This window comes from Actinokineospora sp. NPDC004072, assembly GCF_053604195.1.
Window position 1 is genome coordinate 174,748 of sequence record NZ_JBSGHB010000001.1, and the last position, 375,039, is coordinate 549,786.

310 protein-coding genes, 1 tRNA gene, 2 pseudogenes and 1 CRISPR repeat array (1 of these 314 only partly in view) are annotated in these 375,039 nt (G+C 72.4%); of the genes and pseudogenes, 147 read left to right on the forward strand and 166 right to left on the reverse strand.

All coding sequences use genetic code 11. The annotated features are described in order from the left end of the window. Positions 1-10, reverse strand: the 5' end (the start) of a protein-coding gene (locus ACWEPX_RS00750) for a KamA family radical SAM protein (protein WP_451894953.1). The gene continues 1,451 nt to the left of window position 1, outside the view; 10 of the gene's 1,461 nt are visible here — the first part of the coding sequence; the start codon lies at positions 8-10; its stop codon lies off the left edge, out of view. A gap of 81 nt (positions 11-91) precedes the next feature. On the opposite strand from ACWEPX_RS00750, the gene kdd reads away from it, so the two are divergent. The 9 genes from kdd to ACWEPX_RS00795 all read left to right on the forward strand — a co-directional run bounded on the left by kdd (position 92) and on the right by ACWEPX_RS00795 (position 10,653). Then, positions 92-1,114 (forward strand): L-erythro-3,5-diaminohexanoate dehydrogenase, encoded by a 1,023-nt coding sequence (gene kdd, locus ACWEPX_RS00755; protein WP_451894954.1) that lies wholly within the window; start codon positions 92-94, stop codon positions 1,112-1,114. Positions 1,115-1,133: 19 nt separating this feature from the next. Continuing rightward, positions 1,134-2,792 (forward strand): amidohydrolase, encoded by a 1,659-nt coding sequence (locus ACWEPX_RS00760; protein ID WP_451894955.1) that lies wholly within the window; start codon positions 1,134-1,136, stop codon positions 2,790-2,792. Next, a complete protein-coding gene (gene kamD, locus ACWEPX_RS00765) occupies positions 2,779-4,353 on the forward strand; it encodes a lysine 5,6-aminomutase subunit alpha (protein ID WP_451894956.1) in 1,575 nt (524 codons plus the stop codon). Before ACWEPX_RS00760 ends, kamD begins: the two co-directional genes overlap by 14 nt. After that, on the forward strand, positions 4,350-5,090 hold the full coding sequence (gene kamE / locus ACWEPX_RS00770; protein ID WP_451894957.1) for a lysine 5,6-aminomutase subunit beta: 741 nt from the start codon (positions 4,350-4,352) through the stop codon (positions 5,088-5,090). Before kamD ends, kamE begins: the two co-directional genes overlap by 4 nt. Further along, a complete protein-coding gene (kal, locus tag ACWEPX_RS00775) occupies positions 5,087-5,473 on the forward strand; it encodes a 3-aminobutyryl-CoA ammonia lyase (protein ID WP_451894958.1) in 387 nt (128 codons plus the stop codon). The genes kamE and kal overlap by 4 nt, the downstream gene beginning before the upstream one ends. A gap of 155 nt (positions 5,474-5,628) precedes the next feature. After that, positions 5,629-7,701 (forward strand): AMP-binding protein, encoded by a 2,073-nt coding sequence (locus tag ACWEPX_RS00780; RefSeq protein WP_451894959.1) that lies wholly within the window; start codon positions 5,629-5,631, stop codon positions 7,699-7,701. A gap of 142 nt (positions 7,702-7,843) precedes the next feature. Then, on the forward strand, positions 7,844-9,340 hold the full coding sequence (gene lnt / locus ACWEPX_RS00785; protein WP_451894960.1) for an apolipoprotein N-acyltransferase: 1,497 nt from the start codon (positions 7,844-7,846) through the stop codon (positions 9,338-9,340). A 29-nt stretch (positions 9,341-9,369) separates the two neighbouring features. Next, complete coding sequence (locus ACWEPX_RS00790; RefSeq protein ID WP_451894961.1) at positions 9,370-10,134, forward strand: polyprenol monophosphomannose synthase; 765 nt, start codon at positions 9,370-9,372, stop codon at positions 10,132-10,134. Positions 10,135-10,260: 126 nt separating this feature from the next. Further along, positions 10,261-10,653, forward strand: coding sequence for a hypothetical protein (locus tag ACWEPX_RS00795; protein WP_451894962.1), 393 nt, complete (start codon positions 10,261-10,263; stop codon positions 10,651-10,653). 70 nt (positions 10,654-10,723) lie between these two features. Here ACWEPX_RS00795 and ACWEPX_RS00800 read toward each other — a convergent pair whose 3' ends face one another. The 5 genes from ACWEPX_RS00800 to ACWEPX_RS00820 all read right to left on the reverse strand — a co-directional run bounded on the left by ACWEPX_RS00800 (position 10,724) and on the right by ACWEPX_RS00820 (position 15,315). Next, complete coding sequence (locus tag ACWEPX_RS00800; protein ID WP_451894963.1) at positions 10,724-11,068, reverse strand: RNA polymerase-binding protein RbpA; 345 nt, start codon at positions 11,066-11,068, stop codon at positions 10,724-10,726. A 247-nt stretch (positions 11,069-11,315) separates the two neighbouring features. Continuing rightward, positions 11,316-12,041 carry a thymidine kinase gene (locus ACWEPX_RS00805; protein WP_451895254.1) on the reverse strand — a complete coding sequence of 242 codons (726 nt, stop codon included), beginning with the start codon at positions 12,039-12,041 and terminating at the stop codon, positions 11,316-11,318. 59 nt (positions 12,042-12,100) lie between these two features. After that, the gene (locus tag ACWEPX_RS00810) at positions 12,101-13,510 is read right to left on the reverse strand and encodes an MFS transporter (RefSeq protein ID WP_451895255.1); all 1,410 of its coding nucleotides are present in this window, start codon (positions 13,508-13,510) and stop codon (positions 12,101-12,103) included. 148 nt (positions 13,511-13,658) lie between these two features. Next, positions 13,659-14,486, reverse strand: coding sequence for an arylamine N-acetyltransferase family protein (locus ACWEPX_RS00815; protein WP_451894964.1), 828 nt, complete (start codon positions 14,484-14,486; stop codon positions 13,659-13,661). 34 nt (positions 14,487-14,520) lie between these two features. Continuing rightward, entirely contained in the window at positions 14,521-15,315 is a 795-nt protein-coding gene (locus tag ACWEPX_RS00820) for a glycerophosphodiester phosphodiesterase family protein (protein WP_451894965.1), read from the reverse strand. Between the two features lie 67 nt (positions 15,316-15,382). On the opposite strand from ACWEPX_RS00820, the gene ACWEPX_RS00825 reads away from it, so the two are divergent. Both ACWEPX_RS00825 and ACWEPX_RS00830 read left to right on the forward strand, forming a co-directional pair. Then, on the forward strand, positions 15,383-15,721 hold the full coding sequence (locus ACWEPX_RS00825) for a hypothetical protein (RefSeq protein ID WP_451894966.1): 339 nt from the start codon (positions 15,383-15,385) through the stop codon (positions 15,719-15,721). A 61-nt stretch (positions 15,722-15,782) separates the two neighbouring features. Continuing rightward, positions 15,783-17,456 carry an EAL domain-containing protein gene (locus ACWEPX_RS00830; protein WP_451894967.1) on the forward strand — a complete coding sequence of 558 codons (1,674 nt, stop codon included), beginning with the start codon at positions 15,783-15,785 and terminating at the stop codon, positions 17,454-17,456. A gap of 238 nt (positions 17,457-17,694) precedes the next feature. Here the strand turns inward: ACWEPX_RS00830 and ACWEPX_RS00835 are convergent, their stop codons facing one another. The 3 genes from ACWEPX_RS00835 to ACWEPX_RS00845 all read right to left on the reverse strand — a co-directional run bounded on the left by ACWEPX_RS00835 (position 17,695) and on the right by ACWEPX_RS00845 (position 21,597). Then, on the reverse strand, positions 17,695-18,897 hold the full coding sequence (locus ACWEPX_RS00835) for a tyrosine-type recombinase/integrase (RefSeq protein ID WP_451894968.1): 1,203 nt from the start codon (positions 18,895-18,897) through the stop codon (positions 17,695-17,697). Between the two features lie 93 nt (positions 18,898-18,990). Then, complete coding sequence (locus tag ACWEPX_RS00840) at positions 18,991-20,628, reverse strand: peroxidase family protein (RefSeq protein WP_451894969.1); 1,638 nt, start codon at positions 20,626-20,628, stop codon at positions 18,991-18,993. 147 nt (positions 20,629-20,775) lie between these two features. Continuing rightward, positions 20,776-21,597, reverse strand: coding sequence for an SDR family oxidoreductase (locus ACWEPX_RS00845; protein WP_451895256.1), 822 nt, complete (start codon positions 21,595-21,597; stop codon positions 20,776-20,778). A 34-nt stretch (positions 21,598-21,631) separates the two neighbouring features. Between ACWEPX_RS00845 and ACWEPX_RS00850 the strand changes: the two genes are divergently transcribed. Further along, positions 21,632-22,288, forward strand: coding sequence for a maleylpyruvate isomerase N-terminal domain-containing protein (locus tag ACWEPX_RS00850; protein WP_451894970.1), 657 nt, complete (start codon positions 21,632-21,634; stop codon positions 22,286-22,288). A 9-nt stretch (positions 22,289-22,297) separates the two neighbouring features. Here the strand turns inward: ACWEPX_RS00850 and ACWEPX_RS00855 are convergent, their stop codons facing one another. Both ACWEPX_RS00855 and ACWEPX_RS00860 read right to left on the reverse strand, forming a co-directional pair. After that, the gene (locus ACWEPX_RS00855; protein ID WP_451894971.1) at positions 22,298-23,437 is read right to left on the reverse strand and encodes an RNA polymerase sigma factor; all 1,140 of its coding nucleotides are present in this window, start codon (positions 23,435-23,437) and stop codon (positions 22,298-22,300) included. Then, positions 23,434-23,841, reverse strand: a complete 408-nt coding sequence (locus ACWEPX_RS00860) for a YciI family protein (protein WP_451895257.1) — start codon at positions 23,839-23,841, stop codon at positions 23,434-23,436. The genes ACWEPX_RS00855 and ACWEPX_RS00860 overlap by 4 nt, the downstream gene beginning before the upstream one ends. Before the next feature lie 663 nt (positions 23,842-24,504). Between ACWEPX_RS00860 and ACWEPX_RS00865 the strand changes: the two genes are divergently transcribed. Further along, positions 24,505-25,695 carry a hypothetical protein gene (locus ACWEPX_RS00865; protein ID WP_451894972.1) on the forward strand — a complete coding sequence of 397 codons (1,191 nt, stop codon included), beginning with the start codon at positions 24,505-24,507 and terminating at the stop codon, positions 25,693-25,695. Here ACWEPX_RS00865 and ACWEPX_RS00870 read toward each other — a convergent pair. Beyond that, on the reverse strand, positions 25,680-26,246 hold the full coding sequence (locus ACWEPX_RS00870) for a dihydrofolate reductase family protein (protein ID WP_451894973.1): 567 nt from the start codon (positions 26,244-26,246) through the stop codon (positions 25,680-25,682). The genes ACWEPX_RS00865 and ACWEPX_RS00870 overlap by 16 nt on opposite strands. Before the next feature lie 68 nt (positions 26,247-26,314). Here ACWEPX_RS00870 and ACWEPX_RS00875 point away from each other — a divergent pair, with 68 nt between their 5' ends. After that, positions 26,315-26,875, forward strand: coding sequence for a TetR/AcrR family transcriptional regulator (locus ACWEPX_RS00875; protein ID WP_451894974.1), 561 nt, complete (start codon positions 26,315-26,317; stop codon positions 26,873-26,875). A 42-nt stretch (positions 26,876-26,917) separates the two neighbouring features. Here ACWEPX_RS00875 and ACWEPX_RS00880 read toward each other — a convergent pair whose 3' ends face one another. The 3 genes from ACWEPX_RS00880 to ACWEPX_RS00890 all read right to left on the reverse strand — a co-directional run bounded on the left by ACWEPX_RS00880 (position 26,918) and on the right by ACWEPX_RS00890 (position 29,461). Then, positions 26,918-27,355, reverse strand: a complete 438-nt coding sequence (locus ACWEPX_RS00880; RefSeq protein ID WP_451895258.1) for a DUF4383 domain-containing protein — start codon at positions 27,353-27,355, stop codon at positions 26,918-26,920. A 207-nt stretch (positions 27,356-27,562) separates the two neighbouring features. Then, entirely contained in the window at positions 27,563-28,486 is a 924-nt protein-coding gene (locus ACWEPX_RS00885; protein WP_451894975.1) for a pseudouridine synthase, read from the reverse strand. Next, a complete protein-coding gene (locus ACWEPX_RS00890; RefSeq protein ID WP_451894976.1) occupies positions 28,487-29,461 on the reverse strand; it encodes a tyrosine-type recombinase/integrase in 975 nt (324 codons plus the stop codon). A gap of 525 nt (positions 29,462-29,986) precedes the next feature. Between ACWEPX_RS00890 and ACWEPX_RS00895 the strand changes: the two genes are divergently transcribed. Further along, positions 29,987-31,009, forward strand: a complete 1,023-nt coding sequence (locus tag ACWEPX_RS00895) for an alpha/beta hydrolase (protein ID WP_451894977.1) — start codon at positions 29,987-29,989, stop codon at positions 31,007-31,009. Here the strand turns inward: ACWEPX_RS00895 and ACWEPX_RS00900 are convergent. Further along, on the reverse strand, positions 30,908-31,309 hold the full coding sequence (locus ACWEPX_RS00900) for an STAS domain-containing protein (protein ID WP_451894978.1): 402 nt from the start codon (positions 31,307-31,309) through the stop codon (positions 30,908-30,910). The two genes, ACWEPX_RS00895 and ACWEPX_RS00900, sit on opposite strands and share 102 nt — an antisense overlap. Positions 31,310-31,424: 115 nt before the next feature. Between ACWEPX_RS00900 and add the strand changes: the two genes are divergently transcribed. The 6 genes from add to ACWEPX_RS00930 are packed head-to-tail and all read left to right on the forward strand — an operon-like array spanning position 31,425 to position 36,449. Then, a complete protein-coding gene (add, locus tag ACWEPX_RS00905; protein WP_451894979.1) occupies positions 31,425-32,399 on the forward strand; it encodes an adenosine deaminase in 975 nt (324 codons plus the stop codon). Positions 32,400-32,438: 39 nt separating this feature from the next. Further along, complete coding sequence (locus tag ACWEPX_RS00910; RefSeq protein WP_451894980.1) at positions 32,439-33,398, forward strand: helix-turn-helix transcriptional regulator; 960 nt, start codon at positions 32,439-32,441, stop codon at positions 33,396-33,398. 45 nt (positions 33,399-33,443) lie between these two features. Further along, positions 33,444-34,322, forward strand: a complete 879-nt coding sequence (locus tag ACWEPX_RS00915) for a sucrase ferredoxin (protein ID WP_451894981.1) — start codon at positions 33,444-33,446, stop codon at positions 34,320-34,322. 13 nt (positions 34,323-34,335) lie between these two features. Continuing rightward, entirely contained in the window at positions 34,336-35,454 is a 1,119-nt protein-coding gene (locus ACWEPX_RS00920; protein ID WP_451894982.1) for a DNA glycosylase AlkZ-like family protein, read from the forward strand. 16 nt (positions 35,455-35,470) lie between these two features. Then, the gene (locus ACWEPX_RS00925) at positions 35,471-35,950 is read left to right on the forward strand and encodes an RrF2 family transcriptional regulator (RefSeq protein WP_451894983.1); all 480 of its coding nucleotides are present in this window, start codon (positions 35,471-35,473) and stop codon (positions 35,948-35,950) included. Positions 35,951-35,984: 34 nt separating this feature from the next. After that, positions 35,985-36,449 carry a carboxymuconolactone decarboxylase family protein gene (locus ACWEPX_RS00930; protein ID WP_451894984.1) on the forward strand — a complete coding sequence of 155 codons (465 nt, stop codon included), beginning with the start codon at positions 35,985-35,987 and terminating at the stop codon, positions 36,447-36,449. Between the two features lie 4 nt (positions 36,450-36,453). Here ACWEPX_RS00930 and ACWEPX_RS00935 read toward each other — a convergent pair whose 3' ends face one another. Continuing rightward, positions 36,454-37,032 carry a TetR/AcrR family transcriptional regulator gene (locus ACWEPX_RS00935; protein ID WP_451894985.1) on the reverse strand — a complete coding sequence of 193 codons (579 nt, stop codon included), beginning with the start codon at positions 37,030-37,032 and terminating at the stop codon, positions 36,454-36,456. A gap of 50 nt (positions 37,033-37,082) precedes the next feature. On the opposite strand from ACWEPX_RS00935, the gene ACWEPX_RS00940 reads away from it, so the two are divergent. Then, a complete protein-coding gene (locus tag ACWEPX_RS00940; RefSeq protein WP_451894986.1) occupies positions 37,083-37,880 on the forward strand; it encodes a class I SAM-dependent methyltransferase in 798 nt (265 codons plus the stop codon). A 7-nt stretch (positions 37,881-37,887) separates the two neighbouring features. On the opposite strand, the gene ACWEPX_RS00945 is transcribed toward ACWEPX_RS00940, so the two are convergent. The 3 genes from ACWEPX_RS00945 to ACWEPX_RS00955 are packed head-to-tail and all read right to left on the reverse strand — an operon-like array spanning position 37,888 to position 40,368. Further along, the gene (locus tag ACWEPX_RS00945; RefSeq protein WP_451895259.1) at positions 37,888-39,045 is read right to left on the reverse strand and encodes an SPFH domain-containing protein; all 1,158 of its coding nucleotides are present in this window, start codon (positions 39,043-39,045) and stop codon (positions 37,888-37,890) included. Between the two features lie 9 nt (positions 39,046-39,054). Beyond that, positions 39,055-39,498: an NfeD family protein gene (locus ACWEPX_RS00950; protein WP_451894987.1), complete on the reverse strand. Its 444-nt coding sequence runs from the start codon at positions 39,496-39,498 to the stop codon at positions 39,055-39,057. A gap of 51 nt (positions 39,499-39,549) precedes the next feature. Then, positions 39,550-40,368 (reverse strand): DUF3097 domain-containing protein, encoded by an 819-nt coding sequence (locus tag ACWEPX_RS00955; protein ID WP_451894988.1) that lies wholly within the window; start codon positions 40,366-40,368, stop codon positions 39,550-39,552. 143 nt (positions 40,369-40,511) lie between these two features. Here ACWEPX_RS00955 and ACWEPX_RS00960 point away from each other — a divergent pair, with 143 nt between their 5' ends. Then, positions 40,512-40,988: an RNA polymerase sigma factor gene (locus ACWEPX_RS00960; RefSeq protein WP_451894989.1), complete on the forward strand. Its 477-nt coding sequence runs from the start codon at positions 40,512-40,514 to the stop codon at positions 40,986-40,988. Next, positions 40,985-41,860 (forward strand): VOC family protein, encoded by an 876-nt coding sequence (locus ACWEPX_RS00965; RefSeq protein WP_451894990.1) that lies wholly within the window; start codon positions 40,985-40,987, stop codon positions 41,858-41,860. The genes ACWEPX_RS00960 and ACWEPX_RS00965 overlap by 4 nt, the downstream gene beginning before the upstream one ends. Here ACWEPX_RS00965 and ACWEPX_RS00970 read toward each other — a convergent pair. After that, positions 41,857-42,651 carry an SCO1664 family protein gene (locus tag ACWEPX_RS00970; RefSeq protein WP_451894991.1) on the reverse strand — a complete coding sequence of 265 codons (795 nt, stop codon included), beginning with the start codon at positions 42,649-42,651 and terminating at the stop codon, positions 41,857-41,859. The two genes, ACWEPX_RS00965 and ACWEPX_RS00970, sit on opposite strands and share 4 nt — an antisense overlap. A 7-nt stretch (positions 42,652-42,658) precedes the next feature. Further along, entirely contained in the window at positions 42,659-43,225 is a 567-nt protein-coding gene (locus ACWEPX_RS00975) for a DUF3090 domain-containing protein (protein WP_451894992.1), read from the reverse strand. Between the two features lie 100 nt (positions 43,226-43,325). On the opposite strand from ACWEPX_RS00975, the gene ACWEPX_RS00980 reads away from it, so the two are divergent. Together ACWEPX_RS00980 and ACWEPX_RS00985 are read left to right on the forward strand one after the other, a co-directional pair. Further along, positions 43,326-45,233, forward strand: a complete 1,908-nt coding sequence (locus tag ACWEPX_RS00980) for a prolyl oligopeptidase family serine peptidase (RefSeq protein ID WP_451894993.1) — start codon at positions 43,326-43,328, stop codon at positions 45,231-45,233. After that, a complete protein-coding gene (locus ACWEPX_RS00985) occupies positions 45,230-46,147 on the forward strand; it encodes a S66 peptidase family protein (protein ID WP_451894994.1) in 918 nt (305 codons plus the stop codon). Before ACWEPX_RS00980 ends, ACWEPX_RS00985 begins: the two co-directional genes overlap by 4 nt. A 31-nt stretch (positions 46,148-46,178) precedes the next feature. On the opposite strand, the gene ACWEPX_RS00990 is transcribed toward ACWEPX_RS00985, so the two are convergent. The 8 genes from ACWEPX_RS00990 to ACWEPX_RS01025 all read right to left on the reverse strand — a co-directional run bounded on the left by ACWEPX_RS00990 (position 46,179) and on the right by ACWEPX_RS01025 (position 54,641). Beyond that, on the reverse strand, positions 46,179-46,514 hold the full coding sequence (locus ACWEPX_RS00990; protein ID WP_451894995.1) for a hypothetical protein: 336 nt from the start codon (positions 46,512-46,514) through the stop codon (positions 46,179-46,181). A 269-nt stretch (positions 46,515-46,783) separates the two neighbouring features. Next, a complete protein-coding gene (locus ACWEPX_RS00995) occupies positions 46,784-47,041 on the reverse strand; it encodes a hypothetical protein (protein WP_451894996.1) in 258 nt (85 codons plus the stop codon). Positions 47,042-47,147: 106 nt separating this feature from the next. Next, positions 47,148-47,828, reverse strand: coding sequence for a Clp protease N-terminal domain-containing protein (locus tag ACWEPX_RS01000; RefSeq protein ID WP_451894997.1), 681 nt, complete (start codon positions 47,826-47,828; stop codon positions 47,148-47,150). 51 nt (positions 47,829-47,879) lie between these two features. Continuing rightward, positions 47,880-49,382 carry a polyprenol phosphomannose-dependent alpha 1,6 mannosyltransferase MptB gene (gene mptB, locus ACWEPX_RS01005; RefSeq protein WP_451894998.1) on the reverse strand — a complete coding sequence of 501 codons (1,503 nt, stop codon included), beginning with the start codon at positions 49,380-49,382 and terminating at the stop codon, positions 47,880-47,882. A 123-nt stretch (positions 49,383-49,505) separates the two neighbouring features. Continuing rightward, positions 49,506-51,068 (reverse strand): nickel ABC transporter ATP-binding protein NikE, encoded by a 1,563-nt coding sequence (gene nikE, locus ACWEPX_RS01010; RefSeq protein WP_451894999.1) that lies wholly within the window; start codon positions 51,066-51,068, stop codon positions 49,506-49,508. After that, the gene (locus ACWEPX_RS01015) at positions 51,065-51,904 is read right to left on the reverse strand and encodes an ABC transporter permease (RefSeq protein WP_451895000.1); all 840 of its coding nucleotides are present in this window, start codon (positions 51,902-51,904) and stop codon (positions 51,065-51,067) included. Before ACWEPX_RS01015 ends, nikE begins: the two co-directional genes overlap by 4 nt. Then, positions 51,901-52,899, reverse strand: a complete 999-nt coding sequence (locus tag ACWEPX_RS01020) for an ABC transporter permease (protein ID WP_451895001.1) — start codon at positions 52,897-52,899, stop codon at positions 51,901-51,903. The genes ACWEPX_RS01015 and ACWEPX_RS01020 overlap by 4 nt, the downstream gene beginning before the upstream one ends. Beyond that, positions 52,896-54,641: an ABC transporter substrate-binding protein gene (locus tag ACWEPX_RS01025; RefSeq protein ID WP_451895002.1), complete on the reverse strand. Its 1,746-nt coding sequence runs from the start codon at positions 54,639-54,641 to the stop codon at positions 52,896-52,898. Before ACWEPX_RS01025 ends, ACWEPX_RS01020 begins: the two co-directional genes overlap by 4 nt. A gap of 92 nt (positions 54,642-54,733) precedes the next feature. On the opposite strand from ACWEPX_RS01025, the gene ACWEPX_RS01030 reads away from it, so the two are divergent. Next, positions 54,734-55,555, forward strand: a complete 822-nt coding sequence (locus ACWEPX_RS01030; protein WP_451895003.1) for a M55 family metallopeptidase — start codon at positions 54,734-54,736, stop codon at positions 55,553-55,555. On the opposite strand, the gene ACWEPX_RS01035 is transcribed toward ACWEPX_RS01030, so the two are convergent. From ACWEPX_RS01035 to ACWEPX_RS01055, 5 genes are all read right to left on the reverse strand, one after another. Further along, positions 55,556-56,296 carry a hypothetical protein gene (locus ACWEPX_RS01035; protein ID WP_451895004.1) on the reverse strand — a complete coding sequence of 247 codons (741 nt, stop codon included), beginning with the start codon at positions 56,294-56,296 and terminating at the stop codon, positions 55,556-55,558. Positions 56,297-56,401: 105 nt separating this feature from the next. After that, positions 56,402-56,908 (reverse strand): hypothetical protein, encoded by a 507-nt coding sequence (locus tag ACWEPX_RS01040; RefSeq protein WP_451895005.1) that lies wholly within the window; start codon positions 56,906-56,908, stop codon positions 56,402-56,404. A gap of 247 nt (positions 56,909-57,155) precedes the next feature. Continuing rightward, a complete protein-coding gene (locus ACWEPX_RS01045) occupies positions 57,156-57,857 on the reverse strand; it encodes an MSMEG_4193 family putative phosphomutase (RefSeq protein ID WP_451895006.1) in 702 nt (233 codons plus the stop codon). Positions 57,858-57,881: 24 nt separating this feature from the next. Continuing rightward, positions 57,882-58,709 carry an undecaprenyl-diphosphate phosphatase gene (locus tag ACWEPX_RS01050; protein ID WP_451895007.1) on the reverse strand — a complete coding sequence of 276 codons (828 nt, stop codon included), beginning with the start codon at positions 58,707-58,709 and terminating at the stop codon, positions 57,882-57,884. Then, the gene (locus tag ACWEPX_RS01055; protein ID WP_451895008.1) at positions 58,706-59,755 is read right to left on the reverse strand and encodes an LLM class F420-dependent oxidoreductase; all 1,050 of its coding nucleotides are present in this window, start codon (positions 59,753-59,755) and stop codon (positions 58,706-58,708) included. The genes ACWEPX_RS01050 and ACWEPX_RS01055 overlap by 4 nt, the downstream gene beginning before the upstream one ends. 84 nt (positions 59,756-59,839) lie before the next feature. Between ACWEPX_RS01055 and ACWEPX_RS01060 the strand changes: the two genes are divergently transcribed. Next, on the forward strand, positions 59,840-60,817 hold the full coding sequence (locus ACWEPX_RS01060; RefSeq protein WP_451895009.1) for an aldo/keto reductase: 978 nt from the start codon (positions 59,840-59,842) through the stop codon (positions 60,815-60,817). 556 nt (positions 60,818-61,373) lie between these two features. Here the strand turns inward: ACWEPX_RS01060 and ACWEPX_RS01065 are convergent. After that, positions 61,374-62,669 (reverse strand): FAD-dependent oxidoreductase, encoded by a 1,296-nt coding sequence (locus tag ACWEPX_RS01065; protein WP_451895010.1) that lies wholly within the window; start codon positions 62,667-62,669, stop codon positions 61,374-61,376. Between the two features lie 32 nt (positions 62,670-62,701). On the opposite strand from ACWEPX_RS01065, the gene ACWEPX_RS01070 reads away from it, so the two are divergent. Then, on the forward strand, positions 62,702-63,700 hold the full coding sequence (locus ACWEPX_RS01070; protein WP_451895011.1) for a helix-turn-helix transcriptional regulator: 999 nt from the start codon (positions 62,702-62,704) through the stop codon (positions 63,698-63,700). A 356-nt stretch (positions 63,701-64,056) separates the two neighbouring features. Here the strand turns inward: ACWEPX_RS01070 and ACWEPX_RS01075 are convergent, their stop codons facing one another. After that, a complete protein-coding gene (locus ACWEPX_RS01075; RefSeq protein WP_451895012.1) occupies positions 64,057-64,452 on the reverse strand; it encodes a hypothetical protein in 396 nt (131 codons plus the stop codon). Between the two features lie 165 nt (positions 64,453-64,617). Between ACWEPX_RS01075 and ACWEPX_RS01080 the strand changes: the two genes are divergently transcribed. Next, entirely contained in the window at positions 64,618-65,598 is a 981-nt protein-coding gene (locus ACWEPX_RS01080; RefSeq protein ID WP_451895013.1) for a YncE family protein, read from the forward strand. Further along, positions 65,595-65,807, forward strand: coding sequence for a DUF5703 family protein (locus ACWEPX_RS01085; RefSeq protein ID WP_451895014.1), 213 nt, complete (start codon positions 65,595-65,597; stop codon positions 65,805-65,807). Before ACWEPX_RS01080 ends, ACWEPX_RS01085 begins: the two co-directional genes overlap by 4 nt. Here the strand turns inward: ACWEPX_RS01085 and ACWEPX_RS01090 are convergent. From ACWEPX_RS01090 to ACWEPX_RS01100, 3 genes are all read right to left on the reverse strand, one after another. Then, a complete protein-coding gene (locus ACWEPX_RS01090; RefSeq protein ID WP_451895015.1) occupies positions 65,800-66,297 on the reverse strand; it encodes a DUF2231 domain-containing protein in 498 nt (165 codons plus the stop codon). The genes ACWEPX_RS01085 and ACWEPX_RS01090 overlap by 8 nt on opposite strands. 70 nt (positions 66,298-66,367) lie before the next feature. Beyond that, positions 66,368-67,243 carry an alpha/beta fold hydrolase gene (locus ACWEPX_RS01095; protein WP_451895016.1) on the reverse strand — a complete coding sequence of 292 codons (876 nt, stop codon included), beginning with the start codon at positions 67,241-67,243 and terminating at the stop codon, positions 66,368-66,370. Positions 67,244-67,263: 20 nt separating this feature from the next. Continuing rightward, positions 67,264-68,580 (reverse strand): M20/M25/M40 family metallo-hydrolase, encoded by a 1,317-nt coding sequence (locus ACWEPX_RS01100; protein ID WP_451895260.1) that lies wholly within the window; start codon positions 68,578-68,580, stop codon positions 67,264-67,266. Between the two features lie 129 nt (positions 68,581-68,709). Between ACWEPX_RS01100 and ACWEPX_RS01105 the strand changes: the two genes are divergently transcribed. Next, positions 68,710-68,793: transfer RNA gene (locus ACWEPX_RS01105), tRNA-Leu, on the forward strand. 107 nt (positions 68,794-68,900) lie between these two features. Here ACWEPX_RS01105 and ACWEPX_RS01110 read toward each other — a convergent pair. The 11 genes from ACWEPX_RS01110 to ACWEPX_RS01160 all read right to left on the reverse strand — a co-directional run bounded on the left by ACWEPX_RS01110 (position 68,901) and on the right by ACWEPX_RS01160 (position 83,353). After that, complete coding sequence (locus tag ACWEPX_RS01110; protein ID WP_451895017.1) at positions 68,901-70,472, reverse strand: recombinase family protein; 1,572 nt, start codon at positions 70,470-70,472, stop codon at positions 68,901-68,903. A gap of 514 nt (positions 70,473-70,986) precedes the next feature. Beyond that, positions 70,987-74,814: a MobF family relaxase gene (gene mobF / locus ACWEPX_RS01115; protein WP_451895018.1), complete on the reverse strand. Its 3,828-nt coding sequence runs from the start codon at positions 74,812-74,814 to the stop codon at positions 70,987-70,989. 213 nt (positions 74,815-75,027) lie between these two features. Next, positions 75,028-75,948: a hypothetical protein gene (locus ACWEPX_RS01120; protein WP_451895019.1), complete on the reverse strand. Its 921-nt coding sequence runs from the start codon at positions 75,946-75,948 to the stop codon at positions 75,028-75,030. Positions 75,949-76,448: 500 nt separating this feature from the next. Next, the gene (locus ACWEPX_RS01125) at positions 76,449-76,853 is read right to left on the reverse strand and encodes a single-stranded DNA-binding protein (protein WP_451895020.1); all 405 of its coding nucleotides are present in this window, start codon (positions 76,851-76,853) and stop codon (positions 76,449-76,451) included. A 16-nt stretch (positions 76,854-76,869) separates the two neighbouring features. Beyond that, positions 76,870-77,832, reverse strand: coding sequence for a DUF4192 domain-containing protein (locus ACWEPX_RS01130; protein ID WP_451895021.1), 963 nt, complete (start codon positions 77,830-77,832; stop codon positions 76,870-76,872). Between the two features lie 12 nt (positions 77,833-77,844). Further along, a complete protein-coding gene (dprA, locus tag ACWEPX_RS01135; RefSeq protein ID WP_451895022.1) occupies positions 77,845-78,948 on the reverse strand; it encodes a DNA-processing protein DprA in 1,104 nt (367 codons plus the stop codon). A gap of 174 nt (positions 78,949-79,122) precedes the next feature. Next, the gene (locus tag ACWEPX_RS01140; RefSeq protein ID WP_451895023.1) at positions 79,123-79,893 is read right to left on the reverse strand and encodes a hypothetical protein; all 771 of its coding nucleotides are present in this window, start codon (positions 79,891-79,893) and stop codon (positions 79,123-79,125) included. A gap of 36 nt (positions 79,894-79,929) precedes the next feature. Continuing rightward, positions 79,930-80,376 (reverse strand): hypothetical protein, encoded by a 447-nt coding sequence (locus tag ACWEPX_RS01145; protein WP_451895024.1) that lies wholly within the window; start codon positions 80,374-80,376, stop codon positions 79,930-79,932. Positions 80,377-80,544: 168 nt separating this feature from the next. After that, a complete protein-coding gene (locus ACWEPX_RS01150) occupies positions 80,545-81,450 on the reverse strand; it encodes a bifunctional DNA primase/polymerase (RefSeq protein ID WP_451895025.1) in 906 nt (301 codons plus the stop codon). Between the two features lie 9 nt (positions 81,451-81,459). Beyond that, complete coding sequence (locus ACWEPX_RS01155; protein ID WP_451895026.1) at positions 81,460-81,888, reverse strand: hypothetical protein; 429 nt, start codon at positions 81,886-81,888, stop codon at positions 81,460-81,462. A gap of 40 nt (positions 81,889-81,928) precedes the next feature. Next, positions 81,929-83,353: a ParB/RepB/Spo0J family partition protein gene (locus ACWEPX_RS01160; protein ID WP_451895027.1), complete on the reverse strand. Its 1,425-nt coding sequence runs from the start codon at positions 83,351-83,353 to the stop codon at positions 81,929-81,931. On the opposite strand from ACWEPX_RS01160, the gene ACWEPX_RS01165 reads away from it, so the two are divergent. Continuing rightward, positions 83,352-83,849: a hypothetical protein gene (locus ACWEPX_RS01165; protein ID WP_451895028.1), complete on the forward strand. Its 498-nt coding sequence runs from the start codon at positions 83,352-83,354 to the stop codon at positions 83,847-83,849. The genes ACWEPX_RS01160 and ACWEPX_RS01165 overlap by 2 nt on opposite strands. A 52-nt stretch (positions 83,850-83,901) precedes the next feature. Here ACWEPX_RS01165 and ACWEPX_RS01170 read toward each other — a convergent pair whose 3' ends face one another. After that, positions 83,902-84,183, reverse strand: coding sequence for a DUF6355 family natural product biosynthesis protein (locus ACWEPX_RS01170; RefSeq protein WP_451895029.1), 282 nt, complete (start codon positions 84,181-84,183; stop codon positions 83,902-83,904). Positions 84,184-84,208: 25 nt separating this feature from the next. After that, positions 84,209-85,282: a hypothetical protein gene (locus ACWEPX_RS01175; protein ID WP_451895030.1), complete on the reverse strand. Its 1,074-nt coding sequence runs from the start codon at positions 85,280-85,282 to the stop codon at positions 84,209-84,211. 190 nt (positions 85,283-85,472) lie between these two features. Here ACWEPX_RS01175 and ACWEPX_RS01180 point away from each other — a divergent pair, with 190 nt between their 5' ends. Then, complete coding sequence (locus ACWEPX_RS01180; protein WP_451895031.1) at positions 85,473-87,770, forward strand: ATP-binding protein; 2,298 nt, start codon at positions 85,473-85,475, stop codon at positions 87,768-87,770. Beyond that, the gene (locus ACWEPX_RS01185) at positions 87,736-89,040 is read left to right on the forward strand and encodes an FAD-binding protein (RefSeq protein ID WP_451895032.1); all 1,305 of its coding nucleotides are present in this window, start codon (positions 87,736-87,738) and stop codon (positions 89,038-89,040) included. The genes ACWEPX_RS01180 and ACWEPX_RS01185 overlap by 35 nt, the downstream gene beginning before the upstream one ends. 461 nt (positions 89,041-89,501) lie before the next feature. Here the strand turns inward: ACWEPX_RS01185 and ACWEPX_RS01190 are convergent, their stop codons facing one another. From ACWEPX_RS01190 to ACWEPX_RS01240, 11 genes are all read right to left on the reverse strand, one after another. Continuing rightward, positions 89,502-90,476 carry a DUF932 domain-containing protein gene (locus tag ACWEPX_RS01190; RefSeq protein ID WP_451895033.1) on the reverse strand — a complete coding sequence of 325 codons (975 nt, stop codon included), beginning with the start codon at positions 90,474-90,476 and terminating at the stop codon, positions 89,502-89,504. Between the two features lie 155 nt (positions 90,477-90,631). Beyond that, positions 90,632-91,597 (reverse strand): C40 family peptidase, encoded by a 966-nt coding sequence (locus tag ACWEPX_RS01195; protein WP_451895034.1) that lies wholly within the window; start codon positions 91,595-91,597, stop codon positions 90,632-90,634. A gap of 109 nt (positions 91,598-91,706) precedes the next feature. Next, positions 91,707-92,288, reverse strand: a complete 582-nt coding sequence (locus ACWEPX_RS01200; protein ID WP_451895035.1) for a hypothetical protein — start codon at positions 92,286-92,288, stop codon at positions 91,707-91,709. Then, positions 92,285-94,063 carry a type IV secretory system conjugative DNA transfer family protein gene (locus ACWEPX_RS01205; protein WP_451895036.1) on the reverse strand — a complete coding sequence of 593 codons (1,779 nt, stop codon included), beginning with the start codon at positions 94,061-94,063 and terminating at the stop codon, positions 92,285-92,287. The genes ACWEPX_RS01200 and ACWEPX_RS01205 overlap by 4 nt, the downstream gene beginning before the upstream one ends. Next, positions 94,063-95,466, reverse strand: a complete 1,404-nt coding sequence (locus tag ACWEPX_RS01210; RefSeq protein ID WP_451895037.1) for a hypothetical protein — start codon at positions 95,464-95,466, stop codon at positions 94,063-94,065. The genes ACWEPX_RS01205 and ACWEPX_RS01210 overlap by 1 nt, the downstream gene beginning before the upstream one ends. Continuing rightward, entirely contained in the window at positions 95,463-96,947 is a 1,485-nt protein-coding gene (locus ACWEPX_RS01215) for an SCO6880 family protein (protein ID WP_451895038.1), read from the reverse strand. The genes ACWEPX_RS01210 and ACWEPX_RS01215 overlap by 4 nt, the downstream gene beginning before the upstream one ends. Positions 96,948-97,027: 80 nt before the next feature. Continuing rightward, a complete protein-coding gene (locus ACWEPX_RS01220; RefSeq protein WP_451895039.1) occupies positions 97,028-98,854 on the reverse strand; it encodes a hypothetical protein in 1,827 nt (608 codons plus the stop codon). Beyond that, positions 98,838-99,497 (reverse strand): hypothetical protein, encoded by a 660-nt coding sequence (locus tag ACWEPX_RS01225; RefSeq protein WP_451895040.1) that lies wholly within the window; start codon positions 99,495-99,497, stop codon positions 98,838-98,840. The genes ACWEPX_RS01220 and ACWEPX_RS01225 overlap by 17 nt, the downstream gene beginning before the upstream one ends. Before the next feature lie 14 nt (positions 99,498-99,511). After that, positions 99,512-99,844 carry a hypothetical protein gene (locus ACWEPX_RS01230; protein ID WP_451895041.1) on the reverse strand — a complete coding sequence of 111 codons (333 nt, stop codon included), beginning with the start codon at positions 99,842-99,844 and terminating at the stop codon, positions 99,512-99,514. Then, the gene (locus ACWEPX_RS01235) at positions 99,834-100,763 is read right to left on the reverse strand and encodes a hypothetical protein (protein ID WP_451895042.1); all 930 of its coding nucleotides are present in this window, start codon (positions 100,761-100,763) and stop codon (positions 99,834-99,836) included. Before ACWEPX_RS01235 ends, ACWEPX_RS01230 begins: the two co-directional genes overlap by 11 nt. 273 nt (positions 100,764-101,036) lie before the next feature. Beyond that, complete coding sequence (locus ACWEPX_RS01240) at positions 101,037-101,420, reverse strand: hypothetical protein (RefSeq protein WP_451895043.1); 384 nt, start codon at positions 101,418-101,420, stop codon at positions 101,037-101,039. Positions 101,421-102,080: 660 nt separating this feature from the next. After that, a CRISPR array of direct repeats spans positions 102,081-102,987; the repeat unit is 37 nt; unit sequence GTTGAGATCCTCACCGACCCCGGAGGGTCGGTGCTGC. Positions 102,988-104,540: 1,553 nt separating this feature from the next. Here ACWEPX_RS01240 and ACWEPX_RS01245 point away from each other — a divergent pair. From ACWEPX_RS01245 to ACWEPX_RS01255, 3 genes are all read left to right on the forward strand, one after another. Further along, complete coding sequence (locus tag ACWEPX_RS01245; protein ID WP_451895044.1) at positions 104,541-104,774, forward strand: hypothetical protein; 234 nt, start codon at positions 104,541-104,543, stop codon at positions 104,772-104,774. A 151-nt stretch (positions 104,775-104,925) separates the two neighbouring features. Further along, entirely contained in the window at positions 104,926-105,411 is a 486-nt protein-coding gene (locus tag ACWEPX_RS01250; protein WP_451895045.1) for a hypothetical protein, read from the forward strand. A gap of 5 nt (positions 105,412-105,416) precedes the next feature. Beyond that, entirely contained in the window at positions 105,417-105,644 is a 228-nt protein-coding gene (locus ACWEPX_RS01255) for a 7-cyano-7-deazaguanine synthase (RefSeq protein WP_451895046.1), read from the forward strand. On the opposite strand, the gene ACWEPX_RS01260 is transcribed toward ACWEPX_RS01255, so the two are convergent. The 4 genes from ACWEPX_RS01260 to ACWEPX_RS01275 all read right to left on the reverse strand — a co-directional run bounded on the left by ACWEPX_RS01260 (position 105,634) and on the right by ACWEPX_RS01275 (position 109,344). Beyond that, positions 105,634-106,188: a flavoprotein gene (locus ACWEPX_RS01260; RefSeq protein ID WP_451895047.1), complete on the reverse strand. Its 555-nt coding sequence runs from the start codon at positions 106,186-106,188 to the stop codon at positions 105,634-105,636. The genes ACWEPX_RS01255 and ACWEPX_RS01260 overlap by 11 nt on opposite strands. Continuing rightward, on the reverse strand, positions 106,185-107,477 hold the full coding sequence (locus ACWEPX_RS01265; protein WP_451895048.1) for a helix-turn-helix domain-containing protein: 1,293 nt from the start codon (positions 107,475-107,477) through the stop codon (positions 106,185-106,187). Before ACWEPX_RS01265 ends, ACWEPX_RS01260 begins: the two co-directional genes overlap by 4 nt. A gap of 83 nt (positions 107,478-107,560) precedes the next feature. Beyond that, positions 107,561-107,920 carry a hypothetical protein gene (locus ACWEPX_RS01270; RefSeq protein ID WP_451895049.1) on the reverse strand — a complete coding sequence of 120 codons (360 nt, stop codon included), beginning with the start codon at positions 107,918-107,920 and terminating at the stop codon, positions 107,561-107,563. 14 nt (positions 107,921-107,934) lie between these two features. After that, positions 107,935-109,344: a helix-turn-helix domain-containing protein gene (locus tag ACWEPX_RS01275; RefSeq protein ID WP_451895261.1), complete on the reverse strand. Its 1,410-nt coding sequence runs from the start codon at positions 109,342-109,344 to the stop codon at positions 107,935-107,937. 421 nt (positions 109,345-109,765) lie between these two features. On the opposite strand from ACWEPX_RS01275, the gene ACWEPX_RS01280 reads away from it, so the two are divergent. The 5 genes from ACWEPX_RS01280 to ACWEPX_RS01300 all read left to right on the forward strand — a co-directional run bounded on the left by ACWEPX_RS01280 (position 109,766) and on the right by ACWEPX_RS01300 (position 117,643). Beyond that, positions 109,766-109,951 (forward strand): FxLD family lanthipeptide, encoded by a 186-nt coding sequence (locus ACWEPX_RS01280; protein ID WP_451895050.1) that lies wholly within the window; start codon positions 109,766-109,768, stop codon positions 109,949-109,951. Positions 109,952-110,162: 211 nt separating this feature from the next. Then, complete coding sequence (locus ACWEPX_RS01285; RefSeq protein WP_451895051.1) at positions 110,163-113,138, forward strand: lantibiotic dehydratase; 2,976 nt, start codon at positions 110,163-110,165, stop codon at positions 113,136-113,138. Beyond that, positions 113,135-114,382, forward strand: coding sequence for a lanthionine synthetase C family protein (locus ACWEPX_RS01290; RefSeq protein WP_451895052.1), 1,248 nt, complete (start codon positions 113,135-113,137; stop codon positions 114,380-114,382). The genes ACWEPX_RS01285 and ACWEPX_RS01290 overlap by 4 nt, the downstream gene beginning before the upstream one ends. A gap of 25 nt (positions 114,383-114,407) precedes the next feature. Further along, positions 114,408-116,522 (forward strand): methyltransferase, FxLD system, encoded by a 2,115-nt coding sequence (fxlM, locus tag ACWEPX_RS01295; RefSeq protein ID WP_451895053.1) that lies wholly within the window; start codon positions 114,408-114,410, stop codon positions 116,520-116,522. A gap of 5 nt (positions 116,523-116,527) precedes the next feature. Then, positions 116,528-117,643 (forward strand): hypothetical protein, encoded by a 1,116-nt coding sequence (locus tag ACWEPX_RS01300; RefSeq protein WP_451895054.1) that lies wholly within the window; start codon positions 116,528-116,530, stop codon positions 117,641-117,643. Between the two features lie 79 nt (positions 117,644-117,722). On the opposite strand, the gene ACWEPX_RS01305 is transcribed toward ACWEPX_RS01300, so the two are convergent. The 5 genes from ACWEPX_RS01305 to ACWEPX_RS01325 form a co-directional block, all read right to left on the reverse strand. Further along, the gene (locus ACWEPX_RS01305; protein ID WP_451895055.1) at positions 117,723-118,097 is read right to left on the reverse strand and encodes an RNA polymerase-binding protein RbpA; all 375 of its coding nucleotides are present in this window, start codon (positions 118,095-118,097) and stop codon (positions 117,723-117,725) included. Positions 118,098-118,221: 124 nt separating this feature from the next. Then, positions 118,222-119,088 (reverse strand): helix-turn-helix domain-containing protein, encoded by an 867-nt coding sequence (locus ACWEPX_RS01310; protein WP_451895056.1) that lies wholly within the window; start codon positions 119,086-119,088, stop codon positions 118,222-118,224. Positions 119,089-119,103: 15 nt separating this feature from the next. Continuing rightward, complete coding sequence (locus ACWEPX_RS01315; RefSeq protein ID WP_451895057.1) at positions 119,104-119,385, reverse strand: hypothetical protein; 282 nt, start codon at positions 119,383-119,385, stop codon at positions 119,104-119,106. Between the two features lie 703 nt (positions 119,386-120,088). Then, positions 120,089-120,571, reverse strand: coding sequence for an NUDIX hydrolase (locus tag ACWEPX_RS01320; RefSeq protein WP_451895058.1), 483 nt, complete (start codon positions 120,569-120,571; stop codon positions 120,089-120,091). A gap of 57 nt (positions 120,572-120,628) precedes the next feature. Further along, entirely contained in the window at positions 120,629-121,246 is a 618-nt protein-coding gene (locus ACWEPX_RS01325; RefSeq protein ID WP_451895059.1) for an endonuclease/exonuclease/phosphatase family protein, read from the reverse strand. A 9-nt stretch (positions 121,247-121,255) separates the two neighbouring features. On the opposite strand from ACWEPX_RS01325, the gene ACWEPX_RS01330 reads away from it, so the two are divergent. The 3 genes from ACWEPX_RS01330 to ACWEPX_RS01340 all read left to right on the forward strand — a co-directional run bounded on the left by ACWEPX_RS01330 (position 121,256) and on the right by ACWEPX_RS01340 (position 123,661). Continuing rightward, the gene (locus ACWEPX_RS01330) at positions 121,256-121,777 is read left to right on the forward strand and encodes a hypothetical protein (RefSeq protein ID WP_451895060.1); all 522 of its coding nucleotides are present in this window, start codon (positions 121,256-121,258) and stop codon (positions 121,775-121,777) included. After that, on the forward strand, positions 121,774-122,532 hold the full coding sequence (locus ACWEPX_RS01335; protein ID WP_451895061.1) for a TatD family hydrolase: 759 nt from the start codon (positions 121,774-121,776) through the stop codon (positions 122,530-122,532). The genes ACWEPX_RS01330 and ACWEPX_RS01335 overlap by 4 nt, the downstream gene beginning before the upstream one ends. Before the next feature lie 406 nt (positions 122,533-122,938). Continuing rightward, entirely contained in the window at positions 122,939-123,661 is a 723-nt protein-coding gene (locus ACWEPX_RS01340; RefSeq protein WP_451895062.1) for a hypothetical protein, read from the forward strand. Between the two features lie 121 nt (positions 123,662-123,782). Here the strand turns inward: ACWEPX_RS01340 and ACWEPX_RS01345 are convergent, their stop codons facing one another. Then, the gene (locus ACWEPX_RS01345; protein WP_451895063.1) at positions 123,783-125,078 is read right to left on the reverse strand and encodes an AlbA family DNA-binding domain-containing protein; all 1,296 of its coding nucleotides are present in this window, start codon (positions 125,076-125,078) and stop codon (positions 123,783-123,785) included. A gap of 187 nt (positions 125,079-125,265) precedes the next feature. Between ACWEPX_RS01345 and ACWEPX_RS01350 the strand changes: the two genes are divergently transcribed. Genes ACWEPX_RS01350 through ACWEPX_RS01360 form a run of 3 tightly spaced genes read left to right on the forward strand, consistent with a single transcriptional unit; the run spans position 125,266 to position 126,858 of the window. Then, a complete protein-coding gene (locus tag ACWEPX_RS01350; RefSeq protein ID WP_451895064.1) occupies positions 125,266-125,748 on the forward strand; it encodes a DUF2157 domain-containing protein in 483 nt (160 codons plus the stop codon). A gap of 10 nt (positions 125,749-125,758) precedes the next feature. Further along, the gene (locus ACWEPX_RS01355) at positions 125,759-126,487 is read left to right on the forward strand and encodes a DUF4145 domain-containing protein (protein WP_451895065.1); all 729 of its coding nucleotides are present in this window, start codon (positions 125,759-125,761) and stop codon (positions 126,485-126,487) included. After that, on the forward strand, positions 126,484-126,858 hold the full coding sequence (locus ACWEPX_RS01360) for a site-specific integrase (protein WP_451895066.1): 375 nt from the start codon (positions 126,484-126,486) through the stop codon (positions 126,856-126,858). Before ACWEPX_RS01355 ends, ACWEPX_RS01360 begins: the two co-directional genes overlap by 4 nt. On the opposite strand, the gene ACWEPX_RS01365 is transcribed toward ACWEPX_RS01360, so the two are convergent. Together ACWEPX_RS01365 and ACWEPX_RS01370 are read right to left on the reverse strand one after the other, a co-directional pair. After that, entirely contained in the window at positions 126,830-127,366 is a 537-nt protein-coding gene (locus ACWEPX_RS01365) for a toll/interleukin-1 receptor domain-containing protein (protein ID WP_451895067.1), read from the reverse strand. The genes ACWEPX_RS01360 and ACWEPX_RS01365 overlap by 29 nt on opposite strands. Before the next feature lie 197 nt (positions 127,367-127,563). Next, on the reverse strand, positions 127,564-127,764 hold the full coding sequence (locus ACWEPX_RS01370; RefSeq protein WP_451895068.1) for a hypothetical protein: 201 nt from the start codon (positions 127,762-127,764) through the stop codon (positions 127,564-127,566). 274 nt (positions 127,765-128,038) lie between these two features. Here ACWEPX_RS01370 and ACWEPX_RS01375 point away from each other — a divergent pair, with 274 nt between their 5' ends. The 3 genes from ACWEPX_RS01375 to ACWEPX_RS01385 all read left to right on the forward strand — a co-directional run bounded on the left by ACWEPX_RS01375 (position 128,039) and on the right by ACWEPX_RS01385 (position 130,974). After that, positions 128,039-128,914, forward strand: coding sequence for a hypothetical protein (locus ACWEPX_RS01375; RefSeq protein WP_451895069.1), 876 nt, complete (start codon positions 128,039-128,041; stop codon positions 128,912-128,914). Positions 128,915-129,601: 687 nt separating this feature from the next. Continuing rightward, positions 129,602-130,066, forward strand: coding sequence for a sigma-70 family RNA polymerase sigma factor (locus tag ACWEPX_RS01380; protein WP_451895070.1), 465 nt, complete (start codon positions 129,602-129,604; stop codon positions 130,064-130,066). A 182-nt stretch (positions 130,067-130,248) separates the two neighbouring features. Then, complete coding sequence (locus tag ACWEPX_RS01385; protein ID WP_451895071.1) at positions 130,249-130,974, forward strand: YfbU family protein; 726 nt, start codon at positions 130,249-130,251, stop codon at positions 130,972-130,974. Positions 130,975-131,156: 182 nt separating this feature from the next. Here the strand turns inward: ACWEPX_RS01385 and ACWEPX_RS01390 are convergent, their stop codons facing one another. Further along, entirely contained in the window at positions 131,157-131,450 is a 294-nt protein-coding gene (locus ACWEPX_RS01390) for a hypothetical protein (protein ID WP_451895072.1), read from the reverse strand. A 272-nt stretch (positions 131,451-131,722) separates the two neighbouring features. On the opposite strand from ACWEPX_RS01390, the gene ACWEPX_RS01395 reads away from it, so the two are divergent. The 4 genes from ACWEPX_RS01395 (at position 131,723) to ACWEPX_RS01410 (ending at position 136,448) form a co-directional block, all read left to right on the forward strand. Continuing rightward, a complete protein-coding gene (locus ACWEPX_RS01395) occupies positions 131,723-132,292 on the forward strand; it encodes a recombinase family protein (RefSeq protein WP_451895073.1) in 570 nt (189 codons plus the stop codon). 169 nt (positions 132,293-132,461) lie between these two features. After that, positions 132,462-134,879, forward strand: a complete 2,418-nt coding sequence (locus ACWEPX_RS01400; RefSeq protein ID WP_451895074.1) for a tetratricopeptide repeat protein — start codon at positions 132,462-132,464, stop codon at positions 134,877-134,879. A gap of 303 nt (positions 134,880-135,182) precedes the next feature. After that, positions 135,183-135,374: a hypothetical protein gene (locus ACWEPX_RS01405; protein WP_451895075.1), complete on the forward strand. Its 192-nt coding sequence runs from the start codon at positions 135,183-135,185 to the stop codon at positions 135,372-135,374. An 810-nt stretch (positions 135,375-136,184) separates the two neighbouring features. Next, entirely contained in the window at positions 136,185-136,448 is a 264-nt protein-coding gene (locus ACWEPX_RS01410; protein ID WP_451895076.1) for a DUF1883 domain-containing protein, read from the forward strand. Positions 136,449-136,457: 9 nt separating this feature from the next. Here the strand turns inward: ACWEPX_RS01410 and ACWEPX_RS01415 are convergent. The 5 genes and pseudogenes from ACWEPX_RS01415 to ACWEPX_RS01435 form a co-directional block, all read right to left on the reverse strand. Further along, a pseudogene (locus ACWEPX_RS01415) lies at positions 136,458-136,725 on the reverse strand (transposase); the annotation flags it as partial. Between the two features lie 430 nt (positions 136,726-137,155). Next, on the reverse strand, positions 137,156-138,325 hold the full coding sequence (locus tag ACWEPX_RS01420; protein WP_451895077.1) for a tyrosine-type recombinase/integrase: 1,170 nt from the start codon (positions 138,323-138,325) through the stop codon (positions 137,156-137,158). 173 nt (positions 138,326-138,498) lie between these two features. Beyond that, the gene (locus tag ACWEPX_RS01425; protein WP_451895078.1) at positions 138,499-138,747 is read right to left on the reverse strand and encodes a helix-turn-helix domain-containing protein; all 249 of its coding nucleotides are present in this window, start codon (positions 138,745-138,747) and stop codon (positions 138,499-138,501) included. Between the two features lie 26 nt (positions 138,748-138,773). Beyond that, on the reverse strand, positions 138,774-139,610 hold the full coding sequence (locus ACWEPX_RS01430; RefSeq protein WP_451895079.1) for a deazapurine DNA modification protein DpdA family protein: 837 nt from the start codon (positions 139,608-139,610) through the stop codon (positions 138,774-138,776). Next, the gene (locus tag ACWEPX_RS01435) at positions 139,607-140,092 is read right to left on the reverse strand and encodes a VUT family protein (protein ID WP_451895080.1); all 486 of its coding nucleotides are present in this window, start codon (positions 140,090-140,092) and stop codon (positions 139,607-139,609) included. The genes ACWEPX_RS01430 and ACWEPX_RS01435 overlap by 4 nt, the downstream gene beginning before the upstream one ends. A gap of 714 nt (positions 140,093-140,806) precedes the next feature. Between ACWEPX_RS01435 and ACWEPX_RS01440 the strand changes: the two genes are divergently transcribed. The 3 genes from ACWEPX_RS01440 to ACWEPX_RS01450 all read left to right on the forward strand — a co-directional run bounded on the left by ACWEPX_RS01440 (position 140,807) and on the right by ACWEPX_RS01450 (position 142,486). After that, positions 140,807-141,394 carry a hypothetical protein gene (locus tag ACWEPX_RS01440; RefSeq protein WP_451895081.1) on the forward strand — a complete coding sequence of 196 codons (588 nt, stop codon included), beginning with the start codon at positions 140,807-140,809 and terminating at the stop codon, positions 141,392-141,394. Between the two features lie 438 nt (positions 141,395-141,832). Next, entirely contained in the window at positions 141,833-142,162 is a 330-nt protein-coding gene (locus ACWEPX_RS01445) for a hypothetical protein (protein WP_451895082.1), read from the forward strand. A 90-nt stretch (positions 142,163-142,252) separates the two neighbouring features. After that, positions 142,253-142,486 carry a hypothetical protein gene (locus ACWEPX_RS01450; protein ID WP_451895083.1) on the forward strand — a complete coding sequence of 78 codons (234 nt, stop codon included), beginning with the start codon at positions 142,253-142,255 and terminating at the stop codon, positions 142,484-142,486. A gap of 333 nt (positions 142,487-142,819) precedes the next feature. Here the strand turns inward: ACWEPX_RS01450 and ACWEPX_RS01455 are convergent, their stop codons facing one another. From ACWEPX_RS01455 to ACWEPX_RS01465, 3 genes are all read right to left on the reverse strand, one after another. Further along, positions 142,820-143,440 carry a chloramphenicol phosphotransferase CPT family protein gene (locus tag ACWEPX_RS01455; RefSeq protein WP_451895084.1) on the reverse strand — a complete coding sequence of 207 codons (621 nt, stop codon included), beginning with the start codon at positions 143,438-143,440 and terminating at the stop codon, positions 142,820-142,822. 121 nt (positions 143,441-143,561) lie between these two features. Continuing rightward, positions 143,562-144,212 carry a hypothetical protein gene (locus tag ACWEPX_RS01460; RefSeq protein ID WP_451895085.1) on the reverse strand — a complete coding sequence of 217 codons (651 nt, stop codon included), beginning with the start codon at positions 144,210-144,212 and terminating at the stop codon, positions 143,562-143,564. Positions 144,213-144,288: 76 nt separating this feature from the next. Continuing rightward, positions 144,289-144,468, reverse strand: coding sequence for a recombinase family protein (locus ACWEPX_RS01465; protein ID WP_451895086.1), 180 nt, complete (start codon positions 144,466-144,468; stop codon positions 144,289-144,291). A 637-nt stretch (positions 144,469-145,105) separates the two neighbouring features. Between ACWEPX_RS01465 and ACWEPX_RS01470 the strand changes: the two genes are divergently transcribed. Both ACWEPX_RS01470 and ACWEPX_RS01475 read left to right on the forward strand, forming a co-directional pair. Next, on the forward strand, positions 145,106-145,528 hold the full coding sequence (locus ACWEPX_RS01470) for a J domain-containing protein (RefSeq protein WP_451895087.1): 423 nt from the start codon (positions 145,106-145,108) through the stop codon (positions 145,526-145,528). Next, positions 145,525-145,815: a hypothetical protein gene (locus ACWEPX_RS01475; protein ID WP_451895088.1), complete on the forward strand. Its 291-nt coding sequence runs from the start codon at positions 145,525-145,527 to the stop codon at positions 145,813-145,815. Before ACWEPX_RS01470 ends, ACWEPX_RS01475 begins: the two co-directional genes overlap by 4 nt. A gap of 549 nt (positions 145,816-146,364) precedes the next feature. Here ACWEPX_RS01475 and ACWEPX_RS01480 read toward each other — a convergent pair. Both ACWEPX_RS01480 and ACWEPX_RS01485 read right to left on the reverse strand, forming a co-directional pair. Then, complete coding sequence (locus tag ACWEPX_RS01480) at positions 146,365-146,697, reverse strand: helix-turn-helix domain-containing protein (RefSeq protein WP_451895089.1); 333 nt, start codon at positions 146,695-146,697, stop codon at positions 146,365-146,367. Between the two features lie 627 nt (positions 146,698-147,324). Continuing rightward, positions 147,325-148,626 (reverse strand): cation:proton antiporter, encoded by a 1,302-nt coding sequence (locus ACWEPX_RS01485; RefSeq protein WP_451895090.1) that lies wholly within the window; start codon positions 148,624-148,626, stop codon positions 147,325-147,327. A gap of 248 nt (positions 148,627-148,874) precedes the next feature. On the opposite strand from ACWEPX_RS01485, the gene ACWEPX_RS01490 reads away from it, so the two are divergent. From ACWEPX_RS01490 to ACWEPX_RS01510, 5 genes are all read left to right on the forward strand, one after another. Continuing rightward, positions 148,875-149,183, forward strand: coding sequence for a hypothetical protein (locus ACWEPX_RS01490; protein WP_451895091.1), 309 nt, complete (start codon positions 148,875-148,877; stop codon positions 149,181-149,183). A 918-nt stretch (positions 149,184-150,101) separates the two neighbouring features. Next, positions 150,102-150,320 (forward strand): hypothetical protein, encoded by a 219-nt coding sequence (locus tag ACWEPX_RS01495; RefSeq protein WP_451895092.1) that lies wholly within the window; start codon positions 150,102-150,104, stop codon positions 150,318-150,320. Between the two features lie 56 nt (positions 150,321-150,376). Then, positions 150,377-156,829: a DEAD/DEAH box helicase gene (locus ACWEPX_RS01500; RefSeq protein WP_451895093.1), complete on the forward strand. Its 6,453-nt coding sequence runs from the start codon at positions 150,377-150,379 to the stop codon at positions 156,827-156,829. Continuing rightward, positions 156,826-159,141, forward strand: a complete 2,316-nt coding sequence (locus ACWEPX_RS01505) for a hypothetical protein (protein WP_451895094.1) — start codon at positions 156,826-156,828, stop codon at positions 159,139-159,141. Before ACWEPX_RS01500 ends, ACWEPX_RS01505 begins: the two co-directional genes overlap by 4 nt. Positions 159,142-159,276: 135 nt before the next feature. Next, positions 159,277-165,492 (forward strand): hypothetical protein, encoded by a 6,216-nt coding sequence (locus ACWEPX_RS01510; protein ID WP_451895095.1) that lies wholly within the window; start codon positions 159,277-159,279, stop codon positions 165,490-165,492. Between the two features lie 270 nt (positions 165,493-165,762). On the opposite strand, the gene ACWEPX_RS01515 is transcribed toward ACWEPX_RS01510, so the two are convergent. After that, positions 165,763-166,017 (reverse strand): hypothetical protein, encoded by a 255-nt coding sequence (locus ACWEPX_RS01515; protein ID WP_451895096.1) that lies wholly within the window; start codon positions 166,015-166,017, stop codon positions 165,763-165,765. Between the two features lie 394 nt (positions 166,018-166,411). Here ACWEPX_RS01515 and ACWEPX_RS01520 point away from each other — a divergent pair, with 394 nt between their 5' ends. Together ACWEPX_RS01520 and ACWEPX_RS01525 are read left to right on the forward strand one after the other, a co-directional pair. Then, positions 166,412-166,981, forward strand: a complete 570-nt coding sequence (locus tag ACWEPX_RS01520) for a hypothetical protein (protein WP_451895097.1) — start codon at positions 166,412-166,414, stop codon at positions 166,979-166,981. Then, positions 166,945-169,260, forward strand: coding sequence for an NACHT domain-containing protein (locus ACWEPX_RS01525; protein WP_451895098.1), 2,316 nt, complete (start codon positions 166,945-166,947; stop codon positions 169,258-169,260). Before ACWEPX_RS01520 ends, ACWEPX_RS01525 begins: the two co-directional genes overlap by 37 nt. A 267-nt stretch (positions 169,261-169,527) precedes the next feature. Here the strand turns inward: ACWEPX_RS01525 and ACWEPX_RS01530 are convergent, their stop codons facing one another. Genes ACWEPX_RS01530 through ACWEPX_RS01540 form a run of 3 tightly spaced genes read right to left on the reverse strand, consistent with a single transcriptional unit; the run spans position 169,528 to position 180,616 of the window. Further along, positions 169,528-178,296: a hypothetical protein gene (locus tag ACWEPX_RS01530; RefSeq protein ID WP_451895099.1), complete on the reverse strand. Its 8,769-nt coding sequence runs from the start codon at positions 178,294-178,296 to the stop codon at positions 169,528-169,530. Further along, on the reverse strand, positions 178,293-180,287 hold the full coding sequence (locus ACWEPX_RS01535; protein ID WP_451895100.1) for a trypsin-like peptidase domain-containing protein: 1,995 nt from the start codon (positions 180,285-180,287) through the stop codon (positions 178,293-178,295). Before ACWEPX_RS01535 ends, ACWEPX_RS01530 begins: the two co-directional genes overlap by 4 nt. Next, positions 180,284-180,616, reverse strand: a complete 333-nt coding sequence (locus ACWEPX_RS01540; RefSeq protein ID WP_451895101.1) for a trypco2 family protein — start codon at positions 180,614-180,616, stop codon at positions 180,284-180,286. Before ACWEPX_RS01540 ends, ACWEPX_RS01535 begins: the two co-directional genes overlap by 4 nt. 371 nt (positions 180,617-180,987) lie before the next feature. On the opposite strand from ACWEPX_RS01540, the gene ACWEPX_RS01545 reads away from it, so the two are divergent. From ACWEPX_RS01545 to ACWEPX_RS01570, 6 genes are all read left to right on the forward strand, one after another. Further along, positions 180,988-182,826 carry an FAD/NAD(P)-binding protein gene (locus ACWEPX_RS01545; RefSeq protein ID WP_451895102.1) on the forward strand — a complete coding sequence of 613 codons (1,839 nt, stop codon included), beginning with the start codon at positions 180,988-180,990 and terminating at the stop codon, positions 182,824-182,826. A gap of 80 nt (positions 182,827-182,906) precedes the next feature. Beyond that, positions 182,907-184,187, forward strand: a complete 1,281-nt coding sequence (locus tag ACWEPX_RS01550) for a putative PEP-binding protein (protein ID WP_451895103.1) — start codon at positions 182,907-182,909, stop codon at positions 184,185-184,187. Between the two features lie 413 nt (positions 184,188-184,600). Further along, on the forward strand, positions 184,601-185,200 hold the full coding sequence (locus tag ACWEPX_RS01555) for an EF-hand domain-containing protein (RefSeq protein ID WP_451895104.1): 600 nt from the start codon (positions 184,601-184,603) through the stop codon (positions 185,198-185,200). A 64-nt stretch (positions 185,201-185,264) separates the two neighbouring features. After that, positions 185,265-189,740: a type I polyketide synthase gene (locus tag ACWEPX_RS01560; protein ID WP_451895105.1), complete on the forward strand. Its 4,476-nt coding sequence runs from the start codon at positions 185,265-185,267 to the stop codon at positions 189,738-189,740. Continuing rightward, on the forward strand, positions 189,737-191,134 hold the full coding sequence (locus ACWEPX_RS01565) for a hypothetical protein (RefSeq protein WP_451895106.1): 1,398 nt from the start codon (positions 189,737-189,739) through the stop codon (positions 191,132-191,134). Before ACWEPX_RS01560 ends, ACWEPX_RS01565 begins: the two co-directional genes overlap by 4 nt. Then, a complete protein-coding gene (locus tag ACWEPX_RS01570) occupies positions 191,131-193,644 on the forward strand; it encodes a cytochrome P450 (protein WP_451895107.1) in 2,514 nt (837 codons plus the stop codon). Before ACWEPX_RS01565 ends, ACWEPX_RS01570 begins: the two co-directional genes overlap by 4 nt. Before the next feature lie 640 nt (positions 193,645-194,284). Here the strand turns inward: ACWEPX_RS01570 and ACWEPX_RS01575 are convergent. Beyond that, positions 194,285-194,569 carry a hypothetical protein gene (locus ACWEPX_RS01575; RefSeq protein ID WP_451895108.1) on the reverse strand — a complete coding sequence of 95 codons (285 nt, stop codon included), beginning with the start codon at positions 194,567-194,569 and terminating at the stop codon, positions 194,285-194,287. Between the two features lie 224 nt (positions 194,570-194,793). Here ACWEPX_RS01575 and ACWEPX_RS01580 point away from each other — a divergent pair, with 224 nt between their 5' ends. Continuing rightward, positions 194,794-195,390 carry a DNA-binding response regulator gene (locus ACWEPX_RS01580; RefSeq protein ID WP_451895109.1) on the forward strand — a complete coding sequence of 199 codons (597 nt, stop codon included), beginning with the start codon at positions 194,794-194,796 and terminating at the stop codon, positions 195,388-195,390. Between the two features lie 12 nt (positions 195,391-195,402). On the opposite strand, the gene ACWEPX_RS01585 is transcribed toward ACWEPX_RS01580, so the two are convergent. The 7 genes from ACWEPX_RS01585 to ACWEPX_RS01615 form a co-directional block, all read right to left on the reverse strand. Continuing rightward, the gene (locus ACWEPX_RS01585) at positions 195,403-198,474 is read right to left on the reverse strand and encodes a diadenylate cyclase (RefSeq protein ID WP_451895110.1); all 3,072 of its coding nucleotides are present in this window, start codon (positions 198,472-198,474) and stop codon (positions 195,403-195,405) included. A 120-nt stretch (positions 198,475-198,594) separates the two neighbouring features. Next, positions 198,595-199,137, reverse strand: a complete 543-nt coding sequence (locus ACWEPX_RS01590) for a ThiF family adenylyltransferase (RefSeq protein ID WP_451895111.1) — start codon at positions 199,135-199,137, stop codon at positions 198,595-198,597. Then, positions 199,134-199,883 (reverse strand): ThiF family adenylyltransferase, encoded by a 750-nt coding sequence (locus tag ACWEPX_RS01595; RefSeq protein WP_451895112.1) that lies wholly within the window; start codon positions 199,881-199,883, stop codon positions 199,134-199,136. Before ACWEPX_RS01595 ends, ACWEPX_RS01590 begins: the two co-directional genes overlap by 4 nt. Beyond that, entirely contained in the window at positions 199,859-200,371 is a 513-nt protein-coding gene (locus ACWEPX_RS01600; RefSeq protein WP_451895113.1) for a hypothetical protein, read from the reverse strand. The genes ACWEPX_RS01595 and ACWEPX_RS01600 overlap by 25 nt, the downstream gene beginning before the upstream one ends. 7 nt (positions 200,372-200,378) lie before the next feature. Beyond that, the gene (locus tag ACWEPX_RS01605; RefSeq protein ID WP_451895114.1) at positions 200,379-201,341 is read right to left on the reverse strand and encodes a hypothetical protein; all 963 of its coding nucleotides are present in this window, start codon (positions 201,339-201,341) and stop codon (positions 200,379-200,381) included. A gap of 101 nt (positions 201,342-201,442) precedes the next feature. Further along, a complete protein-coding gene (locus ACWEPX_RS01610; protein WP_451895115.1) occupies positions 201,443-204,187 on the reverse strand; it encodes an ATP-binding protein in 2,745 nt (914 codons plus the stop codon). 270 nt (positions 204,188-204,457) lie between these two features. Continuing rightward, positions 204,458-205,060 (reverse strand): TetR/AcrR family transcriptional regulator, encoded by a 603-nt coding sequence (locus tag ACWEPX_RS01615; RefSeq protein ID WP_451895116.1) that lies wholly within the window; start codon positions 205,058-205,060, stop codon positions 204,458-204,460. Between the two features lie 80 nt (positions 205,061-205,140). Here ACWEPX_RS01615 and ACWEPX_RS01620 point away from each other — a divergent pair, with 80 nt between their 5' ends. The 6 genes from ACWEPX_RS01620 to ACWEPX_RS01645 all read left to right on the forward strand — a co-directional run bounded on the left by ACWEPX_RS01620 (position 205,141) and on the right by ACWEPX_RS01645 (position 212,732). Next, a complete protein-coding gene (locus tag ACWEPX_RS01620) occupies positions 205,141-206,007 on the forward strand; it encodes a carboxylesterase family protein (RefSeq protein ID WP_451895117.1) in 867 nt (288 codons plus the stop codon). Between the two features lie 71 nt (positions 206,008-206,078). Then, positions 206,079-206,627 (forward strand): hypothetical protein, encoded by a 549-nt coding sequence (locus ACWEPX_RS01625; protein WP_451895118.1) that lies wholly within the window; start codon positions 206,079-206,081, stop codon positions 206,625-206,627. Between the two features lie 1,267 nt (positions 206,628-207,894). Next, positions 207,895-208,299, forward strand: a complete 405-nt coding sequence (locus ACWEPX_RS01630) for a hypothetical protein (protein WP_451895119.1) — start codon at positions 207,895-207,897, stop codon at positions 208,297-208,299. Positions 208,300-208,310: 11 nt separating this feature from the next. Further along, entirely contained in the window at positions 208,311-210,455 is a 2,145-nt protein-coding gene (locus ACWEPX_RS01635) for a prolyl oligopeptidase family serine peptidase (protein ID WP_451895120.1), read from the forward strand. After that, a complete protein-coding gene (locus ACWEPX_RS01640) occupies positions 210,452-211,663 on the forward strand; it encodes an MFS transporter (RefSeq protein ID WP_451895121.1) in 1,212 nt (403 codons plus the stop codon). Before ACWEPX_RS01635 ends, ACWEPX_RS01640 begins: the two co-directional genes overlap by 4 nt. A 1-nt stretch (position 211,664) precedes the next feature. Then, positions 211,665-212,732, forward strand: a complete 1,068-nt coding sequence (locus tag ACWEPX_RS01645) for a DUF1611 domain-containing protein (RefSeq protein ID WP_451895122.1) — start codon at positions 211,665-211,667, stop codon at positions 212,730-212,732. A 46-nt stretch (positions 212,733-212,778) separates the two neighbouring features. Here ACWEPX_RS01645 and ACWEPX_RS01650 read toward each other — a convergent pair whose 3' ends face one another. The 7 genes from ACWEPX_RS01650 to ACWEPX_RS01680 all read right to left on the reverse strand — a co-directional run bounded on the left by ACWEPX_RS01650 (position 212,779) and on the right by ACWEPX_RS01680 (position 222,123). Next, positions 212,779-214,044 carry a helix-turn-helix domain-containing protein gene (locus ACWEPX_RS01650; protein WP_451895123.1) on the reverse strand — a complete coding sequence of 422 codons (1,266 nt, stop codon included), beginning with the start codon at positions 214,042-214,044 and terminating at the stop codon, positions 212,779-212,781. A 109-nt stretch (positions 214,045-214,153) separates the two neighbouring features. Next, positions 214,154-214,639: an N-acetyltransferase family protein gene (locus ACWEPX_RS01655; protein ID WP_451895124.1), complete on the reverse strand. Its 486-nt coding sequence runs from the start codon at positions 214,637-214,639 to the stop codon at positions 214,154-214,156. 10 nt (positions 214,640-214,649) lie between these two features. Beyond that, entirely contained in the window at positions 214,650-215,048 is a 399-nt protein-coding gene (locus ACWEPX_RS01660; protein WP_451895125.1) for a RidA family protein, read from the reverse strand. 12 nt (positions 215,049-215,060) lie between these two features. Then, positions 215,061-216,074, reverse strand: coding sequence for an alpha/beta hydrolase (locus tag ACWEPX_RS01665; RefSeq protein WP_451895126.1), 1,014 nt, complete (start codon positions 216,072-216,074; stop codon positions 215,061-215,063). Continuing rightward, complete coding sequence (locus ACWEPX_RS01670; protein WP_451895127.1) at positions 216,071-216,793, reverse strand: thioesterase II family protein; 723 nt, start codon at positions 216,791-216,793, stop codon at positions 216,071-216,073. Before ACWEPX_RS01670 ends, ACWEPX_RS01665 begins: the two co-directional genes overlap by 4 nt. Next, positions 216,790-218,688: a non-ribosomal peptide synthetase gene (locus ACWEPX_RS01675; RefSeq protein ID WP_451895128.1), complete on the reverse strand. Its 1,899-nt coding sequence runs from the start codon at positions 218,686-218,688 to the stop codon at positions 216,790-216,792. The genes ACWEPX_RS01670 and ACWEPX_RS01675 overlap by 4 nt, the downstream gene beginning before the upstream one ends. A 15-nt stretch (positions 218,689-218,703) precedes the next feature. Then, entirely contained in the window at positions 218,704-222,123 is a 3,420-nt protein-coding gene (locus ACWEPX_RS01680) for a beta-ketoacyl synthase N-terminal-like domain-containing protein (RefSeq protein ID WP_451895129.1), read from the reverse strand. A 131-nt stretch (positions 222,124-222,254) separates the two neighbouring features. On the opposite strand from ACWEPX_RS01680, the gene ACWEPX_RS01685 reads away from it, so the two are divergent. Together ACWEPX_RS01685 and ACWEPX_RS01690 are read left to right on the forward strand one after the other, a co-directional pair. Continuing rightward, the gene (locus ACWEPX_RS01685; protein ID WP_451895130.1) at positions 222,255-225,269 is read left to right on the forward strand and encodes an amino acid adenylation domain-containing protein; all 3,015 of its coding nucleotides are present in this window, start codon (positions 222,255-222,257) and stop codon (positions 225,267-225,269) included. Next, on the forward strand, positions 225,266-226,447 hold the full coding sequence (locus ACWEPX_RS01690; protein ID WP_451895131.1) for a cytochrome P450: 1,182 nt from the start codon (positions 225,266-225,268) through the stop codon (positions 226,445-226,447). Before ACWEPX_RS01685 ends, ACWEPX_RS01690 begins: the two co-directional genes overlap by 4 nt. Before the next feature lie 39 nt (positions 226,448-226,486). Here ACWEPX_RS01690 and ACWEPX_RS01695 read toward each other — a convergent pair whose 3' ends face one another. The 6 genes from ACWEPX_RS01695 to ACWEPX_RS01720 form a co-directional block, all read right to left on the reverse strand. Continuing rightward, positions 226,487-227,737: an ATP-grasp domain-containing protein gene (locus ACWEPX_RS01695; RefSeq protein ID WP_451895132.1), complete on the reverse strand. Its 1,251-nt coding sequence runs from the start codon at positions 227,735-227,737 to the stop codon at positions 226,487-226,489. 18 nt (positions 227,738-227,755) lie between these two features. Beyond that, positions 227,756-228,877: an aminotransferase class V-fold PLP-dependent enzyme gene (locus ACWEPX_RS01700; RefSeq protein ID WP_451895133.1), complete on the reverse strand. Its 1,122-nt coding sequence runs from the start codon at positions 228,875-228,877 to the stop codon at positions 227,756-227,758. Beyond that, positions 228,874-230,136, reverse strand: coding sequence for an ATP-grasp domain-containing protein (locus ACWEPX_RS01705; RefSeq protein WP_451895134.1), 1,263 nt, complete (start codon positions 230,134-230,136; stop codon positions 228,874-228,876). The genes ACWEPX_RS01700 and ACWEPX_RS01705 overlap by 4 nt, the downstream gene beginning before the upstream one ends. A gap of 20 nt (positions 230,137-230,156) precedes the next feature. Next, the gene (locus tag ACWEPX_RS01710; RefSeq protein WP_451895135.1) at positions 230,157-231,134 is read right to left on the reverse strand and encodes a proline dehydrogenase family protein; all 978 of its coding nucleotides are present in this window, start codon (positions 231,132-231,134) and stop codon (positions 230,157-230,159) included. A 45-nt stretch (positions 231,135-231,179) separates the two neighbouring features. After that, positions 231,180-232,277: a fatty acid desaturase gene (locus ACWEPX_RS01715; protein WP_451895136.1), complete on the reverse strand. Its 1,098-nt coding sequence runs from the start codon at positions 232,275-232,277 to the stop codon at positions 231,180-231,182. 92 nt (positions 232,278-232,369) lie between these two features. Then, positions 232,370-232,534 carry a hypothetical protein gene (locus tag ACWEPX_RS01720; RefSeq protein ID WP_451895137.1) on the reverse strand — a complete coding sequence of 55 codons (165 nt, stop codon included), beginning with the start codon at positions 232,532-232,534 and terminating at the stop codon, positions 232,370-232,372. A 271-nt stretch (positions 232,535-232,805) separates the two neighbouring features. Here ACWEPX_RS01720 and ACWEPX_RS01725 point away from each other — a divergent pair, with 271 nt between their 5' ends. From ACWEPX_RS01725 to ACWEPX_RS01745, 5 genes are all read left to right on the forward strand, one after another. Next, entirely contained in the window at positions 232,806-234,044 is a 1,239-nt protein-coding gene (locus ACWEPX_RS01725; RefSeq protein ID WP_451895138.1) for a helix-turn-helix domain-containing protein, read from the forward strand. 97 nt (positions 234,045-234,141) lie between these two features. Beyond that, positions 234,142-235,398: an ATP-grasp domain-containing protein gene (locus ACWEPX_RS01730; RefSeq protein WP_451895139.1), complete on the forward strand. Its 1,257-nt coding sequence runs from the start codon at positions 234,142-234,144 to the stop codon at positions 235,396-235,398. 3 nt (positions 235,399-235,401) lie between these two features. Next, a complete protein-coding gene (locus tag ACWEPX_RS01735) occupies positions 235,402-236,634 on the forward strand; it encodes an MFS transporter (protein WP_451895140.1) in 1,233 nt (410 codons plus the stop codon). Beyond that, the gene (locus ACWEPX_RS01740) at positions 236,603-247,327 is read left to right on the forward strand and encodes a MupA/Atu3671 family FMN-dependent luciferase-like monooxygenase (RefSeq protein WP_451895141.1); all 10,725 of its coding nucleotides are present in this window, start codon (positions 236,603-236,605) and stop codon (positions 247,325-247,327) included. The genes ACWEPX_RS01735 and ACWEPX_RS01740 overlap by 32 nt, the downstream gene beginning before the upstream one ends. A gap of 121 nt (positions 247,328-247,448) precedes the next feature. Next, on the forward strand, positions 247,449-249,419 hold the full coding sequence (locus tag ACWEPX_RS01745; protein ID WP_451895142.1) for a GTP-binding protein: 1,971 nt from the start codon (positions 247,449-247,451) through the stop codon (positions 249,417-249,419). 53 nt (positions 249,420-249,472) lie between these two features. Here ACWEPX_RS01745 and ACWEPX_RS01750 read toward each other — a convergent pair whose 3' ends face one another. The 7 genes from ACWEPX_RS01750 to ACWEPX_RS01780 form a co-directional block, all read right to left on the reverse strand. Next, on the reverse strand, positions 249,473-250,723 hold the full coding sequence (locus tag ACWEPX_RS01750; RefSeq protein WP_451895143.1) for an ATP-grasp domain-containing protein: 1,251 nt from the start codon (positions 250,721-250,723) through the stop codon (positions 249,473-249,475). Beyond that, the gene (locus ACWEPX_RS01755; protein WP_451895144.1) at positions 250,720-251,973 is read right to left on the reverse strand and encodes an MFS transporter; all 1,254 of its coding nucleotides are present in this window, start codon (positions 251,971-251,973) and stop codon (positions 250,720-250,722) included. The genes ACWEPX_RS01750 and ACWEPX_RS01755 overlap by 4 nt, the downstream gene beginning before the upstream one ends. A 67-nt stretch (positions 251,974-252,040) precedes the next feature. After that, positions 252,041-252,586: an aspartyl/asparaginyl beta-hydroxylase domain-containing protein gene (locus ACWEPX_RS01760; RefSeq protein WP_451895145.1), complete on the reverse strand. Its 546-nt coding sequence runs from the start codon at positions 252,584-252,586 to the stop codon at positions 252,041-252,043. A gap of 17 nt (positions 252,587-252,603) precedes the next feature. Then, positions 252,604-254,547, reverse strand: a complete 1,944-nt coding sequence (locus ACWEPX_RS01765) for a prolyl oligopeptidase family serine peptidase (protein WP_451895146.1) — start codon at positions 254,545-254,547, stop codon at positions 252,604-252,606. Between the two features lie 26 nt (positions 254,548-254,573). Further along, positions 254,574-255,548, reverse strand: coding sequence for an enolase C-terminal domain-like protein (locus tag ACWEPX_RS01770; RefSeq protein WP_451895147.1), 975 nt, complete (start codon positions 255,546-255,548; stop codon positions 254,574-254,576). Positions 255,549-255,633: 85 nt separating this feature from the next. After that, on the reverse strand, positions 255,634-256,854 hold the full coding sequence (locus ACWEPX_RS01775; protein WP_451895148.1) for an ATP-grasp domain-containing protein: 1,221 nt from the start codon (positions 256,852-256,854) through the stop codon (positions 255,634-255,636). Beyond that, the gene (locus tag ACWEPX_RS01780; protein WP_451895149.1) at positions 256,851-258,107 is read right to left on the reverse strand and encodes an ATP-grasp domain-containing protein; all 1,257 of its coding nucleotides are present in this window, start codon (positions 258,105-258,107) and stop codon (positions 256,851-256,853) included. Before ACWEPX_RS01780 ends, ACWEPX_RS01775 begins: the two co-directional genes overlap by 4 nt. 82 nt (positions 258,108-258,189) lie before the next feature. Here ACWEPX_RS01780 and ACWEPX_RS01785 point away from each other — a divergent pair, with 82 nt between their 5' ends. The 4 genes from ACWEPX_RS01785 (at position 258,190) to ACWEPX_RS01800 (ending at position 262,897) form a co-directional block, all read left to right on the forward strand. Further along, complete coding sequence (locus ACWEPX_RS01785) at positions 258,190-259,092, forward strand: TauD/TfdA dioxygenase family protein (protein WP_451895150.1); 903 nt, start codon at positions 258,190-258,192, stop codon at positions 259,090-259,092. A 136-nt stretch (positions 259,093-259,228) separates the two neighbouring features. Next, on the forward strand, positions 259,229-260,545 hold the full coding sequence (locus ACWEPX_RS01790; protein ID WP_451895151.1) for a preATP grasp domain-containing protein: 1,317 nt from the start codon (positions 259,229-259,231) through the stop codon (positions 260,543-260,545). Next, positions 260,538-261,725, forward strand: a complete 1,188-nt coding sequence (locus ACWEPX_RS01795; RefSeq protein WP_451895152.1) for an MFS transporter — start codon at positions 260,538-260,540, stop codon at positions 261,723-261,725. The genes ACWEPX_RS01790 and ACWEPX_RS01795 overlap by 8 nt, the downstream gene beginning before the upstream one ends. Beyond that, on the forward strand, positions 261,725-262,897 hold the full coding sequence (locus tag ACWEPX_RS01800) for a GNAT family N-acetyltransferase (protein ID WP_451895153.1): 1,173 nt from the start codon (positions 261,725-261,727) through the stop codon (positions 262,895-262,897). The genes ACWEPX_RS01795 and ACWEPX_RS01800 overlap by 1 nt, the downstream gene beginning before the upstream one ends. A 246-nt stretch (positions 262,898-263,143) precedes the next feature. Here ACWEPX_RS01800 and ACWEPX_RS01805 read toward each other — a convergent pair whose 3' ends face one another. Beyond that, positions 263,144-263,563, reverse strand: a complete 420-nt coding sequence (locus tag ACWEPX_RS01805) for a peptidase inhibitor family I36 protein (RefSeq protein ID WP_451895154.1) — start codon at positions 263,561-263,563, stop codon at positions 263,144-263,146. A gap of 193 nt (positions 263,564-263,756) precedes the next feature. Here ACWEPX_RS01805 and ACWEPX_RS01810 point away from each other — a divergent pair, with 193 nt between their 5' ends. The 3 genes from ACWEPX_RS01810 (at position 263,757) to ACWEPX_RS01820 (ending at position 265,902) form a co-directional block, all read left to right on the forward strand. Next, positions 263,757-264,902 (forward strand): hypothetical protein, encoded by a 1,146-nt coding sequence (locus ACWEPX_RS01810; protein ID WP_451895155.1) that lies wholly within the window; start codon positions 263,757-263,759, stop codon positions 264,900-264,902. A 587-nt stretch (positions 264,903-265,489) separates the two neighbouring features. Next, positions 265,490-265,657, forward strand: a complete 168-nt coding sequence (locus ACWEPX_RS01815) for a hypothetical protein (RefSeq protein ID WP_451895156.1) — start codon at positions 265,490-265,492, stop codon at positions 265,655-265,657. 14 nt (positions 265,658-265,671) lie between these two features. After that, complete coding sequence (locus ACWEPX_RS01820) at positions 265,672-265,902, forward strand: chaplin family protein (protein ID WP_451895157.1); 231 nt, start codon at positions 265,672-265,674, stop codon at positions 265,900-265,902. A gap of 60 nt (positions 265,903-265,962) precedes the next feature. On the opposite strand, the gene ACWEPX_RS01825 is transcribed toward ACWEPX_RS01820, so the two are convergent. Together ACWEPX_RS01825 and ACWEPX_RS01830 are read right to left on the reverse strand one after the other, a co-directional pair. Further along, positions 265,963-268,497 carry an FtsX-like permease family protein gene (locus ACWEPX_RS01825; RefSeq protein ID WP_451895158.1) on the reverse strand — a complete coding sequence of 845 codons (2,535 nt, stop codon included), beginning with the start codon at positions 268,495-268,497 and terminating at the stop codon, positions 265,963-265,965. Beyond that, the gene (locus ACWEPX_RS01830) at positions 268,494-269,237 is read right to left on the reverse strand and encodes an ABC transporter ATP-binding protein (RefSeq protein WP_451895159.1); all 744 of its coding nucleotides are present in this window, start codon (positions 269,235-269,237) and stop codon (positions 268,494-268,496) included. The genes ACWEPX_RS01825 and ACWEPX_RS01830 overlap by 4 nt, the downstream gene beginning before the upstream one ends. A 141-nt stretch (positions 269,238-269,378) precedes the next feature. On the opposite strand from ACWEPX_RS01830, the gene ACWEPX_RS01835 reads away from it, so the two are divergent. The 4 genes from ACWEPX_RS01835 to ACWEPX_RS01850 all read left to right on the forward strand — a co-directional run bounded on the left by ACWEPX_RS01835 (position 269,379) and on the right by ACWEPX_RS01850 (position 274,608). Next, positions 269,379-270,611 (forward strand): sensor histidine kinase, encoded by a 1,233-nt coding sequence (locus ACWEPX_RS01835; RefSeq protein WP_451895160.1) that lies wholly within the window; start codon positions 269,379-269,381, stop codon positions 270,609-270,611. Continuing rightward, complete coding sequence (locus tag ACWEPX_RS01840) at positions 270,599-271,240, forward strand: response regulator (RefSeq protein WP_451895161.1); 642 nt, start codon at positions 270,599-270,601, stop codon at positions 271,238-271,240. Before ACWEPX_RS01835 ends, ACWEPX_RS01840 begins: the two co-directional genes overlap by 13 nt. A gap of 10 nt (positions 271,241-271,250) precedes the next feature. Beyond that, on the forward strand, positions 271,251-271,403 hold the full coding sequence (locus ACWEPX_RS01845; protein ID WP_451895162.1) for a hypothetical protein: 153 nt from the start codon (positions 271,251-271,253) through the stop codon (positions 271,401-271,403). Positions 271,404-271,884: 481 nt separating this feature from the next. Continuing rightward, positions 271,885-274,608: a BTAD domain-containing putative transcriptional regulator gene (locus ACWEPX_RS01850; RefSeq protein ID WP_451895163.1), complete on the forward strand. Its 2,724-nt coding sequence runs from the start codon at positions 271,885-271,887 to the stop codon at positions 274,606-274,608. An 80-nt stretch (positions 274,609-274,688) separates the two neighbouring features. Here the strand turns inward: ACWEPX_RS01850 and ACWEPX_RS01855 are convergent, their stop codons facing one another. After that, the gene (locus tag ACWEPX_RS01855; protein WP_451895164.1) at positions 274,689-274,889 is read right to left on the reverse strand and encodes a hypothetical protein; all 201 of its coding nucleotides are present in this window, start codon (positions 274,887-274,889) and stop codon (positions 274,689-274,691) included. Positions 274,890-274,902: 13 nt separating this feature from the next. Here ACWEPX_RS01855 and ACWEPX_RS01860 point away from each other — a divergent pair, with 13 nt between their 5' ends. Beyond that, positions 274,903-275,130: an Ig domain-containing protein gene (locus ACWEPX_RS01860; RefSeq protein ID WP_451895165.1), complete on the forward strand. Its 228-nt coding sequence runs from the start codon at positions 274,903-274,905 to the stop codon at positions 275,128-275,130. 78 nt (positions 275,131-275,208) lie between these two features. Here the strand turns inward: ACWEPX_RS01860 and ACWEPX_RS01865 are convergent, their stop codons facing one another. Next, positions 275,209-276,177: a nitrilase-related carbon-nitrogen hydrolase gene (locus ACWEPX_RS01865; RefSeq protein ID WP_451895166.1), complete on the reverse strand. Its 969-nt coding sequence runs from the start codon at positions 276,175-276,177 to the stop codon at positions 275,209-275,211. Positions 276,178-276,504: 327 nt separating this feature from the next. On the opposite strand from ACWEPX_RS01865, the gene ACWEPX_RS01870 reads away from it, so the two are divergent. Beyond that, a complete protein-coding gene (locus ACWEPX_RS01870) occupies positions 276,505-276,927 on the forward strand; it encodes a hypothetical protein (RefSeq protein WP_451895167.1) in 423 nt (140 codons plus the stop codon). Positions 276,928-276,931: 4 nt separating this feature from the next. Here the strand turns inward: ACWEPX_RS01870 and ACWEPX_RS01875 are convergent, their stop codons facing one another. The 8 genes from ACWEPX_RS01875 to ACWEPX_RS01910 all read right to left on the reverse strand — a co-directional run bounded on the left by ACWEPX_RS01875 (position 276,932) and on the right by ACWEPX_RS01910 (position 283,573). Then, complete coding sequence (locus tag ACWEPX_RS01875) at positions 276,932-278,629, reverse strand: SulP family inorganic anion transporter (protein ID WP_451895168.1); 1,698 nt, start codon at positions 278,627-278,629, stop codon at positions 276,932-276,934. A 222-nt stretch (positions 278,630-278,851) separates the two neighbouring features. Next, the gene (locus ACWEPX_RS01880; RefSeq protein WP_451895169.1) at positions 278,852-279,649 is read right to left on the reverse strand and encodes a hypothetical protein; all 798 of its coding nucleotides are present in this window, start codon (positions 279,647-279,649) and stop codon (positions 278,852-278,854) included. 189 nt (positions 279,650-279,838) lie between these two features. Beyond that, positions 279,839-280,210, reverse strand: coding sequence for an ArsR/SmtB family transcription factor (locus tag ACWEPX_RS01885; protein ID WP_451895170.1), 372 nt, complete (start codon positions 280,208-280,210; stop codon positions 279,839-279,841). A gap of 70 nt (positions 280,211-280,280) precedes the next feature. Next, the gene (gene arsB / locus ACWEPX_RS01890; RefSeq protein ID WP_451895171.1) at positions 280,281-281,354 is read right to left on the reverse strand and encodes an ACR3 family arsenite efflux transporter; all 1,074 of its coding nucleotides are present in this window, start codon (positions 281,352-281,354) and stop codon (positions 280,281-280,283) included. Then, entirely contained in the window at positions 281,351-281,698 is a 348-nt protein-coding gene (locus tag ACWEPX_RS01895; protein WP_451895172.1) for a metalloregulator ArsR/SmtB family transcription factor, read from the reverse strand. The genes arsB and ACWEPX_RS01895 overlap by 4 nt, the downstream gene beginning before the upstream one ends. Before the next feature lie 33 nt (positions 281,699-281,731). Next, the gene (locus ACWEPX_RS01900) at positions 281,732-282,226 is read right to left on the reverse strand and encodes an SRPBCC family protein (RefSeq protein WP_451895173.1); all 495 of its coding nucleotides are present in this window, start codon (positions 282,224-282,226) and stop codon (positions 281,732-281,734) included. Then, on the reverse strand, positions 282,223-282,564 hold the full coding sequence (locus ACWEPX_RS01905) for an ArsR/SmtB family transcription factor (protein ID WP_451895174.1): 342 nt from the start codon (positions 282,562-282,564) through the stop codon (positions 282,223-282,225). The genes ACWEPX_RS01900 and ACWEPX_RS01905 overlap by 4 nt, the downstream gene beginning before the upstream one ends. A gap of 52 nt (positions 282,565-282,616) precedes the next feature. Next, complete coding sequence (locus tag ACWEPX_RS01910; protein ID WP_451895175.1) at positions 282,617-283,573, reverse strand: acyl-CoA desaturase; 957 nt, start codon at positions 283,571-283,573, stop codon at positions 282,617-282,619. A 435-nt stretch (positions 283,574-284,008) separates the two neighbouring features. Here ACWEPX_RS01910 and ACWEPX_RS01915 point away from each other — a divergent pair, with 435 nt between their 5' ends. Then, positions 284,009-284,266 (forward strand): hypothetical protein, encoded by a 258-nt coding sequence (locus ACWEPX_RS01915; protein ID WP_451895176.1) that lies wholly within the window; start codon positions 284,009-284,011, stop codon positions 284,264-284,266. Then, complete coding sequence (locus tag ACWEPX_RS01920) at positions 284,248-284,448, forward strand: cold-shock protein (protein WP_451895177.1); 201 nt, start codon at positions 284,248-284,250, stop codon at positions 284,446-284,448. The genes ACWEPX_RS01915 and ACWEPX_RS01920 overlap by 19 nt, the downstream gene beginning before the upstream one ends. Positions 284,449-284,686: 238 nt before the next feature. Here the strand turns inward: ACWEPX_RS01920 and ACWEPX_RS01925 are convergent, their stop codons facing one another. Next, positions 284,687-285,199, reverse strand: coding sequence for a hypothetical protein (locus tag ACWEPX_RS01925; protein ID WP_451895178.1), 513 nt, complete (start codon positions 285,197-285,199; stop codon positions 284,687-284,689). A 284-nt stretch (positions 285,200-285,483) separates the two neighbouring features. On the opposite strand from ACWEPX_RS01925, the gene ACWEPX_RS01930 reads away from it, so the two are divergent. Continuing rightward, the gene (locus tag ACWEPX_RS01930) at positions 285,484-286,995 is read left to right on the forward strand and encodes an MFS transporter (RefSeq protein WP_451895179.1); all 1,512 of its coding nucleotides are present in this window, start codon (positions 285,484-285,486) and stop codon (positions 286,993-286,995) included. A 109-nt stretch (positions 286,996-287,104) separates the two neighbouring features. On the opposite strand, the gene ACWEPX_RS01935 is transcribed toward ACWEPX_RS01930, so the two are convergent. The 3 genes from ACWEPX_RS01935 to ACWEPX_RS01945 are packed head-to-tail and all read right to left on the reverse strand — an operon-like array spanning position 287,105 to position 289,633. Then, a complete protein-coding gene (locus ACWEPX_RS01935; protein WP_451895262.1) occupies positions 287,105-287,716 on the reverse strand; it encodes a nitroreductase family protein in 612 nt (203 codons plus the stop codon). Between the two features lie 34 nt (positions 287,717-287,750). Continuing rightward, positions 287,751-288,923, reverse strand: coding sequence for a cytochrome P450 (locus ACWEPX_RS01940; protein ID WP_451895180.1), 1,173 nt, complete (start codon positions 288,921-288,923; stop codon positions 287,751-287,753). After that, complete coding sequence (locus tag ACWEPX_RS01945; RefSeq protein WP_451895181.1) at positions 288,920-289,633, reverse strand: hypothetical protein; 714 nt, start codon at positions 289,631-289,633, stop codon at positions 288,920-288,922. Before ACWEPX_RS01945 ends, ACWEPX_RS01940 begins: the two co-directional genes overlap by 4 nt. A gap of 10 nt (positions 289,634-289,643) precedes the next feature. Here ACWEPX_RS01945 and ACWEPX_RS01950 point away from each other — a divergent pair, with 10 nt between their 5' ends. Then, positions 289,644-289,778 carry a hypothetical protein gene (locus ACWEPX_RS01950; RefSeq protein ID WP_451895182.1) on the forward strand — a complete coding sequence of 45 codons (135 nt, stop codon included), beginning with the start codon at positions 289,644-289,646 and terminating at the stop codon, positions 289,776-289,778. A 4-nt stretch (positions 289,779-289,782) separates the two neighbouring features. Here the strand turns inward: ACWEPX_RS01950 and ACWEPX_RS01955 are convergent, their stop codons facing one another. From ACWEPX_RS01955 to ACWEPX_RS01965, 3 genes are read right to left on the reverse strand one after another with little or no spacing between them, the layout of a single operon-like run. Beyond that, positions 289,783-292,383: a PEP/pyruvate-binding domain-containing protein gene (locus tag ACWEPX_RS01955; RefSeq protein WP_451895183.1), complete on the reverse strand. Its 2,601-nt coding sequence runs from the start codon at positions 292,381-292,383 to the stop codon at positions 289,783-289,785. Continuing rightward, positions 292,383-293,018, reverse strand: a complete 636-nt coding sequence (locus tag ACWEPX_RS01960; RefSeq protein ID WP_451895184.1) for a methyltransferase family protein — start codon at positions 293,016-293,018, stop codon at positions 292,383-292,385. Before ACWEPX_RS01960 ends, ACWEPX_RS01955 begins: the two co-directional genes overlap by 1 nt. Continuing rightward, positions 293,015-293,833, reverse strand: coding sequence for an AfsA-related hotdog domain-containing protein (locus ACWEPX_RS01965; protein WP_451895185.1), 819 nt, complete (start codon positions 293,831-293,833; stop codon positions 293,015-293,017). Before ACWEPX_RS01965 ends, ACWEPX_RS01960 begins: the two co-directional genes overlap by 4 nt. A 292-nt stretch (positions 293,834-294,125) precedes the next feature. Here ACWEPX_RS01965 and ACWEPX_RS01970 point away from each other — a divergent pair, with 292 nt between their 5' ends. The 4 genes from ACWEPX_RS01970 (at position 294,126) to ACWEPX_RS01985 (ending at position 296,647) form a co-directional block, all read left to right on the forward strand. Next, positions 294,126-294,377, forward strand: a complete 252-nt coding sequence (locus tag ACWEPX_RS01970; RefSeq protein ID WP_451895186.1) for a helix-turn-helix domain-containing protein — start codon at positions 294,126-294,128, stop codon at positions 294,375-294,377. Positions 294,378-294,462: 85 nt separating this feature from the next. After that, entirely contained in the window at positions 294,463-295,026 is a 564-nt protein-coding gene (locus ACWEPX_RS01975; protein WP_451895187.1) for a hypothetical protein, read from the forward strand. A gap of 371 nt (positions 295,027-295,397) precedes the next feature. Beyond that, positions 295,398-296,045, forward strand: a complete 648-nt coding sequence (locus ACWEPX_RS01980) for a DUF3592 domain-containing protein (protein ID WP_451895188.1) — start codon at positions 295,398-295,400, stop codon at positions 296,043-296,045. Between the two features lie 107 nt (positions 296,046-296,152). Then, positions 296,153-296,647 carry a hypothetical protein gene (locus tag ACWEPX_RS01985; RefSeq protein WP_451895189.1) on the forward strand — a complete coding sequence of 165 codons (495 nt, stop codon included), beginning with the start codon at positions 296,153-296,155 and terminating at the stop codon, positions 296,645-296,647. 69 nt (positions 296,648-296,716) lie between these two features. On the opposite strand, the gene ACWEPX_RS01990 is transcribed toward ACWEPX_RS01985, so the two are convergent. Both ACWEPX_RS01990 and sigJ read right to left on the reverse strand, forming a co-directional pair. Further along, complete coding sequence (locus tag ACWEPX_RS01990; protein ID WP_451895190.1) at positions 296,717-297,679, reverse strand: beta-propeller fold lactonase family protein; 963 nt, start codon at positions 297,677-297,679, stop codon at positions 296,717-296,719. Between the two features lie 266 nt (positions 297,680-297,945). After that, positions 297,946-298,830: an RNA polymerase sigma factor SigJ gene (sigJ, locus tag ACWEPX_RS01995; RefSeq protein ID WP_451895191.1), complete on the reverse strand. Its 885-nt coding sequence runs from the start codon at positions 298,828-298,830 to the stop codon at positions 297,946-297,948. Positions 298,831-298,998: 168 nt separating this feature from the next. Here sigJ and ACWEPX_RS02000 point away from each other — a divergent pair, with 168 nt between their 5' ends. Continuing rightward, complete coding sequence (locus ACWEPX_RS02000) at positions 298,999-300,126, forward strand: amidohydrolase family protein (protein ID WP_451895192.1); 1,128 nt, start codon at positions 298,999-299,001, stop codon at positions 300,124-300,126. A gap of 4 nt (positions 300,127-300,130) precedes the next feature. Here ACWEPX_RS02000 and ACWEPX_RS02005 read toward each other — a convergent pair whose 3' ends face one another. Beyond that, positions 300,131-301,153, reverse strand: a complete 1,023-nt coding sequence (locus tag ACWEPX_RS02005) for a cytochrome d ubiquinol oxidase subunit II (RefSeq protein ID WP_451895193.1) — start codon at positions 301,151-301,153, stop codon at positions 300,131-300,133. Beyond that, positions 301,150-302,502 (reverse strand): cytochrome ubiquinol oxidase subunit I, encoded by a 1,353-nt coding sequence (locus tag ACWEPX_RS02010; RefSeq protein ID WP_451895194.1) that lies wholly within the window; start codon positions 302,500-302,502, stop codon positions 301,150-301,152. Before ACWEPX_RS02010 ends, ACWEPX_RS02005 begins: the two co-directional genes overlap by 4 nt. A gap of 325 nt (positions 302,503-302,827) precedes the next feature. Here ACWEPX_RS02010 and ACWEPX_RS02015 point away from each other — a divergent pair, with 325 nt between their 5' ends. Further along, a complete protein-coding gene (locus tag ACWEPX_RS02015; RefSeq protein ID WP_451895195.1) occupies positions 302,828-303,178 on the forward strand; it encodes a hypothetical protein in 351 nt (116 codons plus the stop codon). Positions 303,179-303,230: 52 nt separating this feature from the next. On the opposite strand, the gene ACWEPX_RS02020 is transcribed toward ACWEPX_RS02015, so the two are convergent. Next, on the reverse strand, positions 303,231-305,024 hold the full coding sequence (locus ACWEPX_RS02020; RefSeq protein ID WP_451895196.1) for a thiamine pyrophosphate-requiring protein: 1,794 nt from the start codon (positions 305,022-305,024) through the stop codon (positions 303,231-303,233). A 396-nt stretch (positions 305,025-305,420) separates the two neighbouring features. Then, complete coding sequence (locus ACWEPX_RS02025) at positions 305,421-306,515, reverse strand: carboxylate-amine ligase (protein ID WP_451895263.1); 1,095 nt, start codon at positions 306,513-306,515, stop codon at positions 305,421-305,423. 161 nt (positions 306,516-306,676) lie between these two features. Here ACWEPX_RS02025 and ACWEPX_RS02030 point away from each other — a divergent pair, with 161 nt between their 5' ends. Next, positions 306,677-307,480 carry an SAM-dependent methyltransferase gene (locus tag ACWEPX_RS02030; protein ID WP_451895197.1) on the forward strand — a complete coding sequence of 268 codons (804 nt, stop codon included), beginning with the start codon at positions 306,677-306,679 and terminating at the stop codon, positions 307,478-307,480. Between the two features lie 106 nt (positions 307,481-307,586). Further along, positions 307,587-307,928: a hypothetical protein gene (locus ACWEPX_RS02035; protein ID WP_451895198.1), complete on the forward strand. Its 342-nt coding sequence runs from the start codon at positions 307,587-307,589 to the stop codon at positions 307,926-307,928. 6 nt (positions 307,929-307,934) lie between these two features. Here the strand turns inward: ACWEPX_RS02035 and ACWEPX_RS02040 are convergent, their stop codons facing one another. Together ACWEPX_RS02040 and ACWEPX_RS02045 are read right to left on the reverse strand one after the other, a co-directional pair. Continuing rightward, positions 307,935-308,489, reverse strand: a complete 555-nt coding sequence (locus ACWEPX_RS02040; protein ID WP_451895199.1) for a hypothetical protein — start codon at positions 308,487-308,489, stop codon at positions 307,935-307,937. 72 nt (positions 308,490-308,561) lie between these two features. Beyond that, positions 308,562-309,791 (reverse strand): GNAT family N-acetyltransferase, encoded by a 1,230-nt coding sequence (locus ACWEPX_RS02045; RefSeq protein ID WP_451895200.1) that lies wholly within the window; start codon positions 309,789-309,791, stop codon positions 308,562-308,564. A gap of 275 nt (positions 309,792-310,066) precedes the next feature. On the opposite strand from ACWEPX_RS02045, the gene ACWEPX_RS02050 reads away from it, so the two are divergent. Genes ACWEPX_RS02050 through ACWEPX_RS02090 form a run of 9 tightly spaced genes read left to right on the forward strand, consistent with a single transcriptional unit; the run spans position 310,067 to position 321,443 of the window. After that, entirely contained in the window at positions 310,067-312,922 is a 2,856-nt protein-coding gene (locus ACWEPX_RS02050; RefSeq protein WP_451895201.1) for an aminotransferase class V-fold PLP-dependent enzyme, read from the forward strand. Then, positions 312,919-314,235 carry a cytochrome P450 gene (locus ACWEPX_RS02055; RefSeq protein WP_451895202.1) on the forward strand — a complete coding sequence of 439 codons (1,317 nt, stop codon included), beginning with the start codon at positions 312,919-312,921 and terminating at the stop codon, positions 314,233-314,235. The genes ACWEPX_RS02050 and ACWEPX_RS02055 overlap by 4 nt, the downstream gene beginning before the upstream one ends. Next, a complete protein-coding gene (locus ACWEPX_RS02060) occupies positions 314,232-315,698 on the forward strand; it encodes an anthranilate synthase component I family protein (protein WP_451895203.1) in 1,467 nt (488 codons plus the stop codon). Before ACWEPX_RS02055 ends, ACWEPX_RS02060 begins: the two co-directional genes overlap by 4 nt. Next, positions 315,695-316,264 (forward strand): anthranilate synthase component II, encoded by a 570-nt coding sequence (locus ACWEPX_RS02065; RefSeq protein WP_451895204.1) that lies wholly within the window; start codon positions 315,695-315,697, stop codon positions 316,262-316,264. Before ACWEPX_RS02060 ends, ACWEPX_RS02065 begins: the two co-directional genes overlap by 4 nt. Next, positions 316,261-317,286, forward strand: coding sequence for an anthranilate phosphoribosyltransferase (gene trpD / locus ACWEPX_RS02070; RefSeq protein WP_451895205.1), 1,026 nt, complete (start codon positions 316,261-316,263; stop codon positions 317,284-317,286). The genes ACWEPX_RS02065 and trpD overlap by 4 nt, the downstream gene beginning before the upstream one ends. Further along, complete coding sequence (gene trpC / locus ACWEPX_RS02075) at positions 317,283-318,074, forward strand: indole-3-glycerol phosphate synthase TrpC (protein ID WP_451895206.1); 792 nt, start codon at positions 317,283-317,285, stop codon at positions 318,072-318,074. Before trpD ends, trpC begins: the two co-directional genes overlap by 4 nt. After that, a complete protein-coding gene (trpB, locus tag ACWEPX_RS02080; RefSeq protein ID WP_451895207.1) occupies positions 318,071-319,285 on the forward strand; it encodes a tryptophan synthase subunit beta in 1,215 nt (404 codons plus the stop codon). The genes trpC and trpB overlap by 4 nt, the downstream gene beginning before the upstream one ends. Beyond that, positions 319,282-320,061, forward strand: coding sequence for a tryptophan synthase subunit alpha (trpA, locus tag ACWEPX_RS02085; RefSeq protein ID WP_451895208.1), 780 nt, complete (start codon positions 319,282-319,284; stop codon positions 320,059-320,061). The genes trpB and trpA overlap by 4 nt, the downstream gene beginning before the upstream one ends. Then, positions 320,052-321,443, forward strand: coding sequence for a class II 3-deoxy-7-phosphoheptulonate synthase (locus ACWEPX_RS02090; RefSeq protein ID WP_451895209.1), 1,392 nt, complete (start codon positions 320,052-320,054; stop codon positions 321,441-321,443). Before trpA ends, ACWEPX_RS02090 begins: the two co-directional genes overlap by 10 nt. Positions 321,444-321,485: 42 nt before the next feature. Here the strand turns inward: ACWEPX_RS02090 and ACWEPX_RS02095 are convergent, their stop codons facing one another. The 9 genes from ACWEPX_RS02095 to wrbA all read right to left on the reverse strand — a co-directional run bounded on the left by ACWEPX_RS02095 (position 321,486) and on the right by wrbA (position 330,868). Next, positions 321,486-322,472 carry a glutathione S-transferase C-terminal domain-containing protein gene (locus ACWEPX_RS02095; protein ID WP_451895210.1) on the reverse strand — a complete coding sequence of 329 codons (987 nt, stop codon included), beginning with the start codon at positions 322,470-322,472 and terminating at the stop codon, positions 321,486-321,488. Further along, positions 322,451-323,665 (reverse strand): MFS transporter, encoded by a 1,215-nt coding sequence (locus ACWEPX_RS02100; protein ID WP_451895211.1) that lies wholly within the window; start codon positions 323,663-323,665, stop codon positions 322,451-322,453. The genes ACWEPX_RS02095 and ACWEPX_RS02100 overlap by 22 nt, the downstream gene beginning before the upstream one ends. A 570-nt stretch (positions 323,666-324,235) precedes the next feature. Beyond that, positions 324,236-325,576, reverse strand: a complete 1,341-nt coding sequence (locus ACWEPX_RS02105; RefSeq protein ID WP_451895212.1) for an NAD-dependent epimerase/dehydratase family protein — start codon at positions 325,574-325,576, stop codon at positions 324,236-324,238. Positions 325,577-325,734: 158 nt separating this feature from the next. Next, complete coding sequence (locus tag ACWEPX_RS02110; protein WP_451895213.1) at positions 325,735-326,781, reverse strand: methyltransferase; 1,047 nt, start codon at positions 326,779-326,781, stop codon at positions 325,735-325,737. Positions 326,782-326,793: 12 nt separating this feature from the next. After that, positions 326,794-327,558, reverse strand: coding sequence for an aldo/keto reductase (locus tag ACWEPX_RS02115; protein WP_451895264.1), 765 nt, complete (start codon positions 327,556-327,558; stop codon positions 326,794-326,796). A 133-nt stretch (positions 327,559-327,691) separates the two neighbouring features. Further along, positions 327,692-328,912, reverse strand: a complete 1,221-nt coding sequence (locus tag ACWEPX_RS02120) for an acyl-CoA dehydrogenase family protein (protein WP_451895214.1) — start codon at positions 328,910-328,912, stop codon at positions 327,692-327,694. Between the two features lie 48 nt (positions 328,913-328,960). Beyond that, positions 328,961-329,362, reverse strand: a complete 402-nt coding sequence (locus ACWEPX_RS02125) for a YybH family protein (protein WP_451895215.1) — start codon at positions 329,360-329,362, stop codon at positions 328,961-328,963. 22 nt (positions 329,363-329,384) lie between these two features. Further along, positions 329,385-329,903, reverse strand: coding sequence for a flavin reductase family protein (locus ACWEPX_RS02130; protein ID WP_451895216.1), 519 nt, complete (start codon positions 329,901-329,903; stop codon positions 329,385-329,387). A 350-nt stretch (positions 329,904-330,253) separates the two neighbouring features. Beyond that, positions 330,254-330,868, reverse strand: a complete 615-nt coding sequence (gene wrbA, locus ACWEPX_RS02135) for an NAD(P)H:quinone oxidoreductase (RefSeq protein WP_451895217.1) — start codon at positions 330,866-330,868, stop codon at positions 330,254-330,256. Between the two features lie 96 nt (positions 330,869-330,964). On the opposite strand from wrbA, the gene ACWEPX_RS02140 reads away from it, so the two are divergent. Continuing rightward, on the forward strand, positions 330,965-331,450 hold the full coding sequence (locus tag ACWEPX_RS02140) for a MarR family winged helix-turn-helix transcriptional regulator (RefSeq protein ID WP_451895218.1): 486 nt from the start codon (positions 330,965-330,967) through the stop codon (positions 331,448-331,450). Positions 331,451-331,466: 16 nt separating this feature from the next. Here the strand turns inward: ACWEPX_RS02140 and ACWEPX_RS02145 are convergent, their stop codons facing one another. The 5 genes from ACWEPX_RS02145 to ACWEPX_RS02165 all read right to left on the reverse strand — a co-directional run bounded on the left by ACWEPX_RS02145 (position 331,467) and on the right by ACWEPX_RS02165 (position 338,353). Further along, entirely contained in the window at positions 331,467-333,494 is a 2,028-nt protein-coding gene (locus ACWEPX_RS02145) for a BTAD domain-containing putative transcriptional regulator (RefSeq protein WP_451895219.1), read from the reverse strand. Between the two features lie 388 nt (positions 333,495-333,882). Beyond that, positions 333,883-336,204 carry a xanthine dehydrogenase family protein molybdopterin-binding subunit gene (locus ACWEPX_RS02150; protein WP_451895220.1) on the reverse strand — a complete coding sequence of 774 codons (2,322 nt, stop codon included), beginning with the start codon at positions 336,202-336,204 and terminating at the stop codon, positions 333,883-333,885. Continuing rightward, positions 336,201-336,659, reverse strand: coding sequence for a (2Fe-2S)-binding protein (locus ACWEPX_RS02155; RefSeq protein WP_451895221.1), 459 nt, complete (start codon positions 336,657-336,659; stop codon positions 336,201-336,203). Before ACWEPX_RS02155 ends, ACWEPX_RS02150 begins: the two co-directional genes overlap by 4 nt. Beyond that, positions 336,656-337,438, reverse strand: a complete 783-nt coding sequence (locus ACWEPX_RS02160; RefSeq protein WP_451895222.1) for an FAD binding domain-containing protein — start codon at positions 337,436-337,438, stop codon at positions 336,656-336,658. Before ACWEPX_RS02160 ends, ACWEPX_RS02155 begins: the two co-directional genes overlap by 4 nt. Positions 337,439-337,774: 336 nt before the next feature. After that, positions 337,775-338,353 (reverse strand): TetR/AcrR family transcriptional regulator, encoded by a 579-nt coding sequence (locus ACWEPX_RS02165; protein WP_451895223.1) that lies wholly within the window; start codon positions 338,351-338,353, stop codon positions 337,775-337,777. 51 nt (positions 338,354-338,404) lie between these two features. Here ACWEPX_RS02165 and ACWEPX_RS02170 point away from each other — a divergent pair, with 51 nt between their 5' ends. Both ACWEPX_RS02170 and ACWEPX_RS02175 read left to right on the forward strand, forming a co-directional pair. Then, a complete protein-coding gene (locus ACWEPX_RS02170; RefSeq protein ID WP_451895224.1) occupies positions 338,405-338,962 on the forward strand; it encodes a GNAT family N-acetyltransferase in 558 nt (185 codons plus the stop codon). 5 nt (positions 338,963-338,967) lie between these two features. Beyond that, complete coding sequence (locus ACWEPX_RS02175; RefSeq protein ID WP_451895225.1) at positions 338,968-339,705, forward strand: PIG-L deacetylase family protein; 738 nt, start codon at positions 338,968-338,970, stop codon at positions 339,703-339,705. On the opposite strand, the gene ACWEPX_RS02180 is transcribed toward ACWEPX_RS02175, so the two are convergent. Beyond that, complete coding sequence (locus ACWEPX_RS02180) at positions 339,706-340,527, reverse strand: dienelactone hydrolase family protein (RefSeq protein WP_451895226.1); 822 nt, start codon at positions 340,525-340,527, stop codon at positions 339,706-339,708. It abuts the gene before it with no gap. 74 nt (positions 340,528-340,601) lie between these two features. On the opposite strand from ACWEPX_RS02180, the gene ACWEPX_RS02185 reads away from it, so the two are divergent. From ACWEPX_RS02185 to ACWEPX_RS02200, 4 genes are all read left to right on the forward strand, one after another. Continuing rightward, the gene (locus ACWEPX_RS02185; protein WP_451895227.1) at positions 340,602-341,582 is read left to right on the forward strand and encodes a GlxA family transcriptional regulator; all 981 of its coding nucleotides are present in this window, start codon (positions 340,602-340,604) and stop codon (positions 341,580-341,582) included. A 49-nt stretch (positions 341,583-341,631) separates the two neighbouring features. Continuing rightward, positions 341,632-342,204, forward strand: coding sequence for a dihydrofolate reductase family protein (locus ACWEPX_RS02190; RefSeq protein ID WP_451895265.1), 573 nt, complete (start codon positions 341,632-341,634; stop codon positions 342,202-342,204). After that, positions 342,201-342,833, forward strand: coding sequence for an adenosylcobinamide amidohydrolase (locus ACWEPX_RS02195; RefSeq protein ID WP_451895228.1), 633 nt, complete (start codon positions 342,201-342,203; stop codon positions 342,831-342,833). Before ACWEPX_RS02190 ends, ACWEPX_RS02195 begins: the two co-directional genes overlap by 4 nt. Positions 342,834-343,218: 385 nt before the next feature. Next, positions 343,219-343,746 (forward strand): ricin-type beta-trefoil lectin domain protein, encoded by a 528-nt coding sequence (locus ACWEPX_RS02200; RefSeq protein ID WP_451895229.1) that lies wholly within the window; start codon positions 343,219-343,221, stop codon positions 343,744-343,746. A gap of 51 nt (positions 343,747-343,797) precedes the next feature. On the opposite strand, the gene ACWEPX_RS02205 is transcribed toward ACWEPX_RS02200, so the two are convergent. Together ACWEPX_RS02205 and ACWEPX_RS02210 are read right to left on the reverse strand one after the other, a co-directional pair. After that, a complete protein-coding gene (locus tag ACWEPX_RS02205; protein ID WP_451895230.1) occupies positions 343,798-345,264 on the reverse strand; it encodes a trypsin-like serine protease in 1,467 nt (488 codons plus the stop codon). Positions 345,265-345,312: 48 nt separating this feature from the next. Further along, positions 345,313-346,854 (reverse strand): S8 family serine peptidase, encoded by a 1,542-nt coding sequence (locus ACWEPX_RS02210; RefSeq protein WP_451895231.1) that lies wholly within the window; start codon positions 346,852-346,854, stop codon positions 345,313-345,315. A gap of 198 nt (positions 346,855-347,052) precedes the next feature. On the opposite strand from ACWEPX_RS02210, the gene ACWEPX_RS02215 reads away from it, so the two are divergent. Further along, entirely contained in the window at positions 347,053-350,460 is a 3,408-nt protein-coding gene (locus ACWEPX_RS02215) for an AAA family ATPase (protein ID WP_451895232.1), read from the forward strand. A 10-nt stretch (positions 350,461-350,470) separates the two neighbouring features. Here the strand turns inward: ACWEPX_RS02215 and ACWEPX_RS02220 are convergent, their stop codons facing one another. Further along, positions 350,471-353,365, reverse strand: a complete 2,895-nt coding sequence (locus tag ACWEPX_RS02220; RefSeq protein WP_451895233.1) for an AfsR/SARP family transcriptional regulator — start codon at positions 353,363-353,365, stop codon at positions 350,471-350,473. Between the two features lie 189 nt (positions 353,366-353,554). Between ACWEPX_RS02220 and ACWEPX_RS02225 the strand changes: the two genes are divergently transcribed. The 10 genes from ACWEPX_RS02225 to ACWEPX_RS02270 all read left to right on the forward strand — a co-directional run bounded on the left by ACWEPX_RS02225 (position 353,555) and on the right by ACWEPX_RS02270 (position 365,648). Further along, entirely contained in the window at positions 353,555-354,595 is a 1,041-nt protein-coding gene (locus ACWEPX_RS02225) for a streptomycin biosynthesis protein (RefSeq protein WP_451895234.1), read from the forward strand. 76 nt (positions 354,596-354,671) lie between these two features. Continuing rightward, positions 354,672-355,703 (forward strand): NAD-dependent epimerase/dehydratase family protein, encoded by a 1,032-nt coding sequence (locus ACWEPX_RS02230; RefSeq protein WP_451895235.1) that lies wholly within the window; start codon positions 354,672-354,674, stop codon positions 355,701-355,703. 115 nt (positions 355,704-355,818) lie between these two features. Then, the gene (locus tag ACWEPX_RS02235; RefSeq protein ID WP_451895236.1) at positions 355,819-356,916 is read left to right on the forward strand and encodes a class I SAM-dependent methyltransferase; all 1,098 of its coding nucleotides are present in this window, start codon (positions 355,819-355,821) and stop codon (positions 356,914-356,916) included. 30 nt (positions 356,917-356,946) lie between these two features. After that, positions 356,947-358,647: a prenyltransferase/squalene oxidase repeat-containing protein gene (locus tag ACWEPX_RS02240; RefSeq protein WP_451895237.1), complete on the forward strand. Its 1,701-nt coding sequence runs from the start codon at positions 356,947-356,949 to the stop codon at positions 358,645-358,647. Next, entirely contained in the window at positions 358,614-359,978 is a 1,365-nt protein-coding gene (locus tag ACWEPX_RS02245; protein WP_451895238.1) for a cytochrome P450, read from the forward strand. The genes ACWEPX_RS02240 and ACWEPX_RS02245 overlap by 34 nt, the downstream gene beginning before the upstream one ends. Further along, positions 359,975-361,162 (forward strand): cytochrome P450, encoded by a 1,188-nt coding sequence (locus ACWEPX_RS02250; RefSeq protein WP_451895239.1) that lies wholly within the window; start codon positions 359,975-359,977, stop codon positions 361,160-361,162. Before ACWEPX_RS02245 ends, ACWEPX_RS02250 begins: the two co-directional genes overlap by 4 nt. Next, positions 361,159-362,406 carry a cytochrome P450 gene (locus ACWEPX_RS02255; protein ID WP_451895240.1) on the forward strand — a complete coding sequence of 416 codons (1,248 nt, stop codon included), beginning with the start codon at positions 361,159-361,161 and terminating at the stop codon, positions 362,404-362,406. The genes ACWEPX_RS02250 and ACWEPX_RS02255 overlap by 4 nt, the downstream gene beginning before the upstream one ends. Further along, a complete protein-coding gene (locus ACWEPX_RS02260; protein WP_451895241.1) occupies positions 362,406-363,569 on the forward strand; it encodes a macrolide family glycosyltransferase in 1,164 nt (387 codons plus the stop codon). Before ACWEPX_RS02255 ends, ACWEPX_RS02260 begins: the two co-directional genes overlap by 1 nt. 26 nt (positions 363,570-363,595) lie before the next feature. Continuing rightward, a complete protein-coding gene (locus ACWEPX_RS02265) occupies positions 363,596-364,819 on the forward strand; it encodes a cytochrome P450 (RefSeq protein ID WP_451895242.1) in 1,224 nt (407 codons plus the stop codon). Position 364,820: 1 nt separating this feature from the next. Next, the gene (locus tag ACWEPX_RS02270; RefSeq protein WP_451895243.1) at positions 364,821-365,648 is read left to right on the forward strand and encodes a phytanoyl-CoA dioxygenase family protein; all 828 of its coding nucleotides are present in this window, start codon (positions 364,821-364,823) and stop codon (positions 365,646-365,648) included. A 21-nt stretch (positions 365,649-365,669) separates the two neighbouring features. Here ACWEPX_RS02270 and ACWEPX_RS02275 read toward each other — a convergent pair whose 3' ends face one another. Further along, the gene (locus tag ACWEPX_RS02275) at positions 365,670-366,641 is read right to left on the reverse strand and encodes a UbiA family prenyltransferase (protein ID WP_451895244.1); all 972 of its coding nucleotides are present in this window, start codon (positions 366,639-366,641) and stop codon (positions 365,670-365,672) included. Positions 366,642-366,700: 59 nt separating this feature from the next. On the opposite strand from ACWEPX_RS02275, the gene ACWEPX_RS02280 reads away from it, so the two are divergent. The 7 genes and pseudogenes from ACWEPX_RS02280 to ACWEPX_RS02310 form a co-directional block, all read left to right on the forward strand. Further along, positions 366,701-367,870 carry an FAD-dependent oxidoreductase gene (locus ACWEPX_RS02280; RefSeq protein WP_451895245.1) on the forward strand — a complete coding sequence of 390 codons (1,170 nt, stop codon included), beginning with the start codon at positions 366,701-366,703 and terminating at the stop codon, positions 367,868-367,870. A gap of 142 nt (positions 367,871-368,012) precedes the next feature. Beyond that, the gene (locus tag ACWEPX_RS02285; RefSeq protein WP_451895246.1) at positions 368,013-368,765 is read left to right on the forward strand and encodes a methyltransferase; all 753 of its coding nucleotides are present in this window, start codon (positions 368,013-368,015) and stop codon (positions 368,763-368,765) included. Between the two features lie 59 nt (positions 368,766-368,824). Next, on the forward strand, positions 368,825-370,753 hold the full coding sequence (locus ACWEPX_RS02290; protein ID WP_451895247.1) for a KedN5 family methylcobalamin-dependent radical SAM C-methyltransferase: 1,929 nt from the start codon (positions 368,825-368,827) through the stop codon (positions 370,751-370,753). A gap of 41 nt (positions 370,754-370,794) precedes the next feature. Continuing rightward, positions 370,795-371,826: a polyprenyl synthetase family protein gene (locus tag ACWEPX_RS02295; RefSeq protein ID WP_451895248.1), complete on the forward strand. Its 1,032-nt coding sequence runs from the start codon at positions 370,795-370,797 to the stop codon at positions 371,824-371,826. 41 nt (positions 371,827-371,867) lie between these two features. Continuing rightward, a pseudogene (ispH, locus tag ACWEPX_RS02300) lies at positions 371,868-372,686 on the forward strand (4-hydroxy-3-methylbut-2-enyl diphosphate reductase); the annotation flags it as partial. A 72-nt stretch (positions 372,687-372,758) separates the two neighbouring features. After that, the gene (locus tag ACWEPX_RS02305; RefSeq protein WP_451895266.1) at positions 372,759-374,555 is read left to right on the forward strand and encodes a 1-deoxy-D-xylulose-5-phosphate synthase; all 1,797 of its coding nucleotides are present in this window, start codon (positions 372,759-372,761) and stop codon (positions 374,553-374,555) included. Further along, the coding region (locus tag ACWEPX_RS02310) for a flavodoxin-dependent (E)-4-hydroxy-3-methylbut-2-enyl-diphosphate synthase (protein ID WP_451895249.1) at positions 374,552-375,039 on the forward strand (488 nt) is incomplete at its 3' end. The genes ACWEPX_RS02305 and ACWEPX_RS02310, both read left to right, overlap by 4 nt.

Here is a 375,039-nt window from a genome sequence, read left to right on the forward strand (position 1 = left end):
GCGCAGTCATATGTACTCCTCGCCGTTCGGGTGGCGTAAAGATATGCTGCCAGACGAGACGCACGGCGTAAATTTTGCGGAGGTTGCTGTGGTGGGGACGAGGACCGGGTCGCCGTGGGGACTGCACCGGGTGCAGGACCCGCCCGGCGTGCTGCCCCAGCAGGCCTGGCGCCTGGACCCCGACCCCACCCCCGCCGCCGACGAGGTCGTCATCGCCGTCGAACGGCTCAACCTCGACGCCGCCTCCTACCGGCAGCTGCGCGAGCAGCACGGCAGCGGCGACGCGGTGCGCGCGGCGGTGCTGGGCATCGTCGCCGAGCGCGGCAAGATGCAGAACCCGGTCACCGGCTCCGGCGGCATGCTGCTGGGCACCGTCGCCGCCGTCGGCCCCGACTCCCCCCTCGGCCTGGCCGTCGGCGACCGGGTCGCCACCCTGGTCAGCCTCACCCTCACCCCGCTGCGCATCGACGACGGCCTGGCCGACTGGGACGGGCTCTCCGAGCAGGTCCCCTGCCGCGGCACCGCCGTGCTCTTCGGCCGCTCCATCGCCGCCAAGCTCCCCGCCGACCTGCCCGACGCCCTCGCCCTGGCCGTGCTCGACGTCTGCGGCGCCCCCGCCCTCACCGACCGCGTCGTGCGCGGCTACCGCGCCCCCTCGGTCGCCGTGCTCGGCGGCGGCGGCAAATCCGGGTCGCTGTCGCTGGCCGCCGCCCGCCGCGCCGGGGCCCGCCGCCTGCTCGCCCTGGTCCCCACCGAGGCCGAGGCCGCCGCCGTGCGCCGCGCGGGCCTGGCCGACGAGGTCGTGCTCGCCGACGCCCGCGACCCCGTCGCCGTGGCCGCCGCCGTCGGCGAGCAGGTCGACGTCACCGTCGTGTGCGTGGACGTGCCCGGCTGCGAGCACGGCGCCATCCTGGCCACCGCCGACGGCGGCACCGTCGTCTTCTTCTCCATGGCCACCTCCTTCCCCGCCGCCGCCCTCGGCGCCGAGGGCCTGGCCGCCGACGTGCGCATGCTCATCGGCAACGGCTACGTCCCCGGCCACGCCGAGTTCGCCCTGGACCTGCTGCGCGCCGCGCCCGGGGTCCGGGCACTGTTCGAGGCCCGCGCCCACTGACCCGCGAGACTGTTCCCCCGTGACCACCACCCCCAGCACCCCTAGCGCCCCCGACACCCCCGCGACCCCGCGCACCACGCTGCTCACCGGCGGCCGCATCCACTCCCCGGCCGACCCCGACGCCACCGCGATGGCCGTGCGCGACGGCGTCGTCGTCTGGCTCGGCCAGGACTCCGTCGGCGCCACCCTCTACGGCGACGCCGAGGAGACCGTCCACCTCGACGGCGCCTTCGTCGCCCCCGCCTTCGTCGACGCCCACGTCCACGCCACCAGCGCCGGGCTGCTGCACACCGGCGTCGACCTCACCGCCGCCCCCAGCCTGGCCGCCGCGCTGGACGCCGTCGCCGCCCACGTGCGCCGCCACGGCCGCGCCCCGGTCTGGGGCCACGGCTGGGACGAGACCCGCTGGCCCGAGCAGCGCCCGCCCACCCGCGCCGAGCTCGACGCCGCCGCCGACGGCGCCCCCGTCTACCTCTCCCGCGTCGACGTGCACTCCGCGCTGGTCTCCACCGCCCTGCTCGACCGCGCCCCCGGCGCCGCGGCCGCCGACGGCTGGCACCCCGAGGGCCCGCTCTCGCGCGCGGCCCACCACCACGCCCGCCGCGCCGCCCGCGACGCCATCACCCCCGGCCAGCGCGCCCAGGCCCAGCTCGCCTTCCTGCGCCACGCCGCCGCCCACGGCATCGCCAGCGTCCACGAGTGCGCCGGACCCGACATCTCCGGGGCCGAGGACCTGGCCGCCCTGCTCGCCCACCCCGGCGACCTGCCCGAGGTCGTCGCCTACTGGGGCGAGCGCGGCGACCCCGCCCTGGCCGCCACCCACCGCGTGCGCGGCCTGGCGGGCGACCTGTTCGTCGACGGCGCCCTCGGCTCGCGCACCGCCGCCCTGCACCAGCCCTACGCCGACGCCCCCGACACCACCGGCGCCCTCTACCTCGACCCCGCCGCCATCGGCGAGCACCTGCGCGCCTGCACCGAGGCGGGCATCCAGGCCGGGTTCCACGTCATCGGCGACGCCGCGGTCACCGCCGTCATCGAGGGCTTCGCCCGCGCCGAGCAGCACCTGGGCCGCCTGGCCATCGCCGCGGCCCGCCACCGCCTCGAACACCTGGAGATGGTCACCCCCGGCCAGGCCCAGCAGCTGGCCCACTGGGGCGTGGTCGCCTCCGTGCAGCCGCTCTTCGACGCCTGCTGGGGCGGCCCGCACGGCATGTACGCCCAGCGGCTCGGGCCCGAGCGCGGCACCGCCCTCAACCCCTTCGCCCAGCTCGCCGCGGCCGGGGTCGTGCTCGCCTTCGGCTCGGACGCCCCCGTCACCGCCGCCGACCCGTGGGCGGCCGTCGCCGCCGCCGTCCACCACCGCACCGACGGGCACGGCCTGTCCCCGCGCGCCGCCTTCACCGCCCACACCCGCGGCGGCTGGCGCGCCGCGGGCGTCGACGACGGGCTCACCGGCACCCTCGTGCCCGGCGCCCCCGCCACCTACGCCATCTGGGAGGTCGACGAGCTCGCCGTCGCCGCCCCCGACAGCCGCGTCCAGCGCTGGTCGACCGACCCGCGCTCGCGCGTGCCCGCCCTGCCCCGCCTCGACCCCGGCGCCACCCCGCCCGCCTGCGCGCGCACCGTCCTGCGCGGGCGCGTGCTGTTCGACCGACTGGAGAACAATGCCCCTGCTTGACCTGGACCCCGCGGTCGTGGCCACCGCACGGGCGCTGGCCGCGCAGGCCGCCGCCCCGGTGATCGACATCGCCCGCGCGCACACCACCGTCGCCGTCGAACGCGCCACCCTGCGCCTGGCGGGCATCACCGGAGCCGACACCACCCACCGCGCGGGCGACGTGCCGTGGGTCAACCGGGTGGTCGACACCGTGCGCGAGCACTGCGGCCTGGAGCACGGCGTCGCCCTGCCCGCCTTCCACGCCCTGCGCGCCCACGACCTGGGCTCGCTCACCGAGCTGGCCGAGGCCACCGCCGCGGGCCAGATCACCTACCGCGTCCCCGAGGGCCGCGACGCCACCCGCGCCGCCAAGGCCGCCCGCACCGCCGTCGCCCGCGGCCTGCGCACCATCGACCGCAACCGCGCCCAGCGCGCCAAGCTCGTCGCCAGGCTCGGCGACCCGCCGCGGCGGCCCTGGATCTACCTGATCGTGGCCACCGGCGACATCGACGAGGACGTCGTGCAGGCCGCCAACGCCGCCCGCGCCGGGGCCGACATCATCGCCGTCATTCGCTCCACCGGCCAATCCCTGCTGGACTACGTGCCCGAAGGCGCCACCCACCACGGGTTCGCGGGCACCTACGCCACCCAGGAGAACTTCCGCATCATGCGCGCGGCCATGGACGAGGTGTCCAAGGAGGTCGGCCGCTACATCCGCGTCACCAACTACGCCTCCGGGCTGTGCATGCCCGAGATCGCCGTGCTCGCCGGGCTCCAGCGGCTGGACATGATGCTCAACGACTCCATGTACGGCATCCTCTTCCGCGACATCAACCCCATCCGCACCTTCGTCGACCAGCGCTTCTCCCGCCAGGTCCACGCCCGCGCCGGGATCATCATCAACACCGGCGAGGACAACTACCTCACCACCGCCGACGCCGTGGACGCCGCCCACACCGTCACCGTCTCCCAGCTGCTCAACGAGCACTTCGCCCACGAGGCCGGGCTGCCCGACGAGCTGCTCGGCCTCGGCCACGCCTTCGAGATCAACCCGAAGGTGCCCGACTCCTTCCGGCTGGAGCTGGCCCACGCCCTGCTCGCACGCGAGCTGTTCCCCGACGCACCGCTGAAGTGGATGCCGCCGACCAAGCACATGACCGGCAACGTCTTCGACGGCTACCTGCTCGACGGCTTCTTCAACCTCGCGGGCGCGCTCACCGGCCAGTCCATCCTGCTGGTCGGCATGATGACCGAGGCCGTGGTCACCCCGTTCCTCTCCGACCGCGACCTGGCCCTGGCCAACGTGCGCTACGTGCTCGACGCCGCAGGCAACCTGCGCGAGGACTTCCGGCCCGCCCCCGACGGGTTCATCGCCAAACGCGCCCACCAGGTGCTCGGCGAAGCCGTCGACCTGCTCGCCCGCATCGTCGACGAAGGCCTGCTCGAAGCCATCGCCCAGGGCACCTTCGGCCTGATGAAGCGCCCCGCCGACGCGGGCAAGGGCGCCGACGGCGTCATCGCCAAGGCCGAGGGCTACACCAACCCCGCGAGCGACCTGCTGGAAGAAGGTGCCACCGCGTGAAGCGCCACCTCCGCCCCTACGGCGACACCACCGGCGACGGCATGGTGCAGCTGTCGTTCACCCTGCCCGTCCCGCACGGCCCGCGCGCCGACGGCGCCGCCCAGCAGCTGGCCAACAAGATGGGCATCGACCCCGCCCTCGTCGTGCACTCCCACCCCATCGGCGCCGACTTCACCTTCTTCGTCGTCTACGGCTCGGTGTCGCACATCATCGACATGGACGCGGTCACCGTCGTCGAACGCGAATACCCGCTGCTGACCCCCGGGGAGGTCAACACCGCGGTGAAGAAGGCGCTGCGCCGCAAGCTCGTCGTCGTCGGCGCCTGCATCGGCACCGACGCCCACACCGTCGGCATCGACGCCATCCTCAACATCAAGGGCTTCGCCGGGGAGAAGGGCCTGGAGTACTACCGCGAGCTGCGGGTGATCAACCTCGGCGCCCAGGTCACCGTGCCCGAGCTGGTCAAGCGCGCCCGCGCGGAGAAGGCCGACGCCGTGCTGGTCTCCCAGGTGGTCACCCAGCGCGACGCCCACATCCTCAACACCCAGGAGATGTCGGCCGCCTTCCGCGAGGCGATGGGGGAGCGCCGCCCCCTGCTCGTCGCGGGCGGGCCCCGCTTCGACCCGCTCATGGCGGGCGAGCTCGGCGTCGACCGCGTCTTCGGCCGCGGCACCACCCCCGGCGAGGTCGCCTCCTACCTCGTCCACGCCATCACCACCGGAAAGGCCGCAGCATGAGCGCCGAGGTCGGCACCACCGTCACCCACCGCCGCTACGTCCCCCACTCCCACGCCCACTACGGCGGCAGCCTCGTCGACGGCGCCTACGGGCTGGGCCTGTTCGGCGACGTGGCGACCGAGCTGTGCGTGCGCACCGACGGCGACGAGGGCCTGTTCGCCGGGTACAGCGAGGTCACCTTCGCCGCGGCCATCCAGGCAGGCGACGTCATCGAGGCCACCGCCACGCTGGTGCGCGTGGGCGCCCGCTCCCGGGAGATGGAGTTCGAGGCGCGCGTGGTCTGCCGCTCGGCCCCCGACCGCGGCCCCTCCGCCGCCGACGTGCTCGACCCGCCCCTGGTGGTCACCCGCGCCCGCGGCACCGTCGTCGTCCCCCCGAAATAACGGACATCCCCGAGCCCGCCTCGGGTTCGGGCTGCGCCGAGCGAGTGATCTTGGCCGGGGCTGGGCCGAACGGGTCAGCCCGGCCTTGCCCCGCTCGGCCCTTCGCTGATAACAACCGGGACCACACCATCCGTCCGGGGCCGCCGCGGAGGACCATGCCCACCGAACTCGTCGAGGTCGACCACGTCCTGGACCACCCAGCGGACCAGGTGTGGGAGCTGCTCGGCGATCCCGCGCTCTACCCCAGGTTCGTGCGCGAGGTCGCCGCCTGCGACCCCGCGGGCGAGGGCGCCCCCTCCGGGCGCGGCGCCCGCTACCGCGTCCGCTACGCCCCCCACCGCGGCCAGGACCCCGTCCTCGACGAGCTGGCCGTGCTCGTGCACTGCCCCGGCGAGCACCTGGTGCTGGTCGGGCCCGCATGGCAGGGCGGGCACCTCAGCGTGCGGCTCACCGCCGAGTCCCGCCGCCGCACCCGCGTGCAGGTGGTGCTGTCGCTGCCGGAGACGCTCACCGCGGGCACCGTGCTGACCAGCGCGTGGCTGCGCAAGCGGATCCGCCGCGCCTTCGGGCTCATCGACCACCAGCTCGCCGGGCGCGGCGCCGCCGCCCCCCGCGGCCGCGCGGAGGCCACCGCCCGCGGCGCGGGCTCGGTCACCACCCTGCGCGTGCTCACCAAGGCGGGCGTCATCGCCCCCGGCCGCCCCGACCGCCTGGCCCGCCAGCTGGCCACCGTCGCCAAGTGGGGCGCCACCCTCGTCGGCGGCTACCGCGCCGCCGCCGTCGCCGCCCCCCGTGCGCTTGCCATCGTCGACGAGAACGGCGAGCACACCTACGCCGACCTCGACCGGCGCAGCACCCGCCTGGCCAACGCGCTGGCCGAGCGCGGCGTGCGCGCGGGCAGGCGGGTGGCGCTGATGTGCCGCAACCACGCTGGGCTGGTCACCGCCGCCATCGCCTGCGGCAAGCTCGGCGCCGACGTGCTCATGCTCAACACCGGCCTGTCCGCCGACCAGGTCGCCGACACCGTCGAGCGCCACCGCCCGGTCGCCCTGCTCGCCGACGACGAGTTCGCCCCCCTGTTCCACCACCTGCCGCCCGCCCTGCGCTACATCTCCACCTGGAGCGCCGCCCCCGCCGACCTCACCCTCGACACCCTGGTGGCCACCGGCGCGCCCACCCCGATCACCGCGCCGCGCACCCCGGGCCGGGTGATCGTGCTGACCTCCGGCACCACCGGCGCCCCCAAGGGCGCGCGGCGGCGCAACCCGCCGGGCCTGTCGGCGGCGGCGTCGGTGCTCTCCCGCATCCCGCTGCGCGTGGGCGAGCGCATGCTCGTGGCCACCCCCCTGTTCCACACCTGGGGGCTGGCGGCGATGCAGCTGGCCACCCCGCTGCAGGCGAGCCTGGTCCTGCAGCGCCGCTTCGACCCCGAGGCCGCGCTGGCCGCCATCGCCGAGCGCCGCTGCACCTCGATGGTCGCCGTGCCGATCATGCTCCAGCGCATCCTCGCCCTGCCCGCCCGCGTCCGCGCCCGCTACGACACCAGCAGCCTGCGCGTGGTCGCCTCCAGCGGAGCGCCCCTGCCCGGCGCCCTCGTCACCGCCTTCATGGACGCCTTCGGCGACATCCTCTACAACCTCTACGGCTCCACCGAGGTCTCCTGGGCCAGCATCGCCGATCCCGCCGACCTGCGCGCCGCCCCCACCACCGCGGGCCGCTGCCCCGCGGGCACCAAGGTCGGCATCCTCGACGCCGCGGGCCGCCCCCTGCCCCCTGGCGTGGTCGGCCGCATCGCGGTGGGCAACGAGATGCTGTTCGAGGGCTACACCGACGGCGGCTCACCGGAGAAGCACGGCGACCTGATGGTCACCGGCGACCGCGGCTACCTCGACGCCGACGGCAGGCTGTTCGTGTCCGGACGCGACGACGACATGATCGTCTCCGGCGGGGAGAACGTGTTCCCGCGGCCGGTGGAGGAGCTGCTGCTGAGCCTGGAGCAGGTCGTCGACGCGGCGGTGGTGGGGGTGCCCGACCGCGACTACGGCCAGCGCTTCGCCGCGTTCGTGGTGCTCAAACCGGGGGCGCGGATGCAGGCGACGGAGGTGCAGGAGTTCGTCCACGCGCACCTGGAGCGGTACTCGGTGCCGCGGGACGTGGTGTTCGTGTCCAAGGTGCCGCGCAACGCGACGGGGAAAGTGGTGAAGGACCTGCTCGTGGAGCAGGTGTAGGGGGCTGCCGCCTCCCCTGCGGTCCGGGGTGCGCCCGCTGACCGGCTCGTCACGGGGGCGGTCGTACGCTGGGGGCGTGGTAGTCCCCACCGAGGTCCCTGCGGCCGATCGACCTGGTTCTGCCCCCGGGCCTCGGGGGCTGGTGCTCGCGCGCGTCGCGGCCGCACTGGCAGGCGGGGCCGCGGTGTACCTCGCGTTCCCGCCGCGGACGCTGTGGTGGCTGGCCCCGCTGGGGTTCGCGGTGCTGGGGGTGCTGCTGCGCGGCGCCCGCGCCCGCGCCGGGTTCGGGTACGGGGTCGTGTTCGGGCTCGGGATGATGGTGCCGCTGCTGGCCTGGACCGGGGAGTTCGTCGGGCTGGTGGCCTGGCTGCCGCTGGCCGGGGTCGAGGCCCTGCTCGTCGGCGCGTCGACCGCGGCGATCGCCGTCGTCGGGCGGCTGCCGGGGTGGCCGGTGTGGGCGGCGCTGCTGTGGACGGCCGGGGAGGCGCTGCGCGCGGTTTTCCCCTTCGGCGGGTTCCCCTGGGCCAAGGTCGCCTTCAGCCAGCCCGAGGGCTGGTACCTGCCGCTGGCCGCGCTCGGCGGCACACCGCTGGTCGCGGCCGCGGTGACGCTCACCGGCTTCGCGCTGGCCGCGCTCGTCGGCAGGCCCCGCCGCCCGCGCGCCGCGGCGCTGCTGGTGCTCGCCGCGGTCGGGCCGCTGGCCGCCGGGCTGGCCTACACGCCGCTGGTGGGCACCGAGCCGCAGGCCGGGGAGATCACCGTCGCGGCCATCCAGGGCAACGTGCCCCGCGCCGGGCTGGACTTCAACGCCCAGCGCCGCGCCGTGCTCGACAACCACGTGCGCCGCACCGAGCAGCTCGCCGACGACGTCGCCGCGGGCCGCGCACCCCAGCCCGACCTGGTCATCTGGCCGGAGAACGCCTCCGACATCGACCCCTACCGCAACCCCGACGCCCGCGCGGCCATCAACCGGGCCGCCGCCGCCATCGACGCGCCCATCGCCGTGGGCTCGGTGCTGGTCGACCCCGACGGGCGCCCGCGCAACACCGTCATCCTCTGGACCCCCGAGCAGGGCCCGGTCGCCGAGTACACCAAGCGCCAGCTCCAGCCCTTCGGCGAGACCATGCCCATGCGCGAGTTCTTCCGCCTGTTCACCGACTACGTCGACCGGGCCAACAACTTCCGTGCCGGGCAGGCCCCGAGCATCTTCACCGTCGACGACATCCGCCTGGCCGTGGCCACCTGCTACGAGGTCGCCTTCGACGACGTCGTGCGCGAGAACGTCGCCCTCGGCGCCAACCTGCTGGCCGTGCCGACCAACAACGCCACCTTCGGCCGCACCGAGATGACCTACCAGCAGCTGGCGATGGACCGGGTGCGCGCCGTCGAGCACGGGCGGGCCGTGGTGGTGGCCGCCACCTCCGGGGTGTCGGCGATCGTCGCCCCCGACGGGACGATCACTCGATCGACGGGACTCTTCACCCCGGATGCCCTGGTGGAGCGCGTCCCGCTGCGCACGGCGACTACGATGGCCCACCGACTGGGTGCCTGGCCCGAGCGGGTCATGGTCGCCGCGGGCCTGGCCGCGCTGGCGGCGGCCCTGGTCGCAGGCCGCCGCGCCCGCACCGGCACCACCTGATCCGACGCCGCCGAGAGGAACTCGACCCCATGGCCGACCAGCTGCCCGACCACGGCCCGCTAGACCCCGTGCTGGTGGTGATCCCCACCTACAACGAGCGCGAGAACATCGGGCCCATCGTGGAGCGGCTGCACGCGGCCCTGCCCGCCACCCACGTGCTCGTCGTCGACGACGGCAGCCCCGACGGCACCGGCGACGTCGCCGACGCGATGGCCGCCGCCGACGAGCGCATCCACGTGCTGCACCGCACCGAGAAGGCCGGGCTGGGCGCGGCCTACATCGCCGGGTTCACCTGGGCGCTGGAGCGCGACTACGCGGTGGTCGTGGAGATGGACGCCGACGGCTCCCACGCCCCCGAGGACCTGCCCCGGCTGCTGGAGGCGCTCAAGTCCGCCGACCTGGCGCTGGGCTCGCGCTACACCCGCGGCGGCAAGACGGTGGACTGGCCGCTGAGCCGCCAGCTGCTCTCCCGCGGCGGCAACGTCTACTGCCAGCTCGCGCTGGGCACGCGCGTGCGCGACATCACCGGCGGCTACCGGGCCTTCCGCCGCCGGGTGCTGGAGACGCTGAAGCTGCACAACGTGGCCTCGCAGGGCTACTGCTTCCAGGTCGACCTGGCCTGGCGCACCATCGAGGCCGGGTTCACCGTGGCGGAGGTGCCCATCACCTTCGTCGAGCGCGTGCGCGGCGAGTCGAAGATGAGCGGCAACATCGTGCGCGAGGCGCTGCTGCGGGTCACCAAGTGGGGCCTGCGCCGCCGCGCCACCCAGCTGCGGTCGCTGCTGCGCCGCTAGAGCCCCGCACCGGTGCCCCGCTCCAGGTCCCGGACGCTGGGCACCGGTGCGGTCCTGCCGCACTGTCACACCCTCTCCCGTCCCCCCCGTCCAGTGTGGGCAGGGAACCCGGAGGAGGAGGACGACATGGCGCAAGCGCGTCGGGTGCACCCGTTCGTGGCGGTGGCGGTGGTGCTGCTGGCGGCGACGGTGCTGGTGACCGGCTGGTGGGCGTGGCTGGACCCGGCCGGGTTCGCCCGGTTCACCAACTGGCCCGACCACCGGCACTTCCTGCACGACGCCGGGGTGTTCCAGATCGGCATCGGGCTGACGATGCTGCTGGCGCTGGTGTGGCGCGACGCGGTGGCGGTGGTGCTGGCCGGGTTCGTCTTCACCAACACCTTCCACGCCTACAACCACGCGATGGACCTCGACCACGGCGGACACCCCTCCGACGCCTGGCTGCTGCTGGCGGCCTCGGCGGTGGGCGGGGTGGCGCTGGCGGTGCGGGTGCGCAGGCGCGAGCGCGCCGCGGGCTGAGCGCGCAAAGAGACGGCCGCCCGGCTGGGGGGAGTCCGGGCGGCCGTCGGTTCAGGTGGACGCAGGGCGGTCAGGCGGAGCGGCTGCGGCGGCCGCGCAGTTCGGCCAGCCGCTCGGTGAGCAGCTCCTCCAGCTCGGGGATGGAGCGGCGCTCGAGCAGCATGTCCCAGTGGGTGCGCGGCGGCTTGGCCTTCTTCGGCTCCGGCATGCTGCCGTCGATCATCTTCGACTCCAGGCCGTGCAGCCTGCACTCCCACACCGGCGGCACCTCGGCGTCGTCGGAGAAGGGGACCTCGAAGTCGTGGTTCTTGGGGCAGGCGTAGCGGACGGTTCGGCGCGGGGCGAGATCGTGATTGCGGTCAGTCTCGTAGCTGACCGCTCCCAACCTGCTACCACGAAGCACACGATCGGCCATGGCGCGTCCTTTCACTCGGCCCGACAGACAGAGCCCGGGTCTTGCTCACCCTGTGCAACGACCGTAGCGGGTGAATGATTCCCGAGTACCCGTCACCATCGCTCAGGGTGACAAGTTTCACCCGTCAACAACAGCATCCACCTTATCCACCTAGGGGATGCCACCGCGCCAGGCGCATGACGCCTCTTTCGGACAACATGCGCTCGAGATCACCCTCGCGGGGGACCGACCAGCGGGCGCCGGACGATCACGCGAAGGACAATTGCCCCTGCACGCCGCGCTCCGCGCCGAGGTCACCGAGCCGAAAGTGACGCCTGCACAACACTTGATAACGCACCGTAGCTGACGGTGCGGTCTCGGCCGGATCACGCTGCGTGCGCGTCGGGGCGGTGTCGGCGACGAGGACGGTGTCCCCCTCGCGCACGATGCGCCCGTCGACCACGCGGGCGTTGAACCGGGCCGGGAGCCCGCACCAGCACAGCACGTCCACCTGCACCGGCCGCAGCTCGTCGGCCAGCTCCACCAGCCGCGCCGCCCCGGGGAACAGGCGGCTGCGGAAGTCGCTGGCCAGGCCGAAGCAGTACACGTCGACCTGGTAGTCGTCGGCCAGCTCGGCGAGCTGGTCGACCTGGGCGGGTTCGAGGAACTGGGCCTCGTCGACGATGAGGTAGTCCACCCGCGCCCCCGCCGCCCACCGGGCGCGCACCAGCTCGCGCAGGTCGGTGCCCGCCTCCAGCTCCACCGCCTGGCGGGCGATGCCGATGCGGCTGGAGATGCGCGGCTGCCCCGAGCGGTCCCGGGACACCAGCCGCATCCCCTGGCGGCCCTGCCGGGACTGGTTGTGGTCGACCTGCAGGGCCAGCGTGGACTTCCCGCAGTCCATCGGCCCGTAGTAGAAGCGCAGGTGCCCGATGACCGGCAGCTCGCGCGGCGCGGGGGACAGCGCGTCGGTCGGGTCGGGGTCGGGGCTCATCTCGGTCACGGGCCCCGACCTTAGTCACCGCTGGTGCACCCCGATGGCGGCCCGCCCGATCACAGCTTGGCGGGCACCGGGTTGCCCACGGCCTCGATGGCCCGGCGCACCGGCACGAAGTACAGCAGCGCGAACCCGATGGCGAAGAACGCGATCAGCGACAGGATGGCGTAGCGGTAGGAGCCGGTGGCATCGGCGGTCACGGCGAACACCAGCGGGCCCAGCCAGGAGGTGGCGCGCTCGCCGACCTCGTAGACGGAGAAGTACTGGGCCTGCTTGCCCGGCGGGATCATCTGGCTGAACAGCGACCGCGACAGCGCGTTCGTGCCGCCCAGCACCAGCCCGATGCCCCCGGCCAGGGCGTAGAACTGCAGCTGCTGCCCGGCCTGGACGAAGTAGGCCAGGCACAGCACCACCACCCACACCGCCAGGCTGCCCATGATCGTCTTCTTGGTGCCGAAGACGCGGGCCAGGCGCCCGTGCAGCACGCCGCCGAGGAAGGCCACGAACTGCACGATGAGGATGGTGGTGATCAGCACCTGGTCGTCGAAGCGCAGCTCCTCGCTGCCGTACTGGGCCGAGAGGTTGGCCACCGAGGCGATGCCGTCGGTGTAGATGAGGTAGGTGCCCAGGAACGCCAGGGTCAGCGGGAAGCGGCGCGCGTCGCGCAGGGTCGCGCCCAGCTCCTTGAACCCGGCGGCGACCACCGAGCCCGAGCGGGGCGCGGCGGCGGGCGGGTGGTTGCGCAGCGCGCGCAGCGGGATCAGGGTGAACAGCGCCCACCAGATGCCGGAGGTGAGGAAGGCGATGCGCGCTGAAGCGTCCTTGTCGATGCCGATGCCCTCGCCGAAGAGCACCAGCACCAGCTGCAGGCCCAGCGCGATGCCGCCGCCGAGGTAGCCGAAGGCCCAGCCGCGGGTGGACAGCGCGTCGCGCTCGTCGGCGGTGGCGATCTCGGGGATGAACGAGTAGTAGATGGCGATCGAGGTGCCGTAGCCGATGTTGCCCAGCACGAACAGCACGACGCCCAGTTCCCAGTTGGTGCCCGCGACCAGCGCGATGGCCATGGTGACCGCGGCGCCGCCGAAGGCGAACCCGGCGAGCATGGACTTCTTGCGCGCCGAGCGGTCGGCGATGGCCCCGACCAGCGGCACCACCAGCACCTGGATGACGGTGGCGAAGGAGAGCAGGTAGCCCCACAGCGACCCGGCGGCGAACTCCAGCCCGAACAGGCCGATGTCGCAGTTGACCAGCTTGTTGGCCGCCCCGTCCGGCCCGATGCAGGGGGTGGGGCCGTTGCGGGCGGTGTCGGCCAGGGCGGCGTCCCCGGCCACGGCGGTGAGGTAGAGCGAGCCGAACACGGTGATCACCGAGGTGGGGAACACCGAGTTGGCGAAGTCGTACCAGACCCAGCCGCGCTGCTCGCGCCTGCGCGTGGCCGGATCGGTTGCCGGGCCCTGCTCCACCATGCTCACTCGCCGCCTCCGCGCGGTCCTGCCTGCGCCGGAGATCACACCGGCACGCGGGAGACTAGCGGCCGGGCCCGGCCGCCGGTCGCGCCGAGTCCCAACCGTTGCGTCCCGGCCGCACCCCCAGCACGGCCGGGACACCCGGCGTTCACCGCAGCGCGGCCAGCTCGTCGTCGGCCAGCTCCAGGCCCAGCTCCACCAGCAGCTCCGGCAGCTCGGCGTGGGCCACCACGCGGGTCTCCACCCCGCCGTCGGCGTGCCGCACGGTCAGGTCCTGGCCGTGCAGGGTGGTGGCCATGCCCGGCTGCAGCCGCTTGACCAGCAGCTTCTTGATGAAGGGGGACTCGGGTCCGGTGGCGGTGAAGTGGTGGGCGACGTCGAGGTCGACCTGGCGCAGCGGCGGGCCGTCGGTGAACTCGTGCTCGGCGGTCCAGCCCTCCTCGGTGCGGCGCACGAGCACCCAGCGGCCGCCGGGCAGCGCCACCAGCCGGGTGGCCCACCCGGCCTGGTCGACCTCCACCCCGTCGACCAGCGGCACCGGCGCCCACATGCTGGCCCCGAACCCGACGTCGGCCAGGTGGGTGCCCTCGTCGGTGTCGACCAGCAGCATCATGTGGGTGCGCGCCCCGGAGCCCTGCGGGTGCACGCGGGCGAGCTGGCGGCGCACCGGGTAGCCGAGGCGTTCCAGGGCGGCGGCGAAGAGGGTGGCGTGCTCGAAGCAGTAGCCGCCGCGGCGGCGGGTGACGAGCTTGTCGGCCACGGCGGGCAGCCGGACGCCCGGGTGGCGGCCGGTGAGCACGTCGACGTTCTCGAACGGGATGGCCGCCACGTGCGCGGCGTGCAGCCCGCGCAGCGCCTCGGCGGTGGGGGCGCCGACGTGCGGGTGGTCGATGCGCGCCAGGTAGGCCGGTAAGTCCAGGGCGTCGACGCCCCAGTCGGTGGCGGCGTCGGGGTCGTAGTCCAGTGCGATGCTCACGGGTGAGAGCTGATCACCTCCACCGCGCTGGAGGTCAAGCGCGCGCCCAGAGCCCGCGTTCGATGAGCACGTCCTTGAGCGCCTGCGGCCGGTCGGTCATGAGCCCGTCGACGCCCAGGTCGAGCAGCCGGTGCATCTCGGCGGGCTCGTCGATGGTCCACACGTGCACCTCCCCGCCGCGGCGGCGGGCCGCGGCGATGAAGCGGCGGTCGACGACGGTGAGCGCGCCGTGGCGCACCGGCACCTGGGCCAGCGGCGGGCGGGCGGACCCGGGGCGCGCGCGCCAGGCGGGCAGCCGCCCGCAGGCCCACAGCAGGGCGGTGGCGCGCATGCCCAGCGAGGTCAGCACCTGCGGCCCGGCGAGCTTGCGCACGCGGGCCAGGCGGGCTTCGGAGAAGGAGGCCACGCACACCCGGTCGAAGGCCCTGGTGCGGCGCAGCACCGCCAGCAGCGGTTCGACGGCGGAGTCGGCTTTGACGTCGATGTTGAACAGCGCCTGCGGGCACTCCTCCAGGGCGTCCTCCAGGCGGGCGATGGGCTCGCGGCCGCCGATGCGGGCGGCGCGCACGCTCGACCAGGGCAGGGCAGCGACCTCGCCGGTGGCGTCGGTGGTGCGGTCCAGGCGCGGGTCGTGCTGGACCACGACGACGCCGTCGCGGGTGGCGTGCACGTCGGTCTCCAGGTAGCGGTAGCCCTCGGCGACGGCGCGGCGGAAGGCGGCCAGGGAGTTCTCCATGCCGTGCATGTCCTCCCCGGGCACGGCGGAGTGCCAGCCGCGGTGGACGAACGCGCGCGGGTGCGGGCCGGTGAGGAAGCCGTGTGTGGGCACGTCGTCGAGTCTGCCTCAGCGGCGTGGCGGTGTGGTGCACGACCGGTGTCGGGCTAGCGTCGCGGGCATGGTGAGGGTTTCCACCCGGCGGGCGCGGCACTGCGGCTGGTGCGGGTCGGCGCTGCCGGACGCGGCCGCGGCGGGGCGGCCGCGCCGCTATTGCGGGCAGGCGTGCAGGCAGCGGGCCTACGAGCGGCGGGGCGTGGTGCAGCGCGGCGGGCTGCCCGAGGACGCGGTGGTGCTCTCCGCCGCCGAGGTCGCCGACCTGCAGGATCGGCTGTTCGCGCTGCGGTGCGCGGCCGAGGATGTGGTGACCGCGGTCCAGGACGGGGCCGACCCCGCGGAGCTGGCCGCGCTGGCCGCGGAGATCGGTTTCGCGGCGAAAGCGGCCGAGCGGCTACGCTGACGATCACCCGTCCACTACGCTACGTGCCCATGTCCCCACGGAAACGGGTGAGGGTGACCGGGTGACGGACGACTGGGCCGCTGCGGCGGCGGTACTGGCGGCCACCGACACCGGCTACGCGCTGACCGACCAGCAGGGCCGGGTGCTGTGGGTGAACCCGGTGATGGCCGGGCTGATCGGCGTGGCCGTCGAGCGCTGCGCGGGGCGGTCGCTGACCGCGCTGCTGGCGGGCGCCCCGGACGAGCCCAGCGCGGGGGAGGGCACCGTGGTGCCGCTGCCGGGCGTGGACGGCTACCGGTGGCTGGAGATCCGCTGCACCGCGGTGGACGGCGAGCGCCTGCTGTACCGGGCGGTGGACGTGACGCACTGGCGGGCGCGGGAGCTGGAGGCGGGCGGGCTGGCGGGCCGCCAGGACGAGCTGCTGCGGCTGGTGGACGAGGACCCGCTGACCGGGCTGCCCAACCGGCGGGCGTTGACCCGCGAGCTGGAGCGGCAGCTCTCGCTGGGGGCGCGCGGGGCGTTCCTGCTGCTGGATCTCGACCACTTCAAGGACGTCAACGACCTGCACGGGCACCCTACCGGCGACAAGGTGATGTGCACGCTGGCCTCGCTGCTGCGCGACCGCATCGGCAGCCGCCAGGTGCTGGGCCGGTTGTCCGGCGACGAGTTCGCCGCGGTGCTGCCGGGCATCGACGAGCGGGCCGCGGTGGCGGTGGCCGACCGGCTGCGCAACGCCATCGCCGCGGTTCCGCTGACCGGGGTGGCCGGGACGGGCCGCATCACCGTCAGCATCGGCATCGCCCCGTTCGACTCCGGGGTGTCCTGGCAGGAGGTGCTGGCCAACGCCGACATGGCGCTGTACGCCTCCAAGGCGGCGGGCCGCAACCGGGCCACGGTCTACGAGCAGGGCCACTACCAGGACACCGCGCTGCGGGTGACGGTGGTCGAGCGGGTGCGCGCGGCGCTGCGCGACGGCGGGTTCGCCCTGCACGCGATGCCGATGGTGAAGCTGGCCAGCGGCCGGGTGATCGGCCACGAGCTGCTGCTGCGCCTGGAGGACGGGCGCGAGCCCGCGCTGGGGCCGGGGGAGTTCCTGCTGGCCGCCGAGCGCAGCGACCTGGTGTGCGAGATCGACCGGTGGGTGGCGGGCAAGGCGATCGAGACGCTGGTGGAGCACCCGTACCCGGGTCTGCGGTTCAACGTCAACGTCTCCGGCCGGACGCTGGAGGACGAGGACTTCGGCGACTTCGTGCTCGACCGGCTGACCGCGGCGGGGGTGGCGCCGGGCAGGCTGGGGTTCGAGATCACCGAGACCGCGGCGGTGACCAACCTCGACGCCGCCCGCAGCCTGGCCCAGCAGCTGCGGGCCTCGGGCTGCCGGATCACCCTGGACGACTTCGGCTCCGGGTTCGGCTCGTTCGTGCACCTCAAGGAGCTGCCGATCACCGGGTTGAAGATCGACGGGGAGTTCGTGCACGGCATCGACTACGGCTCCCGGGACACCGTGCTGGTGCAGGGGCTGGTGGAGATCGCCCGCGGCCTGGGGCTGTCGGTGGTGGCCGAGTGGGTGGAGCGCGCCACCCAGGTCGAGGCGCTCTCGCGGCTGGGGGTGCGGGTGGCGCAGGGCTTCCACCTGGGCAAGCCGGAGCCGCTGTCGGCGCTGCTGTCGCGCCCGCACGGCACGTGGATGCGCCGCCCGACGCTGATGCAGGACCTGCAGACGCTCGAATCCTGATCGACGCGACCCGGCCCCCGCCGCAGGGTGTGCGGCGGGGGCCGGGTCGCGTTCGCGGGTGATTTCGGTTAGAGCGCGCTCTGCGTGCTCGCCCACTCGCGGTCGATACGGACAGCCATGACACCATCCCCCATTCGTGTCTGCGCCGCGCACCCCCCTGGCATCCGGACCCGGCCGAGTGGCCTTTCCGGTGCGGCGCGTGACAATTCTACCGCGAAACGACCTTGGTATGCCGCAATTAGAGTGACGGCGTGCGGCTGTTCGGGGGGCGCAACGCCTCGCCGACCAGATCGACCGCGCTGCGCTGCGGGTCGCGCGCGGCGCTGTTGTAGACCTGCTCGGTGGTGTCCACGCTGGTGTGCCCCACATCGGCCTGCACGTGCACCAGCTGCGCACCCGCCTCCACCGCCGTGGTCACGTAGAAGTGGCGCAGCGCGTGCGGATGCATCGCCGAGGCCACGTCCTGCAACTGCGGTCCGCCTGCGGCCGCCAACCGCCGCAGCAGCTGCCACACCGCCTGCCGCTGGTAGCGCGTCCCGCCCCGGGTCAGCAGCAGCGGGCTGTCCAGCAGCGCCCGGTCCCGCCGCGCGGGCAGCGCCCCCGCGGCGGCGTCGCGCGCCCGCAGGTACTCCCCGATCGCGGACTCGGCCAGCGCGTGCAGGTACACCACCCGCGTCTTGCCGCCCTTGCCCCGCACCCGCAGCGCCCGCCGACCCCGCGTCACGTGCAGGTCACCGCGGTCCAGCGCGCAGATCTCCCCGACCCGCAGCCCCAGGGTGAACAGCGCCACCACCGCAGCCGCCCGCGCGGTGTCCAGCGGCCCCGCCCCGCGCCGCGGCGCCGCCGCGGTGTCGTAGAGGGCGCGCACCTGCGCGGTGGTGAGGCTGATCGTGCCGGTGGTCGAATCGGCGGGCACCGCAAGCCCCAGCCGCCTGCGGTCCAGCGCCGCCGGGTTGCCCGCCACCCGGCCGGTGTCGGCCAGGTGCGTGTAGAGGGCCTTGACCGTGGCCAGCAGCCGGTCGCGCGTGGCCACCGCGGCCCGCGCCTGCGCCAGCTCCGCCAGCCACGCCTTCACCTCGCCCGAGCGCGCCTGGCACGGGTCGACCCCGCGCGAGGCGCACCAGCGGAACCAGTGCAGCCCCCGCAACCGCCCGCGCGCGGCGGGCGGCGGCCCCGCGGGGGTCTCGCGCGGGGCCGGGATGCCCAGGGCGCGGGCGTAGCGGGCCAGCGCAGCCGCCCACCCGGGCGGCTCGTCGGTGTGCCAGCCGCGCAGGTCCGCCGCGCTCACCGGCAACCCCAGGCCCTCGGCGTAGGTGCGCCGCGTGGCCGGGTTGCCGTACCCGGCCAGCCACTCGGCGATCTCGCCGAGCAGCCCCACCGGATCGGCCACCCCCGGCCACGGGCCGCCGCCGTCGGGCCGCGGCGCAAGATCGTTCGACACGCCGCGACCCTACGGCCCCCACCGCGGCAGGCGCCTGGCGAGGCGGTGTCCGCTCGCCCAGCCCCGCCCGGCCGCGGCAGGGGGCCGCCCCCGCTAGTCGCCCAGCGGGTTGAGCAGGTCGGCCTTGCCCTCGAAGGCGAACAGCAGCAGGTCGGTCATCCGGAAGGTCTGCGCGTCCGGACCCAGCGACGGCCGCCAGCTCGGCTCCCGCACGATCGAGGTGCGCGAGCCCTCCATCGCCCGGTGGAACACCTCCGCCACGATCCGCCCGCCGACCGCGCCCAGCCGCCCGCCGCCGAACTCGGCCTCGCGCAGCACGTAGAACCACAGCGGCGTGGCCTCGGCGACGGTGGCCCGCTGGGCGTCGGTCAGCCCGGCCAGGCTCGCCCCGCCGTTGCCGTCGATGATCTGCTCGCGGGTCAGCGGCGCCACCCCGAACAGCCGCGCCATCTGCTGGCCCGTCGCCAGCTCGATCATCGACGCCCGCGACAGGTTGCGGAAGGCCAGGTTGCGGGCGATCTCCGGGAACGCCGTGCCCCGCCCGGCGAAGGTGCCCGCCGGGAGCTGGGCCAGCGGGTCGACCAGCAGCGTGTCGATGCGCTTGGTCACGTTGCCCCCGCCCGGCGGCGGCGCCAGGTCCGGCCGGTCGACCTCGGTGAAGTCGTAGAGCCTGCGGAAGTCGGCGATCCAGTTCGTCGGCAGCCGGTCCACCGTCCCGGAGTTCGGGTCGTCCAGTTCGGACACCCCGCCGCCTGCGAAGTTGCCCGACACCCCGGTGAAGGTGAACAGCAGCAGCAGCGACGCGATCGGCCCCGGCCCCTCCGAGCGGAACACCCGGTTCCACTGGTAGGCCCCGCGCACCATGCTGTGGCCCATCCGGTAGGCGGCCACGGCGAACTCGATGGGCATGGTGGGCCGCCGCCCCCGGTGCGGGGACTCGAAGAACCGCCTGCCCCGGGTGAACACCTCCGAAACGATCTGCGGGTCCACCACCCGCGGCAGGAAGTCCGTGCGCAGCATCCACTGGTAGTGCTTGACCACCTGCTCCCGCGCCGCCTCGAACAGCCTGCGCTCGGCGATCCCGCGCAGCGCCAAGTGCTCCACGACCCGGTTGTGGAAGCGGATGAACGCCAGGTGCGTCTGCGCGATGACCAGGTTCTCGTCGTTGCGCGGGTCCGGGATCAGCGGCAGCCGCCGGTCGGCCAGCGTCCCCCCGGTGCCGCCCACCCGCGGCAGGTCGAACCCGGCCAGGTCGACCGCGACCCGCTCGTCCGGGAACGCCGAGGCGATCGTGGTGCCCATCTTCAGCCGCACCTTGTCCTCGGCGTAGAACTTCGCGTCGTTGGCGTCGTGGGGCCCCCGCCCGTACACCGAGTCCAGGTCGAGCGCGGGGGAGCGGCCCTGCACCAGCTCGTCGAGGGTGACGTCGCTGCCCAGCTGCGTCTCGGTGCGGTCCATCGTCAGGTCGTGGTCGACGAACTGGCCCAGGTAGGTGAACCCGGCCGGGACCGTGTCGTCCGGGTGCGCCGCCTCGGCGTCGGTGATCGCCTCGGCCAGCGCCACCCGCAGCTCCTCGGGCACGCGCGGGCCCTTGGGCCCCAGCCGCGAGAACCGGAACCGGCGCAGCTCCTCGGCGGTGGAGGGCGTGCGCGTGATCGGCGCGCCCCGGTCGTCGGTGTCGAGCACCCCTTCGCCCACGACGAAGAAACTGCTCCTGGCATGGCGATTCATCAAAACTCCCCCAGGTGAATTCCGGAGCCCGGTCGCTTTCCTCCCCAGGAAACCGGCAACTCCGCTGCATCCGAGGCTACCGGAATCCCCAACCGGCAGCCCCGGAGTTGACGAGATCTGCAACAAATTCCGATTCGCCGCAATTCGCTAAAGATCGGCCTGGCGCGCGATCCGCTCGGCATAACCGGCCCGCGCGCCCCGGTCCAGCCCGGTCAGCGCCCGCCGGTCGTCGGCCAGGGCGCGCAGCAGCCGCATCACCGGCTCCGGGGCGAGCGCGGCCAGCACGTCCCAGGCCGCCAGGTAGCCGGGCACCGGGATCTCCGCCCGCCGCGTCCGCACGCTGCGCACCACCGCCGCGGCCACCGCCTCCGGCTCCACCAGCGCCAACCCGCGCCCGGCCGGGGCGCCGCTGGACAACTCGGTGCGCACCGCGGCGGGCAGCACCGCGCTCACGCTCACCCCGCTGTCGGCGAACTCCCGCCGCACCGCCGCGCTGAGCCCCAGCGCGGCGAACTTGCTGGCGTTGTAGACCGCCATCCCCGGAATCGGGATCTTCCCCGCCATCGACGCGATCGTCACCACGTGCCCGTGCCCGCGCGCCAGCATCCCCGGCAGCACCAGCCGCAACCCGTGCAGCACCCCCCACACGTTCACATCCATCGTCAACCGCGACAACGCCTCGGGCTCCTCCAGGAACCCGCCCAACGGCATCACACCCGCGTTGTTGACCAGCACATCAATGCGCCCGTGCGCGGCCAGGACCTCGTCGACGAACGCGGCGTAGGACTCCCGCGAGGTCACATCCAGCCTGCGCCCGCGCTCCCCGGCGGGCACATCCAGATCCCCCGACCACACCACCGCCCCCGCCGCGGCGAACGCCCGCGCCGTCGCCAACCCGATCCCCCGCGCGCCCCCGGTCACCACCACCACGGCCCCGTCCAGGCCGATCACCGGGTACCTCCGCCGCATCACGCCCCGCAGCCTAGCGGCTACCGTGCGAGGTGTGGATCTGTTCACGCCCTCCTGGGCCGCCCTGCGCGCCGCCGTCGCCGACCTCACCGACGCCGACCTCACCCAACCCTCCGGCTGCGCCGGGTGGCTCGTGCGCGACCTGGTCTGCCACCTCATCATCGACGCCCAGGACGTCCTGATCACCCTGGCCACCCCCGCCGACACCGCCCCCACCCGCGACGCCACCACCTACTGGCAGGTCTCCAGCACCCCGCCCACCGGCGACGACCCCCTCGACGCCCTCACCGTCCGCCTCGCCGCCGCCTACCAGGAGCCCTGGCTGCTCAAGTTCCACCTCGACGACATCGGCTCCGCCGCCGCCCGCGCCGCCACCCTGGCCGACCCGGCCCAGCCGGTGAGCACCCGCGACCAGGTCCTGACCACCGCCGACTTCCTCGACGCCTACGTCCTGGAGTGGACCCTGCACCACCTCGACCTCATCGCCCACCTGCCCGAGGCCGCCGACCCGCCCGCGGCGGCCCTGGCCCGCAGCCGCGCCATGCTCGACACCATCGCAGGCGCCCCCTTCCCGGCCGAGCTGTCCGACACGGCCGTCCTGCAGATCGGCACCGGGCGGCGCCCCGCCACCGCGCAGGAGCGGGCCGCCTTGGGCGAGCTGGGGGAGCGGCTGCCGTTCGTCATCGGCTGACCGCCCGGGTCAGGCGAGCTGGCGGACCCGGGCGGCCTCACGGGTGAGGTGGTCGCGCTCGGGCACGCTGGTCGCGGCGCGGGCGGCCTCGGCGTAGAGGTCGGCGGCGGTGCGGTGGTCGCCCGCGCGCTCGTGGAGGTAGGCGCGCGCGGCGGCGTGGCGGGGCAGATCCGGGCTCAGCTCCGCCAGCGCGGCCAGACCGGCGCGGGGTCCGTCGGCCTCCCCGACGGCCACGGCGCGGTTGAGCGCGGCCACGGGGCTGCCGGTGATCCGGACCAGCTCGTCGTACCACTCCACGATCTGCACCCAGTCGGTCTCGGCCGTGCTGGGGGCGTCGGCGTGCAGGGCGGCGATGGCCGCCTGCGCCTGGTACTCGCCGAGCCGGTCGCGGGCCAGCGCCGCCTGCAGCACCGCCACCCCCTCGGCGATCATCGCCGTGTCCCAACGGGTCCGGTCCTGCTCGGCCAGCGGCACCAGCCGCCCACCCGGCCCGGTGCGCGAGGCGCGGCGGGCGTGGTGCAGCAGCATCAGCGCCAGCAGCCCGGCGACCTCGGGCTCGTCGGTGCGCGCGGCGAGCTGGCGGGCCAGCCGGATCGCCTCGGCCGCCAGGTCCACATCACCGCCGTAGCCCTCGTTGAACACCAGGTACAGCACGCGCAGCACCGTCGGCAGGTCGCCGGGCTGGTCCAGCGCCAGCCCGGCGATGCGCCGCTTGGCCCGGCTGATCCGCTGGGCCATCGTCGCCTCCGGCACCAGGTGCGCCGCCGCGATCTGGCGGGTCGTCAGCCCCCCGACCGCGCGCAGCGTCAACGCCACGGCCGCCGCGCGCGGCAGGGTGGGGTGCGCGCACAGGAAGTACAGGCGCAGCGTGTCGTCGACCTCGGGGGCAGGCCCGGCCGGGGGCTCGACCTGCACGGCCAGCTCCCGCCCCCGCCGGGCCGCCTCGGCGCGGGCGGCGTCGAGGAACTTGCGCCACGCCACCGCCACCAGCCACCCCTTCGGGTCCCGCGGCTGCTCCCGCGGCCAGACCCGCAGCGCCTGGATCAGCGCCTCCTGCACGGCGTCCTCGGCCGCGGCGAACTCCGCGCCGCGGCGGACGAGGACGCCGATCACCGCGGGCACCAGCTCGCGCAGCAGGGCCTGGTTCATTCCGCGGCCGCGGGCTGGTGGGCCAGGAACGGCCGCACCTCCAGCCACTCGTGGATCGGCCGCCCCCCGACCCCCGGCGCCGCCGACAGCTCCCCGGCCAGCTCGACGGCCCGCTCCCAGGACTCCACGTCGATGACCATCCACCCGGCGATGAGGTCCTTGGTCTCGGCGAAGGGCCCGTCGGTCACCGGCGGGCGGCCCTCGCCGTCGTAGCGCACCCACGCACCCTCGGGAGCCAACGCCTGCCCATCGACGAACTCACCGGTCTCCTCCAGCCGCGCGGCGAAGTCCCGCATGTACTGCACGTGCGCGTCGACCTCCTCCGGCGTCCACTGGTCCATCGGCGGGCAGTCCACGGCCGGGGTCGGGCCACCGCGGTAGTGCTTGAGCAGCAGGTACTTCATCTCGATCTCCTCCATCGTCGCGGCCCGCTCGGCCGCTTGCACCCCTGGGACGACGCCACCCCCGCATTCTCGACACCCCCGCGCCACGAGTTTCCAACTTTCTGACCGCCCCACCCATCCCAGTCCCACCCGTCCCCGCCCCGGCCTGCCCGCGCCCGCCTTGCGGTCTCAATCGCTAGTCCAGCTGTCGCTAGTCCAGCTGTGCCCTATCGACCGCCCTACTCCTCCCGGCGCCCACTCCTGTTCGCGCCCAGCCCTGTCTCGCCCGCTCGTGCCTCGACGGCTCCTGTCTCAGTCCGCTGCCTCGGCGGCTCTGCCCCTTTGCCCCGCTGCCCCTCTCTCTCTCTCCGCCCGTTGGCACCTCTCCGACCGTCTCCGCGCGCCTGGCAGTTCTCTGCCACTGGCAGTCCTCGGCCACCTGTGGCCCCTCTGTCGCCCAGAGCCCACCCCGCGCCCGCCCCCGGCTCCTGCCCCCGATGTCCAGCCTGCCGCCCAACCACCCTCTGCGGGCCAGGTTTCCGCCGGTCAACCCCTCACGCCCCCGCTCCGAGCCTCCCCGAACTACTTAGCTACAAAAGCTTCGTTCTGTAGCTAACCTAGGTTGAAGTTAGAGAACTCAAACCCTCGGTTGTGGTTGAGAAACCAAAACCATACGATGGGAGGGTGATCGACACGCTGATCGAGAAAGCGCCGCCCGGGCTGTGCGGGTTCAGCCGCTGCCGCGCCCCGCTGCCGCCGCCCGGACCCCGCGGCGGCAGGCCCGCCGAGTACTGCCCCGAACGCGAGTGGCCCGGCGGCCGCACCTGCCGACAGCTCGCCGCCGCCGAGGAAGCCCTACGCGCCGTACTGGGGGAGGAGGCGCCGGGCGGGGGAGGGCTCAGCGCCGGGGCCGCCGTGCTCGTCGACGCCGTGGACCGCGTCCTGGAGCCGCTGCGGGAGCTGCTGCTCACCACCCAGGAGATCCGCGCCACCGCCACCACCGAACTCGCCGCGGCCGACGCCCGCGTCACCGCAGCCGAAACCGCCGCCACCACCGAACGCGGCCTGCGCGAAGCCGCCGACCAGCGCGCCGAGGCCGCCCTCGCCGAAGCCCGCCACGCCGCCGAATCAGCCGACCAGGCCCGCGCCGAAGCCGACCAAGCCCGTCACGACCGCACCGAAGCCCTCGACCGCCTCCGCGCCGCCGAATCCGCCCGCACCCGAGCCGAACGCGACAAAGCCGCCGCCCAAGCCGCCGCCACCGCCGAACACGACCACGCCCGCCACGCCCAACAAGAAGCCCGCGCCGCCCACACCCGCGCCGAAACCCTCCGCGCCGACCTCGCCACCACCACCGAACAACTAACCGCCGCCCACCACCGCATCGACACCCTGCAAACCCAAGCCGACACCCTCGACGCCGAGCTGACCGCCGCCCATCACCGTGCGGACAGCGCACAGGCCCGGGCCGACGCCCTGCACACCGACCTCACCGCCGCCCGCGCCGAGCTTGCCCAGCAGCGGGCCGACGTCGAGGCGGCCGCCCGTGACCTCGCCGAACTCCGCGCCCGCAACCAGGCCCTGGCCGACACCAGCGCCCTGCACCAAGCCCGCGCCGAGGACGCGCGGGCCGAGCGGGACGCCGCCGTCAACGCGGGGGCCCGGCTGCGCGCCGACCTCGACCGCGCTCACGCCGACATCGACCGGCTGCGCGCCCAGCTCGACGCGCACGCCGACGACCTCGCCAAAGCCCGGGAGCAACGCGCAGGCTGGCTGCGCGCCGTCCGGGACCTGCTCACCAGCGGTGCCGACGCCGAGACCGCCCGCAAGCGCCTGGCCGCCATCCTGCCGCCGAACCCTCACGACCTGTCGTAGGTCAGGATCACCGTCCCGCGCTCCAGCGTGCGCGTCCCGGTCAGGGTGAACGCCGTGGGGGAGAAGTCCGCGCTGAACAGCGGCACCCCCGAGCCCGCCACCACCGGGTACACCTTGAGCACCAGCGCGTCCACCTCAGCCAGCAGCGACCCCGCCAACCGCGCCCCGCCCGCCAGGTAGATGTCGCGGCCCGGCTGCGCCTTGAGCTCCCGGATGCGCTCCACGACCCCGGAGGAGACCACCTCCACCGCCGGGTCCTCGCTCGCCAGGCTGCCCGACACCACCACCTGCTGCAGGTGCGCGTACGGGCTGGTGATCCCGATGGCCAGCGCGGGCTCGTAGGTCACGCGGCCCTGCACGCACACGTCGAAGTTCGGGTTCGGCACGTCCACCCCCATCTGCTCGCGCACGTGGGTGGGCAGGGTGTCGGGGTAGTCGGTGCGGATGAAGTCCAGGACGTCCTCGGTCAGCGGGAAGAAGTCCACCTCGTCGCCCGGACCTGCGATGAAACCGTCGATCGACATGCCGACGTAGTACACAAGCTTTCGCATACCATCTCCACTACGCTTGAACTGGTTAGACCGTAGTACTTCATCCGTAGTGGTGTCAAAGGAGAACCGTGCGCCACAACCCCACCCGCCGCGCCGCCCTGCTCGACGCCGCCATCGACGTCCTCGCCAGCGACGGCGCCCGCGGCCTCACCTTCCGCGCCGTCGACACCCGCGCCGCCGTCCCCACCGGCACCGCATCCAACTACTTCACCAACCGCGACGACCTCCTCACCCAGGTCGCCCACCGCGTCTACGAACGCCTCACCCCCGACGACGCCACCCTCGCCGCCGTCCACCACGGCCCCCGCGACCAGCACAAGCTCACCCAGCTCATGCACGAGCTCATCGACCGCGTCACCGCATTCCCCGCAGGCCACCTCGCCCTGCTCGAACTCCGCCTCGAAGCCACCCGCCGCCCCCACCTGCGCGACCTGCTCACCACCCGCATCCGCGCCGACATCGACACCAACATCACCCACCACACCGACTCCGGCCTACCCGGCGACCACACCACCGTCGAACTGCTCTACCTCGCCCTCAACTGGCTCATCCTCGAACGCCTCACCCTCCCCGACGTCTTCCCCGACCCCCACCACCTCGTCACCGAACTCGTCCACCGCCTCACCTGACCAGCGAACGGGGCGCACCCACCCGGGCACGCCCCGCCCCGCTCACACCTGCGCCCGCCGCGGACTCGCCACCAGCGCACCCAGCGCGATCATCCCCACGCCCAGCAGCAGGTGCAGCCAGTTGTCCGCCGAGTTCAACGGCACGAAGTTCGCCGCGCTGTCATGCCCGATGAACAACCCGTACAGCCACAGCAGCAGGTAGATGATCCCGCCGCCGATCAGGAACGCCCGCGCCCCCGACAGCGTCCGCGCCATCGCCAACCCCGCCACACCGAACAGCAGGTGCACCAGGTTGTGCAGGATCGACACCTGGAACAGACCCAGCAGCAGCGCCCCCGACTCGTGCCCGGCGAAGCGCATCTCGTCGTAGTGCGTGGTGACGCCCGGGATGAACCCCAGGATCCCGACCAGCAGGAACACCACACCCACCGCCGCGGCCACCTGCTGGCCCGGGTGCCGGGCCCGCCGCGCTCCGGTCATACCGCCCATGACGACCTCCTCGAAGTGACCTTTCGCGGCGGATACCCCACCCGCAGAACGGACAACCCCACCGCGTCCACCCCCAGACCACCACAAGTCCCAGCACGCACTACCGCCAAGGCCCACCCCACCTCGACAGCCAGTTCCGCACCCGCCCCCAGCGGGAACGACCCAGCGAGGGCAGATCCCCGCACCCGCCAGCACGGCCTACCCCGGCAGCGGACCAGGCCACCCCGACAACGACAACCGCGACTCGAACCGCCGCCGCACCCCCGTCACCGGATCGTCGAACTCCACCGCCCGCGCCAGCAGCTGCAGGGGAGCCGAGAAGTCGTCCGGCGCCCGCTCCGCCACCACCGGATACAGGTCATCACCCACGATCGGCGCCCCCAACCCCGCCATGTGCACCCGCAGCTGGTGCGTCCGCCCCGTCTCCGGCGCCAACCCGAACAACCCCAGCTCCCCCCGACGCAGCACCGACACCACCCGCGTCACCGCGTTCACCGGCCCCGGCACCTCCCGCGCCGCATGCACCCCCCGCTCCTTCACGATCCGGCTCCGCACCACCGTCCCCACCGCAGGCGCCCCACCCGACACCCGCCCCACTGCCAGGTACTCCTTGCGCACCAACCGCCGCGCGAACAACTCCTGGTACGCCCCCCGCAGCTCCGGCCGCGCCACGAACACCACCACCCCCGCCGTCAACCGGTCCAACCGGTGCGCCGCCGCCAACCCCTCGATCCCCGCCAACCGCCGCGCCCGCACCAACGCCGTCTCCACCACATGCGAGCCCCGCGGGATCGTCGCCAGGAAATGCGGCTTGTCCACCACCACCAGGTTCTCGTCCTGGAACAGCACCGACACCTCGAACGGCACCGGAACCTCCACCGGCAACTCCCGGTGGAACCACACCGACCCACCCCGCACGAACGGCGCGTCGACCGCCAACGGCCCCGACTCCGACCACACCGCGCCCTCGGCGAACATCGCATCCACCCGCGCCGCAGGCACCGGCAACCGGTCCACCAGGTGATCCCGCACCGTCGCCCACCGCGTCGACACCGGCAACCGCACGCGCACCGCGTCCACACCGGCGCGCTGGGGGAGCGGCGAGCGCACCTTCCGCCGCATCTACTCCTCCACCAGCTCCGACAACACCCGATACGTCCGGTTCGACGCCGCCGCGGCCCGCCGCTGCGCCCCCGTGGCCTCAATGTAGTTCTGGCTGGTGTTCAACGACGCATGCCCCAGCAGCGCCATGATCTCCACCGCGTTGGCCCCGTCCTCGGCCAACCGCGTGGCGAACGTGTGCCGCAGCGCGTGCAGGTTCGCCCCCGCGGGCACCCGGTCGCGCAGCCCCGCCGCCCGGAAGCACGAGCGCACCAGGTAGTCCAGCGCCCCGCGGCCGATGCCCGCGCCGTCGGACCCCAGCACCAGCGGCGACTCCGGCCCGAACGCCGAGGCCGGGAACCGCCGCTCGCACGACTCCAGGTACGCCTCGACCACCCGCTCCAAGGGGGCCTCGATGGGGATGGAGCGCTCGCGGTTGGCCTTGCCGCGCACGAACAGCCGCCGCTCGCCCGGCCTGCCCACCACCGACGAGCGGCGCAGCTCCCGCATCTCCGCCGAGCGCAGCCCCGCCACCAGCCCCAGCGCCACCACCAGCAGGTCCCGCTCCGGCCAGGGCCGCCGCGCCCGGCGCGCGCCCGCGGCCGTGGCCGCCAGCAGCTCCTCCGGGGTGCCTTCGCCGCGCAGCGGCTTGGGGGAGAGGGGAGCGGGCTTCGGCCTGCCCACCGCGCCCATCGGGTTGCCCGCCACCAGCCCGTCGGCCACGCAGAACTGGAAGAACTGGTTCCACGTCGACCACGCCCGCGCCACCGAGCTGCGCGCGTGGTCGTCGGCGAAGGACCCGAACGCCGCCCGCAGCGCCGTCGCGTCCAACTGTGCCAGCTCGATCTCCTCGACCGCGGTGCCGAGCCCGTCGGCCAGGCGGGCGGCGACGCCGGCCAGGTCCCGGCGGTAGGCCGCGGTGGTGTGGGGGGAGTCCTTGCGCGGCTTGCGGGCCACGAAGAACGCCGTCTGCGCGTCGATCAACTTCACGCCCATCTGGATACCCCGTCCCACCGACACCGCGACGCCCGGCCCACCCCGCGATCACCCGGCTGAGCGTAACCGGTTCCATGCATAATGGCGGTTATGCATGATTCGCCACCGTGTGATGACCCCAGCCCGATTCGTCACGGTGACGAATCCATGGCTGCCGCGGGACGCGCTGCGCGGGGGAATCGATGCCCCACTCCGCGACCCTCCGCGCCCTAGGCGGCCCGCAGCCGCCGCCCGTGCCGACGCGGCGGGACTCGACGGCCGCAGCAGCGCGAGCGCGACGACTGGCTGAGCGATCCGCGCATGCCGACCTGGCCGTCGGATCGGCCCCTTCCGGCACGTTCGCGCCGGTCGGCCAAAGTTCGATAATCGACATTATGTTAAGTAAGTCGTCTGCAGCACCCCCCTGCTCGCCCTCGCCGAGCCGCTGGAGCCGTTGTTGTCATGGGCGGACAGCGCCGGAAAGCGATCATGGTGGGCGCGCGGGCGCCGTGGCTACCATCCGATCACTCGGAGGGAGCCGCCTGCATGGACCCCGTCATCGACACCTTCACCGGGATCAGCGCCCAGGCGCTCCGGTTCGCCCGGTTCCTGCGCGTCGTGGTCCGCCCGGTGTTCCGGTACAGCCCGCTGCACCCGGTGACGCTGCGGTTGGCCGTGGTCCTGGAGTGGGCGGCGTCGTTCGTCGTGCCGGTGACGCGCGGGACGGAGGTCGAGCGGGTGGACTTCCCCGGGTTCGGGGCCGAGTGGATCAGGCCGCCGGGCGCCGATCCGGAGAAGGTGCTCCTGTTCCTGCACGGTGGCGGGTTCTTCTGCTGCGGTCTGCGGACGCATCGGCGGTTGGCGGCGCGGATCGCCGAGCGGGCGGGGATGACGGCGTTGTCGGTGGCCTACCGGCAGTTGCCTGCCGCTCCCCTGTCGGTGTCGATGGCCGATGCGCACCTGGCCTACACGTGGTTGCTGGAGCGGGGGCATTCCGAGGTCGTGGTGGCGGGTGATTCCGCGGGTGGGTTCCTGGCGTTGACCACGGCGTTGGCGGCGCGTGACGGCGGTCAGCGGTTGCCTGCGGGGTTGGTGCTGCTCTCCCCCTTGGTCGAGCTGGACCACGTGGGCCGCGCCGAGCACCCGAATCTGGTGGGTGATGCGTATTTGCCTGCGCACCGGTTGCCGAAGCTGCGGCGGATGCTGCTGGCGGGGCTGGATGAGGACCCCTCCCCCGCGCGTCGGGATCTGTCGGGGTTGCCGCCGGTGCTGGTGCAGGCGGGGGGCGCGGAGGCGTTGCTCTACGACGCGCAGCTGCTGGCGGGGCGGCTGGCGGCGGCGGGGGTGCGGCATCGGTTGCAGGTGTGGGATGGGCAGGTGCACGTGTTCCAGGCGTTCGCGGGTCCGATCCCGGAGGGGCATGCGGCGTTGGATGAGGTGGGGGTGTTCGTGCGGTCGGTGGTGGGTTCAGGCGATGAGCCATTCGCTGTGGTTCTGGGTGGTGGCGGTGCGGGTGGTCGTGGTGGCGGGGGTGATGGTGAGGGTGTGGTCGAGGCGGGTGAGGCGTAAGCCGGTGAGGATGGCGCCGCCTGCGCGGACGACGAGGTGGCGGCCGCGGGCGTTGCAGGCGTGGTGGGCGCGGATGAGGGCGGCGGTGCTGGCCCAGCTGAGGTGGGTGACGTCGGTGAGGTCGGCGACGAGGTGGGTGGTGGGGTCGGTGCTGGTGGCGGCGTCGATGAGGGCGTCGTGCCAGGGGGCGTAGGTGGCCAGGTCGATGTGGCCTTGGGCGGCGACGGTGTGGATGGGGCCGCTGCGGTGGGTGGTGATGGCTAGGTGGCGGGTGCGGTGGGGGGCGAGGCGCAGCGGCACGGGGGTGGCCTTTCGGGTGGAGGTGGTTGTCGTGTCCTTGACCGCGGTGGGGTCGAAAAGGTTGCCGTGGGTTATTCGTTTGGGTGGGGTTGTGGGGGTGGGGTACTGATGGTGGGTGCGGGATCTGGTGGCGTTGCCGAAGGCGCATCTGCATGTGCACCTGGAGAGTTCGGTGCGGCCGTCGACGTTGGCGGAGTTGGCGGGCCGGTATGGGGTGGTGGTGCCGGGGGTGCCGGAGGGCGGGTTCTCGGGGTTCCGGGAGTTCGCGGACCGGGGGTCGGTGGTGCGGTCGTGCTTGCGGGAGCCGGAGGATTTCGCGCGGGTGGCGCGGGAGTTCTGCGCGGATGCTGCTGCGGATGGGGTGCGGTATGCGGAGGTGACGTTCTCGGCGGGGTCGCACGGGGAGCGGTTGGGGTCTGGGGTTGAGCCGTTGGCGGCGGTGGTGGCGGGGTTGGCCGAGGGGTCGGCGGAGCACGGGGTGGTGACGCGGTTGATCTTGGATCATTCGCGGCGGCGGTCGGTGGGGCGGTTGGCGGCGATGGTGGAGTGGGCGGTGCGGTTCCCGTCGGTGGTGGCGGTGGGGGTGGCCGCGCATGAGGAGTTCCCGTTGGCGCCGTTCGCGGGGGTGTTGGCGCAGGCGCGGGAGGCGGGGTTGGGGATGGTGCACCACGCCGGGGAGATGTCGGGGCCGGAGTCGGTGGTGGAGGCGTTGCGGGTGGGGTGTGCGGATCGGATCGGGCATGGGGTGTCGGTGGATGGGGCGGTGATGGCGGAGTTGCGGGAGCGGGGTGTTCCGGTGGAGGTGTGCGTGTCGTCGAATGTGGTCTTGGGGATGGTGTCGGGGTGGGGGGCTCATCCGTTGCCCCGGTTGGTGGAGGCGGGGGTTGCGGTGTCGGTGAATGTGGATGTGCCGGATGTGGTGGGGGTGTCGTTGAGCGGGGAGTTCGGGCGGTTGCGGGCGCGGTGGGGGTGGTCGGATGAGGTGGTGGCGGGGTTGTGCCGGTCGGCGGTGGTGGGGTCGTTCGCGCCGGCGGCGGTGAAGGAGCGGGTGTGCGGGGAGATCGAGGCGTGGTTGGCGGCCGGCGGGTAGCGGACCGTTGTTGTCCGCTGGGGGTGGGATGCTGGGGGCGTGTTGGAGACCTCGGCGCGGTTGTTGCGGTTGCTGTCGTTGCTGCAGACGCGGCGGGAGTGGTCGGGTGGGGAGTTGGCGGGCCGGTTGGGGGTGACGGACCGGACGGTGCGCCGGGATGTGGACAAGTTGCGGTCGTTGGGTTATCCGGTGCATTCGGCGGCGGGGACGGCGGGTGGGTACCGGTTGGGGGCGGGTGCGGCGTTGCCGCCGTTGTTGCTGGATGACGATGAGGCGGTTGCGGTGGCGGTGGGGTTGCGGACGGCGGCGGGTGGGTCGGTGTCGGGGATCGAGGAGACCTCGGTGCGGGCGTTGGCGAAGTTGGAGCAGGTGTTGCCGTCGCGGTTGCGGCATCGGGTGGCGGCGTTGCAGGCGGCGACGGTGGCGGTGCCGGGTCGGGGGCCGGTGGTGTCGGCGGAGGTGTTGTCGGTGATCGCGGGGGCGTGTCGGGACCAGGTGCGGTTGCGGTTCGACTACCGGGCTCATGGGGGTGGTGAGTCGGTGCGGGAGGTGGAGCCGTTGAAGCTGGTGCATGCGGGTCGGCGTTGGTATTTGGTGGGGTTCGACGTGGATCGGGATGACTGGCGGACGTTCCGGGTGGATCGGGTGTCGCCGCGGGTGCCGCTGGGGCCGCGGTTCGAGCCGCGGACGCCGCCGGATGCCGATATCGCCGCGTACACGGCGTTCGGGGTGACGAATCGGGCGTTCCGGCATCAGGTGGTGTTGCGGTTGCTGGTGCCGGTGGAGCGGGCGGCGGAGGTGGCGGCGGCGGTGACGGGGGTGGTGGAGCCGGTGGACGAGGGCAGCTGCCTGTTGCGGATCGGGGCGAATGCGCTGGAGGAGTTGGCGGTGTGGGTGTGGTTCATCGGGTGTGAGTTCGAGGTGGTGGAGCCGCCGGAGCTGGTGGATCGGATGCGGGAGTTGGCCGAGCGCATCCGGCGGACGTGCGACCGCTCGTAGGGGTGTCACTCGATCGGCGGTATGGGGCGTGAGAGCCTGTGGGTGATGACGTGTTCCGCTGTGTCGATGATGGCCGCCGAGAATCCGGCGGGGACGGCGGCTGTGGCCGCGACGTGGTTGTGCGTTGAGCAGCCGGGCCCGTGGGGCGCTGAGGCGTTGACGGGTTCGCACCTGGATCCGGGGTTGGGTGCGGAGCTGGCGGCGCGGGTGGCGGGGACGGGGGTGCGGGTGGTGCTGGTGCGCCGTCCCGGCCCGCATGCGGATCGGCATCGGCCGCTCCCCCGCCGGGTGTTCCTGGCGCACACGGCGCCGGGGCGCTCGTTCGTGCGGTCGGCGACGCTCAACGATCCCAAGGAGCTGCTGGATCTGGATTTCGCGGCGGCGGGGGCGGGCAGCCCGGCGGGGTTCGGCGCGCCTGCGGAGGGCCGGTTGCTGCTGGTGTGCACGAATGGGCGCCGGGATGTGTGCTGCGCGGTGCTGGGGCGTCCTGCGGCGGCGGCGTTGGCCGCGGTGCACGGGGAGCAGGTGTGGGAGGCGACGCATCTGGGTGGTCACCGGTTCGCGCCGACGGCGTTGGTGCTGCCGACGGGGTATGCGTATGCGCGGGTGGATGAGGCGGTGGGGGCGGCGTTGCTGCGGGAGCCGGGGGTGGTGCTGGCGGGGTGCCGGGGTCGGTCGACGTGGTCGGCTCCGGGGCAGGCGGCGGAGTTGGCGGTGCGGGAGCTGACGCACACGTTGGATCCGGATGTGCTGGTGGTGCGGGAGCCGGAGCGGGTGGAGGGCGAGTGGCGGGTGGTGGTGGCCCATGAGGATGGTCGGGCGTGGCGGGTGACGGTGGCCGAGGTGGTGGGCGCGCCGCGGGCGGTCAGCTGCGGGGCGGCGGCGAAGGCGGTGGTGGAGCACGTGGTGACGCGCATCGATTAGCTACGGTCGCGGCATGGAGTTGAGCCGCGCCCAGGTTCTGGCGCATCGCATCGCCCGTCATGGCCTGCACCGGGAGGTCGGTGCGGTGGTGGGGTTGGGGGTGCTGGATCTGGGGGTGCAGGATTCGGCGGCGGGTGCGCGGGTGGCGTTGGCGGCGCGGTTGCCGGATGTGGTGGGGGTGTTGCCGCCGGAGGTGGTGCTGGTGTGGGCGCAGCGGGGTGCTCCGCACCTGGTGCGGCGGGGGGATGTGGCGGGGTTGGCGGGGGCGTTGTACCCGCGGGGTGATGCGGATGCGGCGGCGCGGTTGGGCACGGTGTCGGCGCGGTCGTTGCGGGCGGGTGGGGTGTCGGCTGCGGAGGGGTTCGCGGTGGGGGCGGCGGCGTTGCGGGCGGTGGTGGATGGGGAGAAGCCGCGGGCGCAGGTGAGCGCGGAGATGACGGCGCTGCTGCCGCCTGCCTATTCCTATGACTGCCGTGCGTGCGGGAGCACGCATGTGTTCGGCAGCTTGTTCCAGCTGGTGGGGATCGCCGCGGGGGTGGAGGTGGTGCCGGAGACGCGGCCTGCGCGGTTGCGGCCGCTGCCGGACCGGCATCCGCTGCCTACGGTGGCGTCGGATCCGGGTGGGCTGGTGGCGGCGTATCTGCGGTTGCACGGCCCGGCCTCCCCCGCGGATCTGGCCGGGTTCCTCGGCACCACGCGGGCGGTGGCGGTGTCGATGTGGCCGGGTGATCTGGTGGCGGTGACGGTGGAGGGGCGGCCTGCGCAGCTGCCTGCGGCGGATGTGGACGCGGTGCGGGCGGCGCCGGATGCGCGGGAGCTGGTGCGGTTGCTGCCGCCTGCGGACCCGCTGCTGCAGGGCCGGGACCGGGAGGTGCTGGTGCCGGACGCGGCGCGGCGCAAGCAGGTGTGGCGGGCGATCGGCAGCCCGGGGGTGCTGCTGGCCGAGGGAGAGGTGGCCGGGACCTGGCGCACGCGGGTGCCGGGGGCTCGGCTGGAGGTGGCGGTGGAGCTGTTCTCCCCCATCGGCGCGGCGGCGCGGGGGCTGATCGGGGTGGAGGCCGACCGGGTGGCGCGGGCGCGGGGGTTGCGGGAGGCGCGGGTCACCCTCGACAACCAGATCTTGGACATGTAGTGTCCAGGTTATGCGGATGAGCGAGGGCGTGGAGTGGGCGTTGCACACCTGCACCAACCTCGCCTGGGTCGAGCCGGGTGATGCGGTGCCCGCCGCGCGCTTGGCCGCGGCCTTCAACCTGCCCGCCGCCTACCTCAACAAGCAGTTGCAGGCGCTGACCCGCGCCGGGATCCTCACCTCGACCTCTGGGCCGCGGGGCGGGTTCCGGCTGGCCAAGCCCGCCGCGTCGATCAGCGTGCTGGACGTGGTGGTGGCCATCGAGGGCCCCGAGGAGGCGTTCCGGTGCACGCGCATCGTGGCCGACTCCCCCTTCGGCGACCCGGCCGTGGACTACCGGGTCACCTGCCCGGTGTCGCAGGCGATGCGGCGCGGGGAGCTGGCGTGGCGGCGGGAGCTGGCCGGGCAGTCCATCGCCGACCTGATCGCCACCGTGGAGCGGCGCAACCCCGGCACCGGCGAGCGGTTACGCCAGTGGCTGACCGCGGCGCGGGCCTGAGTTTTCGATGAATTCTGGATATCGCATACCCTGAATGGAGAAGATCATGCAGCGGATGAACGTCGCGGCCGTGGCCCCCGAGGCCTACCGGGCGATGCTGGCGCTGGAGAAGTACCTGGCCGCCAGCCCCCTGCCCAAGTCCACCTTCGAGCTGGTGAAGCTGCGCGCCAGCCAGATCAACGGCTGCGCCTACTGCGTGGACATGCACTCCCACGACGCCAAGGCGGGCGGCGAGACCGACGAGCGCCTCTACGCGGTGGCGGTGTGGCGGGAGGCGCCGTTCTTCACCCCGGCCGAGCGGGCCGCGCTGGCCTTCACCGAGGCCGCGACCCGCCTGGCCGACCACGGCCGGGGCGTGCCGCAGGAGGTGTGGGACGAGGCCGCCGAGCACTTCGACGAGCAGACCATGGCCGCGCTGGTGGTGGCGGTGTCGACCATCAACGCCTGGAACCGCATCGCGGTCTCCACCGGCGCGGTGGCCGGGTCGCACCGCAAGTAGCGCGCTAGGGCCGCGGTGGGCCGAGCACCGCGGCCACCATGCGGCGCACCTGGTCGCGCTCGGGCGGGCCGTCGGCGAAGGACAGGTGCGCGCTGCCGATCAGCGTTGGGGCCAGGGTCGCCACGTCGGCGTCGGGGTCGACCCGGCCCAGGTCGCGCTCGCGGGCGAGGTAGTCGGCGAGCAGGGCGGCGGCCTCGGTCAGCAGCGGGATGCCGGTCGGGGTGGTGCGGCGCAGGCGGGCGCGCAGCTCGTCGCGGACGATGACCAGCCCGACGATCCCGGCGGCGACCGAGGCGAACAGCTCGGTGAGCGCGTCGGTGACGTTGTCGACCACGGTGGCCGTGCCCGCGCGCTCCAGCAGGGCCTCCCCGCGTTCGCGCAGGGCGGCGATGCGGTCGGTGACCAGGTCGGCGAGGAAGGCGTCGAAGTCGGCGAAGTGCTTGTGCAGCACGCCTTTGGCGCAGCCCGCCTCGGCGGTGACCGCGCGGCTGGTCAGCGCGGCGGGGCCGCCGCGCAGCAGGACGCGCTCGGCGGCGTCGAACAGCTGGGTGCGCGCGTCGCGCAGGTGGATCCCGGTGGGCAACGGCAGCGTCCCCCTGGCACTAGTGGGCACGTGCCCACTAGTGTGGGCGCATGCCCACTCTAGCCGGGGAGCCGCACCGCCAGCGCGGCATGGCCGAGTCCTTCGGGGTCGACCCCGCCCGCTACGACCGCACCCGCCCGCCCTACCCCGCCGCCCTGGTCGAGCCGATCGCCGCGGCCGCCCGCTCGGTGCTCGACGTGGGCTGCGGCACCGGCATCCTGGCCCGCCAGCTCGCCGCCGCCGGGTGCGCGGTGCTGGGGGTGGAGCCCGACGAGCGGATGGCCGCCTTCGCCCGCGGCTCGGGCGTGGCGGTGGAGGTGGCCGCGTTCGAGCGGTGGCGGCCGCGCGGGCGGGTCTTCGACGCCGTGGTCGCCGGGCAGGCGTGGCACTGGGTCGACCCGGTCGCCGGGGCGGCCGCCGCGGCGGCGGTGCTGCGCCCGGGCGGGCTGTTCACCGCCCTGTGGCACGTGCCCGCTCCCCCGCCGCAGGTCGGCGCCGCGCTGTCCACCGCGCTGCGCGCCCTGCCGCCGGGGTCGGTGCCGCTCATCCCGCCGCCCTCCGGCGGCGGGGACCAGCGCGCTTTGGCCGACCTGGCCGCCGACGGCCTGCGCGCCGCGGGCGGCTTCACCGAGCCCGAGGTGCACCGGCACGACTGGCAGCGCGCCTACACCCGCGCCGAGTGGCTCGATCAGCTGCCCACCAGCGGCATCCTCACCCGCCTGCCGCCCGAGGCGCTCGCCGCGGTCCTGGCCGAGGTGGGCGCGGCCATCGACAGCCTCGGCGGCGCGGTCGAGGTGCGCTACGGCACCGTCGCCGTCACCGCCCGCCGCACCCAGCCCCCGGCCTAGCGCACGGTCAGGCTTGCTCGGGCTCGACCCGGGCGGGCGGGGCGGCGGGGGCGGTCGACGGGCCCACGCGCGGGACCGACAGCGGGCTCTCGACCTCCTTGCGCGCCACCTCCTCCGCGGCGCGCACCGCCTCGGCCACCTTCGGGTCGGTGGAGGTGTCGAACCAGCCGCGCACGGACTCCTCGTCCTCCTCCGGGGCGGTGGCGGGCACGTCGGCGGGCGGCTCGTAGCGGAAGACGCCGTCCTCGCCGGGGGCGCCGAGCATGCGGGCGAAGCCCTCCAGGGCCTTGCCGTAGTCGGAGGGGATCAGCCACACCTTGTTCGCGTCGCCCTGGGCCATCGTCGGCAGGGTCTGCAGGTACTGGTAGGCCAGCACCTCCGGCGAGGGGCGGGCGGCCTTGACCTTCTCGATCGCCTTGGCCTGGCCCTGGGCCTGCAGGTAGCGGGCGGCCCGGTCGCCCTGGGCGCGCAGGATGCGCGACTGGCGCTCGGCCTCGGCGGCCAGGATCGCCGCCTGCTTGGCGCCCTCGGCGGCCAGGATCTGCGACTGCTTCTGGCCCTCGGCGGTCTTGATCGCCGACTCCCGCTGGCCCTCGGCGGTGAGGATCATGGCGCGCTTCTCCCGGTCGGCGCGCATCTGCTTCTCCATGGAGTCCTGGATGGACGGCGGCGGGTCGATCGCCTTGAGCTCCACCCGGGCCACCCGGATGCCCCAGCGGCCGGTCTCCATGTCCAGCACGCCGCGCAGCTGCTGGTTGATGTTGTCGCGGGAGGTCAGCGTCTGCTCCAGGCTCATCCCGCCCACGACGTTGCGCAGCGTGGTGGTGGTCAGCTGCTCCACGGCGACGATGTAGTTGGAGATCTCGTAGACCGCCGAGCGCGAGTCGGTGACCTGGAAGTAGACGACGGTGTCGATGCGCACGGTCAGGTTGTCCTGGGTGATCACCGGCTGCGGCGGGAAGGACACCACCTGCTCGCGCATGTCGATGCGGGCGCGCACCTTGTCCAGGAAGGGGACCAGGAAGTTCAGGCCGGGCTGGCCCACGGTCTTGAAGCGGCCCAGCCGCTCGATCACCGCCGTCTGCGCCTGCGGGATCACCAGCACGGCCTTCACCAGCACGATCACCACGAACAACGCCGCCACGATCGCGACGATCAGTCCCACGTCCACTGCTCAGTCCTTCCCTGGGAGGGCGTCGTGGGCGTAGACCACCGCCGTCGCCCCTTGGATCTCCACGACGGTCACCGCGGTGCCCGGCGCCAGCACCTGCCGGTCGTCGAGGGCGCGGGCCGACCAGTCGCCGCCGCGCAGCCGCACCGTACCGCCGTTGCTGTCCACCGTCTCGGTGACCAGCGCGGTCTCGCCGATGAGCGCGGCGACGTTGTCGGCGGTCAGCCTGGCCTGCCACCGCCGCTTCACCGAGGGCCGCACCCCGGCCAGCAGGCCCAGCGAGACCGCGGCGAACACCGCCGCGGAGACCACCGGCAGCCCGAACACCGCCTCGGCCCCGGCCCCGGCCAGCGCGGCCGCGCCGAGCATGACCAGCACGAAGTCGCCGGAGAGCACCTCGGCGACGATCAGCACGATGCCTGCGATGAGCCAGATCAGCGCCGCCATAGCGCCCATCCTCGCATCAACCGGACCCGCGCAGCCGCGGAACGGTCAAGATCACGACGCGGTCACGAAGTCGATCAAGCGCTCGACCGCCCCCACCAGCGGCGGCTCCAGGTCCCGGAACCCTGAGACCGCCGCCCGCACCCGCCGCCACCCCTGGGCCGCGTCGCCCCAGCCCAGCGCCGCGCACACCCCGTCCTTCCACGCCACCCCGCGCGGCACCGACGGCCACTGCGGGATGCCCACCACCGCGGGTTTGACCGCCTGCCAGATGTCGACGTAGGGGTGCCCGGTCACCAGCACGTGCTCCCCCGCCACCGCCGCGGCCACCCGCGACTCCTTGCTCCCGGCCACCAGGTGGTCGACCAGCACCCCCAGCCGCCTGCCCGGCCCCGGCCCGAACGCCGCCACCGCCTCCGCCAGGTGGTCCACCCCGTCGAGGGGCTCGACCACCACGCCCTCCACCCGCAGGTCGTGGCCCCACACCAGCTCCACCAGCTCGGCGTCGTGCACCCCCTCCACCCAGATGCGGCTGGCCGCGGCCGTGCGCGCCCGCAGCCCCTCCACCCGCACCGAGCCCGACGCCGACAACCGGCGCGCCGGGGCGGCGGGCGCGGCGGCCGGGCGCACCAGCGTCACCGGCCGCCCCTCCAGCAGGAACCCGGCCGGGACCATCGGGAACACCCGGTGGCGGCCGTGGCGGTCCTCCAGTACCACCGCGTCGTGGCGGGCGGTGCCGCGCTCGACCCGCACCACCGCCCCGCAGAACCCCGACCCCGGCTCCTCCACCACCACGCCAGGGTCCGCGGGCACCTCCGGCACCGCCCGCCGCGGCCGCCCGCCCAGCACATCCCCGTACTCCTGTGATCGCACCCGGCCAAGGTAGCCACCGCCCGCCGCGCCCACCGGCCGCGCCACGCCGGGGTGAAAATTCCGCGCCGCGGGCGTCGGAGCGGGCCTGCCCCGCACGACTATGGGGTGTGCGCAGGCAACCCCGGGCGCGCCCGGATCCCGCGGTGGCGCTGCTCGAGCTCTACGAGCAGGCGCTGCCGCACGTCTACGGCTACCTGCTGGCCCGCGTCGGGGAGACCGCGCTGGCCGAGGACCTCACCGCCGAGACGTTCCTGGCCGCGGTCACCGCCGCCCGCAAGCCCGACGCCGAGCCGGTCACGGTGCCGTGGCTGATCGGCGTGGCCCGGCACAAGCTCGCCGACCACTGGCGGCGCGTCGCCCGCGAGCGCAGACCCGTGCCCGAGGACCCGCCGCCGGAGGAGGACCCGTGGGAGGTGCGCCTGGACGTGCTGCTGGCCCGCCAGACGCTGGCCGCCCTGGGCCCGCACCACCGCGCGGCGCTGACCCTGCGCTACCTCGACGGGCTGGGGGTGCCCGAGGTGGCCGAGTGCCTGGGCCGCACCGTGCACGCCACCGAGGCGCTGCTGGTGCGCGCCCGCGCCGCGTTCCGTCGCGCCTACCCCGATGGAGGGCAGCCGTGAGCGACCCCCGCGACCCGCTGGCCGCCCTGCGCGCCCTGGACACCCCCGCCGACCCGGACCCCGGCTTCGCCGCCGAGCTGCGGCAGCGCCTGCGCCGCGCCGTCCTGACCTGGAAGGAGACCACCGTGACCCAGACCGCCGCCCCCGCAGCGGGCCCCGCGATCAGCCCCTACATCGTCGTCGCCGACGCCGCGGCCGCCCTGGACTTCTACGCCGCCGCCTTCGCCGCCGAGCGCCGCGGCGAGCCCGTCGTGATGCCCGACGGGGCCATCGGCCACGCCGAGCTGACCGTCGGCGACGCGGTGCTGATGCTGGCCGACGCCGCCGCGGCCGGGGACACCCCCGTCGCCGCGCCCGTCCCCGGCCAGCCCGCCGCGCACACCCTGCACCTGCGGGTGCCCGACGTCGACGCCGCCTTCGCCCGCGCGATCCGGGCGGGCGCGCGGGCCGAGCGCGAGCCCGCCGACTACCCCTACGGGCGCCTGGCGGTGCTGGTCGACCCGTTCGGGCACCGGTGGATGCTGGCCGCCCACCCGGCGGCCCCCCGCCCCGGCGACGTCGGCTACGTCACCAAGGTCGTCGGCGACGCCGAGCTCGCCCGCGACTTCTACGGCGCGGTGCTCGGCTGGACGTTCAGCCCCGGCTCGGTCGAGGGCGGCTGGCAGGTCGACGGCCGCCAGGTCGGGCTGTGGGCGGGCACCGGCGCCCCGCCGCGGGTGGACCTGTGCTTCCGGGTGGCCGACATCGACGCCGCGCTGCGGGCGGTGCGCGAGCACGGCGGCACCGCGGGCGCGGTCGAGGACAAGCCCTACGGGCGCTTCGCCGACTGCGTGGACCCGGAGGGCGCGGCCTTCCAGCTGTGGCAGCCCTAGAACGCGGGCCAGGGGATCGGGCGGCCCGCGGGGTCGGGGACGGGGAAGACCGGGGCGGCCAGCAGCCGCCCCACCCGCCCGCGCAGCGCCTTGACCTCGCGCAGCGTCAGGTGCTCGCCGACCTCCTCGGCGAAGTCGGTGTCCAGGGCCGACTTGAGGCGGGCCAGGTGGTCGAGCAGGTCGGCGGGCAGCGGCTCGCCCGCCCACCCCCACAGCACGGTGCGCAGCTTGGGCTCCTGGTGCAGGCAGATGCCGTGGTCGACGCCGTAGACGCCGCCGTCGGCGCCGTGCAGCACGTGCCCGCCCTTGCGGTCGGCGTTGTTGAGCACCACGTCCAGCGCCGCCAGCCGCGCCACCCCGGCGTCCCCGGAGTGCACCAGCACCGCCGGGTCGCCGTGGTGGTCGCGGGCGTGCAGCACCGCCCGCCAGCCCGCGGGCACCTGCTCGGGGGCGACCAGGTCGACCAGCTCGTCGCCGTCCTTGGTGTCCACCCACAGCTGCACCATGCCCGGCCCGAGCGGCCCGTCGCGCAGCACCGTCGGCGGGATCAGCGCCAGCCCCGCCGCGCGGGCGAGCAGGTAGGCGGCGACCTCGCGCCCGGCCAGCGTGCCGTCGGGGAAGTCCCACAGCGGCCGCTCGCCGCGCACCGGCTTGTAGACGCAGCGGGCGCTCACCCCGTCGAGGGTGATGCCGCAGAACAGGGTGACGTTGGAGGCGTCGACCAGGCGGCCTTCGATGTCCAGCTCGCCTGCCTGCAGGAACGCCTCGGCGTGCGGGTCGGTCGGTAACACCGGGGCGTCAGTCGTCGTCGCCGCGGCGGTAGCCGTTCTGGCGCGGGCACACGTGCCCGCCGGGGTCCAGCGGCTCCCCGCACAGCGGGCACGGCTTGCGCCCGGCCTTGAGGACGCGGTCGGCGCGCTCGGCGAAGGCGCGCGCCATCACCGGGGTGAGGAACACGCGCACCGCGTCGGGGCCTTCCTCGGTGTCGTCGAGCACCACCGACTCGTCGACCTCGCCCTCGGTGATCGCCAGCAGCTCGATGACCACCGCGCGCGACTCGGCGTCCCAGCCCAGGCCCATCGTGCCGACCCGGAACTCCTCCTCCACCGGCACCGCCAGCGGCTCGGAGTCGACCTGGGTCTCGTCGACGTCGTCGGGCACCTCGGCGCCGAAGCGGCGGTGCACCTCCTCCAGCAGCGACCCGATGCGCTCGGCGAGGACCTGGACCTGCTGCTTCTCGATGGTCACCGACACGGTCTTGGCGGATTCGACCGCCTGCAGGTAGAACGTGCGGTCGCCGGGCTGCCCGACGGTCCCCGCGACGAAGCGGTCGGGCTGGCGGAAGACGTGGATGACGCGAGCCATGGCACCTCGACCTTATTGCACGGCGCGGGGGCGGGCAGGTCCTCCCCCACCGGACGGCGTTGACCGGTCCACCGTATCGGGCGGTCGGTAGGGTCGTCTCGTGGTCCGGATCGCCCCGCACGGCAGCTGGGAATCGCCCCTGAGCGCCGCCGACGTCGCCCGCGCTGGCGCAGCCCCCGCCTGGGTGCTGCCGCACTCGGGGAGGCTGTGGTGGACGCAGTCGCGCCCCGAGGAAGGGGGCCGGGCCGCGGTGCTGCGCTCGGGCCCGGACGGGCCGGAGGAGGTGCTGGGGGCCCCGTGGAGCGCGCGCAACCGCGTCCACGAGTACGGGGGCCGCCCGTTCACCCTCCTCGGCGAGCACCTGGTGTTCACCGAGTGGAGCGACCAGCGCGTCTACGCCACCGTCTCGGGCGGGGAGCCGGTGGCGCTGACCGAGGCGCCCGAGCGCGAGCACGGCGTGCGCTACAGCGACCTCACCCCCGGCCTGGGCAGTGAGGTGTGGTGCGTGCGGGAGACCGTCACCGGCGACGCGCCCACCGACGTGGCCCGCGACCTGGTGGCGGTGGCGCTGGCAGGCGGGGTGCGCGTGCTGGGGGCCTCCCACCACTTCATGACCGCCCCCCAGCCCTCCCCGGACGGGCGGCACGCGGCCTGGATCGGCTGGTCGCACCCGGACATGCCGTGGGACCGCGCCGAGGCGTGCGTGGCGGCCATCGGCCCCGACGGCGCGTTCGGGCCGCACCGGGTCGTGGCGGGCGGGCCGGAGGTGGCGGTGTGCCAGGTCGAGTGGGAGTCGCCGGACTCGCTGCTGGTGCTGGCCGACCCCGACGGGTGGTGGGGCCTGCACCGCGTCGGCGTCGACGGGGCGATGACGGCCCTGGCGCCCGGGGAGCGGGAGCTGGGCGGGCCGCTGTGGCAGCTGGGCAGGCGCTGGTTCGCCCCGCTGGGCCGCGGCCGCCACGCCGTGCTGCGCGCCGGTGCGCTGGCGATCCTGGACGAGCGCAGCGCCACGGTGACCGATGTGGACACCGACTTCGCCGAGTTCGCCCCGGACGTGCACGCCGTGGACGGGGTGGTCAGCACCAGCGCGGCCGGGCCGCGCACCCCGTGGACGGTGGTGGAGCTGGACCTGTCCACCGGCATGCACACCGAGCACACCCACCCGCAGACCCCGGACCCGCGCTACCTGCCGCAGCCGGTGGCGCGCACGGTGGCGGGCGACGGGCACGAGGTGCCGGTGCTGGTGTACCCGCCGACCAACCCCGACTTCGCAGGCCCGTCCGGGCAGGCGCCGCCGTGGCTGCTCTACCCGCACAGCGGCCCGACGACGGCGTTCTCCACCGCGCTGGACCTGGACATCGCCTACTTCACCAGCCGCGGCATCGGGGTGGTGGCGGTGGACTACGCGGGCTCCACCGGCTACGGGCGGGCGTTCCGGGAGCTGCTGCACCAGCGGTGGGGCGTCGTCGACGTCGCCGACACCCTCGCCGCCGCGGCCGCCCTGGTGGCCGAGGGCATCGCCGAGCCGGGCCGCCTGGCGGTGCGCGGGGGCAGCGCGGGCGGGTTCACCGCGGCCGCGGCGATGACCGGCGGCACCGTGTTCGCCTGCGCGACGCTCATGTTCCCGCTGCTGGACCTGGCGCCGTGGGCCGACGGGCAGGTCGAGACCCACGACTTCGAGTCCTGCTACGTCGAGCGGCTGGTGGGGGTGCTGCCCGAGCACGCCCAGCGCTACCGCGACCGCTCCCCGGTGGCCGCGGCGGGCCGGGTGCGCGGCCCGGTGCTGGTGCTGCAGGGCGCCGACGACCCGGTGTGCCCGCCGGAGCAGGTGAAGCGGTTCGTCGACGGGCTGGGCGTGCCGCACGCCTACCTGGTGTTCCCCGGGGAGCGGCACGGCTTCCGCGGGGCGGGGGCCATCGCCGCCGCGCACGAGGCCGAGCTGTCCTTCTACGGGCAGGTGTTCGGGTTCACCCCGCCCGGGGTGGCGGCGCTGGAGCTGGCGCCGTGAGCAGGCAGCGCCCGCCGCGGCTGCGCGAGGGGTCCCTGGTGGCCGTGGTGGCCCCGGCAGGCCCGGTGGAGGAGCACCGGCTGGCCGAGGGGGTGGCGGTGCTGGAGTCGTGGGGCCTGCGGGTGCGGGTGGGCGAGCACGTCCTCGACCGGCACCCGCGCCTGCCCTACCTGGCCGGGCGCGACGCCGACCGGGCCGCCGACCTGCAGGCGGCCTGGTGCGACCCGGCGGTGGAGGCGGTGCTGTGCGCCCGCGGCGGCTACGGCTCCCAGCGCCTGGTGGACCTGCTGGACTGGGCGGAGCTGGCCGCGGCGGGCCCGAAGGTGCTGGCCGGGTCCAGCGACATCACCGCCCTGCACTCGGCGTTCGGGGCGAACCTGGACGTGGTGACGCTGTTCGCGCCGATGGTGGCCGGGACGCTGTTCGACCCCGGCGCCCAGGACCACCTGCGGGCGACGCTGTTCGAGCCGGAGTCGACCACGGTGCTGACCGGCCCGCGCGTGTCCACCGCCGAACACGGCAGCGCCGACGGGGTGCTGTGCGGGGGGACGCTGAGCCTGCTGGCCGCCGACGTGGGCTCCCTGGACGCCGCCCCGCCCCCGGATGGGTCGATCCTGCTGCTGGAGGACGTCGGCGAGGAGCCCTACCGGGTGGACCGGCTGCTGACGCAGCTGCTGCGGGCGGGCTGGTTCACCGGGGTCGCGGGGATCGCGCTGGGCTCGTGGTCGGGCTGCGGCAGCCCCGAGCAGGTGTACGAGGTGGTCGCGGACCTGCTGGGCGGGCTGGGCGTGCCGATGGTGTGGGAGCTGGGCTTCGGCCACTGCCCCGACCAGCTCACCGTCCCCCTGGGCCTGCCCGCCCACCTCGACGCCGACGACGGCACCCTCACCCTGGCCGAGCCCGCCCTCGCCTAGCGGCGGGGCGGGCCCATGGCCCGCGGCGGGGTTACAGGTCGCGGAAGCAGCCCTGCGGCGACCAGCCCCGGGTGCCGTCGGTGGCGACCAGCCGCACCCAGCCGTTGCCGTTGGTGATGCCGCAGGCGGTGTAGCGGCGGCCGAGGTCGTAGCCCTCGACGCAGGCCACCACGTCACCGGCGCTGACCTGCCCGATGACCCGGTAGCTGTTCCAGCCGCTGTAGACGTTGGCGCCGTAGACGGCGACCATCAGCCCGTTGGGGCAGTGGGCCAGTGCGGCGGTCCCGGCGGTGTCGGCGGCGGCCGAGGTGGGCGCCACGACGGCCAGCGCGGCAATGGCAGCGAAAATGAGACCGAGCTTGCGCATGAATATCCCCCTTATTCGAGAGAACGGTTCAGCCGGGCTTACGGCCACGATTCCAGCGCAGCCAACGGTATGCCGCATGACCAGAAAACAGCAGGTCATGAGGCATACCGCGGGCGGGAATTCCGAATTAGGCCCCCAGTCGGCCGCCGTGTTCTCCGGCGGCGCGCCCAGGCTATGACGAATGCGAGGGGGCGGGCAATGGTGCTTTAGGGTGAGCCGGAATTCGGCAACGCCGCCCGCGCCGGTGAGTCGGCGCGGGCGGGTGGGGGTCAGCCGCTGAGCTTGCCGCGGTATTCGACCGGGCCTTCGCCGGGCCACTGGGCGGTGCCCTCGAACCGGGTGCCCTCGTCGAAGAAGGTGACGCTGCCGTTGCCGGACTGGGGGCTGCTCCAGGTCACCGTGGTCCCGGTCTGCGGCTGCCCGGTGTCCGGGACGACCTCGGCGCGGTTGGTGATGGCCACCGACAGCGGCTGGTCGGGCTGCCAGCCCCCGCCGCCGGTGTGGATCTCGGTGTCGTACACGGCCATGCCACGCTCCCTGATCGGATCGGAAGGGTTGTGCCTTGCACCACCGATCGTGGTCATGCCCGGCGGGCGAGGGGGCCGTGGAGCGGGCAGCTGTAGCCGATCGTGTTCAGGACAGGCGCTTCTCCAGGGCTTCGATGCGGTCGACGAGGGGTTTGAGGGCGGCGGCGATGACGCCTGCGGACATCTCGCCGGTTTGGGCGCGCAGGTGGACGTAGCCTGCGAGGGCGGCGGTGACGGTGGCGCGCAGGGCTTTGGCGTCGGCGCCCGCGGTGCGCAGGGCGGCGCTGGCGGGGCCGTCGGGTTCGGTGGCCAGGCCGAGGATGAGGTGTTCGCAGCCGATGTAGTTGTGGCCGAGGGCGACGGCTTCGACGACGGCCAGCTCCAGGGCGTTGGCGGCGTCGGAGGAGAAGCGGGTGGCCGTCCCGGCGGCGGTGGGGGCGGTGATGGCGCGGCGGACGCGGTCGGGGCTGATGTCGAGGGCGGCGAGCACGCGCAGGGCGAGGTTGGCGCCCTCGTCGAGGATGCCGCGCAGGAGGTGGCCGCTGTCGACCTCGGGGGCGTTCTCGGCGCGGGCGGCGTCGATGCCCAGCCGCACGGCGGTGCGGGCGCGGTCGGTGAAGTTGGGCAGGTCGTGGTCGGCGTCGCCGCCGAGGGTGGTGGCGCGGATGGCGCTGACGCGGCGGGCGGACTGCTCCAGGGCGCGCTGGCAGATGGCCGAGACGGGCACGCCGGAGGCGCGGACTTCCTCGGCGAGGTCGTCGGGCAGGTACACGTTGATCTTCGGCATGCCCCCAACGCTAACCCCTTAAGGGGTTAGATGTCTACCCCCAGATTGGGGTTATACGCGGGCGAGTTCGTCGTCGTCGCGGAACAGGCGCAGCGGGTCCGGCCGCAGCAGCGACACCCCCGCCAGCACCGACACCGCCACCGCGCAGGCGATGAACGGCCAGTTGTAGAGCAGGTCCTCCCCCGCCGGGGAGTAGGTCAGCACCAGGAACACCGCGCCCGCCACCACGTAGGCCAGCTGCCGCTGCTGCCAGGCCAGCGCAGCCGCGATAGCGAAGCCCCAGGTCAGGTACCAGGGCAGCATGGTCGGGGAGAGCACGGCGATGGCGATGAACACCAGCGCCATGCGCCGCACCGCGTCCGGCCCGCCCTCGCGCGCCGCCCACCACTGGCGCACCGCGATCCACAGGAACACCAGCGCGCCGAGCACGCGCACGATGTTGACGAACCAGCTCTTGTTGGCGTCGACGAACAGGCTGACCACCGTGTGGATGATCTCCCCGATCGCCGTGGGCAGCGACAGCCAGTTGACGATCATCGTGGGGGCGTTGACCGAGTTGAGCCAGCCCAGGTCGAACGCGCCCAGCGACAGGTAGGTGACCGCCACGAAGGTGGCCAGGAACGTCGCCAGCGCCGCGCTGAACGCGCGCAGGAAGTTGCGCAGCGGCGTGGACCCCAGGTGCGCGGCCCACACCCACACCAGGAACGGCAGCGCGATCAGCGAGGTCGCCTTCACCGCCGCGCCCAGGGTCACCAGCACCACGCCGAGCACGTGGCGGCGGTCGAGCGCGCACAGCGCGCCCGCGGCCAGGAACCCGACCATCAGCAGGTCGTTGTGCGGGCCGCCGACCAGGTGCACCACCGTCATCGGCCCGGCCACGGCCAGCCACAGCGCCACCGGCAGCTTGCCGCCCAGGTGGCGCACCAGGCCCGGCAGCGCCCACAGCAGCAGCCCGAGCCCGACCAGCAGCACCAGCCGCGACAGGATGACCCCGACGATGACGTTGCTGCCCGCCACCGCCGCCACCCCCTTGGCCAGCAGGATGAACAGCGGCCCGTAGGGCGCGGGCGTCGACACCCAGAACGGGTGCACGTTCTGCACCAGCTCGGGCACCCCGAGCATGATCGGCCCCACCTCGTAGGGGTCCATGCCGTGCAGCGGCAGCGCCCCCTGGGCCAGGTAGGAGAACACGTCGCGGGTGAACACCGGCGGGGCGATCAGCAGCGGCGCGGTCCACGCCGCGGCCGCCACCAGCACCGGCCGCGACCCGACCCGCCCCGCGAGCACGTGCCTGCCCAACCGCACCCACGCCCACACCATCATCAGGAAGCCGACGTAGAGCACCATCGTGGCCAGCATCTGGCCGTGCCCGTAGCGGATCCACGACAGCGGCCCGTGCCCGAGCACCGGGTCGCGGGCCAGGATCCCCGCCGCGCCGAAGGAGCCGAGCAGCACCATCACGCTGCCCGCCGCGCCCAGGGCGGTCGTGCGCACCGGCAGCGGGGCCTTCGCGGACGCGGCCGCGGCGGCGGGCTCGGCGTTGTCTGCGACCAAGGGTGCGTCCGTGTCTGGGGAGGGGCCTGCGGCGGTGGTCATCGGGGGATGAGCCTACACAGGGCACACCGGCCCGGTTCGCGCAATGCGGGAACCGGCGGGGTGTCCGCGCCGCCGAACGGCTCACCCGCTGCGGTCCGGCCGCGGCAGCGCCGCCAGCAGCGCCCGGGTGTAGGGGTCGGCCGGGTCGGTCAGCACCTGCTCCACCGGCCCGGATTCCACCACGCGCCCGGCCCGCAGCACCACCACCCGGTCGGCGGCCGCCCACGCCACCCCCAGGTCGTGGGTGATGACGAGCGCGGCCAAGCCCAGCCGGGCGCGCAGCCGCAGCAGCAGGCCCAGCACCTCCCCGCGCACCGAGGCGTCCAGGGAGGCCACCGGCTCGTCGGCCACCAGCAGCCGCGGCGACAGGGCCAGCGCGGCGGCGATGACCACCCGCTGGCGCTGCCCGCCGGAGAGCTGGTGGGGCAGGGCGCCCAGGTACCGCTCGGGCGGGCGCAGCTCGGCCTCGGCCAGGGCGCGGGCGGCCAGCGCGGCGTGGTCGCCGGGCACCCGGTGCACGCGCAGGCCCTCGGTGATCGCCTCGGCGACGCGGTGGCGCGGGTTGAGCGCCCCGGTGGGGTCCTGGGGCACCCACTGCACCTGGCGGCGGTAGGCGCGCAGCCCGCGGCCGCCTGCGGGCATCTGGCGCCCGTCGAGGCGGATCTGCCCGGCCTCGGGGCGCACCAGGCCGAGCACGGCGCGGGCCAGGGTGGTCTTGCCCGACCCGGACTGCCCGACCAGGGCCACGATCTCCCCGGCCCGCACGTCCAGGTCCACCCCGTCGACGGCCGCGGTGTCGCCGAAGCGCACCCGCAGCCCCCGCACCCGCAGCAGCTCGGCGCCCCCGGCGGTGGCCGGGGCGCGCCGGTGACGGGGGTCGCCGACGGCGGGCACGGCCGCCACCAGCGCGCGGGTGCGCTCGTGCCGGGGCGCGGCGATCACCTCCCGGGTCGGGCCGCTCTCCACCACGCGCCCGGCGTCCATGACCGCCAGCCGCCCGCACACCCGGGCGAGCACGCCCAGGTCGTGGCTGATCAGCAGCATGCCGATGCCGCGCGCGGCGACCAGCCCCGACAGCAGGTCCAGCACCTGGGTCTGCACGACGACGTCCAGGGCGGTGGTGGGCTCGTCGGCGATGATCAGCCGGGGCGCGCAGGCCAGCGCCATGGCGATCATGACGCGCTGCTGCTGGCCGCCGGAGAGCTCGTGCGGGTAGGCGCCTGCGCGGGCGGGCGGCAGCTCGACCTGGGCGAGCAGGTCGGCCACCCGGGCGCGGGCCTGGGCGGCGGTGACGGCCGGTTCGTGCAGGCGGATGGGTTCGGCGATCTGCTCGCCGACGCGGCGCACCGGGTTGAGCGCGTGCATCGCACCCTGGAAGACCACCGACGCCCGCGCCCACCGCAGCGCCCGCAGCTTCCCCCAGCTCAGCTCGGTGACCTCGGCCCCGTCGACGGCGATGGAGCCGGTGACCTCGGCGCTGCGGGGCAGCAGCCGCAGCAGCGACAGCGCCACGGTGGACTTGCCGCACCCGGACTCCCCGGCCAGCCCCAGGCTCTCCCCCGCGGCGATGTCCAGGTCCACCCCCCGCACGGCATGCTCGCCGGGGTAGCGGACGTGCAGGTCGCGCACGCGCAGCAGGCTCATCGCGGCTCCCGCAGCCGCGGGTCCAGCACGGTCTCCAGCGCCCGCCCGCACACCGTCACCGCGAGCACGACCCCGGCGATGGCCAGCCCCGGCGGCACCAGGTACCACCACGCCCCGGCGGTGACGGCCCCGGTGCTCGACGCGCTGCGCAGCATCGCCCCCCACGACACCGCGGTCGGGTCGCCCAGGCCGAGGAAGGCCAGGGTGGACTCGGCCACGATCGCGGTGCCGACGGCGAGGGTGGTGTTGACCACGACCAGCGGCACCACGCCGGGCAGCACGTGCCGGGCGACCACGTGCAGCGGCCCGCCGCCGAGGGCGTGCGCCCGCTCCACGTAGGGGCGGGCGGACACGGCCAGGGCTTGGGCGCGCACCAGGCGGGCCGCGCTCGGCCAGGAGGTCAGGCCGATGGCCAGCACGATGGTGCCGATGCCGCGGTCGAGCACGGTGGACAGGGCGATGGCCAGCACCAGCGACGGCAGCACCAGGAAGAAGTCGGTCAGGCGCATCAGCACCGCCGACACCCAGCCCCCGGCCATCGCCGCGGCCAGCCCCACCAGCGTGCCGATGCCCACCGACAGCACCGCGGCGCTGACCCCGACCAGCAGCGACACCCGCGCGCCCCACCAGGTCAGCAGCAGCACCGAGCGGCCGTTCTCGTCGGTGCCCAGCCAGTGCTGCCCGTCGGGGGCGGCCAGGCCCGGGGCGTGCGCCTTGGTCACGTCCAGCCCGGCGGGGTCGCTCAGCCACGGCGCCGCCACCGCCAGCGCGGCCACCACGACCAGCACCGCGGCGGCGACCAGCCCGCCGCGCCCGATCGGCAGGCGCCCGTTCATGAGGTGCGCACCCGCGGGTCGAGGACGCGGTAGAGCAGGTCGGCGGCCAGGTTGGCCAGCACCACCGCCGCGGCCAGCACCAGGAACGTGCCCTGCAGCAGCGGCAGGTCCGGGCCGCGCAGCGCCTCGTAGGTCAGCAGCCCCAGCCCGGGCCAGGAGAACACCGTCTCCACCGTGATCGCCCCCGACACCACCAGCCCCAGGTGCAGGAACACCAGCGTCACCGTGGGCAGCAGCGCGTTGGGCACCGCGTGGCGGCGCAGCACCTGCTGCTCGCGCAGCCCCTTGGCGCGGGCGGTCAGCAGGTGCGGGGCGGTCAGCTCCTCCACCAGCGAGGCCCGCATGACCAGCTGGTACTGGGCGTAGACCACGGCGACGAAGGTGATCACCGGCAGCACCATGTGGTGGGCGGTGTCCACCGCCTGCGACCAGAAGTCCGGCGGGGTGTCGGGGTAGGTGATGCCGCCGGAGGGGAACAGCCCCGAGGTGGCCGAGAGCAGCAGCAGCCCCAGCCAGAACGTCGGCACCGACCACAGCCCCAGCGCCACCCCGGTGGCCGCCCGGTCGAAGCGCCCGCCGCGCCGCCACGCCGAGCGCGTGCCCAGCCACAGCCCCAGCGCCACCGCCAGCAGCGTGCCGGTGCCCACCAGCAGCACCGTGGGCCCCACCCGCTCGGCGATCTTCTCCGCCACCGGCACCCGGAAGGTGTAGGAGGTGCCCAGGTCCCCGCGCGCCAGGTCCCCCAGGTAGGCCCAGAACTGCTCCAGCAGCGGCCGGTCCAGGCCGTAGGCGGCCTCCAGCTCGGCGATCTGGGCGGCGCTGACCGGCCACCCCCGGGTCATGGTGGTCACCGCGTCGCCGGGCAGCGCCCGGAACAGCAGGAACCCCAGCACCGCGATCAGCGCCAGGCTCAGCAGCGCCCCGCCCGCCTTGCCCGCCGCGTACCGGGCCCACCGCCGCCGCGGGCGCGGCGCGACGGGCGGCGTCGCGCTCACTCCCGCTCGTCCGCGCCCGCGGCGCGCCGCCGCGCCAGCCACCACCCGGCCCCGCCCAGCAGCAGCACCGCCCCGCCGACGACGCCCAGCACCAGCCCGGTGGACGAGCCGCCCGGCTCCCGCGGGATCGGGGTGGCCGAGTAGTAGCCCCAGTAGGACTGCTGGTTCATGATCGGCCCGCCCGGGTCGGGCGAGACCTGGAAGGCGGCGAAGCGGTCCGACCGCCACGCCTCCAGCACGTCGTCGTAGCCCAGGATCACCATCGGGGCCAGCTCGTGCAGCCGCTGCTGCATCTGCTTGACCAGCTCGGCGCGCGCCGCCCGGTCGAACTCGGCCACCTGGCGGGCGTAGAGGGCGTCGTAGGCGGGGTCGCACAGGAAGCTGTCGGGGGTCGCGCCGCGGCCGTCGGCGCCGGGCCGGGCGGCGCAGGTCTGCAGCGACAGCACGTAGTCGGGGTCGGGGTTGGCCGCCCAGCCGCTGTAGGCCAGGTCGAACGCGCCGCGCGTGGTGGCCTCGTTGAGCTTGGTGTCGGAGACGACCTGCACCCGCACCTCGATGCCCAGCTCGCCCAGCCAGCCCTTGACGTAGGGGGCGGACTGCTCGTCGAAGTTGGCGCCCGCGCGCGCCAGCAGCCGCAGCCGCAGCGCCCGCCCGCTGCGCGGGTCCACCCGCACCCCGTCCGGGCCGCGCGCGTACCCGGCGGCGTCGAGCATCGCGTTGGCCCCGGGGATGTCGAACGGGCGCGTGCCCGGCCAGTGGAAGTCGGCGAACACCGGCGGGATGTAGCCCGCCCCGGCCTGGCCGTAGCCGCCCCACACCCGCTCCACCAGGGCGGTGGTGTCGATGGACTGGGCGATGGCCCGCCGCAGCACCGGATCGCGCAGCGCCGGGTGCCCGTCGCCGATCGGCGTGCCGTCGGCCGCCGCGGCGCCGGGGTTGAGCAGGATCTCGTTGAACCGCTTGCCCTTGGCCCGGTTGCGCGTGATCCCCGGCTCCTCGGCCAGCTCGTCGAACTGGGCGGGGGTGAGCCGGTTGACCAGGTCGACCTCGCCGTTGCGCAGCGCGGCCACCGCGGCATCGGAGTTGCGGTAGTAGACGAAGTCCAGCCGGTCGACCTTGGGCCTGCCCCGCCAGTAGCGGTCGTTGGCCACCAGCCGGGTGTAGCTGCCCTCCTTGAACTCGGTGATCACGAACGGCCCCGACCCGACCATCGGGAACACCGGCGCGGCGCCCGGGGCCAGCCGCGACCACACGTGCTCGGGCACGATCGGGATGTCCAGGGCGGTCATCGTCGCCTGCGGGGACTTGGTGCGCACCACCAGCGTGCGCTCGTCCTCGGCGGCCACCGAGTCGAACAGCGCCACGAAGCTGCCGTTGGCGGTCCGGGCGGTCTCGTCGCGCATCATCAGCTGCAGGGTGAAGGCGGCGTCGGCTGCGGTGATCGGCTCCCCGTCGCTCCACAGCGCCCCGGCGCGCAGGGTGAACCGCCAGGTCAGCTTGTCCGGGGCGACCTCCCAGCGCTCGGCCAGCGCCGGGGCGGGGGCGAGGGTGGCCGCGTCGTAGGTGGTCAGCTGCTCGAACGCCGTGCGCAGCACGTCGGTGCCGGTGCGGGTGATCGACAGGAACGGGTTGAGCGTGTCGATCTCCTGGGTCACCGCCACCCGCAGGGTGACCTCCTGCTGGGCGTGGGCGGCGGGCGCGAGCCCCGCCGCCACCAGCGCCGCCGCCAGCACGATCCGCACGCCGACCACCCCCGCACGAGTAGTTGGCAAAAAATTAACCACCCCCGGTCGGCTCACGTCAACAACCTGCCACCGCCGGTACCGTGATGGCCGTGCGCATCCTGATCTCCGCCGACATGGAAGGCGCCACCGGCGTCACCGCCACCACCGACGTCGTCGCGGGCACCGAACCCTGGCAGCGCTTCCGCCGCCTGCTCACCGCCGACGTCAACGCCTGCGTCGACGGCCTGCGCGCAGGCGGGGCCACCGACGTCCTGGTCAACGAGGCCCACGCAGGCCAGCGCAACCTGCTCATCGAAGACCTCGACCCCCGCGCCCGGCTGCTCACCGGCCGCCACAAAGCCCTGTCGATGATGCACGGCATCGACACCGGCGTCGACGGCGTCGTCTTCCTCGGCTACCACGCAGGCGCAGGCGCCCCCGGCGTCCTGGCCCACACCTACCTGGAGAACTCCATCACCGAAGTCCGCCTCGACGGCGCCCCCGCCAGCGAAGGCAGGCTCAACGCCGCCCTCGCCGCCGAGCACGGCGTGCCCGTCCTGCTCGTCACCGGCGACGACCGCGCCTGCGCCGAAGCCGCCGACTTCGACGCCCTGCCCGCCGTGGTCAAGGAGTGCGTCAGCCGCTACGCCGCCATCTGCGACCCGCCCGAGGTCACCGCCGCCCGCATCCGCGACACCGCCCGCGCCGCCATGACCCGCGCCGGAGCCCGACCACCCCGCCCCGCACCCCACCGCGTCGAAGTCGACTTCGACGCCACCCACCTCGCCGACGCCGCCGCCCTCATCCCCACCGTCGAGCAGACCGCGCCCCGCACCATCGCCTACACCGCGCCCACCATGACCACCGCCATGACCACCTTCAAGATCGTCACCACCGTCGCCGCCCGCGCCATCGACGGCATCTACGGCTGATCAGCCCGTCGCCCGCCACGCCGCAGGCGCCACCGCCAACCGCTCCAGGAACTCCACCGCCCGCTGCGCGTCCAGCAGCGGCGGACCCGACCGGTGCGCGTGCAGCGACCCCACCAGCAGCGCCGCCCGCACCTGCGCCCCCGACGCCGCCGGGAACATCCCGCACAGCAGCGCGCCCGTCCCCGCCACCAGCGCCGCCGCGATCCCGTTGCCCGACGCCGGACCCATCGGCCCCGGCACGTCCTGCCCCGGCGCCAGCAGCCCCCGCTGCGCGTCCTCGAACTCCACGAACCAGCTCAACCGCCCCGACGCCGAGCACGACGCCACCGGGATCACCCACCCGTGCCCGGTCAGCACCGCCGGACCCGACGCCGCGGGCACCACCACCGGCACCCCCGCCGCCGCCGCGGCGTCCAGCGCCGCCACCAGCGCCCGCCGCTCCCGCTCCGACCCGTCGGTCACCGGGGTGCCCACCAGCACCACCCGCACCCCCTCGGCCACCAGCTCCGAGACCGCCACCGCCAACCCGCCCGGCGTCGCCCCCGCCACCCCCGTCGGCCGCACCAGCACCGGCGAGAGCGGGCACACCGCCAGCGGCTCGGCCGAGAGCACCGCGGCCAGCACCCCCGCCTCCACCGGCTCGGCCACCAACCCGACCGCCACCTCCGGCGACCCGGCCCCCCGCCTGCGCGCCGCAGACAACCGGACCAGGTCGAGCAGCGGGGAGCGCAGACGCGGCACGGACTTCAACCCCTCTCACCGTCCGCCAGCATGCGCGCACTGTAACGGCCACTTAGGAGACCGTGCAGTCAGCCAAGTGAGTGATGCTCAACCAAAGTTGATCACTCAGAGTCGCCCGCCGGAGAACTCCCGCACCGCCGCCCTGATCTCCCCCACACCCCGCCGGTACAACCGCGTGTCCACCGGCAACCCCGGCCCCGACGCCACCGGCCACACATCCCGCCGATGCATCCCCCGCACCCCGTCGGTCTGCGGCGTCACCCCCGCCCGCACCCGGAACCGCACCGTCGGACCATCCACCACCACCTCCCGCACCGTCTCCCACGGCAGGAACGCCGGACCCTGCGCCGTCGGCACCCACACCCCCGAGGCGTCCATCGACAACGGCGCCTCCCGCCTGCGCCGCCGCGCCACGAACCCCGCCACCTTCGCCGCCGGAACCGCCACCCCGACCACCACCAACCCCACCACCACACCCCACCCGACCCCCACAACCACCAACACCACACCCAGCAGCAGCACCCCGGCACCCGCAGCCACCCACGGCACCAACCGACGCCGCCACGCCACCACATCCACCTCGGCGACGAACCGCGCCCCGACAACCCCCATCGCCAACCCTCCCCCGACCGGACAACCGGGCCACGACGCTACTTGACCAGCCGGTAACCCCGCACGCCGACGCGCCGCGCACAAGCAGCGGCCGGGCGCCGCTTCCTCGTCGACGCCCGGCCGCCCCTCGCCGCGCTCCCCACCGCCATCATGCCGCCACCCACCCACCCGATGCCAACACCAATATCCCCCGCGCCGATTCGGCCCCACCCCACCCCTCACGCACGGTGTTCGGCCACCCCGCCCCTCACGCCCGCCCCGCGCCCGTCGAACCCCCCACCGTCGCATCATCGGGCGCCTGCCCCGGCTCCGGCTCCGGCGGCACCACCCCGCCCAGCTCCCCACCGCAGTCGTTCACCCGCAGCACGAACGGCCGCGTCGCCGTGTACCGCACCACCGACACCGACGCCGGATCCACCACGATCCGCTGGAACGAATCCAGGTGCTGACCCAGCGCATCGGCCAAGATCGCCTTGATCACATCACCGTGGCTGCACAGCAACCACACCGCCCGATCCCCGAACTCCCCCGCCACCCGCGCGTCATGGGCCCGCACCGCGGCCACCGCCCGCGCCTGCACCCCCGCCAACCCCTCCCCATCCGGGAACACCGCCGCCGACGGATGCCGCTGCACCACCTTCCACAGCGGCTCCTCCACCAGATCCCGGATCGCCTTGCCCGTCCACGACCCGTAATCCACCTCCGCCAACCCCGGCTCCACCACCGGGACCAACCCCACCGCGGCCGCCAGCGGCGCCACCGTCTGCCCGCACCGGGTCAACGGCGACACCACCAGCGACCGCAACGGCAACCCCGACAACCGGCCCACCAACCCCGCCGCCTGCCGCTGCCCCGCCTCATCCAGGAGCACACCCTCACTGCGCCCGGCCAACACCCCCGCGCTGTTGGCGGACGACCGGGCATGACGGAGCAGAACAACCGTGGCCACGCGACCGAGCCTAGGCCGCCCCCATCACGTCGGGCTCACGACCCCGGTCGCCAGCAACGCGCACAGCACCGCACCCAACGCGATCCGATACCACACGAACACCATGTAGCTGTGCTTGGACACATACCGCAGCAACCACGCCACGCACGCATACCCCACCACGAACGACACCACCGTCGCCGCGATCGTCTGCGGGATGTCCGCCTGCAAACCCGGCCCGCTGCGATCCAGCACATCCGGGATGCTGAACAACCCCGCCCCGAACACCGACGGAATCGCCAGCAGGAACGAGTACCGCGTCGCATCCTCGCGCCGCAACCCCAGGAACAACCCCGCCGTGATCGTCCCACCCGACCGCGACACCCCCGGGATCAACGCCATCGCCTGCGCGAACCCCATCACCCACGAATCCTTCAACGTCAACTTCGTCCGCGCCTGCTTGCCCGTCTCATCGGCCACCGCCAAGATCGCCGCGAACACCATCAGCACGATCGCCGTGATCCACAGATTCCGCAGACCCGACCGGATCTCGTCCTTGAACAGCACCCCCAGCACCGCGATCGGCACCGACCCGAAGATCACATACCAGGCCATCCGGTAATCCGGGTCCGACCGCGCCGCCCGGGAGAACAACCCCCGGAACCACGCCACCAGCAACCGCCAGATGTCCTTCGCGAAATAGATCACCACCGCCGCCTCGGTGCCCAACTGGATCACCGCGGTGAACGACGCCCCCGCATCCCCGCCGAACCACAGCTCGGAGACGATCCGGACATGCGCCGACGACGAGATCGGCAAGAACTCCGTCAGACCCTGGACCAGACCCAGCACCAGGGCTTCAAACCACGTCAAGAACCGACTCCTGCGAGATCGAGGGCTTCCGCGGCGACCCGGAGCGCCGCAAGACTACGGTCGAGATCTTGCAGGATCGGCGAAACGGTCAACGTGGTGACCCCCGACTCCGCCAACGCCTGCATCCGCTCCGCGATCCGCTCCTTCGGCCCCAGCAGCGACGTCTGGTCCACGAACCCCACCGGCACCGCGGCCGCCGCCCCCGCGTAATCCCGCGCCAGGTACCGGTCCTGCACCCGCGCCGCCTCCGCCTCGAACCCCATCCGGCACGCCAACCGGTTGTAGAAGTTCTGCTCCCGGCTGCCCATACCCCCCACGTACAACGCCGCATACGGCCGCACGACATCCGCCGCAGCCGCCCAGTCATCCCCCACCACCAGCGGAACCGTCGGCACCACGTCGAACCCCGCCATCGACTTGCCCGCCCGCGCCCGACCCGCCTCGATCCGCGCCAGCGACTCCCGCCCGTGCTCCGGCGAGTAGAAGATCGCCAACCACCCGTCCGCGATCTCCCCCGTCAGCTCCAGGTTCTTCGGCCCGATCGACGCCAGGTACACCGGGATCTCCTCCCGCACCGGGTGCACCGTCAACTTCAACGGCTTGCCCGGACCACCCGGCAACGGCAACGTGAAGTGCTCCCCCGCATAGCTCACCCGCTCCCGCCGCAACGCCGAGCGCACGATCTCCACGTACTCCCGCGTCCTGGCCAGCGGCTTGTCGAACTTCACCCCGTACCAGCCCTCGGACACCTGCGGCCCCGACACCCCCAACCCCAACCGGAACCGACCACCCGACAACGTGTCCAACGTCGCCGCCGTCATCGCCGCCATCGTCGGCCGCCGCGCCGGGATCTGCAGGATCGCGCTGCCCACATCGATCCGCTCGGTCTGCGCCGCCACCCACGCCAGCACCGACGGCGCATCCGACCCGTACGCCTCGGCGACCCACGCCACCGAGAACCCGAGCCGATCGGCCTCCCTGGCCAGCGCCAGGTTCGCCGCGTCGTTGCCCGCACCCCAGTAACCCATGTTCAGTCCCAGTCGCACGCGCCCGACATTACCCCCCAGTAGCCCTTGACCCGGAGTGGCGCTCCCCGCAACCGCCCCCACCGCCCCATAGGCTTGGCCGCCGTGGAGCAACGACACCTCGGCCGCAGCGGCCTGCGGGTCTCCCGGCTCGCCCTCGGCACCATGACCTGGGGCCGCGACACCGACGCCGAGGCCGCCGCCGCCCAGCTCGCCGCCTTCACCGAAGCGGGCGGCACCCTCGTCGACACCGCCGACGTCTACGCCGACGGCGACACCGAACGCCTCATCGGCGCCCTCATCGACGACGTCGTCCCCCGCGACGAGATCGTCCTGGCCACCAAGGCCGTCGCCCGCCGCCACGACGGCCCCTTCGGCGGCGGCGCCTCCCGCGGCGCCCTCCTGGCCGCCCTCGAAGCCTCCCTCACCCGCCTCGACACCGACCACGTCGACCTCTGGCAGCTGCACGCCTGGGACGCCCACACCCCGCTGGAGGAAACCCTCTGCGCCATCGACGCCGCCGTCCGCAGCGGCAAGGTCCGCTACGCGGGCATCTCCAACTACAGCGGCTGGCAGACCGCCACCGCCGCCACCCGCCAGGCCCTCACCCCCGGCGCCGCCCCCCTGGTCAGCACCCAGGTCGAGTACTCCCTCCTCGAACGCGGCATCGAACGCGAGGTCGCCCCCGCCGCCGCCCACCACGGCATCGGCATCCTCGCCTGGGCCCCCCTCGGCCGCGGCGTCCTCACCGGCAAGTACCGCGCCAACACCCCCGCCGACTCCCGCGGCGCCTCCCCCCAATGGGGCAACTACGTCGAACAACACCGCACCGACCGCGCCACCCGCATCGTCCAAGCCGTCGCCACCGCCGCCGACGGCCTCGGCACCACCCCCCTGGCCGTCGCCCTGGCCTGGGTCCGCGACCGCCCCGGCGTCACTGCCCCCGTCGTCGGCGCCCGCGACGCCACCCAGCTCCGCAGCTCCCTGGCCGCCGAATCCCTGATCCTCCCCCCAGAGATCTGCGCCGCCCTAGACGACGTCAGCAAACCCGACCTCTCCTACCCCGAACGCCACCTCGACTGACCCGAGCCTCGCCCCATGCCCAGAAGGGACTCCTCCCTTCTGGGCGTTTTTGTGTCCACGTTCTTCTCCTCTGTCCTGCTGACTCGCGGCTCCTGCGTGAAGTCCATTATCTTGATAGTGAATAGCGAATAGTAAAGTAGAGGCGGGCGCAAGGAGACCGCGGTTGGATGCGGATCCGGACGGGCTCACCGAGCTGGTCGGCCTGGTCCCGGCGCGTCGGGCGGCGCGTTGCACCTGCGTCCAGCGCGCCGCGGCTCGAGGTTCACCACGGCGCGCCCTCGTAGCGCCGCCTCCGCCCGCACCCGACGTCCGCCCCAGCAACACCTCCCCCGAAGGGCGACGCTCGACCGCTCGGCCCCCTCCCCCTCTTGGCCTTCTTTATGGGGCGGCACCGGTGAACGCATCGGTCCTCGGTCCCCCTCCCCCCGCCCCGGCCTGGCCCCGGATCTCTCCCTCCGGCCCGGATCTCTCCCCCGGGCCGCCTCCCGATCAGTCATTATCTTGATAGTGAATAGTCGATAAACGAACGCAGGGGAGCGGGTGCCCGAGGAGGGGCTTATGCAGGCTGGCGGCGGAGTCGAGCGACAGCGGCGACAACAGGGGTGAGGGCGGTGGTGGCCACTGCGCCAAAGGGCGTGTTCGTGGCCAGGATCAGCCGGACGGTCTTCATGGCCGCGGTGAGGACTTCGGCCCCGCGCTGGCGCAGCTGCGCCTCGTAGCGGCCGATCGCGTCAACGAGGGGCGCGGTGCCGTCGGAGAGGGCGGCGAGCAGGTCGGCAGCGTCCTGGATGGCCGCACCCGCCCCCATGCCCGCGGTCGGCGGGGTGGCGTGCACGGCGTCGCCGAGCGCGGTGATGCGGCCCGCCGCCCAGGGGGCGAGGTCGGCGGCGCGGGTCGAAGCGGCGTTGAACCGGAACGCGGCCACGCTGTCGGGATCGGCCTGCGCGATGACCTCCAGCGTGTGGTCCGCCCACCGGTGCTCGCGGAACCGATCGAGCAGAGCAGCGCGCAGCGGGATGCCGCGCAGGTCGCGCAGGGAGTCGGTCCACGCCGATTCGGGGAACATCGCCCCCCAGATGTAGGTCGGTCCGGTGGTGAACGACATGCCCAGGCCAGGGGCGTCGAGCGCGGCGTTGCCGACCGGGTCGAGGAAGCCGACGTAGAGCGCGGCGCCGCGCGGGCCGATGCCCGTCGTCGAGCGCGTGCCGAGCCGTTGCTGCTCAGCGGGGGTGAGGTCGGCCCTCCGGGTGCGTCCGGAGAACCCGATGATGCCCGTGGGGCGGTTCGTCGGGGCTTTCGCCAGGTGGCGGGCGACGACCGAGTGGGTGCCGTCAGCGCCCACCACGAGGTCGGCGTCGACCGCCGTGCCGTCGGCGAACCTGACCAGCGGCAGGCCGCGCTCGATGCCGACACCCGCCACCGCCCACCCAAGGTGCAGGTCATCCCCCACGGCCTCGGCGAGGAGCGTGCGCAGGGTGATGCGGTCGACGTCGATGCTCGCGCTGCCGGACAGGTCCGGCCCGTGGCTGAGCACGCGGCCGCGGTAGTCCCAGAACATGTCCCGGTCGCGCAGGCGCAGCGCCGATCCCGAGGCCAGCAGCCTGCGCATGATCTCCGGGTCGACCAGCCGCGCCAACGCCGACTGGGACCTCTCGTCCAGGGTGATGTGGTAGCCGCCGGTGGCGGCCACATCGGTGTCCTGGTCGAACACCGCTACCTCGTGCCCGCTCCGGCGCAGCCCCGCCCCCAAGGCGAGCCCGCCGATCCCTCCCCCGACCACGACCACCCGCATGCCAACCGCCTTTCCACCGAAGTTGCCGTCGGCGCAGACGGTGCCAGCGGTAGTGGACACCGAATGGCCAGTACCGCTGGCACGATGAGGCGATGGCAAGCACGTCACACCGGGCGCTGCGGCTGCTGTCCCTGCTCGGTTCCCGCGGGACGTGGCGGCTCCGCGATCTCGCCGCCCGGCTGGAGGTCAGCGAACGCACCGTGCGGCGCGACCTCGACACCTTGCGCGAACTCGGCTACCCGGTGACGACCATCCGCGGCCCCGACGGCGGCTACCGGCTCGGCACCGGCCACACCCTGCCGCCCCTGCTGTTCGACCACGACCAGGCGCTCGCGGTCGCCATCGCGCTGCAGACCGCGCCCAGCTCCGTGTTCGGCCTGGAGGACGACACCGCCCGAGCCCTGGTGACGGTGCAGCAGGCCATGCCCGACACCCTCCGCGCCGCCATGGAGTCGCTGCGCCTGACCCGGCTGCGCAACTACTGGGAGTTCCCCGCTCCCCCGATCGACCCCGCCGCGCTGGCCCCCGTCGGCACCGCCGTGCGGCTGCGCCACCTCCTCGTGGTCGAGCTCCTGCGCCCCGACGGAACCCGCCCCTCCCCCGGCGAGCCGGACTTCGCACCCCCGCGCCGGATCGAGCCCCACCACCTGGTGGTGTGGGCGGGGCGGTGGTACGTCATCGCCTACGACGTCGCCGACGAGCACTGGCGAGTGCTCCGGGTGGACCGCCTGCACGCGCGCCCCACCACCCGCGGCTTCACGCCCCGCGCCCTACCCGGCGACGACCTCGCCCACTTCGTCATGACCAGCCACGACCGCGGCGACACCCCGGCAGCATGGCCGTGCACCGGCAGCGCCCGCCTCAACCTGCCCGCCCACGTCGTAGCCCGCTGGGCCCCCGGCGGAGCCGTGGTCGAACACCTCGACACCCACCACAGCCGCCTCACCCTCGGCGCCTGGTCCTGGGCGGGCATCGCCGGAATCCTCGCCACCTTCGACACCGACCTCACCGACGTGCACCCACCCGAACTCGTCCGGGCCTGCCACCACCTCGCCCGCCGCTACGCCACCATCGAGCCCCCACCCCCGTGACCTCGCCAAACGGCGCACCAGGGCTGATCACCGCCGACCAGCCAACCTGCCCCTCCCCCAGCTCCTGACTCTCGCCTCTCCTGGCGTTGGTCGTGGTGCTCGCCCCCTGTAGGGGCGGCAACCAAGTCGCCCCTGCTGAAGCCCTGCGAGCCCCGCAGGGCTGCCCTGCGGGGCTCGCAGGGCTTCAGCAGGGCTCCCGCCACAGCAACCGCCCTCTGCCCACCTCCGTCATCACCCGTTATCTCGATAGTGAATAGTGAAAAGTAAGGTCATGGCTGAAGGCCTAAGGCGAGATGAGCTGAAGACCAGAGGAGATGAAGGGTGCCCTGAGCGCGCGGAGGAACAGGCTCAGGTCGTCAGCCCGCGTCGACGTCCGCCGTCGAGAAGAACTCCTGGACCTGCGGTCGATACAGCAGCCGCGCCGCCGTCCCCACCAAGAAAGCGGACGCCCCCACCAACGCCAACTCCACCCCGCCCTCGATCAACCCGATGGACAGGACCAACGACGTGACCCCGCAGAAACAGGCGGCGAACCGAGCCCAATCCAGCCCAGCCCGCGCCCCATACGCGAACGCCAACGTCAACAGCACGGTGAGCGCGAAGAACGTCGGATCCGCCGAGACGCGCACGACGGCTGCCACCGTGACCCCGGCCTGGACCAGCAGCAACGCAGCGGCAACCCGGACTTCGGCAGGCGGCTGGACCGGCCGCGGATCGCCGAAGATCGGCAGGTGCATAGGATCGATCGCCATTGATTCCTCCCGCACCCGGTAATTCGACGTGATCTCCCCGGTTGTTACAAATGCGCAACCCATCGGCTGGCCGGGCGACACGGGCCACATGGACGTGGCTTGCCGGGTGCCGGTGCGGGATGCTGGGGAGCAGTCCGTTCAGCTGAACCTTGTCGGAGGAGTTCGTTGCGCCGTCTGGTCGCCGCCGTGGCCGTTGCCGTCCTGCTCGCCGGGTGCTCCAACGCGCAACCGCAAGACGAGCTGATGGTCACCACCGATCCGGTGGCCGCCACGCCCGCCCGCTCCCCCGCCCCCGCCGCCACCCCCGCAGGCCAGGTCCACCCCGCGGGCGCCGCGTCGGCCGCGGCCATCGCGGGCCGCACCCTCGCGCTGGCCACCAAGACGGGTGTGGACCTCTACGACCTCGACGCCCTCGACAAGGCCCCCCGCGCGGTCGAGCTCGCAGGCCCCGCCGAGACCCTGGCCGTCGACGGCGCCGACCTCCTCGCCGCGGTCCCCGCCAAGAACCAGGTGGTGCGCATCAACACCGCCAGCGCGACGGCGACCCAGGTCGAGGTGCCCGGGGCGCCCGCGGCCGCGACCGGCTTCGACGGCAGCACCCTCGTCGCGGTCCGCGACACCAAGGGCGTCGCCGTGGTCACCGACGGCGCGGTGACCAAGAACGTCAGCGGCGGCCTGCTCAGCGCCGACCGCGTCTTCGCCGTCGGTGGGCAGGCGGTCGTGCTCGACCACCTGCGCAACGGCGTGTTCCGCCTGGACCTGGCGCAGGGCTCGGTCGAGGAGGGGCTGCGCGCGGGCGAGGGCGCGACCAACGGCGTGGTGGACCGGTTCGGCCGGGTGCTGGTCGTCGACACGCGCGGGAACTCCCTGCTGGCCTTCGGGCTCGACCCTCTGCTGCTGCGCCAGCGCTACCCGGTGCCGGGCGCGCCGTTCGGGATCGCCTACGACCCCGAGCGCGACCTGGCCTGGGTGACGCTGACCGCCACCAACGAGGTGGTCGGGTTCGACGTGGCGGGCGGCGAGCCCGAGGAGCGGTTCAGGTTCCCCACCGTCGGCCAGCCGAACTCGGTGGCCGTCGACCCCGCGGACGGCCGCGTCGTCGTGGCGTCCGCGAACGGAGGAGGTGTCCAGGTGATCGCACCGTGACCGAGGGAGTGGTCGACGGGGACTGGGAGTACCGGCCGCTGCGGCTGCCACCGCAGGTGTCGCGGCTGACGGCGGCCACGCAGCTGGCGATCCACGCGGAGTTCTCCGGCTGGGAGCTGTCCAACGTGCGGCTGTACGCCGACGGCACCCGGAAGGTGTGGCTGCGCAGGCGGCGGCGCCCGGGGGTCGTCCCCGGCGTCATCACCTAGCGGGCAGGTTCGCCACTCCCTCCCACACCGCGCGCGAGCCCGCCTCGCCGACGCGGAAGACGTGCACGGCCGCGGCCGCCGACGTGCCCACCGCCAGCACGGCCGTCACGGCGAGGATGACGCGGATGCGGGTGGAGCTGCCGCCCTCGGTGCGCTGGGCGGATTGGTGCACGGTGTGGGCGACCATGAGCCCGAGCACGAGCAGCAGCTGCGGGACGACGAAGTAGATGAGCTGCTCGCCGAGCTCCTGGTGGGCGCGGATGAGCGGGTTGTCCGGGAGCCTGCGCTGCAGCTGCTCGCCGCTCTGGGCGGCGATGGGGGTCAGCGCGGTGCCCGCGGCGACCGCGCCTGCGACCAGCCAGCCGATCCGCGCCCGGGCCGCTGGCCACACGGCGATGACCGCGGTGCCGAGCGCGCCCAGCGGCACGAACACGACCACCGCGTGGATCACCAGCACGTGCAGCGGCAGTCCGTTCACGAACTCGGGCATGGACACCTCCGGTATCGCCTCGTCCCCCGCGGTGAGTCTCCCGAAACAACGGTTCGGTTCCCCCAGCGGTTCACCATGTTTCCCCCACTTTGCGCAAGGCGGCGTGCACCATGCCGACCAACCGGGGTAGTACTTGCGGCGCACCCTCCAGCGGCAGCATGTGCCCCAGGCCGGGCAGCACGATCGCGGCGCCGTCGTGCACAGCCCCGGCCAGCGCGTCGGCGTGGGCCGCGGGGACGAGCCGGTCGCGGTCGCCGACCATGGCCAGCACGGGCACGTCGGCGGCGACGGTGAGCGCGGCCTCCCGGTCGTAGCGGTCGAGGCCGGGGCGGAAGAGGGCGACGGTGTCGGGCCAGTGCGCGGTGACCATGTCGGCGACCAGTCGCATGTCGTCGGGGTCGGGGTCGTCGCCGAGCAGCAGCCAGCGCAGGCCGATGGCCATCGCCTTGCGGCTGACCCGGTCGACGGTGCCGCCGAGGATGCCGCGCAGGTCCTGGACCACGCGGCCCGCCGAGTGCGGGACGACCGCGGTGCTGTCGCACAGCCTGCTCGCGCTGGTGGCCAGGAAGGCCAGCCCGGCGACGCGGCGGGCGAAGAGGTCGGCGTGGCGGGCGGTCAGGGCCATGAGGGCGAGCCCGCCCATGCCGTGCCCGACGAGCACGACCTGGCCGCTGGCCTGGTCGGCGATGAGCTCGGCCAGGTCGTCGCCGAGCTGTTCGACGGTGGCGGTCGCGGCGGTGGCCGGGCTGGAGCGGCCGTGCCCGCGGTGGTCGTAGGCCAGGACGCGGACGGGCTGCTCGGTGGCGTGCGGGAGGGTGTCGATGATCTTGCGCCACACGCGGTGGTCCTGGGCATAGCTGTGCGCGAGCACCACCGTGACCTCCGCGGCGGGATCCCCCGCGGCGGCCACGGCGAGCTCGGCCCCGTCACCCAGGACGACCCGCATGGGTGGTCATCCTGGCATGGTCAGCAGTTGCGCAGGAAGCGGTCCAGGACCCGCGTGCCGAACTGCAGCGCGTCGACCGGGACGCGCTCGTCGACGCCGTGGAAGAGGGCGGTGAAGTCCAGGTCGGCGGGCAGCTTGAGCGGGGAGAACCCGAAGCAGCGCACGCCCAGGGAGCTGAACGCCTTGGCGTCGGTGCCGCCGGAGAGCATGTAGGGGATGGCGCGGGCGCCGGGGTCCTCGGCGGCGATGGCGTCGGTCATGGCGTCGACCAGGGCGCCGTCGAAGGTGGTCTCGACCGGGGGCAGCTTGCTGACCCACTCGCGCTCGACGTCGGGCCCGAGCAGCTCGGCCAGCTCGCGCTCGAAGGCCTCCTCGCGGCCGGGCAGCACCCGGCAGTCGACGACGGCCTCGGCGACGGAGGGGATGACGTTGGCCTTGTACCCGGCGTTGAGCATGGTGGGGTTGGCGGTGTCGCGCAGCGTGGCCCCGATCATCCGGGCCACGGTCCCGATCTTGCCGACGGTGCCGTCGAGGTCGTCCTCGTCGAACTCCAGGCCGGTCAGCTCGCTCATCGCGGCGAGGAACTCGCGGACGGACTCGGTCAGCACGAGCGGGAACCGGTGGGTGCCGAGCTTGGCGACGGCGGCGGTGAGCTTGGTCACCGCGTTGTCCTCGTGCACCATCGACCCGTGGCCCGCCCGGCCCCGGGTCCGCAGCTTCATCCAGGCGATGCCCTTCTCGGCGGTCTCGATGAGGTAGGCCCGCACCCCGTCCTTGACGGTGATCGAGAACCCGCCGACCTCACTGATGGCCTCGGTCGCCCCCTCGAACAGCTCCGGCCGGTTGCGCACCAACCACTGCGACCCGTAGTCGCCCGCGGCCTCCTCGTCGGCCAAGAACGCGAAGATGATGTCCCGCGGCGGCACGATCCCATCCCGCTTGAACCGCCGCGCGGTGGCCAGGGTCATCCCCAGCATGTCCTTCATGTCGACGGCCCCGCGCCCCCACACGTACCCGTCCTGCACCGCCCCGCTGAAGGGGTGCACCGACCACTCGCTGGGGTCAGCAGGCACGACGTCGAGGTGCCCGTGCACCAGCAAGGCCCCCCGCGACGAATCAGCCCCCTCAAGCCGCGCGAAGACGTTCCCCCGCCCCTTGCCCCCCGACTCGACGTAGGTGGTCTCGTACCCCACCTCGGCAAGCTTCTCAGCGACGTACTCCGCCGCCTTCCGCTCCCCGACCACGGTCGCCGGGTCCCCGGTGTTGGTGGTGTCGATCCGGATAAGTTCGCTGGTCAGCGCCACAACCTCAGCCTCAGCCATGGCCAGGCCACCCATCTCCTGCTCGCTCACACCGCCCTTCCTACCACCCCCCACCCCCCAACACCCCACCCGATTTGGGCTGTCCGGGGACGATCAGTTAAGGTATGTCCACACCACGCGGGAGGGCCAACGCCTCCCCGCGACGTCCGGGTGGCGGAATGGCAGACGCGCTAGCTTGAGGTGCTAGTCCCCGTTAAGGGGGTGGGGGTTCAAGTCCCCCCTCGGACACAACCAGTACGCCCAACCCTGGTGAAGGATCGGCATGTGCCTCCACCAGGTTGGCGTGTTTGTTGAATCTGACATTCAGGCCCAGTAGGCGATACAGCTCGTTCTTGTCAGCTGGGTGCGGCTGCTTCGAGTGCCGCTGTCAGTCCTCCGACGCTGTCGGCGAGTTTCTTGATCTGCTGAGTGCTCAGCGGCCGTCGGGCCGCTCTCTGTTTGACGGCGAGTTCATGCTGCAGGCGTGACCTGTCGGTGACGATGTCCTGCATCCAACCGTTGACGATCGTCGGGTCGACACCGGCCTCGATCGCCCGTTTGTGTTGGGTGAGCTTGCGGTCGCACTCGGCAATGCGCTGCCGAAGCGGACCCAACTCGGCCTCGACCCCATCCTGGACCTCGGCGATCCGCTCGAGGGTGGCGGCGACCTTGGCGGGCGAGAAGACCTGGGCCAGCCAACCGTCCAGGTGCGGTACCACGTGGTCCTCGCGCAGGTAGACCGACAACGGATGGTCGATCTCCTGCACCCCGGCGTACTCGCTCGGAAAGCGGCACCGGTAGCGAGGCCGGCCCTTGACCCAATTGCCCTGCATCAGCCGCTCACACAACGCGCACCGGATGAGACCGCGCAACACGTACGGGTGGTACGGACGGGTCCTGACCCGACCCTGACTGCCCGGACCGCGGGAACTCATCCGCTGCTGAACCCGAGCGAACAACTCCTGCCCGACAATGGCCGGATGCGCCTGCTCACGTGAAGTGACCCAGGTCGACCTCGGCGACCACACCTGCACCGTCTGATGCCCCAGCGCAACGTCGTCGACGTCAATCAACACCTCCTTCCTGTGCTGCTTGCCCCACACCTGGTTGCCCAGGTAGCGAGGGTTCGTAAGGATGACCCGCACTGCGCTCTTGGACCATGCCGCCACCTTCCGGTGCGGATTGCGAGCCGGATCGTGCGCAGAAGGACTGAGCACGCCGTCGGCAGTCAGTCGTTCAGCGATCGCGAACATCCCGTAGCCGCGGTCGTACTCGGTGAAGATGCGCAACACCACCGGCGCCGCCACCGGGTCCAGGTCCAACTGGTGCAGCCGCTTGCCGTCCGCGGCCTTCGCCGGGTTCGGATGCGGCCCAGCGTCGACGAGCCTGTACCCGTAGGGCGGGCGACCACCCAGGAAGCGGCCCTCCAGCTCCGCCTGCGCCGACATCGCCGCCCTGATCCGATGCTTGATCCGCGTCCGCTCCCCCTTGGACATGCCGCTGAACAACGACATCACCAGATCGTGCGCCTCGGAGTCCGGGTCGATCGGCCCGGCGACCTCCGGCACCCACAGCTGCACCCCAAAGTGAACGAACACTGGCATGATCAGCCCGTACTGGTTGCCGTAGAAGGCACGCTGCGGCTCTCCGATTACCACCGCGTCAAAGGGGCGCGTCGGGTCGGCGAGGTCCTTGAGCAGTTGCGCCGCCCCGGGCCTGCGCTTCCACGGCAACGCCCGGGACTCCCCAACGTCGGAATACTCCCGCACGATCGTGCCGTGATTGCCGATCACGGTCATGGACAACTTGTGCTGCCAGTTGCGGGAGGTGATCGGGTCTTGGTTGTCCTCGGTCGAGACACGCCAGTAGAACGCGAATCTCAACCCCGTGCGACTGCTCTCCTCCAGCATGTTGGTGCGGTAGGCCAACGGTTCTCTCCTCGGTTCAACTCGAAGCGCTCTTTCGCACCTTCGCCCGAATCTGGGATCCAGCCTCAGGTTGCGCCGCCGCTCGCCGCAATATACGCAGCAATACCCGACAACCGCCGGATTCAACTCCGGCGCGCCCGGCGGCATTCGCAATTCTAGCGCCTTCTCGTCACAACCTTCGACGCGACACTCATGCTCCCTCATGCCCGTCTCCCCTTCCCTGTCAGCCGCTCGACAGGTGCTGCGCATTCCTACCGTTGCGACGTACTGTCTGATAGGTAACGCAGGATCGAAGACTTGGGCCATCGTCGGAGCCATTCCAGGCGAGTACTCCTGTCACCGTCGTTGCCTGGGGGCCGGCTTGCGGCGTGAGGCTGAGGTGCTCAGCGATCAGGGGGTAGGGGGTCGTCGGCACCCTGCTTCACGAGCGCGAGTTGCCGACGTTCTGAACCACGAACTGCCGGGCAGGCTGGCCCATCCCGCCAGCAGAAAGTAGCGCCTGTTCTAACCGTTGCTAGAGGGACGGCCCGCCGCCATCCGGTTCCACGGACATGTCGGGCCCGGTTTCGGCGAAGGCATCGGTGATGGCGTTGGTGTTCTCTATGGGCATCCCGTGATGAAGAGCATTATCGATGTTGTCAAATTGAGCGCGGATGTGGTCGATTCGTCGAATGTGGGCTGCTTCGGTTGTCGGGTTCCCCTCGGGTTGTGAGAGGTAGGCGGAGTGTGCCAGGTAGGCGTTGATCCATTTGCGTGCTCGGGCTTGGGTGCCGGGTCCTGGGGGTAGGGGTTGTGTGGTGGTGTCGGTGATGTGCCAGCGTTCTCGGTAGGCGGCGATGTGTCCGGCTTGGCGGGTCCATCGGTCGCGGTCGAGGGGGTTGGTGGGGAGGGGGCCGAGGTGGGTTGTCCAGGGTGGGAGGTGTTCGGCGGCGTGGTGGCCGAGTTCGTGGACGCGGGCGGCGATTCGGTCTGCGTGGTGTCGGAGCCAGCGGTCGAGTTCGTGGCGTTGCTGGTCGGCGGGGTCGGGCGGTGGGTTCGGGGGTAGTGGGATCCATCCGGGGAGCAGGTGGGGGCGGTCGGGGTCGAGGGGGAGGTCGGGCAGGGCTTGGAGGATGCGGTGGTGGAGGACTCTGGTGACGGAGCGGGCGGGGTCGTGGGGGTCGTCTTCGAGGCGGCGTTCGGTGGCGCGGGTGTGGAGGGTGTGGATGGGGTCGTCGCCGAGTACGGCGAGGTCGTGGAGGAGGTGGGCGAGTTCGGGCCAGGCTTCGTCGGTGAGGATGGTGGGGGCGTGGTCGGGCAGGGCGGTGCGCACCCAGGTGGCGGCGGTGGTGAGGGCTTGGGGGCCGCGCAGGGTGTGGAGGGCGTGTTCGTAGCGGGGGACGAGGGTGTCGAGCCGGTCGTGCTCGTGGAGGGCGTGGCGGAGGGTTTCGGTGGCGGAGGGTTCGGCGCCTTCGTGGGCGAGGATGCGGCGCAGGGCGTGTTCGGCGGGGGTGGGTTCGCGGTGTCGGTGGTAGAGGTCTCCGGGCAGGGTGTGGGGTTCGTCGGGGTGGAGGAGTTCTTCGGTGTCGAGGTAGGCGTGGTTGCCGTGGGTTCCGCGGGAGAAAGCGACGAGCGCGGCTTCGCGGGTGGCGGCGGGGGTGAGGAAGGTGCGGGAGGTCTCGACGGTGAGGCCCTGGCTGCGGTGGACGGTCGCGGCGTAGCCGAGTTCGACCCAACGCGCGACATACCAGGCCGGAAGCAGGACGGTGCCGCCGTGGCGCAGGTGCTGGACCAGCAGGCGGCCATCGGCGTAGCGCTTGCGCACCTGCCAGAGGTCACCGTTCTTCACGTGGTCACACCCGCCGCAAACCGTCAAACGGCGGTGGTTCCTGCGAGTGACGACCTGGTCGCCGATCCCGGCGACCGTCCCATCGTGCAGCGCAGCGCCGTCGGGTTCGGCCAGACCGGCGGCACGCCGATCGGCCTGCGCGCGGGCAGACAACTCCCGAACGACCCCACCAGCATCGGAGATCATGATCGCCGTCCGGCCACGCGCAGTGTCGGTAAGCCAGTCCCGGTAGAGCTGGTCCAGCACGGCCACCCGCACTCCCCCGACAAGCCGACCGTTCTCGACGTAGAAGTCGATGGCCCGGGCGTCGCCGACACGGAACCGCAGGACCGCTTCGGCCTCGCCGGGGTGGCGGAAGCGGTGCACCTCGGAGAGCTCGACCCCGCCGACGGTCTGGTGGATCAGGCGCAGGACACCGCCTGCCTCGATTGCGGCCAGCTGCCGGTAGTCCCCGACCAGCCGAACCACGGCGCCGCGCTCGGCGGCGAGGTCGCGCACCTGGTCGAGCAGCCGCGTGCCGACCATGCCCGCCTCGTCGACCACCAGCATGTCCCCGCGCCGGACGTCCACCGGTTCACCGGCAGCGCGGGCGTGCAGGAGGCGGTGGACGGTGTCGGCGGGCACGCCGAGCTCGTCGCCGAGGACGCTGGCCGCCGCGGCCGATGGAGCGAGGCCGATGACGCGGGCGCCGGTGGTCTCCCAGGCGTGGCGGACCGCGCCCATCGCGGTGCTCTTGCCGGTGCCGGGCGGTCCGATGCCCACCGCCAGCGCTGCGCCGCTGGACACCAGGTGCTCGACCAGCGCCCGCTGGCCGGGGTTGAGCTTGAGCCCCTTGTCCGCCTCGAACCGGTGGATCGCCCGGTCACGCGCCAGCGGGAGGACGACCGGGCCGGATGGCGTCCGGGCGGCGTCGACCAGGCGCTGCTCGGCGCGTAGGAGGGCTTCGGAGGTGTAGCGGTCAGCGCCGCGGCGGTGGAAGACCGACGTGCCGTCGGGGCGCTGCAGCAGCTGCGGCACCGGGTCGGTGTCGATGTCGAGCAGGACCGAGTGCCGCTGCAAGGCCAGGAGCGCGATGCTGTCCGCGGCCCGCAGCCGATCGTCGGCCTCGGGGAACTCGTGGGCGCGCAGGAGGCGGTGGGCCTCGGCGCGGACGTGGTAGATCGTCCAGTGCGCGCGGTTCTCCGACACGTTCTCGATGACCTGGGCGGCGATGGCGTGCAGATCGGCGGTGGCAGCCGGGTCAGGCTGCTGCCCAAGGCAACCGCCGATGATGCTGTCGATGTCGGCGTCGGGCAGGAGTTCGCGGGCGTGGGCGCGCCACTCGGCGACCTGTTGGCCCAGGGACTTCAGCTGCGTCTTCTCCGGCCGGTCGGTGAGGGTGGCCTGCTGCGCGAGCCGGATCTGGACCGTGCGCGGCGGAGTGCGCCCGTGGCGGCGAACGTAGTCGCGGACCAAGGCCTCGTAGCCGGTCTCAACCTGCTGCCTGCGGCGGGAGAACCCACGGATCCATACCTGCGGCACCCCGGCGACCTCCCGAACCGGCCGCTTGCCCTGACCGCGCTCGACGTCGACGAACCGCACGCCGAGACAATCGGTCAGCCCCTGCTCGACGAGCGCGTTGTAGGTCTCGCTCATGCTCACGGCGACCTTGTGCAGCTGCCTGCTGTCGATGGTGCGCCACCGGCCATCCTCGGCCAGCACCCGGTTGGAGACCGCGACGTGGGTATGCAGGTCCGGGTCGCCCGCGCGCGAGTCACGGTGCTGGAACGCAGCGGCCACGAAACCCCGGGTCGGCACGAACGCGACACCGCCAGCCCCGACCCGGGTGAACGCCGCCTCCCGCTCCCCGTACGCCAAGGCGGCCCGCCAAGCGTCCTCATGCACCTGCTCGACAATCCTCCGGACGTCGTGGCCGCCCAAACCCCACAGCAGCGAGACGCTCTTCACCGGGCTGAACACCAGATCGAACCCGGCAACCGGCTGCGGCGCCCGACCCAGCTCATCGGTGATGAACCGACGGACCTCGGCCGCACTCGGCGCAGGACGACCGCGGTCGCCCCGGAGGAGTCTGCGCGCGGTCTCCTCGATGACCTCGCGGCGCTCCTGCACTGTGGCACGGCGAAGGTTCTCCGCCTCGAACTCGGCGAAGGCGTCCTTCACCAAGTCCGCCAGCCGAACTCTAGGACCTCGGAACTGGTAGAACCTGCGGCCCAGACGCGCCTCCGCCAACGCCTGCCGGTACCCGAGACCGGCGTCCATGCGCGCGGCGATGAACTCGTTCGCGTCCGGCCGTAACCCCTCACCGAACAGGGCGAGCATCTGCTCCTCGGTCACCACACCACGCACACCCAGATCGCCGCACCCGGACCCGACCCATTGCCCAGGCCGATTCCCCCGCGCCAGGTAGTACTCCACCAGCGGATCACGACCACGCCGCGGAACATCATCAGTGGCGACTTGGCGCGTTAGGTAGGTGTACCCGTCCCCCGCGTGCAGAACGTGACACACCATCATCCGGCGTTCACGACGCGCCTCCCCTCCCCAGACCCCCAGCGTACGCCCGATCGGAAGGTCGACGCCGCGATCCGCACATTGCTAATGCCAGAGGTGTATCTGGTGTGGACAGCGACAGCATGAAAGCCCGATCCTCGAGAGAGGTAGGCGGTCGAGGCGGACGGCGTGGCCTGGGACGGCAGGCCCGGTGAGCGGGCCTGCCGTCCTGGCGGGCTAGGCGCGGACCGCGGCTGCTGCGGTGGTGCAGTCGGTGCAGCGCTTGCGGCGGAGGGCGCGGTAGCTGCCGCAGGCGCGGCAGTGCCCGGCCGCGGTGGCGACGGTGGCCGCGGGGGCGGGCGTGATCTGGTCGCGGTGGGCGGCTACCCAGGCGGCGATGTGGTCGCGGTGTTCGGGGGTGCGGGCGCGGGCCCATTCGCGGCGGAGGATGCCGTGGGCGGCTGCGGGGGCGTGGGCGGTGATGAAGGCGCAGCGGGCGGCTACGGCGTCGGCGAGGGTGTGGCCTTCCGGCAGGGCGGGGATGCCTGCGCGGCCGCGGTCGCGGCACTCGCCGCACAGGCCGTCGTCGTGGCGGCGGTCGTGGTCGGCGGTGGGGCGTTCGGTCCAGCACCGGACGCAGGGGGCGCCGCGGAGGGCGGTGAGGGCGGCTCGGTCGTAGTCGAGGGCGTAGCCGGCCGGGCGGTCCTGGGGCTCGGCACCTTCCTCGACGCCTGCGCGGGTGTCCTGGTAGGCGGTGGTCTCGCGCTCGGCTCGGCGGAGGGCGGCTGCCTGGGCCGGGGTGCGGCTGGGGCCGCGGCGGAGGTCGGGGCGGGTCTCGGTGCGCAGGTCGTGGGCGGCGTGCTGCCGGGTGTGGCTAGGGGCGGTGCGCTGCTGCGGGATGCTGGGGGTTTCGGTGGGGGCGCAGGCGGCGATGATGGCGCGGGCGGTCTCGTTGCGGCAGGTCTTCCAGTAGTGGCGGAGCTTGGGCAGCGCGATCCGGGGTGAGGCTTCCAGGATGGTGATGCAGTGGGCGACGACCTCCAGGGCCTCGGGGTCGGTGGTGTCGAGCAGTTCACGGGTCTGGGCCTTGGCGAGGTCGAGGCGTCCGGCGTGGACGAGGTCGGCGAGTCGGCCGATCTGCTGCGGGATCTGGGTCATGGCACGTCCGATCGGGTTGGTGGCCGGGCTTGGCGTCCCCGGCTCTTGTCTTTGCGGCGGAGCCGTCTCTTTTCGACCCCATCGCGAAGTGAGGGGCTTGCGGCGGGGGCGGTTGTGTCAAGGGTGGGGCCCCAAGATGCTTTGGCGTCGGCGGAGGAGGATCTTGCTTGGCTGGGTCTTCGGAGCTTGCGGAGAAGAACCGGCCTCGGAAGATCCGCCGGAGTCGACGGCAAAGGATGTTGGGGTGCCCTTTACACAACCGCCCCCGCCGCAAGACACTGGGAGAACGATGGGGGAAGCTGGTGAGGCGCGGCTGCCAGGCCTGTCCCGCCTTGTCGCGTGTGCCAGCGCGACGTGACTCCCGGCTTAGAATCAGTGGGCCCGGCGCGTGAGCGCCCGATCGGCTTGCCGCCGGGTATGGCTGGCACGGTCTTGGCGGAACCGCTCCCTGGTGGGCGGCGAGCCCTCATGGGCTCCCGTGCCAGCCCCCGACACCGGTGTCAGGCAGGCATCTCGACCGGTTCGCCGTCAGCCCGCTCGCCCGCGGCCTTGGTGACGGCGGCGGTGGCCCAGCGCAGGTCGGGTCCGACGGCGTCGACCTCCAACTCGGTGACGTAGCGCTTCTCGCCCTCGCGGGTCTCGTAGCTGCGCGGCTTGAGCCTGCCGTGCACGATCAGCCGCATGCCCTTGCTGGCCGATTGGACGAGGTTCTCCGCGGCCTGGTTCCACAGGTTGCAGCGCATGAACAGCGCTGGGGCGTCCTTCCAGCCTCCGCCTTGTCGGTCGTAGGTGCGGGGGGTGGAGGCGATGGTGAAACCTGCGACCGGGGTGCCGGACTGGGTGTAGCGCAGCTCGGGGTCCGCGGTCAGGTTGCCGATGATGGTGATGGTCGTGTCTCCAGCCATGGCTGCTCTCCTTCGTTCAGTCGGTCGACGGTTCCGGAGGTGCGATCGCGTCGCGGGCGATGGCGCAGAACGTCTCCGGCGACATGCCGGCGTCCAGTGCGCTGCGGATGAGGTGTGCCAGCGACCCGGGCTCGGTCCATCGGCACGCGAGTTCGGTCGCGATGGTGGCGGTGATGCGGTCGCCGTCGAGGAGGTTGGCCACCGCGAGCATGGTCGCCGGGTGGTGTTGGTCGGCTCCGTCCACGTTGTGGAGCACGTGCTGCCAGAGGGCGAGGTTGTGCTGGAGGTCGCCGTCGACCATGCAGCGGATGGCCTGGTCGCGGGCCGCGCCGGTGTGGAGCGCGGCGACGAGGAGGGCGAACTGCTCGTCGGTCTCCGGCAGTTCTTCCCGGCTGGCGGTGGCCCGGACCACCTTCTCAGCTGCGTCCGCCTCCAGCGATTGGCGGTGCTTCTCGATCAGCTCTCGTCGTCGCGCGAGGGCTGCCGTCTCCGCGGTCGGGCGCATGGCTGCCTCGATGGCCTCGCGCGAGGAATGGATGGTCCGGCCCTCGTAGGTCGCCAGGACGGCGATGTGGGAGGTGCGCGGATCGGCGAGGCGGCCGTGCGCGGAGTCGGTGTAGGACTGCCACGTCTGCCCTTCTCCGATGGTGTCGATCCAGGCGGCGAACGCGAAGGGGATGCCGGCGCGGTCGGCTTTGGCTTGGAGCTCGTCGACGACGCCGCGGTGTTCGAGGGGGTCGCCTCCGACGATGACGACCAGGACGACGTGGACGTGCTCGCCGCGCTGGTGGCGGGCCTCGATCGCGGACCAGGCCGCGGTCTCCTTGTCGGGTTCGGACAGGTCCGCGCGAAGCACCATCGGGTGCCTCCCGACGCCGATGACGGCGACGACCACGAGGGAATCGGTCGGGTAGAAGCCGAGCAGGGCGGGGATGGATCGGATGATCTCGCCGGGCTCGGCGAGCGAAACTCGGTACATGGCCTACTCCCTTCAGATCCGACGCCATCCGGTGTCGCCCGCGGTGACAGCGTGGGTGAGTTCGAGGTCGACGAGTGCGGCGCGCACCCGCTCTTCCGGCAGGTCGCACGCCGCGGCCAGCTCGGTGGCGCTCATCTCGCGGTGGGCTGTGAGGGCGAGGAAGATGCTGACGACGTCGCCGCCCGCTCGTCCTGCGATCTGGCCTGCCAGTTGGGTCTGCTCCTTTAGGACCTGCAGAACCTCCTCGGCGGAGGTCACGAGGTCCGCGCGGTGGCCGCGGATCAGGTCGTGACAACCGCGGGAGGTCGCTGAGGTGATCGGCCCGGGAACGGCGAGCACCGGGCGGTCCAGGACGCGCGCGACGGCCGCGGTGTGTCGGGATCCGCCGCGGGCGCCTGCTTCGACGACGACGGTCGCGGCGCTGAAGGCGGCGATGAGCCGGTTGCGCACGGGGAACCGGTACTTGGTCGGGTGGGTGCCCGGCGGGTGCTCGGTGACGAGCAGGCCTTCGGCGGCGATGTGCCGCAGCAGCGAGTCGTGCGCGGCTGGGTAGGTCACGTCGATCCCGCACGGGAGCACGGCGACGGTGCGCCCCTCCCCCGCCAGCGCGCCGCGGTGGGCGGCGGCGTCGATGCCGAAGGCTGCGCCGGAGACGACCGTGGTCCCGGCCTTGGCCAGGCTGTGGGCGAAGTCGGCGGCGATGTGCTCGCCGTAGGCGGTGGCGGCTCGGGCGCCGACGAGGCCCGCCGCTGCCCCGAGCGACTCGTCGAGCCGCCGGTCGCCGCGCACCCACAGCGCGATGGGTGGGGCGGCCCACGCCAGGCCCTCGGCTTGGGCGAGGCCGAGGGCGGCGAGGTGGTCGGCTGGCCATTCGGCGTCTTCGGGGCAGACGAGCCGGGCTCCGACCTTGCTGGCGTGGGCCAGGTCGGGGGCGGCGTTGTGGTGCTCGCGGCGGGCGGTGGTCTCCGCGGCGACGGCGGGGTTGACGTCCCCGTGCCGGACCAGTGCGGCGGCTTTGATGGGTCCGACGAGGTGGATGAGGGTGGTGAGGGCGGGGGCGGGCGGCTCGGCAACGCGGCTGAGGTATGCCCGGGCGAGTCGGATCGTGTCGTCCATGGCCTGTTCCCTGGGGGGCGGGGCTCGACCGGAGGTTCTGGTCGAGCGGACCGGCTGGGTGCCGATCTGCCTCGGCCCTGATCGGGCGCGGAGGTGGGTGTCAAGCCATGTTCTTCGGCTTGACACCCACCTCCGGGGCTGATGCCCTGTTGGCAGATCGGCGCTCAGGCGGGCCTATTTCATGGGGAGGCTGCAGGTTTGCGCGGTCTCGTGGGTGAGCACCCACGCGGGCAGGCAGGTGCGGCCGGTGGTCAGGGCGTGGTGGATGCGGTGCCAGCCGTCGATGACGATGTGACCGCGGTATTCGCCCATGCTGGTGACCGGCACGGCGAGGATCGGCTTGGCCAGATCCGTCGCCATCGCCGCGGCGGCGGCGACAGTGACCTTCACGTCGGGCGCGTCGTCTCCGTCGAGGGTGAGGAACCGCCCCAGACCCCTGATGTCGAGGCGCTGCACGAACTCGGCGGCGAAGGGATCGGCGGTGATCAGCTGGTGGGCCAGCGTGGCGCACCACCGCAATGCCAGGACCTGGAAGATCTGGCAGCCCGCGTGGTCCGCCGGGTGGTTCTCCAGGACCCTGGCCACCGGTGTCGGCTGCAGCGGCGTGATGCCGGGGGCGTGCAGGTCGGTGATCACCGGCGGCGTGGTGAGCTTGCGCCAGCCCGCCGGTTCGCAGCTGTGGAACTCGTCGTCGAGGGCGATCACGTCGCCGACGCTGAGGCTGCGGTTGCCGCGGAGTCGGTAGACGACTGCGCGGGGGTCGGGTGGGCCGAAGCACGGGTCGTCGCCGACGTTGAACGTGTGGAAGGCGTCGTCGAGGATGCCGTCGTGCTGGGTGGCCAGGTAGGCGGCCACCTCGACGATCTCGTGGTGGGAGCGGTAGCCGCGGAAGGAGTCGCGGGCGGTATTGAGGTAGACGCGAACGCGCCGTCCGGTGTCAGGCATGGTTGTGCTCCAGGGCTGCGGTGGCGTGGCGGAGGGTCAGGTCCATCGCGCACCTCGTCTGCGGAGGGCGGTCGCGGCGTGCACGCGGTGTGGGTGTTGGCGGCGCAGCCAGGTCAGGAACGGCTGTGGGAGGGCTGTGGCCTGGCCGTCGACCAGGGGGCCGGTGACCAGGCAGGTGCCGGTGATGACGGGGTCCCAGCCGTGGGCGCGCAGGCAGCAGAGGCGGGTGCGCTGGTGTTCGCCCACGTCGAGTTCCCCGGACGCGGCGCCAGCGATCATGGCGTGGAGGAGTTCGGTGGCGTGCCGGTTGGGGGCGCGTCGGCTGTTGGTCCAGAACTCGATGTCGCCGAGTTCCGGGTCGATTGCCCGGTTGGGGACGCCGCCGAGGATGCGGTCCAGTGTCTGGTCCGTCCGGGTCAGGATGACGCGGTCCGGGGTGATCAGCAGTCGGGGCGGGGCGATGCCGCGGAATCTGCGGAACATTGGGGTTGCTCCCGTCAGGGACGGGGTGGGTCAGTCCCACCCGCACTGCCCCGGCGGCGGCCCGCGGGGCGCCCTTGCCAGGTCGGGCTGGGGCGGGGTTGTCCAGCCATGCTTTCCCGGCTGGACAACCCCGCCCCGGCACGGCAGCCTGCGAGCGCCCGCGGGGGTTCAGGTCGCGAGTCTGCGGGGCAGGCTGCTGCCGTAGCGGAGGCCGTCCTCGATGGTTCGGTCGGCTTCCCGGGCCGGGAAGCTGTCCAGGTGGGCGGTGGCGGCGTGCAGTCCTGCGCGGACTTCGTGCTCGCTGAACTCGCCGCCTGCGACGAGGCGGCCGAGGGTGTAGGCGGCGCGGAGAAGGGTGTTGCGGCGGGTGCCGGGGACGGCGTGGGCGACGCGGTCGAGGACGGCGTTGAGGTAGGCCTGCCGCCGCCGGTCGCTGAGGTGGGCTGTCCCTGATAGTACCTCGTGTTCGGGCGGTGGCGGAGGTGTGAGCAGCGGGATGAGCCACTCGGGCAGTGCGGCGATCGGGCGTTGGTGCACCACCCGGTAGAGCCCGGCTCGGCGCACCGAGCCGGGGGCGACGATGTAGCCGCCAGCGCCGCGGCTGTCGATGTGCCAGCCCAGCCTGCTCACGGTGTTGCGCAGGGTGGGGCCGGTCGGAGCGCGGAAGTAGAGGTGTTCGCCGCCGGAGGGCGACCGGACGGTGAGGGTGTCACCCGGGTAGGGCTCCCCTGCCTGCTGGGCGAGCCTGGCGAGCACGTCACGGCCGTGCCGGGCGCCCTCCCACGGCTCGGGTGGGTCTTCTCCCCTGGCCGGGTCGAGGTCGAGCACGTGCAGGCCGGACGGGCCGGTGGCGATCCCGATGTTGAACGGGGATGCCGTCCACCAGTCCCGGATCTGGTCAGGATCGCGGGTCGCGCGGGTTTCCCAGTTGTGGTGGCCATCGGTGCAGGGGGCCGTGCCGGGGCAGTTCTGCTCGCCGTGCAGGGCGGGGACCTTGGCGCGCGGCCGCAGCGGGATGACGAAGTGCCCCGCCCTGGCGGCGGCCAGGGCGGCGTACATCAGGCGTCTGCTCATCGTGACCTCTCAGTGCACGCGGAAGCCGCTGTGGCGGGCGGCGGCGCGCAGGAACCGCGTGAATGCGCGGTCGAGCACGACGTCGTGGCCGGTGGCGGCCGCGAAGGCGTCGAGGGCCTGGTTGCATTCGGCACGGGTGATGTGCCACCCGTCGTTGGTGGCCAGCTTGTGGCTCGGGATTCCGCGGCGGCGGTCGGCGCCGTGGTCGACGAGGACGTGCTCCCAGCGCTGCCAGTAGTGGCGGGCTGCTTGACTGATCGGGTGGCCGTGGCGGTCGTAGTCGGTGAGGGTGAGGGGCCGACCGGCGGTCGGGATGCCCGGCGGGTTGCTGGCGAACAGCATGCCGAGGGCCGTCATCGCGGTGACGATGCCGCTCATCTCCTCCACGTCGCGGGCGAGGCGTCGAGCGGCGCCAAGCACGAACAACTCGTAGTTCACCTTCTCCCCTTTCGGTCGGGCGGTGGGGACCAGGGGCTGGTTACGCCACCGCGGCGCAAGCCGCCAGGTGCGGCCACTGGTCGGCGTCAGCGGCCGGGTCCAGAACCAGGCGCTCCACGGTCGAGAGCGTGTAGCCGAGGTCGCGCAGGGTGGCGAAGTACAGCTTGTCCTCCGCGGTGGGCCGCCGCCAGGTGTTGACGCTGTCTCGACGTCGGTAGGCCTCTTCGAGCCCGCCGAGGACCACGGCGGCGAGCAGCATCGTCAGTTGGGCGACCCCGGCCCGCTTCGCCCGGGTCGCGATCGGGTTCGGCTGGCCTGCGCGTCGGGCTGGTTCCATGCCCAGGAGTTCGGCGGCGAGGGCGCTGCCGCGACCGAGGGCGGCGGTGAGGTGATCTCCACCGTGCAGCAGGGTTAGGAGCAGGGCGAGGGTGAGATGCTTGGGCGGGGTCTTGCGGGACAGCAGCGTGGTGAGGAACTTGCGCCGTTCGTCCTGGGCGGCTCGCCATGCCTCGTTGTTGTGGCGGACGCGCCGCAGTTCGGCCTTCTCCTCCTCGGTTCGGGGGCCGTCCTGGGTGCGGCTCAGCTGGACGTGACCGTTGGCCTTCCAGTCCCGGCAGACGTAGCGGACGACAGCGTCCCCGATGTAGTTGGTGGTGACGATCGCGGCATGCCCGGGGCAGTTGGCGTGGTCCTTCTCCGACAGCTTCGCCTTGCTCTTCCCACCGATCAGCAGTCGGTCCAGGAGAACCGCGCCGTCCGCGGCATCGCCTTCAAGCACGGTGACCCCGCTGGCGCGCAGTTCCGCCGCCTTGACGTCGCAGGCTTGCTGCTCAGCCTTTCGCCGCCGCAAAAGCGATACCGTGTGGTCGTACTGCTCGGGCTGCCACTCCAGCACCCAGTTCAGGGATTCGCTGGCCTCCGGGTCGTCCTCGAACTCCGCGAGCGCCGCGGCCTGCAGCATGTCCAGCTGCGGGTGGCTGGCGACCGCAGCTGCGGCCCGCGAACTGCGGCCGACCGCCAACCCGGCCTTGACCGTGTTGATGTCGGTGGTCAGCTGCTCAGCGATGTCCTCGGCGCCCAAGCCGAACAGCGACATCTGCTCCAACAGCCTCGCCTTGTCGCCGACGGCGAATCCGACGCGGATCTCATTGCTGATCCACTGGTCGCGCAGGCGCCGCCACAGCTCCTCGTCGGAGGATTCGGTCACCAACACCGGGATCGTGGGGTGCTCGTCGACGACCAGCCGGGCGGCCAGCGTCCGGCAATGCCCGTCGCGCACGCGGATGCGCCCATCTCCGGTCGGGTTGGCGATGACCGGCACCAGCACGCCGTGCTTGCGGATGCTGTCGACCAGCGGTGGGTTCTCGGTGGTGATGTCGACGGTCGATCGGGCGTTCTGGTCCAGCAGCAGGTCTGTGGGGTCAACCATGCGCAGCGTCGCGTTCTCCCAGATAGAGGTGCCCATGTCTATCTCCTTCGCGGATGTGGTGGCCCCGTTCGGGCGGGGCGCGAGCGGCATGGTCGGTTGCGGTGCCGATGTCAACCCCAGCGACAGCGGGTTGACATCGGCACCGGAATCGACCAGCCTGCGTCGCCCCCGGCCGCGCGGGGCCGTGAAGGCGTACATTGGACAGATGGCACCTACGTCCACAAAGGTCAGAGCAAGGGAAGCTGCACGTCGGACGCTGCTGCAGCGCAAGGAGGAACTCGACGCCGAGAAACGCCGACGGGATGAACGGGAAACCGACCTCGCCACGGACTTCCTACTCGGGAGCCAAGACCGAGACACCGCTCGAGCCGCTGAGCGGGACGCCGAGGTTGCCATGGGTCGCGCCGTGGATGCCCTGGTGACTGACCTGCGCTTGCAGTACGCGCGCTTGGCCGACCTCCTCGGCCAGCCGGAGAGTGAGCTGAAACGTCTGCGCCAACTGGCGATCGAGGCGACGCGAGACGGTTCGTGACGAACAAGGCCCGGCAAGCCGGTGCACGGCTTGCCGGGCCGAGGACTGCCGGTCAACACCCGGGTCCGCTGTAGTAGGCGTAGGTGATCAGCCCACCCTGGAGCGCCGGGTGCGCCGACAGGTTGGTGATGCCTGGGTTGACGCAGATCGTCCTGGTCCCCCCGATCTTCCACCAGAACTCCACGACCACGGTGATGACGGTGTCGCCGCAGTGGTTGTAGTAGGCGGTCGGGCTGGTGGCGTGCCAGCCGCACGGCATGTTCGGACTCGCCGATGCCTCGGGGCCAGCGAGCAAACCGGTGAGGAGGCAGACGAGGACGGCAAACGCTTTCATGGTTCACTCCCTTGGATTGGACGAGCTAGACGAGATCGCGGTCGAGCCGTCGCGCGAAGCACTGCAACCCCAGCCCTTCGCGGTCGTCGTCACTCAGGCCGCGTAGGTAGAGGCGCAGTTGCTCCGCGTCGTCAGCGGCCCGGCGGCGCACCCGCCGCAAGGCGGAGCGCACAGCAGCGCGGGTTGTTCCGGTCGTCTCCGCCACAGCCCGCTCCGAGCGGTCTTCCGGCGCGAGGTCCTCGTAGGGAGGCAGCGCGGCCACCCTGCTGATCACGTCGACCGCGATCGGATCGAACCGGAGGACGCGCACGACCTCCCTCCACCCGACGCGGCCGCGGTCAACCTCCGGTGGCAGTTCGGCCACAAGATGTTCGCGACCGTGCTCGACCACGAACGGCCGCAAGCGGGCAGGCCGGGTCCGGTGGTCCAAAGCGAGGTCTGCGCGGGTGAGCGCGCCGCCGGACGACGCGAGGATCTCCTCGTCGTCGGGTTCCCGGCCGAGCGAGTCGCGAAGGCGATTGCGAATCGCGGCGATTCTCCTGAAGCGCCGCTCGGCCCGGTGCGGAATCGAGATCCCGGGGCACGCGGGCAGCAACTCCCGCTTGATCCCCTCGTCAATTCGTTGAATCAGAAACCACGGTCCTGCGGCAGTCGCGGGCTCGTACGCCCATACACCCTGTGCCACCGCCAATCGGGCGGCGTTGACCAGGTCTTCGGCATCGATCACCCCAGCGACGTGCTGCGAGTCGACGTGCCGCTGGACGCGGCAACGGATCATCGGTTCCGCGAGCTGCACGAGGTGCGTCGTTGCGATCCCACCCGCGTCGCGGCGAACCTCGAACCGGGCTCGCAAACCTCCATCCACACGCAGCCGAGCGACATCGTCCCAGTTCAGCGCCTCGGCCTGCTTTCCGCGAGCCAGGAACCCCGGCAGCGGATCGCTCCGTCGCACGCCGCGGCTCGCCGCGAACAGGTGCAGGTGGGCCAGATGCCCGTCCCCCGCCGTGGGCGCCAGGTCGATCAAAGCTTCCCGGGACAACCGGTGATGCCGTTCGCACACGCGCCCTACCGAACGAAGGGTCAACTCGCTCGCAATCATCACGCCATCCTCCGATCGTGTGAAGCACTTTCCAATGGCCACTCATCCGTCCGCCGATGGACCATCGGGTGCCGGTCGAGTAGCTCTATTGAGTGATTCCGGCCCTGAGCTGCGAGAACGGGCTCAGGGAAAGCCCTGTGGCCCTATCCTCGGAGGCCCAGGGGAGGAAATCGAGGGGGTGACTGTCTTCATGGCAAACGGAAGACAGAAGACACCGGACGAGGACACCTTCGGCGCGGTGTTGCACGCCTGGCGCGTCCGGCGTGGCCTGTCCCTCGCCGAACTCCAGGAGGCCACCCGGTTCAGCCGTGGCCACTTGGGCAACATCGAGCACGGCTTGCGCCAGCCCACGCACCAACTGGCCGCGGCCTGCGATGCGGCCCTCCAAACGGACGGCGCGTTGGTCGCATGGCTGCAGGCGGCGCCGAGGACCACCCGCAGGCGGGCGCAGCGGCCAGCGCAGCTGCCTGCCCGCACGAAGCACTTCACCGGCCGGGCGGAGAGCCTCCAGCGCATGCGGACCGAGTTGGCGGCAGCTCGTCGCGCGGCGGAGCCTGCGATCATCTGCATCGACGGGCCCGCGGGGATCGGCAAGACCGCGCTGGCGGTGCAGTGGGCGCACGAGATCTCCGGCGAGTTCCCCGACGGCGTCCTGTTCGCGGACCTGCGGGGCTACGACCACACGGGCCAGCCAGCCGAGGCGGGCGAGGTCCTTCGGGACTACCTCGTGGCCCTGGGCCACACGCCCGCCGCCATCCCGCGGGACACCGCCGCCCGGATCGGGTTGTACCGGACGACGCTGGCGGGCAGGCACCTGCTGGTCGTCCTGGACAACGCCGCTGGGCCTGATCAGGTGCGGCCGCTGCTGCCCAGCGCGGTCAGCTGCGCGGTGATCGTCACCAGCCGGACGGCGCTGTCGGGGTTGGCCGCCCGGGAGGGAGCCCGTCGGGTGGTTCTGGGACCGTTGCCCGAGGTCGAGTGCGTGCGCCTGTTGACCGAGGTGACGGGAACACGCGCCAGGGAAGACCACCAGGCCACGCTGCGTGTGGCTCGGCAGTGCGGCGGGCACCCGCTGGCCTTGCGGATCGCAGCCGAGCGGGCCACCGACCGCAACACCACGATGGCGGCGTTGTCGGCGGTGCTGGCAGAGCGCCCGCTCGATGTGTTGAGCAGCAGCGGGGACGACGTGGCGACCCTGCGCACCACCTTCTCGTTGTCGTACCGCGCGCTACCACCGGCGGCTGCCCGGCTGTTCCGCAGGCTCGGGTTGCACCCGGGCTCCGAAGTGGCTCCCGGCGCCGCTGCGGCTCTCGACGGCACGGACGTCGGCGTGGTCGAGGACGTCCTGGACCAGCTGGTCTCGGCGCACCTGCTGGAGGAGGTCGACACCGGCCGCTACCGCGTCCACGACCTGCTCAAGGTCTACGCGGCCGAGCGCGCCGAGGAGGACGAGCCGGACCACGCCAGGATCCAAGCGCTGGAGCGGCTGCTGGGCTGGTACCTCAGCGCGGCGCAAGCCGCAGGCCGGGTCTTGTCGCCGAACCGGGCGTACGTGGATCTCGGGATCCCCGCCGCGGACGGCGTTCCCCGGTTCGACACCTACGACGACGCGGCGGATTGGTGCGAGACCGAGCGCCTCAACCTGGCCTTGGCCACGAGCGCCGCGGCCGAGGCCGGGAACGTCGAGGTCGCGGTGAAGCTCCCCATCGTGCTCTGCGACGTCCTGTTCCGCCGCAAGCCGTGGGGCCTGTGGCTGCGCCCGCACGCCCTGGCCATCGAACTGACCCGCCAGATCGGTGATCGCGCGAGCGAGGCGTGGCTGCTGAACAACCTCGGCCACGCCCACACCGACCTCGGCCGCCCCTGGCCTGCCCTGTCGAACTTCGCCCAAGCGCTGCAGATCCGCCGGGAGCTGGGAGATCGGGTGGGGCATGCTTGGTCGCGCGTCGGCATGGCCCGGGCGTTCCACGCGCTGGGGGAGTTTCCTCGGGCGGCCCATGAGATGAGCACCGCGATGGCCGAGTTCGACGCCGTCGACGACTACCTGGGGCGGGCTATCGCCTTGTCGTACCTGGGCGAGATCTGCATCGCGATGGGCAGGCCCGAGGTTGCGGTGACCTACTCGGAGCAGGCAGCGGCGGCCTTGCACGAACTCGGCGACTTCACCGCCGAAGGCTGCGCCCGCGACACCCTCGCGGCAGCCCACCGCAGCCGAGGCGATCTGGCCGAGACCATCGCCGAACTCCTGCGCGCCCTGGCAGTCCGACGCCACCTCGGTGATGTCCGGGAGCAGGCCCGCACGCTGACCCGCCTCGGCGAGGTCCACCATGCCCGCCGCGACCACGACGCCGCCCACAGGGCGTGGCGCGAGGCGATCAGCCTCTACGTCCGAGTCGGTGACCCGGCTGCCCGAGACCTGACCTGGCGCATGGAGAACGAGGAAGGTGGACGACATGCTCTCCCCGAACCCAGGAGCGTCGTGCACTGAACCCCGGTTGCTCACCGACGACCACGACCTCGCCGCCGCCGCGGACGACTTCGGGCACCTGACCCACCACCGCCCGCGAGCGGTGGCTCCCATCGCCAGCACCGCCGACGCCGCGGCCGCGGTGCGCTACGCCAATCGTCACGACCTCCGGCTCGTCCCCCGCGGTACCGGCCACTCCACCGCAGGTCAAAGCCAGATCGCCGACGGCCTGGTCCTGGACATGCGCGCACTGAACACCATCGGCGAACCCCGAGGCGACCGGATCACCGTCGGAGCGGGAGCCACCTGGCACGACATCACCCTCACCGCACTCCGCCACGGCCTGACACCCCCGGTCCTCACCGACTACATCACCCTCAGCGTCGGCGGCACCCTCTCCGTCGGCGGGATCGGCGGCGCCACCCACCAGCACGGCCTGCAAACCGACAACGTCCACGCACTCGAAGCCGTCACCCCCACCGGAGAGGTCGTGAGCTGCAGCCGCGACCACCACCCCGACCTCTTCGACACCATCCGAGCAGGCCGAGGCCGCCACGGCGTCATCACCCACGCCACCCTCACCCTCATCCCCGCCCACCACCGCACCCGAATCCACCGCGCCTACTACCGCGACCTCCCCACCTTCCTGCACGACCAACACGACCTCATGACCAGCGGCACCGCCCACCACATCGAAGGCCACGCCAGACCCACCCCCACCGGAACGTGGCGCTACCGCATCGAAGCCGCCTACCACTACACCCCACCCCAAACACCCAACGACGCACTCCTCCGCGCCTACGAAACCGACGAGATCGAAACCGAGGACACCACCTACTGGGACTTCGCCAACCGCCTAGCCGAAGGCGAACGCCTCCTCCGCACCAATGGGCACTGGCAAGCCCCACACCTCTGGACCAACTACCTCCTCCCCCACCACACCACCCCGAACGTCATCGCCGACGTCATGACCACCCTCACCCCCACCGACATCAGCGACTCCGGCACCGTGATCATCTACCCCACGCCAACCAACAAGATCCACACCCTACGTTTCCCCCTCCCGCCCAACACCGACACCACCACCCTGTTCGCCATCCTCCGCACAATCCCCGACCCAAACCCCAGGACCATCCAAGCCATGACGACCGCCAACACGGCAATCACCCAACACGTACTCCACGCAGGCGGCACTCTCTACCTCGACCCACTCACAACACCCTCCATCCCACGATCAACTCAATCTGAGCGCCACTCACCTCCGCCTGCGCAGACACGCCAAAGTGAATGAGAATTGCCCCGACGCCTGCTATCGTCCCTGGTCAGCAAGTGTCGTCCCCGCGCACGCGGGGCTGGTCCGCTCAGCCCGTACGCCTCGGCGACCGCGTTGCGGTCGTCCCGCGCACGCGGGGCTGGTCCATGGTTTGACATTGTTGGGGGCGATACTGGGCGGGTCGTCCCCGCGCACGCGGGGCTGGTCCCCGGCCTTCCCGCGCGTACCGCGCGATCGTGCTGTCGTCCCCGCGCACGCGGGGCTGGTCCCCCCTTGGGGACAGCGATCATGGTCGCGATGCGGTCGTCCCCGCGCACGCGGAGCTGGTCCCGGCTCGGCGCGCAACCTCCAGCGCCACCTCGGGTCGTCCCCGCGCACGCGGGGCTGGTCCCATGGGTGATGAACGCGGCCGAAGCCTTCATCACGTCGTCCCCGCGCACGCGGGGCTGTCCCGCCTGGTTCGCGTCTGGGCTACCTGGCTACGTCAGTAGCTCGAAGGCCCGTTGCTTCAGGTCGCGGGTCGATGTGCTGGTGAGGACTCGGTGGGCTCGGATGGTGTGGTTCTTTGCGGGTTGGTAGTGGTCGAGGTATTCGGTGGTGGCCATGAGGGCTGCCCAGCGGGAGCCGCGGATTGGCGCTTGGGTTTCCGCGCTGCTCCACAGCCGGACCAGTTCGCTGTGGCGGCGTTGGGCGTTGGCGCGGGTTCGGGGTGGCGCGTCTGCCTTCACGGGCCACAGTTCGGTGATGACGTCCTTGAACTCCGCGGTGGTCATCGGGGTCTCCAGTAGGCGGCGGGCTTGTTCCTCGAACGCCTCGGCGCGGCGGTAGAGAAGGCCGAGTTTGTTGCGGATGTCGGTGACGTTGATGCCGCTCCTGCTCGTGTGCCTGATCGACACCGAGGTGAGGGCCTGCCGGCCTGCCAGCGGTAGTTGGTTGGCGCAGAAGGGGCGGAAGGGGACGACCATCACCCGGAACTTTCCGGAGCCGTCGTGGGAGTTGAACACCACCAGGTAGAGATCCACCCGGTCGACATCGGCAAGGCACATGGTCTGCGGGAGCCGCATGCTGACGAACGTGACCCTGCCGTCGTTGATGTAACCGGCATCCGAGAGCCCGGCGCATCCCGACTCGGCCACCAAGGCGTCGAGCACGGCGGCCTGGTCCTCGTTCTGGTAGATGCCGTAGTTGCGCCCTACGGTGCTCAGGTACCGCGTTCGGCCGGTTCGCGGGTCGGTTCGCACGAGCATGACCGATTCCGGGTTGTCGAGCTGGGTCACGCCGTCGGCGGTGACCTCCGTGGCGGTCTGCGCCAGTTTGCGGATGTTCCACCCGGCCAGGCCTGCGGCGGCCAGAGCTTCCTGGGCGCTTCCGCACGCCTCGACTCCGGTGCCCAGCTGCCGCCACGGACGTTGCCGGGTTGCGTCGAGCGGAGCCATCTGTTCGGTGACGGACATGTCGAACCTGCTTCCCAACGAGCGACTGATGGTTCTCGGTCGCGGACAGCACTCGTCAGCCCTGCTGGGGTGGGTTTGTCCAGCCATGCATTCCAGGCTGGACAAACCCACCCCAGCAGGGCAGAGTGCGCTGTCTCGCGGCCGAGTACCGCGGTTCAACCTCGGCGCGATGATGTAGCCGGCCGGACTGCGCCGATGAACTCCCCGGACCAGAACGGCGACTGCCAGATGTTCTCGGTGATCCGTACGACGTCGCCGCTCTCCGGCGCGTGGATGACCCGATCGTCTCCCAGGTAGATGCCGAGGTGGTGGATGCCGTCGGGGCGTCCGTTGTGGGAGAGGAGGATGAGGTCACCTGGCTGGAGACGGTCCGGGTTGGTGATCGCTGGTTGGGAGGTGTGCCAGATGGCCTGGGTCTGGTGCGGGAGGTCGATACCGATCTGGGCGTAGGCGTAGAGGGCCAGCCCGCTGCAGTCGAACCCGATGATGCCCTGGTCGAGTCCGGTCCCGGGGGTCGGCCCATCGGCGTCGCCGCCGCCCCAGGCGTAGGGGACGCCGAGTTGGCTGAGGGCCGCTGCGATGACCTTGTCGATGTCGGTTCCCCCCTGGCCGCAACCCGACAGGGCAGCAAGGACGTGCCGCGCCTCCCCCTCGTGGAGGGCGTAACGCTGCGGGTAGGCACTGCGTTCGACGGCTTGAGCGGCGGCACCCGGTGGCATGGTGTGCCAGCCGGGAACGGAGAGGAGCACGTCGTAGAACTTGTTGGAGGCGTACTCGGGATCGAGAACCTGAGCCGGGCTGCCCCACCCCATCGACGGCCGCATCTGGAATAGGCCAAGGCTGTCGCGATCCCCATAGGGAAGGTTGCGGAGCCCGGACTCGGTCATGGCGGCCATGAGGGCGATGACGATCCCTTGTTCGGGGATGGCTCGTCGGTGGCCGGTGGCGATGATGGCGGAGGCGTTGGCGAGCTGTTCGGGTCCATAGGGTCCGACGCGCACGGTGTCGGGTCGGCAGCTCGTGTCTTCGGCGTCGGCGTCCAGGACCGAGGCGATCATGAGTGCAAGCAGGAACAGCGGCGCGCTGACGACGACGATGGCGAGCCGCGGTCGGGTCAGCATGGTTCCGCCTCATTCTCCGGCGCCGGCTCGTCATCCAACTTCTCAGCCGGATACTCCCGAGCGAGCTGGTCTTCCAAGAGCTGGATCTGCGTCCACAGCTGCTGCGGGTTCATTGGGTTCCTCCTTCGGGCATGGTGCGCTGGTGCGCGGCGAGATAGGCGGGCGCGCGGGTGGGGTGGTTGGTCCAGGCGCTGTACTGGGCGGGCATGTCGAGGCCCTGGGGATCGTGGGTTCCGTCGCAGCGGGGTTTGCCCCAGTTGCCGTCGGAGAGGCGGGTCTTGGCTCGGCTGAGGCGTTCGTGCCAGGCGTTGATGGCGTCGGCGGGGGCGCGGTCGGACCAGGCACCGACCCAGGCGATGCGCAGGCCGATGAGTTCCTCGGTGATGGTGGGGTGTTCGGGCCAGCAGGGTGGGATGACGGCGGTGAGCCGGTAGGTGGCGACGAGCCAGTCGACCCACTCGTGAAGGCGTTGCCAGGCGGCTTGGATGCGTTCCAGTTGCCGGGTGCGCTCGGCGTCGTCCGCGGGTGGCGGGTACTGGTCGAAGCGGTAGTCGGAGCGGGTTTCTCCGGGGGTGGTCGGTGGGAGGGCTGCTTCGACGGCGGCGAGGCGGTGGGCGATGTCGGCGACGATGCGGCAGAGGTTGTCGACCATTTCCAGGGCGGCGTCGGCGCGTTCCTCGGGGGTGCTCATAGGACGGTTGTCCCGTCGTCGAGGGCGGCGTAGAACTCGCGTTCGGAGCGGGCTGAGCGGGCGGCGTCGGGGCGGTGGAAGTAGGGCTGGAGCCGGGTGAGGACGGGTTTGAGCCCGCCCGCGGCGACGACAAGGGAGTGGAAGGCGGGGATGGCGCGGACACCCGCGGTGGTCATGGCGGCGCGGGGGCGGAGGCTGCGTTGGGTGGAGTGGCCGTGGTTGCCGGTGGTGGAGGAGGTGATCTCCTCGTCGTAGTCGTCGAAGTAGGCGGCGATCTCGCGCATCTCGTCGTTGCCAGCGACACCGGGGAGGACCATCCGCACGGTGGCGGCGCCCCACATGCTGTCAGCGGCTTCGCGGCCCCATCGGTGGACGGCTTGGGCGCGGTCCTGCACAACGATGGTGGTCGGGATGCCGCGGCCGCCGCCGTCGGCGAGCAGGTCGGGCAGTTGGGGCAGGGTGACGGTGGTCGGCGCTTCGTCGACGAGCAGGCGGAGGGCGGGGTCGAGGCGGTTGTTGGCGCAGCGTTGGGCGTGGCGGCGGGCGTGGAAGAGGATCTCCTCCATCAGCGCCGACAGCAGGTCCGACACGGCGACGGCTTGGGTGCGTTCGGCAAGGAGGTAGAGGGTGTTGTGGCCGTCGAGGAAGGCGCGGGCATCGAAGTCCTGGCCGGGTTCCGGGGTGCAGGTCGCCAGGACTGCGGGGTGGGTGAAGGTCTCCATCGCGGCCTCGACCGCCATGTAGTAGCCGGCTCGCTGCCGTTCGGGGGTGTTGATCACGGCGTGCTGCATCTCCGCCCAGGAGGTGTCGGCCCGGTCGAGCAGGGCGGCGGGCTCGGCGCAGGTCTGGTCGTAGGCCCAGCGCAGGACCGTGCGGATGTCCTTGTGGTCGAGGGCGGCGGCGTGCAGGAGGTTGCGCAGGACGGCTTGGCCGCGGTTCTTCCAGGCGTCGCCGTTGGAGACCTTGGACATGTCGATCGACGCCATGAGCGCTTGGGCGCGGCGGATGGCGACGGTGGGGTCGACGCAGGCCCGTACGGGGTCCCACTGCACGAGTGGGAGCGCTGGTGCTTGCCGCAGCGGGTCGAACAGTTGGATGCGGCCTTGTTCGGAGCGGGCGAGCCAGGTCGCCGCCAGCACGTCGGCCCGGGAGCTGGGTGCGAGGAGGGGGCCGTCGTGGTCGAGGGCTTCGGGGATGACGACGGCGGAGGTCTTGCCGGACTCGGATGGGCCGAGGACGTAGCGGCTCTGCCGCACGGAGGAGTAGCAGTCGACGCCGGTGTGCACGTCGCGTCCGAGTCGGGCGCCGAGCTGTTCGGGCCGGGGGCGGCTGGTGGTCTTGGCGAGTTCGGGGCGCAGCCGGGCAGCCTGCTTCAGCAGCGTTTGCGCGCCGAGGCGGGTGCTGACCTCGCGGCGGGAGGCGAAGCCGGGGGTCGGACTGCGCAGCAGCCGGGCCGCGGCCACCAGGGCACTCGTGATCAGGGCCGCGAGCGACCCGGCGACCGTCCAGTACAGCCAGGCCGGTGGGATCTCCTGCTCGGCGAGCCCTGGCCAGGAGCGCATCGGGGCGTCGGGCTGGGCCAGGGCGGCCACGACCGGTGCCAGGAGGTTGACGCCCACGTCCCGCCAGCTGGGCCATCCCGCGCCGGTGAGCGCGGCGGCGAACTGGCCCGCCAGGGCGAGTGAGGCGAGCAGGCCGCCGAGGAGGCCGAGGGTGATCAGGGCGGTCGTTTCGTGCCCGAGGCGCACGATGGGGCGTCGGCGTGGTGTGGCCATCAGCGGGCTCCTTCGGCGAGCAGCGTGTCCCATTCCTCGTCGGTGACGTCGTCGGCTGCGCTGCTGGGGCGCATGCGGGAGTCGGTTTGGACCAGGGGTTCTTCGATGCTGCTGAGCAGGTGCTGCACGACGAAGGCGCGCTGCCCGAACAGCCACATGCCGCTGCCTTTGCGCAGGTGGCGCAGCAGAGCGGTCTGCACGTCGGTCAACCCGAGGAGGTCGCGGGTCAGGGGCAGGGCGGCGTCGACCTGTCGGTAGACGATCTTGAAGCCGGTGTCTTCCAGCAGGCCGCGGGCCAGGCGGGAGGCTTCGGACCCGTCGGCGCCGACGGCTTCCCAGTCGGTGAGGCGGTGGGCGGCCATGAGGTTGCAGGTGCCGTAAGCGCGGGCGAGTTTGTACTGCTCCTGGAACCGGCGCAGCAGCGGCACGTACCGCATGGCCAGCCAGGCTTCGTCGTAGCCGACCAGCCGGGGGCGCGCGTCGGGCCGCATCAGCTCGGCTTCCATGGCCGACTGCGCGCACACCATCGACATGACGGTGGTGGCTTGGTCGGAGCGGATCGCGTGCAGGTTGAGCACGGTGCCGGGGGCGTCGAAGTCGAGGTAGCGGGTGTTGTCCTCGGTGCTGTCGAACATGCCCGCCAGCGCGCCGCCGACCAGGCCGTGGAGGGCGAGCCGGGCGTCGCGGGACTCGTCGAGCAGTTGGGTGGCGGTGATGCCGCGCTCGCGCAGTTGGTCGGCCCAGCGTTCGGTGGCGGTGAGCTGTCCTACGACTCCGGGCAGCGAGGCGGGTCCGAGGTGGGTCGCCCCGGTCAGCTGGCCGGTGCAGGAGTCGAGGGCGAGTTCCAGCGCGGTGCGTTCGGTCATGGTCAGCGGTCTGCCGAGCCGGATGTGGACCAGCCCTTCCAGCAACAGCAGCCTGCGGGCTTTGACCGCGCCGAGCCATTCGGCCTCGGTCTGGGAGGCGTGCCTGCGGTGGGTGGCCAGCGGGTTCAGGCGGACACCGAGGCCGGGTCCGAGGCGCAGCGGTTCGATGCCCAACCGGTCTGCCAGGTCGGTGTACTCGTCCTTGATGTCAACCCAGCTGAACGGGATTCCAGCGGCGAGGAACCGCAGGATCATGCACTTCATGAGCGAGGACTTCCCGGAGCCGATCTCACCGATGATGAGCCCGTTGGGGCTGGTGATCGCTCCGGCGGCGTAGAGCGCCCAGGGGTCGAACAGGAAGGACGCCTGGCTGTAGAGGTCGACGCCGATGTAGGCGCCGGGCACCCCGAGGCCGGGGTCCATCACCCACGGGTACCAGGTCTTGAGGACGCCGGAGGACGCGGTGTGGGCGGGCAGGCGCATCCGGTGCGCCAGGCGGCCCATCGCGGCGCCGCGCGCGCCGTGGCGGCCGGTCATGATCCGGTCAGCCCGCGCATCGGGGCCAGGCCGCGGGCCAGGGGCAGCGCTGCGGCGAAGAACGCCTGGTCCTGTTCGCCGTAGAGCACCATGGAAGAGCAGCGGATCCTGGTCAGGCGTCGTCGGACCGAGGAGACCGCGCGGCGCAGTTGGTCGGGGTCCGGGGCGGTGACGCAGACGAACATCGAGTACCGGAAGTACCCGGCGCCGTCGCTGAGTTCGTCGTCGAGGCGCTGGGCCGCGGCGTACTCCTTCTCGGTGCGCGCGTCGACGATGAGGCCGTGGCGCTGCTTCATGTAGATGCTGCCCGCGGCGGCGAGGCGCTGGTTGTTGATCGAGCGCTCGGCCCGGGAGGGGGGCATGGGTTCGACGACCAGGGAGATGGAGCGCCGCACGTCGGACTGCTGCAGCAGCGGAGCCATCCAGTTGGCCGTGACCGGGCGGCGGGGCAGCTCGTGCACCCACACCGTGGACGAGACCGCCGAGTCGTGCACGTAGGCCTGCCAGTGCCGTTGGCTGGCGGAGGGGCCCGCGGTGCGCGGGTCCACCTCGTGCTTCTGGGAGGCGTGCAGGTCGTAGAGGGGCAGTGAGTCGGGGTCGAACTGGGTGTGGATGACCGCGGCGAGGTGGGTGGGCGAGAGCCACCCGCGCACGGGGATGCGGGCCTCGACGATCTGCCGTTGCAGGTCGGCCAGGCGCTCCACGACCACCACGCCGATGGCGTCATCGCCGCCTCCGGTGGCCTTGATCTCGGCGGCGAGGCGGCGCAGGTCGAAGGAGACGGCGAAGAACACCTCGTGCCGCTGCGCCGCGGGCGCGGCGGTGGCGACGAGTTCGCGCAGGACCTGGGCGGGCAGCCATTCGCGGTCGACCACCCGGTCGAGGTAGTACTCTTGGGCGAGGTTGGTGGCGTCGGGCATCGACCGGAACAGCAGCTGCCAGCGGGCGATGGCGCTGTCCTCGTCGCAGGTGGATTCCATCACCGATTCCCAGTCGGCGAGCCGTCCGGCCTGCTCGGAGGACTCCTCCAGGATGATGGGGGTGCCTTCGGTGAGCAGCACGGCGGTCGCGGTGCCGCGCTGTTCGTCGAGCACGAGGCCGACGCGGGCCCGGCCGTCGGGGTTGGGTGCCGACAGCATCCGCAGTCCGGCGAGGTCGCCGGGCAGATCCATCTGCTGGGTCAGGCTGTCGGGCCCGAACACCGCGCCGCGGTAGGCGCCGGTGCGGAAGACCCGCGACCAGACGGCCGCGGTGGCGGGCCGCGCCCATTCGGTGACCTGGCGGCCGCCGACGCGCATGAAGCTGAACCACACGAGCAGACCGCCCGCGGCGAGCAGCAGGGCGAAGGCGACGATGCTGCCGGACTGCACGCCCAGCCAGGGCAGCGCGATGCCGGTGACGACCGCGGTCATCTGGCCGAGGGTGGCCTTGCCGATCACCCCGTTGGTGCGCCGCGGCGGGAAGGTGTACTCCTTGTCCATCTGGTCCTCCTCACGGGGTCTGCGGTGGTGTCTTGCGCCTGGGGGGTCGGGGTAGTTCCGGGCGGGGCTCGGCGGGTGCGCTAGGGGTGCCGGTCGGGCCCGTGCGCGGCGAGCTGGCGACCACCCGGCCGCGGTTGGCAGGTGGCAACGGGCCCTGCTCGGGAATGGAGCTGCCGCGTTTGCCCCGCGGTGGGTGTAGGGGCGGGTTCGGGTTTGCTGGTGCTTCCGGGGCGGCCCCGGTCGGTCTGCTGGTGGCCTTTGCTGTCGCCTCTGGTGGTCTTCTCCGCGATGCTCGCGCCCGCGGCGATCATGGTGTGGACCGCCGTGCTCGTGGCCCCGCCGACCGTCCCGGCTGCCGATCGGGCGACCTTGCCCGCGGTCGTGGCGGCCGGGCCGCCGCTGGCGTGGGCTCCGCCGATGCGGTCGCTGACGAAGTCGACGAGTTCCATGAGCAGGTAGGGGCTGGTGGCCATGAGCCCGGCCAGCGCCAGGCCTTGGATGACGTCGACGACTTGGCGGACGACGTCCTCGCCTGCGTCCAGCGGCAGCAGCAGGGCTTGGGCCAGCAGCATCACCCCGACCATCACGAACTTCGCCCAGGCCAGCGCGGTCAGCCTGCTCGCCCACCGGTACAGCCAGCCCGCGGAGGCTTCGTGCACCTGGCCCGCGGCGGCGATGCTGCCGAACAGCGTCCACATGAGCACGAGCGGGCCGTGCAGGACCAGGAAGATGATCGAGAAGATGAGGCAGATGGCGATGAGCACGCCCGCCAGGACGGCCACCAGCGGGTTGACCTTCGCCAGGCTCGCGGTGAAGTCGGCCTGTCTGCTGATGTCGCCTCCGGCGGCGACCAGGGACCTGGTCGCGTCGTCGGCCAGCTGCAGCATGAGGATGGCGCCGACCCCGGCGAGGGTGACCCCGACGGCGGCTTTGATCCCGCCGAACAGCGTGAACTGGAGCCTGCCCCGCCGCCAGGAGGTGGCCAGGGTGATCAGCCAGCCGAGGAAGGCCAGCGCGAGGGCCACGCCCGCGATCAGGTTGTAGACCGAGGCGAAGGCGACTCCGCTGACGTTGGGTGTGGAGTAGTCCAGGGCGATGTCGGTGAAGGTCGCCCACAGCTTGGTCACGCCGAAGACGATGAACGCCACGACCTGTTCCATGCCCTTCTTGGCCACCCAGTCCAGGAACGTCTGGGCGATCTCCCCTGGGCTCATCACCTCGGTCGTCACGCAGTCGACGCACGCGCCGTCGACCGGGTAGTCCTGGTAGGCGTCGCCGATGGCGGTGTTCATGAGGGTGACGAAGCGGTCGGAGAAGGCGTTCCACGATTCGCACCGGGTGTGGTCTTGCTGGGTCGTCGTGCCTGCGCAGCTGATGTAGAAGCCGCGGCAGGGGCCCAGCGCTTCGCTGGGAGGTTGTCCGGGGACGGTGCAGCCGAAGGGCCGCACACCGTGGCTGTGGTCGTCCCACCAGGTCAGGTTGCCCCACTCGAACCCGAAGGGCTTGTACCCGGGGTCGGGCTTGGCCCACTGCCGGAGATGGTCGACGCAGTAGCCAGTAGGCACCGATACCGCGCTGGGCAGCTCGGCGAACCGGCCCAGCAGGTACTCCTTGCGCTGGCCTGCGCTGCGGTCGGTGCCTGCGAAGTTCGGTTGGAAGTGCTCGAGCAGCGCGGGCAGGTCGATGATCATGGATGCGGCGTAGGTCGAGAAGTTGCCGCCGTGATCGCGGCAGCCGGGGTGGGTCATCCATGGGGATTGGTGCCACTCGGCACTGTCGAGGACGTAGTGGCGCAGGTGTGCGGGCACGGTCTCGGCCGCTGGTTGCGCCGCGGCGGGTTGCTGTCCGAGGAGCACGCCGAGCACCGCCAGCGCGGCGATCCACCAGGGCTCATGGTTCCGCGACATAGCTCCACCCGGGTTGTCGCAGTTCCTGGGCGCGGAAGCCGAAGTCGCCCGCGGGTTCGACCAGTCGAGCGTCGGCGGGGACCGGCCACGGGCCTGGTTCGAAGCGCTGGGACTGGACCCGCCACCGGTCCTCCTCCCAGACGAGGGTGACCGTGCTGCGTCCCCAGTTCTCGATGCCTGCGGGCCGTCCGCCCGACACCTCGGAAGTTGCGGCGACGCCCCAGACGAGCACCTCGGCGGCCTCGGTCGTGTAGGAGACGACGACGGCGGCTACCGGGGCATAGCGGGTGTGGAGGGATTCGGTCTGCTCTACGGGTGCTGCGAGGACGTGGCGGGCTTGGGTGTCGGCGTGGGCGGCGAGCAGCTCCGTGGCGGCGGCCTCGCCGTTCAGGGCACCGGAGCTGACCGCGAATCCGGCGATCTGGAAGTTCTGGGCGGCGGTTGCCGCCCCGGCGAGGGAGTGGCGTCCGGGAACCGGTACGCCGTTGCTCATGGGCATCTCCGGCGCGGCAACGACGGTCTCGTCCTTCGTCAGACGGCCGAGCGCCGCGCCGGCCACCAGGGCGAGGAGTGCGGCGGTTCCGCCGAGCCACCAGCTCGCTCGCGTTCCCGCGGCAGAGCGGATCGTTCTGGTGCGGATCATGGGAAGACCTCCGGCTAGTCGATCGCGGTGATCCAGGTCCAGATGCCGCCCGCGGCGGTCAGCAGGACGCCGCCGAATCCGGCCCGGAGCATGTTCGTCTTGGCGTGCTGCGACAGGTGCATCCCGCCTGCCATGTGCCCGGCGACCCAGACGACGATCCCGCCGAGCAGCACGATGAACGACACCCCCAGCCCGAAGAACAGGATCACCTGGGCGATGGTGAACATCACCCCTGCCTTCGGCACGCCGCGGGAGTTGGGTTCGATGTTGGAGAAGTCCGGCCCTCCGGGCTGCAGGTGTCCGAACAGGACTGCCTCGTCCAGCAGGTGGAGTGCTTCAGTGACCATGGCTGTATCCCTCGTGGTACGTGCCCACCCGCAGCACTGCGCTCAGGCAGGCGGTGGCGGTTGGTCTGCTGACCCTGTCCAGTCGCAGGGGCGCTCCGCTCCGCAGCCCGCTGTCGTAGGGCAAGCGCACAACGGCCTGCACGCCTGCCGCACCGATCAACTTGGCTGCGGCACGGAGCTGGTACCGGTCGGCGGGTGCGGTCGCGGCGAGCACGACGACCGGAGGAACCGGGGACCTGCGCTGCTGCAGGTACTGCATCGCCCTGCACACCGCTTCCGCACCCACGAGATCGGCGCGACCGACGAGGACGAGCACCGACCGCGTCTCCCGCAGTCGCGGGATCGTCGTGCCGTCAACCCTGCCCGCGTCGACCACGGCGGCGCCGCACGTCATCGCTGCCAAATCGTGCATCGCGCGGAGGGAGGTCGTGCCGCGGTGGTCGTCGACCAGGAACGCTCCGGCGGAGGACCGGGGCGCGGCACCGAGGATGCGCAGGATCGGCACGCACAACTCCCGCGCCTCGACCGCCTTGGCGGCCGAGAGCCCGGCCTGCTGACCGACCAACCGCCGCGCCAACGCCCCGGAGCCCAGCCCGCATTGGTCCACCACGACGGTCGCCCCAGGCGACGCGGCGGCGATGGTCTCGGCCAGCAGCGCGCTGACGGTGCTGGCGCCCACGCCACCCTCGGCCCCGGCGACGAGAACCGGGAGCGGCGGCCGCAAGCGCGCCATCCAGGCCCACAGCTCGTCGGTGGCCGCGCGCGGCCAGCCCTTGGGAGAGGACTTGCGCGGTTCCGTCGGCAGGCTTCCCGGAGTCGGTGGCCGGGGTGGTGGAGGCGGGGGGATGGTGCCCAGCAGCGTGGGATGCTGGATGTGGGTTGTCGGCGTCGTTCGGCCTGCCCTCACCTGCGAGTTCATCGGCCGCCCCCTCGCTCGGCGACCGTGGTCACACGGGAGAGTCTGATCGGCACTGCCTCGACTCCCCCGAACGTCACGACCTGCTCGTTGGAGCCGGGAGTCGCAGCAACGTACGCGGGTGGTGTCCCCCGGCTGCCGCCGAGCACGGCTTCCGCCTGAGGTGCTTGCTCGCTGCTGGTGCGATCGGCAGAACATCCCGCCAGCGCCGCAGCCGTCACAAGGATCGCTCGGATCATGGCCTCCCCCTGTTCATCGGATGGTTGGACAGCGAGATCAGTGGATGAGGACCGTCGTGCCCGCAGGGGCCGCGCCCAGCAGCGCCGACATCGCCTCGGCAGACACGCGCAAACCGCTGTCGGACGCCTCGCTGTCATGGACCGCCACCGCCCACCGATGCGCCCCAGCCAAGGTGAGCCCACCGTCGTCATCCCCACGCACATGAGCGGCGAGCAGCAAACCCCGGCGGAGATCACCCAACGAGGAACTCAACTCCCCCAGCACCAACGTGCGGCCCCACGGCGTGAACCCCATCCGCGTCCCCTCGAACGGCCACACCCGCACCTGCTCCGGCTCCATCAACCCGACCGTCCGACACCGCGTGTTGATCTCAACCCAGGCAGGCTGCGGCTTCACCACAGTCCGCGCGTCCAACTGCACCCACCCACACCCGCCATAGGGCACCCAGGGCAACAACACCAACGCCCACCCAGGACACCCGCCCACCACCGGCACCCACGTCGACCACACCACCATCCGCGGCGCCAACAACGCCACCGGACACCCCCGCTCCGGCCCCCGATACACCGGAACCGGAACCACCGGATGCAACCGCGCCCACGACTGCCCACAAACGCTCCGCCCCGACCGAGCGGCAACAACCTCTTCCACGGCCGCACTCCTCCCCCGATTGCCGGGGTGACGGGCTGCGTTACCCGGCACCGCCAATCCAGGTGACGCAGCCGGGGCCGACCTGGGCGCGAGCATGACGGGCAACACCCGAACGGTTGACTACAAGGGCCGGGAGTGCGGGGTGGCCGGGCCGCAACCGCGCTAACGAACTCAGCAAGACCACCGATTCCGGCAGCCCCTACCCGCTGGGGTCATCAGGTCGAGCCCACGCAATCGCTCAGCAGGAACCCAGCCCACAACCCGGCCACCACGCAACAAGGCGCTCCCTCCCGTTCTCCAGACTGCAGCAAGATCTAGAGGTAACGCGCCATACCACGATCGGGCTGCCGCAGACCGAAACAGCGCCGAAAGCCAGTGCTACCGGGCCGATCGGCACCACCTTCGACTAGGTGCGGCTCGCGGTAACCCATTAAGCCCCTCACCGACCCCGGAGGGTCGGTGCTGCCGGGCCCTGGTACAGCAGGTAGGCGGCCTGCCAGTTGAGATCCTCACCGGCCCCGGAGGGTCGGTGCTGCCGCTGAACAGACAGGCCGGACGGAGGACGCTGGATGTTGAGATCCTCACCGACCCCGGAGGGTCGGTGCTGCGACAGCTTCGGCTATGACCACCACGTCGTGTTCCTGTTGAGATCCTCACCGACCCCGGAGGGTCGGTGCTGCTGGCGTACCTCCAGGGGACGGGACAGGTGGATCAGGAGTTGAGATCCTCACCGACCCCGGAGGGTCGGTGCTGCCGGGCCCGGGTAGACGCGGCGCCCGGTCTTCCCGTCGGCGTTGAGATCCTCACCGACCCCGGAGGGTCGGTGCTGCCAGGTCCGCCTCACACCCGGACTCCCAACGAGACGTTGAGATCCTCACCGACCCCGGAGGGTCGGTGCTGCTTCCTCGGCGGCTACATCCGCGGCTTCCGCTACGTGTTGAGATCCTCACCGACCCCGGAGGGTCGGTGCTGCCCGGGATCGCGCCCCACATCTCCCAGTCCAACAGCGAGTTGAGATCCTCACCGACCCCGGAGGGTCGGTGCTGCGGTGGGGTTCGACGTGGATCGGGATGATTGGCGGACGTTGAGATCCTCACCGACCCCGGAGGGTCGGTGCTGCGTGGTGCCCACGTTACTGCTACTCCGGTGCCTATCACGTTGAGATCCTCACCGACCCCGGAGGGTCGGTGCTGCGCCAACGGCTACCCCTTGTCGAGCACACTCGACAGTTGAGATCCTCACCGACCCCGGAGGGTCGGTGCTGCCCAGCACCCGCAGGGCCCCGTCCTGGTACTCGTGGTTGAGATCCTCACCGACCCCGGAGGGTCGGTGCTGCCCTGCTTGACCAGCGCAGACTACCGAGAACCTCGTCTCGAGAGGCCACAGGACCTGTGCCCTGGGCCGACACGCCAGGTAGGTGCTTCGGAACCTCCCGGCGTGTCGGGTCACACTTGGGGTTCCGAACCTGGGGCGCCGTGCCTGGCCGGGGCCTGAAGTACCGCACCCCGAGTTCGTGCGCAGCTCCGACGCGGGCGGGTCGGAACTGCCCATCGCTGACGGCGGGTCGGTGCCACCGGTTCAACCAAACCCGGTTATCCATCACGCACACAACATCCCGCGACCCTCCGCTTGCGCGCCCAACCACAAGCTCCTGATCCGGACAGAACCTCGCGGCACACTCATCCGATACACCATAACCACGCCCATTCGGCATACGCGCTAGGCCCGGCCGCGGCAGCTAGACAAGTCGCTACAACGAATCGGAGCGGGGGGCGGTTCTGCCGCAGATGCCGAGCCTACGAACGGGGATGACGAACTCCACCTGACCGCTGACGGAAGCGTTTAGATTGACCGACGCTACGCAAACTACTGATCCGAGACCCTATCGCTACAGTTGCCGCCTGCGCTCTCCACGGAGGAGCGAGAGGCCTGGATCGCGATGGGTGGCAGATCTGCTTGGTCGAGCATGCAAGCCGAATTGTTCGCGTTGCAGGTCCCGGCCGCCCAACTGTGCGCAACACGCCTTCCGGCATGATCGCCCAAAGTCGGAGCGGTCCACGCCGCGTACCACCATTCTGCCTGCTGTTCCTTGCCGGAGCCCCCGGGCATCAGCAGGTCACCCGTTTGACGCAGCCCTGCACGACCGGGAAAACCGCAGGTCATGCCACCTGTCGCCCTGCGAACGCCCCATCTCCGCTCCGTTCGCGCTCTGGTTCACACGATGCGCAGGGCGTTTAGTTGCGATGGCTGGTTCACAACGGTGCTACCAGCACCGTTTGCTTGCCCGCCCGCTTCGGCCGATGAGCAGTAGAACATTGACCCAATGGAGCAGTAGCACTGAATAGCCAACCGGGACTCGCTGAGTTACGGAGTAGATGATGACGCTCTCCCAGCGATTCGCGGAACCTGTGGTTTCGCGATGCCCACAGTCAAAGCTCGCTGCGCCACGTTTCCTCGTGCAGCCGGTGTGGGTACGGAGTTGGATCACCGCGCAGGGCGGTGACGCACGATGAACGACCGCGGACCTTGGGCGGTGACCTGCCGCGATTTCGCCGGCCGCCCCCGGAGCCTGACGGTACTCGTGCGCGGCTCGGACGTCGTGGTGGTGGCGCCCGCAGGTGAGGCAGCCGCGCTCGACGGTGTTGAAGCCGAGCAGTTCCGCTTCGTCTTCACCACGGCCAGGGAGGTGGCCGCCCAGGACTCGGGTAGCCCTGTGCCCTCCGAGTGGAACGGCACGGCGAGCACGGTGGAGCAGAACGGCGACGGTCACCCCCCAACCGTCACCGCGCACCCTGCTTCGCCGCCATGTCGCGGCAGAACCAGGACCCCGCTACCTGGTTCCGCCGCGATCCCCACACGGCGAGATGGGGCCGCTTGATGTCCTTGTCTGTGGCCATCACTGCCATCGCCGCTGCGGTGCTCGCCAGTTGCCTGCTGCTGCGGGCGTTCCGTCGACAAGGCACCCCGACGACGCCGGGCAGACACAGCCTGCTCGTTTCGCCCTACGCCGGCCGGCATTGCCGTCGACCGGAACAGCCACCATCGCCCGTGCTGCAGCAGGCGCTGGAAACGGTCGGCACGCACGGCTTGGGCTTCCTCAGGGAGGGCGAAGCGACTCACTAGCACGGTCGGAGCCGACGTCCTCTACTCGCGAACTCGTGGAGTCCGTCTGCAGAACGACCCACGCGGCCATCCGCGCCGCGCCCTCGATCACGGCGGGGTCGGGGCGCCTTGCGACGCCTCGGCTCCGCCGCACAACCACAACGGAGCTTTCATGATCACATCAACCGCGGCCAACAATCAGCAGCACGACGCCGGTACCGCACCGAACGCGCTAGGGCAGTTCTACACCGATCATCCGAGCTGGCCGACGATGATTGATTCGAAATCCGGCGAAGTTCGGCTGCGCTTGGGCGAAACGGTCGACGCGCTGGTGATGCCTGCCGGGTTCGGCGGCAAGGTCAACCACGAGCTCGTCCGGGCGTTGATCCGGCCACCGATCATCGTCGTGCGCGGCAAGAGGGCAGCCGACTGGGTGTTCCTTACCCAGCCGCGCCCCCCTATGCGCCGCTCCACCATCGACGACCTCATGGCCGCCCAGGTGGTATGGCCCGAACCGGGCGACACCGTCCTGCTGCCGCCCCTCGCTGCAACCGACGGCCGCCCGCGCTGGTTGCAGCGGCCCCGGCCGGGCGAGGAACTCCCGGGTTGGGCAGCCGTCATCGGTGCGGTCCGGCGCGTCGTCACCCGGACGTGGTGACGGCCATGACCATCGACCAGCCCGAACACCGCCATCCCGAACACGCGGTCGTCATCGCCTCCGGCGGTCTCGACTCCACCGTGCTGGCCTTCTGGCTGGCTGCCCGCCACAACCGGCTGACGCAGGTCTCGTGCGACTACGGGCAGCGCCACCGCACTGAACTCGACCACGCCGCCGAGATCGCCAATCGCTGCAGCCCGGTGTCGTCGACCGGACTCGCGATCATGCCGTAGACGGTGGGCCCGTCGATCCGGTCCTGGTTCCTACGGCCGTGAGGATCTGAGCCCAATCGAAGTCAGCGAGCCCATCCGTCGCGCGTGTGGTGATTGCATCGGGATCAAGCATGAACACCCCGCATTGCGTGAGACGCTCCACGCTATCGTCGTACGCGGGATGCTTACGCAGCAACGTCTTTACGCAGGGCGCCGCGATGATCGGCACCTCGGCGCCAAGTAACTCGTTCAACACTCCTAACGCCAGGCAGTCGCTGATGCCCGCGGCCCACTTGTTGAGAGAGTTGAACGTCAGTGGCGCAGCGATCACGAGGTCCGCTCTCGGCAGCGAATCCTGCTGCCCTGGAAGGCGCGCGGTGACGCGAGTCAAACAGCCGGTGTCCTTCTCCAGTGCGTCGAGGTCGACCCACGAGGCGGCGGTGGGGGTGGCGATCACCGATACGCGCCATCCCTCCTCGGACAGCAGCGCGATGAACTCGCCGATCTGTCGCACCGGCGGCGCGGCAGTGACCACCAGGTAGGCAGAGCCTCCGATTTCACTCAACTCGTCACTCCGACACGCATCGCCAATTCGCGCAGCCCAGGCATTTCACGACGGCGCTCACGTGCCATCAAGTCACGGATGAGGGCGCGGGCCTTACCACTCGCGCAAACGAACTCAGGCGCGATGCGATCAGTTTCCAGCAGGTGCAGCACTGCAAGGGCATCTTCGTCGATCTGCATGTGCCCCCAAGCGCTGTCGAGGTGAAACTGGGCTCGCCGTCCACGCAGCCCCGCAGGCATGCGCGAAGGGGTAAGCCGTTCACTGGTGGCGAGCAATTGATACGGGTCATCCAAGGATACGGCAGCCGCCATGCGGTGAATTGCAACATTCGTGAGCCCGAACGCCGTATAGCCGAAATTGGCGTCTCCTCCGAGACGTTCTGCCAGCCGTTGCGCGGCATCCAACCTGTCACACGCCAAGTTGGGCTCGTTTCGCCGTGCCGCGATGATCGCCGCAATCAACGTCAGCGCGCCCGCCCAACTGATGCGACGCGGATCATCGCCGGTGACAGCCTCAGCTGCACTGACTGCAAGATCCTCCGCCAACGACGGCTGCCCCAGCTTGAGCAAGGCACAGGTCATCTGATACGCCGCCGCAGCCTGCCCGAACAGATCGTCAGCCTCGTCGGCAGCCGCCTTCGCACGTTCGGCAGCAACTCGCGCAGCTGCGCCGTCACCCAACTTGGTTGCCAGCTTCGCTTCCACCACGGCACTGCTGGACAGCAGGACTAGAGCCTGGCGCCGTTCTCCATGCCGTCCGGTCGACGCTAGCGCGGTTAGGGCTTCTGAGACGATCGGGAGCGCATTGACGAGCTCGGCGTACCGAGCTGCCTGGTAGGTCTCATGCAGCTTCGACACAGCCACTGTTGCCGAGTCCAGATCTGGCAGGCAATACCCGTCGGAGCTCCGCACCGGCGCGCCGTCGTTTGAGCTCGCGAGCCAACGGTCGGCGAGCACAGTGCCCGTTAGCAGAGCTGCGCCCCGCACAGCTTCACGCCGAGTTGGCATCAGGGCAGGGTTGCCGGGATCGACTCCAGCAACCCCGCCCTGACATCGGTGTGACGAACTCTGGGAGCTGAGCCGAGATTGCCCGAGCAGCACGTTCAGTTCATCGAGGGAGACGCCCAGCACCTGCGCGATCCGCGATCGTCGCCACGGCTGAGGTGTCAGAACACCTCGTTCCCATCGCCCCACGGTGGAGAACTCCACACCAACAGCAGCCGCGAATGATTCCTGGGTGAAGCCCATCGCCTCACGTCGAGTCGCGAACGCCTGGCGTTTGCCGCTCACGCCGCTCACCTCGCCTGCCTGATTCAGCCACCAGCCCGGTCGGCACGTGGCCGTGCCGCATATCTGCCGATGCCATCACAGGGTCAAGCGTCCTGTTCGATGCGCTCGAAGATGTCGATGTCCGTGGCTTTCTGCCAGTCGGGCAGGTCGTCCCAGTCCGCGATGTAGGACGGTTTCGGTTCGGGGAAGTGCTTGTGGATCTGGCCGATCCAGCACAGCGCGACGAAGCGGCCTTTCTGATCCGGGGTGAGCTTGGCGGTGGCGCCGTCTGTGGCCTTGATGAAGGCGAGGACCTGGTCGTACACGGCGGTCGCGGCGTCGCGTTCCCAGTCCGGGGTGTCGTCCCACGGGGTGATGTAGCCAGGCTTGGGCTCGCCGGGGTAATGCTTGGTGACCCCGGCGATCCACGCCTCGCGGAACACACGGCCACGGTCGTTCTGCATCCTGTCGTCCTCCATCACGCGGCGCGGGTGCCGACGAGTTCGGTGATCTCGGCGTCGAGTCGCTGGATCTGCTGGTCGGTGAGCAAAGGAGCCAGGTTCGGCTGGAGACCGCGCAACTTGCGCGCGATGACTCCGGAGCCGGTCTGACGGGCGGTGGCCAGGGCGGCGTCGACGTAGGTCGCGACCTGGTGAGGGTCGCGGCGGTGCACTCCGATCATCGCCAGGTCGGTGAGCACGCCGGCTTTCCGGCGGGCGGTCAGGTCGCAGGCCAGCGCGTCGGTCAGGGCGGCCTCGGCGAGGTCGTAGCGGCCCAGGGTGACGTAGCAGGTGCCGCGTTCCTCGGCCAGGCGGGAGCCGTCGAACCGGAGCCAACCGCCGTTGTGAACCGGGCCCTGCAGGTGCTGGACCTCGGCGGCCGTGTCGAGTGCGCGCTGGCAGGCGTCCAGTTCGCCGAGTCCGGCGAAGGTTTCTGCCTGCACGGCGGCTACCCATTGCCGGGTCGAGAGCGCAGGATCGCCTCGGTGGGCCAGGCCGGTGGCCAGGTCGAGCAGCGGTGCGGCCTCGGTGAACCGACGCTCGTACACGGCGATGAAGGCGTGCCTGGTCAGCGCACACGACCAGAGGTCCGGAGCGTCGGCTTCTTTGCCTGCTGTCGCGGCCAGGGTGTACCAGTGGGCCGCGTCGGTGTAGCGGTCACCGTCGAAGAAGATCTCGCCCGCCAACTGGAAGAGGTCGGCGGCCAGCTCGCAGAGTCGCTGCCGGATGGCTGAGGTCTGAGGGTGGCGCAGGCCCGTGGACAGGACGTCGAGCTGTGCGCGGACGAGGGGAAGTACCTGGCTCTTCGTTGGCGCGAGTGCGTAGACCCGCCACAGGTGGCTGTTGAGCTGGGCGTACTCGGTTGCCGCCGCAGCATCGACCGTGCCGGTTCGAGCCACTGCGGCGAGTCTGTCCGCGTCGTGGAGAACCGGTTCGGCGGCGGGCAACGCCAGTATGGCGCCGGTCATGGTGAACAAGCGCAGCAGGTCACGACGGTTCATGTCGTCAGTCTCCGCGAGGTCGGCGTGGGCAGGGACGACCTCTCCTTCAGCCGGCCTGCCACTCGCCCGGGGCTCCGCGGCGGCGGAACGAGCTCGAGCAGCGCCATCGTGTGCGGTGAGCTGCATGTCGGCTGTTCCTCCAGCGTGAGGTGTGGAACTGCCTACTCGCGCTGGCGCGGCGGTCGTCGTGAGCAACGTACCCAGCTCTTCGAGGCTGACACCCAGCGCCTTCGCGATACGCGGCCTTCGGTACGGCTGCGGAGTCAGGTCACCACGTTCCCAGCGGCCCACGGTGGAGAACTCCACCCCGACGGCTGCCGCAAGGCTTTCCTGGGTGTGTCCCATCAGCTCGCGCCGCGCGGCGAAGGCATCTCGCCGGTCGCCCATGAACACCACCCCCGCCTCGATCGGTCCGTTGCCACGATAACCAGCTACCGGTCAAGACTGATCACCCGCTCGGCGAGCTGCACCCGTTCGGGCTACCGCGCCCAAAGAGATGTTTCCGCAGGTCAGAGGCAACGACGCCGCATTGCCGCCCCATTGCCGCCTCGTCTCCGCTCTGGTTGTCGTTGATCACCGGGAGTTGACTGGGGGTCGCTGCGGTCCGGGCGAGTTCCGCTTCCGACGCAGCCCGAGTACCTGGAAGCGCCCTTCACCAGAACGCGCCGCTGGGAATGCGCGGTGGTGGCCCCGCCCACCACTTCGATGTGGGATTCCCGTTGATGGGCGTGCTGGTTGGGGCGCTCGCGCACCGCGTCGGCACCGGCGCGCGGGACTCGGGGCGCGCCTAACCCACCAAGGAGGATCTGTGACGGTTCAGATGGAGCGGACGCCGACCGCGGTGACCACACCCGCCGCGGAGGTCGCGACGAGCTCGGAGTTCGACCTCGACATCACGCTGGTCGAGGTGGTGGACCCGGCGCATCTGATCAACATGACGGATGACGGCTGCGGGCAGACATGCGAGAAGTCGACCTGCATCAGCGCCGCCTGATCGTCGCGAGCCGTTCGGACGTCGGCCCGCTGGGGCCGACGTCCGATCTCCGTCCGACTCCCTGAAAGGGTTCCCGGTGACAGCGGCCTCGCCCCGTGTCGACTTCCGAGCCGCAGGTGGTGCCTTGGTCCGAGCTGTTGCCGAAGGTGACCTGCGGCTCCCGGCGTGGCCTGTGTTCCAGACGTCCGGCGTTGGGCCCGTGATCGGGTGGGTGGCCTGGCTGCGCCAGGTGTGGGAGGTCGATGGTGTCCGGGATGCCATCAGTCACGCCAGCCCGGTACTGGCTGATCGCGTCAGCGCGTTGTGCGCTGCTGAAGACCCCAATGAACGAGACGTGCGGCGCGCGGTCTTGTCCGTGATGCGCTATGTACTGCGGTTGACCGGCCGTCCGACGCCCTACGGCTTGTTCGCCGGGGTCGCCGCTGCTCGGTTCGCCTCGGTGCCATCCCACCGTTCGGGCGGTAATCACGAAGCGGTGGCGGCGGTTGACGCTGGGTGGCTTGCCGAGGTCATCGGCTTGTTGGAGAGCGAGCCCGCCGTCCTGGCCCGACTGGTCGTCATCGCCAACACGACGCTGATGGTGCGAGGCGGACGCCTCGTCCTGCCGTACCAGTCTTTGACCAACAGCAAAGGCACCGGTGCTGTTGAGGTCGAACTCCGGTATTCCGGCCCGGTCCGCGTGGCGGTGGCCGAGGCTCGCGAACCGCTTCGCTTCGACGCCCTCCGCGCCAAGGTTCAGGAGAGCTTTCCGCACGCCGCCGCTGGCACGGTGACCGACTTGCTCACCACCCTGGTCGCCCATCGGGTACTCGTCACCAACCTCCACGCGCCGAGCACCGAGCCCGATCCGCTGGGGCACCTGGTGCGCGAGCTGGCGTCGATTGGCGAGGCTGCCGCCGAGTACCACATGGTCCTGAAGGGCCTCCACAACCAGCTGCAGCAGCATCGGCGCAGTGGCGTTGCCGCGCGGCGCACGCTGCGGGCGGGCGCAGCCGCGTCCATGAAGGACTTGGTCTCGTCGCGGCGCAACCCCCTGGCCGTCGACCTGCGGCTGGATATGGAGGTTGCGCTGCCCGAGACGGTCGCGCGTGAAGCCGAACGAGCTGCGCTGCTGCTGGCGCGCCTGACCTCCCGACCTGGGCCCGATGCGAACTGGGCCGCCTATCACCGGCGCTTCTACCAGCGGTTCGGCACGGGGGCTCAGGTGCCGCTGCTGGAGGTGGTCGCCGACAGCGGGATCGGCTGGCCCGAGGGCTACCCCGGCACGACGACGGCAGCCGCTTGCCTTCCGCGGAGGTCTCGGGATGAGCGGCTGCTGGCCCTCGCCCAAACCGCCGCATTGGACGGGCAGCACGAGATCGTCCTTGACGAGGGGCTGATCACCGAGCTGGAACAAGCACCTCTGCACTCGCTGCGATTGCCCTCCCACCTGGAGCTGTGCGCTCGTATCGACTCCACGGACATGCCGGCCCTGGAGGCGGGGAAGTTCCGGCTCGCGGTCACCTCGGTATCCCGATCGGCCGGCGTCGTCACCGGTCGGTTCCTGCACCTGCTCGAACGGCACGACCGTCAGACGTTGACATCACCGCTGCTCGGATCATCGAACGACGATGAGGTGCTCTCGGTTCAGCTGTCGTTCCCGCCGCTGGACCCCGCCAGCGGGCACGTCGCCCGCAGTCTCCAGGTCCTGCCGACCGTCGTCAGCCTCGGTGAGCACCGCGACATCACCTCGAGTTCGGTGCTCACCGCGGCCGACCTGGCGGTCAGTTGCGACAGCAACCGGTTGTACCTGACCGCCCCGAAACTCGGCGTGACCGTGGAGACGTGGAGCATGCACGCCCTCAACCTGCGCAAACACACTCCACCACTGGCTCGTTTCTTGATCGAACTCCATCGCGCGCACTGCGCCGAGGTCAGTGACTTCGATTGGGGCGCAGCAGCCACCCTGCCGTTCCTTCCCCGGCTGCGCTCCGGCCGCGTCGTGTTGTCTCCGGCGCGGTGGCGACTGCCCGCCAGCGACCTTCCCGGCCGGACTGCCGACGCGGCAGCGTGGAACTCCGCGCTGGCCCGGTGGCGCGCCCGACGCCACCTTCCGCAGGTCGTGCTCCTTCTCGACGGGGACTGGCGGTTGCCTCTGGACCTCGCCGAGGACGCGCACCTGGTGCTCTTGCGCGAGCACCTGGCCAGTCACCCCCATGCGGTGCTGGAGGAAGGCCCCGCCGAGGACGCCGCCGGGTGGCTCGATGGCCGGGCGCACGAGATCGTCATCCCCCTGGCCGCCCGCCAGCCACAGGCCACGGAGCGACCACCACGTTCAACACGTCACCGCGTCGTGCGGGCCAGCGAGCACGGCCTGTCTCCCGGCGCGTCATCCTTGCTGTTCGCCAAGCTCTACGGCGACCCTCGACGCCAGAACACGGTGCTCGCCGAGCACCTACCCGCCCTGATGGCCGAGTGGGGCGAGGACCAGCCGCACTGGTGGTTCCTGCGGTTCCGCGAGGACGACGAGCACTACCTGCGCCTGCGCATCGCGCTGCGCAACTCCGATCCCGCGGTGTTCGGTGAGGCCGCCGGCCGGGTCAGCGCCTGGACCGAGCGACTCCGCCGACAAGGGCTGCTCCGGGAGGTGGGCTTCGCGACCTCCTACCCCGAGACCGGGCGCTGGGGCTCCGGCGCGGCACTGACGGCCGCGGAGTCCGTGTTCACCGCCGACTCCCGCGCCGTGCTCACCCAACTCGTCCAACCGCGGCGACCTCACCATCACGCCCTGACCGCGGCCAACTTCGCCGCCATCACCATCGCCTTCACCGGAAGCATCAAGGCCGGGATGCAGTGGCTGGTCGACCACGTCCCAGCGAAGCCGCCCACCGTCGTCCCGAGGCCGGTGTTCGCCGAGGCAGGATGCCTGGCCGACCCCCGCGACAACTTCCAGATCCTGCGCCGGGTGCCGGGCGGCGCAGAGATCGTGGCGACCTGGGCTGAACGAGCCGAGGCCCTGGGCAGGTACCGATCACAGCTGTGCGGGACCGCTGCCCGAGGTGTCGACCCGGACGCCGCCTTGGGCTCGTTGTTGCATAGCCACTTTCTGCGGGCCTGCGGCATCGAGCCCGAGGACAAGGCAGTGTGCCTTTACCTCGCCCGGACCGCGGCCCTGACCTTCACCGCCCGTACGGGAGGAGCACGATGACCGTCGACCTCGCGGCGGATGCCGCGGTCGAGTTCGCCGTGGAGATCGCCGACATCCTCGCCCGGCCCGATGCCGCCGACCTGCCCACCGAACAACCGTGGTGGCGCCAGTCCCTCGCCCACGGCGCCCCCGGCGTCGCGCTGCTGCACATCGAACTGGCTGCAGCCCGGCTACGGCCGTTCGACCGCGCCCACGAGTGGCTGACCGTCATCGCGAGCAAGCCGGTCACCACGGGGGCGAGCACCGGCGGCTTCTACGGCGCGCCGGCCGTCGCCCGTGCCCTCGCGGGCGCCAGCGCGGTCCGACCTGGCACCTACCGGTCCGCGCTCGCGCCGTTGGCACGGCAGATCGCCGCCGATGCCCATGCCCGCGTCGACACAGCGCATACGCGCATGGACGCCGCCGAACTGCCGCCGATGGCCGAGTTCGATGCGATCCGCGGCCTCGCCGGTATTGGCGCGTACCTGCTGCACCACGATCCCGGCAGCACTGCCCTGCCAGCCGTGCTCGGCGCCCTGGTGCGCCTCACCCATCCGATGACGATCGCGGGAGAGGCAGTTCCTGGGTGGTGGTCTCTGGCCGGCCCCACGGGTCGGGTCGAGGAAGAGTTCCCCGGCGGCCACGGCAACTTCGGACTCGCGCACGGCATCAGCGGTCCGCTGGCGCTGCTGGCCCAGACCCTGCGTCGAGGCATCACCGTGGATGGGCAACGCGAGGCCGTCGAGACGATCCGCATGTGGCTGAACTCCTGGCGCATCAACACCCCTGGCGGACACCGCTGGCCTTACATGATCACCAGGGGCGAGGCGCGGAGAAAGCCCAAGCAGGTGCGCCACAGCGGAGCCACCCGCCGTCCAAGCTGGTGCTACGGCGCGGCCGGGATCGCCCGCGCCCTGCACCTCGCCGCCCTGGCCCTCGATGACGCCGCAGAGCGGCAGATCGCCGAAGACGCCCTGATCAGCGCGGTGACCGATCCGGCTCAGGATGCGCTGGTCAACGACGCCTCGCTGTGCCACGGCTACGCCGGACTCGCCCGCATCACCGCCCGCGCCGCCCTCGACACGACCAGTTCCTCGGCGACCCACCTCAACGCGCTGGCCACCGAACTGCTCCAGCGTGCCCGTGCCCTAGCCGTCCCCGATTGGCCCGGTGTGCTGGAGGGCGCAGCCGGGGTCGGCTTGGCCGTCCTCGCCGCCGTGACCGAGCCCACGACGGGCTGGGACACCTGCCTGCTGATCGCCTGACCCGCCCGAGAGGAGACCCGCGCCGATGCCGCCGGGCACCCGCTGGCACCACTACCTGGTCGAGTTCGCCGACCCGGCCACCGCCGAGCCCATCGCCGCGACCCTGCTGGCGCCCGCGCTCGACCAAGCCCAACAGGACGGTGAACTCGACACGTGGTGGCACCTGCGCAAGACGCCCGCCTGGCGGCTGCGCTACCAGCCGGTCAACCCCGACACGACCGTGGTCGACACGCTGCTGGCCGACCTCGAAGCCGACGGGCAGGTCGCCTGGTGGACCCGTGGCATCTACGAACCGGAGTTCCTCGCCTTCGGCGGCCCGGCCGGGATGGACATCGCGCACCCGCTGTTCCACCACGACAGCCGCCACCGCCTCGCCCGCGCCCGCGAGACGGTGCCAGCGGCCTTGGGGCAGCGGGAGACCACCGTCCTGCTGTTCAGCGCGATGCTGCGCGCCGCCGGGCTGGACTGGTTCGAGCAGGGCGACGTCTGGGCCAAGATCGCGGCACTCCGGCCCGCCCACCATGTCGACCGCATGGACCCCCAGCGCACCGAGCGGTTAAGCCAGGCCGTACGGCGGCTGATGACCACCGACACGCACCGAATCTCCGACCAGGTACCTCAGACGTGGTCGGCGGCGTTCGACACCGCTGGCCGCCAGCTCGCCGAACTCGCCCGCGACGGCCGCCTTGAGCGTGGCCTGCGGGCGGTCTTGGCGCACCACTTCATCTTCCACGCCAACCGCGCCGGACTTTCCGGACCCGACCAGGCCACCCTGGCGGCGCTGGCCGTCAACGCCGTCTTCCATGCCGATTCACTGAGCACGCCTCCCCGGCAGGCACCAGCCGGGACCACCTCCAACACCGTTAGGGTTCCCGCAATGACATCCACTCTCAGTGACGCTTCCACTGGCTCCGCCGACGAACTCCGTGCCCAGCTCGCCGACCGCCTCGTCAAGGACGGCACCATCCGCACCGACGCCGTCGAGGCGGCGTTCCGGCAGGTTCCCCGCCACCTGTTCCTGCCCGATGCTGGACTGGCCGAGGCGTACGCGGACGAGCCCGTCTACACCAAGCTTGAGGGCGACGGCACCCGCATCAGCGCCGCATCACAGCCCAAGATCGTCGCCATGATGCTCGAACAGCTCGCCATCCAGCCCGGCGAGCGGCTGCTCGAAATCGGCGCGGCCACCGGCTACAACGCCGCCCTGATGGCCACCCTTACCGGCCCAACCGGGCACGTCACCACCATCGACATCGACGAAGACCTCGTCGATGGCGCCCGCGAGCACCTCGCCGCGGCGAGCATCAGCAACGTCGAGGCGGTTGCCGCCGACGGCGCGCTCGGCCACCCGGAGAACGCGCCCTTCGACCGCGTCATCGCCACCGTCGGTGCCCACGAGATCCCCAGCGCCTGGCTCGACCAGCTCAAGCCGGACGGGCGCCTGGTTGCCCCGGTACGCCTGCGCGGATGCGCCTCGCGCAGCATCGTCTTCGAACGCAACCAGCACGGCTGGACCAGCCTCGGCAGCGAGATGGCGATCTTCATGCCCCTGCGGGGCCTCGGCGACGACGCCCGCCGCGTCCTCGACCTCACCGGCCCCGGCCTCAACCCCGGCGACGTGACGCTGCAAACCCACAAGGACAACAACCACGCCACCGACCCGGGCGCCCTCACCGGGATCCTCGACACCCCCACCCGCGAGGTGTGGACCGGCGTGCACTTCGTCCCGATGGAGTCCTTCGAGTGGCTGGACCTGTGGCTGGCCTGCCACCTGCCCAACCCCCTCATGCGCATGGAGGTCACCCCGGCCGCCAAGGAGAACGGACTGGTGCGGCCGATGTTCCCGTCCGTGGCTATGGCCACCACCGCCGCCGACGGCAGCCTCGCCTACCTCACCATCCGCGCGGCCGAGCCCGGGCCCGACGGCGGCAGGCGCTACGAAGTCGGCGTCATCGGCCACGGCCCCAGCGACCAGGAGCTCGCCGACCAGGTGGCCGCCGAGATCGTCACCTGGAACCAGGGCTTCCGGTCGTCGACCGCTCGCTTCGCCATCCCCGACACCCCGCCCCAGCCGGACAACAACCCCGGCCGCGTCGTGCTGGACCGTCCCACCAAGCCCATGACCGTCACCTGGGAGTAACTGTCATGGACCCCACCGGCCAGTTCGCCCGCCGCTTCCCCCTCGTCGCCCGCACCCGCCCGGCCTGCGTCCCGCTGGACCAGCGGGTGTCCGAACTGAGCGAGCGCGCCCGTGAGGCCGCACGCACCGGCGACATCACGGAGGCAGCCGCGGTGCACAACCAAGCAGCACTCGTCGCCTCCGACTGCGGCCTGCCCGACCTGGCCCGGCAGTGGTGCCACCAGCAGGTGAACCTCTATCTGCGCGCCCGCCCCCTGGGCGCGCAGGTAGCCCGCCTCGCCCTCGAACCAATCACCAACCTCGCCCGCCTCTACACCCGTGAGGGGCACGGCGAACGGGCGTTCACCGTCATGGACACCCTGTTCACGGCAGTCTCGACTCGCACCGAAGCCGACGTCGATGGGATCAGGATCCCTGCCGACCTCACCGACTCCGCCGAGACGCACCAGCAAATCCGCAACTGGTTGTGGGCGGTCCTGCTGGCCACCGGCGCACGCGCTCTCGCTGCCGCCGGACGCTGGGCGCAGGCACACGCCCGGATGGAGGACTACAAGGGCATCGGCCGCCGTATGCTCGACGGCCGCCAGATCGCGGTCATCGCCCAGGCAGTTTCCGGAAACACCGACGGCGCTCTCGCGGTCCTGGCCAACACTACGCCAGGAGAACCGTGGGAGAACGCCGTCACCGCGTGCCTGACCATCCAGTGCTCTGCCGACACGGACAACACCGGCCTGAACAGCATCATCGAGAAGTACCGCGCCCTGAACATCTCGTCGCCTGGCCTTGCGGTGTTCCACACCCGCCTGGGCCTGTCCTTCGTGGACGCGATCGGCTCATTCGCCGCACCCCACGCCCGGTCCATCGCCCTCGACCTGATCGACTACGCGCTCGACCGCTGCGATGGATACGTCGCGCGCGACATCCTTCGCCACGGCGGCTGTCATGAGCTGCTCACCGACTCCCAGGAGAGGAACCTCTCCTTCCTGGTCGAAGCCTGCGCGCTGGACAGCGGGACGATGCCCCAGGACGCTCTGTCCACCCTGACCGCAGCGCTTGCTCATGCCGAAGAGGTCATCTCGGGTACCTGCCCGGTCCGGCACCGAAGCCATGTCGCCGGCTAGGCAACGCGCAACGCCGCCGCCGGGCGGGACAACGCCAAGACCTTCCGGCAATCGCCGTCGTGCACTGGGTTGCCCGCGGTTATGGGTGGAAGCGGTAGTTGTAGGTCCGGTTTCCGATGGGGACGGGCTCGTATGGTGAGCGGCGTTGGTGTTGGAGGCCTGCGAGGGCTTGTTCGAGCAGGGTGTCGAGATCTTGTTGGCTGCGTCGCTCGAGCAGCTTGCCGTAGTGGGTGGGTGGCCGCCTGGGCTCGGCTGGTTGCCGATCGGGGTGGTTGTGGGTGTGGGGGCAGTGTTCGACGCCGTGTCGTGGGCATCTCCAGTCTGCAGGGGTTTCGGCGTCGGCCGAGAACGTCACTGTGAATTCGTGCCCTGTTGGGCAGGCGAAGCGGGCTTGCGCCCGCGGGGGCGGGTCGGCGTTGCGGTTCGGGGCGCCGGTGGGGGTTCCGAGCGGCAACCCCGCAGGATCTGTGTGAGCATCGGAATCCTCCGCTGGTCGAGCCGGTCCATCTGATGCATGCGTTGTGGTTTCGGCACTGCCCGGTTGCTGGCCTGCGCGGGTGTCATGCCGAAGGCGTGCGTCAGCCCGATGCCGTCAGCTTTCGCCGGTAGCGGTCGGGCAGGGCGTCGGCGACCTGTCGCAGGTGTTCGCGGGTGGCGTGGACCGTGCAGGCGACCCGTTCCAGCTCTGTCAGCATCTTCTCGTACTCGAGGGTCTCCGGGTGGTGCAGGACGATGCTGCTGCGGAGGAGTTCGGAGTGCACGACGGGCAGGTCTTGCCTGAACTGGATCAGCGTCCACGCCGAGCCCAGCGCCCCGACCGGCACCCCGGCGCGCACCATCCTGACCCCGATCCCCCGCTCCGGGGCGGCGATGAGGTGGGCGAGTTGCTCCCGCAGGGCCGCGACGCCACCGAAGGGCGTCCAAAGCGCCAGTTCGTGGATGTAGGCGGTGTACTCCACGAACCGCAGACTGCCCTGCCTGTCCTGGCAACCCGCCCACCGACGCTCGGTCTCCTCGTCGGTCGCCCCGTTTGCGCGCCACCATCCGCAGGCGTACCGGTGCGTGCGCAGCAGCTCGGGAACGACCGCTATCGACCAGTCGGTCACCACCCGGGTGTCCGCGCCGTACCCAGCGACCACCAGGGAGTCCGGCAACAAGCCCGGAATTGCGCGCTGCCACCAGCAGGCCCGGCTGTCCCCGCGCGCGTCCTCGTACAACGCATGACGCAACCGCGCAGGCACCCGGTAGATCGTCAACAGGGTCGCCACATCCTCGGCAGTGATGCGGCGTCGACCGTTCTCGATTCGACTCATCGTGGACAACGACATATCCGCCAGCTCAGCGACCCGCTCCAGCGACAACGTCGTCCGCGAGGTCCGAATCGCCCGCAGAACCGCCCCCAACGCCCGATCCCGCGCGTGTGGCGATTTATTCTTTCCCGACAATGCGATCGTCTACTCTCAGTCAGTGGAATGCTCATAACGGCCGGGGTCGCCAAGGGCGAGAAACGCGGCGACAACCACCGCAGGAGATGCTCGGCATCGCCAGACCGGCGCGCCCTCCCCGTCCGCACGCTCACCGAACGCCTCGGTTCGGCTCTGTACGACCAGCACGTCAGTGGAATCGTCAGGCCACAACCGATAAAACATGAGAGCGGGACTAGAAAACCTCGTCCAGGCGCTCATATCGAGATCAGCCAGCTCCGGCAGATCATCAAAGGTGACATGGAATGGCATGGTCATTCGTGACACTGGTCTTTCTACCGACGCGGTATGGAACCGCCTGTCCCGGGAGGGGACCGGGCACGTTCCCGGGACAGACGGGGCTTGGCTGAAACACTGCTCACGCCCCCGACCACTGGACCTGCCCCTCGGGTGGCGCGTGCAGGAATTAGACCGACACAACCGCAGCCACGACCAGAGCGAACACGAGGCGCTCATGCGGCGTCCCCACGGCGACACCCGACCCAACCAGGCCAATCACCACGACCAGCGTCACCCGACCCGGTGACGGCAGACTTCGGGCGCGACCGCGCGATGAACACCTCCCGAAACCACCATGCCGAGCATTTACGGAAGGCATACAAGGGCGCGCGACGGCCGCTGTGTTCGCCTTCTCGAGGCACCCCGTTGATGCGACCGGGGAACCGAGCACGGTGAGCGGCCCGCCAACCGCTAGTTCATCGTCCCTAAGGACCACCACGACTCGCAGTGTCGCGGCGTGGGACCCGTAGGGGAACTGCGCTCCGCCACCCCCTCGGGGCGGCCCTCAGCTTCCCGGCTCGACGCCTGCACCGCCTAATCCAGAAGACACCGACCCGCAGCTGCGGAACGCTCGAGAGGCACGTCGAGACCGAGAGTCCAGTGGTTATTCAAGCCAGCGGATTGATCCCTCACCGACCTGGGTCAACCGATGCTGCGCTGGGACTGCGCGGCTCGGGGATTGCTAGGTAATGCTCATCGGGACGGGGTCGAGTTGTCCGGTGAGGAGGTTGTGGATGAGGTGAGGGAGGGTGGCGGGCAGGAGTTCGTCCCTGCACTGATGGAGGTCGGCCACGGTCCACCAGCGGCGTTCGATGAGTCCGGCTTTCTCGTTGTCGGTCGGGCGGACCGGCACCCGGGCGTGGGTGGTTGCGGTGCGGGCGAGGAAGACGTGCTCGATGCGGTGGTGGTCGCGGTCCTTGTAGCGGAACCGGGACTCGCGGGTCCAGAGTTCTGGGCCGAGGGTGTCGACGAGGATGCCAGTCTCCTCGGCCAGCTCGCGGCGGGCGGCCTCGTGCAGGGTCTCGCCGGGGTCGAGCCCGCCGCCGGGTAGTTCCCACCAGTGGTGGGTGGGGTGGTGGGGGTCGAGGGCGTGGATGAGCAGGACGCGGTCGGCGGGGTCGAGCAGCAGGACACGGGCGCAGCGTCGCGGGAGGGTGGTGGGCATCCGGCGGTGAGGTCCTCGTGGTCGATCGGTGCGGCCGACGCGCGAGGAGTCCCGCGGTTAGAACAGGGTGGGTTCGGGTTCGTCGTGCGTGGTGGCCGCTGTGGCGGGGTCCGACGTTAGCAGCGGCGCGGTCGGGGTCAGGCGAAGGTGGACGGCGAGTCCTGAGTGATCGGTGAGCCGATCCCTCGCAGGGGTGTTCTCCCTGGTGGCGTGGACGTACTCGCAGGTGGCGAGCCGCCGAGCTAGGGGTGGGGAGCCGTGGGCGTGGTCGTAGCGGTAGCCGAGGTCGGGGCGTCGGGCCCAGCTGTGCTCGACGCGGTCGGGGTGTAGGTGCCGGAACAGGTCGATCAGGCCGTGCCTGCTGGTGAGACCGGTGTAGAAGTCGTACTCGAAGGGCGCGAACTGGCCGCGGTGGGCCGGTTGATGGCCGGGTTCGACGACGTTGAGGTCGCCGAGCAGCAGCAGCGGGGTGTCGTCACCGGTGGTGTCCAGGGCGGTGTGGAAGGCGTCGATCCAGGTCTTCTTCCGTTCGGTCTTGGCCAGCGAGGCGTCCCGGGAGGGCGCGTAGGCGCCGATGACGCGGACCGGGCCGTCGGTGGTGTCGACCACGACCCCGGCCGCGCGGGCGGGCAGGTAGTCCATCGCCTTCCCGATGGGGTCGGGGCGGGTCTGCATCCACACTTCATGCACCAACTTGCCACCGCCGCCGCCACCATCGGCGTGTTCAATCCGGTGATCAACCCGTACCGGCTGCGCACAAAGGGCGAGATGCTTGCCGAGTCCCGCAACGCCGCTCTCCTGCGGCGCCTAGCCCCGCTGAGCGTCTCCTGCTCCCACCCCGAGACCGCTCGCTACCTCGGCCGCAAGCAAGGCAACTGCGGCTACTGCTTCCCCTGCCTGATCCGCCGCGCCTCGTTGGCACACGTCGGATGGGATGACGACGAGTACGCCTACAACGTGTTCGCCGAGGACGACTCCACGCTCCTCCTCAACCGCCGCAGCCGTCGCGGAGCGGACCTGCGCGCTGTATTCGCCGGAGCGTTCTCGGATCGACCGGATCGCGACATCCTACGCAACGGCCCGCTCCCGCAAGGCGAACGCGCAGCCTTCACCGGCGTCTGGCGACGGGGACTCACGGAGTTGCGTACCTGGCTCGCCAGCGGAGCCCGCGGCCCGTTGGCCGATCTGGTGGAGTCTCGATCGTGACCACCGCGGTGCTGACCGACACCCACTGCCACATCGACGCCTACGACAACCCGCTCACCGTACTGGATGACGCCTACGCTGCAGGCGTACACGTGATCGCGGTGACCGAGGACCCCGGCAAGTACCGCCTCCTGCGCACCCGCCTCGGCCGACGCGACGGCGTCGACGTCGCACTGGGCTTTCACCCACTTCGCGCAGGAGCAGCATCCCCTCACGATCTAGCCCGATTTCTCCGGCTCCTGCCGCAGGCCACGTGGATCGCCGAGATCGGACTCGACTTCTCTCGCGCAGGAGCCGCAACCCGCAAGCAACAGCTTCGCGTGTTCGAAGCAATCCTCGCCGACCCCGAGGTGCGGACCCGACCTGTCACCGTCCACAGCAGGGGCGCCGAACAGGAGACCATCACCCGACTCGCGCAAGCACACGTCCCAGCAATCCTGCACTGGTATACCGGGCCACTCGCCGCAGTCGACGATGCACTCAACGCGGGGCTCTGGTTCTCGATCAACCCGGCCATGATCAGGTCGAAGAAAGCCATGCCGCTGCTGCAACGGCTTCCGCCGGAACGCGTCCTGCTGGAAACCGACGGCCCCTTCGCCCGCTCCGGGAGCCGCTCAGCCGTTCCTTCCGATCTGTTCGGAACACTCGATCACCTGGCACATCTCTGGGGTATGTCGACCAGTGGAGCCCGGAAGGCGATCGCGCGGAACGAACATCGACTCCGCTGCACCGCCAGCGAGCCGCCGCCTGATTGACGACGTGTTCACCGCCGCAGCCCGCTCCCAGGAGGCAACATCGCCATCGAGAGCCGCCTCACCGACGTCACCCGGCAACGCCTCGTCGAAGGACTCGCCACCATGGCCTGGCGCGGCGTGCTCAACGAAGTCGAGTTCCTCGGGCGCCTCTACGACCTCGATACGCTTCCCACCACGGATCCCGGTCCACGCAGTTCCCCACAGCATGCGACGACACCATCCAGCCTTGCATCACCAACCTGGACTGGCCCGACACTCGCCGCCTCCGTACGGCTGGACCACCTACCAGCCCAGCTCGGCTTCATGGTCAGGGCCGTGGCGATCTCGTACGGCACACGGAGCAGCAGAGCGAGCGCTTAGGGCACTCCGGATCGGGATTGTCGGACGGTTACGGCAAGCTGTGACGGTGACTTCACGCAACGTTCCTCCCGCTGGCGTCGGCACTCGAGCAAAGATCTCGCCTGCGGTCGAGGCCGCACTGTGGGCGCTCAGCAACGGACGCTGCTACGAGCCCCACTGCACGGTGCCGGTCGTTTTGGAGACCCGCCCTGGGATTTACCGCAAGAACGTCCAGATCGCGCACATCTATGGTGTCAAGCCCGACGCCGCGCGCCACGTCAAGACCATGCCGCCCAAGGAACGTGACTCGTTCAGGAACCTCTTGCTGCTGTGCACAGCACATCACGCGGACGTCGACGACAAGCACACAGGTGCGACTGACTTTCCCCCCGAACTGCTCAAGGAGTGGAAGGCCAAGCGGGAGGGAGCCGACGGGCCACTGCTGGCCAGGCTCCGCATCACTGAGACGGACGCAGACAAGTTTCTGAACTTGCTGTCCGGCTTGTTCTCCCCGCCGCTGGACCGCCTAGAGGCCATCACCGAACGCCTGGAACGCACCGGCGAGGTCACCGAGCGCACCGTCGATGAGCTCAGAGGCGTGCTCCGCGCCTTGGCCGCAAACGAAGGTGCAGTGAGTCATCAGTCGGCGAGGCAACTCGCCACCGCGGCCGAGATGTTCGAGCACCAGAACCTCAACCGGGCGGCACAGCTACTGGCACACAGCGTTGAAGTGCTCCCCGAACTGATCAGGGAGCTCAACACGGTGGCGAGGAGGCTGCCCGAGCACTAACCGGTGCGGGATTCACCACTAAACGCCCGACACGGTTCGCGCGGAATTCGGCAGGTGATCAGCCCATCCGGATGAACGGACAGGGTCGTCCCGACGACGAATTGGCGCATGCCTGAGTATCTCAAGGGACGCTGGACCCGCTGATCTCGAACTGAGTGTCGATGTCGTCGGCCAGTTGTCGAGCGGTCGCGCGTAGGGCATCGATGTCGTCATCGGCGGCGAACGCCGCTTCCACGGCGATGGGCCGGTGGACCAGCCTCGACTCGGCAGGCCAGTGGTAGGTATCCCGATGCCAGCTGCTCAGATTGGTGATCGCCGCCATCGGCCGGTCCCTGGTCGTGTCGTCGCGCAGCAGCGCCGCGCGGACCAGGACCGGCCCGACCCCGCCGAGCCCGCGCACGTGGACGGCGGCGAGCGCGACCGCTTCGGTGATCAGGGAGTCGACGTGCCTAACCGACACCGGCCACGCCCCGTCCGGCATCGCGTGGATCTGGGCGCCGCGCTGAAATCCGTCCACGGCGATCGCCATGGCCATGGAGCCGTCGTGGTGAAGTTCCACCACCGCCCACATCACAGGCCCCTGCTCGTCTGCCGGGAAGTGATAGGCCCGGATCGTCCATCGTCGCAACCCGAGCCTCGGCCTGTCCCCATGGTCGCGGAGGTGGGTGAGGATCGGTGCTCGCCCGTAGCGCTCGGGGAACATCTCCTCGGCCACCCGAAGTGCCTCCCGCATCGCCGCCGCGGCCCGCTCAGGATCGGGCCGCACGTTCGGTTGCGGCGGGGTCAGGGCAGGACGGGCCGCGACCGCCACCCAGACCCCCGTGGTCAGGTCCAGGTCGAGGGCCAGGCCGTCGATCAACGCAGCGAGGGCCGCTCGGTCATCGCCGCGGCGGGCGAACCGGTCGCGGTAGGCACGCTCGAGTTCGCCCTCAGTCATCCAGTTCGTGTGTGAGCCGTACCGATACGGCACACCTATCTCGTTCTTCTCCCCCACCACGTGCGGTGCCTCCGAGCTTGGCGGCACGAACACCGCGATCAACCCCGAACCGCCCTCGGGGTTCTCCAGCGGCTCAATCCTCAGCCCGTCGACCAACGGCCGCACCCAGCGCACAGCCCACGCATGGAGTGCCTGCCGGTCCTGCGGACCAGTGGCCACACCGACCAGCTCCGCGGCGCGCTCCTGCCGCTCCGCGACCCCGTACACGATCAACCCACCACGGGTGTTGGCCATAGCGGCCACGTCCTTGGCGAACTCCCACCACTTCTTCTCGGCACTAGCCGGTGGCATCCCCTGCTTCCAGTCCAGATCCTCCGACTCCCCCATCCCTACCGCGACCGCCTGCTCCACCATCGCCCACGACAACGGACTCGGGGACAGCCCCAGCTCAGCGTGAATCCGCGACCACATGATCGGCATCACACAAGGCTAGACGGCCGCTCATGGACGAGCGACTCCGCTCCATCCCGGTACCGCCGCAGTCCGCTGGAGAGACCTTGGACGCGCTTGAGTAGGGACGCACGTCCCTTACCCGGTTGCTGCGCGCTGGACATGATCGCCTTCGGATGCCCGACGGGGCGGTGCACGCGGCGAACAGGGAGCAGTCATGGACCGTGTCCTGACATCGGAACAGGAAGCAGCGTTGCGCAAGCTGGTTGGGGAGGGCGTTCTGGCCAGTTGGCAACACGATGCGGTGCGTGACGCCCTCGCCGAGGAACGGGTCCCGACGACCGCTAGGCGCAGCGAGATCCTCGCGTACCTCGGTGGCGGCTTGGTCCTTGTGGGCGCGGCGCTGACGGTCGCCACCTCCTGGGCGGACCTGTCGCGCCCGGCGCGCAGCCTTGTGGTGCTGGGGGCGACCGCGGGTCTGCTCCTGGCTGGTCTGCTGGTCAGCCAGCATGGCAGCCGGGCGGGCCGCCGTCGCCCTGGACCGACTTCGCCGACGCGAGGTTCGAGCGGGGTGTGCCCGCGGCGTTGGCTCAATTCGTGTCGGCGCCGTCGGAGGGGGACGCGCCGGACTCGGGGGACTGATCACGGGGACCGGGTGATAATCCGCTGTATCACCCGGTCTGTCGGTGCCCCCCGCTAGCGTCTCGGCCATGACTCCCGAGGAGCGCGAAGCGGTACTCAGCATGTTCGGAACCGAGCACGGTGAATCAGGTGATCATCGGCCAGCAGTGAAGAAGGATGGTTTCGAGTGCCCCCGCTGCGGTCACTTCGCGCACCAGTCTTGGGAGGGGCTTCATCTCGGCGTCGAGCGCGTAAGTGATGACCTCCGGTGGCGGTGGCAGGCCTCTGTGTGTGTCCGATGCGGGCTTCCGACTCTCTGGTACGACGGCAACATCGTGTTTCCACTGGCCAGGTTGGGAAAAGCGGCGCACCGTGACATGCCAGCGGAGGTGCGGGAGCTGTACGAGGAGGCCGCGCGCGTGGCGGCGGTGTCGCGGCGGGCTGGAGCTGCGCTGGCGCGAGCGACAGTGGAGCGGCTGATCAAGCATCTGGATCCCGAGGCGCCGAAGGGCGCAAACCTGGCTGGCAGGATCGAGCGGATCAAGGCGCGCGGGGTGAGCACCCCGGTGGGTCAGATGCTCGACGTCGTGCGGGTCACCGGCAACGAGGCTCTTCACAGCGAGCAGCCCGGGGAACTGGCGGTAATGGTCCTCGATGACGTCGAGGGCCCGGCGATGCTGGAGTTCCTGCTGGAGACGGCCAACGACCTGGTGGACGAGCTGATCACGCGCCCGGCCGTCACCGGTGATCTCTGGAACAAGCTGCCCGACGGAATCAAGTCGAAGCTCACCAAACCCGGCAGTTCGACATCGTCATGAGCACCGTCGTGGCTTCGCTGGAGACGACAACGGCCAAGGGAGTGTTGATCGGCGGTTCGGCCGCAGTAGCGGGCGAGCTGGTCGGCAGGGCGGTCGGGGAGTTCCCCGCGGTGCTCGGGCTGGCGGAGCGGGAGCGGCTGCTGGTCGCGGCGTGGTTGTCGAGCCTGCGGTCGCCGCGGACGCGCCGCTCGTACCTGCAGGATGTGCGGGCGTGGCTGGCTTGGTGCGAGGAACGCTGCGTCGACGTGCTGGCGGCGGGTCGGGTGCACGTGGACCTGTGGGTCGGGGGCTTGGCCGATGCGGGGGCGGAGGCCTCGACGACCTGCCGCCGCCTGTCCGGGGTCAGCTCGTTCTACCGCTACCTGGCCTAGCACGACCTCGGCCCCGGCAACCCCACCATCGGCGTCGAGCGGCCGACCGTGGACCCGGACGACACCGCCACCGTCGGGCCAGGTCGGCCGTCGAGTCGTGGTGACGCAGGCGCCGGTACTGGCAGCGGCTCACCATGGCGATGTCGCCGGGCAGATCACCTTCGGCGGGTATCGCGATCTGCTCGGTCAGCACCGGGATCACCGTGACACCGGCGGCGAACGCCTCCCGGAGTTCTCGGCGGATCCAGTCGTGCGGGTTGTCGATCCGCCGCCGCCCGGTCGCGGGGTCGGTGGCGGTGAGCCACTGGGGGCCGATCACCGCCAGCAGCACGCGGGCCGACCGCACCCGACCCAGCAGCTCGACGACGAAGTCGGCGCCAGCGGGGATGGACTGGCAGTCCAGGAACACCAGGTCCTCGCCGAAGCGGCCGACCAGATGGTGGTAGAGCAGAGCGCCGTAGCTGTGGCTGTCCGTACCGCGGTAGTTGATGAACACAGTACGTTCCACATCAGCTCCCCGGAGTGAGCGCGGACTGCCGTTCAGCCTAGGAGGCTCGGAGGGGCACGCGCTCCCCTGGCCGCTGGATGTCTTGTCTTTGACCGGTTGTTGGCACCCCGTTGACCCGCGCCCGGCCGATGCGGCGGGCGACAGCCGCGCGGCGTGGCCCGGCCTGGCCGGGTCTGCTAGGTGGACGCGGCCCGTGGTTAGCCGATCAGCCAGTCAAGGAACTTCATCGTGGCCGCGAAGCACGCCGCTGCGGTGAGGATGACGTGCGCGGGGGGATGGTCGGCATGGGCCATCAGCAGCCCGGCGGCGGTGGCCGTGAGGAGGCTGGCGAGGATGAGCAGTGCGGTCCGGATGGTGAGCATCGGCTGGCGGCGTCGGTTGTCGGGGCCGTCGGTCATCGTCGTCTCCACGCGATCAGTGCCCCGAGCCCGGGGCGGTGGTTCTTGTGGAGAGGCAGTAGGTGCTGACATGCAGGTCAGGTAACGGCGAGGAGAGCGGGACGAGGGTCTCAAAAAAATCTTGATCCCGACTGTTACCTGGCGCGTGCGGCTCGACCTATGAGGGGTGTGTGTGATTTGCGCGGGGAGCTTGCGGAGCGTGTGAAGCACCGTGAGCGGCGCCTCGTGTTCTGGAGGCGGCGGCGTCCAGGGACAAGGTGGAAGGCCGGAGGCGATGGGTGAGGGCGGCGAGCAGGTCGGCGGCGGGTCAGCGCCGCGGCTTGGCGCGCACCTACAACCACAAAACCAGGGTTTCCTCGCCCATCAGATCGAGCTGCGCGAGCTGCACTCCGACGGGTTCGCCACGGATGAGCGCGTCGAGGCCGAGCAGGCCGCCCGACGGATGGCCGAACTGCTCGCCGACGCCTCTCTGGTCGACCGGCTGCGTCGCGACGGCTTCCGCGGACCCGCCTACGAGATCTTCACCGTGGTGCTGACAGGCTACGGGCTGCCGGTGACGCGCGCGTGGATCCGGCGCGGTCAGATCTTCAGACTGGTCGCCGACCGCGGTCGGCCTGTCCGAAGCCCGGATGGTGTACGAGCGCACCTGGCCGGTCCCGCCGGTGACGACGACCGCCAGGAACTGGCGTTGGAGACCGTGGCCGCAGCACTACGTTCCTTCCGGGAACATGCCCTGGTCCCCGGCCTGTGGTCGCCCGCGGGCGGGGCCTCCCTGACTACCTTCTTCGCTGGAAGCTGTGTCCTCGAGTTCCCCAACGTCTTCCGAGCCTGGCTGGTCAAAGAGTACGAGCCGCGCCGTCAGCTCCTCCCCCTCGACCGGCCGGTGCAGGACAACCGCGCTCTCCTGCACGTCGACCCCGCATCCGCCATGGCCCCGGCCGAGCTCGCCATCACCGCCGTCCAGTTCGGGGACGCCCTGGCCGCCGCCACCGACCCCCGCCTGCGCGAAGCCCTGCTCCGGCTGGTGCACACCGGGGCCGAGTACTCCGACATCGCCGTGCAGGTCGGCATGACCGAGGCCGCGCTGAAGATGGCCATCTCCCGCTACCGCAAGAAGGTGCGCGCCGCCAGGGAAGGAGGACGGCCATGACCAACACGACAGGAGACAGCGACCGCAACGAGTTCGACGGGCTGGAGTTGAGGCTGTTCCTCGCCCTCCACGCGGCTGTGGAGGCCCTACAGCGACAGGCCCCGACTCCCGACCGCGCAGAAGCCCTCCAACGGTTGGACCGGCCCCGCGCCGAACTCCTCCACCACGGACCGAGAACCACCGACGCCGAGTCGTCCGCAGCCGAGGAGCTGCTGGACCTGCTGGCCGATCTCGACACGAGCTCTCTGTCCGGCCTTGGGGCACGTCTGGTCCGCCTCACCGCCGAACCCCGGCTCATCGCCGAGGCGGTGGCCCGCAGCGACCGCCGGGGCGCGCGGGAGCGGAACACCGACCTCACCGCCCGATTCGACCGCGTCACCTACGTCGCGCCAGCTAGGGCTGCCGTTCGGTCCGTCGCCGAGATGCCCGGGCGGCTGGGAAACGTCCTACGCGAACTGCGTCAGCAGTCGGGGATGAGCTTGAACGCCCTCGCCCGGCGCATCCATCGCACCCAAGGGGTACCTCTCCAAGATCGAGAACGGGCAGGCCCGACCGAACCAAGGGCTGGTCGAGGCCATCGGGAAGGCACTCGACCTCACCGAACACGATCTGGCCCACCTGACGACCCTGCTACGCCAGCAGGCAGGGATCGACGCCTCCCCAGGGCTGCTGGAGTTCGAGGAGTTCGTGCGGGAGCGCTACACCCAGCTCCTGCGCTACGCCGTCATGCTCACCGGAAGGCAGTGGGACGCCGAGGAGGTCGTGCAGGAGGCCCTGCTGCGCTGCCTGAAGCGGTGGCGGCGGATGCCCGCTGACAACGCCGTCGCTTACGCCCGCAAAGCGATCTACCACGAGTTCCTGCGCACAGCCAGGAAAGCCACCCCGGAGGAGATCACCGGCCAACTCGACCCGACCGACATCGCCGGGTCGGCCGCCAGCCGCGACCACGTCCTGCTGGTGCTGCAGCAGCTCCCGCCGCGCCAACGCGCCGCCGTGGTCGCCCGGTACGTGCTGGACCTCTCCGCCGCCGAGGCCGCCGCCGAACTGGGCTGCACCGTCGACACGGTCAAGGCGCTGACCAGCCAGGGCGTGGGCCGAATGAAGAACCTTCTCTCCCCAGGCCAGTCCCTTCAGACGGGCGACACCACGTAGGAGATCGCGGGCGCAGCGACCTCGAAGAAAGGTCGAATCGCCCGGCTGCGCGGGCGACGAGGGTGCGGATCTACCGCTATCGCCTTGGCCGATCTGCGGCCCCGCTGAGCACAAGGGTTGCGCGCAGAACTACAAGGCGTATTCTGTAATACATTGAACCTTACGTACTACGGGGTGATGTCATGGCCACTCTCACACTGCGCATCGACGATCGAATGCGCGTTCAACTGGAAGAACTCGCACATACTCGAAGTTCGTCGGTCAGCGACCTACTGCGCGAGGCGATCGGCGGGCTCCTCGGTGTCGACGTCGACATTCCCCGAGCGGATACGCCGCGGAGCATGAGCATGGTCCAGCGCCGCACCCTCGTGCTCCTGCACGAGATCTTGCAAAAGCTGAGCGACGACCACGACGACTACCACGCTCGGCGCATCCAGGTGCTCAACGGCGGCTTCACCACGGAGTACCACCAGGAGTTCTTCATGGTCGACGCGGAACTGAGTCCGAGCGAGTGCGGCCTGCTCATGGACATCCTGGACATGTTCACGGTCCTGGAGGCCGCGATTGGCCGACTGAACGATGAAGACCTCGCCGCACTGGGCGAGAACGGTCGACACCTGCTCGAGTTCAAGGGATTCGACCACAACGACTCCCGAGAGCTGCGGCTGGCCGGTCTCGCCGAGTACTTGATCCGAGACGGAAGGTGGAGCACCCTCGCCCACCACTTCGACGACGAGCGCGACGGAGGCAACTCCCACATGCCCGCCCTCGCCAGCTACCAACGCATGCTCCCCGCGTACAAGTCGGTGATCGCCACCCGGAAGGAGAACAGCGGTAGCCGCGGCTTCGATATCTACCGCTTGGACATACACGACCTGCAGAAGGTGATCGCCGCCATCAAGGCCTGAGTTGCGGCGAAGTCCAGTAAATGATGTCGAGTCACGTCAGGCATGGCAGCGCGACGGTAGTGGATGTCAGCCGATGACGACGAGGGCTACGAGTCCGCGCCCTGGCGGCCGTGGGGCCGCCAGGGAAACGCTCAAGCGCGATCGGTGGTCGCGCGTGTGGTGGCGTCTGGGCGGACGGCGCCTCACATGCCGGGTTGAGTGCCGGTGAGCACGGCCTCCATGCTGGGGCGACTGGCCGACCGCGCGACGCGCGGCACGGTCATCGGGGCGCGCATGGGGCGTTCCAGCAGGCCGCGGGCCCACATCGCGTCGCTGTAGGGGGTGCGCAGCCACACCCCGCGCAGCACCATGTCGTCCTTGCGGAACTCGTCGCGGATGATTTGGCCGTTGTCGAACATGGCCTCCTCGTGCTCCCACCCGTGCTCGGCCGCCCAGCGCAGGACGTCCGGTCGTCGGTCGGTGTGCGGAGCGGGCATGGCGCGTCTCCCTCGTCAGCGGTGACACACGAGGAACGTCACCTCGTGTGTCACATGGTGCCGCACCCTGTGCGTCACGACAAGCACAGAGACGGGCATCATCGGATGGCCCACCGCAGGACCGTTCAATAAACGGTCGACTGTTGAACACGTGCCCCTCGCGCCCCCGCGTCGGCCTCCGATCACGTGGACATGTTCAACAACCCGTTCAACAACATGTAGGCTCCAGGCCGGTTGCTGAACACGTTTGCTGAACGAATCGAGGGGTCTGCGTGGCGCTGGTGGGGCTGGTGCGGGTCAGCACGAGCAAGCAGGAGACCGCGCGGCAGCACGACGCGCTCGACCCACTGTGCGTGAAGGTGTTCGAGGAGAAGATCAGCGGCACGCTCGCCGTCGACGCCCGTCCGGCGCTGACCGCCGCGATCGACTACATGCGCCCCGGCGACATGCTCACCGTCCAGGAGGTCGACCGGCTCGGCCGCAACCTCCTCGAAGGCCTGCTCGTGCTCAACGACCTGTTCTCCCGCGGCATCGCCGTCAAGGTCCTCGAGGGCATCGCCGCCGGGGAGCACACCGAGCGCAACCTCATCCTCGACCTCGCGCTCGCCCTGACCGAGGACCGCCGCCGTGACATCGTCCGCAAGACCCGCAACGGCCTCGCCGCCGCCCGCGCCCGCGGCCGCGTCGGCGGCCGCCCCCGCGTCGTCGACGCCGACAAACGCCGGATCATCCTCGCCCGCCACGCCGACGGCGAATCCATCCGCACCATCGCCGCCGCCACCGAACTCTCCATCGGCACCGTCCACACCGTCATCGCCCACCACCGCGCCGCCGACAGCTAGCCAGATCACCGCTGGTCAGCCGACCGGCCACGATGATCGTCCGGGACGACCGGTCGTTGCTCATGGCCTGCTCGGTTGTGTGGTGTAGCGGGTCGGGTGAGTTGTGCGACAGTCCCCCAGGACGGGTGATCGCCCGCGCCGCCGGGCGGGTGGATGGTGGTGGAGCGTGATGTCTGTGCGTCGGTGGCCGCGGGCGCTGGTGATCGTGGCCGGTTTCGCCGCGGTGGTGTTCGCGGTGCTGCGGTGGGGGCTGCTGTCCTGGCTGCCCGCCGATGGCGGTGTGGTCCGGAACGTGATGGAGGGCGTGAGCTGGCTGGCAGCGGCGATCGCCACACTGACCCTGGTGGTGCCGGGAACGGTGAGACTGTGGCGCTGGGCGCGGGGTCGCCCCGCACACCAGCCCGTGGGCGGCGCCGAGACGGGGAACCCGTTGCTGGGGCGGGCGTTGCATCTGGTGGATGGCCGGCTGCCTCTCGTGGAGCAGGTGGGGTTGTTGCGGTTGCGGGTCAAGCCCGCCATCGACACCCACAGCGAGGACGGCTCGGACCTGCCCCGATACGTGCCTCGCGACATCGACGAGGACCTGGAGTGGGCCATCCACAGCGGCGGGATGGTGCTGCTGCACGGCCCCGCCGCGGTCGGCAAGTCCCGCGCCGCAGCCGAAGCCCTGCGCAGGCTGCGCCCGACCCACCACCTGCTCGTCCCCCGCGACGGCGCCGCGCTGCGCGAGCTGGTCGAGGCCGCCGCGATACCTCCAGGGAGCGTGGTGTGGCTGGACGACCTGGAGAACTACCTCGGCCCCAACGGCCTGGACCTGGCGCTGCTGCAGCGGCTGTGCCCCGACGCCAGCCCGGAGGTGGCGGTGGTGGCCACCATGCGCGATGAGGAACTGGCCCGCTTCACCCACGCCGCCACCGCCGACCACGCCCCCGGCATCGACCAGGCCGCCATCGACCTGATCAGCCACCTACGCGGACGCCGCCGCCTGCGCGTGGCCGCCACCCTCACCGACCCCGAACGCGACCGCGCCAGCGAGATCGCCCGCACCGACCCGCGCGTGCGGCGGGCGCTGGCCGCCGAGGAAGGCTTCGCCGAGTACCTGGCCGCGGGCACCGCCATGATGGACCGCTGGAGCATCGGCGACGGCCCCGAGTTCATCCTCGGCCAAGCCCTCATCAGCGCTGCGGTCGACTGCCGCCGCGCCGGACACCACAGACCCCTCCCCACCGACCTGCTGAACGACCTGCACCGCGACTTCCTCCCCCCGGCCTGGCGCGACCGCGCCGACCTCCCCCCGATCGAGACCGGACTGACCTGGGCAACCCAACGCGTCCTCGGCGCCAGCTCCTGCCTCCAACCCACCCACCACGACGGCTACCTCGCCTCCGACTACCTCCTCGACCGCACCCAACACCACACCAGCCCCCTCACCGGCGCCGTCCACGACACCACCTGGCACCGCCTCATCCACACCACCACCGCAGACGACACCATCGACATCGGCAACGCCGCCTACCACGCCCAACGAACCGATATCGCCGAGCAAGCCTGGCTGAAAGCCAACACCCCCACCGCCCACTACAACCTGGGCGTCCTGTTCGTCGAGACGGGACGTGCCGAGGAGGCCGAGCGGTTCTTCCGACGGGCGGCAGCCGCCGGGGAGACCGACGCGATGTACAACCTGGGCGTCCTGTTCGTCGAGACGGGACGAGTCGAGGAGGCCGAGCGGTTCTTCCGACGGGCGGCAGCCGCCGGCGAGACCGACGCGATGTACAACCTGGGCGTCCTGCTCCAGCGGTCAGGGCGTATGGAGGAGAGCGAGCAGATCTATCGGCAGGCGGTCGACGCCGGACACACCGGTGCTGCGTTCAACCTCGGGGTCCTGCTCGCCGAGTCAGGACATGGCGAGGAGGCCGAGGGATTCTATCGGCTGGCGGCAGACGCCGGACACGCCAAGGCGGCGAACAACCTCGGCGTCCTGCTCCAGCCGCTAGGGCGTATGGAGGAGAGCGAGCGGTTCTATCGGCAGGCGGCAAACGCTGGACACGCCAGTGCGGCGAACAACCTCGGCGCCCTCCTTCAGCGGTCAGGACGTATGGAGGAGAGCGAGCAGGTCTATCGGCAGGCGGTCGACGCTGGACACGCCAGTGCGGCGAACAACCTCGGGGTCCTGCTCGCCGAGTCCGGACGTGCCAAGGAAGCTGAACCGTTCCTTCGGCAGGCGGCAGACGCCGGACACGCCAGTGCGGCACACAACCTCGGCGTCCTGCTCCAGCAGTTAGGGCGTATGGAGGAGAGCGAGCAGGTCTATCGGCAGGCGGCAGACGCCGGACACATCGGTGCTGCATTCAACCTCGGCGTCCTGCTCGCCAAGTCAGGACATGACGAGGAGGCCGAGCGGTTCTATCGGCAGGCGGCAGACGCCGGACACGCCAGGGCGGCGAACAACCTGGCCATGCTGCTGGCCGAGTCAGGACGTGTCGAGGAAGCCGAACGCTTCCTTCGTCAGGCGGCGGACACTGGGGAGACCAACGCGGTGTACAACCTGAAGGCCTTGCTCGAAGAGGAGGGGGACGAGACCAAGTGATACAGCGGATTATCACCCGGTCCGCAAGATCAGTCTCCCGAGTCCGGCGCGTCCCCCTCCGACGGTGAGACGCGCCGCTGGGATGTCAGCGTGGTTCGCCGTTTCGTTGTCAGTGGCCGCCTCCTTGTGGCCGGGTTGGTTTCGTCGTTGGGTGTCAATGGTTCGCCGGTTCGTGCTGTCGCTGACTGGCGGACGGCCTACCACCGCGCCCTTCCGGCGACCTGGTTTGGTGATGCTGAGCGCGCGCGGCGGGGCAGACGCTGCCCTCGCGTGGAATCACCTGGTCCTCAGCGGAGTGTTCCGGTGAGCGTGTTCGCGCGAGTGGTGCTCGCGGCGGCGGCGTGCGCAGTCGCGGCATGGGCTTTCCGCGGTGCCTTCGACGACACCGCCACGGCCGCGCTGCTGCACGCGGTTCTGTGGCCGGTGGCCGCCGCTGCGGTGTGGGGATGCGCCATCGCCCGGATCGGCGCCCAGGCCGCGGGCGCGCTCGGTTAAGGTTTCCTCCGGGGTGTAGTCAGTCGCGCTCGTTATACGTGGTCGAGCTGCCCGCGTCGTGAGGGCGTGCCTCGCAGCAGGTGGACTGGTCGAGCCAGCGAGCGAGGCCGTCGGCGGCCCTCTGCACCTCAGCGCGCACGGCCAACGGGCACAGGGCGGTGTTGGACCTCGACTCGGCCAACTCAGCAGCGTCCCTTGTCGTGCTGATCGTTCTTGCCAACTGGCTCTCCATACGAGTATTCGGCCTACGACCCCGTGCCGCTGCCTGATAAGCGCGGCGAGCTTAAGCTCCAGGTTCGCACGGATCGAGGTGAGATCCGCTTCAAGTCGGGTGAGTAGCCTACGCCGAGATCGGCGCGCTTATGCTCACGCTGACCAGCGTTCGTGCGCCGGTCAGCGATCGCCCTGAGAAGATGGGCGCCCAATATGCCTTGGTGGCCTTGGGCGAGGACCTCGACGATCCGTTCCAGCGCTGAGGTGTGCACGGCACTGGCCTGCCCCGGGTTCCGGTCGCCAGCTTCTCCGGGTGAGCTGCTGAACCGTGCGCGCGACGTCGAACAGCGCCGCCGCGGACGGCAGAGCAGCCTTCCCAGCATCGACCTAGGCCGTGCCGTCGCGGCTCGCGGCGACGGCTTCGGCATAGACACCGACTCATCCTCACCGTCGGGGCCAGTCGTTCAAGACGGTTTGGGGTTGGCCTGGCCGACACTCACCCGATCGGGTGAGTCCGCATTCCGGGATCGGCGTGCTTCGCTTCTGCGGTCGGGGGTGATGCTCACCCGAACATCGCCAGACGCTATAAAGAGCAGTATGGAACACCTGTGGAGCGAGATCGGATCGTGCGCAGGCGGTGCTGATTTCGAGGTCAGGCTGCGTGGATCGACCGCGCGGGTTTGCCTCATGGATGCCGACAACTATCAAGCGTATCTCGACGGTGATGAGTACGAGTTCTACGGCGGCTTCTGGGAGTCAAACCCTGTCGCCCTGCAGATACCGTATGACGACTTCTGGTACCTCGTGATCGATAGCTACTCGGGGCGAATCAAGTACTGGCTCGATGGCCCATTTGATTAAGGGGGTGTCTCATGTGGGGTGCTTCTTGTAGCAGGTGAAAACGGCTGCGAGGGTGAGGAAGGCGCAGTAGTTGTTGGGTTGGCGTTCGTAGCGGGTGGTGAGTCGGCGGTAGCCGGTGAGCCAGGCGATGGTGCGTTCGATGACCCAGCGGTGCCAGCCGAGTTTGCTGCTGGTGTCGACGCCTTTGCGGGCGATCCGCACCTGGATGCCCCAGTCGCGGACCCACTGGCGCAGGGGCGTGGTCGTAGGCCTTGTCGGCGTGGAGCTTGCCGGGTCTGCCGTCCAACTCGGCCCCGCGCAGGTGGCACGAGCGCCGGTTCACTGGGGTAGGTGGAGCAGATTGGAGCACGCGCGACCACCGCACTGGTAGTGTGAGGGTCAGGGGTTCGAATCCCCTCAGCTCCACAAGTCGAAGGCGTAGAATGTCACGGGCCGCGGGGTGCGCAGCCCCGCGCTCGGCAGCGCCACGTGCATGCGGTCCTGCAGGCGCCCGAAGTTGCGCTGGCCTCGACGTTCCCCGCCTAGCGCCGGATGCTTGGATGGAACGGAACCAGCTCATCGCCGCGTGTGTCCGACCCGCGTCCACGCCGCCAGCCGAGGCCTTGGGTACCGCGCTGCCTCCGCACCGCCGGGCACCTTCGCCCCTGATCTCGCCCCGAGACCGCCATCTGCACCCGCTAGCCCACCCCCCGTCCCCGCCACCTCCTCTACAACCAAGTCACGCGGCTGCCCGCCACGTGGTGTCGAGGTCGTGGTGGAGGTTGGCGAGAGCTTTCTCCCAGCGGTCTTGAAGGCGTTGGACCAGGCGGGCTTCGACCTCGGCGGCGACATGGGGAGTAGGTGTGTTGGACCGGGTCCTTGAGCAGGTGGCCGAGCCTGAGTGCTTGGGCGATCTCGGGGATGCCGTCGGCGATCATCCAGGTCTTGTGACTGTGGCGCAGGCCGTGGAAGGTCAGGCCGGGTTTGACCGGATGGAGCCTGAGTCTGGGGTTGTTGGCGGCGAGGTTGCCGTCGGCGGCGGGGCGTTGGGCGCGGCGGGCGAAGTTGCTGCGGCGCAGCAGGTCGCCCTCGGGGCTGATGAAGACGTGGCTGTGGTCGTGGGTGGCCAGGTGGGCGCGGAGTAGGCGGACGTTGAACGGAGCGAGGGTGACGGTCCGGGCCGAGGCCTCGGTCTTGGGCGGACCCAGCCACAGCCGTCCAGAGGCGGACTCGTGCAACGAGCCGATGTCCGGGTCGATGGTGAAGTGGCCGGTGTCGTCGTCGAACAGGCGCAGGTTCCGGCGTTGCAGTCCGGCGAGTTCGCCCCACCGCGCGCCGGTCCACGCGGCGGTGACCTCCAGCACCGCCCCGCCCGGCCCGTACTGGGCGGCGACCTGGTCGGCGACGCGCAGCGCGTCAGCGGGTTCGGCCCACACCTTCTCCCTGGGCCGGGTGGAGTGCCGGCGGCGGCCTCGCCGCCGGGGGCGGATGGGGTTGGCGGTGATGAGCTTCTCGTCGGCGGCGTCGGACAGGATCAGCGACAGCAGTTTGACGATGCCCGCCACCGTGACGGGAGCGAGCCCGCCCGCCCGTAGCTCTTTGCCCCATGCCTGGACTTTGAGGTTCTTGATGTCGGCTATCGCGGTGGTGCCCCAGCGCGGCCGGATGTGGTTGCGCAGGATGCTGCCGTAGTTCTCCGAGGTGCGGATGTCGACGTCGAGGGCGTCCTGCCAGTCCGGCAGGAACTGCTCGACTGTGAGCCGACCTGCCGCCGGGTCGTGCCAAAATGCCCTTGCGTTGCTCGGACTCCATGTCCTCGGCGTGGTCGGCGGCGGCTTTCTGGGTGGGAAACCCGGGGATGGATCCGATGGTGTCGTCGTCGCGGCGATAGCGCACACGCCAGGTGTCGTTGCCGCACTTCTCCACCCAAGCCATGCCCGCTCCTTCGAGGTTGGTGTGGGGGTCGGTTGACACCACCATGAACGCTCGGTTCCGTGCAGAGGGGAAGCCCTGCTCCACAGGAACTTCCACCATTCGCGAAGCCAGCTTGTGGCGCCGTGTCGACCACCGGTCAGGTGCGGCGTGTTCGGGCGGCCGGGCGGGCGGGGCGGTGCGCTGTGGCGACGATCCGCTGCAGGTCCGCGCGGGAGAAGCGCAGGTGTTTGCCGAGGAAGGTGCAGGGGATGCGGCGCTGGTCAGCGCTCCTGAGCAACCACGACTCCTTCACCGCGAGGACGATGGCGGCCTCGGCGGGGGTGTAGAGCAGGTTCTGGTGCCCTCCACCGTCGCTGCTCGGCCGCGGGCTGTCGAGCTGTTCCATGGGCTTCTCCTCACGTGGTGGGCGCGTCAGCGGGCGTGTGGGACGGCGGGCGCTTCGCTGGTGCCACGATCCCCGGGCCGGGTGTGGGGGACGTTCTGCCGTGTGTCGGTCGGCGGCGTGCTCTCGTCGGCTGGAAGCGACCGGATCAGCCGCTGGTGCCAGGCGAGTGCGAACCGCAGGCAGTTGGATTCGCTGCGGTGGGTGGGTGTGCAGCCGGGGAGGTGGCGGCCGCGCAGGCTCCAGGAGGCGGAGTCGCTGGAGGCGATGGCCTCGGCGTAGCGGGCCAGGCCGAGGATCTTGGCGCCGAAGGCGTGCAGCCGGTACCCGCGGGCGGCCAGCGACCGGACGATCCGCTCGACCTCGACGGTGTGTTGGCGGCGGCAGACGCTGCCCACCCCGACCAGCGGCAGCGCCGCGAGGTCGACGCCGCGCTGCTCGTACAGGTCCGCGCACCGGTGGTAGTCGGTGATCGTCTGGCCTTGCAGGACCGGGATGAACGGCAGTTCGGGGTCGAGGTCGCGCAGGCGTAGGTAGTCGACGACGGTGAGGTGTTGGTGGGTGCGCAGGCTCAGGCCGGTGCGGGCCAGGACGTGGGCCTCGGTCATGCGGTCGCGGGGCGCGGCCCAGTCGAGGTGGCCGATCTCGGTGGCGTAGCGGCGCACCGCTTTGGCATAGGTGGGGGCGTCGGTGCGCCACCGCCCGTGCAGCGACAGCTCGGTGAAGCCGCCGGAGTCCAGCGCCCACGGCCCGCTGGCGCGCGGAAGCCGGCGGCGCCCGGCCAAGCGCCGGTGGCTGACCAGCAGCGGCACACCGAGGTCGCGGGCCAGCCAGGACGGCTGGTGGGTGCCCAGGTAGAACTTCATGTCCTCACCGCCCTGCGGGCGAGCAGGCTGGCGGCGTGCAGCGGGGCGAGGGTGGCGAGGGTGGCCGCCGTCTTGCCGGCGATCTGTCCGGGAACGGCGGTCACGTCGCCGAAGGCCAGCGGCACGAACAGCAGGCTGTCGACCACCAGCCCACCCAGGTTGGACACGGCGACAGCTCCCAACCGGGTGCGGCGGCGCATCCGGGTGTAGATCAGCGCGTCCACGAGTTCCGAGGCGGTGAACGCGACCACGCTGGCCGCCGCGATCCGCGGCGAGGCCACTACGGCGGACAGGCCCGCCCCGACCGCGATCCCGACAGCGACCCCGCTGGCGCCGAGCGTGTCGTGGACGAGGTCGCGGGCGGTCAGGCCCGCCCCGGCGAACAACGTGCCCGCCGGAACGACCAGCCCGCCGACGACGAGCGGCGGCCAGTGCGCAGAGGCGGTGTTGGCGGCGACGACCGAGAGCAGATACCCGACCATCGCTGCCGCGGCGCTCAGCGTGCTTCACCGCCAGCTCACCGCCCGAACCCTCCAGTGTGGTGACGCCAGCGCGAGGCGCGGCTGCGGGCTGACGCCGGTGCTCATGCCGCACGCTCACGCCGGTCGTGGCCCGGGGTTGCGGCGGAGTCGCCGGAGCGGCACGACCACGGCGAGCACCCGTCCGGGTCGCCGTCCTCCTCCCTCGATCGGACGCGACGGACCGAACAGCAGCAGCGCCTCAACACGGCGAGACAGTCCCTGGCCAGCCTGCTGGCGGAATCGCCGACCGTGCCCTCGGCGACCGAGGTTGCCAAGCGTGTTACGGCACTGTCGCTGCAACTGGCCGATGCCGGTACCGATCGGAGGGCGGCCGATGCGGCGCATCGGCAGGCCCGAGCCGCACGGCAGGCCGACCAGCGCAGGCTCAACGACGTGCGTGAGTCCGCGGTGGCGCGGCAGCTGTTCCACGGCTTGGATCCGCAAGCCTGCCCCCGGGGGTGTAGGGCAGGTTCTGCTGTGGTGGTCCACCGTCGAGATCGTCCTGCACGGCCGCGGCAAGTGTGCCGTCACCACCCTCGCGCAGCGCCACCCACGACCTCACCACCTCCACACGTCGCGCTGAACCGGTTCGGCGCGCAAGGCACTCAGCCACTGCGATCCCGGTGCACCCGGCTCAATAGACGATTCTTTCTCACCTATTTCTGCGTTTCTCACTTGACAACCACCCCGCCCATCGAGAAAATCATGGACACTCAAGCGATAAACCAGGGGAACTCCATGCCTGCACTTTTGATTCTCATCGTTATAACTTCATTTCTGACTAGTTGCTCTAACCAACCAGCGCCGCCAGGAGCCGATGTACCCTCCAATACAAATCACCCCGCCCCAACCACAGATGAAGTTGGCAGCGACCGCGTCACCACGGTGGTATGCGGTGAACTCGAACAGTATGGCAAGTATGTCTATGCCAACATTTACGCGCCTGTGCACCTGGAAGGAAAAGATCTCGAAGTAAGCGCAACGGGGGCGAGCATTCTAGTCTCCGCCCTTACTCAAATAGGCAGCTTTATCGATGGAGAACCCGACCTCGAAGTCTCCTTGAACAAGGCTGGCCCGTCCACGAGAAGTGCATTTACGAATCTTCTTCGCGAATCCCAGGAGCTCCACGACCGTCTCGTTTCATCAGCCAGAGCTGGGCTCGACGCAAAGAAGGAGGACTTCGTAGAGCTATTCGACGCTTTCTCGATTTCAATCGACACGTGCTCGGCGGAGGGACTTCGACCTGAATGGGCTCGCTCCTAGTACTCCAGCCGTAAGTTGTCACGTCCGTTGATCGTCGCCGCGTCGGGCGTAGTGGCTGGTTCGGGCGTGGTGCTGGTGTCCGCGCCGCCAGCGTGACCAGGCCAGCGGGCAAGCGATGCGACGCCCGACTTGAGGACCAGGCGGGCGAGTAGCCGTCGGATCTTGTTACGGGTCAACGCGATGACACGGCCCGGGCGGCGTTGGTCGTCGTGGTGGACGTCGGCAGCGATCACGGTGTCTTCGACGAGCTGTGCGAGAGCCACTTGGAGCGGTCGCGCCGAGGCATGGGCCAAGTGGGTGGGATTGCGCAGCGCGGCGTGTTCACCGCCCGACGGTGGTCATCTGCGCGATGCTCGCGGTGGTTTCGGCGCCGGGAGGCGGGTTGGTGATAACGATGTTCGGTCGGGGCTCCAAGGGGAAGCGCACGGCGGGGCGCTGGTGTCGTTGAAGGAGATGCCGCAGGCGCAGGAGTCTGCGGCGTTCCTGGGCAACCGAGAGTTCGAGGAGATTCCGGGGTTGGTGTTCTTGCTGTGGCAGACCCGGGTGGGGGTGCTGGCGGCGGCGTATCCGACGTCGGACCACGGTGGGAGCCACCCCGGATGGGTGCTGGAGTTCGTTCCGGAGATCCAATGTCTGATCGAGGTGGCCCCGGAGGGGTTCCACAACCCGGACGGGCCAGACGTCTATGACGAAGCCGTGGAGGAAGGTGAGCAGCGGCAGCTGTTGTGGCGCTACTACTCGCGTGCGATCGGGCGCCCGGCTCCGTAATGGCCGTGGTACCTCAACCACCGCGAACTGATCCAGGCCTGGCGCCCGGGTATGCCGCCCGTTACCGCGGAGCCCCGGCAGGACCCGGACATGACGCCGCTGCTGCGGTTGGCCGCCCTCTACGAGTTCGGCAGCCCGACACGCCGAGTCCTGGAGTACTACTACTTCAACGGCCTCAGAGACGCCGCCGGGGGCAGCGAAATCGCGTGGGAGGCCCTCAAGGATGCCGCCTTCGACGGGCTGGCCACGAAGTCCGCCTGCGCCGACATCGCCGCCCTGATCCGGCGCCTGATCCGCGTCCGCTCCCCTTCGACATGCCACTGAACAACGACATCACCAAACCGTGCGCCTCGGAGTCCGGGTCGATCGGCCCGGCGACCTCCGACACCCACAGCTGGACACCGAAGTGAACGAACACCGCCCGCTTGGTAACGCAGGAACGTCGGCTTGGCCCACACCAGCGTTCGACACTTCAGTACGGCTGGGCCGATACCGGGTGCCCTCAGGGGTGGCACCCGTTCGAGTCGGTTCGGAACAGCCCAGCACGACCGTGGCGCAATACCCATCAGCCGAAGAAACGAAGTGCATAGGAGCCAATGGCGTTCCATCGCGCCATGCGCATGGCCGAGCTTGATGCCGACTCCGGCAAGGCATTCATTACGTCACTCGCAATTGATCGGGGCGGAGCGCGCCGACCGCGATGGCCTTTTCCCGCAAAAGGTCGAACGCGCGAGTTCCCGCAGGAAGTGCGAGGAAGTCTTTGATCCGCGACGCGCACTCGCGTGAGCTGAGCACACTGGTGTCGCACTCTATGTCGTACAGGCCGTGCGCGTGCACCGCCGCAAGCTGCCGCTCCGCTTGGCCGATCTCCCGGTCCCCTCTGGTGAGCTCGCGACGGCGCAACTCTTCGACATCGCAATGGACCCCGACCAGAACAACATCCAGGCCGTTCATGACCGCAAGGCAGTCGATCAGCCTCCAGGGCTCGCTCAGCACGTGGTCCACCACAACGTCGTTGCCCGCATGCGCCATGCCTGCCACAGCTCGATGGAAGCCGGCCCTCGTCCGGACGAGCACCTCACGGATCCTGTCCTCACCGAGCTCGAGCGTGCGTTCCTTGGCCCTCAGTCCGTTGAAGACATCGACGCCCATGTTGAAATAGGGAGTGTCCAGCACCGACAAGAGTTGTGCTGCAATGCTACTCTTCCCTGAGCTCGATACACCGTTCAAGAAGATGATGCGCCCCTTGTGACCGGCCGAGAAAATCACGAGCAGCACTCTAGCATTTGGGCATCGCCTAGACCATCCGACTGAAGTTGAGCGTGTTCACCAGTCGGCGGCGGCTCGCCAAGCGGAGAGGAGGTTGGGCCCGCACGGTATGCGGGCCCAACACACGCTTCTACGCACCAGCCTCGAAGCAAACCTGCCGGTAGAGGGGGTGGGCGGAAAGTTCAACTCGGGCCTCGGACACAACCAGTACGCCCAACCCTGGTGAAGGATCGGCATGGGCCTCCACCAGGTTGGCGTGCTTATCGAATCTGACATTCAGGCCCAGTAGGCGATACAGCTCGTTCTTGTCGGCTGGTTCGGCTGCTTCGAGTGCCGCCGTCAGTCCTCCGACGCTGTCGGCTAGTTCCTTGATCTGCTGAGTGCTCAGCGGCCGTCGGGCCGCTCTCTGTTTGACGGCGAGTTCATGCTGTAGGCGTGACCTGTCGGTGACGATGTCCTGCATCCAGCCGTTGACGATCGTGGGGTCGACTCCTGCCTCGATCGCGCGTTTGTGTTGGGTGAGCTTGCGGTCGCATTCGGCGATGCGCTGCCGCAGCGGACCCAGCTCGGCCTCGACCCTATCCTGGACCTCGGCGATCCGCTCGAGGGTGGCGGCGACCTTGGCGGGCGAGAAGACCTGGGCCAGCCAACCGTTCAGGTGCGGTACCACGTGGTCCTCGCGCAGGTAGACCGACAGCGGGTGGTCGATCTCCTGCACCCCGGCGTACTCCTTCGGGAAGCGGCACCGGTAGCGGGGTCGGTTCTTGACCCAGTTGCTCACGTGAGGTGATCCAGGTCGATTTCGGAGACCACACTTGCACGATCTGGTGGCCTAGGGGCGACATCGTCAACGTCGATCAGCACCTCCTTGTGCTGCTTGCCCCACACCTCGTTGCCCATGTAGCGGGGTTGGTCAGGATGACCCGCACCGCGCTCTTGGACCACGCCGCCACTTTGCGATGCGGGTTGCGGGCCGGGTCGCGCGCCGAGGGGCTGAGCACGCCGTCGGCGGTGAGTCGTTCTGCGATGGTGAACATCCCCTAGCCCCGGTCGTACTCAGTGAAGATAATGTGAAGACTACCCAATTGCAGAAATCGAGCGTACCGGAACCGCACTCAGAACGACCGACACGCCAGTCGAATTGGCTCGGAACCTCATGTTCGTCAAACCGATCCCGCGTGGGCAGACGGTCACTATGGCAGACCCGAGGGAATCGACTTCCGCTCTACTTGGCAAGGCAAATGCGATGCTCAGGTGCACGCGGAACAGTCAATCTTGCAAGGAACTACATCGTAACTGTCGCCGAAGACGCGGGTGACGCCGAGATAGTCCCCGCGGAGGCGGATCTTGGTGCGCGGTGATCTTTGCCCGGATTGGGGAGCTCCGATCATTTAGCCGTCGCAGGCGTAGCACACCAGGGAGCTGCAGTCGAAGCCGACGACGTTCTGGTCGGGATGTTGGCCGCGGCCGGGGGCCGTTGAGAGTCACGCGCCAGGTAGTGCTCAGCACCAGGCGGCGCCGTGGCAGAGGCTCGGCGCGTGGGACGCACCTTGGCCATCCGAGGACGCACCGCACGGTGTATTGCCTTCAGGATCTAGGTTCGGCCATCATCGTCAGCAGCGCGTTCATGTTCATGCCGCACCGCGCCGGGATTGGGCGGGCGGCGAGGGAAGGATGTCGCTCAACATCGACTACTACCAGGTTCTCGGAGTGACACGATCGGCGTCGCCTGCCGAGATCAAAGCCGCCTATCGGAGGAACGCCTCGATCCATCATCCGGACAAGGGTGGGGACGCACGCCGGTTCGACCTAGTCCGGAAGGCATACGAGACGCTCATCGATCCCGTTGGACGAGCGGAGTATGACAAGGCGTCGGCTTCGCCGCCGTCCCACGGGGGTTCGTCGACCGCAGCACCGCAGCGGTCCCCGGGGCCAGATTGGTCACCGCTGGCACGCTGTCTCATCTGCGACCGACGCAGAACCCGTCACACGCATCCGGTCATTCTGGGAAGGGCCGTGCCTCGTTCGGATCCGTCAGTGTCCCGTGTTGCGCTCGATGTAACCAGGACCACCCCGATCTCGGCGACAGGAGAATGATCCACGCGCTGCTCACCATCGCCGGGGACACCTCGTTGAGGTATCTCCTCGGCTTTCTCGGCTTCATCCTGGTCTTCCCCATCGTCGGTCTGGCCGACGATGGGTGGGAGAACATATCAAGGTTCGAGCTCGCCATGCTGTGGCTGTTCGGTCCGCTGTCGATCGTCACGACATCCATCTGGGGCATTCAGGCCTTCACGCTGCGCAGAAGAGCGATCGCGGTATACAACCGCGTCATTGCCCATCCCGCGGTGTCCACGCTCTTGGCGCAGGGCTATCGAATCTGACCCCAGACGAATCCGGAGCAAGACCGGGCGATCGAGCCCGCGACGACGTTTCGAGGACGGACCTGTCGAGCTCGTTCGCGGTATCGATGCCGGTCTCGCCGTGGCGGCGCAGACATGGTGGGAGGCTGAGTTGGTCACGGCTTGTCGCGGGTCGGCGGTTCCAACGCTGATCGTGGACGGTGCGCAGGACATCCGGCCAGGTTGGGCTGTGGATTCTGGCGGGCGAGAAGAACTGGACCAGCCGACCGGCTAGGTGCGGCACCACGTGGTCCAAGACCACTCCTCAGCCAACGGTTCCCAGTCGGCTCGGCCGAGACGTTGGCGACAGCGCGCAGGGTTCGAGCGATGAGCGGACGCAATGGTACGAGATGTGGTCGGCTGGATCGCGGCGAGCTGGCAGACAGTGGACCTTGATGTCGCGAAAGACCGGCTCGCTTTGGGGGCCCCATTTCGCCGCGGTCGGTCACCCGGCGCATGGTCTCTGCTTGGCACGGGACCGCCGCTGTTCCGTGCTGGTGTGTCGCTTGGCTTGCGGCACACCGCGCGGCTTCAGTCGGAAGGGTGGAGCTCGGCGTTGCGTTGCCGGGCTTCGTGGAGTTGGTCTTCGAGGGTGACGATGCGGCACGCCGCGTCGATCGGGGTGCCCTGGTCGACCAGTTCCCGCACGCGCGCGGCCACGCGCAACTGGTGGCGGGAGTAGCGGCGGTGTCCGCCGGTGGAGCGCTGGGGTTGGATCAGCCCGTTCTCATCGAGGCTGCGCAGGAAACCCTGGCTGGTACCCAGCATGTCCGCGGCCCGGCCCATCGTGTAGGCGGGGTAGTGCTCATCATCGAACTTGTCGACCGCGCTCGGCACGGCCGCGTCAGGACGGTCAGGGGTCATACCACCTCCACAGGTCGAGGGCCCTGGGTGTCAGCTCGACACCCAGGGCCCAGGGGTTTGGGATCACCATTGCCAGCCGACCACGAGGTCGGCCTTCCATACCCGCGGCGAAGGACCGCGCGGGGATCGCGTGTCTGTAACCGAGAACCACCTACCAATCCCGATGGGCCTGCGGTACCCGCCCGGCGCACAGCAGCCACGGCGGGCGATCCAATGATGCGCCCTCTCCCTTCCTCTCTCATGTCCGGTCGGGTGTGCCGGAGCCTCACGAACCGGCTCCGGCACACCCGACCACTCACATCACTTCCGCGGGCGCCAAATCTCCGCCCACGTCCTGCACAAACTCACCGGGACCGCCAACTACCCGGTCCCGACCGGCCCACCGCGGAGCCCCTTGCACTGCTTGGCTCCGACGGCCAGGCCGTCTTGTCTCACCTCGCGGGCAGTTCCGTCATCTCCCGCGCCTGCTAGACGTTGTCTCTGTCGCTACGACCAGAACTGTACCCTCGCCCGACCCCGAATGTCTACTGCGAGCGCCATAGATTTCCTTCGGCGTGTCTGGACCCGCCCTCCGCGCAGGCCAACCCTGCTCCGGCTCTGCCGAGCTGACCGGCTCGGGCGAGTCGTTCAGACGGGGGTCGACGGTGCCTGGCCCGGGTCGCCGTGCCGGTTGCGGGAGGCGCGGGCGCGCAGGCGGTCCAGCAGGGACATGGACGGGCTGGCGGTGGTGCCGTGGACGAGGATGGAGCCGATCACCACCAGCGCCACCACCCGCCAGATCGTGTCCGGCTCGGCGAAGTGCCCGTTCTCCAGGGCGTAGGCGACGTAGAACAGCGACCCGACGCCCCGCACCCCGAAGAAGGAGATGACCAGCCGCTCGCGGGGCCCGGTCTTCCCGCCGACCAAGCCCGCCAGACCCGCCAGCGGGCGCACCACGAACAGGACGGCCAGCGCGACCAGGACCTCCCGCCACCCGGTGCCCGCCAGCAGGCCGGTGACGGCGGCGCCGCCGAGCAGGAAGATCAGCAGCACCGTGAGCATCCGCTCGACCTGCTCGACGTGCCGGTGCAAGACACGTTGGTAGCCGTGCGAGCGTTCACCCGCCCTGATCGTGCACGCGCAGACGAAGACCGCGACGAAGCCGTACCCCTCGGCCAACTCCGTCAGCCCGTACGCCAGGAACGTGGCGGCCAGCGCGACGAAGCCCTCGGCGTGCTCGGCCAGCCGGACCTTCTCCGACGGCGCCGCGAAGAACAGCTTGCGCAGCCCCCACCCGACGACCAGGCCGACGAGCAGGCCGCAGGCGAGCCGCCACAGCACGTCCACCGCCAGCCAGTGCGGCGCCCAGGCGGCCGGGGCCGTCCCCACGACGCTGATGGCGACGGCGGCGTAGGTGAAGGGGAACGCCAGCCCGTCGTTGAGCCCCGCCTCGGAGGTCAGCGCGAACCGAGCCTCGTCCTCCACCGAGCCGGCGTCGTCCGGGTCCTCGACCGGCTCGGCGACCTGCACCTCGCTGGCCAGCACCGGATCGGTGGGGGCCAGCACCGCCGCGAGCAGCACCGAGGCCGCCACGCCCCAGCCGAGCACCCCCCACCCGAGCAGCCCGACGGCCAGCATCGTCAGCGGCATCGTGATGCCCAGCAGCCGCCACGTCGACGACCAGCGACGCAGGCCGACCGGCCGGTTGATCGCGAGCCCGGCGCCCATCAGCGAGATGATCACGCACAGCTCCGTGAGGTGCACGACGACCGACCCGTGCCGCAGCGGGTCGGGATCGGGCAGCGGCTCGAAGACCGTGAACGCCAGCGCGCCGCCTGCCAGGAACACCATCGGCATCGAGATCGGGGCCTTGCCCAGCACCCTCGGCAGCATCGCGGCCAACAGGGTCGCGACGCCGATCCCCGCATAGGCGATCGCGCCCGGCTCCACGCGACTCCTCTCCGCCGCCTGATCAGGCAGGCCACTTCCAGAGCCAGTACCCAGCCTCGCCTGGCTCGAACCCGTCTTCCCGTGGTGGCGAGTTGTGCAGCGTCCCAGGGCGGTACGGGGCGTCGGAGGTGGAGAAGTGAGGGGTCACAGCCTGATCCCGTCCAACCGCGCGCTTCGTCCCGATGGCTTATTGCCTTGGTGGTCTGCGTTCCCTACCGTGCTCGGGTCTTCTGCGATAGGAGTCCGGGGTGAACCCCACGCTGAGCCGCAGGGCGGTGGTCCTGCACTGGCTGGCCGTCGTGCCCGCCGCGGCGGTCCTTGTCCTGTTGTTCATCGTGCCGGGGATGTTCTTGCGGGAGCCGGCCTCCTTCCTCGACCGGGTGTGGCTGCACACGCCGACGCTGCTCTTCGCCGCAGCCACCGCGTCCCTGGTGGTCTTGGTGGTACGCCGGGGAAGGCGCGTGCGCTGGCGTGACCCCATGCTGGTCCCGGTCGCCACGGTGGCCTTCATCCTGGCGCTGTTGACGACGAACAACCTGCTGGCCGTGTTCCCCTAGCGGGGCCCCGGACTGCGTGCCGCGGGTGGTTTCACGACAGCCCAAGTGCCTTGTCGGGCAATGGATGCACACGTACGGCCGTGCGTGTGGTCGCAGGGACCGGAACACCTTCGGTGCGGACCGCGCCGCGGGCGACGTTCCTCGTCAGGGCTGGTGGGCGCACAACGGTGGGCGAGGCAGACGGACCCCGGGCGCATCGCAGGCTGTCGGCGGGCCGTTGGAGTGGTGGGTCGTAGTGGGGTCAAGCCGAGCGTGGGTGCCGGAAGCTCAGCGGCGGATACGTGGGTGGCCAGGTCGACCATCGCGCTCCCTGCGACTCGCGTGGCATTCCACCGTCAAGGGCAGAACGCACGGCGGAGACTCGCGTGCGACCACCGGTCGGACCATCGCGACCAGCGTCGGTTGTCCCTGCCGCGGTCGCCCTGCTCGCCCACTCGTCCTCGTAGCGCTTCTCGCGGTGCGCATGACCAAGTGCAGCGCCATCCTCGCCCGCGCACCGGGGCATCGGTCACTCGCCCGAGGCCAGATCGCCCGCGAGGTCGTCGGAGGCCCGGGCAGCCTGTCGGCACCATGGCGTTCTGCCTCCGGGTGATCGGTGAGTAGCGGTCGGACAGAATCCATTCGGGCCGTCTCGAGGATCGGTCGGTGATCGGCGGGTTGGGTTGGTCACGAGGTGCGCACGTTGGAGACGATGGCCTGCCTGGTTTCGTGGTGGGCAACGGGAGGTCCGCGCCAGCACACGACTGTGCCGATATCCGAGCGAAGGCGCAACACCCTAGAAGGCGTCATCCGCGTTCGACGATTCCGGAGCGGATTCCCGACCCGGCCAGGCGCAGCGGTCCATAGGAACTTTTGTTTCACCTGTAACAGCTGGCGACCTACCCCGATACCAGGCATGACCATGAGGAGGGCCCGGTTGTGACCACGATTGTCTTCGTGAACTGCGCCGCGCTGCTCGCGGGCGGGGTCTCGGCCCCCGGCGACGATGCCAGCCGGTCCAAGTTCGTCGATGAACCGCTCTGGCACGTCGACCGCGGGTCCGCTGCCAGCGGGCGTGGAGACCACTGGCGAGCGAATCTCCGCGCCCGCACCCAGATCCCCGCCCTGGCTCAGCGCTCGCTGACCAGAGCACGATGACGCCACTACGCACCTCGCGCACTTGATGCCCACTGTACGACGCAGAGGAGTCAGCGTTGGCCAACGTCGCCGGACACGGTGCGGCTTCCCCGCACGCCCACCGGCTCGCCGCCCTCGCCCTGGAGCACCTGCGCGACCGCCTCTCGGTCGACGTCGATGAGCTGCTCACGGCCGTCATGCGCCGCTTCCCCGGCCAACGCCGCGAACGCCTGGCCACGCTGCTCAACGAGGCCGTGGCCGCCGGACTTCTCCATCGCGACAGCACCGGCCAAATCAGCGCATCCCGCGGCGGGACGGCCCAGGCCGCATCCACCACCAGCCCGTCCGCTGGCGACACCGCCTCCGGTGCGGCCGCCACTGCCGCGACAGCAGACGCGATGACTCAGCCCATGCTCGCCGGGTCTGCCGAAGAGCCACCCACCGATGCGCTCGGCGTCGCCGGGCGCGTAGTGCGCGCCGTCATCGTCGACCTCGAGTCCGTGGTGCATACGACCACCAGCGACCCGTACACCGACAAGCGGATCTACCAGATCGGCGCCGTCCGGCTCAGCAACGACAGCGCCTGGGTCGCCGAGCAGCCGCAGTTCAGCGCCTACGTCGAGCTGCCCGACGACACCTGGGTCATCCGCTCCAAGCGCGTCCGCGAGGCGCACGCCGCGGCGGCCGTCAGCCCGAGGCAGGCGCTCGAGGACTTGTACGCCTACACCGACGGCGCCGACCTGATCGTCACCTACAACGGCACCCAGGCCGACTTCCCGCTGCTGAGCGCCAGCGCCGCTCGCGAGGACATGCCCGACCTGCGCGGCGCCTACGTCGACGCCTTCTACCTCACCCTTGCCCTCTACCCGACCGCCACCCGGCACGCGCTCGCGCCCTTGGCCGACGACCTGGGCATCGACCGCGCTGGGCTGGGCTGGCACGACGCAGTCGATGACAGCGAGCTGCTCGCCCGCGTCCTGCGGCACTGCGCACAGACGTTCGCCGCGATGCCCGCCGACCGTCAAGACCTGCTCGCCAGCCTGACCGCCGACTCACTCGCTTGGACCCTGGTGCGCTCGCTTGCCGCCGGACAGGTCGGTGCCCCGCAGCACGAGCTGCTCGGCGAGGAGCGGATCCACACCACCGCAGAGGTCGCCGAGGTCCTGAACTCCGGCCTCGCCGCCCACCCCCCGCGGCGCAGCCCCACCGGGAGAGTCGGACGCCCAGCGATCAGCGTCAACACGAGCCTGCGGGGAGCCGACGGCAAGGTCGACGTCACCGCCCTCGCCCGGGCCGTCCGCCCCGGCGCCGCACTGCGCCAGCCGCAGATGCGGATGACCCAGCAGATGCACGCCTGGGCCGACCAGGCCAGCTCAGGCCTGGTCGAGGCGCCCACCGGCACCGGTAAGAGCTTCGCCGTGCTCGCCGTCGCCCTGGACTGGCTCGCTGGCGGCCTCGACCGCACCGCGATCATCACCACCGCCACCAAGCAGTTGCAGGCACAACTGGCCGCCGACGTCGCGCACCTCGAAGCGGCAATTCCCGGGCTGCTCAGCGCCTCCGACGTGGTCAAGGGCAAGGCCAACCGGTTGTCGCTGCGCGCGCTGACGCTGTCGCTGACCGACGCAACCACGCTGCTCGCCGCGCCAACCGTACCGCGGCGCGGCCGCAACGCCGGTCGCAACCGTTTCCTCGAGCGCGTCGCCTTCCGTGAGCTGCTTGCCTACCTGATGCTGCGCTTGATCGCCTCCACCACCGTCGAGCAATCCTGGACTGCACACTCGGTCGACCCGGTCGACGTGCCGCTGTTCTTCACCGGCTACAGCAACAACGCCGTCACCATCTGGCTCGAGTCGCTGTCCCAGGCCAGCAGCGGCGAGTACGAGGCGGCCGCCCCCACACCGCTGGCAGTCCACACCGATGGAGTAAAGGAGGCCCTGCTCGGGCACCGGCTGATCCTGGCAAACCACGCGCTGCTGCTCGCCCACCTCGACGAGCTGTCCGACCTCGGCCCGGACACCCTGCTCATCCTCGACGAGGCTCACCAGCTCGAAGACAGCGCAACCAGCGCACTGACCGCCACGCTGGACTACCGCCTGGTAGAGGACTTGTACAGCGAGCTCGTTAGTTGGACGCGCGAGGCACGACCCGGCGCCGAACGCGACCAGGCCTCCGAAGGAGTGCGCAACCTCGGCCTGCTGCTCGACCACGAGGCGCTACCCAAGGTGGCCGGGCAGGTGTTCGACGCGCGCGGCACCGGCGTCGGTGCACGCACCGTCACCCTGGCCAGCCCGTACAGCGGCACCAGCGGCACCGGACAGGTCCGGTACCTGATGAGCCAGCTGCTGCGCCTGTCGGGCATGTGCGACGTCCTCGTCGGCACGTTGTCGGCCTACCGCGGCGCCCACGCAGCCACCATGAGCTTCTACGACCTCGAACGCCTCAACGCCCTCGTCTTCGGCGCAGCCGAGGTCAGCGCCACCGCACAGAAGATCGTCGCCGACACCGACGCCGCCCTCGGCCTGCCCACCGCCAGCGGCCCCGGTACCCCTGGCACCGGCCAGGGCAGCACGCCCGGCGGCAGCCCCGGCCCGGACGAGGCCGACTACGACTGCGGCACCACAACCGACGCCGCCGCGGAGGATCCGGACGGCGACGCCGATGAGAGGCTGCCATTCGACGCGACCGATCCCACCAGCGAATCCGACCATGACGACCTCGACCCCGACGCGGCCGAAGTCACCACCGGCACGGCTGACGGCGGCCCCACCGACCTCGGTAGGACCGGCGACGGGGCGGCATGGGCGCTTGGCGCCTTGCCGCCCGGCACCACCAACCAGGTTGTCTACGCCGAGGAGGTGGAAGCGCTGCGCGCGGAGCTACGCCGCTACCGCTTCCGCGTCAGCTCCAGCCCGATCGAGTTGCCCGCCGACGACACCTGGCAGCAATTCCTGGCTACCTTCGACCGAACCTACTACGTGTCCGCCACGCTGCGCGTCGCCGCGCAGTGGACCTTCATCCGGACCCGGCTTGGGCTGCGCAGCACCGTCCCGACCCTCCACCTGCCAACACCTTTCGACATGAGGAACCAGGCCGAGCTCGTTTGCCTGGCCGACTTCCCTTCCTGGGCAGAGCAGAGCGACGGTGCCATGCGCACTGTCGCCCACCAGCTCACCGGCTACATCCGAGAGATGATCCGGCCGGTCTTGAACGAGGACGACGAGCCCCAGCAGCACAACGCCCGCGGAGGCTACGACGGCGGGGCGATGGTTCTCACGACCGCTAAGAGCACCGCCGCTGGCATCAGCCAGTACCTGTCCGAGAGCCTGCGGCGCGAAGGCGACGCCACCCCGGTGCACAGCGCCGTCCTGCTCGGCAACCCTCGCGCAGTCCGGCTGTTCGACAGCCACACCGACGGCGGCGGTCTCCTGGTCGGCACCAAGGGACTGTGGCAAGGCGTCGACATCGCCGACCCCGCCCGGCTGCGCCTCGTCTGGATCAACAAGCTGCCCTTCGCGCCGTTCGCCGCCCCCGTGATCGAAGCGCGCCGCGCCGCGGTCGTCGCCCGCGCCGAGACCGCCCACGCCGAAGACCCCGACGCGATCGCCACCGAGACCTACTACCTGCCGCTGGCCGCGCTTCAGCTGCGACAGGCCGTCGGCAGGCTCATCCGCTCCGAGCAGCACCGCGGCGTCATCGTCATCAGCGACCGCAAGCTCGCCGGGCACACCGCCCTGCGACGCGCCTACCGCGAGACGTTCCTGGGCAGCCTCGATGCCGACCTGCTGCGCCGCGACCCGGTGTCCGGCGAGCGCACCGGCGGCAACGTCATGTCGATGGCCGACGCCTGGGCGCGGATTTGGAACTTCTACGCCCGCAACGGTTTGCTCGACCCGGGCCGCGCCAGCGAGCTGTCCACACCGCAGGCCCTGCTTGAGCACACCGTCCTGCCGCAGACCCGCCGCATCCGCGAGCTCGGTCTGACCGCCGACGAGGTCACGCAGCACCAGGCGAGCGGCACGCTCGTCGCCGAGGTGCTCGACCGGTGCTCCCAGGTTGGCGGGCTGCTGAAGCTGTCCGACACCCCTACCGAACTCAAGAGCTCCCAGAAGGCCGTGATCACCGCCGTCGTCGAGGGACGCAACGCCCTCGGACTGCTGCCGACCGGCTTCGGCAAGAGCTACTGCTTCCAGCTGCCAGCACTCGTGCTGCCGGGCGTCACCCTGGTCATCAGCCCGCTCGTGGCGCTCATGCACGACCAGGCGCTCGAGCTCAACGCGAGCATCGGCGGCGCCGTACGCGCCCTGGTCGCTCCGCTGCGCGAGAGCAGCAGCCGCGCAGGCAAGACCGAGATCGCCGACCAACTGCTCGGCCGTGCCGACCACCACATCAAGCTCGTCTACGCCAGCCCCGAGCGCCTAGGACAGCGGCGCTTCCGACAGATCGTCACCGAAGCGGTCCGCACCGGCGTGATCAGCCGCATCGTCATAGATGAGGCACACACGGTCGTGCAGTGGGACGACTTCCGCCCGTCGATGCGCCGTGCCGCGCAGTTCCTGGCCCGGCTGCGCGCCGACTACGGGTTGGCTGTCACCGCGCTGACCGCCACCGCCAACCGCACCGTCCATGCCGGGCTGCGCACCCAGGTATTCGGCCTCGGGGCCGACATTCCCACGGTCAACAGCGCCGAGGCGCTCGCCGAGGCCAGCACAGCCGGGCCGACCGGACTGGTCACCGTCCGGGAGAATCCAATCCGGCCTGAGCTGGCGTTGTTCCGCCGCTCGATCTGCCCCGCCGGGCCAGCCGTCAACGCCGGACTGGCCGAGGAGGTGGTCGACCGCATAGAAGATCACGCGATCTTCTACTGCCTCACGGTGCGAGACGTCGTCGCGCTGCACGCCCACCTGCGCGACTACGTGGGTGACGGCAACGTGCAGGTCCGGCGCTTCCACAGCCGGCTCACCGAGGCCGAGAAACATGCCGTCATGACCGAGTTCCGCGAAGCGCCCCGGCGCGGAGAAGAGGGATTCGTGCCGATGCTCATAGTCGCGACCAGCGCGTTCGGGCTCGGCATCAACCGGCCCGACATCCGCACCGTCTTCTGCGTCAGCACCCCCACCGACCTGTCGCAGCTATACCAGCAGGTCGGCCGCGCTGGCCGAGACGTCGCCGGATCCACCTTCACGGGGGCCCCGCCCACCAACAGCGCGCCCGCCGACGGCGCTACCGCTGGCACCGCGGCGACGGCCGCAGCGGCAGCCGCGACACCGCTGGCGAACGTGGGGCTGGCCCTGCTCACCCCGCGCGGACTGCGCACCGCCCGTTTCATGACCACCAGTGACCTGCCCGCGCCGCTGCTCGCCCGGATGGGAGAGGCCGTCTTGGCCGTCCGCAACGGCGTCCTGGACACCAGCACCATCGCCGACCGGCTCATCGCCGAAGACGTCGACGCCGGCAGGCTCAACCAGGACGACGCCGCCAAGTCGCGCACCAGCGAGCAGTACACCTCCGGTGTAGTGCGCGCGTTCGCCGCGCTGTCGGCGCTGGGCGTCGTCGACGACCTCGGGGACTTCCCACCGCTGTGCACCATCAAGCCTGGCGAGCTGCGCGACAGCGGCGACCAGGACAACGACCCTACCGAGCAGGCCGTCGTCGACGCGGTCCTGGCACTGCCGGGTCGCAGCGATGACCGCGCCAGCCTGCACCGGGCCCGGTTACACGTCCCGAGCCTGCACCGGCACCTGAGCGCGACGGTCGAGCGCTACGCCGACCTTGCCGACGACCCGCCCAGCACCTGGCAGCTGCTGGCGGATCTCCACGACCGAGGCCAGCTCGACGTGTCGGCGGCACCCAGCCGCAAGCTCGTCACCGGGATCGCGGTCCATACTCCATCGCTGCCCGCCGGGTACGCCGGCGCGCTGGCAGGCAAGGCCGCGCGCGCCGCTGAGGAGATCCGGCTCCTGCGCGACTTCTTCACCGACCACAACACCTGCGCCAACCGGAAGTTCGCCGACTACTTCGGCGTCGACGCCCTGCCCGACGGGTGCTGCAGCACCGCCGCGAACCGATGCTCGGCCTGCTGGGACAACGACACCACCATCCCCGCCGAACAGAAGCCACCCGCGGCTGGTGAAGCGCTCAACATGCCCAAGCCGCGGCTTGCCGGCGCCCGCACCGACCGCAGCATCCGGCGGAAGCGCCTCGACGAGCAGGTGTACCGGCTGGTGTGGGCCGACTACCGCGGCGTGCACGTGCGCGATGTGTGCCGGGCGCTGCGCGGCGAGGACTCCTACTACCACCCGATCCGCCGACGTCGGGTCCGCCTGCGCCACAACCTCGTCGTGTCCCGCTACTTCGGCGCCCAGCACACGGTCAAGCTCGACCAGGTCGAGGACAGCCTCGCCCGACTTGAGGCCGGCGGTCGCGTCGTGCCGCTCGGACACGGTATGTGGCGCGAGCGCGGGCACGCCGACCGCGCCGCCACCGCAGGCGCCCGCGCCGCGACGGCTCCCGCCGGGACGGCATCGTGACCGCCACCGTCCCACCCGACAGCAGCAGCACCGCCACCCGGCCGGACGCTGCTGCGCAGCGGGGGAGCGCACCGGCCTTCCCTGAATCACCACGCTCCGCCTCGGCCCGCCCGTGGCGCCCCTATGCCGACGACCCGCTGCTGACCCCGGCGATGACGCTTGGGCCCGAGCATGTTCCAGCCAGCCAGATGCAGGCGCTTCGCCGCTACCTCGGCGCGCTCGTCGCCGTCCGCAACACCCCAGTGCACGTCAACGTCGCCTTCAACGCCTGCTACTTCGGATATGACGTCACCACCGGCTACGCAGGGGCCGCTGTAGACCCGGCCAGCTTCCCCACCGTCACGCTCGGCCAGACGATCGACGCGCTGCCCGTTGGGGCGCTGATCAACGTGGCCTCCGGGGGCGACCCAATCTGGGCAGAAGTCGTCTACAAGGAAGGCGCCCACTCCGAGCTCGGGAACGACGGCGACGTGCCGTCCTGGCTGTCCGGCGCACCCGCTGGCGCGACGGGGCCAGCGCGGACCGACTTGCACAGCCAACCGGTCCTGCACGAGCGGCTCGTGCTCGACCTCGACGTCTTCGGGCTCGCGCCCACCGTCGCGCAGGTCGCCCGCCTCATGCGACGCGGCCGCTTCGACGAGCTCGGCCACTTGCTCGTCGGCTCCCGCTACGCCACCGCCGAACTCGCCGAGCTCGACGACGCCAGCTTCTACCTGCACTACCTGCTCGGCGCGGGCCGCGAACTGCTGTTCAACACCGCAGCCCCAGCGCCACTGCCCCTGCTGCTCACCCAGGACGCGGGACCCGAACAGCACCACGCAGCGCTCGACGGGCTGTTCGCAACCGTGACCGCAGCGCTCCACGAGCTCGACACCGTCCGCATGTGGCAGTCCTACGCCGTTTCCCGGGCTGGACTGTCTGCGCGGCTGCGCAGTTGCGATGCGCTGGGCGGTGACGACATCGCGTCGCTGGCGAGCTCCACCGCGCGCAGCGCACTCCCCGACCAGAACCGCCGACATGATGCGGCCCGACAGGTGACGTACACAGCTCTCGGACCGAGGCTACGCTGCATCAACGGCAGCGCCACCCCGATGCACGGGACCGGATACGCCAACGCCGTCCTGCACGCCAACCTCATCTTCGCCGACTACCTGCGCGGCGACGCCGAGGACGGGCTGCTGTTCGGCCAGGTGCACCTACGCCTCGATGACCCCTGGCAAGGCGGTGGCATCTGGCGGGCCGAAGCACCCGGGAGCGCCCATGCGCTGCTCGACCCGACCGTGCCCCGCGGCTTCGGCTGGGGAGAGACGCTCGCCCCGCCGGTCCCCCCTGCCGCAGTCGAGCCACCCACTCCTGAGCCTGACTCGGAGGACAGGTGCGTCGACGACGACGTCGCCATCAGCGACTCGCAGATCAGCTGGACCGTCGCGCTGCGCGCCGCGCACATCGACGCAGGACTGCTCACGCTGCCGCAACCGGCCGCGCACATTCTGACCGGCGACCGGCGCGACGGCACCCGCATGCGCCTGCTGCTCAACCACGACGGCTACCAGCTCGACGTCACCGACGCCATCCAGATGGCTACCGCCGACCTGCACAGCTCCCCCGCAGTGCTGTCCGGTGTGTCCTGGCCGATGGACTACTTCCCCGGCATCTTGCTCATCGTCACCTGGCCACGCAACACCGCCACGCTGCGGATCACCAGCACCCTGCTGGACATGCCGGTCACCATCGACGGCGAGCTCGACATCGAGCACTGCTACGACCCGCGCATCGTCACTCGGGACGCCGTCGACCGAACCGGCAGCTCCCGCACCAACCTGGCGCAGCGCATCCTTCGCGCCGTCCGGCGCCTCGGCCTGCTCGATCCGGACGGCGTCGCCCGTCTGGCACGCGACCAGCTGCCCCAGGAGGTGTACGGGACCAGCACCGAGCAGACCGAACAGGCCCTCGACACGGCCGTCGCGCAGCTGCTGGAACGCGGGACGCTCACCCAGGACAGCGGCTCGCGCACCGCTGATGGAATCGCTTTCCCGGCCGTCGCTGGACAGCCGATCGTGCCATTGCTCTGCTACACCCCCGCCGTAGTCAGCGGACCTCCGCGGCCGCGCCGGTTCCAACGGCTGGACGCACGCTTCGTCAGCACGCACGTCGTCGCCGGCTTCCTGCGCCGCATAGACCACCTGGGACATAGCGCCAGCGCGCAAGCCCGTGCCGCCTACCGAGAATACCGAGCGCAGAACGGGCTTGCCGGTCCGGCCGAGCTGCCCGAGGGCTGGACGTTCGTACGCCCTCACGAGCGCGGGAGCTGAGTCCCGACGCGAGCTGATGCACACGCAATCGGACTCCTGCGCGGTCGGGACAGCATGCCCCAATCGACCACGAGCCACCCTCCCCGCCCGACTGCCCACTCACCTACTGCCCACGGCGAACTACCGAGGAGATCCATGGCGCGCGCCCGATCAGGCTGCCGCGACGATGCGTACGCTGGCTACATCATCCGACCACTCGGCCGCGACATCAGCGACGAGCTCCGCATGGCGCTCGAACAGCTGGTCGAAGTGCTCAACACGGTCGACCGACCGATCAGCGATGTCGTTGAGGAGCTGACCACCCGAGACGTCCACAACGCACTGTCAAGCCTGCCCATCCGCGCCCGGCAGCCCGCCCTTGAGCCGCTCGGTATCCATCTGGCCCCCAAGACCCTGTCGCAGGGGTTGTGCCGTGACGTCGTTGGCAGGCTGCAGCGCGCAGAGGAAACCACCGCTCGGCACGCGGCGTCCCACCTGACCGCCGGGACGCTGTACCGCAGCCTGCGCACACTCGCTGTGCGCTCCCTGGCCACGGACAGCGGACCCGACGAGCACAGCTCGGGCCAAGTCGAGGACGAGCTTGAGAGCCGCTGGTCACCTGCCCTGCTACGCCTAGCGCTGTGGTCCGCCATCGCCCAAGACGAGACGACGGCCCGCGTGTGGAGGTGGGCGGTCGAGCGGCCCTGGTTCGTCCATGGCGCGATCGACACCTCTACCACCGCGAAGATCCGCATCGCTGCCGAGCAGGTCATCGCCCACACTGCCGCCCGCGACACCTTCCTTGAGGACAGCAGCATGTCCGACGATCCAGCCGATTCGCCCAGCCAGCTGACCGAAACGTCAGGTGACAGCGATATCCCACCCAACTTCCGGACCATCCAGAAGAGCGCGCCTGTGGCTATCGCCAGCATCGTCGGCCCCGAAGGCCCGCAGCCCTCCCCTACGCCAGCCCCGAACGCTCGGACAGACGCCGAGCAGGCGCTGCACGCCGCCCGCGAGTGCTTCGCACTGGCCGTCGTCTCCGCCGAACACATCCTGGCCGACTTGCGGGCCGGCCGTGGACCATCCGACGACGACGTCTTCGCCCTGCGCGCCGCCCAGAGCACCTACAGCCACGCCTGCTCCGCCGTCGAGGAATCAGGCGAGGAGGACTCGCGCGCCGCGTCCGAACAGCGGCCGACGTTGGACGAGATCGCCCAGATGCTGGCTGTGCGCGCCATGCGGGACGCCGACGCGCCACTGCGCCAGAGCATCGCCGCAGCAGCTGGCATCACCAGCGACGCCCCAGGCATGTCCGAGCACGTCGCGCAGTTGAGGACGCTGTCCGCAGAGCTGCTGGCATCACCTGACTGGACCGACGCTCAGCGTGCGTTGGCGCTCGCGATCGCCGCGCTGGTTGACCTCGTCCGCAACCCGGAAGCCGCTCCGGAGATCCGCTTGGATCTGCAGGCCCGCATCAGCGGAGCAGTGGCTTCGCTGCCCGGCCTCGCCGTGCTCAGCATGCTCGCCGGTCAGCTGACGCTCGGAGCACCCTCCAGCGCCACAGCTCCGTCTGCCGAGCAGGAGCTGGGGGTTATGGCTGCCGCGCGGCCGCCCGCACCTGCAGCCGTTGCGCCAGCGCAGCAGCCCCCTGCCGCCGATGTCACCACAAACACCACTGACGTCAGCGTGCCGACTACAGCCTCGGAGCTTGCCCAGCCCACCGCCGAGCTGACCTCTCCGCACACTGACTCGCAGCCCATTCACGACGCACCGGTCACGGCAGCTGATCCAGCCATCGAGGTCGAAGGCGAACCTCCTGCTACCTCCGCCACGTCTCGGGCCCCCGGGTCGACCACAGCCACCGCGCGGGCCAGCAATGGTCCCCCCACGCAACCCGGTTCGCGCCCCGCCAGTGCTCCGGACACCCCTGCTGAGGACAGCGCAGATCAGAGTGACACCGGCCGGAGCAGTACCGAGCAGGACGTGCCCACCCCTCTTGCCGTCGACCGGGCTGTCACCTCCCTGTTGGCCACCTGCCGCTATGGGATGGCCGCCCACCTGGCCACCGAGGCCGAGTGGAACGACACCCGCATCCGCACCTTCCGCATGGCTGGGCTGGCCTCCGCTGTCCGCACCGACACTGGTCCCTGCGGCGCCATGCTTCGCCAGGAACTGGCTGACCTGGACAGCAACCAGGTCGCCGAGGACAACGTCAGCCTGCTCATCGCGGTTAGCAGCCTCGTGCGCGTCGCGCTCGTGACCGGCGAGCCCGCTGCTGGCGCGCTGCTCGGCGAGCTCAGCAGCCGGCTCGACCCGCACCTGGCCAGTATCGCCGATGAGATCGGCAGGCGTGCGCTGCGCGGCGTCCTGAACGCCACCCCGGCCCTCAACGTCCTGGCCGACGTCAGCGACGCTGAACGGGACCTCCAGCTCATTTTCGAGCAGGCCCGCGCAGCTCGGCGGCCCCGAACGATGCGCTTCAAGCGGTGCAGCGACATCGCCAAGCGCTGGCTCAACAGCAACGGCGTTCTGGGGCGGCTGCTGGACATCGTCGTCGCCAACGATGCGGACCGCCTCGTCGAGGTGCAGACCAAGGTTCAGCACCTGTCCGACCCGTCGGTCCGCGAGCGGCAGATCGACGAGCTTGACACCTACTTCCGCGGGCACAGCGGTAAGCCGGTCGAAGGATCGGGGCGGCAGGATCTGCACGCCCTGATCCTCGAGACGCTTCGGCCGGTCCGCAGCTGGATCGAGTTGACCAGCGCCCTGACCCGCACCCGCACCGGACGCGACGAGTGGACCACCGGCGAGGTCGCCGACATGCGCAGCGCTGTGATCGCCCAGCGCGACGCCGCCCTGGCCGCCTTGCTGGCGCAGACCCAGACCGCCGACCCCCTGCTGGTTGCCGCCGCCCAGGGCGCGCACGCCAGCTTGCAGCGGACCTTCACCATGCTCGACGGCGTCGAGCCGCTGCAGGCGGGCGAGCCACGGGTCACGGTCGCGTTGGACCTCGAGCTGCTCAAGTCCGACGACGTCGTCGTCACCGACGCGGGTACGCTCGAGCTGCGCAGCACCGACCCGCTTTCAGCGCTTATCACCGCCGTCCAACGGGACTGGATCGAAGCATTCACGCTGCAGCTGCGGCGCGAGAACTACCCCGCTGCGCAGTACCTGCTCAAGATGCAGGACGCTGGCATCCTGGCCGACGACGCCCTCGGCGATGACGCCCGCAGTCGCTACACCACGGCGCTGGAGCGCAGCCGCGCCGACATTGTCGTCGAACGCGAAACCGTCGACGCCGACCTGCGTCGTGCCCGCCGCAGCAACGTCATCACCGAGGAAGCAGACAGCGAGCTCACCGCGCTGCTGGCCAGCGCCGACCCAGCCCGCGACAACCTCGGCCAGGTCCGCGCCACCCTCGCCACGATCAGCAACCTGTTGCCTGCCTACCGCGAGCAGGCCGCGCAGCGCCTGCGCGACCGGCTCGCCGCGCTGGACATCGACGACGAGGAGCGGGCCCGCATCAGCGACCCGATCGAGAAGGGCGACCTGCTCACCGCCGAGGAGCTGCTGTACTTCCAGGACGTCGGCGAGCCTGTCCCCCGCACTGACCACAGTCGGCGCGACCTGCGCGCGTTCTTCCCCGCCATCCCGGACGCGCTGCCGCAGGGCATCACCACCGAGCTGGTAACCGCAGTCCGCGAGAGGACGAGCTACGCAGGCAGCGCTGTGCTCGACTACAGCCACCTATCGTCCGACGCAGCCGAGCAGATCGCCGAGGCGCTCGGTGCCTGGCGCCAGGCCGCGACAGCGCCGGTGGCCAGTCGGCGCAGCTTCACCGAGCGCGACCTGCTGCTGCCCGCGATCCGCCTCATGGGCTACGAGTGCTCCAAGATCCGGCGCTTGGAGGACATGCCAAAGAGCGGCGAGCGCCGGTTCATCGAGATCACCGACGTCCGGCCCAACCGGGACGCGCAGATCCCGGCGTTCGGCAGCAAGCTCGGCGGCCGACTGCGCGTCCTGCTCGTGTGGGGCCAACCCACCGAGGACGTGCTGATGACCTACGCCGATCACGACCAGTCCGGCGACAGCCTGCTCATCGCGCACTTCGGAACAATGAGCGCCGCTGCGCGGGCGAAGTTCGCCGCCCGCGTCGAGCGCACCGGCGGTCCCGTCGCGATACTCGACGACGCAGCCCTGGCCTACCTCGCCGCCCGCGGCAACCGCCAGCTCGGCGTGGCCATGTCGATCCTCATGCCGTTCGCCGCCGTGAACCCCTACATCCGGATGAAGCGCGGCGCGGTCGCCGAGGAGATGTTCTACGGACGCGACCTCGAGCGCGTGCAGGTCATCGACCCCGACGGCACGCAGGTGCTCTACGGCGGTCGCGGTCTGGGCAAATCCGCGCTGCTGCGCTACGCCGCCGAGAAGTTCGAGGCCTCCGCCGAACTCGGGCAGCGCATCGCGATCTACCTGAGCCTGGACTCAGTCGCTGCTGGCGCCGCGTTCAGCAAGGACGCGCTGTGGGTCGGGCTGCGCAACGAGCTGATCAAGCGCGAGGTGCTGCCTGTCCCGACCCGCAAGGCCAAGGACACCGGCGATGTCTACGACCAAGTCCGCGCCGGGATGCTCGATTGGCGCAACAAGGACAGCCGCAACCGGCTGCTCATCCTGCTCGACGAGTCCGACCCGTTCTTCGAGGCCGACGCGCCGGCGTTCCTGGACACCAAGCGGCTGCGCGACATCGGCGTGGTCACCGACAACAACATCAAGGTCGTGTTCGCAGGCCTTCACTCGGTGCAGCGGTACGCCAAGAGCGCACGCAACGGCCCGTTCAGCCACCTCGCGCAGCGCCCCACCGTCATCGGGCCGCTGCGCCCGCAGTTCGCCGCAGACCTGCTGACCGTCCCGCTGGGTGTGCTCGGCTACGAGTTCGCCGACGACAACCTCGTCAACCGAGTCCTGGGCTACTGCTCCTACCAGCCATTCCTGCTGCAGATGTTCGGTCACCGGCTGGTCGAGGCGCTGCACGCCAAGCGGCGCGACGGCCTGGCTGGCGACCAGCCGCCGTACATCATCACCGACGACGACGTCGCCGTGGTCGAGCGCAACCGCGACCTGCGTGCCGACATCACCTCGGCGTTCCAGGACACCCTGAACCTCGACCCCCGGTACAACGTCATCGCCAACGTGCTGGCCGACCATGCGTTCCGGTTCGGCTTCGACGCCCGCCTGCAGGACGCAGACCTGCGCGAGGAGTGCCTGAGCTGGTGGCGTGTGGGCTTCGAGTCGCTCGACAGCGAGAGCTTCCGCGCCTACCTCAACGAGATGGACGGCCTCGGGGTCGTCGCGCCGAACACCGACGGGCGCGGGTGGCGGCTGCGCAGCCCGAACGTGCTCAACATGATCGGCAACCGCTCCGATGTCGAGCGGCAGCTGCTCATGGCAGAGTCCGAGTCGGTGCCCGAGACGTTCCTGGCGCTGGAAGGCCGCCCGCAGCTGTCCGACGGCAGCAGCGCGCCACTGACTGCTGCGCAGCTCGACGACATACTCGGTGATCACAGCACGCATGTCCGCGTCGTTGTCGGTTCGCGCGCCACCGGCTTGTACCGCGTCAACGAGGCGCTGCGTGAGATCACCAGCAAGGCTGGCGACTTCGACATCCCGCCGATCAGCGGCCGGCGCTCGTTTGAGGAGGAGCTGCGAGGCGGACGGGCCGGACGGCGGCGGGTCATCATCGACGACCTGACCCGGGTCCAACCGCAGGCGTCGGCGTGCCTGGAGGCGCTCAATCTGGCACTCACCCGCGTGCCGACCGCTGCGGGCGTCACCCGAGCCGCCGTCCTGATCTCCAGCGTGGAGCAGGCCGAGCTGTGGAACAGCGCCTTTGAGCACGGCGTTGCAGTCGCGCTACGCCGCTACGACGAGCAGACGCTGCGGGTCTGGACGATTACGCGGCAGATGTTCAGCCACGATGCGCGTCTGCGGCGGCTGTGGGGTCTCACCGGCGGGTGGCCAATGCTCGTCGAGCACGCCGCCACCCTCGCCGACAGCGAGGGGGCTCAGGAGCCCACGGCCCTGGACGAGCTGGAGGCGTACGTCAACAGTCCGGCTGGTCACAACGACCTGCTTGATGGTGTCGGGCTCGCCCACGATCCCGACCTGGCACGCGCCTACGCCTCGATCGTCGCACTCGTCGATGACCAGAAGGTCAGCCGGGCCGACCTGCAGGTCGCCGCCGACATGGACGGCTCCGCCAGAGACGTCGTTGAGCGGCTGCTAGCGCTACAGGTGTTCGACACCCACAGTGACGGCTCGTACAGCGTCGAGCCGCGGCTGCTTGCTGCCTGGCAGGCGTCGCTGACCTGACCTGCGACACTGGCCGATACAGGCACCCAGCAGTCCGACCGTGGCGTCGGGCTGCTGGGTTCTCGTCGGGTCTCGTTCCTCGCCGCAGCGGGCGCCATTTCGGCTTGCTCTGCTCCGACAGAGGTTAAGCCCCCGTAGTGGGCGCGACACAGCCTTCTACGCGCCAGCCTCGACGCAAAATTGCTGGTAGAGGGGATAGGCGGTTAACCCGGGCCTCGGACACTTGTTAACCACACGGAGAGACGCTGTCGCCGAGCAGCGTCTCTGTCATTAAGGTAGCCGATTCCAGCCCCAGGTCACGATAGAGGTTGACCAGGCTTCCGGCTGTGCGTCCTCCAGCACAACACGGACGTCCCTGAGAGCGTCAATCATCGCGTAGACCTCCGCAACGTCCAGCTTCCCGATCGTTGGTTGGTGTCCCACATCTGCCCGCGCTGCTTCCCGTTCCGCCTGCGCCTGGTTGATCACCTCCACGAGCGCGGACGGGTCGACGCCGGCGGCGATCGCCGCCTGATAACGCTTCAAGCGCGATCCCGCGTCCGCCAACCCCTGTCGCGCGGCCTGCTGCCCGCTCGACTGCTGTGGGCACCGCCTTGGGACGCCAGAAGCGCTCGGACGTCTCGTCTCGGTTCTCGGGGGCGAACAACCTGCCGATCCACCCGTTGATAGCGAACACCAGAACGTCCTCACGGAAGTTGATCCTGCACAGCGGCAGGCACGTCAGCGACTACGGCTTCCCGCCCCCGCCTACGTGGCCCCGGGGTCTAGGAACTGCTCGACGCCGAACACCAGGCCGGGTCGACGCGGGACGTCCACAGCAACTCGGGTTGAGCAAGCACTGGTCCGACACCAATTGGGCGAACGGCGCGCAGTAGGATGCGCGGTGCTAGGGGTGGCACTGCGGCGGGAAGGTGTGTGCGTGCGGTACGACTTGACCCGCTTGGGAGCCCAGGAATTCGAGGAGATGTCACAGGCACTGGCCATCGCCGTGCTGGGCGGCGCGGTGTCGGTGTTCGGCTCCGGCCCCGACGGCGGTCGCGAGGCCACCTTCGAGGGACTGATGCGCTACCCGCAGCCCGAACCCGCTACCGGGCCTTGGGACGGCTACGGGGTACTGCAGGCCAAGTTCCGCCGCACCGCAGCCCGCACCGGGCCGGACACCGACTGGTTCCTCGGTGAGGTCCGCAAGGAACTAAACAGTTGGATTCATCCGAACACGGGACGTGTCAAGCGAGGGCGCCTCCCGCAGTATCTGATTTTCACCACCAACGTCGTGCTATCCCCCGATCCCGGCCGGGGAGGCATCGACAGGGTCGAGAAGCTGATCCGCCACTACGTCACAGGCAAGAACTTCAGGGCTGGGCGGTATGGCACCACGACCAAATCTGCCGCCTGCTCGACGTCCACGACGGGGTGCGACGCACCTACGCCAGGCTCACTCTTGCGGGTGATGTGCTGGCCGAGGCGCAGCGCGCGCTGGCCTCGTTGACCGCTGAACAGGTACCGTCCACGGATTTCCCCACCCTGCTGACCGGCCAGGCCGCCAAAGAACTGTTGGCACAGCAATGGGTGCGGCTGGGCCAGGCCGGAGAGCCGACCAACCGCAAGCTGCAGCTGAGCAACGTCGCCATCGACCTGCCTGCTCACCTCGAGCCAGGTCCGGACGGAAGAGGGCATCCCGAAGCCGTCGAGGGCGTAGTGGCCCACATCGTCGACCGCGGCGACCTCATCCGCAGGGGGCGGCCCGCCTCCGCCTCACTGCCGCATCTGATCGTCGTGGGCGGCCCCGGGCAGGGCAAGACCACCCTGGGGCAGTTGCTGTGTCAGGTCTACCGGGTGGCGCTGTTGGCCGAACGGCCCCTACACACGTTGGGCCCGGATGTGCCGGAGATGCTGGAGCGCTATCAGCGGCATCTGCGCACGCTGGACATCCCGACGCCGCGGTGCAGGCGATGGCCTGTGCGGATCGTCCTGAGCCAGTTCGCCGACGCGCTGGCGGCACGGCGCTCGGTCAGTCTGCTGAACTACATCACCGATCAGGCACGTTCGACCGGCCCAATCAATGGGCTGATGGTTCGGGCGTGGCTGCGGGAGTGGCCCTGGCTGGTGGTGCTCGACGGCCTAGACGAAGTCGCCGACCCCGATATCCGCGACGCGACCCTCGCCGCGATCCGCGACTTCCTCATCGACGCCGCCCAGGCCGAAGCCGACCTGTTGGTGGTCGCCACCACCCGGCCGCAGGGCTACCGCGGGGAGTTGAGCCCGGCCTACTACCGGCAGCTCACCCTGCGGCCGATGGAGGCTGACCGCTCCCTGGACTACGCCGAACACCTCGCGCAACTGCAGTTCGCCGACGACCCAGAGATGCACGAACTGATCGTGCAGCGACTGCGCACGGCTGCCGCCGAACCGCTCACCGCGCGACTGATGCGCACCCCGCTGCAGGTCACGATCATGACCCTGTTGCTGGAGCGACGCGCCCGCGCACCCCAGGACCGACACGGCCTGTTCGAGGCTTACTACACCACCCTCTACGACCGCGAAATCGGCAAGGACACGCCCGACTCCCGGTTGATGGCCGCCCAGCGCCGCAACATCGATCGCATCCACGAACGCGCCGGACTGCTACTGCAGATCCGCGCCGAACACGCCGGCGAGGCCGAGGCACACCTACCCGAAGCCGACCTGCGAGGCATCATCCACGACCGGCTTCTCGAGGAGGGGCATGACCAGGACCAGGCCGCACGGCTGGCCAGCAGGCTGCTGATCCTGGCCACCGATCGTCTGGTGCTACTGGTGGGCATGCCCAGAGCAACCATCGGGTTCGAAGTGCGCAGCCTGCAGGAACTCATGGCCGCCCGCGCGCTGTTCACCGCAGGCGACGCCGAGCTGATGCGGGCCCTCAGGCACCTGGCCGTGTCGGCTCACTGGCGCAACACCTGGCTGTTCGCGGCCAGCAGGATCTTCACCGACCACGAGCCCCTGCGCAACGACGTGATCCTCATGCTCGAGGAACTCGATACCGCCGACCCTCTGGCGGACTGGCTGATGCCCGGCGCCCGACTCGCCCTCGACATGCTCGACGAGGATGTCGCCGCCCAGCAACCTCGCTATACCCGACTGCTGTTCACCAGGGCCCTGCGACTGCTCGACACTTACCCGGGCGACACGGTCAACCGGTTGATGGCGGTCATCCATCGCATCACCGGCCAGCACCTCGACCTGATCCGCCCGGTGCTGGCCGCCCTCGACGCCCGCACCAACAGCCGCGGGAAGAGCACCGTCACCGCCCTAGATGCCCTTGCCGCCTGGGCACAACACCCCGGTGTCGCCTCGGTCAGCGCCCGCAGCCGATTCGACAGAATTCGCAACAGCACGCCACTGGCTCTGCAGGACACCGTCGAGCAACTACGGGTACACAGCGACAACGCGATCTGGCAGCACCAGGGCATCCAACGTCCTAACATCGAAACCGAACCGCTTCGCACCGTGCTGCTGCGCGCCATCGCCGAGGCGGACGCACCCATCGACCGACGACCGCCACTGGAAAATGCCGCGAGCCTGCTCGCACGGGCCACCTCACCGACCACCGATTTCCGCGACGTTGAACTGCAGCAGGCGATCGTCGAACTCATAAACGGACTCGAGCCCCACCTGTGGCCCTACGCAGCCGAGGGCCACCAGATCCTGCACCACTGGTACACCCGCCAACCGGTTGATGACTCTGCCATCATCGGGCTAACCCGCCCGCCCGCGCACCCGAGTTAGTCACTCCCTGCCTACCGGATCTGCCCGAGAACTGGAGGGGAGCGACGCGACGACCACGCGCGTGACAGAGCGGCACCCCCCGGGCATGCCAGCCTCCCGAGGACACGGCCTCGACCTTGTCTGCGGTGAACGCCCCGACCGGGACCGCTGCCGGGCGGTTGTCCCCGCCGTGCTATTTGCCCGCGTGGGTCCGTGCATGGCCGTGCTCCAAAGGAGCACGGCCATGCGATAACCGCGCACCGTCGGGCCAGGCGCGCGAGCAGTGGGTCACCGCACCTGGGCCATCCGCTTCGCGTGTGGTGTGCGGGTGGTCGGGTGGGGCCACGCGGGTGGGAGGAGGGGTAGCGGGTGGGTGGCCAGGTCGTTGAGGGCCATCTTGAGGATGTCGCGCTGCGGTGCGAGCAGGTGCGGTTGGGCGGTCTCCAGATCTCGCGGTGGGACCAGCGCGCGGCCCAGGGGGGCGAGCACCGCCAGTGCTGCGGTCTCGGCGTACGCGGGGGCGGGCGCGTACCTGCCGACGGCGGTGAGCAGACCCCAAGCGGCGAAGTCGAGGTCGGGGCTGGGGCGCACCCGTGATCGGCTGAGCACACCGCGGCAGACGTCGGCGATGAGATCGGCCTCGTGCTGGGAGACGGTGGAAGCCAGCTGGGGTGTGATCTTGGCCAGGCGCTGCCACTCGCCCCGGTCCAGGCGGGCGCGGTCGCGGACCCAGGTCGCGACGATCGGCTCCACATGCCGGGAACGGGTCGCGCGCACGCCAGCCTGCCACGCCAGCCAGACCGACAGCGGGCCGAGGTCGGCGTTGCCCGCGTCGCCGTCGTCGCGCTGGTCGCCGAGTTCGGCAGCCACCAGGGCCGCGGCCACGAGCGCGCCTGCGTCGACGCAGGCGTCGGTCAGCCCGACAGCGGCATCGACGCGGGCGTCCAGCCAGGTGGTCAGCGCGAACCGGCCGTGCTCGTCGCCGACGGCGTCGATGACGAGCTGGTCGACCGGGTCTCGCAGCAGCGCGTCCCCGGCCACAGCGGCCACCACGGCGGCGGGCAGATCAATCGCCGAGCGGCGCGTGCCCCGCTCGACGACGGTCAGGTGGCTTCCGGGCACCAGGGCGCTGACCTCGACGATGAGCGGCTCGCCCATCCGCAGGACCGGCGCGGGGCTCGCGAACTCCACCAGGGTGTCGGACTGGTTGATGGCGGCCAGGTAGCGGCGGACGCCGCTCCCGGCGAGCGGGGTGCGCTCGACCAGCGGCACCACGCGCAGCTCATCGCCTAGGCGCAGCGCGCTGAGCCGCTGCGCGCCGTCTCGCGCGGCGGGCACCGACAGGGTGCCGTCCGGCAGCACGGCGCACGTCACCTGCTGGCCGCGCTTGACCTCGACCAGGCCGCGCAGCTCGGCTTCCCCGATGTCCCCCGCCCAGCCGAGCCGGTCGGCGGGCAGCCAGCGCGGCCCGCCGGTGTCCACCTGCCTGCACAGCAGGCCCGTGACCCGGTCCGCGTCCGCGACCACGTCCTCCAACTGGACCCGTACCTCCCGCGTCCCCGACACCGCGGGCAGGCCCGCGACCAGCCGCCCGTCCGCGTCGGCGTGGAACCACTGGGGCCGCCGGTCACCGACCAGCCGCGCGACCAGCGCGGGCACCGCGGCCGGGGGCGCGCCGGGGACCACGGCCCGCGCCGGGGCCTGCAGCAGCGAGGCGCCCACCCGCAGCAGGACGTGCTCGCCGTCGAGCGCACCGCGAACGCGCCCGCGCAGCCACCGCCCCGGACGGGGCCGACCGTGCGGCTGGTGCCGCTGGGAGACCACCACCACGCGGTCTCCGACGTCCTCGACGGTGACGACCAGCGAGCCACCCGCCAGGTCGATGACGTGGGCGCGCTTGTCCCCGGCGAGCGCGTCGCGCAGCCACGTGCTGCCCGGCCAGGCGTCGTCGCCGCCGCCGGTGGTGGCGGTCCAACCGTCCAGCCCGAGGACCCGGAGCCCGGCCCGCTCCCGGTCCAGTCCGATGAGGACCGTGTCGCCTGCGACCGGGGCCCCGGTGGCGGGAGCCACCGTGTTGTCCGGGAAGAGCCACACCGCCTTGGGGCCGGAGTTCTTCGGCAGCTGCGCGGGTACGGCGGGGTAGTCGAACCGGTTGTCGCCGTGGCCAAGCCGGATCTTCATCTCCACGCTGTCGCCCTTGGCGGGCAGCAGGGTGCGGTGGGGGCCGAACGCCGCGCGCGGTCCCGGGAACCACGAGTGCAGCGCGACGCAGGCGACTTGGACGTTGACGTTGTCCGGCTGGTGCAACGACAGGCGCACCCGGTCCCCCGGCCCGAACCGCGTCCAGTCCAGGTCGCGCAGCGGGCGGTGGCCCTCGGTGGCGCCTGCGACGAGCAGGTCGGCAGGCAGCTCGAGCACCCGGCCGGGGAACACCTCGATCCACAGCCCGCCCGCCCCGCCGCGCACGGGCGCGGCAACGGCGTAATCGGCGGGGACGCGCCCCAACTCCCCGGACAGCGCGCCAACGGCCTCGCCCGCGGAGAACCCGAAGCCGCGCAGCTGCGCCTCCGGATAGCGGAGGACGTGGCCCTCGGCGAACATCAGCGGCCCCGACTCCAGCGACACCTCGTCGCGCCGCTGCTTGGCCAGCATGTCGATGCGCACCTTCACGCGGCCATCGCCGTCTTCGACCCACTGCCCGGTGAGCCGGTCGTGCAGCATCCACCGGCGTTCCGCCCACCGCTGAACCAGGCTGAGCGCTCCCTCGTCAGCGAAGGTGAGGCGGGACCAGGTGGTGGGGATCTCGGCGGAGTTGCGCGCGTTCGGTCGGATGCGCGGCACCCGCGCCGCCAGGTCGAAACGGACCGAGCCGACGGGGTGCCGCTCCGCAGCGGCCCGGCGCAGCACCACCTCTTTGCCGTCGCGCACCGCCAGCGCCACCTTGGGGTGGCGGAACCGCATCAGCGCGGCCCCATCCAGCTCCGGTCCGCCCGCGGTGGCCTCGACGCCGGGCAGACCGCCGATGGTGAACACCCTGGTGCCGTTCGCCTCGGCCGCGTCCACGCCGTCGTGGAGCAGCAGCTGCTTGGGCAGGACGACCACCGGGCGTCCGGCAGGTGTCACGTAGTCGTTGTCGTCCTGGACCGCGCAGAACACCTGGATCTGGTCGCCGTCGAGGGCCAACCGCACGATGGACCGCTCGGGCACCCGTCCTTGCCTGCGGACCTTGCCCGCGGGCACGGCGAAGTACACGCCGGGGCGGAACTCCAAGCCGAACGCCGCCTTGCCCGCGCTGACCAGCACCGCGTAGCAGCGGCCGCCGTGGTGGCGGATGTAGTTGTGCAGGTGCGACAACCGCCTGCTCAGCCGCAGGCTGGTGGCGCTCCTCCAGAACTTGTCGCCCGCTCGGCTGTCGGACAGCACCTCGACGAGCATCACGTTCCCCTGGAGAGCTGCTGGCGTGCGCCGCAGGTTGCGCAGCGTGCTCTCGCGGACGGCGAAGTTGCGCTTGTAGACCCTGGCCACCGGCGGTCTGGTCGACCAGCGGTCCAGCCCGGGCGGCAGGGTCAGTTCCAGGTACAGGTCGTTGCGACCGCGGTCGACCACCTCGCCTGCCACCATGAACAGCCGCTCGCCCCTGCGCAGGCCGACAGCGCGTTCGAAGACCACCCTGCCGCCCAGGTGCTCGGCCAGCTTGCGGTGGTCGAGCCGGGCCAGCAGCTGGTAGCGCCTGGGCTCCGCCGAGTCGCCCGCCTCGGCCTTGGCCTGGTCGAGCAGCCACTGGGCGGTCTCGGGGTCGAGTTCGGCGCGGTCGACCCGCAGGGCTTGGGAGTCGTCGGTGTCGCCATCGCTGTAGCGGCGCTGCCTGCCGTGCACGGTGAGCACCCGGACCGAGCTGCGCGCCAGCGACACCTCGACCTCCAGCCGGTGCACGATGCGCTCCTCCGACGCCTCGACGTACAACTGGCGGACCGGGGAGACGTCCTCGTGCTCGACGGAGAACTCGGGCAGGTCGAGGGTGAGCGCACCGTCCTTGCCGGGCACGAACCCGGCTCGGCGCACGATCTCGCCGAAGAACAGCGGGAACTTGCCTGCGACCGGTTTGCCCATCACCGTCAACCGGTTCTCGGGCACCTCCAGCCGCCAGCCGTAGCCCCACTCGAACCGGTGGGCAGGCGGGCTGCCCGCCACCCGGCCCGCGTAGCGCAACTCGACCCGCAGCGCCGAGTGCGCCGCCGACACGGATGCGCCGCGCGACTCGACGTGGGCGGCGAACTCCGCCACGGTGAGCGGGACGGCGCCGGTGTGGCTGGCGTGCCACCCGCCGTCCCTGGCTACCAGCACGACCCGCATGTCGTCGCGGTTGTAGTCCTGGGTGACCCAGCAGACCTGGGCCGCGTCCAGCGGCACCTCGCTGGACCACCCGCCGCCGGGAACGGGCACGTGCAGGTCGTGCAGCCGCACGCGGTCCGCGCCGCGCATCACGCCGATCCGGTGCTTGTCGTCGGCGGCCTGGTACTCCCGCCACGCGGCCGCGTGCTCGTCGGAGTCCGACTTCCGCGCGGCGGAGCGCGACACCGGCCGCAGCGTGAAGTGCCGCCGCAGCCGCCACCCGGTGCTGCCGTCGCGGAGCCGGACGGGCTCGCCGCTGACCGCGACGGAATCCACCCGCTGGTCGACGTACTTGCCGACGGGGTAGGTGCTGCCGTGCACCCGCCCGCCGCCGGTCGTCACCTCGACCCGGTTGTGGCGGACGGCGACCTCGGGGGTGTCCCGGACGCGGCCGACGACCTGCCCGTCGAGGTGCCTGCGCGTGCGGCGACCACCTGCCTGCGCGAACACCAGCAGGGCTCTGCGGCCCCTGCCCCGCTCGTAGACCTCCACGGTCTCCCCGTCGCGTTCCACGGTGCCCAGGTAGTGGTCGTCGCGGCCGGGCCTGCCCGCGCCCTCCCGCCACAGCGCCTCGACCTGGACGACGCGCGGCTGGGCCTCCAGCACCCACCGGCCGTCATGGCCCCGGGTGGCCCACACCGGGTCGCCCGCCAGCGCGGGCAGCACGGCGAACGCCCGCCCGGGGGCCGTGCACACCTGCGGTTTGCCGTTGACGCGCAGCCACAGCGTGTACTGGCCGTCCTTGTTGCCCCGGGGTTTGGCCACGCAGATCCCCGGCGTGCCCTGGATCTCGTCCATGTCGCCTTGCGTGCCGGGCTCGACGTGGCGGAACAGCTCCCAGGTCTGGAGCGGCTGAGCGCGCCTGCGGTCCAGCTTGCGCCACGGCCAACCGCCCACCACGACGACGTCCCGCTTCTCGGCGCGAGACCGCTCGTCCCGGCCGCCGGTCAGCGGGGCCATCGAGATCGACTCCGCCAACACCTCCACGACGAGCCCGTCGGTGGTCATCGCGCGCCAGGTGTCGTAGCGGGGCGCGTCGCCCATCACCCAGTCCACGGTGAACAGGTCGCCGTCGCGCGGCGACATCAGCCGCCGGAACCGGTCGGCGTCCGGGTTCTCGTAGTCGGGGATGGTGTGCACCGGCTCCTGCATCGCTTTCACCCGGCCGGTCCGATGGTGGCGAGCGTTCCACTCGCCCACGGTGAAGGCGCACCGGGTCATGCCCACCACGCCGTCGAGCCCGTCGACGGCCAAGACGGCGGGGAAGCCATCCGGGGCGGTCTGCACCGGCAGCACCCACCGCCCGGCGTCCCGGTCCACGACGGCCTCCAGGCTGGCCCGGTCGTCGGCGAACACGCCTGCCCAGTCCAGGTTCCGCCGGTCGACGTCGCCGACCAGGGCCAGCGACGCCCGGCCCCCGTCCTCGACCACGGCGATCCGGACCCGGAGCCCAGCAACCGGCCCGGACTGCTCCACCCGGGCCAGGTCCGACGGCCGCCAGTCGCCGTCGGCGACGAAGTAGGCGATCCCGGGAGAGGTGGACAGCACCCATCCCTCCGCGGTGCGGGACGACACGGTCGCGGGGACGCCGTCGGCGCCCACGCGCCGCCCGTCCCCGACCGCACCGCCCCCGGGTCCCGGATCGCGGCGGGCCGCCTGCCCGCCGCGCAGGTCCGCGACCAGCTCGGTGAAGCCGCGCTCCACCGGCAACCAGCAGCCGTCACCGGACGACCAGCGGGCCAGTGTCCGGACCTCGTCGGCTGGCCGGTACGCGGCGGAGGTGTCCGGATCCCACGCCCTCAGCCACTTCTCACGCGCGCCCGGGGGCACCACGTCGTACCCGTGCGGCACCGCACGCCCGAGGCCGTCCTCGATCGTCAGGCCGAGCAGTTCGCCGCCGCCCGCGCGGGCCCCGACCACGGCGACGCGAACCTCACCGGGTGCGGGCGCGGGCGGGCCGACCGGTTCCAGCGAGCGCGCGACGCCGTCTGGCCCCAGCGCGACCACGACGGGCTCGCCCACGACGAACCCGCGGAACGACGCCACACCGGCCACCGGCTCCGCCAGTCCGCAGTTCACCCACACCTGGCGCGGGTCGGCGCCCGGGTCGTCCACCGCGCACACCACGCCCGACACGCGGCCTCCCGCGCGCAGGTGCGCAGCGCGCTCCGCCGCAGACGCGGCGAACAGGTCAGCGGCTGCGTCCGTCCCGCCGACCACCAGTTCGTAGTGGACGGCCTGGTTGCCGTGGTCGACCGAGACCGCGGCGACGCGGCGCTCGTCGGCCGGGGGGTCGCCCTGTTCGACCGACAGCGGCGCGGGCCGCAGCGCCGCCTCGTCGAAGAGGGTGCGCTGCACATCGCCCAGGGTGGTGCCCGCGGGCAGCGCCGTGCGGAAGGGGGTGTCCGCGGTGCGCAGCAGGAACGCGCGGACCGCCTCCGTGCGCACCTCCTGGGATCGCCGGTCGTGCAGCGAGGCGTACGGGCTGCGCACGCGGCGGCGCCTGCCCGGGCCGGAGCCGAGCGCGGCGGCGATGTCGAGGAAGACCGCGCGCAGGTGCTGCACCGTCTCCGGTCCTGCGCCACCGGGCGACGTCGTGGACAGCGCCCGCGCCAGGGACCAGAAGTCGTTGGGGGCGTCGAAGGAGAACTCGACGATGGCGTGCACGACCTTCTCCAGGATCGCCCGCAGCGCGGCTTCCTCGGCGATATCCCTGGCGGGGAGGTTGAACAGCTGCACCAACCGCCTGCGGAGCTCGCGGCGGAACATGAACGGCCGGTGGACAGCGTCCATGCCCCGCACCCACTCGGCGAGCCATTCCCGCGGCGTGGCCTCCGGTCCGCCCCACGGTGGCGGGGTGACGGCGAACAGGGCGGCGAGCCGCTCGGTGGCGACCACCAGCGGAGCGCCCTTCTCGGTGGCCTGCTCGGCCAGCGCCGCGGTGTGCCGCTCCCAGTCGGCGGCTTCGACCTGCTTGCTGGTGAGCAGTTCGAGCGCGCCGATCTTGTGCTTCTTGTTCGCCCCGACCCGGCTGGTCCACCTGGCGGTCTCGGGAACGTCCTCGTCCGGCCACAGCTGCTTGAGGAGCAGGCTGGGCTGGTTGGCCGTCGCCAGCGCGAACTTGTCGGTGCGGGCCTGGTTCAGGATGCGCTGGACCAGCCACCGCAGGAACGACAGCGCGGGCGGGATCTGGCCCGCGTGCGCGGTGAACCACCGGTTGGCCAGGTCGGTGCCCGAGGACTCCGTCCGGCCGGACACCGCCTCGTTCACCCAGTTGGCGACCAGCAGAGCGGCAGCGGAGTAGTAGAGCTTGCCCGCCTCGGTGGCGACATCCGCGGTCTCGGCCTGGCGCACCACCAACACCACGAGCCGTTCGGGCGCCACCGCCGCCAGCCTGCCGGTGCCCAGGCGCTCGGCCGCGGCGCGGGCGTGGACCGCGAGCCCAGCCAGCGGCGGGGTGAGCCTGCTGCCCGGCGGCGGCATCAGAACCTTGTCCTTGTAGAGGTCCTGCACCTCCTCCCGGTACCGGCTGTCGCTCAGCACGTCCGCGGCGTGGAGGACGAACTCGGCGAACACGTCGGACTCCGGGTCCGGATCGGCGTCGCCTTCGGCGAGCGCCACCGCGAGCACGCCGCCCGCCAAGACCGCGAGCAACCGGTCGTCATCGACGCGGGGGAAGACCTCGTAGTTCTTGCGCAGGAAGCTGGTCCCCGCGCGCGGGGCGACCCAGGGCCTGCGCACGGCGAACCTGGCCCCGTCACCAGGCGCGGGCGCGGCCAGCCAGGACCGCAACCAAGCCCGGTCTGCGGGGTCGGGCGCCGCGGCGGCGGCCCCGGCCAGCGTCGCCGCCCAGACGACCGCCGCGGCTCTGGCGGGCTGCACCTTGCGCACCCCCAGCGTCGCCAGCACGTCGAAGACGCGGGTGTCGGGCTTGGCCTCCTCCGCCTGGAACGACTTGAGCAACTCGTGGTGGTTCGCCTCGGCGGCCAGTGCGGCGTAGTCGGCCGAGCCGTTCCCGGCGAAGGCAGCCAGCGCCACCAGCGCTGCCAAGTCCGGCTCGACGGCGGCGAAGCCGTGCCGGGTGGAGCGCAGCCTGTCGAGCACCCGTGCCGGGTCGACCAGGACCAGCACCCGGCAGGCGAGCACCCGGCACAGCCGCCCGTACTCCCCCGCGCCCGCATCCACCAGCAGCGTCCACAGCGCCGGGTCGGCGACGGCGCGATCGACGGCATCCGGGTGGGTGAGCACCAGGTCCAGCAGCGACGCGAGCACCAGCACCTCAGCGGCGAAGTCGGCGGTGTCCAGGTAGGGCCGGGTGGTGCGAACGCCTGCCGGGTCGCGCCGCTGCCGGGCCGACGCGGCCAAGGCGCGCAGGCGGTCATCGATCGGCGCGTCCCAGGACGCCTCGTGCCCCGCGTCGGCCAGTCGAGCAGCCGCGGCCACGCGCACCCCCTCGTGGTGGGGGAACGCGGCGCGCGCACGGAGCACATCCGGCAGCGCGTACAGCAACTGGCTCGTCTCCACGTGCTCCAGCTGCGCCAGCGCCTCCACCGCCAACTCCGGGTCGCTCCCGCGCAGCGCGGCGAGGATGTCCAGGAAGGCGTGGGTCGGGGCCGGGGCCAGCCGGATCGCGCTGCAGAAGTACCAGTCGGCGAGCATGGTCATCTCCGGTTGGGCAGGTGAGGCAGTTGAGCGCGCAGGCCCGCGACGAGAGTGCGCAGGTCGAGGTCGAGATCGTCGTCGCAGGCGACCACGGCCCGGTGGTGCGGATCCAGGCCGTCGACGAGCCCGGTGAGGGGAGCGCCGTAGGGGGTGCGGGCGAGCAGCGCCCAGAACAGCGGTTCCCCGGGTTCGACCTCGGCGGGGTGGACGCCTGCTGCCACCGCGGCGGCAGCCACCGCCTGCGCGGCGTCGTCGCCGACCACCGACGTTCGGCCGACCGCGAAGCGCCACGCCTGGTCGTCGCGCGTGAGGAGCTTGCCGAGCAACCGCATCACCTGCCCGCCGTGGTCGAGCCAGGGCTGGACGACGGCGCGCGACGCGGCACTGCGCAGGAGGACCGGGACAACGGCCGCGGCCAGCCGGGTGTTCGGCAGCCCGGGGGAAGGCACGCCCCGAACCCGCGGCAGCCAGGCCGCGAAGTCCAGCCCGCAGTCGACGGCGACGCGCAGCGCGGTCGGCCCGTGCGCCGTGGCGGCCAGGCGCGGCAGGGCGGCGGCCACGGTGTCCGGCATGCTGACCCAGGCGGTCCGCAGCAGTGCCCGGACTGCGGTGTCACCCATCCGCGACCGCGACAGCGCCTCGGCGACGGAAGCCGAGCTCGGCGCGCTCTCCCCCACCTCGCCCGGCACCTCCGGCACTTCCCAGGCTAGCCCGCGCTTGACCAGGCCGTCGCGGGCGAGGGCCGCCAGCGTGGCCAACGGGTCGCCGCCGTCAGCAACGGGGTCGGGGTCGTCGGGGTCGTGGGGCCGCAGCAGGAACGCCCGGCAGCCGAGCTGCGCGCCCAGGTCGGCTGCGGTGCGCGCCGCGTCGTAGGGCGTCGGGCCGATCGAGCGCACGAGCACGACGGCGTCGGGCAGCAGCGACCGCAGGGTCTGCACGCTCCGCCGGGCCGTCCCGACGGTGGCCGCGCCGATCCCGCCGACGGCGGTGCGCACCAGCGGCACCACGACACCGGTCCGCCCGTCCGGCTGCCAATCCCCGCCGACCAGTTGCCGCAACGCCTGCCGGGAACCGGGGTCGCCGACGTCGAGCTGCGGGACCGTCGTCCACCGCCTGCCGCCGAGCCCGTCGAGCGCGGCGGCCGTCCCCCGCCTGCGTGCCGCACCCGCGGCGCTGTCGGCCAGCACCGCGGTGAAGCCGCGCGAGGAGGTGGCGATGAGCGTGTCCAGCCTGCACCGGCCGGCGGGGTCCAGGCGGAGCGGGGTGAGCTCGGGCTCCCAGTCCCCGGGCAGCGGGTCGACCTCGTACACCGCGGGCAGGGCGGCGGCTGCCGCGGCGGGCGCGGGCACCCCGCTCACCGGCACCGGCTCGGCGAGCCCCGTGCCGTGGGTGAGGGCGAATACGGAGTCGTTGACCACGGCGGTCATCCGGACCGCGCGGAGGGCGCCCTCCCACTTCAACGGCACGCCGCGCAGGACACCGATCAGGACGCCGTCTTCGGTGAGCACCGGGCCGCCGGACATGCCCGGCCACCCGTCTTCGCCCTCGGCAGGCCAGGTGCTCCGCGCGTTTCCCAGGGTGAAGTGGATGGCGCCGCCGCTCATGGGCATCAGCGTGAACTTGAACGACACCAACTCGCGGCGCCTGTTCTGCTCACCCGCCCGGGGGTAGCCGAACCCGACGCACTCCACCTCGGCGATACCCTGGACCTTCCCCCACTGGACGAAGTCGTCGACGAAGGGCTCCCGGCACGCGACGGCCGCGGCATCAACCGCATCGACCTTGTTGTCGGCGGTTTGGTGCCGCCACACGACCACGCCGTCGTGCTCCACCCCCGCCGAGTCCGTGACCACGACCGCCGAGCCCACCGGGCCGACGATGTGGGCCGCGGTGAGCACGCACCTGGGCCCGATGACGAAGCCGCTGCCGAACCTCGCCCCCTGCAGGCGCACCATCCGCGCCAGCAGCCAGTCTTCGGAGCCGGGAACGGTCACGCCAGGTCGCCGATGAGCATATCGTCCTCAGTGGACAGCGTCATGTCGCGGGGCCGCAGGGTGAGCCGCAGGCGGTGCGTGGCCGTCTGGTCGTTCTGCCGCGAACCCCCGATCGTGGCGACCTTCCACAGGCTGACGCTGCCGTTGCCTTTCTTCGAGACCTTCGCGGTGATCTCCAGCTCCACCTCGACCCGCTCCGGCACGAACCGAACCCGCTCGCCTTCCCCCGCCGCCAGCGCCTCGGCCAACTCGGCGCGCAGCAGTTCAACGGCCGTGGACAGGCTGATCCCGTCTTCATCCATCAGCACGAGGCCGTTGTCCTCTTCCATGTGTCCCCCTCCGGGCGCCAGGCTTACCCCCTTAGTACGCCGAGTGGCTCTTGCCGTTACAGCCCAGCTCGGGGCGAAACGGGTCGGCAACCCCGGTCCCCGACCAGGATCGGACAGCCGGGTGCGTGCCTGAGCACGACCGGCACGTGGCCCCGAACCGCGTCGAGCAGCAGCCGGGCGTGCTCCGCGGGCCGAACGTCGTGTCGGTCGTTGGTGGGGTTTCGCGATCGTGCTCGGTCGAGCATTCTGGGAGAAGTGTTCGGGGTGGGCATGCACTAGATATCTGCCATGATCTTGCGATGTCGGGCCTTCGACCAGGTCTGCGATGCCGGTCGGCTGGGTCCGGTCGCTGAGAAGGCGGGGAGCGCGTGGTGAGACCCGGGCGACGTCGTCGAGTTGTCATCGTCGGTGCTGGGTTGGCTGGTACGGCTACGGCCATCCGCCTGCTGCAGTTCGCCAGGGAAGCTGTTGAGGTCGTCGTGGTCGAGCGGCGGCCGGGGTTTCGGAATGCCGGGGTCGCGCATCATCCGGAGAGCAATCACTGGCACCACGTCTTCAACATCCAGGCGGGTCGGATGTCGGTGTTCCGGGAGGATGTGGACGACTTCATCGACTGGGCCAACCGCGAGGCCGACCGGACCGGGTGGCCTGCGGAGTGGAAGGGCTTCACGTTCGTGGAGTCCGGGCCCGCGCCGCGGCGGATCTATCCCGAGTACCTCGCCGACCGCCTCGCGCAGGCTGCCCGGGAGGCCCTGCCGGGCGTCGTCCTGGTGGAGGGGGACGGCGAGGTCGTTGACGTCGAGGTGCACGAGGATCACGTCGACGTCGTCGTTGAGGATTTCTCGGTGGTGGGTGGGGAAACCAAGTCGGGGCGGGTGGCGCTTCGCGCCGATCACGTCGTGCTCGCGACCGGGCTGGAGCGGAAGTCCCCGACCTTCGCCGCCGACGTGGTGGGCCATCCCGCGTTCGTGCCGGAGCCCTACTCCGCGGCCGGGCTCGAGCGCATCCTCAGCGCGCGGCGGGACGACGTCGTGGCCATCGTCGGCTCGCTGCTCAGCGCGTACGACGCCGCGACGCTGCTGCTGCGGCGGGGCCACACGGGCACGATCCACATGATCTCGCGCTCCGGGCTGACCCTGCGGACGTATCCGCCGGACCACCGGCACCAGGTCATCGACCTGCCGACGCCGCGGTTCTTCGAGGACGGCCCCTACGGCGGGCGCGAGGAGTTCGTGCTGCGCTTCACCGAGGAGTGGGAGCGGGCGTGCGCGGCGGTGGCGCGTGAGCATCCCGAGGTGTCGCCCGCGGTGGTGACCGAGCGGGTGTTCAAGGCGTGGGAGCCGCACCTGCCCGCCATCCTGGCGCGGATCCCGACGCCGGATCTCCGCGCGCTGCTCGACCGCTACGGCAGCCTGCTGGCGATGTTGCGGGTCGGAGTCATGCCTTACACCGCCGACCTGGTCAACAGCGCGGTGGAGGCAGGCGGGCCGGTCGTCGTGACCGCGGGCAGGGTCGAGGGGATCCGCGCTACCGAGGCGGGCAGGCTGGTCGTGACCGTGTCCGGGCGCACGACCGGCATCGAGGCGGACCTGGTGATCTCGAACTTCGGCCGGGAGTCGGACTACGGGCGCGTGGGCTCCGCGCTCTGGCGGAACCTCCTGCGGAAGGGGTTGGCCTGCCCGCACCGGCGCACGGGCCGAGGCGTCGAGGTGGACGAGCGCGGGCGCCTGGTCGGCGCGGCGGGCACCCCGTCGCGCCTGATCGCGGTTGTGGGTCACCCCCGCGAGGGCGACGAGATCGTCCGGAACGGGCGCCTGGGCGCGTTCTCGTTCAACCTCGCCGCGATCAAGAACCACTCGGTGGAGGTGGCCGCGACCATCCTGTGCCAGCTCGAATCGTGCTACGACATGGCCACCACCCCGCCCGGCGCGCGGGACCAAGGGTGGGACGAGGCGCTGGCGTACTCGACGATGCTCGACGTGCGCCGGATGACCGCCCGGCGGCAGGACCACCGGCAGGCGCTCGTGGCACGGCTGGAGGACAGCCTGCGGGAGCTCGCCGCGCGCGGCGGCGACGACGCCGTACCAGCGCCGGTGCTGCGATTCGCCGTCACCTCGGCCGCGACGGAGAAGCTGAAGGACCTGTCGGTGACCCCGAGGGAACTCCGCGCCGCGCTCGGGTTGGGGCGGCGGCTGGAGGCGATTGGCTGAATCGCGGCGCACCCGGGGAGATGTAGGCGGGGCGGAGCAGGTGCGAGCCTGGGAATCATGACCAGCTCTGGGTGGGCGTCGTGAGCCACGTCGAGATCTTCGGGGTCCTGCTCGTCGGTGCGGCGCCGACGAGCGTCGGCGGTCCCTGCAACCACTCCCAGACCCCCGTCGACGGCTCCGTCCTGGTCGTCGACGCGCTCCATCCCGGACTCTACGACGCCATCGTCGCCTCCTCCGCGGTCATCTGCGCGAAGGGCGGGCGTACCGGCCACATGGAGTCCCTCTGCCGCTCGCGCGGCATCCCGGTGCTGCGCGTCGACCCGGCGGAGCTGGGCAGGCTGACCGGCCACGTCACGATCCGGCTCGACCGGCAGTCGGTCATCCTCGGCGAGGTCGACGATCTCGAAGGGCCTGCGCGGGACTTCCCCATCACGCCCGCTGACCTGGGTTCGATTTGCGTGGTCATCGCCGACGCCAGCGACGTGCGGGCGACGAACGCGATCACCCCGCCAGTCGAGGAGGTCGCAACCTTCTTCGTCCGCGAGGAGTTCGTCTGCCTGTCCGCCGGGCTGAGCCCGCTGGACCTGCTGCGCGCCGAACCGCGGGCGGCCGAGTGGTACGGCGCGGCCCTCGGCGCGCAGGTGTGCGCCATCGCCGAGGAGCTCCGGCCCGGCCAGCGCCTCGTCATGCGGCTGCTCGACCTCCGCTCGGACGACGCCACCAAGATCACCACCGAGACCGAGGTGCACCAGGAGACGAACCCGGACCTCGGCCTGCACGGCGCGCGCGCCCTGCTCCAGGAGCCGCACTACCCGATCGCGTTCCGGGCCTTACGCCAGTACGTGGGCAAGCGGCTCGGCCGGAGCCTGAGCTTCGCCGTGCCGTTCGTCAACGACCACGACGAGTACCTGCGGCTGCGCGGGCACCTCGGCCTCCCCGACGACTTCCCGCTGTCGGTCTTCATCGAGACCCCGGCCGCAGTCCACTCCACATCGGGCTTCTGCGCGGCGGGGGCGAGCGAGCTGTTCGTCGGCACCAAGGACCTCGTCCAGTTCTACCTCGCCGCGGACCGCAGCAACCACCTGGTCGCCCCCTCCTACCAGACCCGGCACCCGGCCGTGGCGGCTGCGCTGCGCCACGTGGTCGACGCAGCCGGGGAAGCGGGCACCCCTGTCCACGTGTTCGCGCTGCTCAACGACATGGACCACTACGTGCGGCAGCTACCAGCGGACGGGTTCATGATGTGCACCGCCGAGCTGCGCCAGCTCGCTCAACACCGGCGCCCGCACCTGGCCCTCGCACCCGACCTCCAGCCGCGGCACCGGCCGCACCCGACCGGACCCGCAGAGGCCGCCAGCTAGCTTCACCGCCGCGACCGGAGCTGTGGTGCTAGAAGCCAGCCGGGCAAGCACCTGGGCCGGTAGTCGCGGATCGGGACTCGCAGATCCACCGGATCGACGCTGAGCACGGGGCATCCGTTATGCCCGGTTCGGCGGGGATAACGGATGGCGGCTCGGGTGGGCGCTACCGATCGTGATCAAACTTGGGTGCGGACGGGTGAATTCGGGGTGGCGGTAGCCGCCATTGGTCTCTGACTTGGGGCGGACCAGTGCTACCGAGCCGAGCAGCTTTGGCCACGGTCGAATGAAAACGATCGGGGGTTCTTGTCGCGGGGCGGGGGCGTGGATACCTTTTCGACGTCGGGCCGCGAGCGGAAAGTTGCGCTGAATCGAACGGCCCTGCCTCGTATTCCATTCAGAAGAAAGGCGCACCCGTGACGGTGACGGCGGTTCCCAATTTGCTCGACCGCAAGATCGACGTCTGCTTCGGCCACGGCGACCAGAACGGCGACGGGGTGCTGGAACCCGCCGACGCGCTGGCGCTCGCGGCGCGGATCGTGGCGTTCCTCGGTGAGCCGTTCGGCACGCAGAAGGCGCAGGCGCTGCTGGTGGCCTTCGAGACGTTCTGGGCGCACATGTCCAAGGCGATGGACGCCAACCAGGACGGCAAGGTCACGCCGCTGGAGTGGCGGGAGGGGATGAAGACCGCCTTCGCTGGCGACCCGGCGAAGTTCGAGGCCGGTTTCCGGCCGCTGGCCGAGGCGTTGTTCGCCATTTGCGACCGGGACGGCGACGGCAAGGTGGGACCTGCGGAGTTCGCCGGTTTCCAGAAGGCGTTCGGCACCTCGGCCGACAACATCAGGATCGCATTCGAGAAGCTCGACCACAACGGCAACGGCTACTTGGAGGTCGACGAATTGCTGGTCGCCTGGCAGGAGTTCTACACCAGCTCCGACCCGGACGCGCGCGGCAATTGGCTCTTCGGCGACATCTTCAGCCAGGAGATCTGGGACGGCACCCGGGTCCGTCTCTGACACCGGCGATCGCGGCGCTCCCGGTGCACTCGCGCCGGGGGCGCCGCCCTATGAGGAGACCCCAGTGAATCGTGTTCCAATTGCCGTGATCGGCGCCGGGTGCCGGTTACCGGGCGGCGTCTGCTCCCCCGAGCAGCTGTGGCGGTTCGTGCTCGACGGCCGCGAGGCCGTCGGGGCGCGGTCGGTGGGCGGGGTCCGCCAGCTCGGGTCGTTCCTGGCCGACGTGGCCGGGTTCGACGCCGGGTTCTTCGGCATCCCCGCCCGCGAGGCCGCGGTCATGGACCCCCAGCACCGGATCGCGCTGGAGGTCGCGTGGGAGGCCTTGGAGCACGCCGGGGTGCCCGCATCGGCCCTCGCGGGCACCGCGACCGCCGTCTTCGTCGGCGTCGGGTCCGACGACTACGGCAGGCGCACCCTGGCCGACCTGCCCGCGATCCAGCCGTGGACGGGCATCGGCGCGTCGCCGTGCGGGGCGGCCAACCGGATCTCGCACGCCCTGGACCTGCGCGGGCCCAGCGCCGCGGTGGACTCGGCGTGCTCGTCGTCGCTGGTGGCGGTGCACCAGGCGATGCAGGCCCTGTGGGCCGACGACGAGGTGCCGCTGGCCATCGCGGGCGGGGTGCTCGTGGTGGCCGAGCCCGGGCTCGGCGTCGTCCTGGACCGGGCGGGCGCCACCGCCCCGGACGGGCGCAGCAAGCCCTTCTCCGCGCGCGCCGACGGCTACGGCAGGGGCGAGGGCTGCGCGTTCGTCGTCCTCAAGCGGCTGGCCGACGCCGAGGCGGCGGGCGACCGGGTGCTGGCCGTGCTGCGCGGCGGCGCGGTGCGCCAGGAGGGCCGCACCGACGGCATCATGGCCCCCGACCGGTCCGCCCAGGCCGACCTGCTGCGGGCGGCCTACCGGTCGGCGGGCGTTGATCCGGCCACTGTGGACTACGTGGAGGCGCACGGCACCGGGACGCCCGTCGGCGACCCGGTCGAGGCGGGCGCGCTCGGCGAGGTGGTCGCGCCCTGCCTGATCGGCTCGGTGAAGGCCAGCATCGGGCACCTCGAAGCGGCCGCTGGCGTGGCCGGGCTGATCATGGCGGTGCTGGCCGTGCACCACGGCGTCATCCCGCCGACCCGGCTGGCGGGGGCGCCGAACCCGGCGATCGACTGGGCGGGCACCGGGTTGGCCGTCGCCACCGAGGCGACGCCGTGGCCCAGGACGCCCCGCAGGGCGGGCGTCACCAGCTACGGCTACGGCGGCACGATCGCCCACCTCGTGGTGGAGCAGCCGCCGCCCACCGACCCCGTGGAGACCGTCGACCGGCTCACCGTCGTGCCGATCAGCGGCGCGAGCCCGCAGGCCGTGCGCGACAACGCCCGCAGGCTGGCCGCCTGGCTCGACACCCACCCCGAGGCCCGCCTGGCCGAGGTGGGCCGCACGCTGGCCACGGGCCGGACCCACCTGCCCCACCGGCTCGCCGTCGTCGCCGAGGACCGCGCCGAGCTGCGGGCCGCGCTCGACGACGTCCAGCCCGCCTGCCCCGCCCGCTCGGTGGACCCGGTGTGGGTGTTCTCCGGGCACGGCTCGCACTGGAGCGGCATGGGCCGGGACCTGCTCGCCACCGAGCCGGTCTTCGCCGAGGTGCTCGACAAGCTGGAACCGGTCTACACCGACGAACTCGGCCGCAGCGCCCGCGACCTGCTCACCGACGCCGACCTCGGCGCAACCCACCTGGCCCAGGCCGCGATCTTCGCGGTGCAGGTCGGCCTGGCCGAGCTGTGGCGCGCCCACGGGGTGCGGCCCGCCGCGGTCGTCGGGCACTCCGTCGGCGAGCTCGCCGCCGCGGTCGCCACGGGCGCGCTGCCCCGCCAGGACGCCGCCCGGCTGGCCTGCCGCCGCGCCCTGCTGCTGCGCGGGGTCGCCGGGCGCGGCGCGATGGCGATGGTGGCGCTGCCCTTCGCCGAAGCGGGCCCGCACGCGGCGATCGCCGCCTCGCCCACCAGCACGGTGGTCGCCGCCGACCCCGCCGAGATCGAGCGGCTGGTCGCGGCGGGGGCGCGCCGCGTCGACACCGACGTCGCCTTCCACAGCCCGCACATGCTCCCGCTGTGCGCCGACCTCGCCCGCGCCGCGCGCGACCTCTGCCCCGCCGAGCCCGAGGTCCCGCTCTACAGCACCGCGCTGCTCGACCCGCGGTCCACCGCGCCCCGCGACGCGGCGTACTGGGTCAGGAACCTGCGCGACCCCGTGCGGCTGGTCTCCGCGATCACCGCGGCCGCCGAGGACGGCCACCGGCTGTTCCTCGAGGTCTCCGGCCACCCCGTGGTGGCGCACTCGATCGCCGAGACCGTTCCGGACGCGGTGGTCGTGCCCACCCTCCGCCGCGGCGCCCCCGGGCGGCGCGCCTTCCTGACCGCCGCCGCGGCGCTGCACGAGGCGGGCGTCGACCTGGACTGGTCGGTCCTGCACCCCGCGGGCCCGCGCGCCGACCTGCCGACCACGGCGTGGCAGCACCGCAGGCACTGGGCGCTGGCCTCCGGGGACACCGAGCACACGCTGCTGGGCGAGCCTGCCGCGGCGGAGTGCTGGCGGCGCTGGCTGACGCCGCAGACCCGCCCGTACCCGGGGAGCCACCCCGTGCTGGGCAGCGAGATCGTGCCCGCGGCCGTGCTGCTCAGCACGCTGTTCGCCGCCGCGGGCGTCCGCAGCCTGCGGTCGGTCGAGTTGCGGGTGCCGATCGCCGTCGAGCCGCGCGAGGTCCAGGTGGAGCACCGCGACGGCAGGCTGCGGATCTCCTCACGGCGGCACGGCGACTGGCAGACCCACACCGAAGCCCTCGTCGGGCACGACCGCCCGGCGGGCCGGGTCGAGCAGGCGGGCGAGCCGATCGATCCCAGTGCGGTCCGCGCCCGGCTCGCCGCGCTCGGCGTCGCCGACATGGGGTTCGACTGGGCGGTCGAGGACCTGCGCACCCACCGCCACGGCGGCTACGCGCGGGTGCGGGCCGGGAGCTGGGCCGCCATCCTCGACGCGGCGCTGTCCACGGCGGCGGCGCTGGCCGACACCGCGACGCTGCGGATGCCCGCGCGGATCGCCTCCGCCGCCATCACCGGACCGGCTCCCGACTGCGCGCAACTAGCCGTGCGCCGCGTCGGCGAGCAGTTCGACGTGGCGATCGCCCGGTCGTCCGGCGAGGTCGTCGGCGTGCTGCGCGGGCTGCGCCTAGGCTCGCCGGACGGCGATGCCCCGCCGCCGATCCGCAGGCCCGCCTGGGTCGCGGTCGAGCCGAGCGGCCCTGACCACGCCGCCGAGCTGTTCCGCGCAGGCTCAGGCGACCCCATCGACCTGGTGGACGAGCTGCGCCGGGCGCTCGCCGGGGCGCGCGGCAGGCTGTGGTGCCTGACCCGGGGCGCCCGCGAGGCCCGCACGGCGGAAGGGCTGGCGCACAACGCGCTCTGGGGGTTCGGCCGGGTCGCGGCGACCGAGCACCCGGACGTCTGGGGCGGCGTCGTCGACCTGCCCGCGCAGCCCACCGCCGACGACGAGGCCGCCCTGCGGCACGTCCTCGACCACCGCTGGGACGTCGACGTGCTCGCCATCTCCGGTGGTCGGATCACCGCGGCGACCCTCGTGCCCGCCGAGCCGGGCGAGGGCATCACCTGCGACCCGGCCGCCGCCTACCTGGTGACCGGCGGGACCGGGGCGCTCGGCGCGCACATCGCCCGCTGGCTGGTCCGCCGCGGCGCGCGGACGCTGGTGGTGCTCGGGCGCAGCGGACGCCGCGTCGATGTCGACGGAGCGCGGGTGCACCACGTGAGGGCCGACGTGGCCGACGAGGAGGCGCTGGCGCGCATCCGGCGGCGGTGGCCGCTGCGCGGCGTCGTCCACGCGGCGGGCGTGGCGGACAACCGCAGGCTGCGCGACCTCGACGAAGCCACCCTGCGCGCCGTGCTGCACCCGAAGATCACCGGCACGGCCGCCCTGCACCGGGCGTTCCCGCCGGGGAGCCTGGACTTCCTCGTGCTGTTCTCCTCGGCCGGGCACCTGCTGGGCCTGCCCGGCCAGGCGGCCTACGCGGCGGGCAACGCCTATCTCGACGGCATGGCCCGCCACCGCCCGGACACCCTGTCGCTGGCCTGGACGAGCTGGCGGGGCCTGGGCATGGGCGACTCGGCCGCCGTGGACGCCGAGCTGGCCGCGCGCGGGGTCGCGCCGATCGACGCCGAACGGGCGCTGGCGGTGTGGTCGCGGGTCCCGCTGGGCGCGCGCGAGGTCGCCGTCCTGCCCCCGGCGCCCCGCAGCGAGCCGCGGCCCGCCGACCCGGCAGACGTGGCCGCCGCCGTCGCCGAGGTCGCCGCCGCCGTGCTCGGCGTCGACCCCGGGCGAGTGCCCGCCGACCGCCCGCTCACCGAGCTCGGGATGGACTCCCTGCTGTCGGTCGCCTTCCGCGTCGACCTCGGCCGCCGGATCGGCACCACCCTGCCTGCCACGGCGCTGTGGCACCACCCCACGGTGTCCGCCATCGCCGCCCACCTCACCCAGGAGAGACCGTGACCATCGCCGCCTCCGACACCGACCTGCGCACCTTCGCCGCCGACGCCACCCGCTGGTTCGACCACGACCGCATGGCGATGCACACCCTCCCCGCCGCCGACCTCGCCGCGCTCCAGCTCGCGGCGCTCCGGCTGCGGTTCAGCGAGCTGCGCGACCGGCTCCCCGTGCTGCGCGCCCTGGCCGACGAGCAGCGCATCACCGAGATCGGCGACCTCGACGACGCCGCGCCGCTGCTGTTCCCGCACACCGTCTACAAGTCCTACCCGGCCAGCCTGCTGGTCGACAGCCGGTTCGACCAGCTCACCACCTGGCTGTCCCGGCTGACCACAGTGGACCTCTCCGGACTAGACACCCGCGGGTGCGACTCGATCGACGCCTGGCTGGACCTGCTGGACAGCCGCACGCCGCTGCGGCTGGCCCACTCGTCGGGCACCACCGGCAGCATGTCGTTCGTCCCGCACACCCAGGTGCAGTACGACCGGCTCTACGAGATCGTCCGGCTCGACGTGCTGCCCGACCGCGACCCGGAGGGCCTGGACGTGGTGTGGCCGAGCTTCCGCTCCGGGCGCAGCGGGATCGCCCGGCACGCCACCGCCATGGCCGAGCAGATCGCGGGCAGGCCCGACCGCTTCCACACCCTGCACGACGGCGCGCTGAGCGCCGACGTGATGTTTCTGGCGGGCCGCCTGCGCGCCGCCGCGGCCCGCGGCCAAGCGGGCCGGGTCGAGATCCCCGAAGCGCTGGCCCGGCGCAAGGCCGAGTTCGACGAGGCGCTGCGCGCGACCGGCTCGGGGATGGGCGAGTTCGTCCAGCGGATCGCCGACACCCTCGGCGGGCGGCGGATCGCCTCGCTGAGCACGTGGGACGTCTACCACAGCATGGCCGAGGCGGCCGCGGCCCGCGGGCTGGCGGGCGTGTTCGCCCCGGACTCGGTGATCTTCCCCGGCGGCGGGTCGAAGGCCGGGGTGCTCCCCGACGACTGGGCCGATGGCGTCGCGCGGTTCGCCGGGGTGCCGTCGCTGCAGTTCGTCTACGCGATGGTCGAGGTGATCTCGCTGAACCTGCTGTGCGCCAACCAGGGCTACCACATCGAACCGTGGCTGGTGCTCTACATCCTGGACCCCGACACCGGGCGGCCGCTGCCGCGCACGGGCACCCGCACCGGCCGGGCGGCCTTCCTCGACCTGTCCGCCGACCTGTTCTGGGGCGGGTTCGTCACCGGCGACCGGGTGACCGCCACCTGGAGCCCGTGCCCGTGCGGGCGCACCACCCCGCGCCTGCACACCGACATCGGCCGGTTCGGCGGCCCCGGGGGCGACGACAAGATCACCTGCGCGGCCAGCGCGGAAGCCCTGGTCGACGCGCTGGAGTTCCTCAACGGGGAGCTGTCGTGATCCCCGCGTTCGTGCGCGGCGAGCTGGTCGAAGGCCCACCGGTGGCATTCGCCGGGTTCACCGCCCCCGACCCGATGGCGCTGCTCCCCCGGCTGCCGCTGGGCGACCCCGCCGCGATGGCCGACCTGCACGCCCTGTCCACCGCCGAGGTCGTCGACTTCCTCGCCGAGGTCGGCGCGCGGCTGCCCGCCAGCCCGGTCATGGCCGAGGCGCTGGCCCGGCTGGCCGAGCACTCCGACCTGACCCCGCCGGTGCTGCGCGGCGCCTACGAGCAGCTGCCCGCGTACTTCGCGCCGGACGCGGTGCGGGAGGTGGCCGAGCGGTCGGTGGGCATCGCCCACCTCGACGGCTGGGTGCACCACCGCGGGGCGGCGGTGCGGGCCTTCGGCGCGCGGGCGGTGCACGTCATCGCGGGCAACAACCCGGTCATCGCCGCCATCACCCTGGTGCGCTCGGCGATCACCCGGGGCGACGCGATCGTCAAGCTGCCGTCGAACGACCCCGTGACCGCAGTGGCCATCGCCCGGGTGATGGCCGAGGTCGACCCCGACCACCCGCTGGTGCGGCACCTGAGCGCGGTCTACTGGAAGGGCGGCGCGGAGGACTTCGAGCGCGCCCTGTACCGGCCCGCGAATGTGGAGAAGATCGTCGCGTGGGGCGGGTTCGCCTCCGTCCGCCACATCACCCGGTACCTGCAGCCGGGCCTGGAGCTGATCGCCCTCGACCCCAAGCTGAGCGCCACGGTCATCGGGCCGGAGGCGTTCACCGACGAGGAGACCATGCGCCAGGTGGCCGAGCTGGCCGCCGCCGACGTCGGGCTGGTCAACCAGGAGGCGTGCTTCAGCGCGCGCGTCATCTACGCGATGACGACGCCCGAACTCGCCGCGCGCTGGGGCGAACTGCTCCACGAGGCCATCACCAAGCTCCCGCCGGACCTCAGCACCCCGGCCAAGCGGTTCGACCCGGAACTGCGCGCCGAGCTGCGCGCGCTGCGCACCAGCCCGGACTGGTACCGGGTGATCGGCGGGCACGACGACGAGGGCGCGGTCGTGGTGTCGCCGCCGGGCGAGCCGGTCGACTTCCACGAGTCGCTGTCGGGCCGCGTGGCCAACGTCGTCCCGATCCGCGACCTCGACACCGCCGTGCGCCGGATGAACGCCTACACCCAGACCGTCGGGGTGTGGCCGGACTCGCTCAAGACTGAGCTGCGCGACATCGCCGCCCTCCACGGCGTGCAGCGGCTCGTCGCGCTCGGCTGCGCCAACGACTTCCGGCCCGAGCTGCCGCAGGACGCGATGGAACCGGTGCGCCGCATGGTGAAGTGGGTGGTCGACGAGACCCGCACCGACGTGGTGGCCCTCGCCGACGACTTCGACCACCACGCCTTCGACCCCGAGCAGGGCATCGCCGTGCACCGCGAGATCCGCGAACGCGGCCGCGTGGCGCACTCCCGCGCGCACGGGGGCATGTGGGTGCTGTCGCGCTACGACGACGTCGAAGCCGCGCTCAAGGACCACGCCACGTTCAGCTCCGCTGACGGCGTGTTCCACCCGAAACCGCCGCGGGCGCCGCGGTTCGCGCCTCTGGAGTACGACCCGCCCGAGCACACGGCGTTCCGGGCGCTGATGCGGCCGCCGTTCACCCCGGCGGCCTCCCGCGCCCTCGGTGAGCGGCTGACCCCGCTGGTGCGCGAGCTGATCACCCCGATCGCCGAGCGCGGGCACGGCGATCTCGTCGCGGAGCTGGCCGTGCCGCTGCCGCTGGCCGTCGTCGGCCTCGCGGTCGGCTTCTCCCCCGACGCCCAGCGCCGCATCCGCGACCTCACCGCCAACACCTGGTCGAAGATGCCCGCGGGCGACACCTCCTTCTGGGCCCCGTTCACCGAGCTGTTCCACGCCGAGATCCGCCGCGCCCGCGAACACCCCGGCGACGACTACCTGTCCACCCTGGTGCGGGCCGAGGTGGACGGCCGCCCGGTCACCGACGACGAACTGCACGTCATGCTCGTCGCCTACGCCATCGCGGGCCACGAGACCTCGATGAACACCCTGTCCCACCTGCTGCGCCAACTCGCCGAACGCCCCGACCTGCAAGACCGCCTCCGCACCACCCCGACCCTGATCCCTTCTGCGGTCGAGGAAACCCTGCGCCTGTGGAGCCCGGTCGACCACGGCACCCGCACCACGACCCGCGACGTCACCATCGACGGCACGACGATCCCCCGCGGCTCCCGCGTCGTCCTCCTCACCGGCGCCGCCAACCGCGACCCCCGCCGCTTCCCCCACCCCGACACCTTCGACCTCGACCGCCCGACGACCCGCCACCTCACCTTCGGCCAAGGCATCCACTTCTGCCTAGGCGCCCACCTCGCCCGCCTCGAATTCGCCGCCGTCCTGCGCGAACTAGCCCGTCACCCCAACTACCACCTGACTGCGCGGCCGCGCCGCTTCTACGAAAACGGCCGCCACATCTGCCTGGACCGCCTACCCGTGACCTTCATGCCGCGTTAAGGCACCTCTCGAGCACCGTGACCCGCGCAAAGTCAACCACCGGTCACGGCGTTCAATCGGAGGTATCATGAGCGCACCAGCTTCGAAGGAAATGCGCAGGTAGGGGGCTTGGACGTAGCGGTTTGCATCGGCCGAATCTCGGGCACGTAGATCAGCTGCACCCCCCGACCCAGCGAACCTGGTATGCCAAGCCGATGCGGACCACGCAGACCACCGAGATCAGGTGGACCGCACACACATCCGCTTGAAGATAGGACCTGAAGCCCAAAGCGGAACCGTGCATAGACGCTCTTCGGACACACGTATTACTAGGCCAGCCGGGTCCACACGGGCCGCGATCGCAGCTTGGAACCGTTGAACTGGTCATCGCGGCGCCGCCAACCGCTTCGGTGCGTGACCACGATCACCTGAGCCGGGACGTCCGCCAGCGGACTCGATCAGCGCCCCAACCAACCGATCCAGGTTCTCCTGCCGAACAGCCGACCCCAACCAGGTCCAGCGCGTCCGGATCGGGTCCTCCCGCACGTAGAGGAACGACGGGTGTGCCCAGCCAGCACGGGAGGGTCCGAAGCGAGCGTCCGGGCGGGGCACCGGTGATTCATTCCGTGCTTGTGCGCGCTGTTCGTGCGAGATTGCCCAGTCAGAACTCGCCGCTCGAGCCCTGCCGCTCGCCGGGCCGAGGGGCATAGCGCGTCTGGCCGAGTACGACTTCGATGGCGGCCAGGGAGATGTCGTGACGTCCGTGGATCTTGCGAAAATGGGTGGCGAGGCGGTTGGCATCCCACTGCGGGTGACGCTGACGGTGATCGAGGATCAGCTCGCGCACTGCATCCGAGGGTGGTTGGGTCGATGATCTCGACCTCGGCGGCCGGTCCTCGCTCCTGATCGGCACGTGGGTTCGCCTGCCGGTGTCGTCGTCGAGCATCAGCCCCACCCCCTCGTCACCCCGAAGCTAGAAACGGACGTGGTTGCAGGTCCAGGACGGTTTGGGTGGCAGGGTCCTGCCGCGGTCAGGCGGAACCATGACGGATGCCCCGCTGCCCCGCGGAGCGGGCGGGATGATCTCGAAGCGACTACGCATCCGTGGTGGTGCCTGCCCGTACCTCGTGCGGCAGCGGCGACGCTGCCGGGAAGGAGCCGTCCGTCACCGTGGTTCGGATCGCGGTCATCGACCCGCTGCCCCTGTACCAGCAAGGAGTTGCCACCGCCTTGGCTGCAGCGGGCCACGAGGTCGAGGCTCCGGCGGACCCGGTGGAATGGGTCCGTCAGGGGGGTGATGGGATCGTGTTGTTGACTGTCGCTTCCGAGAAGGATTGGCAGGTACTCCAGGGGCTTTGCGGGGCTTCGGGGAATCACGCCGTGGTCGCCGTGGTCGAAGGCTCTTCGGACGCGGCTGGAGCACGAGCGATGCGCGTCGGGGCTCGATCAGTGGTACCACGTGCGGCACAGGCGGAGCTGTTGCGGCAGACGGTCGCCGCGACGGCGCGGGGTCAAGCGGTCATGCCCGCAGGAGTCGCTGTCTTGCTAGCCTCCGGTGCCCGCCAAGAGGAATCGATGCCGGTCCGCGACCAAGAGGTCGACTGGCTGAAGCAACTCGCGAACGGCATGACCGTGGCTCAGATCGCGAACGGGGCAGGCTACTCCGAGCGTGCGATGTTCCGGTTGTTGAGCCGGGTCTACCAGCGGTTGGGTGCCCGAACCCGGTTGGAGGCCATCATGCTCGCCCGGCAATCGGGCTGGCTGTGAGCGCGATCCGGCTCAGCGCGGCTGGTGGAAGGCATCGAACGCCGCTTCCTCGTCGAGCTGCTCGAGGAGGAAGCGGAGTCGCTTGGTAAGCCCGGGTACCGCGCCACCGGTGATGGAGCGTGCGGTGTGGAAAGCGGAACTCGCGGCCGTCCGCCCCTCCGGGGTATGAACCCGTAGCCCGCACAACGCCAGTCCTCGCATTTCCCAAGCTGCGAAGTCCCGGCTCTCCCGTTCGGTCCGCCGCGTTGATTCCTGCAGCAGCTCTTGGAAGTACTTGTCCGCAGCGCGGCGATCGCCCTTCAAACGAGCGGTCAGCGCGAGGAGGGCCAAGACATTCAGCGACTGACCCTCCTGCCGGAACGGGCGTGCCAGCTCGATCTCCTTCCTGGCGTGGTCCAACCTTCCTTGCTGCAGGTAGGATAGGCACAAGGTGGTCCGGGCGTGCAGCAGCACGAAGGCGTCGCGGCGTCGGAGCGCAAGGTCCACAGCCGCGAGCGCGTTGTACTCCGCTTCCTGCCAGTCACCGTGGAAGAGGGCGATGTCGGCCATCCCGTCGAGGAACTCCGCCCGGAGCGGCCCTTCGTTGCCGACCGGCGCCGCCCCGCGCATCGGACTGGCGAGTTCCCAAGCCCCTGCGGTGTTTCCCTGCTCGGCGAACCATCTCGCCAGCTTCAGCGTGACCCTCACCGCCAGGGATCCGATGAACGCCTCAACAGCACCCGATGCGGCGAGATCCTCGCGGGCGGGGACATCCAGCGCGGACCGCGCGTTCGTAATGGCGAGCTCAAACTCGCCCACGCGCCGGAAGCAGTTCGCGATGCCCTCACGGGCGGACATGAGCGCCAAGGGCGCACGCAGCCGCTTGGCTTCATCAAGGGCGAGTTCGAAGTATCCGAGCGCTCGACCGACATCGTTGACCGCGAGGTAGAAGCCCGCCAGGTGGCCGTGTAGCTGGGCGACCGCGGAGTCGTGGTTCTGAGCACGGGCCATGGCTGTTGCTCGTTCGAGGGTCGCGAAAGCCTTGTCGTGCAGACCTTGCCCGAAGTAGAGGTCGGCCAAACCGTCGAGGTTGACCTTCTCCAGGTGGTCGTCGCCGAGCTGGCCCACCATGCGCTCCCGCCGGTCGAGGAGCAGGTGGGCGCAGTTCCACTCGCGCAGGACGTCATCGATCTCCTGCAGCACCCCATATGCGGCCGCGTGCTCATCGGCCCGCAGGAGCGCGTCCATCTCCGCGAAGTGCACGCGCAGGTCCTCGACGTGGCACGGGTCCGGATCGCGCAGCGATGTGAGCTCCTCCGACGCCCGGACGTAGAGGACTTCCTGTTCGGACTTGGGCAGGAAGTCCATCACGAGGTCGCAGTCGGCGGTGGGGAGGAAAAGATCGCCGTTCGAGAGCTCGTAGACGATCCGGTGCCCGACGAGCTCCACTAGCGCTTGCTCGCCCAGCACCGACCCCTCGGCTTCGACCATCGAAACGACCGAGGACGCGGGCACAGGGGTGTCGAATGCCGCGAGCGCTCGGAGGACCGCACGCTGGGCGGGGTTCATGCTCCCCAGCAGCAGAAAGACGAGTTCGGCGGGCGTTGCCCTCTGCTCCACGGTCCGCAATCTGTCGATCAGAGAACCTAGGGTGAACCCGTGCCCCGAGAGGGACACCACAGCGTAGGCCAGCTCGCCCAACCTAGGGTTGCCGTGGAGCTGCAGATAGAGGTCCTCCCGATCCTCTTCCGACATGGGGCAACCGTTCCACCGCTCGTCGTCGCCCAGGGTCCGAAGGTAGTGGAGGAAGTCCTCTGGGGGCAGCTTGTCGACCGAGACGCTGAGTTCAGGGGCCGACCACGTGCTGGATAGCAGGGATCTCGGCCTGTGCTGGGTCACCAGCAGGACCAGCAGGCGGTGCCCGCGCATGGTCTCGACCATCTCCAGCGCTTCGTCGAGGTCCGTGTCGAGCAGGAAGTGCCTATCGGGGTCCAGCAGCTTCTCGGCGGCGTCGACGATGACCACGACCCGGGTGTCCCGCAGCCGCTTCAGGACCTCCTCCAAGCGGACCAACGACGACTTGCCCGGTCTCGGCACCTGCTCGGGGACTCCTTCGACGAGGTCGATCAGAGTGGCTATGTCCAGACGTGTACCCGCGTTAACGGTGTGGTAGCGCACCCAAGTGGCCGGACTCCCGTTCTCAAGACTTCGGCGAACCTCGTCCACGATCCGCGTCTTGCCGATGCCGCGCGTGCCCCACAGCACCCTGACACCCCACTGTCCCCCTACGATTCGGGACTTGAGGCTGACCACATCCTCTACCCGGTCAATGATCTTGTTTCGACCCGCTGGTGAGATGACGGCATCCTGCACTGCGGCGCTGGGCGCGCGCATGCGATCCGCTCTGATCGGGACGGCTCCGCCCATCGCGCGACCGGCCCCCCGTTGCGGCCAACTCAACCCCAAACGCCTCATCAGCGCTTTGGCTTGCAGTTCGAAGTGACACCCGCGATCACCCATTTCCACGAGGTCACCTCGCAGATCGGCAAGTATTCCCTCGAGCTTCCCTCCGAGCAACTGATCGCAGTCCGCCTGCGTTCCCGCCGGGAATGCCTCCCCCACGGATCCGAGCAGTTCGGTCGAGTCTGCGATCCGACTTCGCACCACATCTTCAACCTCGAATGGATACTCCTGATCACCGAAGAACAAGGTGAGCATTTTGCGTGATTGACTGACCACCACCACGGGGTGACCAGAAGCAGCGGCGAACCAAGCGGCGGTTTGGTGCCGCAAACCGGTCTTCTCTATTTCCGGGTCGACAGGCGCGCACAACGCGGCATTTCTACGGACGATCTTGTCCAAGCCTCGCGCCAAGACCGTGGCCCCCTCACCCCGTGCGCCCCGGTAGATCCACTCCTGGGTGAAATCGACGACGCGGCTTTCACCGTGGACGATCCACTCGCGGTGGCCGTCGCAGGGATCGCACCCCAGTACCACCGTCGTTCCCCACCCCTGCTCGCGCACCTGCTCCAGAGCGTTGCGCAGGGTTGTATCGAAGGCCAGCATCCTGCGGATCTCGAGCGGGAGATCCCTCTTCTCGGCCATCGAAGCTCCGTTCGCACCGGTACGCCCACCGGAGGTGGGCGTACGCGGTTGACCAAGATAGCCGATCCCTGAGGGTCGAGCGGTGAAGTGCTTCTCCCCGCTGGCATCGGAAACGCGGCTTCACACCCCCGGCCGGCTGATTCCTGCGCAGGTGGGGCAGCCGGACCGCGGCGCCGCAGCGGGCCACCACGCGACCTCGCCTGCGCGACGCAGGTCGTAGGGCGCTGCCCAGCCTGGTCGGGGGCGCAGGGCGATCACCGCGTGCTCGCCCGCGGTCCACTGGTCGTGGTGCCCACGGCCGTGCAGGAGGGTGGCGACCGCGACCTTCGCGGCGAGCTGGCCCACGAGGTGCAAGTCGGCCCCGACAGCGGACATCGGGTTGTTCCCGCCCTCGTAGCCTGTCGAGGCCTGGAGGTCGGGCCGCAGGCCGCCGCTGTCCGTCAACGCATCGGTCCGGCAGGAGAGGCACCCGTGGTCCGGCCAGGGCCGCAGGCGCACGATGTCGCCGTAGGCGCCGTCGGCGAGGACGCAGGCAAGCACGGCGGGTTTGCCCGCGCGCCGGGCGAGGTGGCTGATGACCCGACGGGGTGCGACGCCATCGGTAGCGCACAGCACCAAGTCGATTTCGGTCAACAACTGTCGGACCGTATCGGCGTTGATCACGGCGTCGCACGCATGCTTGCGGACGGTGGTCTCCGGCCGGAGCGCCCCCAGCTCGAGGGACAACGCCTCAATTTGAGCCTACCGACATGCTTGGGGCCGCACACGTGCCTTGGCAAGTTATGCCACCTCAGGCGATCGGGATCGAGCAGGTCAAGTGCCCCGATCCCCGTCGAAGCGAGGGCGAGCACCGCGGCACCGCCGATGCTTCCCGCACCGACCACGAGTACCCGCGCCCCCGCGAGGGTGGCGACGGGCCAGTGCGGTTCGAGCAGCGCGGTTCCCGAGCGCTCAGGCTCCACATCGATGTCAATGGGTCGCGCTCCGCCGCGGCTGACATGCCACGCGACGAACTCCGGGACTGGAAAGCCCGAATAGCGATCCTGGGCATCGACAGCATGGGTGATCGCGTAGTAAGAGGAATCGCCCGGTTGGCGAAGTCCGGTGGGGATGCACTCCGCGAACCCCTCGAAGGTGATCATGGTCTGCTGGGCGCTGTTGAGGACCCACTGCACGTTGACCTCCGCGGGGACGCGGTGCCAAACGCAGTTCGGGTGCGAGTCCGCCACGGAGAGGTAGTGGGTCTTGTCAACCGCGACCGGGCGCCGGTTCCCGTTGCCATCCGAGACGGCGCGCACAACACCCGTGGGATCGGCGTCGGACATCCCGATCGTGACATATCCCCAGCTCGTGGATCCCCGGATGAGATCGGCGGCGGCTCGGGTCAGGACGATGCAGAAGCGGGCCACACCGCCTCCTGAACCAGGTCGTCGTACCCGAGATCGCTGACGATGCCGTTCTCGCTCATGCTGGTGATGAGCCGGGCCTCCATCAGTTCGTACTCCACCCGCCAGCCGGCGGCCTTGAGCAGCAGCCCAACCAGGGACTCCCGCGGGGTCCAGAGCGCCTCGGATCGCAAGAGGCACAGGCTCCCGTCCCCATTGAGGTGCCAGCGATGGTCGGTCCTGCGGAAGGGCTCGGGGCTGGGGTCGGTCGGGAACACGCTCGGCGGCACGACCGGGTACGCCTCCCCGTAGCGGATCTCGACAGCCAGCCCCCTCCCACCCGTGAGGGCGTCCAGCCCCGCGGGCTCATCCCGGTCGAAGGGCCACACGGGAAGACGCCCGCGCCATCCTCCCGACCCGCCCGCAATGAACCGGAGGTCGGGGAAACGCGCGGCCACCTCGGCCTTGTCCTGGTCGAGCCTTCCCGGTTCGGAGTGCCACCAGCTGTACACGGTCCGATCACCCCTGGGGTCGATCGAATACGGGCTTGGCGGAGATCAAGGCAGGGGCCGCGAACGTCGTCTTGACCTCCTCCGGAGCCGGGAAGTGGCTGCCCAGGACCTTCTGCCACATCCGCAAGGCTTCATCGGTGTCGCCGCGTTCCTCTGCGGCGACGGCGCCGGCAGCCAGGTCTGCTGCCTCCGCGAAGGCCGTGCGGAGCGAGACGACGTCCAAGTCCGGCTGGATGGGGCCGCAATGGCCTGCGGGGTCCTCGATTGGCTCGTTGACAAGCACCGCCGCGCTGGTGAAGAAGGCGGCCAGCGCTCGAGGGCGCGTAGGGCCCAAGGGGAGGCAGTTGATCGCCAGCACCTCCATGTACAGCGACCTCACCGGCAGGTTGGCAGGAACACCCTCCCGCCAGTGCTTGAGGAGACGGACCATCGGACGGAAGAACTCCCAAGCGCGCTGCTTGTCCTCGACGAGCCCGATCAAGTGCTCCGGATCTGCTTTGATCCACTGCTCGGACCGGGCGTCGGGGATGAGCAGCGTGTCGTCCATCTGCCTCAGCACAGGCATCACATCCATGGTGAAGGCATCCGGATCTTCGCGATCGTCAACAAAGCATTTGACGGCGCGGTTGTGGTTCTTGCCGTCCGCGCGCCGGACGAGCTCCTCCACCGAACCCCCTGGGTTGCCCAGGAGGTCCTTGATACGGCCGCGCACGTGTTCGATCGCCGCTGCGGCGGAGAGCCCCGGCGCGCCCCAGTCCGGCCGGTCGTACTCGATCACCATGTCGACGTCGTGGACCGGGTCCAGCTGCGTCGATCGCCGGAGCGATCCGGAGAGCCAGGCGCGCGTCACATCGGGCTCCGCCTCGAACGCGACCTTGACCGCGCTCGCGCGGTTGCGGGCCACCTTGAGCAGCCCCCTGTCGGCGTTCACGATCTCCTGAAACTCGTCAAAGGCATTCCCGACACCCATCTCAGCACCTCATCACTCGTCCCTGCTTTCGAGAATGCTAAATCCGGGCACCGACAAATCCTCGCGAGCGGCGGGCACAAGGGGACGCAGCCGAGCCAGGTTCACCGCTCGAACTCGGCAATCCACGCCCGGACGCGGGCAGCCAGGGGGTCACCGGCGGGGAATGCCCCAAGGCTGGCGCGCAGGGTCGCCAGTCCTGCCTCGACATCGCCCGCGAGGCACTGGGCGTAGCCCATGTCGCTAAGGGTCAGCACTCGGCCGTAGTGGTCGCCGAGCTGCTCGCGTTCCCGGATCGCCTGCTCGTAGAGGCGCAGGGCCTGGATGAAGCGGCCCGCATCGCGATAGGCGTTGGCCGCGTTGGCACGGGCCCACGCGACCCCTCGGTGATATTCGACGGCCTCGAAAGCGGTCAGGGCGAGACCAGAGTGCTCGAGGGCCTCGTCGAGGCGTCCCGCATCGCGGTGGATGCCGCTGAGGTTGTTGTGGAGGATGCCCTCCTCCCGCCTGTCGCCCGCGCGACGGGCGGCAGCGAGCGCTTGGTGACAGAGCCGCACCGCCTCGTCGAGGCGGCCGAGCTCGCGGCAAAGCTGCGCGTAGCGCCCCGCCACCCAGGCCAACCCTCCATCATCGCCGAGCTCGGACCAACCACCCAGCGACTCGCGAAAGCAGTCCTCCGCGCGGTCGTGCTCCCCTCGCTCCCGACGCGCGACGCCCACCCTCCCGAGCAGTTCGGCCGTCCCCCGGGGGTCGCGAGCCCGACGTGCCGACATTAGGCCCGCAGTCTGGGTGCTGATCCAGTCGTCCCATGCCTTGGCGCGATAGAAGTACTCGAACAGGGTCGTGGCCAGCCTCCAGGCCAGGTCGTCGTGCCCCCGGGCGGCAGCCTGGTGGACGCAGGCCACCAGGTTGGATTGCTCAGCGCGCAGCCACTCGTCCGCAGCGGTCGCGTCGCGGAGGTCCAGCCCCGGCGTCCCATCCGACCGAGCTTGGGGACGGGTCGGGCCGATAAGGATGTCCGCGTTGATCGCGGTGGCGAGGTACCAGGCCGCCAACGACCGGAAAGCGCGGTCCGCGGCGTCGTCACCGTCCTCCCGCGCAACCTGCTCGACGGCGAAGTGCTTGAGCAGATCATGCATCCGGAAGCGCCCGGGGCCGTCGAGCTCGAGCAAATTGGCCTGGTGCAACGAGGTCAAAGCCCGACGCGCCCGGGCAGCGGGAATGCCGGACAAGACCCCGGCGGCGTCCGCCCCGACCGTGGTACCTGCGAACAGGCCGAGGAACCTGAAGACGCGAGCCTGCTCGGCGTCGAGGTGACGGTAGGAGGCGGTGAACACGGACCGCACAGCGGACGCCGGATCACCGGTGTCGAGCAGGTCCAGCACGCCGTCATGCGACAGTTCGTCGATGAATTCGTCGATGTCGGCGTATTCGCCGCTGGCCAGGCGTTCACCCGCGATCCGCAGCGCCAGTGGCAGGCAGCCGCATAGCCGGGCCAACTCGGCGGTTCGCGATCCGACCGGCTCCACCACCGGACCGGCGATGCGTCGCAGCAGTTCGACGGCCTCCGGCAGAGGCAGCAGGCCGAGGGAGATCACTTCGGCCCCTTCCTTCGCGGCGAGCCCGCGCAGCGCGGAGCGGCTGGTGACGATGACCGCGCTGCGCCCCCTGGGGAGCAACGGCCGGACCTGCTCGTCGGTGGCGGCGTCGTCGAGGACGACGAGCATCCTGCGGTTGTGCATCGCTGTCCGGTAGGCCGCGGCCCGGCTCTGCAGCGAGTGCCCTGCCGTCTGATCGGACAAACCCAACGCGGCGAGGAACACGTCGAGGACCTCGCCGGGTTCCGTCCGGCGGCCGATGGGGTGGAAGCCGCGCAGATCGGCGAAGAGGACCCCGTCGGGGAACCGGTTCTCGTGCGCTGCCGCCCAGTGGACGACCACGGCGGACTTGCCGACTCCGGCCGGGCCGATGACGCAGCGAATCTCGGGCCCGTCAGCGGCAACCATCGCCGACAGCCGGGCAAGGACCGCTGTTTGGTTCACCAGGTCGCGCGCCACGAAGGGGAGCTGCCGGGGAGGTGGGACCGGTGGCGGGCCTGCGGCGATCACCACCGAACCGATCGAGCCCGCTTGCACCAGGTTCTGCACCGTGCCCGTCGACTCGTTGCGCACGTCGAACACCTGCGGCGGAGAGCCCGGATCCCCCGCGCGGTCAGGCTCCGGGGACAGCCCAAGGGCAGGCGAAATGTCGGGCAGGGGCCAGTGGAGGCCCATCTCGGCGGCGAGCCTCGCCCCTTCCACAGCGAGCGCACGGCCGGAATCTCCCAACTCCAGGAGATGCCCGCTCAGCTCATCGAGCATGGCGCGCGCGAGCCCGTTCCCGTCATCCGAGCATCCGTGTGGTTCCTGATGCTCGCCCCCCAGCAGGCGCAGGGCATTGACGATGTGGTTGACCTCGTTGCGCAGCACTGAGCGCTCGCGCAAGAGGTAGTGCCGCTCCCCCACCAGTAATCTCACCGCCTGCTGCCCAGCGTCGACGACCAGCACCGGGTGAGCCGTCCGCACGACTTCGGGAACGCAGCCCAGCGCCACCCCTCCCCAGATGATCCGGGTCCAACTGGTGTCCAGCACGAGTGCGCTGCCGTTCTCTGCGGCGCGCAGCAGAGCTGCGGGGCTGACGAGTTGGTCAGCGGGTTCGCCCGTGGTGAAGAGGTGCTGATGGCAGCGACCGCACCCGAGGACCGCCGTCAAGGCGAAGCCGCGCTTGCGGCTGAGCTCGACTCCCTCGCGAAGTGGGAGTCCGAGGGCAAGCTTGGCCCGAAGCTCATGCGGAGGCTCGCCCTGCGCCACTGTGAACCTCCGTCACCGGCCTGCGGGATTGTAATTCCACACCCGCAGATTGGGCAACGACAGACACAAGCCTTGGCCGTCAAGAAAGACCGAGGTCGAGGGTGCTGGTTTGGCGCAGCGGGCGTCGCAGGCGAGTTGATCCACCCCAGGCAGCAACCGGAAGCTACTGTTGTGGCCGCGCCGATAGTAGGAGCGACCTAATTGATCTGTACTCGTCGGCGTGGACTAAAGCTGATCCTTCCGCCACCTGCTCCGCGGTCCGGGGGCAGGTCACGTTGAACCCCTGAACAGCCGGTCCAGATGCATATCGATCGTGGCGAGGGCGGCCTCGGGCTCGATCACGCCGAGTTCGATCAGGGGGGTGAAGCCGGTGAGGGCGAGGAGCAGGTTGGTCTCGGTCGCCGGGTCGCGGTCGGGGTCGATGTGCCCGTCGGCGATTGCTTGGCGGACCAACTGCTCGACCAGGGCACGCCCCTGGACGAGGCCGCGGCGCGCCTGCTCGTGCACGGTCTCGTCGTGCAGCGCTTCCAGGACGTAGGCGGCGCTCATGCGGCTGGTCGCGCGGGCGTCGGGGTGCAGGGGGAGCATCTCCGCGAGGGTCAGGCGCAGCACGTCACGGGGGTGCGGGCGGTCTCCGAGCCTTTCGAGGCCCTTCTGCACACGCACCGAGGTCTGCTCGGAGGCGAAATCCATGGCGAAGGAGAGCATGGCGGTTCGGGAGGCGAAGTAGTGCTGGAGCTGCCCGAGTGACATGCCCGCCTCCTGCGCCACCACGCGCATCGTCAACTGCATGACGCCGCGCTTCTCCACCACCCGCCACAGTGCGCGGGCAATCGCTTCGCGCCGTTCGCGGTGATCCACCTGCTTCGGCATCGCTTCCCTCGGGCTCCCGTTCCAATACGATTGACATAATACATCTGACCTACAACCCTGGGACCTGTCTGAGGGGGAACATGTCCGAGCAGCCGAAGGTGCGGACCAGCGAAGGCATGATGCAGGGGCGATGGCGGCAGGGGCACGCCGTGTTCCGCGGCATCCCGTACGCCCAGCCGCCAGTCGGGGCGCTGCGCTTCGCCGCGCCCGCGCCGCCGCAGCGCTGGGAGGGGACGCGGCAGGCGGTCGAGTTCGGCCCCGTGGTGCCGCTGTCCCTGCCGATCGACGTGCCCCCGCAGGGCACCGATTGGCTGACGCTCGACGTCGGCACCCCGGATCCCGGCGCGGCGGGGCTGCCGGTGCTGGTGTGGATCCCCGTGGGCGGCTACCTCTCGGCAGTGTCGAGCGACCCGATGTACGACCCGGCAGCGCTGACCGCGGCGGGCGTTGTCGTGGTGACCATCAACTGCCGGGTGGGCGCGGAGGGATTCGCGTTCCTCGATGACGCACCGCCCAACCGCGGATTCCTCGACCAGATCGCGGCGCTGGAGTGGGTGCAGCGCAACATCGCCGCCTTCGGCGGCGACCCAGGTCGGGTGACCGTGGGCGGGCTGTCGGCCGGGGCGGGCTCGGTCGCCGCCCTGCTGACGATGAAGTCCGTGCGCGGGCTGTTCCGGAGGGCCATCGCCCATTCGGTGCCGGGGCTATACAGCACCCCTGCGCTGGCGCGGGACGTCACCGCTGCGTTCGCGGCCCGGCTCGGCGCGGCCCCCACGGCCGAGGCCCTGCGCGACATCGACCCGTGGCGCCTGGCCGCGGAGCTCACCTCCTTCAACGCGGGACTCCATGCGCACCGGGAGCGCTGGGGACGCCTCACGGACGCCGGCACCGCGCTGTGCCCCGTCGTCGACGGCGAGGTTCTGCCGGAACGCCATGGGCCGCGCTGACCGGCGCGCGGGCGAACGGGACCGAGCTGCTCGTCGGCCACGCCCGGGACGAGTTCCGGTACTTCAGCGTCGTGAGCGGGCGGTATGGGACCTTCACCGAGGAGGACGCCCGGGCAGCCCTGCAACTGCACGCCCCGCAGCCGGACGGCTCGCGGGCCTACCGCGCGGCGTTCCCGCAGGCAGGCCCGGAGGACATGGTGGAGACGGTGTTCTCCGACGCCCTCTTCCGCATGCCAACCCAGAAGCTGGCCGAGGCGAACGCCGTCGCGGGCGGCACCTCGTACCTGTTCGAGCTGTGCTGGGTCGCCCCGGTCCTCGGCGGCATCCTGGGCGCCTGCCACAGCCTCGACCTCCCCCTGGCGTTCGGGACGCTCGACAGCCCCGTCGGCACCCAGCTCATCGGCGAGAAGCCAACTCCCGAGGCCGTCGCGCTCTCCCGCGAACTCCGGGAGTCCTGGGTCCGCTTCATCACCACCGGCAACGCGGGCTGGCCCACCCACCACCCCGACAAGCACCTCACCCGCGTCCTGGACACCGAGTCGAAGACTGTTCCGTACCCTGAACAGGCATCCCTTCAGGTATGGGAGGGCCACTCCCCCGCCCCCTTCGATCTCCCGTGATCGCCCGGGGTCAGCTCGAGTGCGACGCCGCTCACCTACCTATCGAGTTGGCGCACATCCAGGGCTCCTGGCCATTAGCACAGCGCCCAGTCGCCCTTGCCAATCCCGCACAGAGCTAACGTGCCCCGATCAGTCCAGTTGCCCCTGAACCAGGCCGGGGCTGATCCGGTCACCACGACCCCGCGCTGCGCGCCAAAGTGAATGAGAATTGACCCAGTTCTTGCTATCGTCCCTGGTCAGCAAGTGTCGTCCCCGCGCACGCGGGGCTGGTCCCAGCAGGTCGAGCACGAGGAGCGCGTCGGTCAGGTCGTCCCCGCGCACGCGGGGCTGGTCCCAGGCCGGTCGGCCGCTGCGTCTCGATCGCCCTGTCGTCCCCGCGCACGCGGGGCTGGTCCCGACGACATCGGCGCGATCCGCCTGATCCCCCGCGGGGCTGGTCTGCGGGGCGGCACCGAGAGCCTGACGGTGGAGATGGTGCTGCAAGAGGGTCGCTGGGGTCTGGGTCGAGAGTGAGTGGGGTTGCAGTGGTCCGCATCAGGCTGGGCGGGCGGGTTGAGGTGGGGTGTGCGGGTGAGGATCTTGGGCCGTATTGGCGGCGGGGAGCCTGGGAGGCTAGCCCGGAACGCGGGCTCAGCGTCAGTGGAGTTAGAAACGTCGGCCATGGTGCGGGGCCGCGGCAACGGTCCCGGGAACTGAATATCAACGGGTTGGAAGCCGATGCGGTTTGGCGAGGGGGTTCTGGTCGCGGCTGTTGGGAGCGCTGGCGGTGGTGTGGGTGGCAAGGTGATCGCTGGGTGGGCCGTGGGTGGGGATGTGCGGTGAGGGGTGGCTGCGCTGACATCGGGAGGGCGCGCGGGTTGGGGTGGTTGCAAGGTGGGGTGATTGCGGCGATCTGGGCTGGTGATGTTGATGTCGGCGGCGCGGCCACGGGGGCGTGCGGCCATGGTGGTCGGCGGGGTGGGGAGGGGCTTGGTTGCCAAAGGTCTTGGTGGAAGTTGGCCGGATGGGTGTTGATGATGCCAAGAGATTGCCAGGTTGTTGTCAACGGTGTCACACTGGGCGCGACCTGGTTGGTGCGGGCAAGGGGGCCGTGCTGAGGGGAGGGGTGGTTGTGAAGGTGTGTCGGTGTTCTGGTGGGGGGCCTGCGGATCCGGGCGGGGCGATTGGGGTGTTGGAGGCGGGGATGCGTGGGGTTGGGGGTGAGCTTGATGATCTGGCTGAGTATGAGCCGCAGACCACCGTGTATCCCTTTCCGCAGCCGGGGGTGGTGGCGTTCCGCGATCTGGTGCTGAGCGTCTTCCCCACGACCGGGTGCATGGGGATCACCCGGGCGCCTGAGGTGGCGGGGGTTAGTGAGCACAAGGAGGGGCGGGCCTGGGACTGGCGGGTGTGCCGGGAGTGCCAGGGGGACCTCGCCAGCGCGCTGCTGGGGTGGTTGCTCGCCCCGGACGCGCAGGGGCGGCCGCATGCGGCGGCGCGGCGGTTCGGGGTGATGTACCTGATCTGGGATTCGCGCATCTGGGGTTCCTATGCCGCCGAGCAGGGGTGGCGGCCGTACGGGGGTGCGAATCCGCACATCGACCACGTGCACTTCTCGTTCAGCAGGCTCGGTGCCGCGGGGCGGACGTCGTGGTGGCGGGCCGCGGACGTGATCGGCTCAGCACGCTCTTGAGGGGAGTAGACATGGGCATCCGGAGCACGCCGCCGGTCGCGCCGGTGGAAGCGAGCACGCGGACGCTGCACGGGGAGACCGTCGTGGACCCGTACGCATGGATGCGCGACCACAGCGACCCGCGGCTGGTGCAGTACCTCACCGAGGAACGCGCGTACTACGACGAGCACGCCGCGGAGCTGGCGCCGCTGGTGGCCGAGGTGCGGGCCGAGCTGGCGGCCAGGACCACCACCTCCGCCCACGAGTTCACCTGGCGGATCGGGGAGTTCGAGTACTTCCTGCGGGCCCCCGCGGGCAGCAGGCAGCCGCGCTACCTGCGCAGGCACCTGGGGACCGGCATGGTCGAGGTGGTGCTCGACCTCGACGAGATCGGCGGCGGGCGGCCGTTCACCCGGATCGGGGTGTTCGAGCCGAGCCCGGACGGGCGGTGGCTGGCGTACTCGGTCGACCACGTCGGCTACGAGTCCTACCAGCTGCGCTTCCGCGACCTGCGCACCGGCGACGACCTGCCCGAGACCCGGGAGCGGACCTACTACACCGGCGCGTGGAGCGCCGACTCGACCACCTTCCTCTACACCGTCCACGACGCGGCCATGCGCCCCTACCAGGTCCACGCGCACACCCTCGGCGGCGAGCAGGACCGGCTCGTGTGGACGGAGGACGACGAGCACTTCAACACGATCGTGCGCACCACGCGCAACCGGGCGTGGATCGTGGTGTCGAACAACAGCCGCGTCACCACCGAGGAGCTGCTGATCCCGGCTGACCAGGTGGACGCGGAGCCGGTGGTCGTCCAGCCGCGCAAGCACGGAACGATCTACTTCACCGAGCACCAGACGGCGCCGTCGGTGGACCGGATCGTGCTGCTGATCTCCGTCGACGGGGCCGAGCGGCGGCTCGTCGGCACCCCGACCGACCGGCTGGCCGAGCGCGACTGGGCCGAGGTCCTGCCCGCCGACCCGCAGCTTCCTTGGCTGCGGTTGGACGTGTTCGCCGACGGGCTGATGCTCAGCGGGCACCGCGCGGGCACCAGCGTGGTCCAGTTGCTCGGCCTGGACGGGCAGCTCCGCGAGATCGTCCCGGCCACGCCTGCCGGTTACCTGATCTTCGAGGGCAGGCGCGACCCGACCCGGGTGCAGATGGACAACCGCACCGCCTACGACAGCGCCGAGATCGTGCTCGTGGAGCATTCGCTGGTGGACCCTCCGAAGCACCTGCGGGTGACGGTGGCAACCGGTGCGGTGGACGTCATCGGCCAGGACACCGCCAGCGGCTACGACCGCTCCGGCTACCACACCGAGCGGCTGTTCGCCGAGCCCGCCGACGGCGTCGCCATCCCGGTCACGATCGCCTACCGGGACGGCGTGCGGCCCGACGGCGGCAACCCGGTCCTGCTGTTCTGCTACGGCGCCTACGAGCGGCCGTGGGAGCCGGTCTTCTCCCCGCCCGTCATCAGCCTGCTCGACCGCGGGTTCGTCTACGCGATCGCGCACGTGCGCGGCGGCGGCGAGCTGGGGCGCAAGGGGTGGGTGGACGGCAGCATGGCCGCCTCCCAGAACTCCTTCCACGACCTGGTGTCCGCGCGGGAGCGGCTGGTCGAGCTGGGGTGGGCCGACCCGGGCTCGGTGGTCTGCTACGGCAGCTGCGCGGGGGCGATCGTGTGCGGCCAGGCCTACACCGACCACCCGGACCTGTGGGCCGGGGTGCTCGCCGAGGCCCCGGCGGTGGACCTGCTCAACGCCCTGCTGGACCCCAAGGTCCCGCTGTCGATCAACGAGTGGGAGGAGTGGGGCGACCCGCGCGACGCCGAGACCTACCGGCTGATGCGCGAGTACGTGGCCTACGAGCGCGTCCACGACCGCCGCCGCCCGCCCGTGCTGGTGACGGCGTTCCTCAACGACCCGCGCGTGCTGGTGCACCGGCCTGCCCGGTGGGTCGCCGCGCTGCGGTCGGTCGACACCCACGGCAACCTGATCCTCATGCGCACCGAGCTGGGCGACGGCGGCCACCACGGCCCCTCGGTCGCCGAGGCGGTGCGGCAGGCCGCGGCCGAGTTCTGGGCGGTGGCCATCGACATGGGCACGCACGGCCGGTGGCGGGCGGGGTCGGCAGCGGCGGCGGACCACGTAACAGCGGACCACGTGACGGCGCGATGACGGGTGCTCGCGCCGCCGGGCTCCGGGAGTCCGCCCGGGAGCTGGCCGCGGCGGGCGGCGGGCGGCTGCTCGCCGCCACCCTGGCGCAGTCGGTCGGGCAGGGCACGGCGATGGCGTGCACCGCGGTCTACTTCGTCTCCGTCGTCGGCATCGCGCCCGCCGAGCTCGGGTTCACCTACAGCGCGGGGACGCTCGTCGCGATGGGGTTCGCCGTGCTGGTGGGCTGGCTCGCCGACCGCTGGGGCGCGCGCGGGGTGGCCGTGTGGATGTCGTGGGGCGCCGCGGTGGCCGTGGCCGCGTACACCGTGGTGTTCGACCTGCTCGCCTTCGTGGTGGTGCAGGTGCTGGTCACCTCGTTCCGGATGGGCAAGCGGATCGGCGAGAACGCGCTGATCGGGGCCATGACGGGCGGTCGGGCGCGGTTCCGGGCCGTGCAGCGCTCGACGCTGAACATCGGGATCTCGGTGGGAACCCTGGTCGCCGCGGTCCCGCTCCAGGTCGGCACCAGGGGCGCCTACGTCGCGGCGCTGCTGTTCACCGCCGCCACGCTCGCGGTCAGCGCGCTGCTGGTGCGCGGGGTCCCCGACTCCCCGCGCCCGCCCCGGACCGCGAAGGCGTGGCGGGCGCTGCGCGACCGGCGCTACCTGGCGGTGGGCCTGCTGGTGGGGCTGCTGGAGATCCGCGACAGCGTGCTGGTGATCGCCGTGCCGCTGTGGCTGGCGGCCAGCACCGACGCGCCCCGGGCGATGGTCGCCGTGCTGCTGTTCATCAACACCGCGATGGTGATCGCGCTGCAGGTGTGGTCGGCGCGCGGGGCCGACGAGCTGCCCGGGGCGGCGGCCGCCGTCCGCCGCGGCGGGCTGGCCCTGGGCGCGGCGTGCGCGGTGGTCGGCGCGGCGGGCTCCGCGTCGGGGTGGGTGACGGTGGCCGTGCTGGTGGCGGCGGTCGCGTGCTTCACCATCGGGGAGATGTGGGCGGCGGCGGGCGGGTGGACGCTCAGCTACGACCTGGCCGACCCCCGCGCGCCGGGGCAGTACCAGGGCGTGTTCCAGACGACCACCGGGATCGGCCTGCTCCTCGGGCCGATCGTGGCGACGACGGCGGCGCTGTCGTTCGGGGCGTGGGGCTGGCTGGCGATCGGGGTGGGATTCGGCGCAACCGGGGTGATCACCCGGCGCGTGGCGCTCGGCAGCGAGAAGGGAACCTGACATGCACGACCTGAAGCGACTCGCCCTCCTGGCCGACGGGGAGGTCGTCCCGTCCCCGTCCAAGACGCTGACCGCCCTGCTGCGCTACCGCGCCGACGATGTGGTCGCGGTGATCGATCGGGAGACCGCGGGCGGCGCGATGGCGGAGATCCCGGTGGTGGCCGACGTGGCCGCCGCCATCGAGCACCGCCCCGACGCCCTGGTGCTGGCCGACGAACCAGTGGGCGCGGGCATGCAGCCCTACTGGCGCGAGCAGATCCTCGTCGCCGTGCGGGCCGGGGTGGACGTGGTCAACGGCTTCCACCACCACCTCTCCGCCGACCCGGAGATCGTCGCGGCCGCGGACCGGTCGGGGGCGCGGCTCTGGGACCTGCGCAAGCCGTCGCCCGAGTGGTACCTGACGGAGTTCTCCGCCGAGGGCAGGCCGATCGTCCACTACCGACCGCACCGGCCGGGCAGCCGGACGGTGCTCGCGGTGGGCACCGACTGCGGCAGCGGGAAGATGACCACCATGCTGGAGGTCCAGCGCGCCGCCCGCGCCCGGGGCGTGGACGCGGGCTTCGTGGCCACCGGCCAGGTGGGGATGATGGTCTCCGGCGGCGGCATCGCCGTCGACGGGATCGTCAGCGACTTCGTCAACGGCGTGGTGGAGCAGACGGTGCACGAGGCCGCGCGCACCCACGACCTGGTGCTGGTCGAGGGCCAGGGGGCGCTCAACCACCCGCGCTACTCGGCGGTGACCCTCGGCCTGCTGCACGGCAGCAGGCCCGACTCGATGGTGCTGTGCCACGTCCTCGGCCGCACGTCCGTCGGCCTGCTGCGGGAGGTCGCCCTCCCCGCGCTGACCCGCGCGGTGCAGATCAACGAGGAGGCCGCGCGCTGGGCCGACCCCGACCGCGCGTGCCCGGTCCTCGGGATCTCGGTGGTGACCAGCAGCGTGTCCGACGCCGAGGCGCGGGCCGCCCTGGCGCGCATCGAGGACGAGACGGGCCTGCCCGCCACCGACGTGCTCCGCTACGGCCCCGACCGCCTGCTCGACGCCATCCTGTCCGGGCCTGCGGCGGTGTGACCACGGTTGGTGTCCACACCGGCGCGTCCGGTGTGGACACCAACCGTCAGCCGTTGACGACCTCGGGGTTGCGGGTCTGCTTCCTCGGCTTGCGCCGGGTGGTCCGGGTGCTGGCGAGGATGCGGGCCAGGCCGCGCCAGATCTGGGCGGCCAGCTCGATGTTGCCGGACTCCTCCGCCTGCTGCCCCAGGTCCTGGAGCAGCTGCGCGCCCTCGTCGACCCGGCCGCGGGCGATGAGCAGCTGGCCGCGCAGGGACTCGAAGCGGAGCCGGTCGCGGAAGGAGAGCAGGGTGCGCTGGGCGTCGATGCGCCCGCTCAGCTCCTCGGCCGTCGCCAGGTCGCCCTCCTCGAAGGCGAGCTGGCCGCGCAGGCTCAGCAGCTGCTGCTCGTGCAGCTCGGTGCCGACGAGGTCGATCACCGGGGCCACCTCGTCCAATGTGGCCCTGGCCTTGGCGGTCAGCGGCGGGCTCGCCTGCAGGTACAGCGACGCCGCGGCCAGGCGCAGCCGGGTCCACAGGGTCAGGCTCTCGTGCCCGGCGAGCCCGGCCAGGGCCCGCTCCAGCGCCGCCTCGGCGCCCGCGTGGTCGCCCTGGCGCATGCGGACGGTGGCGCTGGCCCACAGCGCCTCGACGAACACCGTGCCGCCCAGCGGCTCGGTGATCGCGCACAGCTCGTCGGCGTGGGCGCGGGCCTGCACGAGCCTGCCCGCCTCGGTCTCGGCGGAGATGAGGGCGCTCAGCGCGCTCGCGCGGTCGCGCACCGGGAGCTCCCCCGCCATCCGGTTGGCCTCGTCGGCGAGGTCGACGGCCTCGGCGAGGTGGCCGAGGATGCGCAGGCACCGGGCCATCTGCACCCGCGCCCTGGTGCGCAGCTCCGGGGAGCCGAGCTCGTCGCTGAGGGCGATCAGCTCGGCGAGCAGGTCGTGCTCGTCGGAGTAGCGGGCCTGGTGCTCGCGCATGCGGGACAGCAGCCACAGCCCCTGCCAGCGCAGCGCCGGGTCGAACGGCTCGTCGGCGCACAGGGCGTCGGCGAGCTTGTCGGCCATGTCGTCGCCCTGCTCGGCGGAGGTCACCGTGGCGAGCACCTGGGCGAGCGAGGCCGCCGTGGGGTGGCTGGAGTCGAAGGCGGACAGCGGGACGCCGAGGCGCTCGGCGAGGTGCGCGACCATCCGCTCGGTCGGCGGGCGCGCGCCGGATTCCAACCGGGACAGATACCCGGTGGACATGACACCCTTTGCCAAGGCGGCCTGGGACAGGCCGCGCTCCAAGCGCAACGCGCGGAGCCGCACGCCGAAGGCGGGTTGTTCGAGCATTCCTCCTCCGATGCGTTTCGACTGCGCGGAACGTCGCTTTCAGCCCATTCTGGCAAACCGGATGACTACTTGGCAACGCACTCCGACCTGCGAAGAGACGGGGTGTGACTCAGAACTCTCTATACATGACGTGCAAACCAACGCGGCCGTGGATCGGGTGGTCGAAGGCGCCTGGCACAGTGCCCACGATCGTGAACCCGAGTCCGAGGTAGAGGTTCACCGCGGCGGTGTTCGTCTCGACGACGGCGTTGAACTGCATCCCGGCGTAGCCGCGGCCCCGGGCCCAGCCGAGGGCGTGCTCGCACAGCGCCCGGCCGACGCCGCGGCCGCGCGCGTCCGCCGCGACCATGAAGCTGGCGGTGGACACGTGCGAACCGCGGCCGCCGCGGTTGGTCTGCATGTGCGCGGTGCCGAGCACGCGGCCGCCCTCCTCGGCGACCACCGTCACCCCCGGGCTCGGCACCACCCAGGTGGCCCTGGCCTGCTCCGCCGTCATCGCCGGGTCGTAGGGGAAGGTCTCCTCGGCCTTGACGACCTCGCTGATGATCGACCAGACGGCGGGCCAGTCGGCATCGGTGAACTCTCGCACGCGCATGGTCGGAAACCTATCCCTCCGCCACGATCGCCATCGCATCGATCTCCATCAGCAGGTCGGGCCGGTACAGCGCCACGACCTGCACGACGGTGCTCGCGGGCGGCCGGTCGGTGTCGATGAACTCGTCGCGCACGGCGAGGATCACCGGGACGTGGCTGATGTCGGTGATGTAGTAGTTCAGCCGGACCAGGTCGGCGAACGACGCGCCCGCGGCGGCCAGGCACCGGCCGATGTTGGTGAACACCTGGCGCGCCTGCGCGGCGGGGTCGCCCGTGCCGACGAACTCCCCGTCGGGGTCGAACGGCATCTGGCCGGAGAGGACGACGAGGCGGCCGGTCCCGGTGACGACATGGGTGTAGCCGTCGCTGGGGAAGACCCCGTCCGGGTGCGAGATGTGGTCGAGTGCCATGGGGTCCTTCCCTCAGTCGGCGAGGATTCGGCGGAGCCAGGAGACGCGGGCGCGGTGGGCGGCGCGGGAGACCTCCGCGGCGGGCACCCACTCGTCGAAGCTGTGGAACGCGCCCGACCAGACGTGCAGCTCGGCCGCGCCGCCCGCCCGCCAGATGCGCTGGGCGTAGTCGATGCCCTCGTCGCGCAGCGCCTCCACCGAGCCGACCTCGATGAACGCGGGCGGCAGCCCGGACAGGTCGGCGGCCCGGGCGGGGGCGGCGTAGCAGGACACCGCATCGGTGCCGCGGCGCTGGCCCAGCAGGGCGGTCCAGCCGGTGCGGTTGGACCGCCCGTCCCACATGCCGACGGTCTCCAGCTGCCGCGCCGAGGGCGAGTCGCAGCGGTCGTCGAGCATGGGGAACTGGAGCAGCTGGCCGCGAAGCTGCGGTCCGCCGCGGTCGCGGGCCATCAGCGCCAGCCCGGCGGCCAGCGCCCCGCCCGCGCTGTTGCCGCTGAGCACGACCCGGTCGGGGTCGAAGCCGAGCGCGCCCGCGTGCTCGGCGAGCCAGACGAGCCCGGCGTAGCAGTCCTCGACGGGCGCCGGGTCGGGGTGCTCGGGGGCGAGGCGGTAGTCCACGGCCACGACGGCGCAGCCGAGGGCCTGCGCGCGGTCCAGCTCGCCGACCAGCTCGGTGGTGCGGTTGTGCCCGGTGACCATCCCGCCGCCGTGGGTGTTGTAGACGACCGGGTGCGGCCCCGGAACGCCCGTGGGGGTGCAGATCAACACCGGCACGTCCGGGGCGCCTGCCGGTCCGGGGACGACCCGCTCGGCGATCTCGAACGCGCCGTCGCGGCGGATCTGCTCGTCGGTGAGCCGCGCGGCGGCCCCGGCGGCCCGCCGCTCGGGGATCAGCTCGGCGGTCAGCGACGGCCGCCCGGCCAGGATGTCCCGCAGCGGCTGGTCCAGCTCCCGGTCGAACGCGGGCACGCCAGGCGCGGGGGGCGCCGGGTCCCCGCGCCTGCCCGTGGTGTCGGTCGTGGTCACAGCGCGGCTCCGGAGCGGGTGAGGGTGGTGGTGATGAGGGCCAGCGGGGGGTTCTCGATGAGGTAGAAGTGGTTGCCGGGCACCACGTGCTGCTGGAAGGCCGGGGTCAGCTCCCGCCACGGGCGGCGGTCGGCGTCGATGTCCGCGTCGCCCGCGATGGCGGTGACCGGGCAGGGCAGGGCGGGGTCGGCGCGGTGGGCGTAGCCGTGGAACAGGCGGCTGTCGGCGCGGACGTAGGGCAGGACGAGCTCCTGGAAGTCCGGGTCGGCGGCCAGCTCCGGCGGGGTGCCGCCCAGCTCCAGCATCCGCAGCATGTCCGCGTCGTCGTCATCGGACGGCTCGGCGAGGTCGGGCAGGTCCCCGTCGCGCGAGCCCGAGGCGAACAGGTGGACGACCTGCACCCCGCGGGCGGCCAGCGAGCGGGCGGTCTCCAGGGCGACGGCGGCGCCGAGGCTGTGGCCGAACAGGGCGACCGGCCGGTCGGCCACCGCGGCCACCGCGGCGGCGATGTCGTCGGCGAGCGCGCGCAGGTCGGTGGCGCACGGCTCGTCGATGCGCTCGGCGCGGCCGGGGTAGCGGACCGCGTGGACCTCGATGTCGTCGGGCAGGCGCCCGCCCCAGTCGCGGTAGAAGGACGCCGCGCCGCCCGCGTGCGGGAAGCAGACCAGGCGGACGCGGGCCGACGGCCTGGGGGTCGGGCAGTGCAGCCAGCCGCTCACTTGGCCGCCCCCCGCTCCGCGCGCTGGCGGCGGGCGCGCATCGCCGCGGCCCGGCGGGCGGCGGCCTCGCGCATCCCGGCGGCCGACTCCTCCGGGGTGGAGCCGCCGTCGCGGATCAGCGCGGCCTGGGCGGCGACCGTGGTGTGCCGGAACAGCGCGACGACCGACGGCCGGGTGCCGGTGCGCGATTCGAGCGCGTCCTGCAGGTGGAACATCGTCAGCGAGTGGCCGCCGAGGTCGAAGAAGTTCACGTCGGTCGGCACGTCGGGCACGCCGAGGACTTCCGCCCACGCCGCGGCGACGTGCGCGGTGGTGTCGTCGGCGGCGGCGGGCCGGGGCGCGGCCTGCACGGGCAGCGCGGCCAGGCGGGCGCGGTCGACCTTGCCGTTGACGGTCACCGGGAGCCGGTCCAGCACGTGCACGCGGGCGGGCACCCACGCCTCGGGCAGCCGCGCGGCCAGCGCGGCGCGCGCGTCCTCGGCCGTCACGGCGTCGGCGGCGACGAACCCGATCAGGTGCGTCCCGGCCGCGTCGGGGATGACGGCGGCGTCGCGCACGCCGGGCACCGCGCGCAGGGCCGCCTCCACCGCGCCGAGCTCGACCCGGTGGCCGCGGACCTTGACCTGGTGGTCGCGCCTGCCGCGGAAGTCGAGCGTGCCCTCGGCGGTCCAGCGGGCGATGTCGCCGGTCCGGTACATCCGGCCGCCGGGGACGAACGGGTCGTCCAGGAACGCCGCGGCGGTGGCCTCCGGGCGGCCGTGGTAGCCGCGCGCGACCCCCGCGCCGCCGATGTGCAGCTCGCCGTCGACCCCGCGCGGGACGGGGCGCTGCTGGTCGTCGAGGACGTAGAGCCGGGCGCCGGGGACGGGGACGCCGATGGTGACCGGGCCGGGCGCGGTGAGCCGCAGGTAGCTGGCCCACACGGTGGTCTCGGTCGGCCCGTACTCGTTGACCAGCTCGGTGTGCGGCTGCCGGGCGAAATGTCGCTCCACGAGGGACTGCGGCAGCACCTCCCCCGCGACGATCACGGTGGTCAGCGAGCGCAGGCCGTCCTGGCCCGCGCGGTCGGCGGCGTCGAGCAGCACGCCGTAGAGCGACGGCACGCACAGCAGGTGGGTGACCTGGTGGTCGCGCACGATCTCGACCAGGCGCGAGGGGTCGCGGACCTCGTCGGCGGTGGCGACGACGAGGCGGCCGCCCGCGGTCAGCGTGCCCCACAGCCCGGCGACCGATGAGTCGAAGGCGAGCGGGGAGACCAGCAGGAACACCGGCCGCCCCGGGTAGACCCGGCGGCGGGCCAGGGTGGAGGCGGCGAGTTGCCCGTGCTCGACCACGACGCCCTTGGGCTCGCCGGTGCTGCCGGAGGTGTAGATCAGGTACGCCGGGTCGTCGGCGGCCACCGGCACGGCGGGGGCGACGGGGCCGTCGTGGGTGTCCTCCATAAAGACGGTCGGCAGCCCGCCGCAGCGGTCCTTGGCCGCCTCGGTGGTCAGCACGCACGCCACCTGGGCGTCGGCGAGCTGGGCGGCGATGCGCTGGTCGGGGTGGGCGGCGTCGACGGGCACGTACGCCGCGCCCGCCCGCAGCACGCCGAGCGCGGCGGCGACCATCGCCGTCGAGGGCTCCACCAGCAGGCCGACCCGCTGGCCGGGCCGCACGCCCGCGGCGGCGAGCCTGCCCGCGACCCGCCCGGCCCACCGGTCGAGCTGGTCGTAGGTCAGCGCGGCCCCGGCCGACTCCACCGCGACGTGGTCGTGGTTGGCCTCGGCGTACTCGGCGACCAGGTCGGGCACCGGCGCGGCCGCGGGCAGCTCCGGCCCCCGGCCCAGGGCCAGCAGGGCGTCGCGCTCGTCGTCGGCGAACCGCGTCCGGGCGCCTGCCTGTTCCAGTGACATCGGGTTTCCCTCCAGTTATGCGGTGGCGGCCGCGACGAGGTCGCGCACGATGCGGGTCTGCCCGCCGAGGGTCCGGCCCGCCAGCATGTCGCGCAGCGGGACCTTGATCTCGAACTCGGTGTTGATCTTGCGGGCGAGGTGGGTGATGAGCAGCGAGTCGCCGCCCAGCTCGAAGAAGTCGGAGCTCTCGGTGAGGTCGCCGTGCCCGAGCACCTCGGTCCACAGCGCGGCGAGCACCTCCCCCGCGTCCCGTTCGGGTCGGCCGGCGATGGGCGGGGTGTCGGCCGCAGGGGGCTTCGGGTGGTCCGCCGGGCGCGCCGCGGCGATCTCCGGGGCCAGCCAGCGGGGTCCGGCGAAGGGGTAGCCGGGCAGGCGGATCAGGTTGCCGCGCGCGCAGAGCGCCCGCGTGTCCAGCGGCTGGCCGAGCGTCCACAGCGTGCCCAGGGCCGTCAGCACCTCGTCGTCGGCGCGGCCCGGCGCGAGCGCGATGGTGTCGAGCTCGGCCGCCGCGGCCAGCGGGGACAGCGCCCGCCCCGGGCCGACCTCAAGGGCCACGGCGCCGGGGAACCTGGCCGCGATGGCGGCCATCGCGTCGCCGAAGCGGACCGGGAGCCGCGCGGAGTCGGCGAACACCGCCGCGGCGACGGTGGTACCCGGCTCGATGACCTCGCCAGTCGCGTTGGCCGCCATCGGCACACTCGGCGACCCGGGGCGCACCCCGGACAGCGCCGCCGCCAGCGCGGGCAGCGCGGGCTCGATGAGGGCGGAGTGGAACGCGCGGGTGGTGCGCAGCCTGCGGGCGCGCACCCGCTCGCCCAGCCACGCGGTGAACTCCTCGACGGCGGCGGCGGTGCCCGCCACGGTGCAGCTGGCCGGGCCGTTGGCGGCGGCCAGCTCCACGGCCGCCCCCGACTCGGCGATGAGCGCGCGGGCCTGGGCTTCGGCGCAGTCCAACGCCACCATTGCCCCGGGCGGGCAGTCCCGCATCGCCCGGCCGCGGGCGGTGACCAGCCGCGCGGCCGCGGGCAGGTCGAGCACGCCCGCCGCGCAGGCCGCGGTGATCTCCCCCAGGCTGTGCCCGGCGACGGCGGCGGGCCGCAGCCCCAGTCCGCCGAGGGCGACCGCGGCGGCGTGCCCGACGGCGAAGATCGCGGGCTGGGCCAGGTCGGTCTCGTCCAGTTCGGCCGCGGGGAAGTCCGGGTCGTGCAGGGCGGCGGCCAGCCGGGCGGCCAGGTCGGGCTCGAAGGCGGCCAGGGTCTCGGCGAGGGCGTCGGCGAACCCGGGCAGATCCGCCAGCGCCCTGGCCATCCCCGGGCGCTGGGTGCCCTGGCCGGGGAAGAGGAAGACCAGCGGCGCGGGCCCGTCGGCCGGCCGCACTCCGCGCACGGCGGTTGCGAGCCGCGCAGCCGCATCCGCGCTGTCCCGCCCAACCACGGCGAGCCGGTGCGACAGGGCGGCCCGGGCGGTGGCCAGCGTGGTGGCGACATCGGCCAGCGCGGGTGCGCGGGCGGTGAGGTGCTCACCCAGCCGCAGGGTCGCACGGTCGAGGGCCTCGGGATCGGCGGCGGAGACCAGCACCAGCTCCCGTTGGGCAAGGGTCACCCTGTCGGCCTGCGCGGGTGCGTGGGCGGTGAGGTGCTCACCGGGCCGCGGGGGCTCGGGATCGGCGGCAGAGGGTGCCGTCAGCTCCCGCTCGGCAGGAGGCGCCCCGTCGGCCAGCGCGGGCGCTCGTGCGGCGAGGTGATCACCGGACCGCGGAACCTCTGGATCGGCGGCAGAAAGCGGCATCCCTCGTTCGGCGGGAGACGCGCCGTCGGCCAGCGCGGGCGCGTGGGCAGTGAGGTGCTCACCGGGCTGGAAGGCCTCGGGGTCAGCGGCGGAAAGCGGCATCAGCACCCGCTCGGCGGGAGACGCGCCGTCGGCCAGTGCGGATGCGCGGGCGGTGAGGTGATCACCGGACCGCGGAGCCTCGGGGTCAGCGGCAGAGAGTGGCTTCAGCTCCCGCTCGACGGGAGACGCGCCGTCGGCCAGCGCGGGTGCGTGGGCGGTGAGGTGATCACCGGGCCGCAGGGGCTCGGGGTCGGCGGCGGAGGGCGGCGCTAGGTCTCGTTCGGCGGGGGGCGCGCCGTCGGCGTGGGTGGGCAGCGGTGGTTGCTCGATGATGACGTGTGCGTTGGTGCCGCCGATGCCGAAGGAACTGACGCCTGCGCGGCGGGGCAGTGGTCCTTGCCACTTGGTGGCCTCGGTGGGGACGGTCAGTGGTGAACCGTCGGTTTCCAGGAGTGGGTTGAGGGCGGTGAAGCCAGCTACGGGTGGGATCACGCCGTGCTTGACGACCAGGAGGGCCTTGATCAGGGCGGCGAGGCCTGCCGCGGCGTCGAGGTGGCCGGTGTTGGCTTTGAGGGCGCCGATGGCGACCTGGCCGGGGGCGGCGCCCAGGTCCGCGAGCGCCGTCGAGGCCGCCGACCACTCGATCGGGTCGCCGACGCGGGTGCCGGTGCCGTGGGTCTCCAGGTAGCCGATCGTCTCGCCGCCGACGTCGGCGGCCCGGTAGGCGGCGCGGATGACCGCTTCCTGCCCGGCGACCGAGGGGGCGTAGTAGCCGACCTTGGCCGAGCCGTCGTTGTTGATCGCGGTGCCGAGGATCACCCCGTGCGGCGGGGGGCCGTCGAGCAGGTCGGCGTAGCGGCGGAGCACGACGCAGGCGACGCCCGAGCCCGCCACCACGCCGTCGGCGTCGGCGTCGAACGGCTTGCACGCGCCGGTGGCCGACTGGATGCCGCCGGGGATGTGCAGGTGCCCGGCCTGCGGGAAGTCGATGCCCGCCGCGACGACCAGGGCCTGGTCGCAGTCGCCGTTGAGCAGGGCCTGCACGGCCAGGTGGACCGCGACGAGCCCGGACGAGCACGCGGTCTGCACGGCGATCGCGGGGCCGGTCAGCCCGAGCTTGTAGGAGATGAGGCTGGCGATGAAGTCCGGCTCGGTGCCGTGGATGGCCTGGTCCAGCGTGGCCGGGTCGAGCCTGCCCGCGGTCAGCATGGCGCGCAGGTAGCCGCTGCCGCTGCCGGAGGCGAAGACCGCGGTGGTCGGCTCGACCGCCGACGGGTCCTGCCCGGCGTCCTCCAGCGCGGTCCACGCCACCTCCAGCATCAGCCGGTGCTGGGGGTCCATCATCTCCGCGTCCCGGGGGCTGACCCGGAAGAAGGCGTTGTCGAACCGGTCGGCGTCGGCGAGCAGGCCGCGCACCGGCACGTAGTCGGGGTCGTCCACCAGCTCCGCGGGCACGCCTGCGGCGAGCAGGTCGGCCCGGTCGATCCTGGTGGTCAGCACCCGGCCCGCGAGCAGCGCGGTCCAGCACTCGTCGAGGTCGGCGACGCCGGGGAACCGGACGCTCAGCCCGGTCACGCCGATGTCGAGGGCACGGTCACGGTCCATCTGTCCACCTTCGGCTGCGCTCAGGGAGCGGGTCGAGATCCAGGTTGCCCGACTGGACAACGCCGTGGCAACCTATTGACAGCATTCTGGCAATCTGTTGCCGTTCACGGATCACCGACGGGGGGAACGCCGTGCTGCCGGACCGCTCGTGGACCACCGGCCACCCGACCACCGCCCCGGACGGCGGCCTGCACGAGGCCGTCGCCCGCACCGCCCTCTTCCGCCCCGACGCGATCGCCCTGCGGTGGGCGGGCCGCGCGACCACCTACGCCGAACTCGACCGCACGGCCGACGCCTGGGCCGCGCGCCTGGCGGCCGACGGCCTGGGCCGCGGCGACATCGCGGCCATCGCGCTGCCGCGGGACGCGGACCTGGTCACCGCCCTGCTCGCGGTGCTGAAGACGGGCGCGGCCTACGCCCTCATCGATCCCGCCTGGCCCGCGCGCAGGACCGCCGACGCGCTCGCCGTGATGTCCGCCCGCCTGCTGATCGCCCCTGAGGGCACCGCCGCCGACTGTCCGGTGTGGACTCCGACGCCCGACGCCACCCCGGACGGCTTCCGGCCCGTCGCCGTCTCGGCGGCCGACCCGGCGTGCGTGTTCTTCACCTCGGGGACGACCGGCGAACCCAAGTGCGTGCTCACCCCGCACGGGGCCACCGCGCGGCTGTTCCAGGCCAACGGGTTCGCCCGGTTCGCCAGCGACACCGCGGTGCCGCTGGCCGCGCCGGTCCCGTGGGATGCCTTCAGCCTCGAACTGTGGTCGGTGCTGCTCAACGGCGGCACCTCGGTCATCGTGGACGAGCCGTACCTGTCGCCTGCGGCGCTGCGGGCGGGCGTGGCCGACCACGGGGTGGACACCACGTGGCTCACCAGCAGCCTGTTCAACATGGTCGTCGACGAGGACGTGGCCGCCTTCACCGGGCTGCGCCAGGTCATGGTGGGCGGCGAGCGGCTGTCGACCGACCACGTGCGCCGGTTCCTCCGAGCGCACCCCGGCATCGCGCTGATCAACGGCTACGGCCCGGTGGAGAGCGTGGTGTTCGCAACCACCCACCGCATCCGGGAAGCCGACTGCGACCACCCGGACGGGATCCCGCTCGGACGGCCCGTGCCGGGCACGCAGGTGCACGTGCTCGACGGCGACCGGCCGTGCCGGGTCGGGGAGACCGGCGAGATCTGCGTGGCAGGCGACGGCCTCGCCCACGGCTACCTCGGAGACCCCGCGCTGACCGCAGCCAAGTTCACCGAGACGCCCATCGATGGCCGTCCCACCCGCGTCTACCGCACCGGGGACCTCGGGGTGTGGGGCGCCGACGGGCTGCTGCGGTTCCGGGGCCGCGCCGACCGCCAGGTGAAGGTCCGCGGCCACCGGGTCGAGCCCGCCGAGGTCGAACGCCAGGTGGAGGCCCACCCGCGGGTCCGCCGGTGCCGGGTCGTGCCGCGGCGGGACGCGGCGGGCGCGGTGGTCGACCTCGCGGCGTTCTGCGTCCCGGCGACCGAGGGCGACCCGCTCGCCGACCTGGCCGCGGAGCTGGCCGACACGCTGGCGGCGCACCACCGGCCCGCCGTCGTGCACCCGGTCGCCGCGTTTCCCCTGACCGCCCAAGGCAAGTTGGACGAACGCGCCCTGCTCGCCCTGCTGCCTGCCGCGGAACCCACCGAAGCCGACGGCACGGACTCCGACGCCGACCCGCTCACCAGTGCCGTCGTGGCGGCTTTCCGCGCGGTGCTGGGGCGCTCGGCCGTCCCCGCCGACGTGTCCTTCTTCGCGCTCGGCGGCACGTCGCTGGGCGCGGGGCGGGCGTGCGCCCGGCTGGCGGCGCGGCTGGGGCGCGCCGTGCCCGTGGCCGAGCTGTACCGGCACCCGACCGCCGCCGGGCTCGCCGCGCGCCTGGCGGCCGAGGCCCCGGCCGCGGCGCGCGTCGCCGACGACGACGCCGTCCCGCTCACCCCCATGCAGCTGGTGTACCTGACCCGGCACCTGGTCGACCCGACCGACCGCACCAACCACTGCCTGCTGTTCTGGTCCGTCGAGGGAGAGCTGAACCGCGCCGCGCTGCGGTGGGCCATCGAAGAGGTCCACCTGCGCCACGAGGCGCTGAGCGCGGCGTACGTCGCCGACCCCCGGCCGGGCGCGTGGCTGATCGACGTGCCGCCGCCCGAGCTGGCCGAGCTGCCCGCCGAGCCCACCGAGGCGGCCGGGATCGCGGCCCTGCGCGAGGCGCTGATCGGCGAACTGGACCCGACCAAGGGCGAGATCTGGCGCACCGCCGTCGTGCGGGCGGGCGAGGTCACCCTCTTCGGCTGCGCGGTCCACCACATCGCCTTCGACGGCTGGTCGGAGTCCGTGCTCGCCCGCGACCTCGCCGCCGCCTACAACGGCACCGCCGAAACCCTGCCCCCAGCGCCCACCCTGGCCGAGGCCCACCGCGCGCACCCCGCCCAGAACGCCCAGAACACCGACGTGCGGGCGGAGTTCGCGGGCGTGCCCGACCTGCGCTGGCCGGACGGCGCCCTCCAGGGCGGCGGCCCGCTGCGCTTCGAGACCACAGTGGACGCGAACGTCGTCGCCGCGCTCGACGGGATCGCCGCGGCCGAGGGGCAGACTCGGTTCGTGGTGCTGCTCGCGCTGTGGGCGCAGACCGTCGCCGAGGTGACCGGGCAGCGCGACTTCGCCGTGGGCGTGCCGGTGGCCCAGCGCGACGACCCCGCGATCGAGCACGCGGTCGGCTGCCACATCAGCACAGTCCCGTTGCGGCTGTCCGGGCGGGCCGCCGACGGCGACGTCGCCGAGACCGGCCGCGTCGCCGCGCGCGCCTTCGCCCGCCAGGACGTGCCGCTGACCGCCGTCCTCGCCCAGCTCGACCGCGGCCGCACGGCCCGCCCGCCGCTGTTCCAGGTGCTGTTCGCCGTGCAGGACACCGCCACCCCCCGGCTGGACCTCGACGGGGTGCGCACGGCGTTCCTCCGCCAGCCGTACGTGGACCTGCCGCTGGAACTGCACACCGAGATCTGGCCGTCGGCCGACGGCGGGCTGCGCGTCGAGGTCGCCTACCGGCCCGGCGCCGTGCCGCCCGCCGTCGCCGCCGAGCTGGCCAGCCGCTACGCCGCCCGGCTGACGACCACCCCAGGAGCGCGCCCATGATCGCAGCAGCCGCCGCCCCGGAAGCCCTCGCCGATCCCGACCTGCACGCCACCGGCGACCCGCACGCCCTCTGGGGGTGGCTGCGCGCGAACTCGCCGGTGCACCGCCACCCCGAGGGCGAGCTGCCCGCGTTCTGGTCGCTGACCAAGTACGACGACGTGCGCGCGGTCTACCGCGACCCCGCGACGTTCAGCTCCGCGCGCGGGGTGCTGCTGCGCCCGGTCACCCAGCACGCCGACCCGGGCGGCGGGATGACCCTCGCGCTGACCGACCCGCCCCGGCACAAGCGCCTGCGCTCGCTGGTCGCGGGCTGGTTCACCGAGCGGTCGGCCCGCGGGCTGGAGGAGTCCATCCGCGGCGCGGTCCGGGCCACCCTCGCCCGGGCCTACGAGCGCGGCGAGTGCGATTTCGTGCACGACATCGCGGGCCGGCTATCGATCTTCGTCATCTGCGGCATGCTCGGCGTGCCGGAGTCCGACCACGAATTGGTGTTCGCGTGGACCAACGAGGCCTACGCCGCGCACAAGCCGCTGGTCGCCCAGCACGAGCTGATGGAGTACTTCAGCGACCTGATGTACCGGCGAATGGAGGAGCCCGCCGACGACATGATCAGCGCGCTGGCCAACGGGATGCTCGACGGCGAGCTGCTGACCGAGCGGGAGATCCTGCTCAACTGCGAGAACCTGATCGGCGCCACGGAGAACGGCAGGCTGGCGATCGCGGGCGGCGTGCTCGCCCTCGCCCGCCACCCCGACCAGTGGGCCCGGCTGCGCGCCGAACCCGCGCTGGTGCCCTCCGCGGTCGAGGAGATCCTGCGCTGGACGTCGAGCGCGACCCACAGCATGCGCTCGGCGACCCGGGATACCGAGATCCGCGGCCAGCGGATCGCCGCGGGCGACTGGGTGGTGCTGTGGGTGCCCTCCGCCAACCGCGACGAGGACGTGTTCGCCGACCCGTACCGCTTCGACATCGCCCGCACCCCGAACCGGCACCTCGCGCTCGGCATCGGCGAGCACTTCTGCCTCGGCGCGACCATCGCGCGCACCCAGATGCGCGTCCTGCTCACCGAGCTGCTCGCCGACCTCGACGCGATCGAGCTGGCTGGCCCGGTCGAGATGGTCCGCTCCATCGCCGTGGGCGGCCCGGAGACGCTGCCGCTGCGGATGGTGCCCAGGTAGCACGCGGTGGCGCTGCCCGAGGGCAGCGCCACCGCCGTCCTAGCCGCGCACGACGAAACCAACGCCGTCGGCCAGCTTGCGCGCCAATGCCGCGGCCTCCTGGGCGGTGTCCGCGCCCACCACGATCTCCCCCACCCGCGCGTGCGAGTCGGTGATCGCGGGGATCGTCTCGCCCGGCGAGACGTAGAGGCCCGCGTGCAGGACCGCGGGGTGGTCGAGGACGGCGTCCCAGCCGTCGACCCGGACCAGCTCGCCGGGCGGGGGCGTGAGGAACCGGACGGCCGCGCCCCGGGTCGGGCGCAGCGCGGCGCGGTCGACCGGGGTGCCGAGCGCGTCGTCGTAGAGGACGCCGAACAGCTCGAAGCCGGGGATCGCGTGCTCGAGCAGCCGGTGGATCCAGTCGCCGCCGTTGCGGACGTGGACCTCGCCGAGCACGACGCCCGCCGCGGTGTGCCACAGCTCGACGTGGAACGCGCCGAACCGCAGCCCGAGCACGCCGAGCGCGGTGGTGGTCGCGCGCTCGAACTCCGCGCGCGCCTCCTCCGGCAGCGGCGCGGGCAGGACGTGGCCGACCTCGACGAAGACCGGCGGGTCCAGCACTTGCTTCTCGGTCACCGCGAGCACCACCGGCTCACCGCCGAGGAACACGCCTTCGACGCTGTACTCGCGGCCGTCGACGAACTCCTCGACCAGGAACGGCGCCGCGCCCTCCGGCAGGGCGGCGATGGCCTCCGGCAGGTCGTCCAGCCCGGTGACCTTGCGGACGCCCTCGCTGCCCATCGAGTCCCGGGGCTTGACCACCCACGGCCCGCCGGTCGTCTTCAAGAACCGCTCGGCGTCGGCGCGGTCGGCGCACAGGGCGACGGCGGGCTGGGCCAGCCCCGCCGCGGCGAGCGCGGCCCGGCACCGGTCCTTGGCCCGGACGGTGCGCACGGCCTCCGGCGGGTTGCCGGGCGCCCCGGTGGCCGCCGCGACCTCCGCGGTCGCCACCTGCGCGAACTCGCGCACGCCCAGCACCACGTCGAAGCGCTGCCCTGCGGCGGCCCGCTCCCGCGCCCACCGCGCGCACGCGGCCGGGTCGGCGAAGTCGACCGGCCACGACACCGCGGACAGGGCGGCGACCTCGGGCGTCGCCGCCAGCGTCGCCTCCTGGTTGAGCTGCTGGGTCACCAGGCCGCGGGCGCGGGCCTGGCGCAGGGCGTGGACCGCCACGTCCACGCCCAGCGGGATGGCGCCCGCCCCGCCGACCAGCACCAGGGTCGGGGCGGCCGGGTCGAACGGTGCGGTCATAGGCGGGGCTCCTCGGGATCAGGCCGCGACGCGGCGCAGGGAACGGCGGACGACCTCGATCTGGTCGAGGTCGTTGTAGTGGTGGACGGAGAGGCGGACGAACCGCTCGACCCCGCCCGCGGCCAGGTAGAGCGGCGTGTGCGCGCCGACGGCCACCCAGCCGGTGACGCCATCCTCGGCCAACCCGTCCCGGATGCGCTCGGGCGGGCACCGGTCGTGGACGAACGACACGATCCCGGCCCGCTCACGTCCGGGGGCGAGCAGCCGGGCCCCAGGCAGCGCGCGCACGGCCTCCTCCAAGGCGGCGAAGACGTCCGGGGCGGCGCCCACCGGGTCGGGTCCGGCGTGGTCGAGCGCGGCGAGCAGGCCGAGGACGACCGCGCCGCTGCGCTCGGCGGTCTCGAACCGGGCCGCCCGGTCGGCGGTCACCCGGTGCTCGTGCAGCGACCGCGCCTCGGCGACGTGCAGGTCGTGGAACTGCGGGCGCACCCGGTCCCACAGCGAGCGGTGGATCGCGGCGAACCCGCTGCCGCGCGGGCCGCGCAGGAACTTGCGGCCCGCGCCGGTGAGCAGGTGGCAGCCGGTGGCGGCGAAGTCGACGGGGAGCTGGCCGACGGTCTGGCAGGCGTCGACGGCGTACACGGCGGACGACCCGGCCAGCAGCTCGCCGACCTCGACCACCGGCTGCACGCACCCGGCCCCCGACGGCATGTGCACCAGCGACACCAGCCCGACCCGCTCGTCGAGCTCGGCCCGCATCCAGTCCAGGTCCAGCTCGCCGTGCGGGTCGGTGGGCACGACCTCCAGCACGCCGTCCACGCGGCGGGCCAGCTCCTGCGCGGCGATCAGGTTGCCCGCGTACTCGTACGGGGTGACCCAGATGCGGCTCCCCTTCGGCAGCACCAGGTTGCACACCGTGCGGCACCAGGCGTCGGTCGCGCTGGCGTAGAGGGCGATCTCATCCGGCCGCGCGCGGACCAGGCGCGCCACGGCCTCATACACCCGGCGCTCGATGGCGTCGGCGTGGTTGGCCTCGGCCTCGTACGGGCCGAGCTCGGCCTCCTCGGCGAGGAACTCGGCCATCACCGCGGGCACGCCGGGCGCGGGGAGCCCGGCGCCCGCTGTGTTCAGGTGCATCATCGCAGCAGGTAGACCTGGTCCTTGAGGGTCTGGATCGCGGCGTGGTCGGCCGCCAGCTCGGCCGGGTCGCCCACCATGAAGATGCGCAGCGGGCTGCTGAGCAGGTCCACGGTCTCCTTGAGCCGCTTGCCGGGGCCGAGCTTGACGCTGACCAGGTGGACCGTCGGCAGCGCGGCGATCTTGTCCACCACCGGCTGGTCGACGCCCACGACCTCGCCGGACAGCGTCGTGGCCGTGTTGTGCACCATGGCGTCCATCCGCTTGGTGTAGACGCGGCCCGCGTAGCGCTCGCGGAACTCGTCGGGGCGGGCGTAGGCCAGGGCGATCAGGTCGGCCTGGTTCGCGCCGAGGCAGCGGTCGTGGAAGCCGGGGTTCATGTTGCCGTTGAGCCGGGCCCCGACCTCGACGATCGCGGGCCCGTCCGCGGTCATGATGACCTCGGCGTGGGAGGGCCCGGTGCGGATGCCGAGCGCGGCGAGCACCTCGGTGACGTAGGAGATCAGCTGCGGCACGGGCTCGGCGTCGGGCGCGCAGAGCACGTCCTTGTCGTAGATGTTCTTCCCGTTGGGCAGCACCGTCTTGACGTAGCGCCACACCCCGCAGACGTACGGCTTCCCGTCGACGCTGACGGTGTCCACGATGTACTCCGGGCCCGACAGGTAGGACTGGATCAGCGCCTCGGTGTTCGGCAGATCGAAGATGTCCTTGGCGGCCAGCACGGTCTCGGCCGCCGCGCGGACCTCGGCGGCGTCGCGGCAGATGAAGACGTTGTCGGTGGAGGCCGAGCTGAGCGGCTTGACCACCACCGGGTAGTCGCCGCGCTGCTCGGCCCACGCCACCAGCGCGTCGGGGTCGCCTGCGCGGAGCTGGTCGGCGCAGCGCAGGCCCGCGGCGCGGACGGCCTCGATCATGTGGTGCTTGTCGCGCCTGGCCGGCGAGAGCGCCGAGCCGTTGCTGGCCAGGCCGAGCCGCTCGCTGAGCGCGTCGGCGAGCGGGACGCCGGGCTCCTGCCCGGCCAGCACGGCCACCGGGTGGTAGGCGCGCAGCTCGTCCACCGTGGCGTCGATGGACTCGGCGTCCGGGCAGACGATGTTGCCGATGTACTCGTCCAGCGCGGGGCCGAGCATCGACGGCATCAGCTCGGGGGTGCTCTGCACGTGCAGCACGCGCACCCCGAGGCGGGCGAACGCGCTGGGCAGGAAGTTGCCGGTGGAGTAACCGTCGACGATCACCGCCACCGGGGACGCGGCTGTGGGCATGCGGAGGACCTCCAGGGGTGTCAGTAGTCGGCGCCGAACCGGATGCGCTCCGGGTCGCGCAGGTCGGCGAGCGCGGTGAGCACGTTCGGCGGGTACTCGGCCAGCCGGTGCAGGAAGTGCAGCCACCAGTTGGTGCCGTAGACGGTGGCGACGCGGCACGGGATTCCGCGCTCGCGGTAGCGGCGCAGCAGCTCGGGGCGCACCCCGTGCAGCATCTCGATCTCCACCAGCCGCCCGGTCAGACCGCGCTCGTCCAGGGCGGCCAGGGTGGCGGCGTCGTGGGTGCCGCAGGCCAGCGGGACGCCCCGGTCGAGCAGGTCGGCCGCCAGGTCGGCGTAGCGGCTGACCAGCTCGGGGCCCCTGGGCATGGCGACCGACGGGCTCTCGGTGTAGACCCCCTTGACCAGGCGCACCTTGCGGCCGTGCCGGGCGACGGCGGCGAGGTCGTCCGGGGTGCGGTGCAGGTGCGCCTGCAGGGTCAGGCCGACGTTGGGGTGCTCGGCGGCCAGCTCCTCGAACACGTCGATGATCTGGTCGACGAACCCGCTGCGCTCCATGCTGATGATCACGTCCATGCCCTTGGCCGCCGCGGCGACCAGGATGCGGGCGGTGTTCTCGACCGCCAGCTCGCGCGAGCGCAGGAGGCCGACGTTGGACAGGTCGAAGCCGAGCTGGACGGGCTCGTCGGCCTCGTCGATGAGCGCCAGGTACTCCTGGCAGACCGCCTCGATCTCGGCCGGGTCGGTCGCCTCCTCGCCGACGTGCTCGACGCCGACGCGGTAGCCCTTCTCCCGCAGCAGCGCCAGGCGCGGCCACAGGCCGGGGCGGTCCCCGGCCACGATGTAGCGGCCCGCTGGCGCGGCGAGCAGCGCCCGCAGCTGCGGCGAGCGCAGGAACGCCGCCCGGTGGGCGGGGTCGGCGGCGAGGGCCTTGAGCGCGGCCCCGCCCGAGGCGAGCACGTCGGCGGCCAGGTCGAGCCGCGGTTCGGTGGTCGTCATGGGTGCCTCCTTTCCGGTCCGCGGTCGGCGGACCGGGTGCGGTGGTCAGTTCCCCCTGGCGAGGGCGGCCAGCTCGGCGAAGCTCGGGTCGAGGGAGCGCGGCTGCCCGCCTGCGCGGCGCCAGTCGCGGTACTTGGCCGCGTAGCTGACCAGGGTCTCCTTGTCGCCGCGGCCGGGAGACCGGGTCAGGATGCCCGCCCACAGCCCGTCCCAGCGCGCGTACGCGGGATCGCCGAGGAGGACGTTGTGGGCCTTCTTCATGTTCCAGAACGGAACCCCGGTGTTGAGGTGGTGCACCAGGTGGTAGTTGTCGTTGTGCCTGCCGAGCAGGAAGCGCTCGACGGCCCAGCCGTGCCGGTTGCGGGTCATGAGGATCTGCTTGTCCTCGCTCTCCGGCAGCGGGTAGTGCTCGGCGAGCTCGGAGAGCCAGCCGATGGCGACGGCGGTGGTGAACAGCGGGACCAGCCAGAACAGCGCGAACTCCAGCAGCACGCCCGTCACCGCGAACACCGCGATCAGCACCACCCACACCGCGCCCATCAGCCACCGCTCGGCGCGCAGGCTGATCGGCATGGACACCGCGATCTGGTCCTTGCGGAACAGGAGGCGGTCCTCCACGACGTAGCGGACGTACTCCAGGGTGCGCATGCCGAGCACGGCGAAGAGGATGTTGCGCAGGAAGAACGCCCGGTTCGACAGCGTCGGGTCGTAGATGCCGATCTCGACGTGGAACCCGTAGTCCGGATCCTTCTCCGGGTCGCCGAGGTAGCGGTGGTGGAAGCCGATGTGCGAACTGCGGTACGGGTTGTACATGTGGAAGACGAGGTGGCCGGAGAAGACCGTCCCCAGCACCACGTTGAGCACGCCGTTGCGCGTGAGCACCTTGTGCGACGCCTCGTGCAGGATGTTGACCAGCGCGCGCTGCGTCGACCCGATGAGCACCAGGGACACCGGGTAGAACCAGTACGACACACCGACGCACAGATAGACCGCGAACGCGATCACCGCGTAGTCGAACAGCAGTGCGAGCACGGCGTGATAGTTGTCCAGTTTGCACAGTTTGCGCAGCTCCCGCCGGATGTGCGGGGAGAGCTTCGCGAAGTCGAGGTCGGCGGGCACGCCGCGCTGCGACTCCAGTGTCATGTGGATCCCCCAAGATCGGCTGACGTGGCATGGGCAGGCGACCGGGGGCAGGCCCGCGCACGGCCCACCCCCCGGCCGCCAGCACGGACGTGTCAGGGCCAGTCGATGTCCGAGGCCGGGCCCTGCAGCGCGACGGCGGAGCCGCCGTCGACCGCCGCGCCGTCACCGGCCATCGAGGCCAGCAGTGCGCCCATGATCATCGCGAGTGCGGCGACCGCGGTCAGCGCTTGCCGGTAGACAACAGCAGACATGGTCATGCCCCCAGTTCCTAGCTGTGTGTGAGCGGGTTTGGTGGCGTCGCCAAGAGGAAACGTAGCGGCGGTGATCGCGGTTGGAAACCCCTGGAAAGAAAGTTGCCAAATCTCCTCTGCCGAGTAAGCTTCGCACACCCCGATGCACCCCGCCACCGGCGCAGAAACCGGCATTCACCCCGGAACGCCGACTTGGCACGAGTTTGCCAAGACCGGTCTGGGACCACCACAATGGCCGCGATCGGCGACCCGCCGCCCCCGCTGCCCCGGAGGAGGAATGCTCGAACAGCCCGCGTTCGGCCAGCGCCTGCGGATGCTGCGGCTCGAACGCGGCTTGTCGCAGGCCGCGCTGGCCAAGGGCGTGATGTCCACCGGCTACCTCTCCCGGCTGGAGTCCGGCGCCCGCCCCCCGACCGAGCGGGTGGTCGCCAAGCTCGCCGAGCGGCTCGGGCTGCCGGTCTCGGCGTTCGACGAGCAGCGCAGGCCCGCGGACTCCCTGGCCCGGGTGCTGGCCGCGGTCACCGCCGCCGAGCAGGGCGAGGACCTGGCCGAGCCGCTGGCCGAGGCGCTGCAGGCGGGCGGGCGGCTGGACCCGGCGCTGCGCTGGCAGGGGCTGTGGCTGCTGGCCAGGATGCGCAACAACCAGGCGCGCTACCCCGAGGAGCGGCACCTGCTGGCCGAGCTGGTGGAGCTCAGCGACGCGATCGGGTCGGCCGAGCTGCGCAGCCGCGCACGGGTCCAGCTGGCCCGCTGCCTGCGCGTGCTGGGCGAGGGCGCGGCCGCGGTGGACTTCGCCGCCGAGGCCCACCGGCTCTCGGGCGCGCTGTCCACCGCCGACCGCGCCGCCGCGCTCAACACCCTGATCGCCGCCGAGACCGAGATCGGCCGGTTCGCCGAGGCCAGGGCGCACGCCGACCAGCTGTGCGCGCTGAGCGCGCCGCTGGGCGGCCCGGTGCTGGTCGAGGCGCTGTGGGTGGCGGCGACGGTGCGCATCCGGCAGGGCGACCACGCGGGCTCCAAGGACGCGCTGGAGCAAGCCCTCGCCCACCTCGACAGCCACGAGGACCTCATGCTGTGGACGCGGCTGCGGCTCGCGGCGGCCTCGCTCTACCTGCAGGTGGACCCGCCCGCGACCGCGCTGGCCCGGCTCCGGCTGGACGAGGCGGCCGCGGTGGTCGAGCTGATCGGCACGCAGCTGCACCAGCAGCAGGTGCTCAGCCTGCGGGCCCAGCTGGCCTTCGCCGACGGCCGGGTCGACGACGCGGACGCGCTCATGGCGCGGCTGGCGGGCTGCGAGCCGCTGCTGTCGTTCCGCGACCGGGTGCGCTTCGACGCCCTGCGCGGCCAGCTGCTGATCATCCGGGGCAGGCTGCACGAGGGCACCCAGCTGCTCCAGGAGCTCGGCAGGCAGGCCCAGGAGTCGCTCAACATCGATCTCGCCGCCCACGTCTGGCGCACGCTGGCCACCGCGCTCGCCGCGGCGAACGGCTCCGCGCTCGACCGCGACCCGGCCTGATCAACCGAGGTTGCCAGGCTCTGGCAACGCATGGCAAGGTGTGTTGCCAGATGGCCCGGCTGCCGCCGGGTGGACGACGACGAACCCTGGGGTTGCCATGGTTGAGCAGAACCGACCGGTCGCGGTGCTGGTGGACGCCTACACGTCGGGGAACTTCCTCCCGCCCGCGTTCGACCGGCTCGGCGTCGACGTGGTGCACGTGCAGAGCACCCCGGAGCTGATGGCGTCGATGATGGCCCCGGACCTGCGGGCCTACCGGGCCAACCTGGTCTGCGCCGACCCGGCCGAGACCGCCGCCCGGCTGGCCGCCGAGCACCGGCCGATCGCCGTCGTCGCCGGGCAGGAGCCGGGCGTGCCGCTGGCCGACGAGCTGTCCGAGCGGCTCGGCGTGGCGACCAACGGCACGGCCTTATCCTCGGCGCGGCGGGACAAGTACGACATGATCGAGGCCCTGCGCGCCGCGGGCCTGCACTGCGCCGACCAGCTCCGCACCGACAACGCCGAGGCGGTGGTCGCCTGGGCCGAGCAGCGGGGCGCCTACCCGGTGGTCGTCAAGCCGCTCGCCTCGGCCGCCACCGACGGCGTGGCGGTGTGCGCCAACGCCCAGGAGGCGCGCAAGGCCGCGGAGGCCGTGCTCGGCTCGGAGACGATCTACTACGAGGTCAACCGCGAGGTGCTGGTCCAGTCCTACCTGGCGGGCACCGAGTACGTCGTGGACATGGTGTCGGTCGACGGCAGGCGCTACACCTGCGGCGTCTGGGAGTACCGCAAGCGGCTGCTGGGCACGCACAACATCTACGACCGCGAGGTCGTCCTGCCCGAGTCCGCGTCCCCGGTGCCGGAGCTGATCGCCTACGTCGACGCCGCGCTGACCGCGCTGGGCATCCAGCACGGCCCCACCCACGCGGAGGTGATCATCACCCCGGAGGGACCCGCGCTGGTCGAGGTCGGCGCGCGGCTGGCGGGCAACATGCACCCCGGCTTCCACGACCACTGCCTCGGCGCGAACCAGGCCGACCTGACCGCGCTGGCCTACGCCCGCCCGCAGGAGTTCCTGGAGCGCTACGCCGACCGCACCTACACCAAGGGCCGCGAGGCGAGCGTCTACACCGCGCCGACCGAGCTGGACGGGGTGGTTGCCGAGATCGACCAGGCCGTGGTGGCCGAGATCGAGGCGCTCGACTCGGTCTACGGGCTCAACGTCAAGATCAAGCCGGGTGGCCGGATCCGCCCGACCGTCGACCTCTACACCTCTACACTCCGGGTGTTCATGCACGGGGAGCGGGAGGACGACGTGATCCGCGACTACCACCGCATCCAGGAGCTCAAGGACCGCGTCTACCGACTGGCGTAAGTCGTGTCCGCCCGGTTGCGCGTCACCGCGGCCTACGGGCTGGCGACGTGCGGCACCTTCGGCAACCTCGTGGTCCTCGGCGTCGCGGCGCACCAGGTGACCGGGACCGGGACCGGAGTCGGGCTGCTGCTCGCGGTCCGGCTCGCCGCGGCCGGGATCGGGGGCCTGGTCGCCGGGGCGCTGGCCGCTCGGCTGGACCGCGCCCGGCTGATGACGGCGGCCGCCGCTGTGCAGGCGGCGGCCGCTGGGGCCGCCGCGCTCGCCGGTAACCCGCCGGGCGTCGCGGTGCTCGTCGCCGCCGTGGCGGTGCTGGGCGTGAGCGGAAGCCTGTTCCTGGTGTCGCTGCGCTCGTCGATCCCCGAGCTCGTCGAGGCGGGTGAGCGGGTGCGCGCCAACAGCGGGCTGGTGATGGCGAAGTCGGTCGGCATGGTCGCCGGGCTGGCGGTCGCCGGGCCTGCGGCCGCGCTCGGCGGGCTGCCTGCGGCGTTCGCGCTGATCGCCTGCTGCTACGCGCTGGCGGCGGTGGCCGCGGCCGTCCGCCTGCCGCGGCGCGCGGACGCGGAAGCGCCTGCCGCGCATCAGGGGTCTGCCGTCGGGCCGGGCGGGCGGCGGGTCCTGATGGGGGCGGGGTCCGCGGTGCTCGCCGTGGTCGCGCTGCGCGGGGTCGACGCCTTGGCGTCGGCGTCGCACAACGTCGTGCTGCCGGTGGTCGCCGACGGCGACGCCGGGTTCGTGGCCCGGTTCTGGCTGGCCTGGGCCGCGGGCGTGCTGGTGGCCCAGCAGGTGGGCAGGCGCTGGGGCGGGCTGGCCGAGCCCGCCCGCGCGCAGCGGGTGTTCGCGCTGGCCACCGGCGCGATGGCGGCGGCGTTCGCGGTGGCGTTCACCGGGCTGCCGCCCGCCGCCCTGGTCGGCGTGGTCGTGCTCGCGGGCATCGCCGACGGCATCGGGGAGATCGCCTACACCTCCCGGCTCCAGGAGCTGCGCGAGCCTGCGCGGGCCCGGCTGTTCGGGCTGTCCGCGTCGGTCGAGACCTCCGGCCTGGCCGCGGGCATGGTCGCCTGCGGGCTGGTCACCGATGTCCTGCCCGCCGCCGCGGTCGTCGCCGCCTTCCACGGCGTGGCGCTGTGCGCCGCGGCCGGGTTCCTCGTCAACACTGCCGTCCGCTCGCGCGGCCGACGCGAGCGGCGGGGATTGGGACGCGCTGATGCTGACCACGACCTGCTACACCGGCCCTGACCTCGACCTCACCGACGACGACCCGCGCAGCCTGGCCGAGGCGCTCCTGCGGGCTGCCGAGACCGCGGCGGGCGTGGTGATCGTGCCCGAGCACGGCCCCGCGGCGACGCTGCCCTACGCCCAGCTGCTCGACCGGGCCCGGCGCGTCCTCGGCGGCCTGCGGGCCCGCGGCATCGACCACGGCGACGACGTGGTCCTGGCCGGTCTGCCCGCCGCCGGGTTCTTCCCCGCGCTGTGGGCCTGCCTGCTCGGCGGCATCCGGCCCGCGGTCATCGCCGAGCGGCCCGACCCGGGCTCGCCCGCGGCGGCGCGGCTGCACCACACCTGGCGCCTGCTCGACGAGCCGCTCGTCCTCACCGGCGCACCCGCCGACGCGGCGGCGGTGACGTCACCCGCCCATGTGACCACAGTGGACGAGTGCGCCGGGCATCCCCCGGCCGAGCGGCTGGTGGAGCCGGATCAGGACGACGTCGTGCTGCTGATGCTGTCCTCGGGCAGCACGGGCGCGCCCAAGGCGGCCGAACTCACCCAGCGCGCGCTGGTCCAGTTCGCCGCGAGCACCCGTCGGCTGCTCGACGTGCGGCCCGAGGACGTCACCGCCAACTGGCTGCCGCTGGACCACAGCGGCGCCCTGCTGCTGTACCACGTGCTGGCGGTGTTCGTCGGGTGCACGAACGTCCACGCGCCGACGGAGGCCGTCCTGGCCGAGCCGACCCGGTGGCTGGACCTGCTGGCCGAGCACCGGGCCACGCACAGCTGGGGCCCGACCTTCGCCTACCGGATGGCGGCCGACGCGGCAGGCGGGCGGTCGTGGGACCTCTCGTCGGTGCGCAGCCTGCTGTGCGGGGGCGAGCAGGTCTCCCTGCCGGTCCTGCGGCGGTTCCTGGCGGCGACGGGCCTGCCTGACGAGGTGATCGTGCCCGCGTGGGGCATGGCCGAGACCACGACGGCCATCAGCTTCGGCAGGCTCAGCGCGCCCGGCACGGTGCTGCGCCTGCGCAAGTCTGACCTGGCCGACGCGGACGAGAGCACCCCGGACCACGAGCGGGTGACCTATGTCGCCGTGGGGCCGCCCGCGCACGAGGCGAGCGTGCGGGCGGTGGATGACGAGGGCGCGACGCTGCCGGAGAACCGCGTCGGCAGGCTCCAGATTCGATCAATTCGCACCACTCCCGGCTACCGCGGCGCGCCCGCGCCCTACACCGACGACGGCTGGCTGGAGACCGGCGACCTGGCGTTCCTGCGCGGCGGGCAGATCGTGATCACCGGCAGGCACAAGGACGTCATCATCATCAACGGCCACAACCACTTCGCGCACGAGATCGAGGAGGTGGCCGCGTCGGTCCCCGGCCTCCGCGCAGGCGACGTCGCCGCCTGCGGGATCCCGGACGCGGACGCGGGCACGGAGTCCCTGGCCGTCTGGTACGCCTCCGATGACCCGGGGCTCGCCGGGGCCATCCGCGCGGTCCTCCACCGCCGCCTGCGCCTCACCCCCGCGCACGTCATCGCCGTCCCCGACTTGCCCAGGACTCCCGCGGGCAAGCTCCAGCGCTCCGTGCTCCGCGACCGCCTCGTGGCCGAGCTGTCCCAGCCCGTGTCCCTCGGGCGCGTCGTCGCCGAGTGCGTCGCTTCCGTCGCCGGGCGGGCGCTGGGGCCGACGGAGCCGTTCTACGAGGCCGGGGTGTCGTCGGTGGGGTTGGTGCAGGTGCGGCAGCGGCTGAGCCGGGCGCTGGAGCGGGAGGTGCCGCAGACGGCCCTGTTCGAGTACCCGACGATCGCCGGGCTCACCGAGTACCTGGCGGGCGGTGTCGAATCCCGGCCGGCTGCGGTCGGCGGTGAACCGGCCACGGTGGACAATCGGATCGCCATCATCGGGATGGCGTTGCGGTTCCCCGGGGCCGACACCGTGGAGGGGTTCTGGGCGAACCTGCGGGCCGGGGTGGACAGCACGCGGACGTTCACCCCGCGGGAGGCGGCGGCGGCCGGGGTTCCCGAAGCGCTGCTGGCCGAGCGGGATCGGCGGCTGACCATCGGGGCGCTGGCCGATGTGGACGCCTTCGACGCCGAGTTCTTCGGGCTGACGCCCCGGGAGGCGGCGCTGGTCCACCCGGCGCAGCGGTTGTTCCTGGAGTGCTGCTACCACGCGCTGGAAGACGGCGGGTACGCCACCGCCACGGACGTCGGGGTCTTCGCCGGGTCGGGGATGACCCTCTACGGGCACCAGCTGCCCACCGGTCCGGTCCGCCAGGAGGACGGCGTCTACGCGGCGATGGGTGGTCAGGCTGACTTCCTCGCCACGCGGGTGGCGTACCGGATCGGGTTGACCGGGCCAGCGATCGGGGTGCAGACGGCGTGCTCGACGTCCCTGGTCGCGGTGCATCTCGCCGTGCAGGCCCTGCTCGCGGGCGAGGTGGAGCTGGCGCTCGCGGGCGCGGCGGCGGTGTTCGCCCCGCAGGAGGCCGGATACCGGGCGCAGCCGGACTTCATCCTCTCCCCGACCGGGCGCTGCCGCCCGTTCGCCGCGGCGGCCGACGGCACGGTGGGCGGCAACGGGGTGGCCGCCGTCCTGCTGAAGCGGCTGGACCGGGCCATCGCCGACGGCGACACCGTGCACGCGGTGATCCTCGGCTCCGCGGTCAACAACGACGGCGCCGGGAAGGCCGGGTTCACCGCGCCGGGCGTCGCCGGGCAGGTCGAGGTGGTCCGATCGGCGGTGCGCAAGGCCGGCATCCCCGCCGAGACCATCTCCTACGTCGAGGCCCACGGCACCGGAACCGCGCTGGGTGACCCGGTGGAGTTCGAGGCGCTCTCGCGCGCGCTGGGCGGCGACCGCACGAGCCGCTGCGGGCTCGGGTCGGTGAAGGGCAACATCGGCCACCTCGACAGCTGCGCGGGCATGGCCGGCCTGATCAAGACCGTCCTCATGCTCCGCCACCGCGAACTGGTCCCCACCCTGCACCTCGACCGCCCCCACCCAGACCTGCGCCTGTCCGACAGCCCGTTCGAGCTGTGCACGACCACCCGCCCCTGGCCCACCAACAGCACACCCCGCCGCGCGGGCGTGAGCGCCCTAGGCGTAGGCGGCACCAACGCCCACGTCGTGCTGGAGGAGGCCCCACCCCAGCCCCAGCCCAAACCCGCCAGCCCAGCGACCGCGCCACGATCCGCACACGCCCGACTGGAGACGGCCCCACCCCGGCCCGAACGCGGCGGGCCAGCGGCCGTGCACACCCCACACGCCGGACTGAACACGGCCCCGCCCCAGCCCGAACCCGCCGGACAGGCGACCGTGCCGCGATCCGCGCACGCCCGACTGGAGATGGCTCCGCCCCGGCCGGAACACGGCAGGCAGGCGGCCGAGCCAACGTCCGCGCACGCCTCGCACGCTGGACTGGAGACGGCTCCGCGCCAGCCCGAACGCGGCGGGCCAGCAGCCGTGCCGCCAGCCGCGGATGGCGGGCCGGAGGAGGACCGGCCCGGACACGGCGGGGCGGTTGTCGTGCCGCCAGCCGCGGATGGTCGGCCGGAGGAGGACCGGCCCGGACACGGCGGGGCGGTTGTCGTGCCGTTGTCGGCGCGGAGTCCTGAGGGGCTTGCGGCGGTTGTGGGGCAGTTGCGGGAGCACCTGGTTCGTCATCCTGATCTGCGGCCGGTGGATGTTGCTGCCTCGATGGCGGCTCGGCGGCATCATGCGCATCGTGTTGCGGTGGTGGGGGTGGATTCGGGTGGGCTGGTGGCGGCGTTGGGCCGGACTGGGGTTCCTGCGCCGCTGGGTGGGCTGGTGCTCGCCTTTCCCGGGCAGGGCGAGGCCCGCTTTGGGATGGCACGCGCGTTGTATGCGCGGTTCCCGGTGTTCCGCGGCGCGCTCGATGAGTGTGAGGCGGTGTGTCCTGGGCTCGTCCGGCTGCTGGTCGACAGCGAGCACCGGTCGGGGGCGGTGTGGCCGACCGAGACGGCGCAGCCCGCGTTGTTCGCCTTCCAGGTGGCCCTTGCCCGGCTGTGGGAGAGCTTCGGCGTGGTTCCGGACATGGTGACCGGCTACAGCCTCGGGGAGTACGCCGCCCTGTGCGCGGCCGGCGCGCTGTCCGTTGCGGATGGGCTGCGGCTCTGCGCCGCGCGGGGTCGGATGATGGCGCGGTGCGCGCCGGGTGGGATGCTCGCCGTCCGCGCCTCCCTCGACCTGGCCGAGCGGGTCGCCGTGGCGAGTGGTGCTGAGGTGGTTGCGATCGGCCCGGGGTCGACGGTCCTGGGTGGCTCGGCGGCCGCCATCGGGGACGCCGCCGCTCGCCTCGACGCCGAGGGCGTGCGGTGGCGCAGGCTCGACGTCGACCGCGCGTTCCACTCCACCCTGCTCGACCCGATCCTGCCCGAACTCGGCGCGGTGGCGGCCGCCGTGCCGATCCAGCCCACCCGGATCGCCGTGGTGTCCAGCATGGACGGTCGCGTCTGCCCACCGGGCTGGCGGCCCGATGCCGACCACCTCGTCAGCCAGGCCCGCAACCCGGTCCGCTTCGACGCCGTCCTCACCGCCATCGCGGACCGCACGGCGCTGGAGGTCGGCCCGGGGAACGCGCTGAGCGGGATGGCCATGAGCGAGCGCTGGATTCCCGCGCTCGCAGGCCCCGAGCCCGTCGAAGGCGTCCTGCGCGCCGTCGCCGAGCTGTACGCCCGCGGCGTCGACCTGGACTGGGCCCGGGTGAACGGCGAAGGCAGGCGGGTGCCGCTCCCCGGCTACCCGTTCGCCCGCACCCGCTTCCCGATCCCCCCTCCCGCCCTCCCGGCCGCGCCCGCGCCACCCCCATCCGCTCCCCCGTCCGACCCCCCAGCCGCTCCCCTGTCCGACCCCACGTCCGAACCCGTGACCGCGGCCCCGACCGCGCCTGCCCTGACCACGCCTGCCTTGACCACGCCTGCCCTGGTCGGCTCCGCGTCCGCGGGCGGGCCGCTGGATGCGGTGGTCGGCGTGGTCGGCCAGGTGCTCGGCCTGGCGGACGTGCGCCCCGACCAGACGTTCCTCGGCATGGGCGCTGACTCCCTGGCGCTGCTGAACCTCAACCGCGAGCTGGAGCGCGCGCTCGGCGTGCGAGTCCCCGTGCGGTCGCTGTTCGACAAAGCCGACACCCCGCGCAAGCTGGCCGCGCTGATCGCGCCACCGCCCCAGCCCGAACCCGTCGCGCCCGTCACCGGGGACACCAAGGACCTCGTGGCCCGCCAGCTCAGCATCGCCGAGCGGCTGGTGGACCTCATGGAGCGCCAGCTCGCCCTGCTGTCCACGGACGAGCAACCGGCCGCCCCGACCCGCCCGCTCACCCAGGTCCAGCAGGCCCCCACCACGCCAACCCGCTCCGCTCACCCCACGCCTCCCCCCGGCGAACCAGCCGCCTGCGACTTCAGCCTGTACTTCTTCGGCGACTACCCCGACCAGACCGGCGGCGACAAGTACGGGCTGATCACCGCCGCCACCGAGTTCGCCGACGAGCACGGCTTCCACGCCGTGTGGCTGCCCGAGCGGCACTTCCACTCCTTCGGCGCGCTGTTCCCCAACCCCTCCGTGCTGGCCGCCGCGCTCGCCGCGCGGACGCGGCGCATCCGGCTGCACGCGGGCTCGGTCGTGCTGCCGCTGCACAACCCGATCCGGGTCGCCGAGGAGTGGGCGGTGGTCGACAACCTCTCCGGCGGGCGGGTGGGCCTGTGCGTGGCCAGCGGGTGGCACGCCACGGACTTCGCGTTGGCACCGGAGAACTTCGGCAAGCACCGCGATCTCGTCTTCGACCAGCTCGACACCGTGCGCAAGCTCTGGGCAGGCGAGGCGGTCCCAGCCACCGCGGGCGACGGCAGCCAGGTCGAGCTGCGCAGCTACCCCAGGCCCGTCCAGCAGCAGCCGCCGCTGTACCTGGCCGTCGTCGGCAACCCGGAGAGCTACCGGCGGGCGGGCGCGGAGGGCCTCGGCGTCGTCACCAACCTGATGGCGCAGACCCCTGAGCAGCTCGCCGAGAACATCGCCCGCTACCGGCGCGCCCGCGCCGAGCACGGCCTCGACCCCGCGGGCGGGCGCGTCGTGGTGCTGCTGCACACCTACCTGCGCGAGGACGCCGACCAGGCCAGGGACGAGGCGTTCCGGCCGTTCTGCGACTACCTGCGCTCGTCTCTGTCGCTGTTCAACCAGGTGACCAACAGCCTCGGCCTCGACGTTGACCTGGACAGCACGCCCGCCGACGACGTCGACTTCCTGCTCGCCCAGGCGTACCGCCGCTACTGCGCCGACCGGGCGCTGATCGGCGACCGCGCGACCGCGGCCGCCGTCGTCGACCGGCTGGTCGGGGCCGGGGTGGACGAGATCGCCTGCTTCGTCGACTTCGGCGTGGCAGGTGACCGCGTGCTCGCCGCGCTGCCGGAGGTCGACCTGCTGCGCGAGCGGTACCGCGCGCGCCCGGCCCCGCTCTCGCCCGCGCAGCGGCGCATCTGGTTCCTGGAGCGGATGTACCCGGGGACGAGCACCTACCACGAGCCCAAGGCGATCCGGCTGGACGGCCCGCTCGACGCCGACGCGCTCATCGGCGCGCTGCGCCGCGCGGTGAACCGGCACCCGGCGCTGCGGACGGTCTTCCGGGAGGTCGACGGCGAGCCGCGCCGGGTCGTGCTGCCCGCCGTGGACGTCGACTGCCCGGTGCTGGACTTCAGCGGGACACCGGAGGACGAGGCGCTGCGCGCCGTGCTCGCCGCCGACGGCAAGCAGCTGTTCGACCTGGCCGACGGCCCGCTCCTGCTGGCCCGCCTGATCCGCCTCGCCGACGACCGGCACCTGCTGTTCCTGCTGGTGCACCACATCGTGTTCGACTCGTCGTCGACCGCGGTGCTCGTGCGCGACATCGCCGCCCACTACCGGGCCTGGCCGCAGCCGCCCGACCTCGCGCCGCTCCCGCCCGAACCGCAGACCGAGCCCGATCCCAGCCGGGTGGCCGCCGACCTGGAGTTCTGGCGGCGGGAGCTGGCGGGCGCCACCCCGTCCCGGCTGGCGACCGACCGGCCGCGGCCCGCGGTGCGCAGCGGCTCGGGGGCGAGCCTGACCCGCGAGTTCGGCCCGGACCTGCTGCGGGAGCTGCGCGAGTTCGGCGTCGAGCGGCGCGGCACGGTGTTCATGGCGATGGTGGGCGCGATCACCGCCGTGCTGGGCCGCTTCGGCGGGCAGGACGACGTGGTCGTGGGCACCGCAGTGGCCAACCGGCCGCCCGGGGCCGAGGACCGGGTCGGCCTGTTCCTCGACACCCTCCCGCTGCGGGTGGACCTCAGCGGTGACCCGACGTTCACCGACCTGGTGCGCCGGGTCTTCGAGCGCGCCACGACCGCGCTGGAGCACCGGGACGCGCCCTTCGACGACCTCGTCGCCGCGGTCAACCCCGACCGCGACGCCGGCAGCAACCCGCTGTTCCAGGTGATGGTCGAGTTCGAGCGGGAAAAGGACGTCGAGTTCGCCTCGCTGGTCGCCGCCCGGCTGCTCGACGTGCCCAGCGACCGGGCGCCGTTCGACCTGACGGTCTACCTGACCCAACACCGCGACGGCGTGCGGTGCATGGTCGAGTACGACACCGACCTGTTCGACCGCTCCACGGTCGCGCGCATGGTCGATTACGTCGAGACAGTGCTGCGGCGAGCGCTCGACGACCCCGAGACCCGGCTCTCGGCGCTCACCGCGCCGACGGCGGACGACCGGGCCGTCATCGGCTCCTGCGCCGTCCCGGCCGATCCCGCGCCGGGGCTGTGCCTGCACGAGCTGGTAGAGGCGCAGGCCGAGCGCACCCCGGAGGCCGTCGCGCTCCTCGGCGACGAGGTGGAGGTCACCTACCGCGAGCTGGTGGCGCGCGCCGCCGCCGTCGCGGCCTGGCTGCACGGGCGGGGCGTCGGCCGGGGCGACCGGGTGGCGATCCTGCTCCCCCGCGGCGTCGACCTCATCGCCACCGTGCTGGGCGTGCTGCGCAGCGGCGCGGCCTACGTCCCGCTGGACCCCGCGTGGCCGACCGCCAGGGTGGCGTTCTGCGTCCAGGACTGCGGCGCGGCGCTGCTGCTGGCCACCGATGCGACCCTGTCCGTCCACAGCGGACTGGACGGCGTGCCGGTCGACCGGATTCCACAATCCGTGGCGATGCCCGACATCCCCCGCCCCGGACCGGACGACCCCGCCTACTGCATCTACACCTCCGGCTCCACCGGCAGGCCGAAGGGCGTGCTGGTCCCGCACCGCGGCCCGGTGAACCTGGTCCGCTGGCACCTGCGCGCCCACCCGCCGCTGCGCACCGCCCAGTGGACGTCGCTGGCCTTCGACGTCAGCGTGCAGGAGGTCTTCACCACCCTCGCCGCGGGCGCGGCGCTGGTGCTGGTCGACGCCGGCGGCAGGCACGACATCGCGGGCGTGGTCGCCCGCCACGGCGTGCAGCGGCTGTTCCTGCCGTTCACCCCGCTGAAGCACCTGGCCGAGACCGCGGCGGACCTGCCGTCGCTGCGCGAGGTGTTCGCCGCGGGCGAGGCGATGGTCCTCACCCCCGCGCTGCGCCGCTTCCTGGCCGCGCACCCGCGGTGCGTGCTGCACAACCAGTACGGCCCAACCGAGACGTCGATCATCGTCACGTCGCACCGGGTCGACCCGGCCGGGCCGGACCGCCCGCCGATCGGCAGGCCGATCCCCGGCGTGCGGCTGCGCATCACCGACGCCGACGGGCGGGACGTGCCGGTCGGCGTGCCCGGGGAGATCCAGGTCGGCGGGACCGCGGTGGCCATCGGCTACCTCGGGGTGGACTCGGCGGCGTTCGCCGAGGACCCCGACCAGCCGGGCGCGCTGGTCTACCGAACCGGCGACCTGGGCAGGCTGCGCGCCGACGGGACCGTCGAGTTCCTCGGCCGCGCCGACGACCAGGTGAAGATCCGCGGCCACCGGGTGGAGCCCGGGGAGGTCACGGCCGCGCTGACCGCGCTCGACGGCGTAGCCGACGCCGCCGTGCTGGCCCGACCCGACCACCGCGGCGAGCAGGAACTGGTCGCCTACGCCGTCGCTCCAGCCGGGACCGATGACCTCGCCGCCAGGCTGGCCGAGACCCTGCCCGACCACCTCATCCCCCGCCGCTGGGTGCTGGTGGACCGGCTCCCCTACGGGCCCAACGGCAAGCTGGACCGCGACCGGCTCCCGACCCCGGGCACCGAGCCTGCGGACGCGGGCACCGGGCCGCGCACCCCGGCCGAGCACGCCGTGCACGCGATCTGGTGCGCGGAGCTGGGGCTGGCCTCGGCGCCGGTGACGCAGTCGTTCTTCGCCTCGGGCGGGCACTCCCTCACCGCCGTGCGGCTGCTCAACCGGATCGCCCGCGAGCACGGCGTCGAGATCTCGCTGACGCGGTTCTTCCAGGCCCCGACGATCCGCGCCCTGGCGGCCGCGCTGCCCGCCGCGGTCGTCGACCGCGCGCCCATGCCCTCGACGCTGCGCAGGCTGTGGCACAAGCACCACGGCTTCGCCGACCCGTCGGTCTACAACGTCGTGCAGCGCGCGGACATCGACGGGCCGCTGGACGTGGACGCGCTCGGCCGGGCGCTCGCGGAGGTCGTGCGCAGGCACCCCGCGCTGCGCTCGCGGTGCGCCGACCACGACGGCGAGCTGACCGTCGAAGTCCTAGCCGACCTTCCCATGCACCTCTCGGTGTCCGATGTGGACCCAGCGGAGGCCGACGACTGGTGCCGCGCGCAGGCCGCGGCACCGTTCGCGCTGACCGAGGCGCCGCTGTTCCGCTTCCGGGTTGCCCGGCTCGGCGGGGACCGGTGGATCGTGCTGGCCGTGCTGCACCACGCGGTGTGCGACGCCTGGTCGCTCGGCGTGCTGTGGCGCGAGCTGGCCGCCTGCTACGCGGCGGGCGGCGCGGCCGGGCTGCCCGAGCCCGGGGACTTCGCCGAGTTCGCCCGCGCGGAGCGCAACCGGCTGACTGGCGCGGGCCGCGCGGAACTCGACCGGTTCTGGCGGGCCGAGCTGGCCGGGCTCCCGGCCGCCGCGCTGCCGACCGACCGGCCGCGGCCCGAGCGGCTGTCCGGCCGGGGCGGGCTGCACGAGTGGACGATCGGCGCGGACGTCGCCGAGCGCGTGCGGCGGGTGGCCGCCGACGCCGACGCGACCCCGTACGCGGTGCTGGCCGCCGCGTTCGCCGCGTGGCTGTCGCGGGTCTGCGGCACACCGGACCTGGTCGTGCCCACCTCCAGCGCGAACCGGCTGCGCCCCGGCGACGACGGGGTGTTCGGCATCGTCGGCGGCGCGGTCCTGCTGCGGGCGCGGGTGGCCGACGCGCCGGACTTCGCAGGCCTGGTCGCGCAGGTGGGCGGGGCGCTCTGGCGCGCGCTCGACCACCAAGACCTGCCGCTGGGCGAGGTGGTCGGGCTGCTGGACGCCCCGCCGCCCGCGGTGCTGCTCACCGTGGTCACCACGCCCGCGCCGGAGTTCCCCCTCCCCGGCGCGAGCACGGCCGTGCGGGCGGTGCCGCGCGCGGGCCTGGCGCGGACCGAGCTGTACGTCGTGCTCACGCCCGCCGACGACGGGATCGGCGCGGCGCTGGAGTACTCGACCGACCTGTTCGACGCCGCCACCGCCGAGCGCTGGGCCGGGGAGTTCACCGCGCTGCTCACCGAGCGGACCGCACCCGCAGCCGGAAATGACGCGCCGTGACCGCCCGGTCGCTGTAGGGTTCGGCTCGACGTGCCCGCACCGAGCCGACCGGAGGTCCAGCGCGCCATGCCCGCCACGACGACGCCCCGCACCCTGGCCCACCGGACCGGAATGGCACCTCATGACCTCTTTGAACCTGGGCATCCTCGCCCACGTCGACGCGGGCAAGACCAGCCTCACTGAGCGGTTGCTGCACACCGCGGGCGCCATCGAGCGGATCGGCAGCGTCGACCGCGGCGACACGCAGACCGACTCGCTGGCCCTGGAGCGCAGGCGCGGCATCACCATCCGCAGCGCCGTCGCCGCGTTCACCCGCGACGGCGTGGCCGTCAACCTGATCGACACCCCCGGCCACCCCGACTTCATCGCCGAGGTGGAGCGGGTGCTGGCCGTGCTCGACGGCGCGGTGCTCGTGCTCTCCGCCGTCGAGGGCGTGCAGGCGCAGACCCGCCTGCTCATGCGCACCCTGCGGCGGCTGCGCATCCCGACCCTGCTGTTCATCAACAAGATCGACCGCGCGGGCGCGGACACCGCGCGCACCCTGGCGGCCATCGCCGACAAGCTCGACTGCACCGCGGTGGCGATGGGGACGACGCACGGGGAGGGCGGGCCGGGCGCCGGGTTCGCCCCGGGCGACCCGGCCGACCCCGGCTTCGCCGCCCGCCTCGCCGACGTCCTCACCCGCGCCGACGACGCCCTGCTCGCCGACTGGCTCGGCCCGGAGCCGGTGCCCGGCCGCAGGCTGGTCGACGCGCTGGCCGAGCAGACCAGCCGGGTGCTGGTCCACCCGGTGTACGCGGGCTCGGCCATCACCGGGGCGGGCGTCGACGCGCTGATGTCGGGCATCACCCGGCTGCTGCCCGCGGCGGGCGGGGATCCCGACGACCCGCCGTCGGGGCTGGTGTTCAAGATCGAGCGCGGCGCGGCGGGCGAGCGCGTGGCGTACGCCCGGATGTACGCCGGGACCGTGCGCGTGCGCGAGCGGCTGCCCGGTCACGCCAGCCCCGACAAGATCACCGGAATCACCGTCTACGACGGCGGCCCCGCCCGGCGGTCCGACCGGCTCGCCGCCGGGGAGATCGGCGCCCTGCGCGGCCTGGCGGGCGTGCGGGTGGGCGACCGGATCGGCGCGCCCGCGCCGGGGCGGGCGCGGCACAGCTTCGCGCCGCCGACGCTGGAGACCGTCGTCAGCCCGCTCGACCCGGCCGCGAAGGGCGCGCTGCACGCGGCCCTGAGCCAGCTCGCCGACCAGGACCCGCTGATCGGCCTGCGCCACGACCCCGTGCGGCAGGAGATCTCGGTGTCGCTGTACGGGGAGGTGCAGAAGGAGGTCATCGAGGCGACGCTGGCCGAGGAGCACGGCATTGCGGTCGCCTTCAGCACGACGACCACCCTGTGCGTCGAGCGGCCGGACGGCGCGGGCGCGGCGGTGGAGCTCATCGGCGCAGACAGCAACCCGTTCCTGGCCACGGTCGGCCTGCGGGTCGAGCCCGGCCCGGGGCCGGACTTCCGCCTCGGGGTGGAGCTGGGGTCGATGCCCGCGGCGTTCTTCCGCGCCGTCGAGGAGGCGGTGACCGAGACGCTGCGGGAGGGGCTGCACGGCTGGCCGGTGGTGGACTGGGTGGTCACGATGACGCACTCGGGCTACTGGGCGCGGCAGAGCCACGCGCACGGCACCTTCGACAAGAGCATGTCGAGCACGGCGGGCGACTTCCGCAACCTCACCCCGCTGGTCCTGATGGACGCCCTGCGCCGGGCCGGGACGACCGTGCACGAGCCGGTCCACGGCTTCCTGCTCGAACTGCCCCCGGACACCGTGGAGGCGGCCCTGCCCGCGCTGACCCGCGGCCGGGGCGTGCCGCTCGCGGTCCGCACCGACGGCCGGGTGAGCCGGGTCGAGGGCGAGATCCCGGCCGCGGAGGTGCACCGCTTCCAGCAGCGGCTGCCCGCGCTGACCCGCGGCGAGGGCGTCATGGAGACCGAGTTCCGCCGCTACCTCCCGGTGCGCGGCCCGGTCCCGGAGCGGTCGCGGACCGACCAGAACCCGCTGTGCCGCGAGGAGTACCTGCTCCACGTGGTCCGCCGGGTGTGACGTGCGGCGGGCGGGAGGGGGCTGGTCCGACCGCCCCCCTCCCGCCCGGCAGCTCACTCCGGCTTGGTCTCGATCCGGATCAGCTCCACCGCCCGCCGGGCGATGTCCTGGGCCGCGGCGGCGGTCTCGGCGTAGGCGGTCACCGCCGAGGTGCGATCCCACGAGCTGCGCAGCGGGTGGACGGTCTTGCCGACCTCCACCGTCACGTCGCAGCGCTGCACGCCGGGCAGGGCGCGGGCCTCGGCCAGGCCGTCGACGGAGATGACCTCGCCGGGGGTGGCCGTGCCGTGCCAGGTGGCCGCGCCGCTGGGCGGGCCGGTGGGGCCGACGGGACGCGCGCCCGACATCAGATCGGCGTACGCGCGGAAGAGGTCGAAGTGGTAGGCGCCCTGGATCAGTTCGAGGATGAAGTCGCCCGGCTGCCTGCCCGCGCACTCCACCAGGTACGGCTTGCCCCCGTCCACGATCCACTCGCAGTGCACCAGCCCGGCGCCGAAGCCGATCGCGGCCAGCAGCCGCTCGGTCTCGGCGGCCAGCAGCTCCGCCAGCCCGGGGTCGATCGGCGCGGGGACGAGGTGGCCCTGCTCCACCGGGCGCGGCCCGGGGAAGAGGACCTTGGCGGTGACGTTGGCGAAGTGCCGCTCGCCGCCGCCGTAGAGCATCTCGACGCTGTACTCCGCGCCGCTGACGTACTGCTCGACCAGCATCCGCAGCTCCGGGGTGCGGTCGGGCAGGCAGGTCTCCTCCTCCTGGGCGAGGCACTGCTCCCACGCGGCCGGGATGTCGGCCGGGTCGGTCACCACCAGGGTGCCGATGGCGGCCTGCCGGTTGGCAGGCTTGATGATCACCGGCCCGCCCACCTCGGCCTGCACGGCGGCGACCTCGGCCGCCGACGACACCGGGCGCGACACCGGGTTCCCCAGCCCGGCCGCACCCGCCACGACGCGCAGCAGCTCCTTGTCGCGCAGGATCTCCGCGGCGCCCAGTCCCGCCCCCGGCACCCCGTAGCGCTCGGCGAGCCGGGCCGCGGCCGGGACCGCGTAGTCGTGGGCGGGCACGACCGCGATGGGGTTGAGGTCGGCGTGGGTCAGGTAGAACTCGTCCGCGCCGCCGGGGAGCAGGAACTCGCGCTCGATCAGCTCCCGGCACACGGTGTTGGCCTCGGCGACCGGGCGCGCGCCGCGCTTGCGGACCGGGTCGGGTTCCTCCAGCACGACCACGCCGCCCTCCGGCAGGAAGCGGCCGAACTCGGTGATCAACAGCGGCGAGTAGCCGACGATCAGGATCGGGCGGGGATGGCTCATGGGGTTGTCCTCTCGATGACGGGCTGGTCGGCCGCGGTGCGCCAGAACGGGACCACGCAGGCGACCGTGACCGCGGCGAGGGCGAGCCAGTACACCGCGGCGATCCCGTTCTGGTAGGCCAGCAGGAACAGGGCGCCGCCCGCGAGCGAGCCCAGGGCCTCGCCCGCGGTCCACGCGACGCCCTGCAGGTTGGACGCGGCCAGCCGGGACACCCCGGAGATCCGGTTGAACGTCGTGCTCACCATCGGCGTGAAGATCATCTCAGCGACGGCGAACACCGCCATCGCCACGGTGGCGGCGAGCACGACCGGCAGCCCGACGCCGAGGAACACCACCGCGACGCCGAACAGCGCGGTCGCCACGATGAGGATCGACAGCGGGCGCACGCCCGCCCGCAGGTAGCGGTTGACCGCCATGGTCACCAGCACCTGGAAAATCACGATCGCGATCGGCGGGCCTGCCAGCAGCGCCCCGCGCAGCAGCGTCGAGTCCACCGCGAGCGCGACCAGCAGCGCGAACGCCGAGTAGAACTGGGCGTAGGCGAAGGACCCGATCGCCGTGACCGCCGACGCGCCCCGGCATTCCGGGTCGCGCAGCATCCGCAGCCCGGCCGCCACGCCCCGGCCGCGCTCGCGCACGGTGTCCGGGGGCCGCAGCCCGCGCGGCAGGCCGACCAGCAGCGACAGCCCGGCCAGCACGTACGCCCCGGCGACGAAGGTCAGCAGCGGCCTGCCGTCGCCGGAGACGTACAGCGCGCCCGCGATGAACGGCCCGAACGCGGCCGCGGCGTTGGTGGCGATCTGCTGGATGGAGTACAGGTTGTTGCGCCCGGTCTCGCTGGGCACCACCTCGGCCACCAGCACCCGCACCAGCACGGCGTGGACGCTGATGCCGAAGCCCGCCACGAACAGCAGGCCCATCGCCGCGAGCGGGTGGGTGGTGTGCGCCAGCAGGCCGAAGCCGACCGCGGAGAACGCCATGCTCGCGGTCATGCTCGTCACGTAGGTGAACCGGGGCAGCCACTTGGTCACCAGCAGGGCGGACAGGCCCGCGCACAGCATGAACCCGAACAGCCCCACGCCGGTGGTGAGCCACTCCGCGCCGTCGCTCTGCACGGCGAGCAGGACCGCCAGCACCGGCATGAGCGAGAACCGGCCGAAGTTGGAGAGCAGGTAGTCCACCGCGATGGTCAGGCGCAGCTTCGGCTCGCTCATCCCGGTTGCGCTGGACTGCGCGGTCGTCTCGGTCACGCCACCGCCCCCGCCGTCGCACGGATCGTCATCTATCGGATCTCTTTCCCCTGTCCGCGGGCCGCGGTCAGTCGATGATGGACATCACCAGGTGCACGCGGTCCGCGGGACCGGCGTTGTAGGCCGAGTGCGGCGTGGTCGTGTCGAACACGTGCACCCGACCGTCCACCGGGACGTGGTAGGTCTGGCCGGTGCGGAACAGCAGCCGGGCGTCCTCGTTGGTCACGATCGCCACGTGCGCCTTGCGCGTGGAGTCGGTGTGCATGTGGTAGATGTCCACCGGGTTCAGGGTGATCAGCCGGACCCGGCCGACGGCGAACGGCACGGCGCGCACGATGTCGTGGAAGACCAGGTCGCGGCAGTGCTCGTTGAACTCGGTGAACTCCGTCTCCTCGTACCGCTTGCGCCCCGTGGCCTGGTCGTACTGGCCGAGGGCTGCGTCGCGCCACGGGTCCTGGCCCGGGCGGTGGGTCAGGCCGTGGCCGGGGTCCTCGCCGGGGCCGGTGTAGGCGGGCACCCTGGCCAGGAACCGCTCGTAGTCGGCCACCACGCGGGCCGGGTCGAAGCGCAGGTCGGGCAGCGGGAAGGCCACCTCGGCGGTGGTTGCGGTCATGTCTGGTCCCCCTCGGATCAGCTGGTGAGGTCGATGGCCGGGACGTCCGGGGCGGTGAACCCGAACACCCGCGCGTACAGGGCGAGTTCGGCGGTGAGGCAGGCGGTGATGGTCTCCACCTTGCGGAAGCCGTGCTGCTCGCCCTCGAAGGCCAGGTAGGCGTGCGGGACACCGCGCCCGCGCAGCTTGCCCAGCAGCAGTTCGGCCTGCTCCGGCGGGCACACGGCGTCGTCGAGGCCCTGGAGCAGCACGAACGGCGCGCGGATGGCGTCGGCCCGCGCCAGCGGGGACACCTCCGCGTAGCGCGCCTTGGCCTCGGGCCACGGCCCGATCAGGCTCTCCAGGTACCGCGACTCGAAGTCGTGGGTGCCCGCGACCCGCCACGACACCGGGTCGAGCACCGGGAAGTAGATGCTGCCCGCGCGGTAGAGATCCGGCTCGGCGGCCAGCGACGCCGCGGCCGTCCAGCCGCCCGCGCTGCCGCCGCGGATGGCGGTGCGCGCCGGGTCGGCGGCGCCCTCGGCGATGAGCGCGCGGATCGCCGTGGCGCAGTCGCGCACGTCCACCACGCCCCAGTTGCCGTTCAGCCGCTCCCGGTAGGCCCTGCCGAACCCGGTCGAGCCGCCGTACTGCACGTCCACCACGCCGATGCCGCGGCTGGTGAAGTAGGCGAACTCCTGGTTGACGACGAGCTGGCCGCGGTTGGTCGGTCCACCGTGGACGTGCACGACGAACGGCGGCAGCTCCCCGTCCGGCGCGGTGAAGTCCGGGTTGTGCGGCGGGTACACGTAGGCGTGCACGTCCTCGCCGTCGGGGCCGGTGAACGTGCGCTTGACCCCGGTGGGCAGGTAGTCGGCGTTGGGCACGGGAGCGGGCCGGATCGGCTCGACGCCGCCGTCGGGGTCGGCGATGACGATCGTGCGCCGCAGCCGGGGCGCGCCCGCCAGCGCGGCGACGCGCCTGCCGTCGGTGGCGGGCCAGGACCACTCCGTGTACGGGCCGCCGAAGTCGCGCAGGGAGCCATCCGGTTCGAGGACGGCCAGGGTGCCGCCCCCGGTGCCGTGCACGACGAACAAGCGCCCGCCGCCGATGGGCAGGAACCAGCGGGCGCCCAGCCGCCACAGCGGCTCGCCGAACTCCTCGGCGCGGGGGCACAGCGGCCGGGTCGGCCCGTCGACGGTCAGCTCGTAGAGGTTCCACCAGCCGTCGCGGTCGCTGAGCAGGTAGAGGGTGTCGGGCCGGTCGGGCGCCCACTCGACCTGGCTGACGGCGGTGTCCCCGCCGCCTGCCACCAGCCGGGGCTCGCCCAGCTCGGTTTCCCCGACCACCGGCGCGCACATCACGTCGGTGCGCTCCCACGGCATCGAGGGGTGGTCCCAGCCGAGCCAGACCGCGTGCTTGCCATCCGGGGACACCTTGGGGCCGGTCATGAAGTGGTGCGTGGCGGCGAGGACGCGCACCTGCCCCGGGTCGTCGGCGGCCGAGCCGTCGAGCGGCAGGGCCACCAGGTCGCGCCGCACGTCGGTGGGGGCGGGTCCGGTCATGGACTCGCGCACGCCCCACAAGTGCCCGCCGACGACGGTGAAGTCGGCGTAGTGGTCGCCTGCCGGGCGCGCGGGCTCGGGGCTCAGCGGCCTCACCGTGCCGTCCGGGTCGGCCCGGTAGACCCGCTGGTCGTCCCAGTGGGTGAAGGCGAACGCGCCGCCGCCCAGCGACGCCCACGGCCTGCCGCCGTACTCGATGACGCGGCTGCGCACGTTCCACCGCGCGTCCAGCGCGTCGGCGATGGTCCCGTCCGCGGCCCGGCGCACGAGCGCGCTGCGGCCGTTCTCCTCGGGCCGGTTCTCCACCCACCAGATCTCGTCGCCGACGCAGTCCAGGTACTCGACCTGCTTCTCCCCCGCCGCCACGCCTGCGGCGGCGATCGGCGACGTCCACGACCCGTACGGTGCGGTGCGCACGCTGCTCCCCCTCGTGTCCACTCCGGTCATGCCACGATCGCCGGGATGCCGGGCGCCGAGCTGTCCAGCCGGTACTCCGGGACCTGCGGGTGGTCCGGCGAGATCCAGAAGTGCCCGTCCAGGTCGGTCCAGTCCGCGGCGCCGGTGAGCTGGGCGGCGTAGGCGATGGCCCGCGGCGGCTCCAGGTAGCAGCCGATCATGCGGGTCGCGCCGAGCCCGGTCAGGTGCTCCAGCGCGCGGCGGGCCGGGAACAGCCCGCCGAGCTTCATCACCTTGATGTTGGCCCCGTCGGCGATCTCGGCGGCGCGGTGGACGTCGGCGAGGCTGCCGATGCCCTCGTCCAGCACCACGGCGGTGTCCGGCAGCGCGGCGCGCACCTCGGCCAGCAGCGCGGGGTCGCCCACCGGGTCCTCCAGCACCGCGGGGGCGAGTTCGGCGACCAGGTCGCGCACCGCGCGCCAGTCGTCGGCGTCCCAGCCGCGGTTGACGTCGAGGATCACCGGCCCGGCCACGCCCAGCAGGCCGCGCAGGACCGCCGCGTCGTCGGCCCCGCCGAGCTTGATTTTCAGCGGCCCGGACTCCGGCATCGGGTCGCCGATGGGCACGGTGGTGACCAGCCGGACCGGGCCCGGCTCCGGCAGGCCCAGCAGCCGCCAGACCGGTTGCCCGCGCAGCCGCGCGGCGCGGTCGAGGAACGCCATCTCGACCAGGGTCGACGCCCACGGCGACACCTCCGCCGCCGCGAGCGCGGCCTCCAGGCGCACCGGGTCGCCGCAGTCCGGGTCGGCCGCGATCGCCCTGGCCAGCTTGTCGGCCTCGACGGCGATGTCCTGGCCGTGCTGGTCGTGCCCGGGGTCGGCGGAGATCTCCCCGAGCCCGACCACCCGGCCGTCCGGCTCGGTCAGCGCCAGGGTCAGGATGTCCACGGTCACGGTGGTCATGTGGGCGACCTGGAAGGACTTCGCCAGGCGCAGCTCGCGCACGTCAACGGAGACGATCATGGCGTGCTCCCCTCCCGCTCGACCGCTATCGACCTGATGCTGGCAACACCTTGCCAGTGCCTTGCCGCTCTTGGCAACCCCCAGGTCACCCCGGTTCGACCACGAACCCCACGGCGTCGGCGAGGCGCTGGGCGGCAGCCCTGGCCTCGGCCGGGGTGCCCGCGCCGACGACCACCACGCCCGCGCGGTCGCCGGACTCCCGGACCGGCCGGACGAGCGAACCCGGCGCGACCGACAGCTCCGCGTGCAGGACGGCCGGGTCGGCCAGCACCCGGTCCCACCCGTCGATGCGGACCAGCCGCCCGGGCGGGGCGACCAGGAAGCGCGCCGCGGCCGCGCGCGTGGGCGCGAGGTCGGGCGGGGCGGCGCGGCCGAGGACGTCGTCGCAGAGCAGGCCGAACAGCTCCAGGCCCGGGATGGCGTGGCCGAGCAGCGCGTGCAGCCAGTCCCCGCCGGGGCGCGGGTGCACCTCCCCGAGCACGACCTCCTCGCCGCTCAGCCAGAACTCGACGTGGAACACCCCGAAGCGCAGGCCGAGTGCGGTCAGCGCCGCGGCCACCTCGCCTTCGGCCGCGCGCCGGACGGGCTCGGGCAGCTCGGCGGGCAGCACGTGGCCCGCCTCCACGAAGTGCGGCGGGGGCAGCTTGTCCTTGGCGGTCAGCGCCAGCACGCGCGGCTCGCCGCCGATGAACACGCCTTCGGCGCTGAACTCGGGGCCTGCCACGAACTCCTCGACCAGGAACGGACCCGGGTCCGGCAGGAGCGCGACGGCCTCGGGCAGCTCCTCGGCGCGGCGGACCTCGCGCACGCCGATGCTGGCCATGCCGTCGCGCGGCTTGACGACCCACGGCCCGCGCGTGCCCGCCAGGAACTCGGCGGCCTCGGCGAGGTCGCCGCACAGCCGGAACGCGGGCTGGCGGAAGCCCGCGGCGGCCAGCGCCGCCCGGCACTGGTCCTTGTTGCGCACCAGCCGCACGACCTCCGGCGGGTTGCCTGCCGCCCCCAGCGCGCGGGCCGACTCGGCGGCGGCGACCACGACCGGGTCGCGCAGGCCGAGGACGAGGTCGAAGCGCTGCGCGTGCTCGCGGACCCAGCGCACGCCAGCGTCGGGGTCCTCCGGGTCGACCGCGGACGCGCCGTCGGCCAGCGCGGTGACCGCCGCGGTCGCGGCGAGCGCGTCGGCCCGGTGGGTCAGGTGGGTGCGCAGGCCGCGGGCCTTGGCCTGGGTGAGGGCCAGGCGCACGATGTCCATGCTGGAGCCGATCGGGTTGGCCCCGCCGACGATCAGCATGCCGGGCTCGGTCACGGCCGGGCCAAGCGGTAGACCAGGTCCTTGAGGTCGCCGATCACCTTGTGGTCGGCGCGCAGGGCGTCGTCGTCGCCGACCATGAACACCCGCAGCGGGCTGGTGAGCAGGTCGGTGGTGGGCCGCAGGCGCGCGCCGGGCGCGACCCGCACGACCACGTCGCACACCGTCGGCAGCGCGGCGATGGCGTCCACGGCGGCCTGGTCGATCGACTCGACCACCCCGTCCAGGGTGGTCTGCGTGTTGTGCACGACCGCGGACTGCTTGCGCCGGTAGACGCGGCCGCCGTACCGGGCCAGGAACTCGTCGGGCCGCGCGCAGGCCAGCGCGGTCAGCCCGGCCTGGTTGGCGTCCATGCAGCGGTCGTGGAAGTCCGGGTTCATGTTGCCGTTGAGCCGGGCCCCCACCTCGACCAGCGCGGGCCCGTCCGGGGTCATGATCACCTCGGCGTGGGCGGGGCCGTGCCGGATGCCCAGGGCGTCGAGCGCGGCGTCCACGTAGGCCACCAGCTCGGGCACGGGCGCGGCGTCGGGGTCCATGAGCACGTCGCGGTCGTAGAGCGGGCGCCCGGCGCCGGAGGTGGACTTCTCGTACTCCCAGACCCCGCAGACGAAGCGCCTGCCGTCGCGGCTCACGGTGTCCACGATGTACTCCGTGCCCGGTAGGTACGTTTGGACCAGGACGGCCTGGTTCTGCTTGCCGAACATGGTCGTTGCGCCCAGGATCTCGGCCGCGGCGGCGCGCACCCGGTCGGGGCCGTTGCAGACCACGACGTTCTGGGTGGACGCGGAGTCCAGCGGCTTGACCACCACGGGGTAGCCCGCCCGGTCGGCCCACGAGGCGGCGGCGCCGGGGTCGGTGGCGGTGGCCTGGCGCGCGCAGCGCAGCCCCGCCGCCCGCACGGCCTCGATCATCCGGAACTTGTCGCGCCGGGCCGTCGAGCCGCCGGTCCCGTTGCCGGGCAGGCCGAACCGCTCGGCCAGCGCGTCGACCAGCGGGACGGCGACCTCGGAGCCCGCGACGACCGCGCCCGGCCGGTGGGCGGCCAGGGCGGCCATGCCCGCCGCGTCGTCGACCCCGGTGCAGACGACCGAGGCCGCGTAGGCGGAGAGGTCGGGCGGGGCCATCGCGGGCAGCGGCTGCGGTGTGCTCTGCACGTGGACCACCTCGACGCCGAGCGCGCGGAAGGCGGGCGGGAGGAAGTTCCCGGTGGAGTAGCCGTCCACGATCGCGGTGGTGGTGACCATTGCCATGGCACAGACATTGCCATAGCCTGACAACCTCTGGCAACATCGGCTGGGCTGCGTCCCGCGCCCTTCGCCAACCAGAAAGGCCATGACCGTGACGGAACTGCTCACCAGGCCGACCGGCGTCACCATCACCCGGCTGGCAGGCAACATCGGCGCCGAGATCGGCGGCGTCGACACCAGCGGCCCCCTCAGCGACGAGACCGTCGCCGAGGTGCGCGCGGCGCTGCTCGCGCACAAGGTGGTCTTCCTGCGCGACCAGGACCTGAACTACGACACGCAGAAGGCGTTCGCCGAGCGGCTGGGCGAGCTCACCCTGAGCCACCCCATCTACTCCGCCCCCGAGCGGCGCCCCGCGCTGCGCGAGATGGACTCCAAGCACGGCACCAAGGCCAACCACTGGCACACGGACCTGACGTTCATCGACCGCCCGCCCGCGTTCTGCCTGCTCCACGCCAAGGTCATCCCGCCGCTGGGCGGGGACACGATCTGGGCCAACTGCGCCACGGCGTACCAGAGCCTGCCCCCCGAGCTGCGCGACCTGGCCGACCGGCTGCGCGTGGTGCACAGCAACGACTCCGACTTCACCTCCGACACCGTCGACCACCGCGGCGCCTACATCGAGCAGGCGTTCGAGGCCGAGCACCCGGCCGTGCGCGTGCACCCGGAGACCGGCGAGCGCACGCTGCTGCTGGGCGGGTTCGCGCGCAGCGTGGTGGGCATGTCGGCCTCGGCGGGGCGGGACATCCTGCGGGCGCTGCAGGAGTACGTCACCCGCCCGGAGCAGACGGTGCGCTGGAAGTGGCGCGTCGGCGACCTGGCCATCTGGGACAACCAGGCCACCATGCACTACGCGATCTACGACTACGGCACCGAGCACCGCCGGGGCGAGCGCCTGACCACCATCGGCCAGGTCCCGGTCGGCGTCGACGGCAGGCCGAGCGTCGCCCTCAGCGGCGACGCCACGGCCTACAGCGCGGGCCTGCGCTAGCGTTTTGGTGTTGCCGCCGCACGATCGGGCTGTCCACACTCGGATCTAGTCAACGAGGCTGTTCGCACGCCGTCGAGCCCAGGGCCGTCCCGGCACGCGGGTCCGCGCGGCGCAACGGGAGAGGGGATCGCCACCGGTGGCCCGCCTTGTCGTGGGAAATTACGCGATCGAACGAGCCCTGCCCGGCCTCGCGCCGGACACCCGCCGGACCGCGGGGATCCAGGGCCAGCGCATGCTGTGGAGCGCGGCGGCCGGGGACGGCCTCCTGCTCGCCCGCCACCCGGACGAGGACTTCCTGCGCTACGCCTGCGGGCTGCTGGGGATGGACCGCGACGCGCTCCGCGTCGTGGTCCCGCCCCCGGGCCACCTCGGCGCGGACGTGCTGACCACCGATCGGGTGACAGCGGAGCCGTTCCTGGGCAGCCTGCGCGAGCTGGGCGTCGAGGGCGTGCTGCCCTACAGCTTCGACGAGCTGGCCAGCAGGCTGGTCACCCGGCTCGGCCTGGCCGGGGCCGTGCCCGGCTTCGGGTTCATCGACCAGGGCGGCGGCGACCTGCTCAACAGCAAGGTCGTCTTCCGCGCGGTGGCCGCCGGGATCGGGTTGCCGATCCCGGACGGCATCGTCACCGACCAGGCCGACGAGGCGCTGGCCTTCGCCTGGCCGCTGCTCGCCGACGGCCGGATGGTCATCGTCAAGCAGGACGTGCACGTCGGCGGGCTCGGCAACGAGATCCTGCGCCCCGACGAGTCGGGCGCGGACCAGATCGGCGCGCTCACCACCGTGCGCGTGGCCGACCGGGCCGCGCTCGCCGAGCACCTGCGGGCGTCCTGGCACCGCTACTCGGGCGGATCGCGCAGCCGGGTCGTGGTCGAGCACTACGAGCCCGACTCGCTGCCGATCTGGGCCGAGGTCGAGGTCGGCGCGGAGGCCGCGACCCTGGTCGCGGACGGGGTGATGCGGATGAAGCCGATCATCAACGGGGTCATCATCCCGATCCCGCCGCCCACGTCGCAGCTGGCGGCCTTCCCGGGGTTCCAGGCGCACGCGATCGCCCTCGGCGAGGCGATGCGGGCGATGGGCTACCGCGGCATCACCAACATCGACGCGATGGTCACCCCCGACGGGCGCATCCTGTTCAACGAGTGGAACGCCCGCCTCGGCGGGTGCAGCCACCTCTACCGCATCGGCGAGCGGGTGCTGGGCGGGGACTACCTCGCCGACCGCTGCATGGTCGAGCGCCGCGGGTGCCCGTTCCCCGCCTTCGACGCCACCCTCGCCAAGCTGGTCGACAGCGGGCTCGCCTACGACCAGCGCACCCGCACCGGCGTGCTGGTGTCGGTGTTCGGCGACACGGGCGGCGAGGCGACCATCATCGGCGCGGACGTCGCCGAGACCGAGGCCCTGGAACGCGAGCTGGTCGCGCTGTTCCCGGCGGAGGGCGCCGATGACTGAGACCGGCTACCGCAGCATCGCCACCAAGGCCGTCTTCACCTGGGCCGCCGCGGCGCTGGCCAACAAGCTGCCGATCGCCATGGCCCCGCTGGCGTTCGTCTTCCTGGCGCGCGACCTGCCCGGCGGCTACACCCTGGGCGCCACGCTGGCCGCGGTGTGGGTGTTCGCCGAGGTGGTCGCCGCGCCCGTGCTGGGCATGTGGTTCAAGCCGGAGCACGCCCGCTGGCACCTGGCCGGCGGGCTGGCCGTGGGCGCGGCGGCCTTCGCCGCGCTCGCCATCGGCCGGGAGCTGCCCACGGCCGCGCTGGTCGTGTTCGCCTTCCTGGCCGGGGTCGGCCCCGCGGCCTCGCCGAGCGGGCTGCGCGCGCTGCTGACGGCGATGGTGTCGGAGAAGGACGCCGCCAAGGCGCTGAGCGCGGAGACCGTGCTGATCAGCGTGGTGTGGGCGTTGGCGCCCGCGGTCGTGGCCTTCCTCGCGCTCGCGGTGTCCCCCTCGGCGCCGGTCGCCCTCGGCGCGGCGCTCAACGTGGTGACCATCCTGCTGGTGTTCCGGCTGCCGCCCGGCAGACCCGCGGAGGGCCCGCCGCCGGGCAAGCGGGCGATGGGGCACACCCTGCTGTCGGCCTGGCCCATCTACCTGACCGCGGCGGCGAGCATGGCGATGGTGTCCACGATGGAGCTGGCCCTGCCCGCGCTGCTGGAGTCGCGGGAGCTGGCCGTCGGCTGGGTCGGGCCGCTGCTGACGGTGTTCTGGGTGACCAGCGTGATCGGCGCCTACGTCTACGGCAGGCGCTCGTGGCCGGGGACCGCGCGCGGGCACAGCCTGGTCTGCCTGCTGGCGACGATTGCGGCGGTGGCCGCGGTCGCCCTGCTGCCGACGGTGATCGGGATGGGCGTCGCGCTCGCCATCGGCGGGCTGTTCCAGGCGTGCGTGCTGATCACCCGCAACCTGTCGCTGCGCGACCGGCTGCCCGAGGCCGCGCACACCGCGGGGTACTCGATCATGTACGCCACGACCGGCGTCGGCTACGGCATCACCGCGGCGACCACGGCGACCGTCATGGCCACCACGACGCCCGCCGCGGCGATCCTCGGCGGCGGCGTGATCGTGCTGATCCTGGTGCTGGCCAGCGCGCTGGCCGAGCGCCGCCAGGCCGCCGCCGCCCAGGAAGCCGCCTGATGCACCCGCTGCGGCCGATCCGGGCCGAGGAGTTCGAGACCTGGGCGCGCACGATCGCCTTCACCTACGGCGAGGAGCGCCGCGACTGCGAGCTCGCCCTGGAGCGGGCGGCCATCGAGCTGGACCGCACGCTGGCCGCCTTCGACGCCGACCGGATCGTCGGCGGCGCGGCGATCTTCTCCCGGGTCATGGCGGTGCCCGGCGCCGCGCTGCCGATCGCGCGCGTGTCCTGGGTCGGGGTCTCCCCCACGCACCGCAGGCGGGGCATCCTCACCGCGATGATGCGCCGCCAGCTCACCGAGCTGCACGAGACGGGCGGCGAGGCGGTGGCCGCCCTCAACGCCGCCGACGGGGGCATCTACGGCCGCTTCGGCTACGGCATGGGCACCCGCGAGGCCCGCTTCGAGGGCGACACCCGCGCGATGGGCTTCCGCCCGGGCGTCCCCACGGGCGGCCAGGTCCTCCTGCTCCCCCGCGCCGAGGCCCGCCCGCTGATCGAGGCCGTCTACGCCGAGGTCTGGCCCACCCGGATCGGCTGGCGAGCCCGCACCCCGGTCTGGTGGGAAGACCTCCTCCACGACGACGACCACATGCGCGGCTCCGCGACCGCCCTGCGGTTCGCCGTCCACCACACCGAGGACAAGCCCACCGGCTACGCCCTGTTCCGCCTCGGCGGCGGCGCCATCCACGTCCTCGAACTGGCCGCGTCCACACCCACCGCCTACGCCACCCTCTGGCGCTTCCTTATCGACATCGACGGCCACCCCACCCTCCACGCCACCGGCTCCCCCGACGAACCCCTCCCCCACCTCCTCGCCAACCCCCGCTCCCTCCACACCACCACCACCGACGACATATGGGTCCGCCTGGTAGACATCGACCGCGCCCTATCCGCCCGCCGCTACGCGACGCCACTCGATGTCATCCTTGAGGTGGAAGACACCTTCTGCCCGTGGAACACCGGCCGCTACCACCTCACCGCCGACCCCACCGGCGCGACCTGCGAACGAACCCCCTCCACCCCCGCCCTCCGCCTCACCGCCGCCGACTTGGCCGCGACCTACATGGGCGACACCACCTTCGCCGTCCTGGCCGCCACGGGCCGGGTGGAGGAGATGCGCCCAGGCGCCATCGCCACCTGCACAAACGCTTTCCGCGCACCAGCCGGGTGACATGGCCACGTAGAGTGATACGGGTCGGTACCGCCGCACGGCTGTTACCGACTTCCTGGACGAGTCCTCCAACAACTCGGCAGAACCGCATCGCTATTCAGGCATAGCGGCCGCCCTTACACTTCACGACTCCGCGGCGATTCCCTCGCCCTGTGCACGGCCGCGGGGGACTTGTCGCCCGCGGCCGTGGTCTGTGTAGGTGGTGCCGGTCAGCCCAACGTCGGGCTGGTGTGGTCCGGCTGTGGGTTAGAGGAACTTGTGCGAGGCGTTCTCGTGGTCGAGCGGGCCCAGGCCTCCGTCCAGTCCGTCGAGGGGTGCGAAGGTGATCGAGGTGCCGCCGTAGTTGCTGTTGTAGTAGAGGCGGACGGAGCGGTTGCTGTAGTTGTAGCCCGATAGCGCGTTGTTCTTCACGCACTCCCCCTTGCCTTCCCCGTCGCCCTTGAACTCGTAGCAACTGGGCTGGGTGGTCCCGTAGTTGGGGATCGAGGTGTTGAAGTCCGACACCGAGCCGGTGAAGTCGAAGCCGTGGAACAGGCAGAACTCGCCCGGCTCGCAGACCCCGTTGCGCGCCACCGCAGCCACCCCCACCTCATCCGCCGAGGCGGCCTGCGGAACCGTGAGCACACCGGCCACGGCCAACGCGACAGCGGCCAGGCTTTTGATCATTCGTATCCCGAACATTTCCCCCATCGCCTTTGAAACAGGTGGACGAATCCAACCGGAATGAACAGCGTATCCAACGAAAGAGATCAGTTGGGCAATTTCACCCGGTCGGTTGAGACGATTGTCGGGGCGCGGCGGGACGGACGTGGACCAGCCAGCGATCAAGCCACCGGCGGGAGGTCGTACCCTCTTCGCCATGGCTGCTCATGATCAAGACGACGTGGACGACACCTCGCTCTCCCCTCTTGGGGAGTTCGGGCGCAACGTCGAGTACGCGCTCGATCTGGTCCGAGGGGGCCGCTACCTGGAGCGGTTGAAGGTGGGCGCCTTCGACGTGACCGACCTCTACCGCGCGGCGTGGATGCAGGCGGTGGCGGCGCTCGACCACTGGGTGCACCGCGAGGTGTACGCGCGGGCGGTGGGCTTCGCCATGAACCCCTCGGTCCCGCGACCGGACAGGTGGTCCAAGATCGCGGTGCCGATGAGCACCCTCGAGGCGGTCATGCAGAACAAGGCCGACTTGGCCGAGCAGTTCACCGACATCCTGCGCGACCAGTTCGGGCACCTGTCATTCCAGAACCCGGCCAACATCAAACAAGCCTTCGCGTATGTCTGCAGCACGCCCCTGTGGCCGGCCGTGGCCAAGGAGATGGGCCAGGGCGCAACTGCGACCTCGGTGCAGGAGCGCCTCAAGGAGATCGTCTGGCGGCGCAATCGCATTGCCCACGAGACCGACATCGACGCCAGCACCGGTGCGCGCAGGCCCATCACCGATGCCGACGTGACCGACGCCCTCGAATGGATTCAGCAGCTGGCGACTGCGATCCACGCGGTCATCGGCCCTCCGCCGCCGGTGCCGAGTCCTTCTCCTGCTACCAAACGGAAGTGGGACAGGAAGGACATCGACGACGCGCTCACCGGGCCCGCCGCTGAGGTGGTCGAGGCGCTTCTGGCCCACGCCGATGCCCACGGGGCCCAGTTCAAGGGCGGCACCAGCGCCGAGCCGAATGGCGCCCTGCACTACGTCATCGCAGGCAAGCGCCGTTCACTGTGGTCGATCTGGTTCACCGGGGGCCGCCCGTCCATCGTCCTCAGCCTCGCCTCACTGACCTGGGCCGACCCCGCCCTCTCCTTGGCCGTCGTGCAGGCGCTGCGCACCCACCCGGCACTGGACGCCGCCCTCCTCCACGACGACGACACGATCATCCAGAAGTATCCCGCGATCGACCTCAACACCGTTGCCTTGGCCGACAACGCAACCACCCACCTGATCAGCGCGCTGGACGCCGCCCTCGCCTACAAGTCCGAGACTCCCACCGAAGCCGACGCCCAGCACGACTGAGCCGGACGCGGAAAGGTTCCGTGCTGGGGAAACACCTGCACTCCACCAGGTTCACGACCACCGCACCCGGCCGGGGCCGATGAACGCGGCGCTGACCACCAGTCCGTAGCGCACGATCCGCACCCGATCGACGCGCCATCGTCACCGAAACTGTCCCACCGGACGGGCTTCGCCTGGTGCGCGGCTCGTTGAAGTGCTCGGCACCGCGCAACTGGCCCGCTTGGACCAGGTTCGTCGGTGCGTGGATGTTGGCGGTGTCGTGCGTCGGCGTCGTTCGACGGATCGGTGCGGGGTTTGCTGTCCTGCTTCGCCAGCCCGGGCAGCAACGAGGGCCGGGCGCGGATCACCTGGCGGCTCCAGGACGGCGGCCAGGACAGCAGCGTCGTGGACGTCCACCTGACCGGCACCGCCCTGTCGACGGCCAAACTCGCGGGCGCGGTGCGAGGGCCGCTTCGCAGGCGAGGGCTTCCGGGCCAGCGTCTCCGTCGACATCGTCAACGGCGCCGTCGACTGCTTCTCCCCCGGGGGCGCGACCGAGGCCACTTTCGACGGCACATTCACCATCGAGTGACGACTTCCGCTGCGGGATGTCGGATGCGAGGAAGTGCCGGGAGCTGACGCAGCGCATGGTGGACAACATCAGCGACGCGCCGGAGGACGGCGGTGGGCCGGGCTGGAACAAGCAGGAGGCGGTGGCCGCCTACCGGAAGCTCCAGGAAGTCGTCGACGCCGCCCTGACCAAGATGCACCTGTGAAAGAGGTCTGACACATGACCGGCTTCGAAGCGCAGAACACCGCAGGCGTCTCCGCCACGAAACTGGACGACTTCCCGCTGCACCTCCCCGTCAACCTGTGCGGCAAGGTCATCAACATCGCCAGCATGCTCAACCCCGGCGAAGGCCAGGACTGCCTGCCCAGCGGCGGCGGCGGGCCGGACTACGACCCGCAGCAACTCGCCCAGGACCGGCAGGCGCTCGGCGCCGAGCTGGGCATCTCCTGACCGCACCCCACGCGGTGCCGATCCTGCTGCGCCCCCAGAGATCTGGAGGCGCAGCGGGGTTTACTCGCGGAGGCCGATCACGTCGACCGGGCGGCCGCGGAGGGCGGTTCGGGTGGGGATGGTGATGGACAGCAGGGCCAGCGCGGCGGCTGATCCGATGATCGCCAGGTAGACGGCGATCGGTCCGGTGGGGACGGGGTTGCCTGCCAGGGCGAGGCCGAGGAAGGCCAGGGGCAGCACCGGGATGAGGGTGCCGATCAGCACCGCGATCGCCGCCACCACGACCGCCTCCGTTCGCATCATCCGACGGACCTGGCGTCGGGTGCCGCCGATGAGCCGCAGGAGGGCGAACTCGCGGGCGCGCTGGGCGGTGGTCATCACCAGCGTGTTGGCCACGGAGATGACGATGTAGCCGAGGATCACGCCGAAGGCGACCAGGTTGACCCAGAACTGCTGCTGCTGGGCGGTGTCGCCCGCCGCGGTCATCGCCGCCCGGTCCCCCACCACGACGCCGGGGTAGCGGTCGGTGAGGGTGACCAGGACGGCCGGGTCGGCGTCGGGGTGGAGGCGGACGAAGACGGAGGTGTCGACCTTGTCCGTCGTGTGGGAGCGGGCCAGGTCGGCGGGGAGGATGACGTCGCCGAAGGCCAGGTCGTGGGTGTAGGTGGCGACCAGGCGCAGGCGGGTCTCGGTGCCGTCGCCGAGGTAGAGCGGCACCTCGTCGCCGATGGCCTTGTCGAGGCGGCTCGCCTCGGGCTCGCTCAGGGCCACGGTGTTGCCGGTGAGCGCGGTGAGGTCGCCGGTGATGTCGCCGAGGTTGAGGGTGCCCGCGACCTGGTCGACGCCCATCGCCGCGCCGGTCTGCACCTCGACCGGTTGCGTGCCGTCCGCGGTGATGACGCTGGTCCGGACCACCGCGGTGGCCGACGCGACCCCGGGCAGCCCCCGGACGGCGTCGGCGACCTCCGGGGGCAGGACGCCGGTGCGGCTGGTGATGACGTGATCGGCGACGGTGGCCAGGTCGGTCTGGCGCTCAGTGGCATCGGCGGTGGTCGACTGGCTGAAGAACTGCACGATGGCGAACCCGACTGCCAGCATCAGCGGGGTGGTGGCGGCGGCCAGCCGCCGGGTGTTGGCCACGCTGCTCGCCGCCGCGAGGTGCCCCGCGACCGGGGAGAACCGGCTGAGCGGGCGGGCGACCCAGCGCACGGCGCGGCCGACGACCAGCGGCCCGAGCACGGCCAGCCCGATGACGATCAGCAGCGCCGACATGCCTGCCATGGCGCTGCCGATCGGGCCGTGCAGGGCCAGCGGCAGGGTCGCCACCCCGACGCCCCCGACCAGGAACAACGCGCCGACGGCCCGCCGCACCGGCCCCAGCCCGCGGGGTTCGACGGCGGCCTCGCCGAGCGCGGCGACGGGCGGGATGCGCGCAGGTCCGCGCGCGGCGGCCCATGCCGCGAGCCGGGCCGCGCCGACGCCGAGCAGGGCGGCGGCGATGGCAGGCAGCGGGCCGAGGGCCAGCGGGAAGTCGGCGGGCAGCAGCCCGATCGCGGCGAAGGCGTCGCGCAGCCAGCCCGCCACGGCCAGCCCGGCCACCCCGCCGAGCCCACCCGCCACCGCGGCGACCAGCGTCGTCTCCGCACCGATCAGCGCCCTGACCTGGCGCGGGGTGGCGGCGATGGCGCGCAGCAGCGCGAACTCGCGCCGCCGCTGCGCGACCGACAGGGCCAGCGTGCTGCTCACCACGAAGACCATCACCAGCAGCGCGACCCCGGCGAACGAGCCCGCGATCGCCAGCAGCAGCGTCCGGGCCTGGCCGACGTCGGTGAACTCCAGCATGCTGCGGTCCGCGCCGGTCGCCACCTCGACCCCGGTGCCCGCCAGCTCCCGCTCTAGCCGCTCGGCGAGGGCGTCGGCGTCGACGCCATCAGCGGCGAGGACTCCGACGGCGTGGACCTGGCCCGGCCGGTCGAACAGCACCTGGGCGCGGTCCCGGCTGAAGAAGACGGCGGACTGGCGAGCCAGCGACGGCGCCGACACCAGGCCGACGACCGGGTACTCGCGCACGTCCAGCGCGGTCTCCACGCGCAGCGCGCCGCCCACCGCCACGCCCGCGCGATCGGCTAGGTCGACATCGAGCACCACCTGGTCGGCGCTGGCTGGGGCGGTCCCGGTGGTCAGGGTGAAGGGCGCGAGCACGGCCGAGTCCCAGGCGTGCCCGCGGACGGGGATGCCGGTGACCGGGCCGTCAGCGCCGAACACGCCGACGGCGAAGTCGACCTCGCCCACCGCTGCGCGAACGCCGGGGACGGCCGCCACCCGGTCGACGAGCCCGGCGTCGACGGTCGGCCGCTCGGTGACCTGCTGGACGGCCAGCACGTCCGCGCCGGGCGGCCGGACGCTGCGCTCGGCCCCGACGACGGCCGCGGCCGCCGCGTAGCGCTCGGTGGGCACCCCGGAGCGCAGGCCGGACTCGATGAGCACGCCGCACGCGCCGACCAGGGCCGTGCCGCACAGCACGGCCAGGAACGCGCCGATGAACCCGCTCAGCCGGGTCCGCACGGTCTGCCAGGACAGGGCGAGCACGGTCACCACTCCCCGAGGTGGGTCATGCGCTCGGCCACGGTCTCCGGCGTCGGCCGGGCCAGCGACCCGGCGAGCCTGCCGTCGGCCAGGAACAGCACGCTGTGGGCGTAGGAGGCCGCCACCGGGTCGTGGGTGACCATCAGCACGGTCTGCCCGGTGGTGTCGACCAGCTCGCGCAGCAGTTCGAGGACCTGCCTGCCGGTGCGGGTGTCCAGGGCGCCGGTCGGCTCGTCGGCCAGCACCACGTCGGGGCGGGTGACCAGGGCGCGGGCGATGGCCACCCGCTGCTGCTGGCCGCCGGACAGCTCGGCGGGCCGGTGCCGCAGCCGGTCGGCGATGCCCACCCGGTGGGCGACCTCGCGCAGCCAGGCCGGGTCGGCGGCGCGCCCGGCCAGCCGCAGCGGCAGGGTGATGTTCTGCTCGACGTCGAGGGCGTTGAGCAGGTTGTACGCCTGGAAGATGAAGCCGACCCGGTCGCGGCGCAGCGCGGTGAGCGCCTTCTCGCCCATGCCGGTCAGGTCGGTGCCGCCGAGCACGACGCGGCCCGACGTCGGCTTGTCCAGCCCGGCGGCGCAGTGCAGGAAGGTGCTCTTGCCCGAGCCGGACGGCCCCATCACCGCCGTGAAGCTGCCCGCGGGCAGCCCGACGGTCACCCCGTCGAGCGCGGTCACCGCTCCCCCGCCCCGGCCGTACACCTTCCGCACCTCGTGGAGCCCGAGTGCGTGCTTCGTCGCCACCGCCTGCATCCCCTTGCCCTTCCCCCGTTGTCTGGTGTGGACGACGCTAGGCGCGCGGCGGGGCGGTTTCGATCCCCCGGGAACCCGGACCCGGGGTGGTGCTGGCACCACCATCGCGGTCGGGCGGGCCCGATGGCGCACAATCGCGGCATGGATCGGGCTCTGGTGTCGCGCGTGTGGGCGGGGGTCCGCTACCTGGCGGCCGGGTGGGTCACCGCCGCCCTGGCGCTCGCCGCCGTGCTGGTCACCGTGCTGGTGGCGGCGCTGTGCGGGCTGTTCGGCCTCGGGATCCCCGCCGTGCCCGAGGTGGCGCGGCGCACCCGCGCGCTGGCCGAGCGCGAGCGGCAGCGGGCGGGCGCGCTGCTCGGCACGGCGATCCCGAGCCCGTACCGCCCGCTGGACGGGCCGGTGGGCCAGCAGGTCAGGACGGTGGTGGCCGACCCGGCGACCTGGCGGGACCTGGCGTGGGCGGCGCTGCACGGGGTGGCGGGCCTGTTCGGGGGCGCGCTCGCGGTCGGGCTGCCGCTGGCCGCGGTGAACCAGGCCGCGATCCCGCTGTACTGGTGGGCGGTGCCCGGGGGCGCGCCGAGCGGGTTCGACTACCAGGTGACGTCGTGGCCGCTGGCCGGGGTGGCCGTGCTCGCCGCGGTGGCGTACGCGGGGCTGGCGCTGCTGCTGCCCGCGGCCGCGCGGGCGCAGGCGCGGCTGGCCCGGTGGCTGCTGCGGCCGACCGACGGCGCCGCCCTGTCCGACCGGGTGGCCGAGCTGACCGCGACCCGGGCCGCCGCGCTGGACGCGCACGGCGCCGAGCTGCGCCGGATCGAGCGCGACCTGCACGACGGCACCCAGGCCAGGATCGCGGCGGTGGTCATGCAGCTGGGCCTGGCCGACCACCTGCGCGCCCAGGACCCGGACCAGGCGTTCGCCCTGGTCCGCAAGGCGCAGGAGACGGCGGAGTCGGCGCTGGCCGAGCTGCGCGACGTGGTGCGCAGCATCTACCCGCCGGTGCTGTCCGACCGCGGCCTGGACGGCGCCGTCACCGCGCTGGCCGCGCGCTGCCCCATCCCGTGCCTGCTCGACCTCGCCCACGTCGGGCGGCGGCCGGCCGCGGTGGAGGCGGCGGCATACTTCATCATCGCGGAGTCGCTGGCCAACGCCACCAAGCACTCGTCGGCCGGGCAGATCGCGGTCGCGCTGCACACCCGGGAGGATGCGTTGCTGATCAGGGTGGCCGACGACGGCCGCGGCGGCGCCGACGAGGCGCTGGGCAGCGGCCTGGCGGGCATCCGCCGCCGGGTCGAGGCCCTCGACGGCCGGTTCGAGCTGAACAGCCCGCCCGGCGGCCCCACCGAGCTGCGCGCGGAGCTGCCGTGCGGGTCGTGATCGCCGAGGACGACGCCCTCCTGCGCGAGGGGCTCGTCCTGCTGCTGGACACCGCGGGCATCGAGGTGGCCGCCGCCGTGGACAACGCCACCGACTTCCTCACCGCCGTCGACGCCGAACGCCCCGACGCGGTGGTCGTCGACGTCCGCCTCCCCCCGACCTTCACCGACGACGGCCTCCGCGCCGCCGTCCAGGCCCGCAAGACCCACCCGGGCCTGCCCGTCCTGGTCCTGTCCGCGTTCGTGGAGGAGGACTACGCCGCCGAACTCCTCGCCGACGGCGCAGGCGCGGTCGGCTACCTCCTCAAGGAGCGCGTCGGCCGCGTCGACCGCTTCCTCGACGCCCTGCGCCGCGTGGCCGAGGGCGGCACCGCGATGGACCCGGAGGTCATCACCCAACTCCTGGTCCGCCACCGCGACCCGCTGGCATCGCTGACCGCGCGCGAGCGGGAGGTGCTGGCGCTGATGGCCGAAGGCCACGCCAACGGCGGCATCGCGCAGCGGCTGGTGGTGAGCGAGGGCGCGGTGGCCAAGCACATCCGCAACATCTTCGCCAAGCTGAACCTGGCGGGGGATGAGGTGGGCCACCGACGGGTGCTGGCGGTCCTGGCGTACCTCAACGCGGGTTAGGGAGGCCCTGGTGTCGCGTGCGGAAGCCATCGCCGCCTTGAAGGAACTCGCAACAAGCCCGAACTACCGCGACCGCGCCGACGCGGGCCGCGCCCTCTCAATCTTCGCCGACCTGCCCGCCGCCATCATCCCGGACAGGCGTTGCCTCTTCGCCACCGGCTGATCTCGTCTTCGACACCGGAGCGCTGCCGGGGGCGATCACAGCTCGGTCGCCGCGCCACCGCACCCTTGCCGCACCGGGTTGCGACCGTGGCGCAGTGGTCTAGTCCACTGTCACTGCGCAGGCGGAAGCTGTCCGACTGCACTTCAGTGGCGAAGAAGACAAGCTGGACATTCGTGGAGGAAAGCCGACTGCAGACGCCCTTGTGTTGCACCAATCGGTCCACTGCGGGGTTTCCACGCGCCATTGGATGTTCCGATCTGCCCCTCGTGGAAGTCGGTCAGGCTAATCTGGCGGGGCGGTCTGGGGGGATCTGCGGACGACCTGGAACTTTGGTTGCGCAGCGCGGTGGTGTAGGTGCTCCCGGCCGCTGCACTAAGGGGCGGATATGGTTGAAGTTCGCGTGCTCGGACCGATTGAAGCGTGGAGCGGCAGTGGTCGGGTAGACCTCGGGCACGCTCGGCAGCAGTGCGTTCTGGCGGCGATGCTGGTCGATGCGAACCGCTGGGTCAGCGCCGAGCAGCTCATGCTGCGGGTGTGGGGAGAGCAACTCCCCCACTGCGGCAAGCAGACCCTCTACTCCTACCTCTCCCGGCTGCGGCACGCCCTATCCGATGTTGATATGACGATCACACGTCGCGTCGGCGGATGGGTTCTGTCCGCCGACATCGACTCGGTAGACCTGCATTTGTTTCGCAAACTGCTCGCCCGCTCGCGTGCGACCGAGGAACCCGCTGCGGCGCTGGCGGCTCTGGAGAAGGCGCTGGATCTCTGGAACGGCGAGGCATTCACCGGATTGGCCACGGAATGGCTCGACGGCGTGCGAAATCACTTGACCAGCGAGCGATTCTCGGCCGAACTCGACCGGATCGACCTGCTCCTGGCCGTGGGCAGGCACGCGGAAGCGGTTCCGGAGCTGGAGCGCCGGACGCGGGAGCACCCGCTGGACGAGCGGATCGCCGGGCAGTACATGCTCGCCCTGGTGCGCAACGGCAGGCAATCCGACGCGCTGGAGCACTTCCAACGCACCCGGAAGCTGCTGGCCGCAGACCTCGGCACGGACCCCAGCCAACCGCTGTGCGAGCTGCACCAGCGGATCCTGGTCGCAGACCCCGGCCTCGCCCCCGTCCAAGCACCGGCGCGAGCGTCCGTGCCGTGCCGTCTGCCACCGCCGCCCAGGCACTTCGTCGGGCGCGCCCAGGAGTTGCACAGCCTCACCGAGTCGATGGAGACCGCGGCAGGTGACGGCAGCGTCCCGATCACGGTGATCACCGGGACGGGTGGTGTCGGCAAGACCTGGCTGGCGTTGCACTGGGCGCATTGCCACCAAGACCGGTTCCCGGACGGCATGCTGCACGTGAACCTGCGCGGGTTCGCCCGCGACGCGGAGCCCACCCCGGCGTCCACTGCGGTCCGCGCCTTCCTCGATGCGCTCGGGGTCGCCGCACAGGGGATACCCGATGACCTGGACGCCCAGGTCAACCTCTACCGCGATCTGGTGGCGGGGAAGCGGATGCTGATCCTGATGGACAACGCCGCCGACACCGACCACGTCGTGCCGCTCCTGCCCGGCAGCTCAGCCTGCATGGTTCTCATCACCAGCCGCCGCAGGCTGACCGGTCTGGCCACCACGCACGGTGCCCTGCTGCTCGACCTGGATGTGCTGGACGAGGACGAGGCCCTCCAGTTGTTGGAAGGCCGCGTCGGGTCGGGCCGCGTCGCGGCGGAACCCGAGGCCACAGCCGAGGTCCTGACCGCGTGCGGAGGTCTCCCGCTGGCCATCGGCATCGTCGCGGCGCGGGCCAACGCATCCCCCAGCTTCCCGCTGGCCGTGCTGGCCGAGGAACTGCGCGACCAGGCGAACCGGTTGGACGCCCTCGACGCGGGTGAGCTGAGCACCAACCTGCGGGCCGTGCTGTCGTCGTCCTGCGCGGCGCTGAGCGACGAGGCCGCATTCGTGTTCGCAGGTCTGGCCTTGGCGCCTGGGCCGGACATCGGCTTTCCCGCGGCCATGCGGCTTCTCGACCGACCCGCTGCCCAACTCCGAGTCCTGCTGCGGGAACTGGAGCACGCGCATCTGCTGCAGCAGCACGCACCCGGGCGCTACCGCATGCACGACCTCGTGCGGCTCTACGCCGCTGAGCGGGCGCAGCACGACTGGACGGCGGATGACCAGGATGCGGGGCTGCGTCGCCTGGTCGAGTTCCTCCTCCGCACGACCTATGCGGCTGAATCGCTCGTGGATCCCTTCCGTCCCTGGTTCACGCTGCCGGAGCCCGATCCGGGGTACGTGCCGCACTGCATGACCACCGCGGCGGAGGCCAGGGAGTGGTTCCGCACCGAGTACGCCAACCTGCTGGCCGCGCACGCCTCGGCGGTCGAGCGGGCCTGGCACTCCTCGGTCTGGGGACTGACGTGGTCCCTGGGCACCTCGCACCGCTGGCGCGGCAACCACCACGAGATGGTCGGGGTGTGGGAAGCCGGGAAGCACGCCGCGGACCAACAGGGCGATCCGGCCACCCGCGCCGCCGCACGGCGGCTCCTCGGCGCCGCCTGCGGTCGCGTCCGCCGCTTCGCCGATGGCGCGGCCTACCTGACCGAAGCCTTGGCAATCGCCAAGAGCATCGGCGACCTCGCCGAACAAGCCCACGCCCACCGCGCGCTGGCCGTGATCCTGGCGAAGATGGGCGACAACCGCCGGGCCCTGCGCCACTGCACGCGAGCCCTCGCCCTCTACCGCACGCTGGGCGAACCCGTGTGGGAGGCCGACGCCCTCAACGGCGTGGGCTGGTACCACGCGCAACTGGGCGACTACGCCCCCGCCCGCACCTACTGCGAGGCCGCCCTCCCCTTGGCGCGCGCCCACTCCTTCCACGATCTGGAGGCAGCCACGCTGGACAGCTTGGCCTACATCGCCCAGCACACCGGCCGCCTCCGAGACGCCCTGCGCCACTACTGCCAGGGCCGAGCCCTGTTCCGCCAGCTCGACAACTCCTACCAGGAGGCGAACACCCTCGACCGCCTCGCCCACCTCCACCACGCCCTCGGCCAGCACGACCAGGCCGTGGCCGCATGGACCCAAGCCCTGCACCTGTTCCAAGCCCACAGCAGAACCGCCGAGGCCGCCTCCGTGCAATCCCACCTGGCTCAGATCGCAGACGTCTCCGGGGAAGTCCCTTCGGTCGACTGTGGAACACCACCGCGCTGAGGAACGGCGAGCTACCACGAGGTCGACCGCCTCGCCTAACAGGCGAAGCGGTCGACTCGGTCCCGCTGCGGTCATCGCTGTCAGCTGGCCAGCCGGCGGGTCGCCAGGCCCGCTTCGATCAGGTTCCCCAGCGCCCGGGACAGGCCTGCCGCGAACAGGCCGAGGGTGGCGGCGAGCTCGCCCGACTCGGCCCGGGGCTCGCGCAGCAACCGCAGGTAGACCGTGCCTTCGGTGGCGCCGAGGCCGATCGGCTCGAGAAATCCGGGGTCGATCTCGTCCATCGGCCGACTATGGGTGGCCACCTCTGGCCAGTGGCTGGCTCTGACCCTGCAGCTGGCGGCCAGCGGCGGCTACCGCTTCGCCGCGACCGGCCTGCCCGCCGGGCTGGGCATCAACCCGTCCACCGGCCTGATCAGCGGCACCCCGACGACGTGGGCGAACTACCACCCGCGCGTCACGGTCACCGACAGCTCGGGGGCGAGCGTGAGCCAATCGTTCTACTGGTTCATCTTCCGCTACTGATCAGCGGCGGTTGATCCAGCGGTGGCACCGGGCCCGGGCGGAAGCGCGACATGCTCTCCGCCCGGGTCCGGCCGCCGCTCAGAGGTCGACCGGTTCGGCGGCGAAGCGGGCCGTGCGCGGGTCGCGTTCGTCGCCGCGGCGCTGGGTCAGGGAGCCGTACAGCTCCGGGCGGCGGCCCGCGAGCCAGCGGCGGCCGGTGGACAGCGGGACGAGCCCGAGGTCGAGGTCGGCGAGGACCAGGTCGTCGGCGGCCGCCCACGTCTCGGCGAGGATGCGGCCGTAGGGGTCGAGCACCATGGCGTTGCCGGTGCGCACCTCGTCGTCATCGCGGCCGACGCCGTTGCTGAAGAGCACGAACATGCCGTTGTCGTGGGCGCGCGCGGGCAGCCACCGCATCAGCCACCCGCGGCCGTTGGGTCCGCGGAACTCGCGCTCGATCGCCTCGGGGTCGGTGTGCCGGTTGTCCCAGCAGGCCAGGGGGATCGGGCGCATGCCGTGCGGGCTGCGGGAAGCGGTGCCGCCGGTCTGGTGCGGGGCGACCAGCACCGCGGCGCCTGCCAGGGCGCAGGCGCGGACGTTCTCGACGAGGTTGTTGTCGTAGCAGATCAGGATCGCCATCCGGATCCCCCACGGCGTGTCGAACACCGTGTAGCGGTCGCCGCTGCTGATCGCCTCGTGCTCGAAGGCGTGCAGCTTGCGGTGCACGTGCAGCGCCCCGTCGGGCAGGCATAGCGCGTAGGAGTTGAACAGCGCGCCGTCGGCGCTCTCCAGGAACCCCGCGCCGACACCGATGCCGAGCCGCTGGGCCAGCTCGCGCACCGCGCTCACCGACGGCCCGTCCACCGGTTCGGCCAGCGCGCCCAGCGCCTGCGGGCTGTGCCTGCGCAGATGCCAGTACCCCGTCACGCACATCTCCGGGCACACCACCAGCTGCGCACCCGCCGCCGCGGCCTGGGCCGCGAAGTGCTCGACCCGTCCCAGGTTGTACTGCTTGTCGTCGGCGCGGTGCTCGAACTGCACCGTCGCCACCCGCACCTCGTCCGCCACGCCCACCATCTCAGCCCACCGGCGCACCCCGTGTCCACCGACCTGGCCTCGAAGAACATCGCCCACCACCTCCTCGCCCAGATCGTGGGCACGGCCCGTTGACTGACCACAGTGGAGAGGACTATCACCGGAAAGCGCTTGGCGGGGTGCGCGCCACCCGGCGTCCCTCACAGGAGGGTGTGGCCTCCTCCGCACGAGCGACAACGCGGGTACCGGGGTGGGAACCGGGAACGAATCCCCAGTCGGATTCGCCTCTCGAAGGGATGGGTCATGGGGTTCCCCGGGCGCAGGGCGGTGGTCGTGGCGGGTGCGGTTCTGCTGACCGCTGTGACGGTGGGAGTGGCGCCCGCCGCTGCTCAGCAGTGGTCGGTGGTCACGGGGGAAACCCGCTATCTGCCGGAAACCAGCAACGTCTCCAGCCGGGTCACCTACAGCTGCCCGCAGGCGGGCGACGGGTGGAACTCCGGCGGCGTGATCTACCTGGAGGTCAGGCAGGGGTCGATCGCCGAGATCGGCAGGCTCAACCCGGTCAAGTGCCCCGCCGAGGAGGAGCACGCCACGATCTACCTGGGGGCGGGCGGCCCGGAGTTCAACCGCGACCAGCTCGCCCACGTCCGGGCGGTCATCGGGTTCGGGGAGATCGACCGGGAGCTGGTGGGGGAGAACTGGGAGCTCGTCTCCACCGAGTACACCTCCGAGTGGCGCTCGGTGTGCCTGTACGGGGGCGACGCCCAGTACTGCCCGCAGTAGCGGGTCAATCGGCCGCCACATGGTCGTCGGGCGTCGGGAGGATGCCCGCGCTGCGGAGGCGGTCGCGGGCTGCGGCGATCGCCTCCGGGGTCGTGGCGAACACGCGGCCGTCGGCGTCGAGGCGGTGGATGACGCCGAGGGCTTCCAGCGGTTGGTGGTGTCCGTCGCGGATGCCGGAGACGTGGACGGCGATCCCCCGCCGCTCCAGCTTGTCGATGGTGTCCTTGAGGACCAGCGCGCCGCTGGCGTCGATGGTGGTCACCCGGGACATGCGCAGCACGACCGCGGACACGTCGGCGATGTCGGGCAGCTCCAGCAGGAACCGGTGGGCGGCGGCGAAGAACAGCGGGCCGTCGATGCGGTAGGCGACGATGTGCTCGGCGAGCAGGCGGTGCTCCTCGTCGCTGGTCGCGCCCGGCACGTCCGCGGCGATGCCCACCTGGTCGATGCGGGCCTGGCCCGCGACCGCGCGCAGCGCGAGCGCCCCGGCGACCAGCAGGCCGATGACGATCGCGTAGACCAGGTCGAGGGCGACGGTGGCCAGCGCGGTGAGGACGAGGACGGCGGCGTCGCCGCGGGTCGCGCGGGCCATCGTCCGCAAGCTGCCGACCTCCACCATGCGGATCGCGGTGGCGATGAGGACCCCGGCGAGCGCGGCCAGCGGGATGCGCGAGACCAGCGGCGCGGCGGCGTAGACGATGCAGGCGAGCACCGCGGCGTGGGTGAGCGCCGCCAGCCGCGAGGACGCCCCGGCGCGGACGTTGACCGCGGTGCGCGCGATCGCCCCGGTGGCCGGGACGCCGCCGAACAGGGGCGCGGCGATGTTGGCCAGCCCCTGGCCGAACAGCTCCCGGTCGGGGTCGTGCCGCTGGCCGATGGTCATCCCGTCGGCCACCGACGCCGACAGCAGCGACTCCAGCGCCGCGAGCAGGGCGACGGCCGCCGCGGGCGCGAGCAGCGACGGCAGCGCGGCGACGTCCACGAAGCCCAGCGACGGCGCGGGGAGCCCGGCGGGCAGGTCGCCGATGGGCGCGGCGTCCAGGGAGAACACCGCGGCGGCGACCGCAGCCGCGACCACCGCGACGATCGAGAACGGGACGGCGGGCCGCCACCGGGCGCCGACCAGCATGATCGCGGCGACCGCGGCGGCGAGCCCCAGCGCAATCCAGTTCGGCGAGCCGAAGAACGCGCGCACCGCGTGCCAGGCCGTCTCCAGGACGCGCTCGCCCTCCACCGAGGTGACCCCGAGGGCGGCGGGGACCTGCTGCAACCCGATGACGCACGCGATGCCCAGGGTGAAGCCCTCCACCACCGGCGCGGGGACGTAGCGCATGGCGCGGCCCGCCCGCGCGAGCGCCAGCCCGACCAGCACCACCCCCGCGATCAGCCCGACGGCCAGCACTCCCCCGGCGCCGTGCGCGGCGAAGATGGGCACGAGGATGACGGTCATGGCGCCGGTGGGGCCGGAGACCTGCAGGTTCGACCCGCCGAACACGGCAGCGAGCGCGCCCGCGACGACCGCGGTCGCCAGGCCCGCCTGCGCGCCCAGCCCCGAGGACACCCCGAAGCCCAGGGCCAGCGGCAGCGCCACGATCGCCACGGTCAGCCCGGCCAGCAGGTCGCGGCGGAAGTGCCGCCGCACCGCGGCCCCGTCCGCCCGAGTGGGCAGCAGCGGGCGCAGCCGCGACCAAACGGCCCTCATCGCGTGTCCGAATCGGACTGCAAGGGCGGGCAGGTGGCCACCACGGCGAACCGCTGCTGCTGGGCAAGCACGCAGAACCGGTGCAGCAGGACTCGCACGACACTCCCCGTGGTCAACACCCTCTTGGACGCCTGGCGCAGGCGGCGCCCGAGGGCCTGCCGGGAACCGTACCAGAGCAATTGCAGATATTCGCAATTGCGCTAGACGTGGACTGGTCGCGCGTCAGCCGTCGACTCGGCGGGATGGCGCCCGCAGCACCGCGGTGGCGGCGTCGGCGATCCGATCGGCCAGTTCCCCGGCCGCGATCCTAGGCAGGTGGTGGTCGGCTCCGGTGGCCATGACCAGCGCGAGCACGCAGGCGTGCAGCACGGGGACGTGCGGCTGCGCGCCGGGGGTGCCCGCCAGCGCGCGGAGCAGGCCGGGCAGGGCGATCAGCGGGTCGTGGTCGCTGCGCGCGGTGATGACGACCGGGTCCCGGTCGGCCGGTCCCGTCCAGGGCCAGAGAGCGCCCAGGTCGAGCACGACGTGCGCGTCCACCGCGATGTCCCGCAGGGGGAACACGGCGGCGTCGGCGGGGTTCCACACCGTGATGTCGTGGATGCTGGCGGCCAGCAGCAGCGGGGTGACAACCGGCATGGCGTCCGCGCCCGCGACCACCACGCGGCTGAGGCCCGGGGGATGGCCGAGGCGGGTCAGGGTCGTGAGGGCTTGGGCGACGAGGACGGCAGCGGCCGTGTCGCGCCAGGTGAGGACCGGCACGCCCAGCAGGTCCCGGATCCGCTCGGCGTCTCCGGGGCGCGCACCGGGGAGGAAGACCGCGTCGGACTCGGCAATGCGGGCCCAGAGGTCCTCGCGGAGCGGGCCGCCGAGATCGAGATCGACCACGCGGGCGGCCAGCCCGCCCCAGCGCTCGATCGCCGCCGCGCACCGGTCGGCGGGGAGTTCACCCCCGGCCCCGTCGTCGACCACGACCGCGGCGACCAGCATGCGGTCACCGCCTGCGCCCCGACTGCTGTCCACCGACCGGCTCGTCCGGCGGGCCGGCGTCACCGGCGCCGATCCCGGGGCGCGCAGCCAAGTCCCGCCAACCAGCTCATCGCCCCTCATCCCTGTCGGGCACCAACCCCACCCCTGCACGCTGCATTATGTGCAGAGTTGCAAATTTTTGCAATTATCGGGCATGCGGGACCGCAGCCCCGGACGCCGGTGTCAGCGTCCCCTGGCGGCGGACCCCTTGCGGCCGCGGGCCTGCCCGGCAGGCGCGCGCAGGTCGTCCAGCAGCTCCACTTGGCCCGCCAGCACCCCCGTGAGGATCTGCCGGGCCACCGCCAGCAGCTCCGCCACATCCGGGCTGGTCAACGAGTAGTAGACGGTGGACCCCTCCTTGCGCGTGACCACCAGCCCCGCGCGGCGCAGCACCGCCAACTGCTGCGACAGGTTCGCCGCCTCGACGCCCACCTCCGGCAGCATCTCCGCCACCGCGTGCTCCCGCTGGCTCAGCAGCTCCAGCACCCGAATCCGCGCCGGATGGCCCAGGGTCTTGAAGAACTCCGCCTTGAGCTGGTACAAGGGCCTGCTCATCGGCCCCTCCCATCCGCCCGCATGATTCACTAACTGCCGATATTAGCAACTGGCGCAGGCCGCCAGGCGCTCACCTGGGCGCTGCGGCGGTGAAGCGGCGGCGCAGGGCCAGGGAGACGTAGACCAGGCCGACCAGCACGGGCACCTCGATCAGCGGGCCGACCACGCCTGCGAGGGCCTGGCCGCTGGTGGCGCCGAAGGTTGCGATCGCCACGGCGATCGCGAGTTCGAAGTTGTTGCCCGCGGCGGTGAACGCCAGCGTCGTGGTGCGCCCGTAGCCCAGCCCGAGCGCGCGGCCCAGGGCGAAGGAGCCTGCCCACATCAGCGCGAAGTAGGCCAGCAGGGGGAGCGCGATCCGGGCCACGTCCAGCGGTCGGCTGGTGATCTGGTCGCCTTGCAGCGCGAACAGCACCACGATCGTGAACAGCAGCCCGTGCAGCGCCACCGGGCCGATCCGGGGCAGGAACCGGGTCTCGTACCAGTCACGGCCCCTGGCCCGCTCCCCCAGCGCGCGGGTCAGGTACCCGGCCAGCAGCGGGATGCCGAGGAAGATCAGCACGCTCGTGGCGATCTGCCACCCGGACACCGCCAGGCCTGCGGTCGGCAGGCCGAGCCACCCCGGCAGCACCGCCAGGTAGAACCAGCCCAGCAACCCGAAGGCGACCACCTGGAACACCGAGTTCAGCGCGACCAGCACCGCGGCGGCCTCCCGGTCCCCGCACGCGAGGTCGTTCCAGATGACGACCATCGCGATGCAGCGGGCCAGGCCGACGATGATCAGCCCGGTCCGGTACTCGGGCAGGTCCGGCAGCAGCAGCCACGCCAGGGCGAACATCAGCGCCGGGCCGAGCACCCAGTTCAGCGCCAGCGACGACCACAGCAACCGGCGGTCGCCGGTCACGGTGCCGAGCCGGTCGTAGCGGACCTTGGCCAGCACCGGGTACATCATCACCAGCAGGCCGACCGCGATCGGCAGGGAGATCCCGTCCACCGACACCGCGTTCAGCGCGCCGCCCAGCCCCGGGATCCACCGCCCCGCCAGCAGGCCCGCGACCATCGCCAGCCCGATCCACACCGGCAGGAAGCGGTCCAGCGTCGAGAGCCTGCCGACCACCCCCGCAGCGGTCTCGTCGGTCGTGGTCACGCCGAGGTCCCCGGGGCAGGCTCACCGGGCACCAGCACCGCGGACAGCCGCTCAAGCACCTGCCGCTCCGCCCGGTAGTACACCCACGTCGCCCGCTTCTCGCCCGTCACCAGCCCCGCCTCGCGCAGCACCTTGAGGTGGTGGGAGATCGTCGGGCCGGTCAGCTCGAACGCGCCGGTCAGATCGCACACGCACGCCTCCCCGCCCGCATGCGAGGCGATCAGCGACAGCAAGCGCAGCCGCACCGGGTCGGCCAGCGCCTTGAACGCCCGCGCCAGCTCCCCCGCCTGGTCGACGGTCAACGGCTCGCGGGTCAGGGAGGTCGAGCAGAGCGACTTCGACATGCGTCTAGATTGACAGATATCTAATCGAGCGCGTCAGCCGTCCTCGGCGGCTCGCTGCGCCGCCGCGCGGAAGCGGTCGAGGTAGAGCGGCCAGCCGTCACCGGTGTCGAGGGTGGTGAACGCCTCCCAGCCCTCGCCGTGGCGGTCGAGGTGGCGGTGCTCCAGGACCACGCGGGTGCGCTCGGGGGCCTCGGCGGTGAACTGGATCTCCACCTCGCTGGTGCGGTCGGGATCGGTCTCCACCTGCCACCGCGGGCTGATGTCCCAGCTGATGACCAGCCGGTGCGGCGGCTCGTAGGCGAGCACGCGCGCCCACGCGCACCGGCTCCCGTCGGTCCCCACGTCGTACACGGCGCCGCCGACGCGCGTCTCCAGCACCGTCCGCTCGATCGGGACGGCGAGCAGGTTGTGCTTCCGCGGCTTGACCTCGTTGAACCGCTCGGTGAACACGCGGAAGGCGTGCTCGACGGGGACGTCGACGACGATGTCGGCCCGCACGGCGGTCTTGTCCTGGGGGGTGGTGCTCATGGGGTCGGTGTCCCTTCCGCTGTCGTCGCGGTCGGCCGGTAGGTCCGCTCGGCCACGTCTTTGAACCTGGTGAGGGTCGCGTTCCAGTAGGAGTCGAGCTCCCGGCGCATTTGGTCCAGTCCGTCCGGGCGCATCTCGTAGACACGCATCCGGCCCTGCTGGTGGACGTCGACGAGCCGCGCGTCGAGCAGCACCCGCAGGTGCTGCGACACCGCGGGACGGCTGACCGGCAGCTCACTGGCGATCTCGGTGACCGAGCACGGCCCCCGCGCAACCCGCGCGAACACCCGGCGCCGGGTCGGGTCGGCCAGCGCCTGCCAGGCGTCGACTGTCGACATGATGCGTAAGCTACTACTTACGCTTCCGCCTGTCGAGCGCCCGGCGCGACCGTCACACGACCGTGCCGGGCCGGGCCAGGCGGGCCAGCCGCTGCGGCGTGGGCCAGCGCACCTGCCAGGCCCAGCCGAGCTGCTCGAAGACGCGGATGAGGCGGGCGGAGATGTCGATCTGTCCCCGCAGCACCCCGTGCCGGGCGCTGGTCGGGTCGGCGTGGTGGGAGTTGTGCCACGACTCGCCCATCGACAGGATGGCCAGCGGCCAGAAGTTGGCCGACTTGTCCCGGCTGGCGAACGGCCGCGAGCCGATCATGTGGCAGATCGAGTTGACCGACCAGGTGACGTGGTGCTGGAAGGAGATGCGCGCCAGCCCGGCCCAGACGAACCCGGTCAGCGCGCCCCACCAGGACAGCGTGATGACGCCGCCGAGCACGGCGGGCAGCAGGGCGCTGAGCGCGACCCACAGCGGGAACAGCCGGTCGATGGCCTGGATGTCGCGGTCGCGGGCCAGGTCGGGGGCGAAGCGCTCGACGTTGGTCTTGTCCCGGCCGAACAGCCAGCCCAGGTGGGCGTGCCAGAACCCGCGGGCCAGGGCGACCGGCGAGGTGCCGAACAGCCAGGGCGAGTGCGGGTCGCCCTCGCGGTCGGAGAAGGCGTGGTGGCGGCGGTGGTCGGCGACCCAGCCGATCACCGAGCCCTGGGCGGCGAGCCCGCCCGCGATCGCCAGGGCCGAGCGCAGCCAGCGCTTGGCCTTGAACGAGCCGTGGGTGAAGAGGCGGTGGTAGCCGACGGTCACCCCCAGGGTGGAGATGGTGTAGAAGACCCCGGCCAGCATCAGGTCGACCCACGACATGCCCCACCCCCAGGTGAGCGGCACAGCCGCGGCCAGCGCGGCGAACGGGATGACCAGGAAGGCCCGGATGGTCACCAGCTCGGCGCGGGAGCGCTTGCCGGATAGCACGGGCTTGGGCGCGCTGCGCGGGTGGTCGTCGGCGTGGAGCAGAGAAGTCATATCGCTCGTTCCCGCGGGTGGAAGAGGCCCGCACGGGGTCATTCGGCGGCGGCGGAAGCGCTCGGCGCCGGTGATTCCCGACGATACACGGCTGATCCGCACCCGGCTGATGGACGAATTCGTCCACTGTGGAGGAAATGGCGGGTGTTCGGCCCCACGGGGACGGCATATGGGGTACAGTTCAGGTCTGGGATCACCAGCGACCCGCAATCGGCGGGGGACGGTACCCGGTCTACGCCTGCCGCGCTTGACGGCGGGGGACGGGAGCACCGGCTTGGCGCCGGGCCAACCGCTCACGCACTCCACGGCCGACACGGCCACTGAACTGCCCGCCTCGTGCAGACCCCGGTCCGGGGAAGCCTCGGTGTTCACCCCGAGGCGCGCCGAGCAGGGCACCGCGATCCCGCCCGTCCGCCGCGCCGGGCACGTGACCACGTGACCGGGCGTGGAGCGGCCGCAGCCGAGTTCGCGCGCAGGCGTTCCCACGCGGAGAGCGTGTACGCCGAGCAACGCAGGCGGGCGGCCCGCGCGGTCGCCAACCACGCGCTGTCCGCCGCCGAGCGGATGACGCTGCTGGCGATGCTCGACCTCCCGGCCGCGGATGCCCCCGACCCGCGGGCAACCCCACGACCACCTGCCGCGCACCTGCGCCGCCGAACCGAAGAGGAGCACCCGTGCCGCACGGAAAAGTGAAGTGGTTCAACGGAACCAAGGGCTTCGGCTTCATCACCCCCGCCGAAGGCGGTTCCGACCTGTTCTTCCACCAGACCCACCTCGAAGGACCCAATGCCACCGTCCAGGACGACCAGCCGGTCGAGTACGAGATCGGCGACGGACGCAAAGGCCCCCAGGCCATCGACGTCCGCTGCCGCTGACGTCGACCCCATGACCTTCAGCCACCGCCACCACCCGCCGACGGCGCCCCGCACCGCGGCACCACCGCGTGCCCCGCAGCCCGTCTTCCGGGAAGCGCTGGCTTAGGTCGCGTTCGACACTAAGGCGTCGCGGACGTTGCGTCCGCGACGCCTTGGCCATTCCCGCCGCAACACCTCCGCGGCGATCCGTCCGCCGGACCCGGCGAGCGCGGGAAGGACCAGCCGCCCGCGGACGGTTTCACTCGAACGTGCCAGCCCCACCGACGGCCAGGTACTTCAGCCCGTTGAGCGCGCAGTCGGCGTTCGGGGTGAACCAGGCGACCGGGATCATCTGGTTGCCGGTCATCACCCCGCTGGTGATGGTCAGGGACAACTCGATCCCGCCCTGGGTCGGGTCGGTGTTGAAGACGTAGCTGAACTGGCTGGTCGCCGTGGGCGTCCAGGCGATCGTGCCCGTGCCCGCGACGCGGAGCACCACCGAGCACGGGGTGATGATGGTCGAGGTGACGGCGGCCGTGCCGCTGAAGGCGCCGGACTGCATGGTGTAGCCGGTGGCGGAGACGCAGTTGATGAGGGAGCCGCTGATCGTGGCGGGACTGCCGGTCACCGGGCCCGTGATCGGCGGGACGAAGTCGGTCTGGAGCTGGACCTCGCAGGTCAAGTCACCCGGCGCAGCGGTGGCAGGCGCGGCGGTGAAGACGCCGAGCAGCGCGGTGAGAACGGGCAGGACGAGGACGGCACGCAGACGCATCGGAATGCACCTTCCATCTGGGCCTGGGGAGACCTGGTTGACCGGCAGAGGGCCGGGCGAATCGTGTGCCAGGCAGCGTAGTCCGCGCAATTGTCCGGACATACCGCCTAATGGGGAAGACCACGGAAGCCGCCTGCCGCAGTTTGTGGCTGATTTGTTGGCACAACACAGGATTGACCTTGCCGGAGGCCGGAACGGCTTAGCTGGCAGCCGTTCTGGGGGGCGGCCGGATAGGGTAGGTGACCGACTGGCGCATCAGGACTGACGTCGGAAGGTTCCCACCCATGACCACAGCTGCCGCTCCCCGCGCCGGGCACCGGGAGTGGATCGGGCTCGTCGTGCTCGCGTTGCCGACGTTGCTGATCTCAATGGACATGACGGTGCTCTACCTCGCGGCTCCGCACCTGACCGCCGATCTGCGGCCCAGCGCGACCGAACTGCTCTGGATCATGGACAGCTACGGGTTCGTGGTCGCCGGGGCGCTGGTGCCCGCGGGGGCGCTCGGCGACCGGATCGGCAGGCGGCGGTTGCTGCTGATCGGCGCGGCGTTGTTCGGCGGGGCCTCGGTCCTGGCGGCCTTCGCGTCCGACCCGGCGGCGCTCATCGCGGCCAGGGCGCTGCTGGGGCTGGCGGGCGCCACCCTGATGCCCTCCACCCTGTCGCTGGTCCGGGTGATGTTCCACGACGCGGGGCAGCGGGGGTTCGCCGTTGCGGTGATCATGACCAGCTTCTCGGTCGGCACCACGGCGGGGCCGCTGCTGGGCGGCTGGCTGCTCGGGCACTTCTGGTGGGGCTCGGTGTTCCTGCTCGCCGTCCCGGTGATGGTGCTGCTGCTCGTCGTCGGCCCGCTGCTGCTGCCCGAGTACCGCGCCCCGGAGTCGGGCCGCATCGACCTGGTGAGCGCGGCGCTGTCCCTGGCCGCCGTGCTGCTTGTCGTCTACGGCGTCAAGCAGGCCGCCACCGACCGGGTGAATACCGCGGCGGTCGCCGCCGCCCTGCTCGGGTTGGCGCTCGGAGCGCTGTTCGTGCGCAGGCAGCGCAAGCTGGACGATCCGCTGCTGGACCTCGCGCTGCTGCGCGACCGGGTGATCAACACCTCGCTGGCCACCTACCTGCTCGGCCTGTTCGCGATGGGCGGCACCCAGCTGTTCATCACCCTGTACCTGCAGGAGGTGCTGGGCCTGTCGCCCGGGATCGCGGGCGCCTGGATGGTCCCCGCCTCCGTCGGCACGATCGTGGGCTCGCTGGTGGCCCCGGCGCTGGCCCGCCGCCTGCGGCCCGCGGCGGTGATCGCGGGGAGCCTGGTGCTGGCCGCGGTCGGCTTCGCCGTGCTCAGCCGGGTCGGCGTGGACGACTTGGCCGTGCTGATGGTCGGCTACGTGCTGGTGGCACTCGGGCTCAGCCCGATGATCGCGCTGTGCACGGACCTGGTGGTCAGCACCGCGCCCGCGCAGCGCGCCGGAGCGGCGTCGGCGCTGTCGGAGACCAGCGGGGAGCTCGGGGTCGCCCTCGGCGTCGCCCTCCTGGGCAGCCTCGGCACGGCCGTCTACCGCGCCCAGGTCGCCGACGGGGTCCCGGAGGGCGTCGACCCGGCCGCGGTGGCCACCCCCGGCGGCATCCGGGACGCCGCGGGCGCGCTGCTCGGCGACACGGGCGCCCAACTGCTGTCTGCGGCGGGCGAGGCGCTCACCAGCGGCCTGGCCGCGACGGCGGCCGTGGCCAGCGGAATCGTGGTGATCGGGGTGTTGCTCTCGCTGCGCCTGCGGGGGGTGCCGCGGACCGGGGAGCGCACGTGATCCGCGCTCAGCCGGTCAACGCGCCGCTGGCGAACCCGGTCGGCGTAGCAGCCGGTCGTGGGGCCGCGGTGCGCCTTCCACAGTGGACCCTTACGCGCAGCGCTGCGGTTTACCAGTGGTCGAGGTGGAGGGTGGTGTTCAGGGGCGGGCGGGGGGCTGGCTGGAAGTCGGTCCCGAGGTGGTAGGCGGTGGGGATGAGGGCGCCTTGGTGGGTGCCTTCGGGGATGCCGAGGAGGGTGGCGACCTCCTTCTCGTGGCGGAGGTGGGCGGCGGTCCACGTCGTGCCGAGGCCGCGGGTGCGGGCGGCGAGCATGTAGCTCCACACGGCCGGGAGGAGGGTGCCCCACAGGCCCGCCTGGTTGCCGGTCGGCAGGGGGCCGCCGGTTTCCATGCAGGCCAGCACCAGCACCGGGACCTCGCCGAGGACCTGCGCGAGGTACGCGGCGCTGTCGAGCGAGCGCCGCTGGCTGGGCGTCAGGCCCGTGGACGGGACACCGCCCGACCACTGCTCCGCGAACGCCGAGCGGTAGATGCGGCCGAGTTCGGCGCGGGTGTCCTGGTCGGTGATGACGATCCAGTGGGCCGGGGTGCGGCCCGAGCCGCACGGGGCCTGCTGGGCGATGCGCAGGCACTCCTCGACCAGGGGCAGGGGGACCGGGCGGGTCAGGTCGAGGCGGCGGCGGACCGAGCGGGTGCGGGTCAGCAGCGCGTCCGCGGTCAGGGGGGTGGTGAGCACGGGATCTCCTCGGGATGGATCACCAGGCGACGGGGAGTTCCCACGGGCCGCGGATGTACATGTCGGTGCGCCAGCGCAGGTCGGGGTCGGCGACGCGCAGGTCGGGGAAGGCGGCCAGCAGCGCGGTGACGCCGATGCGCAGCTCGACGCGGGCCAGCTCGGCGCCGACGCAGTGGTGGGCGCCGTGGCCGAAGGCCAGGTGCGGGTTGTCCGCGCGGTCGGCGTCGAAGGTGTCCGGGTCGGCGAACACCGCGGGGTCGCGGTTGGCGGCGTCGGGGATCGGGATGACGACCTCGCCCGCGCGCACCACCTGGCCGTGGGACAGCTCGACGTCCGCCGTCGCCACGTGCGGGACGCCACCGGTGGCGTTGCCGCAGACGTACCGCAGGATCTCGGCGATCACCGCATCGATCGGGCGGTCGAGCAGCTCGGGGTGGCGCAGCAGGTGGTGGACGACCGTCGCCAGCGCGTTGCTGGTCGTCTCGTAGCCCGCGACCAGCATCCCCGCGGTCATCACGACCACCTCGACCGGGCTCAGCGCGCGGTCCGGCGAGCGGGGGTTGAGCATGTCCGCCACCAGCCCCGGAACGGCGCGCCCCGCGGCGAGGTCGGTCGCCACGCCGGTGACGAACGCCGCGACGTACCCCTGGAAGCCCGCGTGCGCCTCGGCGACCGCCGACGCCGGGTAGCGGCCCGCGGACATCATCGGGTCGACCCACTGCTTGAACAGCGGGATGTCCGCCTCGGGGAGCCCGAGGACCCGGCACATCACGCGCTGGGTGAACGGCACGGCGTAGCCCGCGACGAGGTCGGCCGGGGAGCCTGCCTCGGCCAGCTCGGCGAGCTGCGCCTTGGCGACCTCCTCGACCATCGGCGCCAGGTCGCGGACCCGCCGCGCGGTGAAGGCGTGCGCGACGGCCGAGCGGCGGCGGGTGTGGTCGGGGGCGTCGGTGGTGATCAGCGGCAGCGACTCCGGGGACCGGGCGAACAGCGTCCCCTCGTACGCGGCCCGGCTGAACCGGGGGTCCGACAGCACCAGCCGGACGTCCTGGTGCCGGGTGGCCAGCTTCGCCTCGCGGCCGTTGGCCAGCCGCACCCGGGGCAGCACCGGGCAGCGGCGCAGCTCCGCGTACTCCGGCGGCGGCTCGACGCCCGCGGGCACGGCGAACGGGAAGGACGGCAGGTCGGTCACAGCAGCTCCAGGAGGTTGGCGAGCACGGGCCCGGCGAAGCCGGTGAGCAGGAACGCCGCCGCCAACCCCCGCGGCCAGCGCGGCAGCCTGCGGAAGCGCAGCGCGGCCAGCACGGGGAACACCAGCGGCAGCACGACGACCAGCACCGCGGGCGACCACGGCCGGGCCGCCGCGACGAGCAGCGCGACGCCCGCCACGGCGCAGCCGAGGGCTGTGGTCGCGCTGCCGCGCACGCCCAGGGTGGTGACGTAGGTGCGCTCGCCGGGCCGCGGGCGCCGGGTCGTCTTGCGGGCGAACTCGTAGTGCGCGAACAGGAACGCGGCGGCCACCGCACCCGCCGCACCGGACCACGATGGACCCAGCCCGGACGAGTGCAGCAGGCCCGCATAGAGAAAGCCGTTGAGCAGCAACTGGACCGGCAGCGCGAGGGCGTAGTTGACGAACAGCGCGTCCCCCGACGGCCACCCCGTCCGCCGCTCCACGGACACCATCACCGCGACGTAGGCGAGCTGCACGGCCAGGATCGCGGCGACCGCGGGCCGCCAGGCGTTGGCCGCCAACACGACCACAGCTCCCACGGCCAGCAGCACGGCCAAGTCCTGTGTGGACACTGCTCCGCTGGCGAGCGGGCGGTTCGGGTTGCGCTCGCGGTCGTAGTCCAGATCCCGGATGTCGTCGACCGCGCGCATCATCAGCAGGACGACCAGCACCGTCCCGACCGTGACGAGGGTGTCCGCGCCGGGGACCCAGCCGGTGATCCGGGTGTCGGTCAGCGCGCTCGCCGCCGTCGCGCCCACCGCCCAGGCCAGCGCCAGCGGCAGGTACGCCGCGGGCGGGAAGCTGCCGCGGACGTAGGCGGCTAGGCGGGCAGCAGGCGCACCGTGCCCGCCGCGCCGTCCACCTCGATCATCATCCCGTCCTCGATCAGCGACGTCGCCCCCGGCACGGCCACCACCGTCGGGATGCCCAGCAGCCTGCCCGTGATCGCGGTGTGCGAGAGCAGCGTGCCCCGCTCCACCACCATCCCGCGGGCCGCCGTCATGAGGAACAGCCATCCGGGATCGGTCTCCTTCGCGACGATGATGCGGTCTCGGCAGGACTCCGGCTCGATCGACGGGTCCAGCACGACCCGCGCCGGGTAGCGCACGACGCCCTTGCTCGACGGCAGGCCCCGCAGCTGCGCGGGCCGCTCGCCCAGCAGCGCGGTGTCCACGCGGGCGGGCAGGCCGTCGCCCACCGGCCGGTCGTAGGGGGTGCTCAGCCGGGCGTCGAGGTCCGGCCGGGCGGTGGCGGCGAGCCGCTCGGCGCGCCTGCGCGCGACGATGGCGCGCAGATCGCCGTCGATGAGGGTGCCGTCGTAGGCGCCGAAGACCTCCTCGACGGTCAGGTCGATGACGTCGGCGCGCTCATCGAGCCTGCCCGCGGCCACCAGGTGGTCGCCGAGGCGCCACAGGACCTCCCGGGTCAGGCCGTAGAGCTGGCTGCGGCAGTAGCGGGTGTCCTCGCGGGTCTTGACGAACCAGCGCAGCCCGGCCGCCAGCGAGCGGATCACCGCGCGCCCCAGCGGGTTCGGGCACCGGGCGCGCAGGTCGGCCTCGGCGTCGGCGCGGCTGGCCCGCTCCCGGGCGCGGCTGTCCGCGACGGTGAGCCCGCCGCTGACCAGGGGGCGCAGCATGTCGACCACCATGCCCGGCCGCTGGCGCGGGGACGGCTCCTCCAGCTTGAGGTCGTGCAGCGCGCGGTCGCCGTAGCGGCGCAGGTGCTCGGCCGCCGCGGCCGCGACCCGCTGGCCGTGCACCCCGGCTGCGATGTCGGCCCACACGGCGTCGGCGGGCTCGTCCTGCACGCGCGCGGCGAGCACCGGGTCGGCGGCGACCAGCTCGGCCAGCGCGATCGCCGACCGCACGCCCAGCACGGAGCGGTTCTCCGCGCCGCCGAGCAGCAGCCCGCCGATGATGCGCTTGTCGTCCTCGCCGACCCAGCGGCGCAGCAGCGCCGAGGTCGCGGTCGCCCAGGACAGGAGGTAGACGGAGTTCATCAGGGTGATGCCCCAGCGCTCCCCCACCTGCGCCCACAGCCCGCGGTGGAAGGCGATCAGCTCCTCCGGCGACCACCGGTCCATCCCGTCGGCGCCCACGACCAGCTCGTCCCACCAGGCCAGGAACCCGCGGACCGAGCCGCGCAGCTTCGCCAGCCTGCCGACCAGGCCGGGCACGGTGGGCAGGGCGCGCACGAAGTCGGCGCGCGTGGGCGGCTTGGCGTCGCTGAGGCCCATCGACTGCTCCCACCACGGCCGCACCAGCGGGAAGGCGGGGATCTGGCCGTGCAGGGCGAACCAGGCGTCGAGTCGGTAGTAGACGCGGCCGTCGAGCAGGCCGATCATGCGGTCCAGGTGGTGCTTCTTGCCCGCGAGCCTGCGCTCGGACACGCCGAGCCTGCGGTAGGCGTCGTGGAAGGCGAGCTTGTAGAACTCGCGCGCCTGCGAGTAGGTCAGCGCGCCGGAGACGCCCGGGAAGCTCTCGGTGATGTTGTGGTTGCTCCACGGGACGCGCGGCTCGTCGGCGGGCGCGGCGAACACGACGGGCCGGGCTTGCACCAGGTGGACGCGGCCGTCGGGGGTGATCGTGCCCTCGATGTCCTGCGGGAGCCCGAAGAACGCTTCCACCTCGCCTGCGAGGTCGTTGATCCGGCGGGCGAGGTCGTCGGACAGGACCGGCGCGTCGGCCAGGTCGGCGGGGACGGCGGTGGTCACCGGACCGTCGTCGCCCTGCGTCATCATCCACCGCTTGGTCACGACGTCGGCGCGGACGGACTCGCCGTCGACGTAGAAGTGGTCGACGTCGGCGCGCTCCTGCACGACCCCCTCGCCGATGCCGTGCGCGGCGGCGATGACGCCGGTCGCGCCGCCGGTGCGCGGGTCGCGGCTGAACGCCACGAACGACCGCGTCCCCAGCACCATCCGCTGCACGCCGACCGCGACCCGCGCGGAGTCCGGGGTGTGGCCGCGGCGCACGCGGTAGGCGACGGACTCGGGGTTGAAGCCGGATGCCCAGCAGCGCGCGACGGCGGCGGGCACGTCTTTCGGGCGGACGTAGAGGAAGGAGTCGGTCAGCCCGGCGAAGGCGTCGGTGGCGCCGTCCTCCCCCACCCCGTGCTCGTCGGCGACCACGCACGCCCGGACCGCGACCAGCCCGCCCATCGCCTCGGCCGCGGCGACGAGTTCACGGGCCAGGGCGGGCGGGACAGCGGCGACCGCGGCTTTCGCCGCCTGCGCCCACGTCAGCAGGTCGTCGCCGGGTTCGGGGACGCCCGCGGTGGCGGTGTCGAAGGCCGACGCGGGGACGCAGGCGAACTCGGGCACTGCGAAACCGGCGTCGCGCAACCGCGCCTGCCGGGCGAACTTGTGCCCCACCACCGTCGCGTCGAGCAGCCGGTCGTCACCGGGACCGATGAGCGCCATCACCACACCCCCGGGACCAGGCGGGACCGCGTGGCGGCGAAGGCCGGGTAGCCCGGCAGCGACCACAGCACCCGCTCCTCGGTGCGGATGCGCCAGCCCAGCGCCGCCGCGAGCAGCACCCACGCGACCACGGCCGCGGGGTTGAGGAAGAACCCGACGAACCCGGCGTTGGCCAGCAGCATCCCGGTGTACGCGGGATGCCTGAGCACCCGGTACGGCCCGTGCGTGACCAGCTCGTGGTCCGCCCGCTTGACCACCTGGTGCGTGTACTGCCGCCCGAGCGCCCTGATCGCGGCGAACCGCAGCGCGATGCCCGCCCCGAAGGCCGCGATCGGCAGCGCCAGCCAGGGCGACCAGGCGGTCCACGGCACGGCGGGCAGCACCGCGCAGATCCCGACCAGCGTGCGGGCCGAGGCGTAGGCCGTCAGCGTCCGGCTCTCCGCGGCCTCCGGCGACGGCTCCTGGAACGTCACCCGCGTCTCCAGGACCACCCAGGCCAGGTAGCCGACCATGAGCAGCCCGGCGACCAGCCGCACAGGGTCGCCTGCGGCGAGCAGGTGGGTGACTGCGCGGTACACCAGCAGCGCGCTGCCCGCGACGAACAGCACCCTGGTCACCAAGGTCGAGGCGGTCACCGGACCTCGCCCCGCATCCGCCGGTAGACCCCGGGCTTGGCCGAGAAGTAGTCGAACACGATCCGCCCCGCGGGCTCGCCGTCGGCGAACACGTCGATCCCGTCCTTGTGCCTGCTGCGCGGCGCAGCGGTCTGCCGCCTGCTCAACCGCACCTCACCGGTCAACCCGCACGCCACCTCGACGTCGAGGCCCAGCAGCACGAGGGTGGTGTCGGCGGACCTGTTGAACTCCTCATGGCACAGCAACGTCCCGAACTGGCGGGTGGCGTCGATCAACGCCTCCACCCGCAGCGGCGCCCCTTCTGGGGTCGCCAGCCGATGCCCGGGTGGTGGGCGTAGTACGTCCACAGTGGAAACCGCCGCGATCACGGGTGTCCCGATGAGCACGTTCTCGGCCCGCTGCCGGTGCACCAGCACCGGATCCGCCGGCGCGGTGGGGACGTGCGCACGCCCCCGGCCCCGAACGGCGGCCTCGCGGAACGCCACGCTCCCCTCGCACACGACCTTCCCCACCTGCGTCACCCGCAACGCCGTGGCCCCCGGCAACGGCACCGCCTCCAGCTCGACCGGCGCGCCCAGCTCGCAGAACGCGGGAAACTCCAGGGAAAGCGACATCCACGCCCCCGGCTCCTCCGGCGCCCCGGCCCCGGCCCGGCGGATCATGTCGAGCAGTCCGCAGACGAGCGCCATCCCCGGCATGTGGTCCAACGGGTGGTCGAAGAAGTAGGGGTCGTCGTCGGCCACCTCCAACGTGGCCACCTGCCGCAGGTCGCGGACCACGTAGCGGCTGACGACACGATCACCGACAACGGTCATGGCTACCCTCGATTCAACGGGACCCGCGATGCCGAGGTGATCACCACGGATGATCGGGACGGCCACTTGGTAACACCCACCGCTGATATCTCACTGATCAAACCTCACCCGCGCCCGCCCACCACAAGTAGGCGAACGCCGATCGAGCGGCTTACCTCGTTGGCGCAGGTACGGGGGCGGCCCACAGCGGGCGGGGCGACCAGCACACTAAGCAGTAGGCCGGTGGTGACCGGGTTCCGTCCGGGGAGCAGTCCGCCCAAGGCTGGCACGGCTGCGGTGTCGGGGGGCGAGCATGGGGCAACTCAATCTCGGGCCGTGCAACGTCACCGTGGTCGAGAACGGGCACTTCGGTCACGCGGCCACGCAGCTGGGCATCACACAACAGGCTGTGTCGAAGCGGGTCGCCAGGCTGGAGGTGGATAGCGAGGTCGTCCTACTGTCGCGCCCGCGCTCGGGTAAGTTGTTGGCTGAGAGGCGGCGCGCAGACGTCACGTTCGTCGAGATCCGAAAGCATTCCCACTGCCGCTCGCTCGACCATCTTTAGCGCACTGCCGAACGCCGCAGGCCGATGGGCGACCGAGACCCATGATCGTTCCGCGTATCCTGGTGCTGGCCGAGGGGAGTGAGGCATGGTGAACGAGCAGCCGGAGCCGTTGTCGGAGACTCGGCGGGAACTGGTACTGGCCGAGTACCGGGCACTCCGCGACGAGAGCATGAAGCGGATGGACCACCGGATCACCCTTCTGGTCAGCTCGCTGACTGTCAGCGGGGCGATCCTGGGATTCGGCGTCGAACGGAAGGACGGTGCACTGCTCCTGGTGGCACCGGTCATGGCCGTACTGTTCGGCTTGCTGATCCTCTACCACACCGCCATCGTCGCCGAAATCGCCCAGCACGTGGCGACGCGCATCGAGGCACCCCTCAACGCGCTGCACGACGGCGCGATGGGCTGGCACACGCGGCCGGAGCGACAGCGACGCTTTCGCGGCTTCTCCCTGCTTCACCTGCCGATCATGTTGACCGTCCTTGCGCCGACGGCGGCCGCCCTCGTGCTGGCCTGGCAGTTCGGCGGCTCCCTCGGCACGAAGATTCCCCTTGCCGTCCTCGATGCCGCTTTGGTCACCTACTACCTGTTTCAGTACACGCGACGAATCTCCCGCACCTCGACGCGCGCGGACGGTGGAGCAGCGTAGCTCCCGCAACCGACAAGGTGCGTCGCCCGTTCACTGGTCGTCCGTGTCGCCGACCGATGGAACCGCTGCAGGGCACGAAGCATCCGCCTCCTGATCCACGTCGGGTTCTGCTCGTAGTGCGCGCGTTCAGGGGCGTATGAGCGGCGATAGGTGCCCCTCTGCCAGTCGCAGCTCGTTCTGTTTCCCTCAGCAGCACGGGCTTTCGAGCTGAAACCGACTCGGTCCGGTTCTGCGGACAGTAGGGTGAAACGGGCGAATCCTCCCATAGAGGTGACGGGGGTGGGGTGTGAGCAACGTGATCGCACGCAGGTGCCCGGTCGTTCGGGTGGGCGGGTTCCTGCTGGGGCAGTCCGCTGTTCAGGGGGCGCGCGATGAGTGAGCCGGATGCGGTGGAGCCTGCGGATGAGCGGGCCATGTTCATCGTGGGCGCGGTCCTGGTGACGCTTGCGACCGGGTATGCGGCGTTCCGGATCTGCATCGTGACGCAGGGGAGCAGCTTTCCCGGGTTCTGGTTCGGCACCGAGGTGGCGGCCGCGTTCATGGTCAGCTTCCTCGGCGGCGGGTTCATGGTCGTCGCGGATCGGGTGGAGCAGGATCGGTCGGTGCTGCCTGCCTTCGCGTTGCTCCTGGTGGGGGCCGCGGGCGGGGTGGCCGTCGCGGGCCTGGCCTCCGACGTCCCGCTGTTCGTCGCAGGCGTCCTGCTGCTCGCCGGGCTGGGGCTGCTCCTGATCCACTGGTTGCGCCGCCGCAGGACCGCGCGGCTGCTGTCGCACGGGCGACGCGCGGACGCCACGTTCATCGAGGTCGAGAAGTCGAGCGGCGACAACGACTCCTTCTACGTGGAGAGGAAGTACACCCTGGCGTTCACGGGTGAGGATGGCGAGCGGCGCACGGTGGCGGGCAAGGCGACGTTCCCCGCTGGTAATGCGCCCAAGCCGGGTGAGCCGGTGACGGTGTGGTACGACCCGCGAAAGCCGACCAAGCACGTCATCCGCCGCGGCGAGGCGGAGCAGGGATGAGCGGACGGAAACCGGGGCTCACGGGGCGTGCCGCGGCGGTCGCGGCTGAGCAGGGATACGGCGCCCATCGGTCCTCGCACCGGGTCAACCGCGCGTACGACCGGCGCGTGGCGATCGGGGTGCTCCTGCTGCCGGTCGCCGCGGCCGTCTTCCTGATCATGGCGGTGCAGTCCGCTTCGCGCGACGACGAGGGTTGGGCGGCGGGCACCCTCGCCTCCGGGATCGCGGGCCTGACCTTCCTCGGGCTGACCGCCTTCCTCACCGTCCCGCTGCTGATCGGGAAGTTCCGCCGGGCAGGGGCCTGGGTGCACGTGTTCGAGCACGGCGCGATCGCCGAACGGCCCCGGGGTGCGCTGTATGCCTGGCAGCTCCCCCGCGCAACGGCCCGGCTCGTGCAGTGGCGGGAATCGTGGGAAGGGGAATGGCGCGACCGGATCCAACTGTGGATCACCTTCCACCTCGACGGCGAAGTGATCTGCTTCGACGGCCTCCACCCGACCGACCGCTCGGCCCTGTCCGACCTGGCCCGAGCTCTCGGCGTCGCCGACCAACCCGACCCGATCGGCGACCTCCACCCCGTCAAGGCGCCAACCCCCTTCTGAGCGAGGCGGGCAGTTCCTCAAGATCGTGGGGCGGGTTCTGGTGCAGGCGCGAGGAGTGGCGAGCGCGGGCTACGAGGTGACGGCTACGCCTTCGGGTTGGGCGCCGACCGGGAAGGGGGTGGCGGGGGCGCCGGTGGTGGCGTCGAGGATCGAGACCGTGTTGGAGCCGGTGTTGGTCACGTAGACGTAGGTGTCGTCGGGGGCTGCTGCGGTGCCCTCGGGCATGCGTTGGACCTCGACCACCTCGACTGGCGCTCCGGTCGCGGAGAGGACGCTGACGGTGTTGGAGCGGGTGTTGGCCACGTGGACGCGGCCGCCGGGGGTGATGGTGACGCCGAGGGGGGCGGTGCCGACGCGGGTGGTCGTGGTGGCCACGTTGTCGGCCGTGGTGATGACGGTGACCGAGTCGCTGCCGGTGTTGGCGACGTAGAGGCGGGCGCCGTCGACGCTGATCGCGATGCCGGACGGGTAGAGGCCGACCGGGATGGTCCCCGCAGGCGTGTTCGTCGCCGTGTTGATGATCGTCACGGTGTCGCTGCCGTTGTTCGTCACGTACACCCGTGAGCCGTCGGGGCTGACCACGGCGCTGTGCGGGGACCGTCCGACCGGGATCGTCGCCACGGGGGCGTTCGTGGCGGTGTCGAAGACCGTCACGTCGTCGGAGCCGAAGTTCGTCACGTAGGCGTGGGTGCGCGTGGCGACGACGCCGTACGGATTGGCGCCGACCGGCACCGTGGCGATGACCGCGAGCGTTCGCGTGTCGATCACCGACACGGTGTTGGACGCCTCGTTGGCGACGTAGGCGCGGTGGCCCGCAGGATGGGCGCCGACCCCGGTCGGGTAATCGCCGACCGGCACCGTGGCGGTCACCGCGCCCGACCGCGGGTTGTAGACGGTGACGTTGTCGGAACCGCTGTTGGCCACGAACACCTGGAGCCGCACCGGCCAGCGGGGTGGTGAGGTGTCGAATCCCGCGCACGCCAGCACGGCGAGCACCGCGGCGGTCACCCGCACCAGGGGGGTTCGACCCATTCGAGCAATAACGCCAATGGCCGCCGCGACAAGGCGCACGCGTACCGAATGACCGGACATGAGCTCTCCGCATCGGCTATGGGGAAACCGGGTCCTCGCAGGTCCCAGACTTGCCATCACGCTAACGGCCGAGTCTTGGGCAGCGCTCTCCCAACCACTATTTGCCCCCGACACGGGTGAATGCTTGTCCGTTCACCTTGGACCAAATTCGCCAGGCGAAAGAATTCCTCCACCGCTATATGGATCAGGCCAAAAGAATAGTCAGATCACCGCTTGCCCGACGAAGCGATGCGGGTCAGCTTGTCGGGGTTGGCGACCGAGTAGACGCCGTGCACCCGCTCGGTCTTCGGGTCGATGTCGAGGACCAGGACGGCGAAGGGCGCGTCGCCGGTGAACAGCAACGCGGACGGGTCGCCGTTGACCCGGCGGTAGCGGATCTCGTAGCCCTGGTCGAGGTTCGCCGCCACGGCCACGAGCAGCCCGGCGACCGCGGTCCGGCCCCGGACGGGTTCGAGGCTGGTGGCGGGGCCCTTCCCGCCGCCGTCGGTCCACAGCGTCACCTCCGGGGCCAGCACCCGCAGCAGCGCTTCGAGGTCGCCGCCGCCGAGCGCGGCGGCCAGGAACCGCTCGGTCACCTCCTGCTGCACCCGGGCGTCGACCTGGTAGCGGGGTCGGCGGGCGTGGACGTGCTCGCGGGCGCGGTGGGCGAGCTGGCGCACCGCGCCCGGGCTGCGGCCGAGCATGCCCGCGATGTCGGCGTGCGGGTAGCCGAACACCTCGTGCAGCACGAAGACCGCGCGTTCGGCCGGGCTGAGGGTTTCCAGCACCACCAGCAGCGCCATCGACGCCGATTCGGCCTGCGCCACCGGGTCGGTCGTGTCGGTGACCAGCGGCTCGGGCAGCCACTGCCCGACGTAGGTCTCCCGGCGGCGGCTGAGCGCGGCCCGGCGGGCGACGGCCCGGTTGACCGCGATCCGCACGAGGTAGGCGCGGGCGTTGTCGACCTGCTCCCGGTTGGCCGTCGCCCAGGACAGCCAGGTCTCCTGGAGCACGTCCTCGGTGTCGGCGCTGCCGAGCACGGTGTAGACGATGGAGAACAGCAGTTCGCGCTGCTGCATGAAGGTGTGGGTGGCGAGGTCCTGATCGGTCATGGCGTGCCTCCTGCGCGAGTTCACCACTGGGAGTGGTTGCGCGCCGGGAATGTGACACCGGCTCGGCAGGTGTGTCCCACGTCTCGCCGCGTCACACCGCCCCCCCTCGCCCGGCTCTTGGTTGGTGAGCCGGGACGGTCCGGCTCACGAAGACCGGAGGAGACGGCAATGCGAACCCTGATCCGGGACGTCCGGGTGTTCGACGGCGAATCGACCACGGCCCGGGCTGACGTGCTCATCGACGGCGACCGGATCGCCGAGCCCGACGGGCGACCTGCCGACGCCGTGGTGGACGGGACGGGCAAGACGCTGCTGCCCGGGCTGGTCGACGCGCACACCCACACCTTCGACGGCGACCTCGCGCGGGCCCTCACCTTCGGGGTGACCACCGAGCTGGACATGTTCTGCCTGCCGCCCAACCTGGCCAGGCAGCGCCGGACAGCCGCCGAGCGCGACGACGTGGCCGACATCCGCAGCTCGGGCCTGCTCGCCACGGCGCCGGGCGGGCACCCCAGCCAGCTGATGGCGGCGCTCGCCGACGCCGCCGCGTTCGGCGACGCCGTGGGGGCGTTCGACACCGTGGCCAGTGCAGACCAGGCCGAGGAGTTCGTCGAGGCGCGGCTGGCCGAGGGCATCGACTACCTGAAGGTCGTCATCGATGACGGGGCTGTGCACGGCGCGGACCTGCCGGTGCTCACGCCCGAGGTGGTGGCGGCCCTCGTGGACGCCGCCCACGCCGCCGGGTTGCCCGTGATCGCCCACGCCATCAGCGCGGACGAGGTCGAGACCGCGCTCGACGCGGGGGTGGACGGCCTCGCGCACGTGTGGGCCGACGGCGGGCCGCGCACCGTCGAGCTGGCGAGGCGGATCGCGGCGCAGGGCGTGTTCGTGGTGACCACGTTGGTGTACTTCGAGGAGATCAGCAAGCGGGGCTCGGGGGCGGCCGACCACGCCTTCCCCGGCAGCGCGGACAACGCCGTGCAAGCGGCACGCGCGCTGCACGAGGCGGGTGTGCCGCTGCTGGCGGGCACGGATGCCAACCCGTTCGCCCCGCTGCACGGCGAGAGCCTGCACCGCGAGCTGGTGCTCCTGACCCGGGCCGGGCTGAGCACCGAGGACGCGCTGGCGGCGGCGACCAGCGTGCCCGCGCGCTGCTTCGGCCTGGCCGACCGCGGCCGGATCGCCCCCGGGCTGCGCGCCGATCTGGTGCTGGTCGACGGGGATCCCACGCGCGACATCACCGCGAGCGCGTCGATCGTGGACGTGTGGCGGCGCGGCGTCCGCCAGCGCCGCTGAGGGCTCAGCCGTTGCTGCGCCTGGTGTCCGCGCCTGAAGGGGTGCGCTGGAAGAGGGTGTAGAGGTAGATCAGGGCCGGGACGAGGATCAGCGTGCCTACGGCAAGGGCGATGAGCAGGGCGGTCAGGGTGGCGTCGCTGGTGGCGGCCTGGTCGACGGTCAGGGTCGGGGGGAGGATGTAGGGGTACTGGCTCATCGCCCAGCCCAGGAGGATCGCGGTCACGGCCAGGGCGGAGGCGATGCGGGCGGCGATGTAGCGGCGGGTCAGCAGGAGGACCAGGGCGGTCAGGCCCGCGGCCACCGACAGCAGCACCGCGGGGAGGGCGCGGCCGGTCAGGCCCTCGAACAGCAGCGGCGCGTCGTGGCGGAGGATGGCGATCCCCGCCAGGCCGACCGCTCCGGTCACCACGGCGCTGAGCAGCGCGCGCAGCCGGAAGGACTCGGCGAGGTCGGCCTGGCCGTCGCGGGCCGCGTCGCCGCAGAGGAAGACGGCGGCCAGGTAGGCGCAGGTCAGCACGGCCAGGGCGCCGCCGAGGGCGGAGGTGGGGTTGACCCAGCTGGACACCACGTCGCCCTCGGCGATGCCCGGGGGCACCCGGCCGGAGGCCACGCCGCCCACGACGGCGCCGAGGAAGAACGGGGTGAGCAGGGAGGAGAGGGCGAAGGCGGCCCCGAAGAACCGGCGCATGCCCAGGGTCGTGACGCTCTTGCGGTAGGCGAAGGCGGCACCGCGGGCGATGATGCCGAAGGCGGCCAGGGTGAGCGGGATGTAGAGGGTGGTGACGGCGGCGGCGAAGGCGCCGGAGAAACCGGTCCACAGCACCACGAGCACGAAGATCAGCCAGACGTGGTTGGCCTCCCACACCGGCCCGATCGACTGCTCGACGCGCGTGCGGGCGTGCTGGCCGCGGTCGGTCCCGCCCGCGAGCAGGTCCCAGACGCCGCCGCCGAAGTCGGCTCCGCCGAAGAGGGCGTAGGCGACGAGCCCGGTGAACGCCGCGCCCAGCACGACCTCCGCGAGGGTCACCGCACCACCTCCGGCTCCTGGGGCGCGGTCGTGTCGCTGTCGCGGGTCAGCCTGCGCAGGACGACGACGGTGAACACCGTCAGCACGGCGTAGACGGCGATGACCGCGACCAGGCCCCAGGGCAGGCCGGGGGCCGGGCTCACGGCGTCGGCCGTGCGCAGCAGGCCGTAGACGATCCACGGCTGCCTGCCCACCTCGGTGGTGGTCCAGCCCGCCTCCATCGCCACCACCGCAGCGACACCGGAGGCGGCGACCGCGCGCAGGAACCAGGTGCTGCGCGGCAGCCGCCTGCGCCGCCACCAGACGATGCCGAACCAGGCCGCCAGGGCGAGCAGCGCCATGCCGAGGACGACCATGAGGTTGTAGGCCAGGTGCACGATGTTCACCGGCGGGCGCTCGTCGGCCGGGGTCTCCTCCAGGCCGGGCACGACGCCGTTGATGTCGTGGTGGATGAGCAGCGACAGCCCGTACGGGATCTCCAGGGCGTAGTGCAGCTCGTCGTCGCGGTAGATCCCGCCCAGCGAGAGCGAGGCGCCCGCGGTGGTCTCGTACTGCGCCTCCATCGCGGCCAGCTTCGCGGGCTGGTTGTCCGCGACGGTGTTGGCGATCCAGTCGCCGACGCCGATCTGCACCGGGGTGGCGATCACGGCGGCGGTGAGCGGGATGAGCAGGCCCATCCGGTGGTAGGCGTCGCGCCTGCCGCGCAGCATGCCGACCGCGTACACCGAGGCGACGAGGAAGCCGGTGACCATGAACGCCGCCAGCCACATGTGGGTGAACTGCGGCCAAGTGGACGGGCTGAACATCGCCGCCCACGGCCGCGGGTCGACCACCTCGCCGCGCTCGTCGACGCGGAAGCCGACGGGGTTGTTCATCCAGGCGTTGGCCGACACCACGAAGAAGGCCCCGGCGATCCCCGCGACGACCATCGGCAGGGCGCTGAGCATGTGCGCCCGCGGCGAGAGCCGGTTCCACCCGAACAGGTACACGCCCACGAAGATCGCCTCCACGAAGAAGGCGAACCCCTCCAGCACGAAGGGGAACCCGAACACCTCGCCGAACCGGCCCATCAGGCCCGGCCACAGGATCCCCATCTCGAAGGAGAGCAACGTCCCCGACACCGCGCCCGCGGCGAACAGCACACCCATCGCCTTCGCCCACTTGTGCGCCAACCGGGTCAGGTCCGCGTCCCCGCGCCGGTGCCCGAGCCACTCGGTGAAGACGACCATCGCCGGGAAGGCGATGCCGAAGCAGGCGAAGACGATGTGCCAGCCCAACGACAACGCCATCTGGGTGCGCGCGGGCATCAGGTTGTCCACGCCACTGGCCACGACCTCAAGGACAGCCATGCCACCCCCGCCTCCGCCGTTGCCGCCGGTTACCCGCGGCGTCGCCGGGCAAACCGCTCGGGTTGCCCGGCCACCCCCGCGGTGTAGCACCGGGCGGAATCGCCCTGCCAGGCGGACCGACCTCAGGCGGCGCGCGGTTCTCACCCACACAGTCAGTTGGTCCGCTGGCGGGAGCGGGGTGCGGTCGTGGCTGCCTACCGTGGGCGCGTATTCACCGGCGTAACGGGAGGTTGGGATGGTCGGCAGGCGGTGGGCGCTTGTGGCGGCAGGGGTGCTGTTGACAGGAGTGGCGGGAGCGGGATCGGCTGGGGCGGCGCAGGAGGCGGTGGTCGCGTACTCGATCGAGTTCGCCGATGCCGCCGAGACCGGGGACCCCCAGCCGTACGGGGCGGTGGTGCTGCGACTGTCCGACCAGGACCGGATCCTGTGGCACCAGGGGCGGGCGGAGCAGGTGCCCGCGCGGTGGCGGTATCCGGCGAGCGGGGCCGCGATCGAGGAGGTCGCGTTCGACGAGGGCGATGTCGAGGAGGTGTGCGCCTACGTCATGGAGCGCGACGCGGAGGAGGTCGACGACCAGCTCGCCAACAGCTGCCTGCCCTACCGCGGCTACCACGAGCCCTACGCGATCGAGGGCCAGGGCGGCAGCGTGACCGTCAACCTCTACGGCATCGGCTGATCCCGGCGAAAGCGGTGGCTGCCCCCGGCGCTGGCCGGGGGCAGCTCCGGCGTCAGGGCGAGCGGTGCGGCAGGGCCTCCTGGAGCTTCGTCTTCAGGCCTTGGACGATCATGTGCCAGGCTTCCGGGTCGCCCTTGAGGACAGCTTCGGCCGCGGACTTCGCCTGGTCGAAGGTGGCGTGGGGCGGGATGGGCGGGACCTCGGGGTCGCAGCGGACGTCCAGCAGGGCTGGGCCGTCGGCGGACAGGGCGCGGTCCCACGCCGGGCCGAGCTGGTCGGGGTCGTCGACCGCGATGGCGACGAAGCCGAGGCTGGCGGCGAAGTCGGCGTAGGAGATGTCGGGCAGGACCTGGGACTCCTCGAACTTGGGCGCGCCGCCCATCCCCCGCAGCTCCCAGGTCACCTGGTTGAGGTCGTTGTTGTGGAAGACGCAGATGACGCAGCGCGGGTCCGACCACAGCGAGCGGTAGCGGGCGATGGTGATCAGCTCGGCCAGCCCGTTCATCTGCATGGCCCCGTCGCCGACCAGCGCGATCACCGGGCGGTCCGGGCAGGCGAACTTCGCGCCGATCGCGTACGGCACGGCGGGGCCCATGGTGGCCAGCGTGCCGGACAGCGAGCCGCGCATGCGGCCGCGCAGCTTCAGCTGGCGGGCGTACCAGTTGGTGCCCGAGCCGGAGTCGGCGGTGACGATCGCGTCCTCGGGGATCCGGGCGGACAGCTCCGACACCACGCGCATCGGGTTGACCGGCTTGGCCCCGAGCTTGGCCTGCATGTCCATCGTCTCCCACCAGCGGGCGACGTTCTGCTCGACCGTCGAGCGCCAGGTCCGGTCCGCCTTGTGCTCCAGCCGAGGCAGTAGCGCGGCCAGCGTGGCGCGGGCGTCGCCGACGAGGTTCACCTCCGTCGGGTAGCGCATGCCGATGAGGCTGCCGTCGATATCGATCTGCACCGCGCGGGCCTGGCCGAACTCGGGCAGGAACTGGGAGTACGGGAAGTTGGAGCCGACGATCAGCAGGGTGTCGCAGTCGCGCATCAGCTCGTAGCTGGGCCGGGTGCCCAGCAGGCCGATCGAGCCGGTCACGTAGGGCAGGTCGTCGGGCAGGACGTCCTTGCCCAGCAGGGCCTTGGCCACGCCCGCGCCGGTGCGCTCGGCGACCTCGCGGACCTCAGCCGCGGCCGACCGGGCCCCCTGGCCGATCAGGATCGCCACCCGCTCCCCCGCGTTGAGCACCTCCGCCGCCCTGGCGATCTCGTCGTCCGGCGGGCGCACCTCGGCCCACACCGCGCTCGGCGGGCTCGACGGCACCTGCTTGAAGGCGTGCTCCGGGGCGTGGTACCGCTCCTCCTGCAGGTCGGAGGGGATGATCACGGCCGTGGGCGCGCGCCTGGCCAGCGCGGTGCGGATGGCCCGGTCGATGGCGTTGGGCAACTGCTCCGCGGCGTTGACCTCGACGAGGTACTCGCTGGCCACGTCCTGGAACAACGCCTGCAGGTTCACCTCCTGCTGGTAGTTCCCACCCATCGCCGTGCGCGCGGTCTGCCCGACGATGGCGACGACCGGGACGTGGTCGAGCTTGGCGTCGTAGAGCCCGTTCAGCAGGTGGATCGCGCCCGGCCCGCTGGTCGCCATGCACACCCCGACCTTGCCGGAGAACTTCGCGTACCCCACCGCCTGGAACGCCGACATCTCCTCATGCCGCGCCTGCACGAACCGCGGCCGGTTCCCCGCAGCCCCGAACGCGGCCACGATCCCGTTGATGCCGTCCCCCGGATAGGCGAACACCTGCTCGACACCCCACTCGCGCAACCGCCGCAGCAGGAAGTCACCGACTGTCTCGGCCACGCCCACGCCTCCTCGCCATCGATGCAATCCGGCGACCGGCTACCCCGCGCTTCCCGTCTCACACCCGTATTGCCCCGATGGGGGTGGGGATCAGCGGGCGCTGGTCGAGTGCGCGCGGGGTGGCTTTGCCGGACGGGTCGGCCATGGCGGTCCGGCCGCTGGGACGGCCACTGGGGCCACGGACTGGACAGTGGCCAGGGCTGGGCCCGTCGTGGCCGGGTGCCGAGGTCGGGCGGGCGCGGCGCTGTGTGGGGGAAGCGGCCGGAGCCGAGGTGGGCGCGCGGTGCGGGGGCAGTGGCGGGAGCGGGCGCGTCGCCGGAAGGCCGCGGGTCAGGTGGGTTGGGCTGGCGGGGATTGGGCTGGCTGGAGTGGGTGCGGTTGTTGGGAGGTGGTGGGTCAGGTGGGGGTGGGGGTTGGGGTGGTGCGGCGGGTGAGGTGGTGGACGACTTCGGGGAGGTTGTGGTGGTGGAGGTGGGTTGTGCGTTGGTGGTTGGCGCCGGTGCCGTGGGTGGTGAGGCGGGTTAGGGCGGTGGTGATGGTGGGCCAGTCGCCGAAGTGGGTGAGGGTGGGGTGGAGGTGGTGGGCCAGTTGGTGGGCCAGGGTGGTGGCGGGGGTCAGGCGGCCGGTGCGGGGGTGGGGGATCTGGCCGGTGAGGCCGTCGCGGGCGGCTCGCCAGTAGGCGGCGCGCAGGAGGGGGTCGGCGAGGGGTGGGCCGGGGTCGCCTGCGCGGACTCGGGTGTGGGCGGTGTGGACCAGGGCGCGGATGAGGGCGGCGATGGCGGCGGCGTCGCGGGGGTCGGTGGTGGTGTCCATCGCGCGGATCTCGATGGTGGGCAGGTGGGCGCTGGGGCGCACGTCCCAGAACAGGGTGCCCGCGTCGACGCAGGCGCCCGATTCGACCAGGGCCGCGGCGAGGGCGTCGTAGGCGGCGGCGTCGGCGAAGTAGGGCGGCGGGCCCGCCTGGGGCCACTGGGCCGCCACGACCGTGCGCCAGCTCGCGTAGCCGGTGTCGCGGCCCCGCCAGAACGGGGAGTTCGCGGCCAGGGCGACCAGCAGCGGCAGCCAGGGGCGCAGGTGGTTGCCGACGAGGATCGCGTCCTCGCGGTCGGGCAGCTGCACGTGGACGTGGAGGGCGGACAGGGCGTAGTCGTCGGCCATCCCCCGGTAGGCGCGGATGCCCGCCCGGTGGCGGGGGTCGTCGCGGATGGGGACCGGGCCGGGCGGCTGGATGACCGGCGTGCCCGACGCGGCGATGCGCAGGCCCTCCGCGCGGGCGGCGTCGGCCAGGCCCGCGCGGACCCGGAGCAGCTGGGCCTCCACCTCGCCCGGCGTCGAGCACGGCGGGGTCTTGCCCTCGACCTGGTACTCGGTGAACTCCCCGGACACCAGGTCGCCCAGCACCGCGCGGGCGCGCCGCAAGACGCGCGAGCCCGCCGCGACGACGCAGCCGCTGTCGGGGTCGACGAGGAAGAACTCCTCCTCCACGCCCATCGGCACCACGGGCCGCCCCTTCCGCCGGAGGACCGCTACCCGGAAGTGTCACCCCGACCCCGGCCCGCCGCCGGTCCGGCGTCCCCCACAGGGGCGGCCCGCCATGCGGTGCTCCCCCGCCTGCGCCACCGTGGGCGGACACCGGAGGAAGGGGACCGGCCATGACGGGGACGCGCCAGCAGGTGCCCTGGTGGCACGAGGACGGCGGGTTCTTCGGCGACCTGTACCGGGAAGCCGACCACTCGATGCACACCTTCTTCGCAGGCGACGCGAACAACGTCGCCCGCACCGAGCACGAGGTGGAGGGCGTCCTGCGCCTGTGCGGGCTGGGCGGCGGCGACAGCGTGCTGGACTGCCCCTGCGGCTACGGCCGCCACAGCATCGCGCTGGCCCGGCGCGGCCTGCACGTCACCGGGGTGGACATCAACCGCCAGTTCCTGGCGACCGCCCGGGCCGCGGGCCGGGAGTGCCCCACCCTGCGCTTCCTGCGCGCGGACATGCGCGAGCTGCCGCCGCTGGGGCCGGTGGACGCCGTGGTCAACCTGTTCTACTCGTTCGGGTTCTTCTCCCCCGAGGAGGACCTGGGCGTCCTGCGCGGCTTCCTGCGGTGCCTCAAGCCGGGCGGCCGCTTCCTGATGCACACCATCGTCACCGTCCCCGCCCTGCTCAGCGGCCGCATCCCGGCGGTGGAGACCCGGCCGCTGGCCGGGGGCAGGCGGCTGACCATCCACCGGCGGCTGAACCGGGAGACGATGCGCGAGGAGGGCCGCTGGACGGTCACCGGCCCCGACGGCGACCAGCGCACCACCTCCCAGTACGACGTGCGGATCTACCACGCCGAGGAGTTCGCCGACCTGTGCCGGGCCGCGGGGTTCGCCGAGGTGCGCCTCCACGGCGGCTGGGGCGGCGACGAGCCCTACCGCGACGACTCGCCCTCGCTGATCGTCCTGGCCGCCCGCGGATAGCGATCACACCATCGAGTGCCCGCATGGCACGTGGTCGAGCCGTTCTCGATGATGGGTCGAGCAATGTCCGCCAGAGATGGAGGGTTTCGTGCGTACGGTGCCTCGTTTGATCACCGCTGGTGTCCTCTCCGTGCCGTTGTTCGTCGCCGCGGCCGGGGTCGCCGCTGCCGACGACGGCGCCGCCCGGCCCGCGTCGGCCACCTTCGCGCAGTCGAGCGCGGTCGCGGATGCCAGCGGCGCGTCGCGGCAGCTGACCGCCAGCGGTGTGGACGAGCTGGGCAACACGTACTTCTACGAGGTGCTGCTCGTCGCCGGGCCGGACGGCGCAGGCTCGATCAGCACCACCGCGCTGGCCACGCCCACCAGCGCCCTCTTCCACCAGCACCACACGCACGCCGGTCCGCAGGGCGCCAACTCGTTCCAGACGTCGTCGGGCGCGGGCGGCTGAGGGCGCTCAGGGGCGGCCGGGGCGGTCGACGCACAGGTCCAGCGGGGACGGCGTGGACGAGCCCGGAGCGCCCACCGGGCAGAGCGCGGGGGTGAGCACGCACCACGGGCTGTCGTCCTCGCTGCTCATCAGCAGGACCAGGTCGGCGGGCACGGGCTCGCTGATCGTCAGCGTCGCCTTGGCGACGTCGGTGTACTCGGCCACGGCCAGGACGGTCGCCTTGCCCAGGGCCGCCCACTCGTCGCCGAGCGCCACCTCGTCCGGATAGCAGGTGTAGGAGGCGAACGCGGCCTTGTCGCCGTTGCTGAGCGCGGTGGCGACGAGGTCCGCGGTCCCCTGCGCCGAATCGCGCGGGTCCTCGGGCTGGGCGAGGACCACGATCCCAGCCACGACCGCCGCCACGACCACGGCGAGCCCGGCGTACCAGACCCACGGCCGCATCGCCTGCGGGGCAGGGCGCGGCGCGGGCGGGGTGGTTGGCACGTACCCCGGCGGGAGCTGGGGCTCCTCCGGCTCCGGGGAGTCGTCGCCGGGGGTGTCGTGTGATCGTTTCGGGCTCACGCGCGCCATCCCACCACAGAGCGCGCCCGCCCCGGGGCGGATCGCTGATCCTGTACTCGGTTGGCCGACGCCTCAGCCCTTGCCGAACGAGCGCGGGATGCGGCGCGGTAGGAGGGAGCGCAGCTCGGCGGCTGCGGAAGCGGGGATGTCGCCGAGGCCGCGGACCACGACGTCCTGCGGGTCGAGGACGCCGTAGGCGAGGCCGGACAGCCCGGCGGCGGTCAGGACCGCGCCTTCCCCGGTTCCCCCGGTGACCTGGAGCGTCCCGGTGGCGCCGTCGAGCAGGTACCGGCCTGCGAGGAGGTCGTCGTCGACCACCTCGACCGCCACCCGGCCCGGGCCGCAGCGGGCGCCGTGCAGGGCGTGGACGGAGAGCAGCCGGGCCATGAGCGGCGGCGCGGTCGGGTAGGCGACCTCGGCCTCGGTGCGCACGGGCAGGCCGCCCACCCAGGTCTCGGGGTGCTCGTCGGGGGCCACCGGGATCTCGATGCGGGTGACCTGGTGGGCGTGCTGGGCGAGGAAGCGCAGGAGCAGCGCCCGGCCGAGCGCGTCGGCGCTGAGCAGCTCGTCGGCGATGAGGGATCCGCCGTAGCCGTCGATGCGGTAGACCAGGGTGCCGACCACCTCGCCGTCGACGGTCGCGGTGGCCAGCCAGCGGTTGGCGGGGTCGAGCACGCGGGCGGCGCGGTAGTCGGGGGTGTAGGTGAAGCCGTGCCACCGCGACAGCAGGCTCCGCTGGAACGCGCGGTAGTCGGCGAAGCCGTCCTGGATGCCCTGCCAGCGCACCTCCCCGGGCAGCGCGGCGTCCAGCAGGGGCGCCAGACCTTCCGGGGCGAACGTCGCCGTGCGGTTGCTCGGCAGGCCGATGTAGCCGAGCTTGTCGTAGAAGGACGGGTGGAACGGGAAGAGCGTGGCCAGCCGGTGTCCTCTGTCGACCATGTCGCTGTGGAGCCTGCGCATCAACCGTCTGCTGTGCCCCTGCCTGCGGGCGGCGGGATGCGTTGCCACCCAGGCGATCCCGGCCATCGGGACAATGGCCCCGCGGAGGTTCTGCAACGCCGGGAACGCCGCGGCGGTGGCGACCGTGCGCTCACCGTCCTCGACGACGAGGGTGTGGTTGCCCGTGTGGTAGGGCAGCAGGCGTCGCAGGCCCTCCACCGCGTCGGGGGTGGTGGTCTGGTCGAAGGCGTACGGGTAGAGGGTGAACGCGGTGCGCAGCCGCTCGTCCCCGGAGACCTCGCGGATCGGGAGCTCGGCGGCCGACGGGCGCTGGACCTGGGCGGGAGGGCTGGTCGCGGTCACGTCGGCCTCCGGTGGCTCGGTGCTCCCATGACCCCATCACAACCGCGGGCCGAATTGATCGGCAGGGTTGATCGGGCGAGCGAATCAACGTTGCGGCGATCGGCCCACGCGCGCGTCCGACCGGGTGGCTGCCCGCGCGTCCGCCCAGCGTGACCGGTGCGGGCGACCTGCGCCGGGAGAGGCAGCGGAGAGTGCCGCGAGAGGCGGCGTTCCTAGCGTCGTCCGGGAGATCCGCGGCGCACGCGGACGGACCTGACGGACGGGAGGAGGCGCTGATGTCGGAGACCGCGGGATTGTCCGCGACGGTGGTCGGCGCCGGGCCGGTCGCCTGCTTGGTGGCGATCGGCCTGCGCGCGCAGTCGTTCGAGGTGGACCTCTACGAACGGGGGCCCGACGTCCGGCGGGCCCAGGGGGTGCGGGGGCACTCGTTCAACCTCACCCTCACCAAGCGGGGTCTCGGGTCGCTCGACCGCGCCGTGGTGGACCTGCTGTACGCCAACGGCGTCCCCATGCCGCAGCGGGTCATCCACGCGCGGGACGGCAAGGTGTCCTACCAGCCCTACAGCCTCGACCCCGAGCACCACCTGTTATCCATCCCGCGCACCCTGCTGCACCGCATCCTGCTGGACGAGGCGGAGAAGGCGGGGGCGCGCATCCACTTCCAGCACGACTGCGTGGCGGTCGACCCGGTCGCCGGGGCCGCCACGTTCGTCGCCGACGGGATCGTGCGGGTGACCAGCGACCTGCTCGTCGGCTGCGACGGGGCGAACAGCACGGTGCGGCACGAGGTCTCCCGCCGCGGCTCGCGGATGACCATCCACCAGGAGTACGTCCGGGACGGGTTCGTGGAGATCGTCGTCCCGGCCGCCGCGGACGGCGGGCACGCGCTGCTGCAGCAGCTGCGCGACCCGGCCCGCCCGCAGAGCCGCGAGCACGGCCTGCACGTGTGGCCGCGCGGGGACTTCATGATGCTCGCCCAGCCCAACGTGAACGGCACCTACACCGCCGGGCTGTGGATGCCGATGACCGCTGACGGCGAGGCCCCAGATTGGCGCAAGCTCACCGGCCGGTCCGATGTGGAGGCGCTGTTCGCCACCCACTTCACCGACCTGGTGCCGCTGGCCCCCGGCTACGCCGATGACGTGCTGCGCTTCCCGCCCGCCCCGCTGAAGACGATCCGGTGCAGCCCGCACCACTTCGGCCGGACGGTGCTGCTCGGCGACTCGGCGCACACCCTGGTGCCGTACTTCGGGCAGGGCATCAACTGCAGCTTCGAGGACGTGCGGACGTTCCTGGCCCTGCTGGAGGCCAACCGGCGCCGGATGGACGGGCAGTCCGCGATCGCGGCGACGCTGCCGGAGTACACGCGGCTGCGCAACCCGGCCGGGGACGCCATCGCCGATCTGTCGCTGGCAATGGCGCGCGAGCTCAAGCAGCGCTCCGGCGACCCGGGGTTCCAGGCGCGCACCGCTCTGGAGAAGGCGCTGCACGCCGCCCACCCCGACCTGTACGTGCCGCTCTACCACGCGGTGGCGTTCACCGAGACGCCCTACCACGAGGTCGTGGCCCGGCACCGCAGGCAGCGGGCCGTGCTCGACGAGCTGTGCCGCCGCTACGACCCGCGGACCGACGCGGACCTCATCATCGGCGAGTACGCGGCCGTGCTCGGCGGCGGCGCGGCGGTCCCCGAGCCGCGCCGCGAGGACGACCGGGTGCGGGCCAGCGCCACCCTCGACATCGGCCCGGCCCAGCAGCGCAGCCTGCTCGACGCGGTGGCCGCCCGGCTGGCCGATTACCACGAGGCGCTGGCCAAGCGGAACTTCCCGGCCTCCTACCCGCCCCGGCCGACCGCGGGCCCCAGCCCGCTGCCGCGGCACGGCGTGGACCTCGACACCCTGCTCGACGAGCTGTTCGACGCGGCGATGCCGCAGGGCATGATGCACGCGCATCCGGGCTTCCTGGCCCACGTCCCCTCCGGTGGGCTGTTCCAGGGCGCGGTCGGGGAGTTCCTGGCCCGCTCGCTCAACCGCTTCGCCGGGGCGTGGGCGGCCGCGCCCGGCTTCGCCAGGATCGAGACCGACGTCATCGACTGGTTCTGCCGGATCATGGGCTACGGGCCCGGCTCCTTCGGCTACCTGACCACCGGCGGCTCCATCGCCAACTTCATGGCGCTGCGCTGCGCGCTGGAGCGGCTGCCGGAGCGCGAGCGCCACCGCGCCCGGGTGTACGTCTCCGACCAGGGCCACTTCTCGGTCGCCAAGGCCGCGCGCCTGGCCGGGCTGCCCGCCGACCGGGTGGTCGTGGTGCCCACCGGCCCGGACTACCGGATGGACGTCGCCGCGCTGCGGGCCGCGGTCGCCGCGGACGTGCGCGACGGCATCCCGCCCGGGTGCGTGGTGGCCACGGCGGGCACGACCAACACCGGCGCGGTCGACGACATCGAGCAGTTGGCCGCCGTCGCCGCGGAGTTCGGGGTGTGGCTGCACGTGGACGCCTGCTTCGGCGGCTTCTTCCGGCTCACCCGCCGCGGGCGGGAGCTGCTGGCGGGCACCGGCCAGGCGGACTCGATCGCGGTGGACGCGCACAAGTCGCTGTTCCTGCCGCACGGCAGCTCCGCCCTGCTGGTGCGGGACAAGGCGAGCCTGCGGGCGGCGTTCGCCATCCCCGGCGCGGCCTACATCCCGGAGCTGTCCAGCGACGAGGACACCGCGGACTTCATGAACTACGGCCCGGAGGTGACCCGGGAGTTCCGGGGCCTGACCGCCTGGCTGCCGCTGCGGCTGCACGGCGCTGGCGCGTTCGAGCGCGGGCTGGACCACAAGCTCGACCTGGCCGACGAGCTGGCCACCCGGCTGGCCGCGGTGCCCGGGCTGGCCGTGGTCGGGCGCGGCCGTCCGCACCTGCCGACGGTGGCCTTCCGGGCGCACGACTCGGACGCGGCGACCGCGGCGCTGTGCGAGCGGGTGTGCGAGCGCGGCAACGTCTACGTCGCCACCTCCGTGCTGCCCCGCGAAGGCGCCGTCGTGCGCGCGTGCCTGACCCACCACCTGACCGACGAGATGGTCGTCGACCAGTTCATCGAGGACGTGCAGGTGGCCCTGCCGCGACTGGAGAAGGAGACCACGTCATGACCACCGCGACGCTGCGCGGCCTGCCGCCGGGGCCGGAGAAGCCGGTGCCCGAGCAGCTCGCCGAGTTCGAGGCCGACCCGTTCGGCTGCGTGGAGCGGATGGCCGGCGCCTACGGGGAGCTGTTCACCCTGCGCCTGGGCGGGCTCGGCAACGAGGACGTCGTCGACGTCGAGCACAACGGCGCCTGGGTCTTCCTGACCCGCCCCGACCAGCTGCGGACCATGTACGCCCCCGGGCCCGCCACCTCCGGCGCGCTGGCCAACCAGCTGTTCTTCGGCACGATGGAGGAGTCCGTCGGCTACATCGACGGCGCGCTGCACCGCCGCAGGCGCAGCCAGCTGCACCCGGCGTTCAGCGGCGCCCGCGACTACGCGGGCATCATCGCCGCCGCGGTGGACGAGCACGTGGCGCGCTGGCCGCGCGGGCGGCGGTTCGACCTGTTCACCGCCCTGCAGGCGCTCACCAGCGACATCATCACCGAGGTCGTGTGCGGCGGGATGCCCGCGCCGGTGAAGGCCGAGCTGGCGGCGATGCTGCCGCGGATGGAGAACGCCCGCTACGGCCGCGACGAGATCATCGCCGCGGACCAGGAGATCCGGGCCTACCTCGACGAGGTGCTCGACGGGCACCGGGAGCGCTGCGCCGCGGCCGGGGTGGACGACGTGAGCGCGGCCCTGCAGCGGCACGCCGCCGACGGCGACGCGGCGCTGACCGACGAGGTCGTGCGCGACGAGGTGTTCAGCCTGCTCTACACCGGGTTCTCCACCACCGCCAACACGCTGTCGTGGGCGTTCCTGGAGGTGCTGCGGGACGAGCGGGTCCAGGCCCGGCTGGCCGAGGAGATCGGCGACCGGTTCGCCCGGCGGCCGCTCCCCGCCGAGGGGCTGCGCGGGCTGGACTACACCGACGCCGTGCTGTCCGAGGCGCTGCGGCTGCACCCGGTCTCGGCGCTCAACGGCGTGCGGATGGTCGTCGAGCCGGTGGTGATCGACGGGCACGAGCTGCCGCCGGGGACGGTCCTGGTGCACTGCGCCCACCTCATCCAGCGCGACCCGCGCAACTACGACGACCCGCTGGCGTTCCGGCCGGAGCGGTTCCTCGGCGCGCCCGCCGACCCGTACCTGTTCGGCGCGTTCGGTGGCGGGGCGCGCATGTGCGTCGGGCGCGGCTACGCGCGGGCGGAGATGCGGCTGGTCCTGGCGATGGTCCTGGCGGCGGTGGACCTGCGCGCGGTCGGCCCGGTGCCGCCCGCCAAGCAGCAGGGCATCTTCATGGCGCCCGAGCGCGCCGACTGCGTCGTGGTGGACCGATGACCGCCGTCCACCACCCCGCCCTGGCCACCGACGCGGCGCTGCCCGGCCCCGCCGAGGTCGCCGAGCTGGCCGCGCACTACGAGTGGGTGCCGGTGTTCCGGGAGTTCCTGGTCGACGGGCTGACCCCGACCGCGGCGTTCGAGCGGCTGTGCGGGCCGCAGGACACCGGGTTCCTGCTGGAGAGCGTGCCGGTGGGCGGCGACGTCGGGCGCTACTCCTACCTCGGCCACCGGCCCGCGCCCGTGCCGCTGCCCGACGGCGACCCGCTGCCGACGCTGGCCCGCATCGCCGGGCGGTCGGTGGCCCCGGTCGCCGGGCTGCCGCCGTTCCACGGCGGCGCGGTGGGCTACCTGGGCTACGAGGTCGCCCGGCACTTCGAGCGGATACCGCGGGCCGCCGGGCCGGGGCCGGACCTGCCGGAGGCGGCCTTCCTGGCCGTGGAGGACCTGGTGGTGTTCGACCACGCCACCCGGTCGATCGTGCTGGTGACGCTGCACCGGCCCGCCCATGAGCCCTACGAGGCCGCGCTGGCCCGGCTGGCGGAGATGCGCGAGCGGCTGGTCGCCGAGCCGCCGCAGGCCCGGCTGACCGCGGCGGGGTCGCGCGCGGGCGCTCTCGGCCCCGACGACGGCTGGGCGGCCAACACCACGCAGGCGGAGTTCGAGGAGCGGGTGCGCCGGGCGCGCGAGCACATCGCGGCGGGCGACGCCTTCCAGATCGTGCTGTCCCAGCGGTTCACCCGGCCGCTGCGGGTGGCCCCCGCGGAGCTGTACCGGCACCTGCGGGCGGTCAACCCGTCGCCGTACCTGTACCACCTGAGCCTCGGCGGTGGCAGGCACATCATCGGCGCCTCCCCCGAGCTGCTGGTGCGCGCCGACGGGCGGACCGTGCGGACCCGGCCGCTGGCGGGCACCCGGGCACGCGGGGCCGACCCCGACGGGGACCTGGCCCTGGAGCAGGACCTGCTGGCCGACAGCAAGGAGCGCGCCGAGCACGTGATGCTGGTCGACCTCGGCCGCCACGACATCAGCCGGGTGTGCGTGCCGGGCACGGTGCGGGTCGAGCGGCTGATGGAGGTCGAGCGGTTCTCCCACGTGATGCACCTGTCGTCCACTGTGGCCGGTGAGCTGCGCGAGGGCGCGACCCCGCTGGACGCGCTGCGCGCCGCCTTCCCGGCCGGGACGCTCAGCGGCGCGCCGAAGATCCGGGCCATGCAGATCATCGCCGAGCTGGAGCCCGACCGGCGCGGGGTGTACGGCGGCGCGCTGGGCTGCGCCGGGTTCGGCGGGCTGGTGGACTTCGCCATCGGCCTGCGCACCCTCGTGGTGGCCGACGGGATGGTCCACGTGCAGGCCGGGGCGGGCGTGGTCGCCGACTCCGACCCCACCACCGAGTACCTGGAGACCCTGCACAAGGCGAACGCGCTGTTCACCGCCGTCCGCTGCGCCGAGGAGGCGCGATGAGCAGGCGGGTGGCCGTGGTCGACAACTACGACTCCTTCACCTACAACCTCGTGCACTACCTGGCCGAGCACGGCGCCGAGGTCACCGTGCGACGCAACGACGAGACCACGGTGGACGAGCTGGCTGAGCACGACCTGCTGGTGATCTCCCCCGGCCCGGGCGCGCCCGAGGAGGCCGGGGTGTCGGTGGCCGCGGTCCGCGAGCTGACCGGGCGGATGCCGGTGCTGGGGGTGTGCCTGGGCCACCAGAGCATCGCCCGCGCCTTCGGCGCGCGGGTGGTGCGGGGGGCGCCGACGCACGGCAAGACCTCCGCGGTCGCCCACGACGGCAGCGGGGTGCTGGCCGGGCTGCCGAGCCCGTTCGGCGCGACCCGCTACCACTCCCTGGTGGTGGACCCGGCGTCGCTGCCCGCCGAGCTGGCGGCGACGGCGTGGACCGACGACGGGGTGGTCATGGCGCTGCGGCACCGGGACCACCCGACCTATGGCGTGCAGTTCCACCCCGAGTCGGTGCTCACCGAGGTCGGCAAGCGACTGGTGGCGAACTTCCTGGAGGCCGTTCCGTGATCGAACAGCTGCGCGCGCTGGCCAAGGGCCGCGCGCTCGACGAGGACGAGGCCGCGGCGGCGATGCGGTCGATCGTGTCCGGCGCGGCGGACCCGCTGCGGGTCGCCGGGTTCGCCGTGGCGCTGGCCGCCCGCGGCGAGACCGTGCCCGAGATCGTCGGCCTGGCCCGCGCCGTGCGCGAGGCCGCGGTGCCGGTCGACGCGCCCGCCGACCTGCTGGACACCTGCGGGACCGGCGGGGACGGGTCCGGCACCTTCAACATCTCCACCGCGGCGGCGATCGTGGCCGCCGCGTGCGGGGTCCCGGTGGCCAAGCACGGCAACCGGGCCGCGTCGTCGTCGTGCGGCAGCGCGGACGTGCTGGACGAGCTGGGCGTGCGCATCGATCTGGGGCCGGAGGCGGCGATGGCGTGCCTGGCCGAGGTCGGGATCGCGTTCCTGTTCGCGCCGCTGTACCACCCGGGGCTGGCGCACGTCGCCCCGGTGCGCAGGGCGCTGGGCGTGCGCACGGTGTTCAACCTGCTCGGCCCGCTGGTCAACCCGGCGCGCGCGAGCTACCAGGTGCTCGGGGTCGCCGAGGCGCGCCTGGTCGCGCCGCTGGCCGAGGCGCTGGCCCGGCTCGGCGCGCGGCGGGCGATGGTGTTCCACTCCGCCGACGGGATGGACGAGCTGAGTACTGGCGCGCCCGCCGACGTGGTCGAGGTGGTCGACGGGCAGACCCGCGCCCACCGGTTCGACCCGGCCCGGCTGGGCCTGCGACCTGCCGCGCCCGCCGCGCTGCGCGGGGGCGACCGCGCCGCCAACGCCGCGATCGTGCGGGCCGTGCTCGACGGCGCGCCCGGCCCCGCCGCCGACGTGGTCGCCCTCAACGCCGCGGCCGCGCTGCGCACGGTCGGCCGCGCCGACGGCTGGGGCGAGGCGCTGGCCGAGGCCCGGGCCGCGCTGGCCGACGGGCGCGCGCGGGCGGTCCTCGACGCCTGGGTGGCGGTGTCCGCCCGCGAGCTGACCAGGGGTGCGGCATGACCGGCGCGGGGCTGCTCGACCGGCTCGTGCAGCAGGCGCGGGCGCAGACCGACCGGCGGCGGGCCGCGGTGCCCGAGGCCGAGCTGGTCCGCCGGGCCGCGGACGGCCCGCCGCCGCGGGACTTCACCGCGGCGCTGCTGGCCCCCGGGCTGTCGGTGATCGCCGAGGTCAAGCGGGCCAGCCCGGTCAAGGGCCCGCTGACGGCGGACTTCCGGCCGGTGGACCAGGCGCTGGCCTACCAGCACGGCGGGGCGGCGGCGCTGTCGGTGCTCACCCACGAGACCGGCTTCGGCGGCGCGCCCGAGCACCTGGCCGAGATCCGCTCGCGCTGCGCGCTGCCGCTGCTGCGCAAGGACTTCGTGGTCGAGGACTACCAGGTCTACGAGGCCCGCGCGATCGGGGCCGACGCCGTGCTGCTCATCGTCTCCGCCCTCGCCGCGCCCCGGCTCGCCGAGCTGATCGGCCTGGTCGAGTCGCTGGGCATGGCCGCCCTGGTCGAGGTGCACGGCCCGGGCGAGGCCGAGGCGGCGGTCGCCGCGGGCGCGACGCTCATCGGCGTCAACCACCGCGACCTGCGCACCTTCACCATCGACATGGATCTCACCGCGCGCCTGGCCCCGCTGGTCAAGCCGGGCCGCGTCCTGGTCGCCGAGAGCGGGGTGCGCACCGCGGCCGAGGCGGCGGCGCTGCGCGCCGCGGGCGCCGACGCGGTCCTGATCGGCGAGGCGCTCATGCGCGCCGACGACCCGGCGGCGCTGGTCGCCGCCCTGGGAGGGGTGGACCGGTGATCGAATCGCGGTTCGGCCGCTTCGGCGGCCGCTACGTGCCCGAGACGCTGATGGCGGCGCTGGACGAGCTCGCCGCGACCTGGTCGGCGGCCAGGGAGGACCCGGAGTACTGGCTGGAGCTGCACCGCCACCAGGGGGAGTTCGTCGGCAGGCCGACGCCGCTGTACTTCGCCGAGCGGCTGACCGACGAGCACGGCGGGGCGAAGATCCACTTCAAGCGCGAGGACCTGTGCCACACCGGCGCGCACAAGCTCAACAACGCGCTCGGCCAGGTGCTGCTGGCCATCCGGATGGGCAAGCGGCGGATCATCGCCGAGACCGGGGCCGGTCAGCACGGCGTGGCCACGGCCACCGCGTGCGCCCGCTTCGGGCTGCCGTGCGTGGTCTACATGGGCGCCGAGGACGTGCGCCGCCAGGAGGTCAACGTCCGGCGGATGCGCCTGCTGGGCGCCCAAGTCCACCCGGTGGAGGCGGGGTCGGGGACGCTGAAGGACGCGACCTCCGAGGCGATCCGGGACTGGGTGGCCAACGTCGGCGACACCCACTACGTCATCGGCTCGGCCGTGGGGCCCGCGCCCTACCCGGCGCTGGTGCGCGACCTGCAGCGGGTCATCGGCGACGAGGCGCGCGAGCAGTACCTGGCCGCGGAGCGGCGGCTGCCCGACGCGGTGGTGGCCTGCGTCGGCGGCGGCTCCAACGCGATCGGCATGTTCAGCGCCTTCCTCGGCGACGCGGGGGTGGCCCTGGTCGGCGTCGAGGCGGGCGGGCGCGGGGTGTCCGGTGTGGAGCACGCCGCCGCCGCGGTCGCGGGCAGCGCGGGCGTGCTGCACGGCAGCATGAGCCGGATCCTGCAGGACGGGGTCGGGCTCATCCGGCCCACCCACTCGGTGGCCGCGGGCCTGGACTACCCCGGCGTCGGGCCCGAGCACGCGATGCTCGCCGAGACCGGGCGGGCCAGCTACGTGGCCGTGGACGACGCCGACGCGATCGCCGCGTTCCGCCGGTGCACCGCGCTGGAGGGGATCATGCCCGCGCTGGAGACCGCGCACGCCCTGCACCACGCGGGCGTCCTGGCCCGCGAGCTGGGCCCGGGCGGGCGGGTCCTCGTCTGCTTCTCCGGCCGCGGGGACAAGGACATGCACAGCGTCGACGAGTACACCGCCGAGCACGCAGCCGACCACTCAGCCGAGCACGAGGAGGCCCACCGATGACCACGACCGAGCAGCTCGGCCGCTCCGGCGCGCGGCTGCGCGGCGACCGCGTGTCGGTCGTGCCCTACCTGATGGCCGGGCACCCGGACCTGGCCACCACCCGGGAGCTGGGCAAGCGCCTGGCCGCGGCCGGGGTCGGCGCGATCGAGCTGGGCGTGCCGCACAACGACCCGCTCGCCGACGGCCCGGTGATCCAGCGGGCCGCGCAGCGGGCGCTCGACGGCGGCACGACGCTGGAGGGCTGCCTGGAGGCCGCGGCCGACATCGCCGCGGAGGGCGCGGCCCCGGTGGTGCTGATGACCTACGTCAACCCGGTGCTCGCCCACGGCGTCGAGCGCTTCGCCAGGGACGCCGCCGAGTGCGGGGTAGCCGGGGTGATCGTGCCGGACCTGCCGGTCGAGGAGGCCGAGCCGCTGGCCGCCGCGCTGCGGGCCCGCGGGGTCGACCCGGTGCTGCTGGTCGCGCCGACCAGCCCGCCCGAGCGGGTCGCGGCGGTGTGCGCGGCGTCCAGCGGGTTCGTCTACTGCGTGACCATCGCGGGCACCACCGGCAGCCGCGCGGCCCTGCCCCCGGGGGTGCGGTCGCTGCTGGCCGCCGTGCGCGCCCGCACCGACCTGCCGGTGGCCGCCGGGTTCGGCATCTCCCGGCCCGAGCACGTCCGCGACCTGGCAGGCCACGCCGACGCCGCCGTGGTCGGCAGCGCCCTCGTCGCGGCGGTCGACCGCGGCGAGGACCCGACATCCCTGGTGAAGGAGCTGGTGACAGCATGCGACTGAAGGACAAGAGCGCGGTCCGCCACCGGGCGCCCGCGGCGTGGTCCCCGGACTCCTGGCGCGGCCTGCCGATCGCCCAGCAGCCGACCTGGCCGGACCAGCGGCGGCTGGAGCAGGTGCTCGACGAGCTGGCCCTGCTGCCGCCGCTGGTGCTGCCCGGCGAGGTCGACGAGCTGGGGGCGGCCTTGGCGAAGGTCGCCACCGGGCAGGCGTTCCTGCTCCAGGCCGGGGACTGCGCCGAGCGGTTCTCCTCGTGCACCGAGGACGGCGTGCGCAGCAAGCTGCGAGTCATCCTGCAGGTGGCGATCCTGCTGACCTACGGCTCCGGGCTGCCGGTGGTGAAGGTGGGGCGGATCGCGGGCCAGTTCGGCAAGCCGCGGTCGAGCCCGGTCGAGGTGGTCGACGGCGTGGAGCTGCCGGTGTTCCGCGGGGACATCGTCAACGACGCCGCCCCCGACCGCGCCGCCCGCACCCCCGACGCCGAGCGGCTGCTGCGCGCCTACCACCACGCCTCGGCCACGCTCAACGTCCTGCGGGCGCTGACCAAGGAGGGGTTCGCCGACCTGGGCCAGGTGCACGCCTGGAACCAGGAGTTCGTGCGGCGCAGCCCGGCCGGGCAGCACTACGAGTCCGCGGCCCGCGACATCACCTGGGCGCTGCGGTTCATGTCCGCCTGCGGCGCCGACGTGGAGGGGTCGTCGGCGCTGCACCAGACCCAGCTGCACACCTCGCACGAGGCGCTGCTGCCCGCCTTCGAGCAGGCCCTCACCCGGCACCGGCCGGACACCGGCTCCTGGTACGGCACCAGCGCCCACCTGCTCTGGATCGGCGACCGCACGCGCGCCATCGACGGCGCGCACGTGGAGTTCCTCTCCGGCCTGGCCAACCCGATCGGCGTCAAGCTCGGCCCGTCGACCAGCCCGGACGAGCTGGTGGCGCTGTGCGAGAAGCTCGACCCCGAGCACGTGCCCGGGCGCCTGGTGCTGATCAGCCGGTTGGGCGCGGACAAGGTCACCGACCTGCTGCCGCCGCTGGTGCGGGCGGTGGAGTTCACCGGTCGCCGGGTGGTGTGGGCCTGCGACCCGATGCACGGCAACACCTTCCGCTCGGCCAGCGGCTACAAGACGCGGCGGCTGGTCGACATCGCCCGGGAGATCAGCGGCTTCTTCGCCGTGCACCGGGCCGAGGGCACCGTGCCCGGCGGCATCCACCTGGAGCTGACCGGCGACGACGTGACCGAGTGCCTGGGCGGGGCCGACGAGGTCCTGGACAACCACCTGGGCCGCAGGTACGAGACCGCGTGCGACCCGCGGCTCAACGCCAGCCAGTCCATCGAGCTGGCCTTCCGGGTGGCCGAGCTGCTCCGCGAGCACCACAGCCAGTGACGCGGCAGGCCCCTCCCGGCGCGCGGGAGGGGCCTGCGCCCGTCAGGCGACCAGGCCCGCGGGTGAGACCGGTTCGCGGGGCGGGCCGGGCGGGACGCCGTCGCCGAACGGGGAGCCGCCCATGGCCTCGCGGCCGTGCGGGGTCAGCCACCGCCTGCGGTCGGGGCCGCCGGGCAGGATGTGGTGCGGGTTCGACTCGTCCAGCACCAGGTGGTAGTGGCGGTGGATGTGGTCGAAGTCGACCGTGTCCCCGAAGCCGGGGGTCTGGAACAGGTCGCGGGCGTAGGCCCAGAGGTTGGGCAGCTCGGTGAGCTTGACCCGGTTGCAGCGGAAGTGGCCGTGGTAGACGTGGTCGAACCGGACGAGGCTGGGGAACAGGTGCACGTCCGGGTCGGTGATCGCCCCGCCCATCAGGTAGCGGCGGGTGGCCAGGCGCTCCTCCAGCGCGTCCAGCCGGGCGAACAGCGCGGCGAAGGCCCGGTCGTAGGACTGCTGGCTGCGGGCCATTCCCACCTCGTAGACGCCGACGACGACGTCGCGGTGCAGGTCGGCGTTGAGCGCGTCGATCTCGTCCCGCAGGCGCTCGGGGTAGAGGTCGGGCGCGCCGGGGCGGTGCAGGGCGCGCCACTCGGTGGCGAAGTCCAGCGGGATCGTGGCGAAGTCGTTGGTGACCACGTGCCCGCTGGGGACGTCGACGATGGCCGGGACGGGGAAGCCGCCGTCGTAGCCGGGTTCGGCGGCCAGGTAGGGCTCGCTGACGTAGCGGACGCCGAGGACGGGGTCGCGCCCGCCCGGGTCTAGGGAGAAGCGCCACCCCCGCTCGTCCTGGATGGGGTCGGCGATGGCCAGCGACAGCGCGTCCTCCAGCCCGAGCAGCCTGCGGGCGACGATCGCCCGGCTGGCGAAGGGGCAGGCGCGGCTGGCCATCATCCGGTAGCGGCCCGCCGCCACCGGCCACCGCGCCGACTGGTCGGCGCGGATGCGGTCGGCGAAGCGGCTGGGCGCCATCACCGGCTCGTCGGTTCCCATGTCACCTCCGGTTCCTGGTTCCCCGCCGAGACTGGCAGATCCGCGCCCGCCGCGCCGCGCCTGCCCGCGAAGAGCACCGCGGCGGCGACGGCGTTGAGCACCGCCAGCGCCAGGCACAGCGCGACCAGCCCGCCGATGGCCACCATCGCGCCCGCGATCACCAGGCTGCCCAGGGCGCCCGCCGCGCCCATCGCGAACTCGCCGAAGCCCTCGGCCCGCGGCCGCAGCTCCTCCGGGGTGACCTCGATGAGCCACATGCTGCCGCTGATGAGGTGGGCGTTCCAGAACAGGGCGACGAGGATGAGCAGCGCCAGGTCCACCACCAGGTTGCCGCTGGCCAGGCCGAGCAGCATCAGCGCGGACATGCCGACCATCGCCGCGAGGGCCAGCTTCTGCGGGCCCAGCCGGGCGGCCAGCGCGGCCGAGAGCGGCCCGAAGGCGAACATCGCTCCGATGTGGACGGCCATGACCACGCCGACGAGGTCCAGGCCCGCGCCGTTGTGCTGCAGGTGGTTGGGGGCGGCGCCCATGAGCGCCACCATCGACAGGTTGCCCAGGCCGAGCACCGCCAGCGGCCGCGCCCGCCCGGGCACCCGGCCGCGCGCGGGGGCGGGCTCCCCCACGGGCTTGGTGCGCGCCAGCAGGCCCAGGCCGATCACCGCGGCCGCGGGGAAGGCGACCACGGCCAGCAGGTGCAGCGCGGTCTCGGGGACGAAGCCCAGCGCCTGCGCGACCGGGCCGAGCGGGCCGAGCAGCAGCGGGCCGACCACGGCCCCGATGGTCACCGCGGCCACCGCGGCGCCGATCGCCCGCGCGGCGCGGCCCGGTTCGGCGAGGTCGGCGGCCACGTAGCGGCCCAGCATCACCCCGGTCGTGCCCGCGCCCAGCAGCACGGACCCGACCAGCAGCGCCGCGAAGCCCCAGTCGACGGAGAACACCGCAATGGCCGCGCCTATCGCGGCCGCGGCATGGCAGGCCAGGATGCCGCGCATCCGACCCCCGCGGCGCATCAGCGCCGCGGCCAACGGCCCAGCCAGCGCCGACCCGGCGACCAGCGCCGACATCGCCACCGACCCCGACGCCGCCGACCCGGTGATCAGCTCGGCGAGCAACGGCCCCGACGCCGCCCCCGCAGCCAACCCGAGCGACCCGACAACCTGGCTGGCGATCAGGAACACCAACGCGCGGTTCACAGCAAGTCCTTTCCCTTCCGTGGATTCCAGCCCACCGATCGGCGGACACGAGCGACCACCGGCCGCCCGACACTCAAGGCCCTGCCAGCCGCGACCACCCAGCCGCCGCCCACTCCACAAAGCCCTGCCAACCGCGACGCCGCGGCCAGCTACCAGCAAGCGCCCTCGGGTCGCCTGTCACCGCTCCGCCCACCAGCGGACGCGGTCGTCGACCATGCAGTCGCCGGCCCTCGCGGAAGCGGCCACAGCACACCGAAGCCAGCAAGCCCTTCCCCGCTCGGCGTTCACCGTTGCGCCCACAAAGCAGCCACGGCCGCCCACCACGCGGCCGCCGGCACTCGCGGACGGGGCCACAAGCGCGGCGCGGCCTTCCCCGGTCGCCCTTCACCGCTGCGCCCACCGGCAGCCCCGGCCGCGGACCATGCGGTCGCTGGCGCTCGGGGAAGCAGTCACAGCACACCGGAGCCAGCAAGCCCTTCTCCGCTCGGCGATCATCGTCCCGCCCACCACGCGGCCGCCGGCACTCGTGGGAGCGGCGGCACGCGCGGCGCGGCCTTCCCCGGTCGCTCTTCACCGCTCCGCCCACCAGCGGACGCGGTCGTCGACCATGCGGTCGGTGGGGCTCATGGAGGCTCGGCGGGGGGCGGTGAGGCGGGCTACCAGGCGGATGATGGGGGGTGGGGCTTGGGCGAGCATGCCCTCCAGGAGGGTGCGGGCCAGGTGGTCGACGGCGGAGAGGACGGCGTCGGCGTTGTCGGCGGCGCTGTGCTCGTCGATGCGGTCCATGAGCCTGCCCGCGATTGTGGGGAGGCGGAAGCGGACGGGGACGACGTCGATGGCGGGGGCGGCCGAGGGCACTGCCAGCGGGGCCTCGAACGGGTTGAACAGGGCGCTGGTGCCGGAGACGCCCATCGGGCCCGTCAGGTCGGGGCACGCCTCGTGCTCGCTGGTGTCGTCGGCCAGCGGCACCGATGACAGGCCCTCCTCGGCGAGCACGCCGACCACGAGGTCGAACGCGCGCACGGGGTAGGAGAGGTCGCGCAGCGCGTGCAGGCCGGAGGCGCCTTCGCCTGCTCCCAGCGCGGTCGCCAGCAGCAGCCGGACGCACTCGCGGGCCGACTGGACGTGGAAGCGGCAGCCGGTGGCGGGCAGCCACACCACCGAGTCCTCCCGGCCAGCCCGGCGCAGGCGCTCGACCAGCGGCGAGCGGTCCACCACGTGCGCGGCGCGCGCCACCGCCGTGCGCAGCAGGCCGCGGGTCGCGGCGTCGGCCACGATCAGCTCGGCGATGCGCTCGGCCGCGGCCACCGAGTCGCGGGAGTACGGCAGCAGCGAGCGCTCCGTCGAGCCCAGCACCAGCGCGCCCACGCGGGTGCCCACGGCGGCGTCGACCACGTGCCGGGTGCCCAGGATGGTGGTGGCCGCGGTGCGGTGGCCGGGGTCGTCGCCGAGCTCGTGGTCGGCGTCGAGGTCGGTTTGGCCGATGAGGTGGAAGACGATGTCGGGCCGCGCCGCGCCGACGGCCCTGGCGACCGCGGCCCGGTCGCGCACGTCCACCCGGTGGTGCTCGACCACGCCTGCCGGGCCGGGGCCGACGGTGGTCAGCAGGCGCGGGTTCATCTCCAGCAGCGCCTCGCACAGCGCGTCGCCGACGCGCGCGGTCTCCCCCGTCACCAGGATGCGGCGGTGGGCGACCAGCTCCCGGATGCGGTCCAGCGGGACCGCGACGTCGCGGTCGGCCGCCGCCCGGAAGCGCCGGTACTCGTGGGCCGCGTGCCGGTGCACCCGCACCAGCACCGTGGACAGGCGGCGCAGCCGCTCGCGGGTGACCGCGTCGACCGGCAGCCCGCGCCGGGGGGCCGCGGACCGCAGTTCCGCAAGCACCCGGTCGATCTCACCTGCTCGCCGCATCCTTCGTCGCCTCACCAACCGCAACTGGAAAGCCGCATCGACGCTAGCCGCGCCCGCTCTCCGGTCGGTCTCAGCGGCGGAGAGCGGCGGTGGTGGGCAGGGGGACCGTCCCGCCCACCACCGACCACCCCTCGCCGCGCCGCGGGCCGGGGCGTCCCTCAGCCCGCGGCCCCCTTCACGCCGCTGATCACGCCGTGCGGGGTCCAGGTGTCGCCGGGGGCGCGGCGCACCGCGCCGAACCCGGCCTCGCGCAGCCAGCCCTCGTAGGCCGCCCAGGGGTAGATCATGCTGCGCGGCGCGGTGAGCGTGGCGAAGTAGGCGTTGTCCAGCGCCGAGTACAGCGGCCCGTCGCCGGAGTCGTCGGACATCACGTTGAACACCATGACCCGGCCGCCCTCGGGCAGCGCGTCGTGGGCCCGGCGCAGCAGCGCGACGTTCTGCTCCGGGGACCAGATCACCAGCTGGTTGGCGAACAGGACCGCGTCGTGGCCCGGCGGGTAGGGGTCGTTGAAGATGTCGAGCGGGGCGACGTCGATGCGGTCGGCCAGGCCCGCGTCGGCGACCTTGCCGCGCGCGATCTCCACGGCGCCGGGCAGGTCCACGACGGTGAACCGGACGCCCGGGTTGGCCTTGGCCAGGGCGATGGCGTTGACCCCGTCGCCGCCGCCGACGTCGAGCACCCGCCGCACGCCCGTCAGGTCGGCCTTGGCGACCAGGACCGGGTTGGACAGCCGCGACCAGGACCGCATGCACCGGTAGAACAGCGCTTCCAGGTGCGGGGTCTCCGGCAGCCGGTGGTAGAGGTCGTCGCCGGTGCCCGCGAACCGCTGCAACCCGGCGTTGGTGTCGGTGCGCAGCGACTCCACCAGGTCCGACAGCGGCAGGTACACCAGCTGGGCCTCGAAGTCGACGATGTCGGCGAAGATCTCCCACGAGCCGTCGTCGAACATGCGCGAGAGGACCTCGGCGTTGCGGTAGCGGCCGTCGGCCACCTCGGTCAGCCCGAGCGCGGTGGCGCCCAGCAGCAGGATGCGGGTGGACCGCTCGGACAGGCCCAGCGCGGGGCCGATGTCGGCCGCGGCCAGCTCGCCCTTCTCCCGCAGCAGCGCGAACAGGCCGAGTTCGACGCCCGCGCGCAGCATCTGGAAGGCCGCGGCCCCGAACAGCGGGCCGACCAGGTCCTCCCGGGTACGGATCTTGGACACCGGTTGCTCCTCTCAGGACACGTCGAACAAGGTGCCGGGCACGGGGTTGCAGCGCTGCTCGCCGAGCCTGCCCAGCGCCGCCATCTGGGCGTCGTCGAGGGCGAAGCCGGTCAGGTCGAAGTTGGCCCGGATGCGGTCGGCCCGCTCCGACTTGGGGATCACCACCACGCCCAGCTGCAGGTGCCAGCGCAGCACGACCTGGGCGGGGGTGCGGCCCACCGCGGCGGCGACCGCCACCACGTCCGGGTGCTGGAGCAGGCCCTGGTTGCGGCCCAGCGGGCTCCACGCCTGGGTGACGATGCCCCGCTCGGCGTGGGCGGCCCGCAGCTCCTCCTGCTGGAACATCGGGTGCAGCTCGACCTGGTTGACCGCGGGCACGACCCCGGTCTCCGCGGCGAGGCGGTCCAGCTCGGCCACGCCGAAGTTGGACACCCCGATCGAGCGGATGCGGCCCTCGTCGCGCAGCCGGGTCATGGCCCGCCAGCTGCCCGGGTACCTGCCGAGCGCGGGCCGCGGGAAGTGGATGAGGTAGAGGTCGACGACGTCCATCCCGAGCCGCTGGGCGCTGGCGTCGAAGGCGCGCAGCGTCTCGTCGTAGCCGTGGGCGTCGTTCCACAGCTTGGTGGTGACCACGAACTCCGAGCGCGGCACGCCGCTGTTGGCGATCGCCTTGCCGACGCCTTCCTCGTTGCCGTAGGCGGCGGCGGTGTCGATGAGCCGGTAGCCGGTGTCGATCGCGGTGGCCAGCGGGCCGACCACGTCGTCGGGGGAGATCATGAACACCCCGAAGCCGACTTGCGGGATCGTCGTGCCGTCGTTGAGCCGGACCGCGGGCGGGGCGGGGAGCGCGTCGCGGGCGGCGGCGGGCGGGGGTGCGGTGGTGGACACGGGCGGGACTCCTCTGGCGCGGCTAGCTGTAGCGGGCGGGCTCGGGGATCTCGTCGCAGAGCCGGAACAGGCCGACCTCGCGGCGCTGGTAGGCCACCGGGTGGTGCAGCGTGTGGGTGCGCACGTTGCGCCAGAACCGGTCGAAGCCGAAGGCGTTGGCGGTCGAGCGGGCGCCGGTCACCTCGAAGATCCGGGTGGTCACCTCCAGGGCGACCTCGTCGGCGCGGGCCTTGACCGCGGCGGTGCGGACCTTGTACTCCCCGCGCATGCGCGGGGTGACCGACAGCCGGTCGCGGTGCAGCGGCAGGCCCTCCTCGGCCACCTGGTCGGCGAACGCCTCGACGGCCCACAGCTTGGCGGTCAGGTCGCCGATGGTGTCCTGCACGCGCGGCTCGTCCACGGTGCGCTCGTAGCCACCCCAGCCGCGCTTGCCCTGGGTGTACTCGATGGCGGCGTTGAGCGCGCCGTTGGCCACGCCCAGCCACAGGTTGGCGAACAGCAGCTGCCCGATGGGGACGTTCATCGTCATGTACGCCGTCGGCTGGAACTTCTTGCCGGTGAAGCCGAGCGCGTCCTCCCACGGCACCTTCACGTCGCGGATGGTCACCCCGCCGCTGTCGGTGAGGCGCTGGCCCATGTTGTCCCAGTTGTCGTGGTAGACGATCCCGGGCTGGTCGGTGGGCACGATGCCGATGACGTGGTCGCCGCTGTCGAGCACGCCTTCGAGCACGGCGTGGTCGGAGACCTTGATGCCGGTGCAGAAGCTCTTCTTGCCGCTGAGCACCAGGTGGTCGCCCTCGTCGGTGGCCACCACGTCGGCGTCGCGCGGGTTGAGGGCGCAGCCGAAGAACCAGTTGCCGCGGGCGGCGTCGCGCTCGACGCGCTCGATCTGCTCGGCGGTGCCGACCATGCGCGGCAGCCAGCACCAGGTGTAGTGGTCGCCCAGGAGCTGGCCGATGGAGCCGTCGGCCGCGCCGATGGCGCGCACGACCTTGTAGGCGGTCGGCCACTCCTGCCCGCCGCCGCCGTGCTCGGCGGGGCCGAGCAGGGTCGCCAGCCCGGCGTCCTTGATGATCTGGATCTCCCGGTGCGGGGTGCGGTTGGCCCGGTCGCGCTCGGCTGCGCCCTCGGCGAGCACCGCGGCGACCTCGTGCGCCCTGGCCACCCAGCCCTCTGCTGTGGTGGGGCGGGCGGACCAGTCGGGGTGCTCGGTGCGCGCGGGCGCGGGCAGGGTGGTGGTCACGGTCGTCTCCTCGGATCAGGTGCGGTGCGGGGGGTGGGTCGGGGCTCGCTACGGCGCGGCGGTGCCGTGCGGGTTGTCGATGATGGAGCGCCAGAGCCCGTCGGCCCCGCGGCGCAGCACGTCGGTGCTGGAGCCCTGCAGGCTCAGCTGCTGCCCGTCGGGCGTGGTGCCCTCGACCCGCCAGTCGGCGATGATCAGCGCGGTGTCGTCGGCGACGTAGACGTGCCGGTCCTCGATCTCCATCGGCAGGCCCAGCGCCAGGAAGTCGGCGACGGCCTTGCGGGCGTCGTCGCCGGTGACGGGGTCGCCGGGGGCGCGGACGAACACCGCGCGGGGGTCCATCGTGGCCACGACGGCGGCCGGGTCGCCGGAGTTGAACGCCTTGGCGAAGTTGGCGGTGTGCTCGTGCGGGTCGGCGACCGGTGCGAAGGCCTCGGTGCTGGCGGCCATGCCGGTTCTCCTCTCTGTCGGGTCAGGCGTTGGCGGGTTCGGGCCAGGCCGAGTAGGACCGCAGCCCGTAGAGCAGGGGGCGCCGGACACCCCGGCGCAGCACGCGGGTGACCGTGCCGATGACGATGGTGTGGTCGCCGATCGGCTCGGTGCGGGCGACGGCGCAGTCGGCCACCGAGTGGGCGTCCTCGCGCAGGTGCGGCCCGCCCGCCTCCGCGTCGACCGTCCACTCGACGCGGTCGAAGCGGCGCGGGTCGCCGGAGGCGAACAGCTCCGCGGTCCGCCGCGCGTCGTGGTCGAGCAGGTTGACCGCGAACGCGCCCGCGGCGGTCACCGCGGCCAGGGTCGGGCTGGCGCTGCGCAGGCAGACCAGCAGGGTCGGCGGCTCGACGGTCACGCTGCACACCGCCGAGCAGGTCATCCCCCACGGGATGCCGCCTGCGGCGAGCGCGGTCACCACGGCCACCCCGGTCGGGAACCCGGCCATGAGCGCCCGGAAGTCGTCCTCCCGCACTTCCTCGGGCGCGATTCGGTCTGGCATGGACACCGCCTCTGCCGATCACGGGCCGTTTGGAGGGCGGCCCTCGCGGATTGCGCGATCACCTCGCAGCCCACGCTAGGAGCGCCGCCTCTCGCCCCACTCTCCGCAACCTCTCCCCTGCCCTCTTCTCTGTGCCCTCTTCCCCTGTCCTCCCTCTGCCCTCTTCCCCCTGCCCTCTTCTCTGTGCCCTCTTCCCCTGTCCTCCCTCTGCCCTCTTCCCCCTGCCCTCTCCCCCTGCCCTCTCCCCCTGCGCTCTTCCCCCCTGCTCCGCCGCACGCGCGGCGACGGCCGCCGGGGGAAGACCCCGGCGGCCGTCGGTCGAGCGCGGTATTCGGTTGGGGGGCGGGACCTCAGCCCTGGTCGCGCACCGTCTTGAGGGCGGCGGCGATGCGGGCGAAGCGGGCGCCGTGGAACTCGGCGGCGATCTGGACGTCCTTCTTGCGGTCCTCGTCGGTGTGGGTGGTGCTGATGCCGTAGGGGTTGCCGCCCGCGGCGTGGATGATGTCGTAGTCGGCGTAGCCGGTCGGGACGATGACCGTCCCCCAGTGGTGCATGACGTTGTAGAGGGCCACGAGCGTGGTCTCCTGGCCGCCGTGCACCTCGTAGCTGCTGGTGAAGCCGGTGGCCGCGCGGCCGACCATGACGCCCTCGTGCCACAGCCCGGCCGTGGAGTCGAGGAACTGCTTGAGCTGCGAGGAGACGTTGCCGAAGCGCGTCGGGGTGCCGAAGGCGTAGCCGTCGGCCCAGCGCAGGTCGTCGTGCGTGGCGACCGGGATGTGCGCGGTGGCCTCCAGGTGCGCCCGCCACTCCGGGTTCTGGTCGATCAGGTGGTCGGGGACCAGCTCGGCGGCGCGGCGCAGCCGGACCTCGGCGCCCGCGCTCTCCGCGCCCCGGGCGATCCCCTCGGCGAGGGCGTGGATGGTGCCGGTGGCCGAGTAGTAGATCACGGCGATCCGAACCGTCATTGTTCACCTCTCAACGATTCACCCCAGGACTGTTCACGAACGAACAGTACGCCGGGAAACGTTCACCTGTCAACAGTTGCGAGCTATACTCAGCTGATGCCGAACCGCCAGCACCAGGCGTGGGCCGCGATCTACCGGTTCACCAGCATGGCCAACGCCCGGCTGGACGCCGCCCTGCGCGCCCGGTCCGGGATGACGCTGGCCGAGCACGAGCTGCTGGCCACCCTCGACGCCCACGGCGGCACCGTCCGCATGGGCGAGCTGGCCAAGTCGCTGATGCTGTCCAAGAGCGGCACGACCCGGCTGGTCGCCAAGCTGGAGGACCAGTCGGCCTGGGTCGCGCGCGTGCTGAGCCCCACCGACCGCCGGGCCACCTGGGCGGAGCTGACCCCGCTGGGCCGCAAGGCTCTTGAGGAGTCCCAGCCGGTCTACCGCGCCGCCGTCGCCGCCGTCTTCGGCGACCACCTCCCCGACGACCGGCTGGTCACCCTGGCCGAGGCGCTGGAGCACGTCATCGCCGCCAACGGCTGGGCGCCCGAGCCCAACTCCTGCTCGGAGAGCTTCGCCCCGCCCGGGCGCTGAACCGGGCAGGCGGCGGTCACCACGCGCGCGGCGAGGTCAGCTCGGTGACCTCGGCGCTGAACACCCAGGGCTCGACGTCCGGCGGCGGGACGGCCGCGGCCCGGTGGCGAGCGGCGAAGCGCAGGCCCTCGGCCTCCAGCAGCAGCCAGCCGCCCGGGTCGGACTCCACCATTTCGATCATCTGCGTGCAGGCGCCGTGCGGGCACTCCAGCAGCTCGGAGTCCTCGGGGACGCCGCTGAGCAGCTGCTCGGCGCGCTGGGCCAGGCCGAGCCAGCAGCCTGCGGCGCGGTCGAGGAGCTCGGCGCGCTGGGCGGGCGAGAGCTCCCGCATCGCGCGCTCGCGGGCGTAGAGGCCGACCAGCTCGTGCATCCGGTAGCGCAGCACGCCCATGTGGTCGGTGCCCGCCGCATGCAGCAGCCCGCGGTCGACCAGGTGCTCCAGCACCGGCTCCACCACCGGGATCGGGGTGCTGGTCGCCGCGGCGACCACCCACGCGGCGAAGTCGGGCACCTCCAGCAGGCCCAGGGCCAGCCACACCCGGCGGGCCCGCTCGGGCAGCGCGTCGGCGCTGGGCGCCAGGTGCGAGCGCACGTTCAGCGCGCCGTGGGACAGCTCGTCCAGCCGCCGGGCCGGGTCGCTGAGCCGCTGGGCGAGGTGCCGGACGGGCAGGCGGTGGCGGGCGGCCAGCCGCGCGGCTGCGGCGCGCACCGACAGCGGCAACCGGCCGGTGGCGTTCACCAGGCAGGCAGCGGCCTCCGGGTCGGCGGCCACGCGCTCGTCGCCGACGACGCTGCGCAGCAGCCGCACCGACTGCTCGACGGTCAGCGCGCCCACCTTGACCGGCACCGAGCCGGGCACGTCGGCCATGTGGCAGCGGCTGGTCATCAGCAGCGCGGCCTCCGGGTGCGCGGGCATGACCGGGCATATCCAGTCGGATGTGGGCACGTCGTCGAGCAGCACCAGGATGCGCTTGCCGTCGATGAGGCTGCGGAACAGGCCCGACCGCTCGGCCTGGTCGGCGGGCATGGCCGAATCCGGCACGCCCAGGGCGCGCAGGAACCGGCCGAGGACGTCGAGCACCGGCACCGGGTCGGCGTGGGAGCCGCGCAGGTCGGCGTAGAGCTGGCCGTCCGGGAACTCCCCGCGCACCTGGTGGGCCACGTGCACGGCCAGCGCGGACTTGCCGGAGCCGAAGTCGCCGTGCACGCCGCACACCCGGGGCGCGACCTCGTGGCGGGCGGTCAGCGCGGCGCGGATGCGGTCCTCGTGCTCCGGGCGGGGCACGAAGTCGGGCATAGTCGAGACCAACTGCGCGGGCACCGGCGTGCTCGCTGGAGGCTCGGCCGCGGCCGCCGCGGCGGGCTCGCCCGCCAGGATGCGCTGCTGCATCTCGCGCAGCGCCCGGCCCGGTTCCAGCCCCAGCTCATCGATGAGCCGGGCGCGGCCGCGGGCGTAGACGTCCAGCGCCTCGGCCCGGCGGTCGGCGCTGTAGAGCGCGCACATCAGGTGCGCGCGCAGGCCCTCGCGCAGCGGGTACTGCTCGACCAGGGTGGTCAGCTCATCGATCAGCTCGCGGGCGCGGCCGCACTCGATCTCCAGCGCGACGCACTCCTCCAGCACGGCCAGCCTGCGCTCCTCCCACTGCGCGGCCATCGCCTGCACCACCGGGCTCTCCACCTCGGCGAGCACCGGCCCGCGGAAGAGCGACAGCGCGCAGCGGAACCGCTTGGCCGCCAACGACTTGTCGCCCTGGGCAGCCAGGGCGCGGGCCTCGTCGACGCCGCGGGTGAACTGGTGGGCGTCAACGGCCTGCGGGTCGATGCGCAGCGCGTAGCCCGCTGCGGTGGTCTCGATGAGGTCGGGTGCGGCTCCCGCGAGGGAGAACGAGCGGCGTAACCGCCAGACGCAGGTCTGGACCTGCTCGGCCGCCGTCTTCGGCGGACGCCCGCCCCACAGCGCCTCCACGAACTCCGGGATGGTGACCGTGCGGCCCGGGGCGGCCAGCAGCAGGGCGAGCACGATGCGCTGCCGGTTGCGCCCCACGTTGACGGTCGTGCCACCGACACCTGCTTCGAGCGAACCCAGGACGCGGAAGTACATAAGGCGACAGCCCCCTCTGGCGTCTGCTGACATGACTCACGGAAAGACTGAAGCACAAACTCCACCAACCAGCGTGGAAGATCAAGTGCAGCGTATCAACGCTTTGCCAAACACGTCGAACCGGACACCCATACCACCGGAACGGAGTAGTGCCGGTTACCGAGGACAATCGTCGTCCCCCAGCGCGTTCTTAATAGCTACTCACTTCTCTCTGCCCAGCTCAAAGCCGGGTCAACACCCGGTTGGACCACTTAACTCCCCCTGCCGAACCAATCGCCCCGCACGCTGCGGAGAGCGCGAACGGTAATCGCATTGAATCAGCGGCCAACCATCACCGCATCGGCGATGCCGCGACAGTTCCGGATCTGTCCCCGGTTAGCCCGGCGCGGCGCAGCAATTCCCACACCCGCAGCGGGGTGAATGGGGTCGCCACCAGTCCTGCCGCGATCTCGGGCACCGCGGCGGCCACGGCGTTGCCGACCGCGGCCGGGGCCGGGATCACCCCGGACTCCCCCAGCCCCTTGAACCCGCCGGGCACGTGCGGGCTCGGCGTCTGCCGGTGCTCCAGGCGCAGCCGCGGCACGTCGTCCGCGGTGGGCAGCAGGTAGTCCTGCCACCCGCTGACGCGGGGGACGCCGCCGGGACCGGGGTCCGCATCCTCGCGCAGGGCCACGCCGATCCCCTGCGCGATCCCGCCCGCGATCTGCCCTTCGGCGATGCCCGGGTTGACCAGGACGCCGCTGTCGCTGACCGCCCAGTAGTCCTCAACGGACACCCGCCCGGTGTCCAGGTCCACGGCGACGGCGGCCCCGTGCACCGCGTAGGAGAACGCCTCCGAGGGCGGGTCGAAGTCGGCCTGCTCCTCCAGCCGGATCGTCCCGCCTGCCTCGCGCGCCCAGCCCAGCCAGCCGAGTTCGGCGACCTCGGCCCACGCGATCCGGCGTTCGCCCGCGTGGAAATGGCTGCCGTCCCAGTCGACGGCCTCGACGTCCAGCGCGGCGGCGGCCAGCTCGGCCATGCGCCGCCGCATGCGGTCCGCGGCGCGCACCAATGCCCCGCCCGCCAGCACGATCGAGCGGCTGGCCTGGGCGGCCAGGTCCGAGCGCGGCGTGCTCGCGGTGTCGCCCAGCCGCACCCGCACCCACTCCAGCGGCACGGCCAGGTGCTCGGCGGTGATCTGGGCGAGCGCGGTCTCCACGCCCTGCCCCAGCGCGGTCACCCCGGCCGCGGCGGTGACCGTGCCGTCCTCGTTGACCCGCACGCGCGCGCTCTCCCAGCCCGCGGCGCGGTTGCCCGCCAGCCGGAGCACGCTGGTCGGGCCGTACCCGGTGATCTCCACCGAGCAGGCGTAGCCGACACCCCGCCGCACCCGCCCCGCCGAGGGCCGCGGCTCGGCCAGCTCGACGGCCCGGCGCAGCGCGGCGGGGTAGTCCCCGGAGTCGTAGACCAGGTGGGTCCGGGTGGTGTGCGGCAGCTCGTCCGGGCGGATCAGGTTGCGCAGCCGCAGCTCGACCGGATCGATCCCCAGTTCGCGGGCGGCCTCGTCGACCAGGCGCTCGCGCACCCACGCCGACTCCTGCATCCCGTATCCCCGGTAGGCCGAAGTCGGGGTCGCGGTGGTGTAGACCCCGCGCACGGTCGAGCCCGCCGCGGCGAACCGGTACGGGCCGACCGCGGTGACGCCGGTGACCACGAATGGCCCATTGCCCGCCTGCGTGGCGTAAGCGCCGAGATCGCCGTCGACGCGCACGCGCAGGGCGGTGAAGCGGCCGTCCGCGTCCAGGGCGAGGGTGGCGGTCGCGCGCTGGCCGCGCCCGTGCGGGGCGGCGACCACGCTCTCCGCGCGCGTCTCCACCCACTTGACCCGCCCGCCGACGACCACCGCGGCCAGGCAGGCCAGCAGCTCGTCGGGCTGCGGGAACGCCTTGCCGCCGAAGGCCCCGCCGATGTCCGGGGTGACCACGCGCACCTGGTCGACCCGCAGCCCCAGCACCGCGGCGGCTTCGCGCTGCAGCAGGTGCGGGACCTGCGTCGACGCCCACGCCGTCAGCTCGCGCAGCGCGGGCGACCACTCGGCGACGACCCCGCGCGGCTCCAGCGACGACGGCAGGACCCGCTGGACGGCGAAGTCGCGGGTGATCACGTACGCGGCCCCCGCGATGGCCGCCTCCAGCACCTCGGGCGGGTCGCCCAGGTGCACCTCGCCCGCGATGTTGCCGCCCGCGTACAGCTGCGGGGCGTCCTCGGCGAGCGCGGCGGCGATGCCCGCGACGCCCGGCAGTTCCTCGATGTCCAGGCCGATGCGCTCGGCGGCGTCCTCGGCGGCCGCGCGCCCAGGCGCGACGACGACGGCCACGGGCTGGCCGACGTACCGCAGCACCTCATCCACCAGGGGAATCGTGCGCTGCTGCTGGCCGGGCATGGTCGAGAGCACCGGGATCGGCGCGGCCAGGCGGGCCACGTCGGCCGGGGTGATCACGGTCGTGCCCGGGGGCAGGTCGGGCACGCGCACGCCGAGGAGGCGCCCGTGCGGCACCGGGCTGCGGACGATGGCGGCGTGCCGGTCGGCAGGCAGGTCGTCGACGAACTGCCCGCGCCCCGCCGCCAGCCGCAGCGCGTCGGGCCGGGTGGCCGAGGTCCCGATCCAGCTCACCGCGCCTCCCAGTGCTCGCGGATGGCGGCGCGCACGGCCTCGTACCCGGTGCAGCGGCACAGGTGCCCGGCCAGCACGGTGGTCTCGACCTCGGCGGCGCTCAGCTTCGCCCGCTCCGCGGCGGTGAGCGACATCAGGATGCCGGGCGTGCAGAACCCGCACTGCAGGGCGTTGCGCTCGGCGAACCTGCGCTGGAGCGCGGTGGGCTCCCCGTCCTCGGCGAGCCCTTCGACGGTCTCCACGGCGTGCCCGTCGACCTGGACCGCCAGCAGCAGGCAGGCGCGCACGGGTTCGCCGTCGAGCAGCACCGTGCACGAGCCGCAGAAGCCCTGTTCGCAGCCCACGTGCGTGCCGGTCATGCCCAGCCCGTCGCGCAGCAGCTCGGCGAGGGTCGTGCGCGGCTCGACGGCGCAGGACTGCTCGACGGCGTTGAGGGTGAACCGGATCTGGTTCATCGCAACCGCTCCTCCACCTGCGCCAACAGCGTCCGGACGAGCGCCAGCCGGTACTCCGGCGTAGCGTGCGGGCCTGCGGGCGGGGCGTGGTCGACGCCGAGCCCCCCGCCGTCGAGCTGGGTGATCACCGGCCGATCCGCGATCCCGCCCGCGGCGGCACGCACGACATCACCGGTCACCGCCGCGCAGACCACCGCTAGCGGCAAGTCGTTGGTGCGCACGGAGAACTCGGCCACCGCGGCCCGGTCCGGTCTGGGGAACTCGACGGCGGTCAGCAGTTCTCCCGGCGCGCGGGTCGTCCCGGGGGCGGAGAAGAACTCGGCGGCCGCCACAACTCGCGTGCGTACCTCCCCGTCAGCAGCCAGCGACCGCAGCACCAGCCGCGCCCCGAGCGCGACGGCCACCACCGGCAACTCGGCTGACGGGTCGGCCTGGCAGAGCGATCCGCCGATGGTCGCCCGCGTGCGCACCTGCGGATGCCCGACCATGCGCACCGCATCCACCAGAACGGGCAACGCCTCGGCCACCACCGGATCCCGCTCCACCGCCCGCATCCGCACCAGCGCCCCCACCACCACCCGATCACCGGCGACATCAACGCGATCGAGCCCTTCGACCCCGTTGATGTCGACGACCACCTCCGGCCGCACAACCCGCTGCGTCAGCGCCCGCACCAGGCTCTGCCCACCCGCCAGCGCCACCGCCCCCGGCCGCGCCAACTCCCGCACCGCGTCCTCCACGGTCCGCGGCGCGCAGTAGGTGAAGGGCGCGGCGGTCACCGAGCACCCCGCCACCGCGGGCGCCCATCCCCGACCAGTGCCCAGTCCACACACCCGACACTATCCACGCACGTTCTCATCCCGCTCTCAGCACGCGAACACGGCTGCCTGGTCTGACACCGCATCGGCCGCTACCAGCGCATTCACCACCCCCACCCGACCGCACACCCGGACCTTTCGCTTCCAAGCGTTGTTGTGCCGTGCCGTTCTTCACTGGCCGTATCCTCCAAGGCGCCCAGCACAAAAGCCCATTATCTTGATAGCGAATAGTCGAAATAATGTCGCTACATCTCGCGCGCCAGCACTGTCCACTGTGTACCGAGTGGGACCTCGGTGTCAGGGCTGGAGCAGGGTGAGCTGGTGGTGGACGGCCTCGGTGAGGCGCTTCTCGTCGCCGGTGGCCAGGAGGTCGAGGAGGGCGCCGCGCAGGATTGAGAGGGCGAGGGTGCGGCGGGTTCGGCCGAGGCGGGTGGTGCGTTCGGCGGGGGGCTGGCAGGTGGCGAGGACGGCGAGCCAGTCGGTCACCGTCGACCGGGCGAAGCCCGCCCAGGGGCCGTCGGGTTCGACCAGGGAGCGGGTGTAGGCCTCGACCCACAGGCGGAGCAGGGGGCGGTGCTCCGCGGCGGCCAGCCAGGTCCAGACGCGCGCGACGGCCGGGGCCAGGCCGGGGGGCTGGTCGGGGTGGCTGATCCGGGACAGCAGGGCCAGCTCGTCGGTGCGGGCGCGGGCCAGCAGGGCGCGCAGGAGGCCGTCCTTGCTGCCGAAGAGGTAGAGCAGGACGCGGGGGCTGGAGCCGATCGCCTCGGCCAGCGGGCGCAGGGACAGCTCGGCCAGGCCGTGGGCCAAGGCGTAGCGGTAGGCCGCCTCCAGCAGCTCGGTCTGCCGGGCGGAAGGGGTTGGCGCGGGCTGGGGCACGCCGCTAGCCTAACTGAAACGACTGTTTCAGTACCGACGGAGAGACAGGCCATGTCGCAGCAGGAGCAGCAGCGAGCCACCGTGCGCCGCGCCGACCAACCCGGGGACCTGGGCTGGGTGGTGCTGGCCCACGGCGAGGTCTACCACCGGCAGTTCGGGTGGAACGGCGAGTTCGAGGCGCTGGTCGCCAAGATCGTCGCCGACTTCGCGGGCGGGCACGACCCGCGGCGCGAGGCCGGGTGGATCGCCGAGGTCGACGGGCAGCGGGTGGGCTGCATCTTCCTGGTCGCAGGCGACGAGCCGGGCGCAGCCAAGCTGCGGACCCTGCTGGTCACCCCGGAGGGCCGGGGCTGCGGGCTGGGGACGCGGCTGGTCGCCGAGTGCCTGGACTTCGCGCGGGCCGCGGGCTACGAGCGGGTGACGCTGTGGACCAACGACGTGCTGGTGTCCGCGCGCCGGATCTACCAGGCCTTCGGCTTCACCCTGGTGAGCGAGGAGCCGCACCGCAGGTTCGGCCACGACCTCGTCGGCCAGACGTGGGCGCTGGACCTGCGCGGGGAGCAGGCGCCCGGCGGGGGCTGCGCGGAGCTGGAGGACGCGCGAGGATAGCCGGCATGACGGTGCCCGCCCTCCCCGAGGAGTCCTTCCGGCGCGTGCTCTGCGTCGTCGCGCATCCCGACGACATGGAGTACGGCACGTCCGCGGCTGTAGCCCGGTGGACCGCGCGCGGGATCGAGGTCGGCTACCTCCTGCTCACCCGCGGCGAGGCGGGCATGCCCAGCCCGCCGGAGGAGACCGCGCGGGTGCGGGTCGCCGAGCAGCGGGCCGCCTGCGCGGTCGTCGGGGTCGAGCACCTGACCGTCCTGGAGCACCCCGACGGCGTGCTGGTCTACGGGCTGGACCTGCGCCGGGACATCTGCCGGGAGATCCGCCGCTTCCAGCCCGACGTGGTGGTCGGCGCGGGGTTCGAGGTGGAGACGCCCTACGGGTTCGACCAGGCCGACCACCGGGCGGCCGGGCTGGCCACCCTCGACGCGATCCGCGACGCGGGCAACCGCTGGGTCTTCCCCGAGCAGATCGATGACGAGGGCCTGGCGGCGCACTCGGTGCGCTGGTACATCGTCCCCGCGATGACGGGCTCGGCCACCCACGGCGTGGACGTCACGGGTGAGCCGCTGCGCCGCGGGATCGCCTCGCTGGAGGCGCACGCCGCCTACCTCGCCGCGCTCCCCGACCACCCCGCGCCCGCGGAGCTGATCCCCATGTTCACCGCGATGAGCGGCAAGGCGATGGGCGTCGAGCACGCCATCCTCTTCCGCGCCCACGACCTGCAGGCGCCACCGGAGTTCTGATCACCCGGTGGTCAGGCGCTCGGCGAGGAAGGCGACGATCTCGTCGCGCGCCTGGACCGTCGGGTGGCCCGCCTCGTCGACCAGGTGGGCGGTGACGACGCTGTGCGGGCTGCCGACGACATCGCGGAAGAACGGCGGCGGGTCCGGGTTGGCCCGGTCCCCGGGCAGGACCCGGCCGTCGAAGGCGTCGCCGAGGAGCGCGCGGTAGGCGGCGAAGCGCTGGCCGGTGCACCACCGGTCGTTGTCGAAGCGGTAGGCCAGGACGGTCAGGCCGTCGCGCTGGACGCGCTCGCGCACCGCGGCGGCGTCCTCGGGGCTCAGCTCCAGGCCTGCCGGGTCGTCCAGCGGGAGCGCGGGGTGGTTGACGACCGGCGCGACGACCGCCGGTTCCAGCGCCATCGCCAGCGCGAAGTTGCCGGTGAAGCACAGCCCCACCGCGCCAACCCCGGGCCCGCCGCACTCGGCCAGCGCCTGGGCGGCCAGGCCGCGCAGCCAGGTCACCACCGGGCTCGTGCCGCCGCCCGCGAACGCGCGGAACTCGGCGCTGACGCACGCCCTGCGCATGATCCGCTCGCCCTCGGCCGCGGTCGGGTAGGCGCCGTCGACGCCGAAGAGGGACGGCAGGTAGACGGTGAGGCCTGCGTCCCTGATCCAGCGGGCGAAGCGGACCACGTCCGGGCTGATGCCCGGCATCTCCGGCATCAGCACCACGGCGGGACCGGACCCGCTGACGTGGACGGTCTTGCTGACCCCGCCGACGTCGATCTGGCGCGCGGTGAAGTCGTCGAGGGCGTCGGCGGCCCCGGGGGCGGTGGTCGTCATGGCGGCATCGTGGCCTGCTGGATCGGGGCGCGGACAGGGGCGAGATCGCCACATGCCGGGGTAATCTCGCCACCGTGGTCGGTCTTCGCGTCGGCGTGCTCGCCTACCCGGGGTGCTTCGCGTCCGAGGTGTTCGGGGTGCCCGACCTGCTCACGATGGCCGCGCACGTGGCCGACGCCGAGCCGCACGCCGTCGAGTTCCTCTCGCCGCGGCGGCGGGTCACCGCCTCCGGTGGCGCGCCGATCGCGGTGCGGCCCCTGCGGGAGGTCGACGTCCTGGTCGTGCCCGGGTTCGAGCTGCGGCCCGCGGTCGACGTCGATGCCGTCCTCGGCGGGCTGCGGCCCGAGGTCGAGGCGATCGGGTCCTACGCGCGCTCGGGCACGGCAGTGGTGTCGCTGTGCGTCGGGGCGTTCCTGCTGGCCGAGGCCGGGCTGCTGGACGGGCGGCGGGCGACGACCTCGTGGCTGTTCGCCGACGCGCTCGCCCGCAGGCGCCCGGCCGCCGACATCCGGCCGGGCGAGCTGGTCGTCACCGACAGCGGGGTGACCACGACGGCGGCGTTCAGCGCGATGTACGACTTCGCCCTCGACCTCATCCGCGAGCACCACGGCAGCCGGGTCGCCAGGGCGACCGCGCGCATCGCGCTCGTCGACGACGCCCGGTCCAGCCAGGCCCCGTACGTCGACCTCGGGCTGCTGGCCACGACCGGGACCGGCTTCGCCGACGCCGTGCGGCGGTGGCTGGACCAGCACCTGCGCGAGCCCTACGACCTGGCGCTGCTGGCAGGCGCCTTCCACGTCAGCACCCGCACCCTCCTGCGCCGCTTCCGCGCCGAGACCGGCACGACCCCGCTGGCCCACCTGCAGGACGCCCGCGTGCGCCGGGCGCGGCACCTGCTGGAGACGACCGACCGGACGGTGACCGCGATCGCAGCCGACGTCGGCTACCGCGACCCGGGGGCGTTCAGCGCCGTGTTCGCCCGGCTCACCGGCTGCCGCCCCCGCGACTACCGGGCCAAGTTCCGGCGCGCCACGCCGGGGGCCTGCTCGCCTTGAGGTCCGCGACCGGGCAGGCTGTGCTGCCGTGGGCACGCTGACGTATGGCATGAACGTCTCGCTGGACGGCTACATCGCCGACCCCAACGGGGACATCGGCTGGAGCGAACCGGACGACGAGCTGCACCAGTACTGGAACGACCAGGTCCGGAACACGGCCTTGTCGCTGTACGGACGAAAGCTGTACGAGCTGATGGCCGCCTACTGGCCGACCGCCCACGAGGACCCCGACATCACCCCGATCACCGCCGAGTACGCCGAGCTGTGGTGCGCGATGCCGAAGGTGGTGTTCTCCAAGACCCTGGAGTCGGTGGGCTGGAACTCGCGGCTGGAGCGGCGCGACGTGGTGGAGGTCGCGCGCACGCTCAAGGCCGAGACCGACGGGCTGATCGACGTGGCGGGTGCCACGCTCGCCGCGCCGCTGATCAGGGCCGGGCTGGTGGACGAGTTCCACGTCGTGGTCACGCCCGCCTTGGTCGGCGGCGGGACACCGTTCTTCCCGTCGTTGAGCAAGTGGGTGCAGCTGCGGCTGGTCGAGAGCCGGACCTTCGCCTCGGGGGCGGTCCTGCTGCGCTACGAGAACGCAGACGCGGACCGGTCCTCCCGTACAGTGCCGGGGTGATCGGGAACCCGGAGATCGTCGAGCAGCCGGACGGGCGGCCCGCGCTGCTGTGGCGGCTGCCCGCGGGCACGCGGTGCGCGTCGAGCGCGGTGCTGGGCGGCGGCATCGGCCCCGGCGAGTGGGTGGTCAACGCCGAGGTCGACAAGGACTACGACCGCGAGCCCGTCGCGCACCTGCGGTCGCTGGTCGCCGGGTGGGGGCTCGGCGGGCGGGGCTCGGGCCTGCTCACCGCCGCGGCCGTGCGCCGGTTCAGCGTCGGGTGGGACGGGGAGGCCGGGTGCGCGGCGACGGTCGGGCTGACCTATCCGGTCTACGCCGCCGACCGGGCGTCCGCGGTGGTCGCGGCGGTGCCGGGGACGATCAACCTCGTGTGCTGGGTCCCCGCGCCGCTGGCCGACAGCGCGTTGGTGAACGCCGTCGCCACGGCGACCGAGGCGAAGACGCAGGCGCTCGCCGACGCCGGGGTCGCAGGCACGGGAACGGCGAGCGACGCGCTGGTCATCTGCTGCCCGTCGGGCGGCCAGGAGCCCTACGGCGGCCCGCGGTCGCGGTGGGGCCTCCGCCTGGCCAACGCCGTCCACACCGCCGTCCTCACCGGCACCCGAGAGTGGCAAAGCCGCGCGCGCTGAGGCCACCCTGCTGGTCGGGCACGCCGAGGAGATGGCGTCCGTCCTGGCCGACGCCGATGGACGAGTTCCGCTGAGGGGAACCGCCGACAGCGCGGCGGTTGGGCACCTGAAGCGACTGCGCTGAGGTGGCGTGGATGATCGGGCTCACGCCATCAGAGTGATCTGCATTGAACGTCCTTTGTCGATTCCCCGGGATGCGTCGACCGGACCGGCGGCTGGCTGGAAGCCCCGGTCGGTCGACGCCGGGTCGCCTGTCGCCTGCGCGGGTGAACTGGCGCTCCCTCCGGGTGAAGAGGGGGGAGGACGGCTTTCGACGCTGCCGCGGTCGCGCTGTGGTGGGTCTGCGCCCCGCATCCGGGGACGGCCGAACGAGAAGGGATTCGCGGTGGATCTCACGGACTGCAAGCCCAGGTGGAAGGTGCGGCGGCGGCGCGGGGTCGTCGCCGGGGTGGTCGCGGGGGCCGTCGCGCTGGGGTTCGCCCCGGTGGCGGCGGGTGCGCCCGAGGGGGCGCAGGCCACGGTCTCGTTGCGGAGCGGGGTCAGCGGGCGGTGCGTGGACGTGCCCGGGTTCGCCACCGCCGACGGGACGCAGATCGCGCTGTGGGACTGCAACGGCGGCGCGAACCAGCAGTGGACCACCTCCGGGTCGGGACCGGTCACCATCGCGGGCAAGTGCCTCGACGTGGCCACCGGCCCCGCGGGGGCGGCGACCCCCGGCACCCGGGTGGTGCTGTGGTCCTGCCGGGAGTCGGCCGCCAGCCAGAGCTGGACGCTCAGCACCAGCCAGCCGGGGAAGATCACCAACGCCTCGGGGTTGTGCCTGGACACGGCCATGGGGACCGGCGGCAACGCGGTGCCCCTGGTCGTGTGGCCGTGCGTCGACTCGAAGAGCCAGGTGTGGACGCCCAGGTGAGGCGCGGGTGGAGCCCGTGACCGCGGGGGTCACGGGCTCCACTGTGGACCTTTACCGGACCGTGAGGGTGTACTCCGTCGTGCCGGTCTTGCCGGTGCTGTCCGTCGCGGTGATGGTGACCTTGTAGGTGCCGCGTTGGTACGGGCCCATGACCGTCATGCGGGAGGTCCGTCCCGGGTAGACGGTCTGCGGGGTGAACATCGGCGGGTAGGGCAGGCCGGTGGCGGTGAGGCGGTAGGGGCCGGTGCCGCCGGTGATGGTGATGGTCGCGTTGGCGTAGCCGCCCGGTGGGACGGTGCCCGCGTTCGGGGTGGCCGCGGGTTTCGGGCCGGTGGTGGTGCCGCCGTCGCCGACGGTGAGGGTGTAGTCGGCGGACTTGGCGCCGGAGGCGCCCTTGGCCGTGATGGTGACCTTGTAGGTGCCCGCCTGCGTGGTCGTCGCGGGTTGCAGGGTCAGCTTGGCCACCTCGCCCGCGGTGATGGTGGCCGCGGGTTGGAAGGTGGCGGTGGTGCCCGCGGGCAGGCCCGATGCGCTGAGGTCCAGGCGCTCGGGGCCCTGCTCGCCCGCGGTGGTGGTGACGCTGGTCGAGACGTGCTTGCCGGGCTCGGCCTTGCCGGAGGACGGGGAGAGCGCCACGGCGAACTGGCCGTCGCCGGGGTCGACTCCGCCGATCTCGGCTCGGGCCCAGTCCCCCATCGCGTTGGTCAGGCGGGCCATGATGCTGTAGCGGTCGCAACCGCTGGAGCCCCACGACGAGACCCCGACGACCACGCCGTCGACGATGAACGGGCCGCCGCTGTCGCCGGAGCAGTTCGCGGTGCGGCCGTCGTTGTAGCCGGTGCACACCATCAGGTCGCCGTTGACCCGGATGTCGAACACCTGACAGCTCCCGGGGTCGTTCACCGGGAGAGTGGTCTTGCGCAGCTCACCGGACCCGCCCCCGGACGAGGTCTTGCCGTAGCCCAGGGAGACGCCGGTCTTGCCCGGCTGGGTCAGCGCGGCGTCGCCGGAGCCCGCCACCTTCGCCCACTGGCTCTCCGGCACCGGGATGTCGTCCGCGGTGGTCACCACGGCGACGTCGTAGCCGGTCCGCCAGCCGCCGGAGCCGGTGTAGCCCGGGTGGGTCTTGAACGAGGCGACGGCCGTGCGGAAGGTCTCGTCGCCGGGGGTGTTGAGGTCGTCGTCGCCGTAGATGTAGCTCTTGGCGCCGGTGGTGTCGACCATGCAGTGGGCCGCGGTGAGGATCTTGCGCTTGCCGACGACGGAGGCGGTGCAGGACTGGCCCTGCGGGCCGCCGCCGCCGACGCGCATGCCCGCGATCACGAACGGGTGCTCCCGCACGGTCGTGCGCTCCCCGTTGACGATCTGGGCCCCCGCGTCCCCGGCGCGGAGTTGGTCGGTGGGGATCGCGGCGATGCTGATGCCGTCGGTCGGCGCGGCGACCGCGGGACCGGTGGCGGACAGCGCCACCGCGGCCAGTGCCCCGGCGAGCGCCGCGGCGAGGCGTGGTGTTCTCATCGTTCTCCTCCAAAGCAGGGTTCGGACGGCTGGAACCGTCCATTCAGGTCAGAACGTGATCGACCAGCCGGTGAGCACGCCGACGTCGAACCGGTAGATGTCGCGCACCGAGAGCCGCCACGTGCCGTTCGCGTCCTCGCGCGATGCGTCCACGGTGAAGACCCGGTGCACGCCGCCGGACTCGCCGACGCCGCCTGCGCGCTGCAGCGGGTAGGACGTCCCGCTGGGCCCCACCAGGTCGATGGCCAGGTCGCCGGTGTAGCCGTGGTCGATGTCGACGCGCACCGGAAGCGCGGCCGACGCCTTGCCGTCGCAGGTCTCCTGGGTCACCGACGAGCCGACGGCGGAACCGGCGTCCGGGATGGCCACGTCCTGGTCGTTGGCCCTGGTCCCGCACTTCGGCGGGGTGCCGCCCCCGATGTCGCCGACGTAGAGCAGCTTGTTCGGCGAGCCGGTTCCGGGGTTGCTGACCAGGTCGGGGCTGGCCGAGGCCACGAGCGCGTCGCCGACCTGCTGCGGGGTCGCGTCCGGGTGGGCCGACAGGTAGAGCGCGGCCGCGCCCGCGACGTGCGGGGAGGCCATCGACGTGCCGCTTCCGGTGCGGAACGCTCCGGTGTGGTCGCTGGAGTAGATGTTGCCGCCCGGGGCGAACAGGTCGATGCAGCGCCCGTAGTTGCCGCCGCGGGTGCGGTCCTTGTTGAACCAGCCGACGGTCAGCGCCTCGGGGACGCGGGCCGGGCTGACCCCGCAGGCGTCCTCGCCGTTGTTGCCCGCCGACACCGCCACGACGATCCCCCTGGCGGCCAGCGCCTTGATCTGCTCGTCGCCCACGCCGAGGGTGTCCATGCCCAGGCTCAGGTTCACCACCGCGGGCCGCACCGCGTTCTTGGCGACCCACTCCATCGCGGCGACGGTGGCCGAGTCCGGGCCGGACCCGTTGCAGTTCAGCGAGCGCACGGCGACGACCTTGGCCTTCTTGGCCACGCCGACGGTCTTGCCCGCGATCGTCCCCGCGACGTGCGAGCCGTGCCAGAAGCAGTCGGCCGCCTCCGCGTCGTTGTCGACGAAGTCGTACCCGTAGCCCGCCCGCCCCTCGAACTCCGGGTGCTGCGGGTTGATCCCGGAGTCGATGACGTAGGCGGTGACGCCTTCGCCGGAGTTCGGGTAGGTGTACAGCTTGTCCAGCGCGGCCGTGCGCTGGTCGATCTGGTCGAGGCCCCACGACGGCGGGTTGGGCTGCTCCCCCGTCGCCGTGGCGGTGCCGTCCTCGTGCACCGACCTGACCGACGGGTCGGCGGCCATGCGCCGCGCCTGCCGCTCGGACAGGCCGCGGACGGCGAAGCCGTTGAGCGTGGCCGAGTAGGTGTCGGTGACCTCGCCGCCGTAGCGCTGGGCGAGGGCGGCGGCCTGGCCCGCGGCCGCGGCGCGGGCGCCGTCGCCGAGCACCACGATGTACTGTCCGGTGTGGTGCCGGTCGGCTTGGGCGACGGGCGCTTCGGCCTGCTGCGCGGCGGCCACGCCCGCGCCCGCCGCCACCGCCGTCGCCGCGATGACCGCGGCGAACAGCCTGGGTGTCCATCGATCTCGCATTGAGTCCTCCATCGCGCGGCCCTCGGGGCAGGGTGTCGGGACAGCGGGCCGCTCGGGATCACCCTTCGGTCTGCGCGATGCGGGAACAAGCGTGGTCGGCACCCGTAGGGGTACGGATCGTGGACCGCGGCGGGTTACGCGGTCCCCGTCCCCGACCTATCCTCTCGGGCATCCCCTGCGCGTGGTTCAGGAGCGGACATGGCTCGAGGTCACGGGAACGTCCGATGCGGTCCGGTGCCCATCGCGGGCCGCGAGGCGGAGCTGGCCGCCCTGCTCGACGCGGTGCGGCGGGGCGAGCCGGTGGTCTTCGTGGAGGGACCGGCCGGGGTGGGCAAGTCGCGGCTGGTCGCCGAGTTCGCCGCCGCGTGCACGGGCGTGCGGGTGGTGGTCGGCGCGTGCCAGCCGCTCGCCGAGCCGTTCCCGTTCGGCGTCCTCCTCGACTGCCTGAGCCAGTGCGACGAGCTGCGCTCGCCCGGCCCGGTGACCGGGGCGCTGCGGGGCCACCTGCCCGAGCTCGCCGACCGGCTGCCGCCTGCGCCGCCCGCCCTCGGCGACCCCGCCGCCGAGCGGCACCGGCTGTTCCGGGCCGTGCGCGCGCTCCTGCGCTGCCTGGGGCCGACCGTCCTCGTCTTGGAAGACCTCCAGTGGGCGGACCAGGAGACCCGCGACGTGCTGCGGTTCGTCCTGGGGAACCCGCCGCCCGGGTTGTCGATCGTGGCGACCTACCGCCGGGAGGACCTGCCCGCGGGGGCGCCGCTCGGGCGGGTGGTGCACGGGCGGCACCTGGCCGTGCGCCCGCTGGACGCGGCGGGGGTGCGCGCGGTGATCGATGCCGTGGTGGGGGCCGAGGCGGCCTCGGAGCGGTTCGCCGAGGTCGTCCTGCACGAGTCGGGCGGGCTGCCGTTCGTGGTCGAGGAGATCATCCGCGCCCTCCCCGACCCGCTGCGTGACGTCCGGGCCGACGGCGACCGCGCCCGGGAGCTGGTCGACGGCATCGAGGCACCCGTACTGGTCGCCGACGCGGTGCGGGAGCGCCTGCGGGCACTACCCGCAGGCGCCCGGGCACTCGCCGAGGCCGCCGCCGTCCTGGGCGTCCCGGAGTCCGCCGACATCCTCGCCGCGGTCGCGGGCACGAGGGAGCACCCGGGTGGTGCGCTCGCGGAAGAGGAAGCGAACCGCGACGGTCTGCGGCCCACCACCGCTCGGCCAGCGGCCGCCGACACCATGCTCGGTGTCCCGGAGTCGGCCGACTTCATCGCCGCGGCAGCGGGCATGCCAGAACACCCGAGCGGCGCACACGCGGAGGAGGAGCCCAACCGCCACACACGGCGGCCCACCACCCGGCCAGGGGCCGCCGACACCGCCGCCATGCTCGCCGCCCCGGAATCGGGCGACGTCCTCGCCGCCGCGGCGGGCACGGCGGAGAACCCGATCGGTGCGCTCGCGCAGGAGCCCGACCGCTATGGCCTGCGGCCCGCCACCGCGCGGCGGGCGACCGACGTCCTCGCCGCGGCGGCGAGCGCGGCGGAGAACCCGAGCGGCGCGCTTGCGGAGGAGGAGCCCAACCGCTACGGGCCGCAACCCACCACCGCCCGGCAGGCGGTCGCCGAGGTCGCCACCGTGCGGGGCGGGCCAGAGTCGGGCGACGTCCTCGCCACGGTGGAGCATCCGGTCGGCGCGCTTGCAGAGGAGGAGCCCAACCGCTACGGGGCGCAGCCCACCATTGCCCAGCGGGCGGTCGCCGAGGTCGCCACCGTGCGGGGCGTGCCGGGGTCGGCCGATGTCCTCGCTGCGGTGGAGCATGCGGTCGGTGTGCTTGTGGAGGAGGAGCCGAATCGCTACGGGCTGTGGCCCGCTATCGCGCGGCGGGTGGTGGTTGCGGGGTTGCCTGGGCCGCGGCGGCGGGAGTTGCACGAACGCGCGGTTGCGGTGCTGGCGGTCCAGGAGCCCGCGCCGGTCGGGCGGTTGGCTGCGCACGCCAAGGCGGCCGGGATGGTGCGGGACTGGCTGCGGTACGCCGAGTTGGCCGCCGAGGCGGCCGCGGACGCGGCGACCGCCGTTGACCTGCTGTCGCAGGTGCTGGCCGATCCGGCGACCAGCGTCGCGGACACCAATCGGCTGGCCGTGGCGCTGTGCGGACACGCGCTGAGCGGGCTGCCTGGCGGGGCGGTCACCGCGCGGGTCGAGGGGCTGCTGGCGGACCCTCGGCTGACCCCGGACGTGCGCGGCGAGGTGCACCTGTGGTTCGGGCTGCTGCTGCAGCGCGAGACCGGGGAGATCGGGCGCGGCGCTGCGGAGATCGCGCAGGCCGTCGACCTGCTCGCCGACCAGCCCGAGCGGACCGTGCGGGGGCTGGCCGCGGTGGCGGGGCCGTATCTGGGCGGCGCGTCGATCGCCGAGAACCGGGCCTCGCTCGGGCGGGTTGAGGGGATCGCCGAGCGGCTGCCCACCCCGGCCCTGCGCATGGCGCTGCTGGCCACGACGCTGGGCGGGCGGCTCATCGTCGGCGACCCGAGCACCTGGGAGCGGGTGGCCGACCTGCCGTCCCCGGCGCAGGTGCGCGACCCCGACGAGATCCACCACCTGGCGCGGGCGCACTGCAACCTGGCGGACGCCTGCTCGTGGATCGGGCACTACCGGCGCGCGCGGGAGTTCCTGCGCGACGGAATCAGCCTGGCCGAGCGGGTGGCCGCCGACTACGTCGTCGGCACCGCGGAGGCCACCGCGGTGCGGCTGGACTGGCTCTGCGGGCGGTGGGCGGGGCTGGAGCAGCGGATCGACCGCCTGGTCGCCGCGTACGCGAACCTGCTGCTGACCACCGACCTGAACCTCACCCGGGGCTGGCTGGCCGCGGCGCGCGGGGAGTGGGGCCGGGCCGAGGAGGCGTTCCAGGCCGCGGGCGCGGGCGAGGTCTTCCCGGTGGGCATCGGCGCGGCAGGCGGGATGGCGGGGATGCTGCTCAGCCGGGGCAAGGCCGAGGCGGCCGAGGAGCACGTCGAGCGCGGTGTCGCCGTGCTGCGGCGCAAGGGCGCGTGGGTGTGGTCGGGCGATATCCTGCCCCAGGCGGTCGACTGCTACCTGGCCGTCGACCGCCCGGACGCGGCGCGGCAGCTCGTCGCGGAGGCGGCGGCCGGGCTGGGCGGCGTGGACGCCCCGCTGGCCCGGGCGGCGCTGACCGGCTGCCGCGCCCGGCTGGCCGCCGCCGAGGACCACCCCGACGCCGACCGGCTCTACCGGGACGCGATCGGCCAGCACCGCGACCTGGGCCTGGCCTACCGCGCCACCCAGCTCGCCGAGCAGGCGAACGCCGACGCCCTCGACACCCTGGCCCGCCGGTACGACGCCCTGGGCGCGACCGTCGACGCCGCCCGCTGCCGCCACCGGCTGCGCAGCACCGGCGCCACCACCCCCTCCCCCCGCGGCCGCCGCGGCTACGGCAGCGAGCTGTCCCCGCGCGAGCGCGACGTGGCCCGCCTCCTGGCCGCCGGGCACACCAACCGGGAGATCGCCCAGGCCCTCTTCCTCTCCCGCCGCACGGTGGAGGAGTACGTGGTCAAGGTCCGCCGCAAGCTCAACGCCCCCTCCCGCCGCGACATCCGCATCTGACCGCTCCGGGTCAGCGGCTCGGGGTGGTGCGCGTGGGTTTGCCCGGCGGGCGGTCGTCGAGGTCGGAGAGGAGCTCCTGGGCGGTGGTGAGGTGGGCGAGGGCCTGCTCGCGCTCACCGGTGGCGAGCTGGAGCTTGCCCAGCTCGGTGAGGGCGCGGGACGGGCCGTCGAGGTCGCCGCCCGCAGCGCACAGGGCCAGGGCGCGGGTGGTGGCGGCGGTGGCTTCCTCGTAGCGCTCGCGCAGGAGGTAGGACTGGCCGAGGTTGATCAGGAAGCGGGCGGCGTTGCGGGGGTTGCCGGACTGCTCGCTGTGCTCGCACGCCTGGCGGTAGCAGTCGATGGCCTCGTCGATCATGTCCAGCTCGCGGTACATGCTGCCGAGCCGGTCGAGGTTGGCGCAGAGGGCGGTGGTGTCCTTGGTGCGGCTGTAGACGGCCACCGCGTGCCGGTAGGACTCGATCGCCTGGTCGAAGCGGCGCAGCCGCCTGCTCACCTCGGCCAGGCCCATCGCGGCGAAGCCCTCCAGGTAGCGGGTCCGGGTGCGCTTGCACAGCTTCACCGTCGCCGCGTAGTAGTTGAGAGCGCTTTCGTACTGCTGCTGCTGCGCCCAGCCGAACGCCAGGCCCAGCAGCAGCTCGCACTCGGCCTCCTGGTCGTGCAGCATCCGGGCCGGGCCGAGCGCCGCGTCGTAGGTCGCGGTGCCCGCCGCCCACCGCTCGCGCGCGTCGATGTAGCCCTCCAGCCGCAGCGCGATCTGGCAGGCGTGGGTGAGCAGGCCGTACCGCCCGGCCGCCTCGACCACCGCGGGCAGGTCGGCGCGCACCGAGTCGCACCAGTCCAGCGCCGATTCGGCGTCGGCGAAGCGCAGCGGGACCACGACCGGGTCCGGCGCGGCCAGCTCCGCGTGCCTGCGCACCGGGTGGACCGCCGCGTCGCAGGCGTCGACGGTGTGCAGGTAGAAGTCGAGCAGGCGGCGTCGGGCGTCGTGGACCTCTTGGCGGTCGACCCCCTGCGCCCGGTCGAGCAGGAAGGCGCGCACCAGGCCGTGCAGCTCGTACCGGTCGGGCGCGGTCTGCCGCAGCAGGTGCGCGTCGACCAGGTCCCCCAGCACCCGGTCGGCGGCGGGCACGTCCAGCCCGGCGAGCGCCGCGGCCGCGTTCAGATCGATGGCCGCGCCCGGGTGCAGCCCCAGCAGGGTGAGCGCCCGCCGCCGGTCGGGCTCCAGCTCGGCCACCGACCGGCCGATCGCCGCCGCGACGCCGTGCTCCCCCGCGCACAGCTCGGCCAGCCGCCGCCCCGGGTCGGCGAGCCGGTCGCGCAGGTCCCGCAGCGTCCAAAAAGGCCGGTCGCGCAGCCGGACGGCGGCCAGCCGGATGGCCAGGGGCAGCCTGCCGCACAGCTCGACGACCTCCGCCACAAGGTCGGGCGGCTCGGCCCCGATCCGCTGCGGGGTTGCGATCCTGGTGAACAGCGCGGCCGCGTCGGCCGGGGGCAGCACGTCGAGCGAGAGCGATCCCGCCTGGTGCGCCAGCCCGGTCAGCCGCCTGCGGCTGGTGATCAGCGTCCGGCTCGCGCCCGAGCCGGGCAGCAGCGGGCTGACCTGCGCCTCGCTGCTGGCGTTGTCCAGCACGACGAACACCCGGCGGTGGGCAAGCAGCGAGCGGTAGTGCCCGGCCCGCGCCTCGGTGCCCGCCGCGATCCGGTTGGCGGGCACGCCCAGCGCCCGCAGCATCAGCCCCAGCGCCTCGTTCGGGTCCAGCGGGTCGATGCCGTCGGTGTGCCCGTGCAGGTCGAGGAAGAGCTGCCCGTCGGGGTAGCGGGCGGCGAGCCGGTGCGCGGCGTGCACGGCCAGCGTCGTCTTGCCGCTGCCCGGCATCCCGTCGATGGTGGTGATCGTCTGCCCGTTGTCCCCCGGGGGCGCCAGCAGCTCGGCCAGCTCCGCCTCCCGGCCGGTGAAGGTGGGCACGTCGACGGGCAGCTGCGCGGGCCGCGCCCCCGGCTCGACCCGGCCTGCCGACCGCGGCCGGTGCTGCCACTGGCGGCTGTGCGCGCGGGCGGCACGCTGCGGAGGTACGTCCGGCTTGTCCGAGTCCACTTCGTACACCCCCGGGGTCTCGGGGCGTGGCGCGAGCACGATGGGGGCCGCGCGCACCGGCACCTCGTCGGAGAGCAACCGCTGGTGCAGCCCGCGCAGCTCCTGCCCCGGCTCCACCCCCAGTTCCTCCACCAGGCGGTTGCGCGTGCTGCGGAACACCGTCAGCGCCTCGGTGCGCTGCCCGCAGCGGTGCAGCGCGATCATCAGCAGGCCCGCCATCCGCTCCCACAGCGGGTACTGCAGCAGCAGGGCACGCAGCTCGGGCAACACCTCCGCGTGCTGCCCGAGCGTCAGCCGGGTGTGCAGGTACTGCTCGTACACGCGCTCGCGCTGCGATTCCAGCCGGGCGGCCTCGGCCTCCAGCGAGTGGCCCGTGGCCACGTCCTCCAGCGCCCGGCCCCGCCATGTGCGCAGCGCGCGCTCGTAGAAGTCGCACGCCAGCACCGGGTCCTCGGCCTGCTCCCCCTTCGCGGCCAGCTCGGTGAACCGGTCGACGTCGAGCTCCCCCGGGTGCGCCGTGACCAGGTGCCCGCCGCGGCGGGTCTGCAACCGGGACTCCGCCTCGTCCGGAACCCGCAGGATGCGGCGCAGCCTGGTCAGGTACGTGCGCAGGTTCGACTCGGCCGAGGTGGGCAGGTCCGACCACACCAGGTCGAGCAGCTGGCGCGTCCGGACCACCTCGTTGGCGTGCAACAGGAGGGCGACCAGCACCGCCCGCTGGCGGGGGCCGCCCAGCGGTCGCGGCTGCCCGGACATGCGCACCCCCACCGGCCCGAGCAGCGTGAACTCCACGGCATGTGCCCGCTGCATTCCACGATCTCCTTCCCCGCTCCCCCACGTACCGTCACCGACTGTACGCGCGGCGTGTGCGCGTTTGTGTGCGCAGTTCGGGGAAACTGGCCTGCGGCACCGGCGATCGAGCTGGCGGCGGACCGGGGTTTCCCGCCTGCCGATGGGGGAATCGAATCCTGCCCGTCGCACGTCGAAGGGATGGCTTGCATGGATCGTCACGGCTGCGGGGAGGTCGGGGACACCGCCGAGGCGCCGTCGCTCTGGCAGCGCTACCGCTGCGGCGGCCCGCCGCCGGAGCTGGTCCCGGTCGGCCTGCTGCGCCTGGGCGACACCCCGCGCACCGGCGGGGTGAGCGAGGAGCACGTCCAGGCGCTGGCCAAGACCGGCGCGCGGCTGCCGCCCATCATCGTGCACCGGCCGACCATGCGGGTGATCGACGGGGTGCACCGGCTGCGCGCCGCCGAACTCGGCGAGCAGCGGCGCATCGAGGCCCGGTTCTTCGACGGCGACGAGGACGACGCCTTCGTGCTCGCGGTCGAGGCGAACGTGGTCAACGGCCTGCCGCTGACGCTGGCCGACCGCAAGGCCGCGGCCGCGCGGATCGTCGCCACCCACCCGAGCCGGTCGGACCGGTGGATCGCGCTGGTGAGCGGGCTCGCGGCGACGACCGTCAGCGCGATCCGCCGGTGTTCGACCGTATCGGGCAGACAGTCGAACACCCGGGTCGGCCGCGACGGCAGGCTGCGCCCGCTGGACAGCTCCGAGCGCAGGCGGCTGGCGGGCGAGCTGATCAGCGCCGACCCGAGCCGGTCGCTGCGCGACATCGCCAGGGCGGTCGGCATCGCGCCGTCGACGGTGCTGGACGTGCGCAACCGGCTCAGCTCCGGGGAGGACCCGGTCCCGGTGCGCCGCGACGGCGCGGCGAAGGCCGCCCCGGCCGACGGGACCGCCCGGCAGCCGCGGCGCGCCAGCGCGCCCGTGCGGTCCGAAGTAGACCCGGCCGCGATCATGCTCGCCCTGCGCAAGGACCCGTCGCTGCGGTTCAGCGAGGCGGGCCGCGCGCTGCTGCGCTGGCTGGACGCGCACTCGGTCGCCTGCCACGCCGCGCCCCCGCCGGAGGACATCCCGGCGCACTGCCTCAGCACGGTCGCCGCGCTGGCCTGGCACAACGGCCGGTTCTGGATGGCGCTGAGCAAGCACCTCGACGAGCTGGACCAGGGCGACCGGGCCGCCGCGCCCGCGCGCTGACCCCTCGCCCCGCCCGATCACCCCCACGCCCGCGGCAGCCGCCGAGCGCGGGCGACGCCCGATTGGAATCCGCGACATGCAGCGCAGGGATCCCGCCCGCACGGTGCTGATCACCGGCGGCTGCGGCTTCATCGGCACCCACCTGGCCGCGGCGCTGTCCGACCAGGGGTTCCGGGTCGTCGTGGTCGACCGGGCGGCGCGGCCGGGCGCGGGCGTGGAGTCGGTGCGACTGGACATCTCGGACTTCCCCGGCTGCGTCGAGGTCGTCCGGGCGGTGGACCCGCACCTGGTCTTCCACCTGGCCGCGGCCTCGACCATCGAGGCCGCCTTCCACGACCCGCACGGCTCGCTGGTGGCCAACATCGGCGGCACCATCAACATGCTGGAGGCGGCCAGGACCGCGTGCACGAGGTTGCAGCGGTTCGTCTTCTCCTCCACCGACAAGGTGTACGGGGAGCTGGCCGGTGAGGCGTATGTGGAGTCGTCCCCGCTGGACGCCCACGGCGTCTACGACGTCGGGAAGATGTCGGCGGACAACCTGGTCCGGCTCTACGGCGGCGAATTCGGCCTGCCCGTGGCCACGCTGCGGCTGTGCAACGTCTTCGGGCCCGGCGACGCCAACACCGGGTCGCGGATCGTGCCGCGCACGCTGAGCCGGGTGTTCGCCCCGCAGGGGCCGCTGCCGCCGGTCATCTACCAGGGCTCCCTCGGCCACGGCCGGGATTACGCCTACGTGGGCGACGTGGTGCGCGCGCTGACGCTGATCGCCGTCGACCGGAGGGCCGTCGGCGAGGTCTACAACATGGCCCCTGCCGGGCACCGCACCACGCTGGACCTGGTCGAGGAGATGATAGATCAGGCCAGGAAGGCATGCGAACCGCACGACCGGGACCGCGCGGACGCGATCCTGGAGAACGGCTACGAAGTCGTTGCGGGGACTGGGATGCCGCGCGCGCTGGAACGGCAGCACTGCGACGCCGCGAAGATCGGCGCGCTGGGCTACCGCAACGCCGTCTCGCTGTCCGAGGGGCTGCGCCGGACGATCACCTGGTTCATGCGCGACTGCGGCATCGGGGGGTTCGCGCCCGACCGTTGCCAGACCACCTGAGGGTCATCTACGTTCGGAAAACCGGGATCACGGCGGCGATCCGCCCCGAACCACCCCGAGTTCCGCGCACTTCTCGGCCGCACCTCGCGGTACCGGCATCGGAGGAAAGCCCAGAATGCAGCCAATCGCGTCCGCACCGGCCGCCGACGACGCAGGCTTCGAGCGGCGGCGCGCCGAGTACGAGCGCGAGCTGGCGTCCGGTCGGGACCGGTTCTTCCACCCGCTGGCCGAGTCCTGCCCGTGGTGCGGGGCGGGCGCGGTGCGTCCGCGGATCGAGCTGGTGGACACCCGGCAGTGCAAACCGGGCTCGTTCCGCATGTGGGAATGCCGTTCCTGCGGGCATCTCTTCCAGAACCCGCGGCTGACCGAGATCGGGCTCGCCTACTACTACCGGGATTCATATGACGGGATCGGCCGCGACCACTACGCCTCGGTGGCCCGGTTCCGCGCCACCGCGTACCGCACGCTGGTCCGGCTGCTCGGGGACGGGCCGCCGCCCGCGCGGTGGCTCGACGTCGGGGCGCGGCACGGCCACCTGTGCGCCGTGGCGCGGGAGCTGCTGCCCGGCACGCGGTTCTGGGCGCTCGACCCGAGCCCGGTGCTCCGCGACGGGGCGCGGCTGGGTTGGGTGGACGTCGCCTCCCACGCGCCGCTGACCGAGTTCGCCCGGCAGCACGCGGGCGAGTTCGACGTGGTGAGCATGGTCCACTACCTGGAGCGCACACCCTGCCCGGCCGCGGAGGTCGACGCGGCACGCACAGTCCTGCGCGACGGCGGTGTCGCGCTGATCGAGCTGGTCAACCCCGCAAGCCGGTTCGCCGCGCTGCACGGGCGGTTCTGGTACGGCTGGATGGCCCCGCAGAACCTGCACCTGATCCCGCACCGGAACCTGTGCCGGATGCTGGCGGAGCGCGGGTTCGAGGTCGTCCGCCTGCAGCTCGGTGCGGCGAACAAGCCCTTCGACAACGTGGCGGCCGTGCTGACCGCGCTCAACCGCGCGCTGCCCGCGGCGGCGTCGTGGCCGTGGCTGGGCAGGCCGGTGCGCCCGGCGCAGCGCCTCCTCCGGCGGATGGTGCTGGCGGTCGCCAGTCCCGTGGTCGCCCTCGCGTTCGGGCTCGACCTGCTCCTGCACGTGATGACCTCGGGCGGCCGGGGCGGCAACGCCTACCGCGTCGTCGCCGCGGCCCGGCCGAGGAGCACTCCCCCCAGCTAGCACGAGCCGCTCGACAGGGAAGGCGTGGACGTGAACGTGGGACAGCTGCGAGCAGGGGTCGATCGGGCCGCCGAGCGGGCGATCGCCCACCTCTACGACCGGCAGCGGGAGGACGGGTCCTGGGTGGACCGGCTGTCCTCGTCGACGATCGCCACCGCCCTGGGCGCCCTCTCCCTCAACCGCGCCGACCCCGTCGGCTACGCCGAGCGCGTGCGCACCGCGGTCGACTGGCTGCGGCGCCACCAGCGCCCCGACGGCGGCTGGGCGATGGCCGACGCGGAGTGGCCGAGCAGCCCGGGCATGACGGCCTTCGCGGTCGCGGCGCTGCACGAGGTCGACCGGGCCGCATCCGGCGGGGCCATCGCGCGCGGGCGGACCTTCCTCGACGAGAACGACGCGGTCAACGCCATCCCGGGGCTCAACGGGCAGGCGCCGAAGACGTGGCCCGCCGCGCTGCCGACCATCTGGGCGCTGACCGGCCTGCGCGAGTTCGACCAGCAGCCGGACCTGCCGGTGGAGGCCATCCTGGTGCCGCGCCGCTGGCGCAACAAGGTCTCCATCGCGCTGCCCGCCATCCTCGGCCTGGGCGCCATGCAGGCCAGGACGATGAAGCGCTCGCCGCTGCGCCGGGTGCTCGGCCGCATCGCCGAGCCGCTGGCCCTGGACTGGCTGCGGGAGATCTCGGGCACCAACGGCGGCATCGAGGAGTGCCCGATGATCGCCGGGTTCCTCTACCTCGGGCTGCGGCACGCCCGCATCGGCGAAGACCTGCAGCTGGCCTCCCTGCGCTACCTGCTGGAGACCCAGCGCAAGGACGGCTCGTGGGCGATCGACCGGGACCTGGAGATCTCGGTGACCGCCTACTCGATCATGGCGCTGGCCGAGTTCCAGGACGTGGCCGCCGAACCGCTCATGCAGGGCACCCGGGAGTGGCTGCTGCGCAACCAGTGGAACAAGCCGTTCCGCCAGTTCGGGATCCCGCCTGGTGGCTGGAGCTGGGCGAACCCGTCGGGCTGGCCGGAGTCGGAGGACACCGCCGTGGTGCTCGGCGTGCTGGCCGACCTCGGCGTCCCGCGCACCCACCCGGCCGTGCAGCTGGGCGTGCGGTGGCTGCTGAAGATGCAGAACCGGGACGGCTCGTGGTCGGAGTGGGTCCGCGACACCGCGATCATGAACGACCGGCCGTGCCCCGGCGTCACCGCGCACGTGGTCATGGCCCTGCAGCGCTACGGGCTGCCCGACGCCCCCGGCAGCGCGATCGCCCGGGCGCTGGAGTACCTGCGCACCCACCAGGAGGACGACGGCTCGATCGCCTCGGTGTGGTTCCGGGACAACACCCACGGCACCAGCAGGCTGCTGGAGGCGTTCGTCGACAGCGGCAAGGGCGGCGCGCGGGCGGCGGTGGCGGCCAAGGAGTGGCTGCTGGGCAACCAGGCGCTCGACGGCGGCTGGCCGCTCAAGCACGAGCTGCCGCCGCAGGGCAGCACGGCCGAGGAGACGGCGTGGGCGCTGTTCGCGCTGCTCAAGGCCGGTGAGGACCCGTGCGGCCCCGCGGTGCTGCGGGCGGTGGAGTGGCTGGTCGAGCGGCAGGACGGCCACGGCACCTGGCGGCCGAGCAACGTCGGGCTGTACTTCGACGACCTCTGCTACACCGACGACCTGATCGCCCACACCTTCGCCCTGCGCGCCCTGGGCCGGTGGATCAGGACGAGCGCAGGCGGGGCGCGGTGAGCAGCGCGGTCGCCCGCGCGGCGGCGATGCCGCCCGGGCCGCGGCTGCCCGCGCTGGCCCAGACCGCGCTGTGGGCGCTGGCCCCGGTCCGGTTCGGCCGCTCCTGCGCGCGCCGCTACGGGCCGGTCTTCACCGCCCGCATCCTGGGCTTCGGCCAGGTCGTGTACCTGAGCACCCCGGAGGCGATCCGGCGCGTCCTGCGCGACGACGCCGCCGCCTTCGACGCGGCCGCGGCCAACGAGTCGATCCGGTTCGTCGTCGGCGAGCACTCGCTGCTGCTGTCGCGCGGCGCCGAGCACACCGAGCGCCGCAAGGTGCTGATGCGCCCGCTGCACGGGGACAACGTCGCCGCCTACGTCGAGGTCATGCGGACCGTTGTGGAGCAGGAGATCCGGCGGTGGCGACCGGGGTCGACGGTGCGCCTGCTCGACTGCTTCCAGCGGGTCACGCTGGAGGTGATGATCCGGGCGGTGTTCGGCATCACCGACTCCGCGCGGCTGGACCGGCTGCGGGTGCTGGTGCCCCGGCTGCTCGCCGTCAACCCGCTGATCATCCTGGTGCCCGCGCTGCGCAGGCGCTTCGGCGGCATCGGGCCGTGGGCGGCGCTGCAGCGGCTGCTGGCCGAGGTCGACGGGATCATCGCCGCCGAGATCGGCCAGCGCCGCGCCCGCACCGCCGCCGACCCGGCGGGCAGCGACGTGCTCTCCCTGCTGCTGGCGGCCGACGAGGGCATCACCGACCGGGAGCTGCGCGACCACATGGTCACCCTGCTCGCGGTCGGGCAGGAGACCACGGCCACGCAGCTGGCCTGGTTCTTCGAGCGGGTCCTGCGCACCCCGGGCGCGCTGGACCGGGTCGCGGCGGCGGTGCGCGACGGGGACGCGAAGGTGCTCGACGCGGCGATCCACGAGGCGATCAGGGCCCGGCCGACCACGCTGGACATCGGCCGGGTCGGCACGCGGGAGTGGTCGGCCGGGGGCTACACCTTCCCCGCGGGCACGCTGTTCGCCGTCTCGCTCGGCCTGCTGCACCTGTCCGACGACCTGCACCCGCGGCCCGACGACTACGCCATCGGGCGGTTCCACCCGGTCGAGCCGCCGAGCGCGCACTTCCTGCCCTTCGGCGGCGGCAGCCACCGGTGCCTGGGGGCGTCGCTGGCGATGGTCGAGATGCGCACGGTGATCAGCACCATTGTCAGCACCACTCGATTGCGGCCGCGGCGGTCCGCGCCGGAGGGGGTCGCCCCGAAGGGGCCGATGCTCGTGCCCCGCCGCGGAGCCGAGGTGGTCGTGGTGGCCAACCGGCTGGCCGACGGGGGGCGGGCGCGGTGATCCGCAGCTTCCCGTTCCCCTGCGCGCCCCGGCTGGAGATCGAGCCGGAGTACCGGGCGCTGCAGGCCGACGAGCCGGTCAGCCGGGTCCGCTTCCCCTACGGCGAGGTGGCGTGGCTGGTCACCCGCCACGCCGACGTCCGCGCGGTGCTCACCGACGCGCGGTTCTCCCGGGCGGCGTCGCTGGAGCGCGACGTGCCGCGCGTGACGCCGGAGAACTTCAGCGGCGGCATCGTCGCCATGGACCCGCCCGAGCACACCCGGGTCCGCTCGGTGTGCCAGCGGGCGTTCACCCCCCGCACGGTCGCGCGGCTGCGGGAGCGGGCCACCGCCATCGCCACCGAGCTGGCCGAGGAGGCCCTGGCCGCCGAGGCGTTCGACGGGGTGGCGGACTTCGCCCTGCCGTTCACCCTCAAGATGATCTGCGAGCTGCTGGGCGTGCCCTACGCCGACCACGAGCACTTCCGGCACTGGGCCGAGGCGGGGCTGGCCACCACCGCGATCTCGGAGGCGGAGCGCTGGGCGGCCACCGGACGGATGTGGGACTACATCGCCGCCCTGGTCACCGAGCGGCGGGCGCGGCCCCGGGAGGACCTGATCTCGGCCATGCTCGCCGCCCAGGCCGCCACCGGCGCGGTCAGCGACGACGAGCTGGTGATCGTCGCCATGACCATCCTCGTCGCAGGCTACGAGACCACCTCGACCCAGCTGCCGAACTTCCTGCACGTGCTGCTCGACGAGCCCGCGCGGTTCCAGGCGCTGGTGGCCGACCCCGGGCTGATCCCGTCGGCGGTGGAGGAGCTGATGCGGTTCGTGCCCCTGGAGGCCAACGGCACCACGCCCCGCTACGCCGTCGAGGACGTGGTGCTCAGCGGCGTCCGGATCGCGGCGGGCGACCCGGTGGTGCCCGCCTCGGTCATCGCCAACCGCGACCCCCGCGTCTTCGCCGACCCCGACCGCCTGGACTTCACCCGCGACCCCAACCCGCACCTGGGCTTCGGCGTCGGCGCGCACTTCTGCCTCGGCGCGCCGCTGGCCCGGCTGGAGCTCCAGGTGGCGCTCGACGTGCTGGCCGCGACCGCGCCCGGCCTGCGCATCGCCGGGCCCGACGGGGTCGACTGGAAGGCCGGGATGCTCGTGCGCGGCCCGTCCCGCCTGATGCTGACCGAGAGGAGCCGACCATGACATCGCAGCCGGGCGCCGAGGTGACCTCGCGGGAACCGCCCCCCGTGGAGCGGTTCCGGCCCGCCGACCTCGACGAGCAGGACTGGCGCTCGCTGCGCGCGCGCTGCCCGGTGTCGCGGGTCGCCGGGCCGGACGGCACGCACGTGTGGCTGGTGAGCCGCTACGCCGACATCCGCAAGGTGCTCGGCGGCGCGGCGTTCAGCGTGTCCCCGATCGACCTCGACCGCGGCCGCGGCACCGCGGAGGCCAACGAGTCGATCTTCCAGGACCCGCCGGAGCACACCCGGCTGCGCGGCCTGGTCGCCGGACCGTTCGCCGTCGGGCACGTCGGCCGCTACCGCGGCGTCATCCGGGCGAAGGCCGACGCGCTGCTGGCCGAGATGGGCGCCGCGGGCGCGGCGGGCCGGACCGTCGACGTCATGGCCGACTTCGCCAAGCCGCTGACCATGAACGTGATCGCCGAGGTCGTCGGCGTGCCCGAGCCGGACCGGCGGATGTTCCAGGAGCTGTCCGACCGGCTGCTGGTGCCGGTGTCCGAGGCGCAGGGCGTCATCGCGCTGGCGGGCTGGAAGCAGCTCAACGACTACGTGCGCGACCTGATCGCCGAGCGCCGCCGCAGCGGCGGCCGCGACGGGTCGGACCTGCTGGCGCACATGATCCGCATGCAGGAGGACGAGGGGGCGGTCGACGACGTGGAGCTGGCGACGATGGTCCTCGGCCTGCCGGTCGCGGGCTACGTCAGCACGGCCAATGCGATCGCCGTCGCCATGCGCTACCTGGTCGAGTTCGGCTGGCTGGGCAGGCTCCGCGCCGCCGCCGACCCCGCCGACCTGCGCAAGCGGTTCGTGGAGGAGGTGCTGCGCATCCAGTCCGGGGACAACGGCGAGTCGATGCCGCGCTTCGCCGCCGAGGACGTGCGGCTGGGCGAGGTGACGATCCGCAAGGGCGACACGGTCGTGGCCCCGCTCATCGCGGCCAACCGGGACGAGGACCTGTTCGCCGACCCGGACACCTTCGACCCGGCCCGCCCCGGCCTGGTCCGCCACCTGGCGTTCGGCTTCGGCATCCACCGCTGCCTGGGCGCGAACCTGGCCCGGCTGGAACTCCAGGTCGCCGTGGACGCGCTCGCCGAGTGCGGGCTGGACTTCGAGATGGTCGAGGCGTGGAAGGCGGTGCCGTGGAAGGTGAACATGCTCGGCGACCGGTTCCCGGACCGCATGGTCCTGCGAGTGGAGGCGGTGTGATGGGCAAGCACGTGCTGTACGCCTCCATCCCCGCGTGGGGGCACGTCTACCCGGTGCTGCCGGGCCTGGCCGAGCTGGTCCGGCGCGGGCACCGGGTCAGCGCGGCGGCCTCGGGCAGCTTCGCGGCCGAGGTCGGCCGCTGCGTCGACGTCGTGCGCTACGACTCGCCGATGGACAACGCGCACGTGGCCCTGGCCGACATGGGCAACGTGCTCCCGCTGATGCTGGCCGAGACCCGGGCGGCCTACGCGGCGCTGGAGCGGGTCGTGCGCGACGACCGGCCGGACGTGATCGTGGCCGACGTGCTGTCCACCGCGGGCTGGCTGCTCGGGCAGGCCACCGGCATCCCGGTGGTCCGCACGTGGCCGGTGTTCGCGTCGAACTCGGAGTTCTCGCTGCACCAGGACTACGAGTCGCGTTCGGACACCGACGAGTCGATGGCGGCGTTCTTCGGCGCGGTGGCGGCCTTCCTCGACGAGGTGGGGCTGTCCGCGGCGGTCTCGCCGCACCAGTTCTTCGACAACGAGGCCGACCGCAACATCGCGCTGTTCCCCCGGGAGCTCCAGCCGCGCGGGGAGACCTTCGACGAGCGGTTCACCTTCATCACCCCGTGCATCCGCCCGGCCGAGGGCTCGGCGGAGGTCGGCTGGCTGGCCGCGGCGCGGCCGCTGGCCGTGGTCTCGCTCGGCACGGTGTTCAACGAGAAGATCGGCTTCTTCCGCACGTGCATCGAGGGCGTCGAGCGGCTGGGCTGGCACACCGCGGCCGCGCTCGGCGGCAAGGTCGCCCCGGAGCTGGTCGGCCCGATCTCCGAGCGGGTGCTGCTGCGCGCGACGCTGCCCATGATCGACACCCTGCGGCACGCCGCGGTCGCGGTCACCCACGGCGGGCTCACCAGCACGATCGAGGCGCTGGCGCACGGGGTCCCGGTGCTGATCGCCCCGCAGATCGGCGAGCAGCGCGCCGTCGCCGACAGCGTCGAGCGCCTAGGCCTGGGCGTGCGGCTACGGGAGCCCTTCACCGCCGCCGAGCTGGCCGACGTGCTCAAGGAGGTCGTCAACGACGCCGCGATGGCCGAGCGGCTGGCGGCGTTCCAGCGGACGCTGCGCCGCGGCCGCGGCGGGGGCGAGTTCGCCGACGCCGTGACCGCCGCGTTCGCCTGACGACCCGACCGAGACAGGGGGTTCCCGTGCACGGAGAACAGCTCACCGACCAGGTTGTCGACTACCCGTTCGCGCGCGGCTCGATCATCGACCCGGCCGCGGACCTGGCGCGGCTGCGCGCCGCCGCGCCGATCCACCGGGTGCGGCTGGCGGGCGGCGGGCACGCCTGGCTGGTCACCCGCTACGCGGACGTGCGGGTGCTGCTGGGCCACCCGGCGTTCGGCACCCAGTACCCGGGCTCGATCCCAGAAGCCGACGAGGACAACCTCGCGGCCGGGTTCATGTTCCTCAAGGACCCGCCGGACCACACCCGGCTGCGCCGCAGCGTGACCCGCGCGTTCACCGCCCGCCGCGTCGCCGCGCTGCGCGAGCGCGCCCAGGCGGTCACCGACGCGCTGGTGGACGCGATGCTGGCCACGGGGCCGGTGGTGGACCTGCAGGAGGAGTTCGCCTATCCCCTGCCGATCACCATCGTCTCCGAGCTGCTGGGCATCCCCGACGCCGACCGCGACCGGTTCCGGCGCTGGGCCGACGTGGTGCTGCGCTCGGCGGGCGGGGACGTCGGCGCGGCCTTCGCCGACCTCCAGCGGTTCGTGGTCCGGCTGGTGGCCGCCAAGCCGGACGGCGACGACCTGCTCAGCGACCTGGTGCGCCAGTCGGCCGCCGGGGACGGCCTGAGCCGGATCGAGGTCTCCTCGATGGCGATGGGCCTGCTGATGGCCGGGTACGTGACCACGGCGTCGGCCATCTCCCACGGGCTGCTGCGCCTGTTCGGCAACCGGGAGGTGCTCGACGGGGTGCGGGAGGGCAGCGTCGAGGTCGAGCGGGTGGTCGAGGAGCTGCTGCGGCTGCAGGACGAGGAGGTCGGCATCCAGCGGGTCGCGCAGTCCGATGTGGACATCCTGGGGGTGCGGATCGCGCTCGGCGAGACGGTGATCGCCTCCCGGGCCGGGGCCAACCGCGACCCGGCCGCGTTCGCCGACCCGGACGTGATCGCGGTGACCGGCGACCGCGGGCCGCACCTGGCCTTCGGGCACGGCATCCACCACTGCCTGGGCGCGGCGCTGGCCAGGATGGAGCTGGCGGTCGCGCTCGGCACGCTGATCCGCAGGCTGCCCGGCCTCCGGCAGGCGGACCCGCCGCACGAGGTGCGCTGGCGGGCGGAGGGGATGGACGTCAGCATCGAGCGGTTCCCGATCACCTGGGGCGGGGCCGCGCACGACACACGCGAATCGGAAGGTGATGGGTGACATGGGCATGGCGATCCCCCGCTTGACGCGGCCCTACGACCAGGAGGCGATGGACCGGGCGTTCCGCGAGGAGGGCGCGGTCGTGCTGACCGCGGCGTACTCGGCGCAGGAGTGCGACACCTACGTCGAGCAGGTGCAGACCTTCCTGCGGGAGAACCCCGACGAGAAGGAGTACGCGGCCAACTCGCTGCTGGCCCAGTTCCAGGGCGACACCACGGTCACCCTGCACCAGCTCATCGGCGCCATCGACTGCGCGCCGAGCATGGTGCTGCACCGCGACATCGTCGCCGCCGCGCGCAGGCTGCTGGCCCCGCTGTCGCAGACCATCCTGCTGATCATCGCCGAGTACATGGGCCGCTACCCCGGCGCGCCCCGCCAGGAGCTGCACCGCGACACCTTCTCCTGGCAGCACGCGCCGTTCGGGGAGAACCCGATCGCGCTGTCGGTCATGAGCGCGATGAGCGACTTCACCGAGGCCAACGGCGCCACCTGGGTGGTGCCGGGCGCGCACAGCGGCTCGCCGACCGCGCCGCCGCCGGACTGGGACGAGGCGGTGCAGGTCGAGATGACCAAGGGCGACGCGCTGCTGTTCCGGCAGGACCTGTTCCACGCGGGCGGGGCGAACACCACCGACTCCGACGTCCGGCACATCCTGTCCTTCGGCTACCAGGTCGGCTGGCTGCGGCAGGTGGAGAACAGCCTGCTGAGCGTGCCCCCGGAGAAGGTGCGGCAGTTCGACCCGGAGCTGCAGGAGCTGCTGGGCTACTCGAACGAGCTGGTGCTGGGCCTGTACAAGGGCGGGCCGCCGCAGAACGCGCTGAAGGTGTGACCGCGGTGCGAGCCGCGGCCGTCACCGCCGCGGCTCGTACCGCCGCCGCATGGCGTGCCGCGCCGCCAGGGTGAGCGCCAGCGACGGCACGCCGACCGCCAGGGCCAGGCCCGCGTCGCCCGCGGCGGCGATGAGGAAGGTCCCGAGGACGATCCGCTCGGCCACCACGATCTCGTGCGCCCGCAGCCCGACCGGCCGCGCGATGGGCCGGGGGGCGCGGGCGACGCCCGCCAGCGACACCGCGCCGAGCACCGCGGCCAGCAGCAGCGCCGGGTAGTAGATCCGCAGGTCGATGCCCTCGCCGAAGGGGATCGGCCAGACCGCGGCGATGGCGACCCAGCCCGCGTAGAACCCGGCCAGCCCGCGCACGGTGGCCGCGTCGCCGCGCTGCACGGGGTAGGTCAGGTACCCGCCGAGCCGGTCGCCGTCGCGGTCGCACAGCGCGCCGAGCAGGTTCGACCCCGAGTCGTGGACCCAGAACACCAGCGCCAGCGGGACGAGCCCGACCGCGGGCAGCGGCTGCACCGCCATCGACCCGAAGAGCAGCGCGAGCGCGGTCGGCAGGCCCCGGCTGACGTTGCCCCACAGCCCGCGGCCCTTGAGCCAGCGGGCGTAGGCGATGCCGAAGGCGGTCGCGGGCACGGCCAGCAGCGCCGTCAGCGGGTTGACCAGCACCGCGATCAGCCCGGCCACCCCGATCAGGCCGATCATCAGGTTGCGGGCGGTGGTGGCCGCGATCCGCCCGGACGGGACCGGGCGGTGGGGCTTGGTCAGCGCGTCGAGCTCGCGGTCGAAGTAGTCGCCGCCGTAGAGCGAGGCGAGCCAGGCGAGCGTGGGCACGAGCCAGGCGATGAGCAGCAGCCGCGCGGGCGCGTCCGGATCGGTGAGCACCGCGCCGCTGAGCCCGACGGTCCCGGCGTAGAACACCGTGTCGGGGCGGCATGCTTCTAAATGGGCTAGGAATCTGACCCGGATGGTATGGGTTCGCTGCATCAGCTGCTTCCTCGGCCGGGAATGGGAATCGGCACCCATCATCGCGTGAAGGGAATTCCATGACACGCACCGCACACATCGTCGGCGCCGGAATCGCGGGCCTGGCAACCGCCGCGGCACTGGCGGGCCGCGGCTGGACCGTGCACGTCTTCGAGCGCAGCCCGGGGCTGCGGGCCTCCGGCGGCGGAATCGGCATCACGCCCAACGGAATGCGCGCCCTGGCCGCGATCGGCGTGGCCGACGCGGTGCGCGCGCGGTCCGCCGTGCAGACCGACGGCGGGGTTCGCTCCCCGGGCGGGCGGTGGATCGCCCGGGCCGGGCTGGGGTTCGTGGAGCAGCGCTACGGCGAGCCGATCCGCGCCCTGCTGCGCATCGACCTGGTGCGCGCGCTGGCCGACGCGCTGCCGCCCGGGTCGGTCCACCACGGCCACGAGGTGACCCCGGCGGGCAGCGGCGGCCCGACGGCGCCCGCGGCGATCCAGGTCGGCGGGGCGACCCTGGAATCGGACCTGGTCGTGGGCGCCGACGGCATCCGCTCGGCGCTGCGGCGCGCGCTGCACCCCGGCCACCCCGGCCTCGTCGACACCGGCTCGGCGGCGTGGCGGTGCGTGGTTCCCGCCGACGGGCTCGACCTGGTGGCGGCCGAGACCTGGGGCTCGGGGCAGCGCCTGTCGATCCTGCCCCTGGCCGGGGGCAAGGTGCACTTCTCGGCCCTGGCGCGGGTGCCGGGGCCGGGCCGGGCCGCGGGCACGCACGAGCGGCTGACCGGCCTGTTCGGCCGCTGGCACGACCCCATCCCCCAGCTGCTCGACCGGGCGGCGCAGGCGGAGCTGCACTACGACCGGATCGAGGACGCCGCCTGCCCGGTCGACCGGTTCTTCGCCGGGCGCGTCGTCCTGGTCGGCGACGCGGCCCACCCGATGACGCCCAACGTGGGCGCGGCCGGGCTGGCTCTGGAGGACGCCGTGGAGCTGGCGCACGCGACCGCGAGCGCCGGGAGCTGGGACGAGCTGCAGGCGGGCCTGGCCGCCTACGACGCCAGCAGGCGGGCGCGCACCGCCCGGCTGCGCGTGATGTCGCGCTGGATGGGCCGCGTCGCCGGGCTGTCCGCGCCGGTGGCGGTGGCCGCCCGCAACACCGGCGTGTGGCTCGGCGGGCTGCTGCCGGAGGCGGTGTCCCGCCGCTCGATGGACGCGATGGTCGGCTGGTCGGTCCCGCCGCCGCGGTGATCCCGCGTTCGCCCGCGGGCGCGTTGCCATTCGAGGGGCGCGCTGTTTCACTGTCCATTGCCAGAGTGGACGTTCTCGGCAAGCCGATCCCCTGATTCGCCACGTGCGCCGGAATCACCTGTCGACGCGAAGTTGGGACACTATGGAAGCGCGTGATTTCGAGCTGCTCATCGGCCAGAACATCATCGACCGGTACCAGTCCGACAACACCCGACCGGAGGTTTTCCACCTGGTCGGCATGGAGTGGGACCTGCTCGACGACGTGTGGCCGCCGACGTATTCCCCGGGCGGGGAGCTGTTCGCCGACCGGATCCCGTTCGCGGAGATGAGCGCGTTCCTGGAGATGGGCTGCGGCACCGGGATCATGTCGGTGCTGGCCGCGCTGGCCGGGGTGCAGCGGGTGCTCGGCCTGGACATCAACCCGGCGGCCGTGCGCAACACCGAGCTGAACGCCCAGCGCCACGGCGTCGCCGACCGGGTGACCGCCCGGGTCAGCAACCTGTACTCGGCGGTCGAGCCGGGCGAGCGGTTCGACGGCATCTACTGGAACCCGCCGTTCCTCAACGCCCCCGAGGACGGCGTGGACTCCTCCATCTGGCACGAGACGATGTTCGACCCGGCGTACGCCAAGCTGCGCCGCTTCCTGTCCGAGGGCCGCGACCTGCTCACCCCGCGCGGCCGCGCCTACCTGTGGTTCGGCGAAGCGCTCGGCAACCCGACGCTGGTGGGCGACCTGGCCGCGGAGACCGGCTACGCGCTCGACGTGCTGCAGAAGGTCGAGATGTCGGAGATCCCCGAGGCGCTGGTCGACGCCTTCCCCGCCGACCTGACCGGTGGGGAGGGCGATGGCGGCGGCGCGTGGCACCTGCACCTGCTGGAGCTGAAGCCCCGGTGAGCGCCCGACCGCGACCACCGCTTCGCCACCCACCCGAACCAGCGCGAGGGGACACACCGATGGTAGATCGGCCGTTGCAGGTCTGGCTGGTGCAGCAGGGCGTCTGGGCCATGTCGCTGGAGTCCATGCCGCTGGCCTCCGGCTATCTCAAGGCCACCGCGCTGGCGCAGGCCGACATCGCCGAGCGCGCCGACATCCGCATCCACAACTTCGACGGCGGCAGCACGCTGTTCGGCATGGCCAACGACCTGTTCGCCGCCGGGACGCCGGATGTGATCGCCTTCTCCGTGCTGGGCTGGAACTACCAGGAGTTCGCCGCGCTGGCCGAGACCTTCAAGCAGCTCAACCCCGACGGCTGGGTCGTCTTCGGCGGCAACCACGTCTCCCACCAGGCCGCCCGCGTCTTCGGGATGCACCCCTACGTCGACATCATCGTCAACGGCGAAGGCGAGTTCACCTTCTGCGACCTGCTGCGGGCCCGCCTCGACGGGCAGTCGGCCCGCGCGCTGCACGCGATCGACGGGATCTCCTTCCAGGCGGGCGACGGCGAGGTGGTGACCACCGAGGACCGGCCGCGGATCGAGAACCTCGACGACATCGCCTCGCCGTTCCTCACCGGCGCGATCCCGCTGGCAGGCCCGGACGGGGAGTTCCCCTACGACGTGGCGCTGCTGGAGACCAACCGCGGCTGCCCGTACAAGTGCTCCTTCTGCTACTGGGGCGGCGCGGTCGGCCAGCGGGTGCGCGCCTTCTCCCGGGAGCGGCTGCGCGCGGAGATCGAGCTCTTCGCCCGGCACCGGGTGCACACGCTGGTGCTGTGCGACGCCAACTTCGGGATGATGCCCAGCGACCTGGAGTTCGTCGAGGACGTCATCGCCGCGCGGGAGCAGTACGGCTACCCCAAGAGCATCGAGACCTCGTGGGCGAAGAACAAGTCCGCGGTGTTCTACAAGATCGTCAAGGCGATGAAGGACGCGGGCCTGCACAGCTCGTTCACCCTCGCGCTCCAGACGCTGGACGAGGACACCCTCGACCTGATGAACCGCCGCAACATGAAGGTCAACGATTGGGAGAGCCTGGCGGAGTGGCTGGGCAAGGAGGGCCTGGACTGCTACGCCGAGCTGATCTGGGGCGCCCCGGGCGAGACGATCGAGACGTTCATGAAGGGCTACGACCGGCTGGCCAACCACGTCTCGCGGGTCGCGGTCTACCCCATGCTGATCCTGCCGAACACCACCTACCACACCGACCGGGAGCGCTTCGGCCTGGTGACGGTGCGCGGCAACACCGACGACTTCGAGTACCTGCTCTCGCACGACACCATGTCACCGCGGGACAACCAGTACATGCACCGGTTCATCTTCGTGTCCCGGCTCATCGCCGAGAACCCGGTGCTGCGGTTCGTCTGGGCGCCGCTGCGCACCCTGGGCGGCATCACCCAGTCCGAGCTGATCCGGTCGCTGATGGAGTGGTTCGAGACCGACCGGCACCCGATCGCCGAGCCGTTCCGCGCTGGCATGGTCAACTCGTTCACCGACTCCGACGTGCTCGCCCCGGTGCTCACCCTGCTCTACGGCAACGACGACGCCAAGGACATGCTGCGGCGCTGGTGGAGCGAGTGGACGATCCCGCGCGTGCGGACCGAGGTGCGCCACCTGCTGGACACCGTGTTCGAGTACGACCTGATCACCCTGCCCGCCTACACCATGCCGTCGCAGGAGCCATCGCCGCGGCACGCCAACGAGACGCTGCCGCAGGTGGAGATCGACGGCGACGGCTACTACGTGTGGCGCGACGGGTGGAAGGGCTTCGACGTGCCCGCGTTCAGCCTGGCGCTGCGCCGCGGCGAGCCGTACGAGCACCTGCTGACCGACTCGGTGCACTCGCTCTACTACAAGGTCGGCGCCGACCACTTCCTGCCGTCCACCAACCACGAGGAGATCCTCTACTACATGGGCAGGCTGGGTCGCCAGCTGGCACGGTCCTGACAGGACTCGATCCGTTCGTTGCGCACCACTGGAGGGAAACGATGTCCGGTCATGTGACGATCGACCCGCTCGCCGACGGCGCAGGCGAACGGCAGCCCCCCGGGGTGGACGGGGTGGACGCGGTGGCCGCCGGGCTCACCGGGCGCTGGCAGGGCGAGTCGAGCCTGCTGGCCGCCATGTGCGCGCACGCGCTGGTGCCCGCGGGCAAGCTGTTCCGGCCGATCCTGCTGCTGGAGTCGGCCCGCGCGGTCGGCGGCGACCCCGCGGTGGTGCTGCCCGCCGCGGTCGGCGCGGAGTCCGGGCACGTGGCGAGCCTGGTGCACGACGACATCATCGACAACGACGACCTGCGCCGGGGGCGGCCGTCGGTGCAGCACAAGTACGGCGCGGACAACGCCATCATCGCAGGCGACGCGCTGATCTTCGACTTGTTCGTCGCGCTGGCCGAGTGCCGCCACACCGGCGCGGCCCCCGACCGGATCGTGGCCGCGCTGGACGTGGTGGCGCGCTGCGGGATCGACCTGTGCCGCGGCCAGAGCCTGGAAGCCGAGCTGTGCGAGCGGCTGGACTTCGACATCGACGCCTACCTGACGATGGTGCGCTGGAAGACCGCGGCGCTGTTCCGCGGCGCGTGCGAGTGCGGGGCGCTGCTGGCGGGCGGGGACGAGGGGGCGGTGCTGGCGCTGGGCGCGTTCGCGGAGAACCTGGGCTGCGCGTTCCAGATCCACGACGACGTGATGGCCTGCACCCGCGACACCGACGCGATGGGCAAGCCGGACACCAGCGACGTGCGCAACGGCAGGCTGACGCTGCCGGTCATCCTGGCCTACCGGGCCGCGGGCCCGCAGGACCGCGACGCGATCACCGCGGTGCTGGTCGGCGGCGGCGACCCGGCGGGCAGGCGGGCCGCGCTGCTGGCCATCCTGGAGCGCACCGGCGCGATCGGCGCCGCCACCGCGCTGGCCAGGCAGTACTGCGAACGCGCGATCGCGGCGCTGCGCCCGCTGCCCGACTCGGCGAGCCGGGACCGGCTGCACGGCTTCGCCCAGGCCGCGATCGACCGGGACCGGTGAGCGCCGTGGCCGCCGAGCCGACCGATCCGCCGCGGCGCGTGGTGCTGGCCGAGCCGCGCGGCTTCTGCGCGGGGGTGCGCCGCGCCATCGACATGACCGAGCGGGCGCTGGAGCTGCACGGCCCGCCCGTCTACGTGCGCAAGCAGATCGTGCACAACCACTTCATCGTCGGCGTGCTGGAGCGCAAGGGGGCGCGGTTCGTCGAGGAGATCGCGGAGGTGCCGCGGGGCGGGGTGTGCGTGCTGTCCGCGCACGGGGTCTCCCCCGCCGTGCGCGCCGCGGCGGCCGCGGCCGACCTGCACGTCATCGACGCGACCTGCCCGCTGGTGGCCAAGGTGCACCAGCAGGCGAAGCGGGCCACCCGCGACGGCCGGGTGCTGCTGCTGATCGGGCACGCCGACCACGAGGAGACCGAGGGTACCCGGGGCGAGGCGCCGCAGCGGACCATCGTCGTGGAGACCGCCGCGGACGTGGACCGGCTCGACCTCGCGCCGGGCACCCCGGTCGCCTACCTCACCCAGACGACTCTGTCGGTGGACGACACCGCCGATGTGGTCGCCCGCATCCGGCAGCGGTTCACCGATGTCGCCGAGCCGTCGAGCGACACCATCTGCTACGCCACCCAGAACCGGCAGACCGGCATCAAGTCGCTGGCCCGCCAGTGCGAGCTGATCCTCGTCGTGGGGTCGGCGAACTCCAGCAACTCGCAGCGGATGGTCGACGTGGCTCGGTCGGCGGGCGTGCGCGCCCACCTCGTGCCGGACGCGGGCCACCTGCGCGCCGAGTGGCTGCGCGGTGTGCGCGCGGTCGGGCTCAGCTCCGGGGCCAGCGCGCCGGAGGTCCTGGTCGACGCGGTGCTGGTGCGGCTGGCCGAGCACGGCTTCGACCAGGTGGAGGTGGACCGCACCGCGGTGGAGGACATCACCTTCTCGATGCCGGGCAGCGGGTCCACCGGGCACCGGCCCCGGCCGCTGCTGCCCTCGATCCGGCAGCCGTCGGACCTGCGGCGGCTCACGGTGGCCGAGCTGGCCGACTTGGCCGCCGAGTTGCGGGCGCTGCTGGTGGCGGAGGTGTCCCGGACCGGGGGGCACCTCGGGCCGGGGCTCGGCGTGGTCGAGCTGACGCTGGGGCTGCACCGGGTGTTCGACTCCCCCGCCGACCGGATCCTGTGGGACACCGGCCACCAGGCGTACGTCCACAAGGCGCTGACCGGCCGGTGGGGCGAGTTCGGCCGGATGCGGGCGCGCGGCGGGCTCTCCGGCTACCCGTCCCGTGCCGAGTCGCCGCACGACATCATCGAGAACTCCCACGCCTCCACCGCCCTGTCCTACGCCTACGGCATGGCCACCGCCGACCGGCTGCGCGGGGTCGAGGACCGCAGGGTGGTCGCGGTGGTCGGCGACGGCGCGCTGACGGGCGGGATGGCGTGGGAGGCGCTGAACTCGATCGGCGGGGACGGCGCGCGGGTCGTCATCGTCCTCAACGACAACGGGCGGTCGTACTCGCCCACGGTCGGTGGGCTGGCCCGGCACCTGGCTGGCGCGCGGCCGCACACGTTCTTCCCGGCCCTGGGCATCGACTACCTCGGGCCGGTCGACGGGCACGATGTGGTGGCGGTGCAGCGGGCGCTGCTGCGGGCCCGCGACGCGGCCGGGCCGGTGGTCGTGCACTGCCTGACCAGCAAGGGGCGCGGCCACCGGCCCGCGGAGGACGACCAGGTCGACCACTTCCACGCGGTGCGGCCCGCGGGCGCGCCCGCGTCCCCGGGCGGTCCATCGTGGACCTCGGTGTTCGGGGACGAACTGGCCGCCATCGGCGGCAGGCGCCCCGACGTCGTGGCGATCACCGCTGCGATGCGCGACCCCACGGGCCTGAGCGCGTTCGCCGCGCGCTTCCCGGACCGGGTGCTGGACGTGGGGATCGCCGAGCAGAACGCGGTGACCACCGCGGCGGGGCTGGCGATGGCGGGCCTGCGCCCGGTCGTGGCGATCTACTCGACGTTCCTGAACCGGGCCTTCGACCAGGTGCTGCTGGACGTGGCGCTGCACTCCTGCCCGGTCGTGTTCGTGCTCGACCGCGCGGGCATCACCGGCGACGACGGACCGTCGCACAACGGGATGTGGGACCTGTCGCTGCTCAACATCGTGCCCGGCCTGCGGGTCGCGGCCCCGCGCGATGCCGCGTCGCTGCGCGAGGCGTTGCGCGGGGCGCTGGCGACGACGGACGGCCCGTGCGCGATCCGCTTCCCGAAGGGGGCGGTCGGCCCGGACCTCCCCGCGGCCTTCTCCTACGCGGGGCTGGACGTGCTGCGCCCGGACCCCCGCGACGACGTCCTGCTGCTGTCGATCGGCGCGATGGCGCGCACCTGCCTGGACGCGGCCGCGCGGCTGGCGGCGGCCGGGATCGGGGTGACCGTGGTCGACCCCGGCTGGGTGCGGCCGGTGAACCCGCTGCTGCGGGTCATGGCCCCGCGCTTCCGCGTGGTCGCGGCCGTCGAGGACAACCTCACCGCGGGCGGGTTCGGCTCGGCGCTGGCCGACGACCTGCGCGCGGCCGGGGTCGGCACGCCGGTGGTGGGCTTCGGCATCCCCCGGCGCTTCCTGGCCCACGGCAAGCGCGGCGAGGTGCTGGCCGAGTGCGGCCTGACGGCCGAGGCGATCGCCGCGGACCTGGCGGCGCGGGTGGCCGCGCCCGCGCGGGAAGCCGAGCCGAGCGGGGTGGTCGGATGAGCGTGCACCTGGGCATGCCCGGGCCCGCGGCGCTGGCGCGGCGGCGGCCCACCCGGCAGATGCGGGTGGGGCCGATTGGGGTGGGCAGCGATTTCCCGGTGTCGGTGCAATCGATGACCACGACTTTGACGGCCGATGTGAACGCCACCTTGCAGCAGATCGCCGAGCTGACCGCCGCAGGCTGCGACATCGTGCGCGTGGCCTGCCCCTCCCAGGACGACGCCGAGGCGTTGCCCGCTATTGCGCGGAAGTCGCAGATCCCGGTGATCGCCGACATCCACTTCCAGCCCCGCTACGTCTTCGCCGCCATCGAGGCCGGGTGCGCGGCGGTGCGGGTCAACCCCGGCAACATCAAGAAGTTCGACGACAAGGTCAAGGAGATCGCCGCCGCCGCACGCGACCACGGCACCCCCATCCGCATCGGCGTCAACGCCGGATCGTTGGACCCCCGGCTGCTGGCCAAGCACGGCAAGGCCACCCCCGA

Bases quoted from the DNA above. Each gene is read 5' to 3' on its own strand.
- ACWEPX_RS01390 (WP_451895072.1), bottom strand. From the start codon at position 131,450: ATGCCCGCTCCGCACACCGACCGACGACCGGACGTCCTGCGCTGGGCG.
- ACWEPX_RS01930 (WP_451895179.1), top strand. From the start codon at position 285,484: ATGACCACAGCTGCCGCTCCCCGCGCCGGGCACCGGGAGTGGATCGGG.
- ACWEPX_RS00790 (WP_451894961.1), top strand. From the start codon at position 9,370: ATGGCCGACCAGCTGCCCGACCACGGCCCGCTAGACCCCGTGCTGGTG.
- ACWEPX_RS01615 (WP_451895116.1), bottom strand. From the start codon at position 205,060: ATGCCGAAGCAGGTGGATCACCGCGAACGGCGCGAAGCGATTGCCCGC.
- ACWEPX_RS00805 (WP_451895254.1), bottom strand. From the start codon at position 12,041: ATGAGCCCCGACCCCGACCCGACCGACGCGCTGTCCCCCGCGCCGCGC.
- ACWEPX_RS00825 (WP_451894966.1), top strand. From the start codon at position 15,383: ATGGTGAGGGTTTCCACCCGGCGGGCGCGGCACTGCGGCTGGTGCGGG.
- ACWEPX_RS01200 (WP_451895035.1), bottom strand. From the start codon at position 92,288: ATGAGCACCCCCGAGGAACGCGCCGACGCCGCCCTGGAAATGGTCGAC.
- ACWEPX_RS01815 (WP_451895156.1), top strand. From the start codon at position 265,490: ATGTCGGATGCGAGGAAGTGCCGGGAGCTGACGCAGCGCATGGTGGAC.
- ACWEPX_RS01905 (WP_451895174.1), bottom strand. From the start codon at position 282,564: ATGTCGACAGTCGACGCCTGGCAGGCGCTGGCCGACCCGACCCGGCGC.
- ACWEPX_RS00920 (WP_451894982.1), top strand. From the start codon at position 34,336: ATGGAGTTGAGCCGCGCCCAGGTTCTGGCGCATCGCATCGCCCGTCAT.
- ACWEPX_RS01145 (WP_451895024.1), bottom strand. From the start codon at position 80,376: ATGTTCCGCAGATTCCGCGGCATCGCCCCGCCCCGACTGCTGATCACC.
- ACWEPX_RS01810 (WP_451895155.1), top strand. From the start codon at position 263,757: ATGGCTGCTCATGATCAAGACGACGTGGACGACACCTCGCTCTCCCCT.
- ACWEPX_RS01820 (WP_451895157.1), top strand. From the start codon at position 265,672: ATGACCGGCTTCGAAGCGCAGAACACCGCAGGCGTCTCCGCCACGAAA.
- ACWEPX_RS00795 (WP_451894962.1), top strand. From the start codon at position 10,261: ATGGCGCAAGCGCGTCGGGTGCACCCGTTCGTGGCGGTGGCGGTGGTG.
- ACWEPX_RS01850 (WP_451895163.1), top strand. From the start codon at position 271,885: ATGCTGGTCGATGCGAACCGCTGGGTCAGCGCCGAGCAGCTCATGCTG.
- ACWEPX_RS01970 (WP_451895186.1), top strand. From the start codon at position 294,126: ATGGGGCAACTCAATCTCGGGCCGTGCAACGTCACCGTGGTCGAGAAC.
- ACWEPX_RS00890 (WP_451894976.1), bottom strand. From the start codon at position 29,461: ATGGGCGTGAAGTTGATCGACGCGCAGACGGCGTTCTTCGTGGCCCGC.
- mobF (WP_451895018.1), bottom strand. From the start codon at position 74,814: ATGATGGTGTGTCACGTTCTGCACGCGGGGGACGGGTACACCTACCTA.
- ACWEPX_RS00930 (WP_451894984.1), top strand. From the start codon at position 35,985: ATGGAGAAGATCATGCAGCGGATGAACGTCGCGGCCGTGGCCCCCGAG.
- ACWEPX_RS01835 (WP_451895160.1), top strand. From the start codon at position 269,379: ATGGATCGGGCTCTGGTGTCGCGCGTGTGGGCGGGGGTCCGCTACCTG.
- ACWEPX_RS01095 (WP_451895016.1), bottom strand. From the start codon at position 67,243: ATGCGGGTCGTCCTGGGTGACGGGGCCGAGCTCGCCGTGGCCGCCGCG.
- ACWEPX_RS00860 (WP_451895257.1), bottom strand. From the start codon at position 23,841: ATGAAGTACCTGCTGCTCAAGCACTACCGCGGTGGCCCGACCCCGGCC.
- ACWEPX_RS01345 (WP_451895063.1), bottom strand. From the start codon at position 125,078: ATGCCGATCATGTGGTCGCGGATTCACGCTGAGCTGGGGCTGTCCCCG.
- ACWEPX_RS01165 (WP_451895028.1), top strand. From the start codon at position 83,352: ATGTCTATCTCCTTCGCGGATGTGGTGGCCCCGTTCGGGCGGGGCGCG.
- ACWEPX_RS01000 (WP_451894997.1), bottom strand. From the start codon at position 47,828: ATGCCGAAGATCAACGTGTACCTGCCCGACGACCTCGCCGAGGAAGTC.
- ACWEPX_RS01480 (WP_451895089.1), bottom strand. From the start codon at position 146,697: ATGACCCCTGACCGTCCTGACGCGGCCGTGCCGAGCGCGGTCGACAAG.
- ACWEPX_RS01650 (WP_451895123.1), bottom strand. From the start codon at position 214,044: ATGCTCGAACAACCCGCCTTCGGCGTGCGGCTCCGCGCGTTGCGCTTG.
- ACWEPX_RS01220 (WP_451895039.1), bottom strand. From the start codon at position 98,854: ATGTCGCGGAACCATGAGCCCTGGTGGATCGCCGCGCTGGCGGTGCTC.
- ACWEPX_RS01140 (WP_451895023.1), bottom strand. From the start codon at position 79,893: ATGCCTGACACCGGACGGCGCGTTCGCGTCTACCTCAATACCGCCCGC.
- ACWEPX_RS01215 (WP_451895038.1), bottom strand. From the start codon at position 96,947: ATGGACAAGGAGTACACCTTCCCGCCGCGGCGCACCAACGGGGTGATC.
- trpA (WP_451895208.1), top strand. From the start codon at position 319,282: ATGACCACGACCGAGCAGCTCGGCCGCTCCGGCGCGCGGCTGCGCGGC.
- ACWEPX_RS01730 (WP_451895139.1), top strand. From the start codon at position 234,142: ATGGTTGAGCAGAACCGACCGGTCGCGGTGCTGGTGGACGCCTACACG.
- ACWEPX_RS01040 (WP_451895005.1), bottom strand. From the start codon at position 56,908: ATGGGGGTTGTCGGGGCGCGGTTCGTCGCCGAGGTGGATGTGGTGGCG.
- ACWEPX_RS00845 (WP_451895256.1), bottom strand. From the start codon at position 21,597: ATGCGGCGGAGGTACCCGGTGATCGGCCTGGACGGGGCCGTGGTGGTG.
- ACWEPX_RS01750 (WP_451895143.1), bottom strand. From the start codon at position 250,723: ATGAGCCATCCCCGCCCGATCCTGATCGTCGGCTACTCGCCGCTGTTG.
- ACWEPX_RS00885 (WP_451894975.1), bottom strand. From the start codon at position 28,486: ATGCGGCGGAAGGTGCGCTCGCCGCTCCCCCAGCGCGCCGGTGTGGAC.
- ACWEPX_RS02090 (WP_451895209.1), top strand. From the start codon at position 320,052: ATGCGACTGAAGGACAAGAGCGCGGTCCGCCACCGGGCGCCCGCGGCG.
- ACWEPX_RS00880 (WP_451895258.1), bottom strand. From the start codon at position 27,355: ATGACCGGAGCGCGGCGGGCCCGGCACCCGGGCCAGCAGGTGGCCGCG.
- ACWEPX_RS02025 (WP_451895263.1), bottom strand. From the start codon at position 306,515: ATGGGCGTGGAGGAGGAGTTCTTCCTCGTCGACCCCGACAGCGGCTGC.
- ACWEPX_RS01120 (WP_451895019.1), bottom strand. From the start codon at position 75,948: ATGACCCAGATCCCGCAGCAGATCGGCCGACTCGCCGACCTCGTCCAC.
- ACWEPX_RS01075 (WP_451895012.1), bottom strand. From the start codon at position 64,452: ATGGCGATCGATCCTATGCACCTGCCGATCTTCGGCGATCCGCGGCCG.
- ACWEPX_RS01350 (WP_451895064.1), top strand. From the start codon at position 125,266: ATGGACCGTGTCCTGACATCGGAACAGGAAGCAGCGTTGCGCAAGCTG.
- ACWEPX_RS01125 (WP_451895020.1), bottom strand. From the start codon at position 76,853: ATGGCTGGAGACACGACCATCACCATCATCGGCAACCTGACCGCGGAC.
- ACWEPX_RS02180 (WP_451895226.1), bottom strand. From the start codon at position 340,527: ATGACGACCACCGCCCCCGGGGCCGCCGACGCCCTCGACGACTTCACC.
- ACWEPX_RS01355 (WP_451895065.1), top strand. From the start codon at position 125,759: ATGACTCCCGAGGAGCGCGAAGCGGTACTCAGCATGTTCGGAACCGAG.
- ACWEPX_RS00870 (WP_451894973.1), bottom strand. From the start codon at position 26,246: ATGCGAAAGCTTGTGTACTACGTCGGCATGTCGATCGACGGTTTCATC.
- ACWEPX_RS01575 (WP_451895108.1), bottom strand. From the start codon at position 194,569: ATGCTCGACGACGACACCGGCAGGCGAACCCACGTGCCGATCAGGAGC.
- ACWEPX_RS01745 (WP_451895142.1), top strand. From the start codon at position 247,449: ATGACCTCTTTGAACCTGGGCATCCTCGCCCACGTCGACGCGGGCAAG.
- ACWEPX_RS01895 (WP_451895172.1), bottom strand. From the start codon at position 281,698: ATGTCGAAGTCGCTCTGCTCGACCTCCCTGACCCGCGAGCCGTTGACC.
- ACWEPX_RS01210 (WP_451895037.1), bottom strand. From the start codon at position 95,466: ATGACCGGCCGCCACGGCGCGCGCGGCGCCGCGATGGGCCGCCTGGCG.
- ACWEPX_RS01185 (WP_451895032.1), top strand. From the start codon at position 87,736: ATGCTCTCCCCGAACCCAGGAGCGTCGTGCACTGAACCCCGGTTGCTC.
- ACWEPX_RS01315 (WP_451895057.1), bottom strand. From the start codon at position 119,385: ATGACCATGCCATTCCATGTCACCTTTGATGATCTGCCGGAGCTGGCT.
- ACWEPX_RS01910 (WP_451895175.1), bottom strand. From the start codon at position 283,573: ATGACTTCTCTGCTCCACGCCGACGACCACCCGCGCAGCGCGCCCAAG.
- ACWEPX_RS01955 (WP_451895183.1), bottom strand. From the start codon at position 292,383: ATGGCGCTCATCGGTCCCGGTGACGACCGGCTGCTCGACGCGACGGTG.
- ACWEPX_RS01975 (WP_451895187.1), top strand. From the start codon at position 294,463: ATGGTGAACGAGCAGCCGGAGCCGTTGTCGGAGACTCGGCGGGAACTG.
- ACWEPX_RS00990 (WP_451894995.1), bottom strand. From the start codon at position 46,514: ATGCGCAAGCTCGGTCTCATTTTCGCTGCCATTGCCGCGCTGGCCGTC.
- ACWEPX_RS01250 (WP_451895045.1), top strand. From the start codon at position 104,926: ATGATCACATCAACCGCGGCCAACAATCAGCAGCACGACGCCGGTACC.
- ACWEPX_RS02260 (WP_451895241.1), top strand. From the start codon at position 362,406: ATGGGCAAGCACGTGCTGTACGCCTCCATCCCCGCGTGGGGGCACGTC.
- ACWEPX_RS01230 (WP_451895041.1), bottom strand. From the start codon at position 99,844: ATGGTCACTGAAGCACTCCACCTGCTGGACGAGGCAGTCCTGTTCGGA.
- ACWEPX_RS01585 (WP_451895110.1), bottom strand. From the start codon at position 198,474: ATGGCCGAGAAGAGGGATCTCCCGCTCGAGATCCGCAGGATGCTGGCC.
- ACWEPX_RS02055 (WP_451895202.1), top strand. From the start codon at position 312,919: ATGACCACCGCGACGCTGCGCGGCCTGCCGCCGGGGCCGGAGAAGCCG.
- ACWEPX_RS01645 (WP_451895122.1), top strand. From the start codon at position 211,665: ATGCACGACCTGAAGCGACTCGCCCTCCTGGCCGACGGGGAGGTCGTC.
- ACWEPX_RS01605 (WP_451895114.1), bottom strand. From the start codon at position 201,341: ATGGGTGTCGGGAATGCCTTTGACGAGTTTCAGGAGATCGTGAACGCC.
- ACWEPX_RS01150 (WP_451895025.1), bottom strand. From the start codon at position 81,450: ATGAGCAGACGCCTGATGTACGCCGCCCTGGCCGCCGCCAGGGCGGGG.
- ACWEPX_RS01770 (WP_451895147.1), bottom strand. From the start codon at position 255,548: ATGATCGTCTCCGTTGACGTGCGCGAGCTGCGCCTGGCGAAGTCCTTC.
- ACWEPX_RS01175 (WP_451895030.1), bottom strand. From the start codon at position 85,282: ATGATTGCGAGCGAGTTGACCCTTCGTTCGGTAGGGCGCGTGTGCGAA.
- ACWEPX_RS01205 (WP_451895036.1), bottom strand. From the start codon at position 94,063: ATGGCCACACCACGCCGACGCCCCATCGTGCGCCTCGGGCACGAAACG.
- ACWEPX_RS01760 (WP_451895145.1), bottom strand. From the start codon at position 252,586: ATGACCGCAACCACCGCCGAGGTGGCCTTCCCGCTGCCCGACCTGCGC.
- ACWEPX_RS01070 (WP_451895011.1), top strand. From the start codon at position 62,702: ATGGCAAGCACGTCACACCGGGCGCTGCGGCTGCTGTCCCTGCTCGGT.
- ACWEPX_RS01370 (WP_451895068.1), bottom strand. From the start codon at position 127,764: ATGACCGACGGCCCCGACAACCGACGCCGCCAGCCGATGCTCACCATC.
- fxlM (WP_451895053.1), top strand. From the start codon at position 114,408: ATGCCGCCGGGCACCCGCTGGCACCACTACCTGGTCGAGTTCGCCGAC.
- ACWEPX_RS01275 (WP_451895261.1), bottom strand. From the start codon at position 109,344: ATGGGCGACCGGCGAGATGCCTTCGCCGCGCGGCGCGAGCTGATGGGA.
- ACWEPX_RS02115 (WP_451895264.1), bottom strand. From the start codon at position 327,558: ATGATCTCCCCCGACGACGTGGTCGGCCCGCTGGCCACCGCGATCGAC.
- ACWEPX_RS02235 (WP_451895236.1), top strand. From the start codon at position 355,819: ATGCAGCCAATCGCGTCCGCACCGGCCGCCGACGACGCAGGCTTCGAG.
- ACWEPX_RS01805 (WP_451895154.1), bottom strand. From the start codon at position 263,563: ATGATCAAAAGCCTGGCCGCTGTCGCGTTGGCCGTGGCCGGTGTGCTC.
- ACWEPX_RS01450 (WP_451895083.1), top strand. From the start codon at position 142,253: ATGACGCCGCTGCTGCGGTTGGCCGCCCTCTACGAGTTCGGCAGCCCG.
- ACWEPX_RS01180 (WP_451895031.1), top strand. From the start codon at position 85,473: ATGGCAAACGGAAGACAGAAGACACCGGACGAGGACACCTTCGGCGCG.
- ACWEPX_RS01720 (WP_451895137.1), bottom strand. From the start codon at position 232,534: ATGACCATGTCTGCTGTTGTCTACCGGCAAGCGCTGACCGCGGTCGCC.
- ACWEPX_RS02000 (WP_451895192.1), top strand. From the start codon at position 298,999: ATGCGAACCCTGATCCGGGACGTCCGGGTGTTCGACGGCGAATCGACC.
- ACWEPX_RS02225 (WP_451895234.1), top strand. From the start codon at position 353,555: ATGGATCGTCACGGCTGCGGGGAGGTCGGGGACACCGCCGAGGCGCCG.
- ACWEPX_RS02175 (WP_451895225.1), top strand. From the start codon at position 338,968: ATGACGGTGCCCGCCCTCCCCGAGGAGTCCTTCCGGCGCGTGCTCTGC.
- ACWEPX_RS02125 (WP_451895215.1), bottom strand. From the start codon at position 329,362: ATGGCCGCCAGCACCGAGGCCTTCGCACCGGTCGCCGACCCGCACGAG.
- ACWEPX_RS00780 (WP_451894959.1), top strand. From the start codon at position 5,629: ATGCCCACCGAACTCGTCGAGGTCGACCACGTCCTGGACCACCCAGCG.
- ACWEPX_RS02130 (WP_451895216.1), bottom strand. From the start codon at position 329,903: ATGCCAGACCGAATCGCGCCCGAGGAAGTGCGGGAGGACGACTTCCGG.
- ACWEPX_RS01470 (WP_451895087.1), top strand. From the start codon at position 145,106: ATGTCGCTCAACATCGACTACTACCAGGTTCTCGGAGTGACACGATCG.
- ACWEPX_RS02065 (WP_451895204.1), top strand. From the start codon at position 315,695: ATGAGCAGGCGGGTGGCCGTGGTCGACAACTACGACTCCTTCACCTAC.
- ACWEPX_RS01190 (WP_451895033.1), bottom strand. From the start codon at position 90,476: ATGTCCGTCACCGAACAGATGGCTCCGCTCGACGCAACCCGGCAACGT.
- ACWEPX_RS00810 (WP_451895255.1), bottom strand. From the start codon at position 13,510: ATGGTGGAGCAGGGCCCGGCAACCGATCCGGCCACGCGCAGGCGCGAG.
- nikE (WP_451894999.1), bottom strand. From the start codon at position 51,068: ATGAGCCTGCTGCGCGTGCGCGACCTGCACGTCCGCTACCCCGGCGAG.
- ACWEPX_RS01195 (WP_451895034.1), bottom strand. From the start codon at position 91,597: ATGCTGACCCGACCGCGGCTCGCCATCGTCGTCGTCAGCGCGCCGCTG.
- ACWEPX_RS00950 (WP_451894987.1), bottom strand. From the start codon at position 39,498: ATGGCGGCGCTGATCTGGCTCATCGCAGGCATCGTGCTGATCGTCGCC.
- kal (WP_451894958.1), top strand. From the start codon at position 5,087: ATGAGCGCCGAGGTCGGCACCACCGTCACCCACCGCCGCTACGTCCCC.
- ACWEPX_RS01715 (WP_451895136.1), bottom strand. From the start codon at position 232,277: ATGACACTGGAGTCGCAGCGCGGCGTGCCCGCCGACCTCGACTTCGCG.
- ACWEPX_RS01270 (WP_451895049.1), bottom strand. From the start codon at position 107,920: ATGCAGAACGACCGTGGCCGTGTGTTCCGCGAGGCGTGGATCGCCGGG.
- ACWEPX_RS01900 (WP_451895173.1), bottom strand. From the start codon at position 282,226: ATGAGCACCACCCCCCAGGACAAGACCGCCGTGCGGGCCGACATCGTC.
- ACWEPX_RS01160 (WP_451895027.1), bottom strand. From the start codon at position 83,353: ATGGGCACCTCTATCTGGGAGAACGCGACGCTGCGCATGGTTGACCCC.
- ACWEPX_RS02140 (WP_451895218.1), top strand. From the start codon at position 330,965: ATGCCGAACCGCCAGCACCAGGCGTGGGCCGCGATCTACCGGTTCACC.
- ACWEPX_RS01925 (WP_451895178.1), bottom strand. From the start codon at position 285,199: ATGCGTCTGCGTGCCGTCCTCGTCCTGCCCGTTCTCACCGCGCTGCTC.
- ACWEPX_RS00800 (WP_451894963.1), bottom strand. From the start codon at position 11,068: ATGGCCGATCGTGTGCTTCGTGGTAGCAGGTTGGGAGCGGTCAGCTAC.
- ACWEPX_RS01740 (WP_451895141.1), top strand. From the start codon at position 236,603: ATGCTGACCACGACCTGCTACACCGGCCCTGACCTCGACCTCACCGAC.
- ACWEPX_RS01700 (WP_451895133.1), bottom strand. From the start codon at position 228,877: ATGATGCACCTGAACACAGCGGGCGCCGGGCTCCCCGCGCCCGGCGTG.
- ACWEPX_RS00975 (WP_451894992.1), bottom strand. From the start codon at position 43,225: ATGGCTCGCGTCATCCACGTCTTCCGCCAGCCCGACCGCTTCGTCGCG.
- ACWEPX_RS02305 (WP_451895266.1), top strand. From the start codon at position 372,759: ATGCCGGGCAGCGGGTCCACCGGGCACCGGCCCCGGCCGCTGCTGCCC.
- ACWEPX_RS01705 (WP_451895134.1), bottom strand. From the start codon at position 230,136: ATGCCCACAGCCGCGTCCCCGGTGGCGGTGATCGTCGACGGTTACTCC.
- ACWEPX_RS01400 (WP_451895074.1), top strand. From the start codon at position 132,462: ATGTCTGTGCGTCGGTGGCCGCGGGCGCTGGTGATCGTGGCCGGTTTC.
- ACWEPX_RS00895 (WP_451894977.1), top strand. From the start codon at position 29,987: ATGGACCCCGTCATCGACACCTTCACCGGGATCAGCGCCCAGGCGCTC.
- ACWEPX_RS00940 (WP_451894986.1), top strand. From the start codon at position 37,083: ATGCCCACTCTAGCCGGGGAGCCGCACCGCCAGCGCGGCATGGCCGAG.
- ACWEPX_RS01100 (WP_451895260.1), bottom strand. From the start codon at position 68,580: ATGGGTGGCCTGGCCATGGCTGAGGCTGAGGTTGTGGCGCTGACCAGC.
- ACWEPX_RS00840 (WP_451894969.1), bottom strand. From the start codon at position 20,628: ATGAATCGCCATGCCAGGAGCAGTTTCTTCGTCGTGGGCGAAGGGGTG.
- ACWEPX_RS00925 (WP_451894983.1), top strand. From the start codon at position 35,471: ATGAGCGAGGGCGTGGAGTGGGCGTTGCACACCTGCACCAACCTCGCC.
- ACWEPX_RS01540 (WP_451895101.1), bottom strand. From the start codon at position 180,616: ATGGAAGAGGACAACGGCCTCGTGCTGATGGATGAAGACGGGATCAGC.
- trpC (WP_451895206.1), top strand. From the start codon at position 317,283: ATGACCGGCGCGGGGCTGCTCGACCGGCTCGTGCAGCAGGCGCGGGCG.
- ACWEPX_RS01235 (WP_451895042.1), bottom strand. From the start codon at position 100,763: ATGAACTCGCAGGTGAGGGCAGGCCGAACGACGCCGACAACCCACATC.
- kamD (WP_451894956.1), top strand. From the start codon at position 2,779: ATGCCCCTGCTTGACCTGGACCCCGCGGTCGTGGCCACCGCACGGGCG.
- ACWEPX_RS02255 (WP_451895240.1), top strand. From the start codon at position 361,159: ATGACATCGCAGCCGGGCGCCGAGGTGACCTCGCGGGAACCGCCCCCC.
- ACWEPX_RS00995 (WP_451894996.1), bottom strand. From the start codon at position 47,041: ATGGCCGTGTACGACACCGAGATCCACACCGGCGGCGGGGGCTGGCAG.
- ACWEPX_RS02230 (WP_451895235.1), top strand. From the start codon at position 354,672: ATGCAGCGCAGGGATCCCGCCCGCACGGTGCTGATCACCGGCGGCTGC.
- ACWEPX_RS01980 (WP_451895188.1), top strand. From the start codon at position 295,398: ATGAGTGAGCCGGATGCGGTGGAGCCTGCGGATGAGCGGGCCATGTTC.
- ACWEPX_RS02170 (WP_451895224.1), top strand. From the start codon at position 338,405: ATGTCGCAGCAGGAGCAGCAGCGAGCCACCGTGCGCCGCGCCGACCAA.
- ACWEPX_RS01990 (WP_451895190.1), bottom strand. From the start codon at position 297,679: ATGGGTCGAACCCCCCTGGTGCGGGTGACCGCCGCGGTGCTCGCCGTG.
- ACWEPX_RS01510 (WP_451895095.1), top strand. From the start codon at position 159,277: ATGGCGCGCGCCCGATCAGGCTGCCGCGACGATGCGTACGCTGGCTAC.
- ACWEPX_RS02060 (WP_451895203.1), top strand. From the start codon at position 314,232: ATGACCGCCGTCCACCACCCCGCCCTGGCCACCGACGCGGCGCTGCCC.
- ACWEPX_RS01090 (WP_451895015.1), bottom strand. From the start codon at position 66,297: ATGCCCGAGTTCGTGAACGGACTGCCGCTGCACGTGCTGGTGATCCAC.
- ACWEPX_RS01620 (WP_451895117.1), top strand. From the start codon at position 205,141: ATGTCCGAGCAGCCGAAGGTGCGGACCAGCGAAGGCATGATGCAGGGG.
- ACWEPX_RS01965 (WP_451895185.1), bottom strand. From the start codon at position 293,833: ATGACCGTTGTCGGTGATCGTGTCGTCAGCCGCTACGTGGTCCGCGAC.
- ACWEPX_RS01375 (WP_451895069.1), top strand. From the start codon at position 128,039: ATGGGTGAGGGCGGCGAGCAGGTCGGCGGCGGGTCAGCGCCGCGGCTT.
- ACWEPX_RS01290 (WP_451895052.1), top strand. From the start codon at position 113,135: ATGACCGTCGACCTCGCGGCGGATGCCGCGGTCGAGTTCGCCGTGGAG.
- ACWEPX_RS01725 (WP_451895138.1), top strand. From the start codon at position 232,806: ATGCTCGAACAGCCCGCGTTCGGCCAGCGCCTGCGGATGCTGCGGCTC.
- ACWEPX_RS00915 (WP_451894981.1), top strand. From the start codon at position 33,444: ATGACGTGTTCCGCTGTGTCGATGATGGCCGCCGAGAATCCGGCGGGG.
- ACWEPX_RS01795 (WP_451895152.1), top strand. From the start codon at position 260,538: ATGACTGAGACCGGCTACCGCAGCATCGCCACCAAGGCCGTCTTCACC.
- ACWEPX_RS01435 (WP_451895080.1), bottom strand. From the start codon at position 140,092: ATGGTCGGGTATCTGCTCTCGGTCGTCGCCGCCAACACCGCCTCTGCG.
- ACWEPX_RS01385 (WP_451895071.1), top strand. From the start codon at position 130,249: ATGGCCACTCTCACACTGCGCATCGACGATCGAATGCGCGTTCAACTG.
- ACWEPX_RS02270 (WP_451895243.1), top strand. From the start codon at position 364,821: ATGGGCATGGCGATCCCCCGCTTGACGCGGCCCTACGACCAGGAGGCG.
- ACWEPX_RS01680 (WP_451895129.1), bottom strand. From the start codon at position 222,123: ATGGACCGTGACCGTGCCCTCGACATCGGCGTGACCGGGCTGAGCGTC.
- ACWEPX_RS01635 (WP_451895120.1), top strand. From the start codon at position 208,311: ATGGGCATCCGGAGCACGCCGCCGGTCGCGCCGGTGGAAGCGAGCACG.
- ACWEPX_RS01430 (WP_451895079.1), bottom strand. From the start codon at position 139,610: ATGAAGTTCTACCTGGGCACCCACCAGCCGTCCTGGCTGGCCCGCGAC.
- dprA (WP_451895022.1), bottom strand. From the start codon at position 78,948: ATGGACGACACGATCCGACTCGCCCGGGCATACCTCAGCCGCGTTGCC.
- ACWEPX_RS01830 (WP_451895159.1), bottom strand. From the start codon at position 269,237: ATGCAGGCGGTGGCGACGAAGCACGCACTCGGGCTCCACGAGGTGCGG.
- ACWEPX_RS01170 (WP_451895029.1), bottom strand. From the start codon at position 84,183: ATGAAAGCGTTTGCCGTCCTCGTCTGCCTCCTCACCGGTTTGCTCGCT.
- ACWEPX_RS02290 (WP_451895247.1), top strand. From the start codon at position 368,825: ATGGTAGATCGGCCGTTGCAGGTCTGGCTGGTGCAGCAGGGCGTCTGG.
- ACWEPX_RS01675 (WP_451895128.1), bottom strand. From the start codon at position 218,688: ATGTCACTGGAACAGGCAGGCGCCCGGACGCGGTTCGCCGACGACGAG.
- sigJ (WP_451895191.1), bottom strand. From the start codon at position 298,830: ATGACCGATCAGGACCTCGCCACCCACACCTTCATGCAGCAGCGCGAA.
- ACWEPX_RS01225 (WP_451895040.1), bottom strand. From the start codon at position 99,497: ATGATCCGCACCAGAACGATCCGCTCTGCCGCGGGAACGCGAGCGAGC.
- ACWEPX_RS02275 (WP_451895244.1), bottom strand. From the start codon at position 366,641: ATGCAGCGAACCCATACCATCCGGGTCAGATTCCTAGCCCATTTAGAA.
- ACWEPX_RS01785 (WP_451895150.1), top strand. From the start codon at position 258,190: ATGACCGTGACGGAACTGCTCACCAGGCCGACCGGCGTCACCATCACC.
- ACWEPX_RS01255 (WP_451895046.1), top strand. From the start codon at position 105,417: ATGACCATCGACCAGCCCGAACACCGCCATCCCGAACACGCGGTCGTC.
- ACWEPX_RS02205 (WP_451895230.1), bottom strand. From the start codon at position 345,264: ATGAGAACACCACGCCTCGCCGCGGCGCTCGCCGGGGCACTGGCCGCG.
- ACWEPX_RS01690 (WP_451895131.1), top strand. From the start codon at position 225,266: ATGATCGCAGCAGCCGCCGCCCCGGAAGCCCTCGCCGATCCCGACCTG.
- ACWEPX_RS01855 (WP_451895164.1), bottom strand. From the start codon at position 274,889: ATGGACGAGATCGACCCCGGATTTCTCGAGCCGATCGGCCTCGGCGCC.
- ACWEPX_RS01780 (WP_451895149.1), bottom strand. From the start codon at position 258,107: ATGGCAATGGTCACCACCACCGCGATCGTGGACGGCTACTCCACCGGG.
- ACWEPX_RS02215 (WP_451895232.1), top strand. From the start codon at position 347,053: ATGGCTCGAGGTCACGGGAACGTCCGATGCGGTCCGGTGCCCATCGCG.
- ACWEPX_RS02210 (WP_451895231.1), bottom strand. From the start codon at position 346,854: ATGCGAGATCGATGGACACCCAGGCTGTTCGCCGCGGTCATCGCGGCG.
- ACWEPX_RS01530 (WP_451895099.1), bottom strand. From the start codon at position 178,296: ATGACCATGCTCGCCGACTGGTACTTCTGCAGCGCGATCCGGCTGGCC.
- ACWEPX_RS02285 (WP_451895246.1), top strand. From the start codon at position 368,013: ATGGAAGCGCGTGATTTCGAGCTGCTCATCGGCCAGAACATCATCGAC.
- ACWEPX_RS02220 (WP_451895233.1), bottom strand. From the start codon at position 353,365: ATGCAGCGGGCACATGCCGTGGAGTTCACGCTGCTCGGGCCGGTGGGG.
- ACWEPX_RS01655 (WP_451895124.1), bottom strand. From the start codon at position 214,639: ATGCGCGTGCGAGAGTTCACCGATGCCGACTGGCCCGCCGTCTGGTCG.
- ACWEPX_RS01330 (WP_451895060.1), top strand. From the start codon at position 121,256: ATGCACCAACTTGCCACCGCCGCCGCCACCATCGGCGTGTTCAATCCG.
- ACWEPX_RS01410 (WP_451895076.1), top strand. From the start codon at position 136,185: ATGGAACACCTGTGGAGCGAGATCGGATCGTGCGCAGGCGGTGCTGAT.
- ACWEPX_RS00855 (WP_451894971.1), bottom strand. From the start codon at position 23,437: ATGAACCAGGCCCTGCTGCGCGAGCTGGTGCCCGCGGTGATCGGCGTC.
- ACWEPX_RS01660 (WP_451895125.1), bottom strand. From the start codon at position 215,048: ATGGCACTCGACCACATCTCGCACCCGGACGGGGTCTTCCCCAGCGAC.
- ACWEPX_RS01325 (WP_451895059.1), bottom strand. From the start codon at position 121,246: ATGCAGACCCGCCCCGACCCCATCGGGAAGGCGATGGACTACCTGCCC.
- ACWEPX_RS01640 (WP_451895121.1), top strand. From the start codon at position 210,452: ATGACGGGTGCTCGCGCCGCCGGGCTCCGGGAGTCCGCCCGGGAGCTG.
- ACWEPX_RS02095 (WP_451895210.1), bottom strand. From the start codon at position 322,472: ATGGGAACCGACGAGCCGGTGATGGCGCCCAGCCGCTTCGCCGACCGC.
- ACWEPX_RS01710 (WP_451895135.1), bottom strand. From the start codon at position 231,134: ATGACGACCACCGAACCGCGGCTCGACCTGGCCGCCGACGTGCTCGCC.
- wrbA (WP_451895217.1), bottom strand. From the start codon at position 330,868: ATGACGGTTCGGATCGCCGTGATCTACTACTCGGCCACCGGCACCATC.
- ACWEPX_RS01885 (WP_451895170.1), bottom strand. From the start codon at position 280,210: ATGAGCAGGCCCTTGTACCAGCTCAAGGCGGAGTTCTTCAAGACCCTG.
- ACWEPX_RS02190 (WP_451895265.1), top strand. From the start codon at position 341,632: ATGAACGTCTCGCTGGACGGCTACATCGCCGACCCCAACGGGGACATC.
- ACWEPX_RS02010 (WP_451895194.1), bottom strand. From the start codon at position 302,502: ATGGCTGTCCTTGAGGTCGTGGCCAGTGGCGTGGACAACCTGATGCCC.
- ACWEPX_RS02295 (WP_451895248.1), top strand. From the start codon at position 370,795: ATGTCCGGTCATGTGACGATCGACCCGCTCGCCGACGGCGCAGGCGAA.
- ACWEPX_RS01800 (WP_451895153.1), top strand. From the start codon at position 261,725: ATGCACCCGCTGCGGCCGATCCGGGCCGAGGAGTTCGAGACCTGGGCG.
- ACWEPX_RS02280 (WP_451895245.1), top strand. From the start codon at position 366,701: ATGACACGCACCGCACACATCGTCGGCGCCGGAATCGCGGGCCTGGCA.
- ACWEPX_RS01360 (WP_451895066.1), top strand. From the start codon at position 126,484: ATGAGCACCGTCGTGGCTTCGCTGGAGACGACAACGGCCAAGGGAGTG.
- ACWEPX_RS02050 (WP_451895201.1), top strand. From the start codon at position 310,067: ATGTCGGAGACCGCGGGATTGTCCGCGACGGTGGTCGGCGCCGGGCCG.
- ACWEPX_RS02030 (WP_451895197.1), top strand. From the start codon at position 306,677: ATGACGGGGACGCGCCAGCAGGTGCCCTGGTGGCACGAGGACGGCGGG.
- ACWEPX_RS01300 (WP_451895054.1), top strand. From the start codon at position 116,528: ATGGACCCCACCGGCCAGTTCGCCCGCCGCTTCCCCCTCGTCGCCCGC.
- ACWEPX_RS02105 (WP_451895212.1), bottom strand. From the start codon at position 325,576: ATGCGGCGAGCAGGTGAGATCGACCGGGTGCTTGCGGAACTGCGGTCC.
- ACWEPX_RS01695 (WP_451895132.1), bottom strand. From the start codon at position 227,737: ATGACCGCACCGTTCGACCCGGCCGCCCCGACCCTGGTGCTGGTCGGC.
- ACWEPX_RS02155 (WP_451895221.1), bottom strand. From the start codon at position 336,659: ATGAACCAGATCCGGTTCACCCTCAACGCCGTCGAGCAGTCCTGCGCC.
- ACWEPX_RS01130 (WP_451895021.1), bottom strand. From the start codon at position 77,832: ATGTACCGAGTTTCGCTCGCCGAGCCCGGCGAGATCATCCGATCCATC.
- ACWEPX_RS01475 (WP_451895088.1), top strand. From the start codon at position 145,525: ATGATCCACGCGCTGCTCACCATCGCCGGGGACACCTCGTTGAGGTAT.
- ACWEPX_RS01875 (WP_451895168.1), bottom strand. From the start codon at position 278,629: ATGAGGGCCGTTTGGTCGCGGCTGCGCCCGCTGCTGCCCACTCGGGCG.
- ACWEPX_RS01015 (WP_451895000.1), bottom strand. From the start codon at position 51,904: ATGAACGGGCGCCTGCCGATCGGGCGCGGCGGGCTGGTCGCCGCCGCG.
- ACWEPX_RS01425 (WP_451895078.1), bottom strand. From the start codon at position 138,747: ATGGAACAGCTCGACAGCCCGCGGCCGAGCAGCGACGGTGGAGGGCAC.
- ACWEPX_RS01320 (WP_451895058.1), bottom strand. From the start codon at position 120,571: ATGCCCACCACCCTCCCGCGACGCTGCGCCCGTGTCCTGCTGCTCGAC.
- ACWEPX_RS01465 (WP_451895086.1), bottom strand. From the start codon at position 144,468: ATGTTCACCATCGCAGAACGACTCACCGCCGACGGCGTGCTCAGCCCC.